At 72.2% G+C, this 430,737-nt stretch carries 396 protein-coding genes, 1 tRNA gene, 3 pseudogenes and 1 riboswitch; of the genes and pseudogenes, 191 read left to right on the top strand and 209 right to left on the bottom strand.

Annotated features, from left to right (window positions below):
• Positions 1-78: 78 nt before the first annotated feature.
• Together AB0I79_RS05030 and AB0I79_RS05025 are read right to left on the bottom strand one after the other, a co-directional pair.
• Positions 79-309 (bottom strand): hypothetical protein, encoded by a 231-nt coding sequence (locus tag AB0I79_RS05030; protein ID WP_357867089.1) that lies wholly within the window; start codon positions 307-309, stop codon positions 79-81.
• Positions 275-907 carry a hypothetical protein gene (locus AB0I79_RS05025; protein WP_357867029.1) on the bottom strand — a complete coding sequence of 211 codons (633 nt, stop codon included), beginning with the start codon at positions 905-907 and terminating at the stop codon, positions 275-277. The genes AB0I79_RS05030 and AB0I79_RS05025 overlap by 35 nt, the downstream gene beginning before the upstream one ends.
• Positions 908-1,170: 263 nt before the next feature.
• Between AB0I79_RS05025 and AB0I79_RS05020 the strand changes: the two genes are divergently transcribed.
• On the top strand, positions 1,171-1,638 hold the full coding sequence (locus AB0I79_RS05020; RefSeq protein ID WP_357867026.1) for a hypothetical protein: 468 nt from the start codon (positions 1,171-1,173) through the stop codon (positions 1,636-1,638).
• A 68-nt stretch (positions 1,639-1,706) separates the two neighbouring features.
• Here AB0I79_RS05020 and AB0I79_RS05015 read toward each other — a convergent pair whose 3' ends face one another.
• The 3 genes from AB0I79_RS05015 to AB0I79_RS05005 form a co-directional block, all read right to left on the bottom strand.
• On the bottom strand, positions 1,707-2,438 hold the full coding sequence (locus AB0I79_RS05015; RefSeq protein ID WP_357867023.1) for a hypothetical protein: 732 nt from the start codon (positions 2,436-2,438) through the stop codon (positions 1,707-1,709).
• Positions 2,439-2,724: 286 nt separating this feature from the next.
• Positions 2,725-3,246 carry a YkgJ family cysteine cluster protein gene (locus tag AB0I79_RS05010; protein ID WP_357867020.1) on the bottom strand — a complete coding sequence of 174 codons (522 nt, stop codon included), beginning with the start codon at positions 3,244-3,246 and terminating at the stop codon, positions 2,725-2,727.
• A 68-nt stretch (positions 3,247-3,314) separates the two neighbouring features.
• Positions 3,315-3,593 carry an HU family DNA-binding protein gene (locus AB0I79_RS05005; RefSeq protein ID WP_357867017.1) on the bottom strand — a complete coding sequence of 93 codons (279 nt, stop codon included), beginning with the start codon at positions 3,591-3,593 and terminating at the stop codon, positions 3,315-3,317.
• Between the two features lie 349 nt (positions 3,594-3,942).
• Between AB0I79_RS05005 and AB0I79_RS05000 the strand changes: the two genes are divergently transcribed.
• The gene (locus tag AB0I79_RS05000; RefSeq protein WP_357867014.1) at positions 3,943-4,329 is read left to right on the top strand and encodes a DUF3592 domain-containing protein; all 387 of its coding nucleotides are present in this window, start codon (positions 3,943-3,945) and stop codon (positions 4,327-4,329) included.
• 198 nt (positions 4,330-4,527) lie between these two features.
• On the opposite strand, the gene AB0I79_RS04995 is transcribed toward AB0I79_RS05000, so the two are convergent.
• From AB0I79_RS04995 to AB0I79_RS04980, 4 genes are all read right to left on the bottom strand, one after another.
• Positions 4,528-6,240, bottom strand: coding sequence for an LAGLIDADG family homing endonuclease (locus AB0I79_RS04995; protein ID WP_357867012.1), 1,713 nt, complete (start codon positions 6,238-6,240; stop codon positions 4,528-4,530).
• Between the two features lie 88 nt (positions 6,241-6,328).
• A complete protein-coding gene (locus tag AB0I79_RS04990; protein ID WP_357867009.1) occupies positions 6,329-8,170 on the bottom strand; it encodes a DNA cytosine methyltransferase in 1,842 nt (613 codons plus the stop codon).
• A 27-nt stretch (positions 8,171-8,197) separates the two neighbouring features.
• Complete coding sequence (locus tag AB0I79_RS04985; RefSeq protein WP_357867006.1) at positions 8,198-8,665, bottom strand: hypothetical protein; 468 nt, start codon at positions 8,663-8,665, stop codon at positions 8,198-8,200.
• A 265-nt stretch (positions 8,666-8,930) separates the two neighbouring features.
• A complete protein-coding gene (locus AB0I79_RS04980) occupies positions 8,931-9,509 on the bottom strand; it encodes a TetR family transcriptional regulator (protein ID WP_357867003.1) in 579 nt (192 codons plus the stop codon).
• Between the two features lie 81 nt (positions 9,510-9,590).
• Here AB0I79_RS04980 and AB0I79_RS04975 point away from each other — a divergent pair, with 81 nt between their 5' ends.
• Complete coding sequence (locus AB0I79_RS04975; RefSeq protein ID WP_357866998.1) at positions 9,591-11,123, top strand: MFS transporter; 1,533 nt, start codon at positions 9,591-9,593, stop codon at positions 11,121-11,123.
• Positions 11,124-11,262: 139 nt separating this feature from the next.
• The gene (locus AB0I79_RS04970) at positions 11,263-12,225 is read left to right on the top strand and encodes a VOC family protein (protein WP_357866996.1); all 963 of its coding nucleotides are present in this window, start codon (positions 11,263-11,265) and stop codon (positions 12,223-12,225) included.
• A gap of 60 nt (positions 12,226-12,285) precedes the next feature.
• On the opposite strand, the gene AB0I79_RS04965 is transcribed toward AB0I79_RS04970, so the two are convergent.
• Both AB0I79_RS04965 and AB0I79_RS04960 read right to left on the bottom strand, forming a co-directional pair.
• The gene (locus AB0I79_RS04965) at positions 12,286-14,532 is read right to left on the bottom strand and encodes a tyrosine-type recombinase/integrase (protein ID WP_357866993.1); all 2,247 of its coding nucleotides are present in this window, start codon (positions 14,530-14,532) and stop codon (positions 12,286-12,288) included.
• The gene (locus tag AB0I79_RS04960) at positions 14,529-14,996 is read right to left on the bottom strand and encodes a site-specific integrase (protein ID WP_357866990.1); all 468 of its coding nucleotides are present in this window, start codon (positions 14,994-14,996) and stop codon (positions 14,529-14,531) included. Before AB0I79_RS04960 ends, AB0I79_RS04965 begins: the two co-directional genes overlap by 4 nt.
• A gap of 490 nt (positions 14,997-15,486) precedes the next feature.
• On the opposite strand from AB0I79_RS04960, the gene AB0I79_RS04955 reads away from it, so the two are divergent.
• Positions 15,487-15,849: a hypothetical protein gene (locus tag AB0I79_RS04955; protein ID WP_357866987.1), complete on the top strand. Its 363-nt coding sequence runs from the start codon at positions 15,487-15,489 to the stop codon at positions 15,847-15,849.
• Positions 15,850-15,978: 129 nt separating this feature from the next.
• On the opposite strand, the gene AB0I79_RS04950 is transcribed toward AB0I79_RS04955, so the two are convergent.
• The 16 genes from AB0I79_RS04950 to AB0I79_RS04875 form a co-directional block, all read right to left on the bottom strand.
• The gene (locus tag AB0I79_RS04950) at positions 15,979-16,428 is read right to left on the bottom strand and encodes a methyltransferase (RefSeq protein WP_357866984.1); all 450 of its coding nucleotides are present in this window, start codon (positions 16,426-16,428) and stop codon (positions 15,979-15,981) included.
• The gene (locus tag AB0I79_RS04945; protein ID WP_357866983.1) at positions 16,317-17,597 is read right to left on the bottom strand and encodes a DUF3560 domain-containing protein; all 1,281 of its coding nucleotides are present in this window, start codon (positions 17,595-17,597) and stop codon (positions 16,317-16,319) included. Before AB0I79_RS04945 ends, AB0I79_RS04950 begins: the two co-directional genes overlap by 112 nt.
• A gap of 60 nt (positions 17,598-17,657) precedes the next feature.
• Positions 17,658-17,897: a hypothetical protein gene (locus tag AB0I79_RS04940; protein WP_357866980.1), complete on the bottom strand. Its 240-nt coding sequence runs from the start codon at positions 17,895-17,897 to the stop codon at positions 17,658-17,660.
• On the bottom strand, positions 17,894-18,244 hold the full coding sequence (locus AB0I79_RS04935) for a hypothetical protein (RefSeq protein WP_357866978.1): 351 nt from the start codon (positions 18,242-18,244) through the stop codon (positions 17,894-17,896). Before AB0I79_RS04935 ends, AB0I79_RS04940 begins: the two co-directional genes overlap by 4 nt.
• Positions 18,245-18,253: 9 nt before the next feature.
• Positions 18,254-18,529 carry a hypothetical protein gene (locus tag AB0I79_RS04930; protein ID WP_357866975.1) on the bottom strand — a complete coding sequence of 92 codons (276 nt, stop codon included), beginning with the start codon at positions 18,527-18,529 and terminating at the stop codon, positions 18,254-18,256.
• Positions 18,530-18,625: 96 nt separating this feature from the next.
• Positions 18,626-18,949, bottom strand: coding sequence for a hypothetical protein (locus AB0I79_RS04925; RefSeq protein WP_357866973.1), 324 nt, complete (start codon positions 18,947-18,949; stop codon positions 18,626-18,628).
• On the bottom strand, positions 18,936-19,106 hold the full coding sequence (locus AB0I79_RS04920; RefSeq protein ID WP_357866971.1) for a hypothetical protein: 171 nt from the start codon (positions 19,104-19,106) through the stop codon (positions 18,936-18,938). The genes AB0I79_RS04925 and AB0I79_RS04920 overlap by 14 nt, the downstream gene beginning before the upstream one ends.
• Positions 19,103-19,552: a hypothetical protein gene (locus tag AB0I79_RS04915; RefSeq protein ID WP_357866968.1), complete on the bottom strand. Its 450-nt coding sequence runs from the start codon at positions 19,550-19,552 to the stop codon at positions 19,103-19,105. Before AB0I79_RS04915 ends, AB0I79_RS04920 begins: the two co-directional genes overlap by 4 nt.
• On the bottom strand, positions 19,549-19,953 hold the full coding sequence (locus AB0I79_RS04910) for a hypothetical protein (RefSeq protein ID WP_357866966.1): 405 nt from the start codon (positions 19,951-19,953) through the stop codon (positions 19,549-19,551). Before AB0I79_RS04910 ends, AB0I79_RS04915 begins: the two co-directional genes overlap by 4 nt.
• Positions 19,950-20,390, bottom strand: coding sequence for a protein phosphatase 2C domain-containing protein (locus AB0I79_RS04905; protein ID WP_357867086.1), 441 nt, complete (start codon positions 20,388-20,390; stop codon positions 19,950-19,952). Before AB0I79_RS04905 ends, AB0I79_RS04910 begins: the two co-directional genes overlap by 4 nt.
• Positions 20,372-20,677: a hypothetical protein gene (locus AB0I79_RS04900; protein ID WP_357866964.1), complete on the bottom strand. Its 306-nt coding sequence runs from the start codon at positions 20,675-20,677 to the stop codon at positions 20,372-20,374. The genes AB0I79_RS04905 and AB0I79_RS04900 overlap by 19 nt, the downstream gene beginning before the upstream one ends.
• 11 nt (positions 20,678-20,688) lie before the next feature.
• A complete protein-coding gene (locus tag AB0I79_RS04895) occupies positions 20,689-20,967 on the bottom strand; it encodes a hypothetical protein (RefSeq protein WP_357866961.1) in 279 nt (92 codons plus the stop codon).
• A gap of 13 nt (positions 20,968-20,980) precedes the next feature.
• Positions 20,981-21,235: a hypothetical protein gene (locus AB0I79_RS04890; protein WP_357866958.1), complete on the bottom strand. Its 255-nt coding sequence runs from the start codon at positions 21,233-21,235 to the stop codon at positions 20,981-20,983.
• A 321-nt stretch (positions 21,236-21,556) separates the two neighbouring features.
• A complete protein-coding gene (locus AB0I79_RS04885) occupies positions 21,557-22,123 on the bottom strand; it encodes a hypothetical protein (RefSeq protein WP_357866957.1) in 567 nt (188 codons plus the stop codon).
• A 33-nt stretch (positions 22,124-22,156) separates the two neighbouring features.
• A complete protein-coding gene (locus tag AB0I79_RS04880; protein WP_357866954.1) occupies positions 22,157-22,306 on the bottom strand; it encodes a hypothetical protein in 150 nt (49 codons plus the stop codon).
• 23 nt (positions 22,307-22,329) lie between these two features.
• Positions 22,330-23,388 carry a hypothetical protein gene (locus tag AB0I79_RS04875; protein ID WP_357866952.1) on the bottom strand — a complete coding sequence of 353 codons (1,059 nt, stop codon included), beginning with the start codon at positions 23,386-23,388 and terminating at the stop codon, positions 22,330-22,332.
• A gap of 89 nt (positions 23,389-23,477) precedes the next feature.
• On the opposite strand from AB0I79_RS04875, the gene AB0I79_RS04870 reads away from it, so the two are divergent.
• Together AB0I79_RS04870 and AB0I79_RS04865 are read left to right on the top strand one after the other, a co-directional pair.
• Complete coding sequence (locus AB0I79_RS04870) at positions 23,478-23,807, top strand: hypothetical protein (protein WP_357866949.1); 330 nt, start codon at positions 23,478-23,480, stop codon at positions 23,805-23,807.
• Positions 23,808-23,883: 76 nt separating this feature from the next.
• Positions 23,884-24,555: a site-specific integrase gene (locus tag AB0I79_RS04865; protein WP_357866946.1), complete on the top strand. Its 672-nt coding sequence runs from the start codon at positions 23,884-23,886 to the stop codon at positions 24,553-24,555.
• A 109-nt stretch (positions 24,556-24,664) separates the two neighbouring features.
• Here AB0I79_RS04865 and AB0I79_RS04860 read toward each other — a convergent pair whose 3' ends face one another.
• A complete protein-coding gene (locus AB0I79_RS04860) occupies positions 24,665-25,873 on the bottom strand; it encodes an acyl-CoA dehydrogenase family protein (protein ID WP_357866943.1) in 1,209 nt (402 codons plus the stop codon).
• A gap of 103 nt (positions 25,874-25,976) precedes the next feature.
• Positions 25,977-27,287 carry an MFS transporter gene (locus AB0I79_RS04855; RefSeq protein ID WP_357866941.1) on the bottom strand — a complete coding sequence of 437 codons (1,311 nt, stop codon included), beginning with the start codon at positions 27,285-27,287 and terminating at the stop codon, positions 25,977-25,979.
• A gap of 85 nt (positions 27,288-27,372) precedes the next feature.
• Here AB0I79_RS04855 and AB0I79_RS04850 point away from each other — a divergent pair, with 85 nt between their 5' ends.
• On the top strand, positions 27,373-27,948 hold the full coding sequence (locus tag AB0I79_RS04850; RefSeq protein ID WP_357866938.1) for a TetR family transcriptional regulator: 576 nt from the start codon (positions 27,373-27,375) through the stop codon (positions 27,946-27,948).
• Positions 27,949-27,966: 18 nt separating this feature from the next.
• Here AB0I79_RS04850 and AB0I79_RS04845 read toward each other — a convergent pair whose 3' ends face one another.
• Positions 27,967-28,731, bottom strand: coding sequence for a methyltransferase domain-containing protein (locus AB0I79_RS04845; protein ID WP_357866936.1), 765 nt, complete (start codon positions 28,729-28,731; stop codon positions 27,967-27,969).
• Position 28,732: 1 nt separating this feature from the next.
• Entirely contained in the window at positions 28,733-29,557 is an 825-nt protein-coding gene (locus AB0I79_RS04840; RefSeq protein WP_357866933.1) for an LLM class flavin-dependent oxidoreductase, read from the bottom strand.
• A 60-nt stretch (positions 29,558-29,617) separates the two neighbouring features.
• Between AB0I79_RS04840 and AB0I79_RS04835 the strand changes: the two genes are divergently transcribed.
• The gene (locus AB0I79_RS04835; RefSeq protein ID WP_357866930.1) at positions 29,618-30,610 is read left to right on the top strand and encodes a LysR family transcriptional regulator; all 993 of its coding nucleotides are present in this window, start codon (positions 29,618-29,620) and stop codon (positions 30,608-30,610) included.
• 7 nt (positions 30,611-30,617) lie between these two features.
• Here the strand turns inward: AB0I79_RS04835 and AB0I79_RS04830 are convergent, their stop codons facing one another.
• The 6 genes from AB0I79_RS04830 to AB0I79_RS04805 all read right to left on the bottom strand — a co-directional run bounded on the left by AB0I79_RS04830 (position 30,618) and on the right by AB0I79_RS04805 (position 36,287).
• A complete protein-coding gene (locus AB0I79_RS04830; protein ID WP_357866927.1) occupies positions 30,618-31,544 on the bottom strand; it encodes a glucosyl-3-phosphoglycerate synthase in 927 nt (308 codons plus the stop codon).
• Positions 31,545-31,660: 116 nt separating this feature from the next.
• Positions 31,661-32,560: a cation diffusion facilitator family transporter gene (locus tag AB0I79_RS04825; RefSeq protein WP_357866924.1), complete on the bottom strand. Its 900-nt coding sequence runs from the start codon at positions 32,558-32,560 to the stop codon at positions 31,661-31,663.
• Positions 32,560-32,940 (bottom strand): metalloregulator ArsR/SmtB family transcription factor, encoded by a 381-nt coding sequence (locus tag AB0I79_RS04820; RefSeq protein ID WP_357866921.1) that lies wholly within the window; start codon positions 32,938-32,940, stop codon positions 32,560-32,562. Before AB0I79_RS04820 ends, AB0I79_RS04825 begins: the two co-directional genes overlap by 1 nt.
• Positions 32,941-33,079: 139 nt before the next feature.
• Positions 33,080-33,856, bottom strand: coding sequence for a DeoR/GlpR family DNA-binding transcription regulator (locus AB0I79_RS04815; RefSeq protein ID WP_357866918.1), 777 nt, complete (start codon positions 33,854-33,856; stop codon positions 33,080-33,082).
• Between the two features lie 17 nt (positions 33,857-33,873).
• The gene (gene pdxA / locus AB0I79_RS04810) at positions 33,874-34,872 is read right to left on the bottom strand and encodes a 4-hydroxythreonine-4-phosphate dehydrogenase PdxA (protein ID WP_357866915.1); all 999 of its coding nucleotides are present in this window, start codon (positions 34,870-34,872) and stop codon (positions 33,874-33,876) included.
• Positions 34,869-36,287: a four-carbon acid sugar kinase family protein gene (locus AB0I79_RS04805; protein WP_357866913.1), complete on the bottom strand. Its 1,419-nt coding sequence runs from the start codon at positions 36,285-36,287 to the stop codon at positions 34,869-34,871. The genes pdxA and AB0I79_RS04805 overlap by 4 nt, the downstream gene beginning before the upstream one ends.
• Before the next feature lie 133 nt (positions 36,288-36,420).
• Between AB0I79_RS04805 and AB0I79_RS04800 the strand changes: the two genes are divergently transcribed.
• The 3 genes from AB0I79_RS04800 to AB0I79_RS04790 all read left to right on the top strand — a co-directional run bounded on the left by AB0I79_RS04800 (position 36,421) and on the right by AB0I79_RS04790 (position 39,107).
• The gene (locus AB0I79_RS04800; RefSeq protein ID WP_357866910.1) at positions 36,421-37,341 is read left to right on the top strand and encodes an aldo/keto reductase; all 921 of its coding nucleotides are present in this window, start codon (positions 36,421-36,423) and stop codon (positions 37,339-37,341) included.
• Between the two features lie 28 nt (positions 37,342-37,369).
• Entirely contained in the window at positions 37,370-38,134 is a 765-nt protein-coding gene (locus tag AB0I79_RS04795; RefSeq protein ID WP_357866907.1) for an aldolase/citrate lyase family protein, read from the top strand.
• 466 nt (positions 38,135-38,600) lie between these two features.
• A complete protein-coding gene (locus AB0I79_RS04790) occupies positions 38,601-39,107 on the top strand; it encodes a hypothetical protein (protein ID WP_357866904.1) in 507 nt (168 codons plus the stop codon).
• 21 nt (positions 39,108-39,128) lie between these two features.
• Here the strand turns inward: AB0I79_RS04790 and AB0I79_RS04785 are convergent, their stop codons facing one another.
• The 5 genes from AB0I79_RS04785 to AB0I79_RS04765 all read right to left on the bottom strand — a co-directional run bounded on the left by AB0I79_RS04785 (position 39,129) and on the right by AB0I79_RS04765 (position 45,814).
• The gene (locus AB0I79_RS04785; RefSeq protein ID WP_357866901.1) at positions 39,129-40,556 is read right to left on the bottom strand and encodes a DHA2 family efflux MFS transporter permease subunit; all 1,428 of its coding nucleotides are present in this window, start codon (positions 40,554-40,556) and stop codon (positions 39,129-39,131) included.
• Positions 40,557-40,596: 40 nt separating this feature from the next.
• The gene (locus AB0I79_RS04780) at positions 40,597-41,226 is read right to left on the bottom strand and encodes a response regulator transcription factor (protein WP_357866898.1); all 630 of its coding nucleotides are present in this window, start codon (positions 41,224-41,226) and stop codon (positions 40,597-40,599) included.
• A gap of 283 nt (positions 41,227-41,509) precedes the next feature.
• Positions 41,510-43,705, bottom strand: coding sequence for an MMPL family transporter (locus tag AB0I79_RS04775; protein WP_357866895.1), 2,196 nt, complete (start codon positions 43,703-43,705; stop codon positions 41,510-41,512).
• Between the two features lie 46 nt (positions 43,706-43,751).
• Entirely contained in the window at positions 43,752-44,810 is a 1,059-nt protein-coding gene (locus tag AB0I79_RS04770) for a hypothetical protein (RefSeq protein WP_357866892.1), read from the bottom strand.
• 5 nt (positions 44,811-44,815) lie between these two features.
• The gene (locus AB0I79_RS04765; RefSeq protein ID WP_357866889.1) at positions 44,816-45,814 is read right to left on the bottom strand and encodes an aldo/keto reductase; all 999 of its coding nucleotides are present in this window, start codon (positions 45,812-45,814) and stop codon (positions 44,816-44,818) included.
• 147 nt (positions 45,815-45,961) lie between these two features.
• Between AB0I79_RS04765 and AB0I79_RS04760 the strand changes: the two genes are divergently transcribed.
• Complete coding sequence (locus AB0I79_RS04760) at positions 45,962-46,591, top strand: MerR family transcriptional regulator (protein WP_357866886.1); 630 nt, start codon at positions 45,962-45,964, stop codon at positions 46,589-46,591.
• Between the two features lie 96 nt (positions 46,592-46,687).
• Here AB0I79_RS04760 and AB0I79_RS04755 read toward each other — a convergent pair whose 3' ends face one another.
• Positions 46,688-47,344: an HAD family phosphatase gene (locus AB0I79_RS04755; RefSeq protein ID WP_357866883.1), complete on the bottom strand. Its 657-nt coding sequence runs from the start codon at positions 47,342-47,344 to the stop codon at positions 46,688-46,690.
• Between the two features lie 112 nt (positions 47,345-47,456).
• Between AB0I79_RS04755 and AB0I79_RS04750 the strand changes: the two genes are divergently transcribed.
• The 9 genes from AB0I79_RS04750 to AB0I79_RS04710 are packed head-to-tail and all read left to right on the top strand — an operon-like array spanning position 47,457 to position 64,069.
• Positions 47,457-49,166: a fatty acyl-AMP ligase gene (locus AB0I79_RS04750; protein ID WP_357866881.1), complete on the top strand. Its 1,710-nt coding sequence runs from the start codon at positions 47,457-47,459 to the stop codon at positions 49,164-49,166.
• Complete coding sequence (locus AB0I79_RS04745) at positions 49,163-55,462, top strand: SDR family NAD(P)-dependent oxidoreductase (RefSeq protein WP_357866878.1); 6,300 nt, start codon at positions 49,163-49,165, stop codon at positions 55,460-55,462. The genes AB0I79_RS04750 and AB0I79_RS04745 overlap by 4 nt, the downstream gene beginning before the upstream one ends.
• Positions 55,455-58,442, top strand: coding sequence for a beta-ketoacyl synthase N-terminal-like domain-containing protein (locus AB0I79_RS04740; protein WP_357866876.1), 2,988 nt, complete (start codon positions 55,455-55,457; stop codon positions 58,440-58,442). The genes AB0I79_RS04745 and AB0I79_RS04740 overlap by 8 nt, the downstream gene beginning before the upstream one ends.
• A 4-nt stretch (positions 58,443-58,446) precedes the next feature.
• Positions 58,447-59,199: an alpha/beta fold hydrolase gene (locus AB0I79_RS04735; RefSeq protein WP_357866873.1), complete on the top strand. Its 753-nt coding sequence runs from the start codon at positions 58,447-58,449 to the stop codon at positions 59,197-59,199.
• Positions 59,196-60,134, top strand: coding sequence for an AfsA-related hotdog domain-containing protein (locus tag AB0I79_RS04730; RefSeq protein WP_357866870.1), 939 nt, complete (start codon positions 59,196-59,198; stop codon positions 60,132-60,134). The genes AB0I79_RS04735 and AB0I79_RS04730 overlap by 4 nt, the downstream gene beginning before the upstream one ends.
• The gene (locus tag AB0I79_RS04725) at positions 60,131-61,630 is read left to right on the top strand and encodes an MFS transporter (protein ID WP_357866867.1); all 1,500 of its coding nucleotides are present in this window, start codon (positions 60,131-60,133) and stop codon (positions 61,628-61,630) included. The genes AB0I79_RS04730 and AB0I79_RS04725 overlap by 4 nt, the downstream gene beginning before the upstream one ends.
• Complete coding sequence (locus AB0I79_RS04720) at positions 61,603-62,103, top strand: thioesterase family protein (protein ID WP_357866865.1); 501 nt, start codon at positions 61,603-61,605, stop codon at positions 62,101-62,103. Before AB0I79_RS04725 ends, AB0I79_RS04720 begins: the two co-directional genes overlap by 28 nt.
• Complete coding sequence (locus tag AB0I79_RS04715) at positions 62,103-63,671, top strand: hypothetical protein (protein ID WP_357866862.1); 1,569 nt, start codon at positions 62,103-62,105, stop codon at positions 63,669-63,671. Before AB0I79_RS04720 ends, AB0I79_RS04715 begins: the two co-directional genes overlap by 1 nt.
• Positions 63,672-63,694: 23 nt before the next feature.
• Positions 63,695-64,069, top strand: coding sequence for a hypothetical protein (locus AB0I79_RS04710; protein ID WP_357866859.1), 375 nt, complete (start codon positions 63,695-63,697; stop codon positions 64,067-64,069).
• A 42-nt stretch (positions 64,070-64,111) separates the two neighbouring features.
• Here AB0I79_RS04710 and AB0I79_RS04705 read toward each other — a convergent pair whose 3' ends face one another.
• Positions 64,112-65,038: a cyclase family protein gene (locus AB0I79_RS04705; RefSeq protein WP_357866856.1), complete on the bottom strand. Its 927-nt coding sequence runs from the start codon at positions 65,036-65,038 to the stop codon at positions 64,112-64,114.
• Positions 65,025-66,620, bottom strand: coding sequence for an FAD-dependent monooxygenase (locus AB0I79_RS04700; protein WP_357866853.1), 1,596 nt, complete (start codon positions 66,618-66,620; stop codon positions 65,025-65,027). Before AB0I79_RS04700 ends, AB0I79_RS04705 begins: the two co-directional genes overlap by 14 nt.
• 218 nt (positions 66,621-66,838) lie before the next feature.
• Between AB0I79_RS04700 and AB0I79_RS04695 the strand changes: the two genes are divergently transcribed.
• Entirely contained in the window at positions 66,839-67,708 is an 870-nt protein-coding gene (locus AB0I79_RS04695) for an AfsR/SARP family transcriptional regulator (protein ID WP_357866850.1), read from the top strand.
• Here the strand turns inward: AB0I79_RS04695 and AB0I79_RS04690 are convergent.
• From AB0I79_RS04690 to AB0I79_RS04680, 3 genes are read right to left on the bottom strand one after another with little or no spacing between them, the layout of a single operon-like run.
• Complete coding sequence (locus tag AB0I79_RS04690) at positions 67,603-68,793, bottom strand: ferric reductase-like transmembrane domain-containing protein (RefSeq protein WP_357866847.1); 1,191 nt, start codon at positions 68,791-68,793, stop codon at positions 67,603-67,605. The genes AB0I79_RS04695 and AB0I79_RS04690 overlap by 106 nt on opposite strands.
• Positions 68,790-69,674 carry an FAD:protein FMN transferase gene (locus tag AB0I79_RS04685; RefSeq protein ID WP_357866845.1) on the bottom strand — a complete coding sequence of 295 codons (885 nt, stop codon included), beginning with the start codon at positions 69,672-69,674 and terminating at the stop codon, positions 68,790-68,792. Before AB0I79_RS04685 ends, AB0I79_RS04690 begins: the two co-directional genes overlap by 4 nt.
• A 1-nt stretch (position 69,675) precedes the next feature.
• Positions 69,676-70,353: a DUF2271 domain-containing protein gene (locus tag AB0I79_RS04680; protein ID WP_357866842.1), complete on the bottom strand. Its 678-nt coding sequence runs from the start codon at positions 70,351-70,353 to the stop codon at positions 69,676-69,678.
• Positions 70,354-70,459: 106 nt separating this feature from the next.
• On the opposite strand from AB0I79_RS04680, the gene AB0I79_RS04675 reads away from it, so the two are divergent.
• Positions 70,460-71,341, top strand: coding sequence for a diacylglycerol kinase family protein (locus AB0I79_RS04675; RefSeq protein WP_357866839.1), 882 nt, complete (start codon positions 70,460-70,462; stop codon positions 71,339-71,341).
• A gap of 2 nt (positions 71,342-71,343) precedes the next feature.
• Here AB0I79_RS04675 and AB0I79_RS04670 read toward each other — a convergent pair whose 3' ends face one another.
• The gene (locus tag AB0I79_RS04670) at positions 71,344-72,783 is read right to left on the bottom strand and encodes a helix-turn-helix domain-containing protein (protein ID WP_357867084.1); all 1,440 of its coding nucleotides are present in this window, start codon (positions 72,781-72,783) and stop codon (positions 71,344-71,346) included.
• Between the two features lie 290 nt (positions 72,784-73,073).
• Between AB0I79_RS04670 and aceA the strand changes: the two genes are divergently transcribed.
• Entirely contained in the window at positions 73,074-74,360 is a 1,287-nt protein-coding gene (gene aceA / locus AB0I79_RS04665) for an isocitrate lyase (RefSeq protein ID WP_357866836.1), read from the top strand.
• Positions 74,361-74,828: 468 nt separating this feature from the next.
• Here the strand turns inward: aceA and AB0I79_RS04660 are convergent, their stop codons facing one another.
• From AB0I79_RS04660 to AB0I79_RS04650, 3 genes are all read right to left on the bottom strand, one after another.
• The gene (locus tag AB0I79_RS04660; RefSeq protein ID WP_357866833.1) at positions 74,829-76,439 is read right to left on the bottom strand and encodes a serine/threonine-protein kinase; all 1,611 of its coding nucleotides are present in this window, start codon (positions 76,437-76,439) and stop codon (positions 74,829-74,831) included.
• Positions 76,440-76,591: 152 nt separating this feature from the next.
• Positions 76,592-77,428: a siderophore-interacting protein gene (locus AB0I79_RS04655; protein ID WP_357866832.1), complete on the bottom strand. Its 837-nt coding sequence runs from the start codon at positions 77,426-77,428 to the stop codon at positions 76,592-76,594.
• Between the two features lie 91 nt (positions 77,429-77,519).
• Positions 77,520-78,497 (bottom strand): alpha/beta hydrolase, encoded by a 978-nt coding sequence (locus AB0I79_RS04650; RefSeq protein WP_357866829.1) that lies wholly within the window; start codon positions 78,495-78,497, stop codon positions 77,520-77,522.
• Between the two features lie 340 nt (positions 78,498-78,837).
• Between AB0I79_RS04650 and AB0I79_RS04645 the strand changes: the two genes are divergently transcribed.
• From AB0I79_RS04645 to AB0I79_RS04635, 3 genes are read left to right on the top strand one after another with little or no spacing between them, the layout of a single operon-like run.
• Positions 78,838-79,524, top strand: a complete 687-nt coding sequence (locus AB0I79_RS04645; protein WP_357867081.1) for an ABC-2 family transporter protein — start codon at positions 78,838-78,840, stop codon at positions 79,522-79,524.
• Positions 79,517-80,305, top strand: coding sequence for an ABC-2 family transporter protein (locus AB0I79_RS04640; RefSeq protein ID WP_357866826.1), 789 nt, complete (start codon positions 79,517-79,519; stop codon positions 80,303-80,305). Before AB0I79_RS04645 ends, AB0I79_RS04640 begins: the two co-directional genes overlap by 8 nt.
• A gap of 5 nt (positions 80,306-80,310) precedes the next feature.
• Entirely contained in the window at positions 80,311-81,057 is a 747-nt protein-coding gene (locus AB0I79_RS04635; RefSeq protein WP_357866823.1) for an ATP-binding cassette domain-containing protein, read from the top strand.
• A 21-nt stretch (positions 81,058-81,078) separates the two neighbouring features.
• Here the strand turns inward: AB0I79_RS04635 and AB0I79_RS04630 are convergent, their stop codons facing one another.
• The 3 genes from AB0I79_RS04630 to AB0I79_RS04620 all read right to left on the bottom strand — a co-directional run bounded on the left by AB0I79_RS04630 (position 81,079) and on the right by AB0I79_RS04620 (position 83,264).
• Positions 81,079-82,056 (bottom strand): CU044_5270 family protein, encoded by a 978-nt coding sequence (locus tag AB0I79_RS04630; RefSeq protein ID WP_357866820.1) that lies wholly within the window; start codon positions 82,054-82,056, stop codon positions 81,079-81,081.
• Positions 82,049-82,639 (bottom strand): RNA polymerase sigma factor, encoded by a 591-nt coding sequence (locus AB0I79_RS04625; RefSeq protein WP_357866817.1) that lies wholly within the window; start codon positions 82,637-82,639, stop codon positions 82,049-82,051. Before AB0I79_RS04625 ends, AB0I79_RS04630 begins: the two co-directional genes overlap by 8 nt.
• Positions 82,640-82,781: 142 nt before the next feature.
• Positions 82,782-83,264: a hypothetical protein gene (locus tag AB0I79_RS04620; protein ID WP_357866814.1), complete on the bottom strand. Its 483-nt coding sequence runs from the start codon at positions 83,262-83,264 to the stop codon at positions 82,782-82,784.
• A 120-nt stretch (positions 83,265-83,384) separates the two neighbouring features.
• Between AB0I79_RS04620 and AB0I79_RS04615 the strand changes: the two genes are divergently transcribed.
• Both AB0I79_RS04615 and AB0I79_RS04610 read left to right on the top strand, forming a co-directional pair.
• Entirely contained in the window at positions 83,385-83,924 is a 540-nt protein-coding gene (locus AB0I79_RS04615) for an MFS transporter (RefSeq protein WP_357866811.1), read from the top strand.
• 49 nt (positions 83,925-83,973) lie between these two features.
• Positions 83,974-84,693 carry a YcnI family protein gene (locus tag AB0I79_RS04610; protein WP_357866808.1) on the top strand — a complete coding sequence of 240 codons (720 nt, stop codon included), beginning with the start codon at positions 83,974-83,976 and terminating at the stop codon, positions 84,691-84,693.
• A 67-nt stretch (positions 84,694-84,760) separates the two neighbouring features.
• Here the strand turns inward: AB0I79_RS04610 and AB0I79_RS04605 are convergent, their stop codons facing one another.
• From AB0I79_RS04605 to AB0I79_RS04595, 3 genes are read right to left on the bottom strand one after another with little or no spacing between them, the layout of a single operon-like run.
• Entirely contained in the window at positions 84,761-85,738 is a 978-nt protein-coding gene (locus AB0I79_RS04605; protein ID WP_357866805.1) for an ABC transporter permease, read from the bottom strand.
• Positions 85,725-86,711 (bottom strand): ABC transporter ATP-binding protein, encoded by a 987-nt coding sequence (locus AB0I79_RS04600; protein WP_357866802.1) that lies wholly within the window; start codon positions 86,709-86,711, stop codon positions 85,725-85,727. Before AB0I79_RS04600 ends, AB0I79_RS04605 begins: the two co-directional genes overlap by 14 nt.
• On the bottom strand, positions 86,708-87,886 hold the full coding sequence (locus AB0I79_RS04595; protein WP_357866799.1) for a DUF2092 domain-containing protein: 1,179 nt from the start codon (positions 87,884-87,886) through the stop codon (positions 86,708-86,710). Before AB0I79_RS04595 ends, AB0I79_RS04600 begins: the two co-directional genes overlap by 4 nt.
• A 222-nt stretch (positions 87,887-88,108) precedes the next feature.
• Here AB0I79_RS04595 and AB0I79_RS04590 point away from each other — a divergent pair, with 222 nt between their 5' ends.
• Complete coding sequence (locus tag AB0I79_RS04590) at positions 88,109-88,783, top strand: response regulator transcription factor (RefSeq protein ID WP_357866796.1); 675 nt, start codon at positions 88,109-88,111, stop codon at positions 88,781-88,783.
• Positions 88,776-90,122 carry an ATP-binding protein gene (locus AB0I79_RS04585; RefSeq protein WP_357866793.1) on the top strand — a complete coding sequence of 449 codons (1,347 nt, stop codon included), beginning with the start codon at positions 88,776-88,778 and terminating at the stop codon, positions 90,120-90,122. The genes AB0I79_RS04590 and AB0I79_RS04585 overlap by 8 nt, the downstream gene beginning before the upstream one ends.
• Positions 90,123-90,701: 579 nt before the next feature.
• Here AB0I79_RS04585 and AB0I79_RS04580 read toward each other — a convergent pair.
• On the bottom strand, positions 90,702-91,571 hold the full coding sequence (locus AB0I79_RS04580; protein ID WP_357866790.1) for a LysR family transcriptional regulator: 870 nt from the start codon (positions 91,569-91,571) through the stop codon (positions 90,702-90,704).
• 562 nt (positions 91,572-92,133) lie between these two features.
• Here AB0I79_RS04580 and AB0I79_RS04575 point away from each other — a divergent pair.
• The gene (locus AB0I79_RS04575) at positions 92,134-93,192 is read left to right on the top strand and encodes a neutral zinc metallopeptidase (RefSeq protein ID WP_357866787.1); all 1,059 of its coding nucleotides are present in this window, start codon (positions 92,134-92,136) and stop codon (positions 93,190-93,192) included.
• A 134-nt stretch (positions 93,193-93,326) separates the two neighbouring features.
• The gene (locus tag AB0I79_RS04570) at positions 93,327-95,183 is read left to right on the top strand and encodes an LCP family protein (protein WP_357866785.1); all 1,857 of its coding nucleotides are present in this window, start codon (positions 93,327-93,329) and stop codon (positions 95,181-95,183) included.
• 104 nt (positions 95,184-95,287) lie between these two features.
• Here AB0I79_RS04570 and AB0I79_RS04565 read toward each other — a convergent pair whose 3' ends face one another.
• From AB0I79_RS04565 to AB0I79_RS04555, 3 genes are all read right to left on the bottom strand, one after another.
• On the bottom strand, positions 95,288-96,484 hold the full coding sequence (locus AB0I79_RS04565; RefSeq protein WP_357866782.1) for a cytochrome P450: 1,197 nt from the start codon (positions 96,482-96,484) through the stop codon (positions 95,288-95,290).
• Positions 96,485-96,538: 54 nt separating this feature from the next.
• Complete coding sequence (locus tag AB0I79_RS04560; protein ID WP_357866779.1) at positions 96,539-97,879, bottom strand: hypothetical protein; 1,341 nt, start codon at positions 97,877-97,879, stop codon at positions 96,539-96,541.
• Positions 97,880-98,118: 239 nt separating this feature from the next.
• Positions 98,119-100,158, bottom strand: coding sequence for a spermidine synthase (locus tag AB0I79_RS04555; RefSeq protein WP_357866777.1), 2,040 nt, complete (start codon positions 100,156-100,158; stop codon positions 98,119-98,121).
• 187 nt (positions 100,159-100,345) lie between these two features.
• On the opposite strand from AB0I79_RS04555, the gene AB0I79_RS04550 reads away from it, so the two are divergent.
• Complete coding sequence (locus tag AB0I79_RS04550; protein WP_357866774.1) at positions 100,346-101,704, top strand: S8 family serine peptidase; 1,359 nt, start codon at positions 100,346-100,348, stop codon at positions 101,702-101,704.
• 30 nt (positions 101,705-101,734) lie between these two features.
• Here AB0I79_RS04550 and AB0I79_RS04545 read toward each other — a convergent pair whose 3' ends face one another.
• The gene (locus tag AB0I79_RS04545) at positions 101,735-102,046 is read right to left on the bottom strand and encodes a DUF4190 domain-containing protein (protein ID WP_357866771.1); all 312 of its coding nucleotides are present in this window, start codon (positions 102,044-102,046) and stop codon (positions 101,735-101,737) included.
• Positions 102,047-102,161: 115 nt separating this feature from the next.
• On the opposite strand from AB0I79_RS04545, the gene AB0I79_RS04540 reads away from it, so the two are divergent.
• Positions 102,162-103,028: an ion transporter gene (locus tag AB0I79_RS04540; protein ID WP_357866768.1), complete on the top strand. Its 867-nt coding sequence runs from the start codon at positions 102,162-102,164 to the stop codon at positions 103,026-103,028.
• A 94-nt stretch (positions 103,029-103,122) separates the two neighbouring features.
• Here the strand turns inward: AB0I79_RS04540 and rpsD are convergent, their stop codons facing one another.
• The gene (gene rpsD / locus AB0I79_RS04535) at positions 103,123-103,737 is read right to left on the bottom strand and encodes a 30S ribosomal protein S4 (protein WP_357867078.1); all 615 of its coding nucleotides are present in this window, start codon (positions 103,735-103,737) and stop codon (positions 103,123-103,125) included.
• 78 nt (positions 103,738-103,815) lie between these two features.
• On the opposite strand from rpsD, the gene AB0I79_RS04530 reads away from it, so the two are divergent.
• Together AB0I79_RS04530 and AB0I79_RS04525 are read left to right on the top strand one after the other, a co-directional pair.
• Positions 103,816-104,517, top strand: coding sequence for a DUF2470 domain-containing protein (locus AB0I79_RS04530; RefSeq protein ID WP_357866765.1), 702 nt, complete (start codon positions 103,816-103,818; stop codon positions 104,515-104,517).
• Positions 104,518-104,622: 105 nt separating this feature from the next.
• Positions 104,623-105,159: a hypothetical protein gene (locus AB0I79_RS04525; protein ID WP_357866762.1), complete on the top strand. Its 537-nt coding sequence runs from the start codon at positions 104,623-104,625 to the stop codon at positions 105,157-105,159.
• 36 nt (positions 105,160-105,195) lie between these two features.
• On the opposite strand, the gene AB0I79_RS04520 is transcribed toward AB0I79_RS04525, so the two are convergent.
• The 4 genes from AB0I79_RS04520 to AB0I79_RS04505 all read right to left on the bottom strand — a co-directional run bounded on the left by AB0I79_RS04520 (position 105,196) and on the right by AB0I79_RS04505 (position 110,307).
• Entirely contained in the window at positions 105,196-106,653 is a 1,458-nt protein-coding gene (locus AB0I79_RS04520; protein ID WP_357866759.1) for a multicopper oxidase domain-containing protein, read from the bottom strand.
• A 78-nt stretch (positions 106,654-106,731) separates the two neighbouring features.
• The gene (locus tag AB0I79_RS04515) at positions 106,732-108,774 is read right to left on the bottom strand and encodes a histidine kinase (protein WP_357866756.1); all 2,043 of its coding nucleotides are present in this window, start codon (positions 108,772-108,774) and stop codon (positions 106,732-106,734) included.
• The gene (locus AB0I79_RS04510; RefSeq protein WP_357866753.1) at positions 108,765-109,370 is read right to left on the bottom strand and encodes a response regulator transcription factor; all 606 of its coding nucleotides are present in this window, start codon (positions 109,368-109,370) and stop codon (positions 108,765-108,767) included. The genes AB0I79_RS04515 and AB0I79_RS04510 overlap by 10 nt, the downstream gene beginning before the upstream one ends.
• A gap of 109 nt (positions 109,371-109,479) precedes the next feature.
• Positions 109,480-110,307 (bottom strand): TetR/AcrR family transcriptional regulator C-terminal domain-containing protein, encoded by an 828-nt coding sequence (locus tag AB0I79_RS04505; protein ID WP_357866751.1) that lies wholly within the window; start codon positions 110,305-110,307, stop codon positions 109,480-109,482.
• Positions 110,308-110,426: 119 nt separating this feature from the next.
• On the opposite strand from AB0I79_RS04505, the gene AB0I79_RS04500 reads away from it, so the two are divergent.
• Positions 110,427-112,001 (top strand): ATP-binding cassette domain-containing protein, encoded by a 1,575-nt coding sequence (locus tag AB0I79_RS04500; protein WP_357866749.1) that lies wholly within the window; start codon positions 110,427-110,429, stop codon positions 111,999-112,001.
• Positions 112,002-112,313: 312 nt separating this feature from the next.
• Here AB0I79_RS04500 and AB0I79_RS04495 read toward each other — a convergent pair whose 3' ends face one another.
• The gene (locus AB0I79_RS04495; protein WP_357866746.1) at positions 112,314-113,045 is read right to left on the bottom strand and encodes a VOC family protein; all 732 of its coding nucleotides are present in this window, start codon (positions 113,043-113,045) and stop codon (positions 112,314-112,316) included.
• Between the two features lie 181 nt (positions 113,046-113,226).
• On the bottom strand, positions 113,227-114,441 hold the full coding sequence (locus tag AB0I79_RS04490; RefSeq protein ID WP_357866743.1) for an ROK family transcriptional regulator: 1,215 nt from the start codon (positions 114,439-114,441) through the stop codon (positions 113,227-113,229).
• A 142-nt stretch (positions 114,442-114,583) separates the two neighbouring features.
• Here AB0I79_RS04490 and zwf point away from each other — a divergent pair, with 142 nt between their 5' ends.
• The 6 genes from zwf to AB0I79_RS04460 all read left to right on the top strand — a co-directional run bounded on the left by zwf (position 114,584) and on the right by AB0I79_RS04460 (position 124,845).
• Positions 114,584-116,065 (top strand): glucose-6-phosphate dehydrogenase, encoded by a 1,482-nt coding sequence (gene zwf, locus AB0I79_RS04485; protein ID WP_357866740.1) that lies wholly within the window; start codon positions 114,584-114,586, stop codon positions 116,063-116,065.
• Positions 116,065-117,996, top strand: coding sequence for a phosphogluconate dehydratase (gene edd / locus AB0I79_RS04480; RefSeq protein ID WP_357866738.1), 1,932 nt, complete (start codon positions 116,065-116,067; stop codon positions 117,994-117,996). Before zwf ends, edd begins: the two co-directional genes overlap by 1 nt.
• Positions 117,997-118,158: 162 nt before the next feature.
• Positions 118,159-119,124, top strand: coding sequence for a glucokinase (gene glk, locus AB0I79_RS04475; RefSeq protein ID WP_357866735.1), 966 nt, complete (start codon positions 118,159-118,161; stop codon positions 119,122-119,124).
• An 80-nt stretch (positions 119,125-119,204) separates the two neighbouring features.
• A complete protein-coding gene (gene eda / locus AB0I79_RS04470; RefSeq protein ID WP_357866733.1) occupies positions 119,205-119,816 on the top strand; it encodes a bifunctional 4-hydroxy-2-oxoglutarate aldolase/2-dehydro-3-deoxy-phosphogluconate aldolase in 612 nt (203 codons plus the stop codon).
• Positions 119,817-119,919: 103 nt separating this feature from the next.
• Positions 119,920-121,518, top strand: coding sequence for an ATP-binding protein (locus AB0I79_RS04465; protein ID WP_357866731.1), 1,599 nt, complete (start codon positions 119,920-119,922; stop codon positions 121,516-121,518).
• Positions 121,519-121,617: 99 nt separating this feature from the next.
• Positions 121,618-124,845 carry an NACHT domain-containing protein gene (locus tag AB0I79_RS04460; protein ID WP_357866729.1) on the top strand — a complete coding sequence of 1,076 codons (3,228 nt, stop codon included), beginning with the start codon at positions 121,618-121,620 and terminating at the stop codon, positions 124,843-124,845.
• Here the strand turns inward: AB0I79_RS04460 and AB0I79_RS04455 are convergent.
• The gene (locus AB0I79_RS04455) at positions 124,842-125,750 is read right to left on the bottom strand and encodes a LysR family transcriptional regulator (RefSeq protein WP_357866726.1); all 909 of its coding nucleotides are present in this window, start codon (positions 125,748-125,750) and stop codon (positions 124,842-124,844) included. The genes AB0I79_RS04460 and AB0I79_RS04455 overlap by 4 nt on opposite strands.
• A gap of 87 nt (positions 125,751-125,837) precedes the next feature.
• On the opposite strand from AB0I79_RS04455, the gene AB0I79_RS04450 reads away from it, so the two are divergent.
• From AB0I79_RS04450 to AB0I79_RS04420, 7 genes are all read left to right on the top strand, one after another.
• Entirely contained in the window at positions 125,838-126,701 is an 864-nt protein-coding gene (locus tag AB0I79_RS04450; protein ID WP_357866724.1) for a xanthine dehydrogenase family protein subunit M, read from the top strand.
• A 1-nt stretch (position 126,702) separates the two neighbouring features.
• Positions 126,703-127,164: a (2Fe-2S)-binding protein gene (locus AB0I79_RS04445; protein ID WP_357866722.1), complete on the top strand. Its 462-nt coding sequence runs from the start codon at positions 126,703-126,705 to the stop codon at positions 127,162-127,164.
• An 11-nt stretch (positions 127,165-127,175) separates the two neighbouring features.
• A complete protein-coding gene (locus AB0I79_RS04440) occupies positions 127,176-129,509 on the top strand; it encodes an aerobic carbon-monoxide dehydrogenase large subunit (protein WP_357866720.1) in 2,334 nt (777 codons plus the stop codon).
• Complete coding sequence (locus AB0I79_RS04435; protein ID WP_357866718.1) at positions 129,506-130,231, top strand: XdhC family protein; 726 nt, start codon at positions 129,506-129,508, stop codon at positions 130,229-130,231. Before AB0I79_RS04440 ends, AB0I79_RS04435 begins: the two co-directional genes overlap by 4 nt.
• 100 nt (positions 130,232-130,331) lie before the next feature.
• The gene (locus tag AB0I79_RS04430) at positions 130,332-131,123 is read left to right on the top strand and encodes an IclR family transcriptional regulator (RefSeq protein ID WP_357866715.1); all 792 of its coding nucleotides are present in this window, start codon (positions 130,332-130,334) and stop codon (positions 131,121-131,123) included.
• A 127-nt stretch (positions 131,124-131,250) separates the two neighbouring features.
• Positions 131,251-132,393 carry a cytochrome P450 gene (locus AB0I79_RS04425; protein WP_357866712.1) on the top strand — a complete coding sequence of 381 codons (1,143 nt, stop codon included), beginning with the start codon at positions 131,251-131,253 and terminating at the stop codon, positions 132,391-132,393.
• A 159-nt stretch (positions 132,394-132,552) separates the two neighbouring features.
• Entirely contained in the window at positions 132,553-134,454 is a 1,902-nt protein-coding gene (locus AB0I79_RS04420) for a protein kinase (protein WP_357866710.1), read from the top strand.
• Here the strand turns inward: AB0I79_RS04420 and AB0I79_RS04415 are convergent.
• The 4 genes from AB0I79_RS04415 to AB0I79_RS04400 all read right to left on the bottom strand — a co-directional run bounded on the left by AB0I79_RS04415 (position 134,451) and on the right by AB0I79_RS04400 (position 137,061).
• Positions 134,451-135,356, bottom strand: coding sequence for a D-isomer specific 2-hydroxyacid dehydrogenase family protein (locus tag AB0I79_RS04415; protein ID WP_357866707.1), 906 nt, complete (start codon positions 135,354-135,356; stop codon positions 134,451-134,453). The two genes, AB0I79_RS04420 and AB0I79_RS04415, sit on opposite strands and share 4 nt — an antisense overlap.
• A 158-nt stretch (positions 135,357-135,514) precedes the next feature.
• Positions 135,515-135,646 carry a hypothetical protein gene (locus AB0I79_RS04410; protein ID WP_357866705.1) on the bottom strand — a complete coding sequence of 44 codons (132 nt, stop codon included), beginning with the start codon at positions 135,644-135,646 and terminating at the stop codon, positions 135,515-135,517.
• Between the two features lie 69 nt (positions 135,647-135,715).
• Positions 135,716-136,435, bottom strand: a complete 720-nt coding sequence (locus tag AB0I79_RS04405; RefSeq protein ID WP_357866702.1) for an FCD domain-containing protein — start codon at positions 136,433-136,435, stop codon at positions 135,716-135,718.
• A 5-nt stretch (positions 136,436-136,440) separates the two neighbouring features.
• Positions 136,441-137,061, bottom strand: a complete 621-nt coding sequence (locus tag AB0I79_RS04400) for a bifunctional 4-hydroxy-2-oxoglutarate aldolase/2-dehydro-3-deoxy-phosphogluconate aldolase (protein ID WP_357866700.1) — start codon at positions 137,059-137,061, stop codon at positions 136,441-136,443.
• Between the two features lie 207 nt (positions 137,062-137,268).
• Here AB0I79_RS04400 and AB0I79_RS04395 point away from each other — a divergent pair, with 207 nt between their 5' ends.
• Entirely contained in the window at positions 137,269-138,480 is a 1,212-nt protein-coding gene (locus tag AB0I79_RS04395; protein WP_357866698.1) for an MFS transporter, read from the top strand.
• Here the strand turns inward: AB0I79_RS04395 and AB0I79_RS04390 are convergent.
• From AB0I79_RS04390 to AB0I79_RS04380, 3 genes are read right to left on the bottom strand one after another with little or no spacing between them, the layout of a single operon-like run.
• Positions 138,462-139,346, bottom strand: a complete 885-nt coding sequence (locus tag AB0I79_RS04390) for a PfkB family carbohydrate kinase (protein ID WP_357866695.1) — start codon at positions 139,344-139,346, stop codon at positions 138,462-138,464. The genes AB0I79_RS04395 and AB0I79_RS04390 overlap by 19 nt on opposite strands.
• Entirely contained in the window at positions 139,343-140,368 is a 1,026-nt protein-coding gene (locus AB0I79_RS04385; protein WP_357866692.1) for a LacI family DNA-binding transcriptional regulator, read from the bottom strand. Before AB0I79_RS04385 ends, AB0I79_RS04390 begins: the two co-directional genes overlap by 4 nt.
• 5 nt (positions 140,369-140,373) lie before the next feature.
• Positions 140,374-141,834 carry a glycoside hydrolase family 13 protein gene (locus AB0I79_RS04380; RefSeq protein ID WP_357866690.1) on the bottom strand — a complete coding sequence of 487 codons (1,461 nt, stop codon included), beginning with the start codon at positions 141,832-141,834 and terminating at the stop codon, positions 140,374-140,376.
• 240 nt (positions 141,835-142,074) lie between these two features.
• Here AB0I79_RS04380 and AB0I79_RS04375 point away from each other — a divergent pair, with 240 nt between their 5' ends.
• Both AB0I79_RS04375 and AB0I79_RS04370 read left to right on the top strand, forming a co-directional pair.
• The gene (locus AB0I79_RS04375) at positions 142,075-143,361 is read left to right on the top strand and encodes an ATP-binding cassette domain-containing protein (RefSeq protein WP_357866687.1); all 1,287 of its coding nucleotides are present in this window, start codon (positions 142,075-142,077) and stop codon (positions 143,359-143,361) included.
• Between the two features lie 143 nt (positions 143,362-143,504).
• Positions 143,505-144,128, top strand: a complete 624-nt coding sequence (locus AB0I79_RS04370) for an NAD(P)H-dependent oxidoreductase (RefSeq protein ID WP_357866685.1) — start codon at positions 143,505-143,507, stop codon at positions 144,126-144,128.
• A 53-nt stretch (positions 144,129-144,181) separates the two neighbouring features.
• On the opposite strand, the gene AB0I79_RS04365 is transcribed toward AB0I79_RS04370, so the two are convergent.
• From AB0I79_RS04365 to AB0I79_RS04335, 7 genes are all read right to left on the bottom strand, one after another.
• The gene (locus tag AB0I79_RS04365) at positions 144,182-145,375 is read right to left on the bottom strand and encodes a hypothetical protein (protein ID WP_357866683.1); all 1,194 of its coding nucleotides are present in this window, start codon (positions 145,373-145,375) and stop codon (positions 144,182-144,184) included.
• Between the two features lie 426 nt (positions 145,376-145,801).
• Positions 145,802-147,115: an acyltransferase gene (locus AB0I79_RS04360; RefSeq protein WP_357866680.1), complete on the bottom strand. Its 1,314-nt coding sequence runs from the start codon at positions 147,113-147,115 to the stop codon at positions 145,802-145,804.
• 72 nt (positions 147,116-147,187) lie between these two features.
• A complete protein-coding gene (locus AB0I79_RS04355; protein WP_357866678.1) occupies positions 147,188-148,267 on the bottom strand; it encodes a cation diffusion facilitator family transporter in 1,080 nt (359 codons plus the stop codon).
• A gap of 60 nt (positions 148,268-148,327) precedes the next feature.
• The gene (locus tag AB0I79_RS04350) at positions 148,328-149,491 is read right to left on the bottom strand and encodes an acyl-CoA dehydrogenase family protein (protein WP_357866675.1); all 1,164 of its coding nucleotides are present in this window, start codon (positions 149,489-149,491) and stop codon (positions 148,328-148,330) included.
• Between the two features lie 10 nt (positions 149,492-149,501).
• A complete protein-coding gene (locus AB0I79_RS04345) occupies positions 149,502-150,014 on the bottom strand; it encodes a MaoC family dehydratase (RefSeq protein ID WP_357866672.1) in 513 nt (170 codons plus the stop codon).
• 69 nt (positions 150,015-150,083) lie between these two features.
• Positions 150,084-150,689, bottom strand: a complete 606-nt coding sequence (locus tag AB0I79_RS04340) for an ACT domain-containing protein (RefSeq protein ID WP_357866670.1) — start codon at positions 150,687-150,689, stop codon at positions 150,084-150,086.
• Positions 150,690-150,934: 245 nt separating this feature from the next.
• Positions 150,935-154,051: a cytochrome P450 gene (locus tag AB0I79_RS04335; protein ID WP_357866668.1), complete on the bottom strand. Its 3,117-nt coding sequence runs from the start codon at positions 154,049-154,051 to the stop codon at positions 150,935-150,937.
• A gap of 53 nt (positions 154,052-154,104) precedes the next feature.
• Between AB0I79_RS04335 and AB0I79_RS04330 the strand changes: the two genes are divergently transcribed.
• Positions 154,105-154,707, top strand: a complete 603-nt coding sequence (locus tag AB0I79_RS04330; protein WP_357866665.1) for a TetR/AcrR family transcriptional regulator — start codon at positions 154,105-154,107, stop codon at positions 154,705-154,707.
• Here the strand turns inward: AB0I79_RS04330 and AB0I79_RS04325 are convergent.
• On the bottom strand, positions 154,631-155,302 hold the full coding sequence (locus AB0I79_RS04325; RefSeq protein ID WP_357866663.1) for a DUF998 domain-containing protein: 672 nt from the start codon (positions 155,300-155,302) through the stop codon (positions 154,631-154,633). The two genes, AB0I79_RS04330 and AB0I79_RS04325, sit on opposite strands and share 77 nt — an antisense overlap.
• Before the next feature lie 148 nt (positions 155,303-155,450).
• On the opposite strand from AB0I79_RS04325, the gene AB0I79_RS04320 reads away from it, so the two are divergent.
• Positions 155,451-156,911, top strand: coding sequence for a histidine kinase (locus tag AB0I79_RS04320; protein WP_357866661.1), 1,461 nt, complete (start codon positions 155,451-155,453; stop codon positions 156,909-156,911).
• A 22-nt stretch (positions 156,912-156,933) separates the two neighbouring features.
• A complete protein-coding gene (locus AB0I79_RS04315) occupies positions 156,934-157,611 on the top strand; it encodes a response regulator transcription factor (protein ID WP_357866658.1) in 678 nt (225 codons plus the stop codon).
• A gap of 239 nt (positions 157,612-157,850) precedes the next feature.
• On the opposite strand, the gene AB0I79_RS04310 is transcribed toward AB0I79_RS04315, so the two are convergent.
• The 8 genes from AB0I79_RS04310 to AB0I79_RS04275 all read right to left on the bottom strand — a co-directional run bounded on the left by AB0I79_RS04310 (position 157,851) and on the right by AB0I79_RS04275 (position 169,283).
• Entirely contained in the window at positions 157,851-158,153 is a 303-nt protein-coding gene (locus AB0I79_RS04310) for a hypothetical protein (protein ID WP_357866656.1), read from the bottom strand.
• A 76-nt stretch (positions 158,154-158,229) separates the two neighbouring features.
• Positions 158,230-160,314, bottom strand: coding sequence for a protein kinase (locus AB0I79_RS04305; RefSeq protein WP_357866654.1), 2,085 nt, complete (start codon positions 160,312-160,314; stop codon positions 158,230-158,232).
• Between the two features lie 5 nt (positions 160,315-160,319).
• The gene (locus tag AB0I79_RS04300) at positions 160,320-162,305 is read right to left on the bottom strand and encodes a protein kinase (protein WP_357866652.1); all 1,986 of its coding nucleotides are present in this window, start codon (positions 162,303-162,305) and stop codon (positions 160,320-160,322) included.
• A gap of 198 nt (positions 162,306-162,503) precedes the next feature.
• Positions 162,504-163,760, bottom strand: coding sequence for a NosD domain-containing protein (locus AB0I79_RS04295; RefSeq protein ID WP_357866649.1), 1,257 nt, complete (start codon positions 163,758-163,760; stop codon positions 162,504-162,506).
• 58 nt (positions 163,761-163,818) lie between these two features.
• Positions 163,819-165,597 carry a glycoside hydrolase family 13 protein gene (locus AB0I79_RS04290; protein ID WP_357866647.1) on the bottom strand — a complete coding sequence of 593 codons (1,779 nt, stop codon included), beginning with the start codon at positions 165,595-165,597 and terminating at the stop codon, positions 163,819-163,821.
• Positions 165,598-165,602: 5 nt separating this feature from the next.
• Positions 165,603-166,436, bottom strand: a complete 834-nt coding sequence (locus AB0I79_RS04285; RefSeq protein ID WP_357867075.1) for a sugar ABC transporter permease — start codon at positions 166,434-166,436, stop codon at positions 165,603-165,605.
• A 2-nt stretch (positions 166,437-166,438) separates the two neighbouring features.
• Positions 166,439-168,007 (bottom strand): ABC transporter permease subunit, encoded by a 1,569-nt coding sequence (locus AB0I79_RS04280; protein WP_357866644.1) that lies wholly within the window; start codon positions 168,005-168,007, stop codon positions 166,439-166,441.
• Between the two features lie 4 nt (positions 168,008-168,011).
• A complete protein-coding gene (locus tag AB0I79_RS04275; RefSeq protein ID WP_357866641.1) occupies positions 168,012-169,283 on the bottom strand; it encodes a maltose ABC transporter substrate-binding protein in 1,272 nt (423 codons plus the stop codon).
• 296 nt (positions 169,284-169,579) lie between these two features.
• Here AB0I79_RS04275 and AB0I79_RS04270 point away from each other — a divergent pair, with 296 nt between their 5' ends.
• From AB0I79_RS04270 to AB0I79_RS04260, 3 genes are all read left to right on the top strand, one after another.
• Positions 169,580-171,073, top strand: a complete 1,494-nt coding sequence (locus tag AB0I79_RS04270) for a glycoside hydrolase family 13 protein (RefSeq protein WP_357866638.1) — start codon at positions 169,580-169,582, stop codon at positions 171,071-171,073.
• Between the two features lie 64 nt (positions 171,074-171,137).
• Positions 171,138-172,487 carry a HAMP domain-containing sensor histidine kinase gene (locus AB0I79_RS04265; RefSeq protein WP_357866636.1) on the top strand — a complete coding sequence of 450 codons (1,350 nt, stop codon included), beginning with the start codon at positions 171,138-171,140 and terminating at the stop codon, positions 172,485-172,487.
• Positions 172,488-172,521: 34 nt separating this feature from the next.
• Positions 172,522-173,340, top strand: a complete 819-nt coding sequence (locus tag AB0I79_RS04260) for an SAM-dependent methyltransferase (RefSeq protein ID WP_357866634.1) — start codon at positions 172,522-172,524, stop codon at positions 173,338-173,340.
• 127 nt (positions 173,341-173,467) lie between these two features.
• On the opposite strand, the gene AB0I79_RS04255 is transcribed toward AB0I79_RS04260, so the two are convergent.
• Positions 173,468-174,811, bottom strand: coding sequence for a cation:dicarboxylase symporter family transporter (locus AB0I79_RS04255; protein WP_357866631.1), 1,344 nt, complete (start codon positions 174,809-174,811; stop codon positions 173,468-173,470).
• A gap of 93 nt (positions 174,812-174,904) precedes the next feature.
• Between AB0I79_RS04255 and AB0I79_RS04250 the strand changes: the two genes are divergently transcribed.
• The 5 genes from AB0I79_RS04250 to AB0I79_RS04230 all read left to right on the top strand — a co-directional run bounded on the left by AB0I79_RS04250 (position 174,905) and on the right by AB0I79_RS04230 (position 181,433).
• Positions 174,905-176,401, top strand: coding sequence for a sensor histidine kinase (locus tag AB0I79_RS04250; RefSeq protein WP_357866629.1), 1,497 nt, complete (start codon positions 174,905-174,907; stop codon positions 176,399-176,401).
• Complete coding sequence (locus AB0I79_RS04245; protein WP_357866626.1) at positions 176,398-177,063, top strand: response regulator; 666 nt, start codon at positions 176,398-176,400, stop codon at positions 177,061-177,063. The genes AB0I79_RS04250 and AB0I79_RS04245 overlap by 4 nt, the downstream gene beginning before the upstream one ends.
• Before the next feature lie 71 nt (positions 177,064-177,134).
• Positions 177,135-179,177 (top strand): N-acetylneuraminate synthase family protein, encoded by a 2,043-nt coding sequence (locus tag AB0I79_RS04240; RefSeq protein ID WP_357866623.1) that lies wholly within the window; start codon positions 177,135-177,137, stop codon positions 179,175-179,177.
• Positions 179,178-179,205: 28 nt separating this feature from the next.
• Complete coding sequence (locus AB0I79_RS04235; protein WP_357866620.1) at positions 179,206-180,189, top strand: glycosyltransferase family 2 protein; 984 nt, start codon at positions 179,206-179,208, stop codon at positions 180,187-180,189.
• Between the two features lie 2 nt (positions 180,190-180,191).
• Positions 180,192-181,433, top strand: coding sequence for a polysialyltransferase family glycosyltransferase (locus tag AB0I79_RS04230; protein WP_357866618.1), 1,242 nt, complete (start codon positions 180,192-180,194; stop codon positions 181,431-181,433).
• Here AB0I79_RS04230 and AB0I79_RS04225 read toward each other — a convergent pair.
• Both AB0I79_RS04225 and AB0I79_RS04220 read right to left on the bottom strand, forming a co-directional pair.
• Positions 181,417-182,583 (bottom strand): DUF6716 putative glycosyltransferase, encoded by a 1,167-nt coding sequence (locus AB0I79_RS04225; RefSeq protein WP_357867072.1) that lies wholly within the window; start codon positions 182,581-182,583, stop codon positions 181,417-181,419. The two genes, AB0I79_RS04230 and AB0I79_RS04225, sit on opposite strands and share 17 nt — an antisense overlap.
• A 2-nt stretch (positions 182,584-182,585) precedes the next feature.
• Positions 182,586-183,530 (bottom strand): hypothetical protein, encoded by a 945-nt coding sequence (locus AB0I79_RS04220; protein WP_357866615.1) that lies wholly within the window; start codon positions 183,528-183,530, stop codon positions 182,586-182,588.
• Positions 183,531-183,628: 98 nt separating this feature from the next.
• Between AB0I79_RS04220 and AB0I79_RS04215 the strand changes: the two genes are divergently transcribed.
• The 4 genes from AB0I79_RS04215 (at position 183,629) to AB0I79_RS04200 (ending at position 187,232) form a co-directional block, all read left to right on the top strand.
• A complete protein-coding gene (locus AB0I79_RS04215) occupies positions 183,629-184,450 on the top strand; it encodes an aldo/keto reductase (RefSeq protein WP_357866613.1) in 822 nt (273 codons plus the stop codon).
• An 86-nt stretch (positions 184,451-184,536) separates the two neighbouring features.
• Positions 184,537-185,490 (top strand): Gfo/Idh/MocA family oxidoreductase, encoded by a 954-nt coding sequence (locus tag AB0I79_RS04210; RefSeq protein ID WP_357866610.1) that lies wholly within the window; start codon positions 184,537-184,539, stop codon positions 185,488-185,490.
• 117 nt (positions 185,491-185,607) lie between these two features.
• Positions 185,608-185,744: riboswitch (cyclic di-AMP (ydaO/yuaA leader) on the top strand.
• Positions 185,745-185,756: 12 nt separating this feature from the next.
• On the top strand, positions 185,757-186,467 hold the full coding sequence (locus AB0I79_RS04205; protein WP_357866608.1) for a CHAP domain-containing protein: 711 nt from the start codon (positions 185,757-185,759) through the stop codon (positions 186,465-186,467).
• A gap of 159 nt (positions 186,468-186,626) precedes the next feature.
• Entirely contained in the window at positions 186,627-187,232 is a 606-nt protein-coding gene (locus AB0I79_RS04200) for a hypothetical protein (RefSeq protein WP_357866605.1), read from the top strand.
• An 8-nt stretch (positions 187,233-187,240) separates the two neighbouring features.
• Here AB0I79_RS04200 and AB0I79_RS04195 read toward each other — a convergent pair whose 3' ends face one another.
• On the bottom strand, positions 187,241-188,134 hold the full coding sequence (locus AB0I79_RS04195) for an alpha/beta hydrolase (protein ID WP_357866603.1): 894 nt from the start codon (positions 188,132-188,134) through the stop codon (positions 187,241-187,243).
• Between the two features lie 85 nt (positions 188,135-188,219).
• Here AB0I79_RS04195 and AB0I79_RS04190 point away from each other — a divergent pair, with 85 nt between their 5' ends.
• Positions 188,220-188,777: a CGNR zinc finger domain-containing protein gene (locus tag AB0I79_RS04190; protein ID WP_357866601.1), complete on the top strand. Its 558-nt coding sequence runs from the start codon at positions 188,220-188,222 to the stop codon at positions 188,775-188,777.
• Positions 188,778-188,858: 81 nt separating this feature from the next.
• Here AB0I79_RS04190 and AB0I79_RS04185 read toward each other — a convergent pair whose 3' ends face one another.
• Both AB0I79_RS04185 and AB0I79_RS04180 read right to left on the bottom strand, forming a co-directional pair.
• On the bottom strand, positions 188,859-190,775 hold the full coding sequence (locus AB0I79_RS04185) for an ABC transporter ATP-binding protein (RefSeq protein ID WP_357866598.1): 1,917 nt from the start codon (positions 190,773-190,775) through the stop codon (positions 188,859-188,861).
• The gene (locus AB0I79_RS04180) at positions 190,772-192,457 is read right to left on the bottom strand and encodes an ABC transporter ATP-binding protein (RefSeq protein ID WP_357866596.1); all 1,686 of its coding nucleotides are present in this window, start codon (positions 192,455-192,457) and stop codon (positions 190,772-190,774) included. The genes AB0I79_RS04185 and AB0I79_RS04180 overlap by 4 nt, the downstream gene beginning before the upstream one ends.
• 175 nt (positions 192,458-192,632) lie before the next feature.
• On the opposite strand from AB0I79_RS04180, the gene AB0I79_RS04175 reads away from it, so the two are divergent.
• Positions 192,633-192,857, top strand: a complete 225-nt coding sequence (locus AB0I79_RS04175; protein ID WP_357866594.1) for a hypothetical protein — start codon at positions 192,633-192,635, stop codon at positions 192,855-192,857.
• Between the two features lie 237 nt (positions 192,858-193,094).
• Here AB0I79_RS04175 and AB0I79_RS04170 read toward each other — a convergent pair whose 3' ends face one another.
• Positions 193,095-193,586, bottom strand: coding sequence for a hypothetical protein (locus AB0I79_RS04170; RefSeq protein WP_357866592.1), 492 nt, complete (start codon positions 193,584-193,586; stop codon positions 193,095-193,097).
• 158 nt (positions 193,587-193,744) lie between these two features.
• On the opposite strand from AB0I79_RS04170, the gene AB0I79_RS04165 reads away from it, so the two are divergent.
• Positions 193,745-194,377: a response regulator transcription factor gene (locus AB0I79_RS04165; RefSeq protein WP_357866589.1), complete on the top strand. Its 633-nt coding sequence runs from the start codon at positions 193,745-193,747 to the stop codon at positions 194,375-194,377.
• A gap of 51 nt (positions 194,378-194,428) precedes the next feature.
• Here AB0I79_RS04165 and AB0I79_RS04160 read toward each other — a convergent pair whose 3' ends face one another.
• On the bottom strand, positions 194,429-194,962 hold the full coding sequence (locus AB0I79_RS04160; protein ID WP_357866586.1) for a hypothetical protein: 534 nt from the start codon (positions 194,960-194,962) through the stop codon (positions 194,429-194,431).
• Positions 194,963-194,971: 9 nt separating this feature from the next.
• Positions 194,972-199,714, bottom strand: a complete 4,743-nt coding sequence (locus AB0I79_RS04155) for a hypothetical protein (protein WP_357866583.1) — start codon at positions 199,712-199,714, stop codon at positions 194,972-194,974.
• Between the two features lie 327 nt (positions 199,715-200,041).
• Between AB0I79_RS04155 and AB0I79_RS04150 the strand changes: the two genes are divergently transcribed.
• The 8 genes from AB0I79_RS04150 to AB0I79_RS04115 all read left to right on the top strand — a co-directional run bounded on the left by AB0I79_RS04150 (position 200,042) and on the right by AB0I79_RS04115 (position 208,831).
• Positions 200,042-200,482 (top strand): YciI family protein, encoded by a 441-nt coding sequence (locus AB0I79_RS04150; RefSeq protein ID WP_357866581.1) that lies wholly within the window; start codon positions 200,042-200,044, stop codon positions 200,480-200,482.
• A 161-nt stretch (positions 200,483-200,643) separates the two neighbouring features.
• Positions 200,644-201,888, top strand: a complete 1,245-nt coding sequence (locus AB0I79_RS04145) for an RNA polymerase sigma factor (RefSeq protein ID WP_357866579.1) — start codon at positions 200,644-200,646, stop codon at positions 201,886-201,888.
• A gap of 387 nt (positions 201,889-202,275) precedes the next feature.
• Positions 202,276-203,613, top strand: coding sequence for an extracellular solute-binding protein (locus AB0I79_RS04140; protein ID WP_357866577.1), 1,338 nt, complete (start codon positions 202,276-202,278; stop codon positions 203,611-203,613).
• A gap of 154 nt (positions 203,614-203,767) precedes the next feature.
• Entirely contained in the window at positions 203,768-204,628 is an 861-nt protein-coding gene (locus AB0I79_RS04135) for a sugar ABC transporter permease (protein WP_357866575.1), read from the top strand.
• A complete protein-coding gene (locus AB0I79_RS04130; protein WP_225274419.1) occupies positions 204,625-205,455 on the top strand; it encodes a carbohydrate ABC transporter permease in 831 nt (276 codons plus the stop codon). The genes AB0I79_RS04135 and AB0I79_RS04130 overlap by 4 nt, the downstream gene beginning before the upstream one ends.
• A complete protein-coding gene (locus AB0I79_RS04125; RefSeq protein WP_357866573.1) occupies positions 205,452-206,861 on the top strand; it encodes a GH1 family beta-glucosidase in 1,410 nt (469 codons plus the stop codon). The genes AB0I79_RS04130 and AB0I79_RS04125 overlap by 4 nt, the downstream gene beginning before the upstream one ends.
• Positions 206,842-207,840 carry a LacI family DNA-binding transcriptional regulator gene (locus AB0I79_RS04120; RefSeq protein WP_357866570.1) on the top strand — a complete coding sequence of 333 codons (999 nt, stop codon included), beginning with the start codon at positions 206,842-206,844 and terminating at the stop codon, positions 207,838-207,840. The genes AB0I79_RS04125 and AB0I79_RS04120 overlap by 20 nt, the downstream gene beginning before the upstream one ends.
• Before the next feature lie 10 nt (positions 207,841-207,850).
• Positions 207,851-208,831, top strand: a complete 981-nt coding sequence (locus AB0I79_RS04115) for an aminoglycoside phosphotransferase family protein (protein WP_357866568.1) — start codon at positions 207,851-207,853, stop codon at positions 208,829-208,831.
• A 113-nt stretch (positions 208,832-208,944) separates the two neighbouring features.
• Here AB0I79_RS04115 and AB0I79_RS04110 read toward each other — a convergent pair whose 3' ends face one another.
• Both AB0I79_RS04110 and AB0I79_RS04105 read right to left on the bottom strand, forming a co-directional pair.
• Positions 208,945-211,167: a M64 family metallopeptidase gene (locus AB0I79_RS04110; protein WP_357866565.1), complete on the bottom strand. Its 2,223-nt coding sequence runs from the start codon at positions 211,165-211,167 to the stop codon at positions 208,945-208,947.
• Positions 211,168-211,214: 47 nt separating this feature from the next.
• Positions 211,215-212,165, bottom strand: a complete 951-nt coding sequence (locus AB0I79_RS04105) for an anti-sigma factor (protein WP_357866563.1) — start codon at positions 212,163-212,165, stop codon at positions 211,215-211,217.
• Between the two features lie 121 nt (positions 212,166-212,286).
• Here AB0I79_RS04105 and AB0I79_RS04100 point away from each other — a divergent pair, with 121 nt between their 5' ends.
• The 3 genes from AB0I79_RS04100 (at position 212,287) to AB0I79_RS04090 (ending at position 215,867) form a co-directional block, all read left to right on the top strand.
• Complete coding sequence (locus AB0I79_RS04100; protein ID WP_357866560.1) at positions 212,287-213,483, top strand: FAD-dependent oxidoreductase; 1,197 nt, start codon at positions 212,287-212,289, stop codon at positions 213,481-213,483.
• 91 nt (positions 213,484-213,574) lie between these two features.
• Positions 213,575-214,912, top strand: coding sequence for a class II 3-deoxy-7-phosphoheptulonate synthase (locus AB0I79_RS04095; protein WP_357866558.1), 1,338 nt, complete (start codon positions 213,575-213,577; stop codon positions 214,910-214,912).
• 181 nt (positions 214,913-215,093) lie between these two features.
• The gene (locus AB0I79_RS04090; protein WP_357866556.1) at positions 215,094-215,867 is read left to right on the top strand and encodes an SAM-dependent methyltransferase; all 774 of its coding nucleotides are present in this window, start codon (positions 215,094-215,096) and stop codon (positions 215,865-215,867) included.
• Between the two features lie 99 nt (positions 215,868-215,966).
• Here AB0I79_RS04090 and AB0I79_RS04085 read toward each other — a convergent pair whose 3' ends face one another.
• A complete protein-coding gene (locus AB0I79_RS04085; protein WP_253746356.1) occupies positions 215,967-216,341 on the bottom strand; it encodes a thioredoxin domain-containing protein in 375 nt (124 codons plus the stop codon).
• Between the two features lie 272 nt (positions 216,342-216,613).
• Here AB0I79_RS04085 and AB0I79_RS04080 point away from each other — a divergent pair, with 272 nt between their 5' ends.
• Positions 216,614-217,909, top strand: a complete 1,296-nt coding sequence (locus AB0I79_RS04080) for a pentapeptide repeat-containing protein (RefSeq protein ID WP_357866553.1) — start codon at positions 216,614-216,616, stop codon at positions 217,907-217,909.
• Between the two features lie 147 nt (positions 217,910-218,056).
• Here AB0I79_RS04080 and AB0I79_RS04075 read toward each other — a convergent pair whose 3' ends face one another.
• Genes AB0I79_RS04075 through AB0I79_RS04065 form a run of 3 tightly spaced genes read right to left on the bottom strand, consistent with a single transcriptional unit; the run spans position 218,057 to position 219,175 of the window.
• Positions 218,057-218,503, bottom strand: a complete 447-nt coding sequence (locus tag AB0I79_RS04075) for an SRPBCC domain-containing protein (RefSeq protein WP_357866551.1) — start codon at positions 218,501-218,503, stop codon at positions 218,057-218,059.
• Entirely contained in the window at positions 218,481-218,825 is a 345-nt protein-coding gene (locus AB0I79_RS04070; protein ID WP_357866548.1) for a metalloregulator ArsR/SmtB family transcription factor, read from the bottom strand. Before AB0I79_RS04070 ends, AB0I79_RS04075 begins: the two co-directional genes overlap by 23 nt.
• Positions 218,822-219,175, bottom strand: a complete 354-nt coding sequence (locus tag AB0I79_RS04065; protein ID WP_357866545.1) for a VOC family protein — start codon at positions 219,173-219,175, stop codon at positions 218,822-218,824. The genes AB0I79_RS04070 and AB0I79_RS04065 overlap by 4 nt, the downstream gene beginning before the upstream one ends.
• Before the next feature lie 100 nt (positions 219,176-219,275).
• Here AB0I79_RS04065 and AB0I79_RS04060 point away from each other — a divergent pair, with 100 nt between their 5' ends.
• A complete protein-coding gene (locus AB0I79_RS04060; RefSeq protein WP_357866542.1) occupies positions 219,276-219,950 on the top strand; it encodes a permease prefix domain 1-containing protein in 675 nt (224 codons plus the stop codon).
• A 24-nt stretch (positions 219,951-219,974) separates the two neighbouring features.
• Here AB0I79_RS04060 and AB0I79_RS04055 read toward each other — a convergent pair whose 3' ends face one another.
• A complete protein-coding gene (locus AB0I79_RS04055) occupies positions 219,975-220,310 on the bottom strand; it encodes a PadR family transcriptional regulator (protein WP_357866539.1) in 336 nt (111 codons plus the stop codon).
• Positions 220,311-220,396: 86 nt separating this feature from the next.
• Between AB0I79_RS04055 and AB0I79_RS04050 the strand changes: the two genes are divergently transcribed.
• The 8 genes from AB0I79_RS04050 to AB0I79_RS04015 all read left to right on the top strand — a co-directional run bounded on the left by AB0I79_RS04050 (position 220,397) and on the right by AB0I79_RS04015 (position 229,051).
• On the top strand, positions 220,397-221,569 hold the full coding sequence (locus AB0I79_RS04050; protein WP_357866536.1) for a cytochrome ubiquinol oxidase subunit I: 1,173 nt from the start codon (positions 220,397-220,399) through the stop codon (positions 221,567-221,569).
• A 13-nt stretch (positions 221,570-221,582) separates the two neighbouring features.
• Positions 221,583-222,347 carry a cytochrome d ubiquinol oxidase subunit II gene (locus AB0I79_RS04045; protein ID WP_357866533.1) on the top strand — a complete coding sequence of 255 codons (765 nt, stop codon included), beginning with the start codon at positions 221,583-221,585 and terminating at the stop codon, positions 222,345-222,347.
• 6 nt (positions 222,348-222,353) lie between these two features.
• Positions 222,354-224,522 carry a thiol reductant ABC exporter subunit CydD gene (cydD, locus tag AB0I79_RS04040; RefSeq protein WP_357866530.1) on the top strand — a complete coding sequence of 723 codons (2,169 nt, stop codon included), beginning with the start codon at positions 222,354-222,356 and terminating at the stop codon, positions 224,520-224,522.
• The gene (locus AB0I79_RS04035) at positions 224,519-226,282 is read left to right on the top strand and encodes an ATP-binding cassette domain-containing protein (protein WP_357866527.1); all 1,764 of its coding nucleotides are present in this window, start codon (positions 224,519-224,521) and stop codon (positions 226,280-226,282) included. The genes cydD and AB0I79_RS04035 overlap by 4 nt, the downstream gene beginning before the upstream one ends.
• Before the next feature lie 217 nt (positions 226,283-226,499).
• The gene (locus AB0I79_RS04030; RefSeq protein ID WP_357866524.1) at positions 226,500-227,120 is read left to right on the top strand and encodes a hypothetical protein; all 621 of its coding nucleotides are present in this window, start codon (positions 226,500-226,502) and stop codon (positions 227,118-227,120) included.
• Positions 227,117-227,437, top strand: coding sequence for a transcriptional regulator (locus AB0I79_RS04025; RefSeq protein ID WP_357866521.1), 321 nt, complete (start codon positions 227,117-227,119; stop codon positions 227,435-227,437). Before AB0I79_RS04030 ends, AB0I79_RS04025 begins: the two co-directional genes overlap by 4 nt.
• Positions 227,437-228,318, top strand: coding sequence for an ABC transporter ATP-binding protein (locus tag AB0I79_RS04020; protein WP_357866518.1), 882 nt, complete (start codon positions 227,437-227,439; stop codon positions 228,316-228,318). The genes AB0I79_RS04025 and AB0I79_RS04020 overlap by 1 nt, the downstream gene beginning before the upstream one ends.
• Positions 228,311-229,051 carry an ABC transporter permease gene (locus tag AB0I79_RS04015; protein ID WP_357866515.1) on the top strand — a complete coding sequence of 247 codons (741 nt, stop codon included), beginning with the start codon at positions 228,311-228,313 and terminating at the stop codon, positions 229,049-229,051. The genes AB0I79_RS04020 and AB0I79_RS04015 overlap by 8 nt, the downstream gene beginning before the upstream one ends.
• Before the next feature lie 168 nt (positions 229,052-229,219).
• Here the strand turns inward: AB0I79_RS04015 and AB0I79_RS04010 are convergent, their stop codons facing one another.
• The 6 genes from AB0I79_RS04010 to lon all read right to left on the bottom strand — a co-directional run bounded on the left by AB0I79_RS04010 (position 229,220) and on the right by lon (position 237,459).
• Entirely contained in the window at positions 229,220-230,458 is a 1,239-nt protein-coding gene (locus tag AB0I79_RS04010) for a trypsin-like peptidase domain-containing protein (RefSeq protein WP_357866513.1), read from the bottom strand.
• A 155-nt stretch (positions 230,459-230,613) separates the two neighbouring features.
• Entirely contained in the window at positions 230,614-232,149 is a 1,536-nt protein-coding gene (locus AB0I79_RS04005; protein ID WP_357866511.1) for an AMP-binding protein, read from the bottom strand.
• 87 nt (positions 232,150-232,236) lie between these two features.
• Entirely contained in the window at positions 232,237-233,070 is an 834-nt protein-coding gene (locus AB0I79_RS04000; RefSeq protein ID WP_357866509.1) for a MetQ/NlpA family ABC transporter substrate-binding protein, read from the bottom strand.
• A 9-nt stretch (positions 233,071-233,079) separates the two neighbouring features.
• Positions 233,080-233,736 carry a methionine ABC transporter permease gene (locus tag AB0I79_RS03995; RefSeq protein ID WP_357866507.1) on the bottom strand — a complete coding sequence of 219 codons (657 nt, stop codon included), beginning with the start codon at positions 233,734-233,736 and terminating at the stop codon, positions 233,080-233,082.
• Positions 233,733-234,686, bottom strand: coding sequence for an ATP-binding cassette domain-containing protein (locus AB0I79_RS03990; RefSeq protein ID WP_357866505.1), 954 nt, complete (start codon positions 234,684-234,686; stop codon positions 233,733-233,735). Before AB0I79_RS03990 ends, AB0I79_RS03995 begins: the two co-directional genes overlap by 4 nt.
• 412 nt (positions 234,687-235,098) lie before the next feature.
• Positions 235,099-237,459: an endopeptidase La gene (gene lon / locus AB0I79_RS03985; protein WP_357866503.1), complete on the bottom strand. Its 2,361-nt coding sequence runs from the start codon at positions 237,457-237,459 to the stop codon at positions 235,099-235,101.
• A gap of 176 nt (positions 237,460-237,635) precedes the next feature.
• Here lon and AB0I79_RS03980 point away from each other — a divergent pair, with 176 nt between their 5' ends.
• The 4 genes from AB0I79_RS03980 to AB0I79_RS03965 all read left to right on the top strand — a co-directional run bounded on the left by AB0I79_RS03980 (position 237,636) and on the right by AB0I79_RS03965 (position 243,509).
• Complete coding sequence (locus tag AB0I79_RS03980) at positions 237,636-239,132, top strand: histidine kinase (RefSeq protein WP_357866501.1); 1,497 nt, start codon at positions 237,636-237,638, stop codon at positions 239,130-239,132.
• Complete coding sequence (locus tag AB0I79_RS03975; protein ID WP_357866499.1) at positions 239,129-239,785, top strand: response regulator transcription factor; 657 nt, start codon at positions 239,129-239,131, stop codon at positions 239,783-239,785. Before AB0I79_RS03980 ends, AB0I79_RS03975 begins: the two co-directional genes overlap by 4 nt.
• 167 nt (positions 239,786-239,952) lie before the next feature.
• Positions 239,953-241,314 (top strand): phenylacetate--CoA ligase family protein, encoded by a 1,362-nt coding sequence (locus AB0I79_RS03970; RefSeq protein WP_357866497.1) that lies wholly within the window; start codon positions 239,953-239,955, stop codon positions 241,312-241,314.
• Between the two features lie 95 nt (positions 241,315-241,409).
• On the top strand, positions 241,410-243,509 hold the full coding sequence (locus AB0I79_RS03965; RefSeq protein ID WP_357866495.1) for a peptidoglycan-binding domain-containing protein: 2,100 nt from the start codon (positions 241,410-241,412) through the stop codon (positions 243,507-243,509).
• 59 nt (positions 243,510-243,568) lie between these two features.
• On the opposite strand, the gene AB0I79_RS03960 is transcribed toward AB0I79_RS03965, so the two are convergent.
• Genes AB0I79_RS03960 through AB0I79_RS03935 form a run of 6 tightly spaced genes read right to left on the bottom strand, consistent with a single transcriptional unit; the run spans position 243,569 to position 249,412 of the window.
• The gene (locus tag AB0I79_RS03960) at positions 243,569-245,137 is read right to left on the bottom strand and encodes a fused response regulator/phosphatase (RefSeq protein WP_357866493.1); all 1,569 of its coding nucleotides are present in this window, start codon (positions 245,135-245,137) and stop codon (positions 243,569-243,571) included.
• Positions 245,134-246,795, bottom strand: a complete 1,662-nt coding sequence (locus AB0I79_RS03955; RefSeq protein WP_357866491.1) for an ATP-binding protein — start codon at positions 246,793-246,795, stop codon at positions 245,134-245,136. Before AB0I79_RS03955 ends, AB0I79_RS03960 begins: the two co-directional genes overlap by 4 nt.
• Positions 246,782-247,852: an ATP-binding SpoIIE family protein phosphatase gene (locus tag AB0I79_RS03950; RefSeq protein WP_357866489.1), complete on the bottom strand. Its 1,071-nt coding sequence runs from the start codon at positions 247,850-247,852 to the stop codon at positions 246,782-246,784. Before AB0I79_RS03950 ends, AB0I79_RS03955 begins: the two co-directional genes overlap by 14 nt.
• Positions 247,849-248,250: an anti-sigma regulatory factor gene (locus AB0I79_RS03945; RefSeq protein ID WP_357866487.1), complete on the bottom strand. Its 402-nt coding sequence runs from the start codon at positions 248,248-248,250 to the stop codon at positions 247,849-247,851. Before AB0I79_RS03945 ends, AB0I79_RS03950 begins: the two co-directional genes overlap by 4 nt.
• Complete coding sequence (locus tag AB0I79_RS03940; RefSeq protein ID WP_357866485.1) at positions 248,247-248,612, bottom strand: STAS domain-containing protein; 366 nt, start codon at positions 248,610-248,612, stop codon at positions 248,247-248,249. Before AB0I79_RS03940 ends, AB0I79_RS03945 begins: the two co-directional genes overlap by 4 nt.
• Before the next feature lie 2 nt (positions 248,613-248,614).
• Entirely contained in the window at positions 248,615-249,412 is a 798-nt protein-coding gene (locus AB0I79_RS03935; RefSeq protein ID WP_357866483.1) for an STAS domain-containing protein, read from the bottom strand.
• 605 nt (positions 249,413-250,017) lie between these two features.
• Between AB0I79_RS03935 and AB0I79_RS03930 the strand changes: the two genes are divergently transcribed.
• Both AB0I79_RS03930 and AB0I79_RS03925 read left to right on the top strand, forming a co-directional pair.
• On the top strand, positions 250,018-250,764 hold the full coding sequence (locus tag AB0I79_RS03930) for an alpha/beta hydrolase (RefSeq protein WP_357866481.1): 747 nt from the start codon (positions 250,018-250,020) through the stop codon (positions 250,762-250,764).
• Between the two features lie 128 nt (positions 250,765-250,892).
• Positions 250,893-251,543 (top strand): biliverdin-producing heme oxygenase, encoded by a 651-nt coding sequence (locus AB0I79_RS03925; RefSeq protein WP_357866479.1) that lies wholly within the window; start codon positions 250,893-250,895, stop codon positions 251,541-251,543.
• A 94-nt stretch (positions 251,544-251,637) separates the two neighbouring features.
• On the opposite strand, the pseudogene AB0I79_RS03920 reads toward AB0I79_RS03925, so the two are convergent.
• Positions 251,638-251,994 (bottom strand): annotated as a pseudogene (locus tag AB0I79_RS03920) (alpha-amylase family glycosyl hydrolase); the annotation flags it as partial.
• A gap of 263 nt (positions 251,995-252,257) precedes the next feature.
• A complete protein-coding gene (locus tag AB0I79_RS03915; RefSeq protein WP_357866477.1) occupies positions 252,258-252,689 on the bottom strand; it encodes a LacI family DNA-binding transcriptional regulator in 432 nt (143 codons plus the stop codon).
• Between the two features lie 127 nt (positions 252,690-252,816).
• On the opposite strand from AB0I79_RS03915, the gene AB0I79_RS03910 reads away from it, so the two are divergent.
• Both AB0I79_RS03910 and AB0I79_RS03905 read left to right on the top strand, forming a co-directional pair.
• Positions 252,817-253,413 carry a TetR/AcrR family transcriptional regulator gene (locus AB0I79_RS03910; protein WP_357866475.1) on the top strand — a complete coding sequence of 199 codons (597 nt, stop codon included), beginning with the start codon at positions 252,817-252,819 and terminating at the stop codon, positions 253,411-253,413.
• A 136-nt stretch (positions 253,414-253,549) separates the two neighbouring features.
• Positions 253,550-254,956, top strand: coding sequence for an MFS transporter (locus tag AB0I79_RS03905; RefSeq protein WP_357866473.1), 1,407 nt, complete (start codon positions 253,550-253,552; stop codon positions 254,954-254,956).
• Positions 254,957-254,974: 18 nt separating this feature from the next.
• Here the strand turns inward: AB0I79_RS03905 and AB0I79_RS03900 are convergent, their stop codons facing one another.
• Positions 254,975-256,204 carry a cytochrome P450 gene (locus AB0I79_RS03900; protein WP_357866471.1) on the bottom strand — a complete coding sequence of 410 codons (1,230 nt, stop codon included), beginning with the start codon at positions 256,202-256,204 and terminating at the stop codon, positions 254,975-254,977.
• A gap of 148 nt (positions 256,205-256,352) precedes the next feature.
• Between AB0I79_RS03900 and AB0I79_RS03895 the strand changes: the two genes are divergently transcribed.
• On the top strand, positions 256,353-257,735 hold the full coding sequence (locus AB0I79_RS03895; RefSeq protein WP_357866469.1) for an FG-GAP-like repeat-containing protein: 1,383 nt from the start codon (positions 256,353-256,355) through the stop codon (positions 257,733-257,735).
• Positions 257,736-257,840: 105 nt separating this feature from the next.
• On the opposite strand, the gene AB0I79_RS03890 is transcribed toward AB0I79_RS03895, so the two are convergent.
• The 6 genes from AB0I79_RS03890 to AB0I79_RS03865 are packed head-to-tail and all read right to left on the bottom strand — an operon-like array spanning position 257,841 to position 263,719.
• The gene (locus AB0I79_RS03890; protein WP_357866467.1) at positions 257,841-259,373 is read right to left on the bottom strand and encodes a HAMP domain-containing sensor histidine kinase; all 1,533 of its coding nucleotides are present in this window, start codon (positions 259,371-259,373) and stop codon (positions 257,841-257,843) included.
• Positions 259,370-260,062, bottom strand: coding sequence for a response regulator transcription factor (locus tag AB0I79_RS03885; RefSeq protein ID WP_357866465.1), 693 nt, complete (start codon positions 260,060-260,062; stop codon positions 259,370-259,372). The genes AB0I79_RS03890 and AB0I79_RS03885 overlap by 4 nt, the downstream gene beginning before the upstream one ends.
• Positions 260,059-260,580, bottom strand: coding sequence for a hypothetical protein (locus tag AB0I79_RS03880; RefSeq protein ID WP_357866463.1), 522 nt, complete (start codon positions 260,578-260,580; stop codon positions 260,059-260,061). Before AB0I79_RS03880 ends, AB0I79_RS03885 begins: the two co-directional genes overlap by 4 nt.
• A 12-nt stretch (positions 260,581-260,592) precedes the next feature.
• Positions 260,593-261,852, bottom strand: coding sequence for an ABC transporter permease (locus tag AB0I79_RS03875; RefSeq protein ID WP_357866461.1), 1,260 nt, complete (start codon positions 261,850-261,852; stop codon positions 260,593-260,595).
• Complete coding sequence (locus tag AB0I79_RS03870) at positions 261,849-262,619, bottom strand: ABC transporter ATP-binding protein (protein ID WP_357866459.1); 771 nt, start codon at positions 262,617-262,619, stop codon at positions 261,849-261,851. The genes AB0I79_RS03875 and AB0I79_RS03870 overlap by 4 nt, the downstream gene beginning before the upstream one ends.
• Positions 262,616-263,719 carry a biotin/lipoyl-binding protein gene (locus AB0I79_RS03865; protein WP_357866457.1) on the bottom strand — a complete coding sequence of 368 codons (1,104 nt, stop codon included), beginning with the start codon at positions 263,717-263,719 and terminating at the stop codon, positions 262,616-262,618. Before AB0I79_RS03865 ends, AB0I79_RS03870 begins: the two co-directional genes overlap by 4 nt.
• Positions 263,720-263,913: 194 nt before the next feature.
• On the opposite strand from AB0I79_RS03865, the gene AB0I79_RS03860 reads away from it, so the two are divergent.
• Positions 263,914-265,878: an efflux RND transporter periplasmic adaptor subunit gene (locus AB0I79_RS03860; protein ID WP_357866455.1), complete on the top strand. Its 1,965-nt coding sequence runs from the start codon at positions 263,914-263,916 to the stop codon at positions 265,876-265,878.
• Positions 265,879-266,024: 146 nt separating this feature from the next.
• Here AB0I79_RS03860 and AB0I79_RS03855 read toward each other — a convergent pair whose 3' ends face one another.
• The 3 genes from AB0I79_RS03855 to AB0I79_RS03845 all read right to left on the bottom strand — a co-directional run bounded on the left by AB0I79_RS03855 (position 266,025) and on the right by AB0I79_RS03845 (position 269,144).
• Positions 266,025-267,593 carry an alkaline phosphatase D family protein gene (locus AB0I79_RS03855; protein ID WP_357866453.1) on the bottom strand — a complete coding sequence of 523 codons (1,569 nt, stop codon included), beginning with the start codon at positions 267,591-267,593 and terminating at the stop codon, positions 266,025-266,027.
• Between the two features lie 139 nt (positions 267,594-267,732).
• Positions 267,733-268,326, bottom strand: coding sequence for an HAD family phosphatase (locus AB0I79_RS03850; protein WP_357866451.1), 594 nt, complete (start codon positions 268,324-268,326; stop codon positions 267,733-267,735).
• Positions 268,323-269,144 (bottom strand): hypothetical protein, encoded by an 822-nt coding sequence (locus tag AB0I79_RS03845; RefSeq protein WP_357866449.1) that lies wholly within the window; start codon positions 269,142-269,144, stop codon positions 268,323-268,325. Before AB0I79_RS03845 ends, AB0I79_RS03850 begins: the two co-directional genes overlap by 4 nt.
• A 174-nt stretch (positions 269,145-269,318) precedes the next feature.
• Between AB0I79_RS03845 and arfB the strand changes: the two genes are divergently transcribed.
• Positions 269,319-269,726, top strand: a complete 408-nt coding sequence (gene arfB, locus AB0I79_RS03840; protein ID WP_357866447.1) for an alternative ribosome rescue aminoacyl-tRNA hydrolase ArfB — start codon at positions 269,319-269,321, stop codon at positions 269,724-269,726.
• Positions 269,727-269,748: 22 nt separating this feature from the next.
• Here the strand turns inward: arfB and AB0I79_RS03835 are convergent, their stop codons facing one another.
• A complete protein-coding gene (locus tag AB0I79_RS03835; protein WP_357866445.1) occupies positions 269,749-270,189 on the bottom strand; it encodes an NUDIX hydrolase in 441 nt (146 codons plus the stop codon).
• 77 nt (positions 270,190-270,266) lie between these two features.
• Between AB0I79_RS03835 and AB0I79_RS03830 the strand changes: the two genes are divergently transcribed.
• Both AB0I79_RS03830 and AB0I79_RS03825 read left to right on the top strand, forming a co-directional pair.
• Positions 270,267-271,196 carry an acyl-ACP desaturase gene (locus tag AB0I79_RS03830; protein WP_357866443.1) on the top strand — a complete coding sequence of 310 codons (930 nt, stop codon included), beginning with the start codon at positions 270,267-270,269 and terminating at the stop codon, positions 271,194-271,196.
• A gap of 346 nt (positions 271,197-271,542) precedes the next feature.
• The gene (locus tag AB0I79_RS03825; protein WP_357866441.1) at positions 271,543-272,076 is read left to right on the top strand and encodes an NAD(P)H-dependent oxidoreductase; all 534 of its coding nucleotides are present in this window, start codon (positions 271,543-271,545) and stop codon (positions 272,074-272,076) included.
• A gap of 17 nt (positions 272,077-272,093) precedes the next feature.
• Here the strand turns inward: AB0I79_RS03825 and AB0I79_RS03820 are convergent, their stop codons facing one another.
• From AB0I79_RS03820 to AB0I79_RS03810, 3 genes are all read right to left on the bottom strand, one after another.
• On the bottom strand, positions 272,094-272,510 hold the full coding sequence (locus AB0I79_RS03820; protein WP_357866439.1) for a hypothetical protein: 417 nt from the start codon (positions 272,508-272,510) through the stop codon (positions 272,094-272,096).
• Positions 272,511-272,696: 186 nt separating this feature from the next.
• Positions 272,697-273,320 carry a hypothetical protein gene (locus AB0I79_RS03815; protein ID WP_357866437.1) on the bottom strand — a complete coding sequence of 208 codons (624 nt, stop codon included), beginning with the start codon at positions 273,318-273,320 and terminating at the stop codon, positions 272,697-272,699.
• Positions 273,321-273,612: 292 nt separating this feature from the next.
• A complete protein-coding gene (locus AB0I79_RS03810; RefSeq protein ID WP_357866435.1) occupies positions 273,613-274,401 on the bottom strand; it encodes an HAD-IIA family hydrolase in 789 nt (262 codons plus the stop codon).
• Positions 274,402-274,454: 53 nt separating this feature from the next.
• On the opposite strand from AB0I79_RS03810, the gene AB0I79_RS03805 reads away from it, so the two are divergent.
• The 8 genes from AB0I79_RS03805 (at position 274,455) to AB0I79_RS03770 (ending at position 283,405) form a co-directional block, all read left to right on the top strand.
• Complete coding sequence (locus AB0I79_RS03805) at positions 274,455-275,645, top strand: M20 family metallopeptidase (protein ID WP_357866433.1); 1,191 nt, start codon at positions 274,455-274,457, stop codon at positions 275,643-275,645.
• Between the two features lies 1 nt (position 275,646).
• Complete coding sequence (locus tag AB0I79_RS03800) at positions 275,647-276,624, top strand: zinc-dependent alcohol dehydrogenase family protein (RefSeq protein ID WP_357866431.1); 978 nt, start codon at positions 275,647-275,649, stop codon at positions 276,622-276,624.
• Between the two features lie 145 nt (positions 276,625-276,769).
• The gene (locus AB0I79_RS03795) at positions 276,770-278,602 is read left to right on the top strand and encodes an ABC transporter substrate-binding protein (protein ID WP_357866429.1); all 1,833 of its coding nucleotides are present in this window, start codon (positions 276,770-276,772) and stop codon (positions 278,600-278,602) included.
• 3 nt (positions 278,603-278,605) lie between these two features.
• Complete coding sequence (locus AB0I79_RS03790; protein ID WP_357866427.1) at positions 278,606-279,613, top strand: ABC transporter permease; 1,008 nt, start codon at positions 278,606-278,608, stop codon at positions 279,611-279,613.
• Positions 279,610-280,518, top strand: coding sequence for an ABC transporter permease (locus tag AB0I79_RS03785; protein WP_357866425.1), 909 nt, complete (start codon positions 279,610-279,612; stop codon positions 280,516-280,518). Before AB0I79_RS03790 ends, AB0I79_RS03785 begins: the two co-directional genes overlap by 4 nt.
• A 3-nt stretch (positions 280,519-280,521) precedes the next feature.
• Positions 280,522-281,535 carry an ABC transporter ATP-binding protein gene (locus AB0I79_RS03780; RefSeq protein ID WP_357866423.1) on the top strand — a complete coding sequence of 338 codons (1,014 nt, stop codon included), beginning with the start codon at positions 280,522-280,524 and terminating at the stop codon, positions 281,533-281,535.
• The gene (locus tag AB0I79_RS03775) at positions 281,532-282,542 is read left to right on the top strand and encodes an ABC transporter ATP-binding protein (RefSeq protein ID WP_357866421.1); all 1,011 of its coding nucleotides are present in this window, start codon (positions 281,532-281,534) and stop codon (positions 282,540-282,542) included. The genes AB0I79_RS03780 and AB0I79_RS03775 overlap by 4 nt, the downstream gene beginning before the upstream one ends.
• On the top strand, positions 282,542-283,405 hold the full coding sequence (locus AB0I79_RS03770) for a GNAT family N-acetyltransferase (protein ID WP_357866419.1): 864 nt from the start codon (positions 282,542-282,544) through the stop codon (positions 283,403-283,405). The genes AB0I79_RS03775 and AB0I79_RS03770 overlap by 1 nt, the downstream gene beginning before the upstream one ends.
• Before the next feature lie 5 nt (positions 283,406-283,410).
• Here AB0I79_RS03770 and AB0I79_RS03765 read toward each other — a convergent pair whose 3' ends face one another.
• Entirely contained in the window at positions 283,411-284,523 is a 1,113-nt protein-coding gene (locus tag AB0I79_RS03765; protein WP_357866417.1) for a DUF1343 domain-containing protein, read from the bottom strand.
• A 58-nt stretch (positions 284,524-284,581) separates the two neighbouring features.
• Here AB0I79_RS03765 and murQ point away from each other — a divergent pair, with 58 nt between their 5' ends.
• The 3 genes from murQ (at position 284,582) to AB0I79_RS03750 (ending at position 287,131) form a co-directional block, all read left to right on the top strand.
• Entirely contained in the window at positions 284,582-285,481 is a 900-nt protein-coding gene (gene murQ, locus AB0I79_RS03760) for an N-acetylmuramic acid 6-phosphate etherase (protein WP_357866415.1), read from the top strand.
• 142 nt (positions 285,482-285,623) lie between these two features.
• Positions 285,624-286,670, top strand: coding sequence for a serine hydrolase domain-containing protein (locus tag AB0I79_RS03755; RefSeq protein ID WP_357866413.1), 1,047 nt, complete (start codon positions 285,624-285,626; stop codon positions 286,668-286,670).
• Positions 286,671-286,750: 80 nt separating this feature from the next.
• Positions 286,751-287,131, top strand: a complete 381-nt coding sequence (locus AB0I79_RS03750) for a VOC family protein (protein WP_357866411.1) — start codon at positions 286,751-286,753, stop codon at positions 287,129-287,131.
• Here AB0I79_RS03750 and AB0I79_RS03745 read toward each other — a convergent pair.
• Together AB0I79_RS03745 and AB0I79_RS03740 are read right to left on the bottom strand one after the other, a co-directional pair.
• Positions 287,128-288,015, bottom strand: a complete 888-nt coding sequence (locus AB0I79_RS03745) for a TIGR03619 family F420-dependent LLM class oxidoreductase (RefSeq protein WP_357866410.1) — start codon at positions 288,013-288,015, stop codon at positions 287,128-287,130. The two genes, AB0I79_RS03750 and AB0I79_RS03745, sit on opposite strands and share 4 nt — an antisense overlap.
• A gap of 102 nt (positions 288,016-288,117) precedes the next feature.
• Positions 288,118-289,773, bottom strand: a complete 1,656-nt coding sequence (locus AB0I79_RS03740) for a hypothetical protein (protein ID WP_357866409.1) — start codon at positions 289,771-289,773, stop codon at positions 288,118-288,120.
• A gap of 187 nt (positions 289,774-289,960) precedes the next feature.
• Between AB0I79_RS03740 and AB0I79_RS03735 the strand changes: the two genes are divergently transcribed.
• Positions 289,961-290,815 (top strand): phosphotransferase, encoded by an 855-nt coding sequence (locus AB0I79_RS03735; RefSeq protein ID WP_357866407.1) that lies wholly within the window; start codon positions 289,961-289,963, stop codon positions 290,813-290,815.
• A 59-nt stretch (positions 290,816-290,874) separates the two neighbouring features.
• A complete protein-coding gene (locus tag AB0I79_RS03730; protein WP_357866406.1) occupies positions 290,875-291,141 on the top strand; it encodes a zf-TFIIB domain-containing protein in 267 nt (88 codons plus the stop codon).
• Positions 291,142-291,229: 88 nt separating this feature from the next.
• On the opposite strand, the gene AB0I79_RS03725 is transcribed toward AB0I79_RS03730, so the two are convergent.
• The 3 genes from AB0I79_RS03725 to AB0I79_RS03715 all read right to left on the bottom strand — a co-directional run bounded on the left by AB0I79_RS03725 (position 291,230) and on the right by AB0I79_RS03715 (position 294,603).
• Positions 291,230-292,207 carry a hypothetical protein gene (locus AB0I79_RS03725; RefSeq protein WP_357866404.1) on the bottom strand — a complete coding sequence of 326 codons (978 nt, stop codon included), beginning with the start codon at positions 292,205-292,207 and terminating at the stop codon, positions 291,230-291,232.
• Positions 292,208-292,244: 37 nt separating this feature from the next.
• Positions 292,245-293,837, bottom strand: coding sequence for an ABC-F family ATP-binding cassette domain-containing protein (locus AB0I79_RS03720; protein ID WP_357866403.1), 1,593 nt, complete (start codon positions 293,835-293,837; stop codon positions 292,245-292,247).
• Between the two features lie 244 nt (positions 293,838-294,081).
• The gene (locus AB0I79_RS03715; RefSeq protein WP_357866402.1) at positions 294,082-294,603 is read right to left on the bottom strand and encodes a CGNR zinc finger domain-containing protein; all 522 of its coding nucleotides are present in this window, start codon (positions 294,601-294,603) and stop codon (positions 294,082-294,084) included.
• Positions 294,604-294,628: 25 nt separating this feature from the next.
• Here AB0I79_RS03715 and AB0I79_RS03710 point away from each other — a divergent pair, with 25 nt between their 5' ends.
• From AB0I79_RS03710 to AB0I79_RS03700, 3 genes are read left to right on the top strand one after another with little or no spacing between them, the layout of a single operon-like run.
• Positions 294,629-294,802, top strand: coding sequence for a hypothetical protein (locus AB0I79_RS03710; protein ID WP_357866400.1), 174 nt, complete (start codon positions 294,629-294,631; stop codon positions 294,800-294,802).
• Between the two features lie 49 nt (positions 294,803-294,851).
• A complete protein-coding gene (locus AB0I79_RS03705) occupies positions 294,852-296,606 on the top strand; it encodes a long-chain fatty acid--CoA ligase (RefSeq protein ID WP_357866399.1) in 1,755 nt (584 codons plus the stop codon).
• On the top strand, positions 296,603-297,004 hold the full coding sequence (locus AB0I79_RS03700; RefSeq protein WP_357866398.1) for a thioesterase family protein: 402 nt from the start codon (positions 296,603-296,605) through the stop codon (positions 297,002-297,004). Before AB0I79_RS03705 ends, AB0I79_RS03700 begins: the two co-directional genes overlap by 4 nt.
• On the opposite strand, the gene AB0I79_RS03695 is transcribed toward AB0I79_RS03700, so the two are convergent.
• The 4 genes from AB0I79_RS03695 to meaB all read right to left on the bottom strand — a co-directional run bounded on the left by AB0I79_RS03695 (position 296,962) and on the right by meaB (position 302,279).
• Positions 296,962-298,044 (bottom strand): acyltransferase, encoded by a 1,083-nt coding sequence (locus AB0I79_RS03695; RefSeq protein WP_357866396.1) that lies wholly within the window; start codon positions 298,042-298,044, stop codon positions 296,962-296,964. The genes AB0I79_RS03700 and AB0I79_RS03695 overlap by 43 nt on opposite strands.
• The gene (locus AB0I79_RS03690; protein ID WP_357866395.1) at positions 298,032-298,652 is read right to left on the bottom strand and encodes a TetR/AcrR family transcriptional regulator; all 621 of its coding nucleotides are present in this window, start codon (positions 298,650-298,652) and stop codon (positions 298,032-298,034) included. The genes AB0I79_RS03695 and AB0I79_RS03690 overlap by 13 nt, the downstream gene beginning before the upstream one ends.
• A 125-nt stretch (positions 298,653-298,777) precedes the next feature.
• Positions 298,778-301,153, bottom strand: coding sequence for a CehA/McbA family metallohydrolase (locus AB0I79_RS03685; protein WP_357866393.1), 2,376 nt, complete (start codon positions 301,151-301,153; stop codon positions 298,778-298,780).
• Between the two features lie 166 nt (positions 301,154-301,319).
• Positions 301,320-302,279: a methylmalonyl Co-A mutase-associated GTPase MeaB gene (gene meaB, locus AB0I79_RS03680; RefSeq protein ID WP_357866391.1), complete on the bottom strand. Its 960-nt coding sequence runs from the start codon at positions 302,277-302,279 to the stop codon at positions 301,320-301,322.
• 112 nt (positions 302,280-302,391) lie between these two features.
• Between meaB and AB0I79_RS03675 the strand changes: the two genes are divergently transcribed.
• Positions 302,392-304,482, top strand: coding sequence for a protein kinase (locus AB0I79_RS03675; RefSeq protein WP_357866389.1), 2,091 nt, complete (start codon positions 302,392-302,394; stop codon positions 304,480-304,482).
• A gap of 25 nt (positions 304,483-304,507) precedes the next feature.
• Here the strand turns inward: AB0I79_RS03675 and scpA are convergent, their stop codons facing one another.
• The 5 genes from scpA to AB0I79_RS03650 form a co-directional block, all read right to left on the bottom strand.
• On the bottom strand, positions 304,508-306,655 hold the full coding sequence (gene scpA / locus AB0I79_RS03670) for a methylmalonyl-CoA mutase (RefSeq protein ID WP_357866388.1): 2,148 nt from the start codon (positions 306,653-306,655) through the stop codon (positions 304,508-304,510).
• Positions 306,652-308,523: a methylmalonyl-CoA mutase family protein gene (locus AB0I79_RS03665; protein WP_357866386.1), complete on the bottom strand. Its 1,872-nt coding sequence runs from the start codon at positions 308,521-308,523 to the stop codon at positions 306,652-306,654. Before AB0I79_RS03665 ends, scpA begins: the two co-directional genes overlap by 4 nt.
• 101 nt (positions 308,524-308,624) lie before the next feature.
• On the bottom strand, positions 308,625-309,395 hold the full coding sequence (locus AB0I79_RS03660; RefSeq protein WP_357866384.1) for a peptidoglycan-binding protein: 771 nt from the start codon (positions 309,393-309,395) through the stop codon (positions 308,625-308,627).
• Between the two features lie 80 nt (positions 309,396-309,475).
• Complete coding sequence (gene mtnA / locus AB0I79_RS03655; protein WP_357866383.1) at positions 309,476-310,414, bottom strand: S-methyl-5-thioribose-1-phosphate isomerase; 939 nt, start codon at positions 310,412-310,414, stop codon at positions 309,476-309,478.
• Positions 310,415-310,433: 19 nt separating this feature from the next.
• The gene (locus tag AB0I79_RS03650; RefSeq protein WP_357866382.1) at positions 310,434-312,299 is read right to left on the bottom strand and encodes a potassium transporter TrkA; all 1,866 of its coding nucleotides are present in this window, start codon (positions 312,297-312,299) and stop codon (positions 310,434-310,436) included.
• 273 nt (positions 312,300-312,572) lie between these two features.
• Here AB0I79_RS03650 and AB0I79_RS03645 point away from each other — a divergent pair, with 273 nt between their 5' ends.
• Positions 312,573-313,682, top strand: a complete 1,110-nt coding sequence (locus tag AB0I79_RS03645; RefSeq protein ID WP_357866380.1) for a DUF5925 domain-containing protein — start codon at positions 312,573-312,575, stop codon at positions 313,680-313,682.
• 63 nt (positions 313,683-313,745) lie between these two features.
• Here the strand turns inward: AB0I79_RS03645 and AB0I79_RS03640 are convergent, their stop codons facing one another.
• Both AB0I79_RS03640 and AB0I79_RS03635 read right to left on the bottom strand, forming a co-directional pair.
• Positions 313,746-316,832: a DUF6493 family protein gene (locus AB0I79_RS03640; RefSeq protein ID WP_357866379.1), complete on the bottom strand. Its 3,087-nt coding sequence runs from the start codon at positions 316,830-316,832 to the stop codon at positions 313,746-313,748.
• Entirely contained in the window at positions 316,829-318,160 is a 1,332-nt protein-coding gene (locus tag AB0I79_RS03635; protein WP_357866377.1) for an SWIM zinc finger family protein, read from the bottom strand. The genes AB0I79_RS03640 and AB0I79_RS03635 overlap by 4 nt, the downstream gene beginning before the upstream one ends.
• Before the next feature lie 85 nt (positions 318,161-318,245).
• On the opposite strand from AB0I79_RS03635, the gene AB0I79_RS03630 reads away from it, so the two are divergent.
• The 4 genes from AB0I79_RS03630 (at position 318,246) to AB0I79_RS03615 (ending at position 323,256) form a co-directional block, all read left to right on the top strand.
• A complete protein-coding gene (locus tag AB0I79_RS03630) occupies positions 318,246-319,352 on the top strand; it encodes a C39 family peptidase (protein ID WP_357867069.1) in 1,107 nt (368 codons plus the stop codon).
• A 4-nt stretch (positions 319,353-319,356) separates the two neighbouring features.
• On the top strand, positions 319,357-321,213 hold the full coding sequence (locus AB0I79_RS03625) for a prolyl oligopeptidase family serine peptidase (protein ID WP_357866375.1): 1,857 nt from the start codon (positions 319,357-319,359) through the stop codon (positions 321,211-321,213).
• The gene (locus tag AB0I79_RS03620; RefSeq protein WP_357866374.1) at positions 321,210-322,472 is read left to right on the top strand and encodes a M20/M25/M40 family metallo-hydrolase; all 1,263 of its coding nucleotides are present in this window, start codon (positions 321,210-321,212) and stop codon (positions 322,470-322,472) included. Before AB0I79_RS03625 ends, AB0I79_RS03620 begins: the two co-directional genes overlap by 4 nt.
• A gap of 178 nt (positions 322,473-322,650) precedes the next feature.
• A complete protein-coding gene (locus tag AB0I79_RS03615) occupies positions 322,651-323,256 on the top strand; it encodes a TIGR03086 family metal-binding protein (RefSeq protein WP_357866372.1) in 606 nt (201 codons plus the stop codon).
• A gap of 4 nt (positions 323,257-323,260) precedes the next feature.
• Here AB0I79_RS03615 and AB0I79_RS03610 read toward each other — a convergent pair whose 3' ends face one another.
• The 3 genes from AB0I79_RS03610 to AB0I79_RS03600 all read right to left on the bottom strand — a co-directional run bounded on the left by AB0I79_RS03610 (position 323,261) and on the right by AB0I79_RS03600 (position 326,241).
• Positions 323,261-324,004 (bottom strand): DUF427 domain-containing protein, encoded by a 744-nt coding sequence (locus AB0I79_RS03610; RefSeq protein WP_357866370.1) that lies wholly within the window; start codon positions 324,002-324,004, stop codon positions 323,261-323,263.
• A 47-nt stretch (positions 324,005-324,051) separates the two neighbouring features.
• Positions 324,052-324,639 carry a hypothetical protein gene (locus AB0I79_RS03605; RefSeq protein WP_357866368.1) on the bottom strand — a complete coding sequence of 196 codons (588 nt, stop codon included), beginning with the start codon at positions 324,637-324,639 and terminating at the stop codon, positions 324,052-324,054.
• Positions 324,640-324,729: 90 nt separating this feature from the next.
• Entirely contained in the window at positions 324,730-326,241 is a 1,512-nt protein-coding gene (locus AB0I79_RS03600) for a YibE/F family protein (protein ID WP_357866367.1), read from the bottom strand.
• 110 nt (positions 326,242-326,351) lie between these two features.
• Here AB0I79_RS03600 and AB0I79_RS03595 point away from each other — a divergent pair, with 110 nt between their 5' ends.
• Positions 326,352-327,059, top strand: a complete 708-nt coding sequence (locus AB0I79_RS03595) for a DUF72 domain-containing protein (RefSeq protein ID WP_357866365.1) — start codon at positions 326,352-326,354, stop codon at positions 327,057-327,059.
• Entirely contained in the window at positions 327,059-328,027 is a 969-nt protein-coding gene (locus AB0I79_RS03590) for a magnesium transporter CorA family protein (protein ID WP_357866364.1), read from the top strand. Before AB0I79_RS03595 ends, AB0I79_RS03590 begins: the two co-directional genes overlap by 1 nt.
• Here AB0I79_RS03590 and AB0I79_RS03585 read toward each other — a convergent pair.
• The 4 genes and pseudogenes from AB0I79_RS03585 to thrS all read right to left on the bottom strand — a co-directional run.
• Positions 327,983-328,453: a hypothetical protein gene (locus AB0I79_RS03585; protein ID WP_357866362.1), complete on the bottom strand. Its 471-nt coding sequence runs from the start codon at positions 328,451-328,453 to the stop codon at positions 327,983-327,985. The genes AB0I79_RS03590 and AB0I79_RS03585 overlap by 45 nt on opposite strands.
• A 26-nt stretch (positions 328,454-328,479) precedes the next feature.
• Positions 328,480-329,433 (bottom strand): TAXI family TRAP transporter solute-binding subunit, encoded by a 954-nt coding sequence (locus tag AB0I79_RS03580; protein ID WP_357866360.1) that lies wholly within the window; start codon positions 329,431-329,433, stop codon positions 328,480-328,482.
• A complete protein-coding gene (locus tag AB0I79_RS03575; protein WP_357866359.1) occupies positions 329,430-331,406 on the bottom strand; it encodes a TRAP transporter fused permease subunit in 1,977 nt (658 codons plus the stop codon). Before AB0I79_RS03575 ends, AB0I79_RS03580 begins: the two co-directional genes overlap by 4 nt.
• A gap of 88 nt (positions 331,407-331,494) precedes the next feature.
• Positions 331,495-332,700, bottom strand: a pseudogene (thrS, locus tag AB0I79_RS03570) (threonine--tRNA ligase); the annotation flags it as partial.
• A gap of 181 nt (positions 332,701-332,881) precedes the next feature.
• Here thrS and AB0I79_RS03565 point away from each other — a divergent pair.
• Positions 332,882-333,853 (top strand): LuxR C-terminal-related transcriptional regulator, encoded by a 972-nt coding sequence (locus AB0I79_RS03565; RefSeq protein WP_357866357.1) that lies wholly within the window; start codon positions 332,882-332,884, stop codon positions 333,851-333,853.
• A gap of 36 nt (positions 333,854-333,889) precedes the next feature.
• On the opposite strand, the gene AB0I79_RS03560 is transcribed toward AB0I79_RS03565, so the two are convergent.
• On the bottom strand, positions 333,890-334,015 hold the full coding sequence (locus tag AB0I79_RS03560) for a hypothetical protein (protein WP_357866355.1): 126 nt from the start codon (positions 334,013-334,015) through the stop codon (positions 333,890-333,892).
• Positions 334,016-334,314: 299 nt separating this feature from the next.
• On the opposite strand from AB0I79_RS03560, the gene AB0I79_RS03555 reads away from it, so the two are divergent.
• Complete coding sequence (locus AB0I79_RS03555) at positions 334,315-334,656, top strand: YciI family protein (protein WP_357866354.1); 342 nt, start codon at positions 334,315-334,317, stop codon at positions 334,654-334,656.
• A gap of 29 nt (positions 334,657-334,685) precedes the next feature.
• Entirely contained in the window at positions 334,686-335,948 is a 1,263-nt protein-coding gene (locus AB0I79_RS03550; protein ID WP_357866352.1) for an RNA polymerase sigma factor, read from the top strand.
• Here the strand turns inward: AB0I79_RS03550 and AB0I79_RS03545 are convergent.
• Both AB0I79_RS03545 and AB0I79_RS03540 read right to left on the bottom strand, forming a co-directional pair.
• The gene (locus AB0I79_RS03545) at positions 335,928-337,121 is read right to left on the bottom strand and encodes a cytochrome P450 (RefSeq protein WP_357866351.1); all 1,194 of its coding nucleotides are present in this window, start codon (positions 337,119-337,121) and stop codon (positions 335,928-335,930) included. The genes AB0I79_RS03550 and AB0I79_RS03545 overlap by 21 nt on opposite strands.
• 80 nt (positions 337,122-337,201) lie before the next feature.
• Positions 337,202-337,654, bottom strand: a complete 453-nt coding sequence (locus AB0I79_RS03540) for an ATP-binding protein (RefSeq protein WP_357866349.1) — start codon at positions 337,652-337,654, stop codon at positions 337,202-337,204.
• Between the two features lie 171 nt (positions 337,655-337,825).
• Here AB0I79_RS03540 and AB0I79_RS03535 point away from each other — a divergent pair, with 171 nt between their 5' ends.
• Positions 337,826-338,293 carry an adenylyltransferase/cytidyltransferase family protein gene (locus AB0I79_RS03535; RefSeq protein WP_357866347.1) on the top strand — a complete coding sequence of 156 codons (468 nt, stop codon included), beginning with the start codon at positions 337,826-337,828 and terminating at the stop codon, positions 338,291-338,293.
• Positions 338,294-338,361: 68 nt separating this feature from the next.
• Here the strand turns inward: AB0I79_RS03535 and AB0I79_RS03530 are convergent, their stop codons facing one another.
• On the bottom strand, positions 338,362-339,219 hold the full coding sequence (locus AB0I79_RS03530) for an NAD(+)/NADH kinase (protein ID WP_357866345.1): 858 nt from the start codon (positions 339,217-339,219) through the stop codon (positions 338,362-338,364).
• A 68-nt stretch (positions 339,220-339,287) separates the two neighbouring features.
• Between AB0I79_RS03530 and AB0I79_RS03525 the strand changes: the two genes are divergently transcribed.
• Positions 339,288-340,154 (top strand): DUF72 domain-containing protein, encoded by an 867-nt coding sequence (locus AB0I79_RS03525; protein WP_357866343.1) that lies wholly within the window; start codon positions 339,288-339,290, stop codon positions 340,152-340,154.
• 36 nt (positions 340,155-340,190) lie between these two features.
• On the opposite strand, the gene AB0I79_RS03520 is transcribed toward AB0I79_RS03525, so the two are convergent.
• The 3 genes from AB0I79_RS03520 to AB0I79_RS03510 all read right to left on the bottom strand — a co-directional run bounded on the left by AB0I79_RS03520 (position 340,191) and on the right by AB0I79_RS03510 (position 343,488).
• Positions 340,191-341,492, bottom strand: coding sequence for an enolase C-terminal domain-like protein (locus AB0I79_RS03520; RefSeq protein WP_357866342.1), 1,302 nt, complete (start codon positions 341,490-341,492; stop codon positions 340,191-340,193).
• A 30-nt stretch (positions 341,493-341,522) separates the two neighbouring features.
• A complete protein-coding gene (gene kdgD / locus AB0I79_RS03515) occupies positions 341,523-342,437 on the bottom strand; it encodes a 5-dehydro-4-deoxyglucarate dehydratase (protein WP_357866340.1) in 915 nt (304 codons plus the stop codon).
• A 106-nt stretch (positions 342,438-342,543) separates the two neighbouring features.
• The gene (locus AB0I79_RS03510; protein ID WP_357866338.1) at positions 342,544-343,488 is read right to left on the bottom strand and encodes a LysR family transcriptional regulator; all 945 of its coding nucleotides are present in this window, start codon (positions 343,486-343,488) and stop codon (positions 342,544-342,546) included.
• A 169-nt stretch (positions 343,489-343,657) separates the two neighbouring features.
• On the opposite strand from AB0I79_RS03510, the gene AB0I79_RS03505 reads away from it, so the two are divergent.
• The 5 genes from AB0I79_RS03505 to AB0I79_RS03485 all read left to right on the top strand — a co-directional run bounded on the left by AB0I79_RS03505 (position 343,658) and on the right by AB0I79_RS03485 (position 348,469).
• Positions 343,658-344,665 (top strand): tripartite tricarboxylate transporter substrate binding protein, encoded by a 1,008-nt coding sequence (locus AB0I79_RS03505; RefSeq protein ID WP_357866336.1) that lies wholly within the window; start codon positions 343,658-343,660, stop codon positions 344,663-344,665.
• Between the two features lie 68 nt (positions 344,666-344,733).
• A complete protein-coding gene (locus tag AB0I79_RS03500) occupies positions 344,734-345,285 on the top strand; it encodes a tripartite tricarboxylate transporter TctB family protein (RefSeq protein WP_357866335.1) in 552 nt (183 codons plus the stop codon).
• 9 nt (positions 345,286-345,294) lie between these two features.
• Positions 345,295-346,806, top strand: coding sequence for a tripartite tricarboxylate transporter permease (locus AB0I79_RS03495; RefSeq protein ID WP_357866334.1), 1,512 nt, complete (start codon positions 345,295-345,297; stop codon positions 346,804-346,806).
• Positions 346,803-347,198 carry a universal stress protein gene (locus tag AB0I79_RS03490; RefSeq protein ID WP_357866333.1) on the top strand — a complete coding sequence of 132 codons (396 nt, stop codon included), beginning with the start codon at positions 346,803-346,805 and terminating at the stop codon, positions 347,196-347,198. The genes AB0I79_RS03495 and AB0I79_RS03490 overlap by 4 nt, the downstream gene beginning before the upstream one ends.
• Positions 347,195-348,469, top strand: a complete 1,275-nt coding sequence (locus AB0I79_RS03485; RefSeq protein WP_357866332.1) for a glucarate dehydratase family protein — start codon at positions 347,195-347,197, stop codon at positions 348,467-348,469. Before AB0I79_RS03490 ends, AB0I79_RS03485 begins: the two co-directional genes overlap by 4 nt.
• Before the next feature lie 4 nt (positions 348,470-348,473).
• Here AB0I79_RS03485 and AB0I79_RS03480 read toward each other — a convergent pair whose 3' ends face one another.
• The 7 genes from AB0I79_RS03480 to AB0I79_RS03450 form a co-directional block, all read right to left on the bottom strand.
• The gene (locus AB0I79_RS03480; protein ID WP_357866330.1) at positions 348,474-349,190 is read right to left on the bottom strand and encodes a FadR/GntR family transcriptional regulator; all 717 of its coding nucleotides are present in this window, start codon (positions 349,188-349,190) and stop codon (positions 348,474-348,476) included.
• A 10-nt stretch (positions 349,191-349,200) separates the two neighbouring features.
• Positions 349,201-350,325, bottom strand: coding sequence for a mandelate racemase/muconate lactonizing enzyme family protein (locus AB0I79_RS03475; protein ID WP_357866328.1), 1,125 nt, complete (start codon positions 350,323-350,325; stop codon positions 349,201-349,203).
• A 3-nt stretch (positions 350,326-350,328) separates the two neighbouring features.
• Positions 350,329-351,450: a mandelate racemase/muconate lactonizing enzyme family protein gene (locus AB0I79_RS03470; protein ID WP_357866326.1), complete on the bottom strand. Its 1,122-nt coding sequence runs from the start codon at positions 351,448-351,450 to the stop codon at positions 350,329-350,331.
• Between the two features lie 106 nt (positions 351,451-351,556).
• Entirely contained in the window at positions 351,557-352,762 is a 1,206-nt protein-coding gene (locus tag AB0I79_RS03465; protein WP_357866323.1) for a cytochrome P450, read from the bottom strand.
• A gap of 15 nt (positions 352,763-352,777) precedes the next feature.
• Positions 352,778-354,388, bottom strand: coding sequence for an FAD-dependent oxidoreductase (locus tag AB0I79_RS03460; protein WP_357866321.1), 1,611 nt, complete (start codon positions 354,386-354,388; stop codon positions 352,778-352,780).
• A gap of 183 nt (positions 354,389-354,571) precedes the next feature.
• Positions 354,572-355,486: an LLM class F420-dependent oxidoreductase gene (locus tag AB0I79_RS03455; RefSeq protein ID WP_357866320.1), complete on the bottom strand. Its 915-nt coding sequence runs from the start codon at positions 355,484-355,486 to the stop codon at positions 354,572-354,574.
• Positions 355,487-355,585: 99 nt separating this feature from the next.
• A complete protein-coding gene (locus AB0I79_RS03450) occupies positions 355,586-355,738 on the bottom strand; it encodes a hypothetical protein (protein ID WP_357866318.1) in 153 nt (50 codons plus the stop codon).
• Between the two features lie 94 nt (positions 355,739-355,832).
• On the opposite strand from AB0I79_RS03450, the gene AB0I79_RS03445 reads away from it, so the two are divergent.
• A complete protein-coding gene (locus AB0I79_RS03445) occupies positions 355,833-356,717 on the top strand; it encodes a hypothetical protein (RefSeq protein WP_357866316.1) in 885 nt (294 codons plus the stop codon).
• A gap of 11 nt (positions 356,718-356,728) precedes the next feature.
• On the opposite strand, the gene AB0I79_RS03440 is transcribed toward AB0I79_RS03445, so the two are convergent.
• From AB0I79_RS03440 to AB0I79_RS03415, 6 genes are all read right to left on the bottom strand, one after another.
• Positions 356,729-359,542, bottom strand: a complete 2,814-nt coding sequence (locus tag AB0I79_RS03440; protein ID WP_357866314.1) for an FAD-binding and (Fe-S)-binding domain-containing protein — start codon at positions 359,540-359,542, stop codon at positions 356,729-356,731.
• Between the two features lie 63 nt (positions 359,543-359,605).
• Entirely contained in the window at positions 359,606-360,454 is an 849-nt protein-coding gene (locus AB0I79_RS03435; protein WP_357866313.1) for a fumarylacetoacetate hydrolase family protein, read from the bottom strand.
• Between the two features lie 11 nt (positions 360,455-360,465).
• Entirely contained in the window at positions 360,466-361,329 is an 864-nt protein-coding gene (locus AB0I79_RS03430; RefSeq protein WP_357866311.1) for an SMP-30/gluconolactonase/LRE family protein, read from the bottom strand.
• Positions 361,326-362,096, bottom strand: a complete 771-nt coding sequence (locus AB0I79_RS03425; protein WP_357866309.1) for an IclR family transcriptional regulator — start codon at positions 362,094-362,096, stop codon at positions 361,326-361,328. The genes AB0I79_RS03430 and AB0I79_RS03425 overlap by 4 nt, the downstream gene beginning before the upstream one ends.
• 63 nt (positions 362,097-362,159) lie before the next feature.
• Entirely contained in the window at positions 362,160-363,158 is a 999-nt protein-coding gene (locus AB0I79_RS03420; RefSeq protein ID WP_357866308.1) for a zinc-dependent alcohol dehydrogenase family protein, read from the bottom strand.
• Positions 363,159-363,254: 96 nt separating this feature from the next.
• Complete coding sequence (locus tag AB0I79_RS03415) at positions 363,255-363,446, bottom strand: hypothetical protein (RefSeq protein WP_357866306.1); 192 nt, start codon at positions 363,444-363,446, stop codon at positions 363,255-363,257.
• Positions 363,447-363,608: 162 nt separating this feature from the next.
• Between AB0I79_RS03415 and AB0I79_RS03410 the strand changes: the two genes are divergently transcribed.
• The 3 genes from AB0I79_RS03410 to AB0I79_RS03400 all read left to right on the top strand — a co-directional run bounded on the left by AB0I79_RS03410 (position 363,609) and on the right by AB0I79_RS03400 (position 365,234).
• Positions 363,609-363,971: a nuclear transport factor 2 family protein gene (locus AB0I79_RS03410; protein WP_357866304.1), complete on the top strand. Its 363-nt coding sequence runs from the start codon at positions 363,609-363,611 to the stop codon at positions 363,969-363,971.
• A 275-nt stretch (positions 363,972-364,246) separates the two neighbouring features.
• Positions 364,247-364,573: a hypothetical protein gene (locus AB0I79_RS03405; RefSeq protein ID WP_357866303.1), complete on the top strand. Its 327-nt coding sequence runs from the start codon at positions 364,247-364,249 to the stop codon at positions 364,571-364,573.
• Positions 364,574-364,583: 10 nt separating this feature from the next.
• Positions 364,584-365,234 (top strand): TetR family transcriptional regulator, encoded by a 651-nt coding sequence (locus tag AB0I79_RS03400; protein ID WP_357866301.1) that lies wholly within the window; start codon positions 364,584-364,586, stop codon positions 365,232-365,234.
• A 57-nt stretch (positions 365,235-365,291) separates the two neighbouring features.
• Here the strand turns inward: AB0I79_RS03400 and AB0I79_RS03395 are convergent.
• Both AB0I79_RS03395 and AB0I79_RS03390 read right to left on the bottom strand, forming a co-directional pair.
• A pseudogene (locus tag AB0I79_RS03395) lies at positions 365,292-365,375 on the bottom strand (hypothetical protein); the annotation flags it as partial.
• 19 nt (positions 365,376-365,394) lie between these two features.
• Positions 365,395-365,973, bottom strand: a complete 579-nt coding sequence (locus AB0I79_RS03390; RefSeq protein ID WP_357866299.1) for a helix-turn-helix transcriptional regulator — start codon at positions 365,971-365,973, stop codon at positions 365,395-365,397.
• An 89-nt stretch (positions 365,974-366,062) separates the two neighbouring features.
• Here AB0I79_RS03390 and AB0I79_RS03385 point away from each other — a divergent pair, with 89 nt between their 5' ends.
• Both AB0I79_RS03385 and AB0I79_RS03380 read left to right on the top strand, forming a co-directional pair.
• On the top strand, positions 366,063-366,707 hold the full coding sequence (locus AB0I79_RS03385) for a class II aldolase/adducin family protein (protein ID WP_357866298.1): 645 nt from the start codon (positions 366,063-366,065) through the stop codon (positions 366,705-366,707).
• The gene (locus AB0I79_RS03380; protein ID WP_357866297.1) at positions 366,704-367,594 is read left to right on the top strand and encodes a VOC family protein; all 891 of its coding nucleotides are present in this window, start codon (positions 366,704-366,706) and stop codon (positions 367,592-367,594) included. The genes AB0I79_RS03385 and AB0I79_RS03380 overlap by 4 nt, the downstream gene beginning before the upstream one ends.
• Positions 367,595-367,710: 116 nt before the next feature.
• Here the strand turns inward: AB0I79_RS03380 and AB0I79_RS03375 are convergent, their stop codons facing one another.
• A complete protein-coding gene (locus tag AB0I79_RS03375; protein ID WP_357866295.1) occupies positions 367,711-367,905 on the bottom strand; it encodes a hypothetical protein in 195 nt (64 codons plus the stop codon).
• Between the two features lie 47 nt (positions 367,906-367,952).
• Here AB0I79_RS03375 and AB0I79_RS03370 point away from each other — a divergent pair, with 47 nt between their 5' ends.
• Genes AB0I79_RS03370 through AB0I79_RS03360 form a run of 3 tightly spaced genes read left to right on the top strand, consistent with a single transcriptional unit; the run spans position 367,953 to position 369,820 of the window.
• Positions 367,953-368,186: a hypothetical protein gene (locus AB0I79_RS03370; RefSeq protein ID WP_357866294.1), complete on the top strand. Its 234-nt coding sequence runs from the start codon at positions 367,953-367,955 to the stop codon at positions 368,184-368,186.
• Between the two features lies 1 nt (position 368,187).
• Positions 368,188-368,388 carry a tautomerase family protein gene (locus AB0I79_RS03365; protein WP_357866292.1) on the top strand — a complete coding sequence of 67 codons (201 nt, stop codon included), beginning with the start codon at positions 368,188-368,190 and terminating at the stop codon, positions 368,386-368,388.
• A gap of 1 nt (position 368,389) precedes the next feature.
• A complete protein-coding gene (locus tag AB0I79_RS03360; RefSeq protein WP_357866291.1) occupies positions 368,390-369,820 on the top strand; it encodes an aldehyde dehydrogenase in 1,431 nt (476 codons plus the stop codon).
• Between the two features lie 59 nt (positions 369,821-369,879).
• Here the strand turns inward: AB0I79_RS03360 and AB0I79_RS03355 are convergent, their stop codons facing one another.
• A complete protein-coding gene (locus tag AB0I79_RS03355; RefSeq protein WP_357866290.1) occupies positions 369,880-370,491 on the bottom strand; it encodes an ABATE domain-containing protein in 612 nt (203 codons plus the stop codon).
• A gap of 136 nt (positions 370,492-370,627) precedes the next feature.
• Here AB0I79_RS03355 and AB0I79_RS03350 point away from each other — a divergent pair, with 136 nt between their 5' ends.
• From AB0I79_RS03350 to AB0I79_RS03335, 4 genes are all read left to right on the top strand, one after another.
• Complete coding sequence (locus AB0I79_RS03350; protein WP_357866288.1) at positions 370,628-371,080, top strand: VOC family protein; 453 nt, start codon at positions 370,628-370,630, stop codon at positions 371,078-371,080.
• 61 nt (positions 371,081-371,141) lie between these two features.
• Positions 371,142-372,026, top strand: coding sequence for a pyridoxamine 5'-phosphate oxidase family protein (locus AB0I79_RS03345; protein WP_357866286.1), 885 nt, complete (start codon positions 371,142-371,144; stop codon positions 372,024-372,026).
• Between the two features lie 24 nt (positions 372,027-372,050).
• Positions 372,051-372,242 carry a ferredoxin gene (locus AB0I79_RS03340; RefSeq protein ID WP_357866285.1) on the top strand — a complete coding sequence of 64 codons (192 nt, stop codon included), beginning with the start codon at positions 372,051-372,053 and terminating at the stop codon, positions 372,240-372,242.
• A 3-nt stretch (positions 372,243-372,245) separates the two neighbouring features.
• Positions 372,246-373,388, top strand: a complete 1,143-nt coding sequence (locus tag AB0I79_RS03335) for an NAD(P)/FAD-dependent oxidoreductase (RefSeq protein ID WP_357866283.1) — start codon at positions 372,246-372,248, stop codon at positions 373,386-373,388.
• Between the two features lie 108 nt (positions 373,389-373,496).
• Here AB0I79_RS03335 and AB0I79_RS03330 read toward each other — a convergent pair.
• A tRNA-Pro gene (locus tag AB0I79_RS03330) sits at positions 373,497-373,573 on the bottom strand.
• Between the two features lie 95 nt (positions 373,574-373,668).
• Here AB0I79_RS03330 and AB0I79_RS03325 point away from each other — a divergent pair.
• The 4 genes from AB0I79_RS03325 to AB0I79_RS03310 all read left to right on the top strand — a co-directional run bounded on the left by AB0I79_RS03325 (position 373,669) and on the right by AB0I79_RS03310 (position 375,727).
• On the top strand, positions 373,669-374,094 hold the full coding sequence (locus AB0I79_RS03325; RefSeq protein WP_357866282.1) for a helix-turn-helix domain-containing protein: 426 nt from the start codon (positions 373,669-373,671) through the stop codon (positions 374,092-374,094).
• 68 nt (positions 374,095-374,162) lie between these two features.
• Positions 374,163-374,711 (top strand): hypothetical protein, encoded by a 549-nt coding sequence (locus AB0I79_RS03320; RefSeq protein WP_357866280.1) that lies wholly within the window; start codon positions 374,163-374,165, stop codon positions 374,709-374,711.
• 5 nt (positions 374,712-374,716) lie between these two features.
• On the top strand, positions 374,717-375,520 hold the full coding sequence (locus AB0I79_RS03315) for a hypothetical protein (RefSeq protein WP_357866278.1): 804 nt from the start codon (positions 374,717-374,719) through the stop codon (positions 375,518-375,520).
• A 6-nt stretch (positions 375,521-375,526) separates the two neighbouring features.
• On the top strand, positions 375,527-375,727 hold the full coding sequence (locus tag AB0I79_RS03310) for a hypothetical protein (RefSeq protein ID WP_357866276.1): 201 nt from the start codon (positions 375,527-375,529) through the stop codon (positions 375,725-375,727).
• Positions 375,728-375,786: 59 nt separating this feature from the next.
• Here the strand turns inward: AB0I79_RS03310 and AB0I79_RS03305 are convergent, their stop codons facing one another.
• Both AB0I79_RS03305 and AB0I79_RS03300 read right to left on the bottom strand, forming a co-directional pair.
• Complete coding sequence (locus tag AB0I79_RS03305) at positions 375,787-376,200, bottom strand: ATP-binding protein (protein WP_357866274.1); 414 nt, start codon at positions 376,198-376,200, stop codon at positions 375,787-375,789.
• A 16-nt stretch (positions 376,201-376,216) separates the two neighbouring features.
• The gene (locus tag AB0I79_RS03300; protein ID WP_357866273.1) at positions 376,217-376,987 is read right to left on the bottom strand and encodes a SigB/SigF/SigG family RNA polymerase sigma factor; all 771 of its coding nucleotides are present in this window, start codon (positions 376,985-376,987) and stop codon (positions 376,217-376,219) included.
• 176 nt (positions 376,988-377,163) lie between these two features.
• Between AB0I79_RS03300 and AB0I79_RS03295 the strand changes: the two genes are divergently transcribed.
• Positions 377,164-377,520, top strand: a complete 357-nt coding sequence (locus AB0I79_RS03295; protein ID WP_357867066.1) for an STAS domain-containing protein — start codon at positions 377,164-377,166, stop codon at positions 377,518-377,520.
• A 13-nt stretch (positions 377,521-377,533) separates the two neighbouring features.
• On the opposite strand, the gene AB0I79_RS03290 is transcribed toward AB0I79_RS03295, so the two are convergent.
• Positions 377,534-378,253, bottom strand: coding sequence for a GAF and ANTAR domain-containing protein (locus AB0I79_RS03290; RefSeq protein WP_357866271.1), 720 nt, complete (start codon positions 378,251-378,253; stop codon positions 377,534-377,536).
• A 58-nt stretch (positions 378,254-378,311) separates the two neighbouring features.
• Here AB0I79_RS03290 and AB0I79_RS03285 point away from each other — a divergent pair, with 58 nt between their 5' ends.
• The 5 genes from AB0I79_RS03285 to AB0I79_RS03265 all read left to right on the top strand — a co-directional run bounded on the left by AB0I79_RS03285 (position 378,312) and on the right by AB0I79_RS03265 (position 384,614).
• The gene (locus AB0I79_RS03285; RefSeq protein ID WP_357866269.1) at positions 378,312-380,144 is read left to right on the top strand and encodes a SpoIIE family protein phosphatase; all 1,833 of its coding nucleotides are present in this window, start codon (positions 378,312-378,314) and stop codon (positions 380,142-380,144) included.
• A 106-nt stretch (positions 380,145-380,250) separates the two neighbouring features.
• The gene (locus AB0I79_RS03280) at positions 380,251-381,354 is read left to right on the top strand and encodes a glycosyltransferase (protein WP_357866267.1); all 1,104 of its coding nucleotides are present in this window, start codon (positions 380,251-380,253) and stop codon (positions 381,352-381,354) included.
• 81 nt (positions 381,355-381,435) lie between these two features.
• Positions 381,436-382,878, top strand: a complete 1,443-nt coding sequence (locus tag AB0I79_RS03275) for an ATP-binding protein (protein ID WP_357866265.1) — start codon at positions 381,436-381,438, stop codon at positions 382,876-382,878.
• A gap of 22 nt (positions 382,879-382,900) precedes the next feature.
• Complete coding sequence (locus AB0I79_RS03270) at positions 382,901-383,617, top strand: glycoside hydrolase family 16 protein (RefSeq protein ID WP_357866264.1); 717 nt, start codon at positions 382,901-382,903, stop codon at positions 383,615-383,617.
• A gap of 130 nt (positions 383,618-383,747) precedes the next feature.
• Positions 383,748-384,614, top strand: coding sequence for an alpha/beta hydrolase (locus AB0I79_RS03265; protein WP_357866262.1), 867 nt, complete (start codon positions 383,748-383,750; stop codon positions 384,612-384,614).
• A gap of 123 nt (positions 384,615-384,737) precedes the next feature.
• On the opposite strand, the gene AB0I79_RS03260 is transcribed toward AB0I79_RS03265, so the two are convergent.
• Positions 384,738-385,829: a helix-turn-helix domain-containing protein gene (locus tag AB0I79_RS03260; protein WP_357866260.1), complete on the bottom strand. Its 1,092-nt coding sequence runs from the start codon at positions 385,827-385,829 to the stop codon at positions 384,738-384,740.
• 76 nt (positions 385,830-385,905) lie between these two features.
• Between AB0I79_RS03260 and AB0I79_RS03255 the strand changes: the two genes are divergently transcribed.
• The 4 genes from AB0I79_RS03255 (at position 385,906) to AB0I79_RS03240 (ending at position 390,170) form a co-directional block, all read left to right on the top strand.
• Positions 385,906-386,823, top strand: coding sequence for a proline dehydrogenase family protein (locus AB0I79_RS03255; protein WP_357866258.1), 918 nt, complete (start codon positions 385,906-385,908; stop codon positions 386,821-386,823).
• On the top strand, positions 386,824-388,449 hold the full coding sequence (gene pruA, locus AB0I79_RS03250; RefSeq protein ID WP_357866257.1) for an L-glutamate gamma-semialdehyde dehydrogenase: 1,626 nt from the start codon (positions 386,824-386,826) through the stop codon (positions 388,447-388,449). It abuts the gene before it with no gap.
• Positions 388,450-388,578: 129 nt separating this feature from the next.
• Positions 388,579-389,550 carry a GlxA family transcriptional regulator gene (locus AB0I79_RS03245; RefSeq protein ID WP_357866255.1) on the top strand — a complete coding sequence of 324 codons (972 nt, stop codon included), beginning with the start codon at positions 388,579-388,581 and terminating at the stop codon, positions 389,548-389,550.
• A complete protein-coding gene (locus AB0I79_RS03240) occupies positions 389,547-390,170 on the top strand; it encodes a DJ-1/PfpI family protein (protein WP_357866253.1) in 624 nt (207 codons plus the stop codon). Before AB0I79_RS03245 ends, AB0I79_RS03240 begins: the two co-directional genes overlap by 4 nt.
• A 308-nt stretch (positions 390,171-390,478) precedes the next feature.
• Here the strand turns inward: AB0I79_RS03240 and AB0I79_RS03235 are convergent, their stop codons facing one another.
• Positions 390,479-391,063 carry a helix-turn-helix domain-containing protein gene (locus AB0I79_RS03235; protein ID WP_357866251.1) on the bottom strand — a complete coding sequence of 195 codons (585 nt, stop codon included), beginning with the start codon at positions 391,061-391,063 and terminating at the stop codon, positions 390,479-390,481.
• A gap of 68 nt (positions 391,064-391,131) precedes the next feature.
• Between AB0I79_RS03235 and AB0I79_RS03230 the strand changes: the two genes are divergently transcribed.
• From AB0I79_RS03230 to AB0I79_RS03220, 3 genes are all read left to right on the top strand, one after another.
• A complete protein-coding gene (locus AB0I79_RS03230; protein ID WP_357866249.1) occupies positions 391,132-392,379 on the top strand; it encodes an MFS transporter in 1,248 nt (415 codons plus the stop codon).
• Positions 392,380-392,435: 56 nt separating this feature from the next.
• Complete coding sequence (locus tag AB0I79_RS03225; RefSeq protein WP_080040917.1) at positions 392,436-393,242, top strand: serine/threonine-protein kinase; 807 nt, start codon at positions 392,436-392,438, stop codon at positions 393,240-393,242.
• A gap of 83 nt (positions 393,243-393,325) precedes the next feature.
• Complete coding sequence (locus AB0I79_RS03220) at positions 393,326-394,336, top strand: ABC transporter permease (RefSeq protein ID WP_357866248.1); 1,011 nt, start codon at positions 393,326-393,328, stop codon at positions 394,334-394,336.
• Between the two features lie 28 nt (positions 394,337-394,364).
• Here the strand turns inward: AB0I79_RS03220 and AB0I79_RS03215 are convergent, their stop codons facing one another.
• Positions 394,365-395,111 carry a lysophospholipid acyltransferase family protein gene (locus tag AB0I79_RS03215; RefSeq protein ID WP_357866246.1) on the bottom strand — a complete coding sequence of 249 codons (747 nt, stop codon included), beginning with the start codon at positions 395,109-395,111 and terminating at the stop codon, positions 394,365-394,367.
• Between the two features lie 209 nt (positions 395,112-395,320).
• Between AB0I79_RS03215 and dhaK the strand changes: the two genes are divergently transcribed.
• The 3 genes from dhaK to dhaM all read left to right on the top strand — a co-directional run bounded on the left by dhaK (position 395,321) and on the right by dhaM (position 397,416).
• Positions 395,321-396,301 carry a dihydroxyacetone kinase subunit DhaK gene (gene dhaK, locus AB0I79_RS03210; RefSeq protein ID WP_357866245.1) on the top strand — a complete coding sequence of 327 codons (981 nt, stop codon included), beginning with the start codon at positions 395,321-395,323 and terminating at the stop codon, positions 396,299-396,301.
• Positions 396,301-396,918 (top strand): dihydroxyacetone kinase subunit DhaL, encoded by a 618-nt coding sequence (dhaL, locus tag AB0I79_RS03205; RefSeq protein WP_357867063.1) that lies wholly within the window; start codon positions 396,301-396,303, stop codon positions 396,916-396,918. Before dhaK ends, dhaL begins: the two co-directional genes overlap by 1 nt.
• Positions 396,919-397,041: 123 nt before the next feature.
• A complete protein-coding gene (gene dhaM / locus AB0I79_RS03200) occupies positions 397,042-397,416 on the top strand; it encodes a dihydroxyacetone kinase phosphoryl donor subunit DhaM (RefSeq protein WP_357867060.1) in 375 nt (124 codons plus the stop codon).
• Positions 397,417-397,443: 27 nt separating this feature from the next.
• Here the strand turns inward: dhaM and AB0I79_RS03195 are convergent, their stop codons facing one another.
• The 5 genes from AB0I79_RS03195 to AB0I79_RS03175 all read right to left on the bottom strand — a co-directional run bounded on the left by AB0I79_RS03195 (position 397,444) and on the right by AB0I79_RS03175 (position 402,153).
• Positions 397,444-399,135, bottom strand: coding sequence for a thiamine pyrophosphate-binding protein (locus AB0I79_RS03195; RefSeq protein ID WP_357866244.1), 1,692 nt, complete (start codon positions 399,133-399,135; stop codon positions 397,444-397,446).
• Positions 399,132-399,905 carry a cyclase family protein gene (locus AB0I79_RS03190; RefSeq protein WP_357866242.1) on the bottom strand — a complete coding sequence of 258 codons (774 nt, stop codon included), beginning with the start codon at positions 399,903-399,905 and terminating at the stop codon, positions 399,132-399,134. Before AB0I79_RS03190 ends, AB0I79_RS03195 begins: the two co-directional genes overlap by 4 nt.
• Before the next feature lie 60 nt (positions 399,906-399,965).
• The gene (locus AB0I79_RS03185) at positions 399,966-400,814 is read right to left on the bottom strand and encodes an endo alpha-1,4 polygalactosaminidase (protein ID WP_357866241.1); all 849 of its coding nucleotides are present in this window, start codon (positions 400,812-400,814) and stop codon (positions 399,966-399,968) included.
• Positions 400,815-401,028: 214 nt separating this feature from the next.
• On the bottom strand, positions 401,029-401,703 hold the full coding sequence (locus tag AB0I79_RS03180) for a hypothetical protein (protein ID WP_357866239.1): 675 nt from the start codon (positions 401,701-401,703) through the stop codon (positions 401,029-401,031).
• 21 nt (positions 401,704-401,724) lie between these two features.
• Positions 401,725-402,153 carry a CBS domain-containing protein gene (locus tag AB0I79_RS03175; protein WP_185106564.1) on the bottom strand — a complete coding sequence of 143 codons (429 nt, stop codon included), beginning with the start codon at positions 402,151-402,153 and terminating at the stop codon, positions 401,725-401,727.
• Between the two features lie 138 nt (positions 402,154-402,291).
• Here AB0I79_RS03175 and AB0I79_RS03170 point away from each other — a divergent pair, with 138 nt between their 5' ends.
• The 11 genes from AB0I79_RS03170 to AB0I79_RS03120 all read left to right on the top strand — a co-directional run bounded on the left by AB0I79_RS03170 (position 402,292) and on the right by AB0I79_RS03120 (position 413,298).
• Complete coding sequence (locus tag AB0I79_RS03170; RefSeq protein ID WP_357866237.1) at positions 402,292-403,683, top strand: aminopeptidase P family protein; 1,392 nt, start codon at positions 402,292-402,294, stop codon at positions 403,681-403,683.
• 136 nt (positions 403,684-403,819) lie between these two features.
• A complete protein-coding gene (locus AB0I79_RS03165) occupies positions 403,820-404,611 on the top strand; it encodes an ABC transporter permease (RefSeq protein WP_080040927.1) in 792 nt (263 codons plus the stop codon).
• Positions 404,611-405,465, top strand: a complete 855-nt coding sequence (locus tag AB0I79_RS03160; protein ID WP_357866236.1) for an ABC transporter permease — start codon at positions 404,611-404,613, stop codon at positions 405,463-405,465. The genes AB0I79_RS03165 and AB0I79_RS03160 overlap by 1 nt, the downstream gene beginning before the upstream one ends.
• A 4-nt stretch (positions 405,466-405,469) precedes the next feature.
• Entirely contained in the window at positions 405,470-406,483 is a 1,014-nt protein-coding gene (locus AB0I79_RS03155) for an MlaD family protein (protein ID WP_357866234.1), read from the top strand.
• Positions 406,483-407,526, top strand: a complete 1,044-nt coding sequence (locus AB0I79_RS03150) for an MlaD family protein (RefSeq protein ID WP_357866232.1) — start codon at positions 406,483-406,485, stop codon at positions 407,524-407,526. Before AB0I79_RS03155 ends, AB0I79_RS03150 begins: the two co-directional genes overlap by 1 nt.
• The gene (locus AB0I79_RS03145) at positions 407,526-408,551 is read left to right on the top strand and encodes an MlaD family protein (RefSeq protein ID WP_357866231.1); all 1,026 of its coding nucleotides are present in this window, start codon (positions 407,526-407,528) and stop codon (positions 408,549-408,551) included. Before AB0I79_RS03150 ends, AB0I79_RS03145 begins: the two co-directional genes overlap by 1 nt.
• The gene (locus AB0I79_RS03140) at positions 408,548-409,573 is read left to right on the top strand and encodes an MCE family protein (protein WP_357866230.1); all 1,026 of its coding nucleotides are present in this window, start codon (positions 408,548-408,550) and stop codon (positions 409,571-409,573) included. The genes AB0I79_RS03145 and AB0I79_RS03140 overlap by 4 nt, the downstream gene beginning before the upstream one ends.
• The gene (locus AB0I79_RS03135; protein ID WP_357866228.1) at positions 409,570-410,568 is read left to right on the top strand and encodes an MCE family protein; all 999 of its coding nucleotides are present in this window, start codon (positions 409,570-409,572) and stop codon (positions 410,566-410,568) included. The genes AB0I79_RS03140 and AB0I79_RS03135 overlap by 4 nt, the downstream gene beginning before the upstream one ends.
• Positions 410,565-411,902, top strand: a complete 1,338-nt coding sequence (locus tag AB0I79_RS03130) for an MCE family protein (protein ID WP_357866227.1) — start codon at positions 410,565-410,567, stop codon at positions 411,900-411,902. The genes AB0I79_RS03135 and AB0I79_RS03130 overlap by 4 nt, the downstream gene beginning before the upstream one ends.
• Positions 411,899-412,684: a hypothetical protein gene (locus tag AB0I79_RS03125; RefSeq protein WP_357866225.1), complete on the top strand. Its 786-nt coding sequence runs from the start codon at positions 411,899-411,901 to the stop codon at positions 412,682-412,684. Before AB0I79_RS03130 ends, AB0I79_RS03125 begins: the two co-directional genes overlap by 4 nt.
• 17 nt (positions 412,685-412,701) lie before the next feature.
• Entirely contained in the window at positions 412,702-413,298 is a 597-nt protein-coding gene (locus AB0I79_RS03120) for a 4'-phosphopantetheinyl transferase superfamily protein (RefSeq protein ID WP_357866224.1), read from the top strand.
• Here the strand turns inward: AB0I79_RS03120 and AB0I79_RS03115 are convergent.
• Positions 413,293-414,225: a cation diffusion facilitator family transporter gene (locus tag AB0I79_RS03115; protein WP_357866222.1), complete on the bottom strand. Its 933-nt coding sequence runs from the start codon at positions 414,223-414,225 to the stop codon at positions 413,293-413,295. The genes AB0I79_RS03120 and AB0I79_RS03115 overlap by 6 nt on opposite strands.
• A gap of 34 nt (positions 414,226-414,259) precedes the next feature.
• Between AB0I79_RS03115 and AB0I79_RS03110 the strand changes: the two genes are divergently transcribed.
• The 3 genes from AB0I79_RS03110 to AB0I79_RS03100 are packed head-to-tail and all read left to right on the top strand — an operon-like array spanning position 414,260 to position 417,295.
• Complete coding sequence (locus tag AB0I79_RS03110; protein ID WP_357866220.1) at positions 414,260-414,718, top strand: MarR family transcriptional regulator; 459 nt, start codon at positions 414,260-414,262, stop codon at positions 414,716-414,718.
• A gap of 59 nt (positions 414,719-414,777) precedes the next feature.
• Complete coding sequence (locus AB0I79_RS03105; protein ID WP_357866218.1) at positions 414,778-415,428, top strand: LppX_LprAFG lipoprotein; 651 nt, start codon at positions 414,778-414,780, stop codon at positions 415,426-415,428.
• Between the two features lie 10 nt (positions 415,429-415,438).
• A complete protein-coding gene (locus AB0I79_RS03100) occupies positions 415,439-417,295 on the top strand; it encodes an MFS transporter (protein WP_357866217.1) in 1,857 nt (618 codons plus the stop codon).
• Positions 417,296-417,355: 60 nt separating this feature from the next.
• Here the strand turns inward: AB0I79_RS03100 and aspS are convergent, their stop codons facing one another.
• The 5 genes from aspS to AB0I79_RS03075 form a co-directional block, all read right to left on the bottom strand.
• Complete coding sequence (gene aspS / locus AB0I79_RS03095) at positions 417,356-418,618, bottom strand: aspartate--tRNA(Asn) ligase (protein ID WP_357866215.1); 1,263 nt, start codon at positions 418,616-418,618, stop codon at positions 417,356-417,358.
• Positions 418,619-418,914: 296 nt separating this feature from the next.
• Positions 418,915-420,309 carry a ribosome biogenesis GTPase Der gene (gene der, locus AB0I79_RS03090; protein ID WP_357866214.1) on the bottom strand — a complete coding sequence of 465 codons (1,395 nt, stop codon included), beginning with the start codon at positions 420,307-420,309 and terminating at the stop codon, positions 418,915-418,917.
• A gap of 39 nt (positions 420,310-420,348) precedes the next feature.
• On the bottom strand, positions 420,349-421,005 hold the full coding sequence (gene cmk, locus AB0I79_RS03085; protein ID WP_357866212.1) for a (d)CMP kinase: 657 nt from the start codon (positions 421,003-421,005) through the stop codon (positions 420,349-420,351).
• 54 nt (positions 421,006-421,059) lie between these two features.
• Positions 421,060-422,409 (bottom strand): carotenoid oxygenase family protein, encoded by a 1,350-nt coding sequence (locus tag AB0I79_RS03080; protein WP_357866210.1) that lies wholly within the window; start codon positions 422,407-422,409, stop codon positions 421,060-421,062.
• Positions 422,406-423,035, bottom strand: coding sequence for a TetR/AcrR family transcriptional regulator (locus AB0I79_RS03075; RefSeq protein WP_357866209.1), 630 nt, complete (start codon positions 423,033-423,035; stop codon positions 422,406-422,408). The genes AB0I79_RS03080 and AB0I79_RS03075 overlap by 4 nt, the downstream gene beginning before the upstream one ends.
• Positions 423,036-423,152: 117 nt before the next feature.
• Between AB0I79_RS03075 and AB0I79_RS03070 the strand changes: the two genes are divergently transcribed.
• Genes AB0I79_RS03070 through AB0I79_RS03060 form a run of 3 tightly spaced genes read left to right on the top strand, consistent with a single transcriptional unit; the run spans position 423,153 to position 425,105 of the window.
• Entirely contained in the window at positions 423,153-424,001 is an 849-nt protein-coding gene (locus AB0I79_RS03070; protein ID WP_357866207.1) for a glycosyltransferase, read from the top strand.
• Positions 423,994-424,890, top strand: a complete 897-nt coding sequence (locus AB0I79_RS03065) for a glycosyltransferase (protein ID WP_357866206.1) — start codon at positions 423,994-423,996, stop codon at positions 424,888-424,890. Before AB0I79_RS03070 ends, AB0I79_RS03065 begins: the two co-directional genes overlap by 8 nt.
• A gap of 20 nt (positions 424,891-424,910) precedes the next feature.
• Entirely contained in the window at positions 424,911-425,105 is a 195-nt protein-coding gene (locus AB0I79_RS03060) for a DUF2795 domain-containing protein (RefSeq protein ID WP_357866204.1), read from the top strand.
• A 61-nt stretch (positions 425,106-425,166) separates the two neighbouring features.
• Here the strand turns inward: AB0I79_RS03060 and AB0I79_RS03055 are convergent, their stop codons facing one another.
• The 5 genes from AB0I79_RS03055 to scpB form a co-directional block, all read right to left on the bottom strand.
• A complete protein-coding gene (locus AB0I79_RS03055) occupies positions 425,167-426,315 on the bottom strand; it encodes an FAD-dependent oxidoreductase (protein WP_357866202.1) in 1,149 nt (382 codons plus the stop codon).
• Between the two features lie 74 nt (positions 426,316-426,389).
• The gene (locus AB0I79_RS03050; RefSeq protein ID WP_357866201.1) at positions 426,390-427,496 is read right to left on the bottom strand and encodes a prephenate dehydrogenase; all 1,107 of its coding nucleotides are present in this window, start codon (positions 427,494-427,496) and stop codon (positions 426,390-426,392) included.
• An 88-nt stretch (positions 427,497-427,584) separates the two neighbouring features.
• Complete coding sequence (aroH, locus tag AB0I79_RS03045; protein WP_357866199.1) at positions 427,585-427,944, bottom strand: chorismate mutase; 360 nt, start codon at positions 427,942-427,944, stop codon at positions 427,585-427,587.
• Positions 427,945-428,013: 69 nt separating this feature from the next.
• On the bottom strand, positions 428,014-429,915 hold the full coding sequence (locus AB0I79_RS03040) for a pseudouridine synthase (RefSeq protein WP_357866197.1): 1,902 nt from the start codon (positions 429,913-429,915) through the stop codon (positions 428,014-428,016).
• Entirely contained in the window at positions 429,912-430,445 is a 534-nt protein-coding gene (scpB, locus tag AB0I79_RS03035; protein ID WP_357867056.1) for an SMC-Scp complex subunit ScpB, read from the bottom strand. The genes AB0I79_RS03040 and scpB overlap by 4 nt, the downstream gene beginning before the upstream one ends.
• Between the last annotated feature and the right edge of the window lie 292 nt (positions 430,446-430,737).

Raw genomic sequence — 430,737 nt, 5'->3', positions numbered from 1 at the left:
ACATCGGGACAAGCCACCAGCGCCTGGCTGGGGCAGCGAAAAAACGAGCGAACCCGCCGGGGATGTCATCGATGGTATTTACGCGAAGAAAGCCGCGGCCTTGCGCAAGATCTCCTTCTCCTCGCGCAGGATCTTCACCTCCCGCCGCAGCCGGGCAAGCTCGTCCTTCTCAGCGCTGGTCAGGCCGTCTTGGCGACGGCCGTCATCCAGGTCAGCCTGGCGCACCCAGGTACGGATCGATTGCGCGGAGGGCTGGAACTCCTTGGCCAACTCCTCAGGTGTGCGCCCCGCGCGCACCAGCTCCACCATCTGCCGGCGAAACTCCGGCGGATAGTTGTTCGGCACAGCAGACTCCTTCTTCCGGGAACCAGGGTTCCCCAGAGATCAGGTATCCACCAAACCGGGCCAACTCCAATTTCTCCTCTTCGATGGCGTCGGTGAGGCTGTTGATGAGCCCCATGACCTCTTCGAGAGTGATCCTTTCGAGGCTGCCTTCGACGGTGCGACTGCCGGGCAGGGCAGCGATCTCGATGTGGTTGCCGCCATCTGCGCGGAGGACAGCGACGGGCGAGCCTGCGCAGGTGTACTCGCGCGGCTCGGGGAGCGAGGGCAGGAGGACCCAGCCTTGGGCGTCGAGCTCCTTGAAGTGGGACGCCAGGTACGCGGGCAGCGGTCCGTCGAGCTCGGGGATGTAGCAGGCGTCGCCGACCCACAGCGCGTCAACGTCGTCGTAGGCGTCATAGTCGTCGCCGTGGGCGAAGAAGTCGGCCGGGGCCTCGACACCGTAGAAGTGGGTCAACCAGACAGGGCCGGGCTCGTTGGGCTTCACATCGGCGTCGATTTCGTAATGCCGGATTTCGATCTGCCCGGTGTTGGGCTTGGTGCGGGTGTAGAGCCTGGTTTCCATGGGCTCCCTTCCGGGTGGTGTGGTGTGGTGTCGTCCGCCTGGGCGTGCTGATAGCGGTTTCGCTATCAGATGGCGAGATCGAAAGATGATCTTGATCGACCGCGATCACCTCTGATAATACCAGACGGTAGACCGATGTACACTATTGAGAGGCCAGTAATTAATAGTGGTGAACCGATCGTCTATGCTGACGTCCGACGCGACAAGACGACGGAAACGCCGTACCGTTGGACCCACGCCAGGCCACCACAGGAGCGACCGCCATGCCACGCAAATCAGATCCGCCGCAAGCTCAGCAGCCGACAGCGGAACCGCAATCAGGCCGCACGAAACCGCGCGGCATCCGCAAGCGGAAATGGACTGAACTCCAGCCCACCATCGCCCACCTGTACGAAGACATCAACGAACGCCTCACCCACGCCCTCGAAGTCACCGAAATGGGCCTACAGGAGACGTTCGAGCTGGCCATCAACACCTACTGCGATGCACTCAAGCCGCTCATCCCGGCCGAGATGCCAGAGAACGCCGACCTCAAGATGCCGCGCGACCCCTTCCAACCGCCGCCTGGCACACCTCGCGATCGCCCCACCGCGCCGCCGGCCGTCGTACGACTCCGACGTAACACCCGGGCACGGCTCGTCGCCGCGTGCCACCAGGAGAACATGGGCGGCAAGGCCGTCATCAACGACGCCATCGAGGCGTACCTGGACGAACTGGGCCTGGAGCATTAGGTAGCGCTCGGAGTTCTTATGCGCCGCCCTTGGATCGCCGCGCCAGCATCCCTTGAACTGCCTCTTGATTACCTTCCGCTAACACTGGCGCCCAGCAGATAAATGATGCTGTTCTCAGGGTCATGGGAATCCGAGCTGATCAGGATGGACATCGTCTCAGGCAGGGCGTCTTCTTCGACACGATAGACGCAGTGCCAGGTCTTCGCGAGCCATGGGAAGCGTGCTGGGTAGAAGCCTTCCAGCGCGCGATAGTCACCCTTGACGGTGACTGCTCGTGCGTTCATGAGTTCAAGGGCACGGGGTTCTTCAATATCGAACTTCAGGCAGATCGCTGCTCTTCCGGCCTCGACGGCTTCATCCTTACGAAGGCGATGCCGCAAGGACCGCCCTCCGCTCCAGCGATTCCGCACGGAGCTGAGCGTTGACTTGAGCAGGTCGTATGCGGCGTTGCCCGCAACTCCTGCTGCTACGGCGCCTGCCAAGAACGCTGCTAGCTCACCCCATGGGTGGATGCCACCACCGGCAACGTGAAGGCACCTGATCCTAAGGTGGTCACCGTCTTGGATGCCTTCTTCTTCTAGCGTCTTGTCATAGGACAACCGCCGTCGCTCGTGGTCGTTCCCCGGCCAGTACTGATCGATAACCGTGAAACCGTGAAGACCGCTCACGTCCCGCAACGATGGGAACGACTGCCCAGGGTAATACTGCCGAAGCAACTGATGACCGAGGTCCCGAACGCGGGTGTCGCTGCGGATACCGCCGACCTCGATCGTCTGGGATGAAAAGAAGTTGACGGTCAACCGCAACCTCGTTGGCTGCGGTACAGACTCGGGAGTGGTTGGCATGTATCGCCATTCGGTCGGGAACAGCAGGGGGCACGGAGCTAACCTCGCAGGCGATTGAACTCGAATTATTTGGCCACCGTCCACCCCATCCCGGCCAGAGATGCCAAATCCTTTCCTGCAACAGCTCTCTAACCCGGCCGAACAGTATGAAAAGCTACCGTCACGGCAGATGGCTACTGCAGTGTGGTACTGACGGTGACGGGGCGCGAGCCGTCCCCTGAGCAGCTCGCGCCCCGCCGTCTCATCCGCGCCGGCGGCGTGGCTTCTTCTTGGGCGCGGCCGGCCGGTTGTTCTTCACGTGGTTCTGGACGGTGCGCCGGAACTGCGGGTCGTCGAACCGCTTCTTGAGACGGCCCAACTCCTCCAGGCTCAGCGTGTCCGGCTTGCCGACGTCGAGCGACTGCGCCAGCAGCGCATGCCCCTCCGAGTCCGTCAGCAGGGCGCCCTCGGGCGGGCTGCATCCGTACTCGCACGGCATCGTCTCGGTGGCGCCCCACAACCTGCACAGCATCGGGCGCGCCTCGTACACGCTGCACCGGTTGTCGGAGTCGAGCGCTGGGCAGGTGTAGTCGCCCGTCTCGACGAGTTCGGCCAGGGCGTCCTTGTGATGCGGGATCTTCACCCCCAGCTCGCGGATGCGCTGGTGCTCGCGCGGGTTCATCCCGATCGGCCCGCACGCCTGGTGGCACAGGCCCTTGCAGCCCACCTCGGGCACTTGGGCGTACAGCTCTTCGAGGGCGGCGTCCATCTGAGATCGCTTCATGTGGTGTCCTTCGCAAATGGAAACGTCGGCGGCCCGCGCCCCCGCAGCGGACCGCCGACGAGCTGGTGTTACTTGTTGACGGCGTCCTTGGCCCGCTTGCCCGGCCGGAACCGCATGACCCACTTGCCGGGGACGTCGACCGCCTCCCCGGTGTTCGGGTCCTGGGCGACCCGGGCCTTGCGGTAGACGCGGTCGAAGACGCCGAGCCCGCCGATGCGGACCTCCTCGCCGGTGGCGACGCTGCTGACGATGATGTCGATGAACGCCTGGACGGCCCGCTCGGCGGCCGCCTCGCTCGGCACGCCGGTCCGCGTGAAGAACTCCTGGACGAGATCTCTCTTGTTCATGCCCTATCCCCCGATATGACGGTTTCGCTGATACAGAACGGCAGAGCACGCGACAGACGCAAATGACACGTCTTACGCGTCAGATGGCCGCCTCCGGGCCTTGGATAGTCACACGGCCTCCCATAGGGTCCGCGGGATGCCTTCGCTGCTGTGGACGTCTCGGGGGCGTGACGGGCTGTTCCAGCCGTGCCGAGGGGAGTTGATGTTCCCTTAGCCGTCGCTTGCTAGGGCAGAAGGCGCTCAGGCAGTCGCTTCCGCACGCCCACGCAAGCGGACGTCAAGCACCGTGCAATCAGCCGCACATAGAAACGCTCCTGACAAGAAACGGAACTACACCCCAGGAGCCCCAATGCTCGGCCTCATCATCAGCGTCGCCGTCACCGCCATCGTCTTAGTCGTGATGGGCGTCGTCTTCCTGCCTGTCCTCAAGAACATGCAGGCGGGCAAGCGCATCCTGCAAACCGGAGTGCCCGCCCAGGCCATGATCGAGCACCTGGGCGAGACCGGCATCACGGTCAACGGCCAGCCCATGGTCGAGTTCGGCCTCCGCGTCCGGCACGCGGACGGCCGCGAGTACGGCGTCACCCACCGGCAGATCCTGCCGCGCCTGATGATGGGCATGGTCTCCATCGGCGCCGTGGTTCCCGTCAAGGTGGACGTGGCCCAGCCGGAGAAGGTCGTCATCGACTGGTCGGCCGCGCGCCCCGCCCACTCTCCCGTCTGGCCGAAGGGCTGATCGGTCCCGCGGCCAGCGCAGGTACGCCTCGTCGCCGACGTACGAGCTGCCGAAGATGCCGCTGTCGGCCGCCCATTGCCCCCTCTTCCGGGACGCGGTTCCCAGAGGAGGGCGTAACGATGGCGCCAAGCCGGCCCGCGTGGACGTGGTCGCGGATCCGGTCGGTGCTGGGCGGCGCCAGGTACAGCGGGGCGTGCATCAGCAGCCGACCGCCGCCGTGTCGAACAGCGCAGGCTGGGCCTTCTTCCGGCGGCGAGTGATGAGGCCGGCCCCGTGCCTACGGCGGAGCTCGGCGAGGGTAAGCGGCCGTTTCTCCCCGCGCAAGGTCTCGGTGAGGATCGACACATCCTTGCCGAAGTGGTCGCGAAACTCCTGCTCCTGGCGTTCAGCTTCGGCGTACCGGTCGGGGAACACCTCAAGGGTGTGCAGCCACTGCTCTCGACCAGCCCGGACGCACACCCCGCCGCAGTTATGTGTGAGCAGGTTGTCTTCGAGGGTAAACACGCGACCGTCCGGGACGACCGCGCACATCACCTCCTCGACGCGGCCGGTGGGGACGACCTCGACCACAGTCCAGTCGGCGGGTCGCCGCTCCGTTGATTCGCGGGCGAGGAACCTCTCCCGGTGCTGCGGAATCAGGAAGAAGTCCTCCCGCAGCGTGCTCATAGTGAGGGCGACGCTGTGCAACGGTGTCGGCTCCGTGCCGTATCCGGTACGCGTCTCCGTCCGGATGCGACCCGCGGCGATGCCGAGCCGGCCCGCGACCTCCTTCACCAACTCCAGGTGCTCGATGGTCGCCGAGCTGATCCGGGCTGTCCCCTTGCTCACGCTTCCATCGGCGGCGAAGTATCCGGCGAGCCAGCCGTACAGGTACGACTGTGACTCGTCCAACGGTGGCGGTTGCTTCCACGCTCTGGGCAGGTCCAGGACTCGGATCACGCCGTTGTGCTCCTTGGTCCGGCAGCCAGCGAAGTATGGCAGCAGGGCCTTGTCCTTGTCCCCGCAGATGTACGCGCGGGCTGGCTGGACCTGGCCGTTCGGCGTCGGCGCGGTGCCGTCGCCGAAGGTAAACCCGGCCATGATGCCGACCGTTGACGGGCGAACGTTGCCGCTGAGTCGTCCGTACATCCCGGCAATGCGGTCTCCGGGCTGCAACTGGGCGGTGGACCCGAAGCTGTGGTCGCTGCGGCCGGGGCGCAGGCGGATCGGCCACAGATGGTCAGCCGTGGCTACGACGGTCTTCTCGTCGTCGTAGCGCCTCAGCCGCAGCTCGTACGTCGGCTGCTCGCCGAACGACTTGATGGTGGCCTCACGCCAGGCGCCGCCACGGCCTAGGACACGGACGGTCTGCCCGCAGGTCTCTCGCAGGGTCTTGATGCCCTGGTCCGTGATAAACCGCGTGTCCGGGTGCAGGCAGTTGTTGTGTTCGTAACCGAGGTCGTACAGGCGGGGCATGGCGATGCCGAGCGCCCTGCACTCGTCGAGCATCCGGTCCTTGTCCCAGTGCGGCTCCGAGCACATCGGGAACTCGACTCGCCACGGCGACCAGCCGTTCACGGTGCCGGGCAGACGCCGAGTCTCTGCATGGTCGAACCCGACGTAGGCGATGGTGTCGGCCGGGTCGCAGTGTTCGGTCATCCATTTCCGGCAGGGCACCTGCTTGAGGTGCTTGCTGCAGGGGGCGAGCCGGGAGTTGCCGAGCCATTTGACGTCGAAGAACACCTCGAACGGCGTGCGGCCGTCCTGAACGATGGTCGGCGCGACGCCCAGGTGAGCGCTGGCGTCGTCCATGAACCGGTAGAGGTCTTCGTCCTCGGTCAGGGTGTCGGCGAACAGCAGCACCAGGTTGTCGGTGCCGTGCTGGGCGGCGACGCGTTTGGCGGCCCAGAACGAGCCGATGCCGCCGCTCATCTGGACGACGTGGCGGGTTGCCATGACGGTCTCCTTCGGTGGGTAGGAGCCCCGTCGAAGTACGACGGGGCCGATTGCGGAACCGCTATCAGAACGGCGCGACGAACCGCTCCAGTTCAACGCCGGTGATCGCCTCGATCACGGCGCACGCAAGAATCTCTGCCATCGGCGGCGGGACGGCGTTGCCGATCTGTCGCGCGATGGTTCGCTTGTCCTTCGGGCCGAAGCGGTACCCGTCAGGGAAGCTCTGCGCCCGACGTAGTTCGTCCGTGCCGAGCATCCGGAACCGGACCCGGTCGATGTCGATCTGCCCGTCTGAGGTGAGCAGCGCCCACCGGTCACGAGTCGGGAGCGTACCGATCGGCTCGGACGCACCGAGGACGCCGCCGCGGCCGTAGTACGACATCAGCAGCGGCTCAGGCAGTGTGACCAGCGACTGGTGACCAGTGGTGGTGACCGTGCGCACCGGCTCGTCGAACGGCGTGCAGTGCTCGCTGCCGTCGCCATGCGAGCCGTTGTTCCGCATGACGAACCCCGGCGGGATGATCAGCCCGTGGTGGAAGCCGCCCGCGGTGACCGAGTGGACCGGAGTGGTGTCGGCGCGGCGGGCCTGCAGCTTGTCGCCGCCACCGCGCATCGGCGTGACCAGCGGCGGCGGTCCGTCCGGCGGGACGACGAGGCCGTGGTTGCTGCCGTCCGCGACGATCGTTGCCACCGGGTCCGTGATGGGGTCCATGTTCCGGGCGCGGGCGCTGCGGAACAGGGTCACGAACGGCTCGGGCAGCTCGGGGAACGCCACCCCGGTTTCCCGCCTGGTGGTCATCGTCCGCATCGGCTCGTCCGTGTAGGACGCCACCTTGCCCGGCCGGCCCTCCATCGGCACGACAAGCCCGGTGTTCTCCCGCGTCACCACGGTCTTGACCGGCTCGTCCACGCCATACGGCTCGCTGTTCCACGTGCCGCCGGTCGGGGTGAGGAACGCGCCCCACCGCTTGCGAATCCCCGCCTCGATCCGTTCGAGCGTGGTCTCCTCCAGTCTACGCGGCTTCTTCGCGGTCTTCGGCCGGTCTCCGATCGGAGTGCCAAGGTCGGACCAGTCGATGCACGCGGCTGCTGCCAGCACCGGCGGTTCGACGATCTGCCCGCGGCAGTCGTGTCGGGGGCAGACGTACACGTACTGGCCGTTCTTGATGCCGTAGGCGCCCATGTCCTGACCGGGCTTCTTCCAGGACTGCAGTGCCTGTGTCCAGCCATCATGCTTGGGGCAGTAGGCGTACGGTCGCAGCCATTTGTCCCAGTCGGGGACGCGGCCCACGGACTCGTGGATTCCGGCGACGAGGAGCCGGTTACGCGACTGCGGGGTGGGCAGGGTGGCGCGCGGCTGGATGTGCATGGCGTTGATCGCGATGACGCGGATGATGTAGCCGAGTTTGCGCAGTTCGTGGATCCACCGGTCCCAGTGGGCCCACAGGCGTGCTTCCTTGACGTTCTCGATGCCGAAGCCGAGCACGGGCCGGCCGTACGCCTCCTGGCAGTGCCGCAGGTAGGTGACGACTTCCTCCATCAGGGCGCGGCTGCGAATCCCGGCCTTCTGGTCCTCGGTCAGTTCCTCGGCCCATAGCGCCATCTGGTTCTCCTTGTCGAAGAACCGCTTGTCGCCGCGCGCCGTGGTGAAGCGGGGACAGGCTGGGCTCGACCAGAAGAACGGGGCGTAGGGGAACTTCCAGATGGCGTCTTCGGCCTGGACATCGCCCAGCCAATACTCCTTGACCTCGTGGTTGGCGATGTATGTGTCCTTGCACTTGGCGTCGTGGTTGGCGGCGAAGTCCACTCGGACACCGGCGGCGGCCAGGCCGGTGCCGGAGCCGCCCGCGCCTGCGAACTGCTCGGTTGCCCAGATGTCATCGACGCCGACGAATCGGTTCAGCATGTGTGGCGATTCCTTTGTGGTGATGGGTTAGATGAGCGAGAGCTGGGCGGGACCGTTGAGGCCGGCCAGCCATGCCTTCTCGAATGACTTGAGGGTCTTGTCGTGCGCCAACGCGGGCGCGACGACCAGGGCGTGCTCGACGCACGGGTAGTACAGGTTCCGGGTGCGCAGCCACACCCGGTGGTGGCGGCCGTCCGTCTCGACCTCGCGGCCGAGCAGGTACGCGGCCCGGTAGAGGTGGGCGAACACTTCGGCGCGCGTGCCCTCGACCAGCCGCTTCAGCGACCGGCGGGTGTCGCCGCGCGCCATCTGGTCGCCGGGCTTGGCCGCCATCGCGCGCCGGACGTCGTAGACGGCCCACGGCAGGTTGCTGAGATGCCGCTCGAACATGTCCAGCAGCTGCTCGCTTCCGGGTGTCGAGGCGAACAGGTCGTACACCTGCCGCCCGGCCAGGAGCCCTTGGCGCGGGTTCACCGCGACGGACAGGTACTCCATCGTTAGCGCCAGCAGCGCTTCGCCGGGGTTGTCGAGATACCGGGGAATGGTCCGGTCACGGCCTTCTGCCAGCGAAAACGCGTATGGGCACGTTATTGCGGATATGAGGTAACGATCTCCGGATGATCCTGCAGAGGTAGGTGATCGTCCGCCGTCCTAGCAGAGGTAGATACGCGAGGGCCTGGCGAGACCTGCCTCCAGCGGAGTGGGAAATAACCTCAGACAAGCCAACTGCCTCGGGGTAGCGCGGACCCGAGTGGTCGGTCTACATGCCCAGGCCGGACTCCAGGTGCGCCAGCGCCGTGTCGATCTCGGCGGGCCCATCCATATCGGGATCTTGTGCCCATTGGAGCCAGACCATGGCCACGACCCCGACGACAGCACCGATGGCGTTGCGTATCCGCGGGTCGTCCACGGCACATCCGGCCTTGTCCGCCACGACTTCGCCGACCTCGCGGATCACGCCCGGACTCTTGCGCAGGTTGGCCACCAGCAGTTCGGGCACAGTGGCTGCGAACACCTCCCGTGCGTGTCCCGCGGCGATCTCTTCGGCGGACAGGGCGGCGAACGCCGCACGGAATGCCCCGCGCAGCACTGCGACCGGTGGGCCCGGCGGCTGAGCGGCCAGGGCCTCCACGAGAGGCGGAAAGCGATCGAGCGCGACCAGGTGCTCCTTCGTCGGAAAGTAACGGAAGAAGGTCGCGGGGGAGATCTCCGCGGCCGCGGCGATCTGCTCGACGGTCGTGGCGTTGTAGCCGTGCTCGCGGAAGAGCCTGAACGCTTCGCGCAGGATCGCCTCCCGGGTCCTGGCCTTCTTACGTTCGCGTAGCCCACTGTCACTCACGCACCAAATTCTAGCGCACACACACATGATGGTGTACTTTCATAAGAAAGTCATCTCTCAATTTCTATGAGGGGGGAAGCTATGACGGTTCACAATGCCCGGAAGTGGTGGGCACTGGGAGCTCTGAACCTCGCGGTCCTCGCCGTCGGCCTTCCGGTCACCATGCTGAACGTGGCGCTGCCGACCCTGGCTGGCGCTCTGCGCGCCTCAGCCTCGGACCTGCAATGGTTCGTCGCGGCCTTCCTGCTCGCGCTGGCCGCGGGCCTGCTGCCGGCGGGGGCGCTGGGCGATCTTGTCGGCCGCAAGAGGATGCTGGTGGCCGCCCTGACGGTGTACGGCGCGGGCTCGGTAGCGGCCGCATTCGCGCCGTCACCTACGGTGTTCGTTGCCGCCCAGGCGCTGTTGGGGCTGGCGGCGGGTTTCGTGATCCCACTCGTGCTGTCCACTTTGGCCGTGCTGTTCACCGCCGCCGAGCGGCCGCGGGCGGTTGGGATCTGGGCGGCCGCCAACTTCGTCGCCATGCCGCTGGGGCCGATCGTCGGTGGCTGGATCCTCAGCCAGTACTGGTGGGGATGGATCTTCTTGGTCAACCTGCCGGTGGTCGCCCTGGCGGTGATCGCTGCGATCACTTTGCTGCCGGAGTCTCGTAGCACCGAACGCCCCGGGCTGGATCCGCTGGGTGTCATGTCCTCCAGCGGAGGCCTGGTGCTGTTGACCTATGGCACGATCCGCGCAGGACAGGACGGGTGGACTACCACTGGTGCCATACTGGCGATGGCCGCAGGCTTGCTCTTGCTGATCGCTTTCGTGCTCTGGCAGCTGCGCCTCACCCGGCACCCCTTAGGTCGGCCCCTGCTCGACCTCGGCTTGTTCCTGTCACGTCCCTTCACCGGGGGCGCGCTCTTGCAGGGCTTGGCCGGGTTCGTGTTCTTCGGACTGCTGTTCGCCGCACCGCAGTACTTCCAGGTGGTCCTGGGTACCGACGCGATGGGCAGCGGCGTACGACTGCTTTCCCTGCTCGTGGCCGTCGTCGCCGGTTCGGTTCTGGCCGACCGCATCGCTGCCCGGATCGGCGCCAGGCTCACTCTCGCTGCCGGATTCGCTCTCCTGGCCGGATCGTTAGCGTCCGGCGCTGCCACCACCAGCGCCGCCAGCGGCTACGGCCCGGTCGCGGCGTGGATGGTTTGCGCCGGCATCGCCGCAGGACTGGCCTTCGCCACCTCCTCCGCTACGGCGCTGGCAGCGGTGTCGGCCGAACGTGCCGGGACGGGGTCGGCGACCATCCAAGCGATCCAGAAGATCAGCGCTCCGCTGTCGGCGGCGATCCTGGGCAGCGCGCTCAACGCTGGATATCGTAACGCGCTGCCCTCCTCGGAGGCCGATGCGATCCGCGAGAGCGTTTTCGCAGGCTTGGCCGTGGCCGAGGGCAAGGCGCCGCTTCTGGCCACGATACGGGCCGCGTTCATCCAGGGACTGGACAGCCTGCTGTGGATCGCCGCGGGAGCGGCGGCGGCGGGAGTGATCCTGGCCCTCATCGTCCTGCCCCGCCGCGTCATCGCCGACCCCGGCGCCTTCACATCGCCGACCTCGCCGCAAAAGATCCCCAACGGCTGACGTCACCTCTCCAGCCATCACGATCCGTACCAGCAAAGCCCCACCAGACCTGATCGGCAGATGCCCCTCACAGGGCCGCCGTACACGACACACGATCTCTATCCGGTCTCTTCACCTAAGACAACGGAGGTGGCCCGTTATGGGCGACGACATCAACGGCCTGCATCACGTCGGCCACATCGTGCGGGACATGAACCAGGCGATGGAGCGGTACCGCCAGCTCGGCTTCACCGTGCCGGCACCCGCCTATCCCGTCCTCCCGCGCGTCGCGGGAGGCCCCGCCGAACCGTTCGGCGTGGCCAACACCCATGTGTATTTCCCCCGCAACTTCATCGAACTGGTAGCCGTCATCGACGACACCGGCCGCATGCCCGGCGAAGCCCGACCCATCCCGTTGCAGGTGCCCGACGACAAGCTGCCGGGGCTGATAGCGGCCATCCAGGCCACCGCCGCCAACATCACGTCCTTGCTCCAGCGTTTCCAGGGCATTCACATCATGATCGCCGATACGCCAGACATCGACAGCGTCGCCGCGCGGCTGACCGCCGCTGACGTCAGCCACGGCGGCGTGCACGCCATCCAGCGACCCGTCGAGACCAGCACCGGGACCAAGATGGAGCCCGCCCGCTACCTGGAGATCTCCCATCCCCATCTGCCTGCCGGGCGGGTGCCGGAAGGCAGGATCGGATTCGCCGAGAACACTTCGGTCGAGGCACTGGAGGACGAGCAGCACACCGACCATCCCAACGGCGCCATCGGGCTGGTCGAATGCGTGCTGTGCGTCGCCGACTCGGCGTTGCCCGAGCTTGAGCACCGCTACGGCACCTACTTCGGCCAGGCTCACGACGACCAGGTGACGCGTTTCGACCGGGCGAACATCACCATCGTGGCCGCATCGGCGCTCGCCGGACTGCTGCCAGGTGAACGCCCGGCGGCCCTGCCGGCGTTCGTCGCCTACACGGTGTCCGTACGCGACATCGCCGCCACCGAGCGGCTCCTGCGCGACAACGGCATCCCGGTCACCCACACCGGTACCGGAGAGATGTTCGTGCCCGCCAACGCCGCCCTGGGCGCCGCGATCATCTTTCGCCAGGATGACTGAGGCAACCTCCGCACGACGGGGCTCATGACGATCCTCCGGGGAGACTGTCGCGTAGAGTCGTCAGCGGGATGAAAGCCACCCCGGTGCCGAGTTCCTTGGGGGTGGGTCCACCCGGCGTCGGGGTATCGGCCAGGCGTGCGGCCAGCGCGGCGACGGCGTCGCGGTCGCCCTCAAGGGCTTGGCGTTCGTCGTCGGTGAGGTCGAGCTGTTCCAGCATCTGCTCGATGCCTTCCTTGACCGCCAGCAACTGCCCGGCGTGGGATTGCCTGGGCAGGTAGAAGGGACAACGGGCGCAGGCCAGGCGGTGCGGGCATTTGGCGAAGAAGTCGTAGGTGCAGTAGCCGTCGCCCAGGTCGTAGTACTTCCAGGGCTGTCCGTCGGCGCGGCGCCGGACAGGATGCTCTCGCGGTCGATGAGGACTTCGATAGTCCGGACATTGCGGGCGAAGTAGTCGGCCTTCTTGTAGGCGGCGGCCAGGGTGCGCTGCAGGATCGCGGCGTAGTGGCGGGTGCTGGCGGGGTGTTTGTGCCCGAGCCACTGCTGCAGGTCGGCTAGAGACAGCGGTTCGCGTGCGTTGAGCAGTTGGGTGGCGATGGTGGTTCGCGCCCGGTGGCTGGTGAGGGCTCCGCGGGAGTCTTGTTCCGGGATTCCGGCCTTGCGGCACAGCGCGGGAATGATCTTTTCGTTGAGGTAGGAAGGGCCGATCAGCTGGCCGCGGTAGGTGAACAGGTGCTGGCGGCGCCGCCGGGTCTTGCGGTCCTCGATGTCGGGCTGGGGTGGGCGGACGAGCTTCCATGCCTCGATGAGCTGGCCGACTACGGGATCGACGGGCTTGTTGAACGGCCCGGAGGTCTTGTTCTGCGGGACGCGTAACAGGCAGATCGGGTATGTCTCGCCGGTCTGCTGGTCTTGGCCTTCGTCCGAGATGATGCAGTCGAGTTCGAGTCGGCGGATCTCGTCGATGCGGCAGCCGCCGAACAGCCACACTCCGACCAGGGCGCGCAGCATCTCGATCGGGTAGTAGTTGGCCTGCCAGCCGGCCGCCTTGGCCGCCGGGGTGCCATACGGCGTGATGTCCTCGGTGTTGAGGGTTAGTCCGGCGGCCATGAGCTTGGCCCACACGACGTCGTCGATGATCCGCGGGTTGGGGCCGAGCTGGGCCCGCCGCGACAGCGGCAGGCTGAGCACCCGGCGCGGGTCGAACTTCGGCTTGATCCACTCCCATTCGATCAGATCGCAGAAGAAGCTCCGGAGGCTGTCGATGCGGTTGGCCATGCCGCCGGCGCTGATCGGCTCGCCAAGACGAACCTGGTTGCGGTTGTGCCCGGCCCACTGCCCGACGGTGGCCTGCAGGGTATCGGCGACGTACTCGGCGGCCATGTCCCTGGTCCAGGTATCCGGTGCGATCGATTCGGGGTGTTTCTCGGCGGCCCACCGCCCGGCGATGAGGATGACCGAGAACATCGTCCGCAGCGTGCCCGGTTCGCAGGTGGCCAGCTTGCGCCAGCGTTGCGCCCACTCCAGCCATTCGGGTGAGACGCTGGCCAGCGTCTCCGGTTTGGGTCCGCGGTGGTGTCCGTTACTCGTCAGCGGCGCCGTGATGATCCCCTTGTCCGCCAGCACGCGGGAGACCTTGAACAGCCCTTGCCGGCGCGAGGGGTGGTCGGCCCGGTAGTCCTCGACCAGAGCGTGCAACTGTTCCTCGCCGATGTGCTCCAGTCGCGGGCTGCCGCAGCTGAGCAGCAGGTCAATTGTCGCGTTGGTGACCTGCCACGACATGAGACTCTCGCTCGACTGCCAGGCGGTGAGGGTCGAACGGATCTCTTCCAGGGCAGGGTCCACAGCAGTGGGTCTGAACACCATGTCGGCGAGTTTGCGGACCTGAACGATTCCGGCGTGGTGATGCAGTCGGTGGTGACCGCCGAACAGGTAGCCCAAGGCGACCAACTGGAACCGCGACCTCCTGGTAGTGGCCCGGTCCCCGTCGGCGAGCGCGATCCAGGCGTCTTCATCCCAGGACCAGTAAGCGCTGCCTCGGCGGTGCATTTCGCCGAGCAGGATGTTGCGGGCGGCCGTCGTCTTGGCTGGCGCCCACGCGGCGGTGACGACGTGTTCGATGGGGTCGATAAGTCGGCTGAGCGCATCCCGGTTGGCGAACTGGACGCTGATGTGCGCGAAGTCGCTGATGTGAGCCAGAATGGCACGTTCGGCAGGAGTGAGAGCGGGGTCCTGGCTGCGCACGTTCTGGCACAGCGCCGCGAGCGGCAACGGCTCTTGCTGGTCGTCGGCGAAGCTGATGGCGTTCATCGCCCCTCCACCAGGGTTGCCAGTAGACGCTCCCGGTCGGCCTGGGCTGCAGCGGTGGCCCGGTGCAGCTTGGCGGCCAGTTCACGACCGCTGAGATGGATGTAACGAAGCGTCGTGGACAGGTCTTTGTGGCCGGCATACTGAGCGATCTGATCGATCGTCCACTCCGCCCGCGCCAGATCGGTCAACCGCAGATGCCTGAAGGTGTGCGTGGACAGGCGCGGGACACCGGCCCGGTCGGCGATGCCCGACACGATCTTCGACCAGCTCGCCGCCCCCAGCGGTGCGCCACGGTTGCGTCGCGACACGCTGATCAGCAGCCGCCCGGCCATACGGCCGACCAACCGGCGACGCTCGGCCAGGTAGGCCATGAACAGCCGGGAGGTGGCGGTGCCGAAACCGACCTCCCGGGCGCGCTTGGATTTGGTGGTCTCCGCCCGCAGGTGGATGCTGAATCGTGGCATTGGCCAACCCCGTACCCGAATCGAGGTGCACGAGCTTGGCGGTACGAGGGTTCGGCCGTTCGTGCAAGTCGCCGATCCACGCGGCGATCACATCGGCCCGTATCGTCAGCGGATCGGCACCGATCAAGGCGCAGAACCGCAGAAGATCCTCAAGGGCCCGGCCGTACGCCGTGACCGTGTTCGCTGCGCGTCCGATGTTGGCCGTGAACTGCAGCCACCGCCGTGCCTGCTCCTGCCCGGCGACCAGGGGGAACTTGTCCCAGATAATCTCCACCATGGAGGACCAAGGTAGATCGTCTAGAATCCAAATAAGACACTGCACACAGGCCGACTTCGGCCATTTCACGCCGATCTTGTCGAGGACGTACCGCTCGCACTGCGCGCGGTCCCAGCCCCACTCGATCAGCGGGTACGACGGGATCCGCGTGCCGGGGCCGAGCGGCATATCCTTCAACATGCGGCTGACTTCGTTGGCCTCGAACCCCACGACGTGGACGAACTCCTCGTCGCCGACGATCTGCGCGATGATCTGGTCCAGGACCCAGCCCTTAAATTTCAGGCTGCATTTCCGCACGCCTCCGGACTGGGGGACGGTCGCCACCGACAGCAGCTCATCCGACAGCCGGTACGCGCCCGGCGCCGACGACAGGCACAGGATCGGGTGGGTGGTGTCGTCGAGGATCACGATGCCGTCCGCCTGGCGGCGGCCGCCCCGGGCAACCTGCACGGTTCGGACGCCGTGGCGCGCGAGCAGCGGGTAGATGTGCTGCTCGACGAGGTGGGCGGTTTCGACCCATTCGTCTCCGGTCTGCGCCGTGACCACCACGAGATCACGCAGGTCGAACCAGCGTGACCCGGGGTCGGTGAGCCAGCGCAGCAGGATCGCCGTGGAGTCGAGGCCCATCCCGTACGAGAAGATGACCTTCACGGAGTCTCCGGGGAAGGCCCCGCCCGCATGGGGCGGGGCGCGTACGATCGGCGGCTACTCGGCGGCCGGGATGACCACGACGACCGTGTTGGCGTCCGTGGCTGGGGCGAACGAGCCGGCGGGCAGCGGCTCGAACTCGCCGCCGCGCTCCTCGACCAGGGCGCGGAACTTCTCGGCCGCCTTGGACTGGTGCCAGATCACCCCGGCGGCCATCACCGCGACGAGGCGGCCGCCGGGCTTGAGGAACCGCAGCGCGTGGGTGATGTGGAGGATGTCCTTGCCGCCGGAGAACGGCGGGTTCATCACCACCCGGTTGTAGGGGTCGCGCTCGGCCGGATCTACGTCCAGGAAGTCACGGACAGAGGTGGCGTTCGCGCCGGGGACGCGGGAGGTCAGGACAGTCGCCAGGTTGTAATCGATCTCGACGCAGTCCACGACCGCTCCGGCCTCGACGGCGGCCGCCGCGATGTTCCCCGTCCCAGCGGACGGCTCGAGCACCGCCATGCCGGGCTGGATGTCGGCGAGCTCCATGAGCTTGTCCACCACCTTGGGCGGGACACGAACGCCTCCCGGCCCCGGCCCACGGTCACGTTGCTGACGGTCTGCGCGGCCGCCTTCAGTTGCTCGGTGTCGATCTTCGGCACCTCAACCTTGGGCCGGGCAGGGGCCTTCTTGGCGGGCCGGTTCGGCGCGATGACGGCCGGCCCATCCTCGCCGTGCGGGCATTCGACGGCGCGGATGTCCGTGTACTTCACCTTGTCGGGCCAGGAGTAGCCGGACTCGACGCCCACGGTGGACTTGTTGACCTTCACCACAGTGCGCGCCCGGATCCCCCAGTAGTGCACGACGTCGCCGATGTGCACGTTGTGCTTGCCCCACACGACGTACTCGCCCGCCTCGACCGCCGCGGCAAGCTGCGCCTGGTCGTACTCAAGCTGGTCTTCGAGTTGGGCCTTGCGGGCGAGCAGCATTTCGCGGTGGTCGCCGGTGGCCGCCCCGTGGTTCTCGATGTAGTACGGCTGGCCCTCGTAGTCGAGGTGCCTGCGGATGTGGCCGTCCAGCGACTTCTGGATCTTGCGCAGCTCGGCTTCGGCCGTCTTGATCCGGCGCGCGGTCACGGCTGGAGTCGCAGAGCGACGCATCTGGCTACCAACCGCGTTCGCGCGCTGGGCGGCGTCCTGCGCAGCGTCGTTCTCCGCGATGCTGGTCCGCATCGCCTGGTGCATCCGCTTCTGGTCGCGCCGCGCGCCCCGCTCGGAGTGGTGGCCGACCAGGATGGGCTGGCCGCCCGCGAACCGCTCGCCGATCTGGTTCGCGCGCTCGTGCGCGGCCGCCGCGGCGCCGGCGTGCCGGTCGGCCTTCCGCTCCAGCGCGTCGCGCCGGTCTTCGAGCCGGTCGGCCTTGTCCTCCAGAACCTGGGCTCGGTCCCGGAAGGTGTCGTCGATCTCGACTTCGACCTCGAACCCCGCCTCGCGGAGGGCCTTCGCCGCGGCGTTGATCGCCCACCGGTCGGCGACCCGGTCACGGGAGTTACGCAGGCCGATCATGCGGAGTGAGGGGAAGAACTTGAAGTTGCCGTTCTCCCACTTGCGGATGATGTCGTACACACCGTCGCCCTTGCGGGTGCCGTACACGAGGGTGCCGTCCTCGTGGGTGTACTTGATCGTGATCAATGTTCCTCGCTCAGAAAGGAGCGCAGGGCAGCAGCCACCCGCCGCCCTGCGCGGGGGGGGTTACTGCTGGGGGCCGTGCTCGCAGTCGTGGAGCAGGTGGGCGTCCATCGCGGCGTCGAGGAGCGCGATGCGGGTCTTGCCGCTCTCCCACGCGGTGCTGACCCGCTCGCGGCACAGCGGGCAGTCCACTCGGTACTGCCGACACTGGCCGGGGCTGGCCGGGACGTCGTAGTAGCCGTACCGGCGGGCGTTGCGGGCGATCTGGCGGCGGCCGCTCACGGTCGCCGGGTCCTGGTTCACTCCTCGCCGCCCTCGTCGTCGGCGTCCAGGAGCTGGGCCTGCATCAGCTCGACGACGAGCTCCCGGGGCGGCTTGCCGCCGGGCCTGGGCGCGAACACGGCACACGTCGGCGGGCACTGCGTGGTGCGGTCGTCCTCGCCGGTCGGGGTGGTGACGCAGTGCGGGCACTTCACGACGGGCCTGGTCTGGGCGACGTCGAATGTGCCCTTCTTGACGTAGTAGCGGGGCCCGCGCCGGGTGGACTGCCAGCCCTCCTCGGCCTCCTTCTTCTCCTTGGCCTTCTCCTCGTCGGTCTTCTCCCGGCCGATGTGCCGGAAGGTGCCGAGCGACTTCTCTCCCTCGGCCACGGCACGGCCCTAGCTGAGCCAGTAGTCGAAGCCGCCGCAGTGGGTGAGCGGTCGGCGCTGCGCCGCCAGGAGCAACGCGTTCTGCAGCGAGTAGCCGGGCTCGTCGCTGGCGGGGTCGAGCTTCCAGCCGATGCTCGCCGCGATGTCGCGGAACCGCTCCAGTTCGGCCGGGTCGTTCAGGCACAGCACGGCATAGGCGTGCAGCGCCTCTCGCGCCGCCGTACGGCTGGCGGCGCTGCGGTCCTTCATGGCCTGCGTGACGGGGCGGCGCCGGCCCCTCTTCATGGTCGCTATGGTGGCGTTCCCCCTGTTCAGTTGGCTAATTGCGGTAGCGCTATTGACGTACTGGCCCTGCCATATGGCAGGGCCAGCGTGGATAGATCAGTCCCAGGAGACGATCTCGTAGCCGTCCGGCAGGCTCACCCGGCGGCAGCACACCTCGCACTCGTAGCCGTCGGTCTCGTACGTGCCGTCGCCCGTGCCCGCCGTGATCTCGCCGGGCGCGACGATCCGCAGTTGGTTGGTGCGGGTGGCAACGTCAAGCTCGACGATGCGGTCCGCCGTGCCGCAGTCGGGGTACGGGCAGACCATCACGCCCTCACGCACCAGGGCGTTCGGCTCGTCCGGGCTGAGCAGGACACCTTCGAGTGCGATCGTGTCGGGCTTGACCGCCCGTGACGGGATGGCCAGTTCAGATCCGGGCACAGGCTCCATCCCTCACCTCCAGGTGCCAGATGGTGTTGGTGGCCGAGTGGCGGGCCTTGATGAGGCCGCCGTTTTCGCGGACGCGCAGCACGACGTACGAGCCGTCCCGGCCCTTGACGACGTCCTCGGCCTTGACGGGTGGGGCGGGCGAGGTCACACCGCCACCTCGTCCTCGGCGCGGGCGTGCGTGGTGAGCGGGCTGCCCGTAGTGCCGCCGTCGTAGCGGACGATGAGCCGGACCTTCGTCTCGTTGTCGGGCCGGATGTCCTTCACCGTCCCGGCCTGGACGCCGACGATGACCCGCTGGTCGATGCGGAAGGCGCTCATCTGCTCCCGGTTACCGCGCAGGAAGCGGGCCAACTGCTCGCTCCCGATCAGCTCCGAGGGCTCCGACCGGCCGGGGTACTTCAGGGCGGCCGCCAGCGCGGTGCTCCCCTGGAACGCCACGACGATCTTCCAGTCGTCGCGGGTCAGGATCAGCTCCGTCGTGCCGTCGCCGCTGGTCTCGCCGGGCTCGATGGCCCACCCGCAGACCCGCGCCTTCGTAGTGATGACGCTGTGGCTGGTGTTCGGGTTGGAGGCGGGCCTGGTTCTCCTGCTCATCGCGTTCCTCTCAGTGCAGACACGACGCGCGCCGTGTCGTAGACGGGGTTGGGAAGGTCCGCGGGAGCGCCGCACTGGCACAGGCCGGTGATGATGACGCCGCCGCGGATGTCGAGCCACCACCGGTTGGCGGCGGGCGGGAAGTAGTGGCTGAGCAGCGCCGCGGCGAGCTCGTTGCGGGGCCGGTCGCCGGGGTGCGACAGCCGGCCGACGATGAGGCGGGCGGCGGGGTACTCCTCGACCTCGGAGAGTTCGGTGTCGTTGTCGCCGTCGCCGAGGGTCAGCGCGGCGGTCAGGTGCCGGAGGTCGAAGCAGTCGCCGTCGTCGGCCGTCCGGAGCTGCAGGCGGGTGACCCAGGCTGGTCTCGCGGCGAGCAGCAGCCCGATCAGGGTGCTTGTCACGCTGGCTCGCTCTCGTGCTCCAGGAGGTCGATCACGGCGACCGTCGTGTTGTCGCCGCCGCGGCCCCTCCTGGCCAGGTCGAGCAGCGACGCTGCGACGTACTCGCCGGACAGGTCGGCTGCGGCGAGGCGCGCCAGGTCGTCGAGCATCGCGTTCATGTGGTCGGCCCGGCCTGCGAGGGGAAGGTGCGCGGTCAGGCCGTCCGTCGCGATGATGAGGCGCGTGTAGTCGCCGGTGTGGGTGAGCAGGCGGTGCGGCCAGCGGTCTTCCGCCTCGTGCTTCTCCTCGACGTTGCACGGGGTGCCGCAGGGGTGGCAGGACGGAACGGTCAGGGGGACGACCTTGCCGTCCAGGCGCACCGCCCAGGCGGGTGAGTCGCCGACCCAGGCCATGTCGAGGAAGCCCGGGGTGATCGCAGCTACGACCGCCGTGGTGATGCCCTCCTGTCCGGGTGGGCGTCCTCGTTGCGCTGCTGCAGGTAGGTGCGGGCGGCGTGCAGGCCCTGGACGCCGCTGTTGGTGGAGCCGGTGACCGCCGCGGAGATCTGTGCGCTGATCTGGGCGGCGTCGGCCGCGTCGGAGTCGTCGCCAGCGCCGTCGCACACCGCGACGGCCAGCGCCCAGGAGCCGTCGAGCACGGCTACGTAGTCGGCCTGGGTCTGGCGGCCGTTCTGGATGCTGTCGTAGTGGACGCGGGCGATGCCCGGCACGTACATGAGGGGCATGAGGTTCCCTTTCAGTTGTCCCAGCCGTGCTGGGGCAGGGTGTTGAGTAGGCCGATGATGTGGGTGGCGCCGTCGCGCTTGCGGGTGCTGCGGTTGGGCTGCCAGGTGAGGGAGATCCGCAGGGCGCGGCCCTTGCTCGCGGAGACGTCGAGCGTGCCGAAGTACCAGCCGCGACTGAGCCGGAGCTGGTAGATGCGGCGATACGGCTTGTCGGGGACGTTCACGGTGAACCCGTCGTCGCGCAGCCGCTGGATGATCCCGGAGGCGCTGCGGTTGGGCTGCATGGGCATGAGGCGGTTCCCTTCAGGGCTGGAGCTCGGGCGGAAGCTCGGTGATGGGGATGCGGCGAACGTGGGCACCTGCGCCCCAGTTGCGGACGGTGTTCCAGGCGTGCGCTCGCGCCCACTCGCAGGGCACGGGGTGCCGGTTGTTGGGGTCGGGCTGAGGAGGGGCGCAGGCGACGCAGGGACAGCCGGTGACGTAGACGTTGCCGCCGCCGTTCGGGCTGACGGCCATGTAGGCGTAGCCGCGCTCCTGGTCGAGGTTGTCGTTACGCATGGCGATCTACCGCCAGTTGGTGGAGCAGGAGTAGCTGTGCTGCGCCGGGGGCGCGTCGGCGCGGGCCGGGCAGTCGTTGCACTGGTCGTGGATCTCGACGGGGAAGACGTCGGCGATGCTCACCGGCTCGTGCTCGGTGCTGTCGTCGTGGCCATCGGCAGCGCGGTTCCGGATGGTCCCTTCTGGGCGGTCTGTCTCGGCCGGGCGGGTGCGTTACGCTGAAACGCATCGGGTCTTCGTTGTGGCGACGAGGGTCCGGGGCTTTTTGTGGTGTTGGGATGGCCGGGCCTGTGGCGGGCCCGGCCATCGGCGTTGTCGGGCCTACTCGCGGGACATGACCCGCAGGGCGCAGTGGTTGACCGCCTCGACCCACACGCCCGCGGGCAGCGGGACCGGCTCGTACTCGATCGGCGAATAGTCCGGCTGGCCGCCGTGGGAGACCAGGAACGTCCACTCATCCACGCCGTGCTCCCAGACGATGACGCGGCCGTCGCCGTCGTCCCAATCGGCGTCCATGACCTGCGGCCAGTAGTTGCAGTCGCCGTGGAAGTGCTCTCCGATCGCGTCGGCGATCTGCTGCGCCAGCTCGTTACTGATCTCGGCGATAGACGCGTTTACCGTGCTCGCGCCGTTGATTGCGGTACCGCATTCACCTGCGCGGGTGGCCATCATCGCGTCGAACAGCGTGCAGCCTTCCTGCATGGCGTGCTGGATGGCCTCGCTGGCGTGGGCGGGCCCCCAGTCGGCGGTCTCCAGGATCGCGATGAGCGCGCGCTGGGCGTGCCCGTACGGTCCGGGGTCGCGGGCGAGCTTCTGGTCATCGACCTGGTTGAGGCGGCGCATGAGGAGCAGCAGGTCTTCGGCGATGCCGCGGGTTGTGGTGTCCATGGTGGGCTCCATTCGGGGTGGCGGGAGCGAAGGTCAGATGAGGCCCATGTCGAGGAGGGGCGAGACGTGCCCGTCCGGGCAGGTGCCGTCCACCTCGATCTCGTAGCCGTCCGGGCAGACAGGAGTGTCGCCGTAGATGCTCCACTCCCAGCCCTCGGGCAGCTCGATCAGGTCGCGCAGCATGTTCGTGGTCCTTTCGTCCTGGCTCAGTGGCCGGTGTTGGCGCAGACGGGCTTGCCGTCCGTCGTGCGGGACACGGCGGGGCCGTCGCAGGTGCGGCAGGTGGCGCGCTCCCCGATCACGTCGAGCGCGGTGTCGATCGCCGCGCACGCGGCCATGAGCAGGCGTCGCTTGCAGTCGAGCCCGGCGTTGCCCCGGACGACCTGCTCGAAGTCGAGCCGGTCGTCCACGGCGGCGCGGACGGCGCCGGTCAGCAGCAGCTCGACGCCGGTGTGGTCGAGGCCCCACTTGCCGGGGTCGGTGGCCTGGGCGGCGGTGAACGTGGTCACGAGGAGCGCGTCCACCAGCGAGCCGCGCTCGTCGAGCTTCTTCCGGCCGGCGACGCAGTACGGCATCGGGCGGCCGTCGTGGTACTCGATGGCGGGTGGCGTCGTCGTCGGGTTGGTCGGGGTGACTTCGTGCTCGTCGTTGTCGGGGTAACCGTCGCTCTCGCCGATCAGCTTCCAGCCGTGACGGTCGAGCAGGCCGTCCAGCGCGGGGGCGTCGTTGTCGAGGGGGACGCCGGTGTCGAGGATCGCAACGATCTTCGGCAGGGGGAACAGCGTCGTCTCGCCGTCTTCGGTGTCCTCCTCGGCTTCGGCGATGGCCACCAGGTGGTGCGCGGGGAGGGGAGCGCCGTCGAGGCCGAGCGCGAAGGTGTCGGACTCGTCGATCGCGATGGCCAGGTAGCGAGTGGTCGGGGTGCTCGTTTGGGCCGTGGTGACAGCCGTCTCGGCCGGCTTGTCGCGCTCGCCGAGGTCGAAGATGACGTGCCGGATGACGACCATCTGTCCTTCGGGGGTGAGGTCGTCGTACGTGGCGTCCTCCGGGTACGACGTGGGGCCGGTGTCCTTCTCGTAGGCGAAGTGGTGGGCAGCCGTCGCGGTGACGGTGTGCAGGTTGTCCTCGTACTGCTCGGGGGTGGCCGGGTTGGTCAGCATCCGGGCGATGGTCGCGAGCATCTGGCTGGTGGTTCCGCCCGCGTAGCGGATTGCCTTGACTGTGATGAGCAGTTCGGCGTGCGTTCGGGTGATCATCGTGGTCATGTCGTTTCCCTTGTGACATGCCGCGGCCCCGCGACCGTGGCGGTTGCGGGGCCGGAGCTGTTCGTTGATTGCGGTGCCGCTATCAGCACATGGTGTCGGGTCTGTCCAGCCGGGCGGGGCCGAGTGCGGCGCCCTCTTCGGCGTTTCGGCTGGTCAGGTGCGGTGTTCGTGGTGTTACATCTTCGACGCTAACACATGCAGGGGGATACCTATACATATGGGGGTCCAACGACGAGTCGATGTACCGGCTTCACATCGGCCCGAAGTTCGGGAAACGCAAGGTTGGGTCGATCAAGCCGTCCGAAGTCCAGGAGTTCCTGGCTGAACTCGGCGAGCGGTACGAGGCCTCAACACCGATTACGGCACTCCCTCGTTCTGCAGGGCATCCTCGATCTCGCCGTTGCCGACGAGGAGATTAAGAAGAACCCAGCAAAGGCCGACATCGTCAAGGCACCTGCGCACGCGTACAAGAAGGTGGCCCCGTGGGCGGACTCGGTGGTTCTCGAGATCATCGCCGCCCATCCGGCGCACCTGCGAGCCATGCCCGTTCTCGGGGCTGGATGCGGCATGCGGGCAGGCGAGTGGTTCGGCCTCGCCCTCGAGGACGTGGATTTCGAGGAGATGACCATTCACGTACGGCGCCAGGTCAAGAAGCTGAGGAGTGACTTCGTTTTCGCCCTGCCGAAAAGGGACAAGGAGCGCACGATTCCCATGTCTCGATGGGTTGCAGAGCATCTGCGTGCGCACATCGAGGCCCACACGCCACGGCCGTACACCCTGCCCTGGGAGAAACCCGCTGGGAAGCCGCGTACTCACAACCTGCTGTTCCGGTGGGCGACCGACGATTTACACGTTCGGCATCGCAACTACGACGAGACCGTCTGGAAACCCGCGCTCGTCGCGGCCGGAGTCATTCCAGAGCCGGTCAAGGACACACAAGGCCGGCGACGCTACCTCACCACGCGGCAGCAAGGCACACACCAGCTCCGTCACTACTTCGCCAGCGTGACCCTGGCAGGTGGTGTGACGATCAAGGACCTGTCCGAGTACTTGGGTCACGCCGATCCAGCGCTTACTCTGCGTGTCTACGCCCATATGCTGCCTTCGTCTCACGACCGGGTCCGCGAAGCCATTGATCGGCAGTTCCGGCAACCCGATGGCCGCTGAGACAGAACTGAGACAGAACTGGGGTCCGCGCAGTGGCGAGGGATCAATGAGGGGCGGCGTGGCGCGATGCTGGTTCTGCGGACTGCTGCCCCTCTGACGTGCAGAGTTCTCAGCGAACCGGCAACCCCGTGACGGCGCGGCCGATGATCAGCCGCTGGATCTCGCTCGTCCCCTCGAAGATCGTGTAGATCTTGGCGTCCCGGTGGAAGCGCTCCACCGGGTGCTCCCTGGTGTATCCCGCGCCGCCCAGGATCTGGATCGCCTGCTCCGACACCCAGACCGCCGTCTCCCCCGCCACCAGCTTCGACATCGAGCCCTCCGCCTGCTCGAACTGCCTGCCGTTGCGGGCCATCCACGCGGCTCGCCAGGTCAGCAGCCGGGCCACGTCCACCCGCGTGGCCATCTCGGCGAGCAGGAAGGCGATGGCCTGGTTCTCGCCGATCCGGCGGCCGAACTGCTCGCGCTCGCGGGCGTAGTCCCGGGCGTACTCGAAGGCCGCGCGGGCGATGCCCACCGCCATCGCGGCCACCGACGGGCGGGTGGTCTCGAACGTGCGCATCGCCGCCTGCTCGCCGGCCCGCTCGCCCCTGCGTACGCGCGCCAGCCGGGCCTCCAGCTTCTCCTTGCCCCCGAGCAGGCAGGAGCCGGGCACCCGCACGTCCTCCAGCACCACCTCGGCCGTGTGCGAGGCGCGGATGCCGTGCTTGCGGAACTTCTGGCCCATCGACAGTCCCGGCGTGCCCGGCGGGATCACGAACGACGCCTGGCCCCTGGTGCCCAGCGACGGGTCGACCGAGGCGACGACGACGTGCACGTTCGCGATGCCGCCGTTCGTGGCCCAGGTCTTGACGCCGTTGAGCACCCAGTCGTCGCCGTCGGGGACGGCGCGGGTGCGGATGGCGCCGACGTCGGAGCCGGCGTCCGGCTCGGACGCGCAGAACGCGCCCAGCTTGACGTCGCTCTCCGTGCCGAACATCTGCGGCAGCCACTCCCCCATCTGCTCGGGGGTGCCGTTGGCGGCCAGCGCCGCGGCGGCCAGGCCGGTGCCGGTGATCGACAGCCCGATGCCCGCGTCGCCCCAGAAGATCTCCTCGAACGCCACCGGCAGCGCCAGCCCGCTCTCCTCGAACCACTGGGTGGCGAAGAAGTCGAGGGAGTACAGGCCGACCTTGGCCGCCTCCTGGATGACCGGCCAGGGGGTTTCCTCGCGTTCGTCCCATTCGGCGCCCGCGGGGCGGATCACGTCGCGGGCGAACGCGTGCACCCAGTCGCGCACCTCGACCACGTCGTCGCTCGGCTCCGGGCAGAACCCCGCCATGTCTCCCCCTCACGTTACCGGTGGTAACACCTTACCGGCCGGTAGCGCGCCACCGGAATGCCCATCCACCTGCGAACCGCCGACATCATCCCGGCCCGGCGGCTCACCGCGTACGGGCCGGGCCCGGCGCGCCGGCCGGCAGCGGCCGCTCCGCCGCTCCGGCAGGCCGCTTTCCGGCCGTCCAGGTGGAGGCCAGGACGGACAGGGCGGCCAGCGCCATGCCGATCGCGAGGCCGTACATGAGCGGGGTGAAACCGCCGAACGCGGCGGCCACCTGCGGGCCGACGCTGCCGCCGACCGCCAGCGCGGTGGAGAACAGCGCCAGCGCCGTGCCGCGGGCCCGGCCCGCCTCTGCCGAGATCGACTCGTTCATGCTGGGCAGGCCGCCGGTGATGGCGGCGACGTACAGGGCGAGCAGGAGCACCAGGACGGCGGTGCCGGTGAGGCCGATGACGGCGAGCGCGAGCGCGGCGGCCCCCAGGAACACGACCGCCCTGGTCGTCATGCGGATCCTGGCCAGCCACGGCATGAGGAGCGGCATCAGGACGATCGACGGCAGCCCCGCCGCACGCAGCGCGAGCAGCTCGGCGGGCGAGCTGCCGCCGTAGATCTGCAGGCCGGTGTAGACAGCTACGAAGCCGACCATCAGCATGACCGTGGCCAGGTAACGCAGGCTCAGCACCCGGTGGAACAGCAGGCCGGGCAGCGGCCGGTAGGCGGACAGCAGGGATCCGGCGGACTGGCGCGAACGATGCCGGGCACCGGCGGCATCGGACGCCGGGTGCCGGCGCTCGGTGGTCTCGCGGGGCAGGTCGGGCAGCATGACCGCGCGCACGCCCAGCGCGGCGAGCACGAACCCGGCCGCCGAGAGCCCGAACATGCCACGCCAGCCGATCACGTCCACCAGGAGCTGGGCGGCGACCTGCAGCAACACGGCGGAGGCGAGGAACGCGCCGGTCACCGCCGCGATGGCGACCACGCGGCGGCGCGGCTCCAGCCGCTCCCCCAGGTACGCCATCCCGGCGGGCGGGAACATCGCCACCGCCACGCCCTGCACCGCCCGCAGTCCGAGCGCCACCTCCGGCGACGGGCTCAACGCGACCAGCGCCGTCGTCAGGGCGGCCAGCGGCAATCCGATCATCAGCAGCCTGCGGCGGCCGTACCGGTCAGAAAGCGGGCCGAACACCAGGAACCCGATGCCGTAGCCGATGCCGAACGCGGTCACCAGCCACGTCAGCCCGCCGGCCGAGGACCCCCAGCCGGCGGCCATGTCGTGCAAGAGGGGGATCACGACGTACAGCTGGCCGCTGACCAGGATCGCGGTCAGCGTGAAGGCCGTCAGCGTGCTCGCGAACGGGGCGGCGGCCGGGGATGGGGGCCGCAGCCGCGGGGCCGGGGAAACGGTAAGTGTCATGGGCCGGGACGCTAGCCAACCAACTGGTTGGATGTCAACTAGATGGTTGGTTTGCAACCAACCAGTTGGTGGCTAAGATGTCGCCATGACACCCAAGGTCTCGACCGCCGCCACCCGCGCCGCCCTGCTGGAGGCCGCGCGGGAGGAGTTCGCCGCGTACGGGGTGGCAGGCGCGCGCGTGGATCGCATCGCCGAGCGCGCCGGCGTCAACAAGGAGCGCATCTACGGGCACTTCGGCAGCAAGGAGAAGTTGTTCGATGCGGTCATCACGGAGGCGCTCGACGACCTGACGGCCCAGATCGCCCTGCCCGGGGCCGACCCCGTCGACTACGTGGCCAAGCTGACCGACTACTACCACTCGCATCCCGACCTGGTGCGGCTGCTGATGTGGGAGGCGCTCAACTACCGGGGCCAGGAGCTGCTGGAGGGCCAGGAGGCCAGGGTGGAGCGCTGCGGCCGCAAGACGGCCTCGCTGGCGGAGGGCCGGGGCGAGAAGGAGCCTTCGGCGCAGACGGCTCGGATGTTGTTCATGCTGACGGGGCTGGCGCTGTTCCCGTCGATGATGCCGCAGCTCGCGCGCATCATCCTGCGGGAGGCTGCCGACGACCACGAGGCCATGCGCGACCAGATCGCCGCCTTCGTCACCGCCGCCCTCAAGTAGCCTCTTCGGCAGGCCGGGTCAGCGCCGGCGCGCGATGATCAGCCAGGCGCGGGAGTCGAACCACGCGCCTTCGCCGGTGTCATGGGCGTCCAGCGCGGCCAGCAGCCGATCGAGGGCACGAGCGGTCGCCGCGGCGTCCAGGCCGGCGACCAGATCCTTGACCATCCGCAGATCGAGGAGGGCGTCGCGGGCGCCGGCCGCGTCCGGGCCGTAGTGGATCGGCCCGCGCACTTCGGTGATCTCGACGGCGCCGAAGCCGGCAGCGGTCAGCATGCCGGCCGCGGCGGTCCGATCCGCCAGCGAGAAGGCGCCGTGGTCGAGTCCGGCAGGCACCGTGCGGCCACCGGCCAGCGCGTGCCGGATCGTGCTGAACCACTCCTGGCGGTCGCCGGCCTGCCACACCAGCTGCACCAGGCGCGCCCCCGGCCGCAGCGCCCGCCCGATGTTGGCGAACGCCGCGACCGGGTCGGCGAAGAACATCGTGCCGAACCGGCTGATCCCCAAGGTGAAGCTCTCCGGCGCGAAGGGGTGGACCTGGGCGTCGGCCCGTTCGAAGCTGACGTTGCGGATTCCCGCCTGCTCGCTCAGCCGGCGGGCGCGCTCCACCATCGGGCCGGACACGTCCACGCCGAGCGCGCTTCCCGACGGCGCGGATCGGGCCGCGTCCCGCGTGGTCTGCCCGGTACCGCAGCCGATGTCGAGCACGCGATCAGCGGTCCGGACGTCGGCAGCAGCTCGCAGCCGCTCGTGGTAGCGGCCCCGTTCGGAGTCGTAGTCGAACAACTCAATCGCCTCCCGGGCTCGCCGGGCCGTCGCGCAGTACGCCGCGCACCGTGTCGAGCCGTACACCGGGATCGAACTCCGTCAGCCACCAGGTCGCGGCGGCGGCGGCGTACGGCAGCGGGTCGGCGCCGGCGGGCAGGCTGACGGCGATCTCGTACGGTCCGGCCGGGCCGGCCCGGAGCCCGGTGAGGGTGGCGACGGCCTCGGCGAGCTGGTCCGGGTGCTGCAGATTGACCGGGAAGAAGCCGTCGAGCCGGGCGGCCCGGCGGATCGGCTTGACGTTGCCCGGGAACCCGGCGGCCCACACCGGCACGCCGGGCCGCTGAACCGGCCGGGGCAGGAACGCGATGTCGCCGACGGTGTAGTGCTCGCCGCGATGACGCACCGGCTCGCCGGACCAGGCGGCGGCCAGGATCACCAGGGACTCGTCGAGCATCTGCCCGCGCCGCCGGTCGTCGAGCTGCTCGCCGGTCTTGGACAGCTCGCCGCCGAACCGGTCGCTTCCGAGACCGACGCCGAGGATGAGGCGGCCGTTGCTGAGCCCGTCCAGCGTCGCGGTCTCCCGCGCCACCTTGGCCGGCCGCCGGCGGGCGAGCGCCGACACCATCGGGCCGAGCCGCAGCCGCTCGGTCGCCGTCGCGATCGCCGCCAGCGCGATCCACGGGTCGGCGACCTGCCGGATCGGCGCCCGCCAGCACAGGTGATCCCAGACGAAGCAGCCGTCCCACCCGGCTTCCTCGGCGTCGGCGGCGAGGCGCGCCACCACCCGCGGATCGGCGAGGTCGTCGAAGAGCGGCAGCCAGAGTGCCGACCGCAGCCGGTTCATGGGCGGCCTGCTTCCGCGTGCCGTACCGGGGCCGATGCGGGCCCGGCCGGGATGGTGACGATGGGCCTCAGGGAGGCGACCCGGCCGGGGCGGTGCATGGCCAGGTGCTGGGTGGTGCCGCCGCCCGTGGAGATGAGGTGGCGTCCCGAACTGCGCCACCTGGCGGCGTTGGCCGCCATCGCCGACGAGGGCTCGTTCGGCCGGGCGGCGGCCCGTCTCGGGTACACCCAGTCCACGGTGAGCCAGCAGATCGCGGCGTTGGAGAAGGCCGTCGGCGGTCCGGTGTTCGACCGTCCGGGCGGCCCCAGGCCGGTGCGGATCACTCCGCTCGGCTCCGTGGTCCTGAGCCAGGGGCGCGAGCTGCTGGCGAAGGCGGAGGCCTTGGCCGACGCCGTGGACCGGTTCAAGGCGGGAGACGGCCGGATCGACATCGGCACCTTCCAGAGCGTGTCCAGCGTCATCCTGCCGTCGGTCATACGGCGGCTGCGGGACGAGCACCCCGGCTGCGACATCAGGTTGTCCGAGGAGGAGCCGGAGCAGCCCCGGATCGGCGACCTCGACCTGCTGTTCTACGACGGCCGCGTCGACGGCGACGTCGAGCACGTCAAGCTGCTCGACGATCCGTACCTGCTGGTGGCGGGCGCCGGAACCTTCCCCGCCGGCCCGGTCCCGCTGGAGGGGCTCGACGGCGCACCGATGGTGGCCTGGCCGCTCCTCTGCGACCAGCCCTCGATGGAGCAGGCGGTCGCCCGCAGCGGCGCCCGTCCGCAGATCGTGTTCCGCACCGCGGTCAACGACACCCTGTTGTCGATGGTACGAGCCGGCCTGGGATCGGCGATGCTGCCCTGGCTCGCCATCCGCGGTGCCGACGTCGCGTCCGACGACAGGCTCCGCGTGCACGAGCTCCGGCCGCCCCTGCCGCCACGGGAGATCTACCTGCACTGGCGGGCCGGGCGCACCCACTCACCGCTTGCCCGCCGGGCCATCGAGATCGCCGTCGAGGTCGCGGCCGGGCTCGCGCCACCGCCGCCAGAGCGGGCCGGGGCCCGCTGACGGCCGGTCAGGCGGCCACGGTGACCATCGGGGGTCGTTCGCCGATGCCGACGTCCCTGATCAGGACATCGTGCCCGTCCTGCCCGCGGCGGAACTGGGCCAGCCGCACCGACGGCTCGTGGAACGACCGGATCTTCCCCTGGCGCTCCAGCCGGGACCAGGCGGCGAGCATGATCTGCCCGGCCATCCCGCCGAGCGCCTCCGTGGACTGCGGCGCGTGCTCGCGCGACCCCAGGTCCACCTGCGCGAAGGCATCCAGCCCCGCCAGCTCCAGCAGGTCGATCAGGAGCCCCAGCTCGACCCCGTACCCGGTCACGAAGGGCACCCGTTCCAGGGCCGAGCGCCGCCCCGCGTACTCCCCCGCCAGCGGCTGGACGAAACCCGCCAGCTCGGGCCAGTGCAGGTTGATCAGCGGCCGGGCCACGAGCTCCGTGACGCGCCCACCCCCGTTGCCGGCCGCGTCCAGCGGCCGGTCATAGCACCCCTTGGCGTACGCCACGGTGGGGTCACCCAGCAGCGGCCCCAGCACCCCAAGTACCAAAGAAGCCCGAAAATTCCGGATATCGGCGTCGACGAACACCAGCACGTCCCCCGAGGTGACCGCCAGCGACTTCCACAGCGCCTCCCCCTTGCCGTCGAGCGGCTTGAGCTGCGGCAGGATCTCGTCCTGGGCATGCACCGTGGCCCCCGCCCGAGCCGCCACCAGCGCGGTGTCGTCGGTGGAACGCGAGTCGATGACCACGAGCTCGTCCACGAGCCCGCCCAGCTCCCGCCGGATCACGCCGACGATCTCCCCGACGGTCTCCCGCTCGTCGCGAGCCGGGAGCACCACGCTGACCGTGGTCTCCCCCTTGGCGGCCATCAGGTCACGGAGCGGCCAGTCCGCTGCGGATGAAGTACGGCGCCGCAACCACCCGCGCACTTCTGGAAGCATGCGACACCTCCCCCCGAATCCCCACGTTGCAACCTCAGTACGGTGTCCTACCCTTCCCCCGCTCTCACCTGCTTCTTTGCACCCAACGCCCAGTCCTGCCCACCGATCGCCGCTCCTCACCAACCCAGCTCGTCGCAGCCCCGGTGGTCGGCCGGCTCGACCTGGAGGGTGGCGTGCGCGACGCCGTGCCGGTGGCGGAGGAGGTCGCGGGCCTGGTCCAGGACGGCGTGGTTGTCGCTGTGGTCGCCGGTGACGAGGTGGGCGGTGGCGACGTTCATGCCGGAGGTCAGGGTCCACAGGTGCAGGTCGTGCACGTCGCGTACGCCCTCGATGGCCGCCAGGTCGTTCGCCACGGCGGCGGCGTCGATGCCTTCGGGCACGTGCTGGCCCAGCACCGCGAAGACCTGCCGGCCGAGCGAGATCGCCCGCACGGCGACGAAGACGCCGATGGCCAGCGCGATGACCGTGTCCCAGAGTGCCTGCCCGGTGGCGGCGACCAGCCAGCCGGCCACGATGACGCCGACGGAGCCGGCGGTGTCGGCCACGACCTCCAGGTAGGCGCCCTTGACGTTCAGGCTCTCGCCCGCGCCGGAGCGCAGCATCAGCAGCGCGATCAGGTTGACCACCAGGCCGATGGCGCCCACGACGAGCATCGGCCCGGAGGAGACCTCGGCGGGCCCGCCGAGCCGGCCGATCGCCTCCAGCACGACGTACAGCGCGACGCCGAGCATCAGCACGACGGCCAGCAGCGATGCGAACACCTCCGCCCGGTACGAGCCGTAGCTGCGCCGGCCTGTGGTGTCGGGGCGGACGGCGATCCTCGTGGCGACCAGCGCCGCGCCCAGCGTGACCACGTCGGCGGCCATGTGCCCGGCGTCCGACAGCAGCGACAGCGAGCCCGACAGCAGCCCGAAGACCAGCTCCACCACGAAGAAGGCGCCGATCAGGACGAACGACACCGCCAGCCGCCAGCGGTGACGGCTGCCCGCGTGGCCGTGCCCGTGCCCGGCGCCCATCAGGCGTTCCCGTCGCGTTCGGGGTGCAGCGCCTCGGTGTGCTCGGTGTGGGCGAGCGCGAGGTCGAGCAGCATGCGTACGTGCGGATCCTCCAGCCGGTAGTAGGCCATCCGGCCGGCGCGGCGGGCGGCCACGATGCGGTGGGCGCGCAGCAGGCGCAGCGCGTGGGAGGCGGCCGACTCGCTCTGGCCGGTCACCGCCGCCAGGTCGCACACGCACAGCTCGCCGTCCAGCAGGGCCACCAGCAACCGCAACCGGTTCGGGTCGGACAGCAGCCCGAAGACGTCGGCGGTGTCGGCCAGGTCCTCGGCGAGCGGCATCCGCTCCCGCACGGCGGCGACCCTGTCGGCGTCGACCACCCGGGTGGTACAGCTGTCCATCGCCAAAACGTGGTTATGTGAAGAGGTATTCATATGTACAACGATAGGGCTTCACGATGACGGGGTGTCAAGACTCCACGCCTCTTCGCCGGACTTCCGAGGCCGTCAGGCTCCCTGCTTCGTCAGGTTCCCGGATTCGTCAGGCTTGCGAGGGCACGGTCACGAGGTGCACGCCCCGGGACTTGAAGGGCTCCAGAGCGTCGGGGGTGGCGCTCGCGTCGGTCACCAGGGTCCAGGTGTCGGGCATGCGGGCCCAGGCGTGGAAGGGCCTGCGGCCCAGCTTGGCGGCGTGCACGAGCAGGTAGACGTGCCGGGAGCGCTCCATCATCAGCTCCTTCATGCGGGTCTGCTGCAGGCTGGCCTCGCAGATGCCGTCCTCCGCCGTCACCCCGTCGGCCCCCAGGAAGACCCGGTCGAACGTCATCCGGGTCAGCGCCGCCTCCGCGAGCGGGCCGACGAAGCCCTGGCTCACCTGCCTGAGCGTGCCACCGAGACACTCCACGTGCACGCCCGTGGCGCCCACCAGCTCCTGGAGGGCGTTGAGGCCGGTGGTGGCGATCGTGAGGTCCGCCGCGTGACGCAGCTCGTGGGCCAGGGCGCCGGTGGTCGAGCCCGCGTCGAGCAGGATCGTCTCGCCGGGACGGATCTGCGCGGCGGCCCAGGCGGCGATGGCCCGCTTGGCCTCGAACGCCTCCCCGATGCGCTGCCGCAGCGACGCCTCCGGGTGGGTGACCACGGCCATCGCGCCGCCGTACGTGCGCGCCAGCAGGCCCGCCGCCTTCAGGTGGGCCAGGTCGCGGCGGATCGTGGAGGCGGTCACCCCGAGCTGGGCCGACAGCTCCTCGACACTGGCCAGCCCGGTGGTGGTGGCCAGGCGGACGATCTCGTCACGGCGAACCTGTGCTGCGCGGCCCATCGATGGTCCCTCTCCCCTCACACGCCCTGCGCGGACGACAGCTCGGCCGCCTGGCGGAGGGCCTCGATCATGCTACCCGCGTCGGCCACGCCCTTTCCCGCGATGTCGAACGCGGTGCCGTGGTCGACCGACGTCCTGATCACCGGCAGCCCGACGGTGATGTTGACGCCCGCCTCCAGGCCCAGGATCTTGACGGGGCCGTGGCCCTGGTCGTGGTACATGGCCACGATGAGGTCGTAGTCGCCGCGGCCGGCCAGGAAGAACGCCGTGTCGGCCGGGAGCGGGCCGTGCACGTCCATGCCTTCGGCGCGCAGCCGTTCGAGCGCCGGGACGATCTTCTCCTCCTCCTCGCCGTACCCGAACAGGCCGTTCTCGCCCGCGTGCGGGTTGATGCCGCACACGCCGATCCTGGGGCGGTCGAGGCCGGAGCCGCGCATGGCGGCGTGCCCGCGCCGGATCGTCCGCTCGACCAGGCCGGGCTCGATGCGGGCGACCGCGTCGATGAGGCCGATGTGGGTGGTGACGTGGATGACCTTCACCTTGTGGGTGGAGAGCATCATCGACACCTCCTGCGTGCCGGTCAGGTGCGCGAGCAGCTCGGTGTGGCCGGGGTAGACGTGGCCGGCGGCGTGCAGGGCCTCCTTGTTCAGCGGCGCCGTGCAGATGGCCCGGACCTGGCCGGACATCGCCAGCTCGGCGGCCAGCCGCACGTACTCGTAGGCCGCGCCGCCGGCCACCGCCGACACCTGGCCCCACGGCAGGTCGCCGGGGAGCAGGCCGGGGTCGATGACGTTGACGCGACCCGGCTCGAACACGGCTTCGGCGACGCCGTCCACGGTGACCACCTCCGGCCGTACGCCGAGGCAGCCGGCGGCCTTGCGCAGGCGTCCCGCGTCACCGATGACGACCGGGCGGCAGAAGGTGGCGGTCTCGGGGGCGAGCAGGGCGCCGACGATGACCTCCGGGCCTACGCCGGAGCCGTCCCCCATGGTGAGGGCGATGAGAGGTGTGCTCATGTCAGCCTTTCGGGTGCGAGATGGGCGGCTATGCGCAGGAGGCTGTCGCGGTCGCCGAAGCTGCCCGGTCTGGTGACGACCGAGCGGCCTCGGAGCGTGTGGCAGTGGACGGCGCCGTGGTGGATCTGGCCCACGGGGGTCAGCTCGCGCACCTGGAGCGCGTCGAGGACCCGCCGGGCCGTCTCCCCGCCGGTCAGGACCAGGTCGGGGGCGGGGGCGTCGCCGGTGAGCGCTGCGCCGACGATCCCGGCGAGGGTGGCCGCGGCGGTGGGCGGGGCCTGCCCGCGGACCGTCAGCACGACGACCGCGACAGGCGGGTGAAGGGCTTCGCGCAGGCGCTGCGCGAGGTGCGCGCGGCGGGCGGGCGTGGCGTCGAGGTCCGTGGCGGCGTCGAGGGTGACCGGGTGGGCGCCGTACGAGAGGAGCAGGCGCGCCTGCTCGGCCGCTGCGGGCTCGGCGGTGCCGACGACGACCAGGAGCGGACGGTTCCCGGTGCCGCGTGCGCGGGAGCGGGCCGGGACCTGGGTGTCCATGGTGCCCGCGCGAGGGCTGGACGGAGGGTGGAGGTCCGGAGTGCCCCCGCAAGGGGGGTTTGCGTCCAGAAAGCGGCCGAGGGCGGAGGCGAGGCCGCCTGCGCCGATGAAGCGGGTGCGGTGATCGGCCACGAGGGCCGCGCCGACGATCGCGCCGAGGTCGGCGTCGGTTTCCGCGTCGCACACGGCGATCCGCCCCGCGGTCCGCGACAGCGTCCGTGCGAGGGAGTCACGGCCGGCGCGGACCGCGGCGAGCGGCACGAGCGCGGACGGCACGCCGCCCAGGGCCTCGGTGATGGAGGCCGGTGCGGGGCGGCGCTCCACCTGCCAGGCGCGCGTTTCGCGCAAGGACAGGCCGCCGACGTACGGGACGCCGCCGACGGTCACGCGGCCGGCGGCGGGCAACGCCGGCGCGAGCACGACGAGTGCGGGGGCGGTCAGGTGCGCTGCCCGCGGGGGGCCACCGGCAGGCGCGAGGGAGGCGGAGGCGTCGAGCACCGCAACATCGCGAACCACCGCGTCGCGAACCGCAGCGTCGCGATCCGCAGCATCACAACAGGCTGCATCGCGAACAACGACGTCGTGAGGTGTGGCCGTGTGGAGGGTCGCGGCGGCCGTGGCGGCCAGGTCGCCGCGGAGCAACGAGTCGATCTTGACGAAGACACGCCGGTCGCCCGCGTGCCGCAGCGCCTGCCGTACCAGCTCCCCCGCCTCGTCCCGGTACCGGCAGTCGAGGTCGGCCACCACCACCGGCGCCGTGAACGCGTACGGCGGCCCGGAGAGCGCGATTCGCGCAGGACGCGCGGACGACATCAGCACCGCAGCCACCTCTGCCGCCCCCGAGAGGTCGTCGGCCAGGGCGAACACGGGAGCCGATCCCACGCCCACACCCCCGTCCCACAGAATTGCGCAATACGCGCGGCAAGTATTGCACGAAACGCGCACTTTCTGCCACAGTTGTCGGCGAGTGACCCGGACGCCTCCCCGCACCCCGGGACCGCGAGAGGAGCCCTCGATGAGCGCCGAGCCCGTGCTCGGAACCATGACCTTCGGCGACACCGTGGACGCGGACACGGCAGGGCGGATGCTCGACCTCGCGCTCGACGCGGGCGTCACCGGCGTGGACACCGCCAACGGCTACGCGGGCGGCGCCGCCGAGGAGATCCTGGGCACGCTGCTGCGCGGCCGCAGGGACCGGGTCGTGCTGGCGACCAAGGCGGGCATCCCGCATCCGGACGCCGCCGGGCACGCGCCCCTGTCCCCCGCCGGGCTGCGGCTGTCGCTGGAGGGCAGCCTGCGGCGGCTCGGCACGGAGCATGTGGACCTGTTCTACCTGCACCAGCCCGACCGGGCCACGCCGCTGGAGTCCACGCTGGCCGCCGTCGCCGAGCTGATGGCGGAGGGCAAGATCGGCGCCCTGGGCGTGTCCAACTACGCGGCCTGGCAGATCGCGGGGATGAGCCCGCGCCCGGTGGTCGCCCAGCAGCTCTACAACCTGCTGGCACGGCGGATCGAGGACGAGTACGCCGAGTTCGCCGTCACCTCCGGGCTGCGCACGATGGTCTACAACCCGCTCGGCGGCGGCCTGCTGACCGGCCGGCACCGCTTCGACCGGGCTCCGGAGACCGGCCGGTTCGGCGACTCGCGGCTGGCGGCGATGTACCGGCAGCGGTACTGGGACACCGAGCTGTTCAAGGCGGTCGAGGCGCTCGGCGCGATCGCGCGGGAGGCCGGGCTCCCCCTGGCCGAGCTGTCGCTGCGCTGGCTGCTCGGCAAGCCGGTGGTGAGCGCGGTGCTGCTCGGCGCCTCCGGCCTCGGACACCTGCGCGCGAACCTGGCCGCCCTGGCCGCCGGCCCGCTCCCCGCCGAGGTGGCCGCCGCCTGCGACGCCGTGGGCGGCGCGCTGCGCGGCCCGATGCCCGCCTACAACCGATGAAGCCCCGCAAGCGAGGAGACGAGAGCCGATGACCGCCGCCGAGTTCGCCACCAGGATCCGCAATCGCGAGCAGTGCGTGGGCTACTGGGTGGTGCTCGACGCGCCCGTCGCCACCGAGCGCCTGGCCAGACTGGGGTACGACTACGTCGCGCTGGACGGCCAGCACGGCCTGATCGGCAACGCCGGGCTGCTGAGCAACCTCATGGCCATCGACGCGGGCGGCCGGTCGGTCGGGCTGGTCCGGGTCGAGTCGGCCGAGCCTGCGGCCATCGGCAGGGCGCTCGACTTCGGCGCGGGCGGCGTGATCGTGCCGCTGGTCGACACCCCGGAGGACGCGGCCCGCGCGGTGTCGGCCGCCCACTACCCGGCCGGGGGGCGCCGCTCGTACGGGCCCATGCGGTCCATGCTGCGCATCGGCCCGGCGCCGGCGGAGGCCGACGAGAGCGTGCTGGTCCTGGCCATGATCGAGACGCCTGACGGGCTGGCCAACCTCGACGGCATCTGCGCGGTGCCGGGCCTGGACGGCGTGTACGTCGGCCCCTCGGACCTGTGCCTGGCCGTGGGCGGCAGGTTCCCGAACGATCCCGAGGTGGCGGACACCTTCGAGGCGGCGCTGGAGCGGGTCCGCACGGCCGCCGCGCGGGCGGGCATCGCGGCCGGCATCCACAACCCCACCGGCGAGCAGGCGGCCCGCCGCCTGGCCGAGGGCTTCACGTTCGCCACGGTCGCCTCGGACCTCGTCCACCTGGAGCAGGCCGCCGCCGCGCACTTGAAGGCCGCCAGAGGCGAGTAGGCGAACTACCTGTTGAGCGCCACCGCGGGCAAGGTCTTCTTCATCGGTGCCGACGGACAGCCGCACTGGTGCACGGTGCACCGCCATGCAGTCGCAGTACCGCAACGTCGTGGCCACCGCGGCGCACTGCGTGTACGGCACCCAGAGCAACGGCTACCCGCTCGGCACAATGGGTCTTCGTGCCGGGCTACGCCGCCGCCGCAGCAGCCGCGTGGAGCGGCGCGGTCCTTCCCGGATACGTAATCGGGCCGCCGCAGGCCGTCTCAGCCATCGCCGGGATCCGGCGGTGGCTTCTCCTTTTGCCGCGCACGGCGTTTGTCGCGCACGGCGCGGGATCGTTTTCCCGGAGAAAACTCGCGTGACTCGATTCAGCCTTTCACCCCGTCTTCCGTGAATGCTAAATTGGAGGAGCTCTTGAAGGCAGCCCCAAGGCGTCGATCAATGGCGCGCTAGAAAGGTGCGTGACATGACGTCGGCGCCCATCGGCATTCCCTTGGCGTGGACCCATCGCCTGCAATTCCTCACCTTCGCCTGCTCTTTCGTCTTCGCCGTCTGCGCCATCCTCCAGGGCTGGCTGGTCATCAACGACGAGACGGTAGAGGCGTCGTTACGCCTGGTCGGCAGGACGGCGGCGGAGGCCTCGGCCGAAGCGCCGGGCTTCGTGGGCCGGTTCCGTGCCGTCATCGCGTACTACGTGGCAGGAAACTCGCTGGGCATGCTGGCGCTCCGCGGCGCGGCGTGGACATTCTGGGCCACGCTGCTGATCAATCTCACCCAGATCACCGGCCCGCTGGGGTTGATCCCGGCCCAGGTATATCGAGTGGCATTTCAGACCTACGGGCCGATCGGATTGTTGCCCACGGTCGTCCTCAGCGGCGGAGCGCTCGTGCTGAGTGTCACGCTCATCTCCCGCATCATTCCCTGCAGGGAAATATGGGCCGATCTCAAAGCCGCCGCCAGGACGAATAGATAAATCGCATTTCCCGGGAAAATCTCACGGCGCCAGCGGCTGTGCCGGCTGGTCGCCGCCGCTCGCCGCCGTCGTGAGAGCCTGCGAGCCGGGGCCCTTCCGGGCCGGGACGGCCGGGACGAGCCACGCCGCGACCGCCGCCACCGCCAGGATCGCGGCCCCCACCCACAGCGCCGCGCGCAGGCCGGAGACGAAGAGCGCCGGCGTGCCGTAACCGCCGCCGGCCGCGAACACCCCGGCGAGGACGGCCACGCCCAGCACGATCCCGATCTGCCGCATCGCGTTGTTCACGCCGGCGGCCAGCCCCTCCTCCGCGGGCGCGACGAAGTCGAGCGGCTGGCGGGCCGCCACCGCGTAGAACAGGCCCATGCCGGCCCCCGCCACGACCATGCCGGGCCACAGCAGCGCGTACGGCACCGCCGGCGCCACCACGACGGCGAAGCAGGCCAGCGCCGCCCCCTGCAGGATCGCGCTGGCCACCATCAGCCGCCTGACCCCGAGCCGCTCGCCGAACACGCCGGCGAGCGGGGCGACCACGGCGGGCAGCAGCGTCCACGGCAACGTCCGCACGCCCGCGTCGAGCGGCCCGTAGGCCAGCACGAGCTGCAGGAACTGGGTCAGCAGGAACACCGCGCCCAGCATGCCGCCCTGCACCAGCGTGGAGACGACGTTGGACAGCGTGAACCCGCGGCTGCGGAACAGGCGGGGCGGCAGGACGGGCTCGGGGGCCACGCGCTCCCACCACGCGAACGCCACCAGGACGGCCACCCCGGCCACGATCGGCGGCAGCACCTGGACGTGCGACCAGCCGAGCGTGACGCTGCGGATCAGCCCGAACACCACCCCGAACAGCCCCGCCATCATCAGCAGGATGCCGCGCACGTCGAGGCGCCGCTGCACCCGGCCGCCCTCGGCGAGCAGCAGCGCGGCCAGCGGCACGAGGACCAGCCCCACCGGCACGTTGATCCAGAACACGGCCTGCCACGACCCGTACTGGACCACGGCGCCGCCGATCCAGGGCCCGAGCGCGATGCCGAGCCCCACCATGCCCCCGAGGCCGGCGATCGCGGCGCCGCGCCGCGCCGGCGGGGTGGCGCTCACCAGGAGCGTCAGCGCCAGCGGGATGATCATCGCGGTGCCCAGCCCCTGGATCGCCCGGGCGAGCACGAGCAGGCCGATGGAGCCGGCCAGCGCGGCCGCCGCGGACGACCCGGTGAACAGCACGAGGCCCAGGACGAACACGCGCTTCCTGCCGAACCTGTCACCCAGCGCGGCGGCGGTCAGCAGGAAGACGGCGTAGCAGAGCGTGAAGACGTTGACCGTCCACTCCATGCTCTCCAGCGATGCACCGAACTGCTCCCGGATCGTGGGCAGGGCCGTGGTGACGACGAGAGTGTCGAGCGCCGCCATGAAGCTGGCGGCCCCCGCGATCAGGAACGTGCGCAGTTGCATCGCGGCCTCCCCGAGTGTGGATAGCTAAGCTTACCACTATCTATAGACTCGCGGCAGACCAGGGATAGGTCGCGGATTCGCCGAGCGCCTTGTACTTGTTGACCGCGTCGATCCGCGACACGGCGCCCAGCTTGTGGAAGATGTTGCGCAGATGCCGCTTGACGGTGCCCTCCGTCACCGACAGGTGTGTGGCGATCTGGCGGTTGCTCATGGCGGCCGCCACGAGCGCGATGACCTCCTTCTCCCGCCTGGACAGCGGGCCCGCGTGGTCGGCGTCCAGGTTCGCGATCGTGCCGTGCGGAACCGTCAGCGTCACCTGCTCGCCGGCCCCCGCCACGCTCCGCAGTGATGCCACCAGATCCCGCCGTGTGATGCCCTTGTGCAGGTAGCAGCGGACCCCCGCCCTGATCATCTCCTGCACGATCCGGGCGTCGTCGTACATGCTCAGCACCGCCACGACCGAGCGCGGCGAGGCCTCCCGCAGCCGTCGCACGACCCCGCCCGGGCTGCCGTGCGGCTTGTCGATGTCGATCAGTACGATGTCCGGTCTGGTCCTGGCGATCAGCGCGACGGACGACTCCAGGTCCGCCGAGTCCGCCAGCACGCAGAAGTCGTCCTCCGCCAGCAGCACCTCTCCCAGGACCTCACGCAGCAGCGTGTGCTCGTCCACGATCACGATCCTGATGCCCGCCGGCCTGGGGAACCCCCCGTTCCATCCATGCGCTAACGATGGAGATTTCGTTCCCATTGCCCGTTCAGCCCACCGTTCCACAATTGGCAATTTGACTCAACGCGCCAGCTTCACAATGGAAGAATAGCCAAATCGTCGCCGGTGAAGCAATACTCCGAATGTCATTCCAATATGAAGATGTCGATATCTATATGTCCTCGGTGTTTCCAATCACGAAAGAGCTCGTCCACCTGTGCACCAGGCGGACGAGCTCAATTCAGGTCTAGTTCCGGACAGCCGAATCGGGGACATTGACCGGGGCCGCCACGGGGACGACGCTCTGTTCGGGCTCGGGCATTCCGTGCCGTTCCCACCACCGGGCCAGCGGCCTCGGCGACCACCACGCCCAGCGGCCGAGCAGCTTCATGGACGCCGGGACGAGCAGCCCGCGCACGACGGTGGCGTCGACGACGAGCGCCACCACCACGCCGACGCCGATCATCTTCAGCACGGTGACGTTCGTGATGACGAACGCGCCCACCACCACGCCCAGCAGCAGCGCGGCAGCCGTCACGATGCGCGCGGTGTGCTGCACGCCGACCGCCACGGACTCCACCGGGTCGCGCGAGACCAGGTAGTGCTCGCGGATCCTGGCCAGCATGAAGACCTCGTAGTCCATGGCCAGGCCGAACGCGATCGCCGCGATCATGACGGGCATGTTGGCGTCGATGAACCCGGGCGCGGTGAAGCCGAGCAGCCCCGACAGGAACCCGTCCTGGAAGATCAGCACCATCGCGCCGAACGCGGCCGACAGCGACAGCAGGTTCATCAGCACGGTCTTGATGGGCAGCGTGACCGACCCGAACGCCAGGAACAGCACCACGAACGTGACCACGGAGGTGATGAGCAGCATCCACGGCAGCCCGTTCGCGATCATGGTCAGCATGTCGACGATCGCCGCCGGCCGGTTGGCGAACAGCGCGGTGGCGCCCGGCGGCGGCGGCTCGGCCCGCAGCTTCGTCACCACGTCCCTGATCTCCTGCCCGTAGGGCGACAGGGAGTAGCCCAGGGTGATGCGGGCCAGGTCGCCCTCGGTGCCCGTCACCTTCGCGCGGTCGACGCCCTCGATCCGGTCGAGCCGCTGGGCGAACGCGTCGAGCTGGGCCGTGGCCTCCGGCGTGTCCGCCGGGCCGGGCATGCGGACGACCGTGCTGATCACCTTGGTCGGGTCGTACGGGAACTCCTCGGCGAGCTGCCTGGTCACCACGACGCTGTCGGTGTCGGCGGGCAGCGCCCACTCGGCCGGGCGGGTCCAGACCGCGCCCAGCAGCGGAATGCCGAGCGCGCCCAGCGCGAGGGTGATGCCCAGCACGACGGTGACCGGGCGCCGCATGACGCCGTGCGCCGTGCGGTACCACCTCGTGCCCTCGGACTCCGGACGGCGCCGCCCGAGCAGCGGGATGCGCAGCGAGTCGATGCGGCGGCCGGCCACCCGCAGCAGCGCGGGCAGCACGGTGAGCGCGCTGATCACGGCGAACAGCACGACGCTCACCCCGGCGTAGGCCAGCGAGGTCAGGAACCGGGACGGGAAGACGATCAGGCCGCCGAGCGTGACCGCGACCGTGATGCCGGAGACCGCGACGGTGCGCCCGGCCGTGGCGGTCGCCCGTACGACGGCGTCCTCGACGTCGCGCCCGGCGGCGAGCTCTTCCCGGAACCTGTTGACGATGAGCAGCGCGTAGTCGGTCGCCAGCCCCAGCCCGAGGATCACCACCACGTTGATCGCGGCGGTGGACAGGTCGACCAGCCCGCCCACGATGCGCAGCACCACGAGCGACCCGACCGCCACCAGGACGGCGATGGCCAGCGGCAGCGCCGCGGCGACGAGGCTGCGGAAGACCACCAGGAGCAGGATGATCAGCAGCGGGAACGACAGCAGCTCCGCTCGTGCCAGGTCGCGGTTGCTGATCGCGTTGAACTGCTGGCCCACCGCGGTCAGCCCGCCGAAGCGCTCGGTGAGGCCGGGGGCGTCGAACAGCGGCAGGATCCTGTTGTAGACGACGACCTGTTCCTCCTCGACGGCGCCGGGGAGCTGCAGGGCGAGGTAGGTCTTGTGCCGGTCCGCCGAGACGAAGTCGGCCGAGCGGGTGGAGTAGTAGCTCTCCACCCACTCGTATGAGTCCTTGGGCAGCTTGGCGACGACCGCCTCGACCTGCTGCCTGAACTGCGGGTCGTCCACGGACATGGTCTGGCTCTCGTACATGACCACGACGTCCGCGACGTGCCGGCCGAGCGTACCGGCGAGCAGGCTGTTGGCCTGGGAGGACTCGCCATGGGGGTTGTCGAGCCCGGCGCCGCCGCCGAGGACGCCGCCCGCCCCCGAGCCCCAGACGCCGCCCAGGACGACGAACAGGATCGCGGCCAGGAACACCCATGTTCGGCGCCTTGCTGCGAAGCGGCCGATGGTCGCAAACATCATCTCTCCCTCGACGAGGTGACTCGGATACCGATAGTAGAGCTTTCCACTATCGATGGACAAGAGGACGAGCCGCGAGCCCGCCGAGCAGGCCGCCGAGCAGCACGGTCAGCACGACCGTCCCCGCCCACATCTCCGGCGACCACCGCACCCCCGCCGCCAGGTGCAGCCCCACGAGCTGCCCCGCGCACACCAGCCCGGCGTGGAGCGCGCCCGCCACGGGCAGCCGCAGCGGCGCCCCCGGCCCCCGCACGGTGTCGAGACGCACCAGGAGCCCGTCGGCGAGCAGCGCGGCGGCCACCGCGCCCGCGGCGACGGTGAGATGGGGCTGCGGGAACTCGTTGATCACCATCAGCCTGATCGCCACCCCGAGCACCAACGCAGTGCCGGCGAACATGGTGGCGCGCCGCCGGTGCATCATGAGCAGCGGGATCGTCACCAGCAGCGTGGTGACGAGGTAGCTGAAGACGCCCTGGACCACCAGGAACTCGTCGGGCGTGTCGATGATCCCGCCGTAGTCGCCCAGCACGGGCTCGTACGGCCGGGTCGGCGCGACCGTCATCATCGACGCGCCGTAGTTGAGCAGCACCAGCATGCCCATCACCGCGTACGTCATGGCGGCGACGCCGGCCAGCGCGCGCAGGCCGCCCTCCCCCGAGGCCCACCAGGACCGCAGCGGGCTGGTGCCCAGGATGATGCCGCCGAGCGTGGCGATGATGTGGGTCGGGCTGAAGGACGGCAGCAGGCCGATCTCGATGCCGATCGTCTGGTGCCAGATCATGTCGCCGAACCCGCCGGCGAAGAAGATCAGCGCGCCGATCGCGCCCAGCCGGTAACCCTCGGGCCAGCCGTCGCGCCACCACTGCGGGTGGCGGTCGCGCCGCACGTACGCCAGCCGGAACGTCCAGGCGGCGGTCAGGCCGTAACCGAGGTAGAGGACCGCGTGGTAGGGGGTGAAGAACCCCTCCAGGGTGTCGATGACGTTCTTGTGGGCCCAGCCGTCGATGGCCAGGCCGGAGATCATGACGGCCCCGCAGAGGATGGTGACCAGGTCCTCGCGGACGCTCGCCCGCTCCCCGGTGGTGACGGCCGCGGTCGTCGTCGTCATCGCGGTCACCCTCTGCGCCGCAGGGCGGGATCGAGCAGCTCGGGTGGCCGCCAGCCGGCGTCGGCCGCGTTGATCGTCAGCCCGGGGGGCACGATCTCGTCGACGGCGTCCAGCACGTCGGGCGTCAGCCGGACGTCGAGGGCCAGCAGGTGGCTCTCCAGGTGATCCATCGTGCGCGGGCCGATGATGGCCGACGTCACCGCGGGGTGCTGCATGACGAACTGCAGCGCGAGCTGGACCAGCGACATCCCGGCCTGCTCCGCCAGCAGGGCCAGCCGCTCGGCCGCGGCGAGCTTGCGCCGGTTCTCCTCCAGCGTCATGTCGTAGCGGGCGGGCAGCAGCGCGGCACGCCTGCTCTGCGGGAGCTCGGCGCCCTCGCGGTACCGCCCGGACAGCCAGCCGCCCGCCAGCGGGCTCCACGCCAGGACGCCCATGCCGTACTGCCGGCAGACCGGCAGGAGGTCGGCCTCGACGGCACGGGCCAGGATCGAGTACGGGGGCTGCTCGCTGGCGAACCGCTCGCGGTGCCGCCGCTCGGCGACCCAGTGGGACTCGACGACCCGGTGGGCCGGGAAGGTGGAGCAGCCGATGTAGCGCACCTTGCCGGCACGTACGAGGTCGGTCAGGGCGCCGAGCGTCTCGTCGAGGTCGACGGACGGGTCGGGCCGGTGGATCTGGTAGAGGTCGATCCGGTCGGTACGCAGCCGGCGCAGGCTGTCCTCGACGGCCCGCATGATCCAGGCGCGGCTGTTGCCGCCGCGGTTGGGCCCCTCGCCCATCTGGCCGTGGACCTTGGTGGCCAGCACGATCTCGTCGCGCAGGCCGCTCTCGGCCAGGAACCGGCCGATCAGCTCCTCGGACTCGCCGGCGGCGTAGACGTCGGCGGTGTCGATGAAGTTCACCCCGGCGTCGACGGCCCGCTGGATCATCTTCCCGGTCTCTTCCGGGCCGTTCTCACCCCACCAGCCGAACATCATCCCGCCGAGGCAGATCGGACTTACCATCAGGCCAGTCCGACCAAGTGGTCGGTAGTCCATTACGATCAACTCCCAGGCCGGTCGAAAAATGGATACGAGAACTGTCTACTATCCTTTTCGATGGGTTGGCAAGGGCCAGCTCGTGGGTACGAGTTGGGTGAAAGGGGAGGAACCATGCGCATCGCGGAGCTGAGCCGCAGGGCCGACGTGCCCGTCCCGACGATCAAGTACTACCTGCGCGAAGGTCTCCTGTCCCCCGGCGAGCGCACCAGCTACAACCAGGCCCAATACACCGAGGAACACGTCCGCAGGCTCCGCCTGGTGCGGGCGCTGCTGGAGGTCGGCGGGTTGAGCGTCGCCGCCACCCGCGACGTCCTGGAGAAGATGGACGCCCCCGGGATGAGCCTCATCGACCAGGCGGGCAAGGCCCAGTTCGCCATGACCGTCACCCCGAAGGTGGTCAAGGACGACGCCTGGCACGCGGCCGAGGAGGAGACCCAGGCGCTGATCGAGCGGCTCGGCTGGAAGGTGCGCCAGACCAACCCCGCCCGCCTGACGCTGGCCTCCGCGCTCGCCACGCTGCATCGCCTCGGCAAGACCGACCAGATGAAGCTGCTGGAGATCTACGCCAGGGCGGCCCGCGAGGTCGCCGAGGTCGAGCTGGGCCAGCTCATCCAGGACTCCGAGCCGGAGGCGATCCTCGAGACGGCCGTGGTCTGGACGGCGCTCGGCGACGTCGTCTTCAGCGCGCTGCGCAGGTTCGCCCACGAGGACGTGGCCTACGGCGACGCCGCCCTCGACTGACCCGAGCGGCACCCCCACACCGACGCCGCCCTCGACTGACCCGAGCGGCACCTGCGCCGACGCCGCCCTCGATGCCTTCGATGGGTCCGAGCGGCACTACGGCGAGACCGCCGTCGGCTGGTCCAGCAGCGCGTCGAGTTCCTCCGCCGCCGCGGCGGCTCCGGTGAACTCGATCGCCTGCCAGCCCGCGGCCCTGGCGCCGGCGCAGTTCTTGGCCAGGTCGTCGACCAGCACGCACTGCGCGGCCGGCACGCCGGCGCGGGCGGCCGCCAGCTCGAAGATCTCCGGGTCCGGCTTCCGGCAGCCGACCTGCGCGGAGTTGACCACGTCGTCGAAGACGCCCTCCGGTGGCACCATGCGCCGCCAGTGCTCCTCCCACGCCGGCGGCATGTTCGACAACATCCCGACGAACAGGCCGCGCTCGCGCACCCGGTGGAGCTGGGCCAGCCACTCGACGTTGGTGCGCCTGCCGTCGAACCAGGCGTCGGCGAAGCTGATCATCGGGGCCTCGATCCCCTGGGCGTCCAGCTCGGCGGCGATCTGCCGCAGCCACTCGTCCTCCGTGACCAGCGGGGTGTCCAGCGGCAGCATGAAGTCGTCGGTGCCGTAGCGCGCGGTCACGATCGCGACGGCGGTCAGCAACGGGCCGGGCGGCAGGCCCGTCCTCGTGCAGAAGGCCGAGAACGTCTCGCCGACGGGCGGCGTCAGCACCCCGCCGAAATCCGTCCAGACTGCTTTTATGGAAATCGTCACGCTCCTACCTTGACGCATTTCCCTCAGGCCGCCGTCAGGCCGTCATCAAACCCCGATCACGTCCGGATCAAAGGCATTCTCAGCATTTCCCGGGCTGGTTACATTGCTGCCCATGATTCCCTTTGCAGAGACACTCGGGGAGTTACTCGCTTTCCGGGCCCGGGAGAACGCCGCACAAACTGTCTACCGCTTTCTCCCGGACGGCGAGCGTGAATCCCACTCGCTCACCTTCGCCCGGCTCGATCTGGAGGTCCGCGCGCTGGCCTCCCGGCTCGCCGACCACGCGGCGCCGGGCGAGCGCGCCCTGATCCTCGCACCCGACTCGGGCGATTTCATCCGCGCGTTCCTGGCCTGCCAGTACGCGGGCGTGATCGCCGTCCCGATATATCCGCCGATGCCGTTCGACGCCCGGCGCGGAACGGCGAACCTGCGGGCCATCGCGCAGGACTGCGCACCCCGGGTGGTCCTCTTCGCGGGACCCGACGGATACGAGCGGTTCATCCGCGACAACTCCCCCGAGCTCGCGGCGCTGACGTGGATCGGGGCCGGCGAGGCCGGCGAGGACCGTACCGGCTTCCGGCCGGTGCCCGCCGACCCGGCGGGCATCTCGTTCCTCCAGTACACCTCCGGCTCCACCGCCTCGCCCAAGGGCGTCATGGTCAGCCACCGCGCGCTGCTCGCCCAGGAGCGGCTGCTGCACGAGATCGGCGGCTTCAGCCAGGACTCGATCATCGTCAGCTGGCTGCCGCTCTTCCACGACATGGGACTGATCGGCAACGTGCTGCTCGCGCTCTACGCGGGCTGCCAGGCCGTGCTCATGCCGCCGCTGACGTTCGTGCAGCAGCCGGTCCGCTGGCTGCGGGCGATCTCCACCTACCGGGCGACGGTGTCGGGCGGGCCGAACTTCGCCTACGAGCTGTGCGTGCGGCGCGTGCCCGAACAGGAGCGGCAGGGGCTCGACCTGAGCAGCCTGCGGGTCGCGTTCAACGGCGCCGAGCCGGTGCGGGCGAGCACCCTTGAGGCGTTCACCGCCGCGTACGCGCCGCACGGGCTCGACCCGCGCGCCCTCTACCCCTGCTACGGCCTGGCCGAGGTGACGCTGATGGCCACCGGCTCCCCCGTCGGGGGCGGCCCCGTCATGCTGGACGCGCACCTCGGCGAGCTGCAGGAGGGCCGCCTGGTCACCGGCGGCGGCCACCGCATCGTCGGCTCCGGACGCCCCGGCCCGCGGCGCCGGCTGGAGATCGTGGACCCGGAGACGTGCCTTCCGGTGCGGCCGGGCCACGTGGGCGAGATCTGGGTCGCGGGGCCCGACGTGACCGACGGCTACTGGGGCAGGCCGCAGGAGACCGCGGAGGTCTTCGGCGCCCGCCTGGCCGACACGTTCGAGGGGCCGTTCCTGCGCACCGGCGACCTGGGCGTCGTGCACGACGGCGAGCTGTTCGTCTCCGGCAGGCTGAAGGACCTGATCATCGTCGGCGGGCGCAACCACTACCCGCAGGACCTGGAGGCGACGGCCGAGACGGCGCATCCCATGGTCAGGCGCGGCTGCGTGGTCGCGTTCGGCGACGCGCCGCTGGTCGTGGTGGCCGAGGTCAAGCCCGGCACCACCGAGGAGCAGCTCGCGCAGGTCGGCCCGGCCGTGCGCACCGCCGTCGCCTCGGGGCACGGCGTCCAGGTCGACGAGGTCGTGCTGATCGCCGCCGGCACCATGCCGAAGACGTCCAGCGGCAAGCTGCAGCGGCGGGCCTGCCGCGCGGCCTACGAGAGCGGCACGCTGACGGCCGCCGCGCCCGCACCCCAGCTCGAAGGAGCGTCATGACCACGCACCAGGAGACCGTCGAGTGGCTGCTGCGGCGCACGGCCGAGCTGCTGTCGGCGCCGGCCGCCGACCTGTCGCCCGACACGCCGTTCTCCCAGCTCGGGCTCTCGTCCATGCAGGCGGTCGAGCTCGCGGGCGATCTGGAACGGTGGAGCGGCCGGTCCCTGTCGCCGACGATCGCCTACGACTACCCGACGATCGAGGCGGTGGCGGCCTACCTCACCTCGTCGGCGGAGCGGCAGCAGGCCGGACGCCCGGACGCGGCGCGCGGCGAACCCGTCGCCATCGTCGGCATCGGCTGCCGCCTGCCGGGCGCCGACGGGCCTGAGAGCTTCTGGAACCTGCTGCGCGAGGGTGTGGACGCCATCCGCGAGGTGCCCGCCGACCGGTGGGACGGCCAGGCGCTCTACGACCCCGACCCCGACCGGCCGGGCCGGATGAACACCCGGTGGGGCGGCTTCCTCGACGACGTGGAGAGCTTCGACGCCGACTTCTTCGCGATCTCCGCGCGGGAGGCCGCGCGCATGGACCCGCAGCAGCGCCTGCTGCTCGAGGTCGCCTGGGAGGCGCTGGAGGACGCGGGCGTGCCCGCGTCGAGCCTGTCGGGCGCGCGGGCCGGCGTCTTCGTCGGCGCCTCCACCTACGACCACGGCGCCTCCCTGCTCAGCTCGGGGGCCGAGCCGGAGGCCTACGACGGCACCGGCGCCGCGCTCAGCGTCATCGCCAACCGGCTGTCGTACTGCCTGAACCTGCGCGGGCCCAGCATGGTCGTCGACAGCGCCTGCTCCTCCTCGCTCGTGGCCGTGCACCTGGCCTGCCAGGCGCTGCGCGCCGGCGAGGCGGACCTCGCGCTCGCCGGCGGGGTCAACGTCATCACCAGCCCGCGGATCGCGCTCAGCTTCAGCAAGGGCCGGCTGATGGCGCCCGACGGCCGGTGCAAGCCGTTCGACCACCGGGCCAACGGTTACGTGCGCAGCGAGGGCGCGGGCGTGGTGCTGCTGCGGCCGCTGTCGGCCGCGCTGGCCGCCGGTGACCGGATCTACGCGGTGATCCACGGCAGCGCCGTCAACCAGGACGGGCGCACCAACGGCCTGGCCGCGCCGAACCGGCCTGCCCAGGAGGAGGTGCTGCGCTCGGCCTACGCCGCCGCCGGCATCGACCCCGCGACGGTCGGCTACGTCGAGGCGCACGGCACCGGTACGGCGGTCGGCGACCCGATCGAGGTCGCGGCCCTGGCCACGGTCCTCGGCCCCGGCCGGCCGGAGGAGCGGCCGCTGCGGATCGGCTCCGCCAAGTCGAACGTCGGGCACCTGGAGGCGGCGGCGGGCGTGGCGGGGCTGATCAAGGCGGCGCTGTCGCTGCACCACGGCGAGCTGCCGCCGACCGTCCACTTCACCAAGCCCAACCCGCTGCTCGGCCTCGACCGCCTGCCGGTCGTCGTCCAGGACCGCGCCGAACCGTGGCCGTCGGCCCCCGGCCGGCCGCCACAGGCCGGCACGTCTCCGGCGGACCGGACGGAGCCGACGCACCGGACGGAGCCGACGCACCGGACGGAGCCTGCGGACCGAACGGAGCAGACGCACCGCGCGGAGCCGGCGGGCCGGGCGGAGGCGACGGGCCGGGCGGAGGCGACGGGCCGGGCGGAGGCGACGGGCCGGGCGGAGGCGACGGGCCGGGCGGAGGCGACGGGCCGGGCGGAGGCATGGCCGTCGGGGCATGCGACGGCCGGCGTCAGCTCGTTCGGGTTCGGCGGGACGAACTCCCACGTCGTGCTGTCGTCGGCGCCACCCCAGCCGGGCCCCGCCCGTCCTGCCCGCTCCGGCGGCGAGTCGTCGGCGCTCCAGCCGCGTCCCGACCGCCCTGCCGGCTCCGGCGCCGAACTGCACCTGTTCCCGATCTCCGCCCGCTCCGAGGCGGCCCTGCGGCGCCGGGCGGCAGGGCTGGCCGCCCTGGCGCGCGGCAGGGCGGGCGACACGGCCTGGCTGGCCGAGGCGGCCGCCGCGGCGGCGCTGCGCGGCGACCACGACCGCCACCGCGCCGCCGTCGTCGCCGCCTCCCCCGAGGAACTCGCGGCCGGGATGGCCGCACTGGCGGAAGGCCGCGACGGCGCGAACGCGCGCAGGCGGCGGACCCAGCGGCCCACGCTCGTCTTCCCCGGGCAGGGCGCCCAGTGGGAGGGCATGGGCAAGCAGCTCGCCGCCGCCGTGCCCGCCTTCCGCGCGGCGATCCGCAGGTGCGACGCCGCGATCAGCCGCCAGCTGGGCCAGCCGCTGTGGGACGACGAACGCGGCCTCACCCCTCGCGGCACCGCCCACGTGCAGCCCGCGCTCTTCGCCTACCAGGTGGCGCTGGCCGAGACGTGGCGGGCGTGGGGCGTCGAGCCGACCGCGGTGATCGGGCACAGCATGGGCGAGATCGCCGCCGCGCACGTGGCCGGCGCGCTGTCGCTGGAGGACGCCGCCCGCGTCGTCTGCGAGCGCAGCAGGCTGCTCACCCGGCTCACCGGTCAGGGCGGGCTGGCGCTCGTCGAGCTGGACGCCGAGGAGGCGGACCGCGCCCTGGCGGGCCGCCGCGACCGGCTGTCGGTGGCGGCCGTCAACGGGCCGCGCGCCACGGTGCTGTCCGGCGAGCCGGCGGCGCTGGACGAGGTGATCGGCGAGCTGGAGGCGCGCGGGGTGTTCGCCCGGCGGGTCGCCGTCGACTTCGCCGCGCACAGCCCGCAGGTCGAGCCGCTGCAGGACGAGCTGTCCGCGGCGCTCGACGGGCTCGACCCGAGGCCCGCGACGACCCCGCTGTACTCGACGGTCACGGCGGAGCCCGCGGCCGGCCCCGAGCTCGGCCCCGCCTACTGGCGGCGCAACGTCCGCGAGCCCGTGCTCTTCTCGCCCGCGCTGGAGCAGCTCATCGCCGCGGGACACGAGCTGTTCGTGGAGGTGGCGCCGCACCCGGTGCTCACCCGCTCGGTGGCCGAGCTCGCCGGCCACCTCGACCGGCCCGTCGAGATCATCTCCTCGGTACGCCGCGACGAGCAAGAGGCCCGCGCCCTGCTCGGCGCCCTCGGCGACCTGTACGCCGGCGGCGCCGCCGTCGCCTGGGACGCCCTGTACGCCCGCGCCGCCCACGTCCCCCTGCCGCCCCACGGGTGGGACCGGCGGCGCTTCCCCCTGCTCCGCGCCACGCCCGGCGCGGCCGCCGTACCGTCAGGTCACGGGGGCGCGCTGCTGGGCGCCCGCCTGAACGTGGGCGCCGAGCCCGGCCTGCGGCTGTGGCCGCTGTCGCTCGGCGGCGCGCCGGAGCTCGCCGACCACGTCGCCGACGGCGTGCCGCTGGTGCCGGGCGCCTACTGGCTGGCGACGGCCGCCCAGGCGGCCGCCTCGGCCCGTGACGGCGAGGCCGCCGGTCCCGGGCCCGTGCTGCTGGAGGACGTGGTCTTCGCGCACCCGTGCCCGGCCGACGGCGACCCGGGGCTCCAGCTCGCCCTGCGCCCCTCGGGACCGGGGCGGCTCTCCTTCGTCATCACCTCGGACCGCGGCGGCGGCCCGGTCGTCCACGCCCGTGGCGCCGTCACCGGGGACGCCGCCCCGCCCGCGCCCCCCGCTGCTCCCCTCGACCTGCCGGGCGACGTGCCGGTGGCCGAGCTGTACGAGCGGCTGGCGGCGGCCGGACTGGACTACGGCCCGCGCTTCCGTGGCCTGACCCGGCTCCGTACGGGCAACCGGGAGGCGGTCGGGACGTTCGAGCTTCCCGGCGGGCTCGACACCGATCGTGCGCCCCTGCACCCCGCCCTGCTCGACGCCTGCTTCCACACGGTCGCGGCGGCAGCGGGCGGCGCCCTTCCCGCCGGGGTCCTGCCCCTGCCCGCCGGGGCCGGGCGCGTGTGGTCCCGCAGCGGCGATGCCGTGCGGCGGGGCACGGCTCACGCCGTCATCCGCCTGCTCGCCCCGGACGAGCTGGTCGCCGACGTCACCGTACGGTCGGAGCCCGGCCCAGCGCCAGTCGCGGCAGCCGGCACGGCGGCAGGGCCGGCAACCGGCACGGCGGCGGGCGAGGCGGCAGGCACGGCTGTGGGCGAGGTGATCTGGGCGGTTTCCGGTCTGCGCATCCGCCTGATCCGGCGTCGCCCCGCCGAGGACGGCCGCCTCTACACGCTGCGCTGGCAGCCGCTGACCCCCGGCCCTGCCGTCACGACCGGGGGCGGCTGGCTGGTGCTCGCCGACCCGGCCCCCGCGAGCGGCCCCGCCTCGGTGGGCGAACGCCTGGCGGAACGGCTGGCCGCGGCGGGCGAGCCGTACCTCCTCGCCGGCGGGGACCGGCCGCTCGACGAGCTGTTCGACGAGGCCGTCACCCGGTACGGCGGCCTGCGCGGCGTCCTGGACACCCGCGCCACGACCGGCACCGGCCTGCGCGCCGCCCCGAACGGCCGCACGGGCAACGCCGGAACACCGGCGCACGAGCACGCACCGCAGACCAGCAACGCACCACCGACCACCAACGTGCCGCAGACCAACGGCGCACCGCACACCAACGGCGCGCCACAGACCGGCGACGCACCTCAGGCTGGCGACGCACCTCAGGCCCACGGCGCGCCGCAAGCGCACGTGCGGGCACCGCACGAGCACGTGGGCACGGCCCCACCGCCCCAGCCCGCTGCCGAGGCGGGCGTGGAGGCGCTGCACGACCGCGCGTCCGAGGCGCTCCGGCTGGCGCGGGACCTGCTCCGCCGGGCGTGGCTGGGCCGGCCGCCGCGCCTGTGGCTGCTGACGGCGGGCCCGGCGGGGTCCGTGGTGTGGGGCCTCGGCAGGGTGATCGCCAACGAGCATCCCGAGCTGGCCGCCGCGGTGGCGGACCTGCCCGGCTCGCCCACGCGGGCCGACCTCGACGCCCTGGTGGCGGCGCTGCGGGCACAGGACACCCCGGGACAGGTCCGGGTGCGCGACGACGGCCTGCTGGAGCCGAAGCTCGTGCCGGCCCCGGTGGGGTCCGGCGACCCGGCGCCCATCAGGCCCGACCGCCCGTACCTGATCACCGGCGGGCTCGGGGCACTCGGTCTGCACGTCGCGCGCCGGCTGGTGGAGAAGGGTGCGCGCAGGCTCGTCCTGACCGGCCGCACCGCCCCCGGCCCGCAGGCGCGGGCCGTGCTGGACGAGCTGCGGGAGGCGGGCGCCGAGATCAGGGTCGAGCTCGCCGACCTCGCCGACGCCGGGCAGCTCGCCAGGACGCTCCCCGCGGACCTCGCCGGGGTGTTCCACCTGGCGGGCGTCCTGGAGGACGCGCTGATCGCCACGCTCGACGACGGCCTCCTGCACCGCGCGCTGGAGGGCAAGGCGGCGGGCGCGTGGAACCTGCACACGCTGACGGCGGACCTGCCGGTGGAGCACTTCGTCCTGTTCTCGTCGCTGGCCGGTCTGTTCGGCTCGCCGGGTCAGGGCGCGTACGCGGCGGCGAACACGTTCCTCGACGGCCTGGCCGAGCATCGCGCCACCCTCGGCCTGCCCGCGCAGAGCATCGACTGGGGCACCTGGTCGGGCACCGGCCTGGCGGTGGCGGCCGGCGGCGTCGAGCGGCTGGCGGCGCGCGGCCTGCCGCCGCTGTCCCCCGAGGCCGCGCTGGACCTGCTGGAGGAGGCTCTCGGCAGCGGCCGGCGGCACCTGGTGGCGGCGGCGTTCGACTGGCCGGCGTTCGGCAGGGCCGGTCTGAGCCCGGACCTGGCGCGCATGCTGGAGGGGCAGGTGAGCGCCGACCGGCCGGTCGAGGGCGCGGAGCGCGGCGCCATCAGGAGGGCCGCGCTGGCCGCCACCGGCGCCGCCGGCCGTCTGGACGTCCTGCGCCGCTTCCTGCTGGAGCAGGTGGGCGCCGTCCTCGGCCGGGCCCCCGACAGCGTGGACACCTCCGCCCCGCTGCAGGAGCTCGGCTTCGACTCGCTGATGGCCATGGAGCTGCGTACCCGCCTGGAGACCGGGCTGGACCTGCGGCTGTCGGCCACCGTCGTCTACACCTTCCCGACCGTGGAGGCCCTGGCCGACGGCCTGGCCCAGCGCATCGCCGCCGAACGCCCCGCCGCACAGGACACGACCACCGCCCAGGACAGGACCGCCGGGCAGGACGCCGAGCCGGACATGTCCAGCAAGCGCGGCGTACCCGGCAAACACAGCCTTCTCAACAAGCCCGACGCGCCAGACAAGCCCGACGCGCCAGACGAGCCGGACGTGCCAGACGAGCTGGCCGCGCTCGACGAGCAGGAGCTGGCCGCGCTGCTGGCCGAGGAGCTCGACCTGAAGGGAGGACGGCATGACTGACCAGCGCAAGCTCCTGGAGCGCGCCCTGGTGCGACTCCGCGACACCCGGGCCCGCCTGGCCGCCGCAGAGCGCGCGGCCCGCGAGCCGATCTCGGTGCTCGGCGCGGGCGTGCGCCTGCCGGGCGACGTGGCGGACCTGGAGGCGTTCTGGAACCTGCTGCGTGACGGCGTCGACGCCGTCACGCCGTCGGTCGACACGCTCGACGGCCACCGCCCCAAGCCGGCCGACCGCGCCGAGAACGGCCGCTGGGCCGGGCTGCTGACCGACGTGGACGGCTTCGACGCCGCCTTCTTCGGCATCTCGCCCGCCGAGGCGGCCAAGATGGACCCGCAGCAGCGGCTCGTGCTGGAAGTGGCCTGGGAGGCGATGGAGGACGCGGGCCTGCCGCTGGAGACGCTGCAGCGCGCCGGCACCGGCGTGTTCCTGGGCGTCTACAACAGCGACTACCTCACCCTCCAGTACGGCGAGCCGGGCACGATCAACACCTACACGGCCCCGGGCGGCGCGCACAGCGTGCTGGCCAACCGCCTGTCCTACCTGCTGGACCTGCGCGGCCCCAGCATGGCCGTGGACACCGCCTGCTCCTCCTCCCTGATGGCCGTCCACCTGGCGGTGCGGGCGCTGCGGCAGGGCGAGTGCGACATCGCGCTGGCCGGCGGCGTCAACATCATCCTCAACCCCATCTCCACGCTGGTCACCGAGAAGGTGCTGCCGCTGGCGCCGGGCGGCCGGTGCCGCACGTTCGACGCCGCGGCCGACGGGATCATCCGCGCCGAGGGGTGCGGCGTCCTCGTGCTCACCCGGGAGTCGCTGGCCGCGGGCAGGCGGGTGCGCGCGGTGATCCGCGGCACGGCGGCCAACCACGACGGCCGCACCAACGGCCTGACCGCGCCCAACCCGCGCGCCCAGGCGGACCTGCTGCGCCGCGCCCTCGACGACGCGGGCGTACGGCCGGAGCAGGTCACCTACATCGAGGCGCACGGGACGGGCACGCCGCTGGGCGACCCGATCGAGGTGGAGGCGCTGCGCGAGGTGTACGGCGGCGGCTCCCTGCCGTGCGCGCTCGGCTCGGTGAAGACGAACTTCGGCCACCAGGAGGCCGCGGCAGGCGTCACCGGCCTGATCAAGGCCATGCTGGTGCTGGAGCACGAGCAGGTGCCGCCCAACGTACACCTGCGGCGGCTGAACCCGGAGATCGACCTGGCGGGCAGCCGTCTGTCGGCGCCGGCCACGCTCACCGGCCTGGCCCGCGGCGAGCACGCGCCGCTGGCGGCGGTCAGCTCGTTCGGGTTCGGCGGCGCGAACGCCCACGCGATCGTGCAGGCGCCGCCGCCCCCGCAGGCGGGCGCCGACGACGCCACGCTGGGCAAGCTCGTGCTGCCGCTGTCGGCCCGCGACCCCGCCGCGCTGGCCCCGCTGGCCAGGGCGTACGCCGAGCGGCTGGCCGGATGCGATCCGGTGCGGGCCGCGGCCGTGTGCGCGGCGGCGGGCACGCGGCGCACGCATCTGGCGCACCGGCTGTGCCTGACGGCCGCCGACCCGGCCGAGCTCGTGGCCAGGCTGGGCGAGGTGGAGGGCGGCGGCCCGGCGGTGCCGCCACGCCCACCCCGGGTGGCGTTCGTCTTCAGCGGCCAGGGCTCGCAGTGGGCCGGCATGGGGACCGAGCTGCTGCGGCGCGAGCCGGTGGTCGCGGCGGAGGTGGCGGAGTGCGACGCCGTCGTACGCGAGCTGGCCGGCTGGTCCGTCCTGGAGCAGCTCGCCGACGGCGGCCGGTTGCACGAGACGGAGGTCGCGCAGGTGGCGATCGGCGCGCTGCAGCTCGGGCTGGCCGCGCTGTGGCGGTCCTGGGGGATCGAGCCGTCGGCGGTCACCGGCCACAGCATGGGCGAGGTCACCGCGGCGTACGCGGCCGGGGCGCTGGACCGCGCCCAGGCGTTCGACCTGCTGCTGCGCCGGGCGCGGCGGGCCGAGGAGGGCGCGGCGGGCGGCGCCATGGCCAGCATCTCGCTGCCGCCCGACCGGGTGCGCGAGCTGATCGGCTCCGGCGGCTTCGCGTCCCCCGGGGGCTCCTCCGCGCGGACCGGTGGCCGGGTGGGGATCGGCGCGGTGAACGGGCCGCGCTCCACCGTCATCGCCGGCGAGCGGCCGGCCGTGGTGGCCGTCTGCGACGCCGCGGAACGGCTCGGCGCGAACGTGCGCAGGCTCCCGAGCCGCTACGGCTTCCACAGCCCGATGCTCGACGGGCAGGACGAACGGCTGGCCGCCGAGCTGGCGGACCTGCGGCCCGGCCCCTGCACGGTGCCGATGTACTCCACCGTGACCGGCGCCCTCGTCCAGCCGGGACAGCTCGGCGCGGCGCACTGGGGGCGCAACCTGCGCGACGCGGTGCGCTTCTCGCCCGCCGTCTCCGCGGTCGCGGCCACCGGCGTGACGGTGTTCGTCGAGCTCGGTCCGCATCCGGTGCTGCTGCGCGACCTCGGCGAGACGCTGGAGGAGGCCGGTGTCCGCTACCGGGCCGTGGGCAGCCTGCGGCGCGGCCAGCCGGCGTCCGCCACCCTGGACCGCTCGCTGGCCGACCTCTACCGCGCCGGGCTGGAGGTGGACTGGGAGGCGGTGCTCGGTGCCGCGCCCGCCGACGTTCCGCTGCCCGCCTACCCCTGGCAGCGGCGCCGCCACTGGCTGGGAGAGGCGACGCAGCGGGCCGACCTGGTCACGGCCGTGCCGCAGGCCGAGCGCACCGCGACGATCGCCCTGTTCGTACGGCGGCGCATCGCCGACGCCCTCGGCCTCGACGACGTCGAGCAGGTGCCCGAGGACCGGCCGCTGGCGGACTTCGCCCTCGATTCGCTGGTGATCGTCGAGCTGAAGGGCCAGGCGGAGAGCGAGCTCGGCGTCACGGTGCCGCTGCAGGCGCTGCTCCGCGTCATGCACGGCGGCACGGCACGCGACCTGGCCGCCATGATCGCGAAGGAGAGCTGAGCCCGTGACCGCACTGACCTGCCTCGGCGAGAACCCGGCCGCCGCGCTGCGCCTGATCTGCTTCCCGCACTCCGGCGGGCAGCCGGCGATGTTCCGCCGCTGGGTCGCCGGCCTGGCCCCGGACGTGGAGGTGTGGGGGGCGACGCTGCCCGGCCGCGCCACCCGGGTGAGCGAGCCGTTCGCCCGCCGGTGGAGCCCGCTCGTCGCCGAGATCACCGACGCCGTGCTCGACCAGGTGCCAGGGCCGGTGGCGCTCTTCGGGCACAGCCTGGGCGCGCTGCTGGCCTTCGAGGTGGGGCGCGCGCTGACGCTGGCCGGGCGGGCGCCCGAGCACCTCGTGGTCTCCGCCCGCGCCACGCCCGCCACGCCGTACCCGCTGACGCTGCCGGACGGCGACGAGGAGCTGATCGACGCCGTCGACCGCGTCTACCAGGGCATCCCGGCGGCGCTGCGCGACTCGCCCGAGCTGCTGCGGCTGTTCGCGCCGGTGCTGCGCGCCGATCTGGAGCTGGCCGTCTCCTACGTCTTCCGGCCCGGGCCGCCGCTGTCGTGCCCGATCACGGCGCTCGGCGGCACGGACGACCCGACGGTCCCGGAGGCCGAGCTGTCCGCCTGGCGCCGCCACACCAGCGGCGCGTTCGCCTCCGCGCGCTTCCCCGGCGGCCACTTCTACCTCGACGCCGCCGAACGCCAGGTGCTGGACACGCTCTGGCGCTGCCTGGCGCCCAGCCACGCTCTGACGAGGAGTCCGTCGTGACCTCTGACCTGTACGGAAAGCTGACCTTCGACCAGACGGTGCCGCGCTCCCTGGCCCACAGGCAGGCGGTGGGCGAGGTGTTCGTCACCGACTCCGCTCCCGGGCCGGACGGCGACTTCCTGGTGGCCGTGCAGGTGCCGCGCGCGCACAGCCTCTGGTTCGACCGGCTCGTCCCCTTCCACGACCCGTTCTGCACGGCCGAGGCGGCGCGGCAGGGGTCGTTCGTCGTGCTGCACCGGTACTTCGGCGTGCCGGTCGGGCTGCCGTTCAGCCTGCTGCGCTGGCAGTTCCGCGTCCACGACCTGGCCGCCTACCGCGACGACGAGCGGTCGCCGTTGCAGGGGGTCCTGCGTTACCAGGTGGACAACAAGTCCAGGGGCGGCGAGCTGGGCGACCTGACGCTGTCCGGGGAGCTGACGGTCGGCTCGTCCACCGCCATGAGCTTCCATGGGGACGTGGTCTTCTTCGGCAAGGCGGACTACGCGGCGCTGCGCGAGTTCCAGCAGGCGAGCAAGCCGCCGCCGGACCCGGCCGCGAGCGCCGTCACGCCGCTGGACCCGGCGCTCGTCGGGCGGCGCGATCGGCGCAACGTGGTCATCGGTGACGGGGAGCGCTTCCCGTACGTGATCGACACCACCCATCCGTCCTACTTCGACCACGCCTACGACCACGTGCCCGGTCCGTTCATCGTCGAGGGGTTCCGGCAGGCGGCGGTGGTCGCGGCGGTGCGGGCCGGGGAGCTGGCCTCGCCGGTCGCCGCCGTGCTCGGCTGCTCGACGACCTTCGGGTCCTTCGGCGAGTTCGGGGCGCTGCTGGAGTGCTCGGCCGAGGTGACGGGGGCGGCCGGCGGGCGCGTCACCGTCGCGCTGGAGCTGCACCAGTACGGCAAGCGGCTCGCGACGGCGGGCATCGAGCTCGGGCCGTACCCGGCATGAGCCGCCTGCGTTCCCCGGTCGTGGCCGCCGGGCTGATCGCCTTCGCCCTGACGCTCACCCTGAGCGCCGGGAACGTCGTCCTGCCCGCGATCGAACGCGACCTCGGCGTCACCTTCGCGGTCAGCCGCTGGGTCGTCCTCGGCTACGCGCTGGTCTCCGTCCTGCTCATCCCCGTCGTCGGGCGCCTCCAGCGGCGGCTGGGCCTGCGGCGGGCGCTGCTCGCGGGCTCGGCGGGGTTCGCGGCGGCGGCGCTGCTGTGCGCGCTGGCTCCCGAGATCGTCACGCTCCTCGCCGGCCGCCTCCTGCTCGCCGCCTTCGCCGCCCTCCTCACGATCCTGACCACCGTCCTGGCCGTGCCGGGCCCAGGACCGAAGCCCGAGGGCATCGGACCGACGGCGCCCCGGCCGGAACCGGAGCTTGCGAGCGCCGGGTCGGCGAGGCGTGGTACGGCGGAGTCCGGCGCAACGCGCGCGTCCGAGGAGGCGGGTGGGCGGCGGGACAGCAGCGTCGGAGGGCTGGCCGTCGCGGCCGTCTGCGCCACGCTCGGCGGGTTCGTCGGGGCGGCGGCGGGCGGTGGGCTGGTGAGCCCGCTCGGCTGGCGACTGCTGCTCCTGCTGCCTGTCCCGCTCTGCCTCCTCGCCCTCACCGCCCGCATCCCCGGCGCACCGGCAGCGATCCCTGCCACCTCCCCTGCCACCTCACTGGCCACCTCCCCAACCACCCTTCCGGCCACCTCCCCAGCCGCCCTTCCGGCCACCTCCCCAACCGGCTCCCCGGCCGCCCTTCCGGCCACGTCCCCGACCGGCTCCCCGGCCGCCCTTCCGGCCACGTCCCCCGTCACGTCCCCAGCCATGTCCCCGACCCCGTCCCCAGGCGCACCCGCGCCGGCCCTGCTCGCCGTCACCATGCTCGCCGCCCTGGACGCGCTGGTCGTCGTCCTGTGCCCGTTCTTCCTCTTCCAGGGCCAGACCATGCAGTCCGCCCTCCCCCTGGTGGGCCTGACCGTGATCGGCCTTCCCGCGGCGCTCGTCGCGGGCGCCGTGACGGGCACCCGCCTGGCCCGCCGGATCGGCCCCCGCGCCGTCACCCTGGCCGGCGCCGCGCTGGCCGCCGCCGGGCTGGCGCTCCTGCTGCCCCTCTCCCCCGCGTGGTCCGCCGCCGAGGTGGCGTTCCGGCTCGCCGTGGTGGGCGCCGGGATGGGCCTGTACGGCGGCCCCGCCCACTCCCTGATCCTGACCGGTGGCGCACTCGACCGTGCGGCAAGCCACCTCCAGCTGGCCCGCGGCCTCGGCTACGTCCTGGGCCCGGCCCTGGCGGCCACCCTCTGGGCGGCCGAGGGCTTCGCGCGAGCCGGGGTGGGCACCGCGCTCCTGCCCGGGCTCGGCGCCGCCGCCGTGGCGGCGCTCGCCCTGACCCCCTTCCGCTCCATGACCACCCGACGACCTTCACTCCAACGACCGGGAGCACCATGGACACCCACGCGATCAAGAGTCTGATGACCGAGGCCGTCACCCAGCTCACGGCCCCCGCCCGCCCGATCGAGGTCCGGCACACGCCCAGGCGGCACATCTACCACCGCCAGGTGCGCTTCTCCGACATCGACGCCCACGGCCACGTCAACAACGTGCGCTTCCTGGAGTACCTGGAGGACGCCCGGATCGCCCTCTTCCTCGACTACGCGGGCACGCCGCCGGAGGACCGCAGCGGACTGCCCGCCGTGGGGGTCGCGATCGTGCGGCACGAGGTCGACTACCGCAGGCCGCTCAGGTTCCGCCACGGCTCGGTGCGGATCGAGTCGTGGGTGACCAAGGTGAACCGGGTCAGCTGCGAGCTGGCCGCGGAGATCTGCTCGGACGAGGGGGTGTTCGCCGAGGCCCGCTCGACGATCATGGCCTTCGACCCGCACACCGCCAAGCCGCGGCGCTTCACCATCCCCGAGCGCACCTTCCTCAAGCGCTACCTGCACTGATGGGGATCCTGTCCCTGAAGTCGCAGCGGCTGCCCCGCCGGCCGCTGCTGCTTCCCCCACCGCCGCGGCCTCTGCTCCTCCTGCCGCTGCTGCTCCTTGTCCTCGCGCTGTGGCCGGCGCCGGCCGGCGCGCACGTGGTCGCCCTCGGGGCGGACCTGCGGCTCGCCCAGACGATCGCCGGCGCCGAGCTGACGATCACGGTGCGGGGCGTCAGCAGGACGCCCGCGCCCGCCGTCGTGGAGATCGAGGCGTTCCACCCGGTCCCCGACCTGCCGGTCGAGCTGACGATGCGCTCCACCGAGACCGGGCGGGCGACCCGCGCGTCGGTGCGGCTGGCGGCGGGCCGGGCGGGCCCGTACCGGGCGAGCGTGCAGGTCTTCAAGGCGGGCCCGCACGAGCTGGAGGTGCGCACGCCGGCGGAGCGCTCGGTCCTGCCGGTCCGCGTGCTGGTCCCGGCGACGTCGCCGTGGGAGCTGGTCATCCACGGCGGCTTCTACGCGGCCGGGATCCTGGTGGTGGGCGGGCTCCTGACAGGGGGGACGTCGCGCCGCGGCCCCGCCGTGGCCGTCCGCGCGGGCGCGCTGGTGGGAGTGGTGGCGCTCACCGTGGCGGTGCTCTCCCCGCAGCTTCCCGAACCCGTCCCTGACGGCGCCGCCCCAGTGGCCGAACCCGTCACCGGTGGCGCCGCCCCGATGGCCGAGCCCGTCACCGGCGGCGCCGCCCCCGTGACCGGTCCCGTCTCCGGCGGCGCCTCCGTGGCCGGACCAGGAGGCGGCGGGCGGCCGTACCTGGTGGGGAGGTTCAGCACGCAGCCGGCGCGGCCGGCGGCAGGGGCGGAGTTCACGCTGCTGGTCGACCTGGTGGACGGGTCCACGGGGCGGCCGGTCGACGACCTCGTCCCGCATCACGAGGCCCTGGCCCATCTGGTGGTGACCAGCGCCGACGGCACGTACTTCCGCCACCTCCACCCCGTCAGGCTGGGCCCGGGCAGGCTGGCGGTGCGCCTGCGCGCCGGCCGGCCCGGCCGCTACCTCACCCACGCCGAGCTGGAACGGACCGGCTCCGGCGGCCAGCTCGTCACCGGCACGTTCGAGGTCACCGGCACGCTCGACGCCACCAGCACACTCGACGCCACCGGCACACTCGACGCCACCGGCACACTCGACGCCACCAGCACGCTCGACGCCACCGGCACCCTCGACGCCACCAGCACGTCAGGCGTCACCGGCATCCCTGCGGGCCCGGCGACGCCTCCAGCGTCACGCGCGGCACCGGTGATCGTCCCGGCGCGGCCGGTGGCGGGCCGCCCCACCACCATGCGGATCGGCACGGCGGGCCGGCTCCAGCCGTGGCTCGGCATGCCCGGCCACCTGATCGTGCGCGACAGGGCGGGCGGCTTCCTCGGCCACGTGCACGCCGCGCCCGCGCCCGCCCGCGCGACCGCGCTGACCTTCACCTTCAGCTTCCCCGCCCCGGGCACCTACCTCGCCTGGGCGCAGTACGTCAGGGACTCCTCCATCGAGACCGTGCCCTTCACCGTCACGGTCGGACCGGAGGGCGGCACGTGACGAGACGGATCGGAGGGCGGCACGTGACGAGACGTCTCCTGGCCGGCGCCTGCCTGGCCGCGGCGGCCATGACCGTCGCCGTCGGCTGCCTGTCGCGGCCCGGCCCGGTGACGGCGCAGGGCGCGGGCGCGCGTTACGCCGTCACCCTGACGATCGGCGGGGGCGACACGGCCGACATCGTCGTGGACCGGGGCGAGGCCGAGTCGGTCGTGGTGACGGCCACGATGCCGCAGATGGGGCACATCACCCCGGAGGCGGCGGCGCGGCGCCTGTCACCCGGCCGGTTCCGCGCGGCAGGCGGGCTGTTCACGATGGACGGGGTGTGGGAGGTCTCGGTACGCGTGTCCGGGGCCGCGGGTGAGGAGGTCATCCCGCTGACCGTCCTGGTCACCTCATGACGGTGCCGGGGGACGAAGGCGAGGGCCCGGCGGGCCCTCGCCTTACAGCAGTGCCAGGGCCCTGACCGGCGCGCCGAACCCGCCGCGCAGCTTCGCCGCGCCCACGACCAGTTGCGCGCCCCGCTCGGGCACGGTGTCGAGCGCGGCCAGGTTCTCCAGCCCGTACCTGCCCGTGGTCAGCAACATCCGGTGGACGAGCGGCTCGCGCCTGGTGCCGACGTCGAGGCTGCTGGTGTCGGTGCCGAAGCCGACGATGGAGCGCTGGTTGATCAGGAAGTCGGCGGCCTCCGGGCTGATCCCGGGGAAGCGCATCACCTGGGCGAGCGCGTCGAACTGCAGGAACGCCGCGGCGTCGCCGACCCTCCTGTACCAGCCGCTGTCGAGGGCGACGAAGGCGCGCTCGGGGATGGGGCCGTTCCTGCGCTCCCATTCGCGCAGGTCCTTGACGGTGAGCTCGGTGATGTTGTCGCGGGCGGCGCGCTCGGCGATGCGGACGACGCACAGCGGGGCGACGAGGTCCTCGGGCCGCACCTGGTCGGCGGTGGGCAGGCCCTTCCTGGAGTGGGCGGGCACGTCCATGTGCGTCCCGGTGTGCTCGTTGAGCGTCCACTCGGCGGTGTTGAAGCCGATCACGTCCTCGAACATGACCTGGCGGCGCGCGGGCTTGCGCACGTACATCTCGAACACCGGGAAGTCGGGGCTGAGCGGGTGCGTCAGGTCCAGGACGCGGGAGGCGCGCACCCCGCTCGCGGCCTGCGCCCGCCGGGGCAGCACGGCGAGCGCGCCGGCGCCGAGCAGGCCGGCCAGCGCCCCGCGCAACACCTGCCGCCTGCCAGACGGCTGATGCCCACCCTCCAGCGCGTGCCGCCTGCCGGACGGCTGCTGCTCACCCTCCAGCGCGTGCCACCCGCCGCAGGACGGCTGCTGCTCGCCCTCCAGCGCGGCCATGATCGTCTCAGGCGCGCACACGGGGCGACCTCCCCCGGCCGGCCAGCGGCGCGAACAGGGCGGCGACGTCCTCGCCGGTGGTGGCGTCGGCGACGTAACCGTCCGGGCGGACCAGGACGAGCTTCGCGCCCCGCAGCGGGCCCTGCGCCGCGAAGCCGCCCGGCACCCGGTACGGCTCGCCGTACGCGCTGCCCTTGGACACCAGCACGCGCGGCACGACCCGGTCGGCCAGCGGCTCCAGGTCCGGCAGCACCTTGAGCGGGTCCACGCCCGGCATGACGAGCAGGGTGTGCCGCGGGTCGGACAGCAGGTCGCTGAGCCGCACCGGGGCGCCGTCGCCGCGCAGCGGGGTCACGGTGACGTCGGGCAGGCCGCGGGCGCCGATCGCGCGGCGGCCGCCGCGCGGGCCGACCACGGGGCTCCTGCGGTAGTCGAGGTCGTCCTGCGCCAGGTTGGGGATGAACCGGCGTTCCAGCGCCCCGGCGGAGCCGAGCAGGCCGAGCAGCGCGTCGCGCAGGAAGCGGCCGATCGGGGAGCGCACGGTCCACAGCCGGGTCTGCTGGTGGGCGCCGCGCAGCACCTGCGCGGCCACGGGCGAGCGCTCGGCCTGGTAGCTGTCCAGCAGCCGGTCGGCGTCGCCGTGCCCGTTCAGGACAAGGGCGAGCTTCCAGCCGAGGTTGGCGGCGTCCTGGATGCCGGTGTTGAGCCCCTGGCCGCCCGCCGGGCTGTGCACGTGGGCGGCGTCGCCCGCCAGCAGGCAGCGGCCGGCCCGGTAGGCGGCGGCCTGGCGCATGTGCACGGGGAAGCGGGTGCTCCACCGCAGCTCCTTGATCTGCACCGGGTAGGGGGCGCGCTCGTCGGCGAGCCGCTGCAGTTCCTCGGCGCTGGGCGCGGAGTCGAGCCTGCCGGCCGTGCTGGCGTCGGCGAAGACGCGCAGGCCGCCGCCCGGCAGCGACACCAGCACGAGCACGCCGTCGGGGTGCAGGTGGTAGTGCGCCTCACCGCGCGGGACGGCGCTGGAGACGGTTCCGTCGCCGAGGATGAAGCTCTGCGTGTAGGTGGTGCCCGCGAAGGGGATGCCGGACAGCTCGCGGACGGCGCTGTGCGCGCCGTCGCAGCCGACCACGTAGGCGGCGGTGAACTCCTCGAGCCCGTCGGGGCCGTCGAGCCGCACGCCGACGTGGTCGCCGTGGTCGGTGAGCCCGACGAGTTCCGTACGCCACTCCACCGCCACCCCCAGCTCGCGCAGCCTGGCGACCATGACGGCCTCGACAGCGGGCTGCGTGATGCCCAGCATGGTGGGGCCGCCGTTGCGCCAGTCGCCGAGGCGCACGGTCGCCACGTTCCTGGCGCCCGACCAGTAGCGGGCGGCGCTCATCCGCAGGCCGGCGGCGATCACGCCGTCGGCCGTGCCGTGCCGGGCCAGGACGTCCAGCGCGCCCGGCCACATCGCCACGGCTCTGGCCTGGTGGGCGGGCCTGTCGAGGGAACGGTCGATGATCCGGCAGGTGATGCCCTGCCTGCGGAGCTCTGTCGCGAGAGCCAGTCCGGTGGGGCCGGCGCCCACGACCAGGACGGGCAGGGAGATCTTCTCGGTGTCCACCGCGTCACCGTAGGCCGGGGGTGGTCCTGGCCGATTCCAGCGAAGGGTGACAGCGGCTGAATCTAACGGGTCAGCCCATGTATCGAAGGAGACATGCCCCTTCCGCTTTGGGGCAGCGTGCGCCGCCGTGCGGCCGGGTGGAACGCGACGGCCGTCGTACCATCCGACAGAACGGCTCTCTCTCGAGAGTACGCAAATGACGGGGAATAGAGCACTTGATGATCAAATTCAATGTTCTCGGTCCACTGGAAGTGCGCACGCAAGCCGATTCATCCCTGCCCAAGGGCCGCAAGGCACGCCAGGTCCTGGCGCTGCTGCTGCTTCGCGCCAACGAGGTCGTCGACGTGGAGACGTTCGCCGAGGAGCTGTGGGAGGGTCGCGGCGGGGGGGTCGGCGCGATCCGCACGCACGTCTACAACCTGCGCTCGGCGCTGGCCGCCCAGCCTGCCACCCGCGCGGTGGCCGACATGCTGGTCACCGAGCCGACCGGGTACCTGCTGCGGGTCGAGCCGGGGCAGCTCGACGCGGAGGCGTTCGCCGACTCCGTCGCCGAGGGCCGGCAGCTCATGAGCTCGGGCGCCGCGGAGAAGGCGTCCCGGCGGCTGCGTGACGGGCTGAGCCTGTGGCGGGGGCGCGCGCTGGCCAACGTCACGCCCGGGCCTGTCGTGGCCCGGCATCTCACCTACCTGGAGGAGATCCGCAACCGCGCCGTCGAGCTGCGGCTGGAGGCGGACCTGCGGCTCGGCCACCACCGGGAGCTGGTGGCGGAGCTGCGCACGCTGATCGCCAGGAACCCGCTCAACGAGTGGTACCACCTGCGCCTCATCGAGTGCCTGTGCAGGTGCGGGCGGCGGGGCGAGGCCCTGCTCGCCTACCACGACCTGCGCAGGATCCTGGACGAGGAGCTCGGTCTGGAGCCGTCGGCGGAGGCCAGGCGGCTCCAGCACGGGATCCTGGCAGACGCCGGGCAGGCACCGGCCGATCAGCAGTCGAACCGCTCGGTGTACAACTGGTCCCTGCGCGCGCCGCTCGCCCGCAGGCCCGCGGCCGTCGTCTCGACGAAGCGGGGGCTGCCGCAGATGAAGTAGCGGGCGCGCGGCGTGACCGGGATGGCGGGCCGGTCGGGCCGCACCACCTCCTGGTAGCGCTCGCCGAGGCGGTGGCGCAGCTCCGCGGCGAACACCGCCTCCTGCGGCGAGGCCACCACGTGGACGAGCAACAGCGGCAGGTCGTCGCCCTGCCGCACCAGCTCCACGAAGGGGGTCACGCCGATGCCGCCCGCGATCAGCACCGCCGGCCGGCGGGGCCCGGCCAGGGCTTGGCGGGTGAAGGCGCCGTAGGGGCCGTCGAGGTGGACGACCGCACCCGGCGCGAGAGCGCGCAGCCGCTCGGTGAACGAGCCGGCGTCCTTGACGGCGAAGGTCAGCTCCGTGCCGCCGCGTACGACGCTGAAGGGGTGGGCGCGGCTGGCCAAGCTGGTCCGCAGGTAGCAGAACTGCCCCGGCAGGGGGTCGAGCGCGCGGCCCAGCGGCCTGAACGTGTAGGCGGAAACGGTCGGTGACAGCCGCTCGACCCTGACCAGCCGGTACGGCACGGCCCAGCGCGACACCGACAGCCGCCGGACCACCACCCCGGCGAACACCACGGCCAGCACCAGCCAGTACGCCTGCAGCCACGGCGTCTCCGCGAGGAAGCTCCCCAGCCCCCAGGAGTGCACGAACACCAGCGCCAGCAGCGGGTACGACAGGTAGTGCGCGTACCGCCAGACCCGGTGCCTGATCAGGTAGCGCGCCAGCGTGCTGGTCAGCCAGAGCACCAGGAACATGATGAAGGCCAGGCGCCCCAGCGAGGCGTACGCCGACTCGGCCCACGTGAAGTCGGGCACCAGCACGTAGGCCCAGTCCTGCCGGTCGACGACGGTCTCCAGCAGCGGGTGGAGCAGCACGAGGAACGCGCCGCACCCGCCCAGCCACCGGTGCAGCGACACGGCGGCCAGCCGGTCGTCCCCCAGCCGGTGGGAGATCTGGCGCACGCCGAGCAGCACCTGCCACCACATGACGAGCGTGCCGGCCAGGCCGATCAGGTTGGCCACGTCGCCGAGGTCGGACGCCCGCAGGGCGAGGGGAAGCAGCGGGAGGAACGAGACGGCTCCCGCGATCGCGGCGCGGGTCATGCCGTCGCCACCGAGGAGCGCACCCGGCCGTCGCGGTCGACGGTGATCCAGCGCGCGTCCGGGTCCTGCCCGGCCAGCCACTGCGGCCCTTCCCGGGTGCCGAGCAGGACGAGGCAGGTGGCGTACACCTCGGCGGCGGCCAGGTCCCCGGTCATGACGGTGGCCTGCGCGCAGTCGGAGCCGGCCGGCGCGCCGGTGCGCGGGTCGACGATGTGGTGCAGCACGGTGCCGGCCCGGTCGCGCCAGCTGCGCCGCACGACGCTGCTCGTGGCCACCGCCACCGTGCCGGCGGGCAGCTCCAGCACGCCGACCGGCCGCTCGCGCAGCGGGTGCTCGACGCCGATCCGCCAGGGCCTGCCGCCCTCCGGCCGCCAGGCGACCAGGTCGCCGCCCGCGTCGATCATCCCGTACGGCACCCGCCCGGCCTCGCGCTGCGTCTGCGCGGCCCGCTGCACGCTCCATCCCTTGACGAACCCGCCGAGGTCGACCGCGAGGCCGGGCGAGAGCGTCACGGTGCGGTGGTCGTGATCGATGTGCACGGCGGGAGCTTGCGCGGGGAGCGGCGCGGGGGCCACCTCGGGCGTGCCCACCAGCGCGAAGTCGGTGTCGTAGCCGAGCCGGGCGAGCTCGGCGCCGAGGAAGGGGCTGAACAGGCCGCCGGTCGCGTCGAGGTAGCGGCAGGCCTCGTCGAGCGCCGCCAGGAACAGCTCCGAGACGGCGACCGGGCCGCCCGCGTTCACGCGGCTGGTGTCGCTGCCGGGGTCGAAGCGGCTGAAGGTGCGCTCCACGGTGCGCAGCCACTCCAGCACCGCGGCGTGCTGCCGCGCCGGCAGGGCGAGCATGAGGTCGGTGCCCATCACCCGGTCGCGCAGGACCTTCATCTCACGACCCCCTCGTGAACGTCGTGACGGCGCCGGCGGGCAGCCGCTGGCCCGGGGAGTAGCCGGCGCGGACGTCGGCGACGAGCGCGGGCTCCTGCCCGGTGTCCGCCGGCAGGAACTCCACCCGCGGCCGGGAGGCGTGCGGCGCGTCCCCGACCTCGATGGAGCCGGTGAACAGCACCCGTTTCTCCCACACCACATTGCCCTCCACACGATAGGTGTACGAACCCGGCGGAACCGGCTTGCCGCTGCGGTCGGTGGTGTCCCAGTAGACGCTCTGCCTGCCGCTCTCCTGGGCGGGGCGGCTGGCCGCCTTGACCTCGCTGTCGGTGGCCGACTCCCACCCGGACGCCCTGCGCCACAGGGGCAGCGACATGGGCCTGCGCTCGAAGCCGCCGTTGGCGGTGAAGCTGGTGGCGAACAGGGTGCGCACGTAACGCCCCTGCGCGTCCTCGATCCAGATGGCGAGCTGGTTGCTGGCCAGCCGGGGTAACCGGTTGAGCTGGTAGTCGATGCGCACCAGGCCCAGGCGTCCGGTGACCGGCACCGACCAGGTGAGGCCCGCGGGCGAGGCGGGCGGCGGCTCGGGGCGGTAGGCGAGGTGGGCGGCGGTCGTGGTCGTGGCCACTCCGGTGATGACGACGATCGGCACGATCAGTCGGCTCGTCCGCTCCGACATGGTTGCCCTTTCCTTATGGATAGTGTGCATCAACACTACCCATTTTCGCGATGGGATGGATCTCGCCACAGGGATATCCGCGCGCGCCGAGGGTAGTGCCGAGCCCATGCCCCCCATCGTGGCCGTCGTGGCACACCGCAAGAAGACGCTGGGCGCAGGCCTGGACGCGCTCCGCGTGCTCATCAGCGAGCAGGACGTCGGCGACGTCCTCTGGCACGAGGTGTCGAAGAGCAGGAAAGCCGGCAAGAAGGTGCGCAAGGCGCTCGACGAGGGCGCCGAGCTGGTGTTCGTCTGGGGCGGCGACGGCATGGTGCAGCGCTGCGCCGACGCGCTGGCGGGCTCGGGCGTGCCGATGGCCATCCTCCCGGCCGGCACCGCGAACCTGTTCGCCGCCAACCTCGGCATCCCCGCCGACCTGGCGCGAGCCGTGCGCATCGGCTTCCACGGGCGGCGCGAGAAGCTGGACCTGGGCGTGCTGAACGGCGAGCACTTCGCGGTGATGGCGGGGGCCGGGTTCGAGGCCGAGATGATCGCCGACGTGGACGGGCGGGCCAAGCAGCGCTTCGGCAAGCTGAGCTACTTCAGGGCGGCCGTGCGGCACGTCGGCGGGCCGCGGGTGCCGATGAAGATCAAGCTGGACGGGACGACCTGGTTCGAGGGCCGGGCGAGCTGCCTGCTGCTGGGCAACGTGAGCACGATCGCCGCCGGCGTCGAGGCCTTCGACGACGCCCGGCCGGACGACGGCTGGCTGGAGGTGGGCATCACCACCGCCAAGGGCCCGGTGCAGTGGGCGCGGGTGCTCGCCAGGATGGCCGCGGGCCGCTCCGACGGCTCGCCGCTCGTGCGGGTCTCGCGCGCCAGGAAGGTCTCGGCCCGCTTCGGCCGCCCGCTGCGGTTCGAGCTCGACGGCGGCGAGCGCGGGCTCACCACCCGGTTCAAGGCCGAGGTCGCCGCGGGCGCGCTGACCGTCTGCCTGCCCGAGGACTGAGCTCAGGTGGCGGCCGCGTGCCGCTCCAGGAAGGTGTAGACGTCGGCCTCGTCCACGCCGGGGAACGAGCCGGGCGGCAGCGCGGCCAGCACGTGGGAGTTGGCGCGGGCCGACGGCCAGGCGTACCCCTCCCAGCGCTCGGCCAGCTCGGCGGGCGGCCGGCGGCAGCAGTCGCCGTTCGGGCAGCTGGACTTGGTGCGGTGGGTGGTCTCGCGGCCCCTGAACCAGCGCGACTCCTTGTACGGCACCCCCAGCGTGATCGCGAAGTCCCGCTCGCGCGACGGATCGACGTGCGCCACGCAGAAGTACGTGCCGGTGGGCGAGTCGGAGTACTGGTAGTACACCGAGAACCGGTCGGGCGAGGCGAACACCTGCCGCCCCGACCACTGCAGGCACATCCGCTGCCCCTCGATCGCGCCCTGCTCGTCGGCGGGGAAGACGATGCCGTCGTTCTCGTAGGCCTTGTAGATGGTGCCGCCGGCGTCGTTGCGCACGAAGTGGCAGACCAGGCCGAGGTGGTGGGTGGCGAGGTTGGTGAAGCGGTGGGCGGCCATCTCGTACGACACCGCGAACACGTCGCGCAGGTCCTCCACCGACAGCGCCCGGTCGGACTTGGCCTCCTGGAGGTAGAGCGCGGCGGCCTTCTCGGGGACGAGCACGGCGGCGGCGAAGTAGTTGGCCTCGGTGCGCTGGCGCAGGAAGTCGGCGAAGTCGCGGGGCTTGTCGTGGCCGAGCGCGAGGTGCCCGAGCGTCTGGAGCAGGATCGTGCGCGGGGTGTGCATGCCGAGCTGCTCGTGCTTGACGTAGATGCGGCGGTTGCGCAGGTCGGTGATGGAGCGCACGGAGCGCGGCAGGTCCTGCGCGGTGTGCACGGTGTAACCGAAGTGCGTGACCAGGCCCTGGATGGTGCTCTGCGACAGGGCGCCCGTGCGGTAGCCGACCGCCTCCAGCGCCTGGGCGGCGGCCTTCTCGATGTCGGGGAAGTAGTTGCCCACCTCCCGCTGCCTGCGCCGCAGCTCGGCGTTGGCGGCCCTGGCCTCCTCGGGGGTGGCGGTGCCGCGGGCCTGGCGGGCGCGCAGCTCGCCGTACAGGCCGAGGAGGTGCTCCAGCACGTCGTTCGGCACGCGGGCGGAGACCTTCAGCCGGGGCAGGCCGAGCCCGGCGTAGACGGGGTCGCGCTGGGCCTCCTCCAGCGCGATCTCCAGTTGCGCGCGGCGGTTGGGCGGCTGGCGGCGCAGCAGCTCCTCGACCGGGACGCCCAGGGCGGTCGCCAGCGACTTGAGCAGGGAGAGCTTGGGCTCGCGCTTGCCGTTCTCGAGCAGGGAGAGCTGGCTGGGCGCCCTGCCGACGCGCGAGCCGAGGTCGGACAGCGTCAGGCCGCGCTGTTTGCGCAGGTGGCGCAGGCGCTGGCCAAACGCGATCAGATCAAGCTCCTGCGTCAAAGACAGCGGTTCTTCGCCCAGCAAGGAGGCCATGCCGGAATCTTAGACAGAAATTCGGCCCATTTTCTAGCCTTCCCGGCGCCACGGTTGCCGGCGTCGCGCCGAGCTGTTCCCGGCACTCGATTGGTCTAGGCCAACGGTAAAACTTGCGATTTCTTCACCACTGAATACGCACGAGTAATGCACACAAGCAGAAGATTCGTGATTCTTCTCTGCTCTCCGGGCTGTTTGGCGTGCTCGCCAGGGCAGAGACTCGGCGTGAGCCCCAGGGGACGACAAAGGAGTGAACAATGATCGATCGCCTCAAGGGAGCTGCCGAGCAGCTGCAGGACGAATGGGACAACGACCCTCGCTGGGCGGGCATCGAGCGCACGTACAGCGCCGAAGACGTGATCAGGTTGCGCGGCAGCGTCCAGGAGGAGCACACGCTGGCCCGGCTCGGCGCCGAGCGGCTGTGGCAGCTCCTGCACACCGAGGACTACGTCAACAGCCTCGGCGCGCTCACCGGCAACCAGGCGGTGCAGCAGGTGAAGGCTGGCCTGAAGGCCATCTACCTGTCCGGCTGGCAGGTGGCCGCGGACGCGAACCTGGGCGGGCAGACGTACCCGGACCAGAGCCTGTACCCGGCCAACTCCGTGCCTGCCGTCGTGCGCCGCATCAACAACGCGCTGCTGCGCGCCGACCAGATCACCTGGTCGGAGGGCGACGACGACGCCCCGTACTGGCTGGCGCCCATCGTGGCGGACGCCGAGGCCGGCTTCGGCGGCGTTCTCAACGCGTTCGAGCTGATGAAGGGCATGATCGCGGCCGGCGCCGCCGGCGTGCACTGGGAGGACCAGCTCGCCTCCGAGAAGAAGTGCGGCCACCTGGGCGGCAAGGTGCTGATCCCGACCGGCCAGCACATCAAGACGCTCAACGCCGCCCGCCTCGCCGCGGACGTCGCCGGCGTCCCCTCGCTGATCGTCGCGCGGACCGACGCCCAGGCCGCGACGCTCCTGACCAGCGACGTGGACCCGCGCGACCAGGTCTTCACCACCGGCGACCGCACCTCCGAGGGCTTCTACCGGGTCAGGAACGGGCTGGAGGCGTGCGTGGCGCGCGGCCTGGCGTACGCGCCGTACTCCGACCTGCTCTGGATGGAGACCGGCACGCCCGACCTGGACGTGGCCCGCGCGTTCGCCGAGGCGATCAAGGCCGAGTACCCGGACCAGATGCTGGCCTACAACTGCTCGCCGTCGTTCAACTGGAAGAAGCACCTGGACGACTCCACCATCGCCAAGTTCCAGCGGGAGCTGGGGCACATGGGGTACAAGTTCCAGTTCATCACCCTCGCCGGGTTCCACTCGCTGAACTACGGCATGTTCGATCTGGCCCAGGGGTACGCGGCGGACGGCATGACGGCCTACGTCGAGCTGCAGGAGGCCGAGTTCGCCGCGGAGTCGCGGGGTTACACCGCGACGAGGCACCAGCGCGAGGTCGGCACCGGCTACTTCGACCTGGTCAGCACCGCCGTCGCGCCCGACTCCTCGACGACCGCGCTGCGGGGGTCGACCGAGGAGGAGCAGTTCGGCCACTGATGCCTCGCTGATCCGCACCGATTCCGCACTGAGCTCGCCGGCCACCTCCAGGGCATGGGATGGTTCCCCCGGCGAACGCGGGCCGCGCCGGTCCCCCCAGCACCGGCGCGGCCCGCCCTTTTCGTGCGCGGGGTGTCACCGGCGGCACAGCGCGGCTGTCATTGAGGGCACAGCGGTGCTGTGACCAGCGGCACAGCCACGCGCGTGCCGTCTCACCACACTGGCACCAGCACCACCGTGAGTGTCAGGAGGCACCTTGCGACACCTCGCTCGGCACCCTGTTCGGCGCCTGGCCAGGCACCCTGGCCACCAGCGCGTCCGGCGCCTTGGCCACCACCTCGCCCGGCACCGGCCTGCCCGTGTCGCCACCCGGCCCGCCGCCGGCGCGAGACCGCTCGTGTGCCCCGGCGGTTCCTTAGACTCCGGCTGAACGGCTCGGCGGGCCGGCGCCGCCTCCTCCGAGAAGTCTCAGGGGGTGGCGGTGCCGGTCGTCGCCGGGGTGTCGGAGGGCGAGCCGGACGGGTCCGGCGATTCGCCCGGGCCGTCCTGCGGGATCGTGCTGATCGAGCCCGACGGTTGCGGGCAGTCCCGCCTGGCCGCCGCGTTGCCGCGCCTGCGGGCCGCCGGAGTCGCGCACGCCTCCCCGTCGTCCCCGCCCTGATCGCCGGGGCCGCTGGTCTGCGTGGGGCGGAACGTGCCGCGCCGCTCGCCGGAGGGCGTCAGCACGACGACGGGCCCCTTCGTCCTGGTCTGCGTGACGAACACCGTGGGCGTCGCCGGCGCCGACGTCCGCGTCGCGAGCTGGACCGGAGGCGGGTTCCTGCTGGTGACGGCCGTGGGACGGACGGTCGAGCCGGCGCTGCCCGAGGATCGTACGGCGGGCGGGTTGCCCGGCAGCAGCGAGCCGCCGCCCACGCTCAGGCCGTCCCCGCCCGAGGCGGCGATGACCGTGATGGCCGCGATCGAGACCGTGGCCAGCGCCGCGAAGCTGGCTTGCGAGAGCTGAGCCCGCGACCTCGCCCGTGACCCGGCCCGGGACCCAGCCCGGGACCCGGCCTGGGACCCAGCCTGGGACTTCGTGCGGCCGCGCCGCCTCCGCGTCCCGGAACGCTCCACGTCCTCTGCGGAGTGCTCCTGCACGAGGTGTACCAGCCCTCCTCCCGGCGGGTAGGGGACAGGCGTCCAGATCTTCCCCAGCACCCCCTCCACGGCCTGGCGCAACTCCCACGGGTCCCCCACTCCCCCGGCGGCCAGCAGCGCCCGCAGCAGGCCGGCGGCCTTGGGCCGGTCGGCGGGATCCTTGGCCAGGGCGGCCGAGACGGCGGCCCTGAGCAGGGCCGGCACGCGCTCGACGCGCGGCGGGTCGAACAGGATGCGCCGGGTCAGCACGTCGGGCTCCCCGCCCCCGAACGGGTGGTGCCCCGTGGCGGCGAAGGCCACCAGGCAGCCCCAGGCGAAGACGTCGGACGCGGGCAGGGCGGCCCCGCCGGTCAGCCGCTCGGGCGCCACCCATCCGGGGCTGCCCATGACCTGCCCGGCCTGGGTGTGCGCGGCGAGCGTGTCCACGTCGCGGGCGATGCCGAAGTCGATGACGCGCGGTCCCTTCGCGGACAGCAGCACGTTGCCCGGCTTGAGGTCGCGGTGCACCAGCCCGGCCTCGTGCACCGCGACCAGCGCCGCCGCGACGCCGAGCGCGACCCCGTAGGCGAGGTCGGGTGCGAGCGGCCCGCCGGCCCTGACGACCTGGGAGAGGGCGGGGCCGGGGATGTACTCGGTGACGAGGTACGGGCGGTCCCTGTCGGTGCCGTCCTCGACGACGGCCGCCGTGCAGAAGGGCACCAATCTTCGCGAGAAAGCCACTTCCTCGGCGAAGCGGGCCCGTAACGTGGCATCGTGGAGATGCACCGCATGCGGCGTCTTCAGCGCGACGAGGCCCCCCTGAGGGTGCTCCGCCAGATACACCACTCCCATCCCGCCCGTTCCGAGGCGGCCGAGGAGCAGGTATCGGCCGATGATGACCGGGTCCCCCACCGTAAGCGGTCGCACGCCAGGAGGCAGCTCGCTCGCACCACGCGCCATCCGGTTTCGCCTCTCCTGATCAGTGTCATGGCAAGGCACACTGTGGCGGCATCCGGGGCGGGCTTTCCGCATGTCTTACACAAGGGGTATCGCAGGGAAGGCGATCATTCCTTCGAGGTAAGTAAGGGGTGGGGAAGCAGGCGATTCGTGCGTCAGGAGGCGATTGCGGCGGCCTCCTCGGCCTCGACCTGACGGTTCCAGTCGCGCTTGACCTGGCGCCAGGCCTCGTCGTCCACGCCGAGCCGCCAGTAGCCGGAGATGGACAGCCGGTCGAGGGGGATCCCCCGCTCCAGGCGCAGGTGGTGGCGGAGCTCCTTGACGAATCCGGCCTCGCCGTGCACGAACGCGTGCACGGCGCCGTCGGGGAAGTCCAGCTCGCGCACGGCGGCCACGAGCCGCTCGCCGACCGGGCGGTCGCCCCGGTACAGCCACCTGATCCGCGCGTCGGCCGCGGTCTCCAGCTTCAGCTCGTCCTCCGGCGCGTCCACCTCGATGAACACGCGGGCGGGGGTGGCGTCGGGGAGCGCCTCCAGCGAGGCCGCGATGGCCGGCAGCGCGCTCTCGTCCCCCACGAAGAGGTGCCAGTCCGCCTCGGAGTCGGGCGCGTAGCCGCCGCCGGGGCCCAGGATGAGCAGTTCGTCGCCCGGCCGCGCGTGGTCCGCCCACGGGCCGGCCAGGCCCTCGTCGCCGTGCACGACGAAGTCGAGGGTGAGCTCCCGGGTGTAGGGGTCCCAGGCGCGTACGGTGTAGGTGCGCAGCTTCGGCCAGACCTCGGGCGGCAGGCTCTCGCGGCAGGCCTTCACGCTGAACGGCTGCGGGTACTCGACGCCCTCGCAGGGGAAGACCAGCTTGACGTAGTGGTCGGTGAGTCCCCGGGTGGCGAATTCCGCCAGCCCGTCCCCGCCCAGGACCACGCGGACCATGTTGCGCGAGAGGCGCTCGGTTCGCTGGACGACCCCCCGGTGGTGTTCCGTACGCTTGTCAGCCATGGGACAGCCCCCCTGAGTTAGGCATACCTAACCTTATACTGCCCGCAGGACCGGCCGCAGACCTATCGCCCCGAACGGGGCCGGCGAACAATCAGGCGGCCGCCGAGTCCCCCATCGGCTCCGGCATCTCCGCCACCGCCTGGAGGAACTGCGACATGTGCCGGAACGCCAGCCGCGCCTCGGGCAGCACGTCGGCCAGGATCGGGAAGACGTGCGGCATGCGCGGCCACTCCTCGTACCTGACCGGCACCCCCGCCAGCCGCGCCCGCTGCGCCACCCGCCTGGCCTCGTCCCGCAGCACCTCCGTCGAGCCCGTCACGATCATCAGCGGCGGCAGCCCCGCGAAGTCGCCGTGCACCGGCGAGACGAGCGGGTCCCAGGGGTCCAGGCCCGAGGTCCACCGGCGGGCCAGCCAGCGCACCCGGCTCGCCGGGAGCATGGGGTCCTGCCAGCGGTTCGCGCGGCGCGGGAAGTCGGTGAGGTCGGCCCACGGCGACAGGCAGATGGCCGCCGCGGGCAGCGGCAGGCCCCTGTCGCGCAGCGCCAGCAGGGTCGCGAGGGTGAGATGACCGCCCGCCGAGTCGCCCGCCAGGATCACGTCCTCGGGCGCGTGCCCGCGCCGGAGCAGGCAGTCGTAGGCGTCCAGCGCGTCGGCCAGGGAGTCGGCCAGCCTGTGCACCGGGCCCTGGCGGTAGTCCAGCGCGAGGACCGGCCGCCTGGTCACCGCCGACAGCCGCCACGTGATGGGCCGGTGGGTGCGCGGCGAGCAGGAGAAGTAGCCCCCGCCGTGGAAGTAGAGCACCACCTTGCGCTCGTCGAGCCCCTGCCCGCCGCGCACCCACTCCCCGCCGCACGCGGAGAAGGCCGCCGGGACGACCGCGACGTGCTCGGGGTGCGGCACGTGGACCACCCGGGCCAGCTCGCCGAGCCGGGCGGCCCCGGACAGGGCCAGCGGATGGCGCATCAGCAGGCTGGAGGCCGGTTTCACGGTGCCGCGCAGGAGCCCGGTGAGCGCCCGGGCCTGCCAGCTCAAGGGATACTCCGGGATCACATCCCTGTCGACTCGCATACCGCCGCCCCCTCTCAGGAGATTTCTTCCCCCTCCCGCGAAATCCCTACCGGCCAGTAAGTAACTCATCTCTTACGCGGATATTTCGGCACGATGATCCGCAGGTGCTCGGACCAGCCCCGTTTATCCCGTTGCGGGCCGCCGATCCTGCGACGGATAATCCGTGTTTCCCATCGCCAGACCCGTGCGCGGGTCCGGGCACGGTGCGTAACCGTGCCATCACCCCTGGAGGTGCAAAACCTTTCCGCTCTATGCCCGGCTCGTCCGGTACGGCTTCCGCAAACACGCCACCTACGTCTGGGCCGCGCTCGCCGGAGCGTTCACCAACAGCGTCTTCGGCATCCTGCGCGCGTACACGCTGATCGCGCTCTGGCAGGCCCGCCCCGGCCTGGCCGGCTACGACATCACCGACGCCATCACCTTCTGCTTCGTCACCCAGGCCTTCATCGGGCCGATGCAGCTCTTCGGCGGCGGGCTGGCCATCCCCGAGCGCATCCGCAGCGGCGACATCGCGCTCGACCTGGTCCGCCCCGCATCGCTGCAGCTGTGGACGCTCGCCGAGGACCTCGGCAGGGCCGCCTACCTCTTCCTGGTGCGCGGCATCCCGCCCATGCTGCTCGGCGCCGCCGTCTTCGGCATCCACGTGCCGGCGGGCCCGGGCCAGTGGCTGGCGTTCCTGATCGGCTTCGCGATCGCGGTCGTCGTCAGCTTCGGCTGGCGTTACCTGGTCGCGCTGTCGGTCTGCTGGCTGCTCGACGACCGCGGTGTCGCGGTCCTGTCGCTGGTCCTGAGTACGTTCTTCAGCGGCATGATGGTGCCGCTGCACCTGTTCCCCGGCTGGTTCGGCGACCTGGTCATGGTGCTGCCCTGGGCCGCCATGGTGCAACTGCCCACCGACCTCTACCTCGGCAACGCCCCGGTGCTGGAGACGCTCGCCCTGCAGGCGCTCTGGGCCGTGGTCCTGCTCGGATTGGGCGCGCTCGGCACCCGGGCGATCCGCCACAAGGTGGTGATCCAGGGTGGTTAGGACGTACTTCCTGCTGGTGTGGACCTGGACGCGCGCCGCGGCGGCGTACCCGCTCTCGTTCGCGATGATGACCGTGCTCGGCTTCGCCATCGCCGCGATCGACGTCGGCGTGATCCTGGTCGTCTTCGCCAACACCACCACCCTGGCCGGCTTCTCCCGCGAGGAGGTGCTGTTCCTGTACGGGTCGGCCGCCCTGGCCTTCTCCATCTGTGACACGTTCGTCAGCAACCTCGACCGGGTCAGCGGGCACATCAAGGCCGGCACCCTCGACACGTTCCTGATCAGGCCGGTCAGCGCGTGGGTCCAGCTCGCCGCCGACCGGTTCATGGCCAACCGCGTGGGGCGCATCCTTCAGGCCGGGCTCGTGCTCGGCTACGCCGCCACCGCGCTCGGCATCGACGGGCGGCGCGCCTGGATGATCCCCGTCATGGTGGTGACGGGCATCGTCATCTTCGCCTCGCTGTGGACGATCGCCGGCGCGCTGCAGTTCGTGCTGACCGACGCCCCCGAGGTGGTCAACACCCTGACCTACGGCAGCAGCCAGCTCACCCAGTACCCGCTCAGCGTCTACGCCCGCGACCTGGTCAGGGGCGTGACGTACGTGCTGCCGCTGGCGTTCGTCAACTGGCAGCCCGGCCTGTACGTGCTGGGCAGGGCCGACCCCTTCGGCACGCCCGAGTTCATGCGGTTCGTCGGACCGGCCGCCGCGCTGGTCCTGGCCCTGCTGGCCGCGCTGGTCTGGCGGCAGGGCATCCGGCACTACCGATCCACGGGGAGTTGACGCGAATGATCGAGCTTGACCGGGCCGGACGCTCGTTCAAGGTGAAGAGGAACGTCGTGCACGCCGTGCGCGAGCTGTCGTTCACGGTGTCGGCGGGCGAGTTCGTCGGCTACCTCGGCCCCAACGGCGCGGGCAAGTCCACCACGATCAAGATGTTGTGCGGCATCCTGACCCCCACCTCGGGCAGCGTCAGGGTGGCGGGGCTGGACCCCTCGCGCCGCCGCACGACGCTGGCGCGGCGTATCGGGGTGGTGTTCGGGCAGCGTACGACGCTGTGGTGGGACCTGCCGCTGCGTGACAGCTTCGAGCTGATCAGGCACCTCTACCGGGTCGACCGCGCCGACTTCGCCGCCCGGCTCGACGAGCTGACGCAGACCCTGGACCTGGGCGGGTTCCTGCGCACGCCGGTGCGGCAGCTCAGCCTCGGCCAGCGCATGCGCGGCGACCTGGCGGCGGCGCTGCTGCACGCGCCCGACGTGCTGGTGCTCGACGAGCCGACGATCGGGCTCGACGTGGTCAGCAAGGCCAGCATCCGCGACTTCCTGCTGCGGCTGAACGCGGAGCGGGGCACGACCGTGCTGCTGACCACGCACGACCTCGGCGACATCGAGCGCCTGTGCCGCCGGGTCATGCTGATCGACCACGGGCGGCTGGCGTTCGACGGCACCCTCGACGACCTGATGGCCACGGCCCCCGGCCAGTCGTCGCTGGAGGAGGTGGTCACCCGCCTCTACACGGGCACCGCCCGCTGACGGCTCCGGGCCGCCGCCGGATCAGCCCCGCTCGCCAGGGCGGTCCACGATGACCGAGGTCAGCAGGGCGGTGGCCCACACCGCACCCTCACGGACGGCGGGCACGCTGTCGTCGCCGAAGTACTCGTCACGCAGCCAGACGTTCCGTTCGCCCAGGTAGCGGTAGGTCTGCGGGTCCAGGATGGTGTAGTTGCGCAGGGCGATGTCGGCCTTGCCGGTCTCGCGCCAGATGCCCAGGCCGCTGCGCCCGGCCGCGTCGGTGACGCCCTGCTCGATCCGGACGCCGGGGATCAGCGCCAGGGCCTCGAACAGGGCCGCCTCGAACTTGGGCGGCATGACGCCGTACCGCTCGAGGTAGAGCATGATCACCCGGTAGGCGCGGTCCGCGTCCGGTTCGGCGGTCACCGGGACACCCTCCTCCCTCGGGTAGTCGATCCAGTGCCGGTCCCTGGTCACCTTGGCGAGCAGCCGCTTCGGGTCGGTGGGCAGCGCGCGCAGCTTGCGGTCGTACTGCTGCGGCGACAGGTCGTCGTCGCCGGGGTCGGGCGGGACGTCCCGGATGGACAGCCTGCCGTCCTGGCCGAAGCCGGCGGTCTGCTTGCCGTCGTAGCGAATCCAGTGCTCCCTGGTGTCGATCGTGTCGCCGGTCGGCTGCTTGTCCAGCACCTTGGTGTACTGCCACTGCGTCGGCAGCGGCACCCCGGCGGCCTTGCGCCTGCCCACCGTGTCGGCGGCCCGCGCCAGCACCGTGCCCGGGTCGAGCTGGACGGTCCGCGGCTGACTCGACGGAGCGGGCTGGGCAGGGGTCTGCGGCCGGACGACGACCAGGGCGACCGCGGCCGCGGTTCCCAGCGCGCCGGCCAGCAGGAGCGCGCGGCCGAATCCGCGCCGGCGGGCGCGCATCCGGCGCAGCAACCGGCGGCGGCCCTGGGCCGTCCACTCCTCGCCCGGCTCCGGCACCACGGCACGCAGCTCGCGCAGGGATCGCAGGTCATCCACCGAAGGACTCCTCTCGTGCCGTGGTGGGGTCGCTTCCGCCGAGCGCCCTGCGGGTTCTGACCCTGGCGCGGTGCAGGCGGGATCGGACGGTTCCGATGGGGATGTTCAGGGCGAGGGCCACGTCCTCGTACGTCATGTCCGCCCAGGCCACGAGTAACAGCACCTCGCGGTCGGCGGCCGGCAGATCCGCCAGCGCCGCGGCCAGGCCCGCCTGCTGCGCCGCGACGCGGTCGTCGATCCTGTCGGCGTACGGCTCGGTGATCTCGTCCACCCCGGTGCGGGCCAGGGCCCGGTAGAGCCTGACCTCGACCCGGCGGTGACGCTTGATGAGCCTGGCGGCGATGCCGTACAGCCAGGGGCGGGCGTCGGGATGGCTCGTGTCGTAGTGGCGGCGCCGGCGGAACGCGGCCAGGAACGCGTCGGAGACGACGTCGTCGGCCAACGATTCCCCGAGCCGCCTGGCGACGTAGCGCCGCAGCGCGGCCGCGTGCCGGTCGAAGAGCTCGGCGAAGATCTCGGGGACCCGCTCGGACCGCCGGATCAGCTCGGAGTCGGCCGGCCTGCCGGGCACTTCGTCGATCACATGTCGCTCCCGTCCGTACGGTGTGTTCGCTGGCTTTCGCCCGCACGGCCGCGAGGAGTTCGCGCTTTCCGATGTGACCTGCATCACACAGGTACGGCCGCCTCCCCGCGGGGAGACGGCCGCACCGAGGTCTTCGTGAAGGTCAGTAGTAGCTGCCCTCGGGGGTGGTCTCGTAGTCCTCGTCGAGCTCGTCGTCGCGGCGCGACCACCGCGAGGGCATCAGCACGGGGATGAACAGAGCCACGCCGAGCAGCGCGAACACGCCCGTCGTGAGGAGGGTCCTGGCGCCGAACCCGGCGTCGCGGATGATCTGGTTGACCGAGGGCTCGGTCGGGATGAAGGAGAGCGCCCGGTTCATGTCGAGCGCGTACACGACCGTCCAGGCCAGCAGCACCATGGACGGGACGAAGGTCGCCAGCGGGGAGATCCGGCCGGCCGTAACCAGGCCCGCGACGAGTCCTACCGCGGCCATCGCGCCGAGCGCGATCCACATCTGCTGGCTGTCCGGTGGGTTCGCCGCGGCATTGCCGACGGCCTGCTGCACCGCCCATCCGCCGCCCCCGAGCACGGCCGCCGTCACCACCAGGCCGACCAGCAAACCACCTAAGTGCCGCAACGTTCTCACCTCTATGTCAGCGCGATCGGCACGACCCTAGCGACAAATGCCATTTTCGGACCAGGCATTGACCAGCTTGGGACTCGAGGTCTCATCCTCCCTTGCCCCGTGAGAGCATGGAGCACACCCATGCGTGCGCGACTTCCCCTCCGGCTGGCGCGGACGGCCGCCTTCGCCGCTGTCTGCGTGACCCTGGCCGCGCTCGCCCACGTCCTCGGCGGCGGCGCCTCTCCCGCGCCATGGGCCGCCGCGCTCGGGCTCGCGGGCGTGTCCGCGCTGGGGCTGGCGCTGAGCGGCAGGGAGCGCTCGGCGGGCACGATCAACCTGATGCTGGTCGGCGCGCAGCTCGGGCTGCACGAGCTGTTCGCGGGCGAGGGCACCTTCTACGTCTCGGTGCACGGGCACGCCCAGGGCGGCCTGGCCGTCAACGCCGGCATGCTGCTCACGCACCTCACCGCCACGGTGATCACCGGCCTGTGGCTGTCGCGCGGCGAGGCCGCGCTCTGGTCGCTGCTGCGCCGCATCGGCCGCCGTCTCGTCGTCCTGCTCCGCCCGGCCGCCGCGCCCGTGTCGCGGCCCGGCGCGCCCGTCGTCCGCACCAGAGTGGTGCCGCCGCAGCCGGGTTTCCGGCACAGCGTGGCCAGGCGTGGTCCTCCACTTCCCGCCTGACCGTCTGACACCCCTTTTCATCCCCCATCACCCAAGTGGAGCCTTCGACATGTCCTCTGCACGCCGCGCGGCGACCGTGCTCGCCGCCGCCACCGCGCTCACCGCCGGCCTGGCCCTGCCCGCGTTCGCCCACGTCACCATCCAGCCGGGCACCGCCGAGCAGGGCGGGTTCACCAAGGTCGCGTTCCGGGTGCCGAACGAGCGCGACGACGCCTCGACCACCAAGATCGAGGTCTCCTTCCCCACCGACCACCCGCTGGCCTTCGTGTCCGTCAAGCCCGTGCCCGGGTGGAAGGTCAAGGTCACGGAGGGCAAGCTGCCCGCGCCGGTCAAGACCGAGTACGGCGACCTGGAAGAGGCCGTCACCAAGGTCGTCTGGGAGGGCGGCAAGATCAATCCTGGGGAGTTCCAGGAGTTCGAGGTGTCCATGGGGCAGCTGCCCGAGGTGGACTCGCTGATGTTCCCGACCAAGCAGACCTACTCCGGGGGCGAGGTCGTGGACTGGTCGCAGGCCCCGAAGGCCGACGGCACGGAGCCCGAGCATCCGGCGCCGCTGCTCAAGCTGGTGCCCGCCGCCGAGGACGGCGGCACGGCCACCATGTCGGCCACCGCACCCGCCTCCGCCTCGGCCGCCCCGTCGGTGACGCCGGTGGCGGCCGCCTCGTCGTCGGACGGCACCGCCCGCCTGCTCGGCGGGGCCGGGCTGGTGGTGGGCGTCATCGGCGTCGTGATCGGCTTCCTGGGCCTGCGCCGTCGCCCGTCCGCCTGACGGCTTCCCCTCGCGCGCCCCGCCGGCCGTGCCTCGATCCCGGGCACGGGCGGCGGCGTGGCGGGGATCAGGACGTGATGTCCTTGCCGGAGAACCGTGCCCAGGCGATCGAGCCGAACAGCACGATGTACGCCCCGAACGTCAGCAGCCCGTCCCGCAGGGCCGCCACGTCGATCGGGCTGCGCAGCACCGCGTCGAAGTTCGTGAACCTGGTCGGCAGCAGGTACGGCGTGATCGAGCCCAGCTCCGGGATGGCCCGCAGCACCTGGCAGACGATGACCAGCACCACGGTCCCCGCGATGGCCCCGATGGACACCTCGGTGAACACCGACAGCGCCAGCGCGACCGCGGCCAGCGCCGCCATGCCGGCTCCGACGTACCCGACCGAGATGGCGATGCGCAGCAGCCCGTCGGCCAGCGGCACCGTGGTGCCGGAGAGCAGCGTCACGTCCCCCGCCGGGAACAGCACCAACCCCGTCACCAGCGCCGACAGCGCGACCACCGCCGTCACCGCGTAGGCGTAGACGACCGCGTTGAGGTACTTGATCATCAGCAGCCTGGTACGGCCGGCCGGCGCGGCCAGCAGGTAGCGCAGCGTGCCGCCCCCGGCCTCCCCCGCGATCGAGTCGCCCGCCACCACGCTCACGGCCACCGGCATCAGCAGCAGCACCAGGAACGAGAACGAGACGAACGTCAGCATGAGGCTGTTGCCCGCCACGTCCTGGACGAGCCCGCTCATGTCGTCGTCGGACGAGCCGAACATGCGCAGCGCGACCCCGACCACGACCGGCACGACACCCAGCACGGCCAGCATGACCAGGTTGCGCGGCCGGCGGAAGGTCAGGCCCAGCTCCGAGCCGAGCAGCCGCCAGAACGCCCACGTCGCCCTCGCCACCGGCTCGGACGGGGCCGCGGGCGAGGGCTCCGGCTCGTGGCGTTCGGTGGTGCGCATGGTCTCCGTCACCGGGACCAGCCCCGGCGTGCGCCGCGGCCCGAGCGTGGCAGTCCGCGCACCGCCCGCCCCCGGATCCTCATCCGTCGACATCGAAGCCCTCCCCTGTCAGTCCCACGAACACGTCCTCCAGGCTCGGCCGCACCACGGCCAGCCCGCGTACGGCCACGCCCTCCCCCACGAGCGCGGCGTTGACCTGCTCGGGCGCGTGCCCGCCCAGCTCCGCCGTGACCTCGCGGCCCTCGGCGCGCACGTCGGCCAGGCCGAGCCCGGCCAGCACCCGCGCGGCGTCGTCAGGGTCGGCCGTCTCCACCCTGATGCGGGTGATCAGGCCGCCGGTGAGCGAGGCGATCGTGCCCTGGGCGACGAGCCTGCCGGTACGCATGATCGCGGCGTGCGTGCACATCTGCTCGACCTCGGCCAGCAGGTGCGAGGAGACGAACACCGTGGTGCCCTCGGCGGCGATCTCCTTGACCAGCGTGCGGACCTCGCGGGTGCCCTGCGGGTCGAGCCCGTTGGTCGGCTCGTCGAGCACGAGCAGCTCGCGCGGCCCCAGCAGCGCGGCCGCGATGGCCAGCCGCTGGCGCATGCCGAGCGAGTAGTTGCGGTAACGCTTGCCCGCGGCGGCCGACAGGCCCACCCGGTCGAGCGCGTCGGCGATCCGCCGCTTGGCGGTGCCTCGGTGCGCGGTCGGGTCGGCCGCGTCGAAGCGCATCAGGTTGGCCGTGCCCGACAGGTACGGGTAGAAGGCCGGCCCCTCGACCAGCGCCCCCACCTTGGGCAGGGCCTGCGCCTGCGGCAGCCCGAGCACGGAGTACGCGCCCTCCGTGGGCGCGACCAGGCCGAGCAGCATGCGGATGGTGGTGGTCTTGCCGGAGCCGTTGGGCCCGAGGAAGCCGAACACCGAGCCGCGCGGCACGGTCAGGTCGAGCGCGTCCACGGCGACCTGGCCGCCCTTGAATCGCTTGGTCAGGCCCCGGGTGAGGATGGCGGCGTCCTCCCCTGTCTCCCCGGAGGGCGGGGCCGCCCCGAAGGGCGCCCCCGCTTCCTGCGTGACGGTGGTCACCTGACGCCCGCCGCCTTGGTGATCTCCTCCGGCGTGACGGCGCCGACCAGCAGCCGGCCGTCGTCGGTGAGCAGGGCCGTGACAAGCTTGGTCCTGATCAGCTTGCCGGAGCCCCACGTGCCGCTCACCGGGGTGGCGGACTTGAGCACGGTGTCGACCAGCGCGCTCGGGTCGCCGCCCTGGCCATCGCCGAACCGCCCTTCGCCGCCCTCGGGTGTCTCGGCCTGCTGGGCCTTCGCCAGGTCCGACAGGGAGAACGGCACGACCGCGACGGCCGACCAGCCCTCGCCGACGACCTTCAGGTCGTCCGCGACCTCCTTGGCGTGCTCGGCGCGCTTCTCCGCGGTGGCGGTCTCGTCGGCGTTCAGGCCGAGCGTCCGCTCCTCCACCTTGGCGCCCGCGGGCGGGGTGAAGGTGAAGTTCTCCGCCGCCGGCGGGGTGAACGTCACCTGGGTGAACCCGATCTGGTACGCCGGCTCGGCCGAGCCCTTGGCGTACACCTGGACCTGGAGCGGGACGTACGTCTCGCCGTCGAGGGCGATCCGGATCTCCTGCACCAGGGAGCTCTCGTCCTTGGGCGCCAGGACGAGCTGGTAGACCGGGCGGCCCGCCACCTCCGCCGTGTTGATCACCCGGACCGCGGTGTGCTCGTCGGCGCCGGCCAGCAGCCGCTCGGCGAGCTGCTGCGGCGTCAGCTCGGTCTCCCGGGGCAGCGGCGTGGCGTGCGCCGCCGGGCCGCCGCTGCCCTGCTTGATGGTCAGCTTGGTGGCGGTGTTGGTCGCGCTGTCCCAGTACCAGGCCTGGCCGCCGTTCACGATCAGGTTGGTCTCGTTCAGCTGGGTCGGCATGGCCACGCGAAGCTTGTCCGTCGCGCCGTACCAGACCTTCACCTCGTGCGAGCCGGACAGCAGGCTGAGCGGCGAGACCGAGCCGGTCTGCGGCAGCGCCGGCAGGCCGAGCGAGGCCGTCTGCTGCACGGTGCCGGACATCGGCGGGATGCCGCCCTCCTTGCTGGTGGCCGCCACGGCGTCGGCGAGCAGTTGCTCGGCCGAACGCTCGGGCAGCACGGGGTCGCCGCTGACCGCGGCTATGACGGGGCCGGCGCCGATCGCGGCTCCGATCACGGCCGCTGCCGCGATCGGCACTCCCCACCTCACGAACGTGCCTCTGCGCATCTCACTCCTTAACGGTATGTCGATGCCCAGAGCCTGCGTCATCCTTCCTGTGGCAACCCTGAGACAATCTGAGACGGCTCTCAGCCCGGCCGCGTTCTCCCTGGTGGAGAGGCGATCGCCGGAGGGGCTGCGTCGGGGGTGACGAGCGGCGCCGTGGTGCCGTCTGAGATGGCTCTCAGGCTTCTCAGCGTTGTCTCAGCGCGGGGACGGGAGAATTGCCGTATGAGAGTACTTGTCGTCGAGGACGAGCGGCGGATGGCGGCCGCGCTGCAGCGCGGGCTGCAGGCGGAGGGGTTCGCCGTGGATCTCGCGCACGACGGCGAGGAGGGGCTGCATGCCGCCAGGCAGGGCGACTACGACGTCGTGGTGCTCGACATCATGCTGCCCAGGCTGTCCGGCTACAACGTGTGCAAGCAGCTGCGGGCCGAGGAGAACTGGGTGCCGATCCTGATGCTCTCGGCCAAGGACGGCGAGTACGACATGGCCGACGGGCTCGACCTTGGGGCCGACGACTACCTGACCAAGCCGTTCTCGTACGTGGTGCTGGTCGCCAGGCTGCGGGCGCTGATGCGGCGCGACGCGGGGCGGCGGCCGTCGGTGCTGGTGGCCGGCGACCTGTCGCTGGACCCGGCCAGGCGCAGGGTGGAGCGCGGGCAGAGCCCGGTCGAGCTGACGCCCCGGGAGTTCGCGCTGCTGGAGTACCTGATGCGGCGGCGGGACGAGGTGGTGTCGAAGTCGGAGATCCTGGAGCACGTGTGGGACACCTTCGACACCGACCCGAACGTGGTCGAGGTGTACGTCGGCTACCTGCGCCGCAAGATCGACGCCCCGTTCGGCAGGAACGCCCTGCAGACCGTGCGCGGCGCCGGCTACCGGCTGGCGGGCGACGGTGGCTGACTCGCCGGCGGTCTGGTGGCGGCGGCAGGGCCTGCGTTTCCGGCTCACGGTGGCGGCCGCCGCGGTGCTCGCGCTGGCGCTGGCCCTGTCGGCCACGGTGCTGGTGACCGTGCTGGAGCGGGCCCTGATGGACACCGTGGACGACTCCACCAGGGCGCAGGCCCAGGCGGTGCGGGTGGCGGCCGACGCGGGCACGCTGACCAGCCCGATCACCACGCACGACGGCACGATCGTGCAGGTCATCGACGCGCAGGGGCGGATCACGCACGTCACCTACGGCGCCGACCGGCTGGTGCCGATGCTGGACGCCCGGGCCAGGGCGCGGGTGCTGGAGAGCGGGCAGGCGACGCTGCTGGACGGGCGGCCGTACGCGATCCCGGGGTTCCTGCGGGTCGTCGTCCTCAGCGCGGACCACGGGCAGACGGTGGTGGCGGCCCGCCCCATCAGCGAGATCCAGACCAGCCTGGTCACGGCCGGGCGGGTGCTGCTGGTCGGCACGCCGGCGCTGGTGGTGCTGCTGGCGGTGGCGAGCTGGCTGATGATCGGCCGTACGCTGCGGCCCATCGCGGCGCTGCGCAGGGGCGCGGCGGACATCACGCACACCGCCAGGTCGCGGCGGCTGCCGGTGCCGCAGTCGCGGGACGAGGTGCACTCCCTGGCCACCACGCTCAACGACATGCTGGCCCGGCTGGAGGAGGCCGAGCAGCGCCAGCGCGCGCTCGTCTCCGACGCCGCGCACGAGCTGCGCAGCCCGCTGGCCAGCATCCGGCTGCAGCTGGAGGTGGCGCTCGGGCATCCCGACGGGCAGGACTGGCAGGAGACGGCCGAGGGCGTGCTGGAGGACACGATGCGGCTGTCCCGGCTGGCCGAGGACCTGCTCGCGCTGGCCAGGCTGGACGAGCGCGGCGGCGTGCCCGCCCGGCGCGAGCCGGTCGACCTCGACGAGGTGGTGCGGCAGACGGTGGACCGCTACGCCGAGGCACGGCTGACCGTGTGCGACCCGGTCGTGGTCCGGGGCGACGCGCTCGACCTGAGCCGGGTGCTGACGAACCTGATGGACAACGCGGTCCGCCACACGGCCTCCAAGGTCGAGGTGGCGCTGACCGCCGACGGCGTGCTGACCGTCACCGACGACGGGCCCGGCATTCCCCCGCAGGATCGCGAGCGCGTCTTCAACCGCTTCACCCGGCTCGACTCCGGCCGCAGCCGGGACGAGGGCGGCGCGGGGCTGGGGCTGGCCATCGTGCGCGAGACCGTGCGGGCGCACGGGGGCACGGTGGTCCTGGAGGGCGCGGACCCGGGCCTGCGCGCCGTCGTCCGGCTCCCCGTGACCGGCTGACCCCCGTCCGCGCCCCCCGGGCGGCGCGTCAGACCATTCCTGTCATGTGGCGGCCAGGGGCCCTGGTCACCGGGTGCCTGCCGTGTTACGCACGGGGCATGCGTACAGCACGCGGGCGGCGCGGTGCCGCCCGATGGCGGGCCGCACGGCACCGGGGCGCTGGTCGTGGACGCGGGCCGGCTCACCGGCTTCCCCTTCCCCGTGGGGAGCCAGTGTGTGGCGGCCCCCGTGGGGGAGCCAGTGTGGGGCGGCCGGTACCGGGCGAGCCGCCGGGCAGGGCCGGTTCGCACCCACAGGTGTGGCGGCCGGGCCGGACGGCGCGTGCTGCGTGTCCAGCGGGGGCACGCCGGCGGGGGTCCGGGGAGGTGCTGCCGATCACGGGCTGACGGTGGGGTTCTCCGGCGGCCGCCGGTCACTTCGCGGCCATCGGTCCCGGAGGCCGTCCGATTCGTGGTGGCCGTTCGGGTTCCCGGAGGCCATCAGGGGCGCGGCACCGATGCCGGGCCCCACGTGGCTGCTGCTGTCGCGTGCCCCGTCAGGTCACGCGAGACGGGAAATGGATCGTTCCCAAAGGAGTCGTCAGGCGGCGGTTCCCTTCTCCGCGGTGGCCAGGAAGTCCTGGGCGATCAGCGGCAGGCGGCGGCGGGCGTGCACGACGGCGATGACGCGACGCACCGCGGGTTCGAGCGAGCGCACCACCAGGCCCGCGCGCCCGGCCTGCTCGGCCATGCCGCGGTACCACAGCAGCGACGCCTGCCCCGCGCGGACGGCGTTGAGCCAGCCGTTGCGCTCGTCGGTCTCGAGCACGACCACCGGGGTGACCGCGTACTTGCCGAACATCGCGTCGAGCTCCCTGCGCCGCATGCTGCCGCGGGCGGGCAGCGCCAGGCGCATGCCGTGCAGCTTGCCCATCGGCACCGGGTTGGGCAGGTCGAGCCCGGGCGGGGAGATCAGGACGATCTCCTGGCGTTCGAGGGGGTGGGTGATGAGGTCCGTGGGCACGGGCAGGTCCGTGAGGCCGAGGTCGGCCCGCTGGTCCCTGATGGCGCTGACGACGCCGTCTCTGCCGTCGCAGCGCACGATGTGCACGCGTACGCCTGGATGCTCGGCCGTGTAGGCGGGCAGCAGCCGCCCCGCGAGGCCGGGTTCGAGGCTGGGGGTGGACGCGATGCGGAGCTCCGCGTCGGTGGGGATGGTCTGGTTGGCCAGGCCCTCGATCTCGCGAACCGCGTCGAGTGCCTCCCTCGCCAGCTTGACCACCCGGCGTCCCTGCGCGGTGACGACCACCCCGCGCCCGGAACGGGCGAACAACGTCATGCCGAGCTCGCGCTCGAGATCGCGGATCGCGCGGGACAGCGCAGGCTGCGCGATGTAGAGCGACCTGGCCGCGTCGGTCATGGTGCGGTGCTCCGCAGTCGCGACCACATAGCGGAGCTGCTGGAGATTCATGCATCAGAAGCTAGGACAACGCCCGCCGCCCGGACCGGGAGATAGCGGAGATCACCTCGAATGATTTCGGACTGTGACCGAGCACTGCTACATCCGTGACGGGTGATAAATCAGTATGCTTTTGCCCCAAATTTGGCAAGGGTCCGACAAGTCGCACGGCAAATGCCTGCATTCCGGACGACGGGGCAAACGGGGAGACACGGTGACAGGGAACGGGCAATATCCACCCCCGCCACAAGGGCCAGGGCAGCCCCAGCGGCCCCCCTCGTTGCCGTGGCCGCCGCCCGGATACCGCCAGCCGCAGCCGCAGGGGGGCGCGTACCCGCAGCCGCCCCAGCCGCCGCCCCCGCCTCCTACGCCGCCTCCTACGCCGCCTCCTCCGCCACCGCCGCAGGGAAACCCTTACCAGCAGCAGCCGACGCTCCCGCAGGGGCAGCCTTACCCGCAACAGCCGTACGGGCAGCCGCCGTACGGACAGCCGCCCTATGGACAGCCGCCGTACGGACAGCAGCAACCGTACCGGCAGCAGCCACCCCCTCCGCCGCCACCACCGCCGCCGCCCATGCCTCCGCAGCAGTGGCACCGGCCGCCGCAGCGCAGGAAGTCGGGGATGGGGGTCCTCGGGGTGCTCGGCGCCGTCTTCGGCTCGCTGGCGGCGCTGTTCGTGCTGATCGTCATCGGGGCGGTGATGCTGTCCGCCTCGTCCAGCTCGGACACCTCGACGCCGGTGGCGATCCCGACGTACGAGCCGTCCGCCGAGCCGTCCTTCAGGGCCACCGAGGACGACGACCCGGACCCCGCCCCGTCGCGCAGCGAGCAGCCCACGCCGGCCCGGAGCCAGGACGACGAGCCGTCGACCACCGTCACGCCGCCCGCCCAGGTGACGGTCAACACGAGCCTGAAGAACAACAGCGTCTACCGGGCGGGCGTCCTGCCCAGGCTGAGCTGCCCGGCCGGCAACGCCAGCATCTTCAGCCACAGCCAGCTCAAGTCGCTGATCATCAAGACCGGCAGGTGCATGGACCGGGCCTGGAAGCCGGTGCTGGAGAAGCAGGGCTTCAGGTTCAGCCCGCCCAGGTACGCCATCGCGGCCGGGAGCGGCCGGGGCGCCTGCGGCGACTACCCGTCGCCGGGCAGCACGGTGCCGTACTACTGCCCGCAGAACAACACCATCTACGCGTCCACCTCGGCCATGGCCAGGGGCCGCGGCAACGCCGCCGGCTACGGCCAGATCATCACCTGGCACGGCGGCATCATCGGCATGATGGCCCACGAGTACGGCCACCACGTCCAGAACCTCACGGGCCTGATGAACTCCTGGTGGTCCGCGACGCTCGACTCCACCAGCCAGAGCGGCAAGCTGGCGCTCAGCCGGCGGCTGGAGTTGCAGGCCAACTGCTTCGGCGCCATGTGGATGCGGTCGGTCGCGGCGACGTACCCGGTGAACACGGCCAACCGCAGCCGGCTGTTCTGGTTCTTCAGCCAGGTGGGCGACCATCCGGGTTACCCGCGCGACCACGGCAAGCCGGTGAACAGCGGCAGGTGGTTCCGGCAGGGGTGGGAGAGGAACCAGGCGTACCAGTGCAACACGTGGCTGGCGCCGTCCTCGACGGTCTCCTGATGGACCCGTGGCGTTCATCTCAGCTTGGGCACATGTCTCTGATGTCCAGGTATGGGGACTAGAATCCTGGCAATCTTGTGCCGATCGGGGGGCAAAACGAGGGTTTTGCCTGGTAGGCGTGTAAGGAGCCAGGTGTGAGCAATCGCGATGGGGTAGACACCACGCCGGAAGGCAGGAAACGGCGCCCCACGCGACGATCGCGCCCGAATTCGGGCACGAACGGCAAGCCCGCCTCGGACGCGAACGGCGCTGCGGCGACCGGGGCGACCGGCAAGCCGGCTCCTAACGCGGCGGGCGCCCCCGCCCCGAAGGCGCCCTCCGGATCCGCCCCCGGAAAGCTCGTCGCCGGGTCCGCCCGCCGCCCGTCCGGCCCCGGCACGGCCGACAAGCCCGGCAAGCCCTCCACGCCCTCCACGTCCGGTAAGTCCGGCAAGTCCCCCACCGCCTCCCGCCCCGGCAAGCCGGGCAAGCCGGGCAAGCCGTCCGCCACCTCCCGCACGGGCACATCCCGTTCCGGCTCGGGCGCGCCGCGCTTCGCCAGACCGCTGACCCCCGCCTCCGTGCTCGGCTGGACGGCCCTGTCCGCCATCGTGCCCGGCGCCGCTCACCTGCGGGCCGGGCACCGCCGTACCGGGCTGGCGCTGATCAGCGTGTACGCGGTGCTGCTGCTCATCGTGCTGGCCATGGGCCTGAGCGTGGCGGGGGACCTGGCGAACGCGTCCTGGCTGGCCAACAGCAGCAACATGATGCTGGTGGTCGTCATCGCCTCGGTGCTCGCGCTGGCGTGGTTCGCGGTACTGACGACCTCGTACGTGGCGCTCGGCCCGAACAGGCTCAACCAGCAGGGCCAGATCATCACCGGCATCGTGGTGGGCGTGCTGTGCGTGGCGGTCATGTCGCCGTTCGCCCTCACCGCCAACTACGTCGTGACCGCCCGCGACGCGATCAAGTCGATCTTCCCCTCCGCCCCCGACCCCGACAATCCACAGGCGACCACCAACCCCGAAGACCCGTGGAACGGCAAGGACCGCGTCAACTTCCTGCTGATCGGCGGCGACGCGGCCGGCAACAGGACCGGCGTGCGCACCGACAGCATGAACGTGGCCAGCGTGGACCTCAAGACCGGCGCCACCGTGCTGTTCAGCCTGCCGCGCAACATGCAGCACGTGCGCTTCCCCGCCTCCTCACCGCTGCACAAGCAGTTCCCGAACGGGTTCATGGCCGAGCTGCCCAACGGCGGCCTGCTCAACGAGGTCTGGCAGTACGCCAACGACAACCCGCAGCTCATGGGCGGCAAGAACAGGGGCCCGCGAGCCCTGATGGACGCCATCGGCCACACGCTCGGCTTGAAGATCGACTACTACATGCTGATGAACATGTACGGCTTCGCCGACCTCGTGGACGCCATCGGCGGTCTCAAGATCAAGGTGGAGCAGGACGTCAAGTGGGGCGGCCTCTACGGCACCGCCGGCACCATCAAGGCGGGTTACCGGAAGCTGACCGGCGAGCAGGCCCTGTGGTACGGCCGCTCCCGCGTCGGCAGCGACGACTTCTCCCGCATGTCCCGCCAGCGCTGCGTCATCGGCGCCTTCGCCCAGCAGGCGACCCCTACCGTGATTCTCAGCAGGTTCGAGAAGATCGCCGGCGCGGCCAAGCGGCTGGCGCAGACCAACATCCCCGAGAGCCTGCTGCAGCCGCTGGTGGAGCTGGCGGTCAAGGTCAAGGACGCCAAGATCACCAGCCTGCAGTTCGTGCCGCCGGAGTTCTACTCGGGCCGCCCCGACTGGGCGAAGATCCGCGTGGCGACGAGGAAGGCGATCAACGACTCGCTCCGGCCCGCCCGCCGCGCCCAGACGGCCAACGTGAGCGCCTCCCCCAGCGTCACCGGCTCCACCCCCGCCAAGCCCCGCACGGCCACGCCCACGCAGACGCCCACCCGCAACACCCAGAAGGCGGGGGCCCAGTCCCTGGACGAGCTCTGCGGCCTCTGATTCCGCCCATCCGCCCCTCCGCCGTCCGCCCGTCCGGCTGAACCGCCGTCCGGCCGGACGGGCGGGCGGCCGGACAGCCGGGCGGCCGGCCGAACGTCGGGCGGCTAGCCGAACGTCACGGGCAGCTCGCGCGGCCCCCGCACCGTGAGGCTGGCGCGCCACCGCAACCGCTCGACCGGCACGGCCAGTGCGAGCCCCGGCAACCGGACGACCTCCGCCAGGGCCGCGCGCCCGACGAGGCGCGCCAGCAGCGCCCCCAGGCAGTAGTGCGGCCCGTGACCGAAGCTCAGGTGGGCGTTGTCCTGCCGGGTGAGGTCGGGCAGGTCGGGGTCGGAGAAGCGGAGGGGATCGCGGTTGGCCGCGGCCAGCGCCACCAGGAGAGGCTGCCCGGCCGGCAGCACGACCCCGCCGATCTCCACCGGCTCCAGGGTGAACCGCCACGTGGCCAGCTCCACCGGGCTGTCGTGGCGCAGCAGCTCCTCCACGGCCGACTCGATCAGCTCGGGCCGGTCGCGCAGCAGCTCCAGCGCGCCGGGGTGCCGCAGCAGCGTGTACGTGCCCAGCCCCACGAGCCCCACCGTCGTCTCGTACCCGGCCACGAGCAGCAGGAAGATCATCGAAAGCAGCTCGTCCCCGCCCAGCCGGTCCCCGTCCTCGGCCGCCGCGATCATGGCGCTGATCACGTCGTCCCCCGGCGCCCGCCGCTTGGCCTCGACCAGCCCGCCCACGTACGCGCCCAGCGCCCGCAGCGCGGCGGGCCTGGCGTCCGGCTCCCCCGGCTCCGACGACACCACGGCCGCCGTCCAGCGCTGGAAGTCCGTACGGTCGGCCGCGGGCACCCCGAGCACGTCGCAGATCACCCCGGACTGCAGCGGCGAGGCGAAGTCGCCCACCAGGTCGGCCCCGGACGACAGCCCGGCGGCGAGCGCGTGGGCGGCGGACTCGATCCCCGGCCGCAGCCGCGCCAGCCTGCGCGGCGTGAAGAACCCCGACACCACGCGGCGCAGCCGGGTGTGCTCGGGCGGGTCGGTGGTGAGCAGGTGCGTGCCCAGCCCCGACCGGTCCTCCAGCGGCCGCCCGCGCCCCGCCTCCTGCCAGTCGGCGGGCGCGTGGCGCGGGTCCTTGCTCAGCCGCGGGTCGGCGAGCGCGGCGCGGGCGTCGTCGTAGCGGGTCACGAGCCAGCCGTACAGGCCGCTGCGCATGGTCACCAGGCGGGGGGCGCCGCAGGCCCGCAGGTCGGCGTAGGCCGGGTACGGGTCGGCCACCAGCCCGTCGTAACCGGGCAACATCTCGTTCAGCATGCGTGAAGGCTCCAGGGAGGACGGGCGGCGGGCGGCGGGCCCGCCGCGCCGCTCCTACTTGCCGAGTTGTCCCAGGATCCAGTCGGCGAGCACGCCTGTCACCTCGCCGTGCTCGGAGTTGTGCGAGTCGCACTGGTAGTCGTCGAGCTGGCTCTGCTCGGGCGACAGGGACGTGATGTCGGTGTAGAGGTCGACCGGCCACTCCAGCGGGTCGTACTGGAGGGCGACGGCGCTCACCGTGGGCACGAAGCAGGTGGATCTGTACCGGTTCGCGATCGGCGCGCCCAGCTTGTCGGCGAGCACGCCGTACAGGGGCAGCGTGCCGCCCGGCACGCCGTCGAACGCGCCGACGTCGCTGGTGTAGCTCTTGCTGGCCCACATCGGCACCGCGCGCATGCCGCCGACGTGCCGGTTGACGCCGCGCTCCGGCTGGGTGCGCACGGTGGCGCCGACGAGGCCGCCCAGCGCGCTCCACTCGAACACGAGGTGGTCGGGTGGCACGTTCCTGCCGGTGCCGTCGGCGGCCCCGTTGGCCACGCCGAGCTTGCGCGGCCGGACCGGGAACCAGCCGACGCGGCGCAGGTCCGCCAGGAACTCGGTACGCAGCGGGCTGGAGGTCGCCACAGGCCCCGAGTAGCGGCCGCTCTCGACCCACGCCCACAGGAGCTGCTGGGCGGCGGGGCTGGCGATCAGGGCCGCCTGGCCGGGTTCCGTCGGGGAGAGGCTCTGGGCGAAGTACGCGAACTGCTGGAGTATCAGCGGGATCCAGGCGCCGTTGTGCGGCGAGTCGTAGGACAGGTAGGTCGCGGTCTGGTGGTCCTCGCCGCGGTTCTCCATCTCGGCCAGCGCGTAGCGGGTGACGAGCCCGCCCATGCCGAGGCCGCCGACGATCAGCGGCGCGTTGCCGGCCCGCTCGCTGATGGCGCGGCGGATGCAGGTGGCGGCCACGCCGGCGTTGGCCTGGATGTGCGTGTGCCGGGCGCCGAAGCCGAGCAGGACGACGTCGATACCCTGGGCGAGGAGCTGGTCCAGGAGGCGTTGCTGGTGGGGCGGGTAGGGCGTGTTGAGATGGTGCCACAGGCCCCGCACGTCGCTGGGCCCGTAGCCGAAGCCGTCGGCCAGGATCATCGGCCGGACGAGGCGCTCGTGACCGGCCGCGTAGTGGACGGCGGCGCTGCCGGTGGCGGTGCGGCCCTGGTAGGGCCAGGCGGAGGTGAGGGTCCACTCCATCTGCGGCACCCGCACCTGCTCTGCGGGCGGCGGCGCCGAGGCCGCGAACAGGACTCCCTTCGGGAGCACCGCGGCGATCTGCTCGGCACGACCGGCGGGCACCGGGTCGGACTCCTGCCGCAGGGCGAGCTCGACGTCTATCCTTGCTGCCCCTTGTGTCGCCATGATTACACCTTTGCTCGTGGGTTTACCGGACGTCACCCCCGATCTCTTGCCTCCGTTTCGAGAAGATGAATTTTCGCTTTTCACGGATGAACGATCATCGCGATCAAGGCATGGCTGGTATCTCTAGCTCACCTCGCGGTCTCCGACAAATCAACCCGTGCCGGAAACCGTTCACCTGACCATCGGTCAAGGTAATAACGAGACTATTTCGGAAATGCCCATCGGCATTTCCGGAGTGGTCACACCAGCGCGGAGTTCCTCCTGGGCAGCAGGGCCAGGGCACCGACGTACAGCAGGGCCGCCACGATGAGCAGGCCCTGGTAGCCGATCACCAGGGCGACGTACTCCAGGCAGCCGCCCACCATGGCGCCCAGCAGGTTCGCGCCGAAGGAAGTGGTCGCGTCGGCCGTCTCGGCGAAACGTTTGGCGAACACCACGTTCGCGGCGAAGATCGGCAGGAATGCCACCGTCACGGCGGCCACCGCGCGCAGCGGGACCGGGAGCGACAGCAACCATTCGTTCGGCACGAGCCAGGCCAGCAGCAGGCCCGCGAAAAGCACGCCGTACATGACCGGCAGCGGCGGGGTGCGGAAACGGCGGGTCACCTCGACGGCGGCGAGCACCGCGACGAGCACGCCGGCGAAGACGATCGCGTTGACCACCCACGTGGTGCCGAACAGCAGCGCGAACCCGGTCACGCTCTTGGTCTCCAGCAGCATGAAGCCCACGCCCAGCAGGAACAGGTCCGCGTACGGGCGCATCCGCCGGTACGGGCCCGCCACGACGCGCACGGCCAGCAGGCTCACGATGAGGATCAGGCCGAGCGTGATGACGTAGATCGGCGGGATCGTGCCCTCCTTCAGGTAGAGGAAGGGCCGGTCGTCGCCGGCGGGCTCGGGGGTGCCGGGGGCGGCGCCGGGCCATTCGGCGGCGCAGCGCTGGTCGGCGGCGGCCAGGCCGGCGGTGATGACGGCCTGCTGCCCGGCGGTGCTGACCACGTCCACGCAGGGCTTGTGGCCGAAGGCGCGCTGCATGGTGAGGGCCAGGCGGTCGACCAGCCAGCTCTCGCGGTAGTAGTTGTACATCGAGAACGTGCCGCCCGGCTTGAGGTGGGCGCGGGCCGCCCGCATGGCCTCCTCGGTGAACAGGTAGCTCTCCAGGCGCAGCGAGCTGGCGCCGGAGACGAGGGTGAGCGAGTCGGGCAGGGCGAACAGGATCAGGTCGTACTTCTGGCCGGTGCGCTCCAGGAAGGCGCGGCCGTCGGTGACGTGGGTGGTGACGCGCGGGTCGGCGTAGGGCCTGTCGGGGTGGACCGAGCCGCCGAGCTCGCGCAGCTTGGGGTCGATCTCGACGGCGTCGACGCGGGTGGCGCCCTTGGACAGCGCGATCGCCACGTCGGTGCCGCTGCCGGCGCCGACGATGAGCACGTCCTGGGGCTGCTTGCTCGCGCGCTCGTACGGCAGGCCGTACTGGGCCTCCCACTGCAGGCGGGCGTAGGCGGGCACGGCCTGCTGGTGCGGGATGCCGTTGACCGCGATGTCGGTGACGGGCACGCCGACCTGCACGAGCTGCTTGGTGGTGACCTTGTAGTACGGCGACCAGATCGCCCCGGCCGTGAGCGTCTCGGCCAGCAGCAGCCCCACCACGACCAGGGACGGCACGGTCACGAGCCCGACGTAGAGCACGCGCGGCCTGGGCACGAGCAGCGCGCCGTAGCAGATGGCCGCGATGAGCCCCCAGAACACCGGCGGCGCGCTGAGGAACGACAGCGCCGTGAACGCGGCGATGCCGGTCAGGCTGCCGATCAGGTCGTACCGGTAGGCCTCCAGGCGCGGCAGCTCGGGGAAGCAGCGCCCGACCAGCTCGGCGGGCCCCATGAGCACGACCGCGGCGGCACAGAAGATCACCGGCAGGATCGCCCACGCGGGCGGCCCGCTGGTGGACAGGCTCGTCCAGTACAGGACGCCCTCGGTGTCGCGGTCGACGGTGACGGGGAAGGTCAGCACGACGATGGTCAGGACGGCCAGGACGATGGGCGAGTAGTACGGCTGCCGTCGCGAGCGCCCCACGCGCAGGAAACCGAGCCCGATGCCGAGGAAGGAGCCGAGCAGCACGAAATTGGTGAAATAGCTGAGATGGACGATGTTGGACCCGGTCCACCGGATCAGCGCCAGCTCGAGGAAGAGCATGAAGGCACTGGCGAGGACCAGCCTCGGCCGCACCGCCAACCAGTGGGCTTTTTCGCCGTCGTCGACCGGCTTTTGCGCCTGGAGCGTCATAACGCCTCACCGTAGTGAACAGACCGAAAACAAGGAAGTCTGACGACCCAGAACAAATGTCGTCCGCTTCGCCCCACTTAGGGAGTTTCCGCAGGTCAAAACACCTCAGATCCGCTGGACGCGGCCCGTGCGAATGAAGGAATGTTGGGAGGTTCGTTTCCCTCCACAAACGTCTCGGTGGTGACACATGCGGATCCTGATCCAGCTCCGTCCCTCCCCTGATCTGGTCGCGGCGGTCGTCGACCCCGGCCAGACCGCCACCACGGCCGACGTCGCCGACGGCCTGCCGGGCGTCGAGCTCGACCCCGCGTTCACGCCCGTGGCCGTGCCGCGCCCGGTGCCCGCGGCGGGCGGCGATCCGCTCTCGCTCAGCCAGCCGCTGGACTACTCACTCGCCGCGGAGGACGCCTCGGTGCTGGTGCGGGGCACGATCTCGGACGACGAGCTGACCGCCAGGCTCGCGCTGCTGCCCGCGCTCAGGCCGGACGTGGTGGGCGTCTTCGCCGATCCCGTCATCGAGTCCACCCCGGTGTGCGGGGGCGACCCGCCGTCCGGCGACTGGCACGACGTCGAGCGGCTGCTGAACGTTCCGGGGCTGCACGCCGAAGGGCTCGACGGCGACGGCGTGACGGTGGCCGTGCTGGACACCGGGATCAACGCGGCGCACGCGGCCAGGCAGCTCGGCAGGGGTGTCACGGTGGACGCCGAGCGGTGCTGGAGCCCTTCGGGGGTGGCCGGCAGGCCGGGTGAGTTCGAGATCGACCACGGCACGATGTGCGCGTTCGACGCCCTCATCGCCGCCCCGCAGGCCACGCTGATCGACCTGCCGGTGCTGCTGTCCACCCGGCCCGGTGGCTCGGCGCTGGACGGGCTGCTGTCGGACGCGGTGGCCGCCTTCGCGCACCTGCGCACCGTGCTCGACGCCCAGCCCGCCGGGTCGCGGACGCTGGTGGTGAACAACTCGTGGGGGTCGTTCTCGCCCGAGTGGGACTTTCCCGTGGGGCATCCGGGCAACTACTCCGACAACGCGGCGCACCCGTTCAACCTGATGGTCGCCGCGCTCGACAAGGCCGGCGCCGACGTGCTGTTCGCGGCCGGCAACTGCGGGCGCGACTGCCCGGACGGCCGCTGCGCCTACTCCGGGAGGCCCATCGTGGGCGCCAACTCCCATCCCAAGGTCCTGACGGTGGGCGGCATCGACGTCAACGGCGAGCGGGTGGGCTACTCCTCGCAGGGGCCGGGACGGCTGACCGCGCGCAAGCCGGACGTCTGCGCGTACACGCACTTCCTGGGCTCCAAGGCGTTCGGCGCCGGCCGGCCCGACTCGGGCACCTCGGCGGCGGCGCCGGTCGCGGCGGGGCTCGTGGCGGCGGTGCGCACCCGCTGGCCCGCGAGCAGGCTGTCGCCGGCCCAGCTCCGCGCCCTGCTGCGCAGGACGGCGGAGGACCGCAGCGAGGTCGGATTCGACTACGACTACGGCTACGGCACCGTGGACCCGGCGGGGATCATCGCCGCGCTCCAGAAGCGGTCCAAGAACGGGGTCTGACACTCTCTCCCGGGGGCCGGGCCTGGCCCCCTAGGAGTTCTCCGTCATGGCGCCGATGATGCCCAGGGTCACGCCGAGGGCCACGAAGCAGAAGGTGATGATCAGCAGCACGGTGCCGATGATGCCGCAGATGCGCCCCGCCTGGACCATGCCGCGGTTCTCGTAGTAGTAGCCGCTCTCGTCGATCTCGCGCAGCGCCTTGTTCCCCATCGACCAGGCGAAGGGGCCGGTGAACATGCAGGCCACCAGGCTCACGATGCCCAGGACGAGGATGACCGTGCCGTTGGGATGGCTCTGCGGCGGCGGCCCGTAGTTGCCGGGACCGTAATCGGGATAGGACATGGTCGCGGCCTCACCTTCGAAAACGACAGGTGCGCTTTATACCACAGTCTCCCCCTTGATCATCATGCGTCATCATGGTAGGGCCCATGATCCACCCCCGAGGAGCCCTGCCCCCGTGCGTGAACGCACCCACGCCCTGCTCGCCCACCGCCTCTTCCAGCGGTTCATCATCGGCGTCATCCTGATCAACGCGGCCACCCTCGGCCTGGAGACCTTCCCCGCCGTCGTCGAGGAGTACGGCACGATCCTTGCCGTGGTCGACCACGTGGCGCTCTACATCTTCACCGCCGAGCTGGTCGCCAAGCTCTACGTCGAGCGGGCTTCCTTCGTCCGCGACCCGTGGAACCTCTTCGACACCCTCATCGTCGCCATCGCCTTCGCCTCCACGAACGGCGGGCTGTCGGTGCTGCGCGCCCTGCGCATCCTGCGCGTGCTGCGGCTGCTGTCGGTGGTGCCCAGCCTGCGCCGCGTGGTGTCGGCGCTGCTGCGCGCGATGCCGGGGATGAGCTCGATCGTGGTGCTGCTGTCGCTGGTGCTGTACGTGGCCGCCGTCATGGCCACGAAGCTGTACGGGCAGACCGCGCCCGACCGCTTCGGCAGCCTGCCGACCTCGCTGTTCACGCTCTACCAGACGATGACGGGCGACGACTGGGGCAACATCGCCAGGGAGGTGATGAGCCGGCACCCGACGGCGTGGATCTTCTTCACCATCTTCATCCTCGTGTGCACGTTCGTCGTGCTCAACCTCTTCCTGGCGGTCGTGGTGAGCGCGATGGACGAGGAGAACGCCGAGGAGCGGGCGGCGCTGGAGGACACCTCCGCGCACATCATGGAGGACACCAGGGCCCACACCCAGCAGATCCTGGACGAGCTGTCCGAGCTGCGCAAGGAGGTCGCCGAGCTGCGCGCCCTGCGCGAGACGGCACCCCAGGCGCCGGCGGGCATGAAGAAGGCCCGGGGGAAGCGGTCACGGTCCGCGTGATCGCTGCCCCCGGGCCCGCCCCGGCCGGGGCCGGCGCCTCGCCGGCCGGTTCCGGCCGGCCGCTCCCAGGCCGGCGGGAGCGGACCCGGCCCGGTCAGCGGGAGTAGAACTCCACGACGAGCTGCTCGTCCACCGGGACCGCGATCTGCTCGCGCTGCGGCCGGTCGACCAGCGTGAACCGCAGCTCCTGCAGCTCGACCGACAGGTACGCGGCCGTGCGCTCGTCGGCGTACACGCCCTCCGCGGCGGCCACGAACGGCTGCATCCGGCGCGAGCGCTCCCGCACCGAGATGACCTGCCCCGGCCTGACCAGGTAGCTCGGGATGTCCACCTTGCGGCCGTCCACGGCGATGTGCCCGTGGCTGATGTACTGCCGGGCCGCGTAGATCGACGGCGCCAGGCCGGCCCGCAGCACGAGCGAGGCCAGGCGGCTCTCGAGGATGGTGACCAGCTCGGCGCCGGAGGCGCCCGACTTGCGCACGGCGAGGTCCCAGTAGCGGCGCAGCTGCCGCTCCGACACGTCGTAGTACCAGCGCAGCTTCTGCTTCTCCATCAGGCGCAGGCCGTAGTCGCCGGTGTTGCGACGGTTCGTCTTGCGGCCGTGCTCGCCCGGCGGGTAGGGGCGCTGTTCGAAGTAGCGGACGGCTTTCCTGGTCAGCGGGACGCCCGCGCGACGCGACAGTCGCACCTTCGGGCCGGTGTAGCGCACGTTCACCTCGATGTGATTAGGTAATCCTTACTTAGGTAAGGCTAACCTACCACTATTGATGCTCTCAAGGAGGCCGCCATGCTGCCGATCCCCGAACGGGTCCGCACCCTCGCCGCGACGGCCAACGTCGCCAAGCTCTCCGTTGACGGCGCCCCCTCCCCCGCGCGCGGCGGGGTGGACGAGCGCGGGCGCCCCGTCCTGCTCGTCCGGCCCGGCGAGAGCCTGCACGGGCTGCGCGGGGACGCGGTCGTGGCGGTGAACCTGACGGCGATGCGGCAACTGGGCACCGTCACCCACCCGCGCGGGCTGATCGAGGTGCAGGGCTGGGCGGAGGCCGTACCGGAGGCCGAGGCGCGCCCGGCGGCCGTGGCGGTGGCTGCGCACACCGCGGACGAGACCCTGTTCGACGCGCTGGAGCGCTTCGGGCAGCCGGACGCGCCCCGGTTGCTGCGGCTGGACGTGGGACAGGTGGTCTACCTGACCGGGCAGGAGTCGGGCGTGCTGGACGCCGACGACTACCTGGGGGCGGCACCCGATCCGCTCACCGAGACGGCGGAGCGGGTGCTCGCCCACGTCAACTCCTCCCACCGGACCCAGCTCGCGGCCGGCGTCACCCAGCAGCTCGGGGAGCCCGCCGCGGAGGTGTGGCTGTGGGAGCTGGACCGGTTCGGGGCCACGGTGCGGGTGGACGAGTCGCTGGTGCGCTTCCCCTGGCCCACGCCCGCCCGTTCCGGCCTGTGCCTGGAGACGGCGCTGCGCGGGCTGCTGTGTACCTGCTGACACGCCGTTGTCAGAAGGAGCCGACAGCGGCGGTTGATCACATTTCGTCCGGCAAATTCCGTCTTCGGCCGGATGCGGGGGCCGCAGTCCCTACGATCTCTGACCGTGAGTGAGGCACGAAGGAGAACCGGCACGGCGGAAACCGCCGACCAGAGCGGGCGGCGCAGGCGGATGCTGACGATCGTCGGCGTGCTGTGCGGCACGTTGCTGCTCGCCTGCACCGCGGTCTTCATCGGCGGCGCGTTCAACGGCACCCGGGACGACGCCGGCGGCCCCGGCGCCGCCGGTTCCCGTTCCGAACCCGGCTCCGATGCCGACGCCGTGCCCGAACCCGGGCCCGGCTCCACCGGCGTGCAGTCACCCGGGCCGATGAGCGCCCGCCCCCTCGTCACCACCGCGCCGGCGGTGCGCAGCTCCGCGCCCGCGCCCGCCCGCACCAGGACCAGGACGGCCGCCCCGTCGCCGGCGAGCAGCGTCACCCGCTCCCGCACCCCGGCCCCGAGCCGGCCCGCGACGCCCACCGCGACGCGCCCGCCGACCACCGCGCCCGCCACCCCGACGGTCTCCACGTCCGGCCGCACGCCTCCCGGCCACACCAGGAATCCCCAGGGGAACGGCAAGACCCGGGGCCCGAAGGGGTGAGCCGGGAACCGCGCGGCCAGGCCGGGGGCCGGCTGGTCAGTGCGACAGGTGCGGGGTGGCGATCGTCCGGGACACCTGGCTCTCGGTGCCGGGCTCGACGATCACGAACTGGCCCATCATGCCGGAGTCCTCGTGCCGGAGGATGTGGCAGTGGTACATGTACGGCGTGGCCGGGTCCGTGAAGCCGCCGAACCGGACCGCGAGCCGGACGGTGCTCTTCGGCGGCACGTAGACGGTGTCCTTGTGGCCGCTCGCGTACGCCGCCGGCTTGTCCCCGTCCACGTCGAGCACCTGGAACGCCACCTCGTGGATGTGGAAGTTGTGGGCGTAGACGGTGTTCTCGATCTCCCAGATCTCGGTGGCGCCGGCCGGGACCACCTCGTCGATCCGGGACATGTCCATCTCCTTGCCGTTGATGGCGTCGTGGCCGTTGAGCCGGAACCGGCGGACCCTGGCGTTCGCGGGCGCCACGATCGGGCCGGGAGCGGCGGCCAAGCGGGCCGGCAGGCGCGGTGAGGGGGCGAGCTGCCGCGCCGCGACCAGTTTCAGCAGGTCGAAGTCGCCCTCGTCGATGTCGTCGCCGCCCGTGACCGTGCGCAGGAACACCTGCTCGCCGGGCGCGAACGCCACGACGACCTCGGCGCGCTCGCCCGGCGAGAGCGAGACCTGCTCCACCTCGACCGGGGCCGGCAGCAGGCCGGCGTCGTTGCCGACGACGTGGAACTTCCGGCCTTCGCCGAACACGAGGTGGTACCTGCGGGCGTTCGACCCGTTGAGGATCCGGAAGCGCACCCGCTCGGCGCGCACGTTCATGAACGGCGCGTGGACGCCGTTGACCAGCATGTGATCGCCCAGGAGGCCGAAGGTGCCGCTCAGCACGTCGCCGGTCGGCGAGCCGTCCTCGGCGAGCTCCTTGTCCTGAAGGATCAGGGGCACGTCGTCGACCCCGTACTTCGAGGGGAGCTCCGGCGTGTCCCCGTCGTCGACGATGAACATGCCGGCCAGGCCGCGGTAGACGTGCCTGGCGGTCCCGCCGTGCGGGTGCGGGTGGTACCAGGACGTGGCGGCGGGCTGGTCGATCGTCCAGTGCGGGCTCCACGTGCCGCCCGGCTCGATCATCTGGTGCGGGCCGCCGTCCATCTTCGCGGGCAGCCGCATGCCGTGCCAGTGCACGGTGCTCGCCTCGGCCAGACGGTTGGTGACCGTCATCCGCACCTGGTCGCCGCGGGCCGCCCGGATCGTGGGGCCGAGGTGCGGGCCGTTGAACCCCCAGGTCTCGACCGGCTTGCCCGGCAGGAGCTCGCTGCGGCCCCGCTGCATCGTCAGGGCGAAGTGCCGCGTCCCGTCCCGGTCCACCTCGGGCTCCAGCAGCGGTGGCACCCGCAGCTCCGTACGGAAGGCGGCCGGATCGGCCGTTGCGGGCCGCTCGCCGGAGCCGCAGGCGGAGGCCAGGCCGGAGAGAGCGGCGATGGCGAGGAACTGTCGACGGTTCATGGTCCCCGGATGATCTTTCGTGTGGGTGTGGCGGACCCACTGTGCGGCACCGGCGGCTGCCCGGCACAGTCGCCGGGCTCACCTCGTGAGCGTGAGATCCTCATGATCGACTGGGGCGCGGGCGACCAGCTCGAAGCGGTCGCCGGTCCGGGTGGTGGTGAGCACGCCGCCGATGGCGGTCACGCGGGCGCGCAGGTTGCGCAGGCCCGAGCCGTGCGCCGGCTCCTGGTCGCGTGCCGCCCCGTCGTTGGTCACGCGGAGCCGTACCTGGCCGTCCTGGACGGCGATCTCGATCGCGCACTCGTCCGGGGTGCCGTGCTTGAGCACGTTGGTGACCGCCTCGCGCAACACCACCGCGAGCACGGACCCGGCAGGCCCGCTCAGCCTTTCGGCGGTCCCGGCCGCACGGGCGTCCGCCTCGACCGCCGGTGCGCCCGTCCCTCCCGGCACCGCCGTCCCGGTCACGGGCGTGGCGTCGATGCGTGCCCTCACACCCGCCGACTCCAGCACGGCCCTGGCGGAGTCGAGCTCCGCGGCCAGCGACAGGGGCAGGCCGGGAGCGCTCAGCCTCACGCTGTCCGAGAGCGCGGCGCGCACCGCCGCGGCCAGGCGGTCGAGCTGCGCGTCCGCCCGGTCCGGACCGGCGCCGAGCAGCCGCAGCGCCAGCTCCGCGTGCAGGACGATCGTGGTGAGGCCGCGGCCGAGCAGGTCGTGGACGTCCCTGCCCACCGCGAGCCGCTCGCGCAGGGCCGCCACCTCGACGAGCTCGGCCCGGGTGCGGCTGAGCTCGCCGACGAGATCCACCAGCCGGGTGAGGCCGTAAACCGCCATGGCGGTGTTCAGGACGCTGAGGAACGGGTAGACGCCGGCGATCGGGCCCAGGGTGAGCGCCTCCTCGACCGCGGCGACGCCGCTCATCGCCACACAGAGCGGCCACGCCACCCGCCACGGCAGGTAGAGCAGGAGAACCCCCGCGAAGAACCCCGAGGCCAGCAACCCGGAGCCCTCACCGTGGGCCAGCGGCGCGTAGATGGCGAGCGCGTGCGCGGTCAGGGTCCAGGCCAGCGTTCCGGGCCGGGGGCTGGACCGCAGCGCGGCCAGGTGCCAGAACTGCAGGGCGAACGTCAGGGGAAAGAGCACGAGGTAGGCGGCGTGCGTGAAAACCGGACCGCGCTCCGCGCCGCCGGCGTAGTAGAACAGCGCCTGCCCGATGAACAGCACGTGGGTGGTGACGAGGATCGGCGTGGCCAGGCGCAGGATGCGGTTGTCGTCGTCGCGGGGCGGGACGGGGATCGCCTCGTCGGCCGGCGGCAGGGACCGTACCCGCTCCAGCGCCTCCCGCGCCAGGGTCACCGCGGTCTCCACCGCCGTTCGCACCGCCGCCGCGTCACCCCGGCTCCCGGCCTCCCGCGCCTGCCGGGTCAGCCGCTCGACGGCGGCGACGTTCCGTACGACCAGGCCGTGTATCCGCCCCCACAGCCGCAGCCGCTCGACCGCCCCCGCCCTGGCGGCCAGCTCGGACCGTTCCCGTCCCACCTGGTGCAGCAGGACGGCGAGGCTGCTGATGCCGTACAGCATCAGACCGACGTTGATCGGGGCGATGATCGCGTAGTAGACCATGTAGGCGAGGCGGTCATGGGCCAGCGCGACGGCGCCCTCGACGGCCGCGATCAGGCCGAGGATCACCCACGCGGGAGGGCCGCTCACCACGAGCAGGGCCGAGGCCGCGACGAACCCCGAGCCGCCCACCTCCCAGCTCCCGGGCTCGGCGAGCAGCGGCAGGTAGTTCACCACCGCCTGGACGGGGAAGAGCGCGGCGGACAGCCGCCGCCGGCCCGGCAGCGAGATCGGCACCTGGAGCGCGGCGACCAGCGCGACGCAGACCACGGTCAGCAGGTCGAACTCCTGCACGACGAAGTAGAAGCTCACCCGCAGCAGACCCGTCACGCCGATGAACACCACGACCAGGCGAACGGGGTTCAGCGCCGCCAGGCGTGTCGAGCCGGATAGGTTGAGCGCACCCGGCCGGACCGAGGCTGCCGGGTTCAGCAGCCTCAGGCGGGCCGAGCCGTCCGGGTTCGGCACCCTCGGCCGGGCCGGGCCGTCCGGGCTCAGAGCCACCCGGCGTCCTGGGCGATCCGTACGGCGTGCAGCCGGTTGCGCGCGTGCAGCGTGGTGACGATCTGGGTGAGGTAGTTGCGGATGGTGCCCGCCGACAGGAACAGCGCCTGCGCGATCTGCTCCACGTCCTCGCCGTCGGCGAACCGCCGGAGCACCTCCAGCTCGCGCGGCTTGAGCGGGCTCTCGACCGCCTCCAGCGCCGCCACGGCGAGCTGCGGATCGACCACCCGTTCGCCCGCCGCGACCCTCCTGATCGCGTCGGCGAGCTGGCCGGGCGGGGCGTCCTTCACCATGAACCCGGCCGCCTGCGCGGCGAACGCCCTGCGGACGTTGCCCGGGCGGCCGTAACTCGTCACGATCAGCACCCGGCAGCCCGGCACCCGCCTGCGCAGCTCGGCCGCGGCGGTGAGCCCGTCGACGCCGGGCAGCTCGACGTCGAGCACCGCCACGTCGGGGTCGTGCTCCAGCGCCTTGGGGACGATCTCGTCACCGGTCGCCGCCTCCGCGACGACCTTGATGTCGGGTTCGAGGCCGAGCAGCGCGACCAGCGCGCCGCGGACCAGGTGCATGTCCTCGGCGAGCAGAACGCGGATCATTGCTTGCTCCTAGCCTCAAGGCCCTACTTTCGCCCCATTTCTACCATCTCGTGAGATCTTCATTGTGGATCATGAAAGATTCACGCGACCTGGGGGGGAACGGGCCGCCTCAGGCGCGGGAGCGGGCCATGCCCTCCAGGAGGTAGCCGAGCCCCTCGTCGAACGTGGCGTCCCAGTCGTGCTCCAGCCCGTGCTCGGCCAGCGCCGGGTAGCGGTCGGCACGCTCGCGCAGGAAGGCACTGGTGTCGGTGTCGCCGCCGCGGTCCCAGGTCACCTGCATGATCACGGAGCCCATCACGTAGTTCGACAGGCTGTAGGCGGCCGGCTTCGGCGCGGCGAACCCTGCGGCGGTCAGCGTCTCGTACAGGAACTCGGTGCGCCGCAGCGCGTTGGGGCCCATCAGCGGGCGGTCGAGGAGCGTCGCCGACCACGGATGCCGCAGCAACGCCGCCCGCCAGCGCCGCATCAACCCCCGCACCGGCGCCCGCCAATCACCGCCCGTTCGCGGACCGCCACCACCCGCTGGACCGCCACCACCCGCTGGATCGCCACCACCCGCTGGACCGCCACCACCCGCTGGATCGCCACTTCGCGCTGGATCGCCACCTCCCGCTGCGGCGCCCCCTGCATCCCGCCCTGGAAGCCCGCCGGCCGGATCGCCCCGGACGGCCAGTCCGACCCGCTCGACCAGTTCGACCAGGTCGTCCAGCCTGACCTCGCCGAACACCTCGTCCATGGCCAGGTCCAGCACGTCGTCCTTGGTCTTGACGTGCCAGTAGAGGGTGGTCGAGCCGGTGTCGAGGCGCTCGGCGAGGCGGCGCATGGTCAGCCGCCCCACGCCCTCCTCGTCCAGCAGCGCCACCGCCTCCGCCACGATCCGCTCCAGCGTCAGCGTCTGCCTGGGGGCCTTCTGACTGCGCGACCACACGTTGTCCACCCCGGGATAATACGTTGTACGAGGACCGGATCAATGGTCTAGTTAATAGAACGACGATCCGGAAGCGATCGAATACCGGTCCGGCACGGCGGAACGCCGGTCGAGGAGGAGGGGTCAGGGTGGGGCATGTCGACGTGAGCGGGGTGACGTACCTGCTGCCCGATGGACGGCCCTTGCTGCTGGAGGTGTCGTTCAAGGTCGGCGACGGCGCCAAGGCGGCGCTCGTCGGGCCGAACGGGGCGGGCAAGAGCACGTTGCTGCGGCTCATCGCGGGCGAGGTGACACCGGCCGAGGGTCGGGTCGCCGCCACGGGCGGGGTCGGCGTCATGCGGCAGTTCCTCGGCGAGGGCACCGTACGGGATCTGCTGCTGAGTGTGGCGCCGCGTCAGATCAGGCAGGCATGGACGGCGCTGGAGCGGGCGGAGGCGGCGATCGCGGCGCGCGACGACGAGGAGCGGCAGCTCGGCTACGCCCAGGCCATCGCCGACTACGCCGACGCCGGCGGTTACGAGCTGGAGCTGGTGTGGGACGTGTGCGCCACCGAGGCGCTCGGGCTCCCGTACGAGGAGATCAAGGGCCGGAGCCTGACCACGCTGTCCGGCGGGGAGCAGAAGCGGCTCATGCTGGAGGCGCTGCTGCGCGGGCCCGACGAGGTGCTGCTGCTCGACGAGCCCGACAACTACCTGGACGTACGGGGCAAGCAGTGGCTGGAGCGGGCGATCAGGAGCTCGGGCAAGACGGTGCTGCTCGTCTCGCACGACCGGCGGCTGCTGGCCGAGGCCGCCGACCGCATCATCACGGTCGAGGGGCGGGGCGTGTGGGTGCACGGCGGCGGGTTCGCCGGTTACGCCGAGGCGCGCAGACGGCGCAAGGAGCGGCTGGAGGAGCTGCGGCAGCGCTGGGAGGAGGAGCGGGCCCGGCTGCGGCGGCTCGTGCACGTCCTGCGGCAGCGCTCGGCCGGCAACGACGCGCTGGCGGGGGCGTACCAGTCGGCGGTGACACGACTGGACCGGTTCGAGCGGGCGGGGCCACCCCAGCGCACGCCGAAGGAGCAGAACGTCCGCATGCGGCTGCGCGGCGGCCGCACCGGCAAGCGGGCGGTCGTCTGCGAGGAGCTGGAGCTGAGCGGGCTGCTGCGGCCGTTCTCCACCGAGATCTGGTACGGCGAACGCGTCGGTGTGCTCGGCATGAACGGCACCGGCAAGTCCCACTTCCTGCGCCTGCTGGCCGGCGAGCCGATCGCGCACACCGGCGTCGCCCGCCTGGGCGCCCGGGTCTCCCCCGGCCACTTCGCCCAGACCCATCTACGCCCGGACCTGCGCGGTCGTCCCGCGGCCGAGGTGGTCATGCACGAGCACGCGATGACCCGCAACGAGGCGATGGCGGCGCTGGCCCGCTACGAGCTGGCGCCGGCGGGCGGCCAGCCGTTCGAGACGCTGTCGGGCGGGCAGCAGGCGCGGCTGCAGATCCTGCTGCTGGAGCTGTCGGGCGCGACGCTGCTGCTGCTCGACGAGCCGACGGACAACCTGGACCTGGCCAGCGCGGAAGCCTTGCAGGCCGGGCTGGGCGGCTTCGAGGGCACGGTGCTGGCCGTGACCCACGACCGCTGGTTCGCCGACGATCTGGACCGGTACCTGGTCTTCGGCGCGGACGGGCTGGTCCGGGAGAGCGACACGCCGCGCTGGGACCTCTGACGCCGAGTGGCCGCACGCCTGCGCTCCTCGCAGGCCACCGCGCTTGTCATGACGAACCGACCAGGATCCATCGCTCGACGACTCAAGGCTCGAGTGGGCCGCACTCTGGAAGGCGCTCCCCAAGGTGGTGTTCTCCACCACGCTGACGGCCGTGCAGGGCAACGCCCGCCCGCCCTCCGGCGACCGGCTGGAGGAGATCGAGGTCGTCCACCTCCGCCACCGCGTGGCGCGCCAGCGGTCCGAGGGCGAGGTGTCCGAAGGGAACACGGCGCAGGCGCGCTCGGCCAGGCGGTGGGGCGTACGGCGACGCGGTCAGTGCGATTGCGGGGGCATGACACAGAACTCGTGGCCGTCAGGATCGGTCATCACGACCCAGTCGGCCGCGTCGCCCTGGCCGATGTCGACGGGCGTCGCCCCGAGGGAGATGAGCCGGTCGACCTCCGCTCGCTGATCACCGCCGGTGGCGGGAGCGAGGTCGAAGTGCAGGCGGTACTTGCCGGTCTTCGGGTCCAGCGGCGGACCGCCCCAGGTGATCTTCGGGCCGCCGTGCGGTGATCGGATGGCGGTCTCCTGGTTCTGGTCCCAGACCAGGGGCCAGCCGAGCGCCGCGCTCCAGAAGTAGCCCGTCTCCTGCGAGCCGTCGCACGCGAGCGCTCCGATGAACCCGCAGTCGGCGAGGAACTTGTTGTCCGGCTCGATGACGCAGAACTCGTTGCCCTCGGGATCGGCGAGCACGACGTGCGCCTCTTCCGGGCCCTGCCCGATGTCGATGTGGCGGGCGCCGAGTTCGAGCGCCCTGGCCACCGTCCGCTGCTGGTTCTCGAGGGACGTGCTCGTCAGGTCGAAGTGCATCTGGTTCTGGCCGGCCTTCTTCTCCTGCGAGGCGAGGAACCGGATCCGGAACCCGGTGTCATCGCCCGGCAGGAGCGTGAAGCCGCCCCGGGGGTCGTCGGCCGTCTCCCAGCCCAGGATGCCGGCCCAGAAGCGTGCGAGACGGAGCGGGTCGTGCGCGTCGAAGCAGAGCGCGATGAGGCGGCAGGTCACTTCGCTCCGCACCTCCGATCTGTTGGAGCGATCAATGCCGGGAAGGCAGGGCATGTCACCTCACGCCGTGAAAAGGTGACGCCGATCACCCGCTGGGCAGAGGCGGCACCGGCCATGCTGGCACGCTCCCCGATGATCCTCTACAGGTTTTCCGCTCCCGCCTCCGCGAGCCGGGCCGCGCTCAGCCCGCTTCCGTGGCGGGCAGGCGATCCCGCCGCAGCGCCGTCAGCGTCATGGTCTCGTCCACGGCCTCGGGTGACAGCACGTGGTCCAGCACCATCACCGCACACCCGCTGATCCCGGCCCCCGCGCCGAGCCGGCTGGGCTCGATGCGCAGCCGCCGGGTGGCCAGGGCGGTGGAGCGGCGGTAGACGACCTCGCGGATGCTCGACACCAGCGGCCCGAACGCCTCCGCCACGTCACCTCCGAGCACCACCACGGACGGGTTGAGGATGTTGACGGCCCCGGCCAGCACCTCGCCGATCCGCCGGCCGGCCTCGCGGACCGTGGCCATGGTCTCGGCGTCGCCCGCCCGTACGAGCGCGGTCACGTCGGCGATCGTCTTGACGTCCTTGCCGCTCGCCCGCAGCTCGCGCAGCAGCGCGGTGCCGCTCGCGACGGAGTCGACGCAGTCGTAGTTGCCACAGCGGCACAGCACGCCGCCCCCGTCCAGCACGGGGATGTGCCCGATCTCGCCCGCCGCGCCCAGCGCGCCGCGCAGGATGCCGCCGCCGGCGATCACGCCGGCGCCGATGCGGGTGGAGATCTTCACGAACATCAGGTCGTCGAGGTCGGGGTACGCGCCGCGGTGCTCGCCGATGGCCAGCACGTTCACGTCGTTGTCGACGAGCACGGGCACGGGGAAGCGCTCGCGGATGATCGGCGGGATGACGACGCCGGTCCAGGAGGCCATGACGCGGGCACTCTCCGTACGGCCCTGCGCGAACTCGACCGTGGCGGGCACGCCCATCCCGACGCCCTGGATCATCGAGCGCGGCCGGTCGCCGAGCAGCTCGTCCCAGGTGTCCATGAGCAGCGGCAGCACGATGTCGGGCCCCTGCTCCACGTCCATCGCGAACTCGCGCCCGGCCAGCTCGGCCCCGGCGAGGTCGCAGACCGACACCCGGGTCCGGGAGGCGCCGAGCGCCGCCACCAGCACCACGCCGCCCGACGCGTTGAACTCCAGCCGGACCGGCGGCCGCCCGCCGGTGGACGGGGCGTCGGTGCGCTCCACGACCAGGCCGCGTTCGAGCAGCTCGCCGACGCGCAACTGCACCGCGGGGCGCGAAAGGCCGGTCACCCGGCCGAGGTCGGCCCGCGTCACGGCCTCACCGGTGCGGATGAGGCGGAGCACCTCGCCACTGGTGGCGAGGGCGGCAGCGGTACGTCGAGGCATCGGCTAAGTGAACCACATGCGGTTGTGTCATGAAAAGTCGCGACTTTTTTATCTCAAATACCAAAACTCCGCTTGTGTGAGACCCAAACTCTGGTTAGTGTCCGTTCTGTCCCTGCTTGGTAGATCATCGGAGCCCCTCACCGTGTCCACCGCCGAAACCTCCACCGGCCCCGTCGCCCACACCGCCGATCTCGTCGTGTTCGGCGGCACCGGCGACCTGTCCATGCGCAAGCTGATCCCGGCGCTGTACCACAGCGACAGGGAGGGCAGGCTCTCCCCGCAGACCCGCGTCATCGCGATGTCCAGGGGCGGGCTGACCGACGCCGACTTCCGCGGCAAGGTGGACGCCGAGGTACGCAGCCGGCTCCCCGTGGAGGACGAGAGCCAGTGGCAGCGGTTCCTGTCCCGCCTGCACCACGTGTCGGTGGACGTCGGCCGCGACGACACCTCCGGCTGGAGCGCGCTGGCCGAGCTGCTGGCCGGTCACGAGGCCCGCGACCGGGTGTTCTACCTGGCCAGCCCGCCGAGGACGTTCGGCCCGTTCTGCCGCGAGCTGGAGCAGGCCGGCCTGGTGACGCCGCGCTCGCGCGTGGTGCTGGAGAAGCCGCTGGGCCACGACCTGACGAGCGCGCAGCGCATCAACGACGAGGTCGGCGCCATCTTCGACGAGCGCCAGATCTTCCGCATCGACCACTACCTGGGCAAGGAGACGGTGCAGAACCTGCTGGTCCTGCGCTTCGCCAACGCCTTCCTGGAGCCGATCTGGAACTCGCTGTGGATCGACCACGTCCAGATCACGGCCGCCGAGACGGTCGGCACGCCGGGCAGGCGCGGCTACTACGACCACGCGGGCGCGCTGCGCGACATGGTGCAGAACCATCTGCTGCAGCTCCTGACGCTGACCGCGATGGAGCCGCCGGCCCGCAACGACCGCGAGGCCATCCGCGACGAGAAGGTCAAGGTGCTGCAGGCGCTGCGGCCGATCGCGGGCGGCGAGGTGGAACGTTTCACCGTGCGCGGCCAGTACACCGAGGCCGGCGACATGGTGGGCTACCTCGACGAGCCCGCCTCCACCCCGCCGAACGAGGCCTCGCGGCGGGTGGAGACGTTCACCGCGATCCGGGCCGAGATCAAGAACTGGCGGTGGGCGGGGGTGCCGTTCTACCTGCGCACCGGCAAGCGCATGCCGTACCGGCGCTCGGAGATCGTGGTGCAGTTCAAGGACGTGCCGCACTCCATCTTCCCCGGCGGCGCCCCGAACCGTCTCGTGCTGCGGCTCCAGCCGGAGGAGGGCATCGAGCTGCACATCATGGCCAAGGAGCCGGGCGCGGGCGAGACGACGCTCAAGCCGGTGCCGCTGTCGCTGAGCTTCGGCAAGACGTTCACGGCGCGCGTGCCCGAGGCGTACGAGCGGCTGCTGATGGACGTGCTGGCCGGTAACCCGACGCTGTTCATGCGCCGCGACGAGGTCGAGGCGGCCTGGCGGTGGATCGACCCGATCCTCGACGCCTGGGCGGCCGACCCCGCGCTGCCCGAGCCCTACCCCGCAGGAACCACCGGCCCCGCCGGAGCCCACGAGCTGCTCGGACGCAGCGGTCGTGCCTGGCACGAGGAGGAAATGTGATGAACCACGTCATCCAGGAAATCACCGACCGGATCATCGAGCGCAGCGCCGCCAGCCGTACCGCGTACCTGGAGCGGATCCGCCGCGAGGGCGAGGCCGCCAGGGCGAAGGGCCCGGCGCGGGCGCACCTCGGCTGCGCGAACCTCGCGCACGGCTTCGCGGGCGCCCCGGCCGAGGACAAGCCGGTGCTGCGCGGCTCGGCCAAGCCCGGCGTGGCCATCGTGACCAGCTACAACGACATGCTGTCCGCGCACCAACCGTACGAGACGTACCCTCCGGAGCTGAAGCAGGCCGTGCGCAAGGCGGGCGGCGTGGCGCAGGTGGCGGGCGGCGTGCCGGCCATGTGCGACGGCATCACGCAGGGCCGGGCCGGCATGGAGCTGTCGCTCTACAGCCGCGACGTGATCGCCATGTCCACCGCGATCGCGCTGTCGCACGACATGTTCGACTCCACGCTGCTGCTGGGCGTGTGCGACAAGATCGTGCCCGGGCTGTTCATCGGGGCGCTGCACTTCGGGCACCTGCCCGCGATCTTCGTGCCCGCGGGCCCGATGACCTCGGGCCTGCCGAACAAGGTCAAGGCCCGCACCCGGCAGCTCTTCGCCGAGGGCAAGGTCGGCAGGGACGAGCTGCTCGACGCCGAGGCCAAGTCGTACCACTCCCCCGGCACCTGCACCTTCTACGGCACCGCGAACTCCAACCAGGCGCTGATGGAGGTCATGGGCCTGCACCTGCCGGGCTCGACGTTCGTCAACCCGCACACCGAGCTGCGCCACGCGCTCACGCAGGCCGCCGGGCGCAGGGCGGTGGAGATCACCGCGCACGGCGCCGAGTACACGCCGATCGGCGAGCTGGTGGACGAGAAGGCGATCGTGAACGCCTGCGTCGCGCTGCTGGCCACCGGCGGCTCCACGAACCACACGCTGCACCTGGTCGCCATGGCCGCCGCCGCGGGCATCGTGCTGACCTGGGACGACCTGGCCTGCCTGTCCGAGGTCGTGCCGTCGCTGACCAAGATCTACCCGAACGGCCAGGCGGACGTGAACCACTTCCGCGACGCCGGCGGCATGCAGGTCCTCATCGGCGACCTGCTGGACGAGGGGCTGCTGCACGGGGACGTCATGACCGTGGCGGGCCCCGGCCTCGACCGTTACCGCGAGGCGCCGGAGCTGGTGGACGGCGAGCTGGTCTGGGCGCCGGTCACCGGCGGCAGCAAGGACCTGGACGTGCTGCGCCCGGCCGCCGACCCGTTCTCGGCCGACGGCGGCATCCACATGGTCGAGGGCAACCTGGGCCGCGCCGTCAGCAAGGTCTCGGCGGTCAAGCCGGAGCACCTGGTGATCGAGGCGCCGGCCAAGGTCTTCCACGACCAGCTCGACCTGCTGAAGGCGTTCGAGGCGGGCGAGCTGGACGGGCAGGACTTCGTGGCGGTCATCCGCTACCAGGGCCCGAGCGCGAACGGCATGCCCGAGCTGCACAAGCTCACCTCGCCGCTGGCCGTGCTGCTCGACCGGGGTCAGCGGGTGGCCATCGTCACCGACGGCCGCATGTCGGGCGCGTCGGGCAAGGTGCCGGCGGCCATCCACCTGTCGCCCGAGGCGGCCGACGGCGGGCCGATCGCGCTGGTGCGCGACGGCGACGTGATCAGGCTGGACTCGGTGGCGGGCACGCTGGAGCTGCTGGTGCCGGCCGAGGAGCTGGCCCGGCGCACGCCCGAGGGCCGGCCGCTGAGCGACGCGCAGTGGGTCGGCACGGGGCGCGAGCTGTTCGCCGCCTTCCGCCGGATGGCGGGTCACGCCGAGCAGGGCGCGGGCATCTTCGGGGTGAGCGGTGCCGAGTCGCCGCACCACGGCCCCGGGCTGGGCTTCCCCGCCGAGGCGGGCTCGTCCCACCTCGAGACGGGCGCGCCGGTCGGCGCGCTGGTTCGGTGACGGGGTATTTGCCGGTACGGTGCTTTGTGTCCGTTTGGCGCGCGCTGAACGCTCCTGAGCCCGTACGTCCGCACCACCCCGCATGGGGAGACGTGAACGATCGTGGGATCCTTCGGTGTATGGCGAGCGATCTTGACGCCGCCCCGAATGCCGGAGGTATCCGTGAATGCCTTTGACCTTCCGTGGCTCGTCGCCGACATCGGGGGGACCAACGCCCGGTTCGGCCTGGTCACCTCGCTGGGGGCGCGCCCGTCGAACGTCGCGGTCCTGCCCGGTGCCGACTACCCCACCCTCCCCGAAGCCGTAGCCGCCTATCTCGCGGAGCACGCGGGCGGAGTGCGACCGGGGGCGGCCTGTCTGGCGCTGGCGGGCCCGATCGACGGCGACCGCTACCGGCTCACGAACTCCCACTGGGCCGGCTCCATCCGCGACCTCGGCGTGCCGTACGCCCGGCTGCTCAACGACTTCGAGGCGCTGGCCGTGTCGCTGCCCCACCTGGCGGGCGACGAGCTGGTGTCCCTGGGCGGGCCCGCGCCCGAGCACGGCGTCAAGGCGGTGCTGGGCCCGGGGACCGGCCTCGGCGTGGGCGGGCTGGTGCCCACCGAGCACGGCTGGACGGCGATCCCCGGTGAGGGCGGGCACGCCACGGTGCCGGTGTTCGAGCCGCGCGAGATCGAGATCGTCCGCGCGATGCAGTCGCAGGGCCTGCCGCACGTGGTGGCCGAACACCTGCTGTCGGGCCCGGGGCTGGTGCGCCTGCACCGGGCGCTGGCCCTGGTGAACGGCGTCAGCGCGCCCGGCCTGACCGCCTCCGACATCGTGGCCAGGGTGGACGACTCGCTGTGCGCGGAGACGGTCGAGGTGTTCTGCGGCATGCTCGGCACCTTCGCCGGCAACGTGGCCCTGACGCTCGGCGCCCGGGGAGGGGTGTACCTGGCCGGCGGGGTGCTGCCCCGGATCGTGGAGCGCGTGCGTGCCAGCAGCTTCCGTACGCGCTTCGAGGACAACCCCGACATGGCCGCCTACCTGTCGGAGATCGGCACCGTGCTGATCGTCGCGGCCCAGCCCGGGATGACGGGCGCGGCCGCCTGGCTGAGCCAGCACGCCCGCACGGAGCTGGTGGGCTGACTGAAGCCCACCAGGTGGGCAGGTGACCATGTTGTACAGGACAAGACGACGGCCGTGAGGCCGGCGAGGAGAGAAACCCCATGAGCCTGCTCGATCTCGCTCCAGTGATCCCCGTCGTGGTGATCGAGGACGCCGGGACCGCCGTCCCGATGGCCCGCGCCCTGGTGGCCGGCGGCCTGCCGGTCATCGAGGTGACCCTGCGCACGCCCGCCGCCCGCGAGGCCATCGCCAGGATCGCCGAGGAGGTGCCCGAGGCGACGGTGGGCGCGGGGACGATCCGGACCACCGACGACATCGCGGCCTCCGTGTCGGCGGGGGCGAAGTTCCTCGTCTCGCCGGGCACGACCCTGTCGCTGGTCGAGGCGCTGGACTCCAGCGGCGTGCCGTACCTGCCGGGTGCGGCCACCGTGTCGGAGATCATGGCGCTGGCGGAGCGGGGGCTCAAGGAGCTGAAGTTCTTCCCCGCCGAGGCCGCGGGCGGCATCCCGTACCTCAAGTCGCTGTCCGGGCCGCTGCCCGACGTGCGCTTCTGCCCGACGGGCGGCATCAAGCCGGAGACCGCCCGCGACTACCTCGCGCTGCCGAACGTGGGCTGCGTCGGGGGTAGCTGGCTGACCCCGGCCGACGCGCTGGCCGCCGGCGACTGGGGCCGCGTGGAGAAGCTCGCCGCCGAAGCGGCGGCTCTCAGGTAGCCCGCGAGAGCTGAGCCGGGGCGGTCACCGCGCCCCGGCTTTTTCGCACGCGGGCTACCTGAGAGCGGAGGACACCCACACTCGGTGATGACAGAATGCAGTCATGCGGCCACCCGGAGCGAAGTACTTCAACACCACCGGCCCCTGCGGCCCGCGGCACCACTACATGCTGCCCCCCGCGCAGCGGCTTCCCCAGGCGCGGGTGCTCATCGAGATGGATCGCTACTTCGTGCTGCACGCGCCCCGGCAGACCGGCAAGACGACCACGCTGCGCACCCTGGCCTCCGAGCTGACCGCTGAGGGCGACATCGCCGCCCTGATGCTCTCCTGCGAGCGCGCCAAGTCGGCCGGCGACGACTACGGCGCCGCGGAGTCACTGCTGCTGGACTCTCTCCGCGAGGCCGCGGAACGGTCGGGATGGCCGAAGAAGCTGCTGCCGCCGGATTCCTGGCCGGAGGTCACGCCGGGCAGCCGGTTCGGTTCCGCGCTGAGCGCGTGGTGCCGCCGCTGCCCGCGCCGGGTGGTGCTGTTCATGGACGAGATCGACGCCCTGCAGGGCAACAGCCTGGTCAGCATCCTCAGCCAGCTCCGTGACGGCCACAACGCCCGGCACGAGGGCCATCCGTTTCCCGCGTCCGTGGTGCTGTGCGGATTGCGTGACCTGCGCGACTACAAGGTCGCCTCGGGCGGCGCCCCCGACCGGTACAACGCGGCCAGCCCGTTCAACATCGTCGCCGAGTCGCTGCGCCTGGGAGACTTCACCACCGACGAGATCACCGCACTGTACGACCAGCACACGCAGGCGACCGGCCAGGAGTTCGCCAAGGACGCCGTGGACCGGGTCTTCGAGCTGACCCAGGGACAACCCTGGCTGGTCAACGCGCTCGCCCATGAGATCACCTTCAAGATGGGAGTGACCGGCGCCATCACCGCCGGGCAAGTGGAGGAGGCCAAGGAGCGGCTGATCCGGGCGCGCGCCACCCACCTGGACGCCCTGGCGGCCCGGCTGCACGAGCCCCGGGTCAAGCGGGTGATCGAGCCCATCGTGGCCGGCACGCTGCCGAGCATGGACAGCAGCATCGACGACGACGTCTCCTACGTCCACGACCTGGGCCTCATTCGCGGACCCATGGATCTGGAGATCGCCAACCCCATCTATCGCGAAGTCCTGCTCCGGGTGCTGGGCGATCGCGCGGCGCGGCTGGTCAAGGCCGATCCGCACAGCTTCGTGCTGCCGGACGGCCGCTTCGACCTGCCGCGCCTGCTGCAGGAGTTCGTCGTGTTCTGGCGCGAGCACGGCGAGATGCTCATCCAGCAGGAGGGCTACCACGAGGCCGCCTGCCAGATCATCCTGATGGCCTTCCTGCACCGCCTGGTCAACGGCGGCGGCCAGCTCGACCGCGAGTACGCCGCGGGCACCAAACGCCTGGACGTCCTGGTCCGCTGGCCCTACCCCGGCCCCGGAGGCGACCGCCTCGTGCAGCGCGAGGCCATGGAGCTGAAGGTCTGGCGGGCAGGCGACAACGACCCCCTGCCGGACGGCCTCGCCCAGCTCGACCGCTACCTGGACCGCCTCACCCTCTCCACCGGCGTGCTGGTGATCTTCGACCGGCGCCCCGAGGCCCCACCGTGGAAGGAACGCGGCGCCTTCGAGGAGGCGGTCACCCCGTCCGGCCGCCAGGTCACCGTCCTGCGGGTGTGACCAGGGCTTGCCCGCCGAGCGCTGAGCCATTGCGAAGGCCGCCGAGCGAGGCAGGAGTGAGCGCGGCGGACGGCAGCGGAATGCCGGGATAATGATCCGGTGGCCCTGGAAACAGCCGCCCTGAAGGTGGGCACGGCGGTCGGCGAACGCGCCATGCGCACGTGGCTGACCGCCCGATCGGCCGGCGAGAGCAGCCGCCTGCCGCTCGTCGAGCTCATGCGCACGCGCTTCCCCGACCATCTGGTGCGCCGCAAGGCCCAGCGGCAGCTCGAGGACATCGCGGACGCCGTGACGACGCGGGTCATGAAGCTGTGCGGGCACGAGTTCCCCGGGCTCGGCGACGAGGACCGCGAGGTCGTGCTCGCCGAGATACAGCACACGCTGGACCGCGCGGACCTGTCCGACCGCGCCCTGCTGGCCGCCGACGCCGACCCGGTGCGGCTCGCGCGCGAGCTGCGCCGGGCCCTGCCCGCGCCCAAGAACCTGGACGAGAGGCAGTCGCGGCTGTACGAGGTCGTGCTCGACGAGTGCTGCGACTGCCTGGTCAGGGTCGTCCGGCACCTGCCCGAGTTCCAGCCGCGCGCCGCGGCCGAGACGCTCTCGCGGCTGTCGGGGCTCGGCGAGCAACTCGCCGCGATGCTGGCGCGGCTGCCGGTGCGCACGCTGGAGGCGCCCGACGGCACCGACAGGGACGCCGAGTTCCGCCGCCGCTACCTGGAGCACGTCTCGCGCACGCTCGACAACCTCGAGCTCCTCGGCGTGCGCACCGAGCGCTACCGGCCACGCCCCTCCCTGAGCGTGGCCTACATCAGCCTGTCCGTCACCGCCAACCCCAGGCCGGTCCCCGGCTCGTGGCACGACCACGAGCCCGCCACCATGCGGGTGGAGAGCGCGCTCGGCGGGGGACGGCGCATGCTGCTGCGCGGCGAGGCCGGCAGCGGTAAGAGCACGCTGCTGCGCTGGCTGGCGATCACGGCCGCGCGGGGCGCGTTCGAGGGCGAGCTGTCCGAGTGGAACGGCTGCGTGCCGTTCCTGGTGAAGCTGCGCAGCCACGCCGACCGTGATCTGCCGAGACCCGAACAGCTCCTCGACCTGACGGCCGGGGCGCTGGCCGGGCTCATGCCCTCCGGCTGGGCGCACCGGCAGCTCGCGTCCGGGCGGGCGCTGCTCATGATCGACGGCGTGGACGAGCTGACCGGCGCCCAGCGCAAGGCCATCAAGCCGTGGCTGCGCGGGCTGCTTGCCGAGTTCCCCGAGATCCGGGTCGTCGTGACGAGCCGCCCGCCGGCCGCCGGGGCGTCGTGGCTGGACGAGGAGGGGTTCGCACCCGCGTTCCTGGAGCGGATGACGCCGTCGGATGTGCGCGCGCTGATCGCGCACTGGCACGAGGCGATCAGGAACAGCCCCGATCTCCCCTGCCCGCCCGAGCACCTGCCCGTCGTGGAGGCGCGGCTCCTGGCCCACCTCGACAGCGCGCCGCACCTGCGCGCGCTCGCGGCCACGCCGCTGCTGGCCTCCATGTTGTGCGCGCTCAACCTCGACCGCGCCTCCCAGCTCCCGCCCGATCGCATGGGCCTGTACGCGGCGGCGCTGGAGATGCTGCTGGAACGCAGGGACGCCGAGCGGGTCATCCCGAGCTACGACGAGGTCCGGCTCAACCGCTCGCAGAAGCTGCAGGTGTTGCAGGAGCTGGCCTGGCAGCTCTCGGTGACCAACCGGGTGGAGCTGGCCAAGCCGGCCGCGCTGGCGTGGGTGGACAGGGTCGTCGCCACCATGCCCAGGGTTCAGGCCACGGGCGCGCAGGTGCTCGACTACCTGCTCGACCGCAGCGGCGTGATCCGGGAGCCGGTGGAGGGGCGGATCGACTTCGTGCACCGGAGCGTGCAGGAGTACCTGACGGCGCGGGCCGCGGCCGAGGTGGGAGACGTCGAGCCGCTGGTCCTCAACGCACACCGCGACCAGTGGCGCGACGTCGTGGTCATGGCCGCCGGCCACGCGAACGGACCCGTGCGGGAGGAACTGCTCGGCGGGCTGCTGTCCCGCATGTCGGCGGAACCCCGGCACGCGCGCCGGGTCAAGATCGTGGTGGCCGCCTGCCTGGAGACGCTGCCCTCGGTGCCCGGGCGGGTGCGGGAGGCCGTGGACAAGTGCCTCCACGACCTCATCCCACCCCGGGACACCGCCGCGGCGCGATCGCTGGCGCTGGCCGGACAGGTCGTGCTCGACCGCTTGCCCAAGGACCTGCGGGGGCTCTCCCCCGCCGCGGCCCGAGCCTGTGTGCGGACGGCCTGGCTGGTCAACGGCCCGGAGGCGCTCGCCCTGCTGGCGGGCTACGCGGTCTGCGACCGGCCTGAGGCCAGGAACGAGCTGGCCAGGGGGTGGGCGTACTTCGAGCCGAACCTGTACGCCGAGCGAGTCCTCTCCGCCATGCCGACACAGCCGGAACACCTCTTCGTGAACACGCCCGGGCAACTGAACGCCGTGCGTGAGCTTCCACCGCAGCGGTGCATCACCGTCAACCCGGCGACCGAGGTGCTGGATCTCAGCCCGCTGCTCCGCCATCGCGACTCTCTGGCCGAGCTCGTGCTGGGCGAGGAGGTCCGCCGGGCGGATCTGCGCATCGTGGGCCACCTGCGCGAGTTGCGGCGCTTCGGCGCCATCGGGTGCGGGGAGCTCACCTTTCTCTCCGAACTGCACCACCTCACCAAGGTGAAGCTCATCCAAGTTCCGATATCGGATTTCTCCTGCCTGGGGAACCTTCCCGAGCTGCGGTACCTCCAGATCGCGGGAGCCGGTTCCCGGACGACGTGGGACCTCATGCCGCCGCTTGACGGCCTGCACGTGCTCCTGCTCTCCGGGCTGCCGATGGTGAGCTCCGTGAGCGAGGTCGTCGATCGGGCGCCGCATCTGCGGACCTTGTGGCTGGCGGAGTACGACAGCCTGACGGATCTGGACGCGCTCGAACGTCTCGACCTCGAGAGGCTGCACCTGACAGGCATCGGGAACCTCGATGACCTCTCCCCCCTCACGGGGTGCCGCGCTCTCGCCTGGCTGACCCTGGACGAGACACCGGTGCACGATCTGCGGCCTCTGCAGAACCTCGACCGGCTGCAGCTCCTCGACCTGCGCGGCTGCCGCGAGCTGCGGGACCTCTCGCCTCTGGCCGGGCTGAGCGCGCTGGAGGTGCTCGATCTCCACGACGCCTCCCCCGGCCTCGATCTGGCGCCACTCGCCGAGAACCCGAAGCTCCAGGTGCGGATCAAGCACGGGCAGGAGGTGCGCAACGGTCACCTGCTCGGCAAGCGGCTCAAGCGCACCACGTACTAACTCCAGATCGACACGTGCACCGGCGGACGGAAGCGGCTGCGCGGTATCCCCTCGTCCGGCGTGCGCATGATCTGCGTGGCCGCCGGGGCGGTGAGGAAGTCGAGGAAGGTGCCCGCGGCGGCCGATCGGGTGGCGGGCTCCAGGGTGGTGGCGTACCAGTAGGCGGGCAGCGGGGTGGCGGGCGTCTCGATGGGGACGAGCTCGCCCCGGCGTAACTGCGACGACACCAGGTGCGCGGTGGCGGGCGCGACGCCCGCGCCCTCGGCCGCCGCCTTCCAGGCCGCCGTCTGGTTGGCGAAGACGCGTACCTGGGACTCCTGGACGCGCAGGAGGCGCAGCAGGCGGCTGGTGTCGCTGTCCGGGTCGGTGCCGGACGGGCCGACGAGCCACTGGTCGCGCCGCCCGCGCGGGGAGCCGACGACGATGAGGCGGCAGCGCAGGACCGGGCGGCTCACCAGGCCCTCACTGGTGGCCTGAGCCCCGAGCGCGACATCGGCCAGGCGGCTGGACAGCAGGAGCGGGACCTCGGCCGTGGCGGCCACCCCCGTGGTGGCGTCCACGGACTTGCGCTGGGTGAACAGGCAGAGCAGCGGGCCCGCCACGTACTCCGCCAGTCCGGCGTCCATGACGACGTGCAGGCGCGAAGGGCGGCCCTGCTGGACGGCGGCGACGGCCTCCGCGCCGAGGGCGACCATCTGGGAGGCGATCCCGAGCAGGCGCCTGCCGCCCTCCGTGAGCACCATGCGGTCGCCGGAGCGGGCGACCAGCGGGTCGCCGAGGTGCCGGCGGAGCTGGGCCAGCGACTGGGAGACGGCGGGCTCGCTGACGCCGAGCGCCCGCGCGGCGGCCTTGACCGAGCCGAGGCGGGCGACGAAAACGAAGGCGCCGAGCTGGCTGAGAGTCACGTCTCCCTTCTTAGTTCTCCGGACCGCATTAAGGAAAGCCTTATTTGCGGATTGTCGCGACAAATCGGTAACCGCTTATGTGCTCTCATGCAGGTTCCCGCGACGTTCGAATACGAGAGAGCGAACAGCGTCCCGCACGCGCTGGAGCTCCTGGAGCGCTACGGGCCCGAGGCGAGGGTCGTCGCAGGTGGGCACAGTCTCATCCCGATGATGAAGCTCCGCCTGGCCCAGCCGGAGGCGCTGATCGACATCAATGACCTGGCCGATGAGCTGGGCGGCATCGCCGTGGAGGGCGAGGAGCTGGCGATCGGGGCGATGGTGCGGCACACGGAGTTGCTGGAGAGCGCCACCGCCACCGACCTTTTCCCGATATTTCGGGATGCGGAGCGCGTTATTGCTGACCCAATAGTGCGAAATCGGGGGACCGTTGGCGGTTCTCTCTGCCAAGGGGATCCCTCGGAGGATTTGTCGGCCGTGTTCGCGGCATTGCGGGCGACCGCGGTCATCCAGGGGCCGGGCGGAACGCGTACCGTGCCTGTCAGGGAGTTCCACGAGGGTCCTTACGAGACCGCCGTCCAGCCGAACGAGCTGCTGATCCAGCTCCGCGTGCCCGTCGCGCCCGGCACGGGCAGCGCGTACGAGAAGGTCGAGCGGCGCGTCGGCGACTGGCCCGTGGCGGCGGCCGGCGCGGTGCTGCGGATCGAGGGCGGCACGATCGCGCAGGCCGGCATCGGGCTGACGGCGGTCGGCGCCGGGCACTTCTGCGCCCCCGAGGCCGAGGCCTTCCTGTCCGGCCGGGCGCCGGACGAGGAGGCGTTCACGCAGGCGGGCCGGATCGCCGCCGAGCACTGCGAGCCGCACGCCGACCAGCGCGGCCCCGCCGACTACAAGCGCCACCTGGCCGCCGAGCTGACCCGGCGCGCGCTGGCCAGGGCCGCAGGGAGGATCTGAGATGCGGATCACGGTCTCCGTGAACGGGCAGTCGTACACCAGGGACGTCGAGCCGCGGCTGCTGCTCGTGCACTTCCTGCGCGACGAGCTGAGTCTGACCGGCACCCACTGGGGCTGCGACACCTCCAACTGCGGGGTGTGCACGGTGCAGCTCGACGGCGTGCCGGTCAAGTCGTGCACGGTGCTGGCCGTCATGGCCGACGGGCACGAGGTCACCACCGTGGAGGGGCTGGAGCGCGACGGCGAGCTGGACGCTGTGCAGAAGGGGTTCGTGGAGTGTCACGGGCTGCAGTGCGGGTTCTGCACGCCGGGCATGCTGCTGACCGCGCAGGCCCTGCTCGACCGCCACCCCGATCCCGACGAGGCGCAGATCCGCGAGGCGATCTCGGGCCAGCTGTGCCGGTGCACGGGTTACGAGAACATCGTCCGTTCGATCCGTTGGGCAGCGGAGGCGAAATCATGAGTTATGGGCGTATGCACCGCAAAGAGGATGCCCGCTTCATCCGCGGGCGCGGCAACTACACCGACGACGTACGCCTGCCCGGCATGCTGTACGGCGCCATCCTGCGCAGCCCCCACGCCCACGCGCGCATCGTCTCCATCGACACCAGCGCGGCCGAGGCGCATCCGAAGGTCAAGGCGGTCATCACCGGCCAGACCCTGGCCGGGCTGAACCTGGCCTGGATGCCCACCCTGTCGAACGACACCCAGGCGGTGCTGGCCACCGACAAGGTGCGCTTCCAGGGCCAGGAGGTCGCGTTCGTGGTGGCCGAGGACGCGTACTCGGCGCGCGACGCGCTGGAGCTGATCGACGTCGAGTACGAGCCGCTCGACGCGGTCATCGACGCCAGGAAGGCCCTCGACCCCGGCGCCCCGGTCATCCGCGACGACCTCGAAGGGCGTACCGGCAACCACATCTTCGACTGGGAGGCCGGCGACAGGGCGCGCACCGAAGCCGTGTTCGAGCAGGCCGAGGTGACGGTCGCGCAGGACATGATCTATCCGCGCGTGCACCCGGCGCCGCTGGAGACCTGCGGCGCGCTGGCCGACTTCGACAAGGTCACGGGCAAGCTGACCGTCTGGTGCCCGACGCAGGCGCCGCACGCCCACCGCACGCTGTACGCGATGGTGGCCGGGCTGCCCGAGCACAAGATCCGGGTGATCTCGCCGGACATCGGCGGCGGCTTCGGCGGCAAGGTCGGGATCTATCCGGGGTACATCTGCGCGATCGTCGGCTCGATCGTCACCGGCAGGCCGGTCAAGTGGATGGAGGACCGCTCCGAGAACCTCATGAGCACGGCCTTCGCCCGCGACTACCACATGCGCGGCGAGATCGCCGCCACCCGCGACGGGAAGATCCAGGGCATCCGGGTCAAGGTGCTGGCCGACCACGGGGCGTTCAACGGCACCGCGCAGCCGACCAAGTTCCCCGCCGGGTTCTTCCACGTCTTCTCCGGCTCCTACGACATCGAGACCGCCCACTGCGAGGTCACCGGCGTCTACACGAACAAGGCCCCCGGCGGCGTCGCCTACGCCTGCTCCTTCCGCGTCACCGAGGCCGTCTACCTGGTCGAGCGCATGGTGGACGTGCTGGCCGCCGAGCTCGGCATGGACCCGGCCGAGCTGCGCATGCGCAACCTGCTCAAGCCGGAGCAGTTCCCGTACACCTCGCCCACCGGCTGGGAGTACGACTCGGGCGACTACCCGAAGGCGCTGCGCCTGGCCCTGGACATGGCCGGCTACGACAAGCTCCGCGCCGAGCAGGCCGACAAGCGGGCCAGGGGCGAGCTGATGGGCATCGGCGTCAGCTTCTTCACCGAGGCGGTCGGCGCCGGCCCGCGCAAGCACATGGACATCCTCGGCCTCGGCATGGCCGACGGCGCCGAGCTGCGGGTGCACCCGACGGGCAAGGCGGTGCTGCGGGTGTCGTGCCAGTCGCAGGGCCAGGGGCACGAGACCACGTTCGCCCAGATCGTCGGGCACGAGCTGGGCATCCCGGCCGACGACGTGGAGGTGGTGCACGGCGACACCGACCAGACGCCGTTCGGCCTCGGCACGTACGGCTCGCGCTCCACGCCCGTCTCCGGGGCCGCCGCGGCCATCGTGGCCAGGAAGGTCCGGGACCGGGCCAAGATCGTCGCAGCGGCCATGCTGGAGGCCTCCGCGGACGATCTGGAGTGGGCCGACGGCAGGTGGTCGGTGGTGGGCGACCCGTCCACCGGCAAGTCGCTGGCGGAGATCGCGCTGGGCGCCCACTCGAACCTGGAGCTGCCCGACGGCGTCGAGGGCCACCTGGACGCGGTCACCGTCTACAACCCGCCGAACCTCACCTACCCGTTCGGCGCCTACATCTGCGTCGTGGACGTGGACCCCGGCACCGGGCAGGTGAAGGTGCGCAGGTTCGTGGCGGTGGACGACTGCGGGGTGCGGATCAACCCGATGATCGTCGAGGGGCAGATCCACGGCGGCCTGGCCGACGGGGTCGGCATGGCGCTCATGCAGGTGATGGCGTTCGACGAGGACGGCAACCACCTGGGGGCCTCGTTCATGGACTACCTGCTGCCGACCTCGATGGAGTGCCCGTCGTGGGAGCTGGGCGAGACCGTGACGCCCTCGCCGACGCACCCGATCGGCGCCAAGGGCGTCGGCGAGTCGGCCACGGTCGGCTCGCCCGCCGCCGTGGTCAACGCCGTGGTGGACGCGCTCGGGCCGTACGGGGTGCGGCACGCCGACATGCCGCTGACGCCGGCGAACGTGTGGCGCGTCGTCCACGGCGACCCGTTCCGGACGGACCTGGCGATCCCATGACCGAGTTCCTGGGCATGCCGGCGTCCCGGCCGCGGCCTGCCGCCGACCTCGACACGAGGGTGGCGCGGCTGCGGTCGGGGCGGGAGCCGTACGTGATGGCCACCGTCGTGCGCGCACAGCGGCCGACCAGCGCCAAGGCGGGCGATCGCGCGCTGGTGCTGGCCGACGGGACGATCGAGGGGTTCGTCGGCGGCGTGTGCGCGACCGACACCGTACGCGCGCAGGGCCTGCGCCTGATGGGCACCGGCGCGGCCACGCTGCTGCGGATCACCCCCGAGGAGGACGCGCCGCGCGAGGAGGAGGGCCTGGTGGCCGTGGGCCAGCCGTGCCTGTCGGGCGGCACGCTGGAGATCTTCCTGGAGTCCGTCTCGCCGCCCAGGCTGGTGCGCGTGCACGGCGACAGCCCCATCGCGCGGGCCTTCGCCGAGGTGGGCCGGGCGATGGGGTACACGGTCGAGCAGGGGGCGGGCCCCGTCGCCGCCGGCACCGCCGCCGTGCTGGTGGCCTCGCACGGCGTGGGCGAGGAGCCGGTGCTGCGCGAGGCGCTGGCGGCGGGGGTGCCGTACGTCGGGCTGATCGCCAGCCGCAAGCGGGGCGCGGCGGTGCTGGCGCGGGTGGAGGGAGGCGAACGCGTCCACGTCCCCGCAGGCCTGGACATTGGGGCCAGAACGCCTGGTGAGGTGGCTGTTTCGGTGTACGCGGAGATCATCCGGCTCCGCTGAACGGCGGGTGTATCAGCGCGCGGCGACCGGGTACGCCAGGAAGTGTAAAGCCGAGCCCCGGGAAGCCCCTTCCGCTATCCGGAGAGCGAAAGGGATGTCGATGCCGACGGAAACGGTCAGCCAAGCGCAGGCGATGACGGACGAGCGCCCCGCGTCCCAGCCGGGCAGCCTCGAGCGCGGGATCGACATCCTGCTCGCGCTCGGCGCCGCCTCGCGTCCCGTCACGCTGTCGCAGCTCTGCCGCAGCACGGGCCTGCCCAAGTCGACCGCGCACCGGATCCTGGGCGTGCTCTGCTCGCGCGAGCTGGCCCGCCGGGTGGGCAACGCGTACCTGCCCGGCGAGCTGCTGGAGTCGATGGCGGGCATCACCCGCGCGCGCGTGCCCGGCACGCGCCGGGTGGTGCTCCCCTACCTGCTGTACCTGTTCGAGACCACCAGGCACACGGTGAACCTGGCCGTGCCGTCGGGCCTGGAGGCCCGCTACGTCGAGCGCCTGTACGGCCACAACCGCGTCGGCTCGCGCTCCGACGGCCTCGACCGCGCGCCGCTGCACTGCACGGCGACCGGCAAGGCGCTGCTGGCCTTCGACCCGAAGCTGCGCCAGGAGCTGATGGCGCGGGGCGCGTTCGAGCGGCTGACCCGCCGCACGATCACCAACCTGGCCGGGCTCGAACGGGAGCTGGCACAGGTCCGCCGGCACGGCATCGCCTACTCGCAGGAGGAGTTCACCGAGGGCGTGGCCTGCGTGGCGGCCCCGGTGTTCGGGCCCGGCGGGCGGGTGTGCATGTCGGTCGGCGTGGCCGCGCCCGCCCACCTGGCTCCGCTGGCCAAGCTGGGCATCTCCGTACGGGGTGCCGCCCAGGCCATCTCCGCCGCGCTCCTCCCCGCGTGACCCCGTTCCGGTCACCGGAACACTCACAGATCTTGAGACCGAAAGTGTTCCACTGACCGAAACCCCTCATTGCGAACGCGTGCCCCCGAGCGATCACATCGACGCATGAGAGCGCGGAAGGTCACACGTGCCTAGGGGGCTGCCCAGGGCCACCCTGCTGGAGAGCCTGCGCCTGGCGGCCACGCTCGTCCCGCCGGGCACGCCGCACCTGACGCGGGGCCGCGACCCGCTGCGGGCCCGCGCGCTGCTGGCCACCCTGGAGTCCCGCTACGGCGGCCGGCCCGTGCTCGTCCGCGGCCTGCGCGGCCGGGCGCTGCTGGTCTTGTCCAAGCGCGACGCCCTGCGCGTGCTGACCGAGGACGACGACGCCTACGCCCCCACCCTCCACGAGCGCCCGTTCGGCCTGCCCACGGACGTGCTGCGCCCGCGCTTCATCGAGATCGCCAGGCAGGAGGCCGCCGGGCTGACCGAGGGCGTGGTGGACCACGCGCGGCTCAACGCCTGCTGGCAGCGCGTGGCCAGGCGCTGCGTCTACGGAGACGGCGCGGCCCGCGACGAGGAGCTCACCCGGCTGCTGGAAGGCGTCACGCGGGCCGGCCGGTGGCGGGCCAGGCGCCGCCAGGAGATCCTCTCCGGGCGCTACGACGCCCGCATCATCGACCACCTGCGCCGCGCCGAGCCCGGCAGCCTGGCCGGCCTGATCGCCGAGACGCCGGAGAACGAGTCGCGCGCGCTGATGCACGCGGCGTTCTGGCTGATGGGGCTGGGCTCCACCGCGGCGGGCCTGACGCAGACCCTGGCGCTGCTCGCCGCCCACCCCGCCCACCGCAAGGCGGCCCGCAAGGACCCGGAACACCTGCGGGCGTGCCTGCGCGAGGGGCTGCGCCTGTGGCCGCCGGTGCCCGCCCTGGCACGGGTCACGACCGCCGAGACCGAGTGGTACGGCAGCGTCCTGCCCGCCGGCACCACCGTGCTCGTGCCCATCGCGGCGCACCAGCGCAGCCCGCGCCTGCCGTACGCGAACACGTTCGCGCCCGAGATCTGGCTGGACGGCACGGCCGCGGACGAGTGGTGGGCGCGGCCCGGCTGCGGCGGCGTGCACCTGACGCTCGCCGTCGGCACGGCCTTCCTCGGGGCGGTCCTGAGCGCGGCCCGCCCCAAGCCGGTCGGACGGCTGATCTCACAGCACCGGCCGCTCCCCCACACGATCGATCTCGCGCGGCTGCGGGTGGCCATGCGGCCCCTCCGGCGGGACGCTCCTGGGGGCTAGTGTCCTACGGACAGGCCCTTCCTCCGTTAGAGTCTGGGGTACAAACGGGATGCCGGGCGGCGGAACGGTTCGGGTTGCCAGAGGGTTGCCAGAGGAACGAACCGGCGGGAGGAACGGTTCGGGTTGAGACGGGATGACGACGGCGAGAGGACGGCGACGTTGGGGCGCTCCGCAGGCACTCCTCTTCAGCCGGAAGATCCGCCGGCGATCGGCCCCTACGAGCTGATCAGCCGTCTCGGCTCCGGCGGCATGGGCGTGGTCTACCTCGCCAAGGCCGCCGACGGCTCGCGCGTGGCGCTCAAGGCCATCCGGCGTGACTACACCGCCGACCCGGTCTACCGGGCGCGCTTCCACGAAGAGGTGTCCAACGCGCGCAAGGTGGCCTCGTTCTGCACGGCGCGCGTGCTCGACCACGGCGAGGACCGGGGCGTGCTCTACCTCGTCACCGAGTACATCGACGGCATCTCGCTGGAGGACCACCTCATCGAGCACGGCGCGCTGTCGCCGTCGGTGCTGCACGCCGCCGCCGTGGGCGTGGCCGCCGCGCTGACCGCGATCCACGCCGCCGGGCTGGTGCACCGCGACCTCAAGCCGGCCAACGTGATGCTGACGCTGGCCGGGCCGCGGGTGATCGACTTCGGCCTGGCGCGCTCGACGCACGTGCACTCCCGGCACACCAACGCCGGCATGGTGATGGGCACGCCCGGATGGATCGCTCCCGAGCAGGTCTTCGAGGGGGTGTCGAGCCCGGCTGGCGACGTGTTCGCGTGGGGGTCGCTGATCGCGTACGCGGGGCTGGGCGGGCATCCGTTCGGCGAGGGGGACGCGTACGTGATGGCGGCCAGGGCCCGCCAGGCGCCGCCGGACCTGCGGGGGCTGCCCGCGCCGCTGGACCGGCTGGTCGCGGCGGCCATCCACCCCGACCCGGCGCGCCGGCCCGCGGCCCGGCAGCTGCTGCTGGAGCTGGTGGAGGCCTCCGACGAGCCGGCCGCGCAGCTCGCCGCCACCAAGCACCTGACCAACGCGTGGAACCCGTCGGAGTTCGGCCCGCTGATGCCGCCGCCCGACCGCACGGGCCACGCCCCCAGGCCGTCCCACCACCCGGAGCAGCACCGGGCGCCCCAGCCGCCGCCCGCCGAGCGCACCGGTCCCACGCCGGGCGCCTCCCGCGCCCCGCAACCGCCGCCTCCGGCCGAGCGCACGGGCCCCACGCCCGGGATGAGCCACGCGCCGTCCCCCGCCGAGCGCACCGGCCCCACTCAGGGGGCGGCCCGGGGGCCGCAGCCCGCGCCCGGAGCGCCGCACGTGCCGCAGCAGCCGCCGCCCGCCGAGCGGACGGGGCCGACGCCCATGCCCGGCCGCGGGCCGTCGCCAGCCGAGCGGACCGGTCCGACGCCCGGCTCCTCGCGCGGGCCCCGGCCGCGGGGTGCCGGACGGGTGCCCTTACCGCCCCAGACCGGCCAGATGCCGCTGCCGCACCCGACCGGCCAGGCGCCGCTGCACCACTCGGCCACCGGTCAGGGTCCGCTGCCCGACCCTTCGGCCACCGGCCAGGGGCGGCTGCCCGGTTACCGGCCGGCCCGGCCGAAGCGGGGCGTGTTCGCGGGCTGCCTGACCGCGCTGGTGATCGCCGTGGTGCTCGTGGTGGTGCTGCTGGCGGTGCTGGCCTGGGTGTTCCGCTCGCCCGCCGTCGGTGAGGACGGGCCGGTACAGGACGGCAAGCTGCGCTTCGCCGTGACGAGCGCCAAGTGCCCCAAGCCGGCCAAGGCCGCGGCCGAGCGTACGTGCCAGATCGGCGTGCAGGTCAGGAACGTCGGCGAGGAGGCCCGGGTGCTCTACCCCGGCCAGCAGAAGCTCATCGACGAGGACGACGAGCTGCACGGCGGCACCAAGCTGCTCGACAAGGGCGGCAAGGAGATCACGCCGATCCGCATCGAGGCGGGCGCGTCGTTCACCGGCGCGCTGGTGTTCGAGCTGCCCAAGGAGCTCGAACCCGTCGGGATCGAGGTGCACGACTCGGGGCTGAGCTCGGGAGCCCGGCTCAACCTCCCCAGGGGCTAGAAGCCGCGTGCCGGCGACACGACCCCTTCCAGGGGCTCACCGTCGCCGAAGCGGCGCACGTTCGAGGTGACGCGCTCGGCCAGGCCGCGCCAGTAGGCGGCGCGCGGGTTCGCGGAGTGCGGCGTGATCAGGACGTTCTCCAGCGACCAGAGCGGATGGCCGTCCGGCAGCGGCTCGGGGTCGGTGACGTCGAGCGCCGCCCCGCCGATGCGGCCCGCGCGCAGCGCCTCGACCAGCTCGCCGGTGACGACGAGGCCGCCTCTGGCCACGTTCACCAGCCACGCGTCCTGCCGCATGAGCCCGAACTCGTGCGTCCCGAACATGCCCCTGGTGCCCGGCGTGGCGGGCGCGGCGACGACTACGTAGTCGGCCTCGGGCAGCGCCTCGCGGTAACGGGCGCGCGGCAGCACCTCGGCGGCTCCCGGCACCTCGCCGCTGTCGCTGACCGCGACCACCCGGCACCCGAACGGCTCCAGCATCCCGATCAGCGCCCGCCCGATGCCGCCGGCGCCGACGACCGCGACCGTGGACCCGCTCAGTTCCCTGGACGTGTTCGGCCCCCACGTCGTGGCCCTGGCCAGCCGGTGCAGCCCGCGCGCCGCGGCCAGCATCAGGGCCAGCGCGTGCTCGGCCACGGGCCGCCCGTACGAGCCGGTGGCGGCGGTGAAGACGGGGTGGTCGGTGATGACGCCGGCATCGGCCCACCGCTCGACGCCCGCGTGCGGGAGCTGCACCCAGCGGATGCCCTCGTGCAGCATGGAGCGCACCTCGCCGGGGTCGTCGCTGCCGTAGTAGACGATCGCCTCGGCCTCCGCCAGGGGCACGACGCGGGCGCCGGCGCGGCGTACGGCGTCGATGAGCGCGGGCACGGGCTCGGGGCCGACGTGGACGGCGACGGTCATCGGGCAGCCTCCCGGTCATAGCGCGTTGATCACGAGTGAGCATATATCGCACGCGATGTCCGGATCGACCGAGCCTCCCCTCCTGCTGATCGCCGGCACGGCCCTGCAGATGGTCGCCTGGGCGGACGGGCCCCGCGCCGAGCTGGCGGCCCGGCGGTTCACTGCGCCACCCGCGCCGGGTCGGCGTGAGGGGTGAGGCGCCGGCCGGTCAGTATGCGCACGCTCGGGCTCGCCGCCTCGTACGCGGGATGGCGGCTCGGCAGGATGCGCCCCGGCGCGATCCTGCGCATGCCGGCCAAGGGGCTGCGGCGGCCGCGCGGGCTCGGCCGCGTGACGGGGGTGCGGCCGCGCTCGCGCCATCAGGTGGCGAGAGGGCAGGCGGTGCCGTCGAGGATGCTCTCCACCTCGTCGCGTGCCGCCGCCACGATCGAGCCGGCCGCCCGCGCCGCGTCCTCGCCGCGGCCCTCGGCGACGGCCGCGGCCACGTCGAGGTGGCGGCGGACGGCGGGATTGTCGAGCCGCTCGGGCAGGAGCAGCAGGTCGCGCCGGGCCACGAGCAGCTCCTCCGTCACCTCGGCGAGCTGGGCGAACATGCCGTTGCCCGACGCGCCGAGCAGCACCCGGTGGAAGGCGGCGTCGGCGCTCACGAAGCCCTCCTTGTCGCCGGCCCTGGCGGCGGCGGTCAGGGCGCGCGCGTGGTCCATGAGCTCCTGCCGCACCGCGGGCCCGGCGTGCTGGGCGGCCAGCGCGGCGGCGGCCGGCTCGACGGCGGCTCGCAGCTCGGCCAGCTCGCGCAGTTGCCCCTCGCGCCCCGGCGAGGTGAGCCGCCAGCGGATCACCTGGGGGTCGTAGAGGTTCCAGGCGCTCATCGGGCGCACGGTGACGCCGACGCGCGGGCGGCTGCTGACCAGCCGCTTGGACTCCAGCACGCGTACGGCCTCGCGGGCGACCGTGCGGGAGACGCCGAACCGTTCCTGGACGTCCTCCAGCCGCAGCACCTCGCCGGCGCGCAGCTCGCCGCCGGCGAGCGAGCGGCCGAGGCCGTCGACCACCTGTCCGTGCAGGCCCTGGAGCTTCACGCCCGTCAGCCCGCCTGCGCGAGGCGGGTGAGCAGCGCCGCGACCCGCTCCCCCGCCGCCCGCGCGCCGCCCGAGGTCAGCGCGGAGCCCATGCCGCAGGCCACGGCGCCGGCGGCGATCCAGCCGGGCGCGTTGTCGATGGTCACACCACCCGTGGGGATGGCGGGGGCCTGTGGCAGCGCGGCCCGCACGTCACGCAGCCAGGACGGCGTCACTGCCGAGGCCGGGAAGATCTTCACCGCGTCCGCGCCCTCCTCCAGGGCCCGTACGATCTCCGTCGGCGTGGCGACGCCCGGGAAGACCGGCACGCCGTAGCGGTGCCCGGTGCGGATCACCCCGGGGTGCAGGTTGGGCGAGACCAGGAAGCGCGCCCCGGCCTCGACGGCGGCCCGGGCGGCGGCCTCGTCGAGCACGGTGCCGGCGCCGACCAGCGCCTCGGGCCGCTGCTCGGTGAGCCGCGCGACGGCGGTGAGCGCCCGGGGCGTGGTGAGCGCCACCTCCACGGCCCGCAGCCCGGCGTCGAGCACGGCCTCGGCGGCGGCCACCGCCTCCTGCGGGCCGGCGCTCCTGACGATCCCGAACACCCGTTGTGCGGTGACCGCCTGAACGATCTCCCAGCGGTACATGGGACTCCTTTTCTCGGATGTCAACAGCGTCCGACTCCCCGCCGTCAAGCGCGAGCCCCTGACGGTGAACGGTTTTATCGCACGATCTCCCGAATCGTACTATCAAATCACCTTATTTACGACATGCCTACGCAAACACGCTCCCTTGACCACAAGCCGCCCATGAGAAACGCTGACAATCGGAATCGTTGCCCGGGGGCAAACCGCGTGAGGCGTGCATTCATCACCTTGCTGGCCGCCAACGCCCTTTCCGTCACCGGAACCATGCTCTGTCTCCTCGCCGTCCCGTGGTTCGTCCTGGAGACCACCGGCAGCCCCGTGCTCACGGGGCTGGCCTCGTTCGCCACGACGCTGCCCATCGTCATCTCCGCCGCCTTCGGCAGCACGATGGTGGACCGGCTCGGGTTCCGCCCGGTGAGCGTGCTGTCCGACCTGGTCAGCGGGCTGATCGTGCTGGCCGTGCCGGTGCTCTTCCTGACGACCGGGCTGAGTTACCCGCTGCTGCTGGCGCTGCTGTTCCTGCGCTGGCTGGCGGCCACCCCGGGCGAGACCGCGCGCAAGGCCATGCTGCCCGACCTGGCCACGGCGGCGGGCGTGCGGATCGAGCGGGCGACGTCCGCCTACGACGGTGTCCACCGCGGGGCCGCGATGGTGGGAGCGCCGCTGGCCGGGGTGCTCATCCTGTGGCTCGGCCCGAGCATGCTGCTGCTGGTGGACGGGGTGACGTTCCTGCTGTCCGCGGCGCTGGTCGCCGCAGGCGTGCCGCGGGTGAAGCGGGGGCGGCGCGACTCCGGCGGGTACGCGAGCAAGCTGCGGGCCGGGCTGGCCTTCCTGTGGCGGGACCGGCTGCAGCTCAGCGCCACCGCGATGATCGTGGTCGTGAACCTGCTGGACACCGGCGTGACCCAGGTGCTGCTGGCGCTGTACGCGCGCGAGGTGACCGGCGACCCGCGGGCGTTCGGGCTGCTCACCGGCGTGCTGGGAGCGGGCGCGGTGGCCGGGACCATCGTGTACGGGACGGCCGGCGACCGGTTGCCCATGCGGCTGACGTACGGATGGTGCTTCCTCCTGGCCGGGGTGCCGCGCGTGCTGGTGCTGGCCATGGGCGCGCCGTTCCCCGCCGCGCTCGCCGTCACGGCGGTATCCGGGTTCGCCGCGGGCGCGATCAACCCCATCCTGGGCATCCTCCAGTACGGCCGGATCCCCGTCCCGCTGCGGGCCCGCGTGATCGGCGCCATGACGGCCGCCGCGTACGCGGGGATGCCGCTCGGCGGGCTGCTGGCCGGCTCGCTCACCGCGGTCATCGGCCTCGGCGCCACCCTGTTCGTCTTCACCGGCGTCTACCTGCTGATCTCCGTGCCGCCCTTCGTCTGCCGGGCCTGGCGGGAGCTCGACCGGCCTCAGCCGGCCGACGCCTGAGCCCTGGCCAGCAGCAGCGGCTCGCTGATCGGGGACTCGTGCGTGCCGGTGACCGTGCAGGCGTGCGCGCCGGCGATGGCGCCCAGCCGTACGGACTCCTCCAGCGGCCTGCCGCGCAGCAGGCCGTACAGGAAGCCGGAGACGAATGCGTCGCCCGCGCCGTTGCTGTCGGCCACCGGGCCGGGCAGCGGGGCGGCGGGGAAGGCGCGCACCTCGCCGGCGTCGCGGGTCAGGACGAGGCAGCCGTCGGCGCCACGCGTGCACACGACCGTGTGGGCGCGCCCGCGCCGCAGGATGTCGCGCATCGCCGCGGCCGGGTCGGGGAGGGCGGTGGCCGACAGGAACACCAGGTCGGAGCGGTAGGCGAAGTCCTTGTGGTAGTCGTTGACGCCGTCCCAGTCGTGCAGGTCGGTGGAGACGGACCTGCCCTCCAGGTCGTGGTGGACGTCGCGGCAGCGGTCGGTGATCGACACGTGCACGTGCGCGGCGTCCACGCCGGTGTACAGCTCCCTCGGCAGGCGCTCGCCCGGCGTGGCCTTCGGGTCGTGCAGCGACAGCCGGCGCCCGTCGGGGCCGACGAGCAGGACGCTGCGCGTGGTGCCGGCCTCGGCCTGACCCCAGCGGCAGTCGATCTCGCGCAGCGCGTGGCGGATCAGGGCGCCTTGCGGGTCGTCACCGATGAGGTCGGCGAAGACGACGCCGAGCCCGAGCGCGTGGCAGCCGAGCGCGACGCCGGAGCCGGTGTTGCCGACCCTGTCGACGACCGGCGGCACGTGGTAGGTGTCGCGGTACGGCAGGGGCAGCTCGGGCACGTACACGGTGGTGTCGACCCCGGACCCGCCGAGGACCAGGACGTCGGCACTCACCGGTTGACCAGCGGCCCTGAGCCGGTGGAGCCGCGGACGACGAGCTCCGGCTGGAAGATCAGCTCGACGTGCTTGGCGGGCGCGCCGTTGACCTCTTCGAGCAGGGTCTGCACGGCCGCCGAGGCCATCGCTCCTATCGGCTTGCGCACCGTGGTCAGCGGCGGGTCGGTGAACGCGATCAGCGGCGAGTCGTCGAACCCGACCACCGACACCTCCGCGGGCACCGACAGCCCCTTCTCCCTGCAGGCGCGGATCGCGCCCAGCGCCATCAGGTCGCTCGCGCACACGATGCCGGTGCAGCCGCGGGTCAGGAGCTGGGCGGCGGCGGCCTGCCCGCCCTCGACCGAGAACAGCGAGTGCGCGATCAGGTCGTCCAGGTCGGCCGCGCCGAGGAGCTGCGCCATGGCCTGCCGGTAACCCTCGATCTTCCTGATCACCGGCACGAACCTGCGCGGCCCCAGCGCCAGCCCGATGCGCTCGTGGCCGAGGTCGACCAGGTGCTGCACGGCCAGCCGCGCGGCCATGCGGTCGTCGGGCGAGATGAAGGGCGCGTCGATGTGCTCGCTGTAGCCGTCGACCAGCACGATCGGCAGCCCACGGTCGGTCAGCCGGGTGTAGCGGTCCATCCGCGCGGTGGTGTCGGCGTGCAGCCCCGAGACGAACACGATGCCGCTCACGCCGCGATCGACCAGCAGCTCGGTGAACTCGTCCTCCGGCGCGCCGCCGGGTAGCTGGGTGCACAGCACGGGCGTGTAGCCGTGCTGGGTCAGGGCCTTCTCGATGGCCTGCGCGAACGCGGGGAAGATCGGGTTGTCCAGCTCCGGTGTCACCAGGCCGATCAGCCCGTTGCTGCGTTGCCGCAGGCGGGGCGGGCGTTCGTACCCCATGAGGTCGAGCGCGGTCATCACCGCTTGGCGGGTGGCGGCCGAGACTCCGGGTTTCCCGTTGAGGACCCGGCTGACCGTGGCCTCGCTCACCCCGGCCTGGGCGGCGATGTCGGCTAGGCGAGCGTGACCAGTCATGGCACTTACTTTACTTTCCACCAGGCCGCCGAATCCGCTGCTCCAGGGACATCGGAGGCGATCAGGAGCTCGCCGTCGACGCCGAGGTCCACGGGGGTCCCGGTCAGGTTGACGGCGCAGACGAACGTACCGCGGGAGAACACCAGCGTGCCCTCGGGCGAGTCGTGCCAAACCAGCTCGCCCTCGATCTCCTTGCGCAGCCGCAGGGCCTGGCGGTACAGCTCCAGCGTCGAGCCGGGCACGCCGTGCTGGGCCTGCACGCTCAGCTCGGCCCAGCCCGCGGGGATGGGCAGCCACGGGTCGGTCCAGCCGCCGTCGCGCGTCCACGGCATCGGCACGCGGCAGCCGTCGCGGCCGCTGTCGGGGTCGCGCAGCCGCTGCGGGTCCTGGCACAGCTCCGCCGGCAGGTCGAGCACCTCGGGCAGGCCGAGCTCCTCGCCGTTGTAGACGTAGGCCGAGCCGGGCAGGGCGAGCGTCAGCAGCGCGGCGGCGCGGGCGCGGGCCAGGCTGCCGTAGCGGGTGACGTGCCGCTTGACGTCGTGGTTCGACAGCACCCAGGTGGTCGGCGCGCCGACCGAGCCGGCCGTGGCCAGCGAGGAGTCGATCACGGCACGCAGCTGCGTGGCGTCCCAGGGGGCGAACAGGTAGTGGAAGTTGAACGCCTGGTGCAGCTCGTCGGGGCGGACGTACATGGCCAGCCGCTCGGGCGTCGGCGCCCAGGCCTCGGCCACGCCGATCCGCTCGCCGGGGTAGGAGTCGAGCACGGCCCGCCAGGCGCGGTGGATCTCGTGCACGCCGTCGTTGTCGAAGAACGGCACCGGCTCCCTGCCGACCATCCTGGCCTGGTTGCCGCGGCCGATGTCGGGCAGGCCGGCCGGCTTGACCATGCCGTGCGCGACGTCCACGCGGAAGCCGTCGACGCCCAGGTCGAGCCAGAAGCGCAGGATCGACAGGAACTCCCCGCGCACCTCCTCGCTGTCCCAGTTGAGGTCCGGCTGGGCGGGGTCGAACAGGTGCAGGTACCACTGCCCGTCCGCCACCTGCGTCCACGCGGGCCCGCCGAAGATCGACTCCCAGTCGTTGGGCTGGTCGCGGAAGATGTAACGATCGCGCCTCTCGCCGCGCAGCGCCTGCTGGAACCAGGGGTGGGCGGAGGAGGTGTGGTTCGGCACGACGTCCACGATGACGCGCAGCCCGTGCTCGTGGGCCTCGTCGATGAGCGCCTTGGCGTCCGCGAGCGAGCCGAAAAGCGGGTCGACGTCGCGGTAGTCCGCCACGTCGTAGCCGAAGTCGGCCATCGGCGAGGTGTAGAACGGCGTCAGCCAGATGGCGTCCACACCGAGGTCGGCGAGGTACGGCAGGCGATCGCGAACACCGATCAGGTCACCGATGCCGTCACCGTTGCCATCGGCGAAACTGCGCACGTAGACCTGGTAGATCGCGGCGTCTCGCCACCAAGCGGTCATGGTTTCCCCCGAGTCATCCCCCGAACGTCCCGACCATGAAAGCCCTTTCCGCAACTTTACGCAAGTCCTTCCACGCCCCGCAGATCCGGAAATCTGGGTGTACGGACACCCAAAACTCCCGCCCGAAACGCACACGAAAGAGATTCTTTATGTCAAGGGTGGACATGTAGCGTTAAGGCGCGATGTACTACCTCATCAATCAGCCTCGTCACAGGTGACACGCGCGCAAGGTGTGGGCCCATGAGCTCGGTCGTTCTCGACAAAGTGTCCAAGGTGTATCCGGGTGACTACCTCGCAGTCGACCGGCTGAGCCTGCAGGCGGAAGACGGCGAGTTCCTCGTCCTTCTCGGCCCCTCGGGTTGCGGCAAGTCCACGCTGCTGCGCATGATCGCGGGCCTGGAGGAGATCACCGACGGCGAGCTCTGGTTAGACGGGCAAATGGCCAACCACCTCGCCCCGCGCGACCGTGACGTGGCGATGGTCTTCCAGAACGGCGCCCTCTACCCCCACCGGACGGTACGCGGGAACATCGCCTTCCCGCTGGAGATCGCCAAGTCCGACCCGGCCATGGTGCGCGAGCGCGTCACGGAGCTGTCGAAGGCGCTGCACATCGACGAGACGCTGGACCGCCGCCCGGGCACGCTCTCAGGCGGCCAGCGGCAGCGGGTGGCGATGGGCCGGGCGATCGTGCGCCAGCCCAAGCTGTTCCTCATGGACGAGCCGCTGTCGAACCTGGACGCCGGCATGCGCACCGAGCTGCGGATGGAGATCTCGTCGCTGGTCAGGTCGCTCGGCGTCACCACGATCTACGTCACGCACGACCAGGTCGAGGCGCTGACGCTGGCGGACCGGATCGCGATCCTGAATCGCGGCGTCCTTCAGGACGTCGGCACTCCGGCCCAGATTTACAACGATCCAGCGACGGCCTTCGTGGCCGCTTTCCTCAACTCCCAGCAGTTGAACCTGTTGGCGGCGGGTGTAAGGACGCCGCAGAACCAGTACGTGATGCTCGATTTCGGCCCGCACCGGCTCACGATGCCGTGGAGCGATCCCAGGGCGTACGCCATCTCGCAGCACACCGGCGGCCAGGTCCTGGTGGGGCTGCGGCCGGACGGGCTGGCGCCGGTGCCGGAGTCGTACGAGGGGCCGTCTTTCTTCGGGCGGGTGCGGGCGCTGGAGTACCACGGGCACGAGTGGCTGGCGTACCTGGAGTGCGGGATGCCGGCCGTACCGGTGCCCGAGCCGCCGGACCCGCGCGGCCGGCGCGCCAACGGCGGCAAGAACGGCGCCGGCAAGCTGTCGGGCCTGGTGCGGCGGCTGTTCCCGCGCCAGGAGCAGGAGTGGCAGGAGCAGGAGCAGGTCGGCGCGCATGCCAACAGCGGCATCCACCGCCGCTCCGACCTGATCGTCCGGCTCGGCAACCGGCCCATCTGGCGCGCCGGCGACGCCGCCAAGGTCGGGGTGGACCTGTCCCGCATCATGATCTTCACCATGGACGGCGCCCGCATCGACCCGCCGCGCCGCTAGCCCCCTCCCGCCTGCCTCCCAGGCCGGGCGCCCTCCGGCGGCGCCCGGCCTTCTTTTCGCTTGACCAACCGGACCGCAGTCCGTATTGTCGGCTCACGTAACCGGACCACAGTCCGAAACTTCCAGCGAAGGGAACCGGCACCATGAGCCGTCTGCTGCACGTCTCCGCCTCACCGCGCGGAGCGGAGTCCATCTCCCTGGCCATCGCCAGGACGTTCACCGACGAGTACCTCGCCACCCACCCCGGCTCCTCCGTCGACCACTTCGACCTGTGGGACGGGACGCTCCCCGAGTTCGGCCCGGCCGCCGCGCACGCCAAGATGACCGTGTTCGGGGGCGGCACACCGGAGGGCGAGCAGGCGGCGGCCTGGGCGGCGGCCGTGCGCACGTTCGAGCGCTTCGACGCCTACGACCGGTACCTGTTCAGCGTGCCCATGTGGAACTCGGGGGTGCCGTACAAGCTGAAGCAGTTCATCGACGTCGTCAGCCAGCCCGCGATGGTCTTCGACGTGCACCCGGAGACCGGCTACCGCGGCCTCGTCACGGGCAAGCGCGCCGCCGTCGTCTACACCAGCGCCGTGTGGGGGCCGGGGCTGGGGCCGGAGTTCGGGATCGACTTCCAGTCCACGTTCTTCGAGGAGTGGCTGAAGTGGGCGGGGATCGGCGACGTGCGGGCGATCCGGCACCACCCGACGCTGACGGGCTCGTACGAGAACGAGCGCAAGCAGGCGGACGAGCACGCCAGACAGGTCGCCAGGACGTTCTAGCGGCGCAGGCCGGTGAACGCGGCGGGGAGTCATCCATGAGATACAGGCCGAGTTCAGGAGGCCGCCGACCATCGAGGGCCGTCGGCGGTGTCCTCGACCGCCACGCCGCCCCGCGCCATCGCGTCCCGCACCGCGTCCGCCACGTCGTAACACCCCCTCCCCCGCAGCTCCGCCCGCAACTCCAGCAGCGGCTCCACCAGTGCGGGCAGCCCCTCGGAGCGCCGGCCCGCCGCCTGGGCGAGCTCGCCCAGGCGGGCGATCAGCAGCCGCATCAGCTCCCTGGCCTGCTCCACCCCGCCCGCGTCCTCCTCCGTGTCGGCGGCCCACTTGACGATCTCCGCCTCCAGGTCGAGCACGGCCTGCGCCGCCGCCACCATGTCGGGCCGGTCGGCGGCGGTCTTGAAGAGCTCCTCGCACGAGCGGATCGTCTCCTCCAGCGTCACCTCGGCGGGCGCGTCGGCGACGGCGTCCAGGGGTGGGAGCGGGACGGGGGCGCCGGCGCGGCCCTCGGCCAGGCGGCGCAGCTCGCCGAGGTCGGTGGTGGTGCCCGTGGGCAGGATCGCGAGCGAGCCGGGCCGCCGCACGGTCAGGCCGCCGCGGCCCGCGACGCGCACCGACTCGCTCTCCAGGTCGATGATCAGGGCGGTGTGCTCGTCGAGCCCGAGGACCGCCGTGCCGGGCGGCAGCTCGCGCTCCATGCGCGACAGCCGGCGCTCGCCGAGGTAGCAGTAGCGGGTGTCGTGGGTGCCGCCCTCGGCGTTGTCGAAGTGCGGGATCAGCACCGCCCGCAGCCCGAGCGGCTCCAGCAGGTCGATGCCCTCGCGCCAGTGGGGCTCGGCGCCGACCTTGTAGATCTCGTAGACCGGCACGGTCGCCAGGCCGGCGGTGCAGGCGGCGGCCGAGGCCAGCACGGTCACGCCCGCGCGGGCACGGATCCTGGCCCGCAGGTCGCCGGCCACGCCGGAGCCGGCCCACCGGTCGAGCGCGTAGGTGGGGCTGCCGGGGCCGGAGAACACCCAGTCGGCGCCGGTGATCGCCGACGCCACCTCGACATCCAGGCCGACGCTGCGGGCGAAGTATCCGCGAGCGCGGGCGGAGATGTCGGCATGGTTCTCCTGGAAGGCGTACGGGGTGTCGAGCAGCACGGCCCGCGCCCCCGCGCGCAGCGTCCGCGCGGCGGCGCGGTGGATCTCCACCATGGTCGGGCTCGTCTCGCCCGACCCCATCAGCACCAGCAAACCGGGCATCAGTCTCGGCCTCTCTCTCGCACGCCCTCGACTACAACCCTGCCCGCCGCGAAGTTTCAAGACCAGGACACATATGCCTCACGGACGCAGTTGCATATGATTGGCAGTAAGTTGTTGTCGGTGACGGGGAGACACGTGGTCTCGGTTGAGACGCTCATGCTACGGGTGAGCACCGACAAGCGATGGTCCTACCGGCATGCCATTACCCAGCCACTACACGGGGAGAGCCCCGACGGGGCCGCCCGCAGGCTGGCCGGCGTCACGGCCGGCGACCCCGGCGTGGTCGTGCACTCCACGAGCTGGCGGCACGAGCCGGGCGGGAGGATCGTGCTGACGTACGCGATCTGCCCCGATCCGGAGCCCTGGCTGGCCGCCGTCGAGGTGCCGGTGCTGGAGATCGCCCGGGGCGAGGCCCCCGCGACGCCGTCACCCGAGCGGGTCCACCTGGCCAACGTGGTCGCGCACGCGGTCAGGCACCTGGCGTTCCTGATGGCCGAGGACCCGGTCGTGGCCGGAGTCCTGGCTCGCCACCCGCTGATCGCCTCCGCCCTGGAGCCCGTGACGGCACCGGCGTGACACGCGGCGGCCCAGCTCCTGCATGGGCCGCTCGACGTACCGGTAGGTCAGCGCGCTGGCGCCGACGATCACGGCCACCGCCAGCACCGACATGCCGAGCTGGACCGGCAGGTCCGCCCGCCGCAGGTCGCCGGAGATCTCCACGAAGTACTTCAGCACCGGGTGGTGCACCAGGTAGAGCGAGTAGCTGATCAGCCCGAACCACACCAGCACCCGGGGCAGCCGCCGCCCGCGCAGCGCCATCCCGATCGCGAACGTGGCCCCGGCCAGCGCGATCGTGGTGATCCACACGTCGGCCCGCACCCACCACCAGCCGCTCTCGATCGCCCACAGGGGGGAGATCGCGACCAGCGCCGAGGTGACCGCGACCGGCCACAACCCGCCCGTCCCGCGCTCCCACCGGTGGATGGCCGTGCCCGCGAACATCACGGCCAGCACCGCCGTGCCCAGCCACGGCACCCGGCTGCTCAGCACCAGCAACGTCACCGCCATGAGGCCGAGCACGCAGGCCGACAGCGTACGGAGCCTGCCCACGAGCACCCCGGTCAGGCCGACGACGAACACCGCGCACGACACGTACGCCGGCCACCCGCCCTTGAGCACCGCGCCCGACGCCACCAGCCCCACCACCACGGCCCCCGCCGCGAACCCCATCGACAGCAGCCCGCTGCGGTCGTGCCCGCGGATCAGGAACAGCGCCGTGACCAGCAGGTAGAACACCATCTCGTACGACAGCGTCCACATGGTGTCGGCCACCCCGCCGACGCTGACGACGTCGAGCAGCATGGTCGCGTGCGCCGCCACCGCGCTCCCGTCGCGCGGCACCTCCCCCCGCACCGGCACCCACCACGCCAAGGCCAGGACCAGGGCGATGACGGCGAGGTAGAGAGGGTAGAGGCGGAAGAAGCGGCTGATCCAGAAGGCCCTGACGTCGCCGTGCCGCTCCAGGGACGTCGGGATGATGTAGCCGCTGACCAGGAAGAAGACCAGGATGCCGTAGACGCCCAGGCTGAACCAGTAGGGCCGCAGCGCGGGCAGGAACCACGGCAGCAGGTGCTCGGCCACCACGGCGAGCGCGCCGATGCCGCGCAGGGCATCGAGCCAGGCGAGCCTCGCGGCGGGCGGGGCGGAGGGCGTGGCGGCGGGAAGGGCGGCGGCGGACACTCGCCCCAACCTACCCTTTCCGGCCTCGGTGATGCCGGGATCGGCGGGGTCAGCGGTGCCTTTCACGGGTCTTCAAGGCTCGCGGTGGGCGGTGAGGCTGGCGTGGTGGTCGGCGCCGTCCGGGCCGTCCGGGTCCGTGTGGACGGTGGCGGCGCGCAGCCGTGGCAGGTCGTGGATGAGGCGGTGCTCGGCCTCGACGGCCACCTTGTGCGCCGCCACGACGGACATGTCATGATCGACGAGGATCTCCACCTCGGCGTGCAGCGCGTGGCCGATCCACCGCAGCCGTACGGACTCCACCCCCCGCACCCCGTCCACCGTGGCCAGGATGCGCTCGGCGTCGTCCACGAGCGCGGGATCGACGGCGTCCATGAGCCGGTGGTAGATCTCGCGGGCCGCGTCACGCAGGACGAAGCCGATGGCGATGGTGATGAGGAGGCCGACGACGGGGTCGGCCACGGGGAAGCCGAGCGCGGCACCGCCCGCGCCCAGGAGCACGGCCAGCGAGGTGAAACCGTCGGTCCTGGCGTGCAGGCCGTCGGCCACCAGCGCGGCCGAGCCGATCTCCTTGCCGACCTTGATGCGGTAGCGGGCCACCCACTCGTTGCCGGCGAACCCGATCACCGCCGCCGCGGCCACCCAGCCCACCGCCCTGATCTCCTGCGGGTCGAGCAGCCGCCGGACCGCCTCGTACCCGGCCAGGGCCGCCGAGGCGGTGATGAGCAGCACGATGACGATGCCCGCCAGGTCCTCCGCGCGGCCGTACCCGTAGGTGAAGCGGCGGTTGGCGGCGCGGCGGCCCAGCGAGAACGCGATGGCCAGCGGCACGGCGGTGAGGGCGTCGGCGAAGTTGTGCAGCGTGTCGCCGAGCAGCGCGACGGAGCCCGAGGCGGCGACGATGACGGCCTGGACGGCGGCGGTGGCCATGAGGACGGCGAAGGAGATGGCCAGCACGCGCATGCCCCGGTCGCTGGCCTCCAGGGCGCTGTCGGTCTTGTCGGAGGTGTCGTGGCTGTGGGGGGCGATGGCGTGGCCGATCCCGCCCAGCACGGCCCTGATCCGGCCGCCCCCGCCCTCCGCATGCCCGTGCCCGTGTCCATGTCCGTGCCCGTGATCGTCATCATGATCGGCGGGATCGTGCTGGTCGGACATGGCATCCCTCACTTGCGCCCTTCGTCCCTTTCCTCAGGATAAGGAGTGGCCGTCGGCCGCCTACCAGCCGACCTTGCCCTTCCCCGAGACGAGCGCGCGGGCGATGACCATCCGCTGCACGTCGTTGGTGCCCTCGCCGATCGCCATCAGCGGCGCGTCCCGGTAGAGGCGCTCGACCACGTACTCCTGCGAGTACCCGTACCCGCCGTGGATGCGCATCGACTCCAGCGACGCCTTGAGCGCCACCTCCGAGGCGAAGTACTTGGCCATGCCCGCCTCCATGTCCACCCGCCTGCCCCCATCGGCCTGGGAAGCGGCCCAGTACGTGAGCAGCCGGGCGGCCTGGATCTCCGTGGCCATGTCGGCGAGCTTGAGCTGGATGGCCTGGAAGTCGGCGATCGCCTGGCCGAAGGCGGTGCGCTCGCGGGCGTAGCCGAGCGCGGCGTCGTAGGCGGCCTGGGCGACGCCGACGGCGCGGGCGGCGATGTTGACGCGGCCCAGCTCCAGCCCGCCGAGCACCTGCTGCATGCCGCGCCCCTCGACGCCGCCGAGCAGGCAGGCGAGCGGCACGCGTACCTCGTCGAGCACCACCTCGCACGTCTCGGTGCCCTTGTAGCCGAGCTTGGGCAGGTCGCGGCTGACGCTGAAGCCGGGCGACGACGGGTCCACCAGCAGCACCGACATGCCCTTGTGGGCGGGCTCGGTGATCGAGGTCTTGACGAGGACGGGCAGCGGGTCGGCGTGGCGGGCGTTGGTGATCCACGTCTTGGTGCCGGTCACGACGTAGTGATCGCCGTCGCGGACGGCGCGGGTCTGGATGCCCTGCAGGTCGGTGCCCGCACCGGGCTCGGTCAGCGCGATCGCGGTACGGCGCGCGCCGGTGGCCAGGTCGGGCAGGTGCAGCCGCTTCTGCTCCTCGGTGCCGTGGCGGGCGATCATCCAGCAGGCCAGCGAGTGGGAGCCGATGGTGCCCGCCACGCCCATCCAGCCGCGCGCGATCTCCTCGAAGACCAGCGCGAACGAGACCATGTCGGCCGCCATGCCGCCGTACTCCTCGGGCACGGACAGCCCGAACAGCCCCATCTGCTTCATCTTGTCGACGATCTCGGCGGGATAGCGCCCGGAGTGCTCCCACTCGGTCGCGACCGGCACGATCTCCTTGTCCACGAACGCGCGCAGGGTCTCGCGGAACGCCTTCTGCTCGTCGGTCAGCTCGAAGTCCATGTGCGCCTCCTCAGAGCGGGCCGGTCCTGGCCTGGGGGAAGTAACCCTTGTCGTGCGGGGCGTCGCGCCGGTAGACCATGACGGTCCGCGTCCAGGACATGATCTCGTCGCCGTCCTGGTTGAGCCCGCGGGTGTAGCAGGTGACGATGCCGGCGTACGGGCGGGACCTCGACTCCCGTTTCGCGGTCACCTTCGACTCGGCGTACAGCGTGTCGCCCACGAACACCGGGTGGGTGAGCTTGATCTCCTCCCAGCCCAGGTTCATGATCGCGGTCTGGCTGACGTCGATGACGGACAGGCCGAGCACGATGGCCACGGTCAGCCCGGAGTTCACGATGATCTTGCCGGTGGGCGACTTGGCGGCCAGGTGGGCGTTGAAGTGGTTCTGGTTCGTGTTCATGGTCAGGAGCGTGAACCAGGTGTTGTCCGCCTCGCTGATCGTGCGGCCCATGGGGTGCTGGTAGACGTCGCCGACGGTGAAGTCCTCGTAGTAGCGGCCGATGGCGGGCTCGTGCACGGTCACGGGCTGCTCCTGTTGCTACGCGATCAGGAGGCCCACGTTAGTGACCAGATGATTGTTCGGTCAATCAGGTCAGGACGCGCGTGCCGCCAGCTTCGAGACCACGTCCACGATGCGGGCGGCCCGCTCCACCTCGGCACGGTGGAACACCGGGCCCTCCGCCCGCGCCACGACCACGTGCAGCCCGGCGGCGAGCACGGGCAGCAGCATCAGCCGCACCTCCTCGGCGTCCACGCAGATGGCCCGCGGCGGCGGCTCGGGCAGCTCGAACTCGGCGGGCGCCGCCAGCGAGGCGTGCCGCACGGCCCCGTCGGCCACCGCCACCGACCACTCCGCGCCGCACAGCGCGGGCAGGGCGTCCACGAGCGTGGCGAAACCCCTGGAGGGCTCGGCGGCCACGTGCATGAGCAGGTCGTAGTCGGGGGCCGAACCCGGCACCTCCTTGGTGGCCCACACGCCTTCCACCCGTACGCCGGGCACGGCGGACAGCCGCTCGCGCGCCTCGGCGGCGGTCACCGGGCCCGGCCAGGAGACGGTGAAGTCGTCCACGGCCCGGCCGGCCTCGCGTTCGAGCACGGTGACCTGCAGGATGTCCGCTCCCAGCGCGCCCAGCGCCTTGGCGACCTGGCCGAGACCACCCGGCCGGTCGGGCAACGACACCCTCAGTCGCAGCAGCATTTCCGCCCCCTTTCCAGAGGCTCTCACAGTGCCGTGGAAAGGTTTCGAGCATGTTCCACGGATATGTCGCGCATGCTGCGGTTATATCCCAAGATGCAGTGTTAAGTCCGGATTGTCGATAAAGGGAAGTTGAGGTTTTCCGCCCGGCATCCTGTGCCACCGAGCCCCGGCCGCGGGGCCGGGGCTCTCGCAGTCGCAGCCGTAGCCGCAGTCGCAGCAACCGCAGCAGCAGCAGCCGCCGCAGGTCAGGCGAACACGTCCTGCTGGTAACGCCCGTCTGCCTCCAGCCGCGCCAGCCACGCCGCGCCGCCCTCGCCACCGGTCCTGCTCCGGTGGATGTCCAGCAGAGCCTGCCGTACGGCGGGCGCCATCCGCAGCCCGTCACCGCAGACGTACACGTGGGCGCCCTGCTCCAGCAGCTCCCACACCTCGTCCGCGTGCGCCGCGACGGCATCCTGAACGAACCGGTACGGATGCCCCGGCACGGCCGAGTACGCCCGGTGCACGCTCACCCCGCCGGCCCCCTCCCAGGAGGCCAGCTCATCGGCGTACAGCAGGTCGTGCTCGGGATGGCGGCACCCGGTGAACACCTCGGCCCGCCCCGTCGCCCCGCCCAGCGCCCGCTCCTCCAGGAAGCCGCGCAGCGGCGCGAACCCGGTGCCGGGGCCGACGAGGATCACCGGCGTGGCGGGGTCGTCCGGCAGCCGGAACGGCGGCGCGGGCACCCGGACGTAACCGTAGAAGACCTCGCCCTCCTTCAGCCCCGCCAGGTATGCCGAGCACATGCCCTGGTAGGTGCCGGCACCGGACCAGGCGGGGCCCTCGACGAGGCCGACGGTGAGCCGTACCACGCCGGGGTCGGCCAGCGGCGAGGAGGAGACGGAGTAGTAGCGCGGCTTGATCGGCCCGGCCATCTCCAGGAACACCGGCAGCGGCAGCTCGATCGCCGGGAAGCGCTCCAGCAGCGCCAGCGGGGAGACACGCTTGGCGAGGATCTCGTCGGCGTAGCTCGCGGTCAGCTCGGCGAGCTGCCCCCTGGTCCACGGGCAGGCGGTGTGCGCGGCCAGCGCCTCCAGGTCGGCGCGGGTGGCCACCTCCTGCAGCTCGGCGAACTCGGTCAGCAGCAGCCCGGCGGTGACCGGCGTGTCCACGGGCAGGTGGGTCGTGCCGGCGGCGCGCAGCCGTACGACCTGCTCGCGGGGGACGCGCAGGCAGCGCAGCGCCCACTCCACCAGCTCGGGGTCGTTCTTGGCGAAGACGGCCACGTGGTCGCCCGCCGAGTACGTCACCCCCTCGGGCAGCCTGGCCACGATGGAGCGCACGCCGGGGCGCGGCGCCTCGGTCGAGAAGTCCCAGAGCCCCTCGGGGTCGCCGGTCAGCTCCTCGTTGGAGATGACGGTGAGCGGGAAGGCGCGCTCCGACACCACCGACGGCCTGACCTCGGCCTCGCTGAGCACCTCCATCTCGTACCGCGGCCCCGCCGCCCCGGCGTCGGCGCTGTACTCCTCGGCCAGCGCCGCCCACAGGCGCGCCGTCCACGCGGACACGTCGCCGTCGAAGTCGCCGTCCGTGTCGGCCTCGCCCCGCTCGATGAGCGGGACGGCCCCCGCCGCCGTCAGCTTCTCGTACGCGCGCCGCGGGAAGTCCTGGTACGTGGGCCACTGCGTGTTGCCGCAGCCCAGCACGGCCAGCCGCACGCCGGACAGGTCGGGCAGCGTCTCCAGGGCGTCGAAGCGCTGCGCGTTGTCGGGCGCCTTGCCGTTGTAGGAGGAGGCCACCACGATCAGCAGCCCCTCGGCGGGCGGCGTCAGCTCGTCCAGCGTGGTCAGCGTGGTGGCGAACCCGGCCCGCCCGGCCCGCTCGGCCAGCCGCTCGGCGATGTCGGAGCTGGTGCCGAGGTTGGAGCCGTAGGCGACGGTGAGCGGCACGCCGGTCACCGCGATGTCGTGCTGCTCGCTGTCCTGCTCCGGCAGCGCGGCCACCACGGCCCGCTCGTGCGCGCGCCGCTCGCGGACCCTGAGCGTGAACCCGTCGGGCTTCAGCGTCAGCGTCTGCTTGGTCTTCATGCGGTAGACGTTCGGGTCGGACAGGGCGAAGCGCCGCAGGATCATCGCCAGCGCCAGCCTGGCCTCCGTGAGCGCGAACTGGCGTCCGATGCAGGCCCGCTCGCCGTTGCCGAACGGCTTGTACGCGGCGGGGTGATGGTTCTTCTTGTTCTCCGGCAGCCAGCGGTCGATGTCGAACTCGTCCGGCCGCTCCCACGCCTTGGCGCTACGGTGCAGCGGCGGGAGCAGCACGCCGACGCCCTGGTTCCTGGGGATGAGGTAGGGGCCGATCATGGTGTCGCGCTCGGCGGTCACGCTGAAGGCGGGGATCGGCGACCAGATCCGCAGCGTCTCCTCCAGGATGCGGGGGATGACGTCCAGCTTCATGATCGTCTCGTACGCCGGCGGCTCGTCGCCCGGCAGCAGCCGGTCCACCTCCTCGTAGGCGCGGGCCAGCACGTGCGGCTCGCGCAGCAGGTTGTACAGGGCGAAGGAGAGCAGGCCGCTGGTGGTCTCGTGGCCGGCGATCAGGAAGGTGAGGACCTGGTTGCGGATGTTCTCGTCGGACAGGCGGGCACCCGTCTGCGGGTCGGACGCCTCCAGCATCAGCCCCAGCAGGTCCTTGGCGCCCCCGCCGGCACCCTCGGCGCGGCGCTGCTTGATCACCTCGTCCACGAGCTCCTGCATGGTGGCGATGTCGCGCCGGTAGCTCTCCTCGTTCCGCTTCTTGAGCTTGGTGACGAACGGGAGCTGCTGGTTGCGGTGCATGGCCTCGGTCAGCGCCCCGCCCATGGCCTCCAGGAACGGGTGCAGCCGCGGCGAGTCGAAGGAGTTGAACCGGTAGCCGAACCCGGTCAGCGAGATCGTGTCGAGGGTCAGCCTGGTCATGTCGTCGGCGACGGGCAGGTCCTCCCCCTGGCGGGCTGCCCACGACGCGACGAGCTGCTCGGCGACCTCCAGGAACTGCGGGTAGTACGCCTTCATCGAGCGCTGGCTGAAGGCCGGCATCAGGATGCGGTGCGCGTGGCCCCACACCGGCTCGTCGTGATCGGCCGTGAACAGGCCGTCACCGCCGAAGTCGCGCACGATCGCCAGCGGCGGTCTGATCCGCTTGACGAACCGGCTCTCGTCACACACCTCGGCCACCAGGTCCGGGTCGTAGACGAGGATGACCCGGCGGCCGGCGATCTCGAGCTGGAAGATGCCCTCGTCGTACTGCGAGGCGACCTTGACGAAGTGCTCGACCGGCGCGTGCGAGGGGACCTGCAGCGTGTTGCCCACGAGGGGCAGGCCCGCAGGGGCGGGGATCCGAGCCATGAGTGCTCCCTTCCATAGCCATACACCGTATGGCTGACGCTACCATACGGTGTATGGCAGTGAGCGCGCGCAGGGGCGCACCCCTGACTCTCGAAGAGATCAGCTCCACCGCTCTGCGTCTGATGGACGAGGGCGGCGTGGAGGGGTTGTCCATGCGCAAGCTGGCGGCCGAGCTGGACGTCAACCCCATGTCGCTGTACCACCACGTGGACAACAAGGACGCGCTGATCAGGCTGATCTGCTCAACGGCCGCGCAGCGCATGGAGCTGCCGCCGGACGACGGCTCACCCTGGCAGGACCAGCTCCGGGCGCTGGGCCTGGCCTACCACCGCAACGCGCTGGAACATCCGGCCATGTGGCACCACCTGCACAACCACCCCGAGATCATCGCGGACCGGGGGCTCGTCATCTGGCAGACCCTCTACCGCATCCTGCGCCTGGCCGGGGTGCCGGAGCCGGAGCTGCGGCGGACGAGCGACGTGCTGCACGCCTTCGTCACGGGCTTCGTCATCGCCGAGACGACGGGGCACCTGCCGGCCGAGGAGGTCGAGCGCGACTTCGACACGGCCATCAGGCTGATCATCGGGGGGTTGTCGGGGATGTCGGAGCGCTCGGGCTCCTCGGAGTCGCCGGGGCAGTCGGGGCTGTCCGGCTGAGGCGCACCGCCAGGAGGGTGAGCCAGGTCCAGCCCGTCACGATGAGCACGCGCTGGATCAGGCCAGCGTTGGGCGCGTCCTGCGCGAACGCCTGGCCGTACGCGAGGAACAGCGCCACCGTGGCGAGCGCCGTGACCAGCGAGTACGCCCTCCACCACCCCTTCAGCCGGAACGCGGCGGTCAGGCACGCGAGCGGCAGCGCGAGGAAGACCAGCAGCGAGGCCAGGTCGTGGGCGCTGTTGTGCCGGCTCGTGACGGCCGGGATGCCGGGCGGCGCGCCGGGCGGGTAACCCTGCATCGGGTCCATCACGAACGCGCCCGCGCCGATCAAGCCCACACCGAACAGGGCGATCAGCACGGCCGTCCAGCGGGAGCCGAGGGCGCGGCGCACGCCCTCGGCGTAGGGGAGCATCAGCAGGCCGGTCACGATGAAGCTCGCGATCTGGATCCAGCCGCGGTCGCCGAGGCTGAGCTGGCTGCCCGAGTGGTAGACGGGGTCGTAGCCGGGGCGCAGGGCGCCCTCGGCGAGCAGCACGATCACGAAGAGCGGCGCGCCGGCGGCGCCACAGAGCAGCAGCGTTCTGGTGGTCGTCATCGAGTTCTCCAGGGGATCCGGGGCAGGGGGCGCCGGCCGGTCCTGCCAGTCCAGCAGGGCCGATCGAGGGCGTGCACTGGCCGGGTGGCCATGGTGTGTGGCCGATCGGCCAGTGATCGGCGGCCCGTGCTCGCATAGGCTCCCCGGCATGACGGTCGTGCCACGCCGGCTGCTGCCCGCCGAGCTCGCCGCGCTCGACGGGTGGCCCGCCGATCGCCGCACGGCACGCGACTGGGCCGCCGACGCCGGGCTGTTCGCGTTCGCCGTGATCATGGCGGTGGAGCAGGCCGCCGCCTACCCTCCCGCCGGGGCGGACTTCGTGCCCGCCTGGCACGTGGCGATCAACCCCTGGGTGGCGGCGGTGGCGTGCCTGGCCCTGTGGTGGCGGCGGCGCTTCCCCGTGCGGTTCGGGGTGGCGATGGCCGTCGCGCTGGCCCTGTCTGCCTCGGCCATGGGGGCGGCGATGGTGGCCGGGCTCACCGTCGCCGTGCACCGGCCGTGGGGACGGGCGGCGGCGGTCACGGGGGCGTACCTGCTGGTGTGCGGGTACTACGGGCTGTTCGCCGAGCCGCCGGGGGTGCAGCGGCCGGTGCTGGTGGCCACGCTGCTGCTGATGCTCGGCGGGCCGCTGTGCCTGGGCATGGCCGTACGGGCGCGCCGCCTCCTGGTCGTCAGCCTGCGGCGGGAGGCCGAGGTGGGCGCGCGCGAGCACCGGCTGGAGCTGGCTGAGGCCCAGCGGGCGGAACGGGAACGCAGGCTGGAGCTCGCCGAGGCGCGCAGGGCCGAGCGGGAGCACCGGCTCGCGCTGGCGGAGGCGCGCAGGGCGGAGCGGGAACGGCTGGCCCGTGAGATGCACGACGTGCTGGCCCATCGGGTGTCACTGCTGACCGTGCACGCGGGCGCGCTCGCCTACCGCAGCTCCCGCGCCGCCGCCGGGACGGGCCCGCCCCTGGACGCCGAGGAGGTGGGCGGTGCGGTGGAGGTGATCCAGGACAACGCGCGGCTGGCGCTGGAGGAGCTGCGGGACGTGCTGTCGGTGCTGCGCGACGGTGAGCCCGCGGACGCCCCGCCGCAGCCGGGTCTGGCCGACCTGCCGCGCCTGGTCGCCGAGGCGGAGTCGGCCGGGCAGCGGGTGCGGCTCGCCGTGGGGGACGAGGTGGCGGCGCGGGCGGGGTCGGTGCGGGCGCACGTGCAGCGGACGGCGTACCGGACCGTCCAGGAAGGGCTCACGAACGCGCGCAAGCACGGGCCGCCGGGTGCGGAGGTGCTGGTACGCGTGAACGGCGTCGCCGGGGACGAGCTGATCGTCACAGTGGAGAGCCCCGTCACGGGCACCGGCTCACCCGCCGAGTCCTGCCAGACCTGCGAGGGCAAGGCGGCCGGGGCGGGCGGCGGCTCGCCGTCCTGGGCGACCGGGGCAGGTAGCGGCTCACACGCCGGAGCGGCCGGGGCAGGTAGCGACTCACACGCCGGAGCGGCCGGGGCGGGCGGGGGTAAGGGGCTGATCGGGCTCGGGGAGCGGGTGGGGCTGGACGGGGGCAGTCTGGAGCATGGGGTGCGCGGCGGGGTGTTCGTGCTGTCGGCGCGTCTACCGTGGCAGCAGACGTAGGGACGCATCTCCTGGAGGGCGTGTGGCTGAGCCGATTCGGGTCCTGCTCGTGGACGACGACCCGCTGGTGTGCGCCGGGCTGCGGCTGATGCTGCGCGGCGCGCCCGACCTCGAGGTGGTCGGGGAGGCCGCCGACGGGGCCGACGTGCCGGGGGCCGTCGAGCGGCTGGCTCCCGACGTGGTGCTGATGGACATCCGCATGCCGTACCTGGACGGGATCTCCGCCACCAGGGCGCTCGCCGCGCGCTCGGGCCGCAGGCCGCAGGTGATCGTGCTGACCACGTTCGACGCGGACGGGACGGTGATCGAGGCACTGCGGGCGGGCGCGTCGGGGTTCCTGGTCAAGCACACGCCGCCCGAGCAGATCGTCGAGGCCGTGCGGCGGGCCGCCGCCGGTGAGCCGGTCCTGTCCCCCGGGGTCGCCCGCACCCTCATCTCCCACGTCACCGGCGCCCCGGACGCCCGCACCAGGCGCGCCCGCGACGGCCTGGCCCGGCTGACCGGACGGGAGCGCGAGGTCGCCCTCGCCGTGGCGGAAGGCACCTCGAACGCCGAGATCGCCGCGCTCCTGCACCTGTCGGTGGGGGCCGTCAAGGCGCACATCTCCAGCGCCCTGGCCAAGCTGGGGCTGGTCAACCGCACCCAGCTCGCCATCCTGGCCCACGACGCCCGCACCGGTGAGGAGACCCCCGGCCGCTAACCCCGGTCACTGGCCCACGGCCGCTGCCCCTGGGCAACTGATCCTGGGTAACTGATCCTGGACCGCCGACTGGGCGCCGCCCACCCGGGCCGCCGTGCTGGGCCGCCGACCTGGGCGCCGCCCACCCGGGCCGCCGTGCTGGGCCGCCGCGCTGGGCTGCCAAGCTGGGCCGGCTGGCCTGGGCCGCCGAACTGGACCGGCCGGCCTGGGCCGTATCGGGGGCCTCGGCGCGACGGGCCTCAGCCGGCGGCCTCCCAGACCGCCTCGAACGCCTCCGGGGTGATCCCGGTCAGCTCCCACACCTCCAGCGGCTGGTCGGTCAGGAAGCCGTACTCGTCCTGCAGGTGCCGCCACCAGTAACGGCGGGCACCCCGGTCGGCGCCCACCTCGACCTGCCGCACGGCCCACTGCTCGCGGTTGTCACCCTCGACGCTCTCGAACAACCACGCCCGCCCGTCCTCGTCGCCCATGTGCCAGTAGTGACGGGGCGTGTCGGACTCGGCGAGCTGCCGCACCAGCGGCTGGCGAAGATCTGGAACCACGGCGCCACTCTAGAGCGTGCGGGACGCCGCCGGTCGGACGGGCCGTCGCTCCCGCCGGCCACGCCCAGGGGGGGCATCACCGGATGGTCAGCGAGACCGTCACCTTGTCCAGCTCCTTCGCCGGGCCTTCGACGAGGGTGCGCGCCACCTTGCCCCGCAGGTCCACCATCACCACCTTGGTGCGGCCGCCGCTGGAGGTCGTGGCGAGGTAGTGCTCGCCGTCCAGCCAGCTCTCGAACACGTGGCCGTCACCGAGCGGTACCTCGGCCGCGCGCCGGCCGGTGGCGGCGTCCCACAGGCACAGGTCGCGGCCCGGCGGCGGGCACCGGGTGCTGAACACCGTGCCGTGCCTCGGGCTGGTCACCGCGTTGGCGGCGAAGAGCTCGCCCACTCCGGGGAACGAGCGCAGCTCGGCGCCTTTCAGGTCGTACAGGCGCACCGTGCCGTCCTGGCCCTGGTGCAGCACGCCGCCGCCCGGCCCCCAGACGAACGGGCCGGTGCCGCCGCCCGCCACGTCGAGGACGGTGACGGCCTTGGTGACCGGGTCCACCACGACGAACCCGGTGGCGCGCCGCTTCTCCCCCTTGCCCTCGCGGACGGTCAGGAGCAGGCGTTCGTCGTCGCTCCAGCGCAGGTCGGTGGTGTCGCCGGGCTTGTCGGATGTGCGGACCTGGACGTCCTCACCGGTGCGGCGGGTCACCAGGCGCAGCACGTTGAAGTCGGTGCGGGCCAGGGTGCCGATGCCCAGGGCGGCGACGTATCCGCCGCCGGGGGAGACCTCCGGTGTCTGGAAGTTGCCGAAGAAGGTGAACGTTCCCGAGGCGGGGTCACGGACGTACGCCGGGTTGCCCGCCGCCGGGTCGTTCGTCACGCCGAAGACCGACGTCACCCACAGCGGGTCGTCCGGGTTGTCGTACACCTTGATCGACCAGTCGGGGAGACGGACGGTCGCCGTCGAGGAGGTCCGCATCGGCTTCGCGAGCGTGTGCACCGAGCGCCCCGGCGAGGGCACAGAGCGGTCCGGTGAGGGCACCGAGCGGTCCGGTGACGGAACCGAGTGCTCTGCCGAGGGAGCCGAGTGCTCCGGCGAGGGCGTGACCGCCTGGGCTGCTTGCTCGCCCGGCGTCCGCGTCAGCACGTACGCCGCGCCGCCCGCCACCAGCACCGCCAGCGCCGCCGCAGCGGCCGAGTATCGGAGCCACCGTAGCCGGGACGTCTGCGTCCCGCGTCCGGCGGACTGCGGCTCGGGCTGCACCTCGGACCCCTGCCCGGCCGCGGGCTGTGGCGCGGGCGGCGTCGCGGATTCCTGGCCGGCCGCGAGCAGGCGCTTGGCCGGTACGGGATGGCCGAGCAGCGTCAGCAACGCGCGCGAGGCCGCCGGCCGCTCGGCCGGTTCCTTGGCCAGGCAGCACAGCACCAGCTCCCGCAGATCGCCCTGGAGATCGCCCACCTCGGGCTCCGCCGTGAGGATGCGGTTGATCAGCACCGGGAGGTGGGCGGAGCCGAACGGCGGCCGGCCCGTGCCCGCCGCCACGATCGTGCACGCCCACGCGAACAGGTCGGCCGGCGGGCCCGATCCCGCCTCGGAGAACTGCTCCGGCGCCATGTACGGCGGCGTCCCCACCAGCTCGGCGGCGGTACGCTCGCCCGAGTCCAGCCCGCGCGCGATCCCGAAGTCGATGACCCGCGGGCCGTCCCGGCCGAGCAGCACGTTGCCCGGTTTGAAGTCGCGGTGCACCACCCCCGCCTGATGGATCGCCGCCAGCGCGGTCAGCGTGCCGATCGCCAGCCGGCGCAGCTCCGCGCCGCGCAGCGGCCCTCGCTGGGCGATCACCTGGGCCAGCGACGGGCCGTCCACGTACTCGCTGACGATGTACGGCAGCCCGTTCAGGTCGCCGGTCGCCAGCACGTTCGCGGTGCAGAACGCCTTCACGCGGCGGGTCAGCTCGATCTCCCGGGCGAAGTCCGCCCCGGCGCCCGCGCTGTTGTCCGCTCCGCCGGCCGCCGCTGGGCCGTGCCGCAGCACCTTGACCGCGACCTTCTCCCCCTGCGGCGACTCTCCCAGGTACACCACGCCCTGGCCGCCCTCGCCGAGCCGGCCCAGGATGCGGTACGACGCCACCTCAGCGGGATCACCGGCGAGCAGCGGTGTGGCGGGCATGGCCGTCACCGCGCCACGGGTGCCCAGTTCAGGGCGCCGTTGAGCGGGTTGACGTCCGCGAGCACCCGCGACACGTCCCCGACCAGGTTCAGGATGCGCACCTCTGCACGCTTGTCGTTCTTCTTGTCCGGCTGCTGGAGGAGCAGGTGGGCCTCATCGAACCAGCCGAGCAGGTTCGCGTCAGAGCTGATCCCCGGAACGGTGGCCACCCGCACGCCCGTCTCGGCGTTCCACACGCACAGCTCCCCGCCCTTGGGGCAGACGGTGTAGAACAGCTTGCCGGAGGGGGAGAACCAGTCGCGGTTGCGCGGCTTGCCCACCCAGTGCATGCTCCGGGTCACCTGGCCGGCATCGTTGTAGAAGTCGACGCCGTTGGTGTCGCCGTCGTGGTAGCCGCGGGCCAGCCCGCCGTCCGGGGTGAAGGTGAACGCCAGGCTGACGTCGTCGGAGTACTCCGCCTCCACCACCTTGGCGGTCCTGGTGGTCACGTCCACCACCGCGAAGCCGCTGATCTTGGTCCGTTTCTCGTCGGTGACCGACAGCACCACCCGTCGGCTGTCGCGAGACCACGCCGGGAACCACGTCTGCTTCGGCTTCTTCACCGTGTCGACCGTGAACCGCTCGCCCGTCCTGAGGTTGACGAACTTGACCTGGTCCATGTCGGAGTCCTGGAACTTCAGCCACGGGTTCAGCGCGACCCAGGCGCCGTCCGGTGAGACCACCGGCTCCTCGCCGAAGCCGACCTGCTTGAACGCGCCCGAGGCGTCGCGGGCGAAGGCGCTGAACGGCTCCTTGGTCTGCAGGTACGCGGCCAGGCGCACCGCGTCGGTGGCGTGCTCGTGCAGGGTGGCCCCGATGTCCGGCAGCTTGACGTCCTTGTCGGCCTTCTTCGCCACCGACGGCACGGGCGCGGCCGTCGCGCCTGCCGTGATCCGCGGCGCCCCCGTGATCACCGCCCCCGCCGCCTGCGTCGGCACCGCCCCCGTGGGCTGCGCCGGCAGGGCGGTCGCGGGCGGGGCGGTCGCGGTCAGAGTGGTCGCGGGCTGGGCGGCGGCAGGGGGCCCGGAGGGCGTCCCGCGCTGGCCTGTCAGCGCGTACACGCCGCCGCCCGACAGCACGGCCCCCGCGACGAACGCCGCCACCGCGACCAGCACCGTGCTCCGCCGCCGGCCGGGCGGCGCGACCGGTGGCGCGGGCGGCGCCGGCGCCGCGCCGTCCGCGGGCTCAGCCGCTTCCGTCCCGTCCCCCGGCACCGTACCGGTCAGGAAGCTCGTCTCCCCCACGAGACGCAGCAGCACGTCGCTCGCGGCGGGGCGCCGCGCCGGGTCCTTGTCCAAGCAGGCCAGCACCAGCTCCCGCAGGTCGCCGAGGTCGGGCAGCTCCGGATCGGCGTTCGCGATGCGGTTGACCGTGCCGGCCATCGAGCCGCCGTCGAAGGGCGAACGCCCGGACGACGCGTACGCGATCGTCGCCGCCCACGAGAACAGGTCCGCGGCCGGGCCCGCCTCGCCTCCCTGTAACCGCTCGGGGGCGGTGAACGCGGGAACGTCCACCGTGCGGGTGGTGGCCTCGCCGGTGGACGCCATCGCCCGTGCCAGCCCGAACCCGATCACCCGGAGACCGTCGGGCCCGAGCACCACCGTGTCCGGTCCCAGATCGCCGTGCGCCGCCCCCAGCTGGTGAAGGGCGACCAGGGCGGTCACCGTCCCCACCGCGAACCGGTGCAACGCCGCGTCACGCAGCCGCTGCCCCGCGGCGACGGCCTCCCGTAACGTCGGGCCGTCGATGTACTCGCTCACGACGAACGGCCGCCCGTCCTCCAGCACGCCGGAGCCGAGGACCTGCGCCGTGCAGAAGGCCGAGACGTCCCGCAGCGGCTCGACGGCCTCCAGGAAGCGGCCGGGATCGACGTCGGCGGGCAGGACCCTGACGACCACCCGCTCACCGTCGTCCGGCTCGCCGACGTAGGTGCTCGCGCCCAGCCTTCCCACGAGCCGATACGGCCCTGTTCCGGAAGGATCTCCCGCACGCAGCGGCTGGATCACCGGCATCTCCCGCGCCCCCCTCGCCCGTCCATCCCTCGATGATCGATCATGGTGGCTCCGCATCGCAACGGCCTGCGTCGGAGCGGTCCAAACCGGCCTGGGGCGGGCGGCGCCGCGGGGTGGCGCGGGCGCTTGGAGGGAGGGTCAGTGCTGGTAAGCCCCGGCGTCCAGCGGACCGGACAGGGCCTTGCCCTTGACGTCCTTGCCGAACGCCTTCCCGCCGTACCACTTCGGCGTCAGCGCCACCCCGCGCCCCAGCGCCGGCGAGCCCGGCCGCAGCCGCAGGTCGGTCCGGGAGACGAACTTGGGATCGGCCGCCACCGACTTGGGCCCCAGCTTGAACTTGGCCGTCCGCCCCTGGTAGACGCTGCCGTCCTCGTCGGCCCCGGCCCCGTCCTCCCAGCCGGCCTCGCCGCCGACCGCGATCACGTTGTTGCGCAGCTTCAGCAGCGACGGGGAGCAGCCGTCGTGGCAGGACCAGCCGATGGTGTTCTTGGCCGGCAGGTAGACGGAGTTGTGCACGGCGATCGTGCCCTTGACGGGGCCGACGATGTGGCGGGAGCCGCGGGTGATGAGGAAGGAGCCACGGGTGCGGGAGGAGGTGACGACGTTGAAGGCGAAGAGGTTGCCGGTGGCGGTCTTGCCCTTCTGGGCGCCGAGCTCGGTGAACGTCTCGTTGTTCCTGGCGATGTTGTGGGTGACCCTGTTGCGGTCGCCGTTGAAGATCTCGACGGCGGCGCCGTCGATGCCGTAGTCGGCGCTCTTGGCGTAGCTGCCGGTGATGGTGTTGCCGGTCACGACGTTGTCGTCGCCGTTGAGGAGCACGCCGAAGGCGCCGGAGTCGTTGTCGCCGCCGTCGTCGTTGACGCTCATCCGGTTGTTGTCGGTCAGGACGCTGTCGCGGATGGTGTTGCGGGAGCCGGAGGGCGAGACGAAGACGCCGGCGATGTTGCGGTCGGCCTTGACCCCGCTCAGCTCGTTGTTGTCGCCGTCGAGCTGGAAACCGGCCCAGCGGCAGTTGGAGGCGTGCAGGCCGCTGATGGCCCAGTGGTTGCCCTTGACGACGACGCAGTCGTCGTCGCTGCCGCTGATCTTGGCGAGCGCGCCGCTGCCGTACGCCTTGATGGTGATGGGCCGGGCGGCGGTGCCGCTGGCCTCCAGCGTGAACGGACCGGTGAAGCTGCCGCCGCGCTTGACGGCGACGGTGTCGCCCGGCTTGAGCTCGGCGGCGGTGACCTTCTCCAGGGACTTCCACGCGGTGGCCGCGCTGGTGCCGTCGGCGGCGTCGTCACCGGCGCGGGAGTCCACGTAGTAGGTGGTGCCCGCGCCCGCATGAGCGGCGGCTGCGGACGGTACGGCAGGCAGGAGCGAGGCCAGCACGGCTACGGAGAGCAACCTCATACGAGCACACCACTATCTAGTTGGGACGGGAGAGTCAGCAGAGGCCACCGTAGCGTGATCAGCGCGTGAGGCGCCACATACGCAGCGAAGGTCCCTCCCCCGGGATGACGTCGCCGTCCTGCGCGTTGTAGAGGCCGGTGGCGTGCGTGCCGATGGGGAGCGGCTCGCCGGGCGCGCGGCGGGCGGACACGAGGATCGTCTCGTCGTACGTCTCGCGCGCGAACACCAGGCAGTCGGCGTCGGCGTGCAGCCAGCGCAGGCCGCCGTGGCGCAGGGCGGGCTCGGCCCGGCGCAGCCCGAACAGGTCGCGGTAACCGGCCAGCGTCTGAAGGTCCTGGTCGGCGGGCCGGTTCCAGGGCATGGGGGTGCGCGAGTGCTCGCCGTTCACGCCGGTCAGGCCGTACTCGCTGCCGGCGAACACCATGGGCGTGCCGGGCAGCGTGGCCTGCAGGCCGGTGGCGAGCAGGTGGCGCTCGCGCGAGCCGGTCACGGTGCGGACGCGGGGCGTGTCGTGCGAGTCGAGGAGCTGCCAGGAGTGCACGAGCGAGCGCCACGACATCTGCGAGGCGAACGACCTGAAGGCGGCCAGCGTGGCGGTGCCGTCGCGGTGCGGCACGCCGCCCGGCACGCCGAGGAAGTGCTCCAGGTCGCAGCCGGGGCCGCGCAGCCAGGCCCAGACGGGGCGGGTGAAGCCGCCGTAGTTCATGGTGCCCTGCCAGCCGTCGCGGTCGAGGTCGCGGGTGGCGTCGTGGTTGTGCTCGGCGATGAAGGCGGCGTCGGGGCCGAGCTCGGCGCGCAGCAGGGCGGCGACCTCGGCGGCGTAGTCGTCGGCGCCGCGCCTGCCGGTCATGTTGGCCACGTCCACGCGCCAGCCGTCGAACGGGCCGAGCCACTTCTTGAGCACGGCCGTCATCCCGGCGCGTACCAGCTCGCTGCCCCAGTTGAGCTTGGGCAGCGTCTTGATGCCCCACCAGGATTCGTAGTCGCCCGTCACCGGGTCGAAGTAGAACATCTCGCGTTCCGGCGCGTTCACGTCGGAGACCGCCGCGGTGAACCACTCGTGCGTGTCGCCGGTGTGGTTGGTGGTGATGTCGCCGAGCAGCCGCATGCCGCGCGCGTGCAGCGCGCCGGACAGGCGGTGCAGCGCCTCGTCGCCGCCGAGCAGCGGGTCCACGTGCTCGAACGTGGAGGCGTTGTAGCGGTGGTTGGAGCGGGCGGGGAAGATCGGCGTCAGGTAGACGGTGTCGGCGCCGAGGCTCTGGATGTGGTCGAGGCGGCCGGTGATGCCGTCGAGGTCGCCGCCGTAGAACTGCTGGGAGGTGCCGGCGCCGCTGGGGATGACCGGGTCGCGGTCCCAGTCGCGGGGCAGCGCCCAGTCGGGCAGGTCCGGCATGGGCCGGGAGCGGTCGAAGCGGTCGGGGAAGATCTGGTAGACGATGGCGTCCGACATCCACTCAGGCGGGGCCTGGTGGCAGACGAGGCGGAAGTCGCCGGCGTCGGTGAGGTCGTGCGCGGCGGGCCCGGCCGCGGTCAGCCAGCGCTGCCCGCTCGTGGTGTGGAGCAGGAAGCGGTACGGGGTGACGGGGTTGACCGCGGTGATCTCGGCCCGCCACCAGACGTCGGTCGGGCCGTACCCGCTCGCCTGCCTGCCCCGGTCGACCGTGGCCTCGAAGTAGCGCGGCTCCCCGTCGTGCACGGCGCGGACGTGCACGGCGGTGACCCCGGCGGCCAGCGGCGCGCGCAGCCAGAGCGTGACCCGCGCGCCGAGCCCGGGCCGCTGGTCGGAGACATACAGAGCCGAGCCGTCGTGATGCGGCTCCCCCAGAAATCGCAGCACTGCACCTATCCCTTGACTGCTCCGGCGGTCAGGCCGGAGACGATGTACTTCTGCAACCAGAGGAACACACCGACCGTCGGAACGGCGGTAATGAGGGTGGCGGCGGCGAACATGCCGAAGTTCGCGTTGCGGTGGTCGCCGGCGATCATGCCGTACATGCCGACGGCCAGGGTCTTGCTCTCGGGGTCGCGCAGGAACACGTTGGCCATGAGGAACTCGCTCATGGTGCCGATGAAGGCCAGCAGCGCGGTGACCGCGAGGATCGGCGTGACCAGCGGCATGACGACCCGCCAGAAGATCTGGGCGTGCGTGGCGCCGTCGACGGTGGCGGCCTCGTCCAGCTCCTTGGGCACGGTGTCGAGGAAGCCCTTCATCAGCCAGGTGTTCACGCCGAGCGCGCCGCCGAGGTAGAGCAGCAGCAGGCCCCACACGGTGTTGAAGCCGAAGGCGGGGTAGAGCTCGGTCACCTCGGTGAAGATCATGAAGATCGTCACGATGGCCAGGAACTGCGGGAACATCTGGATGAGCAGCAGCGCCATCATGCCGACCCGGCGGCCGGCGAAGCGCATGCGGCTGAAGGCGTACGCGGCGAACATCGACAGCAGCAGGCTCGCGAACGACGACACCAGCGCGATGAACACCGAGTTGAAGAACCACCGGCCGAACGGGTAGGTGTCGGAGGTCAGCAGGTTGGCGAAGTTGTTCAGGCTCGCGCCCGTGGGCAGCAGCTGGGTGGAGGCCAGCGTGCCCATCGGGTTGATCGCGGCGGAGAGCACGAACAGGATCGGGAACACCGCGAACGCGCACACGACGAGCACGAAGACGTGCCGGAGCGTCATCTTCACGCGTAGATCTCCTCCTGCTTGCGGGTGCGGCGGAACGCCACGGCCGAGATGACGGCCACGATGGCGAAGATGAACACCGAGATCGCCGCCGCGAAGCCGAACTGCGCGCCGCCCGCGCCGAACGCCAGCCTGAAGGTGTAGGTGATGAGCAGGTCGGTGCCGCCCACCTGCGGGCTGTCGGCGGGGAACGGGCCGCCGTCGGTGGTGAGCGCGATGGCGTTGTAGTTGTTGAAGTTGTAGGCGAACGCCGAGATCAGCAGCGGTGTCAGCGCGACGAGCAGCAGCGGCAGCGTCACCCGGCGGAACGCCTTGAACGGCGTGGCCCCGTCGATGGAGGCGGCCTCGGTCAGCTCGCGCGGGATGGCCTGCAGCGCTCCGGTGGTGACGAGGAACATGTACGGGAAGCCGAGCCAGATGTTGACGAGGAGCACGCCGAGCCTGGCGGTCCCCGTCTGCCCGAGCCAGTCGATCTCCGCGCCGAGGAGCTGGTTGATCAGGCCGAAGTCGCGGTTGAACATGTCGCGCCAGACCAGCAGCATGGCGAAGGCCGGCATCGCGTACGGCAGGATCAGCACGATCCGGTAGATCCGGGTGCCGCGCATGCGCGGGTGGTGCAGCGCGAGGGCGACGCCCATGCCGAGCCCGAAGCAGCCGAGCACGGAGGCCAGCGCGAAGACGAGGTTCCAGCCCAGGACGCCCGCGAAATAGCCGGAGATGGTGGGGTTCGTCAGCACGCGGGCGAAGTTGTCCAGGCCGACGTTGACCTGCCAGCCCTGCGCCAGGTGCTGGCCCCTGGCGTTGACGAAGTATCCCTGGCTCTCGTCGGCCGTCCAGGTGTCGCCGTTGCCGCGTACGCAGTCGCACGCGGCGTCGTACACCAGGGCGGCCTTGCCCTCGACGGCGCGGCTGAGCCCGTTGGCCTTGATCACGCCGTCGTCGGTCGGCACGGCCAGCGCCGTGATCTCCTGCCCGCGCGCGGCGGCCTCGGGCGCCTTGAGCACGGTCAGGCCGGGCGCGGCGAGCACCTTGCCGGTGACGCCGACCCGGGCGCCGTCCAGCGGGGTCAGCCCGTCGGCGGTGCCCAGTGAGACCTGCTTGGTCGCCGGGTCCACCAGCAGGAACACCAGCTCCTCACCGCGCGTGGCGACGGACAGGGTGTACTCGGGCGAGCCGGGCGCCTGCCGGACGGAGCCGGTCTCGATGGCGGTGACGGCGGCGGCCTTGTCGCCGCGGTGCCCGTCGCCGAAGTTGGTGAACGCGGTGGTCAGCGTGTAGACGACCGGGAACACCTGGAAGGCGATGAGGAAGACGGTGCCGGGGATGAGGTACTTGGCCGGGATGAAGCGCCGGGTGAGGTAGAGGTAGGCGATGGCCGCGCTGACGGCGCACAGCAGCCCCAGCGCGACCCACGACCCGGCGGCGACCAGCGGTGGCGCGGCGTAGAGCAGGATCGCGGCCGCCACGGCGAGCACCACGATCCTGCTCACCACGAACGCCGTGGTGATCTCCCGGCGGGGCCGCTGCCGCACTCCGGCGGAAGCGGCCTGACGCACGTCGAGAGCCATGTCGTCAGTTCTTGAGCGCGCCGTCGATGGCCTTCTGCGCCGCCGCGGCGGCCTTGGCCGCGTCGCCGCCCCTGACCACGGCGTTCTCGGCGATGCCGAACGGCTCCCAGATGGCGGCCATCTCGGGGATGGCGGGCATCGGCATGCCGTCCTTGCCGGCCTCCAGGAACTTGGCGGCGTCGGGGTCGCCCGCCTGGACCTCCTCCAGCGCGGCGGTCAGCGCCGGGGGCCGCGGGTCGGCGTCGTAGAGCGCCTTGGCGACGTCCTTGTTGGTCACGTAGTTGGCGACGAACTCCTGGGCCAGGGCCTTGTTCTTGCCCTTGGAGGCGACGAAGAAGCTCTGCACGCCGACGAACGGGGTGGCGGGCTTGCCGTCCTTGAACGCGGGGACGGCGCTGATGTCGTACTTGATGCCGCCCTTCTTGACCTCGCTGATCGCCCAGGGGCCCGAGACCAGGTAGGCGCACTTGCCGCCGGCGAAGTTGACGATGTAGTTCTCGTTGGTCAGCGAGGTGCGCAGCGCGCCGTCGCCCTTCTCGCCGAGCTCCTTCAGCTTGCCGAACGCCTTGACGGAGTCCTCGGAGCCGAGCAGCACCTGCTTGGGGTCGGGGTCGCCGCTCGCGGTGGCGCCGAACAGCGCGCCGCCGCCGGAGGCGAAGATCGGGTAGACGTGGAAGGCGTCGCCCTTCTGGCCGACCGGGATGCAGAGCACCTCCTTGACCTTGCCGGCCTCCTTGAGCTCCTTGCCCTTGGCGATCATGTCCTCGATCGTGGCGGGCGCGTCGGGGGCGAGGTCGGTGTTGCGGATCAGGGCGATGTTCTCCAGCGCGTACGGGGCTCCGTAGATCTGCCCGTCGAACGTCACGGCCTGGATGGCCTTCGCCGAGAACGACGCCTTCTGCTGCTCGGTGAACGTGACCGGGTCGATGGCGCCGTTCTGCACCAGGTTGCCGATCCAGTCGTGCGCGCCGATCATGACGTCCGGGCCGCTGCCCTGCTGGGAGGCGGTCAGGAAGGTCATCTGGTTGTCCTTGCTGATCTCCTTCACCTCGACGGTCACGCCGTTCTCGGTGCCGAACTGCTCGGCGAAGGGCTGCAGCGGCTTGACCCGCAGGGGGTCGGCCCAGATGACGAGCGTGCCGCCGCCCGCGGCCGCCGAGGCCGGGGCGGACGCGCTCGGCGCCGTCGTCGGAGAGGCCGACGGGGTGCTGCCGCACGCCGTCGCGGCGAACGCCAGGGTCGCGAGTGCTGCCACACCCAGTGCCCGCATGCGCATGGAGGACCTCCTGAGGTCACGGAGGAACGGCGGCGCCACAGGCGCCGCCGCCGGAGAAGAAAGCTCGAACGTTTCCGGGACGTTAGCGGCTCTTTGCAAGAATTGGAAGAACTTGCGAAAGAGCGTTACCTGATCCACATCCCGCTCACCTCGGCCGACCTCGTGACTGAGGGTGCTTATGCTGAAGGCGGCGGTTCGCAACTTTCCGCAACTTGCACTTGACCGTTCTCTGGTGATCGCGCCATCGTTGACCAGACATCACCCGACATCTCGGGTCATCCGGGGGAAGGACAGCCATGCTCGGCAACGACGACTGGTGGCGTGACGCGGTCGTGTACCAGGTGTACCCGCGAAGCTTCGCCGACGCCAACGGCGACGGCATGGGGGACCTGGAAGGCGTCCGCCAGCACCTGGGGTACCTCTCCCGGCTCGGAGTGGACGCCATCTGGCTGAGCCCCTTCTACACCTCCCCCATGGCCGACGGCGGCTACGACGTGGCCGACTACCGGGACGTGGACCCCATGTTCGGCACGCTCGCCGACTTCGACGCGCTCATCACCGACGCCCACGGCCTGGGCATCAGGGTCATCGTGGACCTGGTGCCGAACCACTCCTCCGACCAGCACCCGTGGTTCAAGGCCGGCCTGCGCGACCGGTACGTCTTCCGCGACAAGCCCAACGACTGGGAGTCGATCTTCGGCGGGCCCGCGTGGACGCAGGTCGAGGACGGTCAGTGGTACCTGCACCTGTTCGCCCCCGAGCAGCCGGACCTCAACTGGGACAACCCCGAGGTGCGCGCCGAGTTCCGCGACATCCTGCGCTTCTGGCTCGACCGGGGCGTGGACGGCTTCCGCGTGGACGTGGCGCACGGCATGATCAAGGCCGAGGGGCTGCCGGACGTGGGCCAGAAGGACGGCCCGCAGGCCGAGATGCTGGGCGACGAGCGGGTGCCGTACTTCGACCAGGACGGCGTGCACGACATCTACCGCGAGTGGCGGCCGATCCTCGACTCCTACCCGGGCGGGCGCATGGCCGTCGCCGAGGCGTGGGTGTCGTCGCCCGAGCGGCTGGCCCGCTACGTGGGGCCGGACGAGCTGCACCAGGCGTTCAACTTCGAGTTCATGATGGCGGACTTCCACGCCAAGTCGTTCCGCAACGTGATCGAGAAGTCGCTGCGCGAGGCCGACCTGGTCGGCGCGCCCACCACCTGGGTGCTGTCCAACCACGACAAGCCGCGCCACGTCACCCGGCACGGCAGCCTGGCCCGCGCCCGCGCCGCCACCCTGCTCATGCTGGCCCTGCCCGGCTCGGCCTACCTCTACAACGGCGAGGAGCTCGGCCTACCCGAGGTGCTCGACCTGCCGGACGAGCTGCGCCAGGACCCCGCGTTCCTGCGCCGCGGCGAGAGCCGCGACGGCTGCCGGGTGCCGCTGCCCTGGACGTCCACCGGCGACCTCGGCTGGCGCGACCCGTGGCTGCCGATCCCGGCCGGGTGGGCGGCGCTGTCGGCCGAGGCGCAGGAGGACGACCCAGACTCCACCCTGAACCTCTACCGGGCCGCGCTCAAGCTGCGCAAGCAGCACCCGGCGCTCGGCGGCGGCACGCTGACGTGGCTCGACTCCCCCAAGGACGTGCTGGCCATCGAGCGCGACCCGGGGCTGGTCGTGGTGCTCAACACGGGCGAGGCGCCGGTGGCCCTCGACCTGCCGGGCGAGGTGCTGCTGTCCAGCGGCCCGCTGCCCGCCGACGGCACGATCCCGCCGGACACCACGGTCTGGATCCAGCGCTGACGATTGGTGAAACCTTTCCAGTTACGCGGCAATTGTCGGAGATCACTCTCGGTAGCCTCGTGGGATGGCACCCTGGTGGGCCAGGTCACTGCGCGGACGCTTCACCTTCATCGCGACGGCCGTAGCCGCCCTCGTGCTCATCCCCGTGGGCATCGCGGGAGTCCTGGTGACCAGGTCCGTGATCACCGCCGGCGTGTTCAGCGAGACCCGTGACACGGCCGAGCGGATCGCCTACGAGATGCGCGGCGGCGCCCTGCCCATGGGCGCCGCCATCCCGGTGCCGCACCCCCCGGTGGACCTGATCCAGGTGGTCGGGCCCGACGGGCGGATCCTGGGCGCGAGCGACGCCGCCAGGAACCTGCCGCCGCTCAGCGACGTGCGCCCGACCGCCAAGAACCGGGTCGTCAGCACCACGAGCTGCCTGCCGACCGAATGCGTGCACCTGACGGCGGTGCGGGTCAGCCTGTTCGCCGACTCCCCCATCGTCTACGCCGGCCGCAGCACGCCCGAGGTGCTGTCCAGCCGGACGCTCGAAGTCATCGTGTTCGCCGAGGTCGCCCTGCTGATCGGGGTGACGGCGTGGGCCACGTGGCTCGTCACCGGCAGGGCGCTGCGGCCGGTGGCGACCATGCGGGCCGAGCTGGACGCCGTGCACGCGGGCGACCTCAGCCACCGCGTCACCCAACCGCCGGGCGACGACGAGGTGGCCCAGCTCGCCCGCTCCGTCAACGGCACCCTGACCCGCCTGGAACGCTCGGCCGAGCAGCAGCGCCAGTTCGCCTCCGACGCCTCCCACGAGCTGCGCACCCCGATCGCCGGGTTGCGCGCCCAGCTCGAGAGCGCCCAGCTCTACCCGGACGACACCGACATGCAGGCGCTGGTGAACAGCGCGCTGCGCGACACCGACCGGCTGGAGGCGATCATCACGGACCTGCTGCTGCTCGCCAGGATCGGCTCCCGGGTGGACGTCGCCAAGGAGCCGGTCGACCTGGCCGACCTGGTGCGCATGGAGCTCGCCGTCCGCAGCGACAAGCTGCCCGTGCGGGTGGAGCTGGCCGACGGGGTCGTGGTCGAGGGCGTGCGGCTGCAACTGGCCAGGGTGCTGACGAACCTGCTGGACAACGCCCAGCGGCACGCCGAGAGCACCGTACGCGTCACGGTCGCCGAGCAGGAGCCGGGCATGGCGGTGCTGGCGGTCGAGAACGACGGCATGGAGATCGCCGAGTGCGACCGCGAGCGCATCTTCGAGCGCTTCACCCGCCTGGACGCCGCCCGCAGCCGCGACGCGGGCGGCACGGGCCTCGGCCTGGCCATCGCGCGGGACGTGGCCATGGCGCACCGGGGGGAGATCCGCGTGGACGACTACCGGGGCGGCGCCCGGTTCGTCCTGCGGCTGCCGATCGCGAATCGGTAGATTTCCCTCTCCACGGTCGTGGATCATGGAACGCATGACGGAACAGGCGCCGCAGGGCGTGAACCCCCACATCCCCAACGCGGCGCGGATGTACGACTACTTCCTCGGCGGCAAGGACAACTTCAAGGCCGACCGCGATCTCGGCGACATGGTGCTGAGCGTGATGCCGGAGGTGCGCGAGGGGACCAGGGAGAACCGGGCGCTGATCGGCCGGGTGGTGCGCTACCTCTGCGAGCAGGGCATCACCCAGTTCCTCGACCTCGGCTCCGGCCTGCCGGCCCAGGAGAACGTGCACGAGGTGGCGCTGCGCCACGCCCCCGAGGCCCGGGTGGTCTACGTGGACAGCGACCCGGTGGTGGCCACGCACGGCAGGGCGCTGCTGGCCGACCCGAACCGGGTGGCGATGGTGCTGGGGGACTGCCGCAGGCCGGAGGAGATCCTGTCCGACCCCGAGGTGCGCGGGCTGATCGACTTCGACCGGCCGGTCGCCGTGCTCATGATGTTCGTCCTGCACCTCATCGGCGACCAGGACGAGCCGCAGCGCTTCATGGCCGCCTACCGCGACGCCCTGGCGCCCGGCAGCTACCTGGCCATCTCGCACGTGACCAACGACGTGGCCTCGGAGCGGGCGGCGCAGGTCACGGACTTCTACCGCAAGGCCAACGCCGACTTCACGCCGCGGCCGGGGACGGAGATCCACGCCTTCTTCGGCGACTTCGAGCTCATCCCGCCCGGCCTGGCCACGGGGCTGCCGGCGCACCAGGTCTGGCCGTTCCACGACCCGCTCAACCCGGTCTTCGTGGACGAGGACATGGCGCGGATGGCGTACGCGGGGATCGGCCGCAAGCTGTAACGCCGCGAACGCGGCGAACGCGGCGAACGCGGCGAACGCGGCGAACGCGGCGAACGCGGCGAACGCCGGGGAGGCCGCGGCCCGTGGCCTCCCCGGCCGGGCCCGCGGCCTCCCCGTGCCGGCACGGCTAAGCCGGGGACATCTCCTTGGCCGGCTCGCGCGGCTCGCCGTCCTGCCCGTCCGCGTCATCGTCGTCGTCCAGCAGCGTGGCCTCGTCGAACGGCGCCTGGCCGGCCAGGACCCGCTCCGCGCGATCCCGGTCGAACTCCCCGGTCCAGGTGCCGACGAGCACGGTCGCCACCGCGTTCCCGGCGAAGTTGGTCAGCGCCCTGGCCTCGGACATGAAGCGGTCGATGCCCACGATCAGGCCCACCCCGTCGACCAGCTCGGGCCGGTGCGCCTGCAGCCCGCCCGCCAGGGTGGCCAGGCCCGCCCCGGTGACGCCGGCGGCGCCCTTGGAGGCGATCATCATGAACAGCAGCAGCGCGATCTGCTCCCCGAACTCCAGCGGCGACCCCGTGGCCGTGGCGATGAACAGCGTGGCCATGGTCAGGTAGATCGCGGTGCCATCGAGGTTGAAGGAGTAGCCGGTCGGCACGGTGATGCCGGCCACGGTCTTGCTGACGCCCAGGTGCTCCATCTTCGCGATGAGCCGCGGCAGGGCGGTCTCCGACGAGGACGTGGACAGGATGAGCAGGAACTCGCGGCCCAGGTAACGCAGCAGCGACCACAGGTTGATCCGGGCCACCAGCCACAGGATCGTGCCGAGCACCACGCCGACGAACAGCACGCACGTCACGTAGAAGGCGACCATGATGATGGCCAGGCTCTTGAGCGCCTCGAGGCCGGTGGCGCCCACGACGGCCGCGATCGCGCCGAACGCGCCGACCGGCGCCGCCCACATGATCATGGCGAGGATGCGGAACACGAGCCGCTGGAAGTGCTCCACGCCGCGCAGGACCGGCGCGCCCTTGGGCCCCATGGCCTGCAGCGCGAACCCGGCGAGCAGCGCGACCAGCAGCGCCTGCAGCACCGACCCGTCGGTGAGCGCCGAGACAACCGTCTCGGGGATGATGCCGAGCAGGAAGTCCACGGTGCTGGCGTCCGCGCCCTTGGCCGCCTCCGCCTCGGCGGCCTGCCTGGCGGTGTCGGTGAGCTGCAGCCCCGAGCCCGGGTCGATGACGTTGCCCACGATCAGCCCGATGACCAGGGCGACCGTGGACATGGCGATGAAGTAGCCGAGGGCGAGCCCGCCGACCTTGCCGACCTGGGCGGCCTGGCGTACGGAGCCGATGCCGAGCACGATCGTGCAGAAGATGATCGGGCCGATCACCATCTGGATCAGCGCCACGAAGCCGGTGCCCAGGGGTTTGAGCTCCTTGCCCACGTCCGGCCAGATGAAGCCGACCAGGATCCCGAGCAGGACCGCCACGATGACGGCCAGGTAGAGATAGCGAGTGCGATCGCGCATAGGGGGGTTCTCCGGCGGTTCTTGAGGGACCTTCTCGATGTGCGACTATGCGCCTCACGAGTGATGCAGGTCACCATTGCGTAAGTTTCGTACATGGAGGGGAACCCGATGCGGCGCTGGAGCCTGGCAGGGCAGATGCTGGTCCTGCAGCTGCTCGTGGTCGCCGTCACGGCGACGGGCGGCGCGGTGCTGGCCCTGCTGCAGGCCCACGAGCTGCTGCAGGAGGAGGCGGGCGCCACGGCCAGGGCCGTGGCGGTCAGCGTGGCGGCCTCGCCCGACGTGCTGGAGGCCCTCGGTGAGCGGGACCCGACCGTGCGGCTGCAGCCGTACGCGCAGCGGGCGCGAGCGGCGACGGGGGTCGATTTCATCACCATCATGAAGACGGACGGCACCCGCTACACCCACCCGAACGAGGCGGAGATCGGCAAGCGCTTCCTCGGCCACATCGAACCGGCGCTGCGCGGCGAGACGTTCACCGAGACCTACACCGGCACGCTGGGCGCCTCCAAGCGGGCGGTGACGCCGGTCATGGCGGACGGGCGGGTACGGGCACTGGTCAGCGCCGGGATCACGATCGACAGAATCAGCGCCAGGCTGCGCGGCCAGCTCGCCTGGGGCTGCCTGATCGTGGCGCTGGCACTCGGCCTGGGCGCGGCGGGCACCTGGCTGGTCACCGCGCGGCTGCGCCGCCAGACGCACGGCCTGGGGCCGGTCGAGCTGGGCCGCATCCACGAGCATCACGACGCGGTGCTGCACGCCGTCAGGGAGGGGCTGCTGCTGATCGGCAGGGACGGCACGCTGACGCTGTGCAACGACGCCGCGCGCCTGATGCTCGGCCTGCCCGCCGACGCCGAGGGCCGTCACGTGCGGGAGCTGGGCCTGCAGGAGGTGCCGGCCGCCGGCGAGGAGCGGATCCACCTGGCCGGTGACCGGGTCCTGGCCGTCAACAGCGCCGCCAGCAGGCTCGGCACGGTCGTCACCGTCCGCGATCACACCGAGCTGCAGGCGCTGACCGGCCAGCTCGACGCCGAGCGCGGCTTCGCCGAGTCGCTGCGCTCGGCCGCGCACGAGGCGGCCAACCGGCTGCACACGGTCATCACGCTGGTCGAGCTGGGCCGTACCGAGCAGGCGGTGGCCCTGGGCACGGCGGAGCTGCGGGCCGCGCAGGAGCTGACCGACCGGGTGGTGGGCGCGGTACGCGAGCCGGTGCTGGCGGCGCTGCTGCTGGGCAAGAGCGCGGAGGCGGCCGAGCGCGGCGCCGAGCTGGTGATCAGCCAGGACAGCGAGCTGGACGACCTGGGCCTGGACGCCCGCGAGCTGGTCACGATCGTGGGCAACCTGATCGACAACGCCATCGACGCGGCCTCCAGGGTGGAGGTGCACCTGAGCGCCGGCGAGCGGCACGTGCTGATCAGGGTGTCCGACAACGGGCCGGGGCTGACCGGCACGGGCGCGTTCGAGAAGGGCTGGACCACCAAGGGCGACGGCCGCGGGCTCGGCCTGGCGCTGGTGGGCCAGGCGGTGCGGCGGCTGGGCGGCACGATCGAGGCCGAAGGCTCGACGTTCACGGTGAGGCTGCCGAAGCCATGATCTCCGTGCTGGTGGTCGAGGACGAGGAGATCACCGCCGAGGCCAACCGCATCTTCGTCGAGCGGGTGCCGGGCTTCGAGGTGGCGGGCGTGGCCAGGTCGGGCGCGGAGGCCCTGCGCTTCCTGCGCAGGCGGCCCGTGGACCTCATCCTGCTCGACCTCTACCTGCCCGACATGCACGGCCTGGACGTGTGCCGCGCGGTACGGGCGGGCGGCCTCATGTGCGACGTGATCGCGGTCACCTCCGCTCGCGATCTGGCCATGGTCCGTTCAGCGGTGTCGCTGGGAGTCTCCCAGTACCTGCTCAAGCCGTTCACGTTCGCGACACTGGCGGAAAAGCTGTCGCGTTACGCCCGGTTCAAGGAGGAGGCGGGCCTGGCCGTGGGGCAGGGCGACGTGGACCGGGTGCTCGGCACCCTGCGCGGTCCCTCGGAGCTGCCGAAAGGCATGGCACAGGACACTCTGGACACCGTGGCGGCACAGTTGCGCGCGCACCCGGAAGGGGTGGGCGCGCAGGCCGTGGCGAACGCGATCGGAGTGTCCCGAGTGACGGCCCGCAGATACCTGGAATACCTGGTCGAGGTGGGTGTGGCGGCCCGCGTTCCGCAGTACGGCGGGGTGGGCCGGCCAGAGTTGCTCTACCGGATCCCCATGGAAAGTTAATGGTGGTGACGCTGGCCGTTCAATCCGGCCCTCTAGCTTCTGGGTGCAATCCGATGCACTGAGGAGACACCTTGCGAGTCCTGGCCGTTGTTCCCGCCCGCGGAGGTTCGGCGGGCGTACCCCTGAAGAACCTCGCCCTGGTCGGGGGCGTCCCGTTGGTCACCCGGGCGGTGCGGGCCTGCCTGCGCGCCGAGCTGGTGGACCAGGTCGTGGTCAGTACCGACCACGACGGGATCGCCGAGACCGCCAGGGAGGCGGGCGCGATCGTGGTGGAGCGCCCGGCGGAGCTGAGCGGCGCGACCGCCTCCAGCGAGTCGGCGGTGCTGCACGCGCTCGACGCCCTCGGCGAGGACCCGGAGATCGTCGTGCTGGTGCAGGCCACCAGCGCGTTCATCGACCCCGATGACCTGTCCGCGGCGGTGCGCAAGGTGCTCGACGGCGAGGCCGACTCGGTCGTGTCCGGGCTGCCCACGCACGAGTTCCTCTGGACGGCCACGGGCGCCGGCGTCAACCACGACCCGGCCGTCAGGCAACGCCGGCAGGACCGCGCGCCGGAGTTCCGCGAGAACGGCGCCTTCTACGTCATGCGCACCGCGGGCCTGCGCGAGCACGGCCACCGCTTCTTCGGCGAGATCGCCGTCCAGCCGGTGCCCACCCAGCACGCCATCGAGATCGACAACCCGGAGGACCTGGAGCTCGTGCGAGCGCTCGCCCCGTTCATCGACCAGCCCGAGCCGATCGACGTGGACGCCGTCATCACCGACTTCGACGGCGTGCACACCGACGACCGCGCCTACGTCGACTCCGACGGCCGCGAGATGGTGCTGGTCAGCCGCTCCGACGGGATGGGCGTCTCGCTGCTGAAGCGTTCCGGCGTGAAGGTGCTGATCATGTCCACCGAGCAGAACCCGGTGGTGGCCGCCCGCGCCCGCAAGCTCGGCGTGCCCGTGCTGCAGGGCCTGGCCGACAAGCGCACCGTGCTGCGCGACTGGCTGCGCATCGAGGGCCTGGACCCGGCCCGCGTCGCCTACGTCGGCAACGACGTCAACGACCTGGGCCCGATGGGCGAGGTCGGCTGGCCCATCGCCACCCCCGAGGCGCACCCGCGGGTGCGCGCCGCCGCCCGCGTGGTGCTGACCACCGCCGGCGGGTCCGGCGCGGTGCGCGAGCTGTGCGACCGCGTCGTGGCCGCCCGTCCGGCGCCCGAGCCGGCTCCCGTGCAGGTGCGCACCAGGCCGCAGTTCGCCCCGGTGGCGATCGGCGACGTGCTGGTCGGCGACGGCGAGCCGGTGTACGTCATCGGCGAGATCGGCATCAACCACAACGGCGACCTCGACCTGGCCAGGCAGCTCATCGACGTGGCCGCCGAGGCGGGCTGCCAGGCGGTCAAGTTCCAGAAGCGCACCCCCGCGATCTGCGTGCCCGAGGAGCAGAAGGGCCAGATCCGGCAGACGCCGTGGGGCGAGATGACGTACCTGGAGTACAAGGAGCGCACCGAGTTCGGCCACGACGAGTACACGCAGATCGCCAAGTACTGCGACGAGCGCGGGCTGCACTGGTTCGCCTCGCCGTGGGACGTGCCGTCGGTGGAGTTCCTGGAGGAGATGGACGTCCTGGTGCACAAGGTGGCCTCGGCCAGCGTGGCCGACCACGAGCTGCTGCGCGCCCTGGCCGCCACCGGCAAGCCGGTCATCCTGTCGACGGGCATGTCGACGCTGTCGGAGATCGACGCCGCCGTGGAGATCCTCGGCACCGACAAGCTGATCATGATGCACGCCACGTCCACGTACCCGCTGCCGCCCGAGGAGGCGAACCTGCGGACGATCACCACGCTCCAGGAGCGGTACGGCGTCCCCGTCGGCTACTCCGGCCACGAGCGCGGCCTGCAGATCTCGCTGGCCGCGGTCACGCTCGGCGCCGTGTGCGTGGAGCGGCACATCACCCTCGACCGCACCATGTGGGGCTCCGACCACGCCGCCTCGCTGGAGCCGTCGGGGCTGGAGCACCTCGTCCGCGACATCCGCATCATCGAGCAGGCCCTGGGCGACGGCGTCAAGCGGGTCTTCCCCGGTGAGGAGGCTCCGAAGGCCCGCCTTCGCCGGGTGACCGTCTGACCGTACCCATCAGGAAGAAACGACAACATTGATCACGCTCTCGGTCGTCGTGCCCATCCGGGACGGCGAGCGCTTCATCGCCGACGCGCTCACCTCGCTGTCCCGCAACGCGCGGGGCGACTTCGAGTTCATCATCGTGAACGACGGGTCCGTGGACGCCACGGGCGACATCATCGACGACTTCATCGGTGAGCTGCCCGGGCTGGTCGTGATCCGCAACCCCGCTCCGGTGGGGCTGGCGGACGCGCGCAACGCGGGCCTGTCGGCCGCGACCGGCCGGTACGTCACGTTCATGGACGGCGACGACTGGCTGGCCCCCGGCTACCTGGCGCGGCTCGTCGAGGCGATCGACGGGCTCGGCTGCGACTTCGTGCGCGTCGACCACGTGCAGGTGGAGGGCCGCAAACGGGTCGTGCACCGGGCCCCGCTGTCCGCGCCGAGGGGCACGGTGCTGGTCCCCCGCGACGCCATCCTGCCGGCCGAGGTGCGGACCATGGTGGACTACCCGTACGCCTGGGCCGGCGTCTACAGGCGTTCCCTGGGCGACCTGCTGCACTTCCCCGGCTCCCTGCACACCGCCGAGGACCGGCCGTGGATCTGGCGGCTGCACAGGGAGGCCGCCACGTTCGCGGTGGCGTCGCTGGCCGGGGTGTTCTACCGGCGCATGGTGTCGGGGTCGCTGACCCAGGTGGGCGACGAGCGCCAGCTCCACTTCTTCGACGCGTTCGAGCTGGTCTTCAAGGACCTGGAGCCGGAGTTCCTGCCCAAGGCCGCACGGAACTTCTGCGCGCTGCTCGCCCACCACCTGGAGATCGGCGACCGGCTCACGCCGGCGCTGCGCGCCCGCTTCGAGGAGCGGGGCGCGCAGATGGTGCGGGCGTTGCCGCCGGAGCTGGTGGCCGAGTCGGTGTCGCGGATGTCCGTCGAACGCGAGACCACCCTGCGGGCCCTGGTGCCCGACCTGCCCCCCAGCCCGCACGTCCGGGTCCGCCGCGACCGGGAGGAGTCCTAAAGGTGAAGGTCTTCTACGCCTCGACGCTGTTCGGGGCGATGTCGCTGGCGGCCGCCATCGACGAGGGCCGCTTCGGCGACGGCCGCCGCGTCCTGATCGTCTCGAACAACGCGGCCATCCCCGAGGTGGCGACCCCGCTGGACAGGACGCCCGGCTTCGCCGCCCTGCGCTCCCGCTTCGAGGAGGTGCACTCGTGGAACGAGCTGATCGCGCCGCTGCACCCCTCCGACTGGCGGGCCCGCGTCATCGAGGTGCCGATGATGGAGCGCCTCATCCGCTCCCACTGGCAGCTGGACGGGGTCGAGGAGCTGGTGCTGGAGTCGATCGCGGTGCCTCCGGCGCGCACGATCGCGGGCCTGGTGCGCGACTGCCCGATCTCGGTCTACTCCGACGGGCTGATGAGCTACGGCCCGACCCGCGACCCGCTGCCCGCGGAGATCTTCCGCCGCATCGAGCGGCTGATCCACCTCGACCTGGTGCCGGGGCTGAAGCCGCTGCTGCTCAGCGAGTACGGCGTCACCCCCGAGATCCTGCCCGACGAGCGGTTCCTGTCGATCGTGCACGAGGTCACCGCCACCGCGCCCGACATGATGGCCGGGCAGGCGATCATCCTCGGCCAGTACCTGTCGGCGCTGGAGCTGCTCACGCCGGAGGAGGAGGCCGGGCTGCACGAGACCATGCTCAGGGCCCTGGTCGCCCGCGGCTGCACCGACGTGGTGTTCAAGCCGCACCCGGCCGCCGGCCGCCGGCACGCCCAGCTCCTGCGCGCCGCCGCCGCGCCCTTGGGGGTGCGGCTGTCGGTGGCCGGGGAGAGCGTGCCCGCCGAGGTGTGCTTCGCGGCGCTGCGGCCCGAGCTGGTGGTGGGCTGCTTCTCCACGGGGCTGGTGACCGCGCAGCGCTACTTCGGGCTGCAGGTGGCCTCGTACGGCACGGACCTGGTGCTGGAGCGGCTGGCCCCGTACGAGAACAGCAACCGCATCCCGGCCACCATCGTCGACGCCATGCTCCCCAGGCTGTCGCCCGAGGGGCACGTCGAGCGCCCGCCGGTCACGGACCTGCAGGCGCTCGTGCGTTCCGTCGGGTACTGCATGCAGGCCGAGACCTACCCCGGCCTGCGGCCGGACAGCATCGACTTCGACCCGCGCTACTTCAAGCGCAAGCGCCTGGAGACGCTGGGCTTCGTCTCGGGAGGCAAGCCCAGCGCGTTCACCAGGATCCGCAGGAAGATCAGGTCAGCGATCTGAGGTAGCGGCGCATGCGGCGCTTGGCCCGGTAGCCCACCCGCAACATCTTGGGCGGCACCTCCACGCGGAGCCGGGCCCGGCGCCGTCCCGCCGCGTGTTCCGGCCCGTCGAGCAGCGACTTGGCGGGCACGCGCGGCCGGGAGACGACCAGCCCGCTCAGCAGCCCCGCCCAGTCGTTGCGCGCGGCCGGGTGGAAGTAGTTGGCCGCGCACCAGGCCCCGGAGGCCTCGCGGAACTCGCCCGCCGCCAGCTCCTCCAGCGTGCCCAGCAGGTCGCTGCCCTCGAACACCAGGTTGATCATCTCGGCGCTGACGCCGAAGTCGCGCAGCACCAGCGACGGCACGCCCATCGCGATGGCCTCCAGCGCCGCCGTCGAGCTCACCGTCACGAACCCGGCCGCCCGCTGGAGCTGATCCTGCATCGAACCGGCCTCGAACGCCAGCCGCCCCGGCTCTCCCAGCTCCCGCCACAGCCGCTGGTAGTGGAAACGCTCGTTGTGGGTCTGCCGCTCGTCCTCCAGCGCGCGCAGCTTGACCACCACGTCGAGGTCGGGGCGGCGCGCGGCCAGCTCGGCCAGCGACAGCAGGATGCGCTCGCGCTCCTCCCGCCCTCGCGGCACCTTGGCCTGCGTGGCGAACACCACCCGGTTGCCGCCCCGCGCGGTCAGCTCGGGCCGCAGGAACGGCAGCCGGGCCAGGCCCACCGCCCCTCCCCCGCCGAGCCTGGAGGCGATCTCGGAGAACTCGGCCACCTCCCGCTCGCTGTGCACCACGAACAGGTCGCAGCCGCTGCGGAACAACCATGCCTTCTCCGTCGCCGGCACCGAGATGCCGGGCAGGCCGCTGACGAACACCGGCCGCGGCCGCAGGTCGTTCAGCACCTCGGCCACCAGCACGTCCACCACGGGGCCCGTGCAGGCCACGACGATCGCGTCGGGCCGGGTCCGCTCGGCCAGCCGCCGCACGGACCGCGCGGACAGCACGGGCGGCGGGGCGCCCGCCCGGCCGTTGACCGCCGCGGCGATCTGCTCCGGCGAGGGGGCGATCGGCGTGCGCACCACGACCAGCTCCGTCACGCAGCCCGCAGGCAGGTCACCGAGCAGGCAGGCCGCCCATTTCAGATACGAGTCGGAGTCGGCGACCGCCAACACTTTCAACTGGACACTCCGGTCAAATGCGATCGCAGGGCGGGGGCCGCCCTGCTGGTCCACCAGTCATCGGGAACGTCCACGGGCTCGACGGCGACGCCGCGCGGGCTCAGCAGCACCCGCAGCGAGGTGATCGCGGTCGAGGGAAGGCTGAGCACGCGCTGGCCCGGGTCCAGGCCGCGCAGCGTCAGCTCGGCGGGCGCGCCGGCGTCGTGGACGGTGATGCCGGGGCGCTCCCGGATCAGGGCGACGTCCACGGGGTCCTCGCGGCGGTGCGGGTAGTAGGCCAGCGGCTCGCGCGCGGCCAGGTCGGTCAGCCAGCGCAGGTAGTGGTCGCGGTGCACGAGGCCGTTGCGTACCAGGGAGGTGCCGAGCACGACCGTGCGCTCGGCGGGGCCCTCGGCGCTGGGCGGCTGGGCCCGCAGCCAGGCGAAGTCGTGGCGGACGAGGTCGACGCCCGCCCGGCGGACGGCCGCCTCCAGCTTGTCGTCCACGCTCAGGGCGGTGAAGACGGACACCTTGCTCAGGCGCAGCCGCAGCGCCGCCGCCAGGCCGAGCGCGGCGCGCAGCCTGGTGCGGTTGGCGCGGGCGCGCAGCAGCGGCCGGTACGGGCCCGCCGCGAGCAGTTCGAGCAGCCGCAGCGTGGCCAGCCCGTCGTCGACGATGACGATGCGGCCCGGCATGGAGGTGAGCCAGCGCAGCTGCACCTTGCCGGAGAAGGCGTCCCCGACGGCCTGCACGCGCCTGGGCATGCGCTCGCGCGGCTCGGCCAGCACCAGCCCGTCGGGCAGCCCCAGGGAGCGCAGCTCGCGGCGCGTGGCCTTCAGCGGCCGCAGCCCTGCCCGGGGCACGACAGCCGTCTCGGGGCCGAGAAGCCCGGCGTGGTGGGCCTCGACGGCGCACAGCATCTGGAGCGGGGACTCCACCCAGGCCGACGCCTGTTCGACCACTCGTTGCCCTCCCAGCGGGGTGATGGCGCGTTAACGACCGCTTCAAGCTAGCCCCACCGCCTTAAGCCCCCAGAAACGCGGCGTGAACAATGGAGGGTATGAATTCGCTCATGCTCAACACCGACGGCGTGCAGATCCCGCAACTCGGGTACGGCGTCTGGCAGGTCCCGGCCGAGGAGGCCGAGCAGGCGGTCGCCACCGCACTCCAGGCCGGCTACCGGCACGTCGACACCGCCGCCGCCTACGGCAACGAGGAGGGCGTGGGGCGGGCCGTGCGCGGGAGCGGGCTGCCGCGCGAGAAGGTGTTCGTGACCACGAAGCTGTGGAACGGCGACCACGGCCGCGCCGAGGCCGCCTTCGACGAGAGCCTGGCCAGGCTGGGCCTGGACCACATAGACCTCTTCCTGATCCACTGGCCGGTGCCGCAGCAGGACAGGTACGTGCAGGCGTGGAAGGCGATGGAGAAGATCTACCGTGACGGCCGGGTCAGGGCCATCGGGGTCTCCAACTTCACGGTGGACACGCTCACCCGGCTCATGGACGAGACCGGCATCACGCCCTCCATCAACCAGATCGAGCTCCACCCGTACCTGCAGCAGCGCCAGATGCGGGCCTTCCACGAGGCCAACGGCATCCTGACCGAGGCCTGGAGCCCGCTGGGGCAGGGCAAGGGGCTGCTGTCGGACCCGGCGCTGGCGGTGCTGTCGGAGAAGTACGGCAGGACCCCCGCGCAGATCGTGCTGCGCTGGCATCTGCAGCTCGGGAACGTGGTGATCCCGAAGTCCGTCACGCCCGCGCGGATCAAGGAGAACATCGGCGTGTTCGATTTCATCCTCGACACCGAGGACATGTCGGCCATCGGCGCCCTGAACAAGGGGCAGCGGCTCGGGCCGGACCCCGACACGTTCAACATGACGTAAGTGACTGGCGTGACATTTGTGGCATCACGCCATTAATGACATATCCCCCCATAACCCTTCCTTTACCTCCCCTATAACATCTCCGCGTGCGAGATTTCACTTGGGGAATTGCGGCGACCGGCGGCATCGCGCGTACGGTCGGGGCCGCCATCGCGGCCGAGCCCGGCATGCGGGTGGCCGCCGTCGGATCGCGGAGCCTGGCCAGGGCGCAGGCCCTGGCCGCCACGCTGGAGGCCGAGTCGGCGTACGGCTCCTACGAGCAGCTGTGCGCCGACCCGGGGGTGGACGCGATCTACGTGGCGACCCCGCACGCGCAGCACCTGCAGGTCGCCGAGCTGGCCATCGCCGCAGGTAAAGCCGTGCTCTGCGAGAAGCCGCTGGCGGCCACCGTGGACGACGCGGAGAAGATGGTGCGCCTGGCGCGCGAGGCGGGCGTCTTCCTCATGGAAGCCATGTGGATGCGGTTCAACCCGCTGGTCCAGCGCATCGCGGGCGATCCCCGCTTCGGCGAGCTGCGCTCGGTGCAGGCATCGTTCGGCTTCGCGGCGCCCTACGACCCGGCCCACCGGCTGTGGGCGCCGGAGCTGGGCGGCGGGGCCCTGCTCGACCTGGGGATCTACCCGTTCGGGCTGGCCCAGCTCCTCCTGGGCATGCCCGCTGACCTGCGCATCACGGGCTCCCTGGCCCCGAGCGGGGTGGATGCGGAGGCGGCCGGCGTATTGCTCTACCCCGGCGGCAGACACGCTCTCGTGGCGACCTCATTGCTCGGGAATTACCCGAACACGGCCTGTGTTGTAGGTACTCGGATGCGGGCGGACCTCCAGGCGCCGTTCTGGGCTCCGCAGCGGATCGTTCTCACCGGGCCCTCCATGGAGCCGGAAGAGCATGTGCTCGATCCGGCGGACAACGGATACGCCGGAGAGCTTCGCGAAGTCCGCGCCGCCACGGCCGAAGGCAGGACCGAATCCTCGATCATGCCTCTTGACGAATCCCTTGCCATGCTGGGGCTTCTGGCCGACGCTCGCAGGCAGTTTGCCTAGCTGGGCTTTTATGGATTTGTAATCCTCTTGCCTCATGTATTACCTTATGGGGCATCTTGAGGCATACGCCCGGTTTGTCCGGCTATGTCAGACCATCGCACGACACATCGCAGGATCGTCCTGCGACCGCTGAATCCGCCTCAGGGCGGAACCGGGGACCCATGTCTTTGGGGCGAATCGGCACTCCGGTGCCGTAGGGCAGCTTCCACGCCCGAGCCCGTCAGCTAACCCGGTAAGCGGCATGGAAGCAAGGAGCACCTCCCTCGATGGCCAAGCACCGTATTACCGCTGTCTCGAAGAGCAACATCGCCCGCGCCGCCCTCGGCGCCACCGTCATCGCCTCGGCCCTCGGCGTCAACGCCATGACGGCCAACGCCGACACCGCCACGGGGGTCGCCGCGGCCACCGCCGCCAGGCACCCGGACACCGCCATCGCCGCCCACAAGGCCGGCGCGGCGGACGACCGTGCCGAGACCAAGATCAACGTCACTGCCGCCCAGGTCCTGGCCATGGCCAAGGCCCAGGTCGGCACCTCGGAGAACGCCGCCGGCGGCGGCACCAAGTTCCAGCAGTGGTACGCCAGCTCCCAGCGCGCCGCCGAGACCGTCGCCCGCGACGGCGGCAACCGCGCCGCGTACCTGAACGCCGCCTGGTGCTCGATGTTCGTCTCCTGGGTCGGCGAGCAGACCGGCGCCCGCCCGCAGGTCGGCTGGGACGCCTACACCGTCGCCCACGCCAAGTGGTTCGCCGCCAACAACCGCTGGGGCACCGTCGCCAAGCCCGGCGCCGTCGTGTTCTTCGCGTGGGACGGTGGCAAGAGCCTGAGCGACATCCAGCACGTCGGGTTCGTCGTGAAGGACAACCAGAACGGCACCATCTCGACGATCGAGGGCAACACCGGCAACGGCCGGGTCGAGGAGCGCATCCGTCCGAAGTCGCAGGTCGTCGGCTACGGCTACCCGCAGTACGCCTCCTGACGGAACGTTCCAGGCCGAGAGATCGCTCTTTGCCTTCCATGTGACGCGACGAGCGCGCGTCCCCACCGAGGGGACGCGCGCTCGTCGCGTTCCGGGGTTCTGTCGGACCGGCTCGCTACCTTGCCTCTTCATCCGCTTCCCTCACCCCCGGGAGCCCGCATGGGAGCCAAGACCGGCGTCATCGCCTACGCCACCAGCTTCCCCGGCGCCGAGCTCATCTGCTGCGCGCACTTCATGATCGACAATCCGTCGCGGTTCCCCGCCCACCTCGTCGAGGCGGGCAAGGGCCGCCGGCTCGTGCTGCACGCCATGCACAGCGTCGTCGACTGGGTCGCCTTCGCCGTCTGGGAGGACGGCCGCCTCGTCCGCTCGCTCAGCCTCTCCCCGGGCAACGGCGTCATCGAGGACATCGGCGAGCCGTACCCGTTCGAGCTGCCCTACTGGAACGGCGAACATCCGGTCCCGCCCACGCCCGGCCGGCCGGACGAGGGCCCGTACCCGCTGCCGTTCCACCCGCTGGAGCTGGGCGAGGACGCGCTGCGCGAGCTGCTCGGCTTCACCGTCGAAGGCTCGGTCGAGCCCGGCGACGTGGACGCGGAGGCCGTGGAACTGCTCGGCTTCACCGTCATCGACCCGGACGGGCCGACGCCGGAGGAGCGGCGCGCGGAGTTCGAGGCCGTCGTGGCACGGATGGGCGAGCCCAGGATGTTCACCTACCGGCCCGACGGTTCCGTCAGGGAGGTCAGCCTGGACGACCTGGGCTGACGGGCCGTTCAGCCACGCGAATCGGACGGCCGGCCCCACGTCCGGTCGAGGAAGGCGGCGATGAGCGGCGCGATCTCCGCCAGGTGCGTCTCCAGCGCGAAGTGCCCGGTGGGGAACAGGTGGAGCTCGGCGCCGGGCACATCCCGCAGGTAGGCGCGGGCGCCGGGCTCGGGGAAGAACGGGTCGTCGCGGCCCCACGTGATGAGCGTGGGCGGGGTGTGGGCGCGCAGCCACGCCTGCCAGATCTCGTACCGCGCCACGTTGGAGTGGTAGTCGAAGGCCAGCGCCACCTGGGCCTCCTTGCGCCCCGGCAGGTCGAGGAAGTGCTGGTCGAGCGTCCAGCCGTCCGGGGCGATCACGGCGGGGTCGGGGACGCCGGTCTCGTACTGACCGCGGGTGCCGTCCAGGGTGAGCAGGTCGCGGATCGTCCGCTCGGCGCCCGGTGTTTCGGGGCGCAGCGCGACGAAGTCGCGGGCCGCGTCGGACAGGCCCTCGCGGTAGGCGTTGCCGTTCTGGACCACGAGCCCCGCGATCCACTCCGGGTGCCGCTCGGCCAGGCGGAAGCCGACCGGCGCGCCGAAGTCGAACACGTACATCACGAAGCGTGTCAGACCGAGCCGCCGCACGAACCCTTCGGTGACGTCGGCGAGCCGGTCGAAGGTGTAGGTGAAGCCGGGCGGCGCCTGCGTGTGGCCGAAGCCGGGATAGTCCGGGGCGATCAGCCTATAGCGGGCGCCGAGGGTGTCCATGAGGCGGCGGAACTGGTGCGAGGCGGACGGGAAACCGTGCAGGAGCAGCAGCACGGGGGCGTCGGCGCGGTCGGGGTGCGACTCGCGGTAGAAGACGCGGACGCCGTCGACGTCGAGGTGGCGGTGGCTGACGCGGGCGATCGAGGCAAGCATCTCTAATTCCTTCTGGCGCAGTTGATGCATTAGGTATAGCGGGCGGGCGTCTAATGGGTCAATAGGCGGATATACCATTAGATGCATGAGTGAGCTCGGCCCGCTGACCGGGGAGCCGCTGGCTCTGGACCTGGTCAATACCCGGACGGCCGGCGGTGATCTGCTGACCACGCCCGCGGAGCTGCGGGCCTGGCTACGGCTCCAGGCCGACCGGCTCCCCCTGCCTGAGGTCCTGACCGAGGCCGACGTGGTCGCCGTGCGGCGGGTCCGCGAGCACCTCGCCCGTGCCCTCGACCGGGCCCGGCGCGGCGATGAGCCCCTGGCGGCCGATCTCGGGGCGCTCAACCGCGCCCAGCGCGCCGCGCCCGCCGTCACCGAGCTGTCCTGGAACGGCCAGGCCGTCACCGCGGCCCGCCGCCGGGTCGCCGGCTCGGCCGGGGAGCGGCTGGCGGCGTGGCTGGCCGAGGCCGCCGCCGAGCTGCTGGCCGATCCGGCCGTCACCAGGGTGCGCGAGTGCGAGGCGGACGACTGCGTGATGGTGTTCCTGCCCGCCCATCCGCGCCGCCGCTGGTGCTCGGCCGCGCGCTGCGGGAACCGGGTCCGCGTCGCCCGCCACTACCAGCGCCACAAGCCGCCCGCCTGACGACCATCCGGACGGCCGCTCTGACGCCCGCTCAGATGGCCGCTCTGGGCGGCCGCTCAGGTGGCCGCTATGGGCGGCTGCTCAGGTGGTGAACGCGTCGCGCTGGATGGTGTACAGGTCGGCGTACGGGCCGGGACGGGCGACGAGGTCGGCGTGGGTGCCCTGCTGGACGACGCGGCCGGCGTCGAGGACGACGATCAGGTCCGCCGTCCGCACCGTGGGGAAGCGGTGGGTGATCAGGAGGGTGACGGCGCCGGGGTGACGGCGGGCGGCCTCGGCGTAGCGGGCGAAGACGGCGCTCTCCGCCGGCGCGTCGAGCGAGGCCGTCGGCTCGTCCAGGACGAGGAGGAGCGGGGAGCGGCGCATCGAGGCGCGCGCCAGGGCGAGCTGCTGCCACTGCCCGCCCGACAGGCGGTGGCCGCGCTCGAAGGTGTCGCCCAGCTCGGTGGACAGGCCGTCTGGGAGGGCCGCGACCAGGCCGGTGGCGCCCGCGCGGGCCAGGGCCGCCGCCACGGCGCGCCGGTCGCCGAGGCGAGGCAGGTCGCCCACGCCGACCGTCTCGGCGGCGGTCAGCTCGAAGCGCGCCAGGTCCTGGAAGACGGCGCTGATGCGCTGCCGCCACGCCCGGGGTGTCAGGACGTGGAGGGGGACGCCGTCCGCCAGGATCTCGCCCCGGTCGGGGCGGTAGAGGGCGCACAGGAGCTTGGCCAGGGTGGTCTTGCCCGAGCCGTGCGATCCGACCAGGGCGACCGTGGCGCCCGCGGGCAGGTGCAGGTCGAGATCGTGCAGGACCTGGCGGCTGGTGCCGGGGTAGGTGAAGGACACCTGGTGCAGGGTGATGCCGCCGGTGAGCCGCTCCGGCGGGGTGTGGGGGCGCGATCGGTGATCGGCGCTCCGGCCGGGCGGGGGCTGCCTGGTGCTCTCGTGCGGGACAGACGGGCGGGCGCAGCCGCGAGGCCCGGCCAGGCCGGCGTAGTCGCGGAGCCAGGCCAGGCGGGCGGCGGCGCGCAGGCCCGCCGCGACCGAGCCGACGTGGAACGCGAGCCGCGACGCCTGCGTGACGAACTGCACGCCGACCGTGGCCACCAGCACGATGTCCCCCGCCGTGGCCGCCCCCTGCCGCGCCAGCCAGGCGGTGTGGCCGAGCGCGCCGACGTACCCGGCCAGGAACGTGGCCGAGCCGGCGAAGGTGAGCAGCCCCGCCCGGATCCCGGCCCGCGCCTGGACGGCCGACACCTCCTCCCAGCACCGGACGGCCATCCCGTCCAGGGCGGACGCGGCTGCGCTGAGGCGGACCTCCTTGGCGGGCTCCGCGCCCGTGACCGTCTCCGAAAGCTGTTGCTCCAGCCGGGTGGTCTCGGCGGTGCGTTCGGCGGCGGCGTCGAGATGGCGGGCGGCGCGGCCCCGTACGAGCAGCGACGGCAGGACGGCGCCCCCGAGCACGAGCGGCAGCAGCGGATGCACGGCGGCCATCAGCACCACGCCCAGCCCGATCTGCACCGCGTGCTCCACCACCAGGGCCAGCGCCCACACCGCGAAGTAGAGCTGCATGCTCTCCTCGCGCAGGGTCTGCAACCGGTCGAGGTAGGCCGGGCGCTCCAGGTGCTCGACCGTGGGGACGCCGGAGGTGAGCGTGAGGATCTCCTCCTGGACGGCCACGCCCATCCGCTCGGCCAGCTCCTGCATCAGGGCCAGCTCGGCCCGCCCCAGCGCGACGCCCGCCGCCACCGCGCCTCCCGCCGCCAGCGCCCACAGCGCCGCCTGGACCGGACGGCCGACGGTGGCGGTGTCGGTCAGCTCCCGCAGGAACACGCCCACCAGGCCGTGGCTGACCGCGCCCGACAGGAGGAACGCGGCCAGGACGAGCCCGGCCCGCGGGTCCGTCCGCCAGGCCAGGAGCAGCAAGGTACGCAGGGTGCCCCACGTGGTGGGGCGCCCTCCTGCGGGCTCCCGGGCCGGATCGGCGGGCCGCCGCGCGCCCTCCGGGGCGCCGGTCATCGGTCGTCCCTGGCGATCAGGTCCGCCTGGAGGCGGTACCAGCGCGCGTAGTGCCCGCCGGCGCTCATCAGCTCGATGTGGCTGCCCTGCTCGATGATCGCGCCGCCCTCCAGGACCACGATCCGGTCGGCCCGCCGGACCGTGGCGAAGCGATGCGAGATGAGCACCAGGGTGCGCCCCCGGGTGCCGTCCAGGAGCCGTTCGAAGACCTCCCGCTCGGCGCGGGCGTCCAGGTGGGCGGTGGGCTCGTCCACGATCAGGGCGCGGTGACGGCCCGCGTTCATGGCGTACACGGCCCGCGCCAGGGCCACCTTCTGCCACTGACCGCCCGACAGGTCGCGGCCGCCGGTGAAGGCGCGCGACAGCGGCGTGCCGAGACCGTCAGGAAGGACGTCCAGCAGATCGAGGGCGTCGACCGCCTCCAGCGCCGCGAGCACGTCGGCGTCCGTCCCCTCGAACGCCGGGTCCCCGAGGCGGATGTTGTCGCGCAGCGGGAGCGGGTAACGCACGAAGTCCTGGAACACCACGGCTGCCGGGCCCGTGGTGGCGGTGCCGAGCCGCGGGGTGTAGAGGCCGGTGAGCAGCTTGGCCAGGGTGGTCTTGCCGGCGCCGTTGCGGCCGACGATCGCCAGCCGCTCCCCCGGCCGCACCCGCAGGTCCAGGCCGTCCAGGACGGGACCGGCGGCGTGGGGGTAGGCGAAGGTCACGCCGGTGAGCTCGATGCCGCCGCGCTCGGGGGGCGGCGGAGCGGGCACAGGATCCAGGAGGCGGGTGACGGCGCGGAACGGCTCGGCGGCGTGGGCGATGTCGAACATCTGGTGGCCGCCCGCCCCGTACGCGAAGACCAGCAGGGCGGCCACCACGCACTGCGCCAGCGCCCCCGCCTCCAGCCACCCCTCCCCGGCCTGCCGGCCCAGCACGGCGAACGTGCCGCACGCGGCGACCGCCTGCGTCCCCAGCACCCATCCGTACCCCCGCACCACGGCCCGCCGCCCGCGTGCCTGCGGGGCGAGGTAGGCGCGCATCGCCGCCACGTAACGTCCGACGAAGAACGACTCCAGCCCGAAGACGCGGATCTCCTTGGCGGCGCCACCTGGCCCGCCCGCCACCCCGGCCAGGTAGTCGGCCCGCCGCCGGCGCCGCGCCTGATCCGGGCTGTCGACCAGCGACTCCACCCCTCCGGGACCGACCAGCATGGCCTCGATGCGCCGGTTCTGGGCCAGCGCGAGCACGAGCGCGGCACCTCCCAGCCACCACACGTGCACCGACAGGACGACCGCGCCCAGCGCCGCCGAGGCCAGCCGGCCCAGCTCGCCCGCCGCGGCCACCGCCGCCGACCCCGCCGTCCGGCCCCGGTGCCCGTGGAGCGCCAGCCGCACGTCGGCCTGCACCTGAGGGCTCTCCAGGCGCTCCAGCGGCATGGCGACCGTCGCGGCTCGGACGCGCTCCCGCAGTACCCCGTCGATGCGGCGGGCCACCGCGGCTCCGGCCGGTTCGCGCAACGCCGTGCAGAGCTCCTGCGCGAGCAGCACCCCCAGCAACCCGGCCAGCGGAGCGAGCCCGCCGCCGGAGGTCAGCAGGCCGAGCGGGACGGTGCTGAGCGGGCCCAGCACCGCCGCACCCGCCGCGAGCACCGCGAACGGCACCACCCGTCGTACCCCGGCGAGCGGCAGCAACGCCATCAATCCAATGTGACCGCATCGGCCTGCCATGCACGCGACCGTAACCCGGCTCCCCCGCACAGGTCAAACCAATGTGACCGCATCGGAAAACCTGTTCTCGGTCACGGAAGAACCCGGCCGGCGCCGCGGCCGCCCCCTGCGGGTCGTTCTCCATGGGGATGTGACCCGCCCCCGGATGCGCACCAGCCGCGTGTTCGGCATCTCCGCGGCGAACCGCCCGGCGTACCGCACCTCCTGGAAGGTGTCCGCCGGCCTGCACACCGCGTACCTCAGCACGCACGACATGGCCGGCGTGCCGCCGGCCGGCGACCCGCTCGCCGCCAGGACGGCCGTGCGCCTGTCCGACCTGACCGGACGGCCGTGCGCCTGTCCGATCCGGCCGGACGGCCGTTCATCCTGACCACCGCCGGCTGCCGGCCGCTGATCACGGGCGCGGCGCTGGCGGCCGGGAGCGCTGGACATCGCGATTGAGGCGGACGCGGTCGCCGGCCCTGGCCGTCCCGTCGCTGGAGGACTGCGCGCCGACGGCGCGCGTCTTCCTCGACGAGCCGGCCGCCTTTACATTGTAGATCTTATCCGTCGGCGCCCCGAGGCCGGGCGCCGGAGGGGCCACGGGCAGGTGGCCCGGTGCGCCCGATCACGCGCAGCCCAGCTTCCTGGCGGCGATCGCCAGCTTCTTCCCGGCCATCGGCTCGTCGTCGACGAAGAGGCTGGCCATGCCGCCCTTGCTCAGGTAACCGCCCGTCACGTACATGGAGTCGGGCACCGACTTCCTGGTCTCCCCGCCGAACTGGAACGTGTCGATGGACAGCCCGCGCTCGCGCAGCAGCGCGCGCACCTCGTTCACGTGCTTGTTGCGGTAGGGCACGCAGTGCATGGGCTCGCCGCGGGTGTCGAACGGGCCGCCCCACTTGATCTCCTCGCCGGGCTTGGCGGCGCGGCCCAGGAGAATCTCGGCGGCGCCGGTGAAGTCCTTGGCGACCTTGAGTCCGATGTGACAGGTCCGCTGCCGCCCGCAGTTGTCCCGGTCCAAGGTCTTGACCTTGTCCTCGTGGAGGTACGGCGTGTCCGGCTGCTGATAGTGCTTCGTGTAGAGCTCCTCGAAGCGCCGCCGCTCGGCTGCTCCCACGTCGTCTTCCTTCTGATCCGGAAATCTCACATGAGGGTAGATGTCCGGCTTTATCGGGATGTGACAGGCGGGGTTGACGGACGGCTTCTCCCGGGTCAGTCTCGACTTCAGACCGTACAGAATCATCGTCTTGGGGGCAGACGAGTGGAGAACGGGCATTGCATGACGAGCTGACCCGTGTCGTCGTCATGGTGGAGGGATCGCTGCTTCAGGCAGTGGCGTTCGGGGGGCTCCTGCGGGAGATCTCCTCGGATCTGCGCGTGCTCACCGTGGTGCGCCGGCTCGACGAGTACCGCCGTGCGGTGGAGGCGCGCGTTCCGGACATCGCGCTGCTCGACGTGCGTTCGCTGCACCCGATGCTGATCAAGGTCGTCCGGCGGCTGCGGGAGACGGTGCCGACGGTGAAGATCGTGCTGGTGGTGGGCGTCATCGACCCCGGCGGCGCGCGGGAGGTGATGCGGCTGGGGGTGAGCGGGCTCTTCTCCGGCGAGGCCGATCCGCGGGGCCTGTTACGCGGGCTCAAGGTGATCGGCGCCGGCGACGTCGTGATGGACGGGGTCGCCTCCGGCCTGGTCTTCCGCGAGCCCGGCGGGGCCGCGCCCGAACTGACCGCGCACGAGCTGAGGATCCTGCGGCTGGTCGCGCGGGGCATGCGCAACGACGAGATCGCCCGGCAGCTCGCGATCAGCCAGTCGACCCTGAAGCGCAACCTCAAGCCGATCCTGACCAAGCTCGACGCCACCGACAGGGCGGGCGCGCTGCTGGCGGCGGCCAAGGCCGGCCTCCTCTGACACCGGATGGGGCCGCTCCCGGCACGGCCCGTGCCGGGAGCGGCGTGCGGGTCAGCCCCGCTCCGTACCCACCTCCACCCTGGCGTGCGCCTCCCCGGGGATCGGGCGCCGCACGGTCACCTGGATGTCGTACTCGCCGACCATCGGCACCGCCACCTCGGCCGCGTACCACCCGGTCTTCCCCGGCACCTCGGTCATCGTGATCGGCCCCGTGCGGTGGGCCATCGGCATCGCGACCATGTCGGCGTACATGGCCACGCTCGCGCGCCCGATCGGGTCGTAGGTCCTGGTGCTGACCTGGGCCTCCACCCTGACCCTGAGATCACCGAGGTGGCGGGCGGCGACGTGCACGGCCGGGACGCCCGCCGGCGCGGAGGCGACCGGACTCGGGCCGGCGCCGGTGGGGGGCGGGGCGGCGGGGACCGGGTCCGTCACGGCGAACGCCAGCGCCGCGATCAGCGTGGCCACCGTCAGCCCCGAACCGGCGCCGACCAGGAAGCCGACGCGGAACGCGCGGGTGCGGGTCTGCCCCGCCGGGTCCGGCCTGGCGGGCCGGGCCCGCTTCGTCGTCTTCGTCATCGCCATCGGGCGCTCCTACTCTGCTCGCGATCGCGTGGCCGTACCGTCCGCACTCGCCGTACCGTCCGCACTCGCCGTACCATCCGCATCCGCCATGCCGTTCCCCCCGGCGGTGCCGTTGGTCCCGGCGGTGCCGTTCGCACCCGCCGTGCCGTCGGCGCCCGCCGTCCCCTCCGCCGCCCTGCCGGGTGCCGTGCCGAACGGATGGTCCGGCAGCTCGATGAGGTCCGGCTGCTTGGCGCCGAGAACGCGGAGGATGCCCCACTGCCCGCCCGTGAGGTGGCGGGCCAGCGTGCCCGAGCGGTACAGGTAGTCGCCCGGGATGCCGCCGGGACCGCCCGCGCCGCCCGTCACGGCGGGATCGAGGTGGATGTTGTAGGCGACGCCCGGGTTGAACTGGCCCTGGAAGGCCGCGATCTGCGACTGCGGATCGTCCGGGGAGCGGCGCCAGGTGTGCCCGTGCAGGGCGAAGCCCGTCGAGCGGGGGTCACCGACCACCTGCGCCACTCGCAGCCGTACCGGGTCCTTGGGGTAGGCCCGGAACAGCGGCGTCGCCGGGTCGCCGTGCACCGTGCTGGAGAAGATCTTCGCCAGATCCTGGTGGGCGGCGTACCGGTGGCTCCACGGCTCGTTGCTGTAGTTGATCGCGAACTCGCCCTGGTCCTCGGGGTCGTCGGCCTCGCGGCTCGGGGTGAGGGCCAGGTCGACGTTGTCGGGCACCGGCTGGTCGTCGGCGACGTTGCCGTTGGTGTCCTTGCGGAACAGCGACAGGTCGCTGTTCATGAGGATGACGTGCTCGCGGAAGTCCTTGCCGTTGGGGTCCACGATCACGGCGTCCACGCCGCTCTTCAGGTCGGCGCCGGTCCTCGGGTCCTTGTACGTCGATCCCTTCGGCTCGATCACCAGGCCGCCGAAGAGGCCGTGGTGGCCGTGGCCGAGCGGGTCGGCGTAGTCCTGGAGCACCCCGAGACCCGTGGCGCCGTCCTCCTCCGGCGCGTACCAGCGCAGCAGGCGCGACTGGCCTACGTCCACGAGCGTGTCCGGGGAGTTCCAGCCGACGTTGGACCCCGCGCCCTGGACGTGGTAATCGACCATGGCCGGTCGCAGGCCGACCTTCGCGCTGACCGGCATCGGTTTGAAGCCGGGCACGTTGTGCTCGTTCCTGGGCGGCTGGTCCAGGCACCCCGGCAGCGCGAACCCGCCCTGGGACGGGTCGCGGAAGCCGAGCTGGCCGGGCTCCGTCCCCTCGAAGCAGTGGGGCTGCATCTTGGCCCGGTCGAGCTGGTTCTTCAGGGTGATCTCGATGCAGTCGCCGGCGTTCGCCCGGATGACCAGCGGCTCCGGCTTCCTGGTGCCGGCCTTGACGGCCGCGACGTCCTCCTCCAGCGCGTACATCGCGCCGCGCGGGTCGTGGTCACCGGCCTTGTTGTAGGTGATGTCATGGTTGAAGGCGACCACGGTGTACCTCTTGATCGGCGCCGTGATCGTGCCGTCGGAGGCCTGCGGGCAGGGGTTGTTCTCGCCGACCGCCGGTAGCCTGGCCGCCTGCCCATCGGCCCGGACCGGCCCGGGATTGGCGCAGGGCGGCGGGTCGCTGCCGGGCAGGAGCTGGAGCCTGCCGGTGTAGGACTGGGCGCCGTTGCAGCCGCGCACCTCCAGGATCCCCCAGGTGCCAAGGAACCAGTCGTCGGCGCCGCCGTAGTTGTAGAGATAGGAGCGTACGAAGAACGGATCCATCGGGCTGGGCAGCTCGTAGCCCATGTCCAGGCGCATCTCGAAGTACTCCAGCATGCCGATGTGCTGCGCCTGCACCAGGGGGGACTGCGGGTCGTTGGGCTCGTGTCTCCACCGGAACCTGTCCAGGTTGAACCCGTGGGATTCCTCCTGCGAGAGCTGGAACAGCCGCCACTTGACCTTGTCGCCCTCGTACGCCCGGGGGATCGGGGTGTTAGGCAGGCTCTCCGCCCGGAACATGCCCGCCGGGTCGAAGGCACGCGAGCGCTCGAACGGCTCAAGACGGTAGTTGATGCCCATCACGCCCTGGTCGTCGGCGCTGGAGGGGAACTTGGCCGGGAAGATCGGCACGCCTTCCGGGGTGACGAACCGGTCGTCGTTGGGGTCGCTCGCATCGGGGGATTTGAACATCGGCACGTGGTCCTCGATGAAGAGCGAGAAGTTCCGGTAGGACTCCCCATCGGTGGGCTTGCCGTGGTAGTCGGTCGTGGGGGTGCACCGCACGTCGACGATGGTGCCGATGCTGACCTGCGCGCCCGACTCGGAGTCGTGGAACGTGCAGCCGGGCGGGTGGATGGTGGCCCCGCCGAACAGGCCGTTGTCCTGGTGCACGTTGGGGAAGAAGTGGTCGTGGAAGGAGTTCGTCGCCGTGTCGGCGTGGACGAAGTCCCTGTAGGTGTACTCCTTGTTGGGGGCGGCAGCGTCGGCGCCCTGGTCGTAGTTCCAGCCGTTGGCCGCGCCGTCGGAGGACAGCACGTCGAACTGGACCATGTGCTGGTGGATGCCGACCTCGTTGGTGATCTGACGGCGGTCGAACACCGTGCCGCCGAAATCGGCCGGCAGGTCGTTGCGCAGGTGGTAGACGACGCAGTCACCCACGTTGAGCAGTGGTGAGAAGGGCTCCGGCTTCTCGCCGTTCCTGATCGCGGTGACCTTGGCGTCCCGTTCCGCCGAGGTCGTCCCACCGACGTAGATGCGGCTCTGCGGGTTGTTCCAGTCGAGGGCGCCGCCGGTGTAGCTCTGTTTGAGCTGGATGGCCGAGACGTAGAACGTCTTGACCGGGATCGGCTTGCCGTCGGAGCGCGCGGCCGGGCACGGGTCCTGGAAGAATCCGCCGGGCACCTGACCGCGGTCGTCGGCGGCGCGGATCTCGGCCGCGGTGGGCGGGAACGCGGCGCCGGTCTTCCGCTCGGCGACCGACAGCGGCGCCTTCGGCCCCTTGAAGCCGAACTTGCCCGGGATGAAGTGCGGGAATCCCGGCTCGTCCGCCGTGGGCGCCGGCGGCGCCGGATGGTCGGCGAGCGGGATGAGCCGGGGGATCTGCGTGGTGTCGGGGTTGCGGCGGGTGCCGTCCTCGAGCTTGTCGAACGTGCGGTTCAGCCCCCACATGCCGTTGGCGAAGTGCGGATACAGGTGGCAGTGGAAGATGATGTCGCCGAAGGTCGCCGGCTTGCCGTCGTGGGCGCTGCCCGCGCCGCCCTCCATGATCAGCGAGTAGTGCGAGCCGGGGCTGACCGCCTGCACGTCCAGCGCGTTGGTGACCGCGATGTGGTGCGTGGCCTTGCTGATCTCGTCGAGGCCGCCCTCGTCCTTGGGGTCGAACGGCCACCGGTTGACGTGCTGGTGGAACGTGTGCGTCTCGAACTCGGCCGGATGGATCAGCCGGAACTGCGTCGGCTCGCCCCGGTAGCTCGGGAAGACCAGGTCGCCGCCGCCCGGATCGCCGAACGGCCAGGACGACAGGCTCGTCTCCTCGCCGATGCACTCGGCGGCGTTGAACCCCTGCGCGGCCCGGGTGGCGGCGGGGCAGCCCACCTCCTCCCGGTTGAACCCCGGCTCGGCGCGGTAGTTGAACGCGAACCACTCCAGCTTCACGGGCACCTCGCCCTGCACGAGCGCGTCGGCGTCGCCGCCCGACAGGTCCGGCAGCGTACCGGCCTTCAGCTTGGCCAGCTCCGCCGCGGTCGGCTCGACACAGCTCCCGCTCTCCCCTTCCTCGTCGCGGCACAGCCGCGTCAGGATGCCCGGCTGCGCCTCCACCTCGTCGTGCATGAACACGACCTGCTCGCGGAAGTCCTTGCCGTTCGGGTTCTGGATGACGGCCCGGGTGCCGGACTTGAGCGGCTGACCGGTCGAGGAGTCGATCCAGGAGGCGCCCGGCGGCTCCACCATGATCGCGCCGAAGGCGCCGAAGGCGTGCGAGCCGATGAAGTTGCCCGCGCCGGTCTGGTGCGAGCTCATGTCGGCGCCGTCCTTGAACTGGAACTCCCCTTCCACGCCGGCGAACAGCCGGTAGGCCACCGACGCGCCCGGCGCGGCCGTGGAGGCCGCGTTGTTGCCGACGGCCGTGCCGTCCGAGGTGGTCACGTCGTAGGTCAGCCCGTCGAAGTGCATCGAGGCGTGCGGCGCCTTCGAGGTGTCGAACTGCACCTTGCGCGCCGACTTGGACGGGGCGAACTGGCGCTTGGCCGTGGTGACCGCGCCCGGGGTGGCGACGAGTGTCTCGCCCGGCAGCGTGAAGACCGACTCGCCGGGGTCGAACTCCAGGTCGGGGGCGGGCTCGTGCAGCCTGTTGGTGAACTTGACGGCCACGCAGTCGCCCTTGTTGACCCGCAGGGTGAGCGGTTCGACGAGGTCACGCTGGGCGAACGGGTCGGCGGCCTTCTTGAACGTGGACCGTACGGCGGCGATGTTCTCGTCCAGGACGTACATGCGTCCTTCGGGGACGACGTCACCGAAGCGGTTGAGGAAGAGCGGGATGTTGATCAGGGACACGTCGAACGTCCTGACCGGGGCGCTCGACGTGCAGGGATCGGCCGCCGCGGCGGCGGGGGCCCGTTCGGCCAGCGCCGTGCTGAAGCTCCACATCCCCCCTCCGACCGCGATCAGCCACGCCGTGGCCACCGCTCCCAGGAGCAGACGCAGCCCGATGCCGCGGCGTCCGATCCTGATGAGCACCACGGCGAGGGCGATTCCCGCCAAGCCGACCGTGGACAGGTCGGCCACCGCATGGGAACCCACCATGCGCTCCTTTCGCTGAGGGGTGCAGGGGACTGGGCGTGAGGGCCGCCCCCAGTACCGCCCGCGCGGCGGGGCGTGGGCAACGACGCGGGCGCAACCTGACCCTCCAGGTCCACAAGACGGCCCGCCCGGGCGGCCGGGGTGACCGGGCGGGACCACCCCGGCGAGCCGGATCGGCCACGGGGCGCCGGGCCGGGGTGGCCGCCGAGGATGGCACTCCAGTACGTTCTGGGCGGCATCGCGGCCGGTTTTCCGGGGCGTGTCGATTCGCGCCACAGTTGTCCGACGCATCGGTGAGAGCCGGTACGAACCGAAGGAGACACGACACCGATGAAGTTCATGATCGTGGGCAAGGCGAGCGCCGAGACCGAGGCCGGGGTGCTGCCCAGCCAGGAGCTGGTCGACAACATGCACGCCTACAACGAGTCGCTGGCCAAGGCCGGGGTGCTGCTGGCGGGCGAGGGCCTCTACCCCAGCTCGTACGGCGCGCAGATCGCCTACAGCGGCGGCAGGGCGAGCGTGATCGACGGGCCCTTCACCGAGGCCAAGGAGCTGATCGCCGGATTCTGGCTGATCCAGGTCAAGTCGCGGGAGGAGGCCATCGAGTGGGCCCTGCGGGTGCCCGTGCCGCCGGGGCACGAGGGGGTCGGGCTGGACGTGTGGCGGGTGTTCGACGCCGCGGACGTGCCGGATGACACGCTGCCGCCGCAGGAGCGCGCCCGCGAGGAGGCCCTGCGCGAGCGCCTCGGCGTGGACGACCCGGACGCCTGACCCGCCTGCGCTTCACCGGTGACCCGGGGGCGCCCGGCCCGCCGGCGGTGCACGTGCGACCCGGGCGCCTGACCTGCCCGCGGTCCACCTGCGGTCCGGCGGCTGACCAGGCGTGCCCGCCCGGGTTGCGTGGGCGCGCGCCCGGCTGGTCTCATGGCCCGGTGACGGCTTCAGACACCCACCGTGCCATCGAGGCGGTATGGCGGATCGAGGCGCCCCGGCTCATCGCCGGGCTCGCCGGGCTCGTGCGTGACGTCGGCCTGGCCGAGGAGCTGGCGCAGGACGCGCTGGTCGCCGCCCTGGAGCAGTGGCCGGAGTCGGGCGTGCCGCGCAACCCGGGCGCGTGGCTGATGACGGTCTCCAAGCGCCGCGCCATCGACCTCATCCGCAGGAACGAACGCCTCCAGCGCAACCTCGTCGAGCTCGGCCACCGCCTCGACCTGGAGGAGGAGCTGCCCGAGGTCGACGAGATCGAGGACGACCTGCTGCGGCTGGTGTTCACCGCCTGCCACCCCGCGCTGTCGATGGAGGCCAGGGTGGCGCTGACGCTGCGCGTGCTCGGCGGCCTGACCACCGACGAGATCGCGCGGGCGTTCCTGGTCCCGGAGTCCACGGTGGCCCAGCGCATCGTGCGGGCCAAGCGCACGCTGGCCGACAAGCGCGTCCCGTTCGAGGTGCCGCAGGGGGCCGAGCTGGCCGGGCGGCTGTCGTCGGTGCTGGAGGTCATCTACCTGATCTTCAACGAGGGTTACTCGGCCACGGCCGGCGACGACTGGATGCGCCCCGGATTGTGCGAGGACGCGCTGCGGCTGGGCCGCGTGCTGGCCGGCCTGATGCCCAAGGAGCCCGAGGTGCACGGCCTGGTCGCGCTGATGGAGATCCAGGCCTCCCGCTCGGCCGCCCGCGTGGGCCCGTCGGGCGAGCCGATCCTCCTGCTGGAGCAGAACAGGGCCCGCTGGGACCGCCTGCTCATCGGCCGCGGCCTGGCCGCGCTCGACCGCGCCGAGGAGCTGTCCGGCGCGCCGGGCCCGTACACGCTGCAGGCCGCCATCGCCGCCTGCCACGCCCGCGCCCTCACCCCCGGGGACACCGACTGGGCGCGGATCGCCGGACTCTACGAGGCGCTGGCCAGGATGTCCCGCTCGCCCGTCGTGGAGCTCAACCGGGCGGTGGCCCTGTCGATGGCCTACGGCCCGGCGGCCGGGCTGGAGCTGCTGGACCAGATCGTGGCCGAGCCGTCGCTCCGGGGCTACCACCTGCTGCCCAGCGTACGGGGCGACCTGCTGTTCAAGCTGGGCCGGACGGACGAGGCGCGGGCGGAGTTCGAGCGGGCGGCGGGGATGACGCGCAACGCCCGTGAGCGCGCGCTGCTGGAGGAGCGCGCCGCCGCCTGCCGCACCGGGTGAGGCTCAGGCCATGGGCGCCCGGGCGTCGCCGAAGGAGATGAGCACGTCCACCGCGCCTACGGTACGGCCATCCGCGCGCCGCCGCGACCGGTGACCGGCCCTCGTGACCGGGGGAAAGGGGCGGCGGTGCGGGTGACATGCCCTTGATGTGACACGAAAGGTGCCTCTTGAGGTGGGAGCGCTCCCAATCGGCTCTTTGGGGTGTTTATCCCTATAAAGCCAGTTTCAGTAGTCCAAACTGCACCATTGGTAACGGTTACGTTTCGCGGGATTGACGTGCTCACCCGCTGAGTGCACCCTTTGTGGGAGCGCTCCCAAAGACTCCCACCGCGGCGGAGCGCGTGCCGCGGTGCACTCCCCCACCATTCACCCGAGAAGGGGTCCACCATGATGATCAGCAAGCGTCGCGGCGGCATCGCCGCGGCTTCGGCCTTGGCCGCGGTGGCGCTGACCGTCGCGTCCTGTGGTTCCGGCGGCACTTCGGAGTCCAGCGCTCCAGCGTCATCGGCGGCGGCTGAGCCCGTCACGATCAGGGTCCAGACGTTCGGCGGCGGCGAGAACTTCGGCTACAAGAACGCCATCGCCAAGTGGAACGCCGAGCACAAGGACATCCAGATCAAGCACGAGAACCTCACCGACCAGTTCGAGCAGCAGTACTGGCCGCAGATGATCCAGTGGCTGACCTCTGGCTCCGGTGCGGGCGATGTGGTCGGCATCGATGAGGGCGGCATGGGCCTGGCCAAGGCGCGCTCCGAGTGGTGGGCCGACCTGAAGGAGTACGGCCTGGAGTCGCGCAAGGCCGACTTCCCCGCGTGGAAGTGGGAGAACGGCGTCGCAGCCGACGGCAAGCTGTTCGGCCTGGGCACCGACATCGGCGGCATGAGCATCTGCTACCGCAAGGACCTGTTCGAGAAGGCCGGCCTGCCGACGAACCGCGACGAGGTCAGCGCCCTGTGGCCGACCTGGGACGAGTTCATGACCGTCGGCAAGAAGTTCCAGGGCAAGGTCAAGGACACCAAGTGGGCTGACGGCACCAACACGCTGTACCAGGTCGTCCTCTACCAGGAGGCGGCCAAGAACGGCAACGTCAGCTACTTCGACACGAGCAACAACCTCATCGTCGACAAGAACCCGGCGGTGAAGACGGCCTTCGACTTCGCCCAGAAGATGACCCAGCAGGGCCTGACCGCCAAGCTGCGCAACTTCACCGACGAGTGGGCGACGGGCACCCAGAAGGGCTCGTTCGCCACGCTCGGCTGCCCGTCCTGGATGCTCGGCGTGGTCAGCGGCAACGCCGGCGACGACGCCAAGGGCCAGTGGGACGTGGCCTCGGTGCCCGGTGGCGGCGGCAACTGGGGCGGCTCCTGGCTGGCCGTGCCGAAGCAGAGCAAGCACCCGAAGGAAGCGGCCATGGTGGCCGACTACCTGACGCAGGCGCAGACGCAGGCGACCGTCTTCACCGACTTCGGCAACATGCCGAGCAACACGAAGGCGCAGCAGGACCCCGCCGTCCAGGGCGCGACGAACAAGTTCTTCAACGACGCCCCCATCGGTGAGATCTTCGCCAAGTCCGCGGCGAGCCTCCAGCCGGTCTTCCTCGGCGTGAAGCACGCCCAGGTCAAGAACGCCATCGAGTCGGTCATCCAGGGCATGGACGACGGCTCCGTCTCTCACGACAAGGCCTGGCAGCAGCTGGTCGACGACGCGGTGAAGGCCGCGGGCTGATCATCCCCGCCCGGCCCGCCAGTCGCGGGCCGGGCATGTTGCCGCCGAAAGGTCTGTTATGAGCCTCGACACCCTTCCGCGGGCGTCACGGAACACCCATCGCCGTGAACGCCCGCCCGGCCGCCGCTGGCGTTCCCGACTGGACGTCAAAGCGATGCCGTACGCCCTGGTGTCTCCCTACTTCATCCTGTTCGCCGCCTTCGGGCTCTTCCCGCTGGCCTTCACGCTCTACTACTCGCTCTACGACTACGACCTGACCGGGACCACGGAGTGGGCCGGGTTGGGCAACTACACCGCGCTCCTGGGTGACGACGACTTCTGGCGCGCCACGGTGAACACGGTGGCCATGTTCCTCATCGCCACCGTCCCCCAGATGTTCCTGGCCCTGTTCCTGGCCAACGCGCTGAACAAGCACATGAAGTTCCGCCTGCCGATCCGGATGAGCGTGCTGCTTCCGCTCGTCACGTCGGTGGTCGCGGTCGCGGTGGTGTTCACGCAGCTGTTCGCCCGCGACTGGGGTCTGGTCAACTACCTCCTCGGCCTGTTCGGCGTCGACAGCACGAACTGGCGGGCCGAGCGCGTCCCGTCGTGGATCGCGATCGCCACCATGGTCGACTGGCGCTGGACCGGCTACAACGCGATCATCTTCCTGGCCGGCATGCAGACGATCCCGCGCGACCTGTACGAGGCTGCCTCGATCGACGGCGCCTCGCGGCGCAGGCAGTTCTGGCAGATCACGCTGCCGATGCTGCGGCCGACCATGATCTTCGTGGTGCTCAACTCCACGATCGGCGGCCTGACGCTGTTCTCGGAGCCGATGACGTTCTACAACGGCAACCCCGACGGCGGCTCCCAGGGCCAGTTCCAGACGGTGGCCATGTTCGTCTACAAGGAGGCCTTCCGGGAGTTCGACTACGGCTACGCCTCCGCGGCCGCCTGGCTGCTGTTCCTGCTGATCCTCGTCGGAGCAGCGATCAACTTCCTGTTCGTGCGCAGGATCGGGGGCACGCGATGACCGTCTGGAAACCGACCGTCCTGACCAGGGTGCTGCTGGGGCTGGCCATCTTCGTCTCGGCGTTCCCGCTGTACTGGATGCTGGTCATCGCCTCGCGGACGAACGCGGACGCGGTGGCCTCGCCGCCGAAGTTCCTGCCCGGCGGGAACCTGGGCGACAACATCGTGCGGGTTCTCACCCATCCGGAGGCGCAGTTCCTCCTGGGCCTGACGAACTCGTTCATCGTGGCGAGCGTCGTCACCGTCTCCGTCATCCTCATCTCGACGCTGGCCGGCTTCGCCTTCGCGAACCTGAACTTCAAGGGCCGCAACGCGCTGCTGCTGCTGGTGCTGCTGACGATGGCGGTGCCGCTGCAGCAGATGGGCGTGGTGCCGCTCTACCGGCTCATGGTGAGCCTGGAATGGACCAACACCCTCAAGGCGGTCATCCTGCCGTACCTGCTCAACGGGTTCGGCGTGTTCCTCATGACGCAGTACACCCGGCAGTCCGTGCCGATGGAGCTGGTCGAGGCCGCCCGGGTGGACGGCGCCGCCACGCTGCGCATCTGGTGGAACGTCGTGCTGCCGGCCGTGCGGCCCGGCATGGCCGTGCTCGGTATCAACACGTTCATGCTCATGTGGAACGACTACATGTGGCCGCTGATCGTACTCAACCAGGAAAACCCGACCGTTCAGATCGCGATCAACGGGCTCAACGCGAGGTTCTCCACGGAGTACTCGCTGATCTTCGCGGGCACGGCGCTGTCCATCATCCCGCTCGTGCTGGTTTTCGTCCTCTTCGGCCGTCAGATCGTCGGCGGACTCATGGAAGGTGCGGTCAAGGCGTGACGACTCAAGAAGAACAGACGCGTGCCGAGCTGCGCTTCCCCGCGGGTTTCGCGTGGGGGGCCGCGACGTCGGCGTACCAGATCGAGGGTGCCGTCGCCGAGGACGGGCGCGGCGTGTCGATCTGGGACACCTTCACCAAGACGCCGGGCCGGGTGCTCAACGGGCACAACGCGGACGTGGCCATCGACCACTACCACCGCTACCGGGATGACGTCGCCATCATGGCGGACCTGGGCCTGTCGGCCTACCGGTTCTCCGTCTCCTGGCCCCGCATCCAGCCGTCCGGTTCCGGCGCCGTCAACCACAAGGGCCTGGACTTCTACAAGCGGCTCTGCGACGAGCTGCGCCAGCACGCCATCGACCCGTGGCTGACCCTCTACCACTGGGATCTGCCCCAGGAGCTGGAGGACAAGGGCGGCTGGCCCAACCGTGACACGGCCTACCGCTTCGCGGAGTACGCGGCGGCCGTGCACGACGCGCTCAAGGACTACGTCCACACCTTCAGCACGGTCAACGAGCCATGGTGCGCCGCGTTCCTCGGCTACGCCTCGGGCGAGCACGCCCCGGGCAGGCGCGAGCCGGAGAACGCGATCAGGGGCGCGCACCACCTCAACCTCGCTCACGGGCTGGCCGTCCAGGCGATGGACGCGCGCAGGGTCGGCGGCTGCGTGAACCTGTACGCCATCACCCCGGAGACCGACAGCGAGCGCGACCTCGACGCGGCCCGCCGCATCGACGGCCTGCAGAACCGCTTCTTCCTGGACGCCCTGCTGCTGGGCCGCTACCCGGAGGACGTGCTGGCGGACCTGCCGTTCGACAAGGACTTCATCGAGCCCGGCGACATGAAGACCATCAACGCGCCCATCGACGTGCTGCTCGTCAACTACTACAGCCGCTTCACGGTCTCGGGAGCACCGGGAGGCGCGCAGTCGGCGGCGGCGGCCCCCACGGACTCGGGTTCCCCGTGGGTCGGCAGCGAGCACGTGTCGTTCGTCAACGGCGGCCGGCCGGTCACCGCGATGGGCTGGGAGATCGACGAGGGCGGCCTGGTGGAGATCCTCACCAGAGTGGCGCGGGACTACCCGCCGATCCCGATGGTCGTCTCGGAGAACGGCGCGGCCTTCGAGGACGTGCTGGACGACGGCCGCGTCCACGACCGGGAGCGGCTGGCGTACGTGGAGGCCCACCTGGGCGCCTGCAAGCAGGCCATCGACGCGGGCGTGCCCCTGGAGGGGTATTTCGCCTGGTCGCTGATGGACAACTTCGAGTGGGCATGGGGCTACGGCAAGCGGTTCGGCCTGGTCCGGGTGGACTTCGAGACGCAGGAACGGCTGGTCAAGGACAGCGCGCTCTGGTACGCGGAGATCATCCGGCAGAATAGGCGCCATGAACCGACCGACTCTTGAGGCAGTCGCGGCTCGGGCCGGGGTAGGCCGGGGCACGGTGTCTAGAGTCATCAATGGCTCGCCGAACGTCAGCGCGAAGGCCCGCGAGGCCGTCGAGCTGGCCATCCGCGAGCTGGGCTACGTGCCCAACCGTGCGGCGCGGGCACTGGTCACGCGCCGCACGGACACGGTGGCCCTGGTGGTGTCCGAGTCCCAGTTCCGGGTCTTCGACGAGCCGTACTTCGCGGGCACGATCCGCGGCATCGGCTCGGCGCTGGCCGAGACCGGGTTGCAGCTCATCCTGGCGATGGCGCGCACCCCGGAGGAGCACGCGCGGCTCGAGCACTACCTGACGGGCCAGCACGTCGACGGCGTGCTGCTGCTGTCGCTGCACGGCGCCGACCCGCTGCCGGGCAGGCTGGAGGCGATGGGCGTGCCGACCGTGCTGGGCGGCCGCCCCGTCGGCCTCGACCCCTACAGCTACGTGGACATGGACAACAGGGCGGGCGCCCGGCAGGCGGTCAAGCACCTGCTGGGCCTCGGCCGCAGGGCGATCGCCACGATCGCCGGGTCCCAGGACATGGGCGTGGGCGTCGACCGTCTTTCGGGCTACCGCGACGCGCTGCTGCCGTCGGGCCTGCCGGAGCTGGTCGCCTACGGCGACTTCTCCGAGCACAGCGGCGCGACGGCGATGCAGGAGCTGCTGCGCACGCACCCCGACCTCGACGCCGTGTTCGCCGCCTCCGACCCGATGGCCCTGGGCGCGATGCGCGTGCTCAAGGCCGAGGGCCGGTCCGTCCCCCGCGACGTGGCGGTGATCGGGTTCGACGACTCCAAGGCGGCGCTGCACGCCGATCCGCCGCTGACCACCGTGCACCAGCCGACCGAGGCCATGGGCCGGCAGATGGCACAGTTGCTGGTGGCCAGGATCAACGGCGAGGAACTGCGCCAGCCTGTCGTGATCCTCGACACGCATCTGGTGCGCAGGGAATCCGCCTGAGAGGGGTGACGTGGACAGCAGGACGAAGCGCCGGTTATCCGACGCTGAACTCGGCGCGCTGGTGCGCCGCGCGGTGGGCGCGGACGTCACGGCCGCGACCGAGCTGACCGACGGCTACGCCAACGCCGTCTGGCGGCTGAAGCTGGACGACGGGCGCGAGGCGGTGCTCAAGCTGTCTCCCCCGCCCGAGCTGGAGCAGCTCAGCTACGAGCGCAACCTGCTGCGCATGGAGGCCGCCGCGATCGGCCTGGCCGCCGCGGCGGGCGTGCCCGTGGCGGGGCTGCTGCGGGCGGGCTACGACGACCCGGTGCTCGGCGGCGACTACCTGCTGCTGGCCGCGCTCGACGGCGTGTCGTGGAACGACGTCAAGCCGGACAACCATGCGGAGCTGCGCAGGGAGCTGGGCGGGCATCTGGCCAGGTTCAACGCGGTGACGGGCGAGGTGTTCGGCTACCCGCACGCCGGGATCACGGGCGCCACGTGGCGCGAGGCGTTCCTGGCCATGACGGCGGCGCTGCTCGGCGACACCGAGCGGTACCCGACGCCGCTGCCGCTGCCCGCCGGGGAGGTCATGGCCGTGTTCGAGGCCGCGGCGCCGGCGCTGGACGAGGTGACCACGCCGCGGCTGGTGCACTTCGACGTGTGGGCGGGCAACGTCTTCCTCGACCTGAGCGGGACACCCAGGATCCAGGCGATCATCGACCACGAGCGGGCCTTCTGGGGCGACCCGCTGGCCGAGTTCGTCACGCCGACGATCTTCGGTGAGCTGGCGGAGGACGATCCGCTGCTGGCGGGCTACCGCGAGGTGACCCCGCTGGAGCTGACCCCGGCGGCGCACACCAGGCTCGACCTCTACCGCGCCTACCTGTACCTGATCCTGCTGATCGAGAACGGACCCCGGCAGTACCCGGCGGACGAGTACGCCAGGGTCCGCGATCTCGCGACGGCGTCGCTGAGCGGCGTGCTGGACCGCCTCGCACGCGCGTCCTGACGCGGTGTCAGCGGCCGGCGTGCCGGACTGCCACGCACGCGCGTCCTGACGGCGCCAGCGGCCGGGTGTGCCGGACCGCCGGCGTCAGCGTCCGGTCTGCTGGACCGGCGGCGTCACTGGCCGGTGTGCTGGACCGCCTCGTACGCGCGGTCTGACGGCCGTCCGCCGGTCAGGCCGCCGCACCGGCTGCCGCCCTTGACCGTGTTCGGCACGCCGAGGTCGGCGGGCGTGTTCCCGTGGCAGGCGAGCGCGCCCCTGATCGTGCTGCCCGACAGGATCGGCGCCGTGTTGCCGCTGAGCAGCGCGACGCCGCGCAGGTCGGCGCCCACGATCGTCGCGTTGGCCGCGCCGCTGACGGCGAGCGCGCCGTCCACGCGGGCGCCGAGCAGGTGCACCTCGGCGGCCCTGGCGGCGCTGAGCGCGCCGTTGATCCGGCCGCCCGTGACGACCAGCGACGCGCCGGCCCTGACCGTGACGGCCCCCGTGACCTGGGCGCCGTCGAGGCAGGTGACGCCGCCGGTGACGGTGAGCGGGCCGCGGTGGGCGCCCGTGACGGTCCTGGTGCAGGCGGGCGGCGGGGCGATGGTGGTGACGGTGAAGCTCTTCGCCCTGCCGTAGTTGCCCGCGGCGTCGATCGAGCGGTACTCGACGACGTGCCTGCCGCGCGGCAGCTTGCCGTACACGAGGGAGTCGATCACCGTGCCCTGCTCGGAGAACGTCCAGGGCAGCTCCGACGAGGTGGGCCAGCCGAAGTAGTTGAACCAGCCGTCGCCGTCCACCCGCGACTCCGAGACCACGTACCCGTCGCGGTCGTCGGTGCCGGTGAGCCGCATGGTGAAGGGGCCGTTGTAGACGTAGGTGTCGCCGGACCGGGCCAGCGGCCGCGACAGCTCGTACGCCGTGCGCGGCCCGGTGGCGTCGATCGTCCAGGTGAGGGTCCTGCCGCCGAGGGTCGCGGTGAGCGTGCCCGGCTTCGCGTCCAGCTTCCCCAGGTCCAGGTCGGTCCCCTGGTAGGTGCGGCCGTTCAGGGTCCAGGTGACCTCGGGGACGGTGGCCGCGGGGTGGGTGGTCTCGACGTACACGACGTCCTCGCGGCCGAGCGGCCGGTCGGTGGGGGTGGAGGAGACGAACGCGGGCTCCAGGCCGTCCGGCGGGGTGGTGATCGCCGTGTCCACGGTCCAGGTGCGGGTCCTGGTCATGGCGGTCCTGATGGCCGGGTCCCGGACGAACTCGGTCGGGTCCGAGACGGTCGCGGTGACGGTGTGCGTGCCCGGGGCGAGGCCGAGGGTGCGCAGGTCGAGGGAGTCACGGTCGCCGGGCAGGTCCTTGCCGTCCACGGCCCAGGTGGTCACCAGGGAGTGGCTGACGGGGCGCATCGGCTCGACCCAGAGCACGCGGTCGGCGCCGACCGGCGCGCCGGCGGGCGTGGCGTCCTGGATCAGCATGGTCTTGGCGGTGATGCGCTGCGTCATGACCTCGCGGCTGACCTGGTCGAAGTAGTAGCCGAGGGTCTTCATCATGGAGTGGGCGCTGGGCCGCCACACGCCGGCCGTGTAGTACAGGCCGCCCTCGTAGCGGCCGATCGGTCCGCCGGACTCGCTGGGCTCGCCCAGCCAGCGCCACCACTTCCTGCGCTGGTCGAGCATCTCCTGCTCGGTCAGCAGCGTGTGGTGGGCGCTGGACGGCTCGGGGCCGGTGTACGCGCCGCCGGGCACGCCACGCTGGTAGTAGTCGTACTCGTCCTGGAGGCCGCCCAGGGAGTGGCCCAGCTCGTGCGGGCTGATCAGGGCGGACATGCTGTTGCTGCCGGAGGCGGTGGCGTACGAGCCGCCGGCGCCGCCGTACGTGCCGCTGTTGCCCAGGGCGAGGATCTGCCGGTTGCCGGAGGTGGTGCCGGTGACCAGGTCGGCGTAGCGGGTGGCGGCGGCGTTGTCCATGGTGATCAGGCGCTGGACGCTGGCGGGGTTGCAGCGGCCCCAGAAGCCCATGCTGAGCGGCGTCGTGCGGCGCGGCGCGTCGAGCCCGGGGTCGCAGCTGATGCCCGACTCCCCGGAGACGATGTCGACGCGGTAGACGTTGAGGTAGTTCCGGTAGGACTTGAACGGCTCGATCGACCACATCACGTTCAGGTGCCGGTCGGCGTCGGCACGGAATTTCGCCTGCTCGGCCTCGGTGTAGCCGTCACCGAGGATGATCAGGTTGAATCTCTTGGCCGGGGCGCCCGTCACCTGAACGGGCACGACCGTGGCCGAGCCGGGTTCGGCGGCGGAGGCGGGTGCCGCTGGGGACACGCATAACAGGGCGGCGGCCAGTGTCAGGGCGGCGAAGATACGCATGATCGAAACTATCGGGCCGCCGGGGCCGCTCGTCCATCCCCGTTCGATCACGCCTCGGGCAGCTCGGCCAGCATGATGGGCTGCGTGGTGGGCCGCTCGGAGCCGCCGGCGGGCTCGACCGTGAGCGCGACACGCCCGTCGCGGTCCAGCGGGGTCAGCATCATGAGGTGGCTCACGCCGTCCTGCCGCCGGTCGAGCAGGCCGGCCGGGCGCGGCCCGTCCGGGCCCATGAGCCACAGCTCGTACCCCTTGGTGTCGGGCAGGTCGGCCAGGCCCGACGAGGTGAACACCATGCGGCCCAGGTCGCGCGAGATCACGACGGTGGCGGTGCCGCCGGTGGTGACGGGCCGGCGCATGGTCCTGGCGTCGGGCGCGGCCAGCACCGCGACCATCTCCTCGTTCCTGGTGCTCAGCTCGCCCAGGTCGCGGCGGGCGTCGAAGGCGACCACGCCGGACACGACGGCCGCCGCGGCGCAGACCGCGGCCAGCACCGCCGCCACCCTGGAACGCCGGCGCCGCATCGGCACCACCTGCCCGCCGCCGGCCGTCGCGGGGATCGCCGTTTCCCTCCGGTAGGGCCGCTCCCCCGGCGGCAACCCGAGCGTGGGAGCGTCGGGGGACCCTGCAACAGGAGGCACAGCAGCGGGAGGCACAGCAGCGGGAGGCACAGGGGCGGGGGGCACAGGGGCGAGCGGCACAGCAGCGGGCGGGCGCGCCGGAGGGGGTCTCCAGACGGTCGGGCTGTCGTCGCGCACCTGCCCGCGCGGGTCCGCCAAGCCCCGTGACCGGGAGGCGGCGTCGAGCAGGCGCTGCCGCAGCCCGGCGGGCGGCCGCTCGGCCACCGTCTCCGCCAGCCTCGCGGCCGTCTCCCGCAGGTGCCGCACCTCGGCCGCGCACGTGCCGCACGCATGCAGGTGCTTGTCGAACAGCACCCACTCGGCGTACGGCAGTGCGTGCACGGCGTAGGCGCCAGAGAGGGTGTGGAGGTCGTCCTTCATGTCCACTCCCTGTGTGTGAGAGGCGGCTCACTGCATGTACTTCGGTGGCTCGGGCACGCCGGATGGCCGTGGGCCTTGCTCATTTCGGAAGAGATGACACAATCTCATTAGGTGATGAATTATGGGATGCGTGATAGCGGGCGGCGGGCCCGCCGGAGCGATGCTCGCCCTGCTGCTGGCCAGGTCGGGCGTCGAGGTGACGCTGCTGGAGAAGCACGGTGACTTCCTGCGGGACTTCCGGGGTGACACGATCCACCCCTCGACGCTGCAGGTGCTCGACGAGCTGGGGCTGGCGCGGGAGTTCCTGGAGCTGCCGCACCGCAAGGCGTACGACCTCACCATGGTCACCGACCGGGGCGACGTGCGGATCGCGACCCTGCGCCGGCTGTCCGGCCGCTACCGGTACATCGCGTTCGTACCGCAGTGGGACTTCCTCGATCTCATCACGTCGGCCGCGGGCCGGTACCCCGGGTTCCGGCTGCTGATGAACGCCGAGGCGTACGACCTGATCCGCGAGGGCGGGGCCGTGCGCGGCCTGCGCTACCGGGACGCCTCCGGCGAGCACGAGATCAGGGCCGGCCTGACGGTCGCCGCCGACGGGCGGCACTCGGTGCTGCGCGAGCGGGCCGGCCTCGTGCCGGAGGACGTGGGCGCGCCGATGGACGTGGTGTGGTTCAGGCTCCCCCGCGAGCCGGGCGACCGCGACGACACGTTCCTGCGGATCTCGCCGGGGCACATGATGGTCGCCATCAACCGGGAGACCTACTGGCAGCTCGCCTACCTGATCCTCAAGGGCGGCTACGACGAGATGGCCGGGCAGGGCATCGACGCGCTGCGCCGCCCGGTGGCCCGGCTGCTGCCGTGGCTGGCGGGCCGGCTCGGGCAGCTCGAATCGTACGACGACGTCAGCGTGCTCACGGTCGCGATCGACCGGCTGCGCCGCTGGCACCGGCCCGGCTTCCTGTGCATCGGGGACGCCGCGCACGCCATGTCACCGGTCTTCGGCGTGGGCATCAACCTGGCCGTGCAGGACGCCGTGGCCACCGCGAACCTGCTGGCAGGACCGCTCAGGTCGGGCGCGCCGATCCCCGAGGCGGCGCTGCGCCGGCTGCAGCGCAGGCGCATGCTGCCGACCGTGGTCACGCAGGCCGCCCAGCGGCTGGTGCAGAACCGGTTGATCAGCCCGGCGCTGACGCGGCGGCTCGACCCGTCGAGGTTGCCGCGCGACCTGACGAGGATCCCGGTGCTCAACCGGGTGGCGCCGCGTTTCATCGGCCACGGCGTACGCCCCGAGCACGTGACCGTAAAGGAACTTTGACTCCCCCTGGATTCGTCTGCGTATAACCGCATTCTCACAACGTGGACAAGGGGGTCGGTGGGGCCGAGCCAGTGGAATACCCTCGTATCTCGTGAGCAGCAATCTAGTGGATCTCGATTCCTGGCGAGCCCTCCCCGCGGCGCAGCAGCCCGACTGGCCGGACCGCGGCGAGCTCGACAAGGTTGTCGCCGAGCTCGGCGGCCTGCCCCCGCTGGTCTTCGCAGGCGAGTGCGACCAGCTCAAGGAGCAGATGGCCGCGGTCGCCCGCGGCGAGGCGTTCGTCCTGCAGGGCGGTGACTGCGCCGAGACCTTCGCCGGCGCGACGGCCGACAACGTGCGTCAAAAGTTGAAGACGTTGCTCCAGATGGCCATCGTGCTGACGTACGCGGGCCGGGTGCCGGTGGTGAAGATCGGCCGGGTGGCCGGGCAGTTCGCCAAGCCGCGCTCCAAGGGCACCGAGACGCGGGGCGGCGTCGAGCTGCCCGCCTATCGGGGTGACATGGTCAACGGCTTCGACTTCACCGAAGAGGCGCGCACGCCCGACCCGTGGCGGCTGCTCAAGGCGTACCACTCCTCCGCCGTGACGCTCAACCTGGCGCGTGCCTTCACCAAGGGCGGCTACGCCGACCTGCGGCAGGTGCACGCGTGGAACCAGGACTTCGTGGCCGAGTCGCCCGCCGGGCGCCGCTACGAGCAGCTGGCCAGGGAGATCGACCAGGCGTTGGCGTTCATGCGGGCGTGCGGGGCCGACCCCGAGGAGTTCCACACGGTCGAGTTCTACTCCTCGCACGAGGCGCTCATCCTCGACTACGACCGGGCGCTCACGCGCATCGACTCGCGTACGGGGCTGCCGTACGACGTGTCGGCGCACATGGTCTGGATCGGCGAGCGCACCCGCCAGCTCGACGGCGCGCACGTCGACTTCTTCTCGAAGATCCGCAACCCGATCGGCGTCAAGCTCGGCCCGACGACCTCGCCCGACGAGGCGCTGGCGCTGATCGACAAGCTCAACCCGGCCAACGAGGCGGGGCGGCTCACGTTCATCACCCGCATGGGCGCCTCCAAGATCCGCGAGCACCTGCCCGCGCTGGTCAAGGAGGTCACCGCGACCGGGGCCAAGGTGGCCTGGATCTGCGACCCGATGCACGGCAACACGTTCGAGGCCCCGAGCGGGCACAAGACGCGCCGGCTCGACGACGTGCTCGACGAGGTGGCCGGCTTCTTCGAGGTGCACCGGTCGCTGGGCACGCACCCGGGCGGCATCCACATCGAGTTCACCGGCGACGACGTGACGGAGTGCGTGGGCGGCGGGTTCGAGATCGGCGAGACCGACCTGGCCACGCGCTACGAGACGGCCTGCGACCCCCGTCTCAACCGCGGCCAGTCGCTCGACCTGGCCTTCCGGGTGGCGGAGCTCTACCGCGGCTGACCCGCGGGGCCGATGCTCGTCGCGTCCGACGCGGGCCGGGAAAACTCCGGCCCGCGTCGGCGTCATTACAGCCCGTTCGAGTGATTTACCTCTCATTTCGCAGGTGAACCGAATTCCCGGTATTCGCGCTAGTTGCACAGCTATGATCACCCCGAAAAGAGCCCATTTTTCGGGAGAAGATGTGGATAGTGCTCCGGAGGGGGTCGACCCCAACGTCCCCAACGTCGCGCGTATGTACGACTACTACCTCGACGGTAAGGACAACTTCGCCGCGGACCGGGCGGCGGCGGAGCAGATCCTCAAGAACTTCCCAGACACCAAGGTAGGCGCCCGCGCCAACCGCGCCTTCCTGCGCCGCGCCGTGGGGTACGTCGTGGACCAGGGCGTGCGCCAGATCGTCGACCTCGGCGCCGGCCTGCCGACCCAGGGCAACACGCACGAGATCGCCCCCGAGGCCCGCGTCGTCTACGTCGACTACGACTCCGTGGTGTGCGTGCACGGCAGGGCGCTGCTGGCCAGGAAGGACAACGTCGACTTCCTGCAGGCCGACGTGCGCGAGCCGGACGTGCTGCTCGACAAGCTGAGCGGCCTGGTGGACTTCGAGCGGCCGGTGGCGTTCCTGGCGCTGGCGATCCTGCACTTCATCCCCGACGAGATCGCCTACGACGTGGTGGCCAAGCTGCGCAAGGCGAGCGCGCCCGGCAGCCACCTGGTGATCAGCCACGCCGTGGACCCCACGCCGGACGTCACCCCGCAGGCCCTGGAGATCTACAAGAAGGCCACGGCCTCGCTGAACCTGCGCACCCGCGAGGAGATCCTGCGCTTCTTCGAGGGGTACGAGTTGGCCGAGCCGGGGCTGACGTTCCCGAACGGCTGGCGTCCCGACGACCCGTCCGCGCCGGGCAACGGCATCAACTTCGGCTACGTCGGCGTCGGCCGCAAGCCCGCCCGCTGAGGAACGCCGGGGAACCGCTGAGGGACGCCGGGGTACGCCGGGGTACGCCGGAGGAACGCGAAAGCCCCGCCGCGAGGGCGGGGCTTGCTCGCATGACGGTCAGTTCTGCTGCGCCTTCTTCAGCTCCTCGCTGAGCTCGGCCCTGATGGCGTCCATGTCGAGCGCCCTGACCTGACTGATCAGGTCCTCGAGCGCGGGCGCCGGGATGGCGCCGGCCTGGGCGAAGACCACGATGCCGTCGCGGATGGCCATCAACGTGGGGATCGAGGTGATGTCGAACCCCTGTGCCAGCCCCTGCTCGGCATCCGTGTCAATCTTGCCGAAGGTGATGTCGTCGTGCTTGTCCGACGCCTGCTCGAAGATCGGCCCGAACTTCTTGCACGGCGGGCACCACTCGGCCCAGAAGTCGAGCAGCACGATCCCCTTGTCGGCGATGTCGTTGAAGTTCTTCTCGGTTACTTCGATGGTCGCCACAAGTGGCTCCTCGCTCGTGTCAGTAGTAGTGCATCCGTCTCAACCACGTACCCACCACCAGCATTCCATGCTCCGGCGCACGGTGTGGCCAGGTACGGGAGACAAGCGGACGGCCCAATTCAGACCGCATATTTCCGCACAAACGTGGGGGGACAAAAAAATCAGCGAACCTTGACCCCGGCCGCGACGGGTATCACCCATGCATGGACTGGGTCACCTGCGCGTATTCGGCTGCTTGCACCGGAGTCGCTAGCCGGCCGTCCGGCCTGTGCATGGCTCACCTCGATCCCGAACAACTCGGCGCGGCCCTGAGCGCGCTCTCCCCCGGCCGCCTGGTCGATCTGCGGGGCACCACCGTCACCAGCGACCTGCTGTCCAGGGTTCTCGACGCGACCGGCCGCAGGCCCGGCCGCACCCGGCTCGACCGGGCCAGGTTCACCGGCGACGTCAGGCTGTCGGGGGTGACGTTCGCCGGGGACGTCTCGCTCGACGGCGCCCGCTTCGACCGGCTGGCCTCGTTCTTCGGCGCCCGCTTCGAGGGGAACGTGTCGCTGGCGGGCGTGCGGTTCGCCAGGGAGCTGTCCTTCCACGGGGTCACCGCGCGCGGGCACGTCTCGCTCGACCGGGCCGTGATGTCGCGGGACGCGCTGTTCAGCCAGGCCGTGTTCGGCCACGGGCTGTCGTGCGAGCGGGCCAGGTTCGACGGGTACGCCACCTTCGACGGCGCCCGGCTCGGCGACGGGGCCGCGTTCAGGGGGGCGCGCTTCGGCCGTACGCTGTCGTTCCGCAAGGTCAGCGGGCACGCCGGGTTCGAGACGGCGCACTTCGCCGCGGACGCCTACCTGTCGGCCACCGGCCGGCTCTCGATGGCCAGGGCGCGCGCCGACGGGCTGCTCGACGTGGCGGTCGCGCGATGCGGCGTGGACCTGCGGCACGTGCAGGTGACGGGCCCCACGACCGTGCGGCTGACGGACTCGCAGGCCGACCTGGAGGGCGCGGTGCTGCGCGGCCCCGCCACCGTCATGGGGCGGGGCATGTCCATGCTGACGTCGCTGCGGCAGGTCGAGGCGACCAGCCTGGAGTTGCTGGGGCTGGACCTGTCGGCGTGCAGGTTCGCGGGGCTGGCCCATCCTTCCGGAGTGCGGGTGAAGGAGTGCACGTTCGCGCTCACGCCCCGCGGGGTGCGGGTGAGCATGCGGTGGCCGATGTTGCGGTGGTTCTCGCGGCGGCGGGCGCTGGCCGACGAGCGCACCGTGCACAGCCGTTCCGGCACCGACGATCCGGGCGCCTCGCCCGACCGGCTGGCGGCGCTCTACGCCGGGCTGCGGCCCGCCGACAGCGCCACCTCGGCCGACTTCGCCTTCGCCGCCATGGAGATGCGCCGGCAGGCCGGTCACGGGTGGTGGCTGTCGGTGTCGTGGCTGCTGTGCGGGTACGGGATGCGCATGGGCCGGGCGGCGGTCTGGATCGCGCTGGTGATGGCGCTGATGGCGGCGGCCGTCGCGTGGAGCTCCGCCTCCCACGCCGGCCACCGCCCCGGGACCGTCGGCCCGGCCCTGCACCCCTGAGCCGGTCCTGCCCCGCACCTCTGAGCCGCCCGGCCGCGCCCCCCTGAGCGCCCCGATCGGCCCCGCACCGCTGACCTGGGCCCTGCACCGCTGACCTGACCGGCCCCGCACCGCCGGCCTGACCGGCGCTGGGCGCCGATCTGGCGGTCAGAGCTCGGCGGCGATCTTCTCGATGGTGCCGAACATGCGGGGCCAGCCCCCGCCCATGATCCGCCGCGAGAGCTGCTGCAGCTCGTCGCCCGGGTCGAAGCCCTCGTGGTCGAGGAAGAGCCGCGTGCCCTTCCCCTCGGGCTCCAGCCGCCAGGTGACCGTCCAGTCGGCCCGCTTGTTGTCGCTCCAGCTGATCTGCAGCAGCTTCTCCGGCTCGATCCGCAGCACCTCGCAGTGGACGACCCCGTCGAAGCCGACCTGCTTCTTGGGCTGGGTGGTGAAGGTGAACCGGTGCCCCACCTCCGGCTTGAAGTCGCCCGGCATGAGCCAGCGGGCGACGAGCTCGGGCTCGGTGAGCGCCCGCCACACCTTCGCGGGCGGATGCGCGATGAACTGGTCGAGCCTGATCGCGCGCAGGTCCTCAGCGGTCTTGTCGTGAGCCATCGTCGTCTTCTTCCATTTCGTCGAGAAGGGTGGTCAGGGCGGTGAGGCGCTCGCGCCAGAACCGCTCGTACGGGGTGAGCCAGTCGCGGATCTCCATGAGCGGCTCCGCCTCCAGCCGGTAGTGGCGCTCCCTGCCCTTGCGGGTCTCGGCCACGAGCCCCGCGTCCCTGAGCACCTTGAGGTGCTCCGAGACGCTGGGCCTGCTCATGTCGAACCGCTCGGCCAGCCGCCCGGCGGGCTGGGCGCCCTCGTCGAGAAGGAGACGCAGCAGCTCGCGCCGGGCCGGGCTGGCCAGCGCGGTGAAGACGTGATCGGCGGTCATGTCTGGCTGACCACGAATCCGTTGCCGAACGGGTCGTGGAACAGCAGCTGGCGGCCCCACGCCTCCTCGCTCGGGCCCTGGAAGGCGACCCCGTGCTCCTGGAGCCCGGCGGCCAGCGCGTCGAGGTCGGGCGCGCCCACGACGAGGCCGCCGATCGGCGCCATGCCGGGGAACCAGGAGGCCAGCAGCAGCGTGGTCCCGGCGCCCTTGGGCGCGACGGTGAGCCAGCGGCCCATCGGGAACGGATCGTCGGTGCGCACCTCGAAGCCGAGCACGCGCGTGTAGAAGTCGAGCGCGCGCTCCTGGTCGGCGACAGGCACGGTGACCGTGAGGAGGGAGGAGATTGGCATGTCAGTCACTATACGTAGGAATTTTCCTACATGACAACCCGGAGCAATCTCAGGGTGCTCCCCGATGGACCCCCTAGATCGCCCTCCGTAGACTTGAGCCATGCTCATCGACGACTACGTGGCCGAGCTCGACGGCGTCCTGAGCGGCCCGAACGGCCCCAAGCGCGACCTTGTCGTCGAGGCACGCGACAGCCTGGTCGACACCGCCGACGCGCTCGAGGCCGACGGGCTGGCGCGGGCGGAGGCCGAGCGGCAGGCGGTGGCGGAGTTCGGCGAGATCCACGAGGTCGCGCCCGGCTACCAGGCCGAGCTGACCGCCGTCGCGGGGCGGCGGCTGGGGGTGCTGCTCTTCATCAGCGTGCCGATCACCGTGGCCATGTGGTCGGCCCTGTGGCGGATCTACCCCGCCGGCGACGACGCCTGGCTCAACCAGCCGTGGTGGTACTCCCCCGCCTCCCGGCTGCTCGACCTCATCCAGCTCGGCACCGGCCTGTACGGCGGGCTCGTGCTGTTCGCGCTGAGCCGGGGAGCGCGCTGGATCCGCCGCCCGCGCCTGGCGACCAGGTCGCTGGGCGTGCTGGTCTTCGCCGCCCTGCCGATCACGGGCGGGCTGGGGATGCTCATGACCTTCGGCATGGAGTCGCCGAACACCCTGCACGGCCTGCCCGCCGTGCTGGCCAACCTGGTGACGTGGGCCATGTCGGGCCTCCAGATCTACGGCGCCACGCGTTGCGTGCGCATGACGCGGACCTCCGCCTCCGGCACCACCCGCTGAGCCCCCTCCCGGGGCCGGTGCGGCTCACCGCACGGCGCTCGCCTCCGACCGCAGGACGCTGCCGATCACGCTGGTGAACTCCTGCCAGGCCGACCGCTCCCCCTGGAGCTGCTTCCTGCCCGACTCGGTCAGCCGGTACGTGCGCCGCTTGCGCCCGCCCACCGTCGCCCACTCGCTCGACAGGTAGCCGATGCGCTCCAGCCTGCGCAGCGCCGGGTAGACGGTGCCCGTGGGCACGTTGAGCGCGCCACCGCTGCGCTCCTGCAGCGCCTCGATGATGGCGTAGCCGTGCAGCGGCTCGCGCTCCAGCACTGAGAGCAACAGCGCGTCCATGTGACCGCGCAGCGCATCCGGGTTCATGTCTCTGATCCTAAACATCGTTCCGCTAAGTAGCCAGTCTACATGTAGGCTGTCTATATGTAGGTAGGCACAACAACGGAGCGGTCATGGACGTACTGGATCTGGCGCGAACACAGTTCGCGGTGACGGGGAGCCTGCACTTCCTGTTCGTGGTGCTCACGCTGGGACTGGCACCACTGGTGGCGATCATGCACACCCGGTGGGCATTGTCGGGCAAGCCGCTGCACGAGGGCATGACGCGGTTCTGGGGGCAGATCTACGTCATCAACTACGCGCTCGGCATCGTGACCGGGCTGGTGATGGAGTTCCAGTTCGGCCTGGCGTGGAGCGGGCTGTCGCACTACGCGGGCGACGTGTTCGGCGCGCCGCTGGCCATGGAGACGCTGGTGGCCTTCTTCCTGGAGTCCACGTTCCTCGGCCTGTGGATCTTCGGCTGGAACCGGCTGCCCAGGTGGGCGCACCTGGCATGCATCTGGCTCGTGACGCTGACGGCGTACGCGAGCGCGTTCTTCATCATGGTGGCCAACTCCTTCCTGCAGAACCCGGCCGGCGCCGTCGTCAGCGGCGACCGGATGGAGCTGACCGACTTCGGCGCGCTGCTCACCAACCAGTCCCTCGTCTTCTCCTTCCCGCACGTGATCGGGGCCGGGCTGTTCACCGGGGGTATGGTGCTGGTGGGCGCGAGCGCGTACCGGCTGCGGCGCAGGGCCCAGGAGGTCGAGTTCTTCAGCCGGTCGCTGCGGATGGGCGTGGTCACGGCGGTCATCGGGATCCTGCTGACCTTGGGCTTCGGATACGCCCAGTTCGCCGGCGTCCCCGACGGCAAGTTCGGCGACCACAACACCGCAGCGGCCGTCCCGCTCGGGCTCATGATTGAGTTCGGGCAGCTCCTGGGGCTCTTCGTGCTGTTCGTGATGCTGCCGATGATCGGGATCCTGCCGCGGGCGCGGTGGACGCATCCGATCCTGATCGCGATGACGCCGCTGCCGTTCGTCCTGTCCATCCTCGGCTGGATGGCCAGGGAGATCGGCCGCCAGCCCTGGATGATCTGGGAGCGGCTCACCGTGGCCGACGCCATGTCGCCCGGCCTGACCTCGGGGATGGTGACGACCTCGCTCATCGGGTTCACCGCCGTGCTCGGGCTGCTGGCGGTCGTCGACTACGTCCTCATCGCCCGGGTGATCAGGCGCGGCCCGCACGCCCTCGACCTCGGCGCCACCACCCGCGAAGAGCCGCGCACCCCCGCGCTGAGCCACTGAGGAGCGTCTGGACATGGAAGTGATCTGGTTCGCCGTCTTCACGGTGCTGCTGGCCGGATATTTCGCGCTCGAAGGCTTCGACCTGGGGGTCGGCCTGCTGCTGCCGGTGCTCGGCAGGACGCGCGACAACCGGGACCGGATGGTGGCCGCCATGGCCCCGTACGTGCTGGCCAACGAGGTGTGGCTGGTGGCCGTCGCCGGGACCATGTTCGGCGTCTACCCGCTGCTCGAAGGTGAAGTGCTGTTCGGGCTGTACCCGCTGGTCGTGGCCATGCTGCTGTGCTGGGTGCTGCGCGACGCCGGGCTGTGGTTCCGCCGCAGGCTGGACGGCTCCGCGTGGCGGGGCTTCTGGGACGCCGCCATCGCGTTCGGCTCCCTGGGGCTGTCGGTCGGCTGGGGCATGGCCCTGTACGCCGCAGCCACCGGCTTCGAGTCCTCGCCCGTGCACCCGCTCGGGCTCATGCTGGGCGTGGTGGTGACGCTGCTGTTCGCCTTCCACGGGTGGACGTTCCTCGGCTGGCGGACGCCTGGCGTGTTCGGGGCCATCAGGTCGGGGCGGGTGCTGCTGGTGTCGGGGCTCGTCGCCGCGCTGCCCGCGCTGGGGGTGCTGGGGGGCGCGATGCCGTACCTGCTGGACCACAGCGCGCCCGCGGCCACGCTGAATGTGCTCAGTGTCATGGTCCTGCCCGTCGCACCCATCATGCTCGGGGCGCAAGTATGGGTGTGGCGCACTTTCCGGCCAGGCAAGGACGCCTTCCGGCTCCCGTCGTTCTTCTGAGGGAACGTGCACAAGGATCTTCTCGCTCTCATGCGGGCCGAGCGCTCGGTCCGCCGCCACCTGGGCGTCACCATGGCCGCCGCCGTGCTGGCGGGGCTGCTCGTGCTGGTGCAGGCCGAGCTGCTGGCCGGGGTGCTGTCAGGGCGGTTCGCCACGGGTGTGCTGGCGGCGCTGGCGGTGGTGGTGGGCGTGCGGGCGCTGCTGGCCTGGACGCAGGGCGTCTTCGCCGGGCGCACCGCCACCGGCGTGAAGTCCGCGCTGCGGCACCGGCTCCTGGAGCGGCTGCGCGAGCTCGGCCCCGCCCGGCTCACCGCGCACCGCTCCGGCGAGCTCGTCACGCTGGCGGGGCGCGGCCTCGACGGGCTCGACAACTACCTGACCGGCTACCTGCCCTCGATCGCGGTGGCCGCCGTGGTGCCCGTGGCCGTCCTCGTCCGGCTGTTCGCCGCCGACCTGGCCAGCGCGGTGATCGTCCTGGTCACGCTGCCGCTCATCCCCGTCTTCGGGGCGCTGGTCGGGATGACCACCAAGGCGGTCACCGAGCGGCAGTTCGTGGCGCTGTCGCGGCTCGGCGGGCACTTCCTCGACGTGGTGCGCGGACTGCCCACCCTGCGTGCCTTCGGCCGGGCCCGCTACCAGGCCACCGTCATCCAGCAGATCGCCGACGCGCACCGCAGCGCCACCATGCGGACGTTGCGGGTGGCGTTCCTGTCGTCGCTGGTGCTGGAGCTGTGCGCGTCGCTGTCGCTGGCGCTGGTCGCGGTGCCGGTCGGGCTGCGGCTGCTCGGAGGGTCGCTGGATCTGACGACGGCGCTGCTGGTGCTGCTGCTGGCGCCGGAGGCGTACCTGCCGCTGCGGGCCATGGGGACGCGCTTCCACGCCTCCATGGAGGGGGTGGCCGCCGCCGACGCGGCCTTCGCCGTACTGGATCGGTCGGGGGACGACGCCCGGCCGGAGACGTCCGGCGAGCGCCGGGAGACCGGGCGCGAGGCGCCGGAGCGGGCCGGTGAGCGTCACGAGGCGCCTGGGGAGGCCGGTCCGCGACGGGAGGCGCCGGAAGCGGCCGGCGAGCGGCGCGGGGCGGGGCGCGGGGCGCCGGAGATCCGGCTGGAGAACGTCACCGTGCGCTATCCCGGCCGTGACGGCGCCGCGCTGGAGAACGTCTCGCTCACCATCGGCCCGCGCGAACGGGTCGCCCTGGTCGGCGAGAGCGGCGGCGGCAAGAGCACGCTGCTCCACCTCATCCTCGGCTTCGTCCAGCCGTCCGAGGGCCGGGTCCTCGTCGACGGCACGGACCTGCGCGACCTCGACCTGGCGGGCTGGCGGGCGCGGCTGGCGTACGTGGCGCAGCGGCCGCACCTGTTCGCCACGTCGGTGGCCGGCAACATCCGCCTCGGAGCGCCCTCGGCCTCGCCGGACGACGTGCGCAGGGCCGCGGCGGCGGCGCACGCGGACTTCGTGGCGTCCCTGCCGCAGGGGTTCGACACGGTGGTGGGCGAGCGCGGCGCCAACCTCTCGGCGGGGCAGCGCCAGCGGATCGCCCTGGCCCGGGCCTTCTGCCGCCCGGACGCGTCGGTGCTGCTCCTGGACGAGCCCACGGCCCGCCTGGACGGGCGCAGCGAGGCGGCGGTGGTCTCGGGCACCGCGGACCTGTCACGCGACCGCACGGCCGTCATCGTCGCCCACCGCCCGGCCATGATCGAACTCGCCGACCGCGTCATCCGCGTCCACGACGGCCGCATCATCTCCGACACCACGCGCCGCCCCTCCCCCACGGCGCCTTCCGGCCCCACGCTGCCGCCCTCCGCCGACGCGACGGACGCGGGCACGCCCGGCCCGGCCGCAGCTTTCAACGGGAGCGACCACACCGGCACCAGCGCGCCGCCTGACGAGAGCGGCCACACTGGCCCCGACAGCACCGCACCCGGTGGAAACGACCACACCGGATGCGACAGCACCACAACCAGCCGAAACGACCACACCAGACGCGACAGCACCACAACCGGCCGAAACGACCACACCGGACGCCGCAGCACCACACCTGGAGAGAACGACCACACCGGCGGCGACAGCACCGGACTCGATCAGAGCGGCCACGCCGACGACGACGGCGGTGCGGCGCGCGGCCGGGTGGACGCTGCCGCGGAGGTGCGGCGTGAGGGGAGTGCGCGATGAACCGGCGGATGGGGACGCGGCTGGTGTGGGCCGTGCTGGCGGGGTCGGCGGCCGACCTGGCCGGGCTGGGGCTCATCGCCGCCGCCGCGTGGCTGATCACCAGGGCCGCCGAGCAGCCGCCCCTGGCCGCGCTGAGCGTGGCGATCGTGGCCACCAGGGCGTTCGCCACCGGTAAGGGCGTCTTCCGCTACGCCGAGCGCCTCACCGGCCACGACGTGGCCCTGCGTGCCCAGGCCGGCACCCGGGAGCGGCTCTACGAGGCCCTCGTCCCGCCCCAGCGCCCCCGCCACGGCGGCGCCGACCTGCTGAGCCGGATGGTGGACGACACCGAGGCCGTGCAGGACCTGCTCGTCCGCTGCCTCCTGCCCGCCGCCGCGGCGGCGATGGCGGGGCTGGCGGCGGTCGTCGTCGGGCTGACGATCCTGCCGGTGGCGGCGCTGGTGCTGGTGGCCGGGCTGGTGGTGGCCGGGGTGGCGCTGCCCGCGGGCACCGCCGCGGCGGCGCGCCGCTGGTCGGCCAGGATCGCCCCCGCGCGGGCGGCGCTGGCGAGCCGGGTGGCCGATCTGGTGCACGGCTCCGCGGACCTGGCCGCGTACGGCGCCGATGACGAGGCGCTGGCCAAGGCGCTGGCGGCCGACGAGGCACTGGCCGCGCTGGAACGCCGCCAGGCCCGCGTGCACGCCGCCGCCCTGGCAGGGGGCACGCTGGTGCAGGGGCTGACGGTGGCGGGCGTCGTCCTGCTCGCTCAGGGTGCCGGAGCGGGCTCGGTGGGCACGGCGGTGCTGGCGCTGACGTCCCTGGTCGCCTTCGAGCCGGTGCTGCCGCTGGCCGCGGCGGGTGAGCGGATGGCGGGCATCACCGCCGCCCTGCGGCGGCTGCGTGAGGTACGCTCGGCGGCCCCGGCGACCGCGGAGCCCGCCGCGCCCGCGCCCCGGCCCGAGGCGCCGCTGACCATCGAGATCGACGACCTCGTGGTCCGCCACGCGGCGCCGGACCTGACCGAGGTCCCGCCACACCCGGAGCCCAGCGGCCGACCGGCCCCGGCCCGGCCCGGGCGACCCGCGCCGGACGGGGCCGGGCGGCCGGCGCTGGACGGGGTGTCGTTGCGGCTGACGCCCGGCAAGCGGGTCGCGATCGTCGGCCCCAGCGGGGCGGGCAAGAGCACGTTGCTGGCCGCGCTGATGCGCCTGGTCGAGCCCGAGTCCGGCAGCATCACCGTCAACGGCGTCGGCCTCGGTGACCTGGCGGGCGACGACGTGCGGGCCCTGATGACGGGCCTGACCCAGGACCCGTACATCTTCCGCGCCACCCTCCGCGACAACCTGCGCCTGGCAGGCCCCGAGGCGGACGACGAGGCGCTGCGGCGCGCCGTACGGGACGCCCGGCTCGACGGGTGGGTGGAGCGCACCGGCTGGGACGCCGAGCTGGGCGAGGACGGCAGGACCGTGTCCGGCGGCCAGTTGCAGCGGCTGGCCCTGGCCAGGGCGCTGCTGTACGACCCGCCGGTGCTGCTGCTGGACGAGCCGGCCGAGGCGCTGGACGAGGAGACGGCCGACCGGCTGATGGCCGACCTGCTGGACGTGACCCGCGACCGCACGACACTGCTGGTGACGCACCGGCTCAAGGGGCTGGAGTCGGTCGACGAGATCGTCGTGCTGGAGGAGGGCCGGGTCGTGCAGCGGGGACGTCACGACGAGCTGGTCTCCGTGCCCGGCTACTACCGCGACCTGTGGGAGTCCGAGGTCCTGACGAGGCGATGACCGGCCCGCGTGAGCCCATGCCCGGCCCACGCGAGCCCATGCCCGGCCCACGCCAGGCTGTGATGGGCCCGCCCGAGGCCATGACCGGCCGGCGCCCGGCTGCGGGCCGGTCGTCATCTCGCGCCGGCCGGTAAGCCTCCGCAACCTTCCGACGGCTTGAGTTGGCGGCGCAATCAGGTTTACGATTCAAACCACTTTGAAGGATCGAGGAGTTTGCATGACGGAAGACGAGCGCTCGCCGAGTCCCGAGGAGATGCTGCGCGTCATCGAGGAGCAGCGCGCGGCCACCACCAAGTGGCTCTCCGGCGATCCGCTGCTGATCTACATCCCCTGGGGCGTGGCCTGGCTGCTCGGCTTCACGGCGCTGTTCCTGCACTACGGCCTCGACGGCCGCCCGTACGCGCCGATCTCCCAGATGCAGGCCGTGGGCGTGCTGCTGGCGGGCCTGATCGTGGCGGGGGCCGTCGCCGCGCGCGGCTTCGTGTGGATGAACAGACGGGTCCGCGGCGACACGAACGCCAGAGGGGCGATGTTCGGCTACGCCTGGTTCGCCGGGTTCGCGCTCATGAACGTCATCTGCGCGAGAATGAGCCCTCAGCTACCGCCGGAGGAGAGCGGCCTGCTGTGGGGCGGCTGCTCGCTGATGCTGGTGGCGGTGCTGTACATGGCCGGCGGCGCGATCTTCCTGGCCTGGCCGATGTTCTTCCTCGGCGTCTGGATCGCCGCCGTCAACGGGCTGGGCGTGCTGCTGGGCGCCGGCTGGCACGCGCTGCTGTCGGCCGTGCTGCTGGGTGGCGGGTTCATCGCCGTGGGGGTGCTGGCGAGGCGCCGCTCGTGACCGCGGACAAGGCGCTGCCCGAGCTCGACCCCGTCATCCACGCCCAGGCCAGGCTGCGGGTGGTCGCCGCGCTCAACGTCCTCGCGGAGGGGGACGAGATGGCCTTCAACTCGCTGAAGGACCTGCTCGGCATGACGGCCGGGAATCTGTCGGTTCACCTGACCAAGCTGGAGGAGGCCGGATACGTGGCCATCACCAAGACCCATCGGGGCCGCACGCCGGTCACGTTCGTGCGGCTCACCAAGCGCGGGCGGCTGGCATTCGAGGACTACACCAAGGCCATCCGTACCCTGCTGGACAACGCTGGAGGCTCGTGATGACGGTTCTGGCCCGGGCGATCGAGGTCTCCCGCCGATACGGCGACGTGCTGGCGCTCGACCGCGTCTCGCTCGACATCAGGGCGGGCGAGCTGGTCGGCCTGCTCGGCCCCAACGGAGCGGGCAAGTCCACCCTGATCAATCTCTTCGTGGGGCTGCGCCGGCCGACGTCGGGCGTGGTCGAGCTGTTCGGCGGCTCGCCGGGGGATCCGGTCGCGCGCCGCGGCATCGGCGTGACCCCGCAGGAGACGGGGCTGCCGGAGACGTTACGGGTCGGGGAGATCGTCGACTTCGTGTCGGCGCACTTCCCCGACCGCGAGGACAGAGGCGAGCTGCTGGCCCGATTCGGGCTAGGCGACCTGGTCAGGCGGCAGGTCGGCGGGCTGTCCGGCGGGCAGCGGCGGCGGCTGGCGGTGGCGCTGGCGTTCGCGGGCAAGCCGCGGCTGGTCTTCCTGGACGAGCCGACGACCGGGCTCGACGTGAAGGCGCGGCGCACGCTCTGGGAGGGCATCAGGTCCTTCCACGAGGACGGCGGCACCGTGCTGCTGACCAGCCACTACCTGGAGGAGATCGAGGCGCTGGCCGATCGGGTGGTGGTGGTCGGCTCCGGCAGGGTGCTGGCCGACGACACCGTGCGCGCCGTGCGCGACATCGTGGGCGTGCGGCGCGTCTCGCTCGTCGCGGCGGACCTGCCCGAGCTGCCGGGCGTGCTCGGCGCCGAGCGCGTGGACGGGCGGGTCAACCTGATGACCACCGACCCCGACCGGCTGGTCGTTGAGCTCGTACGCAGCGGCACGCCGTTCTCGGGCCTGGAGATCAGGCCGACCACCCTCGAGGAGGCCTTCCTCACCCTCACCACGAAGGAGTCGGCCCATGCCTGAGCTGGTCGCCGCACACACGAGACTCTTCCTGCTGGAGCAGCTCAGGGTGCCCGTCGGGCTGCTGGCGAGCTCGCTGTTCCCGGCCATCTCGATGGTGGCGTTCGTGGTGCCGTTCGCGGGCGACGATCCGAAGGCCGCGACCATGGCGACGGGGTCGATGATGTTCTTCGGCGCGATGGCGGGGGCGCTCATCAACCTGAGCATCACCGTGGCCCAGGACCGCGAGCTGCCGTGGAACCCGTACCTGCGCACGCTACCCGCCGGCCCGCTCCCCCGCTTCACCGGACGGATCCTGGCGACGCTGGCCGGCACGCTGGTCTCGATCGTGCCGGTGCTGCTGGTCGCGGCGTTCCTCACCGAGGCGACCACCACGCCGCTGCGGCTGCTGCTGGGGCTGGGCGCGCTGGTCGTGGGGGTGGTGCCGTTCATGCTGATGGGCCTGTTCATCGGGTCCGTGATGGCGGCCAAGGGGGCGATCGCCGCGTCGCAGGTGCTGTTCTTCCCGATGGCGATCGTGGGCGGGCTGCTGCTGCCGCCGGCGATGCTGCCCGACTTCGTGGAGGTCATCTCCCCGTACGTGCCGACCCGGGGCGTGGCCGAGCTGCTGTGGACGGTCACGGCTGGCACCACGCCGAACGCGGTGGCGCTGATCTCGCTGGCCGGGTGGACCGTGGTGACGGCGATCGCGGCGGCCTGGGCCTACCGGCGCGACGAGGGCCGGCGCTTCTCCTGAGGGGACGGGCCCGCTTCCCCGCGGAAGCCGGGCCCGGAACGGAGCCTGAAGCCGGGCCCTGAAGCCGGGCCCTGAAGCCGGGCCCTGAAGCCGGGCCCGAAACCGGGGGGGTGTGCCGCCGAGTCCGCAGCGATCTCAACGGCACACCCGTCCATGAGGGGGTCCTTGTTACTTATTCTCCGAGAGTGTGACGTTGACCTCGTGGGTCGCGCCATCCCTCATATATGTGATCTTGACCTCTTGGCCCGGTTTGAAACCTCTGACCTGCCCGACAACCGTATCGCCTCCGTCAACCGCCTTGTCGCCGATCTTCGTGATCAGGTCGCCCTCTTTCAGCCCGGCCTGCTCCGCGGGGCTTCCGGCGGTGATCTGCCTGATCAGGGCGCCGGGCACGTCGCCGGTCGCGTCGGTGACGCTCACGCCGAGGAAGGCGTGGGTGACCTTGCCGGTGCTGATGAGCTGGTCGGCCACCTGCTTGGCGGTGTTGACCGGGATGGCGAAGCCGACGCCGCCGCCGGCGGCCTGGGAGGCGATGGCGGTGTTGATGCCGACGAGCTGGCCCGCGGCGTTCACCAGCGCGCCGCCGGAGTTGCCCGGGTTGATCGAGGCGTCGGTCTGGATGGCGCCGCCGATCGTGGTGGGCGCGCTCTGCTGCTGCTGCTCGCCCCAGCCCGGCGGGACCTGCGGCTGGTCGTCGCCGAGGTTGAGGGTGCGGTCCAGGGCGCTGATGATGCCGGCGGTGACGGACCCGTCGAGGCCGAGCGGGCTGCCGATGGCGAGCACCGGGTCGCCGACCCTGAGCTGGTCGCTGTCGCCGAGCGTGGCTTTGGTCAGCCCCGAGACGCCTTCGGCGCGGATGACGCCGAGGTCGGTGGCGGGGTCGGTGCCGACGACGCTGGCCTTGGCCGTCTTGCCGTCGCTGAACTTGACGGTCATCTGGCCGCCCTGCCCGGCGCCGACGACCACGTGGTTGTTGGTGAGGATGAGCCCGTCCTCCGACAGCACGACGCCGGAGCCCTCACCGGTTCGACCCTGGATCATCACGACGGAGGGCTGCACCTTGGCGGCGACGTCGGCCACGGTGAGCTGGTCGGAGGCGGATTTGAAGACGGGGCTGGGCGAGCTGGGGCTGCTGCCGGCGATCGGTTCAGGCTGGAACGAGGTGGCGGCGACGGCTCCCACGACACCGCCGCCGACCGCCATGGCGGCCAGGGCGAGGCCCGCGATGGCCTTCTGCGCGGCGGTGAGACGGTGCTTGCCGGACGGCGGAGGGGGCGGCGGGGGCGCGGGCGCGGGCACCTCCATGGCGATCGTGTCCCGCCGGGGAAAGCCCCCGGCGGCCGGCGGGGTGGCGCCGAACTGGCTCCACCCGCCGGCGCCCTGCTCGCGAGGCTCGTTCGCGTTCATCTTCCATCTCCCTCGGATCCCGATGATTCAAGGGTGTCAAGAAGCGCGTAAGCCCTGGTTAAGCCGAAAATCCAGCAGGGCGCTCCAGCCTGACGGAGCCCTTATCGATCGAGGTCGGGCCGGGGGATGCGGGGCCAGAAAGATGTCCGGGATTTTTACTTGCTCGCGCGCCAGTACTCGTCGCGCAGCAGCCGCTTGTAGAGCTTGCCTGTCGGGTGTCTCGGGAGCTCCTCGCGGAAGTCCACCGACTTCGGGCACTTGTAGTGTGCCAGATGTTCCCGGCAGTAGGCGATCAGCTCCGCCTCCAGCGCCGGCCCCGCCTCGGCCATGGACACCGGCTCGACCACGGCCTTGACCTGCTCGCCCATCTCCTCGTCCGGCACCCCGAACACCGCCACGTCGGCCACCTTCGGATGCACCGAGAGCACGTTCTCGGCCTCCTGCGGGTAGATGTTCACGCCGCCGGAGATGATCATGTACGAGCGGCGGTCGGTGAGGTACAGGAAGCCGTCCTCGTCCAGGTAGCCGATGTCCCCCAGCGTGGTCCAGCCGCGCCCGAGCGGGTCCTGGGAGGAGCGGGTCTTGCCGGGGTCGCCGTGGTACTCGAAGCGGCCGCCGTTCTCGAAGTAGATCGTGCCGTGCTCGCCGGGCGGCAGGTCGTTGCCGTCCTCGTCGCAGACGTGCACGACGCCGAGCAGGGAGCGGCCGACCGTGCCCTTGTGCCGGAGCCAGTCCTCGGGGCCGACGTAGAGGAAGCCGTTGCCCTCGGTGCCCGCGTAGTACTCGTGGATGATCGGGCCCCACCAGTCGATCATCTGTTCCTTGACGGGGACAGGGCAGGGGGCGGCGGCGTGGATGGCGTACCGAAGTGAGGAAATATCGTATTTTGCCCGGGTCGCTTCCGGCAGCTTGAGCATCTTGATGAACATCGTCGGCACGAGCTGCGAGTGCGTCACCCCGTACCGCTCCACCAGCGCCAGATACTGCTCGGGGTCGAAGCGCTCCATCACCACCACCGTGGCCCCGAGCCGCTGGAACGTCAGGCTGTAGCGCAGCGGCGCGGCGTGGTACAGCGGGGCGGGCGAGAGGTAGACGCTGTCGGGCGTGGGCGCGAACAGGCCCTGGATCAGCCTGAACAGCATGCCGGGCTCGTCGAGCGGGCCGTGCGTGGCGGCCAGCTTGACGCCCTTGGGGCGGCCGGTGGTGCCCGAGGAGTAGAGCATGTCCGCGCCCGTGCACTCGTCCTCGACCGGGGTGGCCGGCTGCTTGGCCACCGCCTCCTCGTACGGCTCGAAGCCCTCGGCCACGCCGTCCAGCATGAGGCGCAGCTCGACGCCGGGGGTGGCGCCGGTGATCGAGGTGGCGACGGCGGCCAGGTCCGCGCTGGAGATGAAGACCCGCGCCCCGCAGTTGTCGACGATGTAGGCGAGCTCGTCGGTCTGCAGCCGCGAGCTGACGGGGGTGTAGTACAGGCCCGAGCGGTGCGCGGCCCAGGCGATGGCCAGGAAGCGGGGGTGGTTGGCGAGCATGAACGCGATGTGGTCACCCGGCCGCAGCCCCGCCGCGCGGAACAGGTGGGCCAGGCGGTTCGACTCTTCGTCCAGTTCGCGGAAGGTGATGATCTGCCCGGAGCCCGCCATGATCACAGCGGGCTTGTCGGGGGTGACTGCTGCGATGGCTCCCGGATGCATGACCAGAACAGTATTCGGTTGATCGCCCGCCGCGCCAGGACCCGGGCGGTGGAGCCGCGGCCTCGCGCCGAGGCCGCGGCTCTGGCGTCACTCGGCGGCGATGACCGAGCCCTCGTACTTCTGCTTGATGAAGTCCTTGACCTTCTGGTCCTGCAGGAGCTTGCCGAGGGTGACGATGTTCGCGTCCTTCTCGTGGCCGGCCTGCACGACCAGGCCGTTCACGTACGGGTTGCCCTCGGTCTTCTCCAGCACCAGCGCCTGCGTGGCGGGCTTGAGACCGGCCTCGATGGCGTAGTTGCCGTTGATCACCGCGGCGTCCACGTCCTCCAGCGAGCGCGGGAGCTGCGCGGCTTCGAGCGGCTTGAACTGCAGGTTCTTCGGGTTGCCCGTCACGTCGCGCTCGGTGGCGGCGGTGCCGACGCCGTCCTTGAGCGTGACGAGGCCGTTGTCGGCGAGCAGCTTGAGCGCGCGGCCGAGGTTGGTGGCGTCGTTCGGCAGGGCCACGGTGGCGCCGCTGGCCAGGGCGGACACGTCGGTGATCTTCTTGGAGTAGAGGCCGAGCGGCTCCAGGTGCACCGGCGTGGCGAAGCTCAGCTTGGTGCCCTTGGTGGCGTTGAAGTCGTCGAGGTACGGCTTGTGCTGGAAGAAGTTGGCCGTGAGCTGGCCCTCGTCGAGCTGCACGTTCGGCTGCACGTAGTCGGTGAACTCCACGACCTCCAGCTTGATGCCGGCGGCCGGGGCCAGGTTGTCCTTGACGAAGTTCAGGATCTCGGCGTGCGGCACGGGGCTGGCGCCGACCTTCAGCACGGCGTCGGCACCCTGGGCAGCCGCGGTGTCGGTCCCGGTCGCGGACTGCGACGTGCCGCATGCGGCGAGCGACAGGGCCAGTGCGACGGCACCCACAAGGCGGTGAATTTTCATGATTTTTCCTTACTTATGCGATAGGCGCCGAGCGACCCAGTCGCCCAGGCTCTGCAGGAGTTGCACGATCACGAGCAGCAGCACGACCGTCACGATCATGAGAAGCGTCTCGAACCGCTGGTAGCCGTAGCGGACCGCCAGGTCGCCCAGCCCGCCGCCACCGAGCGTGCCGGCCATCGCGGAGTAGCCGATCAGCGCGACGACGGTCACGGTGAGGCCCGCCACCAGGCCGGGCAGCGCCTCGGGCAGCAGGACCTTGCGCACGATCGCGGTCCTGCTCGCGCCCATGGCCTGGGCGGCCTGCACGACGTCCGTGCCGACCTCCCGCAGCGCGGTCTCGACCAGCCGGGCGAAGAACGGCACCGCGCCGACGGTCAGCGGCACCACGAACGCGGCGGTCCCGATGGTCGTGCCGACGACGAGCCGGGTGAACGGGATGATCGCGATCATCAGCACGATGAACGGCAGCGACCGCCCGATGTTGACCACGAACCCGAGCCCCGACTTGAACGCGGGCAGCGGCCGCAGCCCGTCCCGGTCGAACACCACGAGCGCCACGCCGAGCGGCAGCCCGAGCAGCACGGTGAACAGCGTGGCCCAGCCCACCATCAGCGCGGTCTCCACCGTCGCCGGCCACAGCAGCGGGAGCATCTCTTCCCAGGTCACGGCGCCTCCTCCACGATCAGGCCGGAATCACGCAGGTACGCCAGCGCGGCGGGGGCCTCGGCACCGTCCAGCGCCACCCGCAGGCGGCCGACGGATCCCGCGGCCAGGTCCTCGATGGAGCCGCCCAGGATGCTCAGGTCCACGTCGAACTTGCGCACCACCTCCGACACCACGGGCTGGCGCGGGTCGCCGGTGAACGTCAGCGTCACCGAGCCGGACGGCGCGGGCTCGGGCAGCGGGAAGATCTCCCTGGTCAGGCGCGATCCGGGTGTCCTGATCAGGTCGGCGATGGAGCCGGACTCCTCGATGCGGCCCTGCGCCATGATGGCGACCGAGTCGCAGACGCTCTTGACCACGTTCATCTCGTGGGTGATGAGCAGGATCGTCAGGCCCAGCTCCGCGTTCAGCCGCTTGAGCAGGGCCAGGATCGACTGCGTGGTGGCCGGGTCGAGCGCCGAGGTGGCCTCGTCCGACAGCAGCACCGAGGGGTTGCCCGCCAGCGCCCTGGCGATGCCGACGCGCTGCTTCTGCCCGCCGGAGAGCTGGTGGGGGCGGTGCTTGCCGCGGCCCTCCAGGCCGACCAGCTCCAGCAGCTCGCCGACGCGGCGCTCACGCTCGGCCCTGGGCACGCCCATGACCTCCAGGGGGAAGGCCACGTTCCCGGCGACCGTGCGCGAGGAGAGCAGGGCGAAGTGCTGGTGGATCATGCCGATGCGCTGCCTGGCGCGGTTCAGGTCGCGGTCGCCGAGCGCGGTCAGATCCTGGCCGGCGACGGTGACGGTGCCCGCGGTGGGGCGCTCCAGCAGGTTGACGCAGCGCAGCAGCGTGCTCTTGCCGGCGCCGCTCTGGCCGAGCACGCCGTGGATCTCGCCTTCGCGCACGTGCAGGTCCACGCCGTCCAACGCGACGGTCGTGCCGTACTGCTTGCGCAGGCCTGAAGCCTGGATCACTGGGAATCCCCATGACTGAGGGCGGCCGGGGCCGCGGGAACGTACATCACCGGTGGAGAAGGGGCTCCGGCCCTCAGCGGGTGCCGGGGTGGAAAGGCAGGTGGCTCAGCCTGCGCAGCACGAAACCAGGTGCGATCATGACGGCCTTCGAGGAGAACGGGCGGACGGGTTGCTCTTAACGGGCCGGCATTCGCCCCATACGCATGCGGCGACACGCGGCCCCCATCGTGGGGATGCCGCGACCGGTCGCGTATGCCTCGTTCACGCCGTTGCTAACGACGAGGCCATATCCCGCTATTCCTGATCTGTTTCGTGATCTGCGTCACTCGCTGTGAGCGGCTCCCCCGGGACATGCGACCGCCCCGCCGCGCCCGGGAAGGTTGGGCGCGGCGGGGCGGTGGTCCTCAGCGGGTCAGGCCGCCACGGAGGAGGCGACCTTCGCCGGGGTGAGCGCGATGTCCAGGACCTCGCGCACGTCGCTGACGGTGTGGATGGTCAGCTCGCCCCTGACCTCCTCGGGCACGTCGTCCAGGTCCGGCTCGTTGCGGGCCGGGATGAGGACGGTCGTGATGCCCGCCCGGTGTGCCGCCAGCAGCTTCTGCTTGACGCCGCCGATCGGCAGCACCCGCCCGGTCAGCGAGATCTCGCCGGTCATGGCCACGTCGCCGCGGACCTGCCGCCCGGACAGGAGCGAGGCCAGCGCCGTCGTCAGCGTCACGCCCGCCGAGGGGCCGTCCTTCGGCACCGCGCCGGCCGGGAAGTGCACGTGCACCGAGCGGTCCTTCAGCGCGGTGACCGGCAGCTCCAGCTCCGCGCCGTGCGAGCGCAGGTAGGACAGCGCGATCCGCGCCGACTCCTTCATCACGTCGCCGAGCTGGCCGGTGAGCGTCAGGCCCGTCTCGCCGGTCTCCGGGTCGGCCAGGGACGCCTCGACGTACAGGACGTCGCCGCCGGCTCCGGTGACCGCCAGGCCGGTGGCCACGCCGGGCACCGAGGTGCGCTGCTTGGCCTCGGGCAGCGACGACTCCGGCACGAACCTCGGCCGCCCGATGTAGTCGACCAGGTCGTCCTCGCCCACGGTGACGGGCAGCTCGTCCTTGGCCGCCACCTTGCGCAGGATCCTGGCGACCGAGCGCTCCAGCGAGCGCACGCCGGCCTCGCGGGTGTACTCGGCGGCCAGCCTGCGCAGCGCCGCGTCCTCGACCGTGACCTCCTCGGGGGTCAGCCCGGCCAGCTCCAGCTGCCGGGGCAGCAGGTGGTCGCGGGCGATCGCGACCTTCTCGTCCTCGGTGTAGCCGTCGAGGGTGACGACCTCCATGCGGTCGAGCAGCGGCCCGGGGATGGCCTCCAGGACGTTGGCCGTGGCCAGGAACAGCACGTCGGACAGGTCGAGCTCGACCTCGAGGTAGTGGTCGCGGAACGTGTGGTTCTGCGCCGGGTCGAGCACCTCCAGCAGGGCGGCCGTGGGGTCGCCGCGGTAGTCGGCGCCGACCTTGTCGACCTCGTCGAGCAGGACGACCGGGTTCATGGAGCCGGCCTCGCGGATGGCGCGGACGACGCGGCCGGGCAGCGCGCCGACGTAGGTGCGCCGGTGACCGCGGATCTCGGCCTCGTCGCGGACGCCGCCGAGCGCGACGCGGACGAACTTGCGGCCCATCGCGCGGGCCACGGACTCGCCCAGCGAGGTCTTGCCGACTCCGGGAGGGCCGGCCAGGGCCAGCACGGCGCCGCTGCGGCGGCCGCCCACCACGCCGAGGCCCTTGTCCTGGCGGCGCTTGCGCACGGCCAGGTGCTCGATGATGCGGTCCTTGACGTCGTCGAGGCCCGTGTGGTCGGCGTCGAGCACGGCCCTGGCGCCGATGATGTCGTAGTTGTCCTCGGTGCGCTCGTTCCACGGGATGTCGAGGACGGTGTCGAGCCAGGTGCGGATCCAGCCGGTCTCGGGGGACTGGTCGGGTGTCCGCTCCAGCTTGTCGACCTCCTTGAGCGCGGCCTCGCGCACCTTCTCCGGCAGGTCTGCGGCCTCCACCCGGGCGCGGTAGTCCTCCTCCTCGCTCTCGGTGGAGTCGCCGTTGAGCTCCTTGAGCTCCTTGCGGACGGCGGCGAGCTGCTGGCGCAGGAGGAACTCGCGCTGCTGCTTCTCCATGCCCTCCTGGACGTCCTTGCGGATCGTCTCGGCGACGTCGAGCTCGGCGAGGTGCTCGCGGGACCACTCGATCAGCCTGGCCAGCCGCTCGGCCGGGTCGGCCGCCTCCAGCAGCTCGACCTTCTGCGCCGTGCTCAGCCACGGGGTGTAGCCGGAGCTGTCGGCCAGCACGGAGGGGTCGTCGATCTGGTTGACCTGGTCGACCACCTGCCAGGCGCCGCGCTTCTGCAGGATGGTGGTGGCCAGCGCCTTGTACTCCTTGGCCAGCTCCTGGGCGCGCTCGCCGGCGGCGACGGTGTCGATCGTCTCGGCCTCGACCCACAGTGCGGCGCCGGGGCCGGTCGTGCCGGTGCCCACGCGAACCCGGTTCACGCCGCGCACGACGGCGGCGGGCTCGCCGCCCGGCAGCCTCCCGACCTGCTCGACGACGGCCTGCACGCCGATCGCGCCATACCGGCCGTCGATCCGGGGAACGAGGAGGACCCGTGGCTTGTTGCCACCGGATGCACGGGCCGCGTCTATGGCAGCGCGCACCTCGGAGTCGGACAGGTCCAGCGGAACCACCATGCCCGGCAGGACGACCTCGTCGTCCAGCGGCAGGACCGGGAGGATCAAGCTCTCACTCATGCGAACTCCAAAGGGTTGAGTTATACCGGCTCAACTCATCGGAGCCTTGCGCTGTTCCCTTCCTTGCCGATGTTCGCTCACGGCGATCGTAATGTTGTAAGCGATACCTGAGGGTGACGGGAACGTCAGACCCCGGGGTGACGACCGGCGCCGCGCACGCTCGTAACCTTGACCAGGTGATCCTCGTCCAGCGCGCCCGCTCGCTCGGCCGGTCGATCGCCCGCCGCCGCCCGTGGAGGCGGTCGCGGGCCGGCGCCGACGAGGCCGGTGGCTTGCCCGGTGACAGCGGTGGCGAGCAGGCCCGCCCGCTCAGGCGGGCCGGGCGGGCGGCCGCCGGGCCGTTCGCGCTGGCGCTGTTCCAGGGCGACGCCGATCCCCCGTCCGGCGCGCGCCGCCTGCGGCTGATGGTGCCCCGATGGCTCGAGGCGCTGGTGCCCTACCGGTCATGGGACCTCGTCCAGGTGGCCGACCTGCTGCTGGCCCTCGTCCTGTACGGCATCACGATCAGCACCACCCTGGAGTGGAACCAGGCCGCCGCCCGGGCCCACATCGCCAACCCGGCCATCCACGGGCCCGTCCCGTTGATCTTCCCGTACCTGGCCGCGATCGGCGTCGCGCTGCCCGTCGCCCTGCGCGACCGGTGGCCGCTGGCGGCGTGGCGGGTCGCCGCCGTACTGGCGCCCGTGATCATCTGGATGACCATCACGGTCGGCCAGGGCGAACCGCCCTACATCATCACAGCGATCATCATGTACCTGCTGGTCCTCTACTCGGTCGCGGTCAGGTGCGACCGGCAGATCACCGGGGGCGTCTGGGCCACGACGGTGCTGGGCCTGTGGATCGTCCACCCCGACTCGATGTTCCTGGCCACGATCATCGCCTCGGTGGCGGTGCTGTTCGGCTACAACGTCCGGGTGCGGCGCACCGCCACGGCCCGCCTGGTGGAGGAGGAGCGGCGCACGCGGCAGGCGGAGGGCGCGCAGGCCGTGCTGGAGGAGCGCGCCCGCATCGCCCGCGAGCTGCACGACGTGGTGGCGCACCACATGTCGGTGATCGCCATCCAGGCGGAGGCGGTGCCGCTCAAGGCGGCCGGCGACGTGGCGCAACTGGAGGCGGGCCTGGCCGAGATCCGGGGGCTGTCGCTGGAGGCCATCGCGGAGCTGCGCCAGGTGCTCGGCGTGCTGCGCGACCCCCAGGGCCGCACCGACACCGCGCCGCAGCCGGGGCTCGACCGGATCGACGAGCTGGTCTCCAACGCGCGCGCCGCCGGGCTGGCCGTGCTGGTCAAGCGGTCCGGCGCGCTCGACGGGCTGCCGCAGGCCCTGGAGCTGTCGGCGTACCGGATCGTGCAGGAGTCGCTGTCCAACGTGATGCGGCACGCGCCGGGCGTCACCGTCGCGGTGGAGATCGCGCGCCGGGGCGACGAGCTGCGGCTGCGCATCGCCAACGACGCGGGCGCCGAGCCCGGCCCGGCGGGCGGGCCGACGGGTGGACCGGCGGGCGGGCCGGAGGGTGGATCGGCGGGCGGGCCGGCGCGCGGGGCCGGGCAGGGGCTGGTGGGGATGCGGGAGCGGGCGGCGCTGCTGGGTGGCACTCTCGACGCGGGCCCCGTCGCCGGTGGAGGTTTCGAGGTGCTCGCGACGTTACCGATCGCGGAGAGGGAGAGCATGTGATCAGGGTTCTGATCGCCGACGACCAGGGCATGGTGCGCACCGGTTTCACGGTGTTCCTGAGCGGCCAGCCGGACATCGAGGTCGTGGGCGAGGCGGCCGACGGGCGGGAGGCGGTGGAGCGGGCCGCCGAGCTGGGCCCCGACGTGGTGCTCATGGACGTGCGCATGCCGGTCATGAACGGCCTGGAGGCCACCAGGGAGCTCATGGCGCGGCAGAGCACTGCGAAGGTGCTCATCCTGACGACGTTCGACCTCGACGACTACGTCTACGAGGCGTTGCGGGCCGGGGCCAGCGGGTTCCTGCTCAAGGACGCCTCGGCCGCGCAGCTCGCCGAGGCCGTGCGCGTGGTGGCGGCCGGGGAGGCGCTCATCGCCCCGGCGATCACCAAGCGGCTGATCACCGAGTTCGCCCGGATGGGCGCGCCGCGGCCGGTGACGGGGCGGCGCCTCGATGAGCTGACCGAGCGGGAGACGGAGGTGCTCAGCCTGGTCGCGCAGGCGCTGTCCAATCAGGAGATCGCCGGGAAGCTGTTCGTGGCCGAGCAGACGGTCAAGACGCATGTGGGGCGGGTGCTGATGAAGCTCGGTCTGCGCGATCGGGCACAGGCGATCGTGTACGCCTACGAGACCGGGCTGGTGCGCCCGGGCGAGTGACCAGGCGAGTGACCGGGCGAGTGACCGGGCGAGTGACCTTGCGAGTGACCTTGCGAGTGACCGGGTGCCGCCCGGGTGCGCGCGTGCGGGCGCACCGCGCTCCGCCCTGGGGCGCGCGTGCGGTCGCACGCGTTCCCCTTCCCCGGCCCGCGTCGTACAGTCGGCGGATGGACCCGGTTGAGCTCTTCCATCAGGTGGCGGCCACCGTTCCCGCCTACGACAGGTTCCTCGCCGAGCACGGCGTCGATCCCGCGAAGGTGACGACCCGGGCGGACTTCGCGCGGCTCCCCATGACGACCAAGGACAACTACACTCTCCGCCACCCCCTGCCCGACCTGTGCAGGAACGGCGTGATCGGCGACCTGATCGCCGTCTCCTCCGGCTCCACGGGCGTGCCGTCGTTCTGGCCGCGCTCGGCGGCGGACGAGCGGGTGATCGCCGACCGGTTCGAGGAGGTGTTCGGGGGCTCCTTCGCCGCCCGCGAGCGCCGTACGCTGGCCGTGGTCTGCTTCGCCCTGGGCACCTGGGTGGGCGGCCTGTTCACCGTCGCCTGCTGCCGCCACCTGGCCGGGCGCGGCTACCCGATCACCGTGGTCGCCCCCGGCACCGACCGGCGGGAGATCGTGCGGGTGATCCCCGAGCTGGCGCCGCACTTCGACCAGGTCGTGCTGCTGGGCTACCCGCCGTTCCTGAAGAACGTCATCGACACCGAGGACCTGCCCTGGGCCCGCTGGAACATCAAGCTGGTGACGGCGGGCGAGGTGTTCAGCGAGGAGTGGCGGGCGCTGGTCGCCGAGCGGGCCGGGATCGCCGACCCCGTACGCGGCGTCGCCTCCCTGTACGGCACCGCCGACGCGGGCGTCCTGGGCAACGAGACCCCCTTGTCGGTGGAGATCCGCCGCTTCCTGTCGGGCCGGCCCGGCCAGGCCAGGGAGCTGTTCGGCGAGTCGCGGCTGCCGACGCTCGTGCAGTACGACCCCGGCGTGCGCTTCTTCGAGGAGCACGAGGGCACCCTGCTGTTCTCCGGCGACAACGGCGTCCCGCTCGTCCGCTACCACATCGCCGACGAGGGCGGCGTCATCCCGTACCGGGAGCTGCTGGACTTCGTGCGGCGGCACGGCTTCGAGCCGCGGGCGGACGGGCCCGAGCGCCCGTTCGTGTACGTCTTCGGCCGCAGCCACTTCACCGTTTCCTACTACGGCGCGAACGTCTACCCGGAGAACATCGCGATCGGCCTGGAGCAGCCCGGGGTGAGCGCGTGGGTGACGGGGAAGTTCGTGCTGGAGGCGGTCGAGGACGAGCGGCACGACCGGCACCTGACCGTGACGGTGGAGCTGATGCCCGGGGAGAAGCCCTCCGACGAGATCGCCCATGCGGTCAGCGAGTCGATCCTGGCCCAGCTGCTGCGGCTGAACAGCGAGTTCGCGGCGTACGTGCCGGTGCCGCAGCAGACGCCGTTCATCAGGCTGCGGGAGTCGGGCGACCCGGAGTACTTCCCGCCGGGCGCCAAGCACCGTTACACCCGGTAAGCCCGGAGTTTTCCCTAGCGCGGTCCCTGGGGCGGGTGCGGGCGGCGGGGCCTACCGTCGAGGGGTCGGTGCTTCGACGGGGCAGGTGACGGTTCATGCTGGATGATCTCGCTCGGCTGTTCGCCTGGCTGGCGGCGGCGCTCGTGCGGCCCGCGTCCGGCCTGTACGGCGAGTTCGACCTGCGGCCCGGTGACCGGGACCCGGCGCCCGGGCTGCCCGCCCGCTACGGCGGCGCGGACCGGCCGGAGCTGACCGGCACGACGCACGTGCGCGACCTGCACCGGGACCTGCGCGAGCTGGGCTTCCTGCTCGCACCGCCGGACGCGGCGGCGTTCACGACGGCCACGTGGCGGGCGGTCATGGAGTTCCAGCGGTACGCGTCGCTGCCCGACTCGGCCACCGAACGCGAGCCACGCTCGGCGACCCTGCTGGACGCGGTGGCCGCCGACACTCACCTGCTGCACGTCAGCGCCGCCTCCGCGTTCCCGGCGGCCGGGCCGTTCCGGGTGCTCGTGGAGGAGGAGGTCGTGGAGGTCACCGCCGTCTCGACGGTCCGGCTCACCACGGCGGGCGGCGCGCGGGGCCCGGGCGCCGCGCTCAGGGTGACGCGCGGCATGGAGGGCACGGCCGCGGCGCTCAGGGTGACGCGCGGCATGGAGGGCACGGCCGCCGCCGCCCACGCGCGGGGCGCCGGGGTGGAGCTGGTCCGCTGGTCGGACCGGCTCGTCGCGGTGCACGCCCCCTTCTACGAGCGGTACGCCGACCCGATCACCGGAGTGGTCAACGCCTGGACCAGATTCGTGCTGCGCCGCTGGAAGGAGAGGCGGCGGCGCTGCCCGGTCGTGGTGGAGGCGTGGGAGCTGCGGGACGGCAGGCCGGACCGCCTGCACACGCTCCCCGCCTCCGGCCACCGGGCCGGGAACGTGTGGGGCGCCCGCGAGATCACCTCCACCGGGCCACGCCTGTACGTCCGCGACCTGACGCGCACCTGGGAGCGCCCGTCCCGCCCGCCGGTGGTCCCCACCCATCCCGAGCTGGACGTGACCGGCGACTACCGGGTGCTCGGCGACTATGCGGGCCCCCGGGCGTGGCCGGAGTTCGAGCACACCTGGCGGCCGGAGGGCGAGATGTTGCCCGAGCACCTGCTGCCCGCGCGGGAGCCGGGCGGCTCCGGGCCCACGCTGCGGCAGCTCGTCGAGGCCGGCGACCGGGCCGTGCTCGGCACGTACAAGGTGGTGCGCGCGGTGAGCGAGGTCGAGGCCATCGGCTACTTCGACTGCCTGAACGCCTACGACCGGGCGTTCGTCTCGCTGGGCCCGTGCCACTGGACGGCCGGCCTGGCGTCCGGCCCCTCCCCCGGGAGCGCCGTGGACGAGGGCGAGTTGTGGGGCTTCGTCGCGTATCTGAAGGCAACGAACCGGTACGCGTTCGCCCAGGCGTTCGGCCGGTTCGGCGTGGACGTCGCCACGGAGTGGGGCAGGAACGGCGCGGAGCTGTTCAACCCGAGCCAGCGCAAGTACACCGGCCGCCCCACCGTGCCTCGCGAGGGCGGCGGGGCGCACGAGCTCGGCCGGGTGGAGGAGTTCGACCTGTTCCGCGACTGGCACTGGTTCTACCGCGTCCAGATGGCCGGCCGTACCGTGGACGGCTTCCGCCGCGCGATGTGGGACATGGCGCGGCTGCGGATCCGCGACGTCGGCGAGACGCCCTGGGACGGCCCGGCGGGGCCGCCCACCTGGACGGTTCCCGGCCCGCAAGGCCCGCGCCCGGCCAGGATCAAGGACGTGATCACCTCCGAGCGGGGCATGGCGATCGTCCACCGCTGGCACATCAGGGCCCCGGCGAACATGGTCTCGGCCGGCCCCGCGACCGAGCCGCCCGAGGCCAGGCGGATCGGCCGCGCGGGCCCCGTGCTGCGCGCGGCCTGCGAGGCGGCGGCCAAGGAGCACCCGAGCCTGTTCGCCGGCCCGCCCGGCACCTGGGGCGACGCCGCCGAGCTGGCGCTCGTCGCGCACCTGCGGGCGCAGGGCGGGGCGTCGGTCGAGTACGTGCACGAATGGCCGCGCCAGGCGTCCCGGAACCGCGGCTTCACGCTGCCGTACGAGCTGCTGCCGGATCACGGCGACGGGCGGCGCCTCGACCCGGCCCGCGACTCGTTCCTGCTCGACGCCGGAGGGCTCCCACCGGAGCCCTGAGCCCTGTGACGGTTCCCCCGCCCCGGTGTCACGGCCCCCGCCCGAACCCTGGGGGCGCGTTACTTGTCCCGGCGCACGGCCACCAGCGCGACGTCGTCCTCGCGCGACCCGAACGCGCCCAGTATGCGCTCGGCGAACTCCTCCAGGTCGTCCTCGACGGTCTCGGCGAGGCTCCTGGCCCTCTCCAGGCTCTCGTCCAGCGAGATGGCGCGGTCCTCCACGAGCCCGTCGGTGAACAGCAGCAGCGTCCCGCCGGGCGGCAGCTTCAGCCGGTCCACCGTGTACGTCTCCGGCAGCGCCCCCAGCAGCAGGTTGCCCAGATGGTGGTAGGCGCAGCCGGGCCCGGCGAACAGGGGCGGGATGTGGCCGGCGTTGGCCACCTCGACCTCCCCCGTGGCCGGGTCGATGAGCATCATGCAGAGCGTGGCCGTCATGCGCGGGTGGTAGCGCCGCATCATCTGATTGAGCAGGTCGAGCGAGGCGCTGAGATCCACCTGCCCGATGAGCGAGGCCCGCATCGCGTGCCGCAGCTCCGCCATCACGGTCGCGGCGTGCAGCGAGTGCCCCTCCACGTCGCCGATGGCCACCAGCACCCGGTCACCGATCGGCAGCACCTCGTAGAAGTCGCCGCCCACCTCGATGTTGTCGGCGGCCGGCTGGTAGCGCATCGCCACCCGCAGGCCGGGCACCTCGGGGATGCGGGTGGGCAGCAGGCTGCGCTGCAGGGTCAGCGCGATCGCGTGCTCCTCGGTGTAGGCGCGCAGCGCGGCCACGGCCAGGGCGAGCTGCTGCCCGAGCTGGCGCAGCAGGTTCACCTCGGCGGCGTCGAGCGGGGGGGTGCTCTCCACGCCCAGGTAGATGGGCGAGCCGGAGTTCTTCGTCCGGCAGAGCACGCCCGTGCTGCTGCCCTCGATCTGCACGTCCGGCAGCAGCCCGCGCCACTCCGTCGCCTGCAGCGTGAACACGTGGGCGCGCTGCGCCTCCCGCTGCACCATGCCGCTCAGGCGGTCCAGCAGGTCGGGCCCGGCGGGATGGGAGGTGGCCCGCTCGCCGGGGCGGGCGCGGTAGCGGCGCGTGCGCCCGTCGGGCAGGAGGGCCAGCGTTCCGCTGAAGCGGCCCAGCACGCCGGCCGAGCCCTCGACCGCGACCGACAGCAGCTCGTCGAACGTCTCGGCCTCGTTCATGCGCAGCGTCACGTCCGCCAGCCCGGCCAGGCGCTCGGCCATCTGCTCGGCCCGCCACCGCGCCCGGTAGTAGCGCAGCATGGCCTCCACCGTCGCGGCGAACTCGGCCGGCTCGATCGGCTCGGCCAGGTACGCGTCGGCGCCCCGCTCCAGCCCCTCCGCGCGGTCGGCCACGGTGATGGCGTTGGCCGACACCTGGATGATGGGGATCGAGGCGGTCGCCGCGTCGGCCTTGATCCGCTCGCACACCTCGTGGCCGGGGATGTCGGGCAGCCGCACGTCCAGGATGACCAGGTCCACGCGCTGCACGGCGAGCGTGGCCAGCGCCTCCTCGCCGCCGCCCGCCTCGATCACGCGGTGCCCGGCGCGGCGCAGCCAGCTCGACAGGATGTACCGCTTGGTCGGCGTGTCGTCCACCACCAGCACGGTCGCCGTCTCGCTCATGCCCGTCCCTCCATCGCGCTGCGGATGGCCTGGAGCAGCTCCTCCCTGCGCAGCCCGTGCTTGTCCAGCACGACCATGCCGCCGGGGGCGCGCTGGGGCGCGATCGTGACCACGACCACCGGGATGTCTCTCAGCCGGTCGTCCTCCGCCATGCGCTGGAGCAGCACGTGGCCGTCCACGCGCGGCATGAGCAGGTCCACCAGGATGGCGTCGGGCGGCGCTGCCGCCATCAGGTCGAGCGCGGCGGCGCCGTCGGCGGCCTCGTCCACGTTCGCGGTGAAGCCGTGCAGCATGCGGCGGGCGGCGGCGCGGAACACCTCGTCGTCGTCCGCGATCAGCACGCGCTCCAGCTCGGGCCGGCCGGTGTAGTGCGGCAGCCGCAGCGTGACCGTGGTGCCCTCGCCCTCCGTGCTGACCAGCTCCAGCGTGCCGCCGAGCGCCTCGGCGAGCCTGCGGGCGTACGGCAGGCCCAGGCCCGTGCCCCTGGACCTGACCTGGAGGGAGCCCGGCACCTGGTAGAAGTCCTCGAACACGCGGGTCAGGTGCTCCGGCGCGATGCCGATGCCGGTGTCGGCCACCGTGATGACGGCCTCGTCCTTGGCCGGGTCGAGGCGCGCCTCGAGGCTCACCTCGCCGCGTACCGTGAACTTGACCGCGTTCGACAGCAGGTTGCGCAGGATGCGCAGCAGCATGACCTCGTCCACGTGCAGCTCGGCGACCTCGGGGGCCACGTCGTGGCGCAGCTCGACGCCGTTGCTCGCGTTCGGGCGCAGCATCACGTGCAGCTGCTCGGCCATCCGCGTCAGGTCCACGGCCGACGGCTGCGGGTCCAGGCGGCCCGACTCGGCCTTGGCCATGTCGAGCAGCTCGCTGACGAGCTCGAGCAGGGTCTCGGTCGAGCTGCCGATGAGCCGCACCTGGTGGGCCTGCTCCTCGGTCATGGGGTCGCCGCCCGGCCCGATCAGCAGCCTGACCAGGCCGATGACGGAGTTCAGCGGGGTGCGCAGCTCGTGGCTGACGGTGGCCCAGAACCGGTTCCTGGCCTCGTTGGCATCTCTGAGCTGGCTGGACTTCTCGTCCAGCTCGGCGTACAGGGCGACCACTCCCCTGTTGGTCTCCTCCAGCTCGGCCGAGAGCTGGTTGTACATCGCCATCACGCCCGTGTTGGTCTCCTGCAGCTCGGCGTTGAGCCGCAGGACGTCCTCCAGCGTCTCGGCCAGCTCCCTGTTCTGCTCGCGCAGGTCGTCCATGGCGGAGACCGGGGAGAGGTCGGCCAGCCTGGCGCGGATCTCCGCCGCCGGGGCGGGCGGCCGGCGCCCGTGCAGCCGCTTGGCGAGCGTGACGGTGCCCTTGTCCAGCGTGATCTCGTCGACCAGCCTGCCCGCCAGCTTCAGGCCCTCCAAGCGGGACAGGTCGGAATGCCGCGAGTGCTTCAGGGTGATGAGCAGGTGCTGGTCGCCGAGGGCGAGGACCGCGATCGAGCCGGTGCCGAACAGCTCGCGGCCGGCCTCGCTGAGTGCCGTCGCCACGCGGATCTGATCCTGCGGCTCCAGGCCGGCCAGCTCCGCGGCGGAGCGGCCGAGCCGGCGCAGGACGAAGACGTCCTGGTCGGCGTCGAGCCGGACGCGGATGAGCTCGGTCATCTCAGCCTTGGCCATGCCGCGTTGTCTCCTGAGGCCGCGTTGTCTCCTGGGACAGCGTTGTCTCCTGGGCGGGCGGCGCCGGCGGCGCGGTTGTCCGGGCGGGCCTGACCGTCACCACGCAGGCGTCGTCGCGCCTGCTGCCCGCCTCGCGCATCAGCCCGGCGGCGATCACGGCGGGCGTGCGGGAGAACAGGCCCGGCAGGAGCGCGGGGTCCCAGCGATCCGTCAGTCCGTCGCTGTGCAGGACCACGGTGGCGTAGCCGGGCAGCTCGTAGGTGTACTGGCGCAGCCGCCCGCCCTGGTACCCGGCGATCCCCGGCACCGACACCATGCCCTGCCTGCCCTGGGCGTGCGCGATCCAGCCGGAGACGTTGCCGAGCCCGGCGAAGCACACGTGGCCCGGCTCCACGCGGGCCACCGCGACCGCGCCTCCCCGGGTGCCGTTCATGCCGGTGTGCAGGCGCTCGACGATGGCGGCCGGCTCCTGGTCCCGTACGCCGAGGAACAGCTCGACGGCCCGCTGCGTCGCCTGCGCGGCGATGTGGCCGTGCCCGAGCCCGTCGCAGACGAGCACGGTCGTGACCGGGCCCTCCTCGGCGATGGCGAACCCGTCGCCGCACACCGTCTCGTCGCCGATCGGCCTGGTCAGCCCGCTGGCCCGCAGCGGCGGCCCGGGCGCGCGGCCCGCGGTGAAGTGCATGGCCAGCACGGTGCCCTTGCCCGGCACGGAGTGCACGTCGTAGCCGGTGGCGATGCGGGAGATCGCGCCCAGGCCGATGCCCAGCGTCCCCGAGGTCGAGTAGCCGTCGCGCAGCGCGCGGGCCACGTCGGCCATGCCCGGCCCCCGGTCCACGGCGATCAGCTCCACCGTGGCGGGGGCCTCAGGGTGGGGGCGCACGATGACGGTGCCCTCCATGGCGTGCTTGACGAGGTTGGAGACCGCCTCGCTCACGGCCACGGCCGTCTGGCCGATGAGCACCTGGTCGAAGCCCGCCGCCTCGGCCAGCTCGACGGCCTTCCTGCGTACCGCGCCGACCGCGCTCGGGTCCTCGGCACGGACCCAGCTGCTCATCGCGACCACTTCGTCACCGTCACGGTCGTGCCCTTGCCCGGCTCGGAGACCAGGTCGAACTCGTCGACGAGCCGGCGCGACCCGCCGAGGCCCAGCCCCAGGCCGCTGCCGGTGGTCCAGCCGTCGGTGAGGGCCTGCTCGATGTCGGGGATCCCGGGGCCCTCGTCGGTGAAGACCAGCTTGAGGCCGCGCCGCGGGCCGTTCCGGACGACCTCCACGCGTACGTCGCCGCCGCCGGCGTACACCAGGGCGTTGCGCGCCAGCTCGCTGGCGGCCGTGACGATCTTCGTCTGGTCGACGAGGGACAGGCCGACCTCGACGGCGACGCTCCTGACGAGCTGGCGGACACCGACGACGTCCGCGCTGCCGGCGATGACGACCTCGCGTTCGCCGCTCACCTGGGCGCGCTCCTGATGTGGTCCAGGAGCGCGACGCCCTTCTCGAGATTGAGTGCCGTACGGACGCCGCCGAGCGAGAGCCCGAGCTCCACCAGCGTGATCGCCACGGCGGGCCGCATGCCGACCACCACGGTCTGGGCGTCGAGCATGCCGCACATGGAGGCGATCGTGGCCAGCATCCTGCCGATAAACGAGTCGACGATCTCCACGGCGGTGATGTCGATGATCACGCCCTTGGCGCCGTTCTCGACGACCGCGTCGGCGAGGTCCTCCTGCAGGGCGAGCACGCCCTGGTCCTCCAGGTCCACCTGGATGGAGACGATGAGGACGTCGCCGAGTTTGAGGATGGGTACGCGCTGCACGGCTACGCGTTCTCCGCCCGGATCGCGATGCGCGTGTCGCGACCGCCGCTGACGTGGATGCCGGCGTGCCTGAAGGCGTGGGCCAGCGCGTCGGCCAGCGACGACTTGGTGACGATGTCGCCGAACTCGATGCCGAGGGTGACGATGGTGTGTGCGATCTGCGGGCGGATGCCGGAGATGACGCACTCGGCGCCCATCAGGCGGGCGGCGACGACCGTCTTCAGCAGGTGCTGGGCGACCTGCGTGTCGACGGCGGGCACGCCGGTGATGTCGATGACCGCGTGCTCGGCGCCGGTGTCGACCAGCGTCTGCAGCAGCTTCTCCATCACCACCTGGGTCCTGGCGGAGTCGAGCGTGCCGACCAGCGGCACCGCGACGATGCCCTCCCACAGCTTGACCACCGGGGTGGACAGCTCCAGGAGCTGCTCGGCCTGGTCGAGGATGATCTTCTCGCGGGCGTCGGCGAACGTCTCGAACGTGAACAGTCCCAGGTCGTCGATCAGCCTGGAGAACCAGATGAAGCCGCGTGCCGCCTCGACGCCCTCCGTGTCGACCTCGACGACCTCGTACAGGGCCTCCTTCAGGCCGAAGACGGCCCTGGCGGTGTCGGCCGGGGCGAACCCGGCGCGGGCGCGCGAGCGCGACAGCTCGGCCAGCAGGCCGCGGACGTCGGCGAAGTCGTTCTTGCCCTCGTCCAGGGCGGTGAGCAGCGCCTGGTAGATCTCGGTGAGCTCCTCGGACGACGCGTCGGCGATCTGCGCCCAGCGGCGGACGACCTGCTCCTGGTGAAGGCGGAGCAATTCTTCGATGCGTCGCCTGGTTACATCGGCATGAACGGACAAAGATCACTCCAGAGAGGGCAGCTGGCAGTTGCTCGTATGTTAGTGCGATTTACCGGCACCAGGGACTCCGATCGGATTCACTTCACCGTTCCGAGCCCCGCGCACACCCGCCCCGCCTCACCGGTCCTCTTTTCTCCCACCACTCGACATCGCACTCCTCATTTACCGCTGACAGCTCAGGCCCCAACGGCAACCCCCACTCCACGTCGGCCACCCGCCGCCGTCGGGCCTGACCAGCGCGTCCCCGCCCCATATCGGCCACCCGCCGCCGTCGGGCCCGACCAGCGCGTCCCCGCCCCGTGTCAGCCCCCGCCGGACCGGCCAGTCACACCCTCGCCACGCCGGCCATCGGCACCGGCCGGCCCGACCAGCCAGACCCACGCCGCACGGCGTCCACCCACACCGCGCTTCCTCCGTCCGCCTTCCCCCTCCTTCCTCCTTGGCGGCGTGGATGCGGACCGTGTTCGCTCGCCCCATCGAGCCCGCATCACCCTCCGGTATGACGCCGATTTTCAAACCGTGCGGTGACGCGCATCACACCCCCTTCTCCATAACGTCGCACCATGCTCAGAAACCTTGCCATCGCGGGGAGCGCCGCGGTGATCGGCACACTCCTGATGCTTCCGCCCCAGCCGGGCGAGCGGCTGGTGAGGATGTACGGCAGCGACCTGGCGACGGCCGACCGGGTGGCGATCGTCGTACCGGGCGCCGACACCAAGGCGGCCACGTTCGACTCCAGCACCAGGCACCCCGGAGGCGCGGCGCGCGCCCTGCTGGCGGAGGCGGCGCGGCTGGCTCCTCACCAGCGGCTGGCCGTGATGGCATGGCTGGGCTACGACTCACCACCCACTCTGAGCCTGGCCGCGCTCACCGACGAGGCGGCCGTCGCCGGCTCCCGCGAGCTCCGCCGCACGGTCGCCGATCTGCGCCGGCGCACCACCGCCCCGATCAGCCTGCTCTGCCACAGCTACGGCTCCTACGCCTGCGCCCTCGCGGCCCCGGGCTTACCGATCTCCGACGTGGCTTTCATCGGCAGCCCTGGCGTCGGTGCAGCCGGCGCGGCTTCCCCGGTCCGGATCTGGGCCGGGCTCGGCGACAACGACTGGATCAAGTTCGTCCCCAAGGTCAAGCTCGGCGCCCTCGGTTTCGGCGCCGACCCGATGAAGGCCCCGTACGGCGCCCACCGCTTCGATGCGGGCACGGGCGGCCACAGCGACTACTACACTCCGGGCACTGCGTCCCTGCGTAACCTGGCCCTGATCGCCCTCGGCCGCCACCAGGAGGTGACCTTCGAGCAGGACGGCTCTTGACTCCCCTGTTCCTGGGTACGTGTCGAAGGAAGCAGGCTTTGATGACATGGTGTCGTCATCAGCTTGACGTCGGACGCCGACGTTTGTGACACTTCGTCATGAAACGCCAGCACGAGCAGAGGTGGGCCGTGACCACGTCGTTCTCCGAAACCTTGCGCAACTCCACCTGGGCCGACCACCAGTCGGCGGAGTCGGAGGGCTACCTCTCAGCGCTGATGAGCGGCCGGTTGAGCGAGCACGACTACGGCGAGATGGTCGCCCAGCACTACTTCGCGTACACCGCGCTCGACGGTGTGTCACGCCAGCTGGCGGACCATCCGGTGGCCGGCCGCTTCGTCTTCCCGGAGCTGTACCGGGAGCCGGCGCTGGAGCGCGACCTCGCGACGATCTACGGGCCGGGCTGGCGCGACCGGATCGTCCCGTCGAAGTCCACCCGCACCCTCGTGGCCCGCATCCACCAGGTGGCCGACTGGCCCGGCGGCTACGTGGCCCATCACTACACCCGCTACCTGGGCGACCTGTCGGGCGGCCAGTTCATCCGCATGGAGCTGCAGAAGATCTACGGCTACGCGAAGGGCGGAGGCGTCGACTTCTACTTCTTCGACGAGCTGGGCAGCCTGCCCCGGTTCAAGAACGAGTACCGCTCGCGTCTGGACGCGCTGGGGCTGGAGCTGGACGAGAGCGAGCAGCAACGCATGATCGGCGAGGTCAAGCTGGCCTACCAGCTCAACACGGAAGTGCTGACGGAGCTCCGGCACGTGGTCAAGGCCGCCGCCTGAGCCCCCACTGCTGAAGGCTCGGGCTGGGGCTGCAACGCTGACACCAGCACCGGCCGAAGGGCATCGGCTGGTGCCGAAGCCGGCGGCGGCCGGCCCGCCGCCACGAGCGGTAGATCTCGTGGACGCCGTCACAGTCCTGGTACGGCAGGTCCGCCGGATCCGGGTCGGCCCCGACGTCGGGCAGCCCCGGCTGCTTCATCAGCCCGTGCGCCACGTCCACCCGGAACCCGTCCACCCCCCGGTCCAGCCAGAACCTCAGGATGTCCTCGAACTCCGCCCGCACCTCCGCGTGCTCCCCGTTCAGATCGGGCTGTTCGGGGGTGAACATGTGCAGGCACCACTGCCCGTCCGGCCCTCGCGTCCAGGCGGGGCCGCCGAAGAAGGACTGCCAGTCGTTCGGCGGCAGCTCCCCGTCGCGGCCCCGCCCTGGCAGGAACCAGAACCGGTCCCTGGCCCGCCCGCTGCCCGTGATCGCCTCGCGCTTCATCACCAGCGACCCCTTCCGTGGGTGGAACACCTGGTCCTGGGCAGCCCTGATCGCCGGCGGTACGCGCGTCCCGCCGTTTCGGTCAAACGCTGGTTGCCGGCGTGTCGCCTGGGGTTTCTGAGCGCCGAGGTGCTGCCCAGAGCCGTAGGACCGGATCCGCGCCGATGCCCAGAGCGTGACGCAAGAACTTTGCTGCAACATGAAATTTACTGACATAGCATCGAGGCTCAGCGGGCGGGACACATGCCCGTGGACCCCCGCACGATGAGCTCCGGATCGAACAACACCTCGTCGACAGGCACCACATGGCCGTTGATCTGCGACATCAACGCGGCGACCGCCGCGCAGCCCATGGCCGCGAGGCCGTCGGCGGTGCGCGTGCACAGCACGGGCAGCAGGTTGTGCCTGATCAGCTCGGTGACGACCAGCTCGGCCATCGCGGGGAAGATCGGGTTCTGCAGCTCGGGCAGGACGAGGCCGATGAGCGGGGCGCGCTGGTTGCGCAGCTTCTGGGGGCGTTCGTAGCCGAAGACGTCGAGGGCGGTGAGCACGGTGTCGCGGGTGGCCTGGGCGATGCCCGGCTTGTCGTGCAGCACGCGGCTGACGGTGGCCACGCTCACCCCGGCGAAGGCGGCCACGTCGGAAAGGCGTCTCGGCATGGAGCGAGATTAAACCCGTACCGCAAGAATGAAAATAAGCTACGCAAAAAATCGACAGGGGCGACGCAGCATGCGGCCTCGTACGCTCGGCGTCCGGCCCCGGCCCGGCCCGGCCTACCATGGGCCTATGCCCCGCATCTCGGCCGCCACGATCGGCGAGCACCGCGCCCAGACGCGTGACCGGATCCTGCAGGCCGTCTCGCGCCTGTCCAGGGTGCAGGGCATCGACGCCATCTCCATGACCGACGTGGCCGGCGAGGCCGGCATCACCCGCACGGTCCTGTACAACTACTTCCCCGACAAGGCGGCGCTGCTGCTGGCGTTCACCGAGCGGGTCACCCGCTACTTCATCGACAGCTACGAGCGGGAGCTGCCCGCCGGGGCCGCACCCGCCGACCGGCTGCGCGCGTTCGTCCGCCTGCAGCTCGCCGGGTTGCTCGCGCACCCGCACCCGGGGGCGGCCGATCTCAGCGCCGCGCTCGGGCCCGACGCCTACCAGCGGCTGGCCGAGCACGTGGCGCCGATGCAGCGCATCCTGGTGGAGATCCTCGACAACGGCATCGAGGCCGGCGACTTCCGCCCGCTCGACGTGGACGCCACGGCGCGGATGATCCTCGCGGTCATCGGCGCCGAGCGGGTGCCGCTGATCAGCGGGGACGTGACGGTGGAGACGGCCGGGGAGCTGGTGTCGGAGTTCGTGCTGCGGGCCCTGGGCAACGGCTGAGCCGGCTGCCCTGCGGCGGCCGGGCCACGGCCTGCCACGGGCGCTCGGCGGCTGGGCCACGGCCTGCCACGGGCGCTCGGCGGCTGGGGCGAGGACCCCCGGCGGGACTGCCGGGGCCCGGTGACAGGATTGCCCCATGACCGACGACCCCGCCCTCCTGCACGGACATATCGCGCTCAAGTCGGCACGCGGCCGGTGGATCCTGTTCGCGACCGTGCTCGGCTCCGGCCTGGCGATGCTCGACAGCACGGTGGTCAACGTCGCGCTGCCGTTCCTGGGGCGGGAGCTCGACGCGGGCATGGCCGGCCTGCAGTGGACGATCAACGCCTACACCCTGACCCTGGCCGGGCTGATCCTGCTGGGCGGCTCGCTCGGCGACCGCTACGGGCGCCGCAAGCTCTTCCTCGTCGGGACGGTCTGGTTCGCGATCGCGTCAGCCCTGTGCGGGCTGTCGCCGAACATCGAGTTCCTCATCGGCGCCCGCGCCCTGCAGGGCATCGGCGGGGCGCTGCTGACGCCCGGCTCGCTGGCCATCATCCAGGCGTCCTTCGTCCGGCACGACCGGCCCAGGGCGGTCGGGGTGTGGTCCGGGCTCGGCGGCGTGGCCAGCGCCATCGGGCCCCTGCTGGGCGGCTGGCTGGTGCAGACGGCCGGATGGCGGTGGGCGTTCCTGATCAACCTGCCGTTCGCGGCGTTCGTCGTGTTCGTCACGCTGCGGCACGTGCCGGAGAGCAAGGACGAGACGGCGTCGGGCCGGTTCGACGTGCTCGGCTCGGTGCTCGCGGCGCTGGCGCTGGCCGGCATCACGTACGGGCTGATCCAGAAGGGGGTGTCGGTGCCGCTGGTGGCCGGGCTGGCGCTGGCGGTGGCGTTCGTGGCGCTGGAGATCCACAGGTCGCCGGACGCGCTGGTGCCGGTGGGCATGTTCCGCGACCGCGTCTTCACGGCGGTGAACGTGGTGACGCTGATCATGTACGCGGCCATGGGCGTGGTGTTCTTCCTGCTGGTCGTGCAGCTCCAGGTGGTGTCCGGGTTCTCCCCCATCGCGGCCGGGCTGGCGATGCTGCCGACGACGATCCTGATGCTGCTGCTGTCGGCGCGCGCCGGAGACCTCGCCAAGCGGGTGGGGCCGCGCTGGCCCATGACGATCGGGATCCTGGTGGCGGGATGCGGGTTCGTGCTGATGAGCACCATCGGGTTCGGTGCGTCGTACCCGCTGCAGGTGCTGCCGGCGGTGTTCGTGTTCGGGCTGGGGCTGTCGGCGGCGGTCGCACCGCTGACGGCGACCGTGCTGGCTTCGGCGCAGGAGCGGTACGCGGGCACGGCCAGCGGCGTGAACAACGCGGTGGCCCGCACCGGGAGCCTGCTGGCCGTGGCCGCGGTGCCGCCGCTGGTGGGGCTGGTGGGAGACGCCTTCGAGCAGCCTCGGGTGTTCGACGCGGGCTTCCGCACGGCGATGCTGATCAGCGCGGGGATGATGGTGGTGGCCGCGCTGATCACGTTCCTCACGATCAGGACGAACGTCCTGGCCGCCGACGACTGACCTGCCTGGCCGCTCCGGTCAGAAGGTGAAGGCCTGGCTGCGCACGCTGTTGTCGAAGTTCGACAGCAGCAGCTCGGGCTCGCCGACCGAGCGGATGCCCGGCAGCCGGGTCAGCAGCTCGCGGAACATCGTCCGCATCTCCTGCCTGGCCAGGTTGGCGCCCAGGCAGAAGTGCGGGCCCGGGCCGCCGAAGCCGACGTGCGGCTTGGTGTCGCGGGTGATGTCGAACGTGTCGGCGTCGGGGAAGACCGACTCGTCGCGGTTGGCGGAGCCGTAGAAGAGCACGACCTTGTCGCCCTTCTTCAGCTCCAGGCCGCGCAGCGAGTAGTCCTCGGTGACCGTGCGGCGGAACTGCATGATGGGCGACACGTACCGGACCATCTCCTCGATGGCGCCGTTGACGTGCGTGTCGAAGTCGCTCATCAGCAGCTCGCGCTGGGCGGGGTTCTCCGTGAGGAGCCTGATGCCGTGGGCCATCGTGTTGCGGGCCGTCTCGTTGCCGGCGACCAGCAGCAGCGAGAAGAACGAGCCGAGCTCCTTGTCGGTCAGCTTCTCCCCGTCGGGGTTGGCGTTGACCAGCAGGGATACCAGGTCGCCCTTGGGGCTGGCGACGCGCTCGTGGCCGAGCTTGATGACCATGCGCTGCAGGGCGAGCAGGGCCAGCATGTTCTGCCCGGCCATCTGCACGCTGCGGGCCAGGCTGGGCCGCACGCCGGTGTAGGCGGTGGAGATGTCGACGTGCTGGTGGACCTTCTCCCGCAGCTCCTGCGGGATGTCGAGCATGTCGCAGATGACGTGGATGGGCAGCCGGGCGGCGACCTGGGTGACGAAGTCGCGCGGGCCGTCCCTGACCACGTCGTCCACGATGCGCCCGCACGCGGCCTCGATGTCGCTCTGCAGCCCGGCGAGCATCCTGGGGCTGAACGAGCGGGTCACGATCCGGCGCAGGCGGGCGTGGCGCGGGTCGTCCATGTTGACCATCGACTCGCCGAACACCTGCTTCACCCAGCTCGGCGGCTCGGGGTTGGTGACGGCCGGCTCGCTGGAGAAGATCTTGGCGTTACGGCTGGCCTCGACCACGTCGGCGTGGCGTACCAGGGCGTAGAAGCCCTTGCCCGAGCGGAGGAAGGGCACCTTCTTCTCCGGGAAGAACACCGGGTGCTCCAATTGCCGGAGCCGGGCGAACGCCTCATTCCGCTCTTTGAGGGGTTTGCGCCAGAAATCCAGATCAGCGAGGTCGATGTCCACCCGTCTATGGTGGCACGTTCCGGTGCGGCCGGATCCCTTCGAGGCGGGCGCTGCGCCGCCGGGAACGCTCGTGATGTGCATCCTGCCCTCCTGGCCCGTTCTCGTGCCGTTCAGACCCGGTTCGGCCTGCCTGGTCATTACTTCGGGTATGAATGTGCTGCTCGCCGCCTGCCTGATCGTCCCCCTGGCCTCAGGAGCGGCTCCGGCCGCCGCACGCGCGTGTGGCGGCCACCCGCTCGACTTCGACGCCGACGGCCGTCCCGACCTGGCCGTGGCCGCCCCGTACGACGCCACCAGGGCCGGCTCCGTCACCGTCATGTACGGGTCCGGCGAGAAGGCGAAGCTCACCCAGGAGGGGGCGGAGCCGGGGGACTCGTTCGGGTCGGCGCTGGCCGTGGGCGACTTCAACGGGGACCGGTGCGCCGATCTGGCCGTGGGGGTGTCGGAGGAGTTCGCGGGTGAACGGGTGCCGGGGGGTGACGGGAACGGGGTCGTGCAGATCTTCGACGGGTCCCCGGCGGGGCTCGTGGCCGGGAAGGAGCTGAAGCTGGCCGAGCCGTCCAGTGACCGGTTCGGGGCCTCGCTGGCGGCGGGGGACCTGGACGGGGACGGGCGGGACGAGCTGGCGGTGGGCGCGCCGAGCCACCGGTCGGGCGGGGCGGTGACCGTGTACTGGATGAAGGGGCGCAAGCCGTACCAGATCACGCAGAAGACGTCGTGGGTGCGGCAGGGGGCGAACGTCACCGACCAGTGGGGAGCGTCGCTGGCCACCGGGGACTTCGACGGGGACGGGCGGGACGAGCTGGTCGTGGGGGCGCCCGCCGACAGCGTGACGAAGGACGGGCAGGGCTCGGTGACCGTGATCGACGTGCGCGGCAAGCGGGCCCGGTTCCTCACGCAGAGCACGCCGGGGATCAAGGGCGCCGCCGAGAAGTGGGACAACTTCGGCGCCGCGCTGGCGAGCGGCGACTTCAACGGCGACGGCAAGGCCGACCTGGCGATCGGGGTGCCGGGCGAGGGTCTGAGCGCCAACCAGCGGGCCATGGACTACGGCGACGGCACCGTGGACGTCCTGTACGGCTCGCGGGCCGGGCTGCGTACCGACAGGACGGAGGCGTGGTCGCAGAACACGCTCGACGGCAAGCCCCGCTACTACGACCGGTTCGGCGCCTCGCTGGCCGCGGGGGACTTCAACGGTGACGGCAACGACGAGCTGGCCGTCGGCGTGCCCGGCGAGAAGGCCGTGCAGGTGCTCGCCGGGCGGTCGTCCGGCGGGCTGACGCGGGCGGGGAACCTGCTGGTCAAGGGCAAGGGGCAGGACTTCGGGGCGTCGGTGACCGCGCTGCCCGGCTGGGAGCGGTACCGGTCGCTGGCCAAGCGGCCGCCGGTGTACGGGCTGGTGGTGGCGGCGCCCGACCAGGGGATCATCATGTACGCGCCGGGCAGCGGGCGGGAGTCGGGGCGGGTCGAGCTGGGCAAGGTGCGGCAGCTCGACAAGGGGACCGGTCTGTACGGCTACACCTTCGGCTGAGGCCGAGGCGGCAGGCCACGGCGACAGGCTAAGGCAACGGGCTGAGGCAACGGGCTGAGAGGGCGGGCCACGGGGCGTGCCCTGGGCGCGGGCCACGGGCACGGGCTACGGCTCGGGGTCCGGGTCCGGTGGCCGGGTCGGGAGGATGACGCGGAACAGGGCACCCTGGCCCGGCTCGCTCTCCGCCATGACGATCCCGCCGTGCGCCTCCACCAGCGTGGCCGCGATCGACAGCCCGAGCCCCGACCCTCCGGCGCCGCGGGCCGGATCGGCCCGGTAGAAGCGCTCGAAGACCCGCTCGGCCACCTCCGCGGAGAACCCGGGCCCCTCGTCGGCCACCTCCACCACGGCCTGGTCGCCGCCCGGTTCGAGACCCACGCGCACCTGGAACGGGGTGCCGGGCGGGGTGTGGGCGAGCGCGTTGCTGACGAGGTTGTTGAGCACCTGCCCCAGGCGGGGCTCGTCGCCGGTCACGATCACGTCGCCCTCGCCGCCGAACAGCCGGACCAGCTCGATCTTCCTGTCGGGCGCCAGCGTCTGCGCGTCGATGACGACGGTGGCGGCCAGGCTGAGCAGGTCCACGGGCCGCATCGCCAGCTCGCGCCGCTGGTCGAGCCGGGCCAGCAGGAGCATGTCCTCCACCAGCAGCCCCATGCGGGCGGCCTGCCCCTCGATGCGGCTCAGCAGCCGTACGGCCTCGGCCACCTCCTTCTCCTCCCCCAGCCGGTACAGCTCGGCGAAGCCCCTGATCGAGGTCAGCGGCGTGCGCAGCTCGTGGGAGGCGTCGGCCATGAAGCGGCGCATCAGCTCCTCCGAGCGCCTGGCGGCCGTGGCGGACTCGCGGGCGGACACGGCGGACCTGCGGGCGGACTCGGCGGCCTCCTCGCGCTCGCGGACCGCCACCTCGATCCGGGCGAGCATGGTGTTGAGCGAGCGGCCGAGCTTGCCGACCTCGGTGGTGCCGGCCCAGAGGGGCACGCGGCGCGACAGGTCGCCGCCGGCGATGTCGTTGGCGGTGCTCGCGATCTGGCGCAGGGGGCGCAGGCTGCGTCGTACCAGCCAGTAGCAGACGAACCCGAGCACGACCAGCGTGCTGCCGCCGCCGGCCGCCACGATCAGGATGAGCTGGGAGACCGTCGCGTCCACGTCGGCCGTGCTGATGGCCATCATGCGGCTCTGCCCGCCGCGCGTGGGCACGGCGACGACCCGCCAGCTCGGGCCGCCGGGCTCGCGTGACTCCACGGTGAACGGCCGCCCCCCGAGCTCGACGACCTCGGCGAGGGTCAGCGGGGGAAGATCGGGCGTGTGCTCCTCGGTGGACTCGCTGATGGTCCTGACGAGCTCGCCGCCCGGCGCGAGGACCACGCCGTGGAAGAGGCCGAAGTAGCGTTGCGGCCGGCCGCCGGGGCGGAGCTCCACGGGCGGCGGGGGCGGGTCGCGCGGCGCGGTGGCCACGCGGAGCTGCTCGTCCACCCGCTCGACGAGGTAGCTGCGCAGCAGCCGCACGGCGAACAGGCCGGTCGCCGTGATCGCGACGGTGACCAGCAGGAGGGTGGCCGAGACCAGGCGCAGCCAGAGCGGCGCCCTGGACAGCTGCTTCCTGAGCCCGCTCGCGGCCTCGGACAGGTGCCTGTTCATACTCGCGGCGGGCGCAGGATGTAGCCGACCCCGCGCAGCGTGTGCAGGTACTTGCGCTCGCCGGTGTCGACCTTGCGGCGCAGGTAGGACACGTACGACTCGACGAGCCCGACGTCGGTGCGCCAGTCGCCGTTCCAGACGTGGTCGAGGATCTGCGTCTTCGACAGCACCCGGCCCACGTTCAGCATGAAGTACTGCAGCAGCCGGAACTCCGTCGGCGACAGCCGCACGGGCACGCCGTCGCGCCAGACCTCGTGGCTCTCCTCGTCCAGCTCCAGGTCGGCGACGCGCAGGCGGTTCGGCGGCGGCGTGCCGCGCCTGGTCCTGCGCAGCACGGCCCGGATGCGGGCGATGACCTCCTCCAGGCTGAACGGCTTGGTCACGTAGTCCTCGCCGAGCCCCAGCCCGGCGATGCGGTCCTCCGGCGTGTCCTTGGCGGTCACGAACAGCACCGGGACCCGGCGGCCGCGGGACCGCAGCCTTCCCGCGACCGCCAGGCCGTCCAGGTCGGGCAGCATCACGTCGAGCATCACCAGGTCGGGCGTGCTCTCCTCGGCCACCCGCAGGGCCTCCATGCCGTCGGCCGCCGTCAGCACCTCGAACCCGGCCATGCGCAGGCTGGCGGAGAACAACTCCCTGATGTTGGGCTCGTCGTCGACCACCAGCAGCCTGGCCTCGGGCTCGCTCATCGTGGGCCTCCTGCCTGGCTCCCCTGGCTGATCGAGGTGGCGGCGACCGCGCCGTCGGCGCCCTGCCGGCCGCGCACCACGATCGTGGTGCCGGCCTCCAGGTCAGAGACCTTACCGGGCCTGGAGATCTGCACGGTGGTCCGGTCGGTGGTGGTGACGGTGACGGTGGAGCCGTCCATGGTCTTGACGTACACCTTGCCGTCCTCGACCTTCTCGACCGTGCCGACGGTGCCGCCCACCCGCTGCCCGCCGCCCGGCTGCGGCTGCGCGCCCCCGCCGGGGATCTGGCCGCGCTGGCCGTACCCGCCGTTCATCGGGCGCTGCTGGACGCCGGCGGCCTGCGGCGGCGCGTCGGCGGCGCCGAACCAGCTCTCCGCCTGGATGCCGATCAGGATCCCGGCCACCAGGACGACGCCGGCGGCCAGCGCCAGCGTGACCTTCGAGGTGCCCTTGGCGGGCTGGACGGCGAGCTCCTCCCGCAGGTCGTCGGGGAACGGCGAGGAGTCCAGCTTGTCCATGTCCTTGTCTCCTTACTCGTGGCGCAAGGCCTGGATCGGCCTGAGCTTGGCCGCCCTGTTGGCGGGATAACTGCCGAAGAACAGCCCGATGCCCAGTGACACGCCGAGCGCAAGCACCACCGACGAGGGCACGAGGACCGGTTCGATGCCGGCGATGGTGAACCTGGTCCCCACGAACGCCACCAGCACCCCCGACAGCCCCCCGACCAGGCTCAGCAGCGTCGCCTCCATCAGGAACTGGCCCAGGATCGCGCTCCTGGGCGCGCCGATGGCCTTGCGGATGCCGATCTCGCGCGTGCGCTCGGTGACCGTCACCAGCATGATGTTGGTGATGCCGATGCCGCCCACCAGCAGCGAGATCGCGGCGACGGCGGCCAGCAGCACGGTGAAGGTGCCGGTCGCCTCACTGACGGTCTCCTGGAGGGTGGCCTGGTTGAGTATGCGGTAGTCGGGGTTGTTGTTCGTGATGCCGTGTCGCTGGTTGAGGATAGCCGTGACCTCGGCCTGCGCGGACGTGGTGGTCTCCGCCCCGGTGGCCTGCACGACGATCTGTCCGAGCGAGCCGAACCCGCTCAGGCTCTGCTGCACGGCCGGCAGCGGCGCGATGGCCACGTCGTCGGCGTCCTGCATGCCGGTGGACCCGGCCTCCTTCAGCACGCCGACCACTGTGAACGGCACCCCCGACACGCTGATCTGCTTGCCGATCGGGTCGACGGCGCCGAACAGCTCCTCCACCACGGTCCGGCCGAGCACGACGACCTTCCTGGCGGCCAGCACGTCGTCGTTGAAGAAGTACGTGCCCCTGGCGACGGGCTTGTTGACGGCCTCGAAATAGCTGGGGTACGTGCCGACGAACTGCGAGATGGCGTGGCTGGCGGCGCCGTACGCGGCGGTCGAGGAGGAGGCGTTGACCACCGGCGAGACGCTCCGCACCGACGGGGCGAGCGTCCTGTCGGTCAGCGCCTCGGCGTCGGCGAGGCTGAGCTGCCTGGCCTGCGTGCGCGGCCCGGTGTTCCCGCCCGTGCCGCCCGGCGCCCGCATGCCGCCGCCCCCGCCGCCTCCACCGCCCGAGAAGGACGGGGAGATCGTCAGCGTGTTCGCGCCGAGGCGCTGAATGTTCTGCTGGATGCTCTGCGAGGAGCCCTCGCCGACCGCGACCAGCAGGATGACCGCGGCCACGCCGATGAGGATGCCGAGCGTGGTCAGCGCGCTGCGCATCTTGTTGGCCAGCAGGCCGCGCAGCGCGAAGCGGAGGATCTCGATCTGGTTCACCGGGCGACCGCCCCGTCCTTGTCCGGCGTGCGGGGCGGCGGGCCGTCCACCGGCGCCTGGCGGCGGTCCTCCACGATCTCGCCGTCCACCAGCCTGATCACCCGCTTGGCGTGCGCGGCCACGTCGTCCTCGTGCGTGATCAGCACGATGGTGCGGCCGGACGCGCTGAGCCTGTCCATGATCTCCAGAACGTCGCCGGTGGAGGCGGTGTCGAGGTTGCCGGTCGGCTCGTCGGCCAGCAGCAGCGCGGGGGCGGTGACCAGGGCCCTGGCGACGGCCACGCGCTGCTGCTGGCCGCCGGAGAGCTGGTTCGGCTCGTGGTGCACCCGGTCGGTCAGGCCCACCTGCGCCAGCGCGGCCAGCGCCCGCTCGCGCCGCTCGGCCTGGCCGACGCCGCCGTACACGAGCGGCAGCTCCACGTTGGCCAGCGCGCTCATGCGCGGGATGAGGTTGAACGACTGGAAGACGAAGCCGACCCTGCGGTTGCGCAGGATGGCGAGCTGGTGCTCGTTCAGCAGACCGACGTCGGTGCCGTCGATGAGGTACGTGCCGGAGGTCGGGACGTCGAGGCAGCCGAGGATGTTCATGAGCGTGGACTTGCCGGAGCCGGAGGCGCCCATGATGGCCACGTAGTCGCCCTGCTGGACGTCCAGGCTGATGCCGCGCAGGGCGCGTACCCTGGCGTCGCCCTCGCCGTACTCCTTGACCAGGTTCTGCACGCGCAGGACCGGCACGGGATCCGCGGCGCCCAGGCCCGCGGCCGTCATCGCCCCCCTCCCCCGGGCATGCCGCCGCCGGGGAAGCCACCGGTGCCGCCGACGCCGCGCATCCCGCCGCCGCCGTTGCCCGTGGTGCCGGTCGTCGGGGCCGGAGGCACGATCTGGTCGCCCTCCGACACGCCGGACCTGATCTCGGTCAGCGTGGCACCCTGGACGCCCACCTCGACCGGTGTCCTGGTCTGCCGGCCGTCCTTCAGCACGGTCACCGTGGTCTGGCCGCCGCTGGTGGAGATCGCCGTGGAGGGGACGGTGACGACGTTCTCCACCTGGCCCACCACGACCTCGACGGTGGCGGTCTGGCCCAGCCTGACCTGGCCCGGCACCTCGGTGAAGGTGATCGTGACCGGGTACTGGACGACGTTGTCGCTGGTGGAGGCGACCGGCTGGATCTGCGTGACCTCGCCGGTGGCGGTGACGCCCGGCAGCGCGTCGAACGTGATCGTGGCCTTCTGGCCCTGCTTGAGCTTGCCGGCGTCCGACTCGGTGAAGGTGCCGACGAGCTGGAGCTTCGTGGTGTCGGCCAGCTCGACGAAACCGGAGGAGGCGGACGAGGCGGACGAGCTCGTGCCGCCCGTACCGCCCGTACCGCCTGTTCCGCCCGTGGAGGCCTGGCCGCTGCCGGAGCCCGAGGCCGTGCCGCCCACCGAGCCGTTCACCGCGGTGATCGTGCCCTTGAACGGCGCCTTCAGCACGGTGCCCGCGACCGTGCGCTGGGCCTGCCTGTAGGCGTTGCGGGCCTTGATGTAGGCGGCGTAGAGCTGGGCCGTGCCGGTCCCGTCGTCGAGGGCGCTCTGGTACGTGGCCTTCGCGGCCGACAGGCTCTCCTGGGAGGCGGCGTCGTCCAGCCTGGCCAGGATGTCGCCCTTGGACACCTTGTCCCCGGCCTTGACGTAGATCTTCTCCACGGTCCCGCTCGTACCGAACGAGAGCGCTCTGGACCGGGAGCTCTCGACCGCCCCCGAGGCGGACACGGAGGCGGTCACGGAGCCCCGGCCCGCGGTCACCGTCCGCACGGCGGTCTCACCCGCGGCCTGTCCCGTGCCGAGCTGCGCGTAGGCGAGCCCGGCACCGCCCAGCAGGAGCGCCACGAGCGCTCCGTTGGTAATCAGCGCTCTGCGCCTGATCGACACCTTCACGAGCGAGGACCCTCGCACACAATGCTGCGCCGCAGCCGTGGGCAAGCTGAACGTCCGCTGGGAGGCTCGGGCGCCGCGCGGGCCCACAGGCAACTCTGAGGGCGCTCGCAGGCTGGCGCGATCCTGCGCGGCCATGATGTGCCGTCATGAGACCGACTTTCGCGCTGGGCGGCCTCGCCCTCGCCGTGCTCGTGGCCGGCTCCGGCCTCGCGCTGGCGCTGCGCGACGACACCCCGCCCACCGTCCAGGTACGGCTGGCCGCCGCCCAGCGCGGCCTGGTCACGGCCTCGGTGAGCGCGGCGGGGAGCACCGTGGACGGCTCGCGCAGGGACCTGGCGTTCGGCTCCTCGGGGACGCTGACCAAGGTGTACGTCAAGGTCGGGGCCAAGGTGAGGAAGGGCCAGGTCCTGGCCAGGATCGACGGGCAGGCGGCGCGCGAGGCGTACACGGCGGCCAAGGCCAATCTGGCCGCGGCCGAGGAGGCACTGGAGCAGGCGTCCTCCGGCACCTCCGCCGGCACCCCGACGAGCAGCACAACAGGCAGCACGACAGGCAACTCAGCGGGCAGCTCGACGGGCAGCTCAGCGGGCAGCTCAGCGGGCACGGACGGTGGGACCACGGCCGCGACCGGGACCGGCGGTGGGACGCCCGCCGCGTCCTCTGCGGGCACCGGCGGGCGGGCCTCGTCGCCCAGCGGCGCCTCCGGCACGACCTGCGCACCCACGACGCCCGCCGGAACCTCGCCCGCGAACGGCGCGACCCCGGCCCCCTCCGGCAAGGCGACCGGCACCGCGCCCGCCCCGACCGGCGGCGCCGCCGCTCCCTCCGGCCCCGCCACCCGCGCCGCCGCTCCCTCCGGCCCCGCCACCCCTCCCGGGGGCGTCGTGACCGGCGTTCCCGCGCCCCGGTCCACGGGCGGCGGCGCCAACGGCGCGTTGGGTCCGTCCGCGCCGGCCGACGAGAGGACCGGCACGGGCACGGCCGCGAAGGCGACCACGAGCCCGACGCCCGACCCAACGCCGCACCCGGCGGCCACACCGGCGCCCGACCCCACGGGCCCCGAACCCCAGCCCACGGTGACGGTCACGGTGACCGCCACCGCAACCGTCACCACGACGGTCACCGCCACCCCTACGGGCGGCCCACCCAACGGCGGCACCGGCGGCGACGGCGGCACCGGTGGCACCGGGATCGGCGGCAACGGGACCGGCCGGCCGGAAGGGCAGCCGTCCCGCACGGACTCCCCCTCCGCCACCGCACGCCCGTCCACCACACCCAGGCCCACGACCAGCGGCAAGCCATCCACCAGCGGGAAGCCGTCGGCGAGCGGGAAGCCCACGACCGGCGCCGAGCCCGGCACGCGCCCCTCGCAGACCTCCTGCGCCACCCCGGCCCGAACCGGGAACACCCGCACCGGGAACCCGGCCACCCCGGGCACCGGCCGGCCCGCCAGGGCCGGGACGAGCGCGGAGCAGGCCGCCGCGAACGTGGACCGCGCCGAGGCCGCCCTGGAGGAGGCCGCCGACGCCGTTCGGGGCACCCGCATCGTGGCCCCGGCGTCCGGCACGGTCCTGTCGATCGCCGGCAGGACCGGCGACGCGGCGGGCACCGGCACCTTCATCAGCCTCGGCGACCTGAACGAGCTCCAGGTCTCCGCCATGGTCACCGAGTCCGACGTGAACCAGCTCAAGCTAGGCCAGAAAGCCCAGATCACCCTGGCCACCAGGAGCGGCGAGAAGTACCAGGGCACGGTGACGGCCATCGCGCCGACCGCGACGGTGGACGGCCGGCTCGTCCGCTACCCGGTCACCCTCGCCTTCGACGAGCCGCCCGCGGGGCTGATGCTCGGCCAGACCGCCTCGGTGACGATCACCACGGACGAGTCCAGGAACGCCGTCTACGTGCCGGCCGCGGCGGTGCGCACCAGGCCGGACGGCACCCAGGTGGTCACCGTGCGCTCCGGCGGCCGGGACACGGCGAAGGCGGTGCGCACCGGGGTGCGCGGCGACCGGTACGTGGAGGTCGTCTCGGGCCTGACCGAGGCCGACCAGGTGGTCATGTCGGGCACCACGTCGGGCGAGTTCCCCGACGGGAGCTGGCCCGGCGGCTGAGCCGGCCGGTCCGGACGGAAACCACCCGCCCGCCCGGGCCGGCCCGCCCGGCCGGACTCCGATCCACCTGCCACCAGGAGTCCGGCCGGGTCTCACCATGCGGACGAAACGGTTGAGCGGATCCTCAGCGGGCTCCCAGCGGACGTTCAGCAAGAACCGCCTCGCCCGGCGCGGGGAGCCGCCTGTCCCGCGGCCGCCGCCCCGGTGAGGGCCGGGATCGTGAGCCGGTGGGCGGTCCTGGCGCGGGCGCCCCTGCGGGAGATGTAGTCCAGCGTCCGGAAGTCCACCGACAGCTCGTCCCGGGTCAGCCGGGCCATCAGGTAGCCGCGCCGCTGGTCGATGTAGGAGATGTGCGGGTTCTCCTGCAGGGCCTCCGAGATCCAGGTGCGGTCCCGGTAGCCGTCGCCGTCGCTGGCGATCGAGGAGGCCACCAGCTCCCTGGCCACCACCGGCGAGTCGGGGTCGTCGAAGTCGGCCTTGAGCTCGGCCAGGTGGTGCATGTGCGCGTCGCCCGTCAGCACCACGGGGTTCGGCGTGCGCGACAGGGACCGCAGCAGCCGCGTCCGCTCGGCGGCGTACCCGTCCCAGGAGTCCAGGTTCACCTCGCGCCCGGGCCCGACCTTGTAGTCGCGGTGCGCCACCATGATCTGCTGGCCGAGCAGGTTCCAGCGGGTGGTGGAGTCGTTCAGGCCGCTCTCCAGCCAGCGCCACTGGCCGGTGCCGAGCAGCGTGCGCCTGTCCGCCAGCCGCTCGTCGCAGCCGGCCCGCACGCCGTCCAGGCAGGCCTGGTCGTCGCGGAACTGCCGGGTGTCGAGCAGGTGGAAGCGCGCCAGCGTGCCCCAGGAGATGCGCCGGTTCACCTTGAGCGTGGCGCCCTGGAGGCTGGCGCGGCGCAGCGGCATGTTCTCGTAGTACGCCCTGAACGCCCGCGCCCGCCGCTGCTCGAAGCCGGGCGCGCCGGTGCTGGAGACGTGCCCGGCCCAGTTGTTCTCCACCTCGTGGTCGTCGAACGACATCAGCCACGGCGCCACGGCGTGCGCGGCCTGCAGGTCGGGGTCGCTCTTGTACTGGGCGTGCCGCAGCCGGTAGTCGGCGAGCGTCTCGCACTTGCCCGGCGTGTGGGTGCGTACGCGGCCCGCCAGCGCGGTGTAGCCGCTGGGGCCGTACTCGTACATGTAGTCGCCGAGGAAGACGACCAGGTCGGGCTCCTGCTCGGCCAGGCGGCGGTAGGCGGTGTAGTAGCCGTGCTCGTAGTGCGCGCAGGCGGCGACGGCGAAGTTGAGCGGCGTCTCCCCCGCCGGCGTCGTCCTGGTGCGGCCCGCCGGCGACAGGCGGCCCTGGCTCCTGAACCGGTAGAAGTAGTCGCGCCCCGGCTCCAGCCCCTTCAGCTCGACGTGCACGCTGTGGGCGGCGCCCGCCCTGGCGGTGGCCGTCCCGGACCTGACCACCTTGGCGAAGCGCTCGTCCGTGGCGACCTGCCAGTCCACCTCCACGTCGCGGGAGGGCATGCCGCCGCGGCCGTCGCCGCCCAGCGGGTCCACGGCCAGCCTGGTCCACAGGACGAAACCGTCGGCGGAGGGGTCGCCGGAGGCCACGCCCAGCGTGAAGGGGTCGGATCTGAGGATTCTGGAGGAGGAGGCGGCGGCCGCCGGGGCGGCGGGCCGCGGGAGGAGAAGGCCGGCTGTCGCCGCTGTCAGGAAGGCTCTGCGGTCCACGATCCCAGGTATGTCCACCTGCGCTGACTCCGCCGTGACCGCGGAGTCAAGCGCGGGTGAACAGCATCGGTCGGTCAGCGTGCGCCACCGGCGGGTCAGGCTCCCCGCACGCCTGGAGACGCCGTGCGGAGCGCGGCGGTCAGGCGCCCGGCACGCGCGGGAGTGCCGTGCGGAGGGCGGCGGCGTCGGTGAAGCGGACGCCGGTCATGCCCGCGCGCTCGGCGCCCTCGACGTTCTCGGGACGGTCGTCGATGAAGACGATCTCGGCGGGGTCGGCGCCGAGCCCGCGTGCCAGCTCCTCGTAGATCTCCCTGTCCGGCTTCACCAGGCCCATCCTGCCGCTGTAGAACCGGTGGCCGATGGCGGCGACCCAGGGCAGCTCGTCCAGGCCGTCTCCGACGCACACAGGCGCGTTGGACAGCAACGCCACGTCGCAGCCCGCCTCGAGCAGCTCGCCGAGCAGGGTGACCGTGCCGCGGTTGGGGTAGGCCCAGCTCGCGACGTCCATGGCCACCAGCCGCGCCACCTCGTTCTGCGCGGCGGGCCGGCCCAGCACCGCCGACCAGTAGGCGTGCGGGGTCAGGCTCGCCCGGTCGAACTCGAGCCGGTGCTCCCAGTAGCCGCGCTTGAACTCCTCAGGCTCGGCGCCGACGGCCCGCGCCATGGCCTCGGCGTCGGACTCGGGCTGCGGCAGGGAGAGGACGCCGCCGTAGTCGAAGACTATCCATGTCATGCCAGGAATGGTCGCAGATGCGGGTCCAGCGCCGGGCAGCCCAGATACTTCCCGGCGGTGTGGAAGTCGATCCAGTCGAGGTTGACGAGCTGCTCGACGTCCACCCCGGTGAAGCTGCCGGCCAGCGCGGGCGGGATGGCGGCGATGTCGTCCTTGTCGGCGATGTTCACCCAGCGCCTGACGCCCTTGGGCCGCTCGCCGCGGCCGTTGACGGGGGCGGGCAGGAGGCGTTCGAAGATGACGTTGCGCATGCCCAGCGGGCTGCCGAGCGTCATCAGCAGGTCCACCTCGAGGTCGGGGTTGGCCCACAGGGCCTCGTACGCGACGACGCTGCCGAGCGAGTGGGCGATCACCACCTTCGGCCGGTTCTTCCTGATGCACTCGGCCACGACCTGCCGCGACTTCTCGCGCCTGGCCTGGTCGGTGAGGTAGGCGGCCACCTCCGGCGCGAACAGCTTGGCGAACGCCGCCGACCTGCCGTCCAGCCGCTCCAGCAACCAGCCGGTGAACGACTTCAGCGCCCCCGTGACGTGCTCCCCCACGCCGAGCTGCCGCGCCCAGTCGACGAGGACCTGCTGGGCCTGCAGCTCCATGGCCTTCCTGGGCGCCGCCGCGCCGTACTCGTCGTCGCCGTCGTTGAGGAGGTGGGAGAAGTAGGCGATCTCGGCGAAGTACGCCCGCGGCTCCCCGCCCAGCCCCAGGTGCAGGTAGCGGTCCCATTTCCGCCGCATGACCTCGGCCGCCCCCGTCGCGGACCTGCCTGCCTGGAGGTAGTAGTCGTACTTGCCGATCCCGTGCACGCCGACGATGACGGCCACCGCGCCTCCCCGTGATCTTTTTGGCGGAATATTGCCATACGGCGCTTGCAAACGGCCGTCATCCGGCGGGGCGGGAGCGGTCCGGTGCGAAAATGCCGTTGCGACCGGCATATGGCAGCCGGATACGGTGACATGTCACAACAACGCGATGCTTCGAGAACAGGAGCTCCGAGCATGCCCGGCCCGCTGGTCGTCAACGACTCGATCGTCATTCCCGACATCGAGCTCGTCTGGCGTTTCTCCCGCTCCTCAGGCCCGGGGGGTCAGGGCGTCAACACCACGGACAGCCGGGTGGAGCTCACCTTCGACGTCGCCGCCAGCACGGCCCTGCCTCCCGCGCTCAAGGCGCGCGCCCTCGAACGGCTGGGGTCGGACACCATCACGATCGCCGCCTCCGAGTACCGCTCGCAGCTGCGCAACCGTGAGGCCGCCGCGCACCGCCTGGCGCAGCGCCTGCGCGAGGCCGTCGCCCCGCCGCCCAAGCGCCGCCGTCCGACCAAGCCCAGCCGGGGCTCCGTCGAGCGCCGCATCGCCGCCAAGAAGCAACGCTCGGACGTGAAGCGCCTGCGCCGCAACCCGTGACCCGCCCGGGTGAGCGGGACCGTCAGCCGATGAGGCGGGGCAGGGCGGCGATGTTGGCCGAGAGATAGCCGGCCACCGCCTCGGGGATCAGGTTGCGGGCGAAGAGCTCCGAACGCTCCAGCGGCACGTGCTCCACCTCGTACAACCCGCGCGAAGGATCCTCGAACTCGGGCCCGTGCCGCAGCTGCGGATCCATGGACACCAGACGGCAACCGAAGACATGCTGTGTCTTGACCTCGCCCCGCCACGGGTACGAAACGGTCACCAGGAAGGTCACGCCGGACACCGTAGCGCCCAGCTCTTCCAGCAGCTCGCGGTGCAGGGTGTCCTCCAGCGAGCCGTCCTCCGGCTCGACGTGGCCGCCCGGGACGGACCAGTAGCGCGCGCGGCCGGGGACCGTGCGCCGGAAGAGGATCAGACGCTCCTCGTGGTCGAGCAGGACACCACGGACACTAGGTCGCATACATACACCCTATTTGACCGGTATGTCCTTCGGGTAGCCTAACCTACGGTACCGTAACCTGAAGGAGAAGATCTTTTATGGCGATGACTCAGACGGAGCTCCTCCACGCCCTCGAGCCGGTCGTGGAGGTAGAGCTCAACCGCCACGAGAAGGTGGCGAAGGAGTGGTTCCCGCACGAGTACATCCCGTGGAGCGAAGGCCGCAACTTCGACGGCATCTACGGGGGCGAGGCGTGGGAGGAAGGGCACTCCAGACTGCCCGAAGCGGCCCGCGTGTCACTCATCGTCAACCTCCTCACCGAGGACAACCTGCCCAGCTACCACCACGAGATCGCCACCACGTTCGGCCGCGACGGCGCCTGGGGCACCTGGGTGCACCGGTGGACCGCCGAGGAGGACCGCCACGGCACCGCCCTGCGCGACTACCTGACCGTCACCCGCGCCGTGGACCCGGTGGCGCTGGAGCGGGCTCGCATGGCGCACATGGAGAGCGGCTTCATGACGGCGTACAACACGATGCTGCAGCAGCTCGCGTACGTCTCCTTCCAGGAGCTCGCCACCCGCATCGCGCACCGCAACACCGGCAGGGCCTCCGGCGAGGAGGGCTGCGAGCGGCTGCTGGCCAGGATCGCCGCCGACGAGAACCTGCACATGCTCTTCTACCGCAACCTGCTCAAGGCGGCCTTCGAGCTCGACCCGAACCAGACCATGCGCGCCGTGACCGACGTGGTGACCACGTTCCAGATGCCCGGCCAGGGCATGGACGGCTTCGCCCGCAAGGCCATGATCATCGCGAACGAGGGCATCTACGACCTGCGCCTGCACCTGGACGACGTGCTCATGCCGGTGCTGCGGCAGTGGTCGGTGTTCGACAAGACCGGGCTGGACGCCGAGGGTGAGAAGGCGCGCGAGGAGCTGTCGGCGTTCCTGGCGAAGGCGGACGCCACGGCCGCCAGGTTCGTGGAGCGCCGCGAGGAGCGCCGCGCCCGCGCCGCCGCCCGCCAGTAGGCCCGCGCCGCCAGTGAGCCCGCCGTCAGTGAGCCGCCGCCTGTGAGCCGCCGCCTGTGAGTTCACGCCGCCCTCAGGCCCGCGCGGCCTGTCGTCCGTGACAAGCAAGCACCCGGCGCCGCAGCCAGCCCCCCAGCGCCGGTGCTCCCCGTCTCGCTCCGGCGGGCCACCCCCTCAACACCGGTGTCCCGTCCCGCCGCTGTGCGACGGGCGCGCATGTCCGGACCAGGTAGGCGGCGTCCCCTTCTGACGGCAATGTCTGTGCGCCTCTTGACCCGCAGATGGTCTTGGACATCCGAGGCATCGGGCAGGTTCCCGGTAACACCGGAACCCCTGGGGAGCAAGGGTGAAAATCATCGGGATCGCCGCCAGCCTCCACGCGGGGTCATTCATCACCAGATTGCTGGACGCGGCGGGCGGCGAGCTGCCGCCGGGCGTCGGCTTCGAGGTGTGGCGGGGACTGGGCGAGATCCCGGCGTACCATCCCGGGCCCGTCCCGGCCCCGGCCAGAGAGCTGGTCACGCTGGTCGCGGGCGGCGACGCGATCCTGCTGACCGCGCCCGAGCACAGCCTGCTGCCGGTGGAGCTGACGTACGCGCTGGACTGGATGTCGGCGCGGGAGGGCCTGTCGGGCAAGCATGTGGCGGTGATGAGCGCGAGCGCGCGGGCCTGCGGGGCCATGTGGGCGCAGGCTGAGCTGTACAAGCAGCTCCTGGGCGCGGGCGCGGTCGTGATGGGGGCCGAGCTGGTCATCTCGCCCATCTGGCCGCACTTCGGCGAGGACGGCCGCCTGGCCGCCCCCGACCTGCGCACCCAGGTGCGCAACGTGATCCGGCAGCTGTGCCCCGCCGAGGTGATGGAGCCCGCGCTCTCCCTCTGATCAGGGGGCTTCCGGGGTCACTCGGTGCCGGGGCTCAGCCGGTCGAGCTTGATGGCCAGGTCCATCACCTCGGACCGGAGGAAGTTGAACTCGTGCTCGATCTCCGACCGGATCACGGCGAACTCGACGGCGATCTCCGTACGAACGTCGCCCTCCTCGCCGTACTCTCCGGCCCGGAACACGGCGGGCGCCGCGACCGCTCGCCTGACCCCCTCGACCTCGGTGCCGACCGCCGCGACCTCCTCCCCGAGACCGACCCGGGCCTCGGCGAGATCGGTTCGCAGGGCGGCCATCTCCGCCTGCAGCTTCTTGGACCGGTCGATGACCTCGCGCAGGAGCTCCTCCTGCTCCCGTGACTCCCTGACCCGATCCGTGGTGGTTTCAAGATCCTCGACACGGAGTTTCAGGTCGAGAATCTCCGCCCGTATGTCCACGCACCCCTGCCTTTGCTCACCGTACGGTCTCGCGTCAGCACATCGTCGCAGGCCGTCAAGGGCCGACGCGAACAGGAATAAAGGACGGGTGTGGTTCTTTCCACCAGGCCCACCGGCGACGAAAGCTCCATGCCTGTTCGGACCACCTGAAAACGGGCCCGAGCGGGTGGAGAAATCTTCTACCCGCTACCGCCGGTCCTCGATCTCCCACAGATGGTCGATGACGTGCCAGGCGATGCGCCGCAGCGCGTAGCGGGGCGGCCAGCCGGTCGCGGGGGGCGGCTCCCAGGGGCGCGACAGGACCTCCGCGAGCTCCGCCCGCATCGCGTCCCGGTCCTCGACCGACCTGTACGGCTTGTGCCGCACGCCGGCCTTCCTGGCGAAGGCGCGCTCGGCGTCCGTCACATGGTCGATGATCTTCGTACGGTCCCGGCCGCCGCCGCGCGGGCCCCTGCGCAACTCCTCCGGCGAGCCGGCGGCGACCTCGTCGAACAGCTCCCAGGCCGCGCGCAGCAGGGCGACCGAGCGCTCGGCCTCGGCGCCGGGCAGCGGCTCCAGATCGAGGTCCGGCACCTCGTACGGCACGCCGAAGTCGGTCGTCGACGTCCCCGGCACCCTGGCCACCACCTGGGGCTCGCCGGGCGCGAACGCCAGCCCGGCCCGCTCGGCGATCACGCGGTAGCGGGGCACGTAGTCGGCGAGCCGGTCGAGTGCCGCCTCCTCGTCCTTGCCGATCCGGCACCAGCCGGGCCAGTCGAGCGAGCAGGCGAACACCTTCTTGGGGCCGAGCTCCAGGTAGACGCGGGTCATGGGATCGAGCCTGCCACGCGTACCTGTCAGCGGCCGTCAGGTACGCGCTACCTCCCTTGAGAAGGGAGGAGTGCGGCGGGGCCGCCGGACGGAACGGTGCGGCGCCGCACGAGCGGGCGCCTGAGGTGGGGCGGCGCACGAGCCGCGCCAGAGGCGGGCGGCGCCGCACGAGCCGGTGGGTGCGCGGTGGGACGCCGCACGAGCCGGCGCGAGAAGCGGGGCGGCGCCGCACGAGCCACTGGGTGGGCGCTGGGGCGCCGCGGGAGCCGGGGCGGGCGGTGGGGTGGGTGGGTCAGATGAGGTCGATCAGGTCCGCGACCGAGTCGACGACCAGCGAGGGACGGTAGGGGAAGCGGTCGATCTCGTGGCGCTGGGTGACGCCCGTGAGCACGAGGATCGTGAACAGCCCGGCCTCCATGCCCGAGACGATGTCGGTGTCCATGCGGTCACCGATCATGGCCGTGGTCTCGCTGTGGGCCTCGATCTCGTTGAGCGCGCTGCGCATCATGCGCGGGTTGGGCTTGCCGACGAAGTACGGCTCGACCCCGGTGGCCTTGGTGATCATGGCGGCGACGGCACCGCAGGCGGGCAGGGAGCCCTCGGTGGAGGGGCCGATCGGGTCGGGGTTGGTGGCGATGAAGCGGGCGCCGCCCTCGATGAGCCGGATCGCGCGGGTGATCTGCGTGAAGCTGTAGGTGCGGGTCTCGCCGAGCACCACGTAGTCGGGGTCGAGGTCGGTCAGCACGTAGCCGACCTCGTGCAGCGCCGTGGTCAGGCCGGCCTCGCCGATCACGTAGGCCGAGCCGCCGGAGCGCTGGTCGTCCAGGAACTGGGCGGTGGCCAGGGCGGAGGTCCAGATGGACTCGGGCGGCACGGCGAGGCCCGCGCCCGCCAGGCGGACGGACAGATCGCGCTGGGTGTAGATCGAGTTGTTGGTCAGCACCCGGAACTTCCTGCCGGATTCGCTGAGCCGCTTGATGAATTCGTCCGCACCTGGGACCGGTCGTCCCTCGTGGACGAGGACGCCGTCCATGTCGGACAACCAGGAGTCGATCCGCTTACGCTGAGTCACGCGCCCCATCGTACCGAGCGCGCCTTATCGACTTCCCGCCCGGCACATGAACAATGTTCCTCATGTCGTTCACTGAATCCGCCCAGGACATGCGGGACGAGCTGGTCCGCCTCAGGCACTCGCTGCACGCCACTCCGGAGCTGGGGCTCCACCTGCCGCGCACCCAGGAGAAGGTGCTCGCGGCGCTGGAGGGGTTGCCGCTGGAGATCAAGACGGGCACGGCGCTGAGCTCCGTCACCGCCGTGCTGCGGGGCGGCAGGCCGGGCCCCGCGGTGCTGCTGCGGGGCGACATGGACGCCCTGCCCGTGACCGAGAAGAACGATCTGTCCTACGTCTCCCAGCTCCCCGGCCAGATGCACGCCTGCGGCCACGACCTGCACACCGCCATGCTGGCGGGCGCCGCGCACCTGCTGAGCGCGCGGCGCGAGGAGCTGGCCGGCGATGTGATCTTCATGTTCCAGCCGGGCGAGGAGGGCCATCACGGCGCCAGGTACATGATCGACGAGGGTGTGCTGGACGCGGCCGGCGCGCGGCCGGTGGCGGCGTACGGCATGCACGTGGTGTCGGCGATGTTGCCTCCCGGGCTGTTCGCTTCCCGGCCGGGGCCGATCATGGCGGCGGCCGACACGTTCTGCGTGACGGTGAAGGGACGCGGCGGGCACGGTTCGAGCCCGCACCGCTCGCTGGACCCGATCCAGGCGGGCTGCGAGATGGTGACGGCGCTGCAGACGATGGTGACCAGGACGTTCGACGTGTTCGACCCGGTCGTGGTGACGGTGGGCAGTTTCCACGGCGGGTCGGCCGACAACGTGATCCCGGACGAGGCCAGGTTCGACGCGACGGTGCGGACCTTCAGCAAGGACAACCGGGTGCTGGTCAAGCGGCGGCTGGTGGAGGTCGTGCAGGGCATCGCGGCGGCGCACGGGCTGGAGGTGGAGCCGTCGTTCAACAACGGCTACCCGGTGACGGTCAACGACGGGAGCGAGGCGGAGTTCGTCGGCAGGACGGCCGACGAGCTGTTCGGGCCGGGGCGGTACTTCGTCTCGCCGCAGCCGGTGATGGGGTCGGAGGACTTCTCGTACGTGCTGGAGAACGTGCCGGGCGCGTTCGTGTTCCTGGGGGCCTGCCCGTCCGACCGGGATCCGTCGACGGCGCCGTACAACCACTCCCCCGAGGCGATCTTCGACGACGCGGTGCTGCCGGACGGGGCCGCGCTCTACGCGCAGCTCGCGCACGCGCGGCTGTCGGCCTGACATGCGCGCCTGGGTGGTCGGGCGGCCGGGCCCGATGGCGTCCGGGCCTGTCGAACTGACCGGCAGGCCGGTGCCGGAGCCGGGGCCCGGCGAGGTGCTGGTGAAGGTGGAGGCGTGCGGCGTGTGCCGTACGGACCTGCACCTGGCGGAGGGCGACCTGGCGCCGCGCCGCCCCCGCACCTCGCCCGGCCACCAGGTGGTCGGGCGGGTGGAGGGCACCGGCGAGCGGGTGGGCGTGGCGTGGCTGCGCTCCACCTGCGGCACGTGCCGGTACTGCCTGCGGGGCATGGAGAACCTGTGCCCCACGTCGGCCTACACCGGGTGGGACGCGGACGGCGGGTACGCCGAGTACGTCGTCGCGCCCGCGGACTACGTCTATCCCCTGCCCGGCGACCGGCCGGCCGTGGAGCTGGCGCCGCTGCTGTGCGCCGGGATCATCGGCTACCGGGCGCTGTCCCGGTGCGAGCTGCCGCCGGGCGGGCGGCTGGGGATCTACGGGTTCGGCGCGTCCGCGCACCTGACGGCGCAGGCCGCGATCGCCCAGGGCGCCGTGGTGCACGTGGTCACCAGGTCGGCGGCGTCGCGGGAGCTGGCCCTGGAGCTCGGGGCCGCCAGCGCCACCGGCGAGGCGGCGGGCCGGCCGCCGGAGCCGCTGGACGCGGCCATCCTGTTCGCGCCGGTGGGCGAGCTGGTGCCGGCGGCGCTGGAGGCCCTCGACAGGGGAGGTACGCTCGCGGTGGCGGGCATCCACCTGACCGACATCCCGGTGCTGAACTACGAGCGGCACCTGTTCCAGGAGCGCACGGTGCGCAGCGTGACCGCCAACACCCGAGCCGACGGGCGGGCCTATCTGGAGCTGGCGCTGGCGCATCCGCCGCGCGTGACGACGGTGCCGTACCCGTTCGGGGAGGCCGACCGGGCGCTGGGCGATCTGGCGGCCGATCGGGTGAACGGGGCCGCCGTCCTGATCATGGACTGAACCGGCACTTGATGGAGATAAGCACCAGTCCATACACTCATGAAGGAAAGTTACATTAGCCTCACAACCTCTGGAGATTATTGACGTCGATCGGGCCCGATCGTAATGTCCGGTCAATCCCTAGAGACATCCCCCGGAGCGGCAAATGAAGCGACTGGCAGCGGTAGTGACGTTGCTGGGCCTTGCCACCGCGACTGCGGCGTGCAGCGGTGGTTCGACCAACACATCCGGCTCGGGCGGCGGTGGCGGCGGCGGGCTCTTCACCACGATCGACGTGACCAGGCCGGGCCTCGAAGCGACAGCGCCGGCCAATCCGTACAACCCCAAGGGCAACTCCTTCGTGGGTTACAACGCGATGAGGATCGGCTGGGTCAAGAACCACCTGACCGACCCCAACCAGGCTCTCCCCGGCATCGCGGCGAGCTGGGAGATCGCGCCCGACAACTCGTCGATCACGCTGAAGCTCCAGCCGAACGCCAAGTGGTCCGACGGCAAGCCGGTCACCGCCGAGGACGTCAAGATGTCCATCGGCATCGCCTACACACAAGGCAGCACCGCGTTCTCGATCACGCCCGGCGCGGCCGGCGCGGCGGCCGAGGTCACGGTCGTCGACCCGCAGACCCTCAAGATCACCCAGGACATGGCCAACCCCAGTCCGAAGTTCGCCCGCGGCGTGCTCGACACCAACGTCCTGCCCGCGCACGTGTGGGGCAGCGTGCTGCCTACCGACTTCTGGGACAAGCTCAAGACCGCCCGAGGCGACGGTGCCGACGCCGAGAAGGCTCGCGAGGAGATCACCGCCCTCGGTGAGAAGGTCATCGCCTTCGCGCCGCCGAAGGACGTCAGCGCCGGCCCGTTCGTGCTGGAGCGGGTCAACCCGTCCGAGGCGTTGCTGGTCAAGAACAAGAACTTCTACAACGCCGCGAACGTGGCCCCGGCGCAGGTGAAGTTCCTCAACTACACCGGCAACGAGCAGATCTGGAACTACCTCACGCAGGGCAAGCTCGACCAGGCCGGCTTCACCGCCACCCCGAGCGACGTGATGAACCGCATCAAGCAGGCCCCGGGCAACGAGGTCATCAAGGGTTACTCGCCGGTCGCCGTCGGCATGGCCTTCAACCAGAGCAAGAAGCCGTACGACAACGTCCACGTGCGCCGCGGCCTGGCCTACCTCATCGACCGCGACCAGGTCACCAAGGTCGCCTCGCCCGAGGGCGGCACGCCGGCCACCACGACCAGCGGCATCCACCAGAAGGCCGCGCAGGCCTGGATCCCGGAGACGGTGCCGCAGCTCGAGCCGTACAAGGCGGACGTGGCCAAGGCCGAGGCCGAGTTCGAGCAGGCCGGCCTGACCAAGAAGGACGGCAAGTGGACGCTGGCCGACGGCTCGGCGTGGAAGGTCTCCATGCACGCGCCGTCCGGGTTCACCGACTGGCTGTCGGCTCAGGAGAACATCAAGAGCCAGCTCGTCAAGGCCGGCGTCGACGCCGAGGTCGTCACGACCGCCGACTACCCGCTCTACCTGGAGGAGCTGGCGGCCGGCAAGTACGACGTCGGCTTCTGGCTGATGGCGCTCGGCCCCGCGCCGTACGACATCTTCCAGCGGCTCTACGGCGCCTCCAACGGCTGGACCAACGTCGGCAACAAGGTCTCGCACTCCGCGCCCGGCAAGAGCGGCAACTGGATGGGCGGCCCCGAGGAGATCGAGGTCGACGGCCAGAAGATCAACCCCGGTGAGCTGACCGCCAAGCTGAACACGGTCGGCGCCGAGGAGGCCAAGCCGATCATGGCCCAGCTCGCCAAGGCCGCCAACCAGGACCTCCCGGTCATCCAGCTCTGGGACTACGTCAACACCCTGTTCGTCAACAACAACCGGTTCACCGGCTGGCCGCACGACGAGGAGATCCTGCGCGGCGGTGGCAGCGTGCTGATGTCGGGCGTGTGGATCCAGCAAGGTCTGATCAAGGCGAAGCAGTAGCCTATGACGCTCATCGCACGGCGACTCGCGGGCCACCTGGCCCGCGGGCTCGTCATGATCCTCGTAGTGGCGACGATCACCTTCTTCATCGTCAACAACATCCCGGGCGACCCCATGGCCGCCCGCTACGAGAAGCTCATCGAAGGAGGCATGTCGCCCGAGGCGGCGGCGCAGGCCGTGAAGGTGCTCTACGGGTTCCAGCCCGACGGCACGCTGTGGCAGCAGTACCCCGAGTACCTGTCCGGCCTGGTGCGCCTCGACCTCGGCGAGTCCGTCACCAGGGCAGGCACCCCCGTGGTGACCGTGCTGGGCGAGGCCGCCAAGTGGACCGTTCTACCGGTGCTGGCGGGCACGCTGCTCAGCTTCCTCGTCGGCGTCATCCTGGGCGTGTTCGCGGCCATCAAGCGCACCGGCAAGCTGGGCGACGCGCTGGCCGTCTCCGGCTCGCTGCTGCACGGCATCCCGCAGTACGTGCTGGCGATGCTGCTGGTGGTGATCTTCGCGACGCTGATCCCGATCCTGCCCGCCGACGGGTCGGTGGACATCCTCTACGAGCCGGGCTTCAACGCCGGCTACATCGGCTCGCTGATCGAGCACGCCATCCTGCCGGTCGTCACCTACGCGCTCTCGGCCTACGGCGGCTGGATCCTGGCCATGAAGTCCAGCGTGGTGACGGTGCTCGGCGACGACTTCATCCTCGCGGCCGAGCTGCGCGGCGTGAAGCGCTCGATCATCTTCCGCTACATCACGCGCAACGCGATCCTGCCCCTGTTCACGCTGCTGGCCCTGTCGCTGGGCCTGCTGCTGGGCGGCGCGGTGTTCATCGAGAAGATCTTCAACTATCCCGGGCTCGGCTGGTTGCTCATCACCAGCGTCCAGGACCGTGACTTCGCGGTGATGAGCGGGGCCTTCCTGCTGATCACGGTCGCGACCATCCTGGCCAACATCGTGGCCGACCTGTTCTACACCGTGATCGACCCACGGGTCCGCAGCGGAGAGGAGTCGTCGTGAGCGCCACGCTCATCCCCGAGACCGGCTCGTCCACCGCCTCGGCCATGCGGCGCAACTTCTGGCGCGGCGTGTGGCGCGTCATGCGGCGCAAGCCCAGCCGGATGGCCGGGGTGGTCATCCTCGCCGGATTCATCCTCATGGCCGTGGTCGGGCCGATGATCCTGCCCGAGCACCTGCCCACCAACCCGAACGCCCTCACGCAGCCACCGAGCTGGGAGCACTGGTTCGGCACCGACCCGCAGGGGCGTGACGTGACCGCGCTGGTCATCAAGGGCTCCCGGTACGTGCTGCTGACCGCCGCGGTCACCGCGCTCATCACGGTCGTGGTCGGCACCGCGATCGGCCTGTACTCCGGCTTCAAGCGGGGCCGCTGGGACACCGTGCTCATGCGGCTCACCGACATGAAGCTCACCATCCCCGGCCTGCCGCTGCTGCTGGTGCTGGCGACGGTGTGGCAGTTCGGCAGCCCGATCCAGATGGGCCTGGTGCTGGGGCTGCTCGGCTGGGGCGGCGTGGCGCGGGCGGTGCGCTCGCAGACGCTGTCGCTGCGCGAGCGGGGCTTCATCGAGGCGGCGCGCGGGCTGGGGCTGTCCACGACGCACATCATCGGCAAGGAGCTGCTGCCGAGTATGGCGCCGTACATCGCGATGAACATGCTCATCTCGGTCACTGGGGCCGTTTACTCGCAAGTGGGGCTGTTCTTCCTGGGCGTGCTGCCGTACGAGTCGGACAACTGGGGCGTCATGCTCAACCTGGCCGTCTTCCAGGCCGGCGCCATGATCACGCCGTCCGCGCTCGGCTACCTGCTGGCCCCGCTGCTGGCGATCCTGCTGCTGACACTCGGCATCGTGCTCGTGGTGGACGCCATGGACGAGATCTTCAACCCCCGGCTGCGCGAGGAGTAGCACGTGGTTCAGCAAGCGCCGGGAGTGCGCATCGGCGGCCTGACGGTCGTCTACAAGACCCCCGCGGGCGAGCTGCCCGCCGTCCGCGACGTCAGCCTGACGCTGGAGCCCGGGTCGATCACCGGCATCGTCGGCGAGTCCGGCTCCGGCAAGTCCACGCTGGCGCTGTCGCTGCTCAACGCCGTCCAGCCGCCCGGCAGGATCGCGGCGGGCAGCGTCGAGATCGACGGGCTCGGCGACGTGGTGGGCCTGCGGGGCGAGCAGCTCCGCAAGGCCCGCGGCAAGCACATCGGGTACGTCTTCCAGGCCGCCCAGAACTCCCTCAACCCGCTCAAGACGGTCGGCAAGCAGCTCCTCGACCTGGGCCGCTCGCACGGCGTGGAGGACCTGCGCGGCCTGGTGCGCGAGGCCAGGGAACTGCTGGGCAGGATGGGCCTGGACGGCGCCCGGGTGCTGGACTCGCACCAGCACGAGCTGTCCGGAGGCATGCGCCAGCGCGTCGGCATCATGCTGGCCCTGGTGCTCAACGCCCACCTGGTCGTGCTGGACGAACCGACCACGGCGCTCGACATGATCACCCAGGCGAACATCCTGAAGATCGTCCGCGAGGTGCACGCGGAGCGCGGCCTGACGACGCTGGTCATCACGCACGACATCGGCGTGGTGGCCGAGGTGGCCGACCGGCTGGCCGTCATGTACGGCGGCCGCCTGGTCGAGCAGGGCCCCACCAGGGAGGTGCTGGGCGCGCCCCGGCACCCCTACACCCGGGGCCTGATCAAGGCCATCCCCCGGCTCGTCGGCGACATCGACGAGGCGCAGGCGCTGCCGGGCCGGCCGCCGACGCTGGCCACCGTGCCGGAACAGGGCTGCGTGTTCAGGGAGCGCTGCCCGCTGCGCATGGACGTGTGCGACACCGTGGACCCGGAGGCGGTGGCCGACGGCCCGAGGACGGTCGCCTGTCACGCCGTAACCGTGCCTGTGCCGGACCCGGGCACCATGGACAGGGAGCATGCATGATCACCGGTACCGGGGTCGTCAAGACCTTCAAGCAGCGGGGCAAGCTGCTCGGGGCCCGCGAGGTGCGGGCGCTGCGGGGCGTGGACTTCGCGATCCCCAAGGGCGGCGCGGCCTCGTTCATCGGCGAGTCCGGCTGCGGCAAGACGACGCTGGGGCGGATCATCGCGGGGCTGGAGTCGTACGACGAGGGGGATCTCGCCATCGACGGCGTCTCCATGTCGGCGCTGAAGCCCAAGCAGCGCCAGCCGCACTTCCGCAAGATCCAGATGATCCATCAGGACCCGTACTCGGCCCTGAACCCGACCAGGACCATCCACCAGACGCTGCACGCGCCGCTGGCGCTGCGGGCCCGGCAGACCGGGCGGTCGCGGCAGTGGATCGACGAGCGGGCGGCCGAGGTGCTGTCGCTGGTGGGCCTGGACCCGGGCACGGTGCTGTCGCGCTACCCGCACCAGCTCTCCGGCGGCATGCGGCAGCGCGTGGTCATCGCCCGCGCGCTGACCGTGGACCCGGAGATGCTGGTCGCCGACGAGGCGGTCTCGATGATCGACGTCTCGCTCCGGCTGGGCATCCTGGCGCTGCTGAAGGACCTGCGCGAGCGGCTGGGCGTGAGCGTGCTGTTCATCACGCACGACGTGGCCACGGCCCGCTACATCGGCGCCGACGGCGAGCTGTACGTCATCTACCGCGGCCAGGTCGTCGAGCGCGGCCCGGTGGACACGATCATCGCCGATCCCGTGCACCCGTACACGCAGTCGCTGCTGTCGGCGATCCCGGTGCTGCACGGGCTGGAGCTGCCGGGCGAGGAGCCCGTGGTGCCGCTGGAGTCGCTGGACGAGAGCCAGTCGGACGAGGGCTGCCTGTTCGCCCGCCGCTGCCCGTTCCGGGGCGAGCGGTGCGCGAGCGAGCGGCCGCTGCTGCAGGTCACCGAGGGGGTGCCGCAGGAGCACGCGTGCTTCTACCCTGAGCGGCGCAGCGTGATCGCCCGCCCGATGAGCGAGGTGTGATGTCCTCTGTCAAGGCGGCGGATCTTGGCGAGGCGGCCAGGATCGCCGAGGCCGCGCTGACGCTCGACGCCGGGGAGGCGGCCGTCCTGGTCGGGCACCTGTCGCGGCCCCCTGCCGGGCGGCGGTGGACGGCGCTGGCCGTGGACGGCGGCGTGGTGCTGGCCTCGATGTCGGATCAGGACCCGGGCGTCGGGCATCTCGACCTGCTGGCCGTGCACCCCGGCGCCAGGGGCGAGGGGCGCGGCAGGACGCTGGTGCGCGCGGCCGAGGAGTGGCTGCGGGAGCAGGGGGCGCGCCAGGCCCGCTTCGCCGGGAACCCGCCGTGTTACGCCTGGCCGGGCATCGACGTGCGCTACACCGCCGCCGCCTGCCTGGCCGAGAGCCTCGGCTACGAGCGCTACCACGTGGCCTGGAACATGACGGCCGACCTGTCCGCGGACCTGTCCGTGGAGGACGAGCTGGCGCGGCTGGAGAGGGCGGGCGTCACCGTGCACGCCGCCGCCCCCGGGACAGGCGGGGATCGCGAGCGGGTGGCCGCGTTCGTCGAGGAGCACTGGAACGAGCGGTGGGCCTGGGAGGCGGTCACCGGGGCCGGGCTGCACTACGCCGAGCGTGACGGGGAGATCCTGGGCTTCGCCGCCTGGGGCGCGCGGCCCGCCTGGTTCGGCCCGATGGGCACCGCCCCCGGCGCGCGCGGCCTCGGCCTGGGCCGGGTGCTGCTCCGCAGGTGCCTGGCGGAGCAGCGGGCCGCGGGCCAGGACAGCGCCCAGATCGGGTGGGTGGGGCCGTTGCGGTTCTACTCGCGCGCGGTGGGCGCGCGAGCGGAGCGCGTCTTCTGGCTCTACCGGCGCGACCTGGCGTGATGGCCTCAGCGGTAGAGCAGCGATCCCTCGGGGCGGCCCGGTGGCGGGCACAGCTCGCGCGGGTCGGCGCCGGCCTCCAGGCACCTGGTCAGGGTGTCGGACCCCCACAGGTGGTCCATGAACAGCTCGGGCCCCTGCCAGCGCAGGTCCCCGGGGTAGAGGGTGCGGGCCACGTGCAGGATGGACAGGCCCGTCAGCACCGGCCTGAAGGCGTCGCGGTCGTGCACGTGGAGCTGCACCCCCCGGACGGGGACGCCGGCGTGCTTGTGGAACGTGGGCGTGAACCACACCTCCCTGAACCCCACCCCCGGCAGCCCGAGACCGGCCAGGGCGGGCGCGAACCGCGCGTCGGCGTACGGGGCCCCGATCAGCTCGAACGGCCTGGTCGTGCCGCGCCCCTCGGAGAAGTTCGTGCCCTCGACGAGGCCGGTGCCCGGATAGACCAGCGCGGTGTCGGGGGTCGGCATGTTGACCGAGGGCATCACCCAGGGCAGCCCGGTCGCGGCGTACGTCATGTCGCGCCGCCAGCCCTCCATCGTGACGACCGTCAGGTCCACGCCGAGCCCGAAGAGCCCGGCCAGCTCCCCGGCGGTCCTGCCGTGCCGCAGCGGCAGCGGGAAGCGGCCCACGAAGCTGGCGAACGCCGGGTCGAGCGGCGGCCCCTCCTCGACGGTCCCGCCGAGGGGGTTGGGCCGGTCCAGGACCACGAAGCGCAGGCCGAGCCGGGCGGCCGACTCCATCAGGTCGTACATGGTCCAGACGTAGGTGTAGAAACGGGCGCCCACGTCGGCGATGTCGAAGACCAGCGTGTCCACGCCGGCGGCCGCCACCACGCGGTCCAGTTCCTCCCCGGAGAGCTGGTACGTGTCGTACACCGGCAGCCCGGTCCGCTCGTCCACGGTGTCGCCCTCGGCCCCCGCCGCCTGGGCGGTGCCGCGCATGCCGTGCTCGGGGCCGAACAGCGCGGTCAGCTTCACCCCCGCGGCCAGCAGGGCGTCGGCCGTGGGGGTCAGGTCGGGCAGGACTCCGGTGGGGTTGGTGATCAGGCCGAGGCGGGTGCCTCCCGCGAGGGCGGGGTCCGCGGCCAGCCGTTCTGCTCCGGTTCGTACGTGTGGCATGCAACCCATTGTCTGAAAGATATTTACAAGAGAGAAGTAGAGGGTGGAAATTAGCGACATGATTGATCCGCTGCCCGAGCTGTCCACCGAGCAGAGCGATCCCCGCTACAGCCAGATCGACCGGCTGCCGACCGAGCGGATCGCCCGCCTGATGAACCAGGCCGACGCCGCCGTGCCCGCCGCCGTGGCGGTGGCCATCCCGGCGATCTCGGCGGCCATCGACGCGATCGCCGACAGGATGGCCGCCGGAGGGCGGCTCTTCTACGTCGGCGCCGGCACGTCGGGACGCCTGGCCGTGCTCGACGCCAGCGAGTGCCCGCCCACGTTCGGCACCGATCCGTCGCTGGTGCAGGGCGTGATCGCGGGCGGGCCGGACGCGCTGACCCGGTCCGTCGAGGGTGCGGAGGACGACGCGGAGGCGGGCGCCGGCGCGCTGAGGGACCTGGAGGTGGGACCGCTCGACTCGGTGGTGGGCGTGTCCGCCAGCGGGCGTGCCCCTTTCGTGCTGGGCGCGCTGGCGGAGGCCGCGAGGCGCGGGGCGCTCACGGTCGGCCTGTCGTGCAATGACGACGCGCCGCTGTCGGCCGCCGCGGAGCACGCGATCGAGGTGGTCGTGGGGCCCGAGCTGGTGACCGGCTCGACCCGGCTGAAGGCCGGCACGGCGCAGAAGCTCGTGCTGAACATGATCTCCACGATCTCGATGGTCAAGCTGGGCCGCACGTACGGGAACAAGATGATCGAGATGTCGGCCATGAACAGCAAGCTCGCCGGGCGGGCCATGCGCATGGTCGCGGACATCACCGGCGCCGACCGCGAGACCGCGGGAGCGGCGCTGGACGCGGCGGGAGGCCAGGCGAAGGTCGCGGTGCTGATGATCCGGCACGGCCTCGACGCCGACGGCGCCCGCGCGCTGCTGGAGTCGCACGGCGAGCGCCTGAGCGACGCGCTCAGCGGCTGACCGATGCGCTGAGGAGCGGCTGAGCGCCTGAGCGACGCGCTGAGCGGCTGACCGGCGCGCTGAGGAGCGGCTGAGCGCCTGAGCGGCGTGTTCAAGGAGCCGGGAGGGGCTGAGCGGGCGGCCCACGGGGGTGAGGGGGAGAATGAGCGACAGGCTGGAGGCGATCCTGGCGGACGCGGTGCCGCGCGTCTGCTCGGCCGCGGTGGCGCTGATCGCCGCGGACGGCTCCATGGTGGCCTCGGCCGCCACCGGCGAGCTCGTACGGTACGCCGACGCCGGCGGGAGCCTGGCGCCGGAGCGCCCGCCCGCGGGCCCCGGCTCGATCTTCGACCTGGCCTCGGTCAGCAAGCTCTTCACCACGGTCGTGCTGCTCTCGCTGGCCGAGGAGGGGCTGCTGGGCCTCGACGAGCCCGTGACCGGCCGGATTCCCGGCGCCGATCCGCGGATCACGCCGCGCCGCCTGCTCACGCACACGGCCGGCCTGCCCCCGATCCGCCGGATCGACCGGGAGCTGCCCGGCGCGGACGCCGCGGCGCGGATGGAGGCCATGGTGCGCACGCCGATCACCCACCCCGTCGGCGGGCCGTACCTCTACAGCGACGTCGGCATGGTGATGGCGGGCCGCCTGGCCGAGCTGGCCGGCGGCGCGCCGCTGGACGCGCTGGTCCGCGCCCGCATCACGGACGTGCTCGGGCTGGCCGGCACGGGCTACCGGCCCGCCCGCGCGGACCGGATCGCGGCCACCGAGTGGAAGGCCGGGCGGCCGGGGCCCGGTTGCGTCCGGGGTGAGGTGCACGACGAGACCGCGTACGCGCTGGGCGGCGTGGCCGGGCACGCCGGGCTGTTCGCCCCCGCCGGGGATCTGCTGGCCTTCGGCGAGATGCTGCGGCGCGGCGGCGGCCCCGTGCTGCGCCCCGGCAGCGTGGCCGAGATGACGCGCGACCAGGGGGTGCACGGCGCGCCGTTCCGGCACGGGCTGGGCGTGCGCATCGGCGACCCCGGCATCGTGGGGCCGCTGGGCGAGGCCTACGGCCACTCGGGCTTCACCGGCACCTCCCTGGTGATCGACCCGGCCCGCCGCCTGACGGTGGTGCTGCTGACGAACGCCGTGCATCCCGTACGGGGCCGCGACGGCATCCGCGAGCTCCGTCACGCGGTGGCCGCGGAGGCGTCGCGCCTCGCGCCCTGAGCGCTGGTGACCGCCGCACCACGAGCGGCTCACGCGGGTGGTGCCGCCCGGACCCGCCTCGGCTGACGTAGCCTGCACATATGTCCGTCCACTTGAACCACACCATCATGCCGGCCAGGGACAGGGACGCGACGGCCGACTTCCTCGTCGAGCTGCTCGGCCTGGACCCGGCGCCCGAGTACGGCCCGTTCCGGGTGGTCTCGCTCGGCAACGACGTGTCGATCGACGTCGTGCAGGCGGGCGACGAGCTGCCGTCGCAGCACTACGCGTTCCTGGTCAGCGAGGAGGAGTTCGACCAGATCTGGGGCCGGATCAAGGAGCGCGGGCTGACGTACTGGGCCGATCCGTTCCACCGGCAGGAGGGGCGGATCAACACCAACGACGGCGGGCGCGGCCTCTACTGGTCCGACCCCAACGGCCACAACCTGGAGATCATCACGGTGCCGTACGGCGGCGGTTAGGGCGCCAGCGCCTCCAGCGCCTCCTCGGCCCGGCGCATCGCCTCCTTGGCGTCGGACGCGGGTATCTCGCTGTCGAAGTTCAGGTCGTGGAAGACCTCCGTGACGCCGGCGGCGCCCAGGGCTTCGACGTCCCGCCTGATCTTGTCGTAGGTGCCGGTCAGCGGGCGGTCCTCGTCCCGCGCCCGCACCTGCGTGGAGCCGCGGCACACGAGCCGGAACGCGCCCGCGTCCCGTCCCGCCGCGTCCAGCTCCGCCTTGATCAGCCCGATCCGGGCGGTGATGGAGGCCAGGTCCTCCCTGCTGGAGCTGACCCAGCCGTCGGCCAGCCGGGCCGCCCGGCGCAGCGCCACGTCGGCCGTGCCGCCGAGCAGGATCGGCGGCGGGCCCGGCAGCGGCTTGGGGTCGACGTGGGCGGGCGGCACGCGGTAGAACTCGCCCTCGTGCTCCACCACGTCGTCGGTCCACGCCTTGCGCAGCACCTCGACGAACTCCTCGCCCCTGCGACCGCGCCGCGCCATGTCGACGCCGGTCGCCTCGAACTCCTCCGGCAGCCAGCCCAGCCCGATCCCGGCGGTGAGCCTGCCGCCCGAGAGCGTCTGCAGCGTGGCGAGCTGCTTGGCCAGCGGCACGGGCTGCACGTACGCGTTGATCACCGCGACGCCCAGCCGGATGCGGCTGGTCACGGCCGAGACATGGGCGAGCGTGACGATCGGGTCGTGCACGGCGCGATAGGTGGGCCCCATCGGGTGCCCGACCGGGTACAGCAGCCGCTGGAACGTCCAGAGCTCGTGGTAGCCCAGCTCCTCGGCTCGTACGGCGATGCGGCGCAGGTTCTCGGGTGTGGCCCAGGGCCCTGACACGGGTACGGCGAAACCGACTCTCATGGGACCTAGTCTGACCGACGTGGATCTGCCGCAAGAACGGGCGGGTCACCGGCGTCGATGCCGCGGGGCGTGCCCGGCCGGCGTCCGGGCACGCCCCGCGGGTCAGCCGGCGCCTCCTGTGACCGTGACCAGGTGGAGGGCCTTGTCCGGCCCGGCCGTGGCGTGCCCGCTCCACATCACGAGGTAGGCATATCTGCCGGCGGCCCCAGGCGTGTCGGTGAAGGTGTACGAGCCGTCGGCGTCCGTGCTCACGGGCGGGAGCATGACGCTCTCGGAGCTGCCGTCGACCTTCACGCTGCGCTGCACGGTGATCGTGGCACCGGGTGCGGGCGGCCGGCCGCCCGCCGTCAGCACGCCGGTAAACCGCATGAGCTCGCCGACGGTGCCCGACACCGGCCCGTCCAGGGTGAGGGAGGAGACGTGCCTGACCGTCACGGTGGCGGAGGCGCTGCTCCAGCGGGATTTGATGTCGCCGTCCCAGAGCACGGTGTAGGTCACCTCGCCGACGCCCGGTGGCGTGTCCGTGAAGGTGAACCTGCCGTCCACGCCCGTCTTCACACCAGCGAGCGGCTCGTTCGTCCCGTCGGGGAGGCGGCGGGTCACGGCGAGCGGCTGGCTGCCGGGCGACTTGCCGCCGGCCCGGGTGAGCCGCCCCTCGATGGTGACCGGTGTATCGAGCCACGCGCCGGCCGGGGCCGTCAGCGTCAGCTCGGAGGCCGGCAGGGCGACGCCGTGCAGCCGCCACAGCAGCAGCCGGCCCGCCGAGTCGCGCAGCAGCGTGAAGACGTCCGGCCCGGAGAACGCGACGCCGCCGGGGATCAGCTCGGCGTCCGGCTGGTCGGCGGAGAACACCGCCGTCCGGGTCGCGGCGTCGTAGAGCGTGAAGTCGGTGCCCCACTGACGGCCCGCGGCGACGCGGGTGCCGCCCGGGCCGATCGCCACGGCGGACGGGTAGCCGTCCCATTCGTCCCCGTAGGCGCCGGTCGACGTCAGGGTGGTGGTGTCGAAGGTGGTGAAGTGCCCGGGGGCGTCGGCCGCCGCGATCAGCGTGGAGCCGTCGGAGGTGAGGACGAGCTCTTGGATCCTGTCCAGGTTCGACGCCTTGCCGTCGATCTGGCCGCGCAGCGCCGGGGCGCCGCCGCCGACGTCGTAGACCAGCAGCTGGGGAGCGTGCATGCCGGTCTCGCCGACCACGAGCGTGTCGCCGGCGACCGCGAGCGCGGGAGGCCGGGCGTGGACGCGCCCGAGCGTCACCGGCGTAGGTGCCGCTGCCGTCAGGTCCAGGCCGACGGCGCCGCCGTCATGGCCGCCCGGCTCGCCGCCGCAACCGTGTCCCACCCACAGCCAGTCGCCGGACAGGGCCAGCGTGGACGGGCACGGATGGGCGGACAGGTCGATCCGCCGGAGGACGGCGAGGCCGGCGGTGTCGATCTCGGCCACCTCGTCGGAGCCGGCGAGCACCGCGTACAGGCGGGTGGCGTCCGCGTTCAGCACCAGCTCGGCGACGCCGGACAGGCCGGTGACGGACTCGCCGATGGTCTTTCCTGTGCTGTCGGCGACGATGATCCGGTCCTGGGCGGAGACGAACACCCGCCCGCCGCCAACGGCCAGGCCGGCGTCGAAGCTGTCGAGGCTCACCCCGAGATCGGTCGTGGTGTCGGCGGCCGAGGCGGCGGGGGCTGCCACGGCGAGCAGGCTCGTGATCAAGCCGGCGGCGCCGCAGTAGGCGGCTAATCGGCGAACCAGCGGGTGGGGCACACGGACCTCCTGCGAAAATGGGAACACAAGTTCTCATAACGTCCTACAGGCGCTTCCACGTCAAGACCCTCAAGTCGGGAGAAAGCCGAACTCTCCGCGATACACCTGGACGACACCGAATCGTGATCAAGCACGCCTCGCCCGCACGGATGCGTACGCTCCTTTACCTGCCGAATACCCTGTACGAGTGGGTCTTGAAGCTGAGCTGGCGGGTATCGCCACGGCGTACGGCGGCACGGGCAAGCCCGTGTTACATCCGACGCGCACGGACGTCGTGGTGTTACGCATGGGCGAGGTCGTCGTCAAGGCCCATTCGGCGCGCGACGACGCCGAGGCGCTGCGGCCGAGGCTGCGGGTCGCCGCGTCGGCCTCGGTGAGCGGCGTGATGCTGGCCCCGCTGGAGCCCGAGGTGCTGTCGGCGGGCGGGCGCGCGGTGACGGTGTGGCCGGCGGGCCGGCCGGTCTCGCACGACGATCCCGGCTCCGCGCCGTGGGAGGAGGGCGCCAGGCTGCTGGCCCGGCTGCACGCCGTCCCCCTCACGCTGCTGCCCCCGCTGCCGCCCGCCGGAGGGCCCGCCAGGGCCGCCCGGGCGGTGAGCCGGATGACCGGCGACGGGCCGGTGGAGCAGCTCGTCAGGCGGGCGTTCAAGGAGCTGCCCGAGCCGGCGCCGGTGCCCGGCCTGCTCACGCACGGCGACTGGCACCTGGGCCAGCTCGTGCACCGCGACCGGTGGCTGCTCATCGACGTCGACGACCTCGGCGTCGGCGATCCGGCGTGGGACCTGGCCAGACCTGCGGCCTGGTACGCGGCGGGGCTGCTCGAACCGGCCGTGTGGGAGCGGTTCCTGGGGGCGTACCTGGCCTCCGGCGGGCCCGCGCTCGGCCAGGGCGACGACCCGTGGGCGCGGCTCGACCTGCCCGCCCGCGCGCTGACCGTTCAGCTCGCCGCCGTGGCCGTGGTTAACGCCGACGGCGAGGGCCGGGAACTCGACGAGGTCGAGCACTCGTTAATCGAGTCGTGCAACAGAATCGTCCGAGCATGACGGGGGTTGCGCGCGGTAGGTTTCACCCTGAGACCTCGAAGTCAAGGAGAGCGACTTAGATGCAGTGCCCCAAGTGCCGCGGGAACATGCGGACCTATGAGCGCAACGGCGTCCACATCGAGCAGTGCGACAACTGCCGTGGGATCTTCCTCGACTACGGCGAGCTGGAGACGCTGACCCGGATGGAGTCGCAGTACCACGCGGCTCCCCCGCCTCCCCCCGCCGCCCCCGGCCCGGCCTGGGGCGCCCCTGCCCCGCACCACGGCGGCGGCCACTACGGCCACCACCGTCAGCGCAGCTGGGTGGGCATGCTGTTCTCGACCTGACGAGACCCGGCCCGCCGGGATCTGACCTCGCGAGAGCTGACTCGATGAAGGCCGCGCGCCGGCGCGGTGCGCGGCCTTTCCCTCGCGGTCACCCGGGGAAGTCGTCCGGGTCCACGGGCGCGGTGCGGGCGTTGCCGCCTCTGATCGAGTGCAGGGTGATCCGCCAGTCGTGCCAGAGGATCTGCGTGGCGGTGAACGTGGTCTTGAACTTCACCGTCTTCTCGAACCGCTCGAAGCTGCAGTCCCTGGTGAACGCCTTGGTCTTCCCGTCCCAGTCCGCGCCGTGGGTGAAGTAGATCTTGTAGCTGCCGTCCCGCACGCCTCTGATCTTGAACTTCGCCTTCTTCCGCACGTACACGCTGAGCACCTTGCTGCCGCCCTTGAGCACGGTGACCACGGCGTCGAGGCTGCCGCCGTTGTCGATCTCCAGCGAGCTGCGCCCGTTGAGCGTGCTCCTGCGGATGAACGTGCCGTTGCGCAGCCGCCTGGTCTGCCGCTCCCCCGCCTTCACCGACACGACGTCGGCCGGGTAGTCGCCCGCGCTCTGCAGCGCCTTGCCGGCCTGGTCGAGCGCGTTCAGCTTGTCGCCGAGGTCGGCGAGCACGGCGGAGGAGGTGCACAGGTCGCGCGCGCCGACCTTGCCGGACGTGGCGCCCAGCTCGGTGGCGACGTCGCGCAGGCTGGTCACGTACGTCTCGTGCTGGCCGCGCACGGCCTCGGGCGGGGTGAGCGCCGACAGCGCGTCCGCGGCGCCGCTCAGCTCCTCCTCGGCGCGTCCCACCCGCTGGTCCAGGGCCTTGAGGCCGCGCGCGCCCGCCAGTGCGGTGATCGCGTCGGCCATCGCCTTGTGCCGGCTCTCCAGCTCGCTCTTGTACGCCTCCGGCGTCAGCTCGGCCGAGGTCTGGCCGCCGCCGGTGCCTGCCTGGGGGACGATGCCGTTGCCGCCCGCGACGCCCGTGACCTTGGGCTCGCCGCCGGTCGGGGACAGCGTCCCGGAGGAGCACGCGCCGAGGGAGGTGAGCGTCACCAGTGCGAGAAAGCTGGAGATCAACCGGGGTGTAGCCACCTGCCACACTATCGTCCGGTTGATCCCCAACCGTCAATTACGATTCGGTCAGTCCCTCCTCCCGATGCTGCCGCAGCCGGCGGGTGATCCCCAGCGTCTCCAGGAACGGCAGGTCGTGGCTGGCCACGATGAGCGCGCCCCGGTAGGCCGACAGCGCCTGCGCGAGCTGGCGGACGCTGGCCATGTCCAGGTTGTTGGTCGGCTCGTCGAGCAGCAGGAGCTGCGGCGGCGGCTCGGCCGACAGCAGCGCGGCGAGCGTCGCGCGGAAGCGCTCCCCGCCGGAGAGCGTGCCGACGGCCTGGTTGGCCCGTTCCCCGCGGAACAGGAAGCGGGCCAGCCCCGCGCGTACGTCGTTCACCGAGGCGGACGGCGCCAGGGCCCGCACGTTGTCCACCACGCTCAACCCGTCGTCCAGCAGGTCGAGCCGCTGCGGCAGGTAGCGGACGGGCACCTGGGCGCCGTGCGCGACGATGCGCTTGAGCAGCGTGGTCTTGCCCGAGCCGTTGGGCCCGAGCAGCGCGATCCGTTCCGGCCCGCGCACGACCAGCGTCTCCAGCACCACCGCGGAGGAGTCCGCGTCCACCCGGCTCGGCGGCTCCAGCGGGAGCGTGAGCACCGTGCGGCCGGCGGGCACCTCGGTGCCCGGGAGCTGGATGCGGATCTCCGCGTCGTCGCGCACGGCCTGCTCGGCCTCGGTGAGCCGCTCGCGGGCCTCCGCCAGCTTCTCCAGGTGGAGGGTCCGCTGCTTGCCGGCCGTCACCTGGGCCTTGCCCTTGAGCGTGTTCGCGACGATCTTCGGCACCTTCTTGTTCTCGAACGCCTTCCTGCCGGTGCGCAGGCCGCGGTCGATCCTGGTCCTGGCCTCGATGAGCTCGCGCTGCTGCCGGCGCACCTCGCCCTCGGCGGTGCGCACCGAGCGCTCGGCCGCCTCCTGCTCGGCGGCGACCTGCTCCTCGTAGGCGCCGAGGTTGCCGCCGTACATGCGCACAGCCCCCTCGCGCAGCTCGGCGATCTGGTCCACCAGCTCCAGCAGCGCCCGGTCGTGGCTGACGACCAGGAGCACCCCCTGCCAGGCGGCGACGGCGGCGTAGAGCCGGCTCCGCGCGTCCAGGTCGAGGTTGTTGGTGGGCTCGTCGAGGAGCAGCGCGTCGGGCCGCTTCAGCAACTGCGCGGCCAGCGCGACCATGATGGTCTCGCCGCCGGACAGCGTGCCGACCGTGCGGTCGAGGCCGACGTGGCCGAGCCCGAGCCGGTCGAGCTCGGCCCGGGCGCGCTCCTCGACGTCCCAGTCGTCGCCGACGGCCGTGAAGTGCTCCTCGGCCACGTCGCCGCGCTCGATGGCGTGCAGCGCGGCCCGCGTCCGGCTGATCTCCAGCAGGTCCGACACGGTGCGCCAGGCGCCGAGCGGCACGTTCTGCGGCAGGTACCCGACCACGCCGGAGACGGACACGGACCCGGACCGCGGCGCCAGCTCACCCGAGATGATCTTGAGCAGGGTGGACTTGCCCGATCCGTTGACCCCGATGAGCCCGGTACGACCGGCGGGGAAGGCGGCGTCGAGCCGGTCGAGCACGGGGGTCCCGTCGGGCCAGGCGAAGGAGACGTGATCGACGACAATGGAATAAGGCATAAGGCGGCTCCCATCACAAAAATCGAAATTTCGTGACTTGGCGGGAAACACCGCATACACGCGCGACACACGGGAACTCGGAGTCGAAGTCCGCGGCAAGGGGCGAGGATGCCCTCGAGGTCCAGGTGATGCGCGCATGCCCATGACAGGGCCGAACGGCGCGGTGCCCGCGACCTCAGATCCTCACGTCAGCTGCCCCCACGGATCGGCGATAGAACGTCGGGAAGTCTACGCGAGCAATCGATCACGTGGCAAGGCGGCGGGCCCGGTGCGCCGCCACGTTCACCCTGTTGGCGCAGCCCGGCGAGCAGAACCGGCGCCGCCCGTTGCGGGAGGTGTCCACGTAGACGATCGCGCACCCCGGCCTGCCGCACCGCCCCAGCCGGTCGCCGCCGGCGAACGACAGGGCCATGGCGAGCCCGCCCGCGGTGGTGTCCCTCGACCTGGCCACGATGTCGGCGTCGACGGAGAAGAAGTGCAGGTGCGGCTCGCGGCCGTCGTGGGCGCTGACGTACGGCTTGGACGTGGTCAGGTCGAGCAGGTCGTTGACCAGCTTGATCTGCGTCTCCTGGTCCCGCTCCCCGAACACCGGCGCCAGCCTGGCCGCCCACGCCCGCAACTCCTCCGCCTGCCCGGCGGTCACGGTGGCGCGCACCATGCGGTGCTCGGTCAGCATCGCCTCGACCGCCCCGGGGCTGAAGTCGGTCGCGTTGACCAGTGCCGCCGCGAGGGCCGCCCCGTTGCCGCCGTAAGCGTTGAAATGCATAAGGCCATTACATCAGGTTGGAATCATGCACACCAGAGACCTGCACGACCCCCTCTCCATGACCGTCGTGTCCTCCCACCGCACCTCGGAGGGGGTGGTGTCGTACCTGAAGTGCTCCTGCGGCGTCTGGGAGGTGCGCACCGCACGGCTGGTCGGCGTCGCCACGCCGGGCGCGCGTTCGAAGATGACCATCGACTGAGACGGTGCCGTCGTCCTAGAGTCGGGCCTACACCCCCAGGAGGTCAGGCATGTCCAGCATTCCCTCCCTGTTGCGCGACCGCATCGCGGCGACCCCCGACGCCGAGGCCTACCGTGTGCCCTCGGACGACGGGTGGACCTCGTTGACCTGGCGGGAGGTGGGCGAGCGGGTACGCGGCCTGGCCCTGGCGCTGTCGGGCCTGGGCTCGGGGCCCGGCACCCGCGTGTCGATCCTGTGCTCCACCCGCCTCGAATGGATCGTCTGCGATCTGGCGGTGCTGGCGACGGGGGCGGCCACGACCACGATCTACCCGTCGAACACGGCCGCCGAGTCCGCCTTCGTCATCACCGACTCGGGCAGCACGATCGTCATCGCCGAGAACGACGAGCAGGTGACCAAGCTCAGGTCCGTCCAGAAGGAGCTCCCCGACGTCACCCACGTGATCGTCATCGACGGCTCGGCGAGCGACGACGGCTGGGTGATCACCCTCGACTCGCTGAGCGGCGGTGACGGCGACTACGACGCGATGGTGGACGCCATCGCCCAGGACGACCTGGCCACCCTGATCTACACCTCCGGCACCACCGGCCGCCCCAAGGGCGTCGAGCTGACCCACGACAACTGGCTCTACGCGGCCGGCGCGGTGCGCGAGATCGACCTGATCTCCCCGTCCGACCTGCACTTCCTGTGGCTGCCGCTGTCGCACTCGTTCGGCAAGCTGCTGGAGGTGGTGATGATCGACATCGGCGTGCCGACCGCGATCGACGGCCGCCTCGACAAGATCGCCGAGAACCTCGGCGCGGTGAAGCCGACCGTCATGGCCGCCGCGCCGCGCATCTTCGAGAAGATCCACAACACGGTCGTGGCGAACATGCAGCGCGAGGGCGGCCTCAAGCTGCGCATCTTCACCTGGGCGCGCAGGACGGGCCAGCGGGTCGTCGGGGCCAGGCAGCGCGGCGCCGCGATTCCGGTGACCACCCGCGCCGAGTACGCCCTGGCCGACCGCCTGGTCTTCGCCAAGCTGCGCGAGCGGTTCGGCGGCCGGATCCGCTTCTTCATCTCCGGCGCGGCCCCGCTCAACCAGGAGGTCGCCGAGTTCTTCGACGCGGCGGGCCTGACGATCCTCGAAGGGTACGGGCTGACGGAGTCGTCGGCGGGCAGCTTCCTCAACCGGCCCGAGTCGGTGCGGTTCGGCACGGTCGGCCTGCCGTTCCCCGGCACCGAGGTGCGCATCGCCGACGACGGCGAGATCCTCATCGGCGGGCGCGGCATCATGCGCGGCTACCACGGGCTGCCCGGGGAGACGGCCGAGGCGCTGGAGGACGGCTGGCTGCACACGGGCGACATCGGCGAGCTGGACGAGGCCGGCCGGCTGCGCATCACCGACCGCAAGAAGGAGCTGATCAAGACCTCGGGCGGCAAGTACGTCGCGCCCACGTACCTGGAGGGCCGGATCAAGGCGGCCTGCCCGTTCGTGTCGCACGTGTTCGTGCACGGCGACCGGCGCAACTACGTCACGGCGCTGGTCACGCTGGACATGGACGTGGTCAAGCCGTGGGCGCAGGCCGAGTCGCTGCCCGCCGAGCCCGAGGAGCTGCGCGAGCACCCGCGCATGCGCGCCGAGGTCGAGAAGGCGATCAAGCAGGTCAACGCGAGCGAGGCCAGCTACGCCACGGTCAAGAAGTTCGCGATCCTGGCCGAGGACTTCTCGGTGGAGACGGGCGAGCTGACGGCCAGCCTCAAGATCAAGCGCAAGGCGGTGGAGGAGCGGCACGGCGCGACGCTCGACTCCTTCTACGAGTGATCTCCCACCTGCCGGTGCGGCCGCGGCACTGCGACGCGCAGGCCATGATGCACGCGACCCGTTACTACGAGTACTTCGAGGACGCCTTCCTCGACTGGCTCGGCGCCAGGGGCGGCTACGAGCGGCTCCGCGAGGAGGGCGCGGACCTGGTGGTCAAGGTCAGCGGCTGCGAGCATCACGCGCCCGCGCGGCTCGGCGACGTGCTGGCGGTGGAGAGCGCGCCGGCCAGGATCGGCTCCACCTCGATCACGATGACGTTCACGATGCGGCGCGGGGAGGAACTGGTGGCGGTCGGCACGGTCACGTACGTGTGCGTCCGCGACGGCCGCCCCTCCCCGCTGCCGGGGATGCTCGTTCAGAGCACCCGCTTGGCCCCCGGCAGCGACCGCACCAGGTAGGCCAGCGACCAGCACAGCGGCAGCGCGAGCACCAGCATGGCCGCGAACTTCACGATCGCGATCGTCTCCAGCCAGCGCAGCGCCCAGCCCAGCCCGACCAGCACGACCGGGTGGATGATGTAGACGGTGAAGGCGTGCTCGGCGAGGAAGCGGCCACGCGGCCCCTGCGTGTTGTGCCGCTCCCTGAAGTACACCGTGAAGCCGATGATCATGCTGACCGCGAAGGCGGACTCCCAGGCGGCCATCAGCGCCGCCGACACCGCCCCCGTGGTGAGGAGCGCCGGCACCAGCAGCAAGGGGGTCGCCACACCTGCCGCGACGAAGCCCAGCCTCGCCGCCCGCGCGGGCAGCGTCTCGAACCAGCCGCGCCGGAAGGCGACGCAGCCGAGCACGAACATGGAGACGTACTGCGGCAGGAAGTACGGGGTCGGCAGCCCGATCACCGGCCACACGGTGGGGCTCGGCACCGGGATGCGCCACAGGAACGTGGCCACCGCCAGCCCCGCCGTGAACAGCACGATCCACTTCATGGCGAGCGGCGCGGGCCGCTGGTCGAGCGGCGCGCGCAGGGCCCGCCAGCCGGTGTAGGCCAGCACGAGGACGATCAGCACCTCGACGAACCACATGGGCCCCGGGTCCCACGTGCGCAGGTAGTACTCCCAGAACGGCATGTCACCCCGGCCGAGCACCCCGCCGAGGTCGGCCAGCGGCCGCAGCAGCAGGATGTAGACCAGCAGCGGGATGCCCAGCCGCACCAGCCGGTCGCGCACGAACACGCGGGCGCCCTTGCGGTCGTGGGAGCCGGGGGTGAAGAAGCCGGACAGGAGGAAGAAGAACCCCATGAAGAACGCCTGGTTCGTGACGACCAGGATGTCGAGCGCGATCCCCGAGGGGTCCTTGGCGGGCTCGACGTAGTACCACAGGGGGATGTTGCCGTAGGTGACCGCGACGTGATGGGCGACGACGAGCACGGTCAGTAAGATCCGCAGGTTGTCGATCGCGTAGAGCCTGGTGCTGGTCTCCGTCTTCATGCTCGGCATGCCCTTTCCATCAGATCGGCGAGTTCGGTGGCGTGCGCTTCGAGGTCGTGGCCGGGGTGGGTGATCCAGTAGGCGAACATGTGGTCGATGGCCGCCTGCTGGGTGACGGCCATGACGCGCAGGTCGAACTGCCGGAACTCCCCGGTCGACTGGCCCAGCCGGTAGATCAGCTCCAACCCCTGGTAGAGCTCCTCGTTGGTGTGCATCCCGAAGCGGTGGTTGCCGTCTGCGGTCCGGAGATTGCTGAAGATCTCGCCCAGGGCCCTGACCTGGGTGCGGTGGCCGAGCATGTGCTCGGCGACGGCCATGATGTGCGTCCTGAGCAGCTCGGTCGCCGCCGTGATGCCGTCCATCCTGGCGAACACGTGCTCGGCGATGGCCCCGTACGTGTGCTCGACGACCTGCTCCATCAGCTCGTCCTTGCCGGCGAAGTGGTAGGAGATGACGCCCTTGCTGATGCCGGCGTGCGCGGCGATCCGCGCCAGCGACGCCTGGGCGAACCCCACCTCGGCGATGACCTCGATGGCGGACGCGATGATCTGCGCCCGCCTGGCCTCCTCGATGAACGAGCGCTCCTTCTGGCCGCTCTTCCCAATTTCTGACCGCATGGCCAAAATCTAGCACGCACGGACGCCGTGTTGGCCAGTCGGTCAGATTTCAGGCCGGGCGGATCAGAAAGGGATCCGTACCAGGCGCCGCCGCCGAGGTCCTCGGGCGGCACCGTGAGGCAGGATCAGCTCAGCCGCCCGTGGTAGACGGCCCTGGCCTGCTGGAGCAGCGACATGTGGTCGCCGAACTGGTACGGGCTCGCCAGGCGGCCGTGCTGCCTGATCAGGTTCTCCAGCCCGTCCAGCCACTCCAGGCACCAGCGCACGTCCTCCTGCCTGGCGACCTGTTTGCCGGCCACGTCCACGTACACGGGGCTGGTCAGGGCGTAACCGGTGGCGGTGAGGGTGCGCGGGTGCGGGTCGCACAGGACCTCTGCCACCACGTACGTGGGCGCGTCCACGCGCAGCTCGGCCGTCACGGTGAGCCGGTCCTCGCCCCTGCCCCCGTGCGCGGCGCTGTGAACGGCACTGTGGACGGCGCTGTACCCGGCGTTGTGATCGGCGCTGTAACCAGCGCTGTAACCGGCGTTGTAACCGGCATCGCGGCGGGCGTCGTGGCCGTTGCGGTGGCCGGCGTGGTCGTCGGCGGGCAGCCGCTCGGCTCCCGCCCGCACGCCCTCCGCGGTGCGGATGCGCACGGCGGTCACCTCGGGGCCGATGGCGGTGGCGGTGACGCTGATGCGCTCCCCCTCCCCCGCGTGGAGCACGTGGCCGGGGCCGTGGCCGTTCACCGACAGCTCCAGCCAGGGGCCGGTGGTGGCGAACGTGCGGCCCGCGCGTACGGCCGCCGCGAACGACCGGGCGGTCAGCTCGCCCTCGACGCGCGCGTAGACGCGGGCCCAGCCGGGCGGGTTCGACTGGTTGTCGGAGCGGGTGAAGGAGATCATCGCGTCCGTGCCCGCCGTCACGGCCAGCCTGTTGCCCGCGCCGAGCAGCCGCCGGTAGACCGACGCCGTGGCCGGGATCGAGGCGTGGGTGAGCACGTCGAGGCTGTCCACGAGGCCGAGCGCGGCGTCGGCGACCAGCTCGCGGGCGGCGCAGTTGCGCGGCACCGGCGAGACGATGCCCTGGGGCGGGTCGCCGTCGGCGATGGGCGTGCGGAAGGGGTGGCTGTAGCCGACGAGCGCGCCGAGGCCGCGCAGCTCGCGCAGGCCGTCGGCGTTGGGCGGCCAGTCGGAGTCGCCGTCGAAGCCGGTGTGGTAGCGGCCGGGGGCGGCGCGGGGCGCGAAGGCGTAGATGTGGCCGAGCAGGTCGTTGCGGTACTCGACGCCCATCCTGGCCACGTGCGTGGCGTCGGACCACGGCAGGTCCCGGTCCGTCCAGTGCTCCAGCGCCTCCCTGTCGTACACGCGCCTGCCGGAGACGTTGCCCGCCAGCAGGTTGAGCACGTGCAGGTCCTCGCCGTGCTGGGCGGCGGCCGCGTCGGCGGGCACGGCCACCAGGTCGCCCGCCCAGTTGAGGTGCACGTGCAGGTCGCCGCCGTACCAGCCGCGGGCGGCGGCGTCGTACAGGCGCGCGGGGGTCAGCTCGACCAGGTGCTCGCCGCCGGGGCGCGGGACCAGCCGGGTCCTGGCCTCGTCGTGCTCCATGCCCCGGGCCGCCGTGACCGTCAGCTGCATGCAGGGCACCTCGAGGCGGAGGTCGTCGCCGTGGAAGTACGGGCGGCCGTGGTAGTCGTAGCGGTGCGGGACGTCGGGCGGGAACCAGCCGCTGCCGTCGCCGGCCACGACGCTCCACCGGCAGGGCACTCCGGCCACCAGGCGCAGCGTGGCCGACGGGATGGGCCGCAGCAGGGTGTCCAGGCGGACGCGCACGCCGTCGGCGATGACCATGCTGTCCTCGTCCACCTCGACCAGCCAGGCGCCGCGCGCAGGCAGCAGGCGCTGCGTCTCGTCCACGCTGACCAGGCAGGGCGCGTCCCGCCTGGAGTCGATGAGCAGCGAGATCCGCTCCTCGCCGCGGCCGGGGAGCGGCCCGGGCAGCGGCACCGCGGGGGGCGGCTCGTCCGCCGGGAGCGGCCCGGGCAGCGGCGCCGCGGTCGCGCCGTTGCCCGCCGCCCGCGCGCCGCCGGGCAGCGCCATGAACGGCTTGTCCCTGGCCCAGCGCCTGCCGTGCCGGTCCGCCGGGGGAGGCTCCGAGGGCAGCAGCACCGTGCGAGGTGCCCCTTCGAGCGCGATGTTGTCCGGCTCGATCCGCACGGCGACGAGGTGTCCCGGCAGCTCGCCGTCGAGGGTGTCGCGCAGCACGCGGTCGTAGTCGGGCTCGGCCAGCCGGGCGGCCACCTGGTCCCGCGGCTCGTCGGGATGGCTCTCGGCCACCGCTTCGAGGACGAGCTGCCAGAACCGGTCGAACAACGCGGGCGGCAGCACCCGGCGCCTGGCGAAGAACTTCACGTAATGGATCTCCGGTTCGCCCCAGGTGATCCCGTGCTCGCCCAGCAGACGCCCGTACTCCTCCAGCGCCTGCGTCACCCTGCCGGGCAGCATCGATTCCGCACCCATATGAGCCCTCCCCACTCGGTTGCGCGACATCGTGACATGCATCACGCAACCGCTCGGTTCGGCCGCCTCCCCGGAGAGGGGGTTTTCTCAACCCCGGAGGATGTATCTCCACCCGGGGAGTACCGATGCCGCTCCGGATCCGGGCCCGGCAGGGCCCGAACCCGGGTCAAAGCCGCTTGAACACGGACAGAATTTTTTCTGCCGCGAGGGCCGGCGTCAGCTCTCCCGACAGCACCTCGCGCTCGACCTCACCGGTGACCGCCGCCACCTCCGGGTCGCCGCGCAGCTCCGCCAGGAGCCGGTCCTGGACGAGCGTCCACGTCCAGCGCACCTGCTGGCGGCGGCGCCTGGCCGGCAGGTCGATCGTGTCCTGGTGGGACAGCACGCGCCGCCACAGCTCGTCCAGCCCGGCGCCGCTGAGCCCGCTGCAGGTCAGCACGGGAGGCGGGGCGGTATCGGAGCGGAGCAGGCGCAGCGCGCCCGACAGCTCGCGGGCGGCCTTCCTGGCCGGCAGCTCGTACTCGCCGTCGGCCTTGTTGACGGCGATGACGTCGGCGAGCTCCAGCACGCCCTTCTTGATCCCCTGGAGCTGGTCGCCGGTGCGGGCCAGGGTGAGCAGCAGGAACGTGTCCACCATGTCGGCCACCGCGGTCTCCGACTGCCCCACGCCCACGGTCTCCACCAGCACGACGTCGAAGCCGGCCGCCTCCACCACGACCATGGCCTCCCTGGTGGCCTTGGTGACGCCGCCGAGCGTGCCGGAGGTCGGCGAGGGGCGGATGAACGCGGCCGGGTCCGCCGCCAGCCTGGACATGCGGGTCTTGTCACCGAGGATGCTGCCGCCGGTCCTGGTCGAGGACGGGTCCACGGCCAGCACGGCCACCCGGTGCCCCGCGGCCGTCAGCCGCGTGCCGAGCGCGTCGATGAACGTGGACTTCCCCACCCCGGGCACGCCCGAGATGCCGACCCTGCGGGCCCGTCCGGACAGCGGGGTGAGCTCGACCAGGAGCCGCTGCGCGAGCGCGTTGTGGTCGGGCCTGGTCGACTCGACCAGCGTGATCGCGCGGGCGATCCAGGTACGGGAGCCCGCCCGCACACCCCGGGCGTAGTCCTCCAGCGAGTGCACCCCACTTACCCCTTTCTTCGCAGTTGATCAGCCTAACTTCTGACAAGTCTTGACTTTTGCCAGTAGGGTGCTCGATGTTCTTGTCTCAGCCGTCACAGGAGTCACTCCCCTCATGCCCAACGTCGAACCCCTGCGCGAGGGCGACCCGGCAGCGGTGGGGCCCTACCGGCTGGTCGGGCGGCTCGGCGCGGGCGGCCACGGTGTCGTCTACCTCGGCCAGGCACGCAACGGAACCCCGGTCGCCGTCAAGGTGCTGCGCGAGGGGCTGGCCGTGGGCGAACGCCTGGTCAAGGACATCGCCGCCGCACGCAACGTCGAGCCGTTCTGCCTCGCGCAGGTGCTCGACGCCTCGACCAGCGGCAGGCCGTACATCGTGTCCGAGTACGTGGACGGGCCCTCGCTGCAGCAGGCGGGCCGGCTCGGCGGGACGGAGCTGCAGCGGCTCGCCGTGGCGACCGCGACCGCGCTCGACGCGATCCACCAGGCGGGCGTCGTCCACGGCGACCTCACGCCGGCCAACGTCCTGCTCGGGCCCGACGGGGCCCGGGTGGTCGACTTCGGCATCGCGGCGGCGCTGAGCTCGGGCATGAAGGCGACCAGCAACATCGTGGGCACGCCCGCCTACATGGCGCCCGAGCAGCTCGCCGGGCGGCCCGTGGGGGCCGCGGCGGACGTGTTCTCGTGGGCGTCCGTGCTCGTGTTCGCGGCGACGGGCGTGCCGCCGTTCGGGGACGACTCGCTGCCCGCGGTGATCAACCGCATCCTGCGCGAGGAGCCGGTGCTCGGGGAGCTGGGACGGCCGCTGCGCGAGGTCGTGACGGCCTGCCTGGCCAAGGACCCGGCGGCCCGGCCGTCGATGCGCGACGTCCTGCTCCGCCTGACCGCCCCGTCCCGGCAGACCGCCACGCCGTACGCGGCCCCGGCCCCCGAGCCGTCCCGCCTCCCCGAGCCGCCCGTGCCACCGGACCCGCGCGACGCCTGGCAGGACACCGTCGACCATCCCGCGGTCCGGCCCCAGGCCGCCGACCCGCGGGACCTCCCGCGCAGGCGCGGCCCCGCCCAGGCGCCCGCCCAGGCGCCCGACCAGACGCACCCGCACGGCCAGGGCCAAGCACCTGAGCAGCCCCGCACGCGTGACCAGGCGCACGGGCTCGGCCCGGCCCGGCCCCACGACCGGGCACAGGCGCCCGGCCAGGCCCAGCCCCACGACCAGGCGTACACGCGTCACGCGGCCGCCCACGAGGGGCCCGGCCCGGCGACCTCGCCGCTGCAGGCGCTGTTCGACCTCTCCTCGCCGGTCGGGCAGCCGCCCGCCGCCGGGGCGCCGGCCTCCCACCCGTCCCAGGCGCAGGAGCCGCCCGGCGGCGCGGCGGCGTCCCAGACCGCGTCCCAGGCCGCGTCCCAGACCACGGCGTCCCAGACCACGGCGTCCCAGGCCACGGCGTCGTCCGGAGCCCCGGGCGCCGCCGGCCGGCGGGTGCCGCTCGGCGCTCCGGTGGCGTTCGACGACCCGGCGACGGCGCAGTATCCGCCCGCGGGGCCCGCGGGCGAGCCGCACGGGGACGAGCCGCACGGGGGCGGGGCGCCGGCGCCGCGGCCCAAGCGGCCCAGGGGGCGCCGGGTCAAGAAGGTGATCATCGCGGGTGTCTCCGCCGTGTCCGTGTGCGCGCTGGGCGCCGCCATCGTCTGGCTCACCCCCACCACCCCCACTCCCAAGGCCAAGAACGTCGCCGTGGCCAGCGGCGCCCCCACCACGTCCGCCGCCACCTCCACCCCGGCCCCCAGGCGCACCCGTACGACCAGGCCGACCCCGCAGACGGACGGCACCCCCAGCACGGTCCCGACCGACGGCCAGGGCGTCTCCGGCACCCCGACGGCCACCGCGGACCGGCTCAGGGTGATGTACGTCCGCCCCGGCGGCACCCTGGCCGGCGAGTGCTGGGCGGGCGGCGAGGTGACGCTCCAGGCGCTGGTACGCCGCACGGGCGCCCCGGTGACGTTCACCTACACCTGGCTCATCGACGGCGCCGCCGCGGGCCGCTCGACGGCGACCATCACCGAGAACGGCCAGCGTTACCTGACCGCGCCGCGCACCCTCACCAGCACCGGCGGCACCCACACCGTCACGTTGCGCATCACCGCTCCCGTCACCGCCAAGCGGACGATCTCCGTCACGATGTGCGACGAGGGAGCGGCCTACTGACGTGACGGGCTGCGGAGCGGCGCTCTCACCGGCGGCCGCGAAGCTGCTCCAGCAGGTCCAGGGCGGCGTCCGCGATCACCGTCCCCGGAGGGAAGATCGCGGCGGCGCCCGCGGCCCGCAGCTCGTCGTGATCGCCGGGCGGGATGACGCCGCCCACCACGATCATGATGTCGGCGGCGTCCAGCTCGGCCAGGGCCGCGCGCAGGGCGGGCACCAGCGTGAGGTGCCCGGCGGCCAGCGACGAGACGCCCACGATGTGCACGTCGGCCTCGACCGCCTGCCTGGCGACCTCCTCGGGCGTCTGGAACAGCGGGCCGACGTCCACGTCGAACCCCAGGTCGGCGAAGGCGGTCGCGATCACCTTCTGGCCGCGGTCGTGACCGTCCTGCCCCATCTTGGCCACCAGGATGCGCGGCCGGCGGCCCTCGGCCCGCTCGAAGTCGGCGCAGGCGGCGCGGACCCGTTCGATGTTGCCGGCTGATCCGGACTCGTCCCGGTACACGCCAGTGATCGTACGCACCTGCTCGGCGTGCCGGCCGAACACCCGTTCCAGCGCGTCGGAGATCTCCCCGACCGTGGCCTTGGCGCGGGCGGCGTCCACGGCCAGCTTGAGCAGGTTGTGCTCCAGGCCCGGGGCGGGATGGCCGGCGGCCTTGGTGAGCGCGTCGAGGGCGTGCCGCACGGCGTCGGGGTCGCGCTCGGCGCGCAGGCGGGCGAGCTTGTCGAGCTGCTGGGCGCGTACGGCGCTGTTGTCGACCTTGAGCACCTCGATGTCCTCGTCGGCGCTCGCGCGGTACTTGTTCACGCCGATCACCGGCTGGCGGCCGGAGTCGATGCGGGCCTGCGTGCGCGCGGCGGCCTCCTCGATGCGCAGCTTGGGCAGCCCCGCCTCGATGGCCTTGGCCATGCCGCCGGCCGCCTCGACCTCCTGGATGTGGTCCCAGGCGCGCTCGGCCAGGTCGTGGGTGAGCCGCTCGACGTAGTACGAGCCGCCCCACGGGTCGATCACCTGCGTGGTGCCCGACTCCTGTTGCAGGAGGAGCTGGGTGTTGCGGGCGATGCGCGCGGAGAAGTCGGTGGGCAGGGCGAGCGCCTCGTCCAGGGCGTTGGTGTGCAGCGACTGGGTGTGGCCCTGGGTCGCGGCCATGGCCTCGACGCAGGTGCGGGCGACGTTGTTGAACACGTCCTGCGCGGTCAGCGACCAGCCGGAGGTCTGGCTGTGCGTACGCAGGCTCAGCGACCTGGGGTTCCTGGCACCGAACCCGGAGACGAGCTTGGCCCACAGCAGCCGGGCGGCGCGGAGCTTGGCGACCTCCATGAAGAAGTTCATGCCGATGCACCAGAAGAACGACAGGCGCGGCGCGAACCGGTCGACGTCCATGCCGGCCGCGACCCCGGCCCGCAGGTATTCGACCCCGTCGGCGAGCGTGTAGGCCAGCTCCAGGTCGCAGGTCGCCCCGGCTTCCTGGATGTGGTAGCCGGAAATGCTGATGGAGTTGAACTTCGGCATCTTCTCGCTGGTGTACGCGAAGATGTCCGAGATGATGCGCATCGACGGCGCCGGCGGGTAGATGTAGGTGTTGCGGACCATGAACTCCTTGAGGATGTCGTTCTGGATGGTCCCGGCGAGCTGCTCCGGCGCGACACCCTGCTCCTCGGCCGCCACGATGTACATCGCGAGGACCGGCAGCACGGCCCCGTTCATGGTCATGGACACCGACATGCGGTCGAGCGGGATGCCGTCGAAGAGCTGCCGCATGTCGTAGATCGAGTCGATCGCCACCCCCGCCATGCCCACGTCGCCGGCCACGCGCGGGTGGTCGGAGTCGTAGCCCCGGTGCGTGGCCAGGTCGAACGCCACCGACAGGCCCTTCTGCCCGGCGGCCAGGTTGCGCCGGTAGAAGGCGTTGGAGTCCTCGGCCGTGGAGAATCCCGCGTACTGGCGGACGGTCCAGGGCTGGTTGACGTACATGGTGGGGTACGGGCCCCGCAGGTAGGGCGCGGCGCCGGGGTAGGTGCGCAGGAAGTCGAGGCCCCGCAGGTCGGCGGCGGTGTAGAGGGGCTTGACCGCGATGCCTTCTGGCGTCTGCCACGGCTCGCCCTGCGGCTGCGGGCCCTGCGCCGCCCGCTCCGGCAGGGGGTCCAGCGGGATGCCGGAGAAGTCCGGGATCATCGGGTCACCTCCAGGTCGTCGAACGTCTCGCGGAGCACGGCCAGCGCGTCGCAACCGGCGTGCAGGTTGCCGTCCACGCCCTCGTAGCGTCCCTTCCCCGCCAGCCAGACCTTTCTCGCGCCCGCCCTGCGCAGGGCCGTGGCCACGGCGGTGGCGTGCTGGGCGTACAGCTTGTCGCTGGAGCACAGGCAGGCGACGGTGGCGCCGCTGACGGCGAACGCGGTCGCGATCTGCTCGGGGTCCGTGCCGGGGCCGGCCGTCTCGGTGGCCAGGCCGCCCGCCTGGAACAGGTTCGCGGCGAAGGTGGCCCTGGCCGTGTGGTCGGCGAGGGGGCCGATCGTGGCCAGGAACACCGTGGGGCGCTCGGGCCGCGCGTCGGCAAGGTCGCGCAGCCGCTCGAACGGCTCCGCGTACCGCACCTTCGGCAGCTCACCGCCGGGCGACCCATCTGCCCCGGCCGTTCCGCCGGCCTGGGACGGGCCGCCCTCGCGCCGGCGCACGGGCTTCTCGCCGACGTCGGGGTACTCGCTCACCCCCGTGATCGGGAGGCGGCGGTGGGCGATGTCGTCGTCGCGGCGGGCGCGCGTGGCGGCGATCCGCTCGGACACCGGCCCGGCGGCCGCCACGATCCCGCCGGCCGCCTCGATCTCCTGGAAGAAGGCCCACGCGGCCTCCGCGAGGTCGGCGGTGCGGCGCTCGACGTACCAGGAGCCGCCCGCCGGGTCGATCACCCGGCCGAGCCCCGACTCCTCCAGCAGCAGCGACTGCGTGTTGCGGGCGATGCGGCGGGAGAAGGTGTCCGGCAGCCCGAGGCACGCGTCGAACGGCTGCACGGTGACCGCCTCCGCCCCGCCCACCCCGGCGGCGAAGCAGGCGACGGTGGTGCGCAGCATGTTCACCCACGGGTCGCGGGAGGTCATCATGGCCGAGCTGGTGACGGCGTGCTGCCGCTGGCCCCCCGCCTCGGGAGCGCCGCAGACCTCGGCGACCCTGGCCCACAGGCGGCGCGCGGCCCGCAGCTTGGCGATGGTGGCGAACTGGTCGGCGGTGGCGGCGTACCGGAACTCGAGCTGCCCCAGCGCCTGCGCCACGGACAGCCCGCCGCCGGTCAGCGCCCGCAGCTCGGCGACGCCCCTGGCGATCGAGCAGGCCAGCTCCTCCGCGTCGCTGCCGCCCGCGTCGTGGTACGGCGTCGCGTCCACCGTGACGGCCCGCAACCCCGGATGGTCGGCGGCGCAGCGCAGCGCCAGCTCGACCCCGTCGGCCCCGAGCACCGCGGAGGCGCCCAGGTTGCCGCTCAGCACGCTCCCGCCCCCGGCGGGATCACCCCGTCCGCCCGGCGCGGCCCCGCGGGCGGCGGGATCACCCGGCGCGGCCCCGCCGACGGCGGGATCGCCAGGTGCGGCCCCGCGGGCGGCGGCCAGGCTGAACAGGGCCTCGGCCGCCTCGCGGGTCCGCTCGCCCGCCTGCAGCACGATCGGCGCCAGGTCGAGGTAGACGTCCTTCAGCACCGCGCCCAGTTCGCCCACCGGGATGGCGCCGTCGCCGACCACCAGCCACAGCGACGTGACGCCGTTCTCCAGGTCGGCCAGTACGGCCTCCGGGTCGGCCACCGCGTGCCGCTGCCGCACGTCCCAGCCCGCGACGGCACGGGCGCCACGCACGTAGGGGGCGGCGCCGGGCGAACCGGGGTCGCCCGGCAGGTCGTCCGCGTCGTACAGCGGCGCGACCGTCACCCCGTCATAGGTCCGTCTCGACAGCGCCTCCTCGGGCGAGCCGGCCTCGACCCCGGACTTGCGCAGGACCTCCGCCGCCAGCGCGCGCCAGTCGTCTCGTGAGATGGACGCGAACCCCGCTGCCAGTTCCATGTTTCGGATAGTAGGCGGAACGGCCATGCGCCAGTAACCCCGGGGTCGCCCGCCATGATCCGGACGGGATCACCCCGTGAGCCGCCCGGGAGCCGGGTTCCTCAGCCGACAGGCGCCTCCCAGGCCAGCCGCCAGGTGACCGGCCCCACGATCCCGTCGTCGGCCACGCCCTGCTCCTGCTGGAACCGTACGCACACGTCGCGCGACCCGGGCCCGTACGCCCCGTCCACGGCCAGCTCGAAGCCGCGCTCGCGCATCCGCTCCTGCCACGTGCGCACGTCCTGCCCCCGCATGACCGGCGGGTAGGTCAGCAGCCGCCCGGGGAACGGCGGCGCGCTCGGCTCCGGGGCGCCGTTGCCACCGCCGGGACGGGGCGCCCCGCGCCTGACCCAGGCGTAGAGGGGGTCGCCGGGGCAGTCGGTGGCGTAGCCGTCACGGTGTCCCTTGATCTCCTTGCCGGCGCGGCCGTGGTCCCGTGCGTACTGGACGGCGTCGAGGATGCCGTGCAGGATCAGGTCGGGCGGCTGGACGAGACCCGAGTTGCCGACCAGCCCGAGCACGGCGTAGTGCCCCGCGTTGAGCCCGGGCCCGTTGGCGGCGGGCAGGTGGTACAGCCCGCGCCCCTCGAACACCTTCCGGTGGGGGCAGCACACGAACGAGTAGCCGATGTCGACCCAGCCGTTGCCGTCCATGTGGTAGCCCTGGATCGACCGCACCAGGGCAACGCACCGGCTGTGGTCGGAGACGATCGCCGGATCGACCCTGCCGCCCGTGTAGTGGACTTTCACTCCCTTGGTGGAGTCGAGCTGTGTGTAGTCGCCGCGCGGCGCACGCGCGTTCCAGTCACGCCGTAACACCAGGTCGATGGCCACAGTGATCTCCGAGTGTCGCTGCCGGGACCACCGAGCGTAACGCGGGGGACGCGGACCGGTCATGGAGATCCGGGATTTCGCTACGGTCTGATGACCCGCTGCTCCGTCACGATCGCGCTGATCAGATCGTGCGGGGTCACGTCGAACGCCGGGTTCGCCGCCGGCGTGCCCTCCGGGGCGACGCGCACCCCTCTGAAGGTGACGATCTCGCCGGCGCCGCGGTCCTCGATCTCGATGTGCTCGCCCGACGGGGTGCCCTGGTCGATGGTGGACTCGGGCGCGACGACCACGAACGGCACCCCGGCCCGCTCCGCCCCGAGCGCGAGCGCGTACGAGCCGATCTTGTTGGCGGTGTCGCCGTTGGCGGCGATGCGGTCGGCCCCGATGAGCACCGCGTCCACCCCGCCCTTGGCCAGCAGGTACGGCCCGGCGGAGTCGGCGATGAGCCGGTGCGGCGCGCCCATCCTGGCCAGCTCCCACGTCGTGAGCCTGGCGCCCTGGAGCAGCGGCCGGGTCTCCAGGACGAGCACCTCGGCCAGGCGCCCGCGCTCGTGCAGGGTCTGGATGACGCCGAGGGCGGTGCCGCGTTCGACGGCGGCCAGGCTGCCGGTGTTGCACACGGTCATGATCCGCAGGCGGTCGCCTTCGAGCAGGTCCGCGCCGCGTTCGCCCATCGCCAGGCAGGCGGCGATGTCGTCGTCGCGCACCTTCAGCGCCGCCGCCAGCACCGCCTCGCGGCCCTTGCCGAGGTGGGCGGCGGCCCGGTCGACGCCCCACGCGAGGTTGACGGCCGTGGGGCGGGCGGCGCGCAGCGCGGCGATCCGCTCGGCGTCGCCGTCGGCCAGCACGACGCCGAGCGCCCCCGCCACGCCGAGCGCGGGCGCGCCGCGCACGGCCAGCCGCTGGATGGCGTCGATGAGCTCGCCGACGGTGTGGATGCGCAGCATCACGAGCTTGTCGGGGAGCAGGGTCTGGTCCACGAGCTCGACGGCGCCGTCGACCCAGTCGATGGTCCTCACGGGCAAACGCTAACCCACCTCAGCGTTCGGCGAGGACGATGACCGAGTCCCGCCCGCCCAGCACGATGGGCTCGGACTTGTCGGGGTTCAGCACGATGCCGTAGTGGGGCGGGTCGTTGCGGGCCGTGGCGTTGCGGTAGCCGATCGCGGTCTCGCCCCTGCGCCGCGCCGACTCCACGACGGTGGCGAACGACACCCGCGTGCCGGTCTTGACGTAGTCGCCGGCGGGCCGGGGGTAGATCTCCGAGCCCTGCGAGTCGAAGAGGTAGGCGAACACGTCCGCGAGGTGGCGGTTCTCGGCGAGCTGGGCCAGGAGCAGGCCGATGACGGTGTCGCTGATCACGATGTCGTCGGCCTCGGTGACCTCGGCCAGGGCGCGGTTGTTCTCGTCGTGCATCTCGCTGACGATCGAGTAGTGCTCGCCGAGCGTGCTCTGCATGTCGCGCAGCTGCAGCAGCGTCATGAGGGTGCGCGTGTCGGCGTGGTGCGGGTCGAAGCGGTCGTCGGAGAGCACGATGACGTGCTGGAAGAGGCCGACGCCGAGCGACTCCAGGGCGAACCTGTCGGTGGTGTCGCAGTCCTTGACGTTCACGGTGAGGTTGCGCAGGCCCGCGAGGTTCGTGCCGGCCTTGGGGTGGTCGGCGGCGACCTCCAGGACGGAGCCGGGGGCCACGTAGCCGTCGAGGTAGCGGATGATCTGCTCGGCGCGGCCGTTCCAGTTGAGCAGGAGCGTGCGCTCGGGCTCGGTGAGCGCCTTGCCGGTGGTGACGATGGCGGCCTCGTCGATGGCCGGCTTGCCGGCGGCCAGGCGGACGTGGGAGTCGTCGTGGGCGATGACGACGATCTCGTCGTCGGCGTTGATGACGGTGTCGGCGGGCGGGTTCAGCACGACGCCGGACGGCCGGCGCAGGCCGATGGCGGAGGCGGTCTGGTAGGCGTGCAGCGCCTCCCCGTAGGTGACGCCGACGAGCTTCTTCGGGGTGCGCAGGTAGATCTCGCCGCCGTCGAAGTTCAGCAGGTCCATGCAGACGACGGACATGCCGGACTGGCGGGAGGACTGCACGATGAGCCGGGAGGCGGTGTCGTCGGAGTCGACCAGGTGCACGTCGGGGCCGCCGGCCAGGCGGGCGGCGGCGGCGTTGCGGCTGGAGGTGAGGCCGGCCACCACCGGCGGGTGGGCGCCGCGGCGCTTGGCCAGGGCGAGGAGGATCTTGATGACGTGGGCGTCGGGGTCGTCGCCCTCGGGCGAGAGCACGACGACGGAGCGGGCCGTCGCCAGGTTCATCAGCGCGAGGTCGCGCGGCTCGGTGGGGCGGCCGGTGCGGCAGACGACGCGGGTCCTGCCGAGGTCGCCGACGTGCTCGCGGATGGCCTCCTCCATCTCGAGCTTGTCACGTTCCGCGAGCACGGCGATCACGGACTTCTTCTGGCTGGCGTGCGCCTTGACCAGCTCGGCCACGATCGTGAACACCTGGTCCGACCAGCCGAGGATCACGGTGTGCCCGGACTCCGCGATCCGCGAGCGTCCCCTGCGCAGCCGGTCCACCTTCTGCTTGAGGCCGTTGGAGAGCAGGCCGACGAGCATGCTGACGATGAACAGGCCGCCGAGCGAGCAGACGAACATCACGGTCATGTACGCCAGCGAGCCCTTGTCGCTGGCCACCTTGCCGGGGGTCAGGGCGTGCATGAGAGCGATCCAGAGCACCTCGCCCGCGTGCCCCACGCCCTCGGGCTCGCCGGGCGCCAGCCACATCGTCAGCGCCGCGACGACCACGATCAGCCCGACCGACACCACAGCCAGCCAGCCGATCAGCGACGCCGTGCCCCTGGACATGGTGTTGTCGAACCAGTACCGCGCCCGCTCGCGGAACGTGATCTTCGACACTTCCCCGATACCTCCGAGTAAGGAGTGATTTGGCCCGAGGACACGGTACCGGGCGATCTTGGGTTCCGCATGGCGACGGGCGACCTCCCCCGCCGCCGCGAAGCACGGCACTCCCCGATAAACCCGGAACATACCGACCCGCTCCGGCCTGGAGCGTACATGCGCGGGGCCCGGGCGACGCGCTCCCCCAGCCGGTACGCTGAGGACGAAACTCAGCGGATCCCCAGCCAAAACCCTTCGACATCCGGCCCAGAGACGGAGATCATAAACGGTATGTCTGTGATCAGGGAGGTGCCGTTCCCCAGCCCCGAGTCCTCTGAGCTCCCGATGAACATCTGGATCGACGACGCCGACTCGGCCATCGACGTCATCGACGCGCTGGCGCTGTCGCCGTTCGCGACGGGCGCGCAGCCGTGGTCGCGCCTGGCCAACCTGGAGCGCGTGCGCCCCGAGGCCACGCTCGCCCCCGCCGGCGGGCGCGTGCTGCGCACCGCGCGGGTCGAGGACGGCTCGGAGTCGCGGCTGATCAGCGGCGACGGCTGGACCCTGCGGAGCGTGCGCCACCGCAACCGCACCGCGACGGTCAGCGTGACGGCGGTCAACGAGGACCTGGCCAAGACCGTGCTGGCCGAGAGCATCGAGGGCGCCGAGGAGCCCGTGCCCGACGTCGACCACGTCGAGATGGGGTTCTGGTGGCGGGGCATGCACGGCGGCACCCGCTCGGAGAAGCCGATCACGGCGCAGCCCTGGGCCGAGATCAGCGCCAACTACTCGGCCAAGGTCCGCCCGGCGCTCGACCGGCTCATGTCGGTCACCCCGGCCGACGTCAACGGCCGCCTCATCCTCCTGCACGGGCAGCCGGGCACCGGCAAGACCACGCTGCTGCGGTCGCTGGCCAAGCAGTGGCACGAGTGGTGCCAGGTCGACTGCGTGCTCGACCCCGAGCGGCTGTTCAACGAGCCGGGCTACCTGATGGAGGTGGCGGTCGGCTACGACACCGACGACGAGGCGCAGCGCTGGCGCCTGCTGGTGCTGGAGGACTGCGACGAGCTGATCAGCTCGGGCGCCAAGGCGCAGGCGGGGCAGGGGCTGTCGCGCCTGCTCAACCTGACCGACGGGCTGCTCGGGCAGGGCCGCGACGTCCTGGTGGCGATCACCACCAACGAGGACCTGGCCCGCCTCCACCCCGCCGTCGTCCGCCCCGGCCGCTGCCTGGCGCAGGTCGAGGTGGGGCCGCTGAGCAAGGAGGAGGCGACCGCCTGGCTGGGGTCCGCGGAGGGGGTCGGGCCCTCGGGGGCGACGCTGGCGCAGCTGTACGCGCTGCGCTCCGGCCGCGAGATCACCCCCGTGCTGGGCGACGAGTCCACGGGCCTGTACCTCTGACCCTCGTCCCCACCCGCGCGTTCGAGGAGTGGGGACGAGCACGTCAGCGGCCCCTTCAGGCCGTCACGTCAGGTACGTGTGCAGCCTGCGGGCCTCCCGGACGAAGTTGTTCGAGGCGCGGCGTTGCGCGATCTCGGCGACGCAGGCCACCGCCCCTCGCGCCGCCGCCCACCGCGCGGCACGCAGGGCGAACGTGAGCCCCTGCGCGTGCCGGGTGTGCGGCCGCTCCCCCGGCCCCGGCAGGAACACGGCCAGGAACCCCGTCATGATCCGCCACACCTCCCGGTGAGCGCCGAGCGCCGCCGCGCTCTCCAGCGTCTCGAACACCGGGCCCGGCTTGAGATCCGTCCGGCGGACCAGCAGCGCGAGCTGCCGTCCCACCTCCTCGGCGGCGAGCTCGCCCCGGGCGGCCAGCTGCACGAGGGGCCTGGCCCGCTCCTCGGGGTCGGCGCACCAGGCCCGGTCGGCCACGAAGTACGCCTGCACGAGCGCGCCCGCCTCGCCCATCGGCCCGTCCGCCCGCGCGAGCGCCCACGCCTGGGCCGGTTCGGCGCGGGCCCGCAGCCAACGCTCGGTCAGGTGCGGCACGAGGTGCGCCGCGACGGCCTCCCGGTCGGACGGCATCAGGTACGGCCACCAGCGCAGGTACCCGTCGTGCTCCTTCAACCGATGCTCCACGGCCCCGCCCAGCAGCCGGTCACCGGTGGGCCCGTCGCCCGGCGGCGGTGTCAGGTGGAGGTGCGCCGTCAGCTCGTAGAGCACCGCTCCCGTCCCGGCCGGCTCGCGGTCCTCGCGGTAGACCCGTCTGTCGCCGCACCCGGGCGTGCCCGCGGGCGGGTAGTACCACCAGCCGATCTCCGCGACGGGCTCGGGCCGCTCGCCGCTCATCCAGCGTGCCACCGCCCGGCCCGCCGCCGAGGTGAGCCGCCCGGCCCGCGCCACCACCTCGGGCGCGGTCGCGCGCGGCAGCCGCAGCAGCGCCTGGCCCAGATCTGCGGGCAGCGCCTCGACGCCCGCGCGCTCGTATCCCGCCAGCCGCTCCACCAGCACCGCGCCGTCCAGATGGCCCGTCGTCGAGGTGGGCTCGGCCAGCAGGTACGGCGGCAGCGTCCCCGCCTCGATCGCCTCGCACACCTCGGCCCAGCGCCGCAGCAGGAACAGGTGCGGCCCCGGCACGTCACCGGCTTCGGGCAGCCGCGACACCCCCGCCGCGAGCACCGAGCCGCCGGAGCCCTCGGCTGCCGCCGTCACCAGCCGCGCGATCTCCCACGCCCAGTGCCAGACCGCCTGCCACCGCCCCGCCGGCGGCGCCACGCCCGGCATCAGCCCGGCCAGCCGGGCGGCCAGCCCGTCGCGATCGCTCCCGTACAGCCGCACGACCCCGGCCAGCCACAGCTCGGCGGCCTCCCACCGGCCCCCGTCCGGCAGCGCCTCCAGGTCCCCCGCCACCACCACGGGCCCGGGGAACGGGGCGGCGGACACCGCAGGCGGCAGCGGCACCGGCACGAACCCGCCGGACTCGCGCGGGTCCTCGGCGGCCTCCCCGCCGAACACCGAGGCCAGCGTCTCCCCCAGCTCCTGCGGCAGCACGGTGGCCGCCTCCCGGACGGCCCGCGCCCCGGCCTCGCCGAACCGCTTGGCGTGCTTGACCGCCAGCCGCACCGCCCGCCCCTGCACGTCGGCGGACTCGCAGGCGAACGCGTACCCCAGGGCGGGCGCGAGCGATTCCAGCTCGGCCGCCGGATCGCGGGCGACCTCGTCGAGCCAGGTGAGCCCGGCCGTCAGCAGCTTGCGCTCGCCGCGCGACAGCAGCGCCCGCACCGCCTCGGTCACCTCGCCCGGGTCGAGGTCCTCCAGCCGCCGCAGGTGCCTGAGCATCGGCTCGGCCACGGCGCCGGGCGCGACGGGCAGCAGCCGCAGGTAGTCGTGACGCCGCTTGCTCACCTCGTCGTACGTGGGATCGAGCAGCTCGTGCAGCCGCACGAAGAAGCGCAGGTCGGCGGCCTGCCCGCCGCGCAGGAAGCGCCGCAGGCACCCGTCGAGCAGCACGTCTCGCCCGATCCGTCCCTCGCGCTGCAGCGTCCCGAGCGCGGCCAGCCAGCTTCTGGGGGCGGGCGGGTCGGCGCGCTCGTCGCGCAGCAGCCCGCCGACGCCCTCCGCCTCGAACAGCCGGGGCAGGAGATGGTCGAGCAGCGGGTCCTCGCGCAGCTCGGCCGCGATGGGGATGCCGGTCGCCCAGGCCACCACGAGCGGGTCGTGCCGGGGCGGGGTGGATCCGCTGCGCCGCAGCATGGCCAGCACGAGCCCGGCCATGGGGTCCCGGGCGGCGCGCCGGCGCGGGGTGTCGCGGAGCCTGAGCGTGGCGCGGGCGGCGAAGTCGGCCTGCCAGGCGGCGGGGCGGGCCGAGAGCACGCGTTCGAGGACGGTGGCGGTGTGGCGGTCCCAGGACCAGCGGTCCTGGAGGTCGCGGCGGTTGAGCCAGGCGACGACGGCGGCGGCCCCGCCGATGGCCGCCGCACCCGCCACCCGCAGCGGAGCCGCCCAGCTCTCGCCGGAGCCGTGCGTCCGGGACCGGAACCACTGGGCGTCCCAGCGCCAGCGCTCGTCCTCGGCCACGGTGCGGCCCTCGCGTTCGGCGGCGCGCACGTACGCGCGCCAGGCGGCCTCGCCCTCCCGCGCGCGCGTGGCCTCGCGCTCGCGCCACCTGGCCGTGGCGCGCTCCTCCGCCACGGGGATGTGCGCGGGCAGGGCGGCGGCCACCTCACGGCGGGCATGCTCGTCGAGCGCCAGTACGCGGTCGGCCACCAGGTCGAGGTCCCCGGTGTCCAGCGCGGCCACCACCGACTCCCACACCGATTCCCACACCGATTCCCGCGCTGACTCCCACGCCGGCTCCCCCACCGGCGCGCCCTCCGCCATCACCCCGCCCGCCGCCGCACCGACCAGCGCCGCACCGCCCGCCGTCGCACCGACCGCCGTCATGCCGGGCACCGTCGCACCGGCCGCCGTCATACCGGGCACCGCCGCACCGGCCGCCGTCATACCGGCCACCTCTGCACCGGCTGACGTCACGCCGGGCACCGCCGCACCAGCCGGCGTCATACCGGCCACCGTGACGTCGCCCCCGCCGGCGGGTCTGTCCGCCGTCACGGGGTGGCCTCCACCGCCAGCCGGGCGGCGATCCTGGCCGAGAGCACGTGCTTGCACGGCCCGCGCGACCCCCGGTGGTCGAACCACCACGGGCACGTGCACGTCCCGTCGCCGACGTCCACCCGGCGCACGCCGCCGTCGGTGGTCACCTCGGCCCGGCCGTCGGGCAGCAGGCGGACGGCGCCGGCGTCGACGAGCTTCCTGGCCGAGGTCAGGCGCGGGTTGAGCGCGGCCACCTGGTCCTTGTCGTAGGGCAGCTCGCGGTGGAAGTGGGCGGCCTCGTGCAGGTCGTAGCCGACCCGGCCGGAGGTGCCGAGCTGGGTGAGCGCCGCGCGTACCCGCTCGACGGGCAGGCCGGAGCGGTCGGAGAGCAGCCCGAGCTCGACGGTGGGCTCGAAGTTGAGCAGCATCCCGACGACGTCGGCGTCGGCCCCGGCCTCGTCGGTGGCCAGGTCGTCGAGGACCTGACCCTCGCCGGAGAAGCCGCGCGCCGGCTGGGGCGAGACGGCCAGCGTGTACCGCATGCCGGGCAGCTCCAGCTCCCACGCGCTCGCGGTGGACGAGCCGTCCGCCGGGCCGTAGACCCGCAGCGCCTTGGCGAACCTGAGCAGCGGCATCAGCGTCGCCACCCGCCCGGTGCCCGACAGGCACACGCCGCCGCGCGCCGCGGCCGAGGACAGCCGCAGGTCACGACCGGCGGGCACGGCCCAGACGGTGGAGCGGGCCCCCTTGGGCAGGGAGCGCAGGAACCGTACGGCCTGCGGCCCCGCCAGCTCGGCCCGCAGGTCCCACCCGGCGGCCATCACCTGCACCTCGGCGAACCCGCGCAGCCACCGCGACGGCAGCGGCACCTTCTTCTCCACCACCGCCCCGCCGAGCGTGGTGACGGTCAGCTCGTCGGCGCCGACGCCCACGTGCAGCGGGTCCTTGCCGCCGACCCTCGCCAGCGCCTCGCGCAGCGGCCCGTTGACGTCGACGTTGGTGGTGCCCCGGTCGAGCACGTCGCCGTCGAGGGCGAGCACGTCGAGCCGGGCGTAGACGCCGCCGCAGGCGGAGAACGACTCGAACCTGAGCCGCTCGCCGTCGCACGTCACGACCGGGTCGCGGGTCCATCCGGGCCGGGGCTGGTGGTAGCGGGTGAGCGCCACGTCGGCCACGGCCAGCAGCCCGGCGGCGGCCGGGGCGGCGTGGGTGAGCAGCCCGCTGAAGAACCTGGGGTGGGCCTGCGGGCCGGATAACGCCGTGCCACCGGAGGTCGAAAGAGCGAGCCTTCCGTCAGCCAGCACGGAGGGCCCGGTGTAGGTGTATGCCTGTACCGCTGAAGTCATGCCCCGAACCATAGAGATGATCACCGACACAATTCGGGGCCGGTACGTAAACCTTCCGATGTGCGACATGGAGTGCGAAACCACAATGTGCCTGGTGCTCACCGTCGATCTGGCCCATGTCGCCTTCACCCGCTTCACGGTGCCCGCAGACGAAGGGCTCTCGGACGAAGGGCCCCCAGGCGAAGGACCCCCAGGCGAAGGGCGCGCCGGCAGGTGGCTCAGCGAGGAGCGGCCGATCGGCTTCCCCGCGACCCAGATCGTCCCGTCGTGGACCGCGCGCACCCCGCCGGGCACGTGGATCGAGATCGCGCTGCGGGCCAGGACCGCCTCCGGCGACCTCACCAAGTGGTACGTCATGGGCCGCTGGTCCGAGCGGGGCGGCCCGCGCACCTCGGTGCCGGGCCAGGGCGACGAGCACGGGGACGTGGCGGTGGACACGTTCGTGGCCAGGCGGCCGGTGACGGCCTACCAGGTGCGGGTGACCCGGCACGGCGGCGGCGCCCGGGTGACCGGGCTGGGCGTGATGGCCTCGGCGCTGCCGCGGCTGCCGCCCGCGCCGAGCGCGCCGGGCCCCGGCGGCGCCGTCGAGCTGGCGGTGCCGCGGCGTTCGCAGCACGCGCACACCGGGCACCACGTGCGCTACGACGGCGGGGGCGTCAACTGGTGCAGCCCCGCCTCGGTCGCCATGGTGCTGGCCTACTGGGGCCGCGGGCCCGCGCCCGGCGAGCTGGCCTGGGTGGGGGACGGCGATCCGGCCCCCGCCGTGGACCACGCGGCGGCGGGCACGTACGACGAGAGCTACCAGGGCACCGGCAACTGGCCGTTCAACGTCGCGTACGCGGGGCGGTTCGGGCTGGCCGGGTTCGTGACGCGGCTGCGGTCGGCGGCGGAGCTGGAGCAGTTCGTCCGGGCCGGGATCCCGGTGATCACGTCGCAGTCGTTCAAGGTGCACGAGCTGCCCGGATCCTGCTACTCCACCAGCGGCCACATCCTGGTCGTCACCGGTTTCACCGCCGGGGGCGACATCGTGGTGAACGACCCGGCCGCGCCCCGCGACGCCGAGGTCCGGCGGGTCTACCCGCGGGCGGCGTTCGAGCACGTGTGGCTCAGGAGCTCGGGCAGCGGCGGCATCGCGTACGTGCTGCATCCCCCCGACGTTCCTCTTCCTCCTTGTACCAACGGCAATTGGTGAGTTGATGAGCATTCGACCGATCGACGTGGCCCATATCGACGGCGGCCCCCAGTGGGTGGAGGCGGTGGCCACGCCCTCCGGTGTCGAGGTCTGGTGGGACGAGCCGCGCCCGCACGAGGGCGGCAGGCGCTGCGTGGTGCGCCGCCTGCCGGACGGCTCCCGCGTCGACGCGCTCCCCGCGGGCTGGAACGCCCGCAACCGGCTCGTCGAGTACGGGGGCCGCTCCTGGCGCCCGCTGCCCGGCGGTGGGCTGGTCTTCACGAACTGGGCCGACCAGCGCCTGTACCGGCTGGACGGCGGCGATCCCGTGCCGCTCACCCCGGAGGGCCCGTCGCGGTACGGCGACCTCTACCTGCCGCCGGGCAGGGACGAGGTGTGGGCGGTCAGGGAGATCGCCGACGTGCGGGACCTGGTGGCGGTGCCGCTGGGCGGGGGCCCGGTCAGGGTCGTCGCCAGGGCCCAGCACTTCCTGATGAATCCCCGCGTCTCCCCTGACGGCCGGTGGGTGGCCTGGATCGGCTGGGACCACCCGAACATGCCGTGGGACGGCACCGAGCTGTGCGTGGCCCCGCTGTCCGGGGACGGCTCCGCCGGGCCGTACGAGGTGGTCGCGGGCGGCCCGGAAGAGTCGGTGTTCCAGGCCGAGTGGCGCGACGACACGAGCCTGTACGCGGTGACGGACCCGACCGGCTGGTGGAACGTGCATCTCGTCCCCCTGGACGGCTCCCCCGCCCGCAACCTCACCCCGATGGAGCTGGAGTTCGGCGCGGCCGCCTGGAAGCCGGGTCTGACCTGTCTCGCCGTGGCGGAGGACGGCCGCCTGGCCCTCGTCTACGGCACCGCCGACCACCGCCGCCTGGGCGTGCTGGACCCCGGAACCGGCGACCTGCGGGAGATCGGCGGCGCGGCCACGCACTGGTCGTCGACCGTGTCGGTCGCGGGCGGCAAGGTGGCGGCCGTGGGCGCGACGCCGTACACGCCGCTGGAGGTCACGCTGGTCCGCCTGGACGACGGCGCGCACGAGGTGGTGTCGCCGCGCAAGGCGCTGCCGGACCGCGACCTGCTGCCCACGCCCGAGGCGGTGACGATCGAGGGGGTGCACGCGCACCTGTACCCGCCGTCCGGGCTTCGGGGGCCGGGACCGTGGGTGATCTTCGCGCACGGCGGCCCCACCGGGAACCTGCCGGTCATGCTCGACCTGGAGATCGCCTACTTCACCAGCAGGGGCATCGGCGTGGCCGTGGTGAACTACGGCGGCTCCACCGGTTACGGCCGCGCCTACCGGGAGCGGCTGCGCCACCAGTGGGGCGTGGTGGACGTGCAGGACTGCGCCAGGGTGGCGCGCGGCCTGGTCGAGCTGGGCCGGGCCGACGCCGCCAAGCTGGCCGTCAGGGGCGGCAGCGCGGGCGGCTGGACCACGGTGGCGGCGCTGGTGCACAGCGACGTGTTCGCGGGTGGGGTGGCGCACTACGCGATCACCGACCCGGAGAGCTGGGCCGCCGAGACGCACGACTTCGAGTCGCGCTACCTGGATGGGCTGGTGGGCCCGCTGCCGGAGACGCGGCAGCGCTACACCGAGCGCTCCCCGCTGCTGAACGCCTTCCGCGCCTCCGGCCCCTGCCTCATGCTGCACGGCCTGGAGGACAAGATCGTGGACGTCTCCCAGGCCGAACGGTTCACCGCCGAACTGGACAAACATGGCAAAGAGTGGGCACTGCTCACCTTCCCCGGCGAGCAGCACGGCTGGCGCAGGGAGGAGACTATCGTCGCGACGTTGGAGGCCGAGCTGGCCTTCTACGGGCTGATCTTCGGCATGGAGACGCCTGAGGTGCCGCCGTTGACCTTGAAGGGGAGAGCGTGAAGAGCGTTGCCGAGATCTGCTCGGATCTGATCAGGTTCGACACCACGAACCCGGGCTCGGGCGAGCGTCCGGCCGCCGAGTACGTCGCCACGCTGCTGGCCGACGCGGGCCTGGAGCCGGTGGTGTTCGAGTCGGCACCGAAGCGGACCACGGTCGTGGCCAGGATGGACGGCGACTCGCCCGACGCGCTGCTCGTGCACGGCCACCTCGACGTGGTGCCCGCCGACCCGGCCGAGTGGCGGATGCACCCGTTCTCCGGTGAGATCGAGGACGGCTGCGTGTACGGGCGGGGCGCGGTCGACATGAAGGGCTCGTGCGCGATGACGCTGGCCACCGTGCTCGGCATGCGGGCCCGGGGCGAGCGGCCGAAGCGGGACCTGGTGCTGGCGTTCCTCGCGGACGAGGAGGCCACCGGCGACTACGGCTCGCGGCACGCCGTGAGCGAGCACCGGGAGCTGTTCGACGGCGTGAGCGAGGCGATCAGCGAGTCGGGCGGGTTCAGCGTGGCCTCGCAGGAGCACCGGGTGTACCCGATCGCGGTCGGCGAGCGCGGCACCGCCTGGATGAAGCTGACTGCGCACGGCGTGGCCGGGCACGGGTCGCGTCCGGCCGTGGACAATCCGGTCGCGACGCTGGTGCACGCGTTGTCGCGGGTGGCCGCGTACGAGTGGCCGGTGCGGCTGACCCCGACGGTGGCGGCGCTCGTCCAGAGCCTGTCGGAGATCACCGGCCGGCCGATCGACCTGGACCGGCTGGACGCCGAGGCGACCCGGCTCGGGGCGCTGGGCAGCCTGTTCAGGAGCCAGATCCGCAACTCGGCGAACCCGACCATGCTCGACGCCGGCTACAAGGTCAACGTCGTGCCCTCGACGGCCTCCGCCCACGTGGACGGGCGGTTCATGCCGGGGTTGCAGGAGGAGTTCCTGGCGACGATCGACGAGCTGCTCGGGCCGAAGGTCACCCGCGAGTTCGTGAACCTGGAGGACGCGCCCGACGCGCCGTACCCGTCGGCGTTCTTCGACGAGCTGGCCGGGGCACTGGTGGCCGAGGACGCGCTGGCCAGGCCGGTGCCGTACGTGATGGCCGGGGGCACGGACGCCAAGTCGTTCGCCAGGATCGGCATCAAGGGGTACGGGTTCGCGCCGCTGATGCTCCGGCCCGATCTGGACTACTTCGGGATGTTCCATGGGAAGGACGAGCGGGTGCCGGTGGAGGGCCTGGAGTTCGGCACCCGGGTGCTGACCCGCCTGTTCACCTAGCGATCGGGGGCGCCCGCTGCCGGCGAGCGCCACACCGCCGCACGCGTAGGCGCCACCACGGCCGACTTCACCCAGGCCCTCGACACGCTGATCCGGGGCCTGGAAAGTGAGCGATCCTAGTGGAACAAAACATTCCGTTCTGATAGAGTGGAGTCACCGACACGAAAGGGGCTCACTCATGAGCGACAGCGTCACCATCAGCGGCTGGGACGTTCTCGACGCCTCGCACGAGGCGCTGCGCCGGGCCGTGCGCGCGGTGCCCGCCGGCGGCTGGAGCCTGCCCACGCCGTGCGCCGGCTGGAGCGTCGCGCACGTCCTGCAGCACGCCGCGGGCGACCAGATCGGCTTCGCCGCCGCGCTCACCGGCGAGCCCGGCCCCTCCTTCGACCCGTTCGACCCCTCGGGCACGATCGACGGGGACCCGGGCGCGTTCCTCGAGGACGCGCTGGAGCGCTCGGCCAGGGCGTGGGCCGGGGTGGACCGGACGGCCGCCGAGGTGGCGACGCCGGTGCCGCCGCACAAGATGACGCCGGAGTCCGGCTCCGCGGCGTGCGCGCTCGACGCGGGCGTGCACGCCTGGGACATCGCGATGGCCTGCGGCGGGCCCTCGCCGCTCACGCCGGAGCTGGCCCGCCCCATGCTGGAGGTGGCCAGGCAGATCGTCGAGCCGCTGCGCGCCTGGGGCGCCTACGCCCCGGCGCTGGAGCCGCTGCCCGGCGACGACGACGTCGCCGCGCTGCTGCGTTACCTCGGCCGCGACCCCCGCTGGACCGCGGCCTCCTGACCCGTCAGGCGAACTTGCTCTTCGGCCGTTCCTGCAGCACGCCGTCCACGTACACGTCGAGCTTCTCGTCGTAGAACGCGATCAGCCCGGCGATCTTCGTGCTCTCCGGCAGCGGCGTCCGGTACGACCACGCCAGGTCCTTCTTGCCGTTGACCGACCAGTACTCGGCCGTGCCCTTGTAGGGGCAGTGCGTGGCGGTGTCGCTGGGCTCCAGCAGGTCCAGCCGCACGTCGGTCTTCGGCAGGTAGTACCGGGCGGGCAGGCCGGTCTCGAAGAGGATGCGCGGGTTGCGGGAGTCGGCCACGGTCACGCCGTCCACCTCGATCCGCACGTGCCGCGAGCCGGCCAGGATGTCCACCCTGGTGTACGGGTCGCGGGCGTGGAAGAACACCTCCTCGTCCTCCTCGAACCAGGCGTCCATCGCCTCCCACTCGAAGCGCACGTGCCCCCGGATCTGCTCCAGCGGCGACTCGGGGTAGGCCAGGGCCGCGTCAGCGGCCTCGGCGGTGCCCGAGGTGACGGTGTAGACCACCGCGTCGCCCCTGCTCGGGGAGTGCTTGGTGGCTCCGGTGGCCTTCAGCGCGGACTCGTCCACGTCGTCCAGCGGGAAGTAGTAGGTGGGATAGTACGGGACTTCCCACACCAGCAGGGCGGAGGTGGTGTCGGCCACCACCCGGCCGCCCAGATAGGTTCGCACGCGCTTGGCCGTGCGCTCGACACGCACCCGGCCGCGGTTCGTGGCATCCATGTTCGCGCCAACCCCGCCGGGCACGCTCCTATTCCACGGGTACGGGCTCAGCTCAGGCCGAAGGCGTTCAGGGTCGCCCAGGTCGTGAGCGTGCCGGCCGCCGCCCCTGCGACGACCTGGGCCCAGGTGTGGTGCGTGAGACGTACTCTCGCCCAGCACACCAGCCCCACGACGGCGGCTCCCGTGATCGCGGTCGGCCACGCGGGCAGGACGTGGGTGAGCACCACGACCGTGCCGGCGGAGACGGCGGCGTGGAAGGAGATCTTCCAGCGCAACGTGATCGGCACGGTCACGCCCAGGGCGACCAGCATCGCGGTCACGGTGGCGACGAGCAACGTCGGCGCGCCCATCACCACCAGCAGCGCCAGCGCCACCAGCACGGCCGCCACGGCGGCGAGCAGCGGGCCGGTACGGCGGGCGCGGTCCACGATGTGGTGGGAGTCGAGCTTGCCCGAGCGCACGCCCACCGCGATCACCGCCGCCGGCACGCCGCCGCAGAACGCCGACGCCACCAGCCCCCAGGCCGCCCCCGACCACCCCTGGGCCAGCAGGCCGACGAGCGGCGGCATGATGATCACCAGCACCTGCGGTGCCAGCACGTTCGTCACCCGTCTCGCCACCAGGTCGGCCGTCATGTCAGGAAAGATTACGCGATCATGGCACCCGCACCTCGCAACGGGGCCAGATGGCCCGCGGCGGCAGCGGGTTTTCCGCCCCGGCCCGCGTCAGGGGCCCGTGCGGCGGCGGTGGCGGGCCGGGCGGTCCGGGGCGGGGGACGGCTCCGGGCGCGCGGGCGTGTCGAGGCGGGGCTGCGGCGTGAAGAAGTCGCCGCGCGTGGCGGTGGCGTCCTCACGCGCGAAGAATCCGTCGTGCTCGTCCTGGTCCGGCTGCCGGGAGAAGAAGTCCTCGTGCTCGGTGTCGTGCGCGGTGTCGTGCGCGTGCGCGGCGAAGAAGTCCCCGCCCCGCCTGGAGGCCTTGGCCCGCGAGCCCGGCCCCGCGTCCCGGGCGGCAGGGTTCCGGGCGGCAGGGTTCCGGGCGGCAGGGCCCCGATCGGCGGGATCTCGATCGGCGGGGGCCTCCGCGAGCCGCCGGGACGCCGTCAGGGCGGCCAGGGCCGTCGTGATGGGGACGGCCGCGATGAGCCCCAGCGTGCCGACGATGCTGCGGACGATCTCCTGCGCGATGACCGGCGTGGACATCACCTCGCCCAGGGGCTGCTCCCCGATGCTGAACAGCAGCAGCAACGGCAGCGACGCCCCCGCGTACGCCAGGATGATGGTGTTGATCACCGAGGCGATGTGCGCCCGCCCGATCCGGCTCGCGGCCCGGTAGAGCTTGGCGAAGCCGTACGACGGGTTGGCGTGGGCCAGCTCGGCCACCGTCACCGCCTGCGTGACCGTGACGTCGTCGAGCACCCCCAGCGCGCCGATGATGATGCTGGCCAGCAGCAGCCCCTGCGTGTCGATGGACAGGCTCATGTCCAGGGCCAGCGCGCTGTCGTCGGTGATCCCGTTGAGCCGGGCGAACCCCAGCGCCACGTACGACAGCCCCCCGGTCAGCGCCAGGCTGGCCAGCGTCCCCAGCACGGCCACGGACGTGGACAGCGAGAAGCCGTGCGTCAGGTAGAGCACCGCCAGCATGATCGCCGAGGCGCCCACGATGGCCACCAGCATGGGCGACCGTCCCTCGAGGATGCCGGGGATCACGAACGTCAGCAGCAGCACGAACGTGACCGCCAGCCCCACCAGCGCCGTCACCCCCCGCCACCGCCCGAAGGCGATCACCGCAAGCGCGAACGCCGCCCCGAACAGCCACAGCGGCAGGGCCCTGTCGTGATCGGAGATCTGGTAGGCGCCGTCGGCCCCGCGCAGCAGGATCACCTCGTCGTCCACGGTGAAGTGCTGCGCGCCGGGGCCGCTGGGCAGGCGGAGCTCGACGTCCTGACCGGCGTCGGGCCCCTCACCGACCTTCACGACGGCGTTCCCGCAGGTGGCGGGGTCGGGCTGGGGCGAGCCCTCGACGGCGGCCGGGCAGGTCTTGAGCGTGACGCCGACGACCGTGCCGGTCAGCCGCTGCACGCCGGACTGCGCCGGGGCGGCCTCCTTCCCGCCGGCCGGCCAGAGCCACACCAGGGCGATCAGCGTGACGACGGCCAGCGGCACCAGGACGGCCAGGCCGGCCACCACCGTGCGCCGCGAGCTGGGGACGGCGGTGCCGTGCGCGTGGTTGGCGCCCATTGCGTGAAAGGTCCTCCTCGACGTGACGGACATGGGGCGTGACGGACTAGGACACGTGACGAACTAGGACAGTTGTACTGCACGCGGCCCCACAGGGTAGGCCAGATGCCATGACACGGCTGGTGGGCACCTCCGGATGGCAGTACAAGGACTGGCGCGGGGTCCTGTATCCGGAGGGCGTGCCGCAGCGGCTCTGGCTGGAGACGTACGCGGCCGAGTTCGCCACCGTGGAGAGCAACAACGCCTTCTACCGGCTGCCGAGCCCGGAGTCGTTCGCCGCCTGGCGCGAGCGCACGCCGCCCGGCTTCGTGATGGCCGTGAAGGCCAGCAGGTTCCTCACCCACATCAAGCGGCTGGACGAGCCGGAGGAGCCTGTCGCGCGCCTGATGGGCGCCGCGGCCGGGCTGAAGGAGAAGCTGGGCCCGATCCTGCTGCAGCTCCCGCCGACGCTGAAGGCCGATCCGGCCAGGCTCGACCGGTGCCTGGGCTGCTTCCCCGCGGGGGTCCGGGTGGCCGTGGAGCCGCGCCACGACTCCTGGTGGACCGAGGAGGTGCGGCAGCTCCTGGTCGCCCGCGGGGCCGCCCTGTGCTGGGCCGACCGGCTGGGCCGGCCGCAGAGCCCGCTCTGGCGTACGGCCGGCTGGGGTTACGTGCGCCTGCACCAGGGCCGGTCCGGCTGGGAGTACGGCGAGAGCGCGCTGCGGACCTGGGCCGCCCGGGTGCGCGAGGCGGGCTGGGAGGACGCCTGGGTCTACTTCAACAACGACCCGGGAGGGGCGGCCGTGCGGAACGCGAGACGATTTGCCAGACTCGGCTAGTGCACACGCGGCTTTACCGGAACGGCGTCCTGGAGAAGGAAGGCTTCCCCGTCGAGGAGGTCTCCGACCACGTGGCGGACCCGGCGAACGCGGTCTGGTTCGACCTGTGCGCCCCGTCGCCCGCCCAGCTCGCCGCGATCGGCGAGGAGCTGGGGCTGCACGAGCTGGCCGTCGAGGACGTGCTCACCGACCACCAGCGGCCGAAGGTGGACGTCTACGACAACCACCTGTTCATCACGGTGTACGGGCTGCACCTGGAGGCGGGCCGGATCGTCCCCGTCGAGGTGAACGTCTTCGTCACCGCCAACGCCCTGGTCACCGTGCGGGAGAACGACCGCTTCGACATCGGCGGGGTGGTCAGGCGCTGGGACGCCGCCTCCCGCATGGCCCGCCACGGCGTCACGTTCCTGCTGCACGGGCTGCTCGACTACGTCGTGGACCAGCACTTCGACCTGGTGCAGGACCTCGACGGGCAGGTCGAGGCGATGGAGGAGGCGCTGTTCGTGCAGGGTGTCCGCGACAGCAGGGCGCTGCAGCACTCCATGTACGTGCTGCGCAGGGACACCACCAAGCTGCGCAGGATCACCTTCCCGATGCGCGAGGTGGTCGGCACCCTGCTCCGCCGTGACCAGGACCTCGTCGCCGACCCCGTCATGAAGCCGTACTTCGAGGACGTCCACGACCACGTCCTGCGTGTCATCGAGTGGGTGGAGTCCATCCGCGACATGCTCGCCAACGTCCGCGAGACCCGCCTGTCGCAGCAGGGCTTCCGGCTGAACGAGATCATGAAGCGGGTCACGAGCTGGGCCGCGATCATCGCCGTGCCCACCGCGATCACCGGCTTCTACGGCCAGAACGTGCCCTATCCGGGGTCGGGGACGCCCGCCGGCTTCTGGACGTCCTCGGTGCTGGTGGCGCTGGCCTCAGCGGGACTGTACGCGGTGTTCAAGAAGAAGGACTGGTTGTAGGGCCGCGAAGGCGCCGGGGCACGGCCGGCTCGTGACCTGCGGGGTGAGCACGAGCGACAGCCGCACCTCGCCGGCGCCGGAGGCCGGGTAGAGGGGCAGGCAGCGCCCGCCCGAGATGACCGTCCTGCGGCCGATGGAGGTCGTCAGCAGCGACAGCTCCTCGTACGTGGCCGGCTCGGCGAGCCGCAGCAGCCACAGGTCCCCCGGCAGGCGCACCCGCTCGCCCTCCACCGCGTAGTAGTCGAGCACGCCCTCGTTGACCGACAGCACGGCCCGCATCGTGAACCGGGTGCCGTCCACGGTGAACAGCTCGGCGGAGGGGGCCCTGTAGATGCTGTGCACGTAGCCGAGGGCGAAGCCCCGGGTCACGGGGAGGCCGTTGACGGTGAGGCGCCCGGCACCGTCGCCGGTGCCGAGCGCCGCCACCGCCGCGAGCGTCAGGAGCAGGCGGATCAGCCCTTCTCCTTGTAGTAACGCGCGGCGCCCGGGTGCAGCGCGACCGGGGCCACCTGCTGGCCCATGGCCGGGTCGAGCTTCTGGGCCTCGGGGTGCACCTTCGCCAGCTCGGACTTCTTCTCGAACAGGGTCTTGGTGATGTCGTAGGCGAGCTGCTCGTTCATCGAGTCCGGCACCAGCAGCACGTTCGCGATGCCGACGGTCTGGAGCCGGCCGGACAGCTTGTAGGTGGCGGACATGTCCACGTTCAGCGCGACGTACTGCTGCCCGTACGTGGACTGCATCTTCGCCAGCACGTCGCTGGTGTCGAGCATCTTCATGTCCGGCTTGCTGGTGGCCAGGTCGGTGATGCCGGCCGTGGGCAGGCCGCCGACCCAGAAGAACGCGTCGATCGTGTCGTCCTTGACCGCCTGCACGGACTCGTTGATCGAGAGCTGCTGCTTGGTGATGTCGGTGTCGGGGTCGATGCCGGCCGCCTCCAGCATGCGCCTGGCGACGACCTGGGTGCCGGAGTTGGCGGGGCCGAGCGAGACGCGCTTGCCCTTCAGGTCGGCGACCTTGGTGGCCTCGACGCCGGGGGCGACCACGACGTGCGTGTAGTTGTCGTAGATGCGGGCGATGGCCTTGACGGGCTGCTTGGCGGTGAAGGTGTCCTTGCCGTTGACCGCGTCGGCGGCCGTGTCGGACTGGGAGAACCCGATGTGCGCCTTGCCCGAGGCCAGCAGCTTGATGTTCTCGACGGAGGCCGAGGTGACGGACGCGGTGGCCCGGGTGTTGGCGATGTTGGCCGAGAGCTGCTGGGCCAGGCCGCCGCCGTAGACGTAGTAGACGCCGGTCGTGCCGCCCGTGGCGATCGACAGCCGGTTGCCCGAGCCGCCGCCGGCGCCACCGCCGCCGCAGCCCGCCACCGCCAGGACCGTGGCGGCGACGATCGTGAGAATCCGCTTCACGCTGCTCTCCTTCTCCTGCTTCTGATGAGGTGCATGGCGGCGGCCACGGCCAGCACGGCCAGACCGGCGACGATGGGGACGGGTTCGAGGAACAGCAGCAGCACCGCGGCCACCGCCGCCAGCAGCCGCTCCGGCAGGCCGGCCAGCCCTCCGGTGGCCATGGCCAGCGCGGCCACCGCGACGGCCGAGACCGCGGTCATCAGCAGCACGGTGCCGATGGGCCCCTGCCCGAGCAGCGCCTGCCCGTTGGGCGTCAGCACGAAGGCGAACGGCACCAGGAAGGCCGGCAACGTGTAACGCCAGGTCATCATCATGGTCTTGTACGTGTTGCCGCCGGTGATCGCGGCCGCCGCGACCGCCGACAGCGCCGTGGGCGGGCTGACCTCCGACAGCACCGCGTAGTAGAAGACGAACATGTACGCCTCGGGCCTGGTGACGCCGAGGTCGAAGAGCGCCGGCCCGATGATCACGGCCGCGATGATGAAGCTGGCCGTCACCGGCACGGCCAGGCCCAGCAGCAGCACCGCGATCGCCGCCATGGCCGTGGTGATGACGAGGTTGCCCGCGCCGATGTCCACGATGATGTCGGCCAGGTTCTGGCCGAGCCCGGTCAGCGTGATCGCGCCCACGATGATGCCCGCCGCCGCGCAGACCGCGGTCACCGGCAGCACCTCCAGCGCGCCCTTGGCCAGCGCCTGCCCGATCCGCTTGGGCCCCATCCGGTGCGCGGGGTCGAGGAACGACAGCAGGAACGCGACCGCCGTGGCGATCACCACGGACTGGAACGCCGACCGGTTCATCGCCATCAGCACGACGATGAGGATCAGGGAGCTGAAGTGGTAGCCGAAGCGCAGCAGCAGCCGTCCCACCCTGGGCGCGTCCACCTGCACGGCCTGGGTACCGAAGCGGCGAGAGTCGATCTCGATGGCCAGGAAGATGCCGAGGTAGTACAGCAGGGTGGGGATCGTCGCGTACAGCAGCACCTGCAGGTAGCTGACGCCCAGGTACTCGGCGATGATGAACGCCGCCGCGCCGAGCGTGGGCGGCGACAGGATGGCGCCGATGCCGCCGGCCGCGAGGATGCCGCCCGCGGGCTCCTTGGGGTAGCCGGCCCGCCGCAGCACCGGCCAGGCCACGCTGCCCAGGCTGACCGTGGTGGCCACGCCCGAGCCCGACACGGTGCCGAGCAGGAAGCCGGCCGTGGTGACGGTGCGGCCGGGGGCGGCTCGGGACTTGCGGAAGGCGGCGAAGCTCAGGTCGATGAAGAACTTGCTGGCGCCCGAGTAGTCGAGCACCGCGCCGTAAATGGTGAACAGGATGATGTAACTGGCCGCCACCTGCATCGGAACGCCGAAGAAACCCTCGGTGCCGGTGTAGAGCTGCGACACGATTTGCCCGATATCAAACCCGATATGCCCGATGGTCCAATCAATGGGCAAATATGAGCCGTAGTAGGCATAAATCAGGAAAAGGATGCAGATGATGGCGAAGGCCCAGCCGACCGTGCGCCGTACCGCCTCCAGCAGCAGCACCGTCAGCACCACGCCCGCCACGATGTCCAGGTCCGTCAGTGCCGCGCCCGAGCCCCGGTCGCGGAACGCGTCGATGTCCAGCAGCGGGTAGAGCAGCACCGCCAGCGACGCCGCCGCGAGCGCCCAGTCGGCCGCGCTCGGCCACTCCGCCCGCGACCCCTCCCCCGCGGGAGCGGGCTCCGGCCGCCGCAGGAGGCGCCGCGCGTACGGCGCCATCCCGGAGCGGTAACAGAGGAAGACCAGCGGCAGCGCCACCGCCAGAAAGGTCATCCGGTGCTCGATCGCCTCGACCGGCCGGAAGACCACCATCAGCGAGTACGCGGAAAGCAGCCCGCCGACGACCCACACGCCGAGTTTGAGCGGCCCGCCCAATTGCCGCGCCGGACGTTCCTGCTCGTGGGCGGAGACCAGCTCTGCCTCACGGTCGCTCAGCTCGGTCAAATGCGTCCTCCCCGACACGGCGTTGCAGGGACTTTACGAGCCGTTCAGGTGATCAGGGAAGCTCCGTTATGCATTTGATTTCCGCTTGTCAGGCGAACGGTCGCGATTGCGCGGCCAACTGCTCGATCGGCACCTCGCCCGCCTGGCTCCCGTCGCGCAGCCGCACCGCCGCCCGCCCGCTCGCCACCCCGCCGGCCACTTCGCGCGGGCCCACCACCAGCTGGTAGGGCACCAGCCGGTGGGCCCTGATCCTGGCCCCGAGGCTGCTCCGGTCGGCGGGCACCAGCTCGGTCCGCAGCCCGGCCGCCACGCACCGGCGCAGCACCTCCTCCGCGCCGGCCAGTTCGGCGTCCGACAGCGGCAGCACCACCGCCTGCACGGGCGCCAGCCAGGCGGGGAAGGCACCGCCGTGCACCTCGATGAGGTGGGCGACCAGGCGCTCGAGGCCGCCGACCACGCTGCGGTGCACCATCACGGGCCGCTCGCCGCCCACGTAGCGCAGGTCGAAGCGCTCGGGCTGGAAGTAGTCGACCTGGACGGTCGACAGGGTCGACTCGCGGCCCGCCGGGTCGGCGATCTGGATGTCGATCTTCGGGCCGTAGAAGGCGCCCTCGCCGCGCTCCTCGTCGTACGCGCGGCCCCGTTCCTTCAGCACGTTCCGCAGCACCGACTCGGAGCGCGCCCACATGGCCGGGTCGTCCACGAACTTCTTGCCCTCGCCGCGCAGCGACAGCCGGTAACGCGCGGCCCGGATGCCGAGCCGCTCGTGCGCGGCCTCGATCAGGTCGAGCGCGGCCGACACCTCGGCGGCGGCCTGCTCGGGCGCGCAGAACACGTGCCCGTCGTTGAGCTGGATGGCCCGCACCCTGGTCAGCCCGCCCAGCACGCCCGACAGCTCCGCGCGGTACATGCCGCCCAGCTCGGCGATGCGCAGCGGCAGCTCGCGATGGCTGCGCTGCCGGGAGCGGTAGATGATCGCGTGGTGCGGGCACAGGCTGGGCCGCAGCACGAACTCCTCCCCGCCCACCTCCATGGGCGGGAACATGTCCTCGGCGTAGTGCGCCCAGTGCCCCGATCGTTCGTACAGCTCGCGTTTACCCAGCACCGGCGAGTTGACGTGCTGGTATCCGTTGCGGCGCTCCAGCTCGTGCACGTAGTCCTCGACGGCCTTGCGCACGGCGGCGCCCGCGGGCAGCCAGTAGGGCAGGCCGGCGCCGATCAGCGGATCGGTGCCGAAGATGCCCAGCTCACGGCCGAGCCTGCGATGGTCGTTCATGATCATCCTTTCCGTGGAAAGGGCGAACGACCAGCAGTCCCGGGCGTCCGCCCGGGAAGCATGCGGTCAGCGCGCCGGGACGGTGTCCGGCGTCGTCGTGACGGAGGCGCGCTGCATGTGTACGACCATAGCACCGCCCGCCCGGGTGGCACCCGGGTAAATAGTCGGGCCGAAAATCGTCAAATGATATAAAAGCACCGTGGCCCAGATCACCGTGGACGTGCGCCATCTCCAGGCGTTCGCCGAGGTCGGCTACCAGGTGGCGGGCGGCGGGGGCGCGCACGGGGCGATGGCGGCGCTGCGCCGCGTGGTCCCGCTCGACGCCTACGAGTTCGTCGCGTACGACCCCGCCACCGGGCGGCACCACAGCGTGATCTCGGACGGCCACTCGCGCATCGATCAGGACGCGGCCGAGGAGTACGCCGGGCTGGCGGCCTACCGCAAGGCGATCTCCACCCGGGCGCCGGTCCCCATGCCGGAGCCCGACACCGAGCGGTACTTCCGCCGCCACCTCGCCCCCTACGGCTGGCGGGCCGGGCTGACGGCGCCGCTGTTCCTGAGCGAGGGCCGTTACACGGGGCTGCTGCACCTGGCGTCCAGGCAGGCGTTCCCGCGGCTCACGGGCGCGCTGGTGGCGGCGGTCAGCCCGATGCTGGCGCACGTCACCGACCTGAGCAGGTGCGTGATCGACCCGGTGGGGCTGCCGCCCGACTTCCGCGCGGTCGCCTACGACCGGGTCGGCACGCGGCGCGAGGTGCCGGGGCACGAGGTCTCGGCCGCGCTGTGGGACGATCCGGCGATGGCCGCGTACGCGCGGGCGTTCATCGACTCGCGCGAGCTGAGCAGGCGCGGGCTCTGGCCGGGCGCCGGCGGGCGGTGGCACGAGGTGCGGCTGCTGCGGGCCGGCGTCGGCTTCCAGGGGACGCTGCAAGGGGCCGTGGCGGCCGAGCGGCGCTGCCACCTGCCGTACGACCTGACGGGCCGGGAGGTGGACGTGCTGACCCGGGTGGCGGCGGGTGACTCCAATCCGCAGATCGCGGCCGCGCTCGTGCTGAGCGTCCGCACCGTCACCACGCATCTGGAGCACATCTTCGCCAAACTGGGCTGCGACAGCCGCACCCGCCTCACCACCAAGGCCCTGGCCGAGGGTCTGTGCCGGCTCGATCTCTGACGGTTCTGGATCTCTGAGGATCTCAGCGGGCCTGGCTCACCACCAGTCCCAGTCGCCTCCCCAGGGGCCGCCCCACCAGCGCCTGCGGCGGCGGCAGCGGCGGCGGCGCCAGCGGCGGCGCCCGCAGCCTCCACCTTCGTGGAAGCCCGATATTCCGGCCATGATTCCTCCTCCGCATCATCGCTCCTTCATCCACACGATAACCACGCAAATCGCCTTAAACTAGGACATATCCACTGATTTCGCCGGGCCTTGACGGCGACTTCACCACGTAAACCGGCGCCCGGCCAAGAGCGCCCGCGAGACCGGCACGACCCCTGCCCCGTCCGCTCACGAAAGTCGCGATAGAAATTTCCGGAAGGCGTGTCCTTCCGCGCTCGTCCCGTTCGTAGACATGGCGACGCGGCACTCCGGCCGCGCGAGACGACCACACACGACCACAGACGACAGGGAGACCGGCCATGAAGTACATGCTGCTGATCAACAGCCCCGCCACCGAGAGCGACGCCGAGATGGCCTCGTTCGAGGAGTGGGTGGCCTACGACAAGACCGTCAGGGAGTCGGGCGTGTACGTCGCGGGCGAGTCGCTCGCCGACCTCACCACCGCCACGACCGTCCGCGTGAACGCGTCGGGCGAGCGGACCGTCACCGACGGGCCGTTCGCCGAGACGCGGGAGGTCCTCGGCGGCTTCTACGTCATCGACGTGCCCGACCTCGACGTCGCCCTCGACTGGGCGGCCCGCTGCCCGGGGGCGCGCGGCGGCGGCTCCGTCGTGGTCCGTCCGGTCGCCGAGTTCGACTGAGCCGCGACCGCGGGCGGGAAGGGATGATGATGGCGGCGGTGGGATCCTCCATCGAGGCGGTCTTCCGCGAGGAGCGGGGCCGGCTCCTCGCGGCCCTGGTGCGCCGCTTCGGCGACCTGGACCTGGCCGAGGAGGTCGCCTCGGAGGCCATCGAGGCGGCACTCGTGCACTGGCCGGCCGGCGGCGTGCCGCCGAACCCGGGGGCCTGGCTGATGACCACCGCGCGCCGCCGGGCCGTCGATCGGCTGCGCCGCGACCGCGCGTACGCGGCCCGCCTGGCCATCCTCCAGGTGGAGGCGGAGCGGGCCGGGCCCGCGGCGCCCGCCGACACCGGCGGCGAGCTGCCGGACGAGCGGCTGCAGCTCTTCTTCACCTGCGCCCACCCCGCCCTGCCCGCCGAGGACCGGGTGGCGCTGACGCTGCGCTGCCTGGCCGGGCTGACCACGCAGGAGGTCGCGCGCGCCTTCCTCCTGCCGCCCGCCACCATGGCCAAGCGCATCGTGCGGGCCAAGAAGAAGATCCGCGAGGCCCGCATCCCGTTCCGCGTGCCGGGCGCGGACGAGCTGCCCGAGCGGCTGCCCGGCGTGCTCCAGGTGATCTACTCCGTCTTCACCGAGGGGTACGCCGCCAGCACCGGCCCCGACCTGCAGCGGCCGGACCTGGCGGAGGAGGCCATCCGGCTGGCGCGCATCCTGCGCCGGCTGCTGCCCGGGGAGCGGGAGGTCGCCGGCCTGCTCGGACTGATGCTGCTCGTCCACGCCCGCCACGAGGCCAGGATCGGCGCCGACGGCGAGCTGGTCCTGCTCGACGACCAGGACCGCTCCCGGTGGGACCGCACGATGATCGAGGAGGGGCAGGGCCTGGTGGTCGCCGCGCTCACCGGCGGCCCGCCCGGCCTGTACGGCGTGCAGGCCGCCATCGCCGCCCTGCACGACGAGGCCGCCGACGTCGCCACCACCGACTGGCCGCAGATCGTGGCACTGTACGACGTGCTGCTCGCCCTCGCCCCGTCCCCGGTGATCGCGCTCAACCGGGCCGTGGCGGTGGCCATGCGTGACGGCGCCGAGGCCGGGCTGGCGCTGCTCGACGAGCTGGCCGGGGAGCCGCGGCTGCGCGGTTACCACCCGTACGCGGCGGCGCGCGGGGACCTGCTGCACAGGCTCGGCCGCCACCGTGCCGCCGCCGACGCCTACCGCCAGGCCCTCGGCTGGGCGGGGACGGAGCCCGAGCGCGCACACCTGCGGCGCCGGCTCCAGGCGTGCGAGGCCGGCTCAGGAGAGGGCGACGACTAGCCCCCTGATCTCGTATCCCCCGATGTCGTTGTTGAACGTCACCCTCGGGGCCGCCGCCATCGAGACCCCCTCCATGGCCAGGAGCCGGGTCAGGAAGACGTCGGTCTCGAGGATCGCGACGCCGGATCCCGGGCACTTGTGCGGGCCGTCGCCGAACGCCAGCGCCGCGGCCCCCGTGCCGTCGCCGACCGCCCGGCCCGGCCGCACCGCCAGCGGCTCGGCGCCCACGGCGGCGGGGTCGGTGTTGGCCGCGTCGACCAGCACCTCGACCAGCGCGCCCGCCGGCACCGTGACCGGCCCGCCGTCGCCGGGCAGCTCGATCGCGGCCGTCGTGCGCCGCCGCAGCCGGGACACCACCGGCTCCAGCCGCACGATCTCGTGCAGCACGGCCAGCCGCTCCGGCTCGTCCGCCTCCCGGTAGCGGGCCATCAGCGCGTCGTCGCTGAACAGGTGCCAGGCCGCCACGCAGATGAACTCCCGCGTGGTCACCATCCCGGCCGCCGCGAACGTCAGGCACTCGCCGAGGATCTCCGCCGCCGAGCACCCGTCGTCCAGCAGGTGTGAGATGAGGTCGTCACGCGGCTCGCGGCGGTGGTCGCGGATCGCCGGGCGCACGTCGGCCAGGTAGACGCGCATCCAGTTGACGTTCTGCCTGATGGTCCAGTAGAGGCCGTGGAGGCTGGTCAGGCCGGGCCGGCCGTACTTCTCGGGGAAGAAGCGCTCCAGCCGCTCGCGGATCCCCGGCCTGCCGGAGGTGAGCCCGATGATCGCGCTCGCCACCTCGATCGCCATCCCGAAGCTCAGCTCGGAGAGCTGCGCCCGGCCCGCCGCCCGCAGCTTCGCCAGCTGCTTGTCGGCGACCTCCGCCATCAGCCCGCGATACCGCTCGTCCACGCGGCGGGGCGTGAAGAACCGCGCCGTCTGCCGCCGATCCTCACGATGCTCGGGACCGTCGCGGTACAGCACCGGCCGCCGGACCCTGGCCGGCAGCTTCTCCACCGTCTCGACCCCCAGCCCGGCCTGGACGGTGGCCTCGCTGCGCAGCACGGCACGGGCCGCCGCGAGGCCGCTGACCTGCCAGGTGCCGTCGTCCGCCCGGTGGATCGGGCAGCTCTGGTGCCGCTGCGTGCCCGGCCGCTCGACCTTCCGAGCGTCGCCGCCGTCCCGACTCACGTCCCGTGTCTCCCGTCCGTAGCCGGCTCCCGCTGACCATGGTCCTTCGCGACCGGCCGCGGATCAAGACGGAGCGACGGCTAACCGGCCATGCGGGCGGGCACCCGTTCCTGCAGCAGCTCGAACCAGACCGTCGTCGACCCGGCCTCCCTGATGAACCCCCAGCGGTGGCTGAGCGCCTCGATCAGCGGCAGGCCGCGGCCGCTCGTGGCCTGCGTGCTCGTCCGGCACACGCACGGCGGCTCCTGCGACCCGCCGTCCGCCACGAACACCCGCACCGCCGTCGCCGAGCTGGCCACGCTCACCGTGAACGAGCCCCCGGCGCCGGACTTGGTGTGCAGGATCGCGTTCGTGGCCAGCTCGCTGGTGAGCAGCGCCACGTCGTCGTAGAGCGGATGGTCGCGGCCGAGCGCCGCGGTGACGAGCTCTCTCGCCCTGGCCACCTGGGACGGCATCCCCGGCAACCGGATCACGAGATCACCGGTGCCGGCCTGATCATCCCCGTTCACGTGGTGCGAGTCCGCCGGTGCCACGGTGACCTCCCCCGAATCCGGTGCCGTTGTGAGACGCCTCGGGGGCCGCCCGGAGATTATCGCGAAAAGGTAGGAATGACCTTTCCCGAGGTCGCTTGCACGTCCCGGTTCACCGACCGAGTACGCTGCGATCGACGAGTCGTCTAGGCCCGTGGGGGAGCAGGAGGTCGTGTGAGCAGCCTGGAGGCCGTCTGGACGCAGCCGTACGAGCGGCCGGGGGCGGCGGTCGTGACCGGCGTCTTCGACATCCTGCACGTGGGCCATGTGCGCTACCTGGGCGCGGTGGCGGCGCGCGGGCTGCCGCTGATCGTGGGCGTCGAGGACGATCCGCGCGTGCGCGCGTGGAAGGGGCCGACCCGCCCGTTCAACCCATCGGTGGAGCGCGCCGAGGTGCTGGCCGCGCTCCGCTTCGTCACCGGCGTCTTCATCGTGACGGGCCCGCCCGAGGCGCACGGCCCCGAGGACTACATCGACCTCCTGGCCCCGATGCGCCCCTCCGCGCTCGCCCACACGGCGGGTGACCCGCACGCGGGCGCCCGCGCCGCGGCGGCGGCGATCCTGGGCGCCGAGTGCTGGGAGATGGACGCCATCCCGGACCGCTCGACCACCCGCATCGTCAACGCGGCCGGCAAGGGCTGACCCACCCGCCCGGGAAGTCGCCCCAGCCCGCCGCGCCACTCGCGGCGAGGTAAAGGCAGGGGCGGGGGTCAGTCGGCCTCGGCGCTGCCGTCCACGCGGAGCTTGCGGCGGGCGCGCTCGTAGAACGTGGTCCCCAGCCGCACCACCTTGGCGGCCCCCGGCCACGCCGTGACCGTGACCGTGTCGCCCGGGCACAGGTGCCCCATCACGGCCCCGTCGACCTCCACGGCCAGCCGCCCGCTGCTGGGCAGCACCTGGAGCGTCACCTCCTCGTCCGCCGGCAGCACCAGCGCCCGGTTGAAGGACGAGTGCGCGGCGGCGGGCACCACCAGCACCGCCTCCACGCGCGGCGACACGATCGGCCCGCCGGCGGAGAAGCTGTAGGCCGTGGACCCCGTGGAGGTGGCCACGATGACGGCGTCGGCGGAAAAGCGGACGAAGGGGCTGCCCGACGGGGTGACGGACACGGCGGCCAGCCCCTCACCGGGGATGCGGACGAGCGCGATGTCGTTGAACGCCGTCACCTCCACCCCGCCCACCGAGCCGCGGATCGCCATGCGCGGCTCGATCGTGTACGCGTGCTCGTCGATCGCCGACAGCGTGCCGGGCAATTCGTCCACGTCGATCTCCGCGAGGAACCCGAGCCGCCCCAGGTTCACCCCCAGGATGGGCGTCGGCCGCCCGGCCAGCAGCCGCATCGTGCGCAGCATCGTGCCGTCGCCGCCCAGCCCGACCAGCAGGTCGGCCCGCTCCACCAGCGTGGCGGCGTCCACCGGGACGGCGGTGCAGTCGATGCGGCCCACCTCCTCGGGCAGGCCGAGCACGGTGGCGCCCTTGTCGGCGGCCCACCGCAGGATCGTGTCTATCGCCTTCTTCGAGTCGCGCTGCGGATGCAGAACCAGCCCGACCGTCCCGACCATGCCCATGCCGCCACACTACGACCACCCGATCCGTGGCGACGCCAGAGGGCGCGGGTGGCGATAACGTCGTGCCCATGCGCCTTCACGTGGGATGCGCGATGTGGACACATGCGCGCTGGCAAGGACGGTATCTGCCCGGCCACCTCGACCCCGGTGACCGCCTGCGGGCCTACGCCACCTGGTGCGACGCGGTGGAGGGCAACACGACGTTCTACGCCACCCCGTCCAGGGCCACGGTCGAGTCGTGGGCGGCGCAGACCTCCGACGACTTCCGTTTCGTGATCAAGCTGCCCAAGCCGATCACGCACGAGCGCCGCCTGGCGGGCGCGGAGGCTGAGCTGGCGGCGTTCCTGGAGGCGATGGAGCCGCTGGGGCCGCGGGTGCACGCCTTCTGGATCCAGTTGCCCGGCTCCTTCTCCCCCGCCGACCTCGGCACGCTGGCGGCGTTCCTGAGACGGCTCCCGCGGGAGCACCGTTACGCCGTGGAGGTCCGTCACCCCGCATTCTTCACGGACGAGCGCTCGGAGCGCCTGCTGGAGCGCGTCCTGGCCCCCGCGGACGCCGAATGGGTGCCGTTCGACACCACGGTCATGTTCGCCGGCCCGCCCACCAGCGACGCCGAGCGCGACGCGTGGACGAAGAAGCCGCGCGTGCCGCGCCGCACGCGCGCGCTGACCGCCCGCCCGATCGTGCGCTACCTGGGACGCGACGCCGAGGAGCGCACGATCGAGGGCTGGCGGCCGTGGGTGGAGCAGGTCACCCGGTGGTTGCGCGAGGGTCGCGAGCCGACCGTGTTCGTGCACACCCCGGACAACGCCGACGCGCTGCGGCTGGCCCGCCGCTTCCACGACGAGGTACGCGCCGGCGTCCCGGAGCTGGACCCGCTGCCCGACCCGATGCCGGACGGCCCGGCGCCGGACGAGCCCCTGACCCTGTTCTAGCGGGTTCTAGCGGGTTCAAGCGGTTCTAGCAGGGTTTCAACGGACGAGGCAGGGCCGCTTCGGGTCGAAGGCCCAGCCCTCCACGAGGAACTGCATGGCCACGGAGTCGTCGCGGGCGCCGAGGCCGTGGCGCAGGTAGAGCTCGTGGGCCGCGGCCAGGGCGTCCCGGTCGAGCTCGACGCCGAGGCCGGGCGTGTCGGGCACGTCGATCGCGCCGCCGGTGATCTGGAACGGCTTCGTGGTGAGCGCCTGGCCGTCCTGCCAGATCCAGTGCGTGTCCAGCGCCGTGATCTCGCCCGGCGCGGCGGCCCCGACGTGCGTGAACATGGCCAGCGAGATGTCGAAGTGGTTGTTGGAGTGCGAGCCCCACGTCAGCCCGAAGTCGTGGCAGAGCTGGGCGACGCGGACCGACCCCGCCATGGTCCAGAAGTGCGGGTCGGCGAGGGGGATGTCCACCGCGTCGGAGCGGATGGCGTGGGCCATCTCCCGCCAGTCGGTGGCGATCATGTTGGTGGCCGTCGGCAGGCCGGTGGCGCGCCGGAACTCGGCCATCGTCTCCCGCCCCGAAAAACGCCCCTCGGCGCCGCACGGGTCCTCGGCGTAGGCGAGCACGCCGCCGAGACCGCGGCACAGCCGCACGGCCTCGGACAGCAGCCAGCCGCCGTTGGGGTCGAGCGTCACGCGCGCTTCGGGGAACCGGGCGGCCAGCGCCTTGACCGCCTCGACCTCCTCCTCGCCGGGCAGCACGCCGCCCTTGAGCTTGAAGTCGGCGAAGCCGTAGCGCTCCTGCGCGGCCTCGGCCAGCGCGACGACGGCGTCGGGCGTGAGGGCCTCGCGGCGGCGCAGCCTGGACCAGGCGTCGTCGCCGCCGTCGTCCACCAGGTACGGCAGGTCGGTCCTGCCGGGGTCGCCGACGTAGAACAGGTAGCCCAGCATCGGCACCCGGTCGCGCTGCCGCCCCTCGCCGAGCAGGTCGGCCACGGGCAGGCCGAGGTACTGGCCGTGCAGGTCGAGCAGGGACGACTCCAGGCCGGTGACGGCGTGCACGGTGGTCCGCAGGTCGAAGGTCTGCAGGCCGCGCCCGCCGGCGTCCCTGGCGGCGAACCGCTCGGCCACCGACCGCAGCAGCGAGCGGTAGCGGGCCACGGGCTGACGGATCAGCAGCTCGCCGGCCTCCTCGACGGTCCGCCTGATGGCCTCGCCGCCGGGCACCTCGCCGAGCCCGGTGCGCCCGTCGGAGTCGGTGACGATGACGACGTTGCGGGTGAAGAACGGGCCGTGGGCGCCGCTGAGGTTGAGCAGCATGCTGTCGTACCCGGCGACCGGGACGACTTCCACGCGCTGGATCGTGGGAGACAAGGAAGCCCCCTAGCTGATCTTGTTGATGAGGGCGGTCAGCTCGGCGAGCTCGCCGTCCTTCAGGTCCGACAGGGGCGGGCGCACCGGGCCGGCCGGGCGGCCGACGGCGGCCAGCCCCGCCTTGATGATCGAGACAGCGTAGCCCTTGGTGCGGTCGCGGATGTCCAGGTACGGCAGCACGAACTCGCGGATGCGCCGGTAGACGGCCTCGCGGTCCTGGGCGCGGACGTCGGCGTAGAAGTCGAGCGCGTACTGCGGCACGAAGTTGAAGATCGCCGAGGAGTACGTGCTCATGCCGAGCTGCAGCAGCGGCAGCGCGAACGTCTCGGCGGTGGGCAGGCCGCCGATGTAGGCCAGGCGGTCGCCGACGGAGGCGTAGATGCGGGTGAGGTTCTCGATGTTGCCGACGCCGTCCTTGAACCCGATCAGCGTCTCGTTCCGCTCGACCAGGGCCGCCACGGAGCGGTCGTTCAGCACGGCGTTGGCCCGGCTGTAGACGATCACGCCGAGGCCGCTGGCGCGGCAGACAGCGGAGACGTGCTCGACCAGGCCCTCCTGGCCGGCCTCCGTGAGGTAGGGGGGCATGAGGAGGATGCCGTCGGCGCCGGCGGCCTCGGCCGCCTTGGCCTGGGCGACGGCGCTGGCGGTGCCGCCGGTGGCGGGGGCCATGACCGGGACCTTGCCGTTCACCTCGCTCACCGCGACGCGGACCACCCGGTCGATCTCCTCGGCGGTCAGCGAGAAGCCCTCGCCGGTGCCTCCCGCCGCGAACAGGCCGGCCACCGGGTACGAGCTCAACCACGCCAGGTGGTCACGGTAGCCCGCCTCGTCGAACTCCAGGTCCTGGGTGAAATGGGTGACGGGGAACGACAACAGACCGCTCTTGAGCTGTGTGGCGAGCTCCTGCGGGGAGTAATGGGGCATGGCGGACGCTCCTCGCTTCACTTGCGGCCGTGGGATTCTCCCGCACCGCCGGTAAGAACTGACGCCGACAGGCTAAGGAGGTGGGGCGATACTTGTCCAAGTGCGATTATGTATCCGGCGATACCCATAGAGCATCACGAGCCTCCAGGTCGGGTAGCAGCTCCAGGACGCGGGCGAGCGCGGGGTTGGTGGACTCGCGGCTCCAGATGACGTGCAGCTCGACCGGCTCACCGGTGCCCCCGTCGCCGTCCAGCGGGTCGCCGCCGCCGCGTACGAGATCGCAGAAGGCGATGCCGTCCACCCCGAGCGAGCGCGCGCTCGCGGGCGCCAGGGCCACGCCCCGGCCGGCCGCGACGAGCAGCACGGCGGTGAGGATCTGGTGGACCTGCTGCTCGATCCTGGGGTGGGCGTTGGTGAGGAAGCGCACGGTCAGCTCATGGAAGTAGCGCGACTGGACCGGGTTGTAGCTGATCACCGGCAGGCCGTCGAAGTCGTCGGGGGCCAGCGGCCGGCCCAGGTCGGCGAGCGGGTGGCCGAGCGGCACGGCGGCGCACAGCGGCTCGCGGAAGACGACGCGCGAGTCGAGCGTGTCGATGTCGAAGGGCGGGCGGGCCAGGCCCAGGTCCAGCTCGCCGCGCAGCAGGCCGTCCACCTGCCCGGCGGTCACCCGCTCGTGCAGGATGACGTCGATCTCCGGGAGCCGCTCCGACAGCCGCCGCAGCAGCGCGCCGAGCATGCTGATGGCCGAGACGGCGGTGAACCCCAGCCGTACGGTGCCCGCCGCGCCGCTGGCGATCCGGCGCGCCCGGTCGCCCGCGGTGTCGACGAGCGACAGCATGCGGCGGGCGTCCTCCAGGAAGCCGCGCCCGGCGTCGGTGAGCACCACGCGCCGGTTGTCACGTTCCAGCAGGGTCACCCCGATCACCCGCTCCAGCTTCTGGATGTGCCTGCTCAGCGGGGGCTGGGTCATGCGCAGCCGATCAGCCGCACGGCCGAAGTGGAGCTCCTCGGCGACCGCTACGAAAGCCCGGATCTGATCGAGTGTTAGCATGATGCAGGAAGAGTATCACTCGATACCGAATTGAGCCTGGACAGGCATCGAGGCTGGTCCATAGTCTCCGGAGACTACAGAGCGGAAACCTTGCCGTAACCTTACGCAACCTCCCTCTCCGCTTCACAAAGATCCACGGGCGGCTCCCGCCCGCATGAAGGAGAAGTCAATGCCGACATCTCGGACAGCCCCCCGCCGCATCCTCCTGGGTGTCGTCGGCGCCGCCGCCGCGGTCGCGCTGACCGCCTGTGGTGGTGTCAAGACGACCTCCTCCGGTGGCGGGGACGGCGACTATCCCACGGGCAACATCGAGTTCAGCGTGGGCGCCTCCGCGGGCGGCTCGACCGACCTCATCACCCGCGCGCTCGCCCAGGGCATCGGCAAGGAGCTCGGCGTCTCCACCCCCGTGCTGAACAAGCCCGGCGCGAACGGCGCGCTGAACGCCAAGGAACTGCAGTCGGCCAAGCCCGACGGCTACAAGATCGCCGTGCAGAACGCCTCGCTCTTCACGATCACGCCGCTCACGGTGTCGGCCGCCGAGGCCACGAAGATCGACTCGTTCGACGTCATCACCGGCATCTCCCGTGACGACTACGTCATGGCGACCAGCGCCCAGTCCGGCTTCAAGTCGATCGACGACCTGAAGAAGGCCGGCAAGACGATCAGGTACGGCACCACCGGCGTCGGCACCGGCGCCCAGCTCGCCTCCGCGCTGACCTTCAAGTCGGCCGGCGTCGAGGCCACGGCCGTGCCCTTCGACGGCGGCGCCCCCAACCTGACCGCCCTGCTGGGCAACCAGGTGGACGTGTCCACCATGCAGATCGGCGAGGCCATCGAGAACATCAAGGGCGGCAAGCTCGTCCCGCTCGCCGTCTTCTCGCAGGAGCGCATCCCGTACCTGCCCGACGTGAAGACGGCCAAGGAGCAGGGTTACGACGTCCTGGTGACGCAGTACCGCTTCCTGACCGCGCCCAAGGGCACGCCGGAGAACGTCAAGACCAAGCTGCTCGACGCGGCCAAGAAGACGTTCGCCACGCCGGAGTACAAGAAGTTCAACGAGGAGAACTCGCTCACCCCGATGGAGGTCTCCCCGCAGGAGGTCCTCACCTCGTTGCAGAACGACTCCACCACGTTCAAGGCGCAGCTCGACAAGTTCGGCATCAACCTCGCCGGTTGATGACGGGGACGGCGGCCGGGCGCACACCGGCCGCCGCCGTCGACTGGCACAAAGGAGTGTGCATATCCATGTCCGACCCCACGAAGCCGCCCGGCGCGGAGCCTGAACAGGCCGCCGTCGCGATGGACCTGCAGGAGGAGGCCGACCGGCTCCAGGCAGAGCTGGAGGAGGCCAGGCCGCCGCACGCGGGCCCGATCTCGCAGATCGCGGCCGCGCTGGTGGCGCTCGCCGTCGGCGTCTTCGGTGCGGTCGGCTCGTACGCGCTCGGGCTCGGCCGGCTCACCCAGCCCGGCCCCGGCCTGTGGCCGTTCGCCATCAGCGTCGTCATCATCGTGCTGTCGGCGGTGCTCGTCGTCACGGGCCGCGGCCTGCAGGACACCGAGCGGTTCTCCCGCTCCAGCCTGCTGACCGCGGTGGGCCTGGTGACGCTCGTCGGGCTCGCCGCGCTGCTGCCGGTGATCGGCTTCGAGATCCCCTCGCTGCTGCTGATGTTCATCTGGCTGCGCTGGCTGGGCAAGGAGTCGTGGCGCTCCTCCATCGTGATCAGCATCGGCGCCGTGGCCGTGTTCTACGTGCTCTTCGTGCTGCTGCTGCAGATCCCGCTCCCCCGCCTCATCTGAGAAAGTCACATGGACATCTCCCCGATCCTCGACGGTTTCGGCGTCGTCCTGGAGCCGACCAACCTGCTCTACTGCCTCATCGGCGTCATCATCGGCATGCTCATCGGCGTGCTGCCCGGCCTCGGGCCCGGCGCGACGATCGCCATCCTGCTGCCGATCACGTACGGCATCGGGCCCGTGTCGGCGATCATCATGCTGGCGGGCATCTTCTACGGCGCCCAGTACGGCGGCACGATCACCTCGGTCCTGCTCCGCCTGCCCGGCGAGGCGTCCTCCGTGGTCACCGTCTTCGACGGCTTCGCCCTGGCCAAGCAGGGCAAGGCGGGCACGGCCCTGGGCATCGCGGCCATCGGCTCCTTCGTCGGCGGCACGGTCTCGATCATCGGCCTGACGCTCGTCGCCCCGGTCGTGGCCGGGTTCGCGCTCGACTTCGGGCCCCCCGAGTACGCCGCCCTGGGCATCCTCGGCGTGCTGCTGATCTCCTCGATCGGCAACGGCAACAAGCTCAAGGCCATCATCGCCGCCTGCGTCGGCCTGCTGATCGCGACCGTGGGCCGTGACACGTTCACCGGCGCCGAGCGCTTCACCTTCGGCAGCCTGAACCTGGCCGAGGGCATCGACTTCATCCCGATCGCCATGGGTCTGTTCGGCCTCAGCGAGATCCTCTACAACCTGGAGGAGCGGCACAACAAGGTGCACTCGCCGGCCAAGGTCGGCAACGTGTGGCCGTCGCGCAAGGATCTCGGGCAGGCCAGTGGCGCGATCGGGCGCGGCTCGCTCATCGGGTTCGTGCTGGGCGTGCTGCCCGGCGGTGGCGCGGTGCTGTCGTCGCTGGCCGCGTACGCGCTGGAGAAGCGGCGCGCCAAGCAGCCCGAGCGCTTCGGCCAGGGCGCGGTCGAGGGCGTGGCCGCGCCGGAGACCGCCAACAACGCCGCCGCCACCTCCTCGTTCATCCCGCTGCTGACGCTCGGCATCCCGGCGAACGCGACGATGGCGCTGATGTTCGGCGCGCTGCTCATCCAGGGCATCCAGCCGGGCCCGCAGCTCGTCACCGAGCACCCCGACGTGTTCTGGGGCGTCATCAACTCCATGTACATCGGCAACATCCTGCTGCTGATCATGAGCATCCCGATGGTGGGCGTGTTCGTGCGCATCCTGCGGGTGCGGCCGGCCATCATGGCCCCGATCACGGTGCTGATCACGCTGCTCGGCGCCTACACGGTGCGCAACCAGGTCTACGACATCTTCCTGGTGATCGTGTTCGGCGTGCTGGGGTATCTGATGAAGAAGTTCGGCTTCGAGCCGGGGCCGCTGGTGCTGGCGTTCGTGCTGGGCTCGATGATCGAGAGCTCCGCGCGGCAGGGACTGCTCATCTACGGCGGCGACCCGACCGGCTTCCTCACCCGGCCCATCTCGGGGACGATCTTCGCCGTGATCCTGGTGGTGGCGGCCTGGCCACTGATCCGCAAGGCGATACGCCGCAAGACATCCGATGATCGTGTTGAGGAGAAGATCAAATGACCATCCTCGTCGGTTACCTGCCCACACCCGAGGGCGAGGCCGCCGTCGACGCGGGCCTGCGTGAGGGCAAGCTGCGCGGGGAGCGCGTGATCATCGTGAACTCCCCGCGCCGCGGCGCCCCCATCGACGAGCACAAGATCGACGACGCCGCCGGCGCCGAGCTGCTGCGCCGGGCGCGGGAGGCGGGGGTCGACGCCGAGCTGCGCCAGCCGCTGCACGACGACGACCTGCCCGAGACCTTCGAGGCGCTGGCCAAGGAGACCGGCGCGACGCTCGTCGTGATCGGGCTGCGGCACCGGTCGCTGGTGGGCAAGTTCATCATGGGCAGCGAGGCGCAGCGCATCCTCATGGAGTCCACCGTGCCCGTGCTGACGGTGAAGGCGGCGCGATGAGCGTTCGCGAGGCCGGCCGGATCAGCCGGGTCGTCGTCACCCCCGTCGCCTTCCGCGACCCGCCCCTGCTCAACGTCGTGGGCGTGCACCAGCCGTACGTGCTGCGGACCATCGTCCAGGTGCACACCGACGAGGGGCTGGTGGGCCTCGGTGAGACGTACGCCGACCAGGCGCACGTGGAGCGGCTGGAGGCGGTCGCCGCCGCCCTGCCCGGCGCGGACGTCTTCGACCTGCACGCCCTGCGCCGGATCGTGACCGAGACGCTCGGCGCCTCCACGGCGGGTGCGGGCGCGAGCTTCGGCGGCATGCTGGAGGTCTCCAGCGCCGTGGACACCGTGGTGTCGCCCTTCGAGGTGGCGCTGCTGGACCTGCAGGGCAGGGCGCTCGGCCGGCCGGTGAGCGACCTGCTCGGCGGCGCCGTACGCGACCGCGTGCCGTACTCGGCGTACCTGTTCTACAAGTGGGCCGGCCACCCGGGCCACGACGAGGACACCTGGGGCGAGGGGCGCACGCCCGAGCAGATGGTCGCCCAGGCGCAGCGGATGATCTCCGAGTACGGCTTCACCGCCGTCAAGCTCAAGGGCGGCGTGTACGAGCCGCGCCACGAGTTCGAGACCGTCGAGGCCCTGGCGGCGGCCTTCCCCGGCCACGCCCTGCGCATCGACCCGAACGGCGCCTGGACCGTCGAGACCTCGATCAAGGCGGCCGACCGGCTCTCCGGCGTGCTGGAGTACCTGGAGGACCCGACGCCGGGCATCCCCGGCATGGCCGAGGTCTCCAAGCACACCGACCTCCCCCTCGCCACGAACATGTGCGTGATCTCGTTCGATCACCTCAAGCCGGCGGTCGCCGCGGACGCCGTGCAGGTCGTGCTCTCCGACCACCACCTGTGGGGCGGCCTGCGCCGCTCGGCGCTGCTGGGGGGCATCTGCGAGACGTTCGGCATCGGGTTGTCGATGCACTCCAACTCGCACCTCGGGGTCAGCCTGGCCGCCATGACCCACCTGGCCGCCGCCACCCCGAACCTCACCTACGCCTGCGACACCCACTACCCGTGGAAGACGGAGGAGGTCGTCAAGCCGGGGGTGCTGGAGTTCCGCGAGGGCGCCATCGCCGTGCCCACCGGGCCGGGGCTCGGCGTCGAGCTGGACGAGGACGCGCTGGCCGCCCTGCACGAGCAGTACGTCCGGTGCGGGCAGCGGGGCCGCGAGGACACGGCGTACATGCGCTCGATCGTCCCGGACTTCACCCCCAACACCGCCCGCTGGTAACGGGTCAGGGCGCCTGCAGCCTGGCCCGCGAGTTGGACAGGTGCAGGCGCATGGCCGCCCGCGCCGCCGCGGCGTCCTGGCCGGCGATGGCGCGGTAGACGTTCTCGTGCTCCAGCGTCACCCGCGTGAAGTGGGTGGCGTCGGAGACCGTGTAGACGTGCTCCAGCCGCGTCCGGGGAAGCATGATCATCATGGGCCCCAGCGACGTGAGCAGATCGGCGTAGAACCGGTTGTTCGCGGCGAGCGCGATCTTGAGGTGGAACTCGAAGTCGGCCTCGACCGCGCTGCTCGGCTGCTCCCCGATCCGCCCGAGATCGACCAGGGCCCGTTCGATCGCCTTGAGCTGCAGATCCGTACGCCGCTCGGCCGCCAGCCCCGCCGCCTCCGTCTCGACCCCGATGCGGAAGTCGATCATGTCGAGGACGTCGCGGTGGGTCCGCACCTGCGACGCCTCCACGGAGAACGCCGTGGAGGCGGGCAGCGCCAGCACGAACGACCCGCGCCCCTGGAAGGTCTCGACGAGCCCGGCGGCCTGCAGCCGCGAGACGGCCTCGCGCACCACCGTACGGCTGACCCCGAACTCCTGGATCAGCGACGACTCGGTGGGCAGCTTCTGCCCTGGCTGGATCTCGCCCGCCAGGATGCGGGCCTTGAGCCGCTCGACGAGCTCGTGCGCGAGCCCGCGACCGGTGTCGCGGTCGAGTCGGTGATCGGGCGGCACGGCGGACAATCTACCGGCCGTCCGCGTGGAACTCGACCTCGTCCAGCCGCCAGTCCCTGGCCCGCCCGGAGAGGGTGAGGCCGAGCCCCGGCCGGTCCGGCACGGTCATCCGGCCGCCCGCGATCTCCAGCCGCTCCTCGAACAGCGGCGAGAGCCACTCGATGTGCTCGACCCAGGAGTCGCGCGGGTAGGCCGCGGCCAGGTGCACGTGGATCTCCATCACGAAGTGCGGCGCGACCTGGAGGTGCGCGTGGTCGGCCAGCGCCGCGACCTTGAGGTAGGGGGTGATGCCGCCGACGCGGGGCACGTCGGGCTGCAGGAAGTCCACCGCCCGCAGGTCCACGAGGCGGACCAGATCGGGGACCCCGGCGAGCATCTCGCCGGTGGCGATCGGGGTGTCGAGCGCGGCGGCGAGCTGGGCGTGCCCCTCGGCGTCGTAGGCGTCCAGCGGCTCCTCGATCCACACCAGCCCCAGGTCCTCCACCGCCCGCCCGAACCGCAGCGCGCTCGCCCGGTCCCACTGCTGGTTGGCGTCCACCATCAGCGGCACCCCGTCCCCGAGGTGCTCCCGCACGGCCGCCAGCCTGCGCAGGTCCTCCCGCATGTCCGGCTGGCCCACCTTGATCTTGATACCGCCGATGCCGCCGGCCAGCGACCGCGTGGCCTTCTCCCGTACCTCCTCGATCGGAGCCTGGAGGTAACCGCCGGAGGTGTTGTAGACCCGCACCGAGTCGCGGTAGGCGCCCAGCAGCTTGGCCAGCGGCAGCCCCGCCCGCTTCGCCTTCAGGTCCCACAGCGCCACGTCGATCGCGGCCAGCGCCTGCGTCGCCACCCCCGACCGGCCCACCGACGCGCCCGCCCACAACAACCGGTCGTGGATCCGCCCGATGCCGGACGGGTCCTCGCCCAGCAGGAGCTCGCCGACCTCCTTGGCGTGCGCGAACTGCGCCGGCGTGCCCGCCCTGGTCGTGTAGGAGAACCCCAGCCCCGCCAGGCCGTCCTCCGTGGCGATCTCGCAGGTCAGGACGTCGATCCGGGCCAGGGGGCGCTGCCGCCCCGTGGCCACCTTGGCGTCGCTGACCGGCCGGGCGAGCGGCACGGCGTAGCGGCCGAACCGTACCGACGCGATGCGCACGGCTCAGGCCTTCCCGAACTCGACGGAGTCCACCGTCCACTTGCGGCACTGCTCGCTGAGCGTGAACCCGAGGCCGGGCCGGTCCGGCACGATCATGCGGCCGTCACGCGTCTCGAGCCGCTCGTTGAACAGCGGGTTGAGCCACTCGAAGTGCTCCACCCAGGGCTCGCGCGGGTACGCGGCGGCCAGGTGGAGGTGGATCTCCATGGCGAAGTGCGGCGCGAGCTGCAGCCCCGCGTGGTCGGCGAGCGTGGCCAGGCGCAGGAACGGGGTGATGCCGCCGACGCGCGGGGCGTCGGGCTGGATGATGTCGGCGGCGCGGGCCTCGATGAGGCGGACGTGCTCGGCGACGCTGGAGAGCATCTCGCCGGTGGCGATCGGGGTGTCGAGCGCGGCGGCGAGCTGGGCGTGCCCCTCGGCGTCGTAGGCGTCCAGCGGCTCCTCGATCCACACCAGCCCCAGGTCCTCCACCGCCCGCCCGAACCGCAGTGCGCTCGCCCGGTCCCACTGCTGGTTGGCGTCCACCATCAGCGGCACCCCGTCCCCGAGGTGCTCCCGCACGGCCGCCAGCCTGCGCAGGTCCTCCCGCATGTCCGGCTGGCCCACCTTGATCTTGATACCGCCGATGCCGTCGGCCAGCGACTGCGTCGCCCGCGCCTTGACCTCCTCGATCGGCGCGTGCAGGAACCCGCCGGAGGTGTTGTACGTCCTGACGGAGTCGCGGTAGGCGCCCAGCAGCTTGGCCAGCGGCAGCCCCGCCCGCTTCGCCTTCAGGTCCCACAGCGCCACGTCGATCGCGGCCAGCGCCTGCGTGGCCACCCCGGACCGGCCGACCGACGCGCCGGCCCACAGCAGCGACTCGTACACCTTGCCGATGTCGGACGGGTCCTGCCCGAGCAGGTTCTCGCCGACCTCCTTGGCGTGCGCGTACTGGGCGGGGCCGCCGGCCCGCTTGGAGTAGCTGAAGCCGGTGCCGCTGTGGCCGTTCTCGGTCGAGATCTCGGCGAAGAGGAAAACGATCTCGGTCATCGGCTTCTGCCGCCCGGTCAGCACCTTCGCGTCACTGATGGGGACGTCGAGCGGGAGCGTGACGGACGACAGGGCGACGTGGCGGATGCGGTCCATGGAGGGTCCTCGGCGTGGTCGGCGGCAGATTCATCTGTCATCGTATGACTCCATAAGTCGTATGACAACTCTGGACGACGCCCCGATCCGCGCCCGGCCCCGAGCGTCACGCGGGGGCCACGCCGTCGTACTCCACCACCAGGTGCCGCGGCCCCCGCAGGACGGCGCTCGGCCGGTAGGGCGGCGGGTCGGCGACCAGCCGCGGGTTGTCCAGCCTGCGGACCAGCTCGTTCAGCACGATCTGCGCTTCCATCCTGGCCAGCGGGGCGCCGAAGCAGTAGTGCACGCCGCCGCCGAAGCCGAGGTGCTCGTTGCGCGGCCGGTGGAGGTCGAACTCGTCCGGATGCGCCACGTGGCCGGGGTCGCGGCTGCCCGCCGCCATGGCCAGCACGACGGGCGCCCCCGCCGGGATCGTGGTGCCCGCGATCGTGATGTCGTCCAGGGCCACCCGGGAGGACACGAACTGCACGGGCGGCTCGTATCGCAGCAGCTCCTCGACGGCGGGGATGATCAGGTCGGGCTCCTCGCGCAGCCGTTCCAGCAGCTCGGGGCGACGCAGGAAGGTGAGCATGCCGTTGGCGATGAGGTTGATCGTGGTCTCGTGGCCGGCGATCAGCAGCAGCACCGACGTGGCCACCACCTCGTCCTGCGTCATGCCGCCCTCGGGGCCGCGGTAGGTCATGAGCCCCGACAGCATGTCGTCCCGCGGCTCCCGGCCGCGCGTCTCGGCGAGCCCGGCGAGATACCGCGACAGCTCCGTGGCCGCCGCCCCGCGCGCCCGCTCGCGTTCCGCGCGGTCCTCCTCCCCCGGCCCGAGCGTCTCGACGACCTCGTCCGCCAGCGCGTGGAAGCGCGGCTCGTCCTCCTCCGGCACGCCGAGCAGCGCGCAGATCACCGCCACCGGCAGCGGGTAGGCCACCTCGTCCACGAGGTCGGCCCGGTTCCTGCCGGCCAGGGCGTCGATCAGCGAGGTGGTGAGGGCGAGCATCTTCGGGCGCAGCCGCTCGACCGTCCCCGGCGAGTGCGGCGGGCCGAAGTGCCGCATGGCCAGGCGGCGCAGCCGGTCGTGCTCCGGCGGGTCGAGGCCGATGAAGGACGGGTGGAGGTCCGGCTCGTGGGGCGCGGCGCTGTCGAGGTTGCGCCGGTCGGAGCTGATGCGCGGGTCGTGCAGCAGGGCGACGATCTCCCGGTAGGTGCTGACCAGGTACGTGCCGTCGTCCTGCAACGCCACGGGGCTCTCGCGGAGCGCGCCGAAGAACCGGTACGGGTCGGCGCGGGCGGCCGGGTCGAGGATCTGCTTCAGGACGTTCATGCTCTTCTCCTGCTGTCAGCGTGGGTGCACCAGGGAGGCGCGGCGCTCCGCCGGGTCGTGGCCGGTCACCACGACCGTCGCCCCCGCGGTGGCCACCAGCCGCTCGGGGACCCGCGCGGGCACCGGCTCCCCGTCCGCACCGCCGCCGACGTGGCGGAAGTCCGGCGGGAACGGGGCCGCCCGCTCGATCTGGCGCTGGTAGAACTCCAGCCACATGGCCTGGTCGAAGGTGACCGCCGCGGTGATCCGGCCCTGGTAGCCGTAGACGGCGACGAACCGCCGCTGCTCCGGCGAGCCCTGGGTGAAGACGACCTGGTCGGCGAACGTGGGCACCCCGACCGACTTGATGTTCACGCCGAACTGGCTGGACCAGAAGACCGGCACCGACAGGTGCGGCCAGCGGTGCGCCTGGTCGCTCACCATGTTGTGCGCGGCGACCTCGGCCTGGGCGACCGCGTTGCCCCAGTGTTCGAGGCTCATGAACTGGTAGTCGTACAGCGGGTGCGGGAAGCGGGCGATGTCGCCGGCCACGAAGACGTCGTCGGTGACCAGGCCGTTGATGTCCACGACCCGGCAGCCCGCGTCGCACGTCACGCCCCACGCCCCGGCGGCCAGCCCGGAGTCCCGCAGCCAATCGACGTTGCGCACGGAGCCGAGCGCCACCACGGCCACGTCCGCCTCGACCGTGCTGCCGTCCGACAGCCGGGCCCCGCGCAGCCGCCCGTTCCCGTCCGATTCCAGCGCCGTGACGGTCGTGCCGCAGCGCAGGTCCACGCCGTGGTCGCGGTGGAGCTGGGCGGCCACGTCGCCGATGACGCCGCCCATGGCGTTGTAGAGCGGGGCGGGGCCGCGCTCGACGACGGTCACCGGCAGGTCCAGCTCCCGGCAGACGGAGGCGATCTCGCTGCCGGTGAATCCGGCGCCCAGGATCAGCACGCGGCGCGGGCCGGCGGCCAGCGCCTGCCGCAGGTCTGCGGCGTCCCGCGCGTCGCGCAGCGTGTGCACGCCGTCGAGCGCGCCCTCGGCCGCGTCCGGCCAGGGGCGGGCACGGGTGCCGGTGGCCAGCAGGACGCGGTCGAAGCCGATCTCCCTGCCGTCCGCCAGCCGTACGCGCTTGCCGGCCACGTCCAGCCCGGTCGCCGGCGTGCCGAACAGCAGCTCGGCCTCCACCTCGCGCAGGCGGGGCAGCAGGGTGTGCTCGGGCGGGACCTGGCCGGTGAGCACCTGCTTGGACAGGGGCGGCCGGTCGTACGGCTCGCGCGTCTCGTCGCCGATCATGGTCAGCGACCCGGCGAAACCCTCCCGCCTGAGCACCTCGGCCGCCCGCGCCCCGGCCAGCGAGGCGCCCACGATCACGATCCTGCCGTCCTTCCCCGCGGCGCCGGACGCCGGAGGCGGCGGCTCGGCCTCCCGCTGCCCCGGCGGCGGCATGGGCAGCGCCGTCCTGTCGAGGTGGATGGCCTGGACGGGGCAGGCCGCCGCCGCCCTGAGCACGTGCTCGCGCTGCTCGCCGGCGGGCTGCAGGTCGTACAGGAGCGCCTCGTCGTGCATGGTGAAGACGTCCGGCGCGAGGAACACGCACTGCCCGTAACCCTGGCAGCGCGTCAGATCGACGACGACTCGCACAAGCCACTCCCCCGGTCGACCGCGACGGCTGCCGGTGGGGAGCGCCCCGCCCCTCCTCGCCGGAGGCGGGCCCGGCTCCCCGAGCCCTTCCCCCTCGTCGCGGGCCGTAGCCCGCCCGCTCCATTCCTTTCCCTTGCCCTTGCCGAGGCCGGGACTGGCACGCGCGATGGGCGGGCGGCGCGCTCAGGTCTCGATGATGTCGGCCTGGGCCAGGACGCGCAGGTGCTCGAGCAGTTCCTCGGCGCTGGCGGTGAGCGGCTGGACGCAGACGTGGTCGGCGCCCGCGTCGAGATGCGCGCGCGTCCGCTGGATGATCGTCTCCGGATCGCCCCACGCCACGATGGCGTCGACCAGCGCGTCGCTGCCGCCGTCGGCCAGATCCTCGTCCTGCCAGCCCAGCTCGCGCAGGTTGTTGGCGTAGTTCGGCAGCGCCAGGTAGCGCGAGGTGAACTGGCGGGCGATGCGCCGCGCCCGGTCCGGATCGGTCTCCAGCAGGACGGTCTGCTCCGGCGCCAGCAGCGGCTCGGGGCCGAGCGCGGCCCGCGCGCGGGCGGTGTGCTCCGGGGGCACGAAGTAGGGATGCGCCCCGCTCGCCCGCTGGGCCGCCAGCTCCAGCATCCTGGGGCGCAGCGCGGCCAGCACCCGGGGCGCGGGCTCCGGCAGCGGGCCGGCGTACTCGGTGGCGTCCATGGCGTCGAGGTAGTGGCGCATGGCCGACACCGGCTTGCGGTAGTCGTGCCCGCGCACCGACACCACGGGCGCGTGGCTGACGCCGAGGCCGAGCACGAAACGGCTCTCGTACGCCTCCGCGAGCGCGTTGGCGCCGTTGGCGGCGGCGATGGGGTCGCGCGCCCAGATGCTGGCGATGCCGGTCGCCACCGTGAGGCTGCTCGTGGCGCCCAGCAGGATCGCCGCGTGGGTCAGCGACTCCTTGCCGTTCGGCGTCTCGCCGACCCACAGCGTCCTGAAGCCCAGGTTCTCGATCTCCGCGGCGGCCTCCCGCTCGACCGAGGCCGGTTCCCTGCTGAGGGTGGCGTTCCAGACCCCCACGCGCCCCATGCGCCGCTTCAGCGCCTCGATCTCGCTCGTCTCCGGCATCGCGCTCCACCACCTCGTCGGACCGGGCTTGCAAGATCCACGATAAACAGCCCATGGTCGAGGCAGGTTAATGACGTGCCGTGCTCCCGGCCATCCCGGTCATGGGGCCTGCGCCGGGATCACGCCGGCGTCGGCGAGGACGGCCAGGAACAAACCCAGGCACAGCAGCGCCACGGGCCACACCTTCTGGGAGAGCGCGAGAACGATGCCGGCGAGGAGCGCCACGATGGCCAGGATGTCGAGGGCGTGCATGGGGAGGTCTCTGCCCGCCCGTACGGATCTCAGGCCCCGCGAACACCGGCGCGCCTGGTTGAACCGGACGCCGACGATGATCGTTTGAGGTGGCATGAGATGGAGTTCGATCGTCGTCATGGTGCTGGTGCCGGTGCTCGCGGGCTGCGGGGGCGCGCAGGCACGACAGGCCGGCCCGGCCACCCCGAGCCCTGAACGGCTCGGCCGGCCCTCCGCCCCGCCTGCGAGCAAGCCGGCCACCGTGCCTTCTACCGTGCCTCCTACCGTGCCTCGTACCGCGCCTCCTACCGTGCCTTCTACCGCGCCCACCACCGCCGCACCCGCTGCCGGGGTGACAGCGGCCGCCGACGGGCGTCCGGTGGCCATGTGGCTGCACGTGGGCGGCCTGGCGGCTTCCGGCCTCGTCGCCGTACGCCCTCCCTCGCTGGTCGTCTACGCCGACGGGCGGGCCATCGCCGACGCCGCCCACGAGCTGCGCCTGCCACCCGCGGAGGTCGAAACCCTGGTGAAGGAGCTGGGCCGGGAGCTGGCCGGGCAACCCGCCACCGCGTCACCCCGGCCCGGCACGCCCACGGTGTACGACGCGCCGGCCACGGTCCTGGGCGTCGACAGCGGGGGCGGGATGCACGAGGTACACGTACCGCATCTGAACATGACCCGGGACGCCTACGCCCCCGCGCTCGCCGGCGCCGACGACCGGCTCAGCCGCCTGGCCGACCTCGCCGCCGCGAAGGGCCGCCCCTACACCAACACCCGGGTGAGGCTGTCCGCCCAGCGGCTGAACGCCCCCGGCATCGACGCCGACCCGTGGCCGCGGGGCCTGCCCGCGCCGCCCCGGAAGGAGACCGAGGACTACGAGGGCGACAAGGCGCGGAAGATCGCCCGGCTGGTGCCTGCCGACGGGGGCCGGCACGTCTACCGCACCCCGTCCGGCGAGCACATCGCGCTGTCGTGGCGGTACCTGCTCCCCCACGAGTAGCACGGCGCCGGTCAGGGCGCGGTGGCCCGGTCGAGCAGTTCGAGCAGGTGGTGGTACGGCTTGCCGGTGGCCCGCGTCATGCCCAGCTCGCAGGTGCGGTTGACCGAGGCGTGCGCGGCGAACTCCCCGGCCCGTACGGCGGCGGCCTCGGCGCGGGTGGCGGAGGCGGTCAGCTCGGGGTGGAGCAGGCCGCGGTCGCCGGCGAACGCGCAGCACTGCCAGTCCTGCGGGACCGTCACCTCCTCGGCGACCGCCTGCGCGATCCGGTTGATGGCGGCGTCCAGGCCCAGGCGGGTGGAGGAGCAGGTGGGATGCAGGGCCAGGGACGGCAGGCGGCGCTTGACGGCCAGGCGGGGCAGGAGGTGCTCGGCGGTGTAGGCGACCGCGTCCATCACCTCCAGGCCCGTCACCTCCAGGCCCGTCACCTCCCGCTCCGTCGCCTCCAGGCCGAGGTGGGCGAAGCCCTCGGTGCAGGAGGCGGCGTCGCTGATCACCGGGAGGCGGCCGCCGTCCGTCGCTTCGAGCAGCGCGTCGCGGACGCGGCCGGCCATGACCTCGTGGCCGGCGGAGTAGCCCTTGGACGACCAGGGCGTGCCGCAGCACAGCCCGGCGATGCCCTCCGGCACGTGCAGCCGCACGCCCGCGCGCCGCGCCAGCCGGGCGAACGCGATCATCACGCCGGGCCCGCCGTCGGCGGGGGCGAACATGGTGTTCAGGCAGGACGGGAGGTAGACCGCGTCGGCCTCGGGGTTCGGCAGCGGGCGGCGGCGCGACCCACCGCGCGGCAGGTCGCGGCTCCACTGGGGGACGGCTTCCGCGGCGGCGAGGGCGCGGGCGGCGCGGCTGCCGGCCTCGGGCAGCGCGGGCGGGGTGGCGGCGGCGGTGTCCAGGGCGAGGTTCATCGCCCGGGTGACGCCGTCCCAGTGCCTGGCGGCGCTCTTCCAGCCCTGCCGCGCGGCGCGGCCGTGGCGTTCGGCGCGCAGGCGCTTGGTCAGGTCGCCGGTGTTGATGCCGACGGGGCAGGCGGTGGCGCACATGCCGTCCACGGCGCAGGTGTCCACGGCGTCGTAGCCGTACTCCGACTCCAGCTCGCGGGCGAGGTCATGGTCGCCGGCGGAAACGGCGGCGGCCAGCTCGCGGCGCAGCACGATGCGCTGGCGCGGGGTGGTGGTCAGGTCGCGGCTGGGGCAGACCGGCTCGCAGTAGCCGCACTCCACGCACCGGTCCACCTCGGGCTCGACGGCGACCACGTGCTTGAGGTCGCGCAGGTGGGCGTCGTCGCGGTCGGTGAGCACGACGCCCGGGTTGAGCGTGCCGTCCGGGTCGCACAGGCGCTTGATCTCGCGCATCACCTCGTACAGCTCGTCGCCGTACTGGCGGCGCACGAACGGGGCCATGACGCGCCCGGTGCCGTGCTCGGCCTTGAGCGTGCCGCCCCTGGACAGGACGGCCTCGACCATGTCCTCGGTGAAGGCGGCGTAGCGGTCGAGCTCGGTGTCGAAGCGCTCGTTGAGCATGAAGTGCAGGTTGCCGTCCTTGGCGTGGCCGAAGATGACGCTGCGCTCGTACCGGTGCCGGGCGAACAGGCCGGTCAGCTCGTCGCAGAGCTCGGCCAGGGCGGGCACCGGAACGGCGACGTCTTCGAGCAGGGCCGTGGTGCCGCTGGGGCGGGCGCCGGCGACCGAGGCGTACAGGCCCTTGCGGATGTGCCACAGCGCCGCCCGGCCGCCCGCGTCCCTGCTCAGCGAGGCGGGGACGGCCAGCTCCAGCTCCGGCAGCAGCTCCCCGGCCGCGCGCTCGCGCCCGGCCAGGAGGTCTTCCTCGGACTCCTGCCACTCGACCAGGAGGGCGGCGTGCTCGGCGACGGCGAGCGAGCGCAGCATCTCGCCGGCCTCGGCGTCGGTCCTGGCCACCCGCAGGGACTCGGCGTCCAGCAGCTCGACGGCGGCGGGGGCGGCCTCGACGAGGTGGGGCACGGCGGCCATCGCCGCGTGCAGGGTGGGGAAGACGAGCAGGCCGGTGGCGGCCAGCCGGTGCGCGGGCACCGTGCGGAAGATCGCCTCCGCGACGAAGCCGAGCGTGCCCTCGCTGCCGATGACGAGGTGGGCGAGGATCTGCGCGGGCGTGTCGTGGTCGAGCAGGCTGTTCAGCCCGTAACCCATGGTGTTCTTGAGCGAGAACTGGGCCCGGATGCGGCGCACCGAGTCCGGATTTTTCCGGACTCGGTCGCGCAGTCGCTCCAAGCCGGCCGCCAGCTCCGGTTCGAACGCCCGCAGGCGCTCGTCCGCGTCCGGTGCGCCGGTGTCGATGACGGTGCCGCTGGGCAGCACGATCGTCATCGACTCCAGGGTCTGGTACGTGTTGGCGTGCGTGCCGCAGGTCATGCCGCTGGAGTTGTTGGCAACGACGCCGCCGATCGTGCACGCCGACTCGCTGGCCGGGTCGGGGCCGAGCTTGCGGCCGTACGGGGCGAGGCGGGCGTTGACCTGCCTCAGCACCGCGCCGGGCTGCACCCGCACCCGGTTCCCGCCGTCCAGCACCTCGATGGCGCGGAAGTGCCGCCGGGTGTCCACGAGCAGGTGCTCGCTGACGGCCTGCCCGCTCAGGCTGGTGCCGCCCGAGCGGAACGTCAGGGGCAGCCCCGTCCGCAGCAGCGCCGCCACCTGCTCCGCGCTCTCCGGCACCAGCACGGCCTGCGGCGTGAGCAGGTAGTGCGAGGCGTCGTGAGCCAGGCCGAGCCGGTCGCTCGCCCGCGCCCTGGCGATCCCGGGGACGGCGGCCTCGACTGCGGCCAGGACTGCGGGATCGGGTGCGGTCAGGCTCATGCTTTCTCCGTGTTCCAACGAGGTGTCCAGCGGCGCGCGTCATGACGGCGCCCGCCGGCGGCTTCAGCGGGGGGCGATGACCTGCTGGCGCTGGCTGCCGAGGCCCTCGATACCCAACTCCATCACGTCGCCCGGCTGGAGCCAGATCTGGGGGTCGTGGCCCATGCCGACGCCGGGCGGGGTGCCGGTGTTGATGAGGTCGCCGGGCTCCAGGACCATGAACTGGCTCAGGTGGTGCACGATGACGTACGGGTCGAAGATCATCGTCTTGGTGGTGCCGGTCTGGCGGCGCACACCGTTGACGTCCAGCCACATGCCGAGGTTCTTCACGTCGGCGAGCTCGTCGGGGGTGACCAGCCACGGCCCGGCCGGGTTGAACGTCTCGGCGGACTTGCCCTTGCTCCACTGGCCGCCGCGCTCCATCTGGAAGGCGCGCTCACTGACGTCGTTGACCACGCAGTAGCCCGCGATCGCGTCCTTCGCCTCCTCCACCGAGTCGAGGTAGGAGGTGCGGCGGCCGATGACGATGCCCAGCTCCACCTCCCAGTCGGTCTTGGTCGCGCCGCGCGGGATCCGGACGTCGTCGTACGGGCCGACGAGCGTGTTCGGCGACTTGGTGAACAGGATCGGCTCGTCCGGCACGGCCTGGCCGGTCTCGGCGGCGTGGTCGCTGTAGTTGAGGCCGATGCACAGGATCTGGTGCGGCCGGGCGATCGGCGCGCCGATCCGCTCACCGGCGAACTCCCGCACGTCACCGCGCGCGACCCGGTCGCCGAGCAGGGCCGGGCCGCCGGCGGCGAAGAAGCGCTCGTCGAAGTCCGGGGTGACGTCAGAGACGTCGATGTAGTGAGTGTCGTCGATGCGGACGACGGGCCTCTCGGCGCCGGGCGCGCCGATGCGCATGAGGTACATGGGGGTCTCTCTCAGCAGGGGTTCCAGTAGGGCGTGGGCAGGCCGCGTACGCCCACCCTGGCGGTGAACAGGCGGCCGTCGTCGGGGCCGGGGTCGCTCAGGCCGATGGTGGCCGTGGTGATGACGAGGACGTCGAGATCGGGGCCGGCGAAGGCGGCGCTGGAGGTGTGCGGGGCGCCGGTCTCGACGACGTCGAGCAGCTCTCCGGCGGGAGTGCGGCACTCGACGCGGCCGAGCCCCCAGTTGGCGATCCACAGGTTGCCGCCGGCGTCGGCGCACATCCCGTCGGGCGAGCCGTCGGTGATGGTGAACGCCTCCCGCCGCGGCCCGGCCCTGCCGCTGTCCGGGTCGTAGTCGCGGACCCAGATCGTGCCGGGGATGGTGTCGACGCTGTAGAGCCGGCCATTGGCCCAGGCCAGGCCGTTGGAGAGCACCAGGTCGGTGTCGAGATACGTCAGCCCGGTCCTGTCGAGGCGGGCCAGCACCTCCTGACCGTGGCGGCCGTCCTGGGCCAGGCTGCCGATCAGGAACCGCCCGGCCGGGTCCACGGCGCCGTCGTTCAGCCGGCTGCGCACGCCCTCGGGCAGCACCCTGGCCAGCTCCGTACGGCTCCCGCCGGCGTCGGCCCTGATCAGCGTGGCCTGCCCGGCCACGATCAGCTCACCATCGGCCGCCACGGCCACGGCGCCCACGGTGCCGTCGAAGACGTGCCGGCCGCTGACCGTGACGCGGCCGGTCTCCGCGTCGAGGCGCCCCTCGTACACGGTGCCCGCGACGATGTCGACCCACAGCAGGCGCTGCCGGCCGGCGTCCCACACCGGGCCTTCGCCCAGCTCGTAGACGTCGGCCGAGGCCGGGACGGCGGTGAACGTCACGGAAGGTCCTCTCCTGAGGCGATGGCGCGGATGGCGGGCACGTCGTCGACGAGCTTGCGCAGCGGCGTGCGGTAGGCCAGGCCGCTGACGCTGATCGCGCCGCTGGGCACGGTGGGCGAGGTCAGGTAGGCGGCGACGGCCACGCAGTTGACCCCGGGCTCGTTCTCCTGGTCGTCGGTGGCGTAGCCCTGCTCGCGGATGCGGACGAGCTCGGCGTGCAGCTCCTCGGCGGTGCCGATCGACTGCTCGGTCGGCCGTTCCAGCGTGCGGCCGTCCGCCCAGGCGCGGACCGCGTCCTCGGTCCTGAGCGCGTCGGCGAGGAGCACCTTGCCGACAGCCGTGCAGTGGGCCGGGTTGCGGCCGCCCACCACCGAGCTGAGCCGCACCGCCCCGGCGGCCGGGTCGAGCTTGGACCGGTAGACGACCGAGGGCCCGTCGAGCACGGCGTAGTGCGCCGTCTCGCCGTAACGCTCGCACAGCGCCCTGAGCACCGGCATGACGCGGACGTGGTCGGGCCGGGCCTCGTGGTGCGCGAAGGCCATCCGCAGGAACTCGTCGCCCAGCACGTAGCGGCCGTGGCCGTGCTGGGCGGCGAGGCCGGCGCGGCGCAGCGCGGCCAGCGCGCGGTGCACCGTCGGCTTCGGGCTCGCCACCGCCCGCGCCATCTCCTCCAGCCCGATGCCGTCGGGATGGCGCGCCAGCTCGGCCAGCACCGCCAGCACGCGGTCGGAGCCGACGAGCTTGTCCGCGGAGTTTTGCTCGGACATGTTCCGAACCCTAGACCATCGTTCCGGTAAACGAAAGTTAACGCTCTCGCTGGCCGGCGAGCATCAGGGGACGGTGACCACGATCTTGCCGACCTGCGCGTTCGACTCCAGGTAGCGGTGCGCCCCGGCGATCTCGTCCAGCTCGAAGGTGCGGTCCACGACGGGCCTGAAGGCCCCGGAGCGCAGCCCGGACGCCACGAACGCCGCCGCGCGGCGCAGCCGCTCGGGCCTGGTCGTCGTCTCCAGCATCGTGTACGTCCGCATGGCCACCGCCGGCATGCCGAGCTCGATCCCCGGGTAGGGCGTCGGCTGCCCGCTCAGCGCCCCGTACACCAGCAGCATGCCGCCGTCCGCGACCGCCCGGGTCAGGTCCCGCACGCCGGGGCCCGCGACCGCGTCGAGGACGAGCTCGGCGCCCCGGCCGCCGGTGGCCGCCAGCACCCGCTCCGCCACGTCCTCCTCCTGCTCGGTGACGATCACCTCGGCCGCGCCCTCCTTCAGCAGCGCCTCCTTCTTGGCGGCGGTGCGGGTCAGGGCGATCGGCGTGGCGCCGAGGCGGTCGGCGACGTGGATGGCGGCCAGCCCCACGCTGCTGGAGGCCGCGTTCAGCACGACCGTGTCGCCGGGCCGCGTGCCGCCGGTCTCCATCAACGCGCCGTAGGCCGTCACGTACGACATCCACACGGCGGCGCCCTCGACCGCGCCGATCCCCTCCGGGCGGCGCAGCACCGCCGCGGCGGGCACGATCATCCGCTCGCCGTACACGCCGTAGTCGTTCATCGAGAACGTCTGCACCGTGCTGACCGGCTGCCCCGGCCGCACCCCGGTCACCCCCGCGCCGACCGCCTCCACGACGCCGGCCGCCTCCGTGCCCAGCGTGGCGGGGAACCGCTTCACCGGCTCGATGTACCGTCCGGAGCGGAACAGCGTCTCCGACCGGTTCAGCCCGATCGCCTCCACCCGGATCCGCACCTCGCCGGGCCCCGGATCGCGCACCTCGACGTCCTCGATCCGCATCACCTCGGGCCCGCCGAGCTCGCGGAACACCACAGTCCTGGCCATCACTCAGTCCTTCCGTCACAGGGAACGCGGGGTCCACTGCAGCACGAAAGTTCGATGGCTGTCAAACTTTGATGTCTGTCGTACTACGACATGCCTTCAGACCGGGCGCTTGGCCCCCGACTCGCCGTCGGCCAGCACCATGGCGCTCTGCGGCGTGCGGACCACGTTCGCGTCGGTGCAGGGGTCCGACGCGCCGTCCGCCCGCGCCGGGGAGGCGCCCAGCGCCAGCACGGCGACCAGCGCGGCGGTCGCGGCGGCGGCACGACGGGTCCGGGTACGGAACTGCATGGGTCCTCCACTCGAGCGGCGATCAGGGCGGTGCTGCTCACCAGCATCGAGCCCACACCCCCGCCCGTCCACCCCGAATCCTCCCTTTTCTGCTAGTTGCGCCCCGCGCCTGGTCCCGTATCGTCCCCACCAACGATCCTGATCACGTGAGAGGTGACCGGCATGTCCGTCGCTGCGATACGACACGTCTTCCAGGTGGTGGACTCGTTCGACGTCGACGAGTTCGTGAAGTTGTTGTCCGAGGACGCCACGCTCGTGTTCGCCAACGCCGAGCCGGCGGTCGGGCGCGAGGCCATCACCGCCGGGCTGCGGACGTTCTTCTCCACGATCGGCGGGCTGCGGCACCGCATCGTCAGGACCTGGCAGACCGGTGACGACAGCATCGCCGAGACCGAGGTCACCTACCGGCGGCTCGACGGCAAGGACGTCAGCGTCCCGGCCGTGTCGATCTGGCGCACCGGCTCCGACGGCCTGATCTCCGACTACCGCATCTTCGTCGACCTCGCCCCGGTCTACGCGGCATAGCCCGCGAGGAGCCTGCAGCCCCTGACCATCGGCTGCAGCCGCCTCGCCCACGGAGCCGACCCGATCCCCGACCCGCCCGTCCACCCGGCCTGCGTCGCCGCGATCGGCGAGCGACTCGGCACCGGCATCGTCATCCTGCCCCGGCGCAACCCGCCTTCCTGGAACGCCACGCTGCCCTCCCGCACTGAAGTCCTCACACGAGGACTTGAAAGTCCCCACATAAGGACTTTAGAGTCGGCCTCGACGAACCCGCCACCTGGTGACCAGGAGATGCCATGTACGCAGTCGTCCGCCACTACAGCACGGCTCCGGGCTCGGTCGAGGCCATGGTCTCGGCCGTGGACAACGAGTTCGCCGACCGCGTCCCCCAGGAGGTCGGCGCCGTCCTCTACAGCGCCGTCGACACCGGCGACGGTACGGCGATCACCATCACGATCTACGACGACGAGGAGGCGGCCGTGCGCTCGGAGGCCACGGTGGCCGAGCTCCAGCGGAACCTCGGCGAGCGGTTCGGCGTCGAGCAGACCGCCGCGCACCGGGGCGAGGTCGTGGTGAGCCGGGCGAGCGAGGCCGTCGCCCGGCCGGTGCGCTTCCGGGCCTAGCCTCGCCTCCATGAACAGGACAGGACGGCGGCCGGGCGCCTCGACGACCCGGGAGGAGATCCTGGCGGCGGCGGCCGAGGCGTTCAGCGTCGGCGGCTACGAGGCCACCAGCGTGCGCCAGGTGGCCGCCGCGGCGGGGGTGGACCCGGCCCTGGTGCGGCGGTTCTTCGGCGGCAAGGAGCAGCTGTTCGGCGCGGTCGTGACGGACGTGTTCCGGCCCGAGCACGCCGTGGCCATGCTGCTGGACGGCCCGCGGGGCAGGCTGGGTGAGCGGCTGGTCACGTACGTGCTGCGGCTGCTGGGCGAGGTGGAGCGGCCGGGCCCGCTGCTGGGGCTGATGCGCTCGGCGGCCACCAGCGAGCCCGCCGCGGCCCTGATCAGGAGCTTCCTGGCCGACGACATGCTCGGCAAGGTCACGCGGCGGCTCGGGGTGGACCAGCCCGAGCTGCGCGCCGCGCTGGCCGCCGGCCAGCTCGTCGGCCTGGCCATCACCCGCTACGCCGTCCGCGCGGACGCGCTGGTCGCCGCCGAGCCGGACGAGCTGGCCGGCTGGGTCGCGGCCGGCTGGCGGATCCGCGACCTGAACACCCTCATGGCCGACGACGCCACCCTCGCCCTGATCCACCCCGACCGCTACGTCCCCCATCCGGACCTCGGCTGAGGAACGCCGGAGCCCTCGCGGCCAGGCGGCCCGTTCGCGTTCGGCGGCGAGGTCCCGGGTGAACTCGTCGATGCCGGCCCGCCTGCCGGGCCCCGCCGAGCGGGAGGCGATGGAGGCGACGAGCTCGGCGTAGGAGAGCTCTCGGCGGGCTCTGCGCCGGTCAGGTGTCCTCGGCCAGGAGGCGCAGGCTCTCGCGGGCCCAGTCGGCGCGGGCCTGCGCGACGGCGATCTGGCCGGCGAAGACGTGCGCCTTCAGCCTGGCGATCCGGTCGTGCTCGGCCGGCGGCCGGTTCTTCAGCCGTTCCTTGAGCAGATCGGTCTCCTTGGCCAGCAGCGCCTCGCTGTGGGCGCGCCATTCGGCGATCAGCTTCTCCTGCTCGGCGATGTACGTCCGCAGCACGGCCGCGGCCTGCTCCGGATCGACCATGTCGAAGAAGAGCGCCTGCAGGAAGAACGCGTCCCGCACCGGCGGCGCGGCGTGGCCGGTGCCCACCCAGGCGCGCAGCTCCTCCAGCCCCCGCTCGGTGATCGAGTAGACCATCCGCCTCAGCTTCGTGCCGCGGATCTCCTGCTGCCCCTCGATCAGGCCGGCCTGCTCCATCTGCCGCAGCGTCGGATAGATCTGGCTGTGCGGCGCGGACCACACCCAGCGCGGGGCGGCCTCGAAGAAGCGGGTCAGCTCGTACCCGTTCATCGGGCGCGCCTCCAGGACGCCGAGCAGCGCGTGCTGAAGCGACATGCCCCTCAGCATAGGGAGGGCCACAGAACCCCTAGAACATGTATCGAGATACATGTATGGTCCTGCCTGATCGACAGGGAGGTCGTGGTGTGAAGGCAGAGCTGGCGGACGCGGGCCGGGTGCTCGCGGCGGCCGGGCTGGTCACCGCGTTCGGGCACGTGTCGGCGCGGCTACCGGGCGATCGGCTGCTCATGACGCCGCCGGTGCCGCTGGGCACGCTCGGCCCCGACGCCCCGTACGCGGAGATCCCGCTGGACGCCGCCGGCCTGCCCGACGGCGCGCCACGCGAGGCGTGGATCCACGTCGAGATCGCCGGGGCGCGGCCCGGCGTGGGCGCGATCTGCCGGGCACAGCCGCCCACCGCCACCGCGCTGGCCTCGGCCGGGGTGCCGATCCTGCCGCTGCACGGGCAGGGCGCGTTCCTCGGCCCGGAGGTGCCCGTCCTCGACGACGCCGTGCTGGTACGCGACCGCGCCCGCGGCAGGGCGCTGGCCGAGCGCCTGGGCGACGCCCCCGCCCTCGTCATGCGGGGCAACGGCGCGGTGACCGTCGGCGCGAGCGTCGGCGAGGCCGTCGCCCTGATGTGGGTGCTGGAGGCCAGCGCCCGCATGAACGCCACCGCCGCCGCCTCGGGCACCCCCGTCCCCCTCACGCCCGCCGAGCAGGACGCGTGGCGGGCCGTGCGATCCGAACTGTCCGGCCGCATCTGGTCCCATCTCCGGGAGTCGTCATGATCGAGTTGACCGACATCGCCTACGTCCGCTCCGGCGCCGCCGACCTGGACACCGCCGTGCGCTTCGCCGTGGACGTCGTCGGCATGGAGCTGACCGCCCAGGAGGACGGCGTCGCCTACCTGCGCGCCGACCAGCGCCACCACTGCCTGGCCCTGGTCGAGGGCGAGTCCGGCGTGATCAGCTCCGGGTTCCTGGTCCGCGACGAGGACGCGCTGGCCGCCGCCGAGACCGAGCTGGAGAAGGCCGGCATCGCCGTCGCCCGGGGCGAGGCCGGCGCCGCACGCTCCCGCCGCGTCCGCGACTTCGTCGCCTTCGACGATCCCTTCGGCAACCGCATCGACCTGGCGATCGACCAGGTCACGCTGACCGCGCCCGTGCACGGCGGCCGCGCGGCCGGCATCACCGAGTTCGGCCACCTGTGCCTGGACGCCCCCGACGTGCGCGAGGCGTACCGCTTCTGGAACGGCCACTTCAACGCCCGCGTCTCCGACTGGATCGGCGACTGGGCCTGCCTCATGCGCATCGACCCGGTCCACCACAAGCTGGCCGTCTTCCAGGGCAGCCGGCCGGGCCTGTGCCACATCAACTTCCAGGTCGGCTCGCTCGACGACGTCATGCGCAACTGGCACTTCCTGGAGGCCAGTGGTGTCGAGATCGAGATGGGCCCCGGCCGCCACCCGCAGTCCACGGCCGTCTTCGTCTACTTCAAGGGCCCGGAGGGCATCACGTACGAGTACTCCTGGGGCGTGCGGCTCATCACCGACGAGGACGCCTGGCGGCCCCGCTACTTCGACCCGGCCGAGCCGGGCTCCATCGACATGTGGCAGGGCCCGACCCGCCGCGTGCACACCCAGCCCCAGATCCGCCGGCCGCTCGGGCAGAGCTGACCCATGACCGACTGGACCATCGAGCGCACCGCCGAGGTGCTGCTGGAGGCGGAGCGCGACCGCGCGGACCGCGACCCCAACGCCGCCGAGTGGCCCCGCCTGGACCTGGCCACCGCCTACCGCGCGCAGGACGTGCTGCTGGAGCGCAGGAAGGCCGCCGGCGAGACGGTCATCGGGGTGAAGCCGGGCCTCACCTCGCGGGCCGAGCAGCGCCGGATGGGCATCGGCGCGCCGCTGACCGCCTGGCCGACCGACGCCATGGCGCTGCCCGACGTGGTCGCGGACAACGCCTCGTCCGCCCGCTTCGGCATCGGCCGGGCCGGCGCCCGGCGGGCTGGACCTGTCCCTGCCGGGCCGCGTGCTCGAGGCGGACGGCCAGGTCGTGGACACCGCGACCGGCGCCGCCGTCCAGGGCCATCCCGGACAGGCCCCGGCCCTGGCGGCGAACTCGCTCGCCGGGCGCGACCTGGCCCCGGAGGCCGGGTGGATCGTGCTGACGGGCGGGATGACGGACGCGGTGCCGCTGCGGCGCGGCTCGTCGGTGACCGTACGCTTCGCCGGCCTCGGCGGGCTGACCGTGGCGGGGGTGTGACATGCCGCTGGTCGAGGTGACGCTGTCAGAAGGGCGCGATCCTGCCGCGATCCGGGCGCTCATCCACGAGGTGCACGCCGCCGTGGAGCGCTCGCTCGGCGCCCCCGCGCAGAGCATCCGGGTGATCGTACGCGAGGTGCCGCGCACCCACTGGGCGGCAGGCGACGAGACGCTCGCCGAACGAGACTCCCGAGGAGGCTGACATGGAATTCTTCGGACACGTGATCGACGGCGCGGAGGTGAAGTCCGCGAGCGGCGAGACGTTCGCCGACGTCGACCCCTACACCCGCGAGCCCTGGGCGGAGGTGGCGCTCGGCGGCGCCGGCGAGGTGGACCGGGCCGTGACGGCGGCCCGCCGGGCCTTCGACGAAGGCCCCTGGCCGCGGATGAGCCGCGCCGAACGCGGCCGGCTGCTGCACCGCCTGGCCGACCTCATCGCCGCCGACACGGACAAGCTGGCCCTGGCCGACACCCGCGACATGGGCAAGCCGATCGCCCAGAGCCGCGGCAAGGACGTGCCCCGCTCCGCCGACAACTTCCGCTTCTTCGCCGACCACGCCCGGCTGACCCCCGCCGAGGCCCTGCCCATGGACTCCGGCCACCACGCCTACACCCGCTACGACCCCGTGGGCGTGGCCGCCGCCATCGCGCCGTGGAACTTCCCGCTCATGCTGGAGACCTGGAAGATCGCGCCCGCGCTGGCCTGGGGCAACACGGTCGTGCTCAAGCCCGCCGAGGACACCCCCGCCTCCGCCACCATCCTCGCCCGGCTCGCGCTGGAGGCGGGCCTGCCGCCCGGCGTGCTGAACGTCGTGCACGGCTACGGCCCGGACTCCGCCGGTCAGGCGCTCACTGAGCACCCCGGCATCGACCGCATCACCTTCACCGGAGAGTCCGCGACGGGGCGGGTCATCTCGGCCGCCGCCGCCCGGAACCTGGTGCCGGTCAGCCTGGAGCTCGGCGGCAAGGGCGCCAACGCCGTCTTCGCCGACGCCGACCTGGACAACGCGGTGAGCTGGTCCCTTCGCGCGATCTTCACCAACGCCGGCCAGGTCTGCCTGGCGAGCTCCCGCCTGTACGTGCAGCGGCCGGTCTTCGAGGAGTTCCTGGCCCGCTTCACGGCCGGCGCCGAGGCCATGCGCCTGGGCGACCCCAAGCAGGAGAGCACCGAGATCGGCCCGCTGGCCTCCGAGACCCACTACCGCAAGGTCCGCGGCTACGTCGAGACCATCGCCGGCGAGGGCGGCACCGTGCACTCGGGCGGGCTCGGCGACGGCTGGTTCGTCCGGCCCACCATCGTCACCGGCATGCCCGCCACCGGCCGCCACCAGCGCGAGGAGATCTTCGGCCCGGTGGTCACGGTCACCCCGTTCGACACCGAGGACGAGGTCGTGGCGCTCATGAACGGCACCCGCTACGGCCTCAACGCCATGCTGTTCACCGAGAACCTGTCGCGCGCCCACCGCGTCTCGGCCCGCCTGCGCGCCGGCACGGTCTGGGTGAACTGCTTCTTCATCCGCGACCTGCGCGCTCCATTCGGCGGCGTCGGCGACTCGCGCGTCGGCCGCGAGGGCGGCACCTTCAGCCGCGAGTTCTTCACCGAGCCCAAGGCCGTCGTCATGCAGATCAGCTGACCGTCGAAACCCCTCACCAGCACGGCGCCTCCGGTCTCACCTCGTGAGCGAGGCGCCGTTCAGCTCTCCGCTCCCCCGGCCCGGGGCCCCTGCCGCACCTTGGCGTAGTGGCGGGCGGCCCGCGCGCGGTTGCCGCAGCCGGGTGAGCACCACTCGCGCCGCGGGCTCTCGCGGACGAAGTACAACACGCAGCCGGGGCCGTGGCAGGCGCGCAGCTCGTGGCGGAGCGGCCCGGCGAACAGGGCGACGGCGTCCTCGGCCAGCCACCCCAGCGCCGCCGTGACAGGCCGGCCCGCGGTGCGCACCGCCATGTGCGGCTCGGGGGTCGTGCGCAGCTCGCGCCACCGCGGGGCCTGGCTCGCATGGCGGTTCAGGGTCGCGACCGCGGCCGGATCGGGTTCGCGGCCGTCCACGATGGCGGCGGCGAGCGATCGGATGACGTCCCTGAGCTCCCTGGCGGCCTGCAGGTCGCTGTCGGTCACGCCGTCGAGGTCGGCGTCCGCGAGCGTGACCGCCAGGCGCGGGCGCATGTCACGCAGCCACGCCGCCAGGTGCCCTGCGTTCTGCAGCCCCTCCTTGGGACGGCCTCTGGCCGCGTACGAGGTGTTGCCGAGTTCGATCGGCGGCGGTTCGCCCAGGAGCGGGGCGCCGCCACCCGCAAGATGTGCCACTTCCACTTTTCTAACGCTACCTCCGAGTTGACACCGCTAGAAACGGCTGCCAGCATTCTAATGGCAAGCGGGTCAGCAATCCGTTAGAAACGGAGCTGCAACCCCGTCCTTTCCCATCCAGCTTGGAGTACTTCGCATGAGCACACCGGCCTTCCAGACCGGGCACGTCGCCCTGAACGTGACCGACCTGGCACGTTCCACCTCCTTCTACGGCACGGTCTTCGGCTTCGAGGTGATGGCCGAGCGGACCGACGGCGACCGCAGGTTCGCCCTCCTCGGCCGCGACGGCACCCTGCTGGTGGCGTTGTGGCAGCAGAGCGGCGGCACGTTCGTCACCGATCGCCCCGGCTTGCACCACCTGTCGTTCCAGGTGCCCGACATCGAGGCGGTCCGCCGCGCCGAGGCCGTCCTGAAGGACCTCGGGGTGGAGTTCGCCTACGACGGGATCGTGCCGCACGGGGAGGGCGCGGCCTCCGGCGGCGTCTTCTTCACCGACCCGGACGGCATCCGCCTGGAGATCTACGCGCCCACCGGCGCCGACCTCGCACCGGCGCCCGTCCAGGGCGCTCCGACGTGCGGCTTCTTCTAACAGAGCCGCCGGCGCCCGGGCCGCACGCCGCGGCCCGGGCCGGCAACGGAAGGGATCATCCATGCTTCACCAAGGCGAACGAGCGGTGCAGCGCCGCGCCGGAGTGACGGCCGACGGCTGGGGATCGGCCGGCGTGGGCGCGGCCGTCCCCCCGGTGGCCGCGGAGTTCCTCAGCCTGCAGCGCCTGGTGGTGATCGCGGCCGCCGACGACGCCGGCTCCCCATGGGCCGGCGCGCTCACCGGCCCGCCCGGGTTCATCACCGCGCCCGATGACCGTACCGTCGTCGCCGACGGGCTGCCCGGAGCCGGCGATCCGCTCGCCGGCGCGTTCGACGCCGGGCGGGACATCGGCATCCTCGCGATCGAGCCGTCCAGCCGCAGGCGCATGCGGGTCAACGGCCGTGCCCGCCGCGACGGTGGCCGGCTCGTGGTCCACACCGAACAGGTGTACTCCAACTGCCCGAAGTACATCCAGACCCGCACCCACGCCGGCGCCGCGCCCCCGCAGGGCAGGACGGCACGCGTCACCGGCGAGCTGACCGCCGAGCAGCGGCGGTGGATCGCCGGGGCCGACACGTTCTTCATCGCCACCCGGGTGGCGGGGCTGGGGGCCGACGCGTCGCACCGGGGCGGCAACCCCGGATTCGTCACGGTGTCCGGCGCTCGCCGCCTGACGTGGCCCGACTACCTCGGCAACTCGATGTACATGACGCTGGGCAACCTTGAGCTCGAACCGCGCTGTGGGCTGCTCTTCCTGGACTGGGAGAACGGGCACACGCTGCACCTGACCGGCCGGGCCCGCGTCGACTGGGATCCGGCCCGAGCCGCCGCCGTGCCAGGCGCGCAGCGCCTGATCGACTTCGACGTCGAACGAGTCGTCCAGGTCACCGGCGGCCTCCCCCAGCGCTGGTCCTTCGGCAAGTACTCGCGGTTCAACCCCGCCTGACCCCTCCCTGGACGAAAGGAAGCCATGCGCGTCCGTGTCGACATGACCCTGTGCGAGACCCATGCCCAGTGCGTGTTCGCCGCTCCGGCGGTGTTCGCCCTCAACGACGATGACGAGCTGGTGTACGACGCCACGCCCGATGACGCGCTGCGGCCCGCGATCGAGCAGGCCGTGCGGGCCTGCCCGGTGGGGGCCATCTCCCTGGACGGGGGTTGAGCGATGCGCCGCATCGCCATCGCCGGCGCCGGCCTGGCCGGGCTGACCGCCGCGCAGGAACTGCGCCGCCTCGGATACGAGGGCGAGATCAGCCTGGTCGGCGCCGAGCGCCACCTGCCCTACCGCAGGCCGCCCCTGTCCAAGGAGTTCCTGCTCGATCACGATGCCGACGTCGGGCTGCCCGGCACCGGTGAACTCGGCGTGACCTGGTTGCTGGGCCACGCGGCCACCGGCCTGGACCTGGCCGGCCGCCGGCTGCACCGCGGCGCCCTGGAGCCCGTCACGTTCGACGGTCTGGTCATCGCCACCGGAGCGCGGGCCAGAACGCTGCCGGGCACCGGCGGCCTGCCCGGCGTGGTCACGCTGCGCGGCCTCGACGACGCCCGGGCGCTGCGTGCCGTGCTCGGCGCCCGTCCCCGCGTGGTGATCGCCGGCGCCGGGTTCATCGGCTCGGAGCTCGCCGCCACCCTGCGCGGCCTGGACCTGCGGGTCACCCTGGTGGAGCCCGGCCGGGCGCCGCTGCGCCGGCCGCTGGGTGAGCGCCTCGGCGCCGTCATCGCGGACCTGCACCGGGCCCACGGCGTCGACCTGCGGCTCGGCCGCCGCGTGGTCAGCGCCGCCGGCGCCGGCCGGGTGGAGCGCGTGCACCTCGACGACGGCACGGTGCTCCCGGCGGACCTGCTCGTCGTGGCTCTCGGCGCCGAACCGGAGACCGGCTGGCTGCGCGGCACCGGGCTGCGCCTGGACGACGGTGTCGTCGTCGACCGCCACGGGCTGGCCGCGCCGGGGGTGGCGGCGGCCGGAGACGTCGCCCGCCGGCCGTCCGTCCTGCTCGGCGGGCAGCTCGTGCGGGTGGAGCATTACAGTGACGCCGCCGGGCAGGGCACGCACGCGGCCCGGTCGCTGCTCGGCGCCGCCGCCCCGGCCGGCCCGGTGCCGTCGTTCTGGTGCGACCTGTACGGCCACCGGCTGCGCTCTGTCGGCGTGACCGGCACCGGCTGCCGGCCGCGGCTGATCCACCTCGAACCGGATGGCCGGTTCCTCGCCGAGTACCACCGCGACGGACGCGTCGTCGGCGCGGTGACGGCCGGCTTCGTACGCCACCTGGCCACCTATCGCCACCTGCTGGCCGACGAGCACGCATGACCCGTCGCACCGCCGGAGCCGCCGCGGATGCTGCTCCAGCGGGCTGCGGACGGACGTGCGAAAGGGTGCCACCCTGAGGAGTGACACCCTGATCGACCAGCGAAAACCTGGTCGGGACGACAGGATTTGAACCTGCGACCCCTTGACCCCCAGTCAAGTGCGCTACCAAGCTGCGCTACGTCCCGGCTGTGTCGGCCGCCCCCTCGGGGGCGAGACGTCATAACCTTAGCGCACATCGGACGTGCACGCGTACACGGAGAGCGGGAGCGGAGGCTGCCAGGTGGGGCGCAAGCCGACCATTGATCGCCAGGAGCTGGCACGGCGGGTGGCGGAGGGGATGAGCGTGCAGGATCTGGCCGCTCACTTCGGCGTCAGCGAGTCAGGGGTGCTGCAGGCCAAGCGGGCCGCCGGGCTGGCCAAGCCGATGCTGGACCACAGCGCCGCGCTCCCGTGGAAGCTGGCCCGCGCGCACGCCCAGTCGGGGCCGGCCACGAACCTGCGGAACCTGTCGGCCGCGGCCCAGGGCAAGCCGCCGGCGGCCGAGCGGCTGAACACGGCGCTGCGGTGGGCGCAGCGGCTCGTCGAGGCAGGGCTCGACGTGCGCTACGACGCCGCCGAGGGCTTCACCGAGGTGCCCGCCGCCCCTCAGGGCTCGCACGTCGCATCCGTGCTGGCCGCGGCCAGGAAGGCGCTCGACGCCCGCTGAGAAAGGCGTTTCGACCTGCCGTTCGAGGGCAGTCGCTGGTCTCGACACAGAGACCGGAGGCGAACATCATGACCACCTGGGCTTGGGTGGCCGTCGTCGTGGTCGCGGTGGTGGCGCTCGCCGCAGTCGGCTATTTCGTGCTGCAGCAGCAGAAGCGCCGCACCCATCTCCGCGAACGCTTCGGCCCCGAGTACGAACGCATAGTCGCCGAGCACGACAACCGCCGCGAGGCGGAGCAGGAGCTGCTCGACCGCGAGCAGCGGCATGCGGAGCTCGACATCCGCCCTCTGACGCAGGAGTCGCGCGACACCTACGCCAACCGGTGGACCGAGGTGCAGGAACGCTTCGTGGACGCGCCCGGGTTCGCGGTGACCGAGGCCGACCAGCTGGTCACCGCGGTCATGGCGGAGCGGGGTTACCCCACGGAGGACTTCGAGCAGCGGGTGTCCGATCTGTCGGTGGGGCACGCCGCGACACTCGACCACTACAGGACGGCTCACGAGATCAGCGGGCGCGCGGCCAGGAAGGAGGCCTCCACGGAGGACCTCCGGCAGGCCATGGTGCACTACCGCGCGCTGTTCGAGGAGCTGCTGCATGAAACCACCCGAGGACGGTGAACGATATGAGCAGCGACGAGCTGAAGGTCCCGTCGCAGCAGCAGCGCAACGACGTGCCGGACAACGACAACGACCGCGACAACGACCACGACAGGGACACGGACAGGGACAGGGACGCGCTGAGGAACGACCCCGTCGACGGCGACGAGCTCGCCCGCAGCGAGGCCAGGACCGAGAACCTTCCCCGGCACAACGACGAGGAGGACGACGGCACGGGCCGCGGCCCGCGCCTCGACGACGAGCACGCGGCGGCAGTCCCTGGCGCCGCCACTCCCGCCACCGCCGTTCCGGGAGCCCCTGTTCCCGGCGCCGTTCCGGCAGCCCCTGTTCCCGGCGCCGCCGTCCCCGACGACGAGGCCCCCTACCGGGACCCGTACGCCAGGACCGACGGCGACATGCTGGCCGAGCCCGACCCGGCCCACGCCACCCAGGGCTCCCACGCCGCCCCCGACGACATCGTGCTGTTCGACCAGGACCCCGCCGAGGTGCAGGCCCGCTGGCGCGACCTGCAGTCCTCCTTCGTGGACGACCCCGGCCAGGCCGTGCAGCGGGCCGACGGTCTGGTCGGCGAGGTGGTGGACTCCCTCACCAGCACCCTGACCAACCGGACGAACGCCCTGCGCGACCGCTGGAAGGAGACCGGGAGCAGCGCCGACACCGAGCAGCTGCGCCTGGCCCTGCGCGACTACAGGACGGTCCTGGAACGCCTGCTGGCGCTGTCCAGCAAGTCACCGGCACAGCCGGCACAGTCAGCGCAGCCGGCGCAGACCTCGCAGCCTGATCCGTTCCAGAGTCAGGGAATGAGGTGACATGACATGCTCGCGGTCATCGCAGCGATCATCTTCGGGCTGGGCTTCCTGCTCGACCTGGTAGGCGCGACGATTCCCGGCGGGTTCTCCGGCATGACGTTCGTCCTGCTGGGGCTGACCCTGCTGGCCCTGCACCAGGCAGGCGTCGGCACGGCCAGCATCCGCACGGGTTACAGCAACTGGCGCGGCGGCCGAGCCCGCCGATAGATGAACCGGACAAGGATCGCCGGGCGGCCGTGCCGCCCGGCGATCTGCTGCTCGGAGGGTCAGCCCTTGCCGGGGAACCTCATGATCACCGTGCTGCCGCCGCTGCCGACGCGCAGGGTCAGATCCGAGGAGAGCAGCCGCGCGACCCACAGCCCCATGCCGCCCACGGCGCCCGGCATGGGCCCCGGCTTCCAGGTGCCCTCGTCGTGCACCTCGACGATCAAATCCCCGCTGATCACCCAGGTACGCATGCGGGCGTCCGCGGCCCCGTGGGTGACGGCGTTGGTCGCCACCTCGTTGACGGCGATGACGAAGTCGCCGATGACCTCTTCCGGCATGCCGACGGCACGGGCTTCTTCCTCGGCGAACTGCCGGACCTCTGGCAGGTCCGGCAGCCGGAACAGCAGCGACTTCACGGGCGCGCCGGGTGGCGGGCTCGTGTAGCCCGACTGAGGCTCGACGTCCTCGTTCACCCGGCGACCGCCTTCGTCAGCCGACCAGCTCGGTGCGAAGCTGGTCGAGAACTTTGCGGAGAATACGCGAAACATGCATCTGGGAGATTCCGAACTCGGCCGCGATCTCGGCCTGCGTCATGTTGCCGAAGAAGCGCAGCAGCAGGATGTGCTTCTCGCGGGAGGGCAGCGCGTCGATGAGCGGTTTGACGGCTTCCCTGTCGACCATGTTGCTCAGCGTGTCGTCGTCCTCGGGGATGACGTCGCCGAGCGAGGCGGCGTCGTCGTCGGTGCCGAGCGGCGCGTCGAGCGACAGAGTGCTGTAGGCGGCGGAGGCGTCGAGCGTGAGCAGGACGTCCTCCTCGCTGATGTTCATCTTGGTGGCCAGCTCGGCCACGGTCGGGGACCGGCCGAGGTCCTGGCTGAGGTCGGCCACGAGCCGGTTGAGCTCGGAGCGGCGCTCCTGGTAGAGCCGGGGCACCCGGATGGCCCAGGTGCGGTCGCGGAAGTGGCGCTTGACCTCGCCGGTCATCGTCACGACCGCATACCCCCGAAACGCGTGCCCGAGGGTGGGGTCGAAGCCGTTGACGGCCTTCATCAGGCCAACATACGCGGCCTGGAGGAGATCTTCCAAAGGTTCGCCGCGGTAGCGGTAGCGCCGGGCGATCTCCATGGCGAGCGGCCGGTGCATCTCGACGATGCGCTCGCGCAGACGCTCCCTGTGGCTGTCGGGCGTCTCTTCCCTGACCATCTCGGCCAGAAGTTCTTCCGCGGTCATCTCCTCGAGGATGTATTCCTGCACAGCCATCGCTGCTCCTCATATGGGTCGCAGGCGGCCTGCCGCACAAAGAAAAAGCCCATGCAGAGGCACGCCTCGCTCTACTCTCGAGACCGAAGCCCTCTGCTGGACTTCGGCTCCAGTATCCCCCATGCGGCGGGAAGTATTCCTCGATCGCGTGGTGACAGTAGGGTTGCCCCGTGACAATGCCGGAGAACGGCGAGGAGCCAGTGGCGGCCCTCAGCCTGACGTCGTCGACCGTGGACGAGATCACCGTGGTCAGGGTCGATGGCGTGCTCGACGCCACGACACGGGCCCAGTTCGCCGACTACCTGACGATGGCGGGCTCGGACCTGATCCTGGACCTGGCCGGGGTGACGTTCATGGATTCGCGCGCCCTCGGGCTGATCGTGCACCACTGGCAGACGAGTCTGGCGGCGGGCGCCAAGTTCGCGCTGATCGGGGTCGAGTACTCCAAGTCCAAGGTGATGTGGATCACTGGCCTGGCTCAGCGCCTGCCGCTCTACGACACGCTGGAGGACGCGCTGGCCGCCATCAAGTGAACGGCCGGCCGCCTCAGCGCCGCGCCGATTTGCGCTGGTGCTCGTCGACCAGCAGCCTGGCCAGGTCGGCCACCTTGACCTGGTGGTGCTGGGAGATCCTGCGCAGCTCCTCGAAGGCGGCCTCGGCGGTGCATCCGCTGGTCTGCATGATGATGCCCTTGGCCTGGTCGATCACGGAGCGGCCGGCCAGGGCCTCCTGGAGCTGCGCATGATCGGTGCGCACCTCCTCGAAGTCCGACATGTTGGCTATGGCCACCCCGACCTGCTCGCTCAGCATGTCGGCCAGCGAGGCCGCTCCCTGGGGGGAGAAGGCGCCGGGCCGTACGGAGTACAGGCCCACGACGAGCAGGGCGGGCGGTGCCTCGATGGGGACGACGAGCACCGAGCGCACGCCCCAGCGGGTGGCCAGCGCGTCGTAGCGGGGCCAGCGGGTCTCCTTGAGCACGTCCGGGACCGTGGCACGGCCGCCGCTCTGCCTGGCCTCGATGGAGGGGCCCTCCCCCAGCTCGCGCTCGCCCTCGACGAGCATGATGAGCTCGCTGTGAGAGCCGGAGACGATGACCCGGTGGTCGCGCCAGTGCTCGGCGGAGGCGCCTGAGCAGTTGGGGACGCCGTTGGCCAGGGCTGTGGTCAGGCCGCGCAGCACGCTTTCCGTCGAGGTGTCCTCCCCCAGCCGGCCCAGGGCGGCGAGGTCTCGGGCGAGCACAGGGGTGATCATCGCGGTCGATTCCATAGCAACAAGCTTCTACCCCTTATGGCTAGCATTATCCCGAGTGGCGTAGCGTCAGACCATGACCATGCCGGACCTCGAACACGCGCTTGACGCGCTGGCCGGGCGCGTCTCCTCGTTGCGTGAGGCGAGGACCGCCTACCCCGCCGACCTGGCGCCCACCCTGGATGCCGCGCTGGCCGAGCTCGACACTGCCGCCGAACTGCTGGCCGAGGCCCGCGAGGAGCTGCGCAAGGCTCCCAAACGGGCCGGCGGCCGCAAGGACGGCGGCCAGCGGGAGCTGAAGCTGCTGCGCCAGGTCCTGCGGGCCTTCCCGGTGCCCGTCATCGTGCTCGACGGTGGCGGCGTGGTGCGGCGGATCAACCCCGAGACCTCCCGCGTGCTGGGCAGCCCCGACGGCTACCTGGTGGGGCGCTCGTTCCCGCTGCTGGTGGACGTGTCGCGGCGGGCGGCGTTCCGCTCGCACCTGACGTCGGTGCTGCAGACCGGGCAGCCGGCGGCGTTCGAGACGCGGCTGGCGCACCAGGGGCGCACGCACACCGTGCAGCTCGCGCTGACCAGGCTGACGATGCCGGGCGAGCCGCAGCAGATGGTGGCGGCGGTGGCGCTGCCGACCGAGGTGCAGCTCCCCGAGCCGGGCGCGCTCCGGCCCGAGCAGAGCGACGGCGCGCTGCTGCTGGCCGCGGCCAGGCGGCAGGACCTGCTGACGCGCATGGGCAGGCTGCTGCTCGATGAGGAGGCGCTGCTGCGCCCTGTCGCGCTGCAGCGGGCCTCGCGGCTGCTGGCGGCCGAATGGGCCGACTGGGTGATCGCCGACATGGTCCGCGACGGCGCGCCGCGCCGCTCGGTCGTCATGGCGCCGAAGAACCACCCGCTGGGCGAGCTCGTCCGGCAGATCGAGTCCGCCGACCCGTCGGCCGGCCAGCTCGTGCTGCAGGTGCTGGAGCGCGGCTCCGGCATGGTGCTGGAGATGGTGGACGACGACACGCTGCTCGGCTTCTGCGCCGACGGGCCGCTGCTGACCGCGATGGGCGCCGGCTCGGTGCTGTGCGTGCCGATCGGCCGCGCCGACGGGGTGCTGACGCTGGTGCGGGCGCACGACAGGCCGCCGTTCGCGCTGGCGGACCTGGCCGTCATGCAGGAGGTCGGGTTGCAGATCGGGCTGGCCGTACGCGCCCAGAGCAGCTTCCAGAGCCGCTCGCGGGCCGCGGACGCCCTGTCGGCCAGCGTCGCCCCGCGCAACCTGCCCGACGTGCCCGGCTACGAGGCGGCGGCCGTCTACCACCCCGGCTCGTCGGTGGGTGCCGAGTTCTACGACGTGTTCCCCGTCTCGGGTGGCTGGGGCTTCGCGCTGGGCGGGGCCGCGGGCAAGGGCGAGGAGGCGGCCTCGGTCAGCGCCATGGTGCGCGGCGGGCTGCGCGTGCTCAGCGTCTGGGAGACCGATCCCGACCTGGTGATGCGCAAGGTCAACCAGGCCCTGGTGACGCAGGGCACGGGCATGTTCGTGATGGCCGTGGCCGGGTTCGTGAAGGGGCGGCAAATCCGGCTGTCGTCTGCCGGGCACCATCCGGCCGTGACGCTGCAGCCGGACGGCGGCGTGCGCTTCGCGGCGGGCGGCGGCGTGCCGCTGGGCATCTCGCCCGAGGCGGAGACCGACGTGCAGACCCTGACGATCTCCCCGGGGGAGACGCTGTTGCTCTACTCGGAGGGGCTGATCTCCTCCAGGAACGACCACGGCGAGCCGTACGGGGAGGAGCGGCTGGCCGACGTGCTCAGCCGGTGCGCGGGCCAGGCGCCGTCCACCGTGGTCAAGGCGGTGGAGGCGGACCGGCACGCGTTCTCCGGCGGCCAGGTCTGGGACGAGATCGTGGTCTTCGCGCTCCGAGGTGTCTGATCTGCGGGGGTTTGCGATCGACGGAAATCTGGGTATGGTCGGAGACGTAGAACGACGTGCCTAAGACGCAGGCACACCTTCAAGGCTTTCCACGCTGAGGTGTGCCATGAATATCGCGATCGTCGCTTCCGCAAACGGTAACCAGCGTCACCGGATCATGTCCGTAGCACGCGAGCTGGGGCGCGAGCATCACGTCACCATCTACTCCCGCCGTGACAACGCCGATGGCAAGCCCAAGACGAGGGTGGCCCCGGGTGTCACGCTGGAGCACATCGACGTGGGGCCGGCCAAGGAGCTCACGGGTGACGACGTGGTGCCCTACCTCAACGAGGTCGGCAACCAGTTGATGCAGCGGTGGAGCCACGAGCGCCCCGACGTGATCCACGCGCACTCGTGGACCGGCGGGCTGGCCGCCGTGGCGGGCGCCAAGGGGCTGGGCGTCCCGGTCACGCAGACGTTCCACACGGTCGACACCACGCACATGGAGCTGGAGCGGGCGCTCGGCCGCCGGGCCGACGCGGTCATCGCGGGCTCGGGCGACGAGGAGTCGGCGCTGATCAGGCTGGGCGTGCCGCGCGGCAACATCGCCGTGGTGCCGTACGGCGTGGACACCGAGCGCTTCCAGCGCCGGGGCGCGGTCGCCACGCGCGGCAGCCGCAAGCGCCTCCTGCACGTGGGGCCGCTCTCGATCGACCGCGGCGCGCACACCATCGTGCGGGCGCTGCCGGGCCTCGGGGACGTCGAGCTGGTCATCGCCGGCGGGCCCGAGCCGGAGGACCTCGACCAGGACCGGGACGCGCGCCGCCTGCGCGCGCTGGCGGAGCAGCTCGGCGTGTCCGACCGGGTGACGCTGCTCGGCCAGGTGAAGCGGGCCGCCGTACCGAAGCTGATGCGCAGCGCGGACGCCGTGGTGTCGGTGCCGCGCGAGGCCGTGACGGGCATCGTGGCGCTGGAGGCGATGGCCTGCGGCGTGCCGGTGATCGCCTCGGCCGTGGGCGCGCACCTCGACTCCATCATCGACGGCGTCACCGGCCTGCTGGTGCCGCCGGACCGGCCCGCCCGCACCTCGCGGCTGGCCCGCGAGCTGCTCTACGACCCGACCCTGCGCACCGCGCTGGGCTACGCGGGCGCCGACCGGGCGCGCTCGCGTTACTCCTGGGAGCGGGTGAGCCAGGAGCTCGTACGCGTCTACGAGGCGGCCTGCGCCTGACCCCTTCGAGACTCCGGCAGGTGGCGGTGGCCACCTGCCGGCGCCATTTCCAGACCATCCCCCGTGTGCGATCGTGCGCGCATGGACCTCCAAGACGCGCACGCGCTGGCCCGCGCCCTCCAGAAGCTCTTCCACGACGCCCACAGAGTCATCGACGAGTCGCAGCCGACCTCCGAGCTGGCGGCCAGGGTGACGGAGCACCTGTCCTGCGCGCTGAAGGACCTGGTGTGCGTCACGCAGTCCTTCCAGAACTGGGAGCACGCCAGCCTCCAGCGCGGCGTGGACGCCTACCTGGAGACGAGGGGCGAGCCCGCCTGGTACGGCGTGTCGGGGCAGGGCCGGGCGCACAGCGACACGATCGACATCCTGACCATGTCCAGACGCGGCTTCGAACACTTCGAGATCGGCGCGGTCGACTACGCCACCACCGCGATCGGCCCCGACCAGACGATCGACGTCGTGACCTTCGGCCTGGTCGAGACCGTCGCACCGGACGGCGCGCCCATCGTGCTCGGCCTGCGCGGGCCGGCCGAGATGTTCGGCAGGGAGGGCTGCAGGGTCGAGGTCATCGCCGCGTCGCGGACGAGCGCCACCGCCGCGCGGGAGGAGATCGAGCGGCTGATGCGCCGGCACGACGTGATGCGCGGCCAGATCCTCACGTTCGGCGTCTCGGAGCACCGGGGCAACAGCCTGGTGGCGTTCCTGCCGCGCCCGGCGCTCGGGCCCGACGAGGTGATCCTGCCCGAGGGCGTCCTGGAGACGGTCGAGCGGCACGTGGCGGGCATCGGCCGGCACGCGCAGGCGCTGCTCGCCCGCGGCCAGCATCTCAAGCGCGGCCTGCTGCTGCACGGCCCGCCCGGCACCGGCAAGACCCACACGGTGCGCTACCTGATGGGCCGCATGCCGGGCGTGACGGTGGTGGTCATGGCCGGCACGGCCCTGCGCGCCATCTCCGACGCCGCGGCCCTGGCCAGACGCCTGCAGCCGGCGATCGTGGTGGTCGAGGACGTCGACCTGGTCGCCCACGAGCGCCGCTACTCCGAGGAGGGCAGCCCGCTGCTGTTCACGCTGTTCGACGCGATGGACGGCATCGGCGCCGACGCCGACGTCACGTTCATGCTCACCACGAACCGCGCGGACCTGCTGGAGGAGGCCCTCGCCGACCGCCCCGGCCGGGTGGACCTGGCCGTGGAGGTGCCCAGACCGGACCCGATCCGCCGGGCCGCGCTGCTGCGCCTGTACGGCGCCGGCCACCTGGCCGAACCGGACCTGGAGCGGCTGGTGACCAGGACCGAGGGCATGACCGCGTCGTTCTTCAAGGAGCTGCTGCGCCGGGCGGTGCTGGAGTCCCTGCGCGAGGACCCCGCCCCGGACAGGCCCGGCATGGAGCACCTGACGGTCGCGCTGGAGGAGATGCTGCGCGGCCACGAGGCCCTGACCCGTTCGCTGCTCGGCGCCCCGCGCACCGCCCCGCGTGCCGTCTCCAGAGTGACGGATGGGACAGAAGGGTTGTTATCCGAGTGAGATCTTTGCTTCGATGGACCGCATGCCTACACGCAGTCCGATCCTGGCGGCGGTGGCGCTCGCGGGCGTAGCCGTCCTCCCCCAGGCCGCGCACGCGCAGACCTCGGCGAGCTGGGGCCGCCCCGTCCTCGTGGAGAACTTCGACGGCTCCTCGATCGACACGAACCGCTGGATGATCTACCACTCGCCCCAGGCCGCGCGTAACCCGCGCACGGGGAAGGCCGCCTCGGTCTCGGACGGCGTGCTGCGGCTGAAGGGCGGCCTGTACGGCGGCAAGGACCTGTCGGGCGGCGTGGCGACCCGGCTCGCCCAGGAGTACGGCCGGTGGGAGGTCAGGTTCAAGGCGGAGGCCGGGGCCGGGTACACGCCGGTGGCGCTGCTCTGGCCGACCTCCCAGGACGAGGACTACTCCGAGGTCAACTTCGCCGAGATCGTCGACCCGAAGCGGCAGGGCGGCGGGATCTTCGTGCACAGCGGGCAGGGGCGCGCCAGGAAGGTGCTGCGGGGGGACTTCACGCGATGGCACACGGTGGCGGTCGACTGGCTGCCGGAGCGGCTGACGTTCTGGATGGACGGGAAGAAGGTCTGGGACTATCGGGGAGCGCACGTGCCGGAGGGGCGGCGGATGGGGCTCGCGCTGCAGAACGACGTGGTGTGCGAGCCGCGCTGCCGCGACTCCGCCACGCCTGACACCGTGTCGATGTACGTGGACTGGGTGAAGGTCTACAAGGCTCGCTAGCGCGGTTCTTGCCCTGCCGCCTGGAACAGCGCCTCTATGCGGAGGTGGTGGTGGAGGCCCGGGGTTCGAGCCGATGGGTTTCTGTCGGTTTCCTGGTCTAGATTGACGACCGACGAGAAGGAGCCACCCCATGACCGAGCCCAAGACCCACACCCTCGAGGTGCCCGGCGCCACCATCGCCTACGACGTGCGCGAGGCCGAGGGGAGCGGCGAGCCGATCCTGCTGATGATCGGCTCGCCGATGGACGCGACCGGATTCACCACCCTGGCCGGCCACTTCGAGGACCGCACGGTCGTGACGTACGACCCGCGCGGGGTCTCCCGGAGCAGGCGGACCGACGGCCTGGCCGAGTCGACGCCCGAGCTGCACGCCGACGACCTGCACCGGCTGATCGACGCGATCGGCGGCGGCCCGGTCGACATCTTCGCCAGCAGCGGGGGCGCGGTGAACGCGCTGGCGCTGGTGGCGCGGCATCCCGGGCAGGTGCGCACGCTGGTGGCGCACGAGCCGCCGGTCGCCAAGGTGCTGCCGGACCGGGAGCGGGCGCTGGCCGCGATCAGGCACATGCGGGAGACGTACGAGCGTGAGGGCTTCGGGCCGGCGATGGCGCAGTTCATCTCGCTGACGAGCCACCGCGGCGAGTTCCCGGCGGATCCGAGGGAGCTGCCGGTGCAGGATCCGGCCATGATGGGCCTGCCGACGCAGGACGACGGGTCGCGCGACGACGCGCTGCTGGGGCAGAACCTCATCACCTGCACCCACTACGAGCCCGACTTCGAGGCGCTGCGGGCGGCCTCGACCCGCGTCGTGATCGGGGTCGGCGCCGAGTCGGAGGGGGAGATGGCCCATCGCGGGGGCGAGGGCGTGGCCGAGCGGCTCGGTACGAAGCCCGTGACCTTCCCCAGCAACCACGGGGGCTTCATGGGTGACGAGTTCGGCATGCCGGGCCAGCCCGAGGCCTTCGCCGTCACGCTGAGGCAGGTCCTGAGCGCGTGACGGCAGGGCCGCCTGGAGCCGCACGGGCGCGCGGCCGGGCGACCTCCAGCCTCGTCAGCCGGACCGGTAACGGCCTCACCAGCCGGACCGGTCACGGCCTCATCAGCCGGGCGGCCCGCAGCCTCATGGGCGCGTAGCCGGGCGGCCGTCCGGAGCCTCGTGGGCGCGTAGCCGGGCCGCCTTCAGCCCCATGTGCACGGCGAGCCGGTCGTCGCCGTCCGACAGGTCGCGGTGGATGAGGCGCTCGGCCTTGCCCAGCCGGTAGTAGAGCGTCTGGCGGTGGATGCCGAGCTCGGCGGCCGTCTTCTGCGCGTGGCCGCCGCGGTCGAGGTAGACCTCAACGGTCTGGGCCAGCTCGGTGTCCAGCGCCGCGGTCTCGTCGGCCAGCTCGCGCAGGTCCGCCTGGCTCAGCCGGGCCAGCAGGCGGTGCACGCCCAGGTCCTCCCAGCGGGCGATGGGCGCGTGGCGGGGGAAGTGCTCGGCGATGCGCAGCGCCTGGCGGGCCTCGCGCCAGCTCAGCCAGGCGTCGGCCGGGTCGGCGCGGGAGGCGCCGATGCCGGCCGCGGTGCCGTACGCGCTCTGCACGGTCTGCGCCACCTCCGCCGCCAGGTGGGCGGGGGCCAGCAGGGCGACAGGGGAGCCGGCGCGGGCCAGGACGCCGCGCGGGAGCGTCCAGAGTGCCGCCAGGCGCTCCTGCGACTCGCGGACGGCGATGGCCGCGACCGGGCCCGGCACCTCGATGGAGGCGCCGGCCCGTTCCTCCGGGTCGGCGGAGAGCAGGGCGCGCAGGCCGTGCCCGAGGTCCTGGCGGCTCCTGGCCTCCTGGGCGAGCGCGGCGGCGGCCCTGGCGACGAGCGGCGCGGCGGCGCGCAGGGTCTCGTCGGTCAGCTCGCCGGAGTCGAGCAGCCACAGGTAGCCGTAGGTGACGTCGGCGTGGCGCAGCGGCCAGCAGACTCTGGCCAGCACCTTGAGCTCGGCGTCGGCGGGGATCCTGACCGGGCCGCCGGCCCGGGCGATGCCGTAACGTTCGAAGTACTCGCGCACCTCCCCCGTGGCGCGCCGGCGCAGGATCGACTCCTGGCGGACCGTGTCGATGTCGCCGTGCTGCGCCCCGTACGCCAGCAGCCGGAACGAGCGGTCCTCCAGCGTCGCGGACGCGCCCAGCCGGGCGGCGATCTCGTCGACGATCTCTTGTAGGTCAGCCGAGTTGTGCATTTGTACGACAGCCTGCCACAAGCGGCGTTACGCCCGTCGATGGCCCCCTCTGAGCTGCGGTTTCTACACTGAACCCATGCTGGGTCAACTGCTGCTCGCCGCGTCGAGAAGCGGCGTCGTACGCCGCACCGTGTCAGGCTTCCCGCTCACGAAGAAGGTCGTGCAGCGGTTCGTCGCGGGCGAGGGCGTCCAGGAGGCCCGCGCCGCGATCGAACGGCTGCGCGACGCCAACCTCGCCGTCACCGTGGACCACCTCGGCGAGGAGACGCTCGACGCGCGGGCCGCCGAGGACACCGCCAACGCCTACATCACGCTGCTGCAGGCCGTCGAGCCGCTCGGGCTCGGCGCCCGGGGCGAGGTGTCGGTGAAGCTGTCGGCCGTCGGCCAGCGGCTCGACGACTCGATGGCGCTGGAGCACGCCCGCGAGATCTGCGCCGCCGCGGCCGCCAACGGCTCGACCGTCACGCTCGACATGGAGGACCACACCACGGTCGACTCCACGCTGTCGATCCTGCGCAAGCTGCGCGAGGACTACCCGGCGACGGGCGTGGCGATCCAGGCGTACCTGTTCCGCAGCGAGCAGGACTGCCGCGACCTGGCCTCGGAGGGCTCCCGCGTGCGCCTGGTCAAGGGCGCCTACCGCGAGCCCGCGTCGGTGGCGCACCAGGGCAAGTCGGACGTGGACAAGGCGTACGTGCGATGCCTGCGGATCCTCATGGCGGGGAAGGGGTACCCCATGGTGGCGACGCACGACGACCGCATGATCGCGATCACCGAGCTGCTCGCCGACCGCTTCGGGAGGACGATCGGCGACCACGAGTTCCAGATGCTCTACGGAATCAGGACCGACCGGCAGGAGGCCCTGGCGGGAGCCGGTCACACGGTCCGCGTGTACGTCCCCTACGGCGACGACTGGTACGGCTACTTCATGCGCCGCCTCGCGGAGCGCCCGGCCAACGTCGCCTTCTTCCTTCGTGCCCTTGGGGGTAAGTAAATGGATGCCATCAGCAACGTCCCCGCGCCCGCGAACGAGCGCGTGTACGGCTACGCGCCCGGCAGCGCCGAGCGGGAGACGCTGGCGGGCCGCATCAAGGAGCTGGCCGGCGCGTCGCTCGACCTGACCATGACCATCGGCGGCGAGCAGCGGCTCGGCGGCGGCGCCCCCATCGACGTGGTGCAGCCGCACAACCATGCCTCCGTCCTGGGCCGTACCAACGACGCTACGGCCCAGGACGTGCAGGACGCCATCGGGGCGGCGCTGAAGGCGGCGCCGGCGTGGCGGTCGCTGTCGTTCGACGAGCGGGCCGCGATCTTCCTGAAGGCCGCGGACCTGCTGGCGGGCCCGTGGCGGGCGACGCTGAACGCGGCGACCGTCCTGGGGCAGTCGAAGTCGGTGCAGCAGGCGGAGATCGACGCGGCCTGCGAGCTGATCGACTTCCTGCGCTTCAACGTGGCCTACGCCCGTCAGCTCTACGCCGACCAGCCGATCTCCTCGCCGGGCGTGTGGAACCGGATGGAGTACCGCCCGCTCGAGGGCTTCGTGCTGGCGATCACGCCGTTCAACTTCACCGCGATCGCCGGCAACCTGCCGACGTCGGCCGCGCTGATGGGCAACGTCGTCGTCTGGAAGCCGTCCCCGACGCAGCAGTTCGCCGCGCACTTCACGATGCGGCTGCTGGAGGAGGCGGGGCTGCCGCCGGGCGTGATCAACCTGGTGACGGGCAACGGGCAGGCCGTGTCCGAGGTGGCGCTGGCACACCCGGCGCTCGCGGGCATCCACTTCACCGGCTCGACCGCGACGTTCCAGCACCTGTGGCGCACGATCGGCGAAAACATCTCCTCCTACCACGGCTACCCGCGCCTCGTCGGGGAGACCGGCGGCAAGGACTTCGTGCTCGCCCACCCCTCCGCCGACCCGGCCGTGCTCACGACGGCGCTGGTCAGGGGCGCGTTCGAGTACCAGGGGCAGAAGTGCTCCGCGGCGTCGCGGGCCTACGTGCCGCGCTCGCTCTGGAGCCGCATGCGTGACGACTTCGTCGCCACGGCCGAGTCGCTGACGGTGGGCGACGTGGCGGCGGACCTGTCGACGTTCATGGGCGCGGTCATCGACGGCCGGGCGTTCGCCAAGCACAAGGAGGCGATCGACCGGGCGCGCGCGGCCTCGAACATCGACGTGCTCACCGGCTCCTACGACGACTCCGTCGGCTACTTCGTCAAGCCGACCATCCTGGAGTGCGCGGACCCGGCCGACGAGATCTTCGTCAAGGAGTACTTCGGGCCGATCCTCGGCGTGCACGTCTACGAGGACCGCGACTACGACCAGGTCGTGGACCAGATGGAGGGCATCGCCCCGTACGCGCTGACCGGGTCGATCATCGCCCAGGACCGCTACGCCGTCGCCACGGCCGCCGAGCGGCTGCGCTTCGCGGCGGGCAACTTCTACGTCAACGACAAGCCGACGGGCGCCGTCGTGGGCCAGCAGCCGTTCGGCGGCGGCCGCGCGTCCGGCACCAACGACAAGGCGGGCTCGATCTTCAACCTGACGCGGTGGGTGAGCGCCCGCGCGATCAAGGAGACGTTCGTGCCGCCGACCGACCACCGTTACCCGCACATGGGCTGAGCGCCCATCGCCGCCGAGAGCCCCCGGATCCTGCCTCCGGGGGCTCTCGGCGTTCTCGTCATGATCTTGGCGTAATCTGCAATATTCGTGTCGTTGACGCCACCCGGGCGCGCGACCAGCATGAAGGACATGCAGCGACGGATCCTGATCGTCGTCTTCCCCGGGTTCCAGCTCCTCGACATGGCCGGTCCGGCCGACGTGTTCGGGACGGCGGCCCTGATCGCGCCCGGCGGCGGCTACGCGGTGGAGGTGGCGGCACCCGGCGGTGGCGCCGTGCCCGCGGGGAACGGCGTCACGGTCATGGCCGGCGCGCTCGGCGACGTCGCGGGGCCGGTCGACACGCTGCTGGTGGCGGGCGGGATGAGCGTGCCCGAGCACGTCGAGGACCGGGAGCTGATCGCCGGCATCGTCCGCCTGGCCGCCGGCGCGCGCCGGGTGGCCTCGGTGTGCAACGGCGCGTTCCTGCTGGCGGAGGCCGGGCTGCTGGACCACCGGCGGGTCACCACGCACTGGCTGTCCGCCGGCGAGCTCGGCAGCCGGTACGCGGCCGTCGAGGTGGACCCCGACCCGCTCTACATCGAGGACGGCAACGTCTGGACCTCGGCCGGCGTGCTGTCCGGCGTGGACCTGGCGCTGGCGCTGGTCGCCAGGGACCACGGCCACGCGCTCGCCAGTGACGTCGCCCGCGGCCTCGTGGTGTACCTGCACAGGCCCGGCGGGCAGAGCCAGTTCAGCACCCCGATGCGGGCCATGACGCCGCGCAGCGAGCCGCTCAGGGAGTTGCAGGCCTACATCGACGCGAACCCGGCCGCCGACCTCAGCGTGCCCGCGCTGGCCGCGCGCGCCGGGATGAGCGAGCGCCACTTCTCCCGCGTCTTCACCGAGCAGACGGGCCTGTCACCCGGCCGGTACGTCGAGCGCAGCCGGGCCGACACCGCCAGGCGGCTGCTGGAGGTGACCGGTCTCCCCCTGGCCGCGGTGGCCAGGCAGGCGGGCCTCGGCACGCAGGAGACGCTCTACCGGGTCTTCCGCCGGCACTGGCGGATCTCGCCCGGCGACCACCGCAGACGATTCCATGCCAAGGAAAGGCGAGGCCCATGAACGTAGCCATCCCGCTCTATCCCCGGTTCACCGCACTGGACGCGGTGGGGCCGTACACGGTGCTGGCCTTCTCGCCGGGCTGCACGGTCACGTTCGTGGCCGGCCAGGCGGGGCCGGTCCCCGACGACCACGGCACGCTCACGATCAACGCCACCGCCTCGTACGCCGACCTGCCCGCGCCGGACGTGATCGTGGTCCCGGGCGGCAGCGGCACCTTCGACGCGCTGTCCGACGAGGCCCTGGTGGGGTGGATCAGGCAGGCGCACGAGCACACGCGGTGGACGACGTCCGTGTGCAGCGGCTCGCTGCTGCTCGGCGCGGCGGGGGTGCTGGAGGGCGTGCCGGCGACCTCGCACTGGGCGGTGCTCGACGAGCTCAAGAGGTACGGGGCCGAGCCGGTGAGCGAGCGCGTGGTCACCGCCGGCAAGATCGTGACGGGGGCGGGGGTGTCGGCGGGCATCGACATGGCGCTGACGCTGCTGGGGCAGGCGAGGGACGAGGAGACGGCGCGGAGCGTGCAGCTCATGATCGAGTACGACCCGCAGCCGCCGTTCGACGGCGGCTCGGCGAAGACTGCCTCGCAGGCCATGATGGAGCGCGCCCTGAGCCTGCTCTCCTGACCCCGCTCCCCCGTCCCCGCTCCGCCGGCCGGCCTTCTCCGGCGCGGGGCAGGCGCCCCCGTCCCACCAGCCCGGGACGAGGGCGCCGCCCCTCCGGGCCCTATGTCCGGCGGGCCCGGAGGCCTCGCGCAGCGGTAAGGGCTACGGCGCCGCCGAACATTGCCCGCTCCGACGGCGGCGCCGCGCCCGGTCTCCTTCCCCGCGACCGCACGTACCGAGGCCACACGTACCGAGGCCGCACGCGCCGGGACCGCGTACGGGCGCGTCCGATGAGATCGGCGCGGGCACCCTGACCCGCGCCCCGCCGGTCAGCCGTCGTCTCCCGCGCCCACGGGCAGGACGTCGAAGTGCACGACGACGTGCCCGGCGCCTTCGCGGCCCCCGCCGTCCGACAGCGCCCGGAACCGCTCCAGCACCTCGAACACCTCGTCCCGCATCCGCGCCGTCTCCTGCGGGGTCAGCCGCAGCGAGCGCCGCCCGTACACGCTGGCCTGGACCCACTCCTCGGGCGCCGTGGCCGACTCCTCGCGCCAGCGGGCCAGTTCGGCGCCGCGCGTGCGCACCAGGTCGTCGAGCAGGTAGTCGAGCGCGCCCGCCACCTCGGGGTCGGCGGGGCGCGCCTCGCCGTAGGAGAAACCGCCGGGCGTGACGCGCCAGTACTTCTCCTTGCCGCGGCCCATCCCGGCCACCACCTCGATCATGCCGTGCTTGGCGAGCTCCCTGAGGTGGTAGCTGGTGGCGCCGGTGTTCTGGCCGAGCAGGGCGGCCAGGCCGGTGGCCGTCGAGGGGCCGCGCTCCTCCAGCAGCTGGTAGATGCGCAGGCGCAGCGGGTGGGCGAAGGACTTCAGCGCGTTCGCGCCGAGCGTACGGGCGGAGAAGCTCTTGATCTGCATGACTGTGCAAGCCTATCTTTGCAAAGAAACCTATGCACACTTTTCCTTACACACTATCGGAGCAAGCCGTGGCGCGTCTCGGGCGATCGTTCGCCTTCCTGTGGTCATCCACGGGGCTGTCCAACCTGGCGGACGGCATACTCAAGATCGGGGCGCCGCTGCTGGCCGTGACGATGACCCGCTCCCCGACCCTGGTCTCCCTCGTGGGAGCGGCCGCCACGCTGCCGTGGCTGGTGCTGGCGCTGCACGCGGGCGCCATCGCCGACCGGGCCGACCGCCGCCGCGTCATGGTCCGCGCGAACCTCGTCCGCGCCGCCCTCCTCGCCTGCGTCACCGCCCTGGCCGCCCTCGGTCTGCTGAACCTGTGGCTGCTGCTCGCCGCCGTGCTGCTGGCCGGGGTGTGCGAGGTGTTCGCGGACCTGTCGGCGCAGTCCGTCCTGCCCATGACCGTCCCCGGCGGGGAGTTGACCAGGGCGAACGGCCGGGTGTCCACCGCCCAGATGATCGGCAACGACTTCGTCGGCGCCCCGGTCGCGGGCCTCCTCGTCGTGGCGCTGCCCGCCGCCGTCTTCGGCGCCCCCGCTGTCCTGTACGGCGCGGCGGGGCTGCTCCTGCTGGGCATGCGCGGCACGTACCGGCTGCCGGACCCGCCCGCGCGCCGCCCGATGCGGGCCGACATCGCCGAGGCGCTGGGCTACCTGTGGGGGCACCGGATCCTGCGCAGCCTCGCGATCACGGCCGGCCTGCTCAACCTCGCCAACGCCGGCTACTTCGCCGTCTTCGTGCTGTGGGCGGTCGGCGACGGGTCGCGGATCGGGCTGGAGCCGGGCGAGTACGGCCTCATGACCACGGCCTTCGCCGTGGGGGCGGTGTTCGGGTCGCTGCTGGCCGACCGGGCGGCGGCGGTCCTCGGCGAGCTCAGGACGCTCGTGGGCAACTGGCTGACCACCAGCGTGCTGCTCCTGGTGCCAGTGGTCGTGCCGTCGCCGTGGACGCTCTACCCCACCGCCGTGCTGTGGGGGGTGGTCGGCGCCGCGGGGAACGTCCTGGTGATCTCGGCCCGGCAGCGGCTGATCCCGGCCGGACTCCTGGGGAGGGTCAATTCGGCATACCGCCTCATCGGGATGGGTGGCATGCCGCTGGGAGCGGCCCTGGGCGGCGTTGTGGCGGAGCTCGCGGGGCTTACGGCCGCCCTCGTGGGCGCCACAGGAGTATGTTTGGTGGCAGTCGGACTGGTATGGCGCGCTTTGTCAGATCAATTTTCTGGGCCTCTGACCAGCGAACCTACACTTTCCGACATATCCAGATCACGTTAGGCACCCTACAGCCTGTGCTGAGGTGACATGATTATCCCCGAGCTTGAGGGGATGGTATGCGGAAGATCGGCGGACGGTACCTCCTGAACGAGGAGGCCGGTCGTGGGGGTATGGGAGTCGTCTGGCGGGCGTTCGATCAGCTCCTCCACCGTACGGTGGCGCTTAAGGAGCTGACCTTGGCCGGTGAGGCCGAGATGGTACGCCGCCGGGTGCTGCGTGAGGCGCGCATGGCCGCCGGGCTCACGCACCCGAACATCATCACGGTCCACGACCTGATCGAGGAGGGCGGCAAGCTCTGGATCGTGATGGAGTACCTCGACGGGCTCTCGTTGCACCAGTTGCTCTCGCAGGTGGGCACGCTACCGGCCCAGTCGGTGGCGGCCATCGGGCAGCACCTGCTCGCGGCGCTGCGCACCGCCCACCAGGCCGGCGTGCTGCACCGTGACGTGAAGCCGGCCAACGTCATGCTGACCGGTGACCGGGTGGTGCTGACCGACTTCGGCATAGCGACCGCCGAGGGCGACATCCGCATGACCACCTCCCGCCGCCTGCGCGGCACGCCCGCCTTCATGGCGCCCGAGCGGCTGCACGGCGGGCCGGCCAGCAAGGAGGCCGACATGTGGTCCTTCGGCGCCACCCTCTACAGCGCCATCGAGGGCCAGCCGCCCTACCCGGGGCAGGACGCCGCCACGGTGCTCGGCATGGCCCGCAGCGGGCCGTACCCGCCGCCCCGGCGGGCCGGGGTGATGCGGCCGCTCATCGAGGGGCTGCTGCACCACGATCCGGTGCGGAGGTACACGCCGGAGCAGACGGCGGGGTTGCTGGCGGGCATGCGCGCCAGCGCGTACCAGGCGGCCATCTGACCGGTTGACGACCGGTCGTCACAGGGCGGTTCCCGCGTGTCGGCGAGGGGACCGCGGCGCCCGCGTGCCTAGCGTGGGTGGGCATGGACGACCGGACGAGCCGCCGCTGGACGACCTTCAAGGGGTCGCCGTACTTCCCGGCGACCGTGATCGTGCTGATTCTCGCCGCCGCGGCGGGGCTCTTCGCCGGGTCCTACACCTACGCCATGGCCGACCCGGCCCCGCACCGCGTCCCGGTCGCCGTGGTCGGGGTCAGCCATGAGACCGTGCGCGGCAGGGCCTTCGCCGCCGGTCTGGAGCAGGCGCTGGACGCCTCGCTCGCCCTGTCCTTCGGCAGCTCCTTCGAGCAGGCCGTCCAGGCGGTCGAGGAGCAGCGGGTCTTCGGCGTCATCGCGGTGCGCGGCGACCACGTCACGCTGAACGTGTCGAGCGCCTCGGGCGCGTCGGTGGCGCAGTTGCTCACCGAGGCGGCGCCGAAGGTGGCCCCGCGGGTCGGTGTGCGGCTGACCGTACGGGACATCAAGCCGCTGCAGCGGGGCGATCCGCGCGGGCTGGCGCTGTTCTACATCACCCTCGCGGCGGTGGTCATCGGGTTCATCGGGGCCGCCCAGCTCAGCGTCAACGCCGATGCGCTGGCCGCCGGGGAGCGTATCGCGTTCACCCTGGCGTACGCCGCGCTGGGCGCGCTGTCCATCGTGGCCGTCGTGGACTGGGGGCTCGGCGCGCTCGATCTGCCCCTGCTGGAGTCGTGGTTCATCCTGGCGCTGACCATGTTCGCCTCCGGGATGGTCTTCACCATGTTCAACACGCTCGTCCGGCGCTGGGCGATGGTGCCCACCTGGGGGTTGATGGTGCTGCTCGGCAACCCGTCCTCGGGCGGGGCGGTGTCCTGGCCGCTGCTGCCGTCGCCGCTGGGCGAGATCGGCCGCTGGCTACCGCCGGGGGCCTCCATCAACGCCCAGCACACCGCCGTCTACTTCGGCGGGCATCAGCGGCCGGCGCCGTTCCTGGTGCTGGCCGCCTGGGCGCTGGTGTCGTGCGTCGTCTTCCTGATCTGGCGCGACCGCCACCCCCGGGGCCGTTCCGCCGAGTAGCCGCTCCCAGGGCCGGGACCGCCGGCCCTCAGTCGCGCCTGGCGCGGGCCTCTGCCTCGGCGGCGTCCATGGCCGCGGCCTCCTCGGGCGTCGGGGCCGTGCCGCCGAGGTGGGCGGGCTGCCACCACACCCCCTGCGGCACCTCCGGGTACGTGCGCTGCGCCCGATCCACCAGCTCCGACAGGCGGGCGTGCAGGTCGGCCGTGTGCTCGTTGACGTTCTCCCCGCGCTTGGGGTACATCGGCTCCCCCACCAGGATGGTGAGCGGCACGTGACGCTGCAGCAGCTTGCGCGGCCTGCCCTTGGTCCACAGCCGCTGGCTGCCCCACAGGCTCACCGGGATGATCGGGGTGCCGGTGGCCATGGCCATGCGGATCGCCCCGTTCTTGATCTCCTTGACGGTGAACGACCGGCTGATCGTGGCCTCGGCGAACACGCCGACCACCTCGCCCGCCTTCAACATCCGCAGCGCCGTCGCGTACGAGCCCGCGCCCGCCCCCCGGTCCACCGGGATGTGATGCATCCCACGCATGAGCGGCCCCGAGATCCGGTGCGTGAACACGTCCTCCTTGGCCATGAAGCGCACCAGCCGCTTCGACGGCAGCGCGGCGAACCCCGCGAAGATGAAGTCGAGGTAGCTGATGTGGTTGCTCACCAGCACCGCGCCCCCGGATCGCGGCACGTGCTCGGTGCCCTCCATGTGGAAGCGGATGTCGAGCACGCGAAAGAGGGTCCGCGCGGCGGCGATCACCGGCGGGTACACGATCTCAGCCATGTGCAGACGGTAACCTACTCAGGCGGGTGTCACGGTAGTCGGGAGGCTCACCGTGCCCCGCAGGTCGCCGTGGGCGGTGCGCCTGATGCCGGTGGGATCGACGTCGTGGCCGGGCGTGACGGCCCCCGCCGGCTCCGGCTGTGGACGACATCCACCCCGACGGCGCCACGACGCTTGCGCGGTCGTGAAAACGGGCAGATGTTTTGACCATGAAGAAGCTCATCAACTCGGCGGACTCCGTAGTTGAAGACGCGCTGAACGGCATGGCCGCGGCCCACCCGTCGCTCCGCGTCCGCGGCCGGGTGGTCTACCGGGCGGAAGGCCCCCGCCCGGGCAAGGTGGGCCTGGTCTCGGGCGGCGGCTCGGGGCACGAGCCGCTGCACGCCGGGTTCGTCGGTCACGGCATGCTGGACGCCGCCTGCCCCGGCGAGGTCTTCACCTCGCCGGTTCCCGACCAGATCATCGAGGCCACGAAGGCCGTGGACGGCGGCGCCGGGGTGCTGCACATCGTCAAGAACTACACCGGCGACGTGCTCAACTTCGAGATGGCCGCCGAGCTGGCCGAGGGCGTCGAGGTGGCCGACGTGCTGGTGGACGACGACGTGGCCGTCCAGGACTCCCTCTACACGGCCGGCCGCCGCGGCACCGGCGCGACGCTGTTCGTGGAGAAGATGGCCGGGGCGCTGGCCGAGGAGGGCGCGCCGCTGGCCGAGGTCGCCGCCGTGGCGACCGAGGTGGACGAGCGCAGCCGGTCGTTCGGCGTGGCGCTGTCCTCCTGCACGGTCCCGGCGGCCGGAAAACCCACCTTCGACCTGCCGGAGACGGACGTGGAGCTGGGCATCGGCATCCACGGCGAGCCCGGCCGGGCCAGGGTGCCGATGGTGTCGGCGCGCGAGCTGGCGGGCGTGGCCATGGAGGCGATCCACGGCGACCTGCCGCTCCAGGGCGACCTGCTGGTGATGGTGAACGGCATGGGCGGCACCCCGCTCATGGAGCTGTACGTGGTGTTCGCCGAGGTGGCGGCGTTCGTCAAGGGCAAGGGGGCGCGGGTGACACGGTCACTGGTGGGCAACTACGTGACGAGCCTGGAGATGCAGGGCTTCTCCGTGACCGTCTGCCGGCTCGACGACAGGCTGACCCGGCTGTGGGACGCCCCGGTCGAGACGCCCGGCCTGCGCTGGGGGCGGTGATGGAGACCGCGCTGTTCGTGGCCTGGTTCGAGGAGTCGGCCAGGCTCGTACGCGCCGACCGCGACCGGCTGACCCGGCTGGACGCGGCGATCGGCGACGCCGACCACGGCACCAACCTCGACCGCGGCCTCACCGAGGTGCTCAAGGCGCTGGCCGACACGGCGATCGAGTCGGAGTCGCAGGTGCTGACGACGGCGGGCGCGACGCTGATCCGCCGCGTCGGCGGCGCTTCGGGGCCGCTGTACGGGTCGCTGTTCCGGCAGATGGGCAAGGCGCTGGAGACGCCGGTGACGCTGGCCGGGTTCGCCGCGGCGTTCGAGGAGGGCGTGGTCGCGGTCGAGCGGCTGGGCAAGGCCGCGCTGGGCGACAAGACCATGGTGGACGCGCTGGCCCCCGCCTCCCGCGCGCTGGCCCTGGCCGTACGCGACGGGGTCGGGGTACGCCAGGCGCTCGACCAGGCGGCGCGCGCGGCCGCGGACGGCGCCAAGGCCACGATCCCGATGCAGGCGAGGAAGGGGCGGGCCAGCTACCTCGGCGAGCGCAGCATCGGGCACGAGGACCCGGGCGCGGCGTCGGCGACGCTGTTCATGACGGCGCTGGCCACCGTGGCCGGATGACCGTGGCTGGATGACCGTGGCTGGATGACCGTGGCTGGATGACCGCGGCGGGATGACCGCGGCGGGACACACGGGTCCCGTGGTGGGCGGCGGTGCGATGACGGGAGGTGGCGGGGCGGCGTGATGGTGGGTTTGGTGCTGGTCTCGCACAGCGCCGGGCTGGCGGCCGAGACGGCGGCGCTGGTCCGCGGGATCGCGGGCGAGGACGCGCCCGTGGCGGCGGCCGGGGGCACGGAGGACGGCGGGCTGGGCACGAGCGTGGACCTCATCGAGGCGGCCGTGCGCGGCGTCGACAGCGGGTTCGGGGTGGTGATCATCCCGGATCTCGGCAGCTCGGTGCTGACCGCCCGGCTGCTGGAGGAGGACGGGCGGGTGGTGGTGGCGGACGTGCCGTTCGTGGAGGGCGCCGTGGCGGCGGCGGTGGCGGCCGGCGCGGGCGCCCAGCTGGCCGACGTGCTGGCGGCCGCCGAGGAGGCCCGCGCCTTCCGCAAGCTCTGAACACCCGGCCCCGCGGGCCGGGTGCGTTCAGTGCCCCTTGAAGGCCTCCTCCAGCCACCATGAGCCGCGCTCCCCCGCCACCTTGGCGTGCACGAGCAGCGGCCGGTCGCGCGGGCCGTCCAGCCAGCCGGCCACGCCCGCCAGGTCCTCCCGCCCGGTGACGGTCACGGCGGCCAGGCCGTGGCCGCGGGCGATGGCGGCCAGGTCGGCCGGCGGGAAGGTGACCGTGCCGAGCGGGTGACCGTGCGGCCCGAAGTGGTGCACCTCGGCCCCGTACGCCTCGTCGTCGTACACGACGATCACCATGGGCAGCCCGAGCCTGACCACGGTCTCCAGCTCGGCCAGGCCCATGAGCAGGCCGCCGTCGCCGAGCGCGGCCACCGGGAGGCGGTCGGGGCGGGCCAGGGCGGCGCCGATCGCCGTCGCCAGGCCCAGCCCGACCGACTGGAACGCCTGCGTGAAGCAGAACCCGCCCTCATCCGGGACATCAAGGAACATCGACGGATATCCCATGAAATTCCCGGAGTCGACGGAGACGATCCGCTCGGGAGGCAGGAGCTCGTCCAGGCCGATCGTGAGCGTCCTCGGGTCGATCCGCCCGCCGCCGCTCCCGTCCTCGTACGGGACGGCCCGCCAGCGCCCCTCGGCCCGGATGCGCTCGGCCACCTCGGCCGTACGGTAGCCGGAAGCCTGCGCGGCCCGGGCCGTCACCGCCCGGGCGACCGCGGCCACGTCGCCCACCACGCCCAGGTCGGCGGGGACGTGCGTCTTGAGCGCCGCGGCGTCGAGGTCCACCTTCGCCACCCTGGCGCCGGGCGAGACGAGCGAGCCGTGGCGGGTGGTCCACATGTTCAGGGCGCAGCCCCAGGCGACGACCAGGTCGGCCCCGCGGATCAGCTCGGCGGTCAGCGGCGTGGCGAACCCGCCGGACACGTCCAGGTCCCACGGGCTGCCGCGGAAGAGCCCCCTGGCCACCGCGGACGTCGCCAGCAGGGCGCCCGTCCGCCCGGCCAGCTCCTCCAGCTCGCGGCGCGCGTGCCTGGCGCCGCGCCCGGCGATGAACACCGGCCGCCGGGCCGCCCCCAGGGCCCCCGCCAGCGCCGCCGCCTCGTCCTCCGGCACCGGTCCGGCAGGCGAGCCGGCAGTCGAGCCGGCCCAGGACGAGGCGGCCTCACCCGGGCTGCCAGCCGGGCGCAGCAGCCCGGCGGCGAGCCCGGCCACGTCGCCGGGGCCCTCGTAGGGGGCGGACTGGACGTCGAGAGGCAGGTTCAGCAGCACCGTGCGGCGCTCCCCCACCGCCACCCGGTACGCCTCCACGGCCTGCTCCACGGCGGCCTGCGCCGAGGTGACCCGCAGCGCCACCGCTCCCACGGCGGTCGCCAGGGCGGCCTGGTCGATGTGGAAGTTGGACCGGGCCTCGGTGGCCTCGCCGGCGAGCACGATCAGCGGCGTACGGCTCTTGGCCGCCTCCGTGAGGCCCGTCATGGCGTTCGTGAGCCCCGGCCCCTGGTGCACCGACACCACGCCGGCCCGCCCGCTCATCCGGGCGTAGGCGTCGGCCATGGTGGCGGCGCCGCCCTCGTGGCGGGCGGCGACGAAGCGCGCGCCGCCCGCCACGAGGGCGTTGGTGACGTGGAAGTTGCCGCTGCCGACCACCCCGAAGACGGCCTCCGCCCCGCACGCGGCCAGGGCCCGGCCGACGGCCTCCGCGACGATCAACGTTCCACCAGGGCCAGCACGCGCACCGGGCTGCCCGAGCCGCCCACGATGGGCAGCGGCGGCGCGACCACGACGGCGCCGGTCACCGGCAGGCGGTCGATGTTGCGGAGCTGGGTGAGGCCGTACTTGCCCGCGCCCAGCAGGAAGGAGTGGCAGGGGAAGGCCGGGTCGAAGGAGTGGGCGGCGCCCGCGTCGGTGCCGACGGTCTCGACGCCGATGCCGAGGATGGGGCTCTCGGCGGCCAGCCAGCGCGCGCACTCCACGGAGACGCCGGGCGTGTGCGGCCCGGTCTCGTCGGCGTTCAGGAAGGCGGCCTGGTCGCCGGAGCGGGTGTCCCAGCCGGTGCGGTAGAGCAGCCAGCCGCCGTCGGGCAGCGGGCCGTTGGCCCGCTCCCACTCCTTGACGTGGTCGATCTGCAGGAGGAAGTCGGGGTCCTTCGACGCCTCCGCCGTGAAGTCGAGCACCACGGCGGGCGCGATCAGGCTGCGCGCGGGCACCTGGGAGACGTCGTGACCGTCGCGGCCGGTGACCCAGTGGACGGGGGCGTCGAAATGGGTGCCGGTGTGCTCGCCGGTGTGGATGTCGTTCCAGTACCAGCCCGGGCCGCGATCGTCGTACCGGCTGATCTCCTCCAGCCGGAACGGGATCGTGTTGCCGAACGGCTCGGGCAGCTGGAGGATCGGCGTCTGCGCAGAGAGGGGCGCCGTCAGATCGATCACTTCGATGGCGCCGCTGCGCACGCTGTCCACGAAGCTCCGCAACACCGACATGTTTCCTCCTTGGTGGGTTGAGCGCATCCTCCTACGCTCGCCCTACCAGTGCCAACACCTCTACCGGCAGGCGGTGCGGGTCCCGTCCAGGTCGTAGGTCTTCTTCAGCGAGTTGAAGTTCTGGGCGTTGGACCTCGCGCAGAACTGGGAGGTCTTCAGCTCGTACTCGACGTGGAAGACGGCCTTGCCGGCCTTGACGAACTGGTCGTAGCCGTACGCGCCGTTCTGCGCGGTGGTGCACTCGGAGTACTGCCAGCACTGCTCGTTGACCGCGAAGTCGAAGTACGGCAGGAGCTGCGGGATCTGGGCCACGTCGTTCTTGAGCCCGACGGACAGGCCCCGCTTGTGCGCCTCGTTGGCGAACCAGGCGTTGTAGGCGAGCTGGTCGGCGGCCTTGAGCGGGAAGCCGCTGTCGTTGGTGTAGGCGTCGACGTTGTCGGGTTCCACGGCGTCGAACCCGGCGGCCTTGCACATGTCGAGCCTGGCCTTCATGATCTCGCCGAGCTTGCCGGTGTACTGGCGGATGTCGAGCCAGCGCTCGCCCTCCCACTCGTCCAGCGGCTTGCCGAGCACGCCGGACGGGAACCGGTCGGCGTCGGGGCGCCAGTCCTCGTGCGAGCCCGCGCTGATGTAGCAGACGAGCTTGCGGCCGGGCTTGGCGGCCTTGAGCGCCTTGACGATCGTGCCGTTCTCGGCGGCGGCGAAGCCGTCGATGTCGTACATCTGCACGTCGAGGAACGGCTTGGCCGGCAGGGAGGACAGCCGCCACTCCCAGCTCGTGTTCAGCGCGGGCTTCCAGCAGCCGTCGCAGGCGACGGGGGCCGGCAGGGCGGTGGCCGCCTGGACGGGGGTGGCGACGAGGGCGGTGGCGGCCAGGGCGGCCGCGGAGACGAGTACGGAAAGACGCATGGTCACTCCTCACGAACGGAAACGGTTCGGATCGGTGGCTCACGCGTGCTGTTCCGCACTCTCCGCTACGCGTCCTGGCCAGGGACGCCGGAGTGGCGTGGCCCATGGACCGCAGGGACGACACGCCAGCACGCCCGGGCGTGCCTCCTCTCTGTCGTCCGACAGAATTGCGCGTTTCTGCCGTGTTGTCCACCGCTTCGGTCAGGAAGGCGCGTCAGGCGCGGGTCCACTCCACGCAGCCGCCCGTCTGGAACGCCTTGTCCGTGGCCTGGATCGTGACGGTGGCCGGGCCGTTCGGCATGCCGGTGGCGATCACGCCGCCGGTCGTGGTGCGCAGCCTGGCCCAGTAGCACATCGGGAAGCCGGACATGGGGCCGGTCGTGCGGTACGTGCCGGGCTGGATGTCGGTGCCGACGACGAGCGTGCGCAGGAGGGAGGAGAGGTCGATGGCGGGAGCGGTGGCGCCACCCCCACCGCCCGGCGTCGTCGCCCCGAGGCCAGGCTGGGTCTGGCCGGGCTGAGGCAGTCCTGTCTGCCCCGGCTGGGGCTGTCCGGTCTGGCCGGGCTGGGGCTGCCCTGTCTGCCCCGGCTGCGGCTGTCCGGTCTGGCCCGGCTGTGGCTGTCCCGTCTGGCCGGGCTGGGTCTGCGCCGGGGGCGGTGAGGTCTGCTCCGGGAGCGTCTCCCCCGGCGGGGTGTCCTCGACGGTCACCGTCACCTGGGGCTCGGGCTCCTCCGTCGTCGTTCCCGCCCCGAACCCGACGAGCACGCCCAGCAGGAACCCCAGCAGCGCCGCCAGCCCCGAGACGAGCACGATGATCGGCGGACTGCTCGTCGCCCGCGGGTACTCGGGATACCGGGGATGGTCAGGAGGCGGGGGCCCGTACATCACGGACCAAGAGTGCCATCCCTGTCAACGGTGGAGATAGTCGACGAGCGACGCCTTCTCCGTCTCCAGCTCCTCGATGGCGCTCTTGACCACGTCGCCGATGCTGACGATGCCGATGAGCCGGCCGTCCTCGACCACCGGCATGTGCCGGAACCGCTGCGTGGTCATGGTGCGGCGCAGCGAGTCGACGTTCTCGCCGGGGCCGACCGTGGTGACCTCGGTCGTCATGATCGCCGAGACGGGGGCGTCGAGGATCGCGGCGCCGCGGTCGTGCAGGCGCCGCACGACGTCGCGCTCGGAGACGATTCCCTCGATGACCTCGCCGTCGGTCGAGACGACCACGGCTCCGATGTTGTGCTCCGCGAGCTTGGCGAGCAGTTCCCGCACGGTCGCCTCCGGCGCCACGGTCGTCACGCCACTGCCCTTGCCGCGAAGGATCGTCCCGATGAGCATGTGCACCACCTCTGCCCTCAGTCTTCCAAGCCTGCATCCAGGCAAACAAGCCCCTGGGGACGGAGTCAATGGGTCACGTAGGCTGCTTGGCGTACGAAATCCCGTACAAAGACCGAAATATCACCCAAGGACTGCGAGATGACCGAGCCGCTCAACACCGGAAGCCACGACCTGCCCGTCACTGAGGAGCTGGCCGCCTTCATGCGCACCGGCTGGGGGCGGCAGGGCCGGGCCGAGGTGAGCGCGCGGCCGATCGCCCCCTGGGCGGCCAAGCGGCGGGCCGCGCTGGCGCAGCGTTTCCCCGGCGAGCGGCTGGTGATCCCGGCGGGCACGCTGAAGGTGCGCAGCAACGACTGCGACTACCGGTTCAGGCCGCACAGCGCGTACTCGTACCTGACCGGGGCGACCGAGTCGGACGACGTGCTGGTGATCGAGCCGTCCGGCGAGGCGGTCCTGTACGTCAGGCCGCGCGCCCCGCGCGAGGAGGGCCAGGAGTTCTACCGCGACCGCCGCTACGGCGAGTTCTGGGCGGGCCCGCGCCCCGACCTGGCGGAGGCGGCCGAGCTGTACCAGATCGACTGCGCGCACATCCGCGAGCTGGACCTGAAGGGCCCGGCCAGGGTGCTGCGCGGGGTGGACGCCTCCGTGGACGCGCGGGTGCCCAGGGGCGACGGCGACGCCGAGCTGGAGTCGTTCCTGTCGGAGATGCGGCTGGTCAAGGACGAGTGGGAGCTGGCCGAGCTGCAGGGCGCCGTGGACGCGACCGCGCGCGGCTTCGAGGACGTCGTGCGCGCGCTGCCCCGGGCGCTCGGCCACCCGAGGGGCGAGCGGTACCTGGAGGGCGTGTTCGGGCTGCGCTCGCGGCTGGAGGGCAACGCCGTCGGCTACGACAGCATCGTGGCCGCCGGCGCGCACGCCTGCGTGCTGCACTGGATCCGCAACGACGGCGCGCTCGACGCCGGCGACCTGCTGCTGATGGACGCGGGGGTCGAGGCCGACACCCTCTACACCGCCGACGTCACCCGGACCTTCCCGATGTCCGGCCGGTTCAGCGCCGTGCAGCGGCAGGCGTACGAGCTGGTGTACGAGGCCCAGACGGCCGCCATCGCCACCCTCAGGCCGGGTGCCCGCTTCCGCGACTTCCACCTCGCGGCCATGCGCGTCATCTGCGACGGGCTGCGCGACTGGGGCCTGTTCGACCAGTCCACGGACGAGCTGATGGAGACGGGCCTGTACCGGCGCTACACGCTGTGCAGCAGCGGCCACATGCTCGGCCTGGACGTGCACGACTGCGCGAAGTCGCGCGCCGAGGTCTACCTGGACGGTGTCCTGGAGGAGGGTCACGTGCTGACCGTCGAGCCGGGCCTGTACCTCCAGCCGGACGACCTGACGCTGCCGGAGGAGCTGCGCGGGATCGGCGTCCGCATCGAGGACGACCTGGTCATCACCGCCGGCGGCGCCACGCTGATGTCCTCCGCGCTCCCCCGCCACCCGGACGAGATCGAGTCGTGGATGGGCGCCCTGCTGTAACGGAACGGCCACTATTCGTACCCGGCTGACAAGGCCCGACCGGGCCCTCATACCTTTCGCGCAAATTCCCGCCAAGCCATGGCCTACTGGACAGCCCGTCAGTAGGGTTGGCGATCCGTAGGCGGCGGAGGTGGTGATGGCCTGGTCCGGGTACGTCGGGCGGCGGGCCGGCTCGGCCCTCGGCCAGGTCGGTGACCTGTTCGTCATCGTGCTGGAGGGCCTGCGCCGGAGCTGGGACGTCAGGCGCTGGTGGTGGGAGTTCGTCGACCAGTGCTGGTTCCTGGCCCGCGTCACCAGCGTCCCCGTGCTGCTGGTCGCCCTGCCGCTGGGCGCCACCGTGGCCTTGCAGGTGGGCGAGCTGGCCAGGCAGCTCGGCGCCGGCTCGGCCACCGGTAGCGCGGTCTTCGTCGGCCTCATCCGCGAGGTGGCGCCGCTGGCCAGCGCGCTGCTCATCGCCGGGGCCGGCGGCAGCGCGATGACCTCCGACATCGGCGCGCGGCACATCCGCGACGAGCTGAGCGCGATGGAGGTCATGTCGGTCAACCCGATCCATCGCCTGGTCACGCCGCGCATGTGGGCGGCCAGCACGATCGCGGTCTGCCTGTGCCCGCTGGTCATCGTGGCGGGCGCGGCGGGAGGCTACTTCTTCAACGTCGTCGTGCAGGGCGTCACGCCCGGCGCGTACTTCGACGGGGCGTTGTCGCTGGTCGTGGCCTCCGACCTGTACGTGACGCTGTTCAAGGCGTGGATCTTCGGGTTCGTCGCGGCGGGCGTGGCCTGCTGGAAGGGCATGACGTGCGCGACCAGCCCGGTCGGGGTGGGGCGGGCGGTCAACCAGGCGACCGTGGTGACGTTCATGCTGGTGTTCACGTTCAACTACGTGATCTCGGCCGTGTACTTCCTGGCCTACCCGCCGAGGTCGCTCTGATGGTCACGCGGACCGCCGGCCTCCGGCTCGCCCTGAAGGGGCGGGACGCCGCCGAGCGGTTCGCGTCGCTGGCCGACTGGCCGCTGTTCGTGTGGCGGGTGCTGTTCTACTCCGTACGTGACGTCGTGCTGCGGCTGAAGTACTTCAAGGTCGTCCTCCGGCAGGTCAGCGACGTCGTCGTGGGCGTCGGGGCGACCGTCATCGGCGGCGGCATGATCTTCGTGGTGTTCACGATGGCGTTCGTCGTGGGCGCGACCGTGGGCCTGCAGGGCTACCAGGGGTTGCAGGCCATCGGCGCGGAGTCGTTCATGGGGCTGGTCGGCAGCTTCGCCAACGTCCGCGAGATCACCCCGATCATCGCGGCCACGGCGCTGGCGGCGCAGGTCGGCTCGTCGTTCACGGCCGAGCTGGGTGCGATGCGGATCTCCGACGAGATCGACGCGCTGGAGGTGATGGGCATCAACGCCTTCACCTACCTGATCTGCACCCGGGTCGTGGCGGCGCTGCTGGCGCTGGTGCCGATCTACCTCATCGCGCTGTTCGCCAGCTTCTTCGCCACGCGGCTGATGTGCACCGTGCTGTTCGGGCTGGCGCCCGGCGTCTACGACTACTACTTCTACCTGTACCTGCCGGTCAGCGACATCGTGTTCAGCGTCGCCAAGGTCGCGGTGTTCGCCTTCGCCGTCGTCGTGATCCACTGCTTCCACGGCTTCCACGCCACGGGCGGGCCGGTGGGCGTGGGGGTGGCGGCGGGCCGGGCCATCCGCCAGTCGATCGTCACGATCGTGCTGCTCAACCTGCTGCTGTCGTACCTGTTCTGGGGCGGCGGCGGCAACATACCGCTGACGGGGTGAGCCGGTGACCCGAGCTGATCTCCCTCTCGCCGCCCGGCTGGGCATCGCGCTGGCCGTGCTGGCCGTCTTCGCCGCCGCGGCCCTGTACGCCGTGCGCGCCGCCACGCAGGTCCCCGGCACCCGGATCGACGCCGTGTTCGGCCGGGCCGGCCAGGGCCTCGACACCGGCTCCCCCGTGAAGATCCGCGGCATCACGGTGGGCGAGGTGACGGACCTGTCGCTGGACGCCGAGGGCAAGGCCGTGGTCACCATGCACGTGACCGTCAGGCTGCCCGCGACCACGGTCGCCACCGTGGAGCCCGCGTCGGTGTTCGGCCCCAAGTTCGTCGGCCTGGAGCCCGGCTCCGGCGAGACCACCGGCCCCTACCTGGCCGCCGGCGCCGTCATCACCGACACCCGGGACCCGCTCGACCTGTCCGACACCCTCGGCGACGCCTACGAGGGCCTGGAGGCGGTCGATCCGCGCGAGGTCACGGTCATCGTGCACACGCTGGCCAAGGGGCTGGAAGGGCAGGGCAAGGACCTGCGCGAGCTGATCGGCGACGCCGGCACCGTCGTGGACGTGGCGCACCGGCACCGGCAGCGGGCCAGGCAGTTCCTGCGCGACGCCGCGCTGCTGGGCACGGCGCTGTCGGACAAGGGCGACGACCTCGTCTCCATCTCCTCCGACGTCAACGTCATCACGCCGGACCTGCTGGAGCGGGCCGACAAGGTCCGCGTGCTGCTGCAGGAGATCACCTCGGTCTCCGGCCAGGTCACGCACGGCCTGGCCAAGCACCGGCAGAACCTGCGGGCCGGCGTGCACTCGGGCGAGCGGGTGGCCGCGCTCATCTACGCCCAGCTCGGCCTGGCCGGCGACGGCGTGCGCGGCCTGAACAGGCTGGTCGACCTGCTCAACGAGCTGATCGAGGCGCCGGGCCCGGGCAACAGCCGGCAGCTCCAGGTGGAGGCGTTCGTGGCCACCGACATCTGCGAGCTGATCGTCGGCGCCTGCGGCCCGACCGACGGGAGGCGCTGATGGAACGCGTGCGCCGCCGCTGGACCTTCCTGCGCTTCGTGCTGTTCATCGGCCTGACCGCGTCGCTGATCGTGTTCATCGCCGTGCAGATCGCCCGGGTGAGCACGGGCGGCGGCTACCGGCTGACCGCCGTCTTCGACGACGTGTCGGGGCTGGTCGAGGGCGACCAGGTGAAGATCGCCGGAGCGCCGGTCGGCCAGGTGGACACGATCAGGGTCGTGGACGGGCGGGCGGAGGTGACGATGGAGGTGCAGGACGCGGTCAGGGTTCCCACGGACACCGAGGCCGCGATCCGCTGGCGCAACGCCGTCGGACAGCGGGTGGTCTACCTGCTGCCCGGCACCGCGCCCGGCAGGCTGCCGCCCGGCTCGCGCATCACCCGCACCTCCTCCGTCGTGGACATCGGCGAGCTGGTCAGCGATCTCGGCCCGCTCACCCGCAGCCTGGACCCCGAGCAGATCAACCAGCTCCTGACGGCCGCCGCCACCTCGCTCAAGGGCAACGACCGTAACATCCCGCGCCTGCTCGACAACGTCAACGCGATCACCACCACGGTCACCGAGCGCAGGCAGACCATCGAGCGGCTCCTGGAGGACTACGCCACCGTCACCGGCGTGGTGGCCAAGCGGGACCAGCAGATCGAGCGGCTGGTGGACAACCTGGTCACGCTGTCGGAGGCGTTCGCCGACAACCGGCAGCTCGTGGACGACGCGCTGGTGGAGCTGTCGGCCACCTTCCACACCTCCAACGAGGTGCTCGGCAAGAACGCCGGCGAGCTCGGCCGGCTGGTGGACAACCTGTCGGGGCTGACCGGTGGCATCAGGCGGCACGTGGGCGAGATCGACAAGGTGGTCGACACCTTCCCGCCGCTGCTCACGCGGGCGTACTCGTCGGTCAACCGCGGCCACTACTTCATCACCGCCGTCCCCTGCCTGGCGCTGAGCGCCGCGCCCTGCCCGTACGGGATGCAGACGCCGCCGCCGCTGCGCAACACCCGCATCCAGAGCGAGAAGGACCTCAGGAAGCTGCTGGTGGGCCAGTGATGGCGCTCAAGTCGTTCCGGGATCGCAACAAGCACGCCGTCGGCCTGGTCTCCCTGGCCACGCTCACCGTGGTCCTCGCGGCCACGTTCCTGGTCGGCAACCTGGGGCTGCTGGAGGGCGGCTACACCGTGTCCGGCGTGTTCGTGGACTCCGGCGGGCTGCGCACCGGCAACGACGTGCGCGTCGCCGGGGTGCGGGTGGGCAAGGTCACCGAGGTGCGGGCCGACTACGGCCAGGGGCACGTGGTCGTGACCTGGAAGGTGGACGACGGCGTGCGGCTCGGCCGCTCCACGCGGGCCGACATCGCCCTGTCCAACCTGCTCGGCGGCCGGTACGTCAAGCTCACCGGCGCGGTCGCGCCCCCGTACCTGGACCAGCTCCCCGAGGCCCAGCGGCGCATCCCGGTGCAGCGGACCGGCGTGCCCACCCTGATCAACGACGCCGTCAAGGACGCCACCAGGCTGGTCGAGCGGCTCGACACCGAGGCCGTGGACGACCTGCTCGCCGAGCTGGGCAAGCTGGACACCTTCAAGCACGGGCGCGTCACCCGGCTCCTGGACAACATCGGCGACCTGTCGGAGACCATCAGCAGGAGCGAGCCGCAGCTGCAGAGGCTGCTCGACAACGGCACCCGGGTCATGGAGCTGCTGGAGAAGAAGGACGCGCAGCTCGGGCGGCTCATCGACGCCGTCGAGGTGATGCTGAGCGAGCTGCGCAGGCGCCGCAACGAGCTGCGCACCATCCTCGGCGACGGCAGCGACCTGGTGCAGAGCACCACCCGGCTGATCACCGAGCACGAGAGGACGCTGGTGCGCGTGCTCGACGACAACGCGGCCATCACCACCCGGCTCAGCGGCAGCACCGGGCGGCTCAACTCGCTGCTGGCGTGGGCGGGGCCGACGTTCTCCGGGCTGGCCACGATGGGCGGGCAGGGGCCGTGGCTGGAGGCCATCGCCACGGGCCTGGGGCCGATCAACCCCGAGGTGCTGGCCGCCATCGCCGAGGACAGGGAGAGCCGGCGATGAGGCGGCTCGCGGCGGTGCTGCTCGCCTGGACGCTCCTCGCCTCCGGCTGCTCGGTGGGCGGGGCGGGGCCGTACCTGCTGGTGGCGATCTTCAGCCAGGCGCCCTCCCTGTACGAGGAGGCGCGGGTCAAGGTGATGGGCCTGGACGCCGGCTACGTGGACCGGATCCGGATATCTGGCGACAAGGTACGGGTCGAGCTGCGGATCGACCGGCACGTGCCGCTGCCGTCCGGCGTCAAGGCCGTGGTCGCGCCGCAGAACACGCTGGGCGAGCGCAACGTCGTGCTCTACCCCCCGTGGAAGCCGGGCGACCAGCGGATCCAGGCCGGGGCGACGATCCCGCTGGAGCGCACCGACCTGCCGGTGGAGATCGACGAGGCGCTCGACGCGTTCACCAAGCTGACCGACGCGCTCGACGACGAGAAGCTGGGCGACGTGGCGGGCGACCTGGCCGACGGGGTGCGCGGGCGCGGCAAGACGATCAACGACGCGATCGCCGACACCGCCGACCTCACCGGCGTCCTGGCCAAGCAGGACCAGCAGCTCGTGGACCTGGCCAGGAGCCTGAACGAGCTGGCCACCAGCCTCAACGAGCGCGAGCGCCAGGTGACCGGCGCCATCGACGCCTTCTCCGAGGCGAGCGCGATCCTGGCGGAGGAGCGGCGGCGGCTGCGCGGGTTCGTCACGGCCATGGCCGGGTTCGTGCGGCGCGGCGACGTGATCATCGAGCAGTACGCCGAACGGCTGCCCAGGGCCGCCACGACGCTGGCCGAGCTGGTGCTGACGGTCCGGGCCAACAGCGCCTCCACCGCGCGCGCCGTCAAGGGCGCCGCCGACTTCGCCGACATCCTCATCGACTCCTGGGACCGCAAGCAGCACGTGCTGAAGATCCGCGTCGTGCTGAACGCGATGACCAGGGCGTGGCTGACGCCGCTGTTCGACGCGCTGAACCTGGGCCCGGTGCCGTGCCTGCCGGCCGGGCTGAGCAACTGCCCCTTCGAACGCCGGGGAGGCTCGCGATGATCAGACGGCTGGCCGCCGGGCTGGCGGCGCTCGCCCTGGCCGCCGGGTGCTCGCTGCAGACGCTCGGCGCGACCACCGGCGACCTGACCCTGCACGCCGTCTTCGACGACGTGCAGAGCCTGGTGACGGGGCACAGCGTGCAGATCGCCGACGTACGCGTGGGCACGGTCACCGGCATCCGGCTGGAGGGCTACCGGGCCAGGGTGACCATGTCGGTGCAGTCGGCGCACCGGGTGCCCGAGGGCAGCACGGCCACCGTGGCCAAGACGTCCGTGCTCGGCGAGAACTACGTCCGGCTCACCCCGCCCGCCGGGAAGAACCTCGCCACGGGCCCGTACCTGAAGGACGGCGCCACGATCGCCGGGACGTCGGTCGAGCCGGACATCGAGCAGGTCACCGCCAAGGCCGGGCCGCTCATCGAGGCGCTCGGCGCGCAGGACGTCAACGCCATCCTCGAGGCCGCCTCCACCGCCTTCGCCGGCCAGGGCGACGAGGTGAACCGGCTGATCAGGCAGACCGCGCAGGTCACCGACGCCTACGCCGCCGCCCGCCGCGACCTCGGCACCTCCATCGACGCCCTGGCCAGGCTCGGCGACGACCTGGCCGAGGGCAGCGCCGAGCTGGACCGGCTGCCGGGCACGCTGGCCGCGGCCACCGAACGCCTCGCGCACGGCCGCAGGCACGTCAAGCGGACGATCGTCGCGCTCACCGAGCTGGCCGAGCAGGCCAACCTCACCGTCTACCCGCGCCACGCCGAGCGGCTGCGCACGCTGCTGCGCGAGCTGGAGGCCGTCTCGACGGCCATGCAGCGGGGCAAGGAGGACCTGAAGGCGCTGGTGGCCAAGCTGCAGGCGTTCATCGACACGCCGCCGATCACCGTGAACGGGCAGGTGCTGATCTACGTGTGGCTGAAGGGCCTGCTGCCGAGCGTGCGCGGAACCCCCGTACGCGAGCGCGGCGGGGACTTCAGCCTGCTGCTGGAGCCGCCGCGATGAGAAGCCGCATCTACGTGAACCTCGGGTTCTTCGTGCTGCTGGGGATCGTCATGACGATCTGGGCGTTCAGCACGATCATCCGGCTGGACGCGATCGAGCGGCCGTACCGGGTGTCGGCCGAGTTCGTCTCCTCCCCCGGGCTGATCCGCGGCTTCGACGTGGCCTACCTGGGCGTCCGGGTCGGCAAGATCGGCGACGTGCGGCTGGCGCCGGGCAGGATCGTCGTGGGGCTGGACATCGACAGGGAGATCCGGCTGCCGAAGGGCGTCACGGCCGAGGTGCGGCGCCGCTCGGCCATCGGGGAGCCGTACGTGGCGCTCTCGCCGCCGCCCACCGGCGTCGCCGGGCCCGCGCTCGCCCCCGGCGACACGATCCCGCTGGCCAGGACGACGGTGCCGCTGGACTACAAGAAGCTGTTCGAAGGGGTCGGCAAGCTGCTGAACGCGGTGCCGCCCGAGGACGCCGACACCATCGTGCACGAGCTGGCCGTCGCCCTGGACGGGCGGGCTCCCGCGATCAGGCGCATCGTCGACGACGCCCACGCCCTGACCGGGACCCTCGCCGACAACGCCGAGCTGCTCGACGACCTGTCGGTGCAGCTCACCCGGCTCACCCACACGCTGGCCGGCAAGCGCGGCGAGCTGGCCTCCGGGATCTCGGACCTGAGCGCGGTGACGGCGGCGCTGCGGGCGTCCCGCAGCGACCTGAACGCCTTCCTCGACCAGGGGCCCGGCGTGTTCGCGCAGCTCGACGCGGCCGTGCGGACGTCCAGGCCGGGATTCTCGTGCCTGCTCACGGCGGCGGGGCTGCCGCACCAGCCCGCCTTCTCGGCGGCGACCAAGCGGAACGTGCACCACCTGCTGAGCATCGTGCCGACCGCGCTCACCCTGGCCGACGACATCAGCGACCGGCGCGGGGGGACCGTGTACGGGAAGGCGTCGTTCATCTTCAGCGTGCCGGGCGGGCCGACGCCGGCCGAGGAATACGCGGGCCCGCTCGGGCCGCCCACCGTGCCCAAGGTGCGGTCCTGCCCCTCCCGCGCGCCCGCACCCGACCCCGGCCCCGACGCCGGGCCCGCCCCGGACGCCGACCGGCACGCCGACGCCTCCCGGCCCACCGGGCACCCCCGCGAGGAGGACACCCCGCAGCCCTCCCAGGAGAGCACCGGCACCGAGTCGCCCAAGGCCGCGGCCGGCACCCGGACCGCGTCCGGAACCCCGATGAACATCGTCCCGCTGGTTGCCGCGATCTTCCTCGCCGTGGTGGTGAGCGGTGGCATCGTGGGCTGGATCGCGGCGGGCCGGGCCGCCCGCCGCCGTGAGGAGTCACCATGACCGACGAGCCCGAGGCCACCACCCCGCCCGCCGACGCCCAGCGGGACACCACCCCGGCCACCGAGGCCCGGGAGGACAGCGCGCCGGCCGCCGACGAGCCCGAGCCGAAGCCCGAGCCCGAGCCGAAGTCCGAGCCCGAGCCCGAGCCGGAGTCCGAGGACGCCCCGCCGGGCGGGCCGGACGCGGGCGCCGCGGCCGGCGGCGAGCCGCCCTCCCGGGGCAGGCGCTTCACGCGGGCCAAGGTCGTCGGGGCGCTGGCCGCGATGCTGGTGACCGCGATCACCGCCACCGCCGTCCTGCAGTGGATCTCCGCCGCCCAGGCCGAGGACGCCCGCGCCGGCCTGGAGTCGGAGCGCGCCCTGCGCCTGGAGGTGTCCGGCGCGGCGAGCGCGTTCAGCCGCGCCCTGCTCAGCTACGACTACCAGAACCTGCAGAGCACCCGCTCCACCCTCGCCGCCCAGGCCACGGGCGACTTCCTGACCACGTACGACGCGGCGTTCGGCGGCGCGATGACCCAGGTCATCGTCAAGCTCAAGGCCACCTCGCAGGCCACCGTACGCGAGGTCTACCTGGCGGACGTGGACGAGGCCACCGCCCACGCCATCGTCGTGGTGGACCAACAGGTGAACACTTCGGAGGCGATCCGCTCGGTCAAGGACTCCCACCTTAAGATCAGTCTTGTCAAGGAGAAGGGGACCTGGAAGATTCATGACGTGACCGTGCTCGGCGCGGCGTCGGAGGACCAGTACAACCTCAACGGCGACGACAAGAAGAAGGACTGACGATCGGCCCCTTAGCGATGGGTGGCCGCCCCGACGAGGTGCGCGCCCCCGACGAATGGCTCACCGAGGTGGAGCAGGAGCGGGCCGCCCGCTTCAAGTTCGACCACGACCGCACCATCTTCATCGCCGCCCACCTCCTCGTCCGGCTCTGCGCCGCCGAGGTGCTCGGCGCCGACCCGGCGGAGCTCACGCTGCTGCAGTACTGCGACCTGCACGGCTTCGGGCACGGCAGGCCGTCCATCGAGCAGGCCCCCGACCTCGGCGTCAGCTTCAGCCACACGCGCGGCTACGTGTGCGCGGCGGCAGGCCCGGGCAAGGTCGGGGTGGACGCCGAACGCGTCCGCCCGGGCCCCCTGGACACGGTGCTGGCCGACCGCGTGCTCACCCCGCGCGAGCGCGCGATGGTCACCGGCAACGACGAGCTGATCAGGCACTGGACGCGCAAGGAGGCGCTCATCAAGCGGGGCGAGCTGACGCTCGACAAGGTGAGCGAGGGCGGCGAGGACCTGACCGGCCGGCACCTGCTGGAGTGGAGCGCCGGCCCGGACATCAGGGTGGCGGTCATCACCGACAGCCCCGCCCGGCGCGTGCCCGTCCCGGGCCAGGACTCATGAACGGCGGCGGGTCGGGGTCGGGTCGAGGAAGACCTGCCTGACCCCCGGGAACCGCTCCCGCAGCCGCCGGTCCACCTCCTCGCAGGCGATCTCCACGCCTCCCGCACTGGCCTCGTCCCTGAAGTCGATCTTCGCGGCGACCAGCACCTCGCCCGGCCCGATCATCATGGTCAGCAGCTCCACCACGTCCTCCACCTCGGGCTGGGCCAGCAGCACGGCGCGGATGCCGGTCTCGATGCCCTGCGGCGCGGCCTGGCCGATGAGCAGCGACAGGTTCGACCGGATCAGGATGAGCGCGACGACCAGCAGGAGCAGCCCGATCGCGACCGACGCGGCGCCGTCCCAGAGCGCGGAGCCGGTGAGCTGCGAGCCGAGCAGCCCCCCACCGGCGATGAGCAGCCCGGCCAGCGCGGCGGCGTCCTCGAACAGCACGGCCTTCAGCGCGGTGTCGGAGGTGAGCCGCGCCAGCCGCAAGGGGCTCACGTCGTAGCGGCGAGCCTCGCCCTGCAACTGCCTGTACGCCTTGGAGAACGAGACGGCCTCGATGACGAACGAGACGGCCAGCACGACGTAGGACGGCGTCAGGTTGGACAGCTCCTCGCCATGGCTGATCTCGTGCAGCCCGTGCGTGACCGAGAACCCGGCCCCGCCCACCAACGTCGCGACCGCCGCCATCATGGCCCAGAGGAAGCCGGCCTTGCCGTACCCGAACGGGTGCCGCCGGTCGGCGGGCTTGCCCGAGCGGCGCACCGCCACCAGCAGCAGGAGCTCGGTGACGGTGTCGGCCGCCGAGTGCGCCGCCTCCGACAGCATGGCCGCCGAACCGCCGATCAGCCCGGCGATGAGCTTGGCCAGCGCGATGGTGAGGTTCGCGGCGCCGGCGACGAGCACGGTGCCCAGGCTCTCCCCTGACTTGCCCTCTCCCATGGCGTTCAACTGTACGTGCGCTAGATTGGGGATCATGAGCGCGCCTCGCTGGCTTTCACCCGCCGAACAGCGTGCCTGGCGTACGCACCTGGCGCTGCACAAGCTGCTCATGCACCGGCTCGACCGGGAGCTGCAGGAGCACTCGCTCTCGTTGAACGACTACGAGATCCTCGTCAACCTCTCCGAGAGCCAGGGCAGGCGCATGCGGATGAGCGACCTGGCCGACGCGACGATCCAGTCGCGCAGCCGGTTGTCGCACCAGATCTCCCGCATGGAGGCCAAGGGCCTGGTGGTCAGGGAGGACTGCCGTGACGACCGGAGGGGCACGTTCGCGGTGCTGACCGACGAGGGGTGGGACACGATCCAGCGGGTGGCTCCGTTCCACGTGGCGAGCGTGCGCGAGCACTTCGTGGACCGGCTCACCGACGACCAGCTCGACGCGATCGAGGAGGCGTACGCGCCTCTCGTGGAGCATCTGAAGAAGCTGCGCTGACACCCAACCGATACCGGCGACGGCGCACGGCCTCCGCCGGTGGTCGATACGATCCGGTCATGCTCAGAAGACTCCTCGTCGTGGCCGCGCTCGCGTCAGTGGCGGCGTGCTCATCGGGCGGCGGCGGGGCCGAGCTGCCCGCCGGGCCCGAGCTGATGAAGAAGGCCTCCGAGTCCATGAAGGCCGTCAAGTCGGCCGGCTTCTCGATCGCGACCGAGGGCAAGCCGCAGGTGCCGGTCAAGAAGGCCGACGGCCGGCTGACGGCGGAGGGTGACGCCGACGGCACGCTCACGCTCGACGTCCTCGGCACGCTGCAGGAGGTCTCCTTCGCCCTGGTCGGGGAGACGGTGCACTTCAAGGGGCCGACGGGCGGCTTCCAGAAGATGACGCGGGCGCAGCTCGCGCAGTTCTACGACCCGTCGGTGATCCTGGAGCCCACCAAGGGCATCGCGCAGTTGCTGGCCTCGGCCACCGACCCCAAGGTGGAGGGCGTCGAGGGCGGCTCCTACCGGGTCGCCACCACCTTCCCCGCGAACGTCGTCGCGCCGATCGTGCCGGGCGTCACGCAGGGCGTGAACGGCAAGGTCTGGCTCGACCAGGCCACCAGCCGGCTCACCAGGGCGAGCCTGCCGTTGCAGGGCGGTACGGTCACGGTGTCGTTCAGCGACTACGACGCCCCTGTGACGATCACGCCGCCCGCCGCCGAGTGAGGCCGGCGAGATGAGGCGCGCCCGCCGGGTGGTGCTCGGCACGGGCGGCGCGGTGGTGCTGCTGGCGGCGCTGGACGCGTACGTGGTGGTGACGGTCCTCATCGACATCGCCGAGGATGTCGGCATCCCGCTCAACCACCTGGAGCGGGCCACGCCGATCGTGACGGGCTTCCTGCTCGGGTACGTCGCCGCGATGCCGCTGCTCGGCCAGCTCTCCGACCGGTACGGCCGGCGTCCCCTCATCCACGCCTGCCTGGCGGCCTTCGCGCTCGGCTCGGTGCTGACGGCGCTGGCGGCCGGGGAGGTCATGGTGGTGGCCGGGCGTACCGTGCAGGGGGTGGCGGGGGGCGCGCTGCTGCCGATCACGATGGCGCTCATCGGGGACCTGTGGGACGAGCGGGAGCGGCCGGTCGCCCTGGGCGCGGTGGGGGCGGCGCAGGAGCTGGGCAGCGCGCTCGGGCCCCTGTACGGCGGGCTGCTGGCCGGGGTGCCCGGCGCCGTGGTGGCGGGGATCGAGCTGGGCGGCTGGCACGCGATCTTCTGGATCAACGTCCCGCTCGCCGCCCTGGCCGCCCTCGCCATCCACTTCACCGTCCCGCCCCGCACCCTCGCCCCCGTCCCGGCGTCCGCCGGCGAGGAGGCCACGTCCCCCGACGCGGACCTTGCGGCGGCGACCAGCACGGACGCGGGCGCGGCCTCGCGCAGCGGGCCGGGCACGCCGGGCGCGGCCCCGACCGGCGAACCGAGCACGGCGGCCTCTGACGGGCCGGACGCGCGCACGATCGCCCCGGAGACGGTGGCAGGCACAGCGGACACGCGCGCGACCGCTCCGGAGACGGTGGCAGGCGCGCCGGGGAGTCCGGCGGGCGGCGGACGCGACGCGGTGCCGACGATCACTCACGAGGCGGTAGCGCCCGTGGCGGGGCGGACGGTGGCGGGGCGGACGGTGGCGGGGCGGGTGGTGGCGGGGCAGGTGGGCCGGGCGGCGGCCGGGCGGGTGGACGTGGTCGGCGGGGCGTTGCTCGCGCTGGCGCTGGCCCTGCTGGTCGTGGGCCTGTACAACCCCGATCCCGCCACCGCCGTCCTCCCCCCGTGGGGCCCACCGGTGATCGCGGCCGGGGTGCTGGTGGCCGTGGCGTTCGTCTGGTGGGAGATCCGCTCTCCCGTACGCCTGCTCGACCTCACCACCACCCGCAAGGGCCCGCTGCTGGCCACCCTGGGCGTGAGTTTCCTGGCCGGGGCCGCGCTCCTGGTGACCATGGTGTTCGTCCAGCTCGCCGCCCAGACCCTGCTGGGCAAGGAGGCGCTGGCGGCGTCGCTGGTTCTGGCCAGGTTCCTGGCTGCGCTGACCGTCGCGGCCCTGCTGGGCGGGCTCCTGGCGCGCAGGCTGGGCGACCGGGTCGTGGCGGTGGCGGGCATGGCGCTGGCGGCCGGAGGCTACTGGCTGATGAGCCGCTGGCCGCTCGACCTGGCCGGGTCGGGTCTGGTGATGGACCGCGACCTGGTGCTCGCCGGTCTGGGTCTGGGCCTGGTGATCGCTCCGGTGTCGTCGGCGGTGCTGCGGGTGAGCACGGCGGCGCAGCACGGGGTGGCGTCGGCGGCGGTCGTGGTGGCCAGGATGATGGGCATGCTGATCGGCATCGCGGCCGTGTCGGCGTGGGGGTTCTACCGGTTCCAGTCGCTGACGGCCCAGCTGGACACGCCGCTCCCGTTCGGCGTGGATCAGGAGACGTACCAGCGGCGGCTGGCCGACTACACCGCTCAGGTGCAGGCGGCCCTGCACACCGAGTACACCGAGATGTTCCTGGTGACGGCGTTCATCTGCGTGGCGGGCGCGGCGGTCGCCGTCCTCATGCCGCGCCGCTGAGGCACGCCTGGGCGGGAAGCGTGCCCGCCCCGCTGCGGGAGCGGAGCGGGCACGCGGAGGTCATGGCGAGAGCCGGTGCAGGTCGCGCGGGAACGCGGTGGTCTGGCGGACGTTGGCCGCGCCCGTCAGCCGCGCCGTCCACCGCTCCAGCCCCAGCGCGAACCCGCCGTGCGGCGGCATCCCGTACCGGAAGGCCTGCAGATACCCTTCGTACGCCCGCGTCCCCTCACCCCGCCCGGCCAGCGCCCGCACGTAGTCGTCGTACCGGTGCAGCCGCTGCCCGCCGGTGACCAGCTCCATCCCGCGGAAGAGCAGGTCGAACCCGTTGGAGTAGGCGGGCCGTTCGGGGTCGGGATGGGTGTAGAACGGCCGCTTGCTCATCGGGAACCCGGTGACGAACAGGAAGTCGGACCCGTGCTCCCGCTCCGCCCACCGCGACAGCCACCGCTCCTGCGCGGGCGCCAGGTCGGGCTCGTCGGAGGAGGTCAGCCGCTGCGCCTCGGTGAAGTGGAGGGCGGGGATCTCGGCGGGCACCGTGGGAAGGGCGACATCCAGCAGGTCGAGTGCGGCGGCGGCACGCAGGCGTACCGACTCCAGCATGCCCGCCACGGTCTCCCGCAGCACCGCCATCACGTCCCGATGGTCGCGGACGAAGCCCAGCTCGGCGTCCAGGCTGGTGTACTGGGCCAGGTGCCGTACGGTGTCGTGCGGCTCGGCGCGGAAGACGGGCCCCACCTCGTAGACCCGCTCGAACACCCCGACCATCGCCTGCTTGTAGAACTGGGGCGACTGGGCGAGGTAGGCGGGCCGCCCGAAGTAGTCGATGCCGAAGACGTTCGCGCCTGACTCGGTGGCCGAGCCGACGATCTTGGGTGTGTGGATCTCGGTGAAGCCGAGCCGGTCGAGCGTCTCGCGGAAGCCGGCCACGCTCGCCGCCGAGATCTCCAGCCCGGCCCGCAGCAGCGGGTGCCGCAGCGCGACCGGCGCGTGGTCGAGCACGGTCGGCAGCGCCGCCGCGACGACGGGCCTGTACAGGTCGAACGGCGGCGCCGCGCACGGCTGCGCGAGCACGTCCACCTCGGGCGAGACCAGCTCGTAGCCGCCCGGCGCCTGCTCGCCGGCGACGACGGTGCCGGTGACCCGCACGACGCTCTCCTCGGGCGGCAGGTCGCCGGCGGCGACCACCTGCGCCAGCCCGGTACGGTCCCTGACGACGAGGAAGGACACGGATTTGAGTTGCCGGCGGCGATGGACCCAACCGGCGATCGTCACTCGTTGGCCGGCGTGCTCAGCGAGCTCCGCCGACATGACACGAGAGATCATCACAGCTCCTGTCGAGGAATTGCATGACCCCTTGGGAGTGCGGGAGAGAAGGGAACTCTCGGTGCCACCGCACTTTCGCCGCCCCGCGACGGGGACGGCCTCGACGACCCGATGACGGGGGTCAGGCCGGCGGGGCATTTCCTCCCCGCACTCGGGAGTGTCTTCACCAGCGGGGCACGGTGCCGCCTTCGCAGCTACCGGCGGCTCTCTCGGCCCGTGCGGGGCCGCTGGCTACTCGTCTCCGTCAACGCGTTACCGCCGATCCTACGATCACCGCGGGACCGGCGGCAAAACGATTACTTGTCCTTCTTGGCGCGCTTCTCGCGGATCTTCATCGTCACCTCGATCGGCGACCCGGCGAAGCCGAACTCCTCGCGGATGCGCCGCTCGATGAAGCGCCGGTAGGTGTCCTCCAGCCATCCGGAGGTGAACAGCACGAACTTGGGCGGCTCGACGGACGCCTGCGTGGCGAAGAGGATCTTCGGCTGCTTGCCGCCCCGCACCGGCGGCGGGGTCTGCTGCACCAGCTCGGTCAGGAACGCGTTGAGCCGGGCCGTCGGCACCCGCGTGGACCAGGAGTCGAGCGCCTTCTCCAGGGCCGGGACGAGCCGGTCGACGTGCCTGCCGGTCTTGGCGGAGATGTTGACCCGCAGCGCCCACGGGGTGCGGACGAGCTGCCGGTCGATCTCCTTCTCCAGGTAGTAGCGCCGGTCCTCGTCGACCAGGTCCCACTTGTTGAAGGCCACCACCATGGCCCGCCCGGACTCGATGACCAGGCCGATGATGCGCAGGTCCTGCTCGGTGAGCGGCTCGCTGGCGTCGATGAGCACGATCGCCACCTCGGTACGCTCCAGCGCCGCGCGGGTGCGCATGGCGGCGTAGAAGTCGGCGCCCTGCAGCTCGCGGTCGCGCCGCCGGATGCCGGCGGTGTCGACGAAGCGCCAGGTGCGCCCGCCGAGCTCGATCAGCTCGTCCACGGGGTCGCGGGTGGTGCCCGCCATGGGGTCGACCAGCACCCGCTCCTCCCCGGCCAGCTTGTTGAGCAGGGAGGACTTGCCGACGTTCGGCTTGCCGAGCAGCGCGACGCGGGCGGGCCCGCGCTCGGTGCCGAACGTGACCTGGGGCGTCTCGGGCAGCGCGTCGAGCATCACGTCGAGCAGGTCGCCGCTGGATCGGCCGTGCAGGGCCGAGACAGGGTACGGCTCGCCGAGCCCGAGCGACCACAGCGCGGCGGCCTCCAGCTCGAGCTGCTGGTTGTCGACCTTGTTGGCGGCCAGGATGACCGGTTTGCCGGACTGACGCAGCACGGAGCCCACGATCTCGTCGGCGTCGGTCGCGCCCACGGTGGCGTCCACGACGAACACGATGACGTCGGCCAGCTCGACCGCGACCTGGGCCTGCTCGGCGATGCGCAGGTTCATGCCCGTGGCGTCAGGGTCCCAGCCGCCGGTGTCGACCACGGTGAAGCGGCGGCCGCGCCAGTTGGCGTCGTAGGTGACACGGTCGCGGGTGACGCCCGGCACGTCCTCGACGACCGCTTCGCGGCGGCCGATGATGCGGTTGACCAGCGTGGACTTGCCGACGTTCGGCCGTCCGACGATGGCGACGACCGGCAGCGGCGCGCTGTGGTGCTCCTGCTCGTCGATCTCCAGCTCGTCGAGGTCAGCCTCGACCCAATCCCCCGTTGACACGATTTTTCGTCCTTAAGGTGAGTACCGCACCTGAACGGTTCAGGTGCGCTCCTTGACCAGTCTCAGCACCTCCGCGATGACCTCGTCCAAGGTCAGCGTGGTGGTGTCGAGCTCGATGGCGCCAGCCGCCATCGAGAGCGGGTCCGTCTTACGTGTTGAGTCCAGGGTGTCACGCCTGGCCAGGGCCTCCTGCTGCGCCTCCACCGTGGAGCCGGCGACCTCGGCGCTGCGCCTGCGGGCGCGGGCCTCCGCGCTGGCCGTCAGGTAGATCTTGACGGCGGCCTGGGGCCAGACGACCGAGCCGATGTCGCGGCCCTCGACCACGATGTCACCGGCGCCGATGATCTCGCGCTGCAGCGCGACGAGCCGCACGCGCACCTCGGGCACGGCGGCGACGGCCGAGACCGCGCCGGTGACGTCGGCCTGCCTGATCGGCTCCGCCACGTCGACGCCGTCGACGTGGATGGCGGGGCCGCCGGGGTCGGTGCCGGAGACGATGGCGGGCTCGCCGCAGCGGGCCGCGACGGCGGCGGGGTCGGCCAGGTCGACGCCCTGCTGGAGCATCCACCAGGTCATCGCGCGGTACATCGCCCCGGTGTCGAGGTAACGCAGGCCAAGCGCGCGGGCGGCTCCGCGCGACACGCTCGACTTACCCGACCCCGAAGGGCCGTCCATGGCGACGACCAGACCGGTCACGGCCTCTCCCTCTTCACGTGTTAGGTCCAACTTGAAGAGGCTACCGCCTCCGGGTCAGTCGGCGATCCAGCTCCCGTGGAAGCCGAGCGGCACCCGGGCGGGCAGGTGCACGGTGGCGACCGGCTCGCCGGTGAAGTCCTGCGCGGAAAGGATCACCAGGTCGGCGGCGCCCCGGGACGGGTCGTTGACGAACGACAGCACGTAACCGTCGTCCTCGGCCTCGCCCGCGCCGACGAAGACGGGCTCGCCCGCGTACGCGCCGCGCCCGAGCCGCCGCGACTCCTGCGTGCCCCGCCGCAGGTCGTGCTTGATGAGCGTGTTGTCGAAGGCGTCGTCCGGCAGGTCCTCCAGCTCGCCGCCCACCACGTCGACCAGCTCGCGGGTGGCGGCGGTGTAGCCGTAGCGGTAGGGCCGGCCGGTGCGGCGCTCGTCCATGCGCGGGAACTCCTGGGGGCGGTCGTCGAGCCGCGTCCGCCCGACCCGGCCGGTGGCGAGGTCGATCCGCCACCGGTCGAGCGTGGGCCGGCCGCCCAGGTCGAGCCGCGCGTCCACGAACCCTCTGGGGTAGCTGACCACGTCCACGACCACCTCGCCGCCGTCGTCGTAGGCGTTGAGCGTGTGGAAGACCCAGCACGGCGGCGCGTCCACCCAGCGCAGGTCGCCGCTCTCGCGCGACATGAGCCCGATGCGCGCGGGGTGGCCGTCGTTCCACGCGTACGGCAGCCGGTCGCCCCGCTCCGCGTGGGCCATGCTGAACGTGACGGGCAGGTCGTAGATCACCACGAACCGCTCGGTGAGCGCGAAGTCGTGCACCATCGGCTTGTCGGCGACCGGGATGTCCGTGACCCGCTGGACCACGCCCTTGGGGTCGAGCACGAGGTGCTGGTGGTGGTCCCAGCCGAAGAAGTACGCCAGCGCGTGCAGCTCGCCGGTGACCGGGTCGAGGTGGGTGTGCGCGGCGAACCCGCCCGGCAGCCCGCCGTCGAAGTCGCACGCGCCGATGGTGTCGAGCTCGTACCCCAGCTCGTACGGCAGCGCCCCCGCCTCCACGGTGGCGAACGTGCGCCCGCCGAGCCCGATGACGTGGGTGTTGGCCGAGAAGTCGAGACCGGCGTGCACGGGCCCCGGCCTGGCCTCCTCGCCGAGCCGCCCGGCCACGCGGGCGCTACGGACCCAGCGGTTGCGGTACCACTCGGCGCGGCCGTCGCGCAGCCGCACGCCGTGCACCATGCCCTCGCCGAAGAACAGGTGGCCGGCGCTGGGGTCGTCGAGGCTGAGCGGGTTGGGGCCGTTACGCAGGTAGCGGCCGTTGAGCTCGGCCGGGATGCGTCCGGTGACGTCGAGGTCGAACGCGGTGACCTCCTCGCTCACCGGGGCGAATCCGTCCTTGAACGGAGTGGTCATGGGGTGCCCCTTTCGTCGTCGGGAACCAGGAACGGCGTCAGCACCGAGGCGCAGAGAAGGCGGTAACGCCGCGCGGCCACGTCCCGGTCGAAGTGGCCCAGGATCTCCAGGCTCACGGCGCCGTGGACGGCCATCCACAACACGTCGGCGATCTCCGCGGCCTCGGCCCCGCGCAGCACCCCGGCCTCCAGGCAGTCGGCCACCTCGCGCACCAGCAGCTCGAACGTGCGCCTGGCCGCCCGCACCGCCTCGGGCCGCGGCTTCAGGCCCGGCAGCGCGCCCAGGAACATGACCCGGTAGTAGTCGGGCTCGCCCAGCGCGTACTCCCGGTAGGCCATGAGCCCCCGGTGCAGCAGTTCGAGCGGGTCGTCGTGCGGCGGCACCGCCAGCAGCGCCCGCTCGAACCGCGCGAACCCCTCCAGCCAGAGCGCCTCGCCGAGCCCGTCCTTCCCGCCGAAGAGCGTGTAGATCACCTTGGTCGAACAGCCCACCTCGCCGGAGATCCGCCGCACGGTGAGCGCGGCCGGTCCTTCGGTGACGAGCAGCCGCTTGGCCGCGTCGAGGACGGCCGCCCTGACGACGCTCTGCCCTTCCCGCTGGGCCTGCTGGTACGCGGAAACCGTCATGATGGGTAACGCCGTTTCTTCCCGGTAACACTGTTACCTCCTCTATACGCCTCCCCCGAAGACCCGTCAACGGCCCGGAGGAGGAGTAAGGCCGTCCACTCCGGTAAGTGACACCGTGTGAAGAACGGAGCCCGCGTCACGGTGGTCGTGGCGAGCAAGGACAGGCTGCGGGCGCTGACCCGCTCGCTCCCCCTGCACCCGCGCCCGGTGATCCTCGTGGACAACGGCTCCACCGACGGCACCGCCACGTTCGTCCGGCGCCACTTCCCCGACGTCCACGTGGTCGAGGCGGGCAGGAACCTGGGCGCCCCCGCCCGCAACATCGGCGTCCAGATGGCCGAGACGCCCTACGTCGCCTTCGCCGACGACGACTCCTGGTGGGCGCCGGGCGCGCTGGAGCGAGCCGCCGACGTGCTGGACGCCTACCCGCGGCTCGCGGTCCTGGGCGCGCGCGTGCTGGTGGGCCCGGAGGAGCGGCTGGACACGGTGTCGGAGCAGATGCGCGACTCCCCGCTCGGCGTCGAGCCGGACCTGCCGGGGCCGAGCGTGCTGGGCTTCCTGGCGTGCGGGGCGGTGGTCCGCAAGGAGGCTTACCTCGATGCGGGAGGGTTCGACGACGTGATCTTCTTCTTCGGCGAGGAGGAGCGGCTGGCCATGGACCTGGCCGCGAAGGGATGGGGGCTGGCGTACGTGCACGACGTGGTGGCGCACCACCACCCCTCGCCGGCCAGGGACCCGCGCGGCAGGCAGGTGCTGGCCGCGCGCAACGCCGTGCTGACGGCCGTGCTGCGCCGCCCGTGGCGGGTGGTGGCCAGGCGCTCGTTCGAGGCGCTGCGCGGCGGCTCGGCGGGCCGTGAGGGGCTGCGTACGGCGGTGCGCAGGCTGCCCCGGGCGCTGGCGGAGCGGCGCGGGCTGCCGATCTCCGTGGAGCGGGCCCGGCGCACGCTGGAGCGGGCCGATGGCTGACCCGCGCGTGGGCGCCGTCGTGATCACCTGGAACCGGCGCGAGGAGGCGCTCACCGCGCTGGGCCGCCTGCTCGCGCTGCCGGAGCGGCCCCAGGTGGTGCTGGTGGACAACGGCTCGGCCGACGGCACCGCGCAGGCGGTGGCCCGGGCCTATCCCGAGGTTGACGTGGTCGCCCTGGACGAGAACCTTGGCGCCGTGGGCCGCAACGTGGGGGTGGAGCGGCTGCGCACGCCGTACGTGGCCTTCGCCGACGACGACACCTGGTGGGCCCCCGGCTCGCTGGAGCGGGCCGCCGACGTGCTGGACGCCCATCCCCGCCTGGCCGTCGTGACGGCCCGCATCCTGGCCGAGCCCGGCGGGCGCGACGACCCGATCGTCGCCGAGCTGCGCGACTCCCCCGTACAGGGCCCTGACTGGCTGCCCGGCCCCGCGCTGGGCAGCTTCCTGGCGGGAGCGTCGGTGCTGCGGCGGGAGGCGTTCCTCGAATGCGGCGGCTTCTCGCGGCGGCTGTGGCTGGGCGGCGAGGAGGAGCTGCTGGCCGTGGACCTGGCCACGGCGGGCTGGGAGCTGTGTTACCTGGAGGAGCTGACGGTCCACCACCAGGCCTCGGCGCAGCGGGACGCGCACGGCAGGAGGCGGGTGGGGCTGCGTAACACGCTCTGGTTCACGTGGCTGCGGCGGCCGCTGCGCGCGGCGCTGCGGCGTACCGCGCACCTGGCCAGGACGGTGCCGCGCGACCGCGTCTCGGCGCTGGCGGCCCTGGACGCCCTGCGTGGGCTGCCGTGGGTGCTGGCCGAGCGGCGGCGCGTGCCACCGCGGGTGGAGGCCCGGCTGGCGAGCCTGGAGGCGTCCCAGGAGAACTCGCGGGCCCGCCGTTACGTCTCGTGAACGCGGGGCAGCAGGCAGGCATGAGCACTGCACCGAACCCGATCGACCTGCAGAAGCACCTGAGCGGGGTGGACTACCCCGCCAGCAAGGACGACCTGGTCAAGGCCGCCCGCGAGCACAACGCGGGCGATGACATCGTCCAGGCGCTGCAGAACATGCCCGACCGCCAGTACGACGGCCCGAACGCGGTCAGTGAGGCGGTCACCAAACGCTGATCCGTGGGGGTGCGGTGGGCGGGGCCGTGCACGGCCCCGCCCATCGCGCGTCCGCGCCCGCTCACGAGAGCCCGGCCGTCAGCCCGAACGTCCAGACCGGCACCAGGTCGCGCTTGAGCAGCTTGAACAGGGTGATCGGGCTGCTGCTGACCGTCTCCTTGTAGGCGATGGCCGCGCGGCCGGTCAGGTACCACCGGCGCGGGGTGTCGTCCGGGCGGGTGAACTGGATGACGGCGTCCCGCCTGCCGAGGCTGACGGGCTGGTGCACGTACCCGAACTTGAAGGCCGGGGGCGTCTTGCCGCGCAGCGTGGCGGCCAGCGAGTCGGCCGCGCCCAGACCCGTGGGGATGCCGCCCTGGCAGGTGCCGTGCATGACGCCGAACTTCTGGGTGATCGCGGCGGCGTCGCCGACGGCGTACACGTCCGGGTGGGAGACCGAGCGCAGCACCTCGTCCACCACGATCCGGCCGCGCTCGTCCACGCTCAGCCCCGACTCGGCGGCCAGCGGGAGGCCCCTGGTGCCGGTCGTCCAGAGCGTGGCGTCGGAGTGGATCAGCTCGCCGTCGCCCAGCTCGACGCCGTCGGGCAGCACCTTGGTGATGTCCGCGCCCGCGCGCACCTCGACGCCGAGCCGCTCCAGCACCCCGTCCAGGTACGCCCGCGCGCCCCGGCCCATCATCGAGCCGGGCCGTCCCCTGGTCAGCAGGACAACGCGCAGGTGCGGGCGGGCCTCGGCCAGCTCGGCGGCCGACTCGACGCCGGTCAGCCCGCCGCCGGCGACGACCACCGTGCCGTGGGTGAGGGTGTCCAGGTGCCGCGAGAGGCGCAGGGCGCCCGCGTGGTCGTCGTAGACGTGGGCGTGCTCGGCGACGCCGGGGACGGCCGCGTCGGTCACCGTGCCGAGCGCGTAGATCAGCTTGTCGTAGCCCAGGGTGCGGCCGGCGTCGAGCCGTACCTGCCGCCGTACCGGATCGATCGCGGCCACCCGCCCCAGCACGAACTCGACGCCGCTGCCCGCCAGCACGCCGGTCAGCGAGTGGTCGGCCAGCCGCTCACCCGCCGCCGTCTGGTGCAGGCGCAGCCGCTCGGTGAACCTGGGGGACGCGTTCACCAGCGTGACGCGCGCGCCCGTGGAGCGGGTCCTGCGCGCGACCCTGATGGCCGCCGCGACGCCGGTGTAGCCTCCGCCGAGTACCAGGATGTCGGTCATCTTCCTTGCCTCCTCGATTCGTGCTTGCAGACGGATCGGGGAGGCGCGGATGTGACATCGGCGCGGAGAACTTCCTAAGGAACCTGCCAGCCGCGCTCGTGCAGGGCCTCGGCGAGCGTGCCGGCCGCGTCGGGCTCCACCGACAGCTCGGCGATGCCCAGGGGCAGGCCGGGGGCGTGCTCCAGGCGCACGTCCTCGACGTTGACGCCGACCTCGTCGCACACCTGGAACAGCCGGGCGAGCTGGCCGGGACGGTCGCCGATCACGACCTGGACGACGGCGTAGGAGGAGGCCGGGCCGCCGTGCTTGCCGGGGATGCGGTCGTGGCCGGCCACACCGCGCTTGAGCAACTGGGTGATCTCGTTGGTGGCGGTGCCGTCGCCCTCGGCCAGGGCGCGCAGCGCGCTCGCGGCGTCGGCCAGGTCGTTGGCCACGGCCTCCAGCACCTCGGCGACCGGGGACGCGTTGCCGGACAGGATGCCCAGCCACAGCCCCGGGTCGCTGCCCGCGATCCGGGTGACGTCGCGTACGCCCTGCCCGGCCAGCCCCAGTGCGACGTCGGTGGCGTCGGCCAGGCGGGCGGCCACGGCGGAGGCGGCCACGTGCGGCGCGTGGGAGACCACGGCGACCGCGCGGTCGTGGTCGATCGCGCTGACCTCGACCGCGTTGGCGCCGCACAGCTCGATCAGCCGCAGCACCGCCGCCTTCGCCTCGGGGTCGGCCTCCTCGGTCGGGCACAGCGCCCACGGCCGCCCGAGGAACAGGTCGTCCCTGGCCGCGCCCGGCCCGGACTTCTCGCGGCCGGCCAGCGGGTGGGAGGCGACGTAGGTGGCCAGGTCGCAGCCGAGCTGCGCGGCCCGGTGGATGGGCTCGGCCTTGACGCTGGCGACGTCGGTGTAGAACCGGGCCGCTTCGATGCGCTGCAGCTCCAGCAGCTCGGTCGCCACGTACGCCGGCGGCACCGCGATGATCGCCAGGTCCACCCGCTCGGACGCCTGCGCCGTGGCCTGCCCGCCCTTCATCGGCTGCCACTCCTCGCCCGCGCCGAGTTCCCGGGCCAGCCGTACGGCGCCCGGGTCGCGGTCGGCGAGCAGCACCCGCACCCCGCGCTTGCGCAGCGCCAGCGCCGCGGAGGTGCCGATGAGGCCGGTGCCGACGACGAGCACGGTACGAAGATCCATCTCGATGTCCTGATTTATCGGGTCGTACGGGCTGGTGGTGTCGCGCGGCCGGCTTGCCGCGCGCCTGACGGGGTGCTACGGGTGCGGGCTACTGGGCGATGTCCTGGCGCAGCGCCACCGCGCCGCGCAGATAGACGTGCTGGATCTCCGAGCGCGGACGGTCGGTCTCCACGTGGGCCATGAGCCGTACGACGCGGGGCAGCGCGCCCGGCACGTCGATCTCGGTGCAGCAGATCAGCGGCACCTCGTGGAAGCCCAGCTTGCGCGCCGCGAGCGCCGGGAACTCGGCCGTCAGGTCGGGCGTGGCCGTGAACAACACGCTGATCACGTCGTCCGGGGTCAGGCGGTTACGCTCCATGATCGCGCTGACCAGCTCGGTCGTCCCGGAGATGACCGAGTCGCGGTCGTTGGCGTCCACCTGGATCGCCCCACGGATCGCCCGCACCATGTGGTTCGTCCCCTTCCATAGCCGCGAAGCCCGTGCGGAGGTTCGCACGGGCTCCTTCGTCCGGCCAGATTACAGCTTCACGGCCGCGTACAGCTCGCCGACTTCCTTCAGGCTCAGCGCCCTGACGGTGCCCGGCTTGGTCCTGCCCAGCTTCACCGGGCCGAACTCGATCCTGGCCAGGTCGATCACGCGGTGACCGGCCTCCTCCAGCATCCGCCGCACGACGTGCTTGCGTCCCTCGTGCAGCACGACCTCGACCAGCGCCTGCTGGCCGTGCTCCTGCACGATCGAGAACGCGTCGGCCCTGGCGATGCCGTCCTCCAGCTCGATGCCCTGCTTGAGGCGGCGCCCCAGGTCGCGCGGGATCGGCCCCGGCACCTTGGCCCAGTACTTCTTCTGCACGCCGTAGCTGGGGTGCGTCAGCCTGTTGGCCAGCTCGCCGTCGTTGGTGAGCAGCAGCAGGCCCTCGGTCTCGGTGTCGAGCCGGCCCACGTGGAACAGGCGCGGCGCCAGCTCCTCGACGTAGTCGGCCAGGCACGGGCGGCCCTGCGGGTCGTCCATCGTGGAGACGACGCCGATGGGCTTGTTCAGCGCGTAGTAGACCAGGTCGGGCGCGGTCGGGATGCGCTTGCCGTCCACGTGGATGACCTGCGCCGCGGGGTCGACCTTGGCGCCGAACCTCCGTACGACCTGGCCGTTCACGGTGACGCGGCCGTCGCCGATCATCTCCTCGCAGGCCCTGCGGCTGGCCACGCCCGCCTGGGCGAGCACCTTCTGCAGCCGCACGCCGCCCGGGACCTCGGTGGTGTCGCGCTCGTCGGTGTAGCCCTCGGGGTAGAGGTCGCGGTCGCGGATGGGCTGCCGCGCGGCCTTCACCCGGTCGTGCTGCGGGCTGCCGTAGCTCGGCGAGCCGCCGCCGCGCCTGCCGCCCGCGCCGATGGTCTGGACGTCGTCGCGGCGCGGCGTACGGGGTGCGCGGCGGTCGCCGGCACCGCCCTGCCGCTCGTCGCCGTCGCGCCTGCCGTAGCGGGAGCGGGTCGAGCTCGCCGCCGCCCTGGGGGCGGCTTCCTCGCGACGCCCGCTCCGCCCTGCCCTGACGTCACGCCGGTCGTCACGCCGGCCGTCACGCCGGTCATCGCGGCGGTCGTCACGCCGGTCATCGCGGCGGTCGTCACGGCCCTCGGGGCGGTAGCCGCCGCTCCGCTCGTCGCGACGGGGGGCGCGCTCGTAACGCTCACCACGCCCGTAGCGCTCGTCGCGGACGGGACGCTCACCACGGCCACCGAACCGGTCACCACCGGCAGGACGGTCACCACGGCCACCGAACCGGTCACCACCGGCAGGACGGTCACCACGGCCGGCGAAGCGGTCCTCGCGCTCACCCCGGCTGCGGAACCGGTCGTCGCGGTCGCCGCGGCCGGCGAACCGGTCACCACCGGCAGGACGGTCACCACGGCCGGCGAAGCGGTCCTCGCGCTCACCCCGGCTGCGGAATCGATCGTCGCGGTCGCCGCGGCCGGCGAACCGGTCATCGCGGCCGTAGCGCTCCTCGCGGCCATGGCGGCCGTCGCGCTCGTCCCGGCCGCCGCGGTCACCGCGGTCACCGCGATCCCCACGACCGCCGAACCGGTCATCGCGACCGAACCGGTCCTCACGGCCGGGCCGCTCTTCGCGGCCGAACCGCTCGTCGCGGCTGGAACGGCCCTCGTTCTCGCCGTCGCGCCTGCCTCCGTACCGGGCGCGGGTACCGCCCCGGTCGGCGCGCAGGGAGTCGCTGCGGCGAGTGTCATCGCGGAAGCCGCTCTCGCGGCGGGGGCCGCCGCCACGGGAATCGTCGTCGCGGCGGAAACCGCCACGGGTGCCGCCACGGGTGTCGTCGGAGCGGAAGGCGGGACGCCCACCACGGCCGGAGCCGCCCGCACGTCCACGACCGCGTCCATCACCGGACGGGGTGCTACGCCTGTTGATCACTTTGTCGTCTCCTCGAGATTCTCCACGTCGTCCGGGAGGAAGGGCGCGAGCTCGGGGAGCTCGCTCAGGTCCCGCAGTCCCAGACGTTCAAGGAAGTATGAGCTTGTCCGGTAGAGCACTGCCTGGCTCTCCGGGTCGGTGCCGGCCTCCTCGACCAGCCCCCTGGCGACGAGCGTCCGCATGACGCCGTCACTGTTGACGCCGCGCACCGCGGCGACGCGGGCACGGCTCACCGGCTGCCGGTAGGCCACGACCGCGAGTGTCTCCAGCGCGGCCTGGGTCAGCCGCGTCTGCTGGCCGTCGCGTACGAACCGCTCGACCATTGGCGCGCAGTCGGCTCGCGTGTAGAACCGCCAGCCGCCCGCGACTTCTCTCAAGTCAAAACCCCGCCCGGCGGCGGTGTATTCCGCCGCCAGTCCGCGCAGCGCGGCGCTCACCTCGTGCGTGGGCCGCTCCAGCACCTGGGCGAGGGTCACCTCGGCGACGGGCTCGTCAACCACAAGCAGGATAGCCTCCAACGCCGCCTCCAGCGTCGGCCCCGCCTCACTCCCGAGCCCCGGCCCGGCCGCACCCGCGGAGTCGTCCGGCTCAGCGGCCTCCAGCGCCTCGGACTCACCGGCCTCCTGCGCCTGCTCACCGAGCAGCACCTCGGCCTCGGCCGCCTCCTCGGACGCGCCGGTCGCGCCGAGCTCCTCCGCGCCACGCCCTGCCGACCCGGCGCTCTCCAGCCCCGCATCAGAACCACCGGCGGCATCGCGGAGCGCCTCGCCCGCAGGCCACTGCGGCGCGGCGCCCGTGAGCCACTGCGGCGCCTCGTCCGCG

Origin of the sequence: Nonomuraea sp. NPDC050202, from assembly GCF_040656115.1 — a bacterium.
In the GTDB taxonomy this organism is placed as follows: domain Bacteria; phylum Actinomycetota; class Actinomycetes; order Streptosporangiales; family Streptosporangiaceae; genus Nonomuraea.
Note: the sequence above shows the minus strand (reverse complement) of the source record. Positions and strands in the feature narration are given on the sequence as shown.

Bases quoted from the DNA above. Each gene is read 5' to 3' on its own strand.
- AB0I79_RS05030 (WP_357867089.1), bottom strand. From the start codon at position 309: ATGGTGGAGCTGGTGCGCGCGGGGCGCACACCTGAGGAGTTGGCCAAG.
- AB0I79_RS05025 (WP_357867029.1), bottom strand. From the start codon at position 907: ATGGAAACCAGGCTCTACACCCGCACCAAGCCCAACACCGGGCAGATC.
- AB0I79_RS05020 (WP_357867026.1), top strand. From the start codon at position 1,171: ATGCCACGCAAATCAGATCCGCCGCAAGCTCAGCAGCCGACAGCGGAA.
- AB0I79_RS05010 (WP_357867020.1), bottom strand. From the start codon at position 3,246: ATGAAGCGATCTCAGATGGACGCCGCCCTCGAAGAGCTGTACGCCCAA.
- AB0I79_RS05005 (WP_357867017.1), bottom strand. From the start codon at position 3,593: ATGAACAAGAGAGATCTCGTCCAGGAGTTCTTCACGCGGACCGGCGTG.
- AB0I79_RS05000 (WP_357867014.1), top strand. From the start codon at position 3,943: ATGCTCGGCCTCATCATCAGCGTCGCCGTCACCGCCATCGTCTTAGTC.
- AB0I79_RS04995 (WP_357867012.1), bottom strand. From the start codon at position 6,240: ATGAGCGGCGGCATCGGCTCGTTCTGGGCCGCCAAACGCGTCGCCGCC.
- AB0I79_RS04990 (WP_357867009.1), bottom strand. From the start codon at position 8,170: ATGCTGAACCGATTCGTCGGCGTCGATGACATCTGGGCAACCGAGCAG.
- AB0I79_RS04985 (WP_357867006.1), bottom strand. From the start codon at position 8,665: ATGGAGTACCTGTCCGTCGCGGTGAACCCGCGCCAAGGGCTCCTGGCC.
- AB0I79_RS04975 (WP_357866998.1), top strand. From the start codon at position 9,591: ATGACGGTTCACAATGCCCGGAAGTGGTGGGCACTGGGAGCTCTGAAC.
- AB0I79_RS04970 (WP_357866996.1), top strand. From the start codon at position 11,263: ATGGGCGACGACATCAACGGCCTGCATCACGTCGGCCACATCGTGCGG.
- AB0I79_RS04965 (WP_357866993.1), bottom strand. From the start codon at position 14,532: ATGAACGCCATCAGCTTCGCCGACGACCAGCAAGAGCCGTTGCCGCTC.
- AB0I79_RS04960 (WP_357866990.1), bottom strand. From the start codon at position 14,996: ATGCCACGATTCAGCATCCACCTGCGGGCGGAGACCACCAAATCCAAG.
- AB0I79_RS04950 (WP_357866984.1), bottom strand. From the start codon at position 16,428: ATGGCGGTGCTCGAGCCGTCCGCTGGGACGGGGAACATCGCGGCGGCC.
- AB0I79_RS04930 (WP_357866975.1), bottom strand. From the start codon at position 18,529: ATGAAGAGGGGCCGGCGCCGCCCCGTCACGCAGGCCATGAAGGACCGC.
- AB0I79_RS04915 (WP_357866968.1), bottom strand. From the start codon at position 19,552: ATGAGCAGGAGAACCAGGCCCGCCTCCAACCCGAACACCAGCCACAGC.
- AB0I79_RS04900 (WP_357866964.1), bottom strand. From the start codon at position 20,677: ATGCCCCTCATGTACGTGCCGGGCATCGCCCGCGTCCACTACGACAGC.
- AB0I79_RS04895 (WP_357866961.1), bottom strand. From the start codon at position 20,967: ATGCCCATGCAGCCCAACCGCAGCGCCTCCGGGATCATCCAGCGGCTG.
- AB0I79_RS04890 (WP_357866958.1), bottom strand. From the start codon at position 21,235: ATGCGTAACGACAACCTCGACCAGGAGCGCGGCTACGCCTACATGGCC.
- AB0I79_RS04885 (WP_357866957.1), bottom strand. From the start codon at position 22,123: ATGGACACCACAACCCGCGGCATCGCCGAAGACCTGCTGCTCCTCATG.
- AB0I79_RS04880 (WP_357866954.1), bottom strand. From the start codon at position 22,306: ATGCTGCGCGACCTGATCGAGCTGCCCGAGGGCTGGGAGTGGAGCATC.
- AB0I79_RS04875 (WP_357866952.1), bottom strand. From the start codon at position 23,388: ATGACCACGATGATCACCCGAACGCACGCCGAACTGCTCATCACAGTC.
- AB0I79_RS04870 (WP_357866949.1), top strand. From the start codon at position 23,478: ATGGTGTCGGGTCTGTCCAGCCGGGCGGGGCCGAGTGCGGCGCCCTCT.
- AB0I79_RS04860 (WP_357866943.1), bottom strand. From the start codon at position 25,873: ATGGCGGGGTTCTGCCCGGAGCCGAGCGACGACGTGGTCGAGGTGCGC.
- AB0I79_RS04855 (WP_357866941.1), bottom strand. From the start codon at position 27,287: ATGACACTTACCGTTTCCCCGGCCCCGCGGCTGCGGCCCCCATCCCCG.
- AB0I79_RS04850 (WP_357866938.1), top strand. From the start codon at position 27,373: ATGACACCCAAGGTCTCGACCGCCGCCACCCGCGCCGCCCTGCTGGAG.
- AB0I79_RS04840 (WP_357866933.1), bottom strand. From the start codon at position 29,557: ATGAACCGGCTGCGGTCGGCACTCTGGCTGCCGCTCTTCGACGACCTC.
- AB0I79_RS04835 (WP_357866930.1), top strand. From the start codon at position 29,618: ATGGGCCTCAGGGAGGCGACCCGGCCGGGGCGGTGCATGGCCAGGTGC.
- AB0I79_RS04830 (WP_357866927.1), bottom strand. From the start codon at position 31,544: ATGCTTCCAGAAGTGCGCGGGTGGTTGCGGCGCCGTACTTCATCCGCA.
- AB0I79_RS04825 (WP_357866924.1), bottom strand. From the start codon at position 32,560: ATGGGCGCCGGGCACGGGCACGGCCACGCGGGCAGCCGTCACCGCTGG.
- AB0I79_RS04820 (WP_357866921.1), bottom strand. From the start codon at position 32,940: ATGGACAGCTGTACCACCCGGGTGGTCGACGCCGACAGGGTCGCCGCC.
- AB0I79_RS04815 (WP_357866918.1), bottom strand. From the start codon at position 33,856: ATGGGCCGCGCAGCACAGGTTCGCCGTGACGAGATCGTCCGCCTGGCC.
- pdxA (WP_357866915.1), bottom strand. From the start codon at position 34,872: ATGAGCACACCTCTCATCGCCCTCACCATGGGGGACGGCTCCGGCGTA.
- AB0I79_RS04800 (WP_357866910.1), top strand. From the start codon at position 36,421: ATGAGCGCCGAGCCCGTGCTCGGAACCATGACCTTCGGCGACACCGTG.
- AB0I79_RS04795 (WP_357866907.1), top strand. From the start codon at position 37,370: ATGACCGCCGCCGAGTTCGCCACCAGGATCCGCAATCGCGAGCAGTGC.
- AB0I79_RS04790 (WP_357866904.1), top strand. From the start codon at position 38,601: ATGACGTCGGCGCCCATCGGCATTCCCTTGGCGTGGACCCATCGCCTG.
- AB0I79_RS04785 (WP_357866901.1), bottom strand. From the start codon at position 40,556: ATGCAACTGCGCACGTTCCTGATCGCGGGGGCCGCCAGCTTCATGGCG.
- AB0I79_RS04775 (WP_357866895.1), bottom strand. From the start codon at position 43,705: ATGATGTTTGCGACCATCGGCCGCTTCGCAGCAAGGCGCCGAACATGG.
- AB0I79_RS04770 (WP_357866892.1), bottom strand. From the start codon at position 44,810: ATGACGACGACGACCGCGGCCGTCACCACCGGGGAGCGGGCGAGCGTC.
- AB0I79_RS04765 (WP_357866889.1), bottom strand. From the start codon at position 45,814: ATGGTAAGTCCGATCTGCCTCGGCGGGATGATGTTCGGCTGGTGGGGT.
- AB0I79_RS04760 (WP_357866886.1), top strand. From the start codon at position 45,962: ATGCGCATCGCGGAGCTGAGCCGCAGGGCCGACGTGCCCGTCCCGACG.
- AB0I79_RS04750 (WP_357866881.1), top strand. From the start codon at position 47,457: ATGATTCCCTTTGCAGAGACACTCGGGGAGTTACTCGCTTTCCGGGCC.
- AB0I79_RS04745 (WP_357866878.1), top strand. From the start codon at position 49,163: ATGACCACGCACCAGGAGACCGTCGAGTGGCTGCTGCGGCGCACGGCC.
- AB0I79_RS04740 (WP_357866876.1), top strand. From the start codon at position 55,455: ATGACTGACCAGCGCAAGCTCCTGGAGCGCGCCCTGGTGCGACTCCGC.
- AB0I79_RS04725 (WP_357866867.1), top strand. From the start codon at position 60,131: ATGAGCCGCCTGCGTTCCCCGGTCGTGGCCGCCGGGCTGATCGCCTTC.
- AB0I79_RS04720 (WP_357866865.1), top strand. From the start codon at position 61,603: ATGGACACCCACGCGATCAAGAGTCTGATGACCGAGGCCGTCACCCAG.
- AB0I79_RS04715 (WP_357866862.1), top strand. From the start codon at position 62,103: ATGGGGATCCTGTCCCTGAAGTCGCAGCGGCTGCCCCGCCGGCCGCTG.
- AB0I79_RS04695 (WP_357866850.1), top strand. From the start codon at position 66,839: ATGATCAAATTCAATGTTCTCGGTCCACTGGAAGTGCGCACGCAAGCC.
- AB0I79_RS04690 (WP_357866847.1), bottom strand. From the start codon at position 68,793: ATGACCCGCGCCGCGATCGCGGGAGCCGTCTCGTTCCTCCCGCTGCTT.
- AB0I79_RS04685 (WP_357866845.1), bottom strand. From the start codon at position 69,674: ATGAAGGTCCTGCGCGACCGGGTGATGGGCACCGACCTCATGCTCGCC.
- AB0I79_RS04680 (WP_357866842.1), bottom strand. From the start codon at position 70,353: ATGTCGGAGCGGACGAGCCGACTGATCGTGCCGATCGTCGTCATCACC.
- AB0I79_RS04675 (WP_357866839.1), top strand. From the start codon at position 70,460: ATGCCCCCCATCGTGGCCGTCGTGGCACACCGCAAGAAGACGCTGGGC.
- aceA (WP_357866836.1), top strand. From the start codon at position 73,074: ATGATCGATCGCCTCAAGGGAGCTGCCGAGCAGCTGCAGGACGAATGG.
- AB0I79_RS04660 (WP_357866833.1), bottom strand. From the start codon at position 76,439: ATGGCGCGTGGTGCGAGCGAGCTGCCTCCTGGCGTGCGACCGCTTACG.
- AB0I79_RS04655 (WP_357866832.1), bottom strand. From the start codon at position 77,428: ATGGCTGACAAGCGTACGGAACACCACCGGGGGGTCGTCCAGCGAACC.
- AB0I79_RS04650 (WP_357866829.1), bottom strand. From the start codon at position 78,497: ATGCGAGTCGACAGGGATGTGATCCCGGAGTATCCCTTGAGCTGGCAG.
- AB0I79_RS04635 (WP_357866823.1), top strand. From the start codon at position 80,311: ATGATCGAGCTTGACCGGGCCGGACGCTCGTTCAAGGTGAAGAGGAAC.
- AB0I79_RS04615 (WP_357866811.1), top strand. From the start codon at position 83,385: ATGCGTGCGCGACTTCCCCTCCGGCTGGCGCGGACGGCCGCCTTCGCC.
- AB0I79_RS04610 (WP_357866808.1), top strand. From the start codon at position 83,974: ATGTCCTCTGCACGCCGCGCGGCGACCGTGCTCGCCGCCGCCACCGCG.
- AB0I79_RS04605 (WP_357866805.1), bottom strand. From the start codon at position 85,738: ATGTCGACGGATGAGGATCCGGGGGCGGGCGGTGCGCGGACTGCCACG.
- AB0I79_RS04595 (WP_357866799.1), bottom strand. From the start codon at position 87,886: ATGCGCAGAGGCACGTTCGTGAGGTGGGGAGTGCCGATCGCGGCAGCG.
- AB0I79_RS04590 (WP_357866796.1), top strand. From the start codon at position 88,109: ATGAGAGTACTTGTCGTCGAGGACGAGCGGCGGATGGCGGCCGCGCTG.
- AB0I79_RS04580 (WP_357866790.1), bottom strand. From the start codon at position 91,571: ATGAATCTCCAGCAGCTCCGCTATGTGGTCGCGACTGCGGAGCACCGC.
- AB0I79_RS04575 (WP_357866787.1), top strand. From the start codon at position 92,134: ATGCCTCCGCAGCAGTGGCACCGGCCGCCGCAGCGCAGGAAGTCGGGG.
- AB0I79_RS04565 (WP_357866782.1), bottom strand. From the start codon at position 96,484: ATGCTGAACGAGATGTTGCCCGGTTACGACGGGCTGGTGGCCGACCCG.
- AB0I79_RS04560 (WP_357866779.1), bottom strand. From the start codon at position 97,879: ATGGCGACACAAGGGGCAGCAAGGATAGACGTCGAGCTCGCCCTGCGG.
- AB0I79_RS04555 (WP_357866777.1), bottom strand. From the start codon at position 100,158: ATGACGCTCCAGGCGCAAAAGCCGGTCGACGACGGCGAAAAAGCCCAC.
- AB0I79_RS04550 (WP_357866774.1), top strand. From the start codon at position 100,346: ATGCGGATCCTGATCCAGCTCCGTCCCTCCCCTGATCTGGTCGCGGCG.
- AB0I79_RS04545 (WP_357866771.1), bottom strand. From the start codon at position 102,046: ATGTCCTATCCCGATTACGGTCCCGGCAACTACGGGCCGCCGCCGCAG.
- AB0I79_RS04530 (WP_357866765.1), top strand. From the start codon at position 103,816: ATGCTGCCGATCCCCGAACGGGTCCGCACCCTCGCCGCGACGGCCAAC.
- AB0I79_RS04520 (WP_357866759.1), bottom strand. From the start codon at position 106,653: ATGAACCGTCGACAGTTCCTCGCCATCGCCGCTCTCTCCGGCCTGGCC.
- AB0I79_RS04510 (WP_357866753.1), bottom strand. From the start codon at position 109,370: ATGATCCGCGTTCTGCTCGCCGAGGACATGCACCTGGTCCGCGGCGCG.
- AB0I79_RS04490 (WP_357866743.1), bottom strand. From the start codon at position 114,441: ATGCCTCGACGTACCGCTGCCGCCCTCGCCACCAGTGGCGAGGTGCTC.
- edd (WP_357866738.1), top strand. From the start codon at position 116,065: ATGAACCACGTCATCCAGGAAATCACCGACCGGATCATCGAGCGCAGC.
- eda (WP_357866733.1), top strand. From the start codon at position 119,205: ATGAGCCTGCTCGATCTCGCTCCAGTGATCCCCGTCGTGGTGATCGAG.
- AB0I79_RS04465 (WP_357866731.1), top strand. From the start codon at position 119,920: ATGCGGCCACCCGGAGCGAAGTACTTCAACACCACCGGCCCCTGCGGC.
- AB0I79_RS04450 (WP_357866724.1), top strand. From the start codon at position 125,838: ATGCAGGTTCCCGCGACGTTCGAATACGAGAGAGCGAACAGCGTCCCG.
- AB0I79_RS04445 (WP_357866722.1), top strand. From the start codon at position 126,703: ATGCGGATCACGGTCTCCGTGAACGGGCAGTCGTACACCAGGGACGTC.
- AB0I79_RS04440 (WP_357866720.1), top strand. From the start codon at position 127,176: ATGCACCGCAAAGAGGATGCCCGCTTCATCCGCGGGCGCGGCAACTAC.
- AB0I79_RS04435 (WP_357866718.1), top strand. From the start codon at position 129,506: ATGACCGAGTTCCTGGGCATGCCGGCGTCCCGGCCGCGGCCTGCCGCC.
- AB0I79_RS04430 (WP_357866715.1), top strand. From the start codon at position 130,332: ATGCCGACGGAAACGGTCAGCCAAGCGCAGGCGATGACGGACGAGCGC.
- AB0I79_RS04415 (WP_357866707.1), bottom strand. From the start codon at position 135,356: ATGACCGTCGCCGTCCACGTCGGCCCCGAGCCCGTGCCCGCGCTCATC.
- AB0I79_RS04410 (WP_357866705.1), bottom strand. From the start codon at position 135,646: ATGCGCAGGATCGCGCCGGGGCGCATCCTGCCGAGCCGCCATCCCGCG.
- AB0I79_RS04400 (WP_357866700.1), bottom strand. From the start codon at position 137,061: ATGTACCGCTGGGAGATCGTTCAGGCGGTCACCGCACAACGGGTGTTC.
- AB0I79_RS04385 (WP_357866692.1), bottom strand. From the start codon at position 140,368: ATGACTGGTCACGCTCGCCTAGCCGACATCGCCGCCCAGGCCGGGGTG.
- AB0I79_RS04380 (WP_357866690.1), bottom strand. From the start codon at position 141,834: ATGACCGCTTGGTGGCGAGACGCCGCGATCTACCAGGTCTACGTGCGC.
- AB0I79_RS04375 (WP_357866687.1), top strand. From the start codon at position 142,075: ATGAGCTCGGTCGTTCTCGACAAAGTGTCCAAGGTGTATCCGGGTGAC.
- AB0I79_RS04370 (WP_357866685.1), top strand. From the start codon at position 143,505: ATGAGCCGTCTGCTGCACGTCTCCGCCTCACCGCGCGGAGCGGAGTCC.
- AB0I79_RS04365 (WP_357866683.1), bottom strand. From the start codon at position 145,375: ATGCCCGGTTTGCTGGTGCTGATGGGGTCGGGCGAGACGAGCCCGACC.
- AB0I79_RS04355 (WP_357866678.1), bottom strand. From the start codon at position 148,267: ATGTCCGACCAGCACGATCCCGCCGATCATGATGACGATCACGGGCAC.
- AB0I79_RS04350 (WP_357866675.1), bottom strand. From the start codon at position 149,491: ATGGACTTCGAGCTGACCGACGAGCAGAAGGCGTTCCGCGAGACCCTG.
- AB0I79_RS04340 (WP_357866670.1), bottom strand. From the start codon at position 150,689: ATGCTGCTGCGACTGAGGGTGTCGTTGCCCGACCGGCCGGGTGGTCTC.
- AB0I79_RS04335 (WP_357866668.1), bottom strand. From the start codon at position 154,051: ATGGCTCGGATCCCCGCCCCTGCGGGCCTGCCCCTCGTGGGCAACACG.
- AB0I79_RS04330 (WP_357866665.1), top strand. From the start codon at position 154,105: ATGGCAGTGAGCGCGCGCAGGGGCGCACCCCTGACTCTCGAAGAGATC.
- AB0I79_RS04325 (WP_357866663.1), bottom strand. From the start codon at position 155,302: ATGACGACCACCAGAACGCTGCTGCTCTGTGGCGCCGCCGGCGCGCCG.
- AB0I79_RS04320 (WP_357866661.1), top strand. From the start codon at position 155,451: ATGACGGTCGTGCCACGCCGGCTGCTGCCCGCCGAGCTCGCCGCGCTC.
- AB0I79_RS04305 (WP_357866654.1), bottom strand. From the start codon at position 160,314: ATGCCCGCCACACCGCTGCTCGCCGGTGATCCCGCTGAGGTGGCGTCG.
- AB0I79_RS04295 (WP_357866649.1), bottom strand. From the start codon at position 163,760: ATGAGGTTGCTCTCCGTAGCCGTGCTGGCCTCGCTCCTGCCTGCCGTA.
- AB0I79_RS04285 (WP_357867075.1), bottom strand. From the start codon at position 166,436: ATGACGCTCCGGCACGTCTTCGTGCTCGTCGTGTGCGCGTTCGCGGTG.
- AB0I79_RS04280 (WP_357866644.1), bottom strand. From the start codon at position 168,007: ATGGCTCTCGACGTGCGTCAGGCCGCTTCCGCCGGAGTGCGGCAGCGG.
- AB0I79_RS04275 (WP_357866641.1), bottom strand. From the start codon at position 169,283: ATGCGCATGCGGGCACTGGGTGTGGCAGCACTCGCGACCCTGGCGTTC.
- AB0I79_RS04270 (WP_357866638.1), top strand. From the start codon at position 169,580: ATGCTCGGCAACGACGACTGGTGGCGTGACGCGGTCGTGTACCAGGTG.
- AB0I79_RS04265 (WP_357866636.1), top strand. From the start codon at position 171,138: ATGGCACCCTGGTGGGCCAGGTCACTGCGCGGACGCTTCACCTTCATC.
- AB0I79_RS04260 (WP_357866634.1), top strand. From the start codon at position 172,522: ATGACGGAACAGGCGCCGCAGGGCGTGAACCCCCACATCCCCAACGCG.
- AB0I79_RS04255 (WP_357866631.1), bottom strand. From the start codon at position 174,811: ATGCGCGATCGCACTCGCTATCTCTACCTGGCCGTCATCGTGGCGGTC.
- AB0I79_RS04250 (WP_357866629.1), top strand. From the start codon at position 174,905: ATGGAGGGGAACCCGATGCGGCGCTGGAGCCTGGCAGGGCAGATGCTG.
- AB0I79_RS04245 (WP_357866626.1), top strand. From the start codon at position 176,398: ATGATCTCCGTGCTGGTGGTCGAGGACGAGGAGATCACCGCCGAGGCC.
- AB0I79_RS04215 (WP_357866613.1), top strand. From the start codon at position 183,629: ATGAATTCGCTCATGCTCAACACCGACGGCGTGCAGATCCCGCAACTC.
- AB0I79_RS04205 (WP_357866608.1), top strand. From the start codon at position 185,757: ATGGCCAAGCACCGTATTACCGCTGTCTCGAAGAGCAACATCGCCCGC.
- AB0I79_RS04200 (WP_357866605.1), top strand. From the start codon at position 186,627: ATGGGAGCCAAGACCGGCGTCATCGCCTACGCCACCAGCTTCCCCGGC.
- AB0I79_RS04195 (WP_357866603.1), bottom strand. From the start codon at position 188,134: ATGCTTGCCTCGATCGCCCGCGTCAGCCACCGCCACCTCGACGTCGAC.
- AB0I79_RS04190 (WP_357866601.1), top strand. From the start codon at position 188,220: ATGAGTGAGCTCGGCCCGCTGACCGGGGAGCCGCTGGCTCTGGACCTG.
- AB0I79_RS04185 (WP_357866598.1), bottom strand. From the start codon at position 190,775: ATGACCGGCGCCCCGGAGGGCGCGCGGCGGCCCGCCGATCCGGCCCGG.
- AB0I79_RS04180 (WP_357866596.1), bottom strand. From the start codon at position 192,457: ATGGCGTTGCTGCCGCTCGCCGGGGTACGACGGGTGGTGCCGTTCGCG.
- AB0I79_RS04175 (WP_357866594.1), top strand. From the start codon at position 192,633: ATGCGCACCAGCCGCGTGTTCGGCATCTCCGCGGCGAACCGCCCGGCG.
- AB0I79_RS04160 (WP_357866586.1), bottom strand. From the start codon at position 194,962: ATGGCGATGACGAAGACGACGAAGCGGGCCCGGCCCGCCAGGCCGGAC.
- AB0I79_RS04155 (WP_357866583.1), bottom strand. From the start codon at position 199,714: ATGGTGGGTTCCCATGCGGTGGCCGACCTGTCCACGGTCGGCTTGGCG.
- AB0I79_RS04150 (WP_357866581.1), top strand. From the start codon at position 200,042: ATGAAGTTCATGATCGTGGGCAAGGCGAGCGCCGAGACCGAGGCCGGG.
- AB0I79_RS04140 (WP_357866577.1), top strand. From the start codon at position 202,276: ATGATGATCAGCAAGCGTCGCGGCGGCATCGCCGCGGCTTCGGCCTTG.
- AB0I79_RS04135 (WP_357866575.1), top strand. From the start codon at position 203,768: ATGCCGTACGCCCTGGTGTCTCCCTACTTCATCCTGTTCGCCGCCTTC.
- AB0I79_RS04130 (WP_225274419.1), top strand. From the start codon at position 204,625: ATGACCGTCTGGAAACCGACCGTCCTGACCAGGGTGCTGCTGGGGCTG.
- AB0I79_RS04120 (WP_357866570.1), top strand. From the start codon at position 206,842: ATGAACCGACCGACTCTTGAGGCAGTCGCGGCTCGGGCCGGGGTAGGC.
- AB0I79_RS04110 (WP_357866565.1), bottom strand. From the start codon at position 211,167: ATGCGTATCTTCGCCGCCCTGACACTGGCCGCCGCCCTGTTATGCGTG.
- AB0I79_RS04105 (WP_357866563.1), bottom strand. From the start codon at position 212,165: ATGAAGGACGACCTCCACACCCTCTCTGGCGCCTACGCCGTGCACGCA.
- AB0I79_RS04100 (WP_357866560.1), top strand. From the start codon at position 212,287: ATGGGATGCGTGATAGCGGGCGGCGGGCCCGCCGGAGCGATGCTCGCC.
- AB0I79_RS04080 (WP_357866553.1), top strand. From the start codon at position 216,614: ATGGCTCACCTCGATCCCGAACAACTCGGCGCGGCCCTGAGCGCGCTC.
- AB0I79_RS04075 (WP_357866551.1), bottom strand. From the start codon at position 218,503: ATGGCTCACGACAAGACCGCTGAGGACCTGCGCGCGATCAGGCTCGAC.
- AB0I79_RS04070 (WP_357866548.1), bottom strand. From the start codon at position 218,825: ATGACCGCCGATCACGTCTTCACCGCGCTGGCCAGCCCGGCCCGGCGC.
- AB0I79_RS04065 (WP_357866545.1), bottom strand. From the start codon at position 219,175: ATGCCAATCTCCTCCCTCCTCACGGTCACCGTGCCTGTCGCCGACCAG.
- AB0I79_RS04060 (WP_357866542.1), top strand. From the start codon at position 219,276: ATGCTCATCGACGACTACGTGGCCGAGCTCGACGGCGTCCTGAGCGGC.
- AB0I79_RS04055 (WP_357866539.1), bottom strand. From the start codon at position 220,310: ATGAACCCGGATGCGCTGCGCGGTCACATGGACGCGCTGTTGCTCTCA.
- AB0I79_RS04050 (WP_357866536.1), top strand. From the start codon at position 220,397: ATGGACGTACTGGATCTGGCGCGAACACAGTTCGCGGTGACGGGGAGC.
- AB0I79_RS04045 (WP_357866533.1), top strand. From the start codon at position 221,583: ATGGAAGTGATCTGGTTCGCCGTCTTCACGGTGCTGCTGGCCGGATAT.
- AB0I79_RS04035 (WP_357866527.1), top strand. From the start codon at position 224,519: ATGAACCGGCGGATGGGGACGCGGCTGGTGTGGGCCGTGCTGGCGGGG.
- AB0I79_RS04030 (WP_357866524.1), top strand. From the start codon at position 226,500: ATGACGGAAGACGAGCGCTCGCCGAGTCCCGAGGAGATGCTGCGCGTC.
- AB0I79_RS04020 (WP_357866518.1), top strand. From the start codon at position 227,437: ATGACGGTTCTGGCCCGGGCGATCGAGGTCTCCCGCCGATACGGCGAC.
- AB0I79_RS04015 (WP_357866515.1), top strand. From the start codon at position 228,311: ATGCCTGAGCTGGTCGCCGCACACACGAGACTCTTCCTGCTGGAGCAG.
- AB0I79_RS04010 (WP_357866513.1), bottom strand. From the start codon at position 230,458: ATGAACGCGAACGAGCCTCGCGAGCAGGGCGCCGGCGGGTGGAGCCAG.
- AB0I79_RS04005 (WP_357866511.1), bottom strand. From the start codon at position 232,149: ATGCATCCGGGAGCCATCGCAGCAGTCACCCCCGACAAGCCCGCTGTG.
- AB0I79_RS04000 (WP_357866509.1), bottom strand. From the start codon at position 233,070: ATGAAAATTCACCGCCTTGTGGGTGCCGTCGCACTGGCCCTGTCGCTC.
- lon (WP_357866503.1), bottom strand. From the start codon at position 237,459: ATGAGTGAGAGCTTGATCCTCCCGGTCCTGCCGCTGGACGACGAGGTC.
- AB0I79_RS03970 (WP_357866497.1), top strand. From the start codon at position 239,953: ATGGACCCGGTTGAGCTCTTCCATCAGGTGGCGGCCACCGTTCCCGCC.
- AB0I79_RS03965 (WP_357866495.1), top strand. From the start codon at position 241,410: ATGCTGGATGATCTCGCTCGGCTGTTCGCCTGGCTGGCGGCGGCGCTC.
- AB0I79_RS03960 (WP_357866493.1), bottom strand. From the start codon at position 245,137: ATGAGCGAGACGGCGACCGTGCTGGTGGTGGACGACACGCCGACCAAG.
- AB0I79_RS03955 (WP_357866491.1), bottom strand. From the start codon at position 246,795: ATGGCCAAGGCTGAGATGACCGAGCTCATCCGCGTCCGGCTCGACGCC.
- AB0I79_RS03950 (WP_357866489.1), bottom strand. From the start codon at position 247,852: ATGAGCAGCTGGGTCCGTGCCGAGGACCCGAGCGCGGTCGGCGCGGTA.
- AB0I79_RS03930 (WP_357866481.1), top strand. From the start codon at position 250,018: ATGCTCAGAAACCTTGCCATCGCGGGGAGCGCCGCGGTGATCGGCACA.
- AB0I79_RS03915 (WP_357866477.1), bottom strand. From the start codon at position 252,689: ATGCCGAGACGCCTTTCCGACGTGGCCGCCTTCGCCGGGGTGAGCGTG.
- AB0I79_RS03910 (WP_357866475.1), top strand. From the start codon at position 252,817: ATGCCCCGCATCTCGGCCGCCACGATCGGCGAGCACCGCGCCCAGACG.
- AB0I79_RS03905 (WP_357866473.1), top strand. From the start codon at position 253,550: ATGACCGACGACCCCGCCCTCCTGCACGGACATATCGCGCTCAAGTCG.
- AB0I79_RS03895 (WP_357866469.1), top strand. From the start codon at position 256,353: ATGAATGTGCTGCTCGCCGCCTGCCTGATCGTCCCCCTGGCCTCAGGA.
- AB0I79_RS03890 (WP_357866467.1), bottom strand. From the start codon at position 259,373: ATGAACAGGCACCTGTCCGAGGCCGCGAGCGGGCTCAGGAAGCAGCTG.
- AB0I79_RS03885 (WP_357866465.1), bottom strand. From the start codon at position 260,062: ATGAGCGAGCCCGAGGCCAGGCTGCTGGTGGTCGACGACGAGCCCAAC.
- AB0I79_RS03880 (WP_357866463.1), bottom strand. From the start codon at position 260,580: ATGGACAAGCTGGACTCCTCGCCGTTCCCCGACGACCTGCGGGAGGAG.
- AB0I79_RS03870 (WP_357866459.1), bottom strand. From the start codon at position 262,619: ATGACGGCCGCGGGCCTGGGCGCCGCGGATCCCGTGCCGGTCCTGCGC.
- AB0I79_RS03860 (WP_357866455.1), top strand. From the start codon at position 263,914: ATGAGACCGACTTTCGCGCTGGGCGGCCTCGCCCTCGCCGTGCTCGTG.
- AB0I79_RS03850 (WP_357866451.1), bottom strand. From the start codon at position 268,326: ATGACATGGATAGTCTTCGACTACGGCGGCGTCCTCTCCCTGCCGCAG.
- arfB (WP_357866447.1), top strand. From the start codon at position 269,319: ATGCCCGGCCCGCTGGTCGTCAACGACTCGATCGTCATTCCCGACATC.
- AB0I79_RS03835 (WP_357866445.1), bottom strand. From the start codon at position 270,189: ATGCGACCTAGTGTCCGTGGTGTCCTGCTCGACCACGAGGAGCGTCTG.
- AB0I79_RS03830 (WP_357866443.1), top strand. From the start codon at position 270,267: ATGGCGATGACTCAGACGGAGCTCCTCCACGCCCTCGAGCCGGTCGTG.
- AB0I79_RS03815 (WP_357866437.1), bottom strand. From the start codon at position 273,320: ATGACCCGCGTCTACCTGGAGCTCGGCCCCAAGAAGGTGTTCGCCTGC.
- AB0I79_RS03810 (WP_357866435.1), bottom strand. From the start codon at position 274,401: ATGGGGCGCGTGACTCAGCGTAAGCGGATCGACTCCTGGTTGTCCGAC.
- AB0I79_RS03805 (WP_357866433.1), top strand. From the start codon at position 274,455: ATGTCGTTCACTGAATCCGCCCAGGACATGCGGGACGAGCTGGTCCGC.
- AB0I79_RS03800 (WP_357866431.1), top strand. From the start codon at position 275,647: ATGCGCGCCTGGGTGGTCGGGCGGCCGGGCCCGATGGCGTCCGGGCCT.
- AB0I79_RS03795 (WP_357866429.1), top strand. From the start codon at position 276,770: ATGAAGCGACTGGCAGCGGTAGTGACGTTGCTGGGCCTTGCCACCGCG.
- AB0I79_RS03790 (WP_357866427.1), top strand. From the start codon at position 278,606: ATGACGCTCATCGCACGGCGACTCGCGGGCCACCTGGCCCGCGGGCTC.
- AB0I79_RS03775 (WP_357866421.1), top strand. From the start codon at position 281,532: ATGATCACCGGTACCGGGGTCGTCAAGACCTTCAAGCAGCGGGGCAAG.
- AB0I79_RS03770 (WP_357866419.1), top strand. From the start codon at position 282,542: ATGTCCTCTGTCAAGGCGGCGGATCTTGGCGAGGCGGCCAGGATCGCC.
- AB0I79_RS03765 (WP_357866417.1), bottom strand. From the start codon at position 284,523: ATGCCACACGTACGAACCGGAGCAGAACGGCTGGCCGCGGACCCCGCC.
- murQ (WP_357866415.1), top strand. From the start codon at position 284,582: ATGATTGATCCGCTGCCCGAGCTGTCCACCGAGCAGAGCGATCCCCGC.
- AB0I79_RS03755 (WP_357866413.1), top strand. From the start codon at position 285,624: ATGAGCGACAGGCTGGAGGCGATCCTGGCGGACGCGGTGCCGCGCGTC.
- AB0I79_RS03750 (WP_357866411.1), top strand. From the start codon at position 286,751: ATGTCCGTCCACTTGAACCACACCATCATGCCGGCCAGGGACAGGGAC.
- AB0I79_RS03745 (WP_357866410.1), bottom strand. From the start codon at position 288,015: ATGAGAGTCGGTTTCGCCGTACCCGTGTCAGGGCCCTGGGCCACACCC.
- AB0I79_RS03730 (WP_357866406.1), top strand. From the start codon at position 290,875: ATGCAGTGCCCCAAGTGCCGCGGGAACATGCGGACCTATGAGCGCAAC.
- AB0I79_RS03720 (WP_357866403.1), bottom strand. From the start codon at position 293,837: ATGCCTTATTCCATTGTCGTCGATCACGTCTCCTTCGCCTGGCCCGAC.
- AB0I79_RS03715 (WP_357866402.1), bottom strand. From the start codon at position 294,603: ATGCATTTCAACGCTTACGGCGGCAACGGGGCGGCCCTCGCGGCGGCA.
- AB0I79_RS03710 (WP_357866400.1), top strand. From the start codon at position 294,629: ATGCACACCAGAGACCTGCACGACCCCCTCTCCATGACCGTCGTGTCC.
- AB0I79_RS03705 (WP_357866399.1), top strand. From the start codon at position 294,852: ATGTCCAGCATTCCCTCCCTGTTGCGCGACCGCATCGCGGCGACCCCC.
- AB0I79_RS03695 (WP_357866396.1), bottom strand. From the start codon at position 298,044: ATGCCGAGCATGAAGACGGAGACCAGCACCAGGCTCTACGCGATCGAC.
- AB0I79_RS03690 (WP_357866395.1), bottom strand. From the start codon at position 298,652: ATGCGGTCAGAAATTGGGAAGAGCGGCCAGAAGGAGCGCTCGTTCATC.
- AB0I79_RS03685 (WP_357866393.1), bottom strand. From the start codon at position 301,153: ATGGGTGCGGAATCGATGCTGCCCGGCAGGGTGACGCAGGCGCTGGAG.
- AB0I79_RS03675 (WP_357866389.1), top strand. From the start codon at position 302,392: ATGCCCAACGTCGAACCCCTGCGCGAGGGCGACCCGGCAGCGGTGGGG.
- scpA (WP_357866388.1), bottom strand. From the start codon at position 306,655: ATGATCCCGGACTTCTCCGGCATCCCGCTGGACCCCCTGCCGGAGCGG.
- AB0I79_RS03665 (WP_357866386.1), bottom strand. From the start codon at position 308,523: ATGGAACTGGCAGCGGGGTTCGCGTCCATCTCACGAGACGACTGGCGC.
- AB0I79_RS03645 (WP_357866380.1), top strand. From the start codon at position 312,573: ATGTCTGTGATCAGGGAGGTGCCGTTCCCCAGCCCCGAGTCCTCTGAG.
- AB0I79_RS03635 (WP_357866377.1), bottom strand. From the start codon at position 318,160: ATGACTTCAGCGGTACAGGCATACACCTACACCGGGCCCTCCGTGCTG.
- AB0I79_RS03630 (WP_357867069.1), top strand. From the start codon at position 318,246: ATGTGCCTGGTGCTCACCGTCGATCTGGCCCATGTCGCCTTCACCCGC.
- AB0I79_RS03625 (WP_357866375.1), top strand. From the start codon at position 319,357: ATGAGCATTCGACCGATCGACGTGGCCCATATCGACGGCGGCCCCCAG.
- AB0I79_RS03615 (WP_357866372.1), top strand. From the start codon at position 322,651: ATGAGCGACAGCGTCACCATCAGCGGCTGGGACGTTCTCGACGCCTCG.
- AB0I79_RS03610 (WP_357866370.1), bottom strand. From the start codon at position 324,004: ATGGATGCCACGAACCGCGGCCGGGTGCGTGTCGAGCGCACGGCCAAG.
- AB0I79_RS03605 (WP_357866368.1), bottom strand. From the start codon at position 324,639: ATGACGGCCGACCTGGTGGCGAGACGGGTGACGAACGTGCTGGCACCG.
- AB0I79_RS03600 (WP_357866367.1), bottom strand. From the start codon at position 326,241: ATGGGCGCCAACCACGCGCACGGCACCGCCGTCCCCAGCTCGCGGCGC.
- AB0I79_RS03595 (WP_357866365.1), top strand. From the start codon at position 326,352: ATGACACGGCTGGTGGGCACCTCCGGATGGCAGTACAAGGACTGGCGC.
- AB0I79_RS03560 (WP_357866355.1), bottom strand. From the start codon at position 334,015: ATGGCCGGAATATCGGGCTTCCACGAAGGTGGAGGCTGCGGGCGCCGC.
- AB0I79_RS03555 (WP_357866354.1), top strand. From the start codon at position 334,315: ATGAAGTACATGCTGCTGATCAACAGCCCCGCCACCGAGAGCGACGCC.
- AB0I79_RS03550 (WP_357866352.1), top strand. From the start codon at position 334,686: ATGGCGGCGGTGGGATCCTCCATCGAGGCGGTCTTCCGCGAGGAGCGG.
- AB0I79_RS03530 (WP_357866345.1), bottom strand. From the start codon at position 339,219: ATGGGCATGGTCGGGACGGTCGGGCTGGTTCTGCATCCGCAGCGCGAC.
- AB0I79_RS03525 (WP_357866343.1), top strand. From the start codon at position 339,288: ATGCGCCTTCACGTGGGATGCGCGATGTGGACACATGCGCGCTGGCAA.
- kdgD (WP_357866340.1), bottom strand. From the start codon at position 342,437: ATGCCCCATTACTCCCCGCAGGAGCTCGCCACACAGCTCAAGAGCGGT.
- AB0I79_RS03510 (WP_357866338.1), bottom strand. From the start codon at position 343,488: ATGCTAACACTCGATCAGATCCGGGCTTTCGTAGCGGTCGCCGAGGAG.
- AB0I79_RS03505 (WP_357866336.1), top strand. From the start codon at position 343,658: ATGCCGACATCTCGGACAGCCCCCCGCCGCATCCTCCTGGGTGTCGTC.
- AB0I79_RS03500 (WP_357866335.1), top strand. From the start codon at position 344,734: ATGTCCGACCCCACGAAGCCGCCCGGCGCGGAGCCTGAACAGGCCGCC.
- AB0I79_RS03495 (WP_357866334.1), top strand. From the start codon at position 345,295: ATGGACATCTCCCCGATCCTCGACGGTTTCGGCGTCGTCCTGGAGCCG.
- AB0I79_RS03490 (WP_357866333.1), top strand. From the start codon at position 346,803: ATGACCATCCTCGTCGGTTACCTGCCCACACCCGAGGGCGAGGCCGCC.
- AB0I79_RS03485 (WP_357866332.1), top strand. From the start codon at position 347,195: ATGAGCGTTCGCGAGGCCGGCCGGATCAGCCGGGTCGTCGTCACCCCC.
- AB0I79_RS03470 (WP_357866326.1), bottom strand. From the start codon at position 351,450: ATGGACCGCATCCGCCACGTCGCCCTGTCGTCCGTCACGCTCCCGCTC.
- AB0I79_RS03465 (WP_357866323.1), bottom strand. From the start codon at position 352,762: ATGAACGTCCTGAAGCAGATCCTCGACCCGGCCGCCCGCGCCGACCCG.
- AB0I79_RS03455 (WP_357866320.1), bottom strand. From the start codon at position 355,486: ATGCCGGAGACGAGCGAGATCGAGGCGCTGAAGCGGCGCATGGGGCGC.
- AB0I79_RS03450 (WP_357866318.1), bottom strand. From the start codon at position 355,738: ATGCACGCCCTCGACATCCTGGCCATCGTGGCGCTCCTCGCCGGCATC.
- AB0I79_RS03445 (WP_357866316.1), top strand. From the start codon at position 355,833: ATGAGATGGAGTTCGATCGTCGTCATGGTGCTGGTGCCGGTGCTCGCG.
- AB0I79_RS03440 (WP_357866314.1), bottom strand. From the start codon at position 359,542: ATGAGCCTGACCGCACCCGATCCCGCAGTCCTGGCCGCAGTCGAGGCC.
- AB0I79_RS03435 (WP_357866313.1), bottom strand. From the start codon at position 360,454: ATGTACCTCATGCGCATCGGCGCGCCCGGCGCCGAGAGGCCCGTCGTC.
- AB0I79_RS03425 (WP_357866309.1), bottom strand. From the start codon at position 362,096: ATGTCCGAGCAAAACTCCGCGGACAAGCTCGTCGGCTCCGACCGCGTG.
- AB0I79_RS03420 (WP_357866308.1), bottom strand. From the start codon at position 363,158: ATGGCCAGGACTGTGGTGTTCCGCGAGCTCGGCGGGCCCGAGGTGATG.
- AB0I79_RS03415 (WP_357866306.1), bottom strand. From the start codon at position 363,446: ATGCAGTTCCGTACCCGGACCCGTCGTGCCGCCGCCGCGACCGCCGCG.
- AB0I79_RS03410 (WP_357866304.1), top strand. From the start codon at position 363,609: ATGTCCGTCGCTGCGATACGACACGTCTTCCAGGTGGTGGACTCGTTC.
- AB0I79_RS03405 (WP_357866303.1), top strand. From the start codon at position 364,247: ATGTACGCAGTCGTCCGCCACTACAGCACGGCTCCGGGCTCGGTCGAG.
- AB0I79_RS03400 (WP_357866301.1), top strand. From the start codon at position 364,584: ATGAACAGGACAGGACGGCGGCCGGGCGCCTCGACGACCCGGGAGGAG.
- AB0I79_RS03390 (WP_357866299.1), bottom strand. From the start codon at position 365,973: ATGTCGCTTCAGCACGCGCTGCTCGGCGTCCTGGAGGCGCGCCCGATG.
- AB0I79_RS03380 (WP_357866297.1), top strand. From the start codon at position 366,704: ATGATCGAGTTGACCGACATCGCCTACGTCCGCTCCGGCGCCGCCGAC.
- AB0I79_RS03375 (WP_357866295.1), bottom strand. From the start codon at position 367,905: ATGCCGAAGCGGGCGGACGAGGCGTTGTCCGCGACCACGTCGGGCAGC.
- AB0I79_RS03365 (WP_357866292.1), top strand. From the start codon at position 368,188: ATGCCGCTGGTCGAGGTGACGCTGTCAGAAGGGCGCGATCCTGCCGCG.
- AB0I79_RS03360 (WP_357866291.1), top strand. From the start codon at position 368,390: ATGGAATTCTTCGGACACGTGATCGACGGCGCGGAGGTGAAGTCCGCG.
- AB0I79_RS03350 (WP_357866288.1), top strand. From the start codon at position 370,628: ATGAGCACACCGGCCTTCCAGACCGGGCACGTCGCCCTGAACGTGACC.
- AB0I79_RS03345 (WP_357866286.1), top strand. From the start codon at position 371,142: ATGCTTCACCAAGGCGAACGAGCGGTGCAGCGCCGCGCCGGAGTGACG.
- AB0I79_RS03340 (WP_357866285.1), top strand. From the start codon at position 372,051: ATGCGCGTCCGTGTCGACATGACCCTGTGCGAGACCCATGCCCAGTGC.
- AB0I79_RS03335 (WP_357866283.1), top strand. From the start codon at position 372,246: ATGCGCCGCATCGCCATCGCCGGCGCCGGCCTGGCCGGGCTGACCGCC.
- AB0I79_RS03320 (WP_357866280.1), top strand. From the start codon at position 374,163: ATGACCACCTGGGCTTGGGTGGCCGTCGTCGTGGTCGCGGTGGTGGCG.
- AB0I79_RS03315 (WP_357866278.1), top strand. From the start codon at position 374,717: ATGAGCAGCGACGAGCTGAAGGTCCCGTCGCAGCAGCAGCGCAACGAC.
- AB0I79_RS03310 (WP_357866276.1), top strand. From the start codon at position 375,527: ATGCTCGCGGTCATCGCAGCGATCATCTTCGGGCTGGGCTTCCTGCTC.
- AB0I79_RS03300 (WP_357866273.1), bottom strand. From the start codon at position 376,987: ATGGCTGTGCAGGAATACATCCTCGAGGAGATGACCGCGGAAGAACTT.
- AB0I79_RS03295 (WP_357867066.1), top strand. From the start codon at position 377,164: ATGCCGGAGAACGGCGAGGAGCCAGTGGCGGCCCTCAGCCTGACGTCG.
- AB0I79_RS03290 (WP_357866271.1), bottom strand. From the start codon at position 378,253: ATGGAATCGACCGCGATGATCACCCCTGTGCTCGCCCGAGACCTCGCC.
- AB0I79_RS03285 (WP_357866269.1), top strand. From the start codon at position 378,312: ATGACCATGCCGGACCTCGAACACGCGCTTGACGCGCTGGCCGGGCGC.
- AB0I79_RS03280 (WP_357866267.1), top strand. From the start codon at position 380,251: ATGAATATCGCGATCGTCGCTTCCGCAAACGGTAACCAGCGTCACCGG.
- AB0I79_RS03275 (WP_357866265.1), top strand. From the start codon at position 381,436: ATGGACCTCCAAGACGCGCACGCGCTGGCCCGCGCCCTCCAGAAGCTC.
- AB0I79_RS03270 (WP_357866264.1), top strand. From the start codon at position 382,901: ATGCCTACACGCAGTCCGATCCTGGCGGCGGTGGCGCTCGCGGGCGTA.
- AB0I79_RS03265 (WP_357866262.1), top strand. From the start codon at position 383,748: ATGACCGAGCCCAAGACCCACACCCTCGAGGTGCCCGGCGCCACCATC.
- AB0I79_RS03260 (WP_357866260.1), bottom strand. From the start codon at position 385,829: ATGCACAACTCGGCTGACCTACAAGAGATCGTCGACGAGATCGCCGCC.
- AB0I79_RS03255 (WP_357866258.1), top strand. From the start codon at position 385,906: ATGCTGGGTCAACTGCTGCTCGCCGCGTCGAGAAGCGGCGTCGTACGC.
- pruA (WP_357866257.1), top strand. From the start codon at position 386,824: ATGGATGCCATCAGCAACGTCCCCGCGCCCGCGAACGAGCGCGTGTAC.
- AB0I79_RS03245 (WP_357866255.1), top strand. From the start codon at position 388,579: ATGCAGCGACGGATCCTGATCGTCGTCTTCCCCGGGTTCCAGCTCCTC.
- AB0I79_RS03240 (WP_357866253.1), top strand. From the start codon at position 389,547: ATGAACGTAGCCATCCCGCTCTATCCCCGGTTCACCGCACTGGACGCG.
- AB0I79_RS03235 (WP_357866251.1), bottom strand. From the start codon at position 391,063: ATGCAGATCAAGAGCTTCTCCGCCCGTACGCTCGGCGCGAACGCGCTG.
- AB0I79_RS03225 (WP_080040917.1), top strand. From the start codon at position 392,436: ATGCGGAAGATCGGCGGACGGTACCTCCTGAACGAGGAGGCCGGTCGT.
- AB0I79_RS03220 (WP_357866248.1), top strand. From the start codon at position 393,326: ATGGACGACCGGACGAGCCGCCGCTGGACGACCTTCAAGGGGTCGCCG.
- AB0I79_RS03215 (WP_357866246.1), bottom strand. From the start codon at position 395,111: ATGGCTGAGATCGTGTACCCGCCGGTGATCGCCGCCGCGCGGACCCTC.
- dhaK (WP_357866245.1), top strand. From the start codon at position 395,321: ATGAAGAAGCTCATCAACTCGGCGGACTCCGTAGTTGAAGACGCGCTG.
- dhaL (WP_357867063.1), top strand. From the start codon at position 396,301: ATGGAGACCGCGCTGTTCGTGGCCTGGTTCGAGGAGTCGGCCAGGCTC.
- dhaM (WP_357867060.1), top strand. From the start codon at position 397,042: ATGGTGGGTTTGGTGCTGGTCTCGCACAGCGCCGGGCTGGCGGCCGAG.
- AB0I79_RS03190 (WP_357866242.1), bottom strand. From the start codon at position 399,905: ATGTCGGTGTTGCGGAGCTTCGTGGACAGCGTGCGCAGCGGCGCCATC.
- AB0I79_RS03185 (WP_357866241.1), bottom strand. From the start codon at position 400,814: ATGCGTCTTTCCGTACTCGTCTCCGCGGCCGCCCTGGCCGCCACCGCC.
- AB0I79_RS03175 (WP_185106564.1), bottom strand. From the start codon at position 402,153: ATGCTCATCGGGACGATCCTTCGCGGCAAGGGCAGTGGCGTGACGACC.
- AB0I79_RS03170 (WP_357866237.1), top strand. From the start codon at position 402,292: ATGACCGAGCCGCTCAACACCGGAAGCCACGACCTGCCCGTCACTGAG.
- AB0I79_RS03165 (WP_080040927.1), top strand. From the start codon at position 403,820: ATGGCCTGGTCCGGGTACGTCGGGCGGCGGGCCGGCTCGGCCCTCGGC.
- AB0I79_RS03160 (WP_357866236.1), top strand. From the start codon at position 404,611: ATGGTCACGCGGACCGCCGGCCTCCGGCTCGCCCTGAAGGGGCGGGAC.
- AB0I79_RS03150 (WP_357866232.1), top strand. From the start codon at position 406,483: ATGGAACGCGTGCGCCGCCGCTGGACCTTCCTGCGCTTCGTGCTGTTC.
- AB0I79_RS03145 (WP_357866231.1), top strand. From the start codon at position 407,526: ATGGCGCTCAAGTCGTTCCGGGATCGCAACAAGCACGCCGTCGGCCTG.
- AB0I79_RS03140 (WP_357866230.1), top strand. From the start codon at position 408,548: ATGAGGCGGCTCGCGGCGGTGCTGCTCGCCTGGACGCTCCTCGCCTCC.
- AB0I79_RS03135 (WP_357866228.1), top strand. From the start codon at position 409,570: ATGATCAGACGGCTGGCCGCCGGGCTGGCGGCGCTCGCCCTGGCCGCC.
- AB0I79_RS03130 (WP_357866227.1), top strand. From the start codon at position 410,565: ATGAGAAGCCGCATCTACGTGAACCTCGGGTTCTTCGTGCTGCTGGGG.
- AB0I79_RS03125 (WP_357866225.1), top strand. From the start codon at position 411,899: ATGACCGACGAGCCCGAGGCCACCACCCCGCCCGCCGACGCCCAGCGG.
- AB0I79_RS03120 (WP_357866224.1), top strand. From the start codon at position 412,702: ATGGGTGGCCGCCCCGACGAGGTGCGCGCCCCCGACGAATGGCTCACC.
- AB0I79_RS03115 (WP_357866222.1), bottom strand. From the start codon at position 414,225: ATGGGAGAGGGCAAGTCAGGGGAGAGCCTGGGCACCGTGCTCGTCGCC.
- AB0I79_RS03110 (WP_357866220.1), top strand. From the start codon at position 414,260: ATGAGCGCGCCTCGCTGGCTTTCACCCGCCGAACAGCGTGCCTGGCGT.
- AB0I79_RS03105 (WP_357866218.1), top strand. From the start codon at position 414,778: ATGCTCAGAAGACTCCTCGTCGTGGCCGCGCTCGCGTCAGTGGCGGCG.
- AB0I79_RS03100 (WP_357866217.1), top strand. From the start codon at position 415,439: ATGAGGCGCGCCCGCCGGGTGGTGCTCGGCACGGGCGGCGCGGTGGTG.
- aspS (WP_357866215.1), bottom strand. From the start codon at position 418,618: ATGATCTCTCGTGTCATGTCGGCGGAGCTCGCTGAGCACGCCGGCCAA.
- AB0I79_RS03080 (WP_357866210.1), bottom strand. From the start codon at position 422,409: ATGACCACTCCGTTCAAGGACGGATTCGCCCCGGTGAGCGAGGAGGTC.
- AB0I79_RS03075 (WP_357866209.1), bottom strand. From the start codon at position 423,035: ATGACGGTTTCCGCGTACCAGCAGGCCCAGCGGGAAGGGCAGAGCGTC.
- AB0I79_RS03065 (WP_357866206.1), top strand. From the start codon at position 423,994: ATGGCTGACCCGCGCGTGGGCGCCGTCGTGATCACCTGGAACCGGCGC.
- AB0I79_RS03060 (WP_357866204.1), top strand. From the start codon at position 424,911: ATGAGCACTGCACCGAACCCGATCGACCTGCAGAAGCACCTGAGCGGG.
- AB0I79_RS03055 (WP_357866202.1), bottom strand. From the start codon at position 426,315: ATGACCGACATCCTGGTACTCGGCGGAGGCTACACCGGCGTCGCGGCG.
- AB0I79_RS03050 (WP_357866201.1), bottom strand. From the start codon at position 427,496: ATGGATCTTCGTACCGTGCTCGTCGTCGGCACCGGCCTCATCGGCACC.
- aroH (WP_357866199.1), bottom strand. From the start codon at position 427,944: ATGGTGCGGGCGATCCGTGGGGCGATCCAGGTGGACGCCAACGACCGC.